455 protein-coding genes, 1 tRNA gene and 2 riboswitches (2 of these 458 cut by a window edge) are annotated in these 448,344 nt (G+C 73.4%); of the genes, 183 read left to right on the top strand and 273 right to left on the bottom strand.

What is annotated here, in order from left to right; translation table 11 throughout:
• From OSR43_RS11005 to OSR43_RS10945, 13 genes are all read left to right on the top strand, one after another.
• Window positions 1-205, top strand: partial view of a hemolysin family protein gene (locus OSR43_RS11005; RefSeq protein ID WP_302266620.1) — the 3' portion only. The gene continues 1,205 nt to the left of window position 1, outside the view; the window shows 205 of its 1,410 coding nt (coding positions 1,206-1,410); the start codon falls outside the window, past its left edge; its stop codon occupies window positions 203-205.
• On the top strand, window positions 202-1,272 hold the full coding sequence (locus OSR43_RS11000; protein ID WP_302266619.1) for a hemolysin family protein: 1,071 nt from the start codon (window positions 202-204) through the stop codon (window positions 1,270-1,272). Before OSR43_RS11005 ends, OSR43_RS11000 begins: the two co-directional genes overlap by 4 nt.
• A gap of 63 nt (window positions 1,273-1,335) precedes the next feature.
• Window positions 1,336-1,941, top strand: coding sequence for a CDP-alcohol phosphatidyltransferase family protein (locus OSR43_RS10995; RefSeq protein ID WP_302266618.1), 606 nt, complete (start codon window positions 1,336-1,338; stop codon window positions 1,939-1,941).
• Window positions 1,934-2,854 carry a DUF881 domain-containing protein gene (locus tag OSR43_RS10990; protein ID WP_302266617.1) on the top strand — a complete coding sequence of 307 codons (921 nt, stop codon included), beginning with the start codon at window positions 1,934-1,936 and terminating at the stop codon, window positions 2,852-2,854. The genes OSR43_RS10995 and OSR43_RS10990 overlap by 8 nt, the downstream gene beginning before the upstream one ends.
• On the top strand, window positions 2,851-3,183 hold the full coding sequence (locus OSR43_RS10985) for a small basic family protein (protein WP_302266616.1): 333 nt from the start codon (window positions 2,851-2,853) through the stop codon (window positions 3,181-3,183). The genes OSR43_RS10990 and OSR43_RS10985 overlap by 4 nt, the downstream gene beginning before the upstream one ends.
• Window positions 3,176-3,976, top strand: coding sequence for a DUF881 domain-containing protein (locus OSR43_RS10980; protein ID WP_302266615.1), 801 nt, complete (start codon window positions 3,176-3,178; stop codon window positions 3,974-3,976). Before OSR43_RS10985 ends, OSR43_RS10980 begins: the two co-directional genes overlap by 8 nt.
• 42 nt (window positions 3,977-4,018) lie before the next feature.
• Window positions 4,019-4,405 (top strand): glycine cleavage system protein GcvH, encoded by a 387-nt coding sequence (gene gcvH, locus OSR43_RS10975; RefSeq protein WP_302271662.1) that lies wholly within the window; start codon window positions 4,019-4,021, stop codon window positions 4,403-4,405.
• Between the two features lie 149 nt (window positions 4,406-4,554).
• The gene (locus OSR43_RS10970) at window positions 4,555-5,100 is read left to right on the top strand and encodes an FHA domain-containing protein (protein WP_302266614.1); all 546 of its coding nucleotides are present in this window, start codon (window positions 4,555-4,557) and stop codon (window positions 5,098-5,100) included.
• Between the two features lie 11 nt (window positions 5,101-5,111).
• Window positions 5,112-5,864, top strand: a complete 753-nt coding sequence (locus OSR43_RS10965; protein WP_302266613.1) for a MerR family transcriptional regulator — start codon at window positions 5,112-5,114, stop codon at window positions 5,862-5,864.
• A 118-nt stretch (window positions 5,865-5,982) separates the two neighbouring features.
• Window positions 5,983-6,450, top strand: coding sequence for a bifunctional nuclease family protein (locus OSR43_RS10960; RefSeq protein ID WP_302266612.1), 468 nt, complete (start codon window positions 5,983-5,985; stop codon window positions 6,448-6,450).
• Between the two features lie 182 nt (window positions 6,451-6,632).
• A complete protein-coding gene (locus OSR43_RS10955) occupies window positions 6,633-7,226 on the top strand; it encodes a MerR family transcriptional regulator (RefSeq protein WP_364865306.1) in 594 nt (197 codons plus the stop codon).
• Window positions 7,227-7,350: 124 nt separating this feature from the next.
• Window positions 7,351-7,460: riboswitch (glycine riboswitch) on the top strand.
• Between the two features lie 72 nt (window positions 7,461-7,532).
• Window positions 7,533-10,403 carry an aminomethyl-transferring glycine dehydrogenase gene (gene gcvP, locus OSR43_RS10950; RefSeq protein WP_302266611.1) on the top strand — a complete coding sequence of 957 codons (2,871 nt, stop codon included), beginning with the start codon at window positions 7,533-7,535 and terminating at the stop codon, window positions 10,401-10,403.
• Between the two features lie 18 nt (window positions 10,404-10,421).
• Window positions 10,422-11,768: a serine hydrolase gene (locus OSR43_RS10945; RefSeq protein WP_302266610.1), complete on the top strand. Its 1,347-nt coding sequence runs from the start codon at window positions 10,422-10,424 to the stop codon at window positions 11,766-11,768.
• A 31-nt stretch (window positions 11,769-11,799) separates the two neighbouring features.
• On the opposite strand, the gene OSR43_RS10940 is transcribed toward OSR43_RS10945, so the two are convergent.
• Window positions 11,800-12,333 carry a hypothetical protein gene (locus OSR43_RS10940; RefSeq protein ID WP_302266609.1) on the bottom strand — a complete coding sequence of 178 codons (534 nt, stop codon included), beginning with the start codon at window positions 12,331-12,333 and terminating at the stop codon, window positions 11,800-11,802.
• A 133-nt stretch (window positions 12,334-12,466) separates the two neighbouring features.
• Here OSR43_RS10940 and OSR43_RS10935 point away from each other — a divergent pair, with 133 nt between their 5' ends.
• Window positions 12,467-13,852 (top strand): CHAD domain-containing protein, encoded by a 1,386-nt coding sequence (locus OSR43_RS10935; protein ID WP_302266608.1) that lies wholly within the window; start codon window positions 12,467-12,469, stop codon window positions 13,850-13,852.
• A 58-nt stretch (window positions 13,853-13,910) separates the two neighbouring features.
• On the opposite strand, the gene OSR43_RS10930 is transcribed toward OSR43_RS10935, so the two are convergent.
• Together OSR43_RS10930 and OSR43_RS10925 are read right to left on the bottom strand one after the other, a co-directional pair.
• Window positions 13,911-15,317, bottom strand: a complete 1,407-nt coding sequence (locus OSR43_RS10930; protein WP_302266607.1) for a metallopeptidase TldD-related protein — start codon at window positions 15,315-15,317, stop codon at window positions 13,911-13,913.
• A complete protein-coding gene (locus OSR43_RS10925) occupies window positions 15,317-16,852 on the bottom strand; it encodes a TldD/PmbA family protein (protein ID WP_302266606.1) in 1,536 nt (511 codons plus the stop codon). Before OSR43_RS10925 ends, OSR43_RS10930 begins: the two co-directional genes overlap by 1 nt.
• Window positions 16,853-16,921: 69 nt before the next feature.
• Here OSR43_RS10925 and OSR43_RS10920 point away from each other — a divergent pair, with 69 nt between their 5' ends.
• Both OSR43_RS10920 and OSR43_RS10915 read left to right on the top strand, forming a co-directional pair.
• Window positions 16,922-17,611: a sulfotransferase gene (locus OSR43_RS10920; RefSeq protein ID WP_302266605.1), complete on the top strand. Its 690-nt coding sequence runs from the start codon at window positions 16,922-16,924 to the stop codon at window positions 17,609-17,611.
• 118 nt (window positions 17,612-17,729) lie between these two features.
• Window positions 17,730-18,605 carry a hypothetical protein gene (locus OSR43_RS10915; protein WP_302266604.1) on the top strand — a complete coding sequence of 292 codons (876 nt, stop codon included), beginning with the start codon at window positions 17,730-17,732 and terminating at the stop codon, window positions 18,603-18,605.
• Window positions 18,606-18,716: 111 nt separating this feature from the next.
• On the opposite strand, the gene OSR43_RS10910 is transcribed toward OSR43_RS10915, so the two are convergent.
• Window positions 18,717-19,271, bottom strand: a complete 555-nt coding sequence (locus tag OSR43_RS10910; RefSeq protein ID WP_302266603.1) for a GNAT family N-acetyltransferase — start codon at window positions 19,269-19,271, stop codon at window positions 18,717-18,719.
• Window positions 19,272-19,378: 107 nt separating this feature from the next.
• Entirely contained in the window at window positions 19,379-19,729 is a 351-nt protein-coding gene (locus OSR43_RS10905) for a hypothetical protein (protein ID WP_302266602.1), read from the bottom strand.
• Window positions 19,730-19,909: 180 nt separating this feature from the next.
• Between OSR43_RS10905 and OSR43_RS10900 the strand changes: the two genes are divergently transcribed.
• From OSR43_RS10900 to OSR43_RS10885, 4 genes are all read left to right on the top strand, one after another.
• Complete coding sequence (locus OSR43_RS10900; RefSeq protein WP_302266601.1) at window positions 19,910-20,446, top strand: VanZ family protein; 537 nt, start codon at window positions 19,910-19,912, stop codon at window positions 20,444-20,446.
• A gap of 72 nt (window positions 20,447-20,518) precedes the next feature.
• Window positions 20,519-21,868, top strand: coding sequence for an MFS transporter (locus tag OSR43_RS10895; RefSeq protein ID WP_302266600.1), 1,350 nt, complete (start codon window positions 20,519-20,521; stop codon window positions 21,866-21,868).
• A gap of 328 nt (window positions 21,869-22,196) precedes the next feature.
• Complete coding sequence (locus tag OSR43_RS10890) at window positions 22,197-23,150, top strand: homocysteine S-methyltransferase family protein (RefSeq protein WP_302266599.1); 954 nt, start codon at window positions 22,197-22,199, stop codon at window positions 23,148-23,150.
• 403 nt (window positions 23,151-23,553) lie between these two features.
• Window positions 23,554-24,981 carry a sensor histidine kinase gene (locus OSR43_RS10885; RefSeq protein WP_302266598.1) on the top strand — a complete coding sequence of 476 codons (1,428 nt, stop codon included), beginning with the start codon at window positions 23,554-23,556 and terminating at the stop codon, window positions 24,979-24,981.
• Window positions 24,982-25,137: 156 nt separating this feature from the next.
• On the opposite strand, the gene OSR43_RS10880 is transcribed toward OSR43_RS10885, so the two are convergent.
• Both OSR43_RS10880 and OSR43_RS10875 read right to left on the bottom strand, forming a co-directional pair.
• Window positions 25,138-25,818 (bottom strand): aspartate/glutamate racemase family protein, encoded by a 681-nt coding sequence (locus OSR43_RS10880; RefSeq protein ID WP_302266597.1) that lies wholly within the window; start codon window positions 25,816-25,818, stop codon window positions 25,138-25,140.
• Window positions 25,819-25,935: 117 nt separating this feature from the next.
• The gene (locus OSR43_RS10875) at window positions 25,936-26,760 is read right to left on the bottom strand and encodes a M48 family metallopeptidase (RefSeq protein ID WP_302266596.1); all 825 of its coding nucleotides are present in this window, start codon (window positions 26,758-26,760) and stop codon (window positions 25,936-25,938) included.
• A 738-nt stretch (window positions 26,761-27,498) separates the two neighbouring features.
• Here OSR43_RS10875 and OSR43_RS10870 point away from each other — a divergent pair.
• Entirely contained in the window at window positions 27,499-28,059 is a 561-nt protein-coding gene (locus OSR43_RS10870) for a hypothetical protein (protein WP_302266595.1), read from the top strand.
• A 385-nt stretch (window positions 28,060-28,444) separates the two neighbouring features.
• Here OSR43_RS10870 and OSR43_RS10865 read toward each other — a convergent pair whose 3' ends face one another.
• From OSR43_RS10865 to OSR43_RS10845, 5 genes are all read right to left on the bottom strand, one after another.
• Window positions 28,445-28,882, bottom strand: a complete 438-nt coding sequence (locus OSR43_RS10865) for a hypothetical protein (protein ID WP_302266594.1) — start codon at window positions 28,880-28,882, stop codon at window positions 28,445-28,447.
• Window positions 28,883-29,062: 180 nt separating this feature from the next.
• Entirely contained in the window at window positions 29,063-29,296 is a 234-nt protein-coding gene (locus OSR43_RS10860; protein ID WP_302266593.1) for a hypothetical protein, read from the bottom strand.
• Between the two features lie 123 nt (window positions 29,297-29,419).
• Complete coding sequence (locus OSR43_RS10855) at window positions 29,420-30,616, bottom strand: FAD-dependent monooxygenase (RefSeq protein WP_302266592.1); 1,197 nt, start codon at window positions 30,614-30,616, stop codon at window positions 29,420-29,422.
• Window positions 30,617-30,711: 95 nt separating this feature from the next.
• Entirely contained in the window at window positions 30,712-32,217 is a 1,506-nt protein-coding gene (locus OSR43_RS10850) for an MFS transporter (RefSeq protein ID WP_302266591.1), read from the bottom strand.
• A gap of 682 nt (window positions 32,218-32,899) precedes the next feature.
• Window positions 32,900-33,496 (bottom strand): M15 family metallopeptidase, encoded by a 597-nt coding sequence (locus tag OSR43_RS10845; RefSeq protein WP_302266590.1) that lies wholly within the window; start codon window positions 33,494-33,496, stop codon window positions 32,900-32,902.
• Between the two features lie 86 nt (window positions 33,497-33,582).
• On the opposite strand from OSR43_RS10845, the gene OSR43_RS10840 reads away from it, so the two are divergent.
• From OSR43_RS10840 to OSR43_RS10830, 3 genes are read left to right on the top strand one after another with little or no spacing between them, the layout of a single operon-like run.
• Window positions 33,583-34,245: a response regulator transcription factor gene (locus tag OSR43_RS10840; protein WP_302266589.1), complete on the top strand. Its 663-nt coding sequence runs from the start codon at window positions 33,583-33,585 to the stop codon at window positions 34,243-34,245.
• Window positions 34,238-35,353 carry a HAMP domain-containing sensor histidine kinase gene (locus tag OSR43_RS10835; RefSeq protein WP_302266588.1) on the top strand — a complete coding sequence of 372 codons (1,116 nt, stop codon included), beginning with the start codon at window positions 34,238-34,240 and terminating at the stop codon, window positions 35,351-35,353. Before OSR43_RS10840 ends, OSR43_RS10835 begins: the two co-directional genes overlap by 8 nt.
• A gap of 53 nt (window positions 35,354-35,406) precedes the next feature.
• Window positions 35,407-37,014 carry a trypsin-like serine protease gene (locus OSR43_RS10830; protein WP_302266587.1) on the top strand — a complete coding sequence of 536 codons (1,608 nt, stop codon included), beginning with the start codon at window positions 35,407-35,409 and terminating at the stop codon, window positions 37,012-37,014.
• Window positions 37,015-37,466: 452 nt separating this feature from the next.
• Here OSR43_RS10830 and OSR43_RS10825 read toward each other — a convergent pair whose 3' ends face one another.
• Window positions 37,467-38,492 (bottom strand): helix-turn-helix transcriptional regulator, encoded by a 1,026-nt coding sequence (locus tag OSR43_RS10825; protein ID WP_302266586.1) that lies wholly within the window; start codon window positions 38,490-38,492, stop codon window positions 37,467-37,469.
• Between the two features lie 219 nt (window positions 38,493-38,711).
• On the opposite strand from OSR43_RS10825, the gene OSR43_RS10820 reads away from it, so the two are divergent.
• The 7 genes from OSR43_RS10820 (at window position 38,712) to OSR43_RS10790 (ending at window position 44,617) form a co-directional block, all read left to right on the top strand.
• Window positions 38,712-39,872 (top strand): glutathione-independent formaldehyde dehydrogenase, encoded by a 1,161-nt coding sequence (locus OSR43_RS10820; RefSeq protein WP_302266585.1) that lies wholly within the window; start codon window positions 38,712-38,714, stop codon window positions 39,870-39,872.
• Between the two features lies 1 nt (window position 39,873).
• Window positions 39,874-40,449: a type 1 glutamine amidotransferase domain-containing protein gene (locus tag OSR43_RS10815; RefSeq protein ID WP_302266584.1), complete on the top strand. Its 576-nt coding sequence runs from the start codon at window positions 39,874-39,876 to the stop codon at window positions 40,447-40,449.
• Window positions 40,446-40,934, top strand: a complete 489-nt coding sequence (locus OSR43_RS10810; RefSeq protein WP_302266583.1) for a hypothetical protein — start codon at window positions 40,446-40,448, stop codon at window positions 40,932-40,934. Before OSR43_RS10815 ends, OSR43_RS10810 begins: the two co-directional genes overlap by 4 nt.
• The gene (locus tag OSR43_RS10805; RefSeq protein WP_302266582.1) at window positions 40,931-42,106 is read left to right on the top strand and encodes a zinc-dependent alcohol dehydrogenase; all 1,176 of its coding nucleotides are present in this window, start codon (window positions 40,931-40,933) and stop codon (window positions 42,104-42,106) included. The genes OSR43_RS10810 and OSR43_RS10805 overlap by 4 nt, the downstream gene beginning before the upstream one ends.
• Before the next feature lie 92 nt (window positions 42,107-42,198).
• Window positions 42,199-42,789 carry a DUF1345 domain-containing protein gene (locus tag OSR43_RS10800; RefSeq protein ID WP_302266581.1) on the top strand — a complete coding sequence of 197 codons (591 nt, stop codon included), beginning with the start codon at window positions 42,199-42,201 and terminating at the stop codon, window positions 42,787-42,789.
• 92 nt (window positions 42,790-42,881) lie between these two features.
• The gene (locus OSR43_RS10795; RefSeq protein ID WP_302266580.1) at window positions 42,882-44,030 is read left to right on the top strand and encodes a zinc-dependent alcohol dehydrogenase; all 1,149 of its coding nucleotides are present in this window, start codon (window positions 42,882-42,884) and stop codon (window positions 44,028-44,030) included.
• A gap of 17 nt (window positions 44,031-44,047) precedes the next feature.
• Window positions 44,048-44,617, top strand: coding sequence for a hypothetical protein (locus OSR43_RS10790; RefSeq protein ID WP_302266579.1), 570 nt, complete (start codon window positions 44,048-44,050; stop codon window positions 44,615-44,617).
• Window positions 44,618-44,845: 228 nt separating this feature from the next.
• Here OSR43_RS10790 and OSR43_RS10785 read toward each other — a convergent pair whose 3' ends face one another.
• From OSR43_RS10785 to pepN, 6 genes are all read right to left on the bottom strand, one after another.
• Window positions 44,846-45,580, bottom strand: coding sequence for a DUF2652 domain-containing protein (locus OSR43_RS10785; RefSeq protein ID WP_302266578.1), 735 nt, complete (start codon window positions 45,578-45,580; stop codon window positions 44,846-44,848).
• The gene (locus OSR43_RS10780) at window positions 45,573-47,324 is read right to left on the bottom strand and encodes an MFS transporter (RefSeq protein ID WP_302266577.1); all 1,752 of its coding nucleotides are present in this window, start codon (window positions 47,322-47,324) and stop codon (window positions 45,573-45,575) included. The genes OSR43_RS10785 and OSR43_RS10780 overlap by 8 nt, the downstream gene beginning before the upstream one ends.
• Window positions 47,325-47,478: 154 nt before the next feature.
• Window positions 47,479-50,361, bottom strand: a complete 2,883-nt coding sequence (locus tag OSR43_RS10775; protein ID WP_302271549.1) for an SMC family ATPase — start codon at window positions 50,359-50,361, stop codon at window positions 47,479-47,481.
• On the bottom strand, window positions 50,358-51,545 hold the full coding sequence (locus OSR43_RS10770; RefSeq protein WP_302271548.1) for an exonuclease SbcCD subunit D: 1,188 nt from the start codon (window positions 51,543-51,545) through the stop codon (window positions 50,358-50,360). Before OSR43_RS10770 ends, OSR43_RS10775 begins: the two co-directional genes overlap by 4 nt.
• A gap of 55 nt (window positions 51,546-51,600) precedes the next feature.
• The gene (locus OSR43_RS10765; protein ID WP_302271547.1) at window positions 51,601-52,467 is read right to left on the bottom strand and encodes a formate dehydrogenase accessory sulfurtransferase FdhD; all 867 of its coding nucleotides are present in this window, start codon (window positions 52,465-52,467) and stop codon (window positions 51,601-51,603) included.
• Window positions 52,448-54,904, bottom strand: a complete 2,457-nt coding sequence (pepN, locus tag OSR43_RS10760; protein ID WP_302271546.1) for an aminopeptidase N — start codon at window positions 54,902-54,904, stop codon at window positions 52,448-52,450. Before pepN ends, OSR43_RS10765 begins: the two co-directional genes overlap by 20 nt.
• A 152-nt stretch (window positions 54,905-55,056) precedes the next feature.
• On the opposite strand from pepN, the gene OSR43_RS10755 reads away from it, so the two are divergent.
• Window positions 55,057-56,775 carry a SpoIVB peptidase S55 domain-containing protein gene (locus tag OSR43_RS10755; RefSeq protein ID WP_302271545.1) on the top strand — a complete coding sequence of 573 codons (1,719 nt, stop codon included), beginning with the start codon at window positions 55,057-55,059 and terminating at the stop codon, window positions 56,773-56,775.
• Window positions 56,776-56,939: 164 nt separating this feature from the next.
• A complete protein-coding gene (locus OSR43_RS10750) occupies window positions 56,940-57,665 on the top strand; it encodes a hemerythrin domain-containing protein (RefSeq protein ID WP_302271544.1) in 726 nt (241 codons plus the stop codon).
• Between the two features lie 171 nt (window positions 57,666-57,836).
• On the opposite strand, the gene OSR43_RS10745 is transcribed toward OSR43_RS10750, so the two are convergent.
• Together OSR43_RS10745 and OSR43_RS10740 are read right to left on the bottom strand one after the other, a co-directional pair.
• Window positions 57,837-58,958 carry a putative manganese transporter gene (locus OSR43_RS10745; RefSeq protein WP_302271542.1) on the bottom strand — a complete coding sequence of 374 codons (1,122 nt, stop codon included), beginning with the start codon at window positions 58,956-58,958 and terminating at the stop codon, window positions 57,837-57,839.
• Between the two features lie 36 nt (window positions 58,959-58,994).
• The gene (locus tag OSR43_RS10740; RefSeq protein WP_302271541.1) at window positions 58,995-59,915 is read right to left on the bottom strand and encodes a manganese catalase family protein; all 921 of its coding nucleotides are present in this window, start codon (window positions 59,913-59,915) and stop codon (window positions 58,995-58,997) included.
• 290 nt (window positions 59,916-60,205) lie between these two features.
• On the opposite strand from OSR43_RS10740, the gene OSR43_RS10735 reads away from it, so the two are divergent.
• The 4 genes from OSR43_RS10735 to OSR43_RS10720 are packed head-to-tail and all read left to right on the top strand — an operon-like array spanning window position 60,206 to window position 62,638.
• Complete coding sequence (locus OSR43_RS10735; RefSeq protein ID WP_302271539.1) at window positions 60,206-60,940, top strand: BTAD domain-containing putative transcriptional regulator; 735 nt, start codon at window positions 60,206-60,208, stop codon at window positions 60,938-60,940.
• Window positions 60,941-60,962: 22 nt separating this feature from the next.
• Window positions 60,963-61,589 carry a GNAT family N-acetyltransferase gene (locus tag OSR43_RS10730; protein WP_302271537.1) on the top strand — a complete coding sequence of 209 codons (627 nt, stop codon included), beginning with the start codon at window positions 60,963-60,965 and terminating at the stop codon, window positions 61,587-61,589.
• Between the two features lie 10 nt (window positions 61,590-61,599).
• Window positions 61,600-62,214 (top strand): maleylpyruvate isomerase N-terminal domain-containing protein, encoded by a 615-nt coding sequence (locus tag OSR43_RS10725; protein WP_302271536.1) that lies wholly within the window; start codon window positions 61,600-61,602, stop codon window positions 62,212-62,214.
• A 49-nt stretch (window positions 62,215-62,263) separates the two neighbouring features.
• The gene (locus OSR43_RS10720; protein ID WP_302271535.1) at window positions 62,264-62,638 is read left to right on the top strand and encodes a PaaI family thioesterase; all 375 of its coding nucleotides are present in this window, start codon (window positions 62,264-62,266) and stop codon (window positions 62,636-62,638) included.
• Window positions 62,639-62,683: 45 nt separating this feature from the next.
• Here the strand turns inward: OSR43_RS10720 and OSR43_RS10715 are convergent, their stop codons facing one another.
• Both OSR43_RS10715 and OSR43_RS10710 read right to left on the bottom strand, forming a co-directional pair.
• The gene (locus OSR43_RS10715) at window positions 62,684-63,682 is read right to left on the bottom strand and encodes an NADP-dependent oxidoreductase (protein WP_302271534.1); all 999 of its coding nucleotides are present in this window, start codon (window positions 63,680-63,682) and stop codon (window positions 62,684-62,686) included.
• Window positions 63,683-63,770: 88 nt separating this feature from the next.
• Window positions 63,771-64,055 carry a Fe-S cluster assembly protein HesB gene (locus tag OSR43_RS10710; protein WP_302271532.1) on the bottom strand — a complete coding sequence of 95 codons (285 nt, stop codon included), beginning with the start codon at window positions 64,053-64,055 and terminating at the stop codon, window positions 63,771-63,773.
• A gap of 157 nt (window positions 64,056-64,212) precedes the next feature.
• Between OSR43_RS10710 and OSR43_RS10705 the strand changes: the two genes are divergently transcribed.
• Window positions 64,213-65,094 carry an oxidoreductase gene (locus tag OSR43_RS10705; protein WP_302271529.1) on the top strand — a complete coding sequence of 294 codons (882 nt, stop codon included), beginning with the start codon at window positions 64,213-64,215 and terminating at the stop codon, window positions 65,092-65,094.
• Between the two features lie 74 nt (window positions 65,095-65,168).
• Here the strand turns inward: OSR43_RS10705 and OSR43_RS10700 are convergent, their stop codons facing one another.
• Window positions 65,169-65,906 (bottom strand): DUF981 family protein, encoded by a 738-nt coding sequence (locus tag OSR43_RS10700; RefSeq protein WP_302271527.1) that lies wholly within the window; start codon window positions 65,904-65,906, stop codon window positions 65,169-65,171.
• 88 nt (window positions 65,907-65,994) lie between these two features.
• On the opposite strand from OSR43_RS10700, the gene OSR43_RS10695 reads away from it, so the two are divergent.
• Entirely contained in the window at window positions 65,995-66,648 is a 654-nt protein-coding gene (locus OSR43_RS10695) for a TetR/AcrR family transcriptional regulator (protein WP_302271525.1), read from the top strand.
• 26 nt (window positions 66,649-66,674) lie between these two features.
• Here the strand turns inward: OSR43_RS10695 and OSR43_RS10690 are convergent, their stop codons facing one another.
• Genes OSR43_RS10690 through OSR43_RS10670 form a run of 5 tightly spaced genes read right to left on the bottom strand, consistent with a single transcriptional unit; the run spans window position 66,675 to window position 69,934 of the window.
• On the bottom strand, window positions 66,675-67,346 hold the full coding sequence (locus OSR43_RS10690) for a peptidylprolyl isomerase (protein ID WP_302271524.1): 672 nt from the start codon (window positions 67,344-67,346) through the stop codon (window positions 66,675-66,677).
• A 23-nt stretch (window positions 67,347-67,369) separates the two neighbouring features.
• Complete coding sequence (locus OSR43_RS10685) at window positions 67,370-68,425, bottom strand: alanine racemase (RefSeq protein ID WP_302271522.1); 1,056 nt, start codon at window positions 68,423-68,425, stop codon at window positions 67,370-67,372.
• Window positions 68,425-69,261, bottom strand: coding sequence for an aldo/keto reductase (locus OSR43_RS10680; RefSeq protein ID WP_302271520.1), 837 nt, complete (start codon window positions 69,259-69,261; stop codon window positions 68,425-68,427). The genes OSR43_RS10685 and OSR43_RS10680 overlap by 1 nt, the downstream gene beginning before the upstream one ends.
• A 5-nt stretch (window positions 69,262-69,266) precedes the next feature.
• Window positions 69,267-69,716 carry a hypothetical protein gene (locus OSR43_RS10675; protein WP_302271518.1) on the bottom strand — a complete coding sequence of 150 codons (450 nt, stop codon included), beginning with the start codon at window positions 69,714-69,716 and terminating at the stop codon, window positions 69,267-69,269.
• On the bottom strand, window positions 69,713-69,934 hold the full coding sequence (locus tag OSR43_RS10670) for a hypothetical protein (protein WP_302271516.1): 222 nt from the start codon (window positions 69,932-69,934) through the stop codon (window positions 69,713-69,715). Before OSR43_RS10670 ends, OSR43_RS10675 begins: the two co-directional genes overlap by 4 nt.
• Window positions 69,935-69,964: 30 nt before the next feature.
• Here OSR43_RS10670 and OSR43_RS10665 point away from each other — a divergent pair, with 30 nt between their 5' ends.
• Window positions 69,965-70,828, top strand: coding sequence for an LLM class F420-dependent oxidoreductase (locus tag OSR43_RS10665; RefSeq protein WP_302271515.1), 864 nt, complete (start codon window positions 69,965-69,967; stop codon window positions 70,826-70,828).
• Window positions 70,818-71,567 (top strand): sortase, encoded by a 750-nt coding sequence (locus OSR43_RS10660; RefSeq protein ID WP_302271514.1) that lies wholly within the window; start codon window positions 70,818-70,820, stop codon window positions 71,565-71,567. Before OSR43_RS10665 ends, OSR43_RS10660 begins: the two co-directional genes overlap by 11 nt.
• A gap of 97 nt (window positions 71,568-71,664) precedes the next feature.
• Here the strand turns inward: OSR43_RS10660 and OSR43_RS10655 are convergent, their stop codons facing one another.
• From OSR43_RS10655 to OSR43_RS10635, 5 genes are all read right to left on the bottom strand, one after another.
• A complete protein-coding gene (locus OSR43_RS10655; protein ID WP_302271513.1) occupies window positions 71,665-73,107 on the bottom strand; it encodes an MFS transporter in 1,443 nt (480 codons plus the stop codon).
• A 202-nt stretch (window positions 73,108-73,309) separates the two neighbouring features.
• The gene (locus OSR43_RS10650; RefSeq protein ID WP_302271510.1) at window positions 73,310-75,568 is read right to left on the bottom strand and encodes a catalase; all 2,259 of its coding nucleotides are present in this window, start codon (window positions 75,566-75,568) and stop codon (window positions 73,310-73,312) included.
• A gap of 125 nt (window positions 75,569-75,693) precedes the next feature.
• Window positions 75,694-76,677: a glycoside hydrolase family 26 protein gene (locus OSR43_RS10645; RefSeq protein ID WP_302271507.1), complete on the bottom strand. Its 984-nt coding sequence runs from the start codon at window positions 76,675-76,677 to the stop codon at window positions 75,694-75,696.
• Between the two features lie 43 nt (window positions 76,678-76,720).
• On the bottom strand, window positions 76,721-77,434 hold the full coding sequence (locus tag OSR43_RS10640) for an FAD-binding oxidoreductase (protein ID WP_302271505.1): 714 nt from the start codon (window positions 77,432-77,434) through the stop codon (window positions 76,721-76,723).
• Window positions 77,431-78,042 carry a sulfite oxidase-like oxidoreductase gene (locus OSR43_RS10635; protein WP_302271502.1) on the bottom strand — a complete coding sequence of 204 codons (612 nt, stop codon included), beginning with the start codon at window positions 78,040-78,042 and terminating at the stop codon, window positions 77,431-77,433. Before OSR43_RS10635 ends, OSR43_RS10640 begins: the two co-directional genes overlap by 4 nt.
• Before the next feature lie 137 nt (window positions 78,043-78,179).
• Here OSR43_RS10635 and OSR43_RS10630 point away from each other — a divergent pair, with 137 nt between their 5' ends.
• Both OSR43_RS10630 and OSR43_RS10625 read left to right on the top strand, forming a co-directional pair.
• Window positions 78,180-78,512 (top strand): hypothetical protein, encoded by a 333-nt coding sequence (locus OSR43_RS10630; protein ID WP_302271501.1) that lies wholly within the window; start codon window positions 78,180-78,182, stop codon window positions 78,510-78,512.
• Between the two features lie 81 nt (window positions 78,513-78,593).
• A complete protein-coding gene (locus OSR43_RS10625) occupies window positions 78,594-79,409 on the top strand; it encodes an SDR family oxidoreductase (protein WP_302271500.1) in 816 nt (271 codons plus the stop codon).
• 7 nt (window positions 79,410-79,416) lie between these two features.
• Here the strand turns inward: OSR43_RS10625 and OSR43_RS10620 are convergent, their stop codons facing one another.
• The 5 genes from OSR43_RS10620 to OSR43_RS10600 form a co-directional block, all read right to left on the bottom strand.
• Window positions 79,417-79,878 (bottom strand): nuclear transport factor 2 family protein, encoded by a 462-nt coding sequence (locus OSR43_RS10620; protein ID WP_302271499.1) that lies wholly within the window; start codon window positions 79,876-79,878, stop codon window positions 79,417-79,419.
• A complete protein-coding gene (locus OSR43_RS10615) occupies window positions 79,875-80,771 on the bottom strand; it encodes an LLM class F420-dependent oxidoreductase (protein WP_302271497.1) in 897 nt (298 codons plus the stop codon). Before OSR43_RS10615 ends, OSR43_RS10620 begins: the two co-directional genes overlap by 4 nt.
• An 85-nt stretch (window positions 80,772-80,856) precedes the next feature.
• Window positions 80,857-81,732, bottom strand: a complete 876-nt coding sequence (locus OSR43_RS10610) for a hypothetical protein (protein ID WP_302271496.1) — start codon at window positions 81,730-81,732, stop codon at window positions 80,857-80,859.
• A 109-nt stretch (window positions 81,733-81,841) separates the two neighbouring features.
• On the bottom strand, window positions 81,842-82,237 hold the full coding sequence (locus OSR43_RS10605) for a PPOX class F420-dependent oxidoreductase (RefSeq protein WP_302271494.1): 396 nt from the start codon (window positions 82,235-82,237) through the stop codon (window positions 81,842-81,844).
• A gap of 56 nt (window positions 82,238-82,293) precedes the next feature.
• A complete protein-coding gene (locus OSR43_RS10600) occupies window positions 82,294-83,103 on the bottom strand; it encodes an alpha/beta fold hydrolase (protein WP_302271492.1) in 810 nt (269 codons plus the stop codon).
• Window positions 83,104-83,243: 140 nt separating this feature from the next.
• Between OSR43_RS10600 and OSR43_RS10595 the strand changes: the two genes are divergently transcribed.
• A complete protein-coding gene (locus OSR43_RS10595) occupies window positions 83,244-83,384 on the top strand; it encodes a hypothetical protein (protein WP_302271490.1) in 141 nt (46 codons plus the stop codon).
• Between the two features lie 113 nt (window positions 83,385-83,497).
• On the opposite strand, the gene OSR43_RS10590 is transcribed toward OSR43_RS10595, so the two are convergent.
• Window positions 83,498-85,177 carry an alkaline phosphatase D family protein gene (locus OSR43_RS10590; protein WP_302271488.1) on the bottom strand — a complete coding sequence of 560 codons (1,680 nt, stop codon included), beginning with the start codon at window positions 85,175-85,177 and terminating at the stop codon, window positions 83,498-83,500.
• Window positions 85,174-86,202: a zinc-dependent alcohol dehydrogenase family protein gene (locus tag OSR43_RS10585; protein ID WP_302271486.1), complete on the bottom strand. Its 1,029-nt coding sequence runs from the start codon at window positions 86,200-86,202 to the stop codon at window positions 85,174-85,176. The genes OSR43_RS10590 and OSR43_RS10585 overlap by 4 nt, the downstream gene beginning before the upstream one ends.
• A gap of 100 nt (window positions 86,203-86,302) precedes the next feature.
• Here OSR43_RS10585 and OSR43_RS10580 point away from each other — a divergent pair, with 100 nt between their 5' ends.
• The 4 genes from OSR43_RS10580 (at window position 86,303) to OSR43_RS10565 (ending at window position 90,729) form a co-directional block, all read left to right on the top strand.
• Complete coding sequence (locus OSR43_RS10580; protein ID WP_302271484.1) at window positions 86,303-87,835, top strand: UDP-N-acetylglucosamine 1-carboxyvinyltransferase; 1,533 nt, start codon at window positions 86,303-86,305, stop codon at window positions 87,833-87,835.
• A gap of 55 nt (window positions 87,836-87,890) precedes the next feature.
• Window positions 87,891-88,703: a glycerophosphodiester phosphodiesterase gene (locus OSR43_RS10575; protein WP_302271482.1), complete on the top strand. Its 813-nt coding sequence runs from the start codon at window positions 87,891-87,893 to the stop codon at window positions 88,701-88,703.
• The gene (locus tag OSR43_RS10570; RefSeq protein ID WP_302271481.1) at window positions 88,700-90,049 is read left to right on the top strand and encodes an MFS transporter; all 1,350 of its coding nucleotides are present in this window, start codon (window positions 88,700-88,702) and stop codon (window positions 90,047-90,049) included. Before OSR43_RS10575 ends, OSR43_RS10570 begins: the two co-directional genes overlap by 4 nt.
• A gap of 293 nt (window positions 90,050-90,342) precedes the next feature.
• Window positions 90,343-90,729, top strand: a complete 387-nt coding sequence (locus OSR43_RS10565) for an RNA polymerase-binding protein RbpA (protein ID WP_154614289.1) — start codon at window positions 90,343-90,345, stop codon at window positions 90,727-90,729.
• 28 nt (window positions 90,730-90,757) lie between these two features.
• Here OSR43_RS10565 and OSR43_RS10560 read toward each other — a convergent pair whose 3' ends face one another.
• The 5 genes from OSR43_RS10560 to OSR43_RS10540 all read right to left on the bottom strand — a co-directional run bounded on the left by OSR43_RS10560 (window position 90,758) and on the right by OSR43_RS10540 (window position 96,419).
• Window positions 90,758-91,276 (bottom strand): FxsA family protein, encoded by a 519-nt coding sequence (locus OSR43_RS10560; RefSeq protein WP_302271477.1) that lies wholly within the window; start codon window positions 91,274-91,276, stop codon window positions 90,758-90,760.
• Window positions 91,276-92,031, bottom strand: coding sequence for a polyprenol monophosphomannose synthase (locus OSR43_RS10555; protein ID WP_302271475.1), 756 nt, complete (start codon window positions 92,029-92,031; stop codon window positions 91,276-91,278). Before OSR43_RS10555 ends, OSR43_RS10560 begins: the two co-directional genes overlap by 1 nt.
• Entirely contained in the window at window positions 92,028-93,605 is a 1,578-nt protein-coding gene (gene lnt / locus OSR43_RS10550; protein WP_302271473.1) for an apolipoprotein N-acyltransferase, read from the bottom strand. Before lnt ends, OSR43_RS10555 begins: the two co-directional genes overlap by 4 nt.
• A 421-nt stretch (window positions 93,606-94,026) precedes the next feature.
• The gene (locus tag OSR43_RS10545) at window positions 94,027-95,709 is read right to left on the bottom strand and encodes a long-chain-fatty-acid--CoA ligase (RefSeq protein ID WP_302271470.1); all 1,683 of its coding nucleotides are present in this window, start codon (window positions 95,707-95,709) and stop codon (window positions 94,027-94,029) included.
• 137 nt (window positions 95,710-95,846) lie between these two features.
• Window positions 95,847-96,419, bottom strand: a complete 573-nt coding sequence (locus OSR43_RS10540; RefSeq protein WP_302271468.1) for a TetR/AcrR family transcriptional regulator — start codon at window positions 96,417-96,419, stop codon at window positions 95,847-95,849.
• Between the two features lie 101 nt (window positions 96,420-96,520).
• On the opposite strand from OSR43_RS10540, the gene OSR43_RS10535 reads away from it, so the two are divergent.
• The 5 genes from OSR43_RS10535 to OSR43_RS10515 are packed head-to-tail and all read left to right on the top strand — an operon-like array spanning window position 96,521 to window position 102,415.
• Window positions 96,521-97,267: an enoyl-CoA hydratase/isomerase family protein gene (locus OSR43_RS10535; protein ID WP_302271465.1), complete on the top strand. Its 747-nt coding sequence runs from the start codon at window positions 96,521-96,523 to the stop codon at window positions 97,265-97,267.
• Window positions 97,260-98,729, top strand: a complete 1,470-nt coding sequence (locus OSR43_RS10530; protein WP_302271463.1) for an AMP-binding protein — start codon at window positions 97,260-97,262, stop codon at window positions 98,727-98,729. The genes OSR43_RS10535 and OSR43_RS10530 overlap by 8 nt, the downstream gene beginning before the upstream one ends.
• Window positions 98,726-100,357: an amidohydrolase gene (locus OSR43_RS10525; protein ID WP_302271461.1), complete on the top strand. Its 1,632-nt coding sequence runs from the start codon at window positions 98,726-98,728 to the stop codon at window positions 100,355-100,357. The genes OSR43_RS10530 and OSR43_RS10525 overlap by 4 nt, the downstream gene beginning before the upstream one ends.
• Window positions 100,354-100,950: a GNAT family N-acetyltransferase gene (locus OSR43_RS10520; protein WP_302271460.1), complete on the top strand. Its 597-nt coding sequence runs from the start codon at window positions 100,354-100,356 to the stop codon at window positions 100,948-100,950. Before OSR43_RS10525 ends, OSR43_RS10520 begins: the two co-directional genes overlap by 4 nt.
• Window positions 100,951-101,008: 58 nt before the next feature.
• Entirely contained in the window at window positions 101,009-102,415 is a 1,407-nt protein-coding gene (locus OSR43_RS10515) for a KamA family radical SAM protein (RefSeq protein ID WP_302271459.1), read from the top strand.
• A gap of 429 nt (window positions 102,416-102,844) precedes the next feature.
• Here the strand turns inward: OSR43_RS10515 and OSR43_RS10510 are convergent, their stop codons facing one another.
• Complete coding sequence (locus tag OSR43_RS10510; protein ID WP_302271458.1) at window positions 102,845-103,324, bottom strand: Lrp/AsnC family transcriptional regulator; 480 nt, start codon at window positions 103,322-103,324, stop codon at window positions 102,845-102,847.
• 116 nt (window positions 103,325-103,440) lie between these two features.
• Between OSR43_RS10510 and OSR43_RS10505 the strand changes: the two genes are divergently transcribed.
• Both OSR43_RS10505 and OSR43_RS10500 read left to right on the top strand, forming a co-directional pair.
• Window positions 103,441-104,343: a 5'-3' exonuclease gene (locus tag OSR43_RS10505; RefSeq protein WP_302271659.1), complete on the top strand. Its 903-nt coding sequence runs from the start codon at window positions 103,441-103,443 to the stop codon at window positions 104,341-104,343.
• A gap of 37 nt (window positions 104,344-104,380) precedes the next feature.
• Window positions 104,381-105,037 (top strand): SDR family oxidoreductase, encoded by a 657-nt coding sequence (locus OSR43_RS10500; protein ID WP_302271456.1) that lies wholly within the window; start codon window positions 104,381-104,383, stop codon window positions 105,035-105,037.
• Window positions 105,038-105,181: 144 nt separating this feature from the next.
• Here OSR43_RS10500 and OSR43_RS10495 read toward each other — a convergent pair whose 3' ends face one another.
• From OSR43_RS10495 to dop, 14 genes are all read right to left on the bottom strand, one after another.
• Complete coding sequence (locus OSR43_RS10495) at window positions 105,182-107,974, bottom strand: RNA helicase (protein ID WP_302271454.1); 2,793 nt, start codon at window positions 107,972-107,974, stop codon at window positions 105,182-105,184.
• Window positions 107,971-108,852: a diacylglycerol kinase gene (locus OSR43_RS10490; RefSeq protein WP_302271452.1), complete on the bottom strand. Its 882-nt coding sequence runs from the start codon at window positions 108,850-108,852 to the stop codon at window positions 107,971-107,973. Before OSR43_RS10490 ends, OSR43_RS10495 begins: the two co-directional genes overlap by 4 nt.
• A 48-nt stretch (window positions 108,853-108,900) precedes the next feature.
• A complete protein-coding gene (locus tag OSR43_RS10485) occupies window positions 108,901-109,860 on the bottom strand; it encodes a DUF389 domain-containing protein (RefSeq protein WP_302271450.1) in 960 nt (319 codons plus the stop codon).
• A gap of 48 nt (window positions 109,861-109,908) precedes the next feature.
• The gene (locus OSR43_RS10480; protein ID WP_302271448.1) at window positions 109,909-110,316 is read right to left on the bottom strand and encodes a hypothetical protein; all 408 of its coding nucleotides are present in this window, start codon (window positions 110,314-110,316) and stop codon (window positions 109,909-109,911) included.
• Window positions 110,313-111,155 (bottom strand): twin-arginine translocase subunit TatC, encoded by an 843-nt coding sequence (tatC, locus tag OSR43_RS10475; protein WP_302271447.1) that lies wholly within the window; start codon window positions 111,153-111,155, stop codon window positions 110,313-110,315. Before tatC ends, OSR43_RS10480 begins: the two co-directional genes overlap by 4 nt.
• A 10-nt stretch (window positions 111,156-111,165) precedes the next feature.
• Complete coding sequence (tatA, locus tag OSR43_RS10470; RefSeq protein ID WP_302271446.1) at window positions 111,166-111,432, bottom strand: Sec-independent protein translocase subunit TatA; 267 nt, start codon at window positions 111,430-111,432, stop codon at window positions 111,166-111,168.
• Window positions 111,433-111,440: 8 nt separating this feature from the next.
• Window positions 111,441-112,502 (bottom strand): YafY family protein, encoded by a 1,062-nt coding sequence (locus OSR43_RS10465; protein WP_302271445.1) that lies wholly within the window; start codon window positions 112,500-112,502, stop codon window positions 111,441-111,443.
• Window positions 112,499-113,500 (bottom strand): YafY family protein, encoded by a 1,002-nt coding sequence (locus tag OSR43_RS10460; protein WP_302271443.1) that lies wholly within the window; start codon window positions 113,498-113,500, stop codon window positions 112,499-112,501. Before OSR43_RS10460 ends, OSR43_RS10465 begins: the two co-directional genes overlap by 4 nt.
• A 60-nt stretch (window positions 113,501-113,560) precedes the next feature.
• Window positions 113,561-114,502: an FKBP-type peptidyl-prolyl cis-trans isomerase gene (locus tag OSR43_RS10455; protein WP_302271441.1), complete on the bottom strand. Its 942-nt coding sequence runs from the start codon at window positions 114,500-114,502 to the stop codon at window positions 113,561-113,563.
• 105 nt (window positions 114,503-114,607) lie between these two features.
• Window positions 114,608-115,969 (bottom strand): Pup--protein ligase, encoded by a 1,362-nt coding sequence (gene pafA, locus OSR43_RS10450; RefSeq protein WP_302271439.1) that lies wholly within the window; start codon window positions 115,967-115,969, stop codon window positions 114,608-114,610.
• 599 nt (window positions 115,970-116,568) lie between these two features.
• Window positions 116,569-117,327: a proteasome subunit alpha gene (prcA, locus tag OSR43_RS10445; protein ID WP_302271436.1), complete on the bottom strand. Its 759-nt coding sequence runs from the start codon at window positions 117,325-117,327 to the stop codon at window positions 116,569-116,571.
• Window positions 117,324-118,193, bottom strand: coding sequence for a proteasome subunit beta (gene prcB / locus OSR43_RS10440; protein ID WP_302271433.1), 870 nt, complete (start codon window positions 118,191-118,193; stop codon window positions 117,324-117,326). Before prcB ends, prcA begins: the two co-directional genes overlap by 4 nt.
• Window positions 118,190-118,387, bottom strand: a complete 198-nt coding sequence (locus tag OSR43_RS10435) for a ubiquitin-like protein Pup (protein ID WP_302271430.1) — start codon at window positions 118,385-118,387, stop codon at window positions 118,190-118,192. Before OSR43_RS10435 ends, prcB begins: the two co-directional genes overlap by 4 nt.
• A gap of 17 nt (window positions 118,388-118,404) precedes the next feature.
• Complete coding sequence (gene dop, locus OSR43_RS10430) at window positions 118,405-119,913, bottom strand: depupylase/deamidase Dop (protein ID WP_302271428.1); 1,509 nt, start codon at window positions 119,911-119,913, stop codon at window positions 118,405-118,407.
• A 39-nt stretch (window positions 119,914-119,952) separates the two neighbouring features.
• On the opposite strand from dop, the gene OSR43_RS10425 reads away from it, so the two are divergent.
• Entirely contained in the window at window positions 119,953-120,576 is a 624-nt protein-coding gene (locus OSR43_RS10425; protein ID WP_302271426.1) for a class I SAM-dependent methyltransferase, read from the top strand.
• Window positions 120,573-121,067 (top strand): aminoacyl-tRNA deacylase, encoded by a 495-nt coding sequence (locus OSR43_RS10420; RefSeq protein ID WP_302271423.1) that lies wholly within the window; start codon window positions 120,573-120,575, stop codon window positions 121,065-121,067. The genes OSR43_RS10425 and OSR43_RS10420 overlap by 4 nt, the downstream gene beginning before the upstream one ends.
• On the opposite strand, the gene OSR43_RS10415 is transcribed toward OSR43_RS10420, so the two are convergent.
• The 4 genes from OSR43_RS10415 to OSR43_RS10400 form a co-directional block, all read right to left on the bottom strand.
• The gene (locus OSR43_RS10415) at window positions 121,064-121,204 is read right to left on the bottom strand and encodes a hypothetical protein (protein WP_302271421.1); all 141 of its coding nucleotides are present in this window, start codon (window positions 121,202-121,204) and stop codon (window positions 121,064-121,066) included. The genes OSR43_RS10420 and OSR43_RS10415 overlap by 4 nt on opposite strands.
• Before the next feature lie 18 nt (window positions 121,205-121,222).
• Window positions 121,223-123,001, bottom strand: coding sequence for a proteasome ATPase (gene arc, locus OSR43_RS10410; protein WP_302271419.1), 1,779 nt, complete (start codon window positions 122,999-123,001; stop codon window positions 121,223-121,225).
• Between the two features lie 97 nt (window positions 123,002-123,098).
• Window positions 123,099-124,064: a tRNA (adenine-N1)-methyltransferase gene (locus OSR43_RS10405; protein ID WP_302271417.1), complete on the bottom strand. Its 966-nt coding sequence runs from the start codon at window positions 124,062-124,064 to the stop codon at window positions 123,099-123,101.
• Between the two features lie 10 nt (window positions 124,065-124,074).
• On the bottom strand, window positions 124,075-125,244 hold the full coding sequence (locus OSR43_RS10400; protein ID WP_302271415.1) for a site-2 protease family protein: 1,170 nt from the start codon (window positions 125,242-125,244) through the stop codon (window positions 124,075-124,077).
• 72 nt (window positions 125,245-125,316) lie between these two features.
• Between OSR43_RS10400 and OSR43_RS10395 the strand changes: the two genes are divergently transcribed.
• On the top strand, window positions 125,317-126,201 hold the full coding sequence (locus OSR43_RS10395; protein ID WP_302271411.1) for a PD-(D/E)XK nuclease family protein: 885 nt from the start codon (window positions 125,317-125,319) through the stop codon (window positions 126,199-126,201).
• Between the two features lie 3 nt (window positions 126,202-126,204).
• Here OSR43_RS10395 and OSR43_RS10390 read toward each other — a convergent pair whose 3' ends face one another.
• From OSR43_RS10390 to metH, 5 genes are all read right to left on the bottom strand, one after another.
• A complete protein-coding gene (locus OSR43_RS10390) occupies window positions 126,205-126,831 on the bottom strand; it encodes a response regulator transcription factor (RefSeq protein ID WP_302271409.1) in 627 nt (208 codons plus the stop codon).
• Window positions 126,828-128,114: a sensor histidine kinase gene (locus tag OSR43_RS10385; protein ID WP_302271407.1), complete on the bottom strand. Its 1,287-nt coding sequence runs from the start codon at window positions 128,112-128,114 to the stop codon at window positions 126,828-126,830. Before OSR43_RS10385 ends, OSR43_RS10390 begins: the two co-directional genes overlap by 4 nt.
• Window positions 128,115-128,173: 59 nt before the next feature.
• On the bottom strand, window positions 128,174-128,491 hold the full coding sequence (locus OSR43_RS10380; RefSeq protein WP_302271405.1) for a hypothetical protein: 318 nt from the start codon (window positions 128,489-128,491) through the stop codon (window positions 128,174-128,176).
• A 232-nt stretch (window positions 128,492-128,723) separates the two neighbouring features.
• Window positions 128,724-129,428, bottom strand: coding sequence for an HAD family phosphatase (locus OSR43_RS10375; protein ID WP_302271403.1), 705 nt, complete (start codon window positions 129,426-129,428; stop codon window positions 128,724-128,726).
• Window positions 129,428-133,165, bottom strand: coding sequence for a methionine synthase (gene metH / locus OSR43_RS10370; protein WP_302271401.1), 3,738 nt, complete (start codon window positions 133,163-133,165; stop codon window positions 129,428-129,430). Before metH ends, OSR43_RS10375 begins: the two co-directional genes overlap by 1 nt.
• Before the next feature lie 124 nt (window positions 133,166-133,289).
• On the opposite strand from metH, the gene OSR43_RS10365 reads away from it, so the two are divergent.
• Entirely contained in the window at window positions 133,290-134,153 is an 864-nt protein-coding gene (locus tag OSR43_RS10365; RefSeq protein ID WP_302271399.1) for a PAC2 family protein, read from the top strand.
• Between the two features lie 21 nt (window positions 134,154-134,174).
• Here OSR43_RS10365 and mshC read toward each other — a convergent pair whose 3' ends face one another.
• From mshC to OSR43_RS10345, 4 genes are read right to left on the bottom strand one after another with little or no spacing between them, the layout of a single operon-like run.
• The gene (mshC, locus tag OSR43_RS10360; protein ID WP_302271397.1) at window positions 134,175-135,413 is read right to left on the bottom strand and encodes a cysteine--1-D-myo-inosityl 2-amino-2-deoxy-alpha-D-glucopyranoside ligase; all 1,239 of its coding nucleotides are present in this window, start codon (window positions 135,411-135,413) and stop codon (window positions 134,175-134,177) included.
• A 24-nt stretch (window positions 135,414-135,437) separates the two neighbouring features.
• Entirely contained in the window at window positions 135,438-136,217 is a 780-nt protein-coding gene (locus OSR43_RS10355) for an SCO1664 family protein (RefSeq protein WP_302271394.1), read from the bottom strand.
• A complete protein-coding gene (locus OSR43_RS10350) occupies window positions 136,214-136,792 on the bottom strand; it encodes a DUF3090 domain-containing protein (protein WP_302271392.1) in 579 nt (192 codons plus the stop codon). The genes OSR43_RS10355 and OSR43_RS10350 overlap by 4 nt, the downstream gene beginning before the upstream one ends.
• 10 nt (window positions 136,793-136,802) lie before the next feature.
• Window positions 136,803-137,546 carry a histidine phosphatase family protein gene (locus OSR43_RS10345; RefSeq protein WP_302271389.1) on the bottom strand — a complete coding sequence of 248 codons (744 nt, stop codon included), beginning with the start codon at window positions 137,544-137,546 and terminating at the stop codon, window positions 136,803-136,805.
• Window positions 137,547-137,610: 64 nt separating this feature from the next.
• Here OSR43_RS10345 and corA point away from each other — a divergent pair, with 64 nt between their 5' ends.
• Together corA and OSR43_RS10335 are read left to right on the top strand one after the other, a co-directional pair.
• The gene (gene corA, locus OSR43_RS10340; RefSeq protein WP_302271387.1) at window positions 137,611-138,591 is read left to right on the top strand and encodes a magnesium/cobalt transporter CorA; all 981 of its coding nucleotides are present in this window, start codon (window positions 137,611-137,613) and stop codon (window positions 138,589-138,591) included.
• A 61-nt stretch (window positions 138,592-138,652) separates the two neighbouring features.
• Entirely contained in the window at window positions 138,653-139,015 is a 363-nt protein-coding gene (locus tag OSR43_RS10335) for a hypothetical protein (RefSeq protein ID WP_302271385.1), read from the top strand.
• Window positions 139,016-139,192: 177 nt separating this feature from the next.
• Here OSR43_RS10335 and OSR43_RS10330 read toward each other — a convergent pair whose 3' ends face one another.
• Window positions 139,193-140,017 carry an undecaprenyl-diphosphate phosphatase gene (locus OSR43_RS10330; RefSeq protein ID WP_302271382.1) on the bottom strand — a complete coding sequence of 275 codons (825 nt, stop codon included), beginning with the start codon at window positions 140,015-140,017 and terminating at the stop codon, window positions 139,193-139,195.
• A gap of 74 nt (window positions 140,018-140,091) precedes the next feature.
• On the opposite strand from OSR43_RS10330, the gene OSR43_RS10325 reads away from it, so the two are divergent.
• The gene (locus OSR43_RS10325) at window positions 140,092-141,039 is read left to right on the top strand and encodes an aldo/keto reductase (RefSeq protein ID WP_302271381.1); all 948 of its coding nucleotides are present in this window, start codon (window positions 140,092-140,094) and stop codon (window positions 141,037-141,039) included.
• Window positions 141,040-141,043: 4 nt separating this feature from the next.
• Window positions 141,044-141,262 (top strand): DUF5703 family protein, encoded by a 219-nt coding sequence (locus OSR43_RS10320; protein WP_302271379.1) that lies wholly within the window; start codon window positions 141,044-141,046, stop codon window positions 141,260-141,262.
• A 6-nt stretch (window positions 141,263-141,268) separates the two neighbouring features.
• On the opposite strand, the gene OSR43_RS10315 is transcribed toward OSR43_RS10320, so the two are convergent.
• The gene (locus tag OSR43_RS10315; RefSeq protein ID WP_302271377.1) at window positions 141,269-142,609 is read right to left on the bottom strand and encodes a M20/M25/M40 family metallo-hydrolase; all 1,341 of its coding nucleotides are present in this window, start codon (window positions 142,607-142,609) and stop codon (window positions 141,269-141,271) included.
• Between the two features lie 78 nt (window positions 142,610-142,687).
• On the opposite strand from OSR43_RS10315, the gene OSR43_RS10310 reads away from it, so the two are divergent.
• Window positions 142,688-142,773: transfer RNA gene (locus OSR43_RS10310), tRNA-Leu, on the top strand.
• A 163-nt stretch (window positions 142,774-142,936) separates the two neighbouring features.
• Entirely contained in the window at window positions 142,937-143,128 is a 192-nt protein-coding gene (locus tag OSR43_RS10305; RefSeq protein ID WP_302271375.1) for a hypothetical protein, read from the top strand.
• On the opposite strand, the gene OSR43_RS10300 is transcribed toward OSR43_RS10305, so the two are convergent.
• The 4 genes from OSR43_RS10300 to OSR43_RS10285 all read right to left on the bottom strand — a co-directional run bounded on the left by OSR43_RS10300 (window position 143,129) and on the right by OSR43_RS10285 (window position 148,028).
• Window positions 143,129-144,037, bottom strand: a complete 909-nt coding sequence (locus OSR43_RS10300) for a hypothetical protein (RefSeq protein ID WP_302271373.1) — start codon at window positions 144,035-144,037, stop codon at window positions 143,129-143,131.
• A 40-nt stretch (window positions 144,038-144,077) separates the two neighbouring features.
• Window positions 144,078-146,498 (bottom strand): phosphoenolpyruvate synthase, encoded by a 2,421-nt coding sequence (gene ppsA, locus OSR43_RS10295; protein ID WP_302271371.1) that lies wholly within the window; start codon window positions 146,496-146,498, stop codon window positions 144,078-144,080.
• Complete coding sequence (locus tag OSR43_RS10290; RefSeq protein ID WP_302271370.1) at window positions 146,495-147,373, bottom strand: pyruvate, water dikinase regulatory protein; 879 nt, start codon at window positions 147,371-147,373, stop codon at window positions 146,495-146,497. The genes ppsA and OSR43_RS10290 overlap by 4 nt, the downstream gene beginning before the upstream one ends.
• Before the next feature lie 247 nt (window positions 147,374-147,620).
• Window positions 147,621-148,028, bottom strand: coding sequence for an ATP-binding protein (locus OSR43_RS10285; protein WP_302271369.1), 408 nt, complete (start codon window positions 148,026-148,028; stop codon window positions 147,621-147,623).
• A 199-nt stretch (window positions 148,029-148,227) separates the two neighbouring features.
• Here OSR43_RS10285 and OSR43_RS10280 point away from each other — a divergent pair, with 199 nt between their 5' ends.
• The 3 genes from OSR43_RS10280 to OSR43_RS10270 all read left to right on the top strand — a co-directional run bounded on the left by OSR43_RS10280 (window position 148,228) and on the right by OSR43_RS10270 (window position 151,262).
• A complete protein-coding gene (locus tag OSR43_RS10280; RefSeq protein WP_302271368.1) occupies window positions 148,228-148,779 on the top strand; it encodes a type 1 glutamine amidotransferase domain-containing protein in 552 nt (183 codons plus the stop codon).
• A gap of 62 nt (window positions 148,780-148,841) precedes the next feature.
• On the top strand, window positions 148,842-149,429 hold the full coding sequence (locus OSR43_RS10275) for a LysR substrate-binding domain-containing protein (RefSeq protein ID WP_302271367.1): 588 nt from the start codon (window positions 148,842-148,844) through the stop codon (window positions 149,427-149,429).
• A 69-nt stretch (window positions 149,430-149,498) separates the two neighbouring features.
• Window positions 149,499-151,262: a BCCT family transporter gene (locus OSR43_RS10270; protein ID WP_367891523.1), complete on the top strand. Its 1,764-nt coding sequence runs from the start codon at window positions 149,499-149,501 to the stop codon at window positions 151,260-151,262.
• 7 nt (window positions 151,263-151,269) lie between these two features.
• On the opposite strand, the gene OSR43_RS10265 is transcribed toward OSR43_RS10270, so the two are convergent.
• Complete coding sequence (locus OSR43_RS10265; protein WP_302271366.1) at window positions 151,270-152,706, bottom strand: GuaB1 family IMP dehydrogenase-related protein; 1,437 nt, start codon at window positions 152,704-152,706, stop codon at window positions 151,270-151,272.
• A 42-nt stretch (window positions 152,707-152,748) separates the two neighbouring features.
• On the opposite strand from OSR43_RS10265, the gene galK reads away from it, so the two are divergent.
• A complete protein-coding gene (galK, locus tag OSR43_RS10260; RefSeq protein WP_302271365.1) occupies window positions 152,749-153,915 on the top strand; it encodes a galactokinase in 1,167 nt (388 codons plus the stop codon).
• 27 nt (window positions 153,916-153,942) lie between these two features.
• Here galK and OSR43_RS10255 read toward each other — a convergent pair whose 3' ends face one another.
• Window positions 153,943-155,346, bottom strand: coding sequence for a DUF2252 domain-containing protein (locus OSR43_RS10255; protein WP_302271363.1), 1,404 nt, complete (start codon window positions 155,344-155,346; stop codon window positions 153,943-153,945).
• A gap of 5 nt (window positions 155,347-155,351) precedes the next feature.
• Window positions 155,352-155,966 (bottom strand): hypothetical protein, encoded by a 615-nt coding sequence (locus OSR43_RS10250; protein WP_302271361.1) that lies wholly within the window; start codon window positions 155,964-155,966, stop codon window positions 155,352-155,354.
• 95 nt (window positions 155,967-156,061) lie between these two features.
• Between OSR43_RS10250 and OSR43_RS10245 the strand changes: the two genes are divergently transcribed.
• The gene (locus OSR43_RS10245; RefSeq protein ID WP_302271359.1) at window positions 156,062-156,349 is read left to right on the top strand and encodes a YiaA/YiaB family inner membrane protein; all 288 of its coding nucleotides are present in this window, start codon (window positions 156,062-156,064) and stop codon (window positions 156,347-156,349) included.
• 131 nt (window positions 156,350-156,480) lie between these two features.
• Window positions 156,481-157,545, top strand: a complete 1,065-nt coding sequence (locus OSR43_RS10240; protein ID WP_302271358.1) for a hypothetical protein — start codon at window positions 156,481-156,483, stop codon at window positions 157,543-157,545.
• A gap of 153 nt (window positions 157,546-157,698) precedes the next feature.
• Here OSR43_RS10240 and OSR43_RS10235 read toward each other — a convergent pair whose 3' ends face one another.
• Window positions 157,699-158,922, bottom strand: a complete 1,224-nt coding sequence (locus OSR43_RS10235; protein ID WP_302271357.1) for an acyl-CoA dehydrogenase family protein — start codon at window positions 158,920-158,922, stop codon at window positions 157,699-157,701.
• The gene (locus OSR43_RS10230) at window positions 158,922-160,295 is read right to left on the bottom strand and encodes an acyl-CoA dehydrogenase family protein (protein ID WP_302271356.1); all 1,374 of its coding nucleotides are present in this window, start codon (window positions 160,293-160,295) and stop codon (window positions 158,922-158,924) included. The genes OSR43_RS10235 and OSR43_RS10230 overlap by 1 nt, the downstream gene beginning before the upstream one ends.
• Before the next feature lie 100 nt (window positions 160,296-160,395).
• Between OSR43_RS10230 and def the strand changes: the two genes are divergently transcribed.
• Complete coding sequence (def, locus tag OSR43_RS10225) at window positions 160,396-160,998, top strand: peptide deformylase (RefSeq protein WP_302271355.1); 603 nt, start codon at window positions 160,396-160,398, stop codon at window positions 160,996-160,998.
• Here def and OSR43_RS10220 read toward each other — a convergent pair.
• From OSR43_RS10220 to cobA, 9 genes are all read right to left on the bottom strand, one after another.
• Window positions 160,965-162,020: an NAD(P)/FAD-dependent oxidoreductase gene (locus tag OSR43_RS10220; RefSeq protein WP_302271353.1), complete on the bottom strand. Its 1,056-nt coding sequence runs from the start codon at window positions 162,018-162,020 to the stop codon at window positions 160,965-160,967. The two genes, def and OSR43_RS10220, sit on opposite strands and share 34 nt — an antisense overlap.
• Complete coding sequence (locus OSR43_RS10215; protein ID WP_302271352.1) at window positions 162,017-162,550, bottom strand: isoprenylcysteine carboxyl methyltransferase family protein; 534 nt, start codon at window positions 162,548-162,550, stop codon at window positions 162,017-162,019. The genes OSR43_RS10220 and OSR43_RS10215 overlap by 4 nt, the downstream gene beginning before the upstream one ends.
• Entirely contained in the window at window positions 162,547-163,671 is a 1,125-nt protein-coding gene (locus OSR43_RS10210; RefSeq protein WP_302271351.1) for a type III polyketide synthase, read from the bottom strand. Before OSR43_RS10210 ends, OSR43_RS10215 begins: the two co-directional genes overlap by 4 nt.
• Entirely contained in the window at window positions 163,668-164,879 is a 1,212-nt protein-coding gene (locus OSR43_RS10205) for an NAD(P)/FAD-dependent oxidoreductase (RefSeq protein WP_302271350.1), read from the bottom strand. Before OSR43_RS10205 ends, OSR43_RS10210 begins: the two co-directional genes overlap by 4 nt.
• Window positions 164,876-165,730, bottom strand: coding sequence for a UbiA family prenyltransferase (locus OSR43_RS10200; protein WP_302271349.1), 855 nt, complete (start codon window positions 165,728-165,730; stop codon window positions 164,876-164,878). Before OSR43_RS10200 ends, OSR43_RS10205 begins: the two co-directional genes overlap by 4 nt.
• Window positions 165,727-166,785 carry an NAD-dependent epimerase/dehydratase family protein gene (locus OSR43_RS10195; RefSeq protein ID WP_302271346.1) on the bottom strand — a complete coding sequence of 353 codons (1,059 nt, stop codon included), beginning with the start codon at window positions 166,783-166,785 and terminating at the stop codon, window positions 165,727-165,729. Before OSR43_RS10195 ends, OSR43_RS10200 begins: the two co-directional genes overlap by 4 nt.
• 144 nt (window positions 166,786-166,929) lie before the next feature.
• Entirely contained in the window at window positions 166,930-167,733 is an 804-nt protein-coding gene (locus tag OSR43_RS10190) for a resuscitation-promoting factor (protein ID WP_302271343.1), read from the bottom strand.
• Between the two features lie 222 nt (window positions 167,734-167,955).
• A complete protein-coding gene (locus tag OSR43_RS10185) occupies window positions 167,956-168,759 on the bottom strand; it encodes an RNA methyltransferase (protein ID WP_302271342.1) in 804 nt (267 codons plus the stop codon).
• Window positions 168,759-170,000, bottom strand: coding sequence for a uroporphyrinogen-III C-methyltransferase (cobA, locus tag OSR43_RS10180; protein ID WP_302271341.1), 1,242 nt, complete (start codon window positions 169,998-170,000; stop codon window positions 168,759-168,761). Before cobA ends, OSR43_RS10185 begins: the two co-directional genes overlap by 1 nt.
• A gap of 94 nt (window positions 170,001-170,094) precedes the next feature.
• Between cobA and OSR43_RS10175 the strand changes: the two genes are divergently transcribed.
• The gene (locus OSR43_RS10175; protein ID WP_302271340.1) at window positions 170,095-170,622 is read left to right on the top strand and encodes a YbhB/YbcL family Raf kinase inhibitor-like protein; all 528 of its coding nucleotides are present in this window, start codon (window positions 170,095-170,097) and stop codon (window positions 170,620-170,622) included.
• A gap of 358 nt (window positions 170,623-170,980) precedes the next feature.
• Here OSR43_RS10175 and OSR43_RS10170 read toward each other — a convergent pair whose 3' ends face one another.
• Together OSR43_RS10170 and OSR43_RS10165 are read right to left on the bottom strand one after the other, a co-directional pair.
• The gene (locus OSR43_RS10170; protein ID WP_302271339.1) at window positions 170,981-171,601 is read right to left on the bottom strand and encodes an FMN reductase; all 621 of its coding nucleotides are present in this window, start codon (window positions 171,599-171,601) and stop codon (window positions 170,981-170,983) included.
• Window positions 171,598-172,761 (bottom strand): LLM class flavin-dependent oxidoreductase, encoded by a 1,164-nt coding sequence (locus tag OSR43_RS10165; RefSeq protein WP_302271337.1) that lies wholly within the window; start codon window positions 172,759-172,761, stop codon window positions 171,598-171,600. The genes OSR43_RS10170 and OSR43_RS10165 overlap by 4 nt, the downstream gene beginning before the upstream one ends.
• Before the next feature lie 113 nt (window positions 172,762-172,874).
• On the opposite strand from OSR43_RS10165, the gene OSR43_RS10160 reads away from it, so the two are divergent.
• Window positions 172,875-173,447 carry a hypothetical protein gene (locus OSR43_RS10160; RefSeq protein ID WP_302271335.1) on the top strand — a complete coding sequence of 191 codons (573 nt, stop codon included), beginning with the start codon at window positions 172,875-172,877 and terminating at the stop codon, window positions 173,445-173,447.
• 16 nt (window positions 173,448-173,463) lie between these two features.
• On the opposite strand, the gene OSR43_RS10155 is transcribed toward OSR43_RS10160, so the two are convergent.
• From OSR43_RS10155 to OSR43_RS10140, 4 genes are read right to left on the bottom strand one after another with little or no spacing between them, the layout of a single operon-like run.
• Entirely contained in the window at window positions 173,464-174,102 is a 639-nt protein-coding gene (locus tag OSR43_RS10155; protein WP_302271333.1) for an ATP-binding cassette domain-containing protein, read from the bottom strand.
• Window positions 174,099-174,938: an ABC transporter ATP-binding protein gene (locus OSR43_RS10150; protein WP_302271331.1), complete on the bottom strand. Its 840-nt coding sequence runs from the start codon at window positions 174,936-174,938 to the stop codon at window positions 174,099-174,101. Before OSR43_RS10150 ends, OSR43_RS10155 begins: the two co-directional genes overlap by 4 nt.
• Window positions 174,925-177,606: a hypothetical protein gene (locus OSR43_RS10145; RefSeq protein WP_302271329.1), complete on the bottom strand. Its 2,682-nt coding sequence runs from the start codon at window positions 177,604-177,606 to the stop codon at window positions 174,925-174,927. The genes OSR43_RS10150 and OSR43_RS10145 overlap by 14 nt, the downstream gene beginning before the upstream one ends.
• 52 nt (window positions 177,607-177,658) lie before the next feature.
• Window positions 177,659-178,741 carry a PP2C family protein-serine/threonine phosphatase gene (locus OSR43_RS10140; protein WP_302271327.1) on the bottom strand — a complete coding sequence of 361 codons (1,083 nt, stop codon included), beginning with the start codon at window positions 178,739-178,741 and terminating at the stop codon, window positions 177,659-177,661.
• Window positions 178,742-178,815: 74 nt separating this feature from the next.
• On the opposite strand from OSR43_RS10140, the gene OSR43_RS10135 reads away from it, so the two are divergent.
• The 8 genes from OSR43_RS10135 to OSR43_RS10100 all read left to right on the top strand — a co-directional run bounded on the left by OSR43_RS10135 (window position 178,816) and on the right by OSR43_RS10100 (window position 186,619).
• Window positions 178,816-179,313, top strand: coding sequence for a thioesterase family protein (locus tag OSR43_RS10135; protein WP_302271326.1), 498 nt, complete (start codon window positions 178,816-178,818; stop codon window positions 179,311-179,313).
• Window positions 179,314-179,440: 127 nt separating this feature from the next.
• A complete protein-coding gene (locus OSR43_RS10130) occupies window positions 179,441-180,985 on the top strand; it encodes an amino acid permease (protein ID WP_302271324.1) in 1,545 nt (514 codons plus the stop codon).
• Window positions 180,982-181,743, top strand: coding sequence for a FadR/GntR family transcriptional regulator (locus tag OSR43_RS10125; RefSeq protein ID WP_302271323.1), 762 nt, complete (start codon window positions 180,982-180,984; stop codon window positions 181,741-181,743). Before OSR43_RS10130 ends, OSR43_RS10125 begins: the two co-directional genes overlap by 4 nt.
• 8 nt (window positions 181,744-181,751) lie before the next feature.
• Complete coding sequence (locus OSR43_RS10120; RefSeq protein ID WP_302271322.1) at window positions 181,752-183,146, top strand: glutamine synthetase family protein; 1,395 nt, start codon at window positions 181,752-181,754, stop codon at window positions 183,144-183,146.
• Window positions 183,147-184,505: an aldehyde dehydrogenase gene (locus OSR43_RS10115; protein WP_302271320.1), complete on the top strand. Its 1,359-nt coding sequence runs from the start codon at window positions 183,147-183,149 to the stop codon at window positions 184,503-184,505.
• Between the two features lie 124 nt (window positions 184,506-184,629).
• Window positions 184,630-185,409, top strand: coding sequence for a 3-oxoacyl-ACP reductase (locus OSR43_RS10110; protein WP_302271317.1), 780 nt, complete (start codon window positions 184,630-184,632; stop codon window positions 185,407-185,409).
• Window positions 185,406-186,134, top strand: coding sequence for a gamma-glutamyl-gamma-aminobutyrate hydrolase family protein (locus OSR43_RS10105; RefSeq protein WP_302271314.1), 729 nt, complete (start codon window positions 185,406-185,408; stop codon window positions 186,132-186,134). The genes OSR43_RS10110 and OSR43_RS10105 overlap by 4 nt, the downstream gene beginning before the upstream one ends.
• Window positions 186,131-186,619: a GNAT family N-acetyltransferase gene (locus OSR43_RS10100; protein WP_302271313.1), complete on the top strand. Its 489-nt coding sequence runs from the start codon at window positions 186,131-186,133 to the stop codon at window positions 186,617-186,619. Before OSR43_RS10105 ends, OSR43_RS10100 begins: the two co-directional genes overlap by 4 nt.
• A 30-nt stretch (window positions 186,620-186,649) precedes the next feature.
• Here OSR43_RS10100 and OSR43_RS10095 read toward each other — a convergent pair whose 3' ends face one another.
• Window positions 186,650-187,309: a nitroreductase family protein gene (locus OSR43_RS10095; RefSeq protein WP_302271311.1), complete on the bottom strand. Its 660-nt coding sequence runs from the start codon at window positions 187,307-187,309 to the stop codon at window positions 186,650-186,652.
• A 97-nt stretch (window positions 187,310-187,406) separates the two neighbouring features.
• On the opposite strand from OSR43_RS10095, the gene OSR43_RS10090 reads away from it, so the two are divergent.
• Window positions 187,407-188,189 carry a glycerophosphodiester phosphodiesterase gene (locus OSR43_RS10090; protein ID WP_302271310.1) on the top strand — a complete coding sequence of 261 codons (783 nt, stop codon included), beginning with the start codon at window positions 187,407-187,409 and terminating at the stop codon, window positions 188,187-188,189.
• 80 nt (window positions 188,190-188,269) lie between these two features.
• A complete protein-coding gene (locus tag OSR43_RS10085; RefSeq protein ID WP_302271308.1) occupies window positions 188,270-188,641 on the top strand; it encodes a hypothetical protein in 372 nt (123 codons plus the stop codon).
• Window positions 188,642-188,746: 105 nt separating this feature from the next.
• Here OSR43_RS10085 and OSR43_RS10080 read toward each other — a convergent pair whose 3' ends face one another.
• The 4 genes from OSR43_RS10080 to OSR43_RS10065 form a co-directional block, all read right to left on the bottom strand.
• On the bottom strand, window positions 188,747-189,508 hold the full coding sequence (locus OSR43_RS10080; protein ID WP_302271307.1) for a sulfite exporter TauE/SafE family protein: 762 nt from the start codon (window positions 189,506-189,508) through the stop codon (window positions 188,747-188,749).
• Window positions 189,509-190,699: an SPFH domain-containing protein gene (locus OSR43_RS10075; RefSeq protein ID WP_302271306.1), complete on the bottom strand. Its 1,191-nt coding sequence runs from the start codon at window positions 190,697-190,699 to the stop codon at window positions 189,509-189,511. It lies immediately after the preceding gene.
• Window positions 190,700-190,707: 8 nt separating this feature from the next.
• Entirely contained in the window at window positions 190,708-191,169 is a 462-nt protein-coding gene (locus OSR43_RS10070) for an NfeD family protein (protein WP_302271305.1), read from the bottom strand.
• Between the two features lie 66 nt (window positions 191,170-191,235).
• Window positions 191,236-192,030: an ABC transporter ATP-binding protein gene (locus OSR43_RS10065; protein ID WP_302271304.1), complete on the bottom strand. Its 795-nt coding sequence runs from the start codon at window positions 192,028-192,030 to the stop codon at window positions 191,236-191,238.
• 61 nt (window positions 192,031-192,091) lie between these two features.
• Between OSR43_RS10065 and OSR43_RS10060 the strand changes: the two genes are divergently transcribed.
• Window positions 192,092-192,832: a hypothetical protein gene (locus tag OSR43_RS10060; protein ID WP_302271303.1), complete on the top strand. Its 741-nt coding sequence runs from the start codon at window positions 192,092-192,094 to the stop codon at window positions 192,830-192,832.
• A gap of 4 nt (window positions 192,833-192,836) precedes the next feature.
• Here OSR43_RS10060 and OSR43_RS10055 read toward each other — a convergent pair whose 3' ends face one another.
• Window positions 192,837-193,538, bottom strand: a complete 702-nt coding sequence (locus OSR43_RS10055) for a VOC family protein (protein ID WP_302271302.1) — start codon at window positions 193,536-193,538, stop codon at window positions 192,837-192,839.
• Between the two features lie 58 nt (window positions 193,539-193,596).
• Here OSR43_RS10055 and serB point away from each other — a divergent pair, with 58 nt between their 5' ends.
• Window positions 193,597-194,808: a phosphoserine phosphatase SerB gene (gene serB, locus OSR43_RS10050; protein WP_302271300.1), complete on the top strand. Its 1,212-nt coding sequence runs from the start codon at window positions 193,597-193,599 to the stop codon at window positions 194,806-194,808.
• Between the two features lie 98 nt (window positions 194,809-194,906).
• On the opposite strand, the gene OSR43_RS10045 is transcribed toward serB, so the two are convergent.
• From OSR43_RS10045 to OSR43_RS10025, 5 genes are all read right to left on the bottom strand, one after another.
• Window positions 194,907-195,866 carry a hypothetical protein gene (locus tag OSR43_RS10045; RefSeq protein ID WP_302271299.1) on the bottom strand — a complete coding sequence of 320 codons (960 nt, stop codon included), beginning with the start codon at window positions 195,864-195,866 and terminating at the stop codon, window positions 194,907-194,909.
• A gap of 169 nt (window positions 195,867-196,035) precedes the next feature.
• Entirely contained in the window at window positions 196,036-196,557 is a 522-nt protein-coding gene (locus tag OSR43_RS10040) for a histidine phosphatase family protein (protein WP_302271298.1), read from the bottom strand.
• An 18-nt stretch (window positions 196,558-196,575) separates the two neighbouring features.
• Window positions 196,576-197,349 carry an enoyl-ACP reductase FabI gene (gene fabI / locus OSR43_RS10035; protein WP_302271297.1) on the bottom strand — a complete coding sequence of 258 codons (774 nt, stop codon included), beginning with the start codon at window positions 197,347-197,349 and terminating at the stop codon, window positions 196,576-196,578.
• A gap of 1 nt (window position 197,350) precedes the next feature.
• Entirely contained in the window at window positions 197,351-198,088 is a 738-nt protein-coding gene (locus tag OSR43_RS10030; RefSeq protein WP_302271294.1) for a beta-ketoacyl-ACP reductase, read from the bottom strand.
• Window positions 198,089-198,163: 75 nt separating this feature from the next.
• A complete protein-coding gene (locus OSR43_RS10025) occupies window positions 198,164-198,376 on the bottom strand; it encodes a dodecin (RefSeq protein ID WP_154611692.1) in 213 nt (70 codons plus the stop codon).
• A gap of 57 nt (window positions 198,377-198,433) precedes the next feature.
• Here OSR43_RS10025 and OSR43_RS10020 point away from each other — a divergent pair, with 57 nt between their 5' ends.
• Both OSR43_RS10020 and OSR43_RS10015 read left to right on the top strand, forming a co-directional pair.
• A complete protein-coding gene (locus OSR43_RS10020; RefSeq protein ID WP_302271290.1) occupies window positions 198,434-198,778 on the top strand; it encodes a DUF3099 domain-containing protein in 345 nt (114 codons plus the stop codon).
• A gap of 10 nt (window positions 198,779-198,788) precedes the next feature.
• Entirely contained in the window at window positions 198,789-199,013 is a 225-nt protein-coding gene (locus OSR43_RS10015) for an acetone carboxylase (RefSeq protein ID WP_302271657.1), read from the top strand.
• Here the strand turns inward: OSR43_RS10015 and moaA are convergent, their stop codons facing one another.
• Complete coding sequence (gene moaA / locus OSR43_RS10010) at window positions 199,014-200,012, bottom strand: GTP 3',8-cyclase MoaA (RefSeq protein ID WP_302271288.1); 999 nt, start codon at window positions 200,010-200,012, stop codon at window positions 199,014-199,016.
• Window positions 200,013-200,099: 87 nt separating this feature from the next.
• Between moaA and OSR43_RS10005 the strand changes: the two genes are divergently transcribed.
• Complete coding sequence (locus OSR43_RS10005; protein WP_302271286.1) at window positions 200,100-201,056, top strand: SURF1 family protein; 957 nt, start codon at window positions 200,100-200,102, stop codon at window positions 201,054-201,056.
• Here the strand turns inward: OSR43_RS10005 and OSR43_RS10000 are convergent.
• The 4 genes from OSR43_RS10000 to OSR43_RS09985 are packed head-to-tail and all read right to left on the bottom strand — an operon-like array spanning window position 200,942 to window position 206,048.
• Window positions 200,942-201,700 (bottom strand): SDR family oxidoreductase, encoded by a 759-nt coding sequence (locus tag OSR43_RS10000; RefSeq protein WP_302271284.1) that lies wholly within the window; start codon window positions 201,698-201,700, stop codon window positions 200,942-200,944. The genes OSR43_RS10005 and OSR43_RS10000 overlap by 115 nt on opposite strands.
• The gene (locus tag OSR43_RS09995; protein WP_302271656.1) at window positions 201,700-203,574 is read right to left on the bottom strand and encodes an ABC transporter ATP-binding protein; all 1,875 of its coding nucleotides are present in this window, start codon (window positions 203,572-203,574) and stop codon (window positions 201,700-201,702) included. Before OSR43_RS09995 ends, OSR43_RS10000 begins: the two co-directional genes overlap by 1 nt.
• 11 nt (window positions 203,575-203,585) lie before the next feature.
• Window positions 203,586-204,389, bottom strand: coding sequence for an enoyl-CoA hydratase/isomerase family protein (locus OSR43_RS09990; protein ID WP_302271281.1), 804 nt, complete (start codon window positions 204,387-204,389; stop codon window positions 203,586-203,588).
• Window positions 204,390-204,449: 60 nt separating this feature from the next.
• The gene (locus tag OSR43_RS09985; protein WP_302271279.1) at window positions 204,450-206,048 is read right to left on the bottom strand and encodes an ABC-F family ATP-binding cassette domain-containing protein; all 1,599 of its coding nucleotides are present in this window, start codon (window positions 206,046-206,048) and stop codon (window positions 204,450-204,452) included.
• Between the two features lie 67 nt (window positions 206,049-206,115).
• Here OSR43_RS09985 and OSR43_RS09980 point away from each other — a divergent pair, with 67 nt between their 5' ends.
• Window positions 206,116-207,078 (top strand): neutral zinc metallopeptidase, encoded by a 963-nt coding sequence (locus OSR43_RS09980; RefSeq protein WP_302271276.1) that lies wholly within the window; start codon window positions 206,116-206,118, stop codon window positions 207,076-207,078.
• Between the two features lie 18 nt (window positions 207,079-207,096).
• On the opposite strand, the gene OSR43_RS09975 is transcribed toward OSR43_RS09980, so the two are convergent.
• From OSR43_RS09975 to OSR43_RS09915, 13 genes are read right to left on the bottom strand one after another with little or no spacing between them, the layout of a single operon-like run.
• Entirely contained in the window at window positions 207,097-208,002 is a 906-nt protein-coding gene (locus OSR43_RS09975; RefSeq protein ID WP_302271274.1) for a phosphotransferase, read from the bottom strand.
• Between the two features lie 32 nt (window positions 208,003-208,034).
• A complete protein-coding gene (locus OSR43_RS09970) occupies window positions 208,035-208,664 on the bottom strand; it encodes an acVLRF1 family peptidyl-tRNA hydrolase (RefSeq protein ID WP_302271271.1) in 630 nt (209 codons plus the stop codon).
• Window positions 208,661-209,176 carry an ASCH domain-containing protein gene (locus OSR43_RS09965; protein ID WP_302271269.1) on the bottom strand — a complete coding sequence of 172 codons (516 nt, stop codon included), beginning with the start codon at window positions 209,174-209,176 and terminating at the stop codon, window positions 208,661-208,663. The genes OSR43_RS09970 and OSR43_RS09965 overlap by 4 nt, the downstream gene beginning before the upstream one ends.
• 7 nt (window positions 209,177-209,183) lie before the next feature.
• The gene (locus OSR43_RS09960) at window positions 209,184-209,570 is read right to left on the bottom strand and encodes a metal-sulfur cluster assembly factor (protein ID WP_302271267.1); all 387 of its coding nucleotides are present in this window, start codon (window positions 209,568-209,570) and stop codon (window positions 209,184-209,186) included.
• A complete protein-coding gene (gene sufU, locus OSR43_RS09955; RefSeq protein ID WP_302271265.1) occupies window positions 209,567-210,016 on the bottom strand; it encodes a Fe-S cluster assembly sulfur transfer protein SufU in 450 nt (149 codons plus the stop codon). The genes OSR43_RS09960 and sufU overlap by 4 nt, the downstream gene beginning before the upstream one ends.
• A 2-nt stretch (window positions 210,017-210,018) precedes the next feature.
• Window positions 210,019-211,284, bottom strand: coding sequence for a cysteine desulfurase (locus OSR43_RS09950; protein ID WP_302271655.1), 1,266 nt, complete (start codon window positions 211,282-211,284; stop codon window positions 210,019-210,021).
• The gene (gene sufC / locus OSR43_RS09945) at window positions 211,281-212,042 is read right to left on the bottom strand and encodes a Fe-S cluster assembly ATPase SufC (RefSeq protein ID WP_300953876.1); all 762 of its coding nucleotides are present in this window, start codon (window positions 212,040-212,042) and stop codon (window positions 211,281-211,283) included. The genes OSR43_RS09950 and sufC overlap by 4 nt, the downstream gene beginning before the upstream one ends.
• Window positions 212,039-212,374 carry a non-heme iron oxygenase ferredoxin subunit gene (locus OSR43_RS09940; protein WP_302271260.1) on the bottom strand — a complete coding sequence of 112 codons (336 nt, stop codon included), beginning with the start codon at window positions 212,372-212,374 and terminating at the stop codon, window positions 212,039-212,041. The genes sufC and OSR43_RS09940 overlap by 4 nt, the downstream gene beginning before the upstream one ends.
• Window positions 212,371-213,567, bottom strand: coding sequence for a Fe-S cluster assembly protein SufD (gene sufD / locus OSR43_RS09935; protein WP_302271258.1), 1,197 nt, complete (start codon window positions 213,565-213,567; stop codon window positions 212,371-212,373). The genes OSR43_RS09940 and sufD overlap by 4 nt, the downstream gene beginning before the upstream one ends.
• A 43-nt stretch (window positions 213,568-213,610) precedes the next feature.
• Window positions 213,611-215,029, bottom strand: a complete 1,419-nt coding sequence (gene sufB / locus OSR43_RS09930) for a Fe-S cluster assembly protein SufB (RefSeq protein WP_302271256.1) — start codon at window positions 215,027-215,029, stop codon at window positions 213,611-213,613.
• Entirely contained in the window at window positions 215,026-215,742 is a 717-nt protein-coding gene (locus OSR43_RS09925) for a metalloregulator ArsR/SmtB family transcription factor (protein ID WP_302271254.1), read from the bottom strand. Before OSR43_RS09925 ends, sufB begins: the two co-directional genes overlap by 4 nt.
• 48 nt (window positions 215,743-215,790) lie before the next feature.
• The gene (locus tag OSR43_RS09920) at window positions 215,791-216,189 is read right to left on the bottom strand and encodes a hypothetical protein (protein ID WP_302271252.1); all 399 of its coding nucleotides are present in this window, start codon (window positions 216,187-216,189) and stop codon (window positions 215,791-215,793) included.
• The gene (locus OSR43_RS09915) at window positions 216,182-216,544 is read right to left on the bottom strand and encodes a hypothetical protein (RefSeq protein WP_302271250.1); all 363 of its coding nucleotides are present in this window, start codon (window positions 216,542-216,544) and stop codon (window positions 216,182-216,184) included. The genes OSR43_RS09920 and OSR43_RS09915 overlap by 8 nt, the downstream gene beginning before the upstream one ends.
• A gap of 62 nt (window positions 216,545-216,606) precedes the next feature.
• Here OSR43_RS09915 and OSR43_RS09910 point away from each other — a divergent pair, with 62 nt between their 5' ends.
• Genes OSR43_RS09910 through OSR43_RS09895 form a run of 4 tightly spaced genes read left to right on the top strand, consistent with a single transcriptional unit; the run spans window position 216,607 to window position 219,882 of the window.
• Window positions 216,607-217,545, top strand: a complete 939-nt coding sequence (locus tag OSR43_RS09910; RefSeq protein WP_364864960.1) for an ABC transporter ATP-binding protein — start codon at window positions 216,607-216,609, stop codon at window positions 217,543-217,545.
• Complete coding sequence (locus tag OSR43_RS09905) at window positions 217,542-218,348, top strand: ABC transporter permease (protein WP_302271248.1); 807 nt, start codon at window positions 217,542-217,544, stop codon at window positions 218,346-218,348. The genes OSR43_RS09910 and OSR43_RS09905 overlap by 4 nt, the downstream gene beginning before the upstream one ends.
• 47 nt (window positions 218,349-218,395) lie before the next feature.
• Window positions 218,396-219,343 (top strand): heme A synthase, encoded by a 948-nt coding sequence (locus OSR43_RS09900; protein ID WP_302271246.1) that lies wholly within the window; start codon window positions 218,396-218,398, stop codon window positions 219,341-219,343.
• Window positions 219,344-219,387: 44 nt separating this feature from the next.
• Window positions 219,388-219,882, top strand: a complete 495-nt coding sequence (locus OSR43_RS09895) for a GNAT family N-acetyltransferase (protein WP_302271243.1) — start codon at window positions 219,388-219,390, stop codon at window positions 219,880-219,882.
• Window positions 219,883-220,011: 129 nt separating this feature from the next.
• Here the strand turns inward: OSR43_RS09895 and OSR43_RS09890 are convergent, their stop codons facing one another.
• A complete protein-coding gene (locus OSR43_RS09890; RefSeq protein ID WP_302271241.1) occupies window positions 220,012-220,968 on the bottom strand; it encodes a heme o synthase in 957 nt (318 codons plus the stop codon).
• A 170-nt stretch (window positions 220,969-221,138) separates the two neighbouring features.
• On the opposite strand from OSR43_RS09890, the gene tkt reads away from it, so the two are divergent.
• The 4 genes from tkt to pgl are packed head-to-tail and all read left to right on the top strand — an operon-like array spanning window position 221,139 to window position 226,830.
• Complete coding sequence (gene tkt / locus OSR43_RS09885; protein ID WP_302271238.1) at window positions 221,139-223,241, top strand: transketolase; 2,103 nt, start codon at window positions 221,139-221,141, stop codon at window positions 223,239-223,241.
• A 51-nt stretch (window positions 223,242-223,292) separates the two neighbouring features.
• Window positions 223,293-224,399 carry a transaldolase gene (tal, locus tag OSR43_RS09880; protein ID WP_302271235.1) on the top strand — a complete coding sequence of 369 codons (1,107 nt, stop codon included), beginning with the start codon at window positions 223,293-223,295 and terminating at the stop codon, window positions 224,397-224,399.
• A complete protein-coding gene (gene pgi / locus OSR43_RS09875; protein ID WP_302271234.1) occupies window positions 224,396-226,075 on the top strand; it encodes a glucose-6-phosphate isomerase in 1,680 nt (559 codons plus the stop codon). Before tal ends, pgi begins: the two co-directional genes overlap by 4 nt.
• Entirely contained in the window at window positions 226,072-226,830 is a 759-nt protein-coding gene (gene pgl / locus OSR43_RS09870; protein WP_302271233.1) for a 6-phosphogluconolactonase, read from the top strand. The genes pgi and pgl overlap by 4 nt, the downstream gene beginning before the upstream one ends.
• A 99-nt stretch (window positions 226,831-226,929) precedes the next feature.
• Here pgl and OSR43_RS09865 read toward each other — a convergent pair whose 3' ends face one another.
• From OSR43_RS09865 to uvrC, 9 genes are all read right to left on the bottom strand, one after another.
• The gene (locus OSR43_RS09865; RefSeq protein ID WP_302271232.1) at window positions 226,930-227,289 is read right to left on the bottom strand and encodes an RNA polymerase-binding protein RbpA; all 360 of its coding nucleotides are present in this window, start codon (window positions 227,287-227,289) and stop codon (window positions 226,930-226,932) included.
• 24 nt (window positions 227,290-227,313) lie between these two features.
• Window positions 227,314-227,550, bottom strand: coding sequence for a preprotein translocase subunit SecG (secG, locus tag OSR43_RS09860; RefSeq protein WP_302271230.1), 237 nt, complete (start codon window positions 227,548-227,550; stop codon window positions 227,314-227,316).
• A gap of 29 nt (window positions 227,551-227,579) precedes the next feature.
• Entirely contained in the window at window positions 227,580-228,374 is a 795-nt protein-coding gene (tpiA, locus tag OSR43_RS09855) for a triose-phosphate isomerase (protein WP_302271227.1), read from the bottom strand.
• Window positions 228,374-229,600, bottom strand: a complete 1,227-nt coding sequence (pgk, locus tag OSR43_RS09850; protein WP_302271224.1) for a phosphoglycerate kinase — start codon at window positions 229,598-229,600, stop codon at window positions 228,374-228,376. Before pgk ends, tpiA begins: the two co-directional genes overlap by 1 nt.
• 2 nt (window positions 229,601-229,602) lie before the next feature.
• Window positions 229,603-230,601 carry a type I glyceraldehyde-3-phosphate dehydrogenase gene (gene gap, locus OSR43_RS09845; protein WP_302271222.1) on the bottom strand — a complete coding sequence of 333 codons (999 nt, stop codon included), beginning with the start codon at window positions 230,599-230,601 and terminating at the stop codon, window positions 229,603-229,605.
• A 113-nt stretch (window positions 230,602-230,714) separates the two neighbouring features.
• Window positions 230,715-231,701: a DNA-binding protein WhiA gene (gene whiA / locus OSR43_RS09840; protein ID WP_302271221.1), complete on the bottom strand. Its 987-nt coding sequence runs from the start codon at window positions 231,699-231,701 to the stop codon at window positions 230,715-230,717.
• Between the two features lie 70 nt (window positions 231,702-231,771).
• Window positions 231,772-232,776, bottom strand: a complete 1,005-nt coding sequence (yvcK, locus tag OSR43_RS09835) for a uridine diphosphate-N-acetylglucosamine-binding protein YvcK (protein WP_302271220.1) — start codon at window positions 232,774-232,776, stop codon at window positions 231,772-231,774.
• Complete coding sequence (gene rapZ, locus OSR43_RS09830) at window positions 232,773-233,645, bottom strand: RNase adapter RapZ (protein WP_302271219.1); 873 nt, start codon at window positions 233,643-233,645, stop codon at window positions 232,773-232,775. Before rapZ ends, yvcK begins: the two co-directional genes overlap by 4 nt.
• Window positions 233,642-235,672, bottom strand: coding sequence for an excinuclease ABC subunit UvrC (gene uvrC, locus OSR43_RS09825; RefSeq protein ID WP_302271217.1), 2,031 nt, complete (start codon window positions 235,670-235,672; stop codon window positions 233,642-233,644). The genes rapZ and uvrC overlap by 4 nt, the downstream gene beginning before the upstream one ends.
• 87 nt (window positions 235,673-235,759) lie before the next feature.
• Between uvrC and OSR43_RS09820 the strand changes: the two genes are divergently transcribed.
• Window positions 235,760-237,049, top strand: coding sequence for a pyridine nucleotide-disulfide oxidoreductase (locus tag OSR43_RS09820; RefSeq protein WP_302271216.1), 1,290 nt, complete (start codon window positions 235,760-235,762; stop codon window positions 237,047-237,049).
• Here OSR43_RS09820 and OSR43_RS09815 read toward each other — a convergent pair.
• Both OSR43_RS09815 and uvrA read right to left on the bottom strand, forming a co-directional pair.
• The gene (locus OSR43_RS09815; protein ID WP_302271214.1) at window positions 237,031-237,510 is read right to left on the bottom strand and encodes a Rieske (2Fe-2S) protein; all 480 of its coding nucleotides are present in this window, start codon (window positions 237,508-237,510) and stop codon (window positions 237,031-237,033) included. The genes OSR43_RS09820 and OSR43_RS09815 overlap by 19 nt on opposite strands.
• Window positions 237,511-237,631: 121 nt before the next feature.
• Window positions 237,632-240,703, bottom strand: a complete 3,072-nt coding sequence (gene uvrA / locus OSR43_RS09810; protein ID WP_302271213.1) for an excinuclease ABC subunit UvrA — start codon at window positions 240,701-240,703, stop codon at window positions 237,632-237,634.
• 220 nt (window positions 240,704-240,923) lie between these two features.
• Here uvrA and OSR43_RS09805 point away from each other — a divergent pair, with 220 nt between their 5' ends.
• A complete protein-coding gene (locus OSR43_RS09805; RefSeq protein WP_302271195.1) occupies window positions 240,924-241,658 on the top strand; it encodes a maleylpyruvate isomerase family mycothiol-dependent enzyme in 735 nt (244 codons plus the stop codon).
• A complete protein-coding gene (locus tag OSR43_RS09800) occupies window positions 241,655-242,329 on the top strand; it encodes an MBL fold metallo-hydrolase (protein WP_302271194.1) in 675 nt (224 codons plus the stop codon). Before OSR43_RS09805 ends, OSR43_RS09800 begins: the two co-directional genes overlap by 4 nt.
• 11 nt (window positions 242,330-242,340) lie before the next feature.
• On the opposite strand, the gene OSR43_RS09795 is transcribed toward OSR43_RS09800, so the two are convergent.
• The 5 genes from OSR43_RS09795 to OSR43_RS09775 form a co-directional block, all read right to left on the bottom strand.
• The gene (locus tag OSR43_RS09795; protein ID WP_302271193.1) at window positions 242,341-242,985 is read right to left on the bottom strand and encodes a hypothetical protein; all 645 of its coding nucleotides are present in this window, start codon (window positions 242,983-242,985) and stop codon (window positions 242,341-242,343) included.
• Between the two features lie 238 nt (window positions 242,986-243,223).
• Window positions 243,224-245,143, bottom strand: coding sequence for a hypothetical protein (locus OSR43_RS09790; protein ID WP_302271191.1), 1,920 nt, complete (start codon window positions 245,141-245,143; stop codon window positions 243,224-243,226).
• A 158-nt stretch (window positions 245,144-245,301) separates the two neighbouring features.
• Window positions 245,302-246,405 carry a ferredoxin--NADP reductase gene (locus OSR43_RS09785; RefSeq protein WP_302271189.1) on the bottom strand — a complete coding sequence of 368 codons (1,104 nt, stop codon included), beginning with the start codon at window positions 246,403-246,405 and terminating at the stop codon, window positions 245,302-245,304.
• A 41-nt stretch (window positions 246,406-246,446) separates the two neighbouring features.
• A complete protein-coding gene (locus OSR43_RS09780) occupies window positions 246,447-246,740 on the bottom strand; it encodes a hypothetical protein (protein WP_302271188.1) in 294 nt (97 codons plus the stop codon).
• A gap of 2 nt (window positions 246,741-246,742) precedes the next feature.
• On the bottom strand, window positions 246,743-247,939 hold the full coding sequence (locus OSR43_RS09775; protein ID WP_302271185.1) for a Rieske 2Fe-2S domain-containing protein: 1,197 nt from the start codon (window positions 247,937-247,939) through the stop codon (window positions 246,743-246,745).
• Window positions 247,940-248,066: 127 nt separating this feature from the next.
• On the opposite strand from OSR43_RS09775, the gene OSR43_RS09770 reads away from it, so the two are divergent.
• The 3 genes from OSR43_RS09770 (at window position 248,067) to OSR43_RS09760 (ending at window position 251,573) form a co-directional block, all read left to right on the top strand.
• Window positions 248,067-249,254: an acyl-CoA dehydrogenase family protein gene (locus OSR43_RS09770; RefSeq protein ID WP_302271184.1), complete on the top strand. Its 1,188-nt coding sequence runs from the start codon at window positions 248,067-248,069 to the stop codon at window positions 249,252-249,254.
• A gap of 8 nt (window positions 249,255-249,262) precedes the next feature.
• A complete protein-coding gene (locus OSR43_RS09765) occupies window positions 249,263-250,378 on the top strand; it encodes an acyl-CoA dehydrogenase family protein (RefSeq protein ID WP_302271182.1) in 1,116 nt (371 codons plus the stop codon).
• Between the two features lie 88 nt (window positions 250,379-250,466).
• Window positions 250,467-251,573 (top strand): glycoside hydrolase family 6 protein, encoded by a 1,107-nt coding sequence (locus OSR43_RS09760; protein WP_302271179.1) that lies wholly within the window; start codon window positions 250,467-250,469, stop codon window positions 251,571-251,573.
• Here OSR43_RS09760 and OSR43_RS09755 read toward each other — a convergent pair.
• Together OSR43_RS09755 and OSR43_RS09750 are read right to left on the bottom strand one after the other, a co-directional pair.
• Entirely contained in the window at window positions 251,570-252,676 is a 1,107-nt protein-coding gene (locus tag OSR43_RS09755; RefSeq protein ID WP_302271178.1) for a nitronate monooxygenase family protein, read from the bottom strand. The genes OSR43_RS09760 and OSR43_RS09755 overlap by 4 nt on opposite strands.
• 7 nt (window positions 252,677-252,683) lie before the next feature.
• On the bottom strand, window positions 252,684-254,333 hold the full coding sequence (locus tag OSR43_RS09750; RefSeq protein WP_302271177.1) for an acyl-CoA synthetase: 1,650 nt from the start codon (window positions 254,331-254,333) through the stop codon (window positions 252,684-252,686).
• 45 nt (window positions 254,334-254,378) lie between these two features.
• Between OSR43_RS09750 and OSR43_RS09745 the strand changes: the two genes are divergently transcribed.
• Window positions 254,379-255,218, top strand: coding sequence for a crotonase/enoyl-CoA hydratase family protein (locus OSR43_RS09745; RefSeq protein WP_302271175.1), 840 nt, complete (start codon window positions 254,379-254,381; stop codon window positions 255,216-255,218).
• A 1,190-nt stretch (window positions 255,219-256,408) separates the two neighbouring features.
• Complete coding sequence (locus tag OSR43_RS09740) at window positions 256,409-256,678, top strand: hypothetical protein (protein WP_302271174.1); 270 nt, start codon at window positions 256,409-256,411, stop codon at window positions 256,676-256,678.
• Window positions 256,679-256,698: 20 nt separating this feature from the next.
• Here the strand turns inward: OSR43_RS09740 and OSR43_RS09735 are convergent, their stop codons facing one another.
• The 3 genes from OSR43_RS09735 to OSR43_RS09725 are packed head-to-tail and all read right to left on the bottom strand — an operon-like array spanning window position 256,699 to window position 259,971.
• Window positions 256,699-257,244 carry a TetR family transcriptional regulator gene (locus OSR43_RS09735; RefSeq protein ID WP_302271173.1) on the bottom strand — a complete coding sequence of 182 codons (546 nt, stop codon included), beginning with the start codon at window positions 257,242-257,244 and terminating at the stop codon, window positions 256,699-256,701.
• Window positions 257,245-257,281: 37 nt separating this feature from the next.
• Window positions 257,282-258,931, bottom strand: coding sequence for a fatty-acid--CoA ligase FadD8 (gene fadD8, locus OSR43_RS09730; RefSeq protein ID WP_302271172.1), 1,650 nt, complete (start codon window positions 258,929-258,931; stop codon window positions 257,282-257,284).
• On the bottom strand, window positions 258,928-259,971 hold the full coding sequence (locus OSR43_RS09725) for an LLM class F420-dependent oxidoreductase (protein WP_302271171.1): 1,044 nt from the start codon (window positions 259,969-259,971) through the stop codon (window positions 258,928-258,930). Before OSR43_RS09725 ends, fadD8 begins: the two co-directional genes overlap by 4 nt.
• 58 nt (window positions 259,972-260,029) lie before the next feature.
• Here OSR43_RS09725 and OSR43_RS09720 point away from each other — a divergent pair, with 58 nt between their 5' ends.
• The 3 genes from OSR43_RS09720 to OSR43_RS09710 are packed head-to-tail and all read left to right on the top strand — an operon-like array spanning window position 260,030 to window position 263,218.
• Window positions 260,030-260,989 (top strand): Zn-ribbon domain-containing OB-fold protein, encoded by a 960-nt coding sequence (locus OSR43_RS09720; RefSeq protein ID WP_302271169.1) that lies wholly within the window; start codon window positions 260,030-260,032, stop codon window positions 260,987-260,989.
• 13 nt (window positions 260,990-261,002) lie between these two features.
• On the top strand, window positions 261,003-262,055 hold the full coding sequence (locus tag OSR43_RS09715) for a thiolase domain-containing protein (protein ID WP_302271167.1): 1,053 nt from the start codon (window positions 261,003-261,005) through the stop codon (window positions 262,053-262,055).
• The gene (locus OSR43_RS09710) at window positions 262,055-263,218 is read left to right on the top strand and encodes a thiolase domain-containing protein (protein ID WP_302271166.1); all 1,164 of its coding nucleotides are present in this window, start codon (window positions 262,055-262,057) and stop codon (window positions 263,216-263,218) included. Before OSR43_RS09715 ends, OSR43_RS09710 begins: the two co-directional genes overlap by 1 nt.
• A 13-nt stretch (window positions 263,219-263,231) precedes the next feature.
• On the opposite strand, the gene OSR43_RS09705 is transcribed toward OSR43_RS09710, so the two are convergent.
• Entirely contained in the window at window positions 263,232-264,038 is an 807-nt protein-coding gene (locus tag OSR43_RS09705) for a pentapeptide repeat-containing protein (RefSeq protein ID WP_302271165.1), read from the bottom strand.
• 27 nt (window positions 264,039-264,065) lie between these two features.
• Here OSR43_RS09705 and map point away from each other — a divergent pair, with 27 nt between their 5' ends.
• Entirely contained in the window at window positions 264,066-264,869 is an 804-nt protein-coding gene (gene map, locus OSR43_RS09700; protein WP_302271164.1) for a type I methionyl aminopeptidase, read from the top strand.
• Between the two features lie 21 nt (window positions 264,870-264,890).
• On the opposite strand, the gene OSR43_RS09695 is transcribed toward map, so the two are convergent.
• Window positions 264,891-266,132, bottom strand: coding sequence for a cytochrome P450 (locus OSR43_RS09695; RefSeq protein WP_302271163.1), 1,242 nt, complete (start codon window positions 266,130-266,132; stop codon window positions 264,891-264,893).
• 40 nt (window positions 266,133-266,172) lie between these two features.
• Window positions 266,173-267,417 (bottom strand): cytochrome P450, encoded by a 1,245-nt coding sequence (locus OSR43_RS09690; RefSeq protein WP_302271162.1) that lies wholly within the window; start codon window positions 267,415-267,417, stop codon window positions 266,173-266,175.
• Between the two features lie 133 nt (window positions 267,418-267,550).
• On the opposite strand from OSR43_RS09690, the gene OSR43_RS09685 reads away from it, so the two are divergent.
• Window positions 267,551-268,714, top strand: coding sequence for a steroid 3-ketoacyl-CoA thiolase (locus OSR43_RS09685; protein WP_302271161.1), 1,164 nt, complete (start codon window positions 267,551-267,553; stop codon window positions 268,712-268,714).
• Between the two features lie 217 nt (window positions 268,715-268,931).
• Here the strand turns inward: OSR43_RS09685 and OSR43_RS09680 are convergent, their stop codons facing one another.
• From OSR43_RS09680 to OSR43_RS09670, 3 genes are all read right to left on the bottom strand, one after another.
• Entirely contained in the window at window positions 268,932-269,873 is a 942-nt protein-coding gene (locus OSR43_RS09680) for a type IV toxin-antitoxin system AbiEi family antitoxin domain-containing protein (RefSeq protein WP_302271160.1), read from the bottom strand.
• Between the two features lie 295 nt (window positions 269,874-270,168).
• Window positions 270,169-271,050, bottom strand: a complete 882-nt coding sequence (locus OSR43_RS09675) for an SDR family oxidoreductase (RefSeq protein ID WP_302271159.1) — start codon at window positions 271,048-271,050, stop codon at window positions 270,169-270,171.
• A 50-nt stretch (window positions 271,051-271,100) separates the two neighbouring features.
• Window positions 271,101-271,856, bottom strand: coding sequence for an SDR family oxidoreductase (locus OSR43_RS09670; protein ID WP_302271158.1), 756 nt, complete (start codon window positions 271,854-271,856; stop codon window positions 271,101-271,103).
• 37 nt (window positions 271,857-271,893) lie between these two features.
• On the opposite strand from OSR43_RS09670, the gene OSR43_RS09665 reads away from it, so the two are divergent.
• From OSR43_RS09665 to OSR43_RS09640, 6 genes are read left to right on the top strand one after another with little or no spacing between them, the layout of a single operon-like run.
• Window positions 271,894-272,664 (top strand): enoyl-CoA hydratase family protein, encoded by a 771-nt coding sequence (locus OSR43_RS09665; RefSeq protein ID WP_302271156.1) that lies wholly within the window; start codon window positions 271,894-271,896, stop codon window positions 272,662-272,664.
• Window positions 272,661-273,554 (top strand): CoA transferase subunit A, encoded by an 894-nt coding sequence (locus OSR43_RS09660; protein ID WP_302271154.1) that lies wholly within the window; start codon window positions 272,661-272,663, stop codon window positions 273,552-273,554. The genes OSR43_RS09665 and OSR43_RS09660 overlap by 4 nt, the downstream gene beginning before the upstream one ends.
• Window positions 273,551-274,333: a CoA-transferase subunit beta gene (locus OSR43_RS09655; RefSeq protein WP_302271153.1), complete on the top strand. Its 783-nt coding sequence runs from the start codon at window positions 273,551-273,553 to the stop codon at window positions 274,331-274,333. The genes OSR43_RS09660 and OSR43_RS09655 overlap by 4 nt, the downstream gene beginning before the upstream one ends.
• Entirely contained in the window at window positions 274,330-275,397 is a 1,068-nt protein-coding gene (locus OSR43_RS09650) for a nitronate monooxygenase family protein (RefSeq protein ID WP_302271152.1), read from the top strand. The genes OSR43_RS09655 and OSR43_RS09650 overlap by 4 nt, the downstream gene beginning before the upstream one ends.
• Before the next feature lie 29 nt (window positions 275,398-275,426).
• Complete coding sequence (locus tag OSR43_RS09645; protein ID WP_302271150.1) at window positions 275,427-275,885, top strand: hypothetical protein; 459 nt, start codon at window positions 275,427-275,429, stop codon at window positions 275,883-275,885.
• A gap of 2 nt (window positions 275,886-275,887) precedes the next feature.
• Window positions 275,888-276,253: a hypothetical protein gene (locus OSR43_RS09640; RefSeq protein ID WP_302271149.1), complete on the top strand. Its 366-nt coding sequence runs from the start codon at window positions 275,888-275,890 to the stop codon at window positions 276,251-276,253.
• Window positions 276,254-276,404: 151 nt separating this feature from the next.
• Here the strand turns inward: OSR43_RS09640 and OSR43_RS09635 are convergent, their stop codons facing one another.
• From OSR43_RS09635 to OSR43_RS09620, 4 genes are read right to left on the bottom strand one after another with little or no spacing between them, the layout of a single operon-like run.
• Window positions 276,405-277,568, bottom strand: coding sequence for an acetyl-CoA C-acetyltransferase (locus OSR43_RS09635; protein WP_302271147.1), 1,164 nt, complete (start codon window positions 277,566-277,568; stop codon window positions 276,405-276,407).
• Window positions 277,561-278,169, bottom strand: a complete 609-nt coding sequence (locus OSR43_RS09630) for a TetR/AcrR family transcriptional regulator (protein ID WP_302271145.1) — start codon at window positions 278,167-278,169, stop codon at window positions 277,561-277,563. Before OSR43_RS09630 ends, OSR43_RS09635 begins: the two co-directional genes overlap by 8 nt.
• Before the next feature lie 25 nt (window positions 278,170-278,194).
• A complete protein-coding gene (locus tag OSR43_RS09625; RefSeq protein WP_302271144.1) occupies window positions 278,195-279,022 on the bottom strand; it encodes an SDR family oxidoreductase in 828 nt (275 codons plus the stop codon).
• A complete protein-coding gene (locus tag OSR43_RS09620) occupies window positions 279,019-280,242 on the bottom strand; it encodes an acyl-CoA dehydrogenase family protein (protein ID WP_302271143.1) in 1,224 nt (407 codons plus the stop codon). The genes OSR43_RS09625 and OSR43_RS09620 overlap by 4 nt, the downstream gene beginning before the upstream one ends.
• Before the next feature lie 81 nt (window positions 280,243-280,323).
• On the opposite strand from OSR43_RS09620, the gene OSR43_RS09615 reads away from it, so the two are divergent.
• The 7 genes from OSR43_RS09615 to OSR43_RS09585 all read left to right on the top strand — a co-directional run bounded on the left by OSR43_RS09615 (window position 280,324) and on the right by OSR43_RS09585 (window position 287,499).
• Window positions 280,324-281,847, top strand: coding sequence for a FadD3 family acyl-CoA ligase (locus OSR43_RS09615; protein WP_302271142.1), 1,524 nt, complete (start codon window positions 280,324-280,326; stop codon window positions 281,845-281,847).
• Window positions 281,848-281,852: 5 nt separating this feature from the next.
• The gene (locus tag OSR43_RS09610; RefSeq protein WP_302271141.1) at window positions 281,853-283,025 is read left to right on the top strand and encodes an acyl-CoA dehydrogenase family protein; all 1,173 of its coding nucleotides are present in this window, start codon (window positions 281,853-281,855) and stop codon (window positions 283,023-283,025) included.
• Window positions 283,022-283,978 (top strand): acyl-CoA dehydrogenase family protein, encoded by a 957-nt coding sequence (locus OSR43_RS09605; RefSeq protein ID WP_302271140.1) that lies wholly within the window; start codon window positions 283,022-283,024, stop codon window positions 283,976-283,978. The genes OSR43_RS09610 and OSR43_RS09605 overlap by 4 nt, the downstream gene beginning before the upstream one ends.
• Before the next feature lies 1 nt (window position 283,979).
• Window positions 283,980-284,963 carry an acyl-CoA dehydrogenase family protein gene (locus OSR43_RS09600; RefSeq protein ID WP_302271139.1) on the top strand — a complete coding sequence of 328 codons (984 nt, stop codon included), beginning with the start codon at window positions 283,980-283,982 and terminating at the stop codon, window positions 284,961-284,963.
• Between the two features lie 98 nt (window positions 284,964-285,061).
• Window positions 285,062-285,199, top strand: coding sequence for a hypothetical protein (locus tag OSR43_RS09595; RefSeq protein ID WP_302271138.1), 138 nt, complete (start codon window positions 285,062-285,064; stop codon window positions 285,197-285,199).
• A 58-nt stretch (window positions 285,200-285,257) separates the two neighbouring features.
• A complete protein-coding gene (locus tag OSR43_RS09590) occupies window positions 285,258-286,334 on the top strand; it encodes a spore photoproduct lyase family protein (protein WP_302271137.1) in 1,077 nt (358 codons plus the stop codon).
• An 82-nt stretch (window positions 286,335-286,416) separates the two neighbouring features.
• Complete coding sequence (locus OSR43_RS09585; RefSeq protein WP_302271136.1) at window positions 286,417-287,499, top strand: winged helix DNA-binding domain-containing protein; 1,083 nt, start codon at window positions 286,417-286,419, stop codon at window positions 287,497-287,499.
• A gap of 52 nt (window positions 287,500-287,551) precedes the next feature.
• On the opposite strand, the gene OSR43_RS09580 is transcribed toward OSR43_RS09585, so the two are convergent.
• The 7 genes from OSR43_RS09580 to OSR43_RS09550 form a co-directional block, all read right to left on the bottom strand.
• A complete protein-coding gene (locus OSR43_RS09580) occupies window positions 287,552-288,208 on the bottom strand; it encodes a flavin reductase family protein (protein ID WP_302271135.1) in 657 nt (218 codons plus the stop codon).
• Between the two features lie 17 nt (window positions 288,209-288,225).
• On the bottom strand, window positions 288,226-289,125 hold the full coding sequence (gene hsaC / locus OSR43_RS09575) for an iron-dependent extradiol dioxygenase HsaC (RefSeq protein ID WP_302271134.1): 900 nt from the start codon (window positions 289,123-289,125) through the stop codon (window positions 288,226-288,228).
• On the bottom strand, window positions 289,122-290,042 hold the full coding sequence (gene hsaD / locus OSR43_RS09570; protein WP_302271133.1) for a 4,5:9,10-diseco-3-hydroxy-5,9,17-trioxoandrosta-1(10),2-diene-4-oate hydrolase: 921 nt from the start codon (window positions 290,040-290,042) through the stop codon (window positions 289,122-289,124). The genes hsaC and hsaD overlap by 4 nt, the downstream gene beginning before the upstream one ends.
• A 1-nt stretch (window position 290,043) precedes the next feature.
• Window positions 290,044-291,210 (bottom strand): 3-hydroxy-9,10-secoandrosta-1,3,5(10)-triene-9,17-dione monooxygenase oxygenase subunit, encoded by a 1,167-nt coding sequence (gene hsaA / locus OSR43_RS09565; RefSeq protein WP_302271132.1) that lies wholly within the window; start codon window positions 291,208-291,210, stop codon window positions 290,044-290,046.
• Between the two features lie 86 nt (window positions 291,211-291,296).
• Window positions 291,297-291,683: a VOC family protein gene (locus OSR43_RS09560; RefSeq protein WP_302271131.1), complete on the bottom strand. Its 387-nt coding sequence runs from the start codon at window positions 291,681-291,683 to the stop codon at window positions 291,297-291,299.
• 117 nt (window positions 291,684-291,800) lie between these two features.
• Window positions 291,801-292,880: a 4-hydroxy-2-oxovalerate aldolase gene (dmpG, locus tag OSR43_RS09555; protein WP_302271130.1), complete on the bottom strand. Its 1,080-nt coding sequence runs from the start codon at window positions 292,878-292,880 to the stop codon at window positions 291,801-291,803.
• 1 nt (window position 292,881) lies between these two features.
• Window positions 292,882-293,793 carry an acetaldehyde dehydrogenase (acetylating) gene (locus OSR43_RS09550; RefSeq protein WP_302271128.1) on the bottom strand — a complete coding sequence of 304 codons (912 nt, stop codon included), beginning with the start codon at window positions 293,791-293,793 and terminating at the stop codon, window positions 292,882-292,884.
• 167 nt (window positions 293,794-293,960) lie between these two features.
• Here OSR43_RS09550 and kstD point away from each other — a divergent pair, with 167 nt between their 5' ends.
• Entirely contained in the window at window positions 293,961-295,715 is a 1,755-nt protein-coding gene (kstD, locus tag OSR43_RS09545) for a 3-oxosteroid 1-dehydrogenase (RefSeq protein WP_302271127.1), read from the top strand.
• Entirely contained in the window at window positions 295,715-296,596 is an 882-nt protein-coding gene (locus OSR43_RS09540; protein ID WP_302271126.1) for a MaoC family dehydratase, read from the top strand. Before kstD ends, OSR43_RS09540 begins: the two co-directional genes overlap by 1 nt.
• Before the next feature lie 10 nt (window positions 296,597-296,606).
• On the opposite strand, the gene OSR43_RS09535 is transcribed toward OSR43_RS09540, so the two are convergent.
• Window positions 296,607-297,848: a DUF480 domain-containing protein gene (locus OSR43_RS09535; protein WP_302271125.1), complete on the bottom strand. Its 1,242-nt coding sequence runs from the start codon at window positions 297,846-297,848 to the stop codon at window positions 296,607-296,609.
• A 60-nt stretch (window positions 297,849-297,908) separates the two neighbouring features.
• On the opposite strand from OSR43_RS09535, the gene OSR43_RS09530 reads away from it, so the two are divergent.
• Complete coding sequence (locus OSR43_RS09530; protein ID WP_302271652.1) at window positions 297,909-298,979, top strand: spore photoproduct lyase family protein; 1,071 nt, start codon at window positions 297,909-297,911, stop codon at window positions 298,977-298,979.
• A gap of 215 nt (window positions 298,980-299,194) precedes the next feature.
• Window positions 299,195-299,398, top strand: a complete 204-nt coding sequence (locus tag OSR43_RS09525) for a cold-shock protein (protein WP_300954850.1) — start codon at window positions 299,195-299,197, stop codon at window positions 299,396-299,398.
• A gap of 119 nt (window positions 299,399-299,517) precedes the next feature.
• On the opposite strand, the gene OSR43_RS09520 is transcribed toward OSR43_RS09525, so the two are convergent.
• Both OSR43_RS09520 and OSR43_RS09515 read right to left on the bottom strand, forming a co-directional pair.
• Window positions 299,518-300,021, bottom strand: a complete 504-nt coding sequence (locus OSR43_RS09520) for a hypothetical protein (protein ID WP_302271123.1) — start codon at window positions 300,019-300,021, stop codon at window positions 299,518-299,520.
• Between the two features lie 13 nt (window positions 300,022-300,034).
• Entirely contained in the window at window positions 300,035-301,531 is a 1,497-nt protein-coding gene (locus OSR43_RS09515; protein WP_302271122.1) for a cryptochrome/photolyase family protein, read from the bottom strand.
• A gap of 27 nt (window positions 301,532-301,558) precedes the next feature.
• Between OSR43_RS09515 and OSR43_RS09510 the strand changes: the two genes are divergently transcribed.
• Complete coding sequence (locus OSR43_RS09510) at window positions 301,559-302,293, top strand: dienelactone hydrolase family protein (RefSeq protein ID WP_302271121.1); 735 nt, start codon at window positions 301,559-301,561, stop codon at window positions 302,291-302,293.
• Window positions 302,294-302,344: 51 nt separating this feature from the next.
• Here OSR43_RS09510 and OSR43_RS09505 read toward each other — a convergent pair whose 3' ends face one another.
• Window positions 302,345-302,734: a hypothetical protein gene (locus OSR43_RS09505; protein ID WP_302271118.1), complete on the bottom strand. Its 390-nt coding sequence runs from the start codon at window positions 302,732-302,734 to the stop codon at window positions 302,345-302,347.
• Between the two features lie 104 nt (window positions 302,735-302,838).
• Entirely contained in the window at window positions 302,839-303,009 is a 171-nt protein-coding gene (locus tag OSR43_RS09500) for a hypothetical protein (RefSeq protein WP_302271116.1), read from the bottom strand.
• 73 nt (window positions 303,010-303,082) lie between these two features.
• On the opposite strand from OSR43_RS09500, the gene OSR43_RS09495 reads away from it, so the two are divergent.
• On the top strand, window positions 303,083-303,499 hold the full coding sequence (locus OSR43_RS09495) for a nuclear transport factor 2 family protein (RefSeq protein ID WP_302271114.1): 417 nt from the start codon (window positions 303,083-303,085) through the stop codon (window positions 303,497-303,499).
• A gap of 97 nt (window positions 303,500-303,596) precedes the next feature.
• Window positions 303,597-304,040 (top strand): iron chaperone, encoded by a 444-nt coding sequence (locus OSR43_RS09490; RefSeq protein ID WP_302271113.1) that lies wholly within the window; start codon window positions 303,597-303,599, stop codon window positions 304,038-304,040.
• A gap of 18 nt (window positions 304,041-304,058) precedes the next feature.
• On the opposite strand, the gene OSR43_RS09485 is transcribed toward OSR43_RS09490, so the two are convergent.
• The 4 genes from OSR43_RS09485 to OSR43_RS09470 all read right to left on the bottom strand — a co-directional run bounded on the left by OSR43_RS09485 (window position 304,059) and on the right by OSR43_RS09470 (window position 306,752).
• Window positions 304,059-304,490 (bottom strand): VOC family protein, encoded by a 432-nt coding sequence (locus OSR43_RS09485; RefSeq protein WP_302271111.1) that lies wholly within the window; start codon window positions 304,488-304,490, stop codon window positions 304,059-304,061.
• 79 nt (window positions 304,491-304,569) lie between these two features.
• Complete coding sequence (locus OSR43_RS09480) at window positions 304,570-305,400, bottom strand: sulfurtransferase (RefSeq protein ID WP_302271110.1); 831 nt, start codon at window positions 305,398-305,400, stop codon at window positions 304,570-304,572.
• A gap of 78 nt (window positions 305,401-305,478) precedes the next feature.
• Window positions 305,479-305,733, bottom strand: coding sequence for a hypothetical protein (locus OSR43_RS09475; protein ID WP_302271109.1), 255 nt, complete (start codon window positions 305,731-305,733; stop codon window positions 305,479-305,481).
• Between the two features lie 38 nt (window positions 305,734-305,771).
• Window positions 305,772-306,752 carry a DMT family transporter gene (locus OSR43_RS09470; RefSeq protein ID WP_302271108.1) on the bottom strand — a complete coding sequence of 327 codons (981 nt, stop codon included), beginning with the start codon at window positions 306,750-306,752 and terminating at the stop codon, window positions 305,772-305,774.
• On the opposite strand from OSR43_RS09470, the gene OSR43_RS09465 reads away from it, so the two are divergent.
• On the top strand, window positions 306,751-308,163 hold the full coding sequence (locus OSR43_RS09465) for a PLP-dependent aminotransferase family protein (protein WP_302271106.1): 1,413 nt from the start codon (window positions 306,751-306,753) through the stop codon (window positions 308,161-308,163). The genes OSR43_RS09470 and OSR43_RS09465 overlap by 2 nt on opposite strands.
• A gap of 5 nt (window positions 308,164-308,168) precedes the next feature.
• Here OSR43_RS09465 and OSR43_RS09460 read toward each other — a convergent pair whose 3' ends face one another.
• The 6 genes from OSR43_RS09460 to OSR43_RS09435 are packed head-to-tail and all read right to left on the bottom strand — an operon-like array spanning window position 308,169 to window position 313,626.
• Window positions 308,169-308,846 (bottom strand): DUF4396 domain-containing protein, encoded by a 678-nt coding sequence (locus OSR43_RS09460; protein ID WP_302271105.1) that lies wholly within the window; start codon window positions 308,844-308,846, stop codon window positions 308,169-308,171.
• Between the two features lie 54 nt (window positions 308,847-308,900).
• Window positions 308,901-310,067, bottom strand: a complete 1,167-nt coding sequence (locus OSR43_RS09455) for a lipid-transfer protein (RefSeq protein WP_302271104.1) — start codon at window positions 310,065-310,067, stop codon at window positions 308,901-308,903.
• Window positions 310,067-310,453: a MaoC family dehydratase gene (locus tag OSR43_RS09450; RefSeq protein WP_302271102.1), complete on the bottom strand. Its 387-nt coding sequence runs from the start codon at window positions 310,451-310,453 to the stop codon at window positions 310,067-310,069. Before OSR43_RS09450 ends, OSR43_RS09455 begins: the two co-directional genes overlap by 1 nt.
• Window position 310,454: 1 nt before the next feature.
• Window positions 310,455-310,871 (bottom strand): Zn-ribbon domain-containing OB-fold protein, encoded by a 417-nt coding sequence (locus OSR43_RS09445; protein ID WP_302271100.1) that lies wholly within the window; start codon window positions 310,869-310,871, stop codon window positions 310,455-310,457.
• Complete coding sequence (locus OSR43_RS09440) at window positions 310,868-311,398, bottom strand: MaoC family dehydratase N-terminal domain-containing protein (RefSeq protein ID WP_302271099.1); 531 nt, start codon at window positions 311,396-311,398, stop codon at window positions 310,868-310,870. Before OSR43_RS09440 ends, OSR43_RS09445 begins: the two co-directional genes overlap by 4 nt.
• A complete protein-coding gene (locus tag OSR43_RS09435) occupies window positions 311,395-313,626 on the bottom strand; it encodes an acyl-CoA dehydrogenase (protein ID WP_302271098.1) in 2,232 nt (743 codons plus the stop codon). The genes OSR43_RS09440 and OSR43_RS09435 overlap by 4 nt, the downstream gene beginning before the upstream one ends.
• A gap of 113 nt (window positions 313,627-313,739) precedes the next feature.
• Between OSR43_RS09435 and OSR43_RS09430 the strand changes: the two genes are divergently transcribed.
• The 4 genes from OSR43_RS09430 to OSR43_RS09415 are packed head-to-tail and all read left to right on the top strand — an operon-like array spanning window position 313,740 to window position 316,006.
• On the top strand, window positions 313,740-314,609 hold the full coding sequence (locus tag OSR43_RS09430) for an alpha/beta fold hydrolase (RefSeq protein ID WP_302271097.1): 870 nt from the start codon (window positions 313,740-313,742) through the stop codon (window positions 314,607-314,609).
• A gap of 21 nt (window positions 314,610-314,630) precedes the next feature.
• Window positions 314,631-314,891 (top strand): hypothetical protein, encoded by a 261-nt coding sequence (locus tag OSR43_RS09425; RefSeq protein WP_302271095.1) that lies wholly within the window; start codon window positions 314,631-314,633, stop codon window positions 314,889-314,891.
• A 51-nt stretch (window positions 314,892-314,942) separates the two neighbouring features.
• Window positions 314,943-315,332, top strand: a complete 390-nt coding sequence (locus tag OSR43_RS09420; RefSeq protein WP_302271094.1) for a hypothetical protein — start codon at window positions 314,943-314,945, stop codon at window positions 315,330-315,332.
• A gap of 47 nt (window positions 315,333-315,379) precedes the next feature.
• Entirely contained in the window at window positions 315,380-316,006 is a 627-nt protein-coding gene (locus OSR43_RS09415) for a dihydrofolate reductase family protein (RefSeq protein ID WP_302271092.1), read from the top strand.
• A 17-nt stretch (window positions 316,007-316,023) separates the two neighbouring features.
• Here the strand turns inward: OSR43_RS09415 and OSR43_RS09410 are convergent, their stop codons facing one another.
• Window positions 316,024-316,251, bottom strand: coding sequence for a hypothetical protein (locus OSR43_RS09410; protein ID WP_302271091.1), 228 nt, complete (start codon window positions 316,249-316,251; stop codon window positions 316,024-316,026).
• An 87-nt stretch (window positions 316,252-316,338) separates the two neighbouring features.
• On the opposite strand from OSR43_RS09410, the gene OSR43_RS09405 reads away from it, so the two are divergent.
• On the top strand, window positions 316,339-316,791 hold the full coding sequence (locus OSR43_RS09405) for a VOC family protein (RefSeq protein ID WP_302271089.1): 453 nt from the start codon (window positions 316,339-316,341) through the stop codon (window positions 316,789-316,791).
• 9 nt (window positions 316,792-316,800) lie between these two features.
• Here OSR43_RS09405 and OSR43_RS09400 read toward each other — a convergent pair whose 3' ends face one another.
• A complete protein-coding gene (locus tag OSR43_RS09400; RefSeq protein ID WP_302271088.1) occupies window positions 316,801-317,481 on the bottom strand; it encodes a response regulator transcription factor in 681 nt (226 codons plus the stop codon).
• Window positions 317,478-318,626 (bottom strand): sensor histidine kinase, encoded by a 1,149-nt coding sequence (locus OSR43_RS09395; RefSeq protein ID WP_302271087.1) that lies wholly within the window; start codon window positions 318,624-318,626, stop codon window positions 317,478-317,480. Before OSR43_RS09395 ends, OSR43_RS09400 begins: the two co-directional genes overlap by 4 nt.
• A 134-nt stretch (window positions 318,627-318,760) precedes the next feature.
• Between OSR43_RS09395 and OSR43_RS09390 the strand changes: the two genes are divergently transcribed.
• Together OSR43_RS09390 and OSR43_RS09385 are read left to right on the top strand one after the other, a co-directional pair.
• Window positions 318,761-320,008 (top strand): serine hydrolase, encoded by a 1,248-nt coding sequence (locus OSR43_RS09390; RefSeq protein ID WP_302271085.1) that lies wholly within the window; start codon window positions 318,761-318,763, stop codon window positions 320,006-320,008.
• Between the two features lie 136 nt (window positions 320,009-320,144).
• Window positions 320,145-321,362, top strand: a complete 1,218-nt coding sequence (locus tag OSR43_RS09385) for a PP2C family protein-serine/threonine phosphatase (protein ID WP_302271084.1) — start codon at window positions 320,145-320,147, stop codon at window positions 321,360-321,362.
• A 42-nt stretch (window positions 321,363-321,404) separates the two neighbouring features.
• Here OSR43_RS09385 and OSR43_RS09380 read toward each other — a convergent pair whose 3' ends face one another.
• The 6 genes from OSR43_RS09380 to OSR43_RS09355 all read right to left on the bottom strand — a co-directional run bounded on the left by OSR43_RS09380 (window position 321,405) and on the right by OSR43_RS09355 (window position 326,390).
• Window positions 321,405-321,971, bottom strand: a complete 567-nt coding sequence (locus tag OSR43_RS09380; RefSeq protein ID WP_302271082.1) for a dihydrofolate reductase family protein — start codon at window positions 321,969-321,971, stop codon at window positions 321,405-321,407.
• A gap of 117 nt (window positions 321,972-322,088) precedes the next feature.
• Window positions 322,089-323,132 carry a WD40 repeat domain-containing protein gene (locus OSR43_RS09375; RefSeq protein ID WP_302271080.1) on the bottom strand — a complete coding sequence of 348 codons (1,044 nt, stop codon included), beginning with the start codon at window positions 323,130-323,132 and terminating at the stop codon, window positions 322,089-322,091.
• Entirely contained in the window at window positions 323,125-323,697 is a 573-nt protein-coding gene (locus tag OSR43_RS09370) for a DUF4919 domain-containing protein (RefSeq protein WP_302271078.1), read from the bottom strand. Before OSR43_RS09370 ends, OSR43_RS09375 begins: the two co-directional genes overlap by 8 nt.
• Window positions 323,694-324,746 carry a hypothetical protein gene (locus tag OSR43_RS09365; protein ID WP_302271077.1) on the bottom strand — a complete coding sequence of 351 codons (1,053 nt, stop codon included), beginning with the start codon at window positions 324,744-324,746 and terminating at the stop codon, window positions 323,694-323,696. Before OSR43_RS09365 ends, OSR43_RS09370 begins: the two co-directional genes overlap by 4 nt.
• Window positions 324,746-325,063, bottom strand: coding sequence for a hypothetical protein (locus tag OSR43_RS09360; protein ID WP_302271076.1), 318 nt, complete (start codon window positions 325,061-325,063; stop codon window positions 324,746-324,748). Before OSR43_RS09360 ends, OSR43_RS09365 begins: the two co-directional genes overlap by 1 nt.
• A 97-nt stretch (window positions 325,064-325,160) precedes the next feature.
• On the bottom strand, window positions 325,161-326,390 hold the full coding sequence (locus OSR43_RS09355) for a S9 family peptidase (RefSeq protein WP_302271075.1): 1,230 nt from the start codon (window positions 326,388-326,390) through the stop codon (window positions 325,161-325,163).
• 148 nt (window positions 326,391-326,538) lie between these two features.
• Here OSR43_RS09355 and OSR43_RS09350 point away from each other — a divergent pair, with 148 nt between their 5' ends.
• Complete coding sequence (locus OSR43_RS09350; protein WP_302271074.1) at window positions 326,539-327,342, top strand: alpha/beta fold hydrolase; 804 nt, start codon at window positions 326,539-326,541, stop codon at window positions 327,340-327,342.
• Here OSR43_RS09350 and OSR43_RS09345 read toward each other — a convergent pair.
• From OSR43_RS09345 to OSR43_RS09335, 3 genes are read right to left on the bottom strand one after another with little or no spacing between them, the layout of a single operon-like run.
• Window positions 327,332-328,153 (bottom strand): ABC transporter permease, encoded by an 822-nt coding sequence (locus tag OSR43_RS09345; RefSeq protein WP_302271073.1) that lies wholly within the window; start codon window positions 328,151-328,153, stop codon window positions 327,332-327,334. The genes OSR43_RS09350 and OSR43_RS09345 overlap by 11 nt on opposite strands.
• Window positions 328,150-329,043 (bottom strand): ABC transporter ATP-binding protein, encoded by an 894-nt coding sequence (locus OSR43_RS09340; RefSeq protein ID WP_302271072.1) that lies wholly within the window; start codon window positions 329,041-329,043, stop codon window positions 328,150-328,152. Before OSR43_RS09340 ends, OSR43_RS09345 begins: the two co-directional genes overlap by 4 nt.
• An 11-nt stretch (window positions 329,044-329,054) precedes the next feature.
• Window positions 329,055-330,152, bottom strand: coding sequence for a hypothetical protein (locus OSR43_RS09335; RefSeq protein WP_302271070.1), 1,098 nt, complete (start codon window positions 330,150-330,152; stop codon window positions 329,055-329,057).
• 113 nt (window positions 330,153-330,265) lie between these two features.
• On the opposite strand from OSR43_RS09335, the gene OSR43_RS09330 reads away from it, so the two are divergent.
• Window positions 330,266-330,835 carry a DinB family protein gene (locus OSR43_RS09330; protein WP_302271069.1) on the top strand — a complete coding sequence of 190 codons (570 nt, stop codon included), beginning with the start codon at window positions 330,266-330,268 and terminating at the stop codon, window positions 330,833-330,835.
• A gap of 59 nt (window positions 330,836-330,894) precedes the next feature.
• Here the strand turns inward: OSR43_RS09330 and OSR43_RS09325 are convergent, their stop codons facing one another.
• The 8 genes from OSR43_RS09325 to OSR43_RS09290 form a co-directional block, all read right to left on the bottom strand.
• Complete coding sequence (locus OSR43_RS09325; RefSeq protein WP_302271067.1) at window positions 330,895-331,554, bottom strand: methionine ABC transporter permease; 660 nt, start codon at window positions 331,552-331,554, stop codon at window positions 330,895-330,897.
• Complete coding sequence (locus tag OSR43_RS09320) at window positions 331,554-332,666, bottom strand: methionine ABC transporter ATP-binding protein (protein ID WP_302271065.1); 1,113 nt, start codon at window positions 332,664-332,666, stop codon at window positions 331,554-331,556. The genes OSR43_RS09325 and OSR43_RS09320 overlap by 1 nt, the downstream gene beginning before the upstream one ends.
• 5 nt (window positions 332,667-332,671) lie before the next feature.
• Entirely contained in the window at window positions 332,672-333,619 is a 948-nt protein-coding gene (locus tag OSR43_RS09315; protein ID WP_302271063.1) for a MetQ/NlpA family ABC transporter substrate-binding protein, read from the bottom strand.
• A gap of 184 nt (window positions 333,620-333,803) precedes the next feature.
• A complete protein-coding gene (locus OSR43_RS09310) occupies window positions 333,804-334,919 on the bottom strand; it encodes a NosD domain-containing protein (protein WP_302271061.1) in 1,116 nt (371 codons plus the stop codon).
• A gap of 101 nt (window positions 334,920-335,020) precedes the next feature.
• Window positions 335,021-335,584: a GrpB family protein gene (locus tag OSR43_RS09305; protein ID WP_302271060.1), complete on the bottom strand. Its 564-nt coding sequence runs from the start codon at window positions 335,582-335,584 to the stop codon at window positions 335,021-335,023.
• Between the two features lie 50 nt (window positions 335,585-335,634).
• Entirely contained in the window at window positions 335,635-336,174 is a 540-nt protein-coding gene (locus OSR43_RS09300; RefSeq protein WP_302271058.1) for a DUF1269 domain-containing protein, read from the bottom strand.
• A 64-nt stretch (window positions 336,175-336,238) separates the two neighbouring features.
• On the bottom strand, window positions 336,239-336,580 hold the full coding sequence (locus OSR43_RS09295; RefSeq protein WP_302271056.1) for a DUF2200 domain-containing protein: 342 nt from the start codon (window positions 336,578-336,580) through the stop codon (window positions 336,239-336,241).
• Window positions 336,581-336,653: 73 nt separating this feature from the next.
• Entirely contained in the window at window positions 336,654-336,947 is a 294-nt protein-coding gene (locus OSR43_RS09290) for a DUF4193 family protein (protein ID WP_302271055.1), read from the bottom strand.
• A 193-nt stretch (window positions 336,948-337,140) separates the two neighbouring features.
• Here OSR43_RS09290 and OSR43_RS09285 point away from each other — a divergent pair, with 193 nt between their 5' ends.
• Window positions 337,141-338,781, top strand: coding sequence for an ATP-binding protein (locus OSR43_RS09285; protein WP_302271054.1), 1,641 nt, complete (start codon window positions 337,141-337,143; stop codon window positions 338,779-338,781).
• Window positions 338,782-338,815: 34 nt separating this feature from the next.
• On the opposite strand, the gene OSR43_RS09280 is transcribed toward OSR43_RS09285, so the two are convergent.
• The 3 genes from OSR43_RS09280 to OSR43_RS09270 all read right to left on the bottom strand — a co-directional run bounded on the left by OSR43_RS09280 (window position 338,816) and on the right by OSR43_RS09270 (window position 342,708).
• A complete protein-coding gene (locus OSR43_RS09280) occupies window positions 338,816-339,685 on the bottom strand; it encodes a formate/nitrite transporter family protein (protein WP_302271053.1) in 870 nt (289 codons plus the stop codon).
• An 88-nt stretch (window positions 339,686-339,773) separates the two neighbouring features.
• Window positions 339,774-341,966: an RNA polymerase recycling motor ATPase HelR gene (gene helR / locus OSR43_RS09275; protein ID WP_302271051.1), complete on the bottom strand. Its 2,193-nt coding sequence runs from the start codon at window positions 341,964-341,966 to the stop codon at window positions 339,774-339,776.
• Window positions 341,967-342,120: 154 nt separating this feature from the next.
• The gene (locus OSR43_RS09270; RefSeq protein WP_302271050.1) at window positions 342,121-342,708 is read right to left on the bottom strand and encodes a sugar O-acetyltransferase; all 588 of its coding nucleotides are present in this window, start codon (window positions 342,706-342,708) and stop codon (window positions 342,121-342,123) included.
• A gap of 72 nt (window positions 342,709-342,780) precedes the next feature.
• Here OSR43_RS09270 and OSR43_RS09265 point away from each other — a divergent pair, with 72 nt between their 5' ends.
• On the top strand, window positions 342,781-343,542 hold the full coding sequence (locus OSR43_RS09265) for a DinB family protein (protein WP_302271048.1): 762 nt from the start codon (window positions 342,781-342,783) through the stop codon (window positions 343,540-343,542).
• Here the strand turns inward: OSR43_RS09265 and OSR43_RS09260 are convergent.
• The 5 genes from OSR43_RS09260 to OSR43_RS09240 form a co-directional block, all read right to left on the bottom strand.
• Entirely contained in the window at window positions 343,531-344,436 is a 906-nt protein-coding gene (locus OSR43_RS09260; RefSeq protein WP_302271046.1) for a CoA ester lyase, read from the bottom strand. The genes OSR43_RS09265 and OSR43_RS09260 overlap by 12 nt on opposite strands.
• Window positions 344,433-345,680, bottom strand: a complete 1,248-nt coding sequence (locus tag OSR43_RS09255; protein WP_302271045.1) for a CaiB/BaiF CoA-transferase family protein — start codon at window positions 345,678-345,680, stop codon at window positions 344,433-344,435. Before OSR43_RS09255 ends, OSR43_RS09260 begins: the two co-directional genes overlap by 4 nt.
• A gap of 31 nt (window positions 345,681-345,711) precedes the next feature.
• Window positions 345,712-346,644 (bottom strand): LysR substrate-binding domain-containing protein, encoded by a 933-nt coding sequence (locus tag OSR43_RS09250; RefSeq protein WP_302271043.1) that lies wholly within the window; start codon window positions 346,642-346,644, stop codon window positions 345,712-345,714.
• 28 nt (window positions 346,645-346,672) lie between these two features.
• Window positions 346,673-348,028, bottom strand: a complete 1,356-nt coding sequence (locus OSR43_RS09245; RefSeq protein ID WP_302271042.1) for a GntP family permease — start codon at window positions 348,026-348,028, stop codon at window positions 346,673-346,675.
• Between the two features lie 111 nt (window positions 348,029-348,139).
• Window positions 348,140-349,096 (bottom strand): NAD(P)-dependent oxidoreductase, encoded by a 957-nt coding sequence (locus OSR43_RS09240; protein ID WP_302271041.1) that lies wholly within the window; start codon window positions 349,094-349,096, stop codon window positions 348,140-348,142.
• 62 nt (window positions 349,097-349,158) lie between these two features.
• Here OSR43_RS09240 and OSR43_RS09235 point away from each other — a divergent pair, with 62 nt between their 5' ends.
• Window positions 349,159-350,712: a DNA polymerase ligase N-terminal domain-containing protein gene (locus OSR43_RS09235; protein WP_302271040.1), complete on the top strand. Its 1,554-nt coding sequence runs from the start codon at window positions 349,159-349,161 to the stop codon at window positions 350,710-350,712.
• 3 nt (window positions 350,713-350,715) lie between these two features.
• On the opposite strand, the gene OSR43_RS09230 is transcribed toward OSR43_RS09235, so the two are convergent.
• The gene (locus OSR43_RS09230) at window positions 350,716-352,146 is read right to left on the bottom strand and encodes a wax ester/triacylglycerol synthase family O-acyltransferase (RefSeq protein ID WP_302271039.1); all 1,431 of its coding nucleotides are present in this window, start codon (window positions 352,144-352,146) and stop codon (window positions 350,716-350,718) included.
• A 96-nt stretch (window positions 352,147-352,242) separates the two neighbouring features.
• Between OSR43_RS09230 and OSR43_RS09225 the strand changes: the two genes are divergently transcribed.
• Window positions 352,243-353,487 (top strand): alpha/beta hydrolase, encoded by a 1,245-nt coding sequence (locus OSR43_RS09225; protein ID WP_302271038.1) that lies wholly within the window; start codon window positions 352,243-352,245, stop codon window positions 353,485-353,487.
• A gap of 241 nt (window positions 353,488-353,728) precedes the next feature.
• Here the strand turns inward: OSR43_RS09225 and OSR43_RS09220 are convergent, their stop codons facing one another.
• Window positions 353,729-354,868, bottom strand: a complete 1,140-nt coding sequence (locus OSR43_RS09220) for a CDP-glycerol glycerophosphotransferase family protein (RefSeq protein WP_302271037.1) — start codon at window positions 354,866-354,868, stop codon at window positions 353,729-353,731.
• A gap of 62 nt (window positions 354,869-354,930) precedes the next feature.
• The gene (locus OSR43_RS09215; RefSeq protein WP_302271036.1) at window positions 354,931-357,000 is read right to left on the bottom strand and encodes an acyl-CoA dehydrogenase; all 2,070 of its coding nucleotides are present in this window, start codon (window positions 356,998-357,000) and stop codon (window positions 354,931-354,933) included.
• A gap of 76 nt (window positions 357,001-357,076) precedes the next feature.
• Here OSR43_RS09215 and OSR43_RS09210 point away from each other — a divergent pair, with 76 nt between their 5' ends.
• Window positions 357,077-357,739: a class I SAM-dependent methyltransferase gene (locus OSR43_RS09210; protein ID WP_302271649.1), complete on the top strand. Its 663-nt coding sequence runs from the start codon at window positions 357,077-357,079 to the stop codon at window positions 357,737-357,739.
• On the opposite strand, the gene OSR43_RS09205 is transcribed toward OSR43_RS09210, so the two are convergent.
• From OSR43_RS09205 to OSR43_RS09195, 3 genes are read right to left on the bottom strand one after another with little or no spacing between them, the layout of a single operon-like run.
• The gene (locus OSR43_RS09205; protein WP_302271035.1) at window positions 357,698-358,795 is read right to left on the bottom strand and encodes a prenyltransferase; all 1,098 of its coding nucleotides are present in this window, start codon (window positions 358,793-358,795) and stop codon (window positions 357,698-357,700) included. The genes OSR43_RS09210 and OSR43_RS09205 overlap by 42 nt on opposite strands.
• Window positions 358,788-359,549 (bottom strand): class I SAM-dependent methyltransferase, encoded by a 762-nt coding sequence (locus OSR43_RS09200; RefSeq protein ID WP_302271034.1) that lies wholly within the window; start codon window positions 359,547-359,549, stop codon window positions 358,788-358,790. The genes OSR43_RS09205 and OSR43_RS09200 overlap by 8 nt, the downstream gene beginning before the upstream one ends.
• The gene (locus OSR43_RS09195) at window positions 359,536-360,828 is read right to left on the bottom strand and encodes a glycosyltransferase family 4 protein (RefSeq protein ID WP_302271032.1); all 1,293 of its coding nucleotides are present in this window, start codon (window positions 360,826-360,828) and stop codon (window positions 359,536-359,538) included. The genes OSR43_RS09200 and OSR43_RS09195 overlap by 14 nt, the downstream gene beginning before the upstream one ends.
• Before the next feature lie 211 nt (window positions 360,829-361,039).
• Here OSR43_RS09195 and OSR43_RS09190 point away from each other — a divergent pair, with 211 nt between their 5' ends.
• Complete coding sequence (locus tag OSR43_RS09190; protein ID WP_302271030.1) at window positions 361,040-361,642, top strand: TetR family transcriptional regulator; 603 nt, start codon at window positions 361,040-361,042, stop codon at window positions 361,640-361,642.
• 131 nt (window positions 361,643-361,773) lie between these two features.
• Here the strand turns inward: OSR43_RS09190 and OSR43_RS09185 are convergent, their stop codons facing one another.
• The 15 genes from OSR43_RS09185 to OSR43_RS09115 all read right to left on the bottom strand — a co-directional run bounded on the left by OSR43_RS09185 (window position 361,774) and on the right by OSR43_RS09115 (window position 375,148).
• Window positions 361,774-362,271, bottom strand: a complete 498-nt coding sequence (locus OSR43_RS09185) for a PPOX class F420-dependent oxidoreductase (RefSeq protein WP_302271028.1) — start codon at window positions 362,269-362,271, stop codon at window positions 361,774-361,776.
• Between the two features lie 16 nt (window positions 362,272-362,287).
• Window positions 362,288-363,055, bottom strand: a complete 768-nt coding sequence (locus tag OSR43_RS09180; RefSeq protein ID WP_302271026.1) for an SDR family NAD(P)-dependent oxidoreductase — start codon at window positions 363,053-363,055, stop codon at window positions 362,288-362,290.
• A 13-nt stretch (window positions 363,056-363,068) separates the two neighbouring features.
• Complete coding sequence (locus OSR43_RS09175) at window positions 363,069-363,980, bottom strand: 3-oxoacyl-ACP reductase (RefSeq protein ID WP_302271024.1); 912 nt, start codon at window positions 363,978-363,980, stop codon at window positions 363,069-363,071.
• A 7-nt stretch (window positions 363,981-363,987) separates the two neighbouring features.
• Entirely contained in the window at window positions 363,988-364,182 is a 195-nt protein-coding gene (locus OSR43_RS09170; protein ID WP_166188077.1) for a ferredoxin, read from the bottom strand.
• Window positions 364,179-365,183, bottom strand: a complete 1,005-nt coding sequence (locus OSR43_RS09165; RefSeq protein WP_302271020.1) for an NAD(P)/FAD-dependent oxidoreductase — start codon at window positions 365,181-365,183, stop codon at window positions 364,179-364,181. The genes OSR43_RS09170 and OSR43_RS09165 overlap by 4 nt, the downstream gene beginning before the upstream one ends.
• Window positions 365,184-365,255: 72 nt before the next feature.
• The gene (locus OSR43_RS09160) at window positions 365,256-366,020 is read right to left on the bottom strand and encodes a hypothetical protein (RefSeq protein WP_302271019.1); all 765 of its coding nucleotides are present in this window, start codon (window positions 366,018-366,020) and stop codon (window positions 365,256-365,258) included.
• The gene (locus tag OSR43_RS09155) at window positions 366,017-366,529 is read right to left on the bottom strand and encodes a hypothetical protein (RefSeq protein WP_302271018.1); all 513 of its coding nucleotides are present in this window, start codon (window positions 366,527-366,529) and stop codon (window positions 366,017-366,019) included. The genes OSR43_RS09160 and OSR43_RS09155 overlap by 4 nt, the downstream gene beginning before the upstream one ends.
• Before the next feature lie 47 nt (window positions 366,530-366,576).
• The gene (locus OSR43_RS09150; RefSeq protein ID WP_302271016.1) at window positions 366,577-367,809 is read right to left on the bottom strand and encodes an MlaD family protein; all 1,233 of its coding nucleotides are present in this window, start codon (window positions 367,807-367,809) and stop codon (window positions 366,577-366,579) included.
• Window positions 367,806-369,005 carry an MCE family protein gene (locus OSR43_RS09145; RefSeq protein WP_302271015.1) on the bottom strand — a complete coding sequence of 400 codons (1,200 nt, stop codon included), beginning with the start codon at window positions 369,003-369,005 and terminating at the stop codon, window positions 367,806-367,808. The genes OSR43_RS09150 and OSR43_RS09145 overlap by 4 nt, the downstream gene beginning before the upstream one ends.
• Entirely contained in the window at window positions 369,002-370,168 is a 1,167-nt protein-coding gene (locus tag OSR43_RS09140; RefSeq protein ID WP_302271013.1) for an MCE family protein, read from the bottom strand. The genes OSR43_RS09145 and OSR43_RS09140 overlap by 4 nt, the downstream gene beginning before the upstream one ends.
• A 2-nt stretch (window positions 370,169-370,170) precedes the next feature.
• On the bottom strand, window positions 370,171-371,154 hold the full coding sequence (locus OSR43_RS09135) for an MCE family protein (RefSeq protein WP_302271011.1): 984 nt from the start codon (window positions 371,152-371,154) through the stop codon (window positions 370,171-370,173).
• The gene (locus tag OSR43_RS09130; protein WP_302271009.1) at window positions 371,154-372,218 is read right to left on the bottom strand and encodes an MCE family protein; all 1,065 of its coding nucleotides are present in this window, start codon (window positions 372,216-372,218) and stop codon (window positions 371,154-371,156) included. Before OSR43_RS09130 ends, OSR43_RS09135 begins: the two co-directional genes overlap by 1 nt.
• Complete coding sequence (locus OSR43_RS09125) at window positions 372,215-373,528, bottom strand: MCE family protein (RefSeq protein ID WP_302271008.1); 1,314 nt, start codon at window positions 373,526-373,528, stop codon at window positions 372,215-372,217. Before OSR43_RS09125 ends, OSR43_RS09130 begins: the two co-directional genes overlap by 4 nt.
• A gap of 5 nt (window positions 373,529-373,533) precedes the next feature.
• Window positions 373,534-374,373 carry an ABC transporter permease gene (locus tag OSR43_RS09120; RefSeq protein ID WP_302271006.1) on the bottom strand — a complete coding sequence of 280 codons (840 nt, stop codon included), beginning with the start codon at window positions 374,371-374,373 and terminating at the stop codon, window positions 373,534-373,536.
• 1 nt (window position 374,374) lies between these two features.
• On the bottom strand, window positions 374,375-375,148 hold the full coding sequence (locus OSR43_RS09115) for an ABC transporter permease (RefSeq protein WP_302271004.1): 774 nt from the start codon (window positions 375,146-375,148) through the stop codon (window positions 374,375-374,377).
• A gap of 105 nt (window positions 375,149-375,253) precedes the next feature.
• On the opposite strand from OSR43_RS09115, the gene OSR43_RS09110 reads away from it, so the two are divergent.
• Both OSR43_RS09110 and OSR43_RS09105 read left to right on the top strand, forming a co-directional pair.
• Window positions 375,254-375,826, top strand: a complete 573-nt coding sequence (locus tag OSR43_RS09110) for a DUF1707 domain-containing protein (protein ID WP_302271003.1) — start codon at window positions 375,254-375,256, stop codon at window positions 375,824-375,826.
• Entirely contained in the window at window positions 375,823-376,545 is a 723-nt protein-coding gene (locus OSR43_RS09105) for an ion channel (protein WP_302271002.1), read from the top strand. The genes OSR43_RS09110 and OSR43_RS09105 overlap by 4 nt, the downstream gene beginning before the upstream one ends.
• Window positions 376,546-376,566: 21 nt before the next feature.
• Here OSR43_RS09105 and OSR43_RS09100 read toward each other — a convergent pair whose 3' ends face one another.
• Window positions 376,567-377,310 carry a response regulator transcription factor gene (locus OSR43_RS09100; RefSeq protein ID WP_302271000.1) on the bottom strand — a complete coding sequence of 248 codons (744 nt, stop codon included), beginning with the start codon at window positions 377,308-377,310 and terminating at the stop codon, window positions 376,567-376,569.
• A gap of 151 nt (window positions 377,311-377,461) precedes the next feature.
• Here OSR43_RS09100 and OSR43_RS09095 point away from each other — a divergent pair, with 151 nt between their 5' ends.
• The 7 genes from OSR43_RS09095 to OSR43_RS09065 all read left to right on the top strand — a co-directional run bounded on the left by OSR43_RS09095 (window position 377,462) and on the right by OSR43_RS09065 (window position 385,339).
• Window positions 377,462-378,637, top strand: coding sequence for a PP2C family protein-serine/threonine phosphatase (locus tag OSR43_RS09095; RefSeq protein ID WP_302270999.1), 1,176 nt, complete (start codon window positions 377,462-377,464; stop codon window positions 378,635-378,637).
• A complete protein-coding gene (locus OSR43_RS09090; protein ID WP_302270998.1) occupies window positions 378,634-380,613 on the top strand; it encodes a glycosyltransferase in 1,980 nt (659 codons plus the stop codon). Before OSR43_RS09095 ends, OSR43_RS09090 begins: the two co-directional genes overlap by 4 nt.
• Window positions 380,610-380,945, top strand: coding sequence for an STAS domain-containing protein (locus OSR43_RS09085; protein WP_302270997.1), 336 nt, complete (start codon window positions 380,610-380,612; stop codon window positions 380,943-380,945). Before OSR43_RS09090 ends, OSR43_RS09085 begins: the two co-directional genes overlap by 4 nt.
• Window positions 380,938-381,396: an ATP-binding protein gene (locus tag OSR43_RS09080; RefSeq protein WP_302270996.1), complete on the top strand. Its 459-nt coding sequence runs from the start codon at window positions 380,938-380,940 to the stop codon at window positions 381,394-381,396. The genes OSR43_RS09085 and OSR43_RS09080 overlap by 8 nt, the downstream gene beginning before the upstream one ends.
• Window positions 381,378-383,972 (top strand): OpgC domain-containing protein, encoded by a 2,595-nt coding sequence (gene opgC / locus OSR43_RS09075; RefSeq protein WP_302270995.1) that lies wholly within the window; start codon window positions 381,378-381,380, stop codon window positions 383,970-383,972. The genes OSR43_RS09080 and opgC overlap by 19 nt, the downstream gene beginning before the upstream one ends.
• Window positions 383,973-384,036: 64 nt before the next feature.
• Window positions 384,037-384,606: a hypothetical protein gene (locus OSR43_RS09070; protein WP_302270994.1), complete on the top strand. Its 570-nt coding sequence runs from the start codon at window positions 384,037-384,039 to the stop codon at window positions 384,604-384,606.
• Between the two features lie 43 nt (window positions 384,607-384,649).
• Window positions 384,650-385,339, top strand: a complete 690-nt coding sequence (locus OSR43_RS09065; protein ID WP_302270992.1) for a hypothetical protein — start codon at window positions 384,650-384,652, stop codon at window positions 385,337-385,339.
• 68 nt (window positions 385,340-385,407) lie between these two features.
• Here OSR43_RS09065 and OSR43_RS09060 read toward each other — a convergent pair whose 3' ends face one another.
• Window positions 385,408-385,542, bottom strand: coding sequence for a hypothetical protein (locus OSR43_RS09060; RefSeq protein ID WP_302270991.1), 135 nt, complete (start codon window positions 385,540-385,542; stop codon window positions 385,408-385,410).
• Window positions 385,543-385,547: 5 nt separating this feature from the next.
• On the opposite strand from OSR43_RS09060, the gene OSR43_RS09055 reads away from it, so the two are divergent.
• Together OSR43_RS09055 and OSR43_RS09050 are read left to right on the top strand one after the other, a co-directional pair.
• On the top strand, window positions 385,548-385,745 hold the full coding sequence (locus tag OSR43_RS09055; RefSeq protein WP_302270990.1) for a hypothetical protein: 198 nt from the start codon (window positions 385,548-385,550) through the stop codon (window positions 385,743-385,745).
• Window positions 385,746-386,070: 325 nt separating this feature from the next.
• Entirely contained in the window at window positions 386,071-386,775 is a 705-nt protein-coding gene (locus OSR43_RS09050) for a response regulator transcription factor (RefSeq protein WP_302270989.1), read from the top strand.
• A 29-nt stretch (window positions 386,776-386,804) separates the two neighbouring features.
• Here the strand turns inward: OSR43_RS09050 and OSR43_RS09045 are convergent, their stop codons facing one another.
• The 5 genes from OSR43_RS09045 to uvrB all read right to left on the bottom strand — a co-directional run bounded on the left by OSR43_RS09045 (window position 386,805) and on the right by uvrB (window position 391,946).
• Entirely contained in the window at window positions 386,805-387,161 is a 357-nt protein-coding gene (locus OSR43_RS09045; protein WP_302270988.1) for an MmcQ/YjbR family DNA-binding protein, read from the bottom strand.
• A 38-nt stretch (window positions 387,162-387,199) separates the two neighbouring features.
• Window positions 387,200-387,703: an FBP domain-containing protein gene (locus OSR43_RS09040; protein WP_302270987.1), complete on the bottom strand. Its 504-nt coding sequence runs from the start codon at window positions 387,701-387,703 to the stop codon at window positions 387,200-387,202.
• Window positions 387,700-388,293, bottom strand: coding sequence for a TetR/AcrR family transcriptional regulator (locus OSR43_RS09035; RefSeq protein ID WP_302270985.1), 594 nt, complete (start codon window positions 388,291-388,293; stop codon window positions 387,700-387,702). The genes OSR43_RS09040 and OSR43_RS09035 overlap by 4 nt, the downstream gene beginning before the upstream one ends.
• Window positions 388,294-388,369: 76 nt before the next feature.
• Entirely contained in the window at window positions 388,370-389,665 is a 1,296-nt protein-coding gene (locus OSR43_RS09030; protein ID WP_302270983.1) for a nitrate/nitrite transporter, read from the bottom strand.
• A gap of 154 nt (window positions 389,666-389,819) precedes the next feature.
• Window positions 389,820-391,946, bottom strand: coding sequence for an excinuclease ABC subunit UvrB (gene uvrB / locus OSR43_RS09025; RefSeq protein WP_302270982.1), 2,127 nt, complete (start codon window positions 391,944-391,946; stop codon window positions 389,820-389,822).
• Between the two features lie 89 nt (window positions 391,947-392,035).
• Here uvrB and OSR43_RS09020 point away from each other — a divergent pair, with 89 nt between their 5' ends.
• Together OSR43_RS09020 and OSR43_RS09015 are read left to right on the top strand one after the other, a co-directional pair.
• Window positions 392,036-393,298: a phosphatidylserine/phosphatidylglycerophosphate/cardiolipin synthase family protein gene (locus tag OSR43_RS09020; protein ID WP_367891522.1), complete on the top strand. Its 1,263-nt coding sequence runs from the start codon at window positions 392,036-392,038 to the stop codon at window positions 393,296-393,298.
• A 58-nt stretch (window positions 393,299-393,356) separates the two neighbouring features.
• The gene (locus tag OSR43_RS09015; protein ID WP_302270981.1) at window positions 393,357-393,893 is read left to right on the top strand and encodes a carboxymuconolactone decarboxylase family protein; all 537 of its coding nucleotides are present in this window, start codon (window positions 393,357-393,359) and stop codon (window positions 393,891-393,893) included.
• A gap of 49 nt (window positions 393,894-393,942) precedes the next feature.
• Here the strand turns inward: OSR43_RS09015 and OSR43_RS09010 are convergent, their stop codons facing one another.
• The gene (locus tag OSR43_RS09010; protein ID WP_302270980.1) at window positions 393,943-395,478 is read right to left on the bottom strand and encodes an acyl-CoA carboxylase subunit beta; all 1,536 of its coding nucleotides are present in this window, start codon (window positions 395,476-395,478) and stop codon (window positions 393,943-393,945) included.
• 36 nt (window positions 395,479-395,514) lie between these two features.
• Here OSR43_RS09010 and OSR43_RS09005 point away from each other — a divergent pair, with 36 nt between their 5' ends.
• Window positions 395,515-396,369 (top strand): serine hydrolase, encoded by an 855-nt coding sequence (locus OSR43_RS09005; protein ID WP_302270979.1) that lies wholly within the window; start codon window positions 395,515-395,517, stop codon window positions 396,367-396,369.
• Here the strand turns inward: OSR43_RS09005 and OSR43_RS09000 are convergent.
• A complete protein-coding gene (locus tag OSR43_RS09000) occupies window positions 396,356-397,231 on the bottom strand; it encodes a DNA-3-methyladenine glycosylase (protein WP_302270977.1) in 876 nt (291 codons plus the stop codon). The genes OSR43_RS09005 and OSR43_RS09000 overlap by 14 nt on opposite strands.
• A gap of 131 nt (window positions 397,232-397,362) precedes the next feature.
• Between OSR43_RS09000 and OSR43_RS08995 the strand changes: the two genes are divergently transcribed.
• From OSR43_RS08995 to OSR43_RS08965, 7 genes are all read left to right on the top strand, one after another.
• Window positions 397,363-398,133 carry an enoyl-CoA hydratase/isomerase family protein gene (locus tag OSR43_RS08995; protein ID WP_302270975.1) on the top strand — a complete coding sequence of 257 codons (771 nt, stop codon included), beginning with the start codon at window positions 397,363-397,365 and terminating at the stop codon, window positions 398,131-398,133.
• A gap of 129 nt (window positions 398,134-398,262) precedes the next feature.
• Window positions 398,263-399,819 (top strand): ATP-dependent DNA ligase, encoded by a 1,557-nt coding sequence (locus OSR43_RS08990; RefSeq protein WP_302270974.1) that lies wholly within the window; start codon window positions 398,263-398,265, stop codon window positions 399,817-399,819.
• The gene (locus tag OSR43_RS08985; protein ID WP_302270973.1) at window positions 399,816-400,001 is read left to right on the top strand and encodes a hypothetical protein; all 186 of its coding nucleotides are present in this window, start codon (window positions 399,816-399,818) and stop codon (window positions 399,999-400,001) included. The genes OSR43_RS08990 and OSR43_RS08985 overlap by 4 nt, the downstream gene beginning before the upstream one ends.
• Window positions 399,994-400,473: a hypothetical protein gene (locus tag OSR43_RS08980; protein ID WP_302270971.1), complete on the top strand. Its 480-nt coding sequence runs from the start codon at window positions 399,994-399,996 to the stop codon at window positions 400,471-400,473. Before OSR43_RS08985 ends, OSR43_RS08980 begins: the two co-directional genes overlap by 8 nt.
• Entirely contained in the window at window positions 400,463-400,612 is a 150-nt protein-coding gene (locus OSR43_RS08975; protein WP_302270969.1) for a hypothetical protein, read from the top strand. Before OSR43_RS08980 ends, OSR43_RS08975 begins: the two co-directional genes overlap by 11 nt.
• Before the next feature lie 172 nt (window positions 400,613-400,784).
• The gene (locus OSR43_RS08970; protein ID WP_302270968.1) at window positions 400,785-401,495 is read left to right on the top strand and encodes a TetR/AcrR family transcriptional regulator; all 711 of its coding nucleotides are present in this window, start codon (window positions 400,785-400,787) and stop codon (window positions 401,493-401,495) included.
• A 125-nt stretch (window positions 401,496-401,620) separates the two neighbouring features.
• Window positions 401,621-402,082, top strand: coding sequence for a hypothetical protein (locus OSR43_RS08965; protein WP_302270966.1), 462 nt, complete (start codon window positions 401,621-401,623; stop codon window positions 402,080-402,082).
• Between the two features lie 83 nt (window positions 402,083-402,165).
• Here the strand turns inward: OSR43_RS08965 and OSR43_RS08960 are convergent, their stop codons facing one another.
• Window positions 402,166-403,446: an acetyl-CoA C-acetyltransferase gene (locus OSR43_RS08960; protein ID WP_302270965.1), complete on the bottom strand. Its 1,281-nt coding sequence runs from the start codon at window positions 403,444-403,446 to the stop codon at window positions 402,166-402,168.
• A gap of 98 nt (window positions 403,447-403,544) precedes the next feature.
• Here OSR43_RS08960 and OSR43_RS08955 point away from each other — a divergent pair, with 98 nt between their 5' ends.
• Both OSR43_RS08955 and OSR43_RS08950 read left to right on the top strand, forming a co-directional pair.
• Window positions 403,545-404,888 carry a 3-oxoacyl-ACP reductase gene (locus OSR43_RS08955; RefSeq protein ID WP_302270964.1) on the top strand — a complete coding sequence of 448 codons (1,344 nt, stop codon included), beginning with the start codon at window positions 403,545-403,547 and terminating at the stop codon, window positions 404,886-404,888.
• Window positions 404,888-405,772: a MaoC/PaaZ C-terminal domain-containing protein gene (locus tag OSR43_RS08950; protein ID WP_302270963.1), complete on the top strand. Its 885-nt coding sequence runs from the start codon at window positions 404,888-404,890 to the stop codon at window positions 405,770-405,772. Before OSR43_RS08955 ends, OSR43_RS08950 begins: the two co-directional genes overlap by 1 nt.
• Window positions 405,773-405,876: 104 nt before the next feature.
• Here the strand turns inward: OSR43_RS08950 and OSR43_RS08945 are convergent, their stop codons facing one another.
• From OSR43_RS08945 to OSR43_RS08920, 6 genes are read right to left on the bottom strand one after another with little or no spacing between them, the layout of a single operon-like run.
• Window positions 405,877-406,725, bottom strand: coding sequence for an acyl-CoA thioesterase (locus tag OSR43_RS08945; protein WP_367891521.1), 849 nt, complete (start codon window positions 406,723-406,725; stop codon window positions 405,877-405,879).
• Between the two features lie 29 nt (window positions 406,726-406,754).
• On the bottom strand, window positions 406,755-407,612 hold the full coding sequence (locus OSR43_RS08940; protein ID WP_302270961.1) for an acyl-CoA thioesterase II: 858 nt from the start codon (window positions 407,610-407,612) through the stop codon (window positions 406,755-406,757).
• Window positions 407,613-408,578 (bottom strand): PAC2 family protein, encoded by a 966-nt coding sequence (locus OSR43_RS08935; protein WP_302270959.1) that lies wholly within the window; start codon window positions 408,576-408,578, stop codon window positions 407,613-407,615.
• 9 nt (window positions 408,579-408,587) lie between these two features.
• Entirely contained in the window at window positions 408,588-410,084 is a 1,497-nt protein-coding gene (locus OSR43_RS08930) for an amino acid permease (protein ID WP_367891527.1), read from the bottom strand.
• A gap of 57 nt (window positions 410,085-410,141) precedes the next feature.
• Window positions 410,142-410,660, bottom strand: a complete 519-nt coding sequence (locus OSR43_RS08925) for a cupin domain-containing protein (protein WP_302270957.1) — start codon at window positions 410,658-410,660, stop codon at window positions 410,142-410,144.
• A gap of 9 nt (window positions 410,661-410,669) precedes the next feature.
• On the bottom strand, window positions 410,670-411,398 hold the full coding sequence (locus OSR43_RS08920) for a LamG-like jellyroll fold domain-containing protein (protein WP_302270956.1): 729 nt from the start codon (window positions 411,396-411,398) through the stop codon (window positions 410,670-410,672).
• A gap of 246 nt (window positions 411,399-411,644) precedes the next feature.
• On the opposite strand from OSR43_RS08920, the gene OSR43_RS08915 reads away from it, so the two are divergent.
• Window positions 411,645-412,049, top strand: a complete 405-nt coding sequence (locus tag OSR43_RS08915) for a PLD nuclease N-terminal domain-containing protein (protein ID WP_302270955.1) — start codon at window positions 411,645-411,647, stop codon at window positions 412,047-412,049.
• Here the strand turns inward: OSR43_RS08915 and OSR43_RS08910 are convergent.
• From OSR43_RS08910 to OSR43_RS08895, 4 genes are read right to left on the bottom strand one after another with little or no spacing between them, the layout of a single operon-like run.
• Window positions 412,035-413,396, bottom strand: a complete 1,362-nt coding sequence (locus tag OSR43_RS08910; protein ID WP_302270954.1) for a hypothetical protein — start codon at window positions 413,394-413,396, stop codon at window positions 412,035-412,037. The genes OSR43_RS08915 and OSR43_RS08910 overlap by 15 nt on opposite strands.
• The gene (gene dxs / locus OSR43_RS08905; protein WP_302270953.1) at window positions 413,377-415,281 is read right to left on the bottom strand and encodes a 1-deoxy-D-xylulose-5-phosphate synthase; all 1,905 of its coding nucleotides are present in this window, start codon (window positions 415,279-415,281) and stop codon (window positions 413,377-413,379) included. Before dxs ends, OSR43_RS08910 begins: the two co-directional genes overlap by 20 nt.
• Window positions 415,282-415,299: 18 nt before the next feature.
• Window positions 415,300-416,241 carry an SMP-30/gluconolactonase/LRE family protein gene (locus OSR43_RS08900; RefSeq protein WP_302270952.1) on the bottom strand — a complete coding sequence of 314 codons (942 nt, stop codon included), beginning with the start codon at window positions 416,239-416,241 and terminating at the stop codon, window positions 415,300-415,302.
• Window positions 416,238-416,663: an NUDIX domain-containing protein gene (locus OSR43_RS08895; RefSeq protein ID WP_302270951.1), complete on the bottom strand. Its 426-nt coding sequence runs from the start codon at window positions 416,661-416,663 to the stop codon at window positions 416,238-416,240. Before OSR43_RS08895 ends, OSR43_RS08900 begins: the two co-directional genes overlap by 4 nt.
• A gap of 53 nt (window positions 416,664-416,716) precedes the next feature.
• On the opposite strand from OSR43_RS08895, the gene OSR43_RS08890 reads away from it, so the two are divergent.
• On the top strand, window positions 416,717-417,739 hold the full coding sequence (locus OSR43_RS08890; RefSeq protein ID WP_302270950.1) for a glycosyl hydrolase family 18 protein: 1,023 nt from the start codon (window positions 416,717-416,719) through the stop codon (window positions 417,737-417,739).
• A gap of 8 nt (window positions 417,740-417,747) precedes the next feature.
• Here the strand turns inward: OSR43_RS08890 and OSR43_RS08885 are convergent, their stop codons facing one another.
• From OSR43_RS08885 to OSR43_RS08855, 7 genes are all read right to left on the bottom strand, one after another.
• Window positions 417,748-418,152, bottom strand: coding sequence for a YjbQ family protein (locus OSR43_RS08885; protein WP_302270949.1), 405 nt, complete (start codon window positions 418,150-418,152; stop codon window positions 417,748-417,750).
• Between the two features lie 60 nt (window positions 418,153-418,212).
• Entirely contained in the window at window positions 418,213-418,893 is a 681-nt protein-coding gene (locus OSR43_RS08880) for a DUF3105 domain-containing protein (RefSeq protein WP_302270948.1), read from the bottom strand.
• Window positions 418,890-419,192, bottom strand: a complete 303-nt coding sequence (locus tag OSR43_RS08875; protein ID WP_302270947.1) for a thiamine-binding protein — start codon at window positions 419,190-419,192, stop codon at window positions 418,890-418,892. Before OSR43_RS08875 ends, OSR43_RS08880 begins: the two co-directional genes overlap by 4 nt.
• A 73-nt stretch (window positions 419,193-419,265) precedes the next feature.
• Window positions 419,266-419,580: a multidrug efflux SMR transporter gene (locus tag OSR43_RS08870; protein WP_302270946.1), complete on the bottom strand. Its 315-nt coding sequence runs from the start codon at window positions 419,578-419,580 to the stop codon at window positions 419,266-419,268.
• Window positions 419,581-419,590: 10 nt separating this feature from the next.
• A riboswitch (guanidine-III (ykkC-III) riboswitch) is annotated at window positions 419,591-419,654 on the bottom strand.
• Between the two features lie 91 nt (window positions 419,655-419,745).
• Complete coding sequence (locus OSR43_RS08865; RefSeq protein WP_302270945.1) at window positions 419,746-422,607, bottom strand: aconitate hydratase; 2,862 nt, start codon at window positions 422,605-422,607, stop codon at window positions 419,746-419,748.
• 184 nt (window positions 422,608-422,791) lie between these two features.
• Window positions 422,792-423,985 (bottom strand): class I SAM-dependent RNA methyltransferase, encoded by a 1,194-nt coding sequence (locus OSR43_RS08860; RefSeq protein WP_302270944.1) that lies wholly within the window; start codon window positions 423,983-423,985, stop codon window positions 422,792-422,794.
• Window positions 423,982-426,027 carry an APC family permease gene (locus tag OSR43_RS08855; protein WP_302270943.1) on the bottom strand — a complete coding sequence of 682 codons (2,046 nt, stop codon included), beginning with the start codon at window positions 426,025-426,027 and terminating at the stop codon, window positions 423,982-423,984. The genes OSR43_RS08860 and OSR43_RS08855 overlap by 4 nt, the downstream gene beginning before the upstream one ends.
• A gap of 68 nt (window positions 426,028-426,095) precedes the next feature.
• Between OSR43_RS08855 and OSR43_RS08850 the strand changes: the two genes are divergently transcribed.
• Together OSR43_RS08850 and OSR43_RS08845 are read left to right on the top strand one after the other, a co-directional pair.
• Window positions 426,096-426,758, top strand: a complete 663-nt coding sequence (locus tag OSR43_RS08850; RefSeq protein ID WP_302270942.1) for a TrkA family potassium uptake protein — start codon at window positions 426,096-426,098, stop codon at window positions 426,756-426,758.
• A gap of 3 nt (window positions 426,759-426,761) precedes the next feature.
• A complete protein-coding gene (locus OSR43_RS08845; RefSeq protein ID WP_302270941.1) occupies window positions 426,762-427,433 on the top strand; it encodes a TrkA family potassium uptake protein in 672 nt (223 codons plus the stop codon).
• Window positions 427,434-427,500: 67 nt separating this feature from the next.
• Here the strand turns inward: OSR43_RS08845 and OSR43_RS08840 are convergent, their stop codons facing one another.
• Window positions 427,501-428,511, bottom strand: coding sequence for a PASTA domain-containing protein (locus OSR43_RS08840; protein ID WP_302270940.1), 1,011 nt, complete (start codon window positions 428,509-428,511; stop codon window positions 427,501-427,503).
• A 912-nt stretch (window positions 428,512-429,423) separates the two neighbouring features.
• On the opposite strand from OSR43_RS08840, the gene OSR43_RS08835 reads away from it, so the two are divergent.
• Both OSR43_RS08835 and OSR43_RS08830 read left to right on the top strand, forming a co-directional pair.
• A complete protein-coding gene (locus tag OSR43_RS08835; protein ID WP_302270939.1) occupies window positions 429,424-431,427 on the top strand; it encodes an endonuclease/exonuclease/phosphatase family protein in 2,004 nt (667 codons plus the stop codon).
• Between the two features lie 93 nt (window positions 431,428-431,520).
• Complete coding sequence (locus OSR43_RS08830) at window positions 431,521-432,141, top strand: LysE family translocator (RefSeq protein WP_302271645.1); 621 nt, start codon at window positions 431,521-431,523, stop codon at window positions 432,139-432,141.
• 38 nt (window positions 432,142-432,179) lie between these two features.
• Here the strand turns inward: OSR43_RS08830 and OSR43_RS08825 are convergent, their stop codons facing one another.
• From OSR43_RS08825 to dut, 4 genes are read right to left on the bottom strand one after another with little or no spacing between them, the layout of a single operon-like run.
• The gene (locus OSR43_RS08825; RefSeq protein ID WP_302270938.1) at window positions 432,180-432,911 is read right to left on the bottom strand and encodes a DUF3159 domain-containing protein; all 732 of its coding nucleotides are present in this window, start codon (window positions 432,909-432,911) and stop codon (window positions 432,180-432,182) included.
• Window positions 432,908-433,261 (bottom strand): OB-fold nucleic acid binding domain-containing protein, encoded by a 354-nt coding sequence (locus OSR43_RS08820; protein WP_302270937.1) that lies wholly within the window; start codon window positions 433,259-433,261, stop codon window positions 432,908-432,910. Before OSR43_RS08820 ends, OSR43_RS08825 begins: the two co-directional genes overlap by 4 nt.
• Window positions 433,258-433,887: a DUF3710 domain-containing protein gene (locus tag OSR43_RS08815; RefSeq protein ID WP_302270936.1), complete on the bottom strand. Its 630-nt coding sequence runs from the start codon at window positions 433,885-433,887 to the stop codon at window positions 433,258-433,260. Before OSR43_RS08815 ends, OSR43_RS08820 begins: the two co-directional genes overlap by 4 nt.
• A gap of 45 nt (window positions 433,888-433,932) precedes the next feature.
• On the bottom strand, window positions 433,933-434,397 hold the full coding sequence (gene dut / locus OSR43_RS08810) for a dUTP diphosphatase (protein WP_302270935.1): 465 nt from the start codon (window positions 434,395-434,397) through the stop codon (window positions 433,933-433,935).
• 51 nt (window positions 434,398-434,448) lie between these two features.
• On the opposite strand from dut, the gene OSR43_RS08805 reads away from it, so the two are divergent.
• Both OSR43_RS08805 and OSR43_RS08800 read left to right on the top strand, forming a co-directional pair.
• A complete protein-coding gene (locus OSR43_RS08805) occupies window positions 434,449-434,943 on the top strand; it encodes a DUF3093 domain-containing protein (protein WP_302270934.1) in 495 nt (164 codons plus the stop codon).
• A 21-nt stretch (window positions 434,944-434,964) separates the two neighbouring features.
• The gene (locus tag OSR43_RS08800) at window positions 434,965-435,255 is read left to right on the top strand and encodes a DUF4235 domain-containing protein (RefSeq protein ID WP_302270933.1); all 291 of its coding nucleotides are present in this window, start codon (window positions 434,965-434,967) and stop codon (window positions 435,253-435,255) included.
• Window positions 435,256-435,354: 99 nt separating this feature from the next.
• Here OSR43_RS08800 and OSR43_RS08795 read toward each other — a convergent pair whose 3' ends face one another.
• The 3 genes from OSR43_RS08795 to OSR43_RS08785 form a co-directional block, all read right to left on the bottom strand.
• Window positions 435,355-435,645 (bottom strand): DUF4193 domain-containing protein, encoded by a 291-nt coding sequence (locus OSR43_RS08795; RefSeq protein ID WP_154611873.1) that lies wholly within the window; start codon window positions 435,643-435,645, stop codon window positions 435,355-435,357.
• Window positions 435,646-435,777: 132 nt separating this feature from the next.
• Window positions 435,778-436,623, bottom strand: coding sequence for an inositol monophosphatase family protein (locus tag OSR43_RS08790; RefSeq protein WP_302270930.1), 846 nt, complete (start codon window positions 436,621-436,623; stop codon window positions 435,778-435,780).
• A complete protein-coding gene (locus OSR43_RS08785; protein ID WP_302270929.1) occupies window positions 436,620-437,753 on the bottom strand; it encodes a ferrochelatase in 1,134 nt (377 codons plus the stop codon). The genes OSR43_RS08790 and OSR43_RS08785 overlap by 4 nt, the downstream gene beginning before the upstream one ends.
• A 77-nt stretch (window positions 437,754-437,830) precedes the next feature.
• Between OSR43_RS08785 and OSR43_RS08780 the strand changes: the two genes are divergently transcribed.
• Window positions 437,831-439,051, top strand: a complete 1,221-nt coding sequence (locus OSR43_RS08780; protein ID WP_302270927.1) for an MFS transporter — start codon at window positions 437,831-437,833, stop codon at window positions 439,049-439,051.
• 9 nt (window positions 439,052-439,060) lie between these two features.
• Complete coding sequence (locus OSR43_RS08775; RefSeq protein WP_302270924.1) at window positions 439,061-440,362, top strand: D-arabinono-1,4-lactone oxidase; 1,302 nt, start codon at window positions 439,061-439,063, stop codon at window positions 440,360-440,362.
• Window positions 440,363-440,405: 43 nt separating this feature from the next.
• Here the strand turns inward: OSR43_RS08775 and OSR43_RS08770 are convergent, their stop codons facing one another.
• Window positions 440,406-441,170, bottom strand: a complete 765-nt coding sequence (locus tag OSR43_RS08770; RefSeq protein ID WP_302270923.1) for an SDR family oxidoreductase — start codon at window positions 441,168-441,170, stop codon at window positions 440,406-440,408.
• Between the two features lie 101 nt (window positions 441,171-441,271).
• Between OSR43_RS08770 and OSR43_RS08765 the strand changes: the two genes are divergently transcribed.
• Entirely contained in the window at window positions 441,272-442,120 is an 849-nt protein-coding gene (locus OSR43_RS08765) for a helix-turn-helix transcriptional regulator (protein WP_302270922.1), read from the top strand.
• A 20-nt stretch (window positions 442,121-442,140) separates the two neighbouring features.
• On the opposite strand, the gene OSR43_RS08760 is transcribed toward OSR43_RS08765, so the two are convergent.
• Together OSR43_RS08760 and OSR43_RS08755 are read right to left on the bottom strand one after the other, a co-directional pair.
• Window positions 442,141-442,830: a DUF6766 family protein gene (locus OSR43_RS08760; RefSeq protein ID WP_302270921.1), complete on the bottom strand. Its 690-nt coding sequence runs from the start codon at window positions 442,828-442,830 to the stop codon at window positions 442,141-442,143.
• Window positions 442,831-442,918: 88 nt separating this feature from the next.
• On the bottom strand, window positions 442,919-443,305 hold the full coding sequence (locus tag OSR43_RS08755; RefSeq protein WP_302270920.1) for a hypothetical protein: 387 nt from the start codon (window positions 443,303-443,305) through the stop codon (window positions 442,919-442,921).
• Between the two features lie 132 nt (window positions 443,306-443,437).
• Between OSR43_RS08755 and OSR43_RS08750 the strand changes: the two genes are divergently transcribed.
• Window positions 443,438-445,081 carry an ABC-F family ATP-binding cassette domain-containing protein gene (locus OSR43_RS08750; RefSeq protein ID WP_302270919.1) on the top strand — a complete coding sequence of 548 codons (1,644 nt, stop codon included), beginning with the start codon at window positions 443,438-443,440 and terminating at the stop codon, window positions 445,079-445,081.
• A 39-nt stretch (window positions 445,082-445,120) separates the two neighbouring features.
• Here the strand turns inward: OSR43_RS08750 and OSR43_RS08745 are convergent, their stop codons facing one another.
• From OSR43_RS08745 to OSR43_RS08735, 3 genes are all read right to left on the bottom strand, one after another.
• On the bottom strand, window positions 445,121-445,981 hold the full coding sequence (locus OSR43_RS08745) for an ABC transporter permease (RefSeq protein ID WP_302270917.1): 861 nt from the start codon (window positions 445,979-445,981) through the stop codon (window positions 445,121-445,123).
• The gene (locus OSR43_RS08740) at window positions 445,978-446,976 is read right to left on the bottom strand and encodes an ATP-binding cassette domain-containing protein (protein WP_302270916.1); all 999 of its coding nucleotides are present in this window, start codon (window positions 446,974-446,976) and stop codon (window positions 445,978-445,980) included. The genes OSR43_RS08745 and OSR43_RS08740 overlap by 4 nt, the downstream gene beginning before the upstream one ends.
• Window positions 446,977-447,069: 93 nt before the next feature.
• On the bottom strand, window positions 447,070-447,687 hold the full coding sequence (locus tag OSR43_RS08735; RefSeq protein ID WP_302270915.1) for a trimeric intracellular cation channel family protein: 618 nt from the start codon (window positions 447,685-447,687) through the stop codon (window positions 447,070-447,072).
• Between the two features lie 88 nt (window positions 447,688-447,775).
• Between OSR43_RS08735 and sepH the strand changes: the two genes are divergently transcribed.
• A protein-coding gene (gene sepH / locus OSR43_RS08730) for a septation protein SepH (RefSeq protein WP_302270913.1) crosses the window boundary here: on the top strand, window positions 447,776-448,344 show its 5' portion. It continues 436 nt past the right edge of the window; the window shows 569 of its 1,005 coding nt (coding positions 1-569); its start codon is at window positions 447,776-447,778; its stop codon lies off the right edge, out of view.

Raw genomic sequence — 448,344 nt, 5'->3', positions numbered from 1 at the left:
CATCGCCGAGGTCCCGGTGCCCGACCTGAGCGACCCCGAGCAGCCGCGCGAGCAGCTGGCCGTGCTGACCGTCGAGCACATGGACGGGCTCCGCATCGACCGGCTCTCGCTGCGCCTGCACGAGGGCGACCCGGTCGAGGCGTCCCGGGGCGAGCGGTCCCACGGCCGCGCGAAGCAGGCCGACGGGGAGGGTGACCGCTCATGAGCGACACCGCCGGCGTCCTCCTGGTCTTCGTCCTGCTGGCCCTCAACGCCTTCTTCGTGGGTGCCGAGTTCGCCCTCGTCTCGGCCCGCCGCAGCCAGGTGGAGCCGCACGCCCAGGCCGGTTCGCGGATGGCGCGCACCACGCTGCGGGCCATGGAGCAGGTCTCGCTGATGATGGCGGGCGCCCAGCTCGGCATCACGATCTGCTCCCTGGGCCTCGGTGCCGTCGGCGAGCCCGCGATCGCGCACCTCATCGAGCCGAGCATCCACGCGCTCGGGGTGCCGGACGCGTTCCTGCACCCGATCGCCTTCGTGATCGCGCTGAGCCTGGTCACCTACCTGCACGTCGTGCTCGGCGAGATGGTCCCCAAGAACATCGCGATCGCCGGCCCGGAGCGCGCGGCGATGGTGCTCGGCCCGCCGCTGCTCGGCGTCGTCACGGTGCTCAAGCCGCTCATCGTGGTGCTCAACGCCGCCGCGAACGGCGTGCTCCGCCTGCTGCGGGTCGAGCCCAAGGACGAGCTGACCTCGGCGTTCACGCGCGAGGAGGTGGCCGCGCTCGTCGAGGAGTCGCGCGGCGAGGGCCTCCTCGAGGCCGACGAGTACGACCGGCTCGCCGGTGCGCTCGGCTTCACCGAGAAGACCGTCGCCTCGGTCCTGATGCCGACGGCGAGCCTCACCCTGGTGCGCCGCGGCTCCACCGCGGCCGAGGTCGAGGCGCTCTGCGCGGCGACCGGCTTCAGCCGGTTCCCGGTGGCGGGCGACGACGGCGACCTCGTCGGCTACCTGCACATCAAGGACGTCCTCGAGCCCAACGAGGAGCGTCGCGAGCGGCCGGTCGACGACAAGTGGATCCGCCCGTTCGCACCGGTGACGGCCGACGAGTCGCTGCACGACGCGCTCGAGACGCTGCAGCGGCGGGGCGCCCACATGGCCCGGGTGGTCGACGGGGAGGGCCGCACGATCGGGCTGGCGACCCTCGAGGACGTCCTCGAGGAGCTGGTCGGGGAGATCCGCGACGCGGCCCACCACGACGAGGCGCTGGCCGGCCCGACGACCGCCACGTGACCCGTCGCACCACGCCTGACCTGCTCCTTCGGGGCGCCGTTCCCGGCGGTTAGGGTGTGCCGCGTGGCAGCCGATCCTCCTCGCACGAACCGCGTGTGGACGCTGCCGAACGTCTTGAGCATGCTCCGGCTCGCCGGGGTGCCGCTGTTCCTGTGGCTCGTGCTGGGCCCGGAGGCCGACGTGTGGGCGCTCGTCGTCCTGATGGTCTCCGGGGTCACCGACTGGCTCGACGGCTTCCTGGCGCGCCGGTGGGACCAGGTGACGCTGCTGGGGCAGGTGCTGGACCCGGTGGCGGACCGGCTCTACATCCTCGCCGCGGTCGTCGGGCTGGCCATGCGCGACGTCATCCCCTGGTGGGTGGCCGTCTCGCTGCCGCTGCGCGACGTCCTCATGTGGGGACTCGTCCCGCTGCTGCGCACCCGGGGCTACACCGCGCTGCCGGTGCACTTCCTGGGCAAGGCCGCCACCTTCAACCTCCTCTACGCCTTCCCGCTGCTCTTCCTCGGCGACGGCGAGGGCACCGTCGCCTCGCTGGCCCGCGTCTTCGGCTGGGCGTTCGCCGGGTGGGGGATCGGGCTGTACTGGTGGGCGGGGCTGCTCTACGCCTGGCAGGTCCGCAAGCTGCTCGCCACCACCGAGCCGCTCCGACGGGCGGCCCTGGATGCCTGAGCAGCGCCCTGAGCAGCGCCTTGGGCAGCGACCCGGCCACGCGGTCGCCGACCACCCGGTGCCCGAGCGGGTCCGGCTGCCGCTGCTCACCCTGATCACCCAGCAGTCCCTCGACGAGGACTACCTCCACGCCGCCGAGCGGCGCGCCATCGCGGCCCGGGACTCCGACGAGCCGCGGCCCCCCGTCCGCAGCCGGCCGCACCGCACCGCCGCGCTGGTGGTCGCCCTCTTCGGCGTCCTGGCCACCACCGCCTTCGTGCAGACCTCGCGCAACGAGGACGTCGACGCCGCGAGCCGCGCCACCCTGGTCCGGCGCGTGAGCGCCGAGCGCGAGCGGGTGGCCGACCTGCAGGACCGGATCGTCGGGCTGCGCGAGCGCAACGCCGACCTGGAGGGCCAGGTGACCGCCGCGCAGGCGACATACCAGACCGTCCTGGGCCGGCTGCGCCGTGCGCAGACCAGGACCGGGTACGTCGCGGTCAGCGGACCCGGCGTCGTCCTCACCCTCTTCGACGGCCCGGCCGACGTCCTGAACAGCGAGGTCCGCGACGGCGACCTGCGGATCGCCGTCAACGGCCTGTGGCGCCTCGGTGCCGAGGCGATCGCGATCAACGGGCAGCGGCTGACCGCGCTGTCCGCGATCCGCCTCTCGGGGCTGGTCGTGCGGGTCAACAAGACCAGCCTGTCGCCGCCGTACCGCATCGAGGCCATCGGGGACCGGCTCACGCTGCAGTCGCGGTTCCAGGAATCGCCCGAGGGGGCGGCGCTGCGCGACCTGGAGTCGGACTTCGGCATAACCTTCGCCATGGACAACGAGGAGTCCCTCGAGCTGCCCGCCGCGCGGATGCGTGAGCTGCGCTCGGTGGAGTCGCTCGCGGACCGTCCGCACATCCCGGAGGAGGGGGCCCCGTGATCGCCGCGCTCGGCCTGTTGGTCGGCATCGTGCTCGGGCTGGTGTTCCAGCCCGACGTCCCGCTGGCCGTGGAGCCCTACCTCCCGATCGCCGTCGTGGCGGCGCTCGACGCGGTCTTCGGCGGCCTGCGCGCCTACCTCGACGGGATCTTCGACGACAAGGTCTTCGTCGTCTCCTTCGTCTCCAACGTCGTGATCGCGGCCGCGATCGTCTACCTCGGCGACAAGCTCGGCGTCGGCGGACAGCTCTCCACCGGTGTCATCGTCGTGCTCGGGATCCGGATCTTCTCCAACGTGGCGGCGATCCGCCGTCACCTGTTCCATGCCTGACCCCACGCCCGACCCTCGTCCCGGGAGCGGTCCCGAGGACCGGCCCCGGAGCCCGGAGACCCCGGCGAGCGGGCGGTCGCGGCTGCTGCGGGCGCTGAGCCGCCCCTCGCGAAGCCAGCTGGTGGTCGGGGTGCTGCTCGCGCTGGTGGGCTTCGCCGCGATCGTGCAGGTCCGCGCCACCGAGGTCGACGACACCTACGCCGGGCTGCGGGAGCAGGACCTCATCGACGTCCTCAACGGCCTCGCCGGGACCACGCAGCGGGCCGAGGCGGAGATCGAGCGGCTCGAGGAGGCCCGCCAGGACCTGCGCACCGACAGCCGGCGGGTCGGGACGGCGCTGGAGGAGGCCCAGACCCAGGCCGACGCGCTCGCGATCCTGGCCGGCACGGTCCCCGTCACCGGCCCGGGCGTCCGCGTGACGATCACCGAGACCGACCAGGCCGTCAGGGTCCAGGACATGATCGACCTGGTCCAGGAGCTGCGCACCTCCAACGCCGAGGCGATGCAGCTCAACGGCAAGGTCCGGCTGGTCGCCCAGTCGGCGTTCTCGGCGGGCACCGGTGGGCTCGTCGTCGACGGCGAGCAGCTCGGCCCGCCGTACGTCCTGGACGCCATCGGTGCGCCGGACACCCTCGCGGGTGCGATCTCCATCGCGCGCGGCGTGGTCTCCGAGCTCGAGGCGGACGGTGCCGTGGTCGAGATCCAGGAGCTGCAGTCGATCGACATCGAGTCCGTGCGGGAGCCGGCGCAGTCGGAGTACGCCACCCCGGACCTCGAGCCGCAGGACCAGTAGGGTCGGGCGGGCACGCCCCGGACCGACAGCTTGGAGACCGCGTTGTACCCCGACGACCTGAAGTACACCAGCGAGCACGAGTGGCTGCGCACCCCCGGCGAGGCCGCCGGCTCCGTGCGCGTGGGGATCACCCACTACGCCCAGGACGCCCTCGGTGACATCGTCTACGTGTCCCTGCCGGAGGTCGGCGCGACCATCGAGTCCGGCAGCACCTGCGGCGAGCTGGAGTCGACCAAGTCGGTCAGCGACGTCTACGCCCCGGTCTCCGGTGAGGTCGTCGCCCGCAACGAGTCGCTCGACGCCACTCCCGAGCTGGTCAACAACGACCCGTACGGCGGCGGCTGGCTCTTCGAGGTCGTGCCCGCGGACACCGGCGAGGTCGACGCCCTCATGGACGCCGCGGCGTACGAGGCCTCGCTCGACTCCTGACACCCCGCCGGCCGGTCCCGCGCCGGCCGGCGGAGTTCGCCGTCCGGCTTGATCGGTCGCCCGTGGCTGATAGGTTCGGACAACCGTCAACCTCAACCCCGAGGTGAGGGTTGACCGCCCGCCCGACACCGGATCCCGGAGGATGCCCGATGCCGTTCTGCACCGCGTGTGGCAGGCAGAACCCCGACGACGCCCGCTTCTGCTCCCAGTGCGGCACGAAGCTCGTCGCCGCCGACGACGCGACGGGCTCCGTCGCTGCCGTGCAGCCCGGACAGCCGGCCTCGCAGGGCGACTCGACGGCCACGATCCACATCGGCCTCGGCGACAAGTCCGAGACCTCCGACCGCCAGCTGAACCCCGTCGACGCGGCCGCGGTCGACGCCCTCCCGGCGGGCCACGCGCTCCTGGTCGTGCAGCGCGGCCCGGGCTCGGGCAGCCGGTTCCTGCTGGACGCCGACGTCGTGACCGCCGGTCGGCACCCCGAGAGCGAGATCTTCCTCGACGACGTGACCGTGTCGCGTCGGCACGCGCAGTTCGACCGCACCGGTGACACCTTCACCGTCAGCGACGTCGGCTCGCTCAACGGCACCTACGTCAACCGCGACCGCATCGACAAGGTGCAGCTCAAGGACGGCGACGAGGTCCAGATCGGCAAGTACCGCCTGGTGTTCTTCGCCGGGCAACAGGCCGGCTGAGCCGCACCCGCATGAGCTCCACCGGCCCGGCGGCAGCGGGCGCCCCCGGGGCGCCGCGCGCCCGGATGAACATCGGGGAGGTCCTGGACCACCTGCGTCCGGACTTCCCCGGCATCACCATCCCCAAGATCCGCTTCCTCGAGGACAAGGGCCTGATCAAGCCCGAGCGCACGCCCGCGGGCTACCGGAAGTTCTCCGTCCAGGACGTCGACCGGCTGCGCTACGTGCTGCGCATGCAGCGCGACCACTACCTGCCGCTCAAGGTCATCGGCGAGCACCTCGACGCCATCGACCGCGGCCTGGAGCCGCCGGCGATCGAGCCGGTCGTGCCGACGGTCCCCAAGGTCGCGCTCGCCGCGGACGGGCTGCCCAGCCCCGAGTCGTTCCGGCGGCACGACGGAATGCGGCTGTCCCGGCGCGAGCTGGTCAAGGTCGCGGAGATCTCCGAGGACCTGCTCGACCAGCTCGAGCAGTACGGCCTGATCAGCGCCAAGCCCGGCACCGGCCACTACGACACCGACGCGCTGGTGATCGCCCAGACTGCCCGCGAGCTGGCCGACTTCGGCTTCGAGCCGCGCCACCTGCGCGCGTACAAGACCGCGGCCGACCGCGAGGTGGGGATGGTGGAGCAGGTCGTCGCGCCCCACAAGCGGGGTCGTGACGCCGCCGCGCAGGCCCGCGCCGAGGAGGCCGTCTCCGAGATCGCCGCGCTCTCGGTGCGTCTCCACGCCACCCTGGTCAAGGCCGGGCTCCGCTCCGGCTGACCCACCCGGCCGCCGTGGCGGCGCCCGTGCCGGCGCCGCACCCGGTGCCCGGCAGGTGCCCGGCAGGCTCGCCCCTTCGGCGGGGGAGAGGCTCACGGGGCGGGAGTAGGGTGAAGGTGTGCGCGAAGTCGATGTCATGGGTGTCCGTGTCGAGATGCCGTCGAACCAGCCGATCGTCCTGCTGCGCGAGGTGACCGGGGAGCGCTACCTGCCGATCTGGATCGGCGCGGTCGAGGCGACCGCGATCGCGTTCGCCCAGCAAGGGGTGGTCCCGCCCCGGCCGCTGACGCACGACCTGATGAAGGACGTGCTGGAGGCGACGGGCAACGAGCTGACCGAGGTGCGGATCACCGACGTCAAGGACGGGGTGTTCTTCGCGACCCTCGTCTTCGGTTCCGGCGCCGAGGTGAGCGCGCGTCCCTCGGACTCCATCGCGCTGGCGCTGCGCACCGGTACGCGCATCCTGTGCGCCGAGGAGGTCCTCGACGAGGCCGGCCTCGCCGTGCCCGCCGAGCAGGAGGACGAGGTGGAGAAGTTCCGCGAGTTCCTCGACCAGGTCACGCCGGAGGACTTCGAGTCGCGTTGACGAGGCTCACCCTCAACCTCAAGTTGAGGGTTCCGACACGCCGCCGGCCTCTTTGACGACCTCCCCACCGGGGCCTACCTTGAACTGTCTCTGTTGTAACTCCACCGTTGTGGTTGCGCTTCGCGGTCACGGCACCTTCCCCGGGTAGTTACGCACAACGGAGTAGACCCACGGAGGACCGTGTGAACGAGCAGGAGCAGCAGGGCGAGCACCCCGAGGCCGCAGTCGCGGTCGAGGTGGCCGAGGAGCAGGGTCTCCTCTTCACCGACGACGTGTCGCCGCTGCCCAGTGACACCGGCTACCGCGGCCCGACCGCGTGCAACGCCGCCGGCATCACCTATCGCCAGCTCGACTACTGGGCCCGCACCGGCTTGGTCGAGCCCACCGTCCGCGGCGCGAGCGGCTCGGGCTCCCAGCGGCTCTACAGCTTCCGCGACATCCTGCTGCTCAAGGTGATCAAGCGGCTCCTGGACGCCGGCATCTCGCTGCAGCAGATCCGCACCGCGGTTCATCACCTCCGGGAGCGGGGCACCGACGACCTGACCCGCGTGACGCTGATGAGCGACGGCGCCTCGGTGTATGAGTGCACCAGCAACGACGAGGTCATCGACCTGCTCCAGGGCGGGCAGGGCGTCTTCGGCATCGCCATCGGCGGCGTGTGGCGCGAGATCGAGGGCACCCTCGCCGAGCTGCCCAGCGAGCGCACCGCCGACGAGGCCGCACCGAGCGCGAGCGACGAGCTCGCCGCCCGCCGCGCCGCCCGCAAGATCGGCTGACCCGGGCCAGCGCGGCGCACCGCCGCCACCCGGCGCACGACGTCCGGCCCGCCGTCCCGCGAGGGAGGCGGGCCGTCGTCGTTCCTGCCCGGGCCCGGTGGGCTGGTAGCCTCGGTGGCGCTGACAATCCCGCACGGGAGAGTCTCCGCCCGGCACGCAGCACCCGCCGGAGCGGAGCGCCGAAGGGGCAATTCCTCCCCGGAACCTCTCAGGCGCCCGGACCGTGCGGAGCAGGCGACTCTGGAGCACCAGTGCCGGTGTGACAGAGGGGGAGGCACCCAGACCGCGCGTCCGAGGAGCCCTGCCATGTCAGACCGCCCCACCCTGTCCGAGCTCGACGGCGCGCTGCCGTTCGTCGACCGCCACATCGGTCTGCAGCCGGCCGCCGAGGCCGCCATGCTCGAGCGGCTCGGCTTCGACTCCGTGGAGTCGCTGATGTCCGCCGCCGTCCCCGGCGGCATCCGCACCGACGCGGCGCTCGACCTGCCCGCCGCGCAGTCCGAGGACGCCACCGCCCGGGAGCTGCGCGCGATCGCGGCGCTGAACAACCCGCTCGAGGCGATGATCGGCCTCGGCTACTCCGCCACGATCACCCCGCCGGTGATCCGGCGCAACGTGCTCGAGGACCCCAGCTGGTACACCGCCTACACGCCGTACCAGCCGGAGATCTCCCAGGGCCGGCTCGAGGCGCTGATCAACTTCCAGACCGTCGTCGGCGACCTCACCGGCGTGCCGACCGCGAACGCCTCGCTGCTCGACGAGGGCACCGCGGCCGCCGAGGCGATGACCCTGGTCCGGCGGGGAAACCGCAAGGCGGACGGGCCGTTCGTGGTCGACGCCGACGCGCTGCCGCAGACGATCGAGGTCGTGCGCACCCGCGCCGAGGCGATGGGCATCGAGGTCGTGGTCGCGGACCTGACCGGCGGCCTGCCCGAGGGCCCGGCGAGCGGCGTGCTCATGCAGTACCCCGGCGCCTCCGGCCGGGTGCTCGACCCGCGGCCGCTCATCGAGGCGGTCCACGAGCGCGGCGGGCTGGCCGTCGTCGCCGCCGACCTGCTCGCGCTGACGCTGCTGGAGTCGCCCGGCTCGATGGGTGCCGACGTGGTCGTCGGCTCCTCCCAGCGCTTCGGGGTGCCGCTGTTCTACGGCGGCCCGCACGCCGGCTACATGGCGGTCGCCTCCGGGCTCGAGCGGCACCTGCCCGGCCGGCTGGTCGGGGTCTCGGTCGACGCCGAGGGCCGCCCGGCGTACCGCCTGGCCCTGCAGACCCGCGAGCAGCACATCCGCCGGGACAAGGCCACCTCCAACATCTGCACCGCCCAGGTGCTGCTGGCCGTCGTCGCCTCGATGTACGCCGTGCACCACGGCCCGGAGGGGCTGCGCGCCATCGCCACCCGCACCCACCGGTACGCCGCGGTGCTGGCCGCCGCGCTGGCCGAGGCCGGGCACGAGGCGCTCCACGGCGAGTTCTTCGACACCGTCCAGGTCGCGGCACCGGGCCGTGCCGCCGAGGTCGTCGCGGCCGCGCGGGAGCGGGGGATCCACCTCCGGCTCGTCGACGCCGACACCGTCGGGATCAGCACCTCGGAGTGCACCACGCGCTCGACCCTCGAGCGGGTGCTGGCGTCGTTCGGGGTGGAGGGCGCGGACCTCGACGGTCTCGACCGCGCGACCGCCGACGCGCTGCCGGAGCCGCTGCGCCGCACCACGCCGTACCTCACCCACGAGGTGTTCTCCGCGCACCACAGCGAGACCCAAATGCTGCGCTACCTGCGCCGGCTCTCGGCCCGCGACTACGCGCTGGACCGCGGGATGATCCCGCTCGGGTCGTGCACGATGAAGCTGAACGCGACCACCGAGATGGAGCCGGTCTCCCTGCCCGGCTTCGCCGACCTGCACCCGTTCGCGCCGGCCGAGGACGCCGCCGGCTACCACCTGCTCGTCGACCAGCTCGAGGGCTGGCTGGCCGAGGTGACCGGCTACGACCGCGTCTCGATCCAGCCGAACGCCGGTTCCCAGGGCGAGCTCGCCGGTCTGCTCGCCATCCGCGGCTACCACCGCGCGAACGGCGACGCCGCCCGCGACGTCTGCCTGATCCCCTCCTCGGCGCACGGCACCAACGCCGCGTCCGCGGTGATGGCCGGGATGCGCGTCGTCGTGGTCAAGGCCGCCGCGGACGGCGGCGTGGACATGGACGACCTGCGCGCGCAGTGCGAGAAGCACACCGACGACCTGGCCGCGATCATGGTCACCTACCCCTCGACCCACGGCGCCTACGAGGACACGATCACCGAGCTGTGCGAGGTCGTGCACGCCCACGGCGGCCAGGTCTACGTCGACGGGGCGAACCTGAACGCGCTGCTCGGGCACGCCAAGCCCGGCGAGTTCGGGGGCGACGTGTCGCACCTGAACCTGCACAAGACCTTCTGCATCCCCCACGGCGGCGGCGGCCCGGGCGTCGGCCCGGTCGCGGTGCGCGAGCACCTCGCGCCGTACCTCCCCTCGCACGGGATGCACCCCGACGCCACCAAGCGCGAGGGCATCGGCCCGATCAGCGCGGCGCCGTACGGCTCGGCGGGCATCCTGCCGATCTCGTGGGCCTACGTGCGGATGATGGGCGGTGCCGGCCTGACCCGGGCCACCGCCAGCGCGGTGCTGTCGGCCAACTACGTCGCCGCCCGGCTCGGCGAGCACTTCCCGGTGCTCTACCGCGGCCACGGCGACCTGGTCGCCCACGAGTGCATCCTCGACGTCCGGGGGATCACCAAGGAGACCGGCGTGAGCGTCGAGGACGTCGCCAAGCGGCTGGTCGACTACGGCTTCCACGCCCCGACGATGTCGTTCCCGGTCGCCGGCACCCTGATGGTCGAGCCGACCGAGTCCGAGGACCTCGGCGAGATCGACCGCTTCTGCGAGGCGATGATCGCGATCAAGGGCGAGATCGACCGGGTCGGCGCGGGGGAGTGGAGCCCCGAGGAGTCGCCGCTGCGCGGCGCGCCGCACACGTCCCGCGCGCTCGTGGGCGAGTGGGACCGGCCGTACCTCCGGGAGCTGGCGGTCTTCCCGACCGGCGTGGACCCGGACAAGTACTGGCCGCCGGTGGCGCGGATCGACCAGGCCTACGGTGACCGCAACCTGCAGTGCTCGTGCCCGCCGCTCGAGGCCTTCGCCGAGTGAGCGCCGAGTGAGCGCCGAGTGAGCGCCGGGGTCGACGGCCTCACCGCCCGCCGGCTGCGCGCCCGGCTGGCCCACGCCCAGAGCACCGGTCGGCTGCCGTCGGTGGTGGCCGGCCTGGTGCGCGACGGCGAGCCGGTGTGGCGGGACGCGTACGGCGCGGAGGCGGTGCCCGGCCACGACCCGTTCGACGTGCAGTACCGGATCGGGTCCATCACCAAGACCATGACGGCCGTGCTCGTGCTCCAGGCCGTGCGGGAGGGCCTGCTCGGCCTGGACGACCCGGCGTCGGTGGTGCTCGGGGAGGACGTGGCGTACGCCGACCGGACGCTCCGCACGCTGCTCGCGCACAGCTCGGGCATGCAGTCGGAGCCGGCCGGGCCGTGGTGGGAGCGGTCCGCCGGCCGGTCGTGGGAGGAGCTGGCGGCGCTGCACGACGGCTCGGGTGCGGCGTTCCCCGCCCACCAGGAGTTCCACTACTCCAACCTCGGGTACGCGCTGCTCGGCGAGGTCGTCGCGCGCGTCCGGGGCACGACGTGGTGGGAGGCCGTGGAGGGCCGGTTGCTCGCGCCGCTAGGGATGACGCGCACGTCGTACCTCCCCGTCGGCGCCGCCGCGCAGGGCTGGTCGGTGCACCCCTACGAGTCGACGCTCGTCCCGGAGCCCGCGACCGACACCGGGGCGATGGCGCCCGCGGGCCAGGTGTGGGCGACGCTCACCGACCTGGCGCGGTACGCCGTCTTCCTCCTCGACGGCCACCCCGACGTGCTCTCGCCGGCCGAGCTGCGGCAGGCGTTCGGGCCGCAGTCGGGCAACCCCACCGACGGGCTCGGCTACGCGCACGGGCTGGGGTTCCAGCTGCTGCCCGGCGGCTCGGGCACGCTCGCGGGGCACACCGGCTCGATGCCGGGGTTCCTCGCCGCCGTCCTGGTCGACCCGAGGCGGCGCAGCGGTGGCGTGGTGCTGACCGACGCCACGGCGGGCTGCTCGCCGGCCGCGGTCGTCACCGACCTGCTCGAGGAGCTCGAGCGCTGCGAGCCGACGGTCGCACCCGCGTGGACGCCGTCACCGGCGCTGCCGCCGCCGCTGGTGGGCGTGCCGGGGGTCTGGCACTGGGGCAACACCGCGATCGTCTTCGCGATGGAGGGCACCGAGCTGGTCGCCCGCCGGGCCGGGCAGGAGCTCTACCGGTTCGCCGTCCGTGGGGGACGGGTGCTGGGGCTGTCCGGCTACCACGCCGGCGAGGAGCTCCACGTCGTCCGGCGCCCGGACGGGTCGGTGGGCCACCTCGAGGTCGCCACCTTCGTCTACACCCGGACGCCGTACGACCCGGACGCCCCCGTTCCCGGGGGTCATCCGGGTCGCTGACCGGTGACGCCGCTGCGCGTGGTGGTCGGTCTCAGTCGCCGGTGGTGTCGTACCGGGTGACGTCGAGGTCGTAGAAGAAGGCCTCGTCGCAGTCGAGGGCGACGGTCCGGCCCTTCCACCGCAGCGTCAGGTCGGTGCGGAGCCGGCGGTGGAAGCCGTCGACGACGACGTGCTCGCCGGCGTCGTCGACCTCCTCGTGGACGGCGATCCTCTTCCCGACCCGCTTCGCGGTCCCGGACACGACGACCTTCCGGCCGTCGAGCCGCATCGTGGCGCGGACCGTGCCGGCGTCGATGAAGCCGGTGGTCGACTCCTTGCCGCGGCCGAGGCCGTCCTCGCCGACGACGACCTGGAGGACGTCGGGGTGCAGGTTGTTCTCGTAGACGCTGACGAACGTGTCCTGGCCGGCGTACGCCGCGCCGCACTCGACGACGTTGCCGCGCTCGTGGGTCGTGGTGCCGTCGGTGCTGGGGGAGGACGTGGCGGAGACGGCCGTCGTGGTGGTGAGGCCGGTGATCGCGGTCGCGGCGGTGGCCGTGGCGGCGAGGAGGGCGGGGATGCGCATGCTGGTGCTGCTTCCTGGTGGGAGTGGCTGGTCGGGGTGTCTACGCCCGGCGAGGCGGGACGGTTGCGTGCCGGCGGCACCGGTCTGCACCGGTCTGCACCGGTCCGCACCGGCGTGGTGGGTACGGGACGGCATGACGCGCACACAGCACCTCGAGGTCGAGCACACGTACGCACCCCCGCCCGGGACCGAGGTCCCGGCGCTGGCCGGGCCGGGCGGGCTGCCCGGGGTGGCGCGGGTCGCCGAGCCGGTCGTGCACGAGCTGCACGCGACGTACCACGACACCGGCGGGCTGGCACTGACCGCCGCCGGCATCACCCTGCGGGCCCGCACCGGGGGACCGGACGAGGGATGGCACCTCAAGCTGCCCGCCCCGGGTGGCCGCGAGGAGCTGCACCACCGGCTCGGCAGGGGCGAGACGGTGCCGGCGCGGCTGCGCGGTCTCGTCACCGCCTGGACGCAGGGTGAGCCGTTGTCGCCGGTCGCGACGGTGGCGACCCGGCGCACCTCACGGTCGCTCCTCGCCGAGGACGGGACCGTGCTGGCCGAGCTGGCCGACGACGAGGTCACCGGCACCCCGGTCGGCGGAGCGCCGGTCTCGTGGCGGGAGTGGGAGCTGGAGCTGGTCGAGGGCGGGCCCGACCTGCTGGCCGCGGCCGACGAGCTCTTCGAGGGGCTCGGGGTCGAGCCGAGGCCGCTGGCCCGCAAGATCGCGGTCGCGCTCGGCGACCGGCTCCCGCAGGTCCCCGAGGTCGCCGACCCCGTGCTGCGGGCCGTCGCGGCGGACGTCGGCGTCCTCAAGCTGCTGGACAGCCGGTGGCGGCGTGGCGAGCCGGTCGCCGGCGAGCTGGCGTCGGTGGTGCGGCGGATCCGGGCGGCGCTGTGGACGCTGCGCCCGGGCTGGGGCCGCACGGTGACCGGCCCCGTTCGCGCGGAGCTGGCGTGGCTGTCGGAGTCGCTCGTCGAGGCCGCGGAGCTCGCCGCGGCGCACGAGCGCGTGCTGGCGGTCCTCGAGGAGGAGCGGGAAGGGGTGGCCCCCGTGCGCCGGCTGCTGCGCGCCGCCTTCGAGGAGCACGAGCGCGAGGCCGCAGCAAGGGTGCTCGACGACCTGCAGGCGGACCGGTACCTCGCGCTGCTGCGGTCGCTGGACCGGGTGGTCGCCGAGCCGGCGTCGGAGGAGCCGCTGACGAGGAAGCAGCTGCGGCGCCGCCTGGAGAAGGCGCGGACGAAGGCGTCGGCACGGACGGGCGAGGACGAGGGGCGCTACACCCCTGCGCGCCACCTGGCGGCCGCCGAGCACCTCGCCGACGTCGCGGACCTCGTGGAGCCGGTCGTCGGGAAGGAGGCGCGGCGGGCGCGCCGGTGGGCGGAGCAGGCGGTCGAGGGTCTCGAGGACGCCTGCACCACGCTGCGCGCCCAGCAGGAGGTCGGGGCCGTGGCGACCCGGGCGGCCACGACCGGCGAGGCGTTCCTCCTCGGGCGGCTGCACGGGCGGCTCGAGGTGCGGCTGGCCGGCTGAGCGGGACCCGCAGTCCCGCGCCCGTGCACGCCGACGGGCCGTCGGCGCTTCGGTCCCCTCACATCGCCTGCGACACGCTCGACATGTTGAAGTCGGGCACCCGCAGGGCGGGGGTGGCCGTCCGGCTGAAGTAGTCGTCGCCCCACTCCCGGCTGAAGCTCGGCTCGGTGGCGCCGGCGTGGGAGAAGCGGCCAAGCAGGTCGACCGGGCTCTCGTTCCAGCGGAAGTTGTTGACCGCGCCGGTGATCTCGCCGCCCTCGACCAGGTAGACGCCGTCGCGGGTCAGGCCGGTCAGCAGGAGCGTCTGCGGGTCGACCTCGCGGATGTACCAGAGGCAGGTCACCAGCAGGCCGCGCTCCACCCCCGCGACCAGGTCCTGGGTGCTGCCGGTCCCGCCGTCGACGTCGAGCACCAGGTTGTCGATCGCCGGCGTCACCGGGAGGCCGGTCATCGCGGCGGAGTGGCGGGTCTGCAGCAGGGCGGCGAGCTCGCCGTCGCGCACCCAGTCGGTGCGGCCGAGCGGCAGGCCGTTGTCGAAGACCGAGGACTCGTTGCCCGAGGAGGAGGCGACCACGAACGGCGAGCACTCCAGCCCGGCGTACGACGGGTCGCTGAGCAGGTGCACGCCCTCCCGGGCGATCCGCTCGCCGACCCGGGTGCCGCCGCCGCGCCGGCTGTAGACCGACTGTCCCTCGTGGGCGACCCGGGCGCCGGCGTACCAGTAGGCGTCGATCATCAGGTCGGCCACGGCGCTCGGCGGGAGGACGGTGTCGTAGCGGCCGGCGGGCAGGTCCACGCGGCGGGTGCCCCAGCCGAGGCGCTGCTCGAGCTCGGCGTCCATCGCCAGCGCGTCGACGTCGGAGAAGTCGCGGGTGGCCCCGCCGACCCACGCGCTCTGGCTGAGGTCCGCCGTCTTGCCGGTGCAGCCGTAGTGGCCGGTCGGCTGCACGTGGCGCAGGCGAAGGCCGGTCGTGGAGCCGAGGTACGTCGTGGTCAGCTCGTGGTTGACGAAGCCGTAGAGCACCCGGCCCCCGGCCTCCGCGCGCCCGAAGGCCTCGCCCAGGGCCGGCGCGAACGCGTCGTAGGTGTGGATGCCGGTGCGCACCGGTTCGTCGTCCCAGTCCGGCGACGTCCGGTCGCGGACCAGCTCGGCGGCGTCCTCGGCCACGGAGGCCGCCCTCGCCGCGGCGTCGGCGGCGGTGACCAGGGCCGAGACCTGCGCCTGGTCGGTCGCGCTCCCCGACACCGAGCCGGTCGAGGTGCCGTCGGCCCGGTGGATGAACGAGACCACCGTGACGTCGACGCCGTGCATGACGCCGTTCGTGGTCAGCGTGTTGCCGGCCCAGCGGAGGTTGGCGCTGGTGCGGTCGCGGACGACGACGACGCACTCGTCGGCGATGGTGGCGGCGAGCGCGTGCTCGACGAGGGACTGGGGCGTGACCCGGGGCTGGGTGGGGGAGTGCATCAGTGACCTGCCTCGTCGGTGGTGTTGAGGATGCGCACGCCGCGGAAGAGCGCGGTGGGGCAGCCGTGGCTCACGGACGCGACCTGGCCGGGCTGGGCCTTGCCGCAGTTGAACGCCCCGCCGAGCAGCCACGTCCGCGGCCCGCCGACGGCCTCCATCGAGCCCCAGAAGTCCGTGGTGGTCGACTGGTACGCCGCGTCGCGCACCTGCCCGACCAGCTCTCCGTCCTGGATCCGGTGGAAGCGCTGCCCGGTGAACTGGAAGTTGTAGCGCTGCATGTCGATCGACCACGACTTGTCGCCGACGACGTACAGGCCGCGCTCGACGCGGCCGATCAGCTCCTCGGTGCTCGGGCCGTCGGGTGCCGGCTGCAGCGAGACGTTGGCCATCCGCTGGATCGGGATGTGGCCGGGGGAGTCGGCGTAGGCGCAGCCGTTGGAGCGGCCCTGCGGGTGGTCGGGGCCGGCGAGCTCCGGCTTCATCGCGGCCATCGGCCGGTCGAGCTGGTAGCCGACCAGCACCCCGTCGCGGACGATGTCCCACTGCTGGGTGGCGACCCCCTCGTCGTCGTACCCGGTGGTCGCCAGGCCGTGCTCGACGGTGCGGTCGCCGGTGACGTTCATGACCGGGCTGCCGTACTGCAGCGTCCCGAGCTTGTCGTACGTCGCGAAGCTGGTGCCGGCGTAGTTGGCCTCGTAGCCCAGTGCGCGGTCCAGCTCCGTGGCGTGGCCGATGGACTCGTGGATGGTCAGCCACAGGTTCGAGGGATGGATGACCAGGTCGTAGTCGCCCGGCTCCACGCTGGGCGCCGCGAGCTTCTCGGCCAGCAGCTCGGGGACCTCGGCCAGCTCGGCGTCCCAGTCCCACTGGCCCGGCCCGCCGGCGACGTACTCGTAGCCGCGGCCGACCGGCGGGGCGGTGCTCGCCATCGAGTCGAACACGTCGTCGCTGGAGCCCATCGCCTCGAACGCCGGCTGCAGGCGGATCCGGCGCTGGGTGGTGCGGGTGCCGGAGAGGTCGGCGTAGTACTTGTGCTCGTCGACCTGCTGCAGGCTCGCGCTGGCGTGGTCGACGGCGGCCCCGGCCCGCAGCCGCTCGGTCCAGTCGATGAGCACCGCCGCCTTCTCGGCCACCGGCACCGTGAACGGGTCGACCTCGTAGGAGGAGACCCAGACGACGTCGTCGTACGTCGGCTCCGGAGCCAGCTCCACCGGTCGTGGTGTCATGGCGGCGGCCAGCTGCGCGACCTGCACGGCCGTCTCGGCGACGCGGACCGCCTCCTCGGGGGTGAGCACGACGCCGGAGGCGAACCCCCAGGCACCCCGGTGCACCACGCGCACCGCGAAGCCGAGGTCCTCGGCGTCGCTGGCGCCCTGGAGGACCCCGTCGCGGACGCCGAGGTGCTGGTACCGGACCCGCTCGAACCGGAACTCCGCGTGGGTCGCTCCGAGGTCGCGCGCCCGGGCGAGAGCGGTGTCGCCGAGGTGGCGGTGGGGGAGGGCGGTGAAGGTGGGATCGAGACCCGCTTCGCTCATGGCAGCGACCCTATCCCCGCTCCTCACCGGTGCTCCGGCCTGCGGCGACGCGTCGTTAGGGTGCTCCCCATGAGCTCACCGGCATGGTTGGGGATCGGCGCCCAGCGCAGCGGCACGACCTGGTTCACCGACCTGCTGACCCAGCACCCGGCCGTCGGGCTCGGCACCAACGGCAAGAAGGAGCAGCAGCTGCTGCACAAGGTCGGCGACGGCCGGGTCCCCGAGGCGCAGTACCTCGACCTCTTCCCCGCCGACGGCGTCCACCGCGGCGAGTGGACCCCGCAGTCCCTGCGCCACGCCTCCGCCCCGGCCGCCGCCGCGCGGCTGGTCCCGGACGCACCGGTGCTCGTGCTGCTGCGGGACCCCGTCGAGCGGTTCCGCTCCGCGATGCGGCTGGCGGCCACCCGGGGCAGGTCCTGGCCCTACCCGGTGCCGATCACGGTGCAGACCTGGAGCGGGTTCTACGCCGACCAGCTCGAGGCGTGGGCGGCCGCCGTGGGCCGCGACCGGGTGCACGTGATGGTCTACGAGGTCGTCCGGCGCGACCCGCAGGCCGCCGTCGACGAGGTGTGGCGCCTGATCGGCGTCGACCCCGTGCCCCTGGCCGAGGTCGAGCGGGCCTCCGGCTCCTCCTCCCAAGCGGAGTGGGACTGGACGCCGGGGCTCAAGGAGTCGCTGCAGGTGATGTACCGCCCGCAGGCCGAGCGGCTGGCGAAGGACTGGGGGCTCGACGTCTCCGCCTGGTCCGGGCTGCACTGAGTCGCGGTCGCCCCGGGTCGCCCGCTCGCCCCGGACCCGTTGAGATCCGCGGCAGGGGGCAACGGGGAGGTCGACCTACCTCAGCGGCTCGGTCCGCGCACCTCTCGGGAGACGCCCTGTGACACCTGGCCCGGACCACCCGCCGCTGCGACGCCGGCTGGAGACCGGCCGGCTCGTGGCGGGATCGGTCCTCGAGCTGGGCATCAAGGCGTACGGCGCGGGCGCGTCCGTGGCGGTCGCGCTGAGCGATGCGGAAACGGTGGGCGGCAAGGGGCAGGACGCGGTCGCCGCGGTGCCCAGCCTGGCCGAGCGCTACCGCTCCGCGGAGTACGTCGTGGAGCACCGGGAGGAGATCCAGGTCGCGCTCGACCACGTGAACGAGCAGACGCCGCCCCAGGCCGAGCTCGAGGAGGCGCTCGAGAACAGCTCGGCGACGCTGGACGGGATCGAGACGACGTACGACGAGGTGCTCGAGGCCCGCGACGCGCTGCCGTGGGACCCGGCCGACGCCTGGGGCCACGTGCGCGAGGCGTGGGACGTGAAGCCCGACCTGGGCTCGATCGCCGACCTCGCCGCGGCGGCGGAGCAGGTCGGTCCGTACGTCGACCAGGTCGAGGTGCTGACCCCGGTCTACTACGGCGGGCTGCTGGCGGTGGTGGACAACTTCGCCAGCGACGAGGTCGCGGGCACGCTCGGGGTCATGGCGATGGCCTTCGGGACCGCCTTCGTGCTCGGCCAGGCAGTCGGCTTCTGGACCCGGCGGGGCAGGCCCGGGATCGTCGCGCGGACGCTGCAGCGGTGGGGCGCGCGCACGTTCCGGGGCTGGTACGTCCAGCACCTCCCTGCTGCGCTGAGCCCGCCGTTGTACGCCGCCGCGCGCGAGCGCATGCAGCGCGACATCGTCGCGGACCCCGAGCAGGCGCTGGACCACGCGACCCTCCGGGAGCTCGAGGAGTACTTCGCGCGCAGACGTCGGGAGGGGTCGCACGACTGACGGGTCCCTCGGTCGCCGTGCCCGGGGTGGGCCGGGGTCGTGTGCCCGACGACGCGTCCGGGCGCGTCCGTGGGCACACGACCGGGGCTCGCTCGACCCGGTGCGCGGTCCTCAGGCGAGCGTCCGGCGCATGGTCAGGCGGGGCAGCCCGGACGCGACCGCGTCGGTCGTTCCGACGACCTCGAAGCCGGCCCGCTCGAACATCGCGCGCACGCCCACGAACGCCATCGTCGTGTCGATCCGGCCGGGCGGGTCCACCGGGTGCGCCTCGACGGCCGTGGCGCCCCGCGAGGCCGCGTAGGCGACGGCGCCCTCGAGCATCGCCGCGGTGACCCCCTGGCGCCGCCGACCGCCGCGGACGACGAGGCAGATGACGGACCACACGGGGACGTCGTCGACGGGGCGGATGAGGCGGCTGCGCTCGAGCCGGGGGATCTCCGGGCGGGGGGAGATGCTGCACCAGCCGACCGGTTCGCCGTCGCGGTAGGTGACCACCCCCGGCGGGTGCTCGCGCTCGCCGAGGCGCCGCGCGGCCTGCTCGCGGCTGCCGCCTCCCAGCCGGTCGATCTCGGAGGCCGGGAGCCGGTGGGAGAGGCACCAGCAGTGGGTGGCGCGCCGGTTCGGGTTGACGACGTCGGCGAAGTCCTCGAAGCGGTCAGGGGTCACAGGGTGGGTCTCCCACCGAGGGGCTGCGCCGGGCACAGCTCGATGATGACTCTCCCCGGCGGTGCCCGCCAGCGACGCACGGCCCGGCGCGGCAGGTCCGGGGCCGGTCACCCCCGGACGAGCCGCCCGTCGCGCACGACCAGCGGCGATCCCTTGCTGCCAAGGATCTCCATCAGCTCGTCGCACGCGGCGCCGGAGAGGGCGGCGTCGTAGGCCACCGCGGCCGGGCCGCCGGACCTGACGCCGTGGACGACGACGTGCGCCCACTCGGACGGTCCGAACGCGAGCACCTCTTTCGAGCCCCCGCGGAACCGGACGATGGTGCGCCCGTCGGCGACGTGGACGACGTGGCCCACCTCCCGCAGGCACGCCACGAGGTCGCGCCAGAGCGCCTCCACCACGTCCGCGGGGTACGGCGCGGCCACGCGGACCGTCGACGATCGGCGGGAGCTGGCCACCCCCCGGACGCTACCTGCGCTCGCCCCACCCGTCGCCGGCGTTCCGAGCTGGCACCTGCGACCGACGGTCCGGTACCTCCGGCCGAGGCGCGACCCGGTCCCGGCCGCCAGGCTGGTCGAGGTCGACAGGTCGTCGACAGGCCGCACTCGTCGTGCGCCAGCCAGGAGGAGGAGGCAGGGGTGTTCCGTGAGGTGCCGGTGCTGCCGGTAGTGGTCCCGCTCGCCGGGGTGGTGCTCGTGGTCCTGGTGTGGCGCCTGCGCCGGCGCGGGTCCTTGACGGCGCCCCGCGCCGCGGTCGCGCTCGCCGCGTGCGTGTACGCCGCCGGCGTAGTCGCGAACACCGTCTTCCCGATCTACCTCGACAAGCCCGCGCGCACCGCCCGGTGGCAGGACTCGATCCATCTCGGCCTGCTGTCGGACTACGAGGTCGCGGACGCCGTGATGAACACCGGCGTCTTCGTCCCGGTCGGGATCCTCCTGGCGCTCGTCGCGCCGCGGTGGTCGGGCGCCCGGGTGCTGGCCGTGGCGGCCGCGTGCAGCCTGCTGATCGAGGTGAGCCAGTACGTCGCCGCGCAGGCCCTGGCGGGCGGCCACGTCGCGGACGTCAACGACCTGTTGTTCAACGTCGTCGGCGCCGCGCTCGGCCTGCTCGCGGTGACCGCGCTCCGGCAGGTCCCGCTCGGGGCGCGCCTGGTCGACCGGTTCCGCTGGGCCTGACCTCGCGGAGCCCCGCGCGCCGTCCGAATATCGCGCGACGGCTGTCGGTCCTCCAGGAGAGGATCTGCAGCGATGCTCACCGCGCTCCGCAACTACGTCACGCCCCCGTCCACCCTCGCCGGACGGCTCTCGGTCCAGTCGCTGCTCTTCGCCACGGGGGACGGCGCCTTCCTGGCGGGGTCGGCCGTCTACTTCGGCGTCATCCTCGGGTTGTCCCTGGGTCAGGTCGGCGTGGGCCTCACGGTGGCGGCGGTCGCCAGCTTCCTCGCCGCGGTGCCGGCCGGGAAGCTCGTCGACCGGTTCGGCCCCAAGCGGATGTGGTCGTTGAGCGCCGTGCTGCAGGGCGCGCTGTTCCTCGCCTGGCCCTTCATCGACAGCTTCCCGCAGTTCGTCGCGCTGGCGGTGGTGATGGAGGTGGCGGGCAGCCTCGGCGGGGCCGCCCACGCGGCGTACGTCCTCGACGTGCTGCCTCCGGCCGAGCGCGTGGAGTCCCGGGCGTACATGTACTCCGCGCTCAACGTCGGCTTCAGCATCGGTGCGTTCCTGAGCGGCGGCGCCATCGCCTTCGGCTCCGACGTGCTGCGCTGGGCCCCGGTCCTCACCGCGGTCCTCTTCCTGGTGAACGCGGTGGCGATCCTCCGGCTGCCGAACGCCTCCCACGACGTCCGCTCGACCGAGCCCCGCCGCAAGCCCGAGGGGCCGCCGGCGATCCGCAACCGCAGCTGGCTGGCGGTGACCTTCCTGACCGGCGTGCTGTGGTCGAACCAGGTCCTGCTGCACACGGTGATCCCGTTGTGGCTGGTCATCGAGACCGACGCTCCCCACGAGCTGGTGGCGCTGCTCTTCGCCACCAACACCGTGATGTGCATCGTGCTGCCCAGGATCACCTCGCGCGGCATCCGCGACGTCGACACCGCCCTGCGTGCGGTGCGCCTCTCCGCGATCTTCTTCGCGCTGACCTGCATCGTCACGCTGGCCACCCACGAGACCGTCGGCTGGGTCACGGTCGTGCTGTTCTTCGTCGGACACATCGTGCTGACCTGGGCCGAGCTCTACCTCTCCGCCTCGGGATGGACCTTCGAGGCCGAGCTGATGGACCCCCGTCGGCGCGGGGACTACCAGGGCGTCTCGGAGCTCGGCAACACGCTCGGCCGGTTCTGGGCGCCGGCTGTCTACGGCTTCCTCGCGATGGAGTGGGGCGCCCTCGGCTGGCTCACCATCGCCGCCATCGTCGGCGCGGCCGCGGCCGCCATGCACCCCGCGACCCGTGCCGGGCGGCGGTACCTCGAGCAGCACGTCCCGGCCGACGTCCTCGCCGACGCCCGGGCCGGCGCCCCCGAGGACGCGTCCCCGCCGCCGACCACCCTGACGGAGCCGCTCGACCCCGGCACCACGGTCACCGACACCCCGGTGCCGCGCTGAGGGCGGCTCGCGAGGGACCGCGGGGGCCGCTGGTCGTCGCACGCCATCGGCTCCGTGCGTCGGCGGCTGCCCGACGTGCTGGGCTCCCGGGACAGCGGGCCGGCGACCGCCGGCGAGGACCCTGTCCTCAAGCACGTCTGGTCGGTCGCCCGGTCTCGGCGACCAGGGCGCGTGCGCAGGGGCACCCGGACGCTGCGGGAGTGGGATCTCCCGATTCTGGGGGACGCGCAGCGACGAGTTGATGCGGCTCAATCGGTACGTGCGCCGCCTCGGTCGACAGGGACCGTCCGAGGCGGCGCCGACCACTGGCCGAGAGCGAGGAGGAGCCATGACGGCTGCCGCAGCTGAGCTGCTGGGCGCACAGGACTGGGTCACCGACGGAGGCCTCGAGACGGACCTGCTGTTCAACAAGGGCGTGGACCTGCCGCACTTCGCTGCGTTCCCGCTCGTCGACGATGCAGCCGGGCGCGCGTTGCTCGAGAGCTACTACGCGGAGTACGCCACGATCGCGTCCACGGTGGACGCGGGACTGCTCCTCGAGACGCCGACGTGGCGCGCGAACCCCGACTGGGGACGAAGGGTCGGCTACGACTCCGCTGCCCTCGACGCGGTCAACCGCCGAGCACTGGGCGTGGTGCGGACGATCGCTGAGCGCGCCGAGGTCGCGCGGGTGTTGCTGAGCGGGAACGTCGGGCCCCGAGGCGACGGCTACGTCGCCGGCGGCACCGACCCGGACGAAGCCGCCGGCTACCACAGCGGCCAGGTCCGGGCGTTCGCGGAAGCGGGAGCAGACCTCGTGCACGCCATGACGATGACCGGGCCCGCCGAGGCGCTCGGGGTCGTGCGCGCAGCGCGGGACGCCGGGATCCCGGTCGCGATCTCGTTCACGGTGGAGACCGACGGGCGGCTGCCCGACGGCACCGCCTTGGGCGACGCCATCGCGATCCTGGACGGCGACGCGCCGGCGGACTGGTACGGCGTGAACTGCGCCCACCCCACACACCTGCAACCGGCGCTCGCGCAGCCGCCGGGCCACAGTCCTTGGACGGCTCGTGTCGCGGCGTTCCGTCCCAACGCCTCGACACTCAGCCACGCCGAGCTCGACGAGATGACCGGACTCGACACCGGGGACCTGCGCCTGCTCACGAGCTCGACCGGCCTGGTGCGTCGCGAGCTCCCGGCGCTCCGCGTCCTGGGTGGTTGCTGCGGTACCGACGCCAGCCACGTCGCCGCGCTCTGGGGCGCGGGAAGGGCCGGCTCGGGTGAGCGCCCGATGAGCTAGCCGGCCGGGCCCCGCTCCGGGCACCGCCCGCACAGCCGCCTGCCGACCCACCGGCACACGTCGACGAGTACGGCGCCCGCTGCTGCTCGGTGTGACACCACGAAGCGGGCCCGCGGGAACGGCCACACGGCCGGTGTGCCGGTCCACGCCTGCCACCCCGATGGGTATGGACAGCCATCACCACCGAGTCCTTTACTGGGGCGGCGACAACAGGCCCCAGGCGCCGCCGCCAGCGACGTCGTACGGGCTGACCACAGCGGTGCGTACCCAGCTCGGGACAGGGAACGCGGCAACGGCCTCCGCGGGCTTGCGAGAACGCGGCAGGACATCGCATGAGATCCGGCGCGGGCACACCGAGGTTCCCATGGCAGCGGCAGCTCAACAGAAGTCCGACGTCCGAGGCGTGAGCCTCGCGGCGGTCGCTGTCCTCGTCGCGCTGCCCCTGCTGTTCCTTCCCTGGCTCGAGCCTTCCGCGCGTGACCTCGAGCGGGCGGCACTCGTCCACGAGCTGCTCGTCTACCCCGTCGTCCTCATCGCCGGCCTGCTCTTCCACCTGTGCTGGCGCCTCGCCCGGAACCCCACGACCGGATGGCTCTCGGCCGCCGTGACCCTCCTCGGCACCCAAGGCATCGGGGTCGCAGCCATCCGGATCGCCCGGCCCGAGGCGCTGGCCGAGCGCGCCGGCTGGTTGCTGCTCACAGAGCTGGCGGTCCAGGCCCTCCTGGTGGCGATGACCGCCGCCGCGGACCGCCGACACCTGTCGGTCAACCCGTTCGGTGCCGGCCTGGTCCTCGGAGTGGTCGCCACCGCCGTCCGCGTCGCCGTCCTCGAGGCACCGCCCCTCGGCCTCAGCGACGCGACCCTGCGCGCGCTGGCCACCGGGGTCCTCGCGGAACAGGTCCTCGTCGGCGCCTTGATCCTGCGGCTGCGCCGGTCACCGCTCTGGCTGCGCGTCCGCCTCGCCGGTGCCGCGGCGCTCCTGGCGTTCGGGCACTTCCTCACCTCGCCGACCCCGGCCGGTGACATGGTCAACGGCATCGCGATCGGCACCAGCGTGCTGGGCGCCGCCGGGCTCATCCACGCCGGGCTCTCCCTCCTGCAGGTCAAGCTGCACAGGCACGGCAGCACCGTGGACTCCCTCCACCGCCATGTCGAGCACCTGGAGGCCGACGTCCGTGTCGACCGCGCACGACTCCACGAGTTCGGCGCAACGATCGCTGGTATCGCCAGCGCCTCCGAGCTGCTCCGCAACAGCTCCTGGCTCCCGGAGGACCGGCGCGAGGCGCTCGAACGCGCCATCAACGCCGAAGCCAGCCGACTGCAACGGTTGCTCGACGACCGCCGTCTCCTCCAACCGGAGGACTGCGACCTCGGCCGCCTGCTCGACCCGATCGTCACCAGCCACCGCGCACGCGGCCGCACGATCCACTGGCACCACGACGGCAGCCACGCCTGCGGCAGACCCGACGACATCGCCGAAGCCGTCAACATCCTGCTCGAGAACGCCGCACAACATGCAGGCACGCCCATCGACCTCCACACCCGTATCGCGCGCGGCGCGGTCGAGATCCGGGTCGTCGACCAAGGACCCGGCATCCCTCCGCACCTCGGAGGCAGCCTCTTCCAGTGGGGGCACCGAGGCGATGCCTCACACGGGCAAGGCATCGGTCTACACATCGCCCACCGACTCATCACCGAACAGGGCGGCAGCCTGCGGCTCGCGCCCAGCCAGACCGGCCGCGGCGCGACGTTCATAGCGACCCTTCCGCACTCCGGAACCGCTGCCGGCCCTACGGGGCCCCTCCAGGAGGACGCAGACGACGCCATCTGAACCGGCACGGCCCCGAACCGCAGCGACAACACCGAGGCGGCGTCGGCCACCGCCACGCACACGATCCAGGTGCGACGCCCCGGCACGATCAGCGGCGCGGGCTCCCATGACGCGGCGAACCGGGTGCGACCAGCCGGACAGGCGGCGGCGACACGTTCACCGCGACGACGGCGGATGTCCGGCCGGTCCTCGACTCGAGGGGCTCAAGGCGTGCTGCACGGCGAGGACAGGGCTCGCCAGCACAGGCGTCCGGAGATCGCTGAGCGTCGTGGTGGCGCCCATCATGCTCGCTTGGGTCAGGACGACGACGTCCACGCTGTCGGCGATGGAGCGAGCCGCATCCGCGACCTGCCGCAGGTACTCCTCGTCGTCGCCGGCCTCGAAAGCCGCCCACGCGTCCGGCACCCCCACGTCGAGGATCGTCGGAGACGCGCCTGCGCGCCGCGCCTCGGCAGCGAGCAGTGCACGGGTCGGCTCGAGCGTGGACTCCAACGCGACGACGACGCCGATACGCGCCCCGGCCCGGACAGCCGCCCGTGCCATCGGTCGGTCCACGCGGAAGACCGGCACAGGCAGACGCCCTCCGAGGCCTTCGGCGACAGGCCCGAGGGTGGAGCAGGTGCAGACGACGACGTCCACATCGTCATCGGCGAGTCGGCGGAGAGCAGCCAGGGTGGCGTCCTCGACGTCCAGGGTGGGGCCGTTCTCGCGCGCCTGGTCGAGGAGATCAGGCGCGACCCGGTGCACGCAGGACGAACTGGCATCGGCATCGCGCACGAGTGCCTCGAAGGTCTCGACATGGACCTGCGCGGTGTGGAGGAATCCGATGCGTGGCATGTGGCCAGTGTCCCAGCGAGCCAGGCACGGTGCCTGTTCGACTCGTTCACCTCGGCATGAGCGCGCCGGCGGCCGTCCGGAGCTCTCAGGCGGAACAGTGGGCTCAGAACAGTGGGCTCAGAGCATCCGACCGTGCACGTCCCACCCCTCCGTCTCCACTCGCTTCAGCGCGGTCAGTCGGCGGAACCCGACCGCGTGGTCGGCGCGGAAGTTCACGAACTTGAGCCAGAACCCGTCACGGTGGTCGGCGACGGAATCGAAGTAGGCATCGAGGTCGACGTGCTCGCTCATGTGCTTCCCGGCGTACAGGCCGACCAGCCCCAGCGCCCCCTCGGGCGCGAGGAAGCTGCCCACGCGGTCAGCGGTGTACTCCTGCGCGCGAGAGACGCTCTGACCGAACTGCAGCAGCCGGGCGACCGGTCGCAGCAAGGCGCGCCACACGCTCACGTGGCCGCACTTGATGTGGCCGAGTTCGTGACCCAGCACGAACTTGATGGTGTCGAACTCTCCCTTGAGGTAGGCGAGGTCCAGCAGGTCGCTGTAGATGACGACGTAGCCGCGGCGCACGCGGCACTTGGTGGCGTAGGCATTCATCACGCCGTTGCCGTTCAGGACGTAGAGCCGGGGCAGTTTGTCCATACCGTGACCGTCGGGCGTCATGCCGAGCCGTGCGCCGAGGTCGGCGAAGACCCCGTGGAGCTCGGGCAGTTGCCGCGCGGTGACCTCGACGCCATTCGAGATCTTCGACCAGTAGAGGTAGCGGATCATCACGGCCGCCAGGAACGTGGGACCGGCCACGACCGCTACCGCGGCGGTGGTCAGCCATCCGGGCTCGTCGCCGCCGGTCAGGCCGATCGCCGCGAAGACGACGAGCACGACGAATGTGGCGGTGCCCGCCACGAGCAGCATCGGGACTTCAGCGCGGTGCCGCAGCTGCTTCACCGGTGGCACCTGCTGCGGCTCGACTGTTGCTCGGCTTGCGGTAGCGGTCATGCGGACTCCCGTGATCAACGGTGGACTGGGCCTGGCTCGGGTCGCCGAGCACCCTGCCAGCCCCGGATGAACAGCACGAGCGCCCCGAGGTCTCGATCTCGTAGCCGAGCACTACGCGGACGTGTGGTCTCCGGACCGTGTTTCCGCCCGGACACCGGCAGTTGAGCACGCTGGTCCGGGTTTCGCTGGGTGGCAGGCGCCGAGCTCCCACCACGGGGACATCGGCATGAGCGGTCGCTCGAACGCACGCAGCAGATCAGTACGCTGCTTCGGCTTCCGCGAGGCGCGTGGTCAGGCGGTGCTAAGCGAGGTCCGGGTCGAACACGTCGAGAACCAGTCGCGTGCCGTCACGATCGACGTCCCACGGCGCCTACTTCCGGTCTGAAGTCCTGCCAGGTGGGAACGACGTGGCCCGGGATGTCGATTTCCCGACCTTCGACCCTCCGTCGATGCGCGACCTCCTCGGAGAGCGTCTCGATGAGGAGCAGGTCCGCGCGCCCACGACTTGGCGGCGTCTCGCCACGCTTCTCGGGCGGCCGGAACCGGGTTGACTGCGTCGACGATGACCTCGTGCCCGTGCAAGACGGTCGAGACCTCAAGCTCGTGGAACACGGCGTAGCTGCCGACATCTGCGGCTTACGTCAACTAGAGGTTGACCTAGATCACCCGTCAACGTATGGTTGACGAATGGGCATTCAGCAGATGACCGGGGTGACTCTCGAACGTCTTGTCGCCGCACTGGAGAGCACCCACGCGGATGTCCGTGACCGGATTGCCGACGCGATGGTGATCGCCGAGCACCTCGATCAGACCGGTGATGAGCTCATCGGACATGTCGTCGCCACGGCCCGCGCACAGGGCGTCAGCTGGTCGGAGATCGGGACTCGTATGGGCGTCTCGAAACAGGCCGCGCAGCAGCGACTCGCCAAGGCTGCCGAGGTGGAGCTCGAACCGCTGAGTCCGGAGCAGGGATTCACCCGGTTCACCATCGAGGCGCGCAACGTCCTCACGGCCGCGCACGAGGCCGCGCGCGGACGACGAGAGCCCTATGTGACGACGTCGCGCATCGCCGTCGCTGCCGGCATCGAGTCGGCTGGCGCGCGGCTGCCCGATCCCGGCGGTGACCCCCAGGACCTAGTACCTTACGACAACACAGCACAGCAGGCCCTCATGCGTGCGTTCGAGATCGCCATCGCAGACGGCGCCCAGATGGTAGACGTGCCGCATCTGGTCGAAGCTCTCCGATAGCACCGGGCCGCGAAGCGGGACGACCGTGCGGAACGCGGCATGGTCGGGCGTCCCGCGCCGACAGCGGCAGATCCGGTCACTTGGCCCGAAGCGTGCTGGTCGCCGCGCGGGTGGCGCGCTCAAAACTGCCCAAGTCGCCGCGAGGACGGGCACGCGGGGCGTGGTTGCCGGGCGTTCGGGGTGCATCGTCGACAGGCGCCTGCACCCCGACCCCTCCGAACTGACTAGTCGTCGTCTGCGCTCCGAGGGGCGGTCCTGACATCCCGTTCGGACGGGCGGAGATGAGCCCACGCGCCTGCGGTTGCGTTTCGACGTCCCACGCCCGGCGAAGGGAGCGGGTGCGCTTGCTGAGCGTGTCTGAGGTAGGGCTGTCAGAAGCGGATCGTCAGGCGCCGCCCGCTACCGCGACGAAGCGGTACTCGCCGTCCGCGCACTTGAACCAGTCTTCGGGCGTGTCGTCCCCGTTGGCGAAATCCAAGACTTCGCCCGCGACGGTCAGCGTCTCGCCGACCGGCATCTTCACACCGTCCGGCAGCGTCACCACCTCGTTCCGGCCGCCGAATCGAGAGCCACGAGGCACCACTAACCCATAGAGGACACCCTGCTGGTCCGCGGGCTCAAACGCGAAGCAATGCCGCACCTCGTCCGCGACCACACGACCGGTGAGCGGCACAGTCCCAGCCGCATTGACCTGCGGCTGGCGGAGCAGAGTCGGAGAGGCAACAACCTCGATCTCCCCAGGGTTGAAGTCGCTGGGGACCTGGCCGTCGCCACAAGCGCCCAGGCCTAGGCAAACCGCCAAACAGGTCATCATGGCTCGCACTGGACCAGTGTCCCCTGGACGGCCGCCACGTCAGACGCGACCGCATCGGGCCGCCCGAGCGGCTCACTTCCTGCCGACGATCGCACCCCCCCGTCGCAGCGAGTGAGCGTCCACTCATCGGCATGAGTGTGTCGGGAGCCGTACGCGCTTTCAGGCGAGCGAGCACCGGCTGTTCGATCGCTAGCGCGGGTCGACCGCCAACCAGCGCGCGTTCGGTCGGAGCAGGTACTTGGTGAACTCCCAGAATGCCGCGACTGCGACGACCAGCAGGAAGTTCCAGGGCGAGCGGTCCCGCCACGCGACACTCACGGCAACCCCGGCGATCAACGCGGCGTACACGGACACGTCGCGTCGGCGGAAGAATTCGTACTCCGCCTCCGCTCGCCGCACCTCCGCCGCACGGTCCACGCTCACCGCCCGAGCATGACATGGAGCGATCGCCTCTCCCCGCCCGGACAGCGGCGATCCGGATGTCTGCCCACTGTCGGCCCTGTCCGGCTCGAGCGCACCGGGCCCAGCCAGAGCGCGTCAGTAGCATCAGGCGCACGGCGTCGGTTGGGTCGTTGTGGACCGGATGCCTGGTCGAGGCGCTGGCGGGCGTCCAGTGATGGAGGCTCGTCCGTGGTGTCGGACGAGTTGGGGCGTGAGACGTGCTGCGTCTCGCAGTGCGCCGCGTAGCGTGCTGGCTCTCGTGACGCCGTGGGGTGTGGTGACGTATTCGAGAATGCGTGAGGTCGCGTTCTGGCCGGCCTGGACGAACGGACGCACGCGGGCCTCGTAGGCGTCAAAGGCTTCGTGGTGGTCGGTCTGGGTCTGCAGTGCATGGGCAAGGACGGACGCGTCGAGAAGCGAGGCGTGTGCTCCCAGGCCGGACAGCGGGTCGATGCAGTGGGCGGCGTCGCCGATCAGGACGGTGCGTCCGGTGGACCAGGTGGGCATCCGGACCTGGGTGAAGCGGCTGATGAACGGTGTCCCAACGGCGGCGACGGCGTCGGCGACCGCGGTGAGGTCGTGGCCGAGCTCGCGGATGAGTTGCGAGCACCGGGCAGAGAGGTCCCCGGGATCGTGGTGTGCGTCGTCCGGGACCTCCATGGCCGCGAGGGCGAGGGTGGTGCGGGGGTCGGGGTAGGGGTAGATCTGCCAGGCGACGCCATCGCGGCTGGCGATCACAGCGTTGTCGCCCGGTGTGCGGGCCCGGACCTTGAACCAGACATGGGCGAGGCCGTTGCGGTAGAGGTAGGGCTGATCGGGCCCGAACATGAGGCGTCGAACGGTGGAGCCGATGCCGTCGGCGCCGACGACGAGGTCGTAGGAATCCCGTGAGCCGTCATCGAAGGTGGCTGCCACGCCCGTGGCGGTGTGGCTCAGCGCCGAGACCCGCCGGCCGATCTTCCTGATCACCGTGTCCGGGATCATCTCCCTGACACCTGCGACCAACTGGTGGCGTACGGCGAGGCGCATGTCGCCGCTGGAGAACGAGGTGCGCCGGACCTCGTCCTTGCCCCAGCGCATGGACACGCGAGGGCTGGGGGCGCTGAACCGGTCGACAAGGTGGTCGGCGCCTATGGCCGACAACATGGTCTGGGCGGCCTCGTCGAGCTGGAGCAGGAAGCTCTCTGGGATGCTCGCGGTGGGGTCGACGGCGGTGACCCGCCAGCCTGTGCCCTCGAGGTGCCAGGCGGCGGCGCTACCAGCCAGACCGGCGCCGACGATGAGGACGGATCCGGGTCTCATGTGTTCCTCCGTGTGGGTAGGGGATCGACCGAGGGTCGGGTCTGTGGCGGCCTGGGCGGTGGCCGAGGGCGGTGGGTGGAAGCCCGGGAGTGGGGTCAGTGCTGCTGGGTGACGTCCACGTCGCGCGGGGTGAGGAGGTGGACCAGCGCGGCGACGGCGAACAGCGTGAGGCCGCCGATCATGCTGGTGACCTCCAGCGCGTGGGTGAACTCGACGGCGGCGGCCTGGGCGATCGCGGGCTGACCCAGCTCCCCGGCGATGGCGACGGCGTTGCCGACCGACTCGCCTACGGCGCCGGCAAGCTCCTGCTGAAGACCGCCGAGCACGTGGTCCCCCTCGAGGCCGGCGCGGTAGAGCAGAGCCGCAACGCTGCCCAGGATGGCGACACCTAGGACGTTGCCGAAGTCGTAGGCGACCTCCTCGATGGCCGCGGCGTTGCCGGCGCGGTCCTCGGGGGTGCCGGACATGATCATCGCCGAGCCCAGCGCGAGAGCTCCGGTGCCGGCGCCGACCATCACCAGTGCCACCAGGACCGTCGGGTAGTGCAGCTCGCCTGGAGCGGCACAGATGAGCACCATCCCGGCCGCGGCGAGGGCAAGTGAGCCTGCAAGGACGTTGCGCGCGCCGAGCTTCGACGCCAGCCACGGCGAGATGCCGGCTGCGACAGCGCCCGCGAGCGCCGATGGGACCAGGCGTACGCCGGCCTCGATCGGGCTGTAGCCCTCGACGAGCTGCATCCACTGCGCCAGGAGGAGCATGGCTGCGGCCAGCGCGAGCACCGCTCCGAGGGCTGCGACTACCCCGGCGGTGAACTGCGGGCGCTTGAACAGGCGCAGGTCGAGAAAGGGGTGCTCGTTGGCGAGGCAGCGACGGACGAACAGGGTCAGCAGAGCCATGCCGACTGCGAGGGCGGCCCAGCTCTCACCGACGAGAATGCTCTGCTCCTTCGCGAAGTGCTTGAGCGACCAGACGAGGGCCACCATCCCGACGAGCGACTGCAGTGCCGCGACGACGTCCCACGCCCCTGGTCGGGCGCTCCGCGCCTCCGGGAGCATCAGCAGAACAGCGAGGAGCGCGACGACCATCAGCGGGACGTTGACCAGGAATGCTGAGCGCCACGAGAACGCCTCGAGCAGCGCGCCGCCCACGAGCGGGCCGATGGCCGCCCCGATGCCGGCCACGGATGCCCACAGCGCGAGGGCGGTAGCCCTCTCCTTGGGGTCCTGGAAGACGGTGCGCAGCATCGACAGCGTGGTGGGCATGATCATCGCCGCACCGAGTCCGAGCACTGAGCGGATCGCAATGACTGCCTCGGCGGAGTCCGCGGACGAGGCGAGCGCCGAGGCTGCACCGAACACGCCGTAGCCGGCCATCAGCATCTTCCTGCGGCCCCACCGGTCGCCGATGGCACTCACCGACACGAGCACGCCGGCAAGCACGAGTGAATAGCTGTCGACGATCCACAGCAGTTGGTTGGAAGACGGCCGGAGATCCTCAGCGAGGTCGGGGATGGCGATGTTGAGGACGGTCAGATCCATCACGATGACGAGCAGGCTCAACGACAGCACGCCCGCGGCAGTCCATCGCTGGGCACGTGACATCCGTCCCACCTCCGGGGCGAGGTTCTGCGGGGACTCGTCTGCGGGGCGACGGGGCTGGTCGGGTCGCGTCGTCATCTTCCGTGCTCACGGTCGAGGTCGAAGAGGGACGTCAGGCCGCGCTGGAGCGTGACGACGGACGGTGCCTCGCCGGTCAGGGCCGCCTGCCACGTCGCACCGCTGATCGAGGGCTGCGTAGTGGGGCCCAACGGCACCCCCGCGCCTGCTGCCACCTTCCGGTGCGACAACCCAGCGCTTCCGAACTCGGGCACCAGCTCAGCCGCCTCGACCACGGACTCCCGCCTGCGACGCGCCGGGTCTCGGCGCCGCTCTGCGTCCTTGCTCATCACGGCCTTCTTTCTGTACATCTGTACATGTACAAACGTACAGCAAGTCTTCGAGGCTCCGAAGTCGGCGGTGTCCAGGGGCCGCCAGCCGACAGCCGTTCGGACAACGGCATCTGCGTCCGCTTCCGCGCGCGTCGACTACCGGCGGCACAGGCGTTCGACGCCGGCGGGGCCCAGCAGGCGCTGGTCCATCCGTTGGGGCAACGGACGACCCGCGCCGCGACGCGACGCGACGAGGAGATGTCTAGGGACTCGGTCGTGGGTCTCGCACCGACGAGGCTGCAGCCCTGGTCGAGTGCGGAGGGCGGCGCCGTGGACCCCTGCCCGCGGGCTGCCCCTCACCGGGGCGACGGGCACGCCCCTCCGGGCCTGGTGGCCAGCTCGTAGTGCCAGATCTCGTTCGAGTAGGTCTGGCAGAGGCCGTAGGCGCTGCCGTGCTGGCTGAGCCAGTACGCCGGCTCCGTCGGACCGACGTCGACGGCGTCACCGCTCGTGTGGGACGAGCCGTCGGGGGTCTCCACCCAGTGGAGGGCCTCCTCGCGGCTCCCGTACTTCTGGATCGCCGCGTCGAGGAGGTGCTGCTGGTAGGCGCGGCTGCGCCACCCACTGGAGACCTGAAGTGCGATGCCGTCCTCCGCCGCGCCGACGGCGGCGCGGTTCAAGGCGTCGTAGAGGTCAGGGTCGAGCCGGTCCAGGGCGACGTGGTCCGCGTCCGGCGCGATCAACCCCTCCACCCGACCGTCCCCGCTCCCGGGCCGGTCGCCGACGCCCGGCACGGGGACCCCCGTCACGTGCGCCTCGGCGAGGAGCGCCCTCCGGGCCGGTGCCGCGTGGTCGGCGAGCGCCAGGTAGGCGAGACCGACCGCGGTCACGCAGACGAGCAGCACGAAAGCGGTCAGGCGACCGCGCGGGACTGGGGGAGCCGGGGGTGTCATGCCACCATCCCAGGGACCGCCGCGTTGCGAGAGCGTCTGCGCTACGCGATACACCGGCGATACGTGGGGCCGCCTAGCCTCGCACCATGCGGGTGCTGGTGGTCGAGGACGAGCCGTACATGGCGGACGCGATCCGCGCGGGACTGGGCCTGGAGGCCATCGCGGCCGACGTCGCGCTCACCGCGGCCGCGGCGTTCGACCTGTTGACGGTGAACGAGTACGACGCCGTCGTCCTCGATCGGGACCTCCCGGACCTGCCGGGTGACGAGGTGGCCAGGCACCTCGTGGACCACCACTCGGCGGCCCGGATCATCATGGTCACCGCGGCCGACCGCCTGGACGACAAGGAGTCGGGGTTCGCGCTCGGGGTCGACGACTACCTGGCGAAGCCGTTCGCGCTGCGGGAGCTGGTCCTCCGGCTGCGCGCCCTCAGCCGGCGCCCCGACGCCGCCCGCCCGCCGACGCTCGCGGGCGCGGGGGTCCGGCTCGACCCCTTCCGCCGCGAGGTCTACCGCGACGACCGGTACGTCGCGCTGACCCGCAAGCAGTTCGCCGTGCTGCAGGTGCTGATGGTCGCCGACGGCGGCGTCGTCAGCGCCGAGGACCTCCTCGAGCGTGCCTGGGACGAGAACGCGGACCCGTTCACCAACGCGGTGCGCATCACCATCTCCACGTTGCGCAAGCGGCTCGGTGCGCCCGCGGTCATCCACACCGTCGCCGGCGTCGGATACCGGTTCGGCGATGCTTGACGGTCCGGTACGTCGCCGCCGACGAGGCCTGAGCGTCCGGCTGCGGCTGACGCTCAGCTACGCCGGGTTCCTGGTCGCTGCAGGTGCGCTCGTGACGGGTGTCCTCTTCTCGGTGCTGAGGTTCGTGCCGGACGACGAGAACCTCATCGTGGCCGATGACGGCCGCTTCGTCCCGGACCGCTCCGACCTCCTCGGCGAGGCCGTCCCGGTGGCCCTCGCCGGTCTCGCCATGCTGGCCGTCGTCGGGCTGCTGGGTGGCTGGATCCTCGCCGGCCGGATGCTGCGGCCGCTCAAGGAGCTCACCGACGCCGCAGCCGCGGTCTCGACGGGTTCGCTCGACCACCGGGTCGCCCTGGCCGGACCCGACGACGAGTTCCGGCGGCTGGCCGACCAGTTCGACCGGATGCTCGACCAGCTCCAGCACTCCTTCGAGGAGCAGCGCCGCTTCACCCACCACGCCTCGCACGAGCTGCGCACGCCGCTCGCGGTCACCAAGACGATGCTCGAGGTCGCGCTCATGGACCCGGACGGGTCCGGGCGGGAGCACCTGCTCGCTCGACTGGTCGAGATGAACGACCGGTCCATCCACATCCTCGAGTCGCTCTTCCGGCTCGCCCGCCTCGAACGGACGGACCTCGAGACCGAGCCGGTCGACCTCGCCGAGGTGGCGGCGGAGGCCGGGCGGCAGACCGGGACGGACCCCGCCGCGGCGGACGCCGGGGTCCGGGTCGTGTGGGACCTCGCCGCCGCCCCGACGCACGGCAACCGGGCGATGCTCGTGCAGCTGGCGGTCAACCTGCTGCAGAACGCCGTGACCCACAACGACGTACCGGCGCCGACGGTGTGGGTGCGGACGTGCGTCGACCGCTCCGGGGTCAGCACGCTCGTCGTCGAGAACACCGGTGTCGTCCTGGACGAGGCAGCCGTCGCCACCTTCACCGAGCCGTTCGTCACCGGACGCGCGCCCAGCCCCAACGCCCGCTGGGCCGCCGGCAGCGGGCTCGGCCTCGCGATCGTCGCGTCGATCGCGAGGGTGCACGGCGCCCGGCTGGACCTCCAGCCGCGGGACGGCGGCGGCCTGCGGTCGGTCGTCGAGTTCGGCGGCTGACGCCGCCCGCCGCCCATACGCTCACGAGACGTCCCGATCCCTACGGTCGCCGCATGACCACGACCAGTCTCGTACGGCGCGCCCGTCCCGCCGTCCTGCTCAGCTGTGCAGCCCTCCTCGTCCTCGTCGGGCTCCCTGCCCCGTCCTCCCAAGCCATCGTCGACGGACACCGGGCGGCGGTCGCGTCGCCGTACGAGGGCTCCTTCCAGCGCATCGACTCGCCGCGTCGGGACAACCACGTGTGCGGCGCGACGCTGATCGCACCCCGTTGGGCCGTCACCGCCGGGCACTGCGCCGGCCTGGTCGAGACCGGTCCCAGCCTCCGCGGCACGGGCGACGTCCGGCTCGCGCTGACGGGCTCCCCGGTCGGCTGGCAAGTGCGGTTCGGCTCCCGGAAGGTCGGCTCCGGTGGCCGCGTCGTCCGCGTCCAGCAGTTCGTCCGCGCCTCCCGCACGATCGCCCCGGACGGCGACTTCGCGCTCCTCGAGCTCCGCCGGGCCCTCCCGATCGAACCGGTGCGGCTGGCGACCCGCCGGCCGGCCCCCGGCACCCGCGCCGTCATCCGCGGGTGGGGCTACACCGGGCGCGGCGGTCTGCGCGACTACGAGTCGACCCGAAGCTACCCCCGGGCCCTCCGCACGGCCACGACCCGGATCGCGTCCCGCGCCGCCTGTGGCCTCACGAAGGCGCAGCTCGCCCTGTGCGTCGGGCACACCGGTGTCGGACCCGACAACATGGACTCCGGCGGGCCCGTCTTCGTCACCGAGGGCGGGCGGACGGTGCTGGCCGGCACCGTCAACGGAGGCAACTACGTCAGCGGCCTGCGGCCCTCGGTCTACACCGACCTGAGCGCCCACCGCCGGTGGATCCGCAGCTACGTCTCCGGCCGCCGGACCATCCCGACGACACCCCGCCCCACCACCCCTGGGATCGCGGGCTCCGGCAGCATCGCGCCGAGCGGTTGCGCCGCATCGGTCGTCCGCGTCGCTGCGAGCCGGGGCACCGACCGGGCGATGGTCCTCACCAACGGGCACTGCGTCGACCCGCGGCCCGGCCCCGGCAGCGCCGTGCTCGACCGGCCAGCACACCAGCACGTCAACCTCCTCGGACCCGACAGCAACCCGGCGGCCCGCGCGACGACCTCACGACTGCTGTACGCGACCATGACCGGCACCGACGTGGCGGTCTACCGGCTCCGCGAGACGTATGCGCAGCTCCGTCGGCTCGGGGTGCCAGCCCACCCGCTCGCCGTGAGCGGTCCTGCGCCGGGCGACGAGCTCGTGATGCACGCCGGCTCGTTCCAGACCACGTACTCCTGCGTCGTGGGCGCCGTCGTCCCGCAGGTGCGCGAGGCCGGCTGGACCCAGCGTGACGTGGTGCGGTACCGCACGACCCGCCCGTGCCGGGCCCAGGCCGGTCTCTCCGGAGCTCCCCTGATCGACCCGCGGTCCGGCCAGGTGGTCGCCGTCCACAACAGCCACGTCGCCGGCGGGGGCAGGCCCTGCAGCGAGGACAACCCCTGCGAGGTCGGGCGCGACGGAACCATCACCTCGGTCCGCGGTCGCGGCTACGCCCAGCAGGTGACCGCGCTGACGCCTTGCCTCGTCGCCGGCTCGGCGTTCGACTCCGACGCGCCCGGCTGCACGCTCGGACAGCCGTAGAGAGTGGTGCGGGCCGGTCACCCGGTCAGACCTCCTGCCACCACGACGAGGACGACGCCCGAGTCCTCCTCCGGTCCTCCGGGACGACGTGCGCACGTGGATCGACGGTGGCTGCGCGAGGGCCCGGGCGTCGTCGAGTCGCCGGAGCACGGTGCCGACTCGAGCCCGAGGGCTCGACGCTGAGCAAGCCGGCTGACTGGCTCCGGGAGGCGAGCGAACGGGTGCCGGGTGTCGACGTCGCGTGTCTGGTGGCGGGGTGCGCGCCCTCGTCCTGAGGCCTCGGACCTACCCCGTCGCAATCCTGCAATTGAACGGTTGCGACGGGGTGGGAGCGCCTCCTCGCGTCACAACTGCGCAATTGAACGGTTGCGACCGGCCCGCGACGACGCCGGGAGGAGGGCGGGGTGGGGTCGACGACGACGTGCAGGGTGCGGGGCCGTCATCTTGGCGGTTCACTCCTCGCGGGGCCCGGTCCACCGCACCGGCGCCGCAGGCACGTAGAGGCCCTCGCGTTCTGCTCGGACGGCGGCGAGCGTCCTGGTGGCTGCAGCGAGCTTGATGAGGATGTGCTCGAGGTGCGTCGCCACCGTCCGCGGTGCCACGACCAGCGCTCGAGCGATCTGCTGGTTCGAGCACCCGCCGACGAGCAAGCCGAGCACCTCCAGCTCCCGTGGCGTGAGTCCGCGGTGGTCGCCGGCAGGAGAGAGCAGCACGGTCCCGAGGAACCCCGTGGACGGACGCTCGCCGCTGGCCAGGACGCTCACCCGGACGTGCCCGTCGGGGGCGTGACGTCCTCCCCGGGGCCACAGGAAGGACGCGAAGGGCTGGTCCCCGCCGACGCAGGAGCAGGCGACCTGCATGAGGGCTGAACCCCGGGTGAGGAGTGCGTCACCCTCGAGGCCGGGCAGGGGTCGGGTCGTCCCGTCGCGGCACAGGACGACCCCGGCGGTCGCGCCCCTCACCACGCGTGCCGCGACGGCCAGCCCGCGCAAGGGGTCGATGCCGCGCGCCAGCACCGGTGCGAGCCGGTGCAGTCGGCGCCGCGTGGCAGCGGACGGCGGCTGTGCCCTGCAGGAGAGGAGGACCAGGAAGCCCACGTGGCGTTGGCCCCTCTCGTACAGAGCCATCCCGAGCGCCTCGCGGAACCCGGCCGGCAGGAAGCACTCGGCCCAGGTCGGCAGCTCGTCGACCGGGTACGGCAGGTCGGAGGGGCTCGCCGGGGGGCGGGCGCGGTCGGTCTGGGTCGCCTCGATGTCGTGGCTCACGCCGGGTCCGTTGAGGTACTGCAGCGTCCCGGCATCGAGATCGGTGCTGGCCACGGGGGTGTACCCGCGTCCCATCGGCTCGGCCAGGGCCAGCCAGGCGGCGTCGAACGGGACGACCCGGCGGAGCGTCTCCAGCATCTCGTGCCCACGCTCGTCGAGCGGACGGGCAGAGTCCGCGATCGCGGCCAGCTCCAGGGTGCGCGTCCGATCCATCGACAGCCTCCGCCGGGCAGCTCGCCTCGAGCGGAGGGTGGCTTCCCGTACACCGCGGCTGCTGCGTCCTCCGCAGCCGTTTCCCCTCCTCTCCGGCGGTCATACCCGTCAGCCGGATCGGCATGTCTGCCGATGCCCTACCCCGCCGTCCTGGGGGTGCAATGGCCATCTGACCGATCGCACGCGAGGTGGTGGGACCACCAGGACGAGGGAGGCAGCATGAAGGCAGTGGTGTACGAAGGACCGCGGGAGGTGAGCGTCAAGGACGTCCCGGACGCGCGGATCGAGCGGCCGACCGACGTCCTGGTCCGGATCACCTCGGCGAACATCTGCGGTTCCGACCTCCACATGTACGAGGGCCGGACCGACTTCGAGCCCGGCCGCTCGTTCGGCCACGAGAACCTGGGCGAGGTGGTCGAGGTCGGCGACGGGGTCGACAAGGTGCAGGTGGGGGAGTACGTCGTCCTGCCTTTCAACATCGCGTGCGGACACTGCAAGAACTGCGAGCGTCAGCTCACGAACTACTGCCTGACCGCCCAGCCGGACCCGAAGATGGCCGGCGCGGCGTACGGCTTCGCCGACATGGGGCCGTACGGCGGGGGCCAGGCCGAGCTGCTGCGCGTGCCCTGGGGTGACTTCAACTGCCTGCGGCTGGGCGAGGACGCCGAGGAGCGCCAGACCGACTACGTGATGCTCGCCGACATCTTCCCGACCGGCTACCACGCGACCGAGATGGCCGGCGTGAAGCCCGGCGACCAGACGGTCATCTACGGGGCCGGGCCGGTCGGGCTGATGGCCGCGCTGTCAGCGACCATCAAGGGCGCGAGCAAGGTGATGGTCGTCGACCGGCACCCGGACCGGCTCCGCTTGGCGGAGTCCATCGGCGCGATCGCGATCGACGACTCGAAGGTCGACCCGGTGGAGGCCGTTCTCGAGCAGACCATGGGGCTGGGGGCCGACAACGGCTGTGAGTGTGTCGGGTACCAGGCGCACGAGCCGACCGGTGACGAGCAGCCCAACCTGACGATGAACCGGTTGGTCGCCTCCGTGCGGTTCACCGGGAGGATCGGGTGCGTCGGCGTCTTCGTGCCCCAGGACCCCGGCGCGAGCGACGAGCTGGCGAAGCAGGGCAAGCTCGCCTTCGACTACGGCATGTTCTGGTTCAAGGGCCAGCACATCGGCAGCGGCCAGGCACCGGTCAAGAAGTACAACCGGCAACTGCGCGACCTGGTCGCGGGCGGCAAGGCCGAGCCGTCGTTCATCGTGAGCCACGAGCTGCCCCTCGACCGGGCGCCGGAGGCCTACGAGCACTTCGACAACCGCGACGAGGGCTGGACCAAGGTGGTCCTGCACCCCAACGGCGTCGGGGCGGGAGCCTGAGATGGCCGGGGAGCTGGACGGACGTCGGGTGGCCATCCTCGCCGCCGACGGTGTGGAGCGGGTCGAGCTGGAGCAGCCGCGACAGGCGCTGGACGACGCCGGCGCCCGGACCGTGCTGGTCTCGATCAGCAGCGGGGAGATCCAGGCGCGCAACAACGACCTCGAGGATGCCGGCACCTTCTCCGTCGACCAGACGGTGGGCGAGGCGTCGCTGGACGACTACGACGCGCTGCTCCTGCCGGGTGGGACGGTGAACCCCGACAAGCTGCGGATGGAGCCTGCCGCCGTCGACCTCGTCCGGGACTTCGTGCAGTCCGGCAAGCCGGTCGCCTCGATCTGCCACGGTCCGTGGAACTTCGTCGAGGCCGACGTCGCGCGAGGTCGCCGGCTGACCTCCTGGCCGAGCGTGCGCACCGACCTGCGCAACGCGGGGGCCGAGGTGGTCGACGAGGAAGTCGTGACCGACGGCAACATCACCACGAGCCGGTCGCCGGACGACCTGCCGGCGTTCTGCGAGCGGATCGTGCAGGAGTTCGCCAAGGCGTCGGAGTCCGCGGGCGCGGGAAGTGGCTCATGACGAGCGCGACGACGAACGGCGCCTCCCTCGCGGCTCGTGTCGGAGGGATCCTGGTCCGTCAGGTGCGGTCCGCCATGGACCCGATCGCTGCCCGGGCCGCCGGGCCCGGTCACGCAGCGTCCGGGTGGCTGGCGGTGACGGTCCTCTGCGAGCCGTCGGACATCGACGAGACCGCGCTGCCCGTGCCGCTCGCCGAGCTCGCCGACCGGATCGAGGTCCGCGTCCGTCCGGCCCCCGCCGGCAAGGGCACGGAGCTGGCGGCCCGGCTGCGCGAGGGCTCGGGGTCGGGCACCGCGCCCCAGCGGCTGAGCGGCAGCGACCCCGAGGCCGACCTCCGGTCGGCCCTGCGTCAGGCCAAGCAGCTCATCGAGGTCGGGGAGGTGCTCGCGGTGGACCCCGCCCCCCACGGGGAGCGGACGCCGACACCCGGCGGTGCGCTGCTGGAGGCGTGGACGCAGGCGGCGCCCAAGGGTGGTGTCCGATGAAGGCCGTGACGTGGCGCGGGGTCAACGAGATCGGCGTGGAGGACGTCCCGGAGCCGACGATCCTCAACGACCACGACATCATCCTCGAGGTGGGACTGAGTGCCACCTGCGGATCGGACCTGCACCTGGTCGGGGGCTACATCCCGGCCATGCGGGCGGGCGACGTGCTCGGGCACGAGTTCATGGGCACGGTGGCCGCGGTCGGCTCCGGCGTGACGAAGCACCAGGTGGGCGACCGGGTGGTGGTGGTCTCGTTCACGAGCTGCGGGCAGTGCTGGTACTGCCGCCAGGGGTTGTTCTCGCTGTGCGACAACGGCAATCCCAATCCTGGCATCACCGAGGCCTTGTGGGGTCAGGCCATCGGCGGGTGCTACGGCTACTCCCACGCGATGGGCGGCTGGGCAGGGAGCCACGCCACCTACATCCGGGTGCCGTACGCCGACCAGGGGGCCTTCGCCATCCCCGACGGCGTCTCCGACGAGCGGGCGTTGTTCGCCTCCGACGCGGCGCCCACCGGATGGACCGGGGCGCACCAGGCAGAGGTCCGACCAGGCGACGTGGTGGCGGTGTGGGGTGCCGGCGGCGTCGGCCAGATGGCCGCACGCGCGGCGATGATCATGGGTGCCGAGCGAGTCGTCGTCATCGATCGGTACGACAACCGGCTCGAGCAGGTCCGCACCCACGTCGGGGCGGAGACCCTGGACTACGAGCAGGTCGACGTGCCCGGCGAGCTGCGGGAGATGACAGGCGGCCGAGGACCTGACGTCTGCATCGAGGCGGTCGGCATGGAGGCCCACTCCCCAGGGCCGCAGCACCTCTACGACCAGGTGAAGCAGCAGATGCGGCTGCAGACCGACCGACCCACGGCCGTCCGTGAGGCCATCTACGCCTGCCGCAAGGGAGGGACGGTGTTCACCCTCGGTGTGTTCGCCGGCCTGGTCGACAAGTTCCCGCTCGGCGCCGTGATGAACAAGGGGCTCACCCTGCGCGGCGCCCAGCAGCACGGACACCGCTACATCCCGGAGATCCTCGAGCACATGAGCCGTGACGAGGTGCGGACCGAGCACCTGGCGACCCACGTGATGCCGCTCGATGACGGTCCGCGGGGCTACCGGATGTTCAAGGAGAAGGAGGACGGGTGCGTCCGCGCGGTGTTCCGGCCGGGCGCCTGAGCAGCCGGGCGGCGTCCACGGCGTCCGGGGAAGACGCGGGCCCGGGCCCGGGTCGACTGCTGTCGGCTCGCCGGGCGCTGGTCAGCCTGGCGGTGGGCGCCGTCGCCGGCGTCGGCGTCGGACTGGGAGCGAGCCCCCGGGTGGCGCCGCTCGTCACCTGGACGGTCACCGTCGCCGTCCTCCTCACCTGGGTGTGGCGCAGGAGCTGGCCGCAGGACGCTGGAGGGACGGAGCACCTCGCCGAGCAGGAGAGCAGGACCCGGTCGACCGACGTCTGGCTGCTCGCGGGGGCCGTCGCGAGCCTCGGCGTCGTCGCGCTGGCGCTGGTGCAGTCCAGTGGCCAGCGCAACGCGACGGCCGTGACGTCGGTGCTGCTCAGCGTCCTCAGCGTCGCGTTGTCGTGGACCCTGGTGAACACCGTGTACGCCTTCAAGTACGCGCGGCTGTACTACGTCGACGAGCCCGACGCGGGTGGGATCGACTTCAAGCAGGAGGCTCCTCCGGCCTACAGCGACTTCGCGTACCTGGCGTTCACGGTGGGGATGTCGTTCGCCGTCGCCGAGACCGAGCCGACGTCGACCCGCACGAGGAAGGTCGCGCTGGGCCACGCCCTTCTCTCCTACGCCTTCGGCACCGGCGTGCTGGCGGTGGCCATCAACCTCGTGACGAACCTCGGCCAGTGAGCGGCGGAGCGACGACCCGGGACCCCGCGGCCGAGGGGCCACAGACGAGCGCACCAGGAACCTCAACGAGTGGCAGACAGATGGAGGCAAGCATGCGAGCGATGGTCTACCGCGGGCCCTACCGGATCCGCGTCGAGGAGAAGGACATCCCGGCGATCGAGCACCCCAACGACGCCATCGTCCGGGTGACGCGGGCCGCGATCTGTGGATCCGACCTGCACCTGTACCACGGCATGATGCCCGACACCCGGGTCGGCATGACGTTCGGGCACGAGTTCATCGGAGTGGTCCACGAGGTCGGTCCGTCTGTGGAGAGGCTCCAGCGGGGAGACCGGGTCATGGTGCCGTTCAACGTGTTCTGCGGGACGTGCTTCTTCTGCGCGCGGGGGCTCTACTCCAACTGCCACAACGTGAACCCCAACGCGACCGCCGTCGGCGGGATCTACGGCTACTCCCACACGTGCGGCGGGTACGACGGTGGCCAGGCCGAGTACGTCCGGGTTCCGTTCGCCGACGTGGGCCCGGGGTTGGTACCGGAATGGATGGACGACGACGACGCGGTGCTCTTCACCGACGCGCTCCCGACCGGCTACTTCGGGGCGCAGCTCGGGGACATCGTGGAGGGTGACGTGGTCGTGGTGTACGGCGCCGGGCCGGTGGGTCTGTTCGCGGCCCGGTCGGCGTGGCTCATGGGCGCCGGACGCGTGATCGTCGTCGACCACCTCGACTACCGGCTCGACAAGGCGCGCGGGTTCGCCCACGCCGAGGTCGTCAGCTTCACCGAGCACCACGACGTCGTCCGCCATCTCAAGCACCTGACCGACGGCCTGGGCGCCGACGTCGTCATCGACGCGGTCGGCGCAGAGGCCGACGGCAGCCTCCTCCAGCACGTGACCTCCGCGAAGCTCAAGCTCCAGGGCGGGTCGCCGGTCGCACTGAACTGGGCGATCGACACCGTCCGCAAGGGCGGCACCGTGTCGGTCGTGGGCGCCTACGGGCCGTTGTTCAGTGCGGTCAAGCTCGGTGACGCGATGAACAAGGGGCTCACCCTCCGCATGAACCAGTGCCCGGTCAAGCGGCAGTGGCCACGCCTGTTGGAGCACGTCCGCAACGGCTACTTCAAGCCCAGCGACATCGTCACCCACCACGTGCCGCTCGAGCACATCACCGAGGGCTACCACATGTTCTCGGCCAAGCTCGACCAGTGCATCAAGCCCATCGTCGTCACCAGCGCGGCCTGAGCCGGGAGGAAGACGCCATGCCGTACACACCCCACAAGCCCCCGCTCGCCGAGAGCAGCGAGGACCTTCGAGCACGGATCCCCGGCTGGGGTGCCGACGCCGACCGGGCCGACCGTCCCTCCGTGCCGCGGGAGCGGTTCGACCCCACCTTCGCGGGCGCCCACTGGGAGCACCCGGACCGGCAGCCGGAGAAGTGGCCCCGGGAACGCTCGGTGGAGCACACCCGGCTCCCACCGGTGTTCGGCACGACCTGCCCGCCCGCAGGGCTCTCCGGCACCGTTCGCAAGCTGGCCTACGCGAGGTACAGCGAGGGGCAGGCCGCGCACTGGCTGCTGCTGATCGCGGCGGACCGGGTCGACGCCGTCGAGAGCGCGCTGCGCTCGATGCTCACCCTGCGCCCGGACAACCCCATCACGCAGACCGGCGTGCAGGCCGAGGTCACCCACCACGGGCTGAGGTCGCGGCTCAGGCACGACCGCGCGGACGTCAAGCACCACTGGATGGACCCGTTCATCGTCGGCGCCCCGTGGGCGCTCGCGGTCGTGCTCGTCGTCCGAGCGGTGAGGCGCGTGCGTCGGCTCACCTAGTCCTCTCGCCCGCACTCCCTCGAGGGGTGGAGGTGTCGTCGGGTGCCTCCCGCCGAGGCGTTCGCGTCCCGCCCCGCGCTCGGGCGCGGCGCGTCACGTCCGGGGTGCGACAACCGCCGCCGGTAGGAGGTCGGGGTGGTCGCACAGGCACCACCGCCACGCAGTTCCGCGCCGCAATCGGCGGCGGAGCGCGCTCGCCGCCGGATCGCCGCGCCCTCCCCGCGCGCGTCAGGCGGCGGAGGTGGCCCGCCGACGGCGGAGCCCGAGCATGTAGGGCATCCCGGAGCCAGCCACGGTCAAGGTCCGGCCGAGGCGCCCGAGGAGGGTCGGGTCCGGCGGTGCGGCGAGCGAGGGGTCGGCGAGGTCGGCGACGTCGACGAAGTACCCGCGTGTCGGTCCGATCCCCTCCAGGTCCTGCAGGACCTCGTGGGAGGCCGTCGCCACCGTGTCGTCGCGGAGCCGGTGGAGGTCCTCGGAGAGCAGGACGTACTCCGGGATCCCCACCGGGTTCTTGAGCATCCGGTGGACGAGGATGACGTCGATCCCCACCAGCTTGTGCCGCTTCCTGATCGTCTGGGTGGCGACCTCGCCGATGTGCGCGACGAACTTCAGCCGCAGGCTGTCCACCTCGTTGCACCCCTGGCAGGGGCACAGGTTCGTGGAGACGTAGCGGCGCTCGAGGTGGAACGCGCGGTGCATCGCCGCGGCGACCTCGAACGTGGCCCTGACCGCCGCGCCGTCGGTCAGGGTGTCGGCGGGACGGGACAGGAACGCCGCGTCGCCCTCGATCTCGACCAGGTCGAACCCCGAGGCCGCGTCGATGACGCGGTCCAGCAGCCTCGACATGTTCACCTCCGCGTGCGCCAGGCTCATGCGGTGCGTCCGCATGTAGGTGGTGTAGCCGCTGACGTCGGCGATCACCAGCAGTGCTCGCTCGGGCGCCGTGCCGGGGGACCTAGCCATGGGGAGCTCCTGGAGGGGGGTCGGGGCGGGGCCCGTCCACCCCGCCGGTCGGGCTGAAGCGGTCGAGCCTGGACGCGACCGTCGTACCGGCGTCGCGGGCGCTCGGCGGGTAGCCCAGGACGACCGCGAGGAAGTGCTCGGACCGCAGGGACTGCAGCCGGAGCGGCTGCGTCGCCCGGATGCCGGCCGTCCGGCGGACCTGCCGCAGCAGGGCGATCTCCCCGAACCCCTCGCCGGGGCCCAGCCTCGCGACGACCTCGCCGTCGCCGACCACCACGGCCTCGCCCGACTCGATGACGAAGTAGCGGTCGCCGACGTCGCCCTGCTCGAAGACGGTGGCACCGGCGGGTACGTCGACGGGCTGCATGCCGCGGGCGAGCTGCTCGACGGCGGGCAGGGGCAGGAAGCCCAGCATCGGGACACGCCGCAACGTCGCGATCTCCTCGTCACGCACGCTGAGCGAACGGTCCATCCGGCGGAGCCGCGGCCAGGCGAGCGCCGCGGCGACCGGGCACAGGACCCCGACGACGACCAACGTGGCGCGGATGCCGGCCAGCTCGACGACCACCGAGGTCAGCACGGCTCCCAGGCCCATCGAGAGGGCGACCAGGCTCTCCAGCACGCCGAAGACCCGTGCCAGCACCTCGTCGGGTGCGATCCGGCCGAGCAGGGTGAAGCCCCCCAGGTCGGTCAGCGCGTTGCCGACGCCGACGCACGCGAGCATCGCCAGCGCGGTCGTCTCGTGCGGGAGCACGCCGATCACGATCACCGGTAGTCCCCACAGGGAGACACCGAGGGCGAACCACCCGCCCAGCCGCCGGGTGTCGAGCAGCAGCGCGGCGGCGAGCGACCCGAGGACGGCGCCGGCGCCGATCGCGGCGGTCAGCAGCCCGGCGCCGGACTCGCCGGTCCGGAGGAGGTCGATCGCGACCACGACGGTGAGCACCGTGAGCGCGCCTCGGGTCAGGGTCTGCGCGACGGCGAGGCCCATGATCAGCGCCAGGTCACCGCTCCGGCGGACCGCCCGGATCCCCTCCGCGGCGGACCGGAGCAGAGCGCCCTCCGGGGGCGCCGACGGGCGCGGGGGCGCGTCGTAGCGCAGGCGGGCCACGAGGAACGCCGCCCACAACGAGGCGGCCGAGGCGACGGCGAAGACCGAGGTCACCCCGGCGACGCCCAGCAGGAGCGCCGCCAGCAGCGGACCCAGCAACGTCGCCACCGAGTCCAGGAGACCGCGCACGACGTTGGTGCTCGTGAGCTCGTACCCGGAGCGGCACAACGAGGGCAGCAGCGCCGAGTGCGCCGGCCGGTAGAGGGTCGCGGCGATCGTGGAGACGACGGCCAGGACGTAGACCAGGCTCGAGGGTCCCGACAAGCCCACGACGAGCGCGGCCGCAGCCGTGGCCACGCCGCGCACCGTGGAGACCACGACCAGGACCCGCTCCCTGCGGCCCCGGTCCGCCAGCGGCGTCAGCACCGGGGCGAGCAGCGCGGAGGGTGCCATGCGGAGGAGCCCGACGAGTCCGACGGCCGTCGCCCCGCCGTCGCGGTACGCCACGATCCCGAGCCCCACGGTGAAGGCCCACTCGGCGGTCCAGGCGCCGAGGAAGCTGAGCTGCGCGCGCCGCAGGCAGGGGTTGCGTGCGTTGCTGGCGAGGGCGGCCGCGGCCCTGCCCAGTCGGCCACCGGCCTCCGTGTCGGGACGGGGTCCCGCGGGCTGCTCGCGCACGGTCTCGGGGCTCAACTCTCGCTAGGCGATCGCCCAGGCGCGGATCTGCTCCGCCGATCGCGGTCCTCCTGCATCGTCATCGATCCGCGAGCCGTTGCCAAGGGATCCGGCACGCCGGAGCGCACGCGGGTGCACCGCGTCGAGGACCGGGGCTGTTGGGGGTAGCGAGTCAGCGGGTCAGCGAGACCGTGGAGCCGTGCCGGGACTTCGCCACGAGCAGCTGCGTGGGGATCCGGTCGCGCATCTCGGCGACGTGGCTGACGACGCCGACGACCCGGCCGCCGTCGCGCAGGGAGTCGAGGGTGTCCATGACGTCGTCGAGGGTGTCGGCGTCGAGGGAGCCGAAGCCCTCGTCCACGAACAGCGTGTCGAGCGCGGCGCCGCCGACCTCGTTGGTGATCACGTCGGCCAGGCCGAGGGCGAGGGCCAGGGACACCACGAAGGTCTCGCCGCCCGACAGCGTCGCGGGGTCGCGGGCCTCGCCGGACCAGTCGTCGCGGACCAGCAGCGAGAGGCCGCCGCGGGTCTCGCCGGCGCCCCGACGGCCGGTGTGCTCGAGGGAGTAGCGCTGGTCGCTCATCCGGGCCAGCCGCTCGTTCGCGGCGGCGACGACCTGGGAGAGCCGGTAGGCCAGCACGTACGCCGAGAGCCGCATCTGCAGGAGGTTGTCGGCGGACTTGCCCTCGACGAAGGAGCACAGGCGGCTCGTGAGCTCCAGCTCCGAGCGGAGCGGCGCCCACTCCTCCAGTGCGGCGGAGAGCGCGTCCCCGAGGTCCGCCAGCCGGGCCGCACGGGCCGACCACAGCGCCTCCGCGGCACGCGCGGTGCTCAGCGCGGTGAGGGCACCGCGGTGCTCGACGGCGAGACGATCCAGGTCGGGCAGGAGAGCGGTCGCCACCTCGTCGGCCCCCGGCTCGCGCAGCACCTCGGTCACCGCCGCCAGCCGGCGCTCGTGGGTGGACAGGCGCTGCTCGAGCCGCTCGCAGGCGCGCTGGTCGAGCAGCGCGGCGGCCGCCTCGTCGGCAGAGCCGAAGCCGGCCGCGACGACCGCCTCGTCGAGGGCCGCCTCCGCCTCGGCGACGGCGCGCTCGGCCTCCGCGAGCCGGTCGAGCGCGACCAGCGCCTCGCCGCACGCGCGCTCCACGGACCGGTGGTGGCGCAGCAGGCCGTCCAGGTCCCGGACGGCGTCCCCGGTCGGCACCAGCCAGTCGTGCGCGCCGAGTGCCTCGGCCAGCTCGGCACCGAGGCTCTCGGCCTCCTCGGCCAGGGACCGGCCGGTCGCCTCGAGGCGCGCGGCCTCGGCGACGAGGGTCTCGACCTCGGCGGAGGCGGTCGCGGAGTCGGGCGCCGACCGACCACCGGCCGCGGTGAGCAGCGCCTGCAGCGCGCGGTCGAGCTCGGCCCGCTCCGCCTCGAGGAGCGCGACGCTCCCGGCGCCGGCGGCGGCCTCGGCGTGCTCGAGGCGGGTGGTGAGCTCGCGCACCTCGACGTCGCGCAGGTGCTCGACGGACGCGGCGTCGTCGACGGCCCGCTGGGCCTGCTTCTCGGCCCGCTCGTCGGGGGCGTCGGGACCGGGCACGGCCTTGACGGGGTGGTCGTCGGAGCCGCACACCGGGCAGCAGGCGCCGACGGCCAGCGCACCGGCGAGCTCGGCGGCCATGCTGTCCAGCCGCGCGCGGCGTACGTCGGCGGCGTGCTCGCGCGCGGTCAGCGTGGCCTCGCGCGACTCGTGCCAGGCCTCCCGGGCGACGGTGAGCTGCTCGCGAAGCCGCGCGACCGTCGCGTGCGCCTCGGCCCGGACGGCCAGGCCGTCGAGCGTGGCGCGCACCTCGACCGCCTCGCACCGCGCCCGCGCCTCACCGACCTGGCGCTCGACCCGCCGGACGAGCCCGGCTATCCGTTCGAGCTCGCCGTGGACGGTCCCGAGGCGGGCGGCGCGGGGCTGCAGCGCGCGGACGTGCGCGGCGGCGTCGACGGCGGCGTCGAGCTCGGCCCGCACCTCGTGCCGGTCGTCGCGGGTGACCGCCGCGGCAGCGGTGCCGCGGGTGTGCTGCGCCTGGTCGAGCAGCCGCAGCCAGGGGGCGACGGTGGCGGCGCGCCGGCCGGTGTCGAGCGCGATCCGGTCGCGGGCCACGTCGTCGGCGTCGGCCAGGAGCCGGCGGTGCTCGGCGGCGGCGGCGTCGATCCGCGCGCGCCGCTCGGTGAGGGCGCGGCCGGACTCCAGAGCCGTCCGGGCCGCAGCCTCGGCGGAGACGGCCGAGACCGCTGCCTCGACGGCGGAGGCCGAGGCGGTGGCGGCGCGGGACGCGAGCTCGTGGACCCAGCCGAGGAGCGCGCCGTCCCCAGCCGGCTCGGTCAGGTCCCGCACGTCCCACGGCACGGGCGTCTCGACGACCTCGCTGACCCGGCTGGCCAGGTCGGCGACCCCCTGGTGGGCCGACTCCGACCGGCGCCGCAGGTCCAGCCGCCGGTCGCGCAGCCAGCGCTCGACGTCGGCGAACCGACCGGTGCGGAAGAGCCGCTGCAGCAGCTCGTGGCGCTCCTCGGACCGCGCCCGCAGGAAGGCCTGGAACCGGCCCTGCGGGAGCATCGCGACCTGGGTGAACTGGGTGAGGTTCATGCCCAGCAGCTCCGCGACCTGGTGGCCGGTCTCGTCGAGCCGGGAGGACAGCGGGACCCACGCACCGGCGACGAGCTCGGAGAGCGTCACCGAGGCCTGCTGGGTGGTGGTGCCGGACCCGCGCTTCTTGGGCCGCTCCCAGGCGGGGGAGCGCACGATCCGGAAGCGCCGGCCGGCCAGGGTCGCCTCGAGGGTCACCTGGGGCGCGACGCCCGCGGCGGCGCCGTCGCACCGCAGCCGCTTGGCGCTGGACCGGTCGCCCGGGACGTCGCCGTACAGCGCGAAGCACACGGCGTCCAGGACGCTCGTCTTGCCGGCACCCGTCGGGCCCGACAGCAGGAAGAGGCCGGCGGCGGAGAGGTGGTCGAAGTCAACCCGGACCGTGTCGGCGAAGGGGCCGAACGCGGTCGCCTCCAGGACGTGCAGCCTCACCCGGCCACCCCCGACGACAGTCCGGCCCGCTCCGCGACGGCGCGGTCGAGGTCGGGGTCGTCGCAGCACGCGTCGACGGCGGCGTCGAGGAGCGCGCGCTCCTCGGCGGTCGGGCCGGTGCCGCGCAGGTCGCGGACGAAGGCGTGCGCGATGTCGTGGTCGGTGCGACCGGCGGTGCGGGTCGCGGGCGCGGCACCGAGGCCGGGCGGCGGAGTCGCGAAGCCCAGGACGAGCGCGTGCGGGAAGCGCCGGCGGAGCCGGTCCATCGCCTGGAGCGGCCGGACCTCGTCGGTGAGCGTGGCCTGGACCCAGGAGCCCTCGTGCCGCTCGTGGCGCGGGTCCTCAAGCAGGCCGGCGAGGTTGCCGGTGAGCCGGGCGAGCGGCCGGGGAACCGGCGCCTCGACGTACTCGGCGTGGACCGCGCCGTCGGCGGCGAGGTCGACCAGCCAGGAGCCCTTGCGGTGGTCGGTCTCGGAGAAGGAGTAGGCGAGGGGCGACCCGCTGTACCGGACCCGGTCGGTCAGCACGTGCCGACCGTGCAGGTGGCCCAGCGCGACGTAGTCGATGCCGTCGAAGAGCGTGGTCGGCACGATCGAGACCCCGCCGACGGAGATGTCGCGCTCGGAGTCGCTCGGCTGGGCGCCCGCCACGAACGCGTGCGCCAGCACCACCGACCGGGTGCCGGGCCGGGTCGCGAGGTCGGCCCGGACACGTGCCATCGCCTCGGTCAGCGCGGCCTCGTGCGAACGGCGAGGCAGCTCCCAGGGGGCGGCCACCGCGTGCGGGTCGAGGTAGGGCAGCGCGTGCACGGCGACCGGGCCGTGCTCGTCCTCGAGCAGCACCGGCGTGCCCACGCCGGCGGGGTCGGTGCGGATGAAGACCCCGGCCGCGTCGATGAGCCGTGAGCTGAAGCCGAGGCGCTGGGCGCTGTCGTGGTTGCCGCTGGAGACGACGACCCGCGCCCGCGACGCGGCGAGCCGGACCAGGACGTCGTCGGCCAGCCGGACCGCGTCGACGTGGGGGAGGGCGCGGTCGTAGACGTCGCCCGCGACCACCACGAGGTCGACCCGCTCGGACTCGACGACCTCGAGCAGGTGGTCGGCGAAGGCGGCCTGGTGGACGAGCATCTCCTCACGGTGGAACGACCGGCCCAGGTGCCAGTCGGAGGTGTGGAGGATGCGCACAGGAGGACCGTAGGAGGCCGCGCCGACAGTCCCTCGGACCCACGCCGCGGAGGGCTCAGGTGTAGCGCACGCAACGCCGCTGGGAGGTGAACCCGTAGAGCACCAGCCCCGCCTCGGCGGCCAGTCCTGCCGACAGGCTGGTCGGCGCACCGACCGATGCGAGCGCGCCGACCCCGGCGGCCAGGGCCTTCTGCACCAGCTCGAAGCCCGCCCGGCCGCTGACGACGAGCACCGACTCGGCCGGCGACAGCCCGGCGAGCACGCGCGCGCCCGTCACCTTGTCCACCGCGTTGTGGCGGCCGACGTCCTCACGCACGACCAGCGGCTCGCCGGCGGCGGTGAAGAGCCCGGCCGCGTGCACGCCGCCGGTGCGGTCGAAGACGCGCTGCCCGCCGCGCAGCACGTCGGGCAGGCCGCGCACGACGTCGGCGTCGGGCAGGTCGCCGGTCCAGCGCGCCGCGGCGCTCACCGTGAGCGCTGAGGCGACCGAGTCCTTGCCGCAGACCCCGCACGCCGAGGAGCCGGAGGAGAACGTGTCGTGCCGGTGGCCCGGGTCGGCCGCGGGCGGGCCGTCGAGGGTGACCGTGACGACGTTGAACTCCTGCTCGGGGGAGAGGTCGGCGTCGGTGCAGTACGCCACCCCGGCGATCGCGCCGCGGCCCTCCGGGCCGACGATCCCCTCGTGCACCAGCCACCCGGCCGCCAGCTCGAAGTCGTTGCCCGGCGTGCGCATCGTGACCCAGACCCGGCGCGCCGCCGCGCCCGGCCAGGCCAGGCGGATCTCGAGCGGTTCCTCGGTGGCCAGCCGGTCCTCGTGGCGGCGCTCGGTGCCGTCGGCGAGCAGCTCGTGCACCCGCGTCCGCACGGTCGGGCCCGGTCGCCGCGCCTTCACCGCCGCGCCCTCACGCGCCGTACCGCTCACGGGTGCGGACCATCCGCTCGAGCCGGTCGGCGCACTCGTCGAGACGGCGGCGCAGCGAGACGTCGAGCGAGCCGTCGGCGAGCAGCGCACGGGCCCGGTCGAGCGTCGGGCGGTCGAGCGCGGTCACCGGGAAGAACGCCTCCGCGGCGTCGGCGAGGACCCAGCCGCTGCGGACGGCGGCGGTGCCGGGCAGGTCGGCGAAGTAGCGCTCGACGTACGGCGCGGTCACGTCGGCCTGGCTCGGCTGCCACAGCCCGATCCCGGCCGCCTCGATCTCGTAGTTGCTCGCCTCGGCGGCGCCGGTGAACCGCGCCCAGGCCCACTCCTTCGCCGCCTCCTCCGGCAGCGCGGCCCGGGCCCGCGTGTGGTGCACCGTCGCGGCGGCCGTGGGGGAGTCCGCGAGCGCGGCGTCGAGCTCGGCGACGTCGGTCGCGCCGAGGACGGCCAGCCGGTGCAGCAGCCGCCAACGCACGTCGGCGTCGACGTCGATGCCCTCCGGCGCGGCCTGGAGCCACCCGCGCAGGACCTCGGGATCGCCGGCGGAGCGGACGGAGGCGCGGAACGCCGCGAGCTGGCCCTCGGAGCCCGGCTCGAGGGCGGCCAGCCGGGCGACGGCCGCCTCGTGGACCCGCTCGACGGAGCCCTCCGGCGCGAGCGGCAGCAGGGTGGAGAACACCCACGGGATCGTGCGTCGCGGCATCCCGCTCTGGAAGGGGTCCTCGGGGTCCTCGACCGGGAACCGCGAGACGACCAGGTCGACGACGGCCGCGGGGTCGGCGGCGGCGTCGTGCACCGCGGTCCGGACGTTGTTCCAGACGCCGGCCAGCAGGCCGGGGTCCTCGATGCCGGGCAGCACGGCCGGCAGCGCGGAGAGCGTGGTCGCGTCCGCGCGGACCGCCGCCCACGTGTCGTCGTAGGGGTCCAGCACGACGGCGGCGTCGCCGGCGTCGAACGCCGTCTCCGGGCCGTCGACCACCACCCGCCGGACGTCCCACCCGCCCTCGCCGGCGACGGCCACGCGCAGGGTGTGCGAGCGGTCGGCCGGCTGCGCCGGGGGAGGGGTACGGCGCAGCACGCCGGACGCGCGGTCGAGCTCGATCGTGTCGGGGCCGGCCGTGCGCAGCCACTGCTCGGTGAAGGAGGAGAGGTCGTGGGCGCCGGCCCGCTCCCAGCTCGCGAACAGGTCGTGCATCGTCGCGTTGCCGAACCGGTGCCGGGTGAGGTGGTCCACCACCCCGCCGAGGAACACCTCGTCGCCGAGGGTCGCCGCGAGCTGGCGCAGCACCGTCGAGCCCTTGGTGTAGGAGATGCCGTCGAAGTCCTGCAGGGCGGCGGTCGCGTCCACGGCGCCGTTGCCGGCGACCGGGTGGGTGCCGGGGCCGAGGTCCGCGACGAGGCCCCACTGCCGGCGGGCGTAGGAGGTGTCGACCCACGCGTCGGCGTACTCGGTGGCGTCGGCGGTGACCCGGTTGCCCATGTACTCCGCGAAGGACTCGTTGAGCCACAGGTCGTCCCACCAACGCGGCGTCACCAGGTTGCCGAACCACTGGTGGGCCATCTCGTGCGCGACCGTCGTGGCCCGGTTGATGCGCGCGCCCCGGGTCACCCGGGTGTCGAAGACGAGCTGGTCGCGGAAGGTGACGCAGCCGGGGTTCTCCATCGCTCCGGCGTTGAACTCCGGCACGAACGCCTGGTGGTAGTCGCCGAAGGGGTAGCGGATCCCGAAGAGCCGGTGCAGCTCGTCGAAGGACTGCCGGGTCAGCGTGAAGAGCTCCTCGGCCTCCCGCTCGAGCGCCGGCGCCAGGCTCGCCCGGGCGCTCAGGCCCAGCGCGATGCCGTCGTGCTCGTCGCGCAGCACGTGGTAGGGCCCGGCGACCACCGTGACGAAGTACGTCGACAGCGGCTGGGTCGGCCCGATCGTCCACAGGCCGGGCTCCGGGCTGGTCGCCGGCGCGTTCCCGACGACCGTCCAGCCCGTCGGAGCGAGCACCGTGAAGGTGTAGGGCGCCTTCAGGTCGGGCTGGTCGAAGCAGGCGAAGACGCTCGGTGCGGCGTCCATGAACGACATGCCGTAGACGTAGTGCTGCCCGTCCGCGGGGTCGACGCTGCGGTGCAGGCCCTCGCCGTCGTTGCGGAACCGCATCGTCGCCTCGACGACCAGCTCGTTGGGGCCGGAGGCCGTCTCCAGCGGCAGCCGGCCCCGGTCGAGGGCGTCGGGGTCCAGCGGGGTCCCGTTGAGGACCACCCGGTGCACCCGGGCCGGCTTGAGGTCGACGAACGTCGGCCCGCCGAGGGAGTCGAAGCGGATCGTCGTGACCGACCCGAAGGTCGACTCGTCCGCGGCCAGGTCCAGGCGGACGTCGTAGGACTCGACGGTGAGGAGGTCCGCGCGGGCCTCCGCCTCGACGCGCTGCAGGCTGCGGTGGGGGGTGCTCACGCGGCCACCCTACGGAGCGGTCGGCGTCCCTCCGGCCCGCCCGGCCGGAGATCGTGACCCCACCGAGACCCGAGGCAACCAAATCTCCGGTCGCGGCGTCGTACGTTGCAGCGAGCGTGCTCCACGCTCCGTTGTCCGGGAGGAAAGAACACATGACGACCACTCGACGCCGGGGCACCGCCCTGCTCTCCCTCACCGCCGCGACAGGGTTGCTGCTCGGGACAGCAGCCCTCGGCACCGGCCCGGCCACCTCGGCCGAGCCCGCCGGCGACTGCACACCTGCCTTCCCGGTCTCCGAGCTCGCCGAGGGCGACGCCGTCAGCGGTCTCACGGTCACCCGGGGCACCACGCCCGAGTCCTTCACCGGCGAGGTGATCGGGGTCTACGACGACGGCATCGGCCCCGACCTCGACATGGTCATGGTCCGCGTGGACATGCCGGAGGTCGACAAGGCCGGCATCTGGCAGGGCATGTCCGGCTCGCCGGTGTACGCCGCCGACGGCCGCCTCATCGGGGCCGTCGCCTACGGCCTGGCCTTCGGCCCCTCGCCGGTCGCGGGCGTCACCCCGTTCGCCGACATGGACGACTACCTCGCCGAGCCGCCGGCCGCCAAGGTCCCGGTCGGCAGGAAGCTGGCCGCCAGCATCGCCCGCTCGACCGACGTCACGCCGGCCCAGGCGGCGCAGGGGCTCCGACAGCTCCCGATGCCGGTCGGGGTCTCCGGCGTCAGCGCCCAGCGGGTCGCCGGCACCGAGGACCGGCCCTACTTCCCGAAGGGTGCGAGGGCCGTCGCGGGCGGCTCCGCCGCCGCGGCGGGCCCGGAGACGATCGTCCCGGGCGGCAACATGGCCGCCTCCCTCTCCTACGGCGACGTGACCCAGGCCGGCGTCGGCACCGCCACCTCGGTCTGCAACGGCCGGGTCGTGGGCTTCGGCCACCCGATGTCCTTCGAGGGCGAGACCACCATGAGCCTCCACCCGGCCTCCGCGCTCTACATCCAGGAGGACCCGGTCGGGCCCGGCTTCAAGGTCGCCAACCTCGGCGCCCCGGTCGGCACCGTCTCCGAGGACCACCTGACCGGCATCACCGGCTTCCTCGGCCGGCTGCCGCGGGCGACCACGATCGCCAACACCGCGACGTACGACGGCCGCACCCGCACCGGCACGAGCAAGAACACCGTCGACAGCGCCGCGGCCAGCACGACCTACTACCAGGTCATCGCCAACCACGACCGGGTCGTCGACGCGATCATGCCCGGCTCGGAGACGATGAGCTGGAAGGTCACCGGCACCGACACCGACGGCTCGGCCTTCTCGCTCTCCTTCAGCGACCGCTACGCCTCGGAGTACGACATCACCGGCGACGCGGGCTACGAGCTCGCCGACCTCGTCTACGCCCTGAGCCAGATCGACGGGGTCGAGCTCGACTCGGTCACCAGCCAGTCCGTGGTGAGCGACGACAGCGACACCTACCGCGTCCGCAGCATCCAGCAGCGCCGCGGCGGCGAGTGGGTCACCCTGGGCAAGGGCGAGCGCGCCGAGGCCCGGGCCGGCGGGAAGCTCGTGCTCCGTGCCGCGCTCTCCGGGCCGGAGGGCACGACGTACGTCCCGGTCACCATGCGTGTCCCCGCCTCGGCGAAGGGCATGAAGGGCCAGGTCTCGGTGGAGGGCGGCGGCTGGCTGTGGACCGGCGGCACCATCGGCTCGGTCGCCAAGGCCGAGCGGGTCGTGGCCGGCATGGTCCGCAACGACGCCCTCCAGGCGAACCTCTCCCTGGTCAAGCGCCGCAAGGAGGTCGAGAAGTCCAAGGTCACCGGGCCCACCGACCGCGTCGTGTACGGCGCCAAGCGGGTCCGCGTCGTCGTGCGGTGACGTCATGACCCCGGGCCGCCCAGGCCCACCCCTGATCCACCCAGCAGCGCAGCGGCACCACCTCCGGGCGGGCCGGGAGCACCAGCTCCCGGCCCGCTCGGCGCGTCCGGGGGCGCGTCCGGGCGGCGGGTACGTCGCGGGAGCCGTCGGGTACCCCGATGGGCATGACGTCCATCGCGAACCAGACCGTCGCCGAGCTGGGCGGGGAGTGGAGCATCCTCCACCGCCAGCGTCGCGACCACATCCGACTCGACGAGCTCCTGCACCGGCTCGAGGCCGCCGAGGGCACCGAGCAGCGCACGGTGCTGCGCGAGATCAACCGGCTGGTCTTCCCGCACGCCTTCGCCGAGGAGTCGGTCTTGTGGCCGGCGCTGCGGCGCATCCTCCCCGGTGACGAGGGCGAGCGGCTGACCCTCCAGGTCGAGCAGGAGCACCAGGAGGTCAACCACCTGGTGGTCCGGCTGGACTCCGAGGAGCTCACCGAGGCCGAGCGCCGTCCGGTCGTCGAGCGGCTCATCGAGGTGCTGCGCGAGGACGTGCGCGACGAGGAGGACGAGCTGCTCCCGCGCCTCCAGCAGCTGGTCGGCGTCCAGCAGCTGCGGGCGCTCGGGCTGGCGTGGGAGGCGGTACGCCGCACGGCGCCGACGCGGCCGCACCCGACGGTCGCCCGCCGCCCACCGGGCAACGCCCTGGCCGGCCTGCCGCTCACGGTCGTCGACCGCACGCGCGACGCCCTGGACCAGGGCGCCGAGCGCGCGGCGGCGCCGACGGCCGAGCGGCTACGCCGCGCGAGCCAGGCCCTGGCCGACGTCGCCGGCCGCGTCGAGCGGGTGGGGGTGCTGCGCGTCGGCGAGGACCCCAGCACCCACGTGGAGGACCCACGTGCGTAGGCCGGTCACGGCGAGCACGGCCGCCGCGGCGAGCAGCCCGGCGGTCGTGCCGGTGACCACGCTGACCAGGACGGCCAGGCCGGCGAGCAGCAGGTTGCGGTGGGTGGTGGAGAGGTGGGTCGGGGACGTCGAGCGGGACATGGTTCCTCCGGGACGGGTTCGTGAGGGGCGTCAGGTGAGGACGAGCAGGGCCGATCCGACGACGATCGCCGGGATCGTGGTGAGCACGGTGGCCAGCAGCGCGGAGCGGTGCTCCATCGCCAGCAGGGGGATGAGCGCGTCGCCGTCCTGGCTGATGCTGTTGGCGACGAGCGTGGAGACCGGCATCCCTCCCGCGAGGAAGAGGCCGGCGAAGACGATCTGCACGGCGCAGCCGGGCACCAGCCCGATCAGCGCGCCGACCAGGACGCCTGCGAAGCCGAGCACCGGCAGCTGGGAGCCGTCGAAGCCGGTGAGGTGGGTCAGCAGCGACCACGCGACGTACGCCGCGGCCACCCAGACTGTCACGAACGACACCTCGTCGGCGCCCTTCGCGAGGACCTGCTGCATCGACGTGGGCTCGCCGTCGACGGTGTCGTCGGCCAGCTTGCAGCCGTTGCGCAGGAAGAACCCGACCGCGAGCACGGAGCCGACCAGGCCGATGGCCAGGTAGGGGTCGACGCCGCCGAGCAGGGAGTGACCGAGCGCCGCGGGGTCGAGCAGCTCGAAGGTCGTCGGGAGGCTGACGGTGGCGCCGGCGCCGAGCAGCAGCCACATCAGGGCCGGCAGGGTGGCCGCCTCCATCAGGAGGGTGCGCCGCCTGGCCGGTGCGGCGCCGGCGGGGAGCGCCGGCGCGGGGGAGACGGGGACGGGCGCCGGTGCCGGGCGGGCGACGGTGTCGACGCGGCGTCGTGGGGCGATGCCCACGGCGTCCACGACGTACCCCGTCGCCGCGCCCGTGGCGACCAGCAGGACCTTCATCTGGAGCGTCAGCACGGGGTCGGCCGCGAGCAGGACCCACGACGCGTCACCCATGGTGGCGACCAGTGCGGAGACCGCCGCGCCGTAGCTGACGGCGCCCCGCGCGTAGACCGACATGACGATGATCGCGCCGCCGCAGCCCGGCGGGACCGTCAGCAGGGCGGCCACCAGCGGGCCCAGCCGGCGGTGACGCTCGAGGGCGTCGTCCAGCCGGTGGCCCCACCGGTGGCGCGCCCAGCCGAAGGGCACCACCAGCAGCGCGACGAACACGCCGACCTCCATGAAGGCGTCGGCCAGGGGTCGCAGCAGCAGCTCGGTCGTCAGGTCGGTCATCAGCGCGTCACCGATCAGGTCTCCCGGGGTCCTGGCTCACTCGCCGGGGGTGAGCTTCTCCTTGGCCTTGCTCAGCAGGTTCTCCGCGCCCTGGCCGTAGGCGCCGGCGGCGTTGCCGGGCTTGCCGGGGCCCTTGCTGCCGTCGTACGTCGCGAACAGCAGCGGGTCCGGAGCCGGGACCTCCTGCACGTCGTCGCCGAGCTGGACACCGGGGGAGAACTGGATCTCCTTGTCCCCGATCAGGGTGGTGCCCTGGGCCCAGCGGCCCTCGGCGGCGGTGCTGCCCTCGTGGAAGCTGTAGAAGGTCCGGCCGGGCTCGTCCTTCTCCTCCGCGGCGAGGGAGTCCTCGATGCCGTCGGTGAAGCCGTCCTCGATCAGCTGCTCGATGCCCAGCAGCCACTGCTGCTGGTGGAAGGTGTCGCGGGCGAGGTTGAACTGGAGGGTGTCCTTGACGCCCGGGTCGTCGGTCATCTGGTAGACCCGGGCGGTCTGGAGCCGGCTCTGCGCCTCCGCGGCGACGTTGCTGCGGAAGTCGGTGAGCAGGTTGCCGCTCGCGACGATGTAGCCGCCGTTCCACGGCACGCCCTGGCTGTTGGTCGGCATCGCGGCGCCGCCGGTGACGATGGCGTGCTGGACGTTCTGCCCGCCGAGGACCGCCGCGAGGGCGGGGTTCGCGGCGGCGGCCTCGGCCTGGGTCTCCGAGGGAGCGCCCTCGAGCAGGCGGGCCATCATGGTCACGAGCATCTCGACGTGGCCGATCTCCTCGGTGCCGATGTCGAGGATCATGTCCTTGTACTTGCCGGGGATGCGGCAGTTCCAGCCCTGCCACAGGTACTGCATCATCACCGTCATCTCGCCGAACTGACCGCCGACGAGCTCCTGCAGCTTGGCCGCGAAGAGTGCGTCCGGCCGCTCGGGCTTGACGTTGTACTGCAGCTCCTTGGTGTGTCGGTACACGGTGCGCGCCTTTCGTCGAGGGTGCGTCGTCCGCACCCGGTGAGCACCACGCTCCTGGTCCGCCGTGACGCCACCGTCCGCCGCGGCGTACGCCGCCCCGCCGCCGCGGGCGTCCCCGTCGCCGTGTGCGGTGGCGTCCTCGCCCCGTCGCACCCGCCGTCGCCCCTCGTCGTCGGTCCGTCGCAGGTCCGTCGCGGGTGCGTAGCGGCCCCGTCACCGCCCCGTCACCGGGGCCAGAAAAACCCCGTGGGGTATGGATGGAGGCAAAGTCGCCGGGGAACCCCGAGGGCATGGAGGTATCGCCGGCGCCGCAGCTGCGGATGTCGCTGTTGGGGGGCTTCTGCCTGCGGTTCGGTGACGACGAGGTCGAGCTGGCCCGTCCGGCCCAACGCCTGCTCGCGCACCTGGCGGTGGTGCACCGGCGGGCGAAGGTGCCGCGGGCCGCCCTCGCCGAGCGGTTGTGGGCCGACGCCGAGCCGGCGCGCGCCACGGCGAGCCTGCGCACGGTCCTGTGGCGGCTGCCGCGTCCGCGCGCCCGGACGCTGGTGGTGTGCACCTCGACCTCCGTCCGGCTCAGCGACGACGTCGCGGTGGACCTGTGGGAGGCCGAGGACGCCGCCCGGGTGCTGCGCGTCGGCGAGCGGCCCGACGCCGCGCTCGCCGGGCTCTGGCGCGACGACCTGCTCCCGAGCTGGCACGACGAGTGGCTCGACGTCGAGCGCGAGAGCTACCGGCAGCTGCGGCTGCACGCGCTCGAGCGGTCCTCGGAGGTGCTCCGCGTCGACGGGCGGCACGAGGAGGCGTTGGGCGCCGCGCTCGAGGCGGTGCGCTCGGAGCCGCTGCGGGAGAGCGCCCACCGGCGGGTGGTCGAGGTCCACCTGGCCGAGGGCAACCACGCCGAGGCGCTGCGGCAGTACGACCGCTACCGGCGCCTGCTCGCCGACGAGCTCGGGCTCTCGCCCTCCCCGGTGATCCGCCGGCTCGTGGGTCCCATGCTCGGTCGCCCGCTCGACAGCGCCGGCTGACCGTCCCCACTAGCCTCGGACCATGGCGACCACGCCCGAGCTCGAGGTCCGCCCGGGCGACCAGGCCGACTGGCAGGACGTGCTGGCCGTCCTGGGGTCCCGGGGGATGCCGGGCCGGTGCGCCTGCCAGCGCTACAAGCTTGCCCGGGGCGAGAGCTTCGCCGCGGTGCCCGACGAGGTCCGGCGCGACCGGCTGCACGAGCAGGTGGACCCGGGCGGCTGCGGGCCGACGGCGGGGCTGGTGGGGTACGTCGACGGCGAGCCGGTGGCCTGGTGCGCCGTCGAGCCGCGCGCGGCGTACTCCGGCCTGGTGCGCAACCACGGGGTGGCCTGGGCCGGACGTGACGAGCGGCGCGACGACCCGGACGTCTGGGCGGTCACCTGCTTCGTCACCCGCACCGGCCACCGCCGGCGCGGGCTGGCCTCGGCGATGGTGCCCGCGGCGGTGGCCCACGCCGCTGCCGCCGGCGCGCGGGTCGTCGAGGGGTACCCGATGACGACCACCGACGCGATCACCGTCGAGCTGCACCCCGGCACCGAGGCGATGTTCACCCGCGCGGGCTTCGAGGTGGTCGCCCGGCCGACCCGTCGCCGCGCTGTCGTGCGCCGGGTGCTCGCCGGGCCGGACGGGCTGCACGAGCCCGGCTAGGTTCCCGCCCATGACCTTCGAGTGGGACGAGTCGCTGCGCGCGTTCGGCGACGCGGGCGACACCTTCGTGCGGTTGACCGCCGCGGTGGCCGGACGCTGGGACCAGCCCGGGTTGGGCGAGTGGGACGTGCGCGCGCTGGTCGGCCACACCACGCGGTCGTTCCTCACCGTGGAGACCTACCTCGGCCGGCCCGCTCCCGCGGTCGAGGTCGACACGCCGGCCGCCTACTTCCGTGCGGCGCGGTCGGTCGCGTCCGGGCCCGAGGTGACCGAGCGCGGTCGCGAGGCGGGACGGGCGCTCGGCGCGGACCCGGCCGCCGAGGTCTCCCGGACCCGCGCCCGGGTGGGCGCCCTGGTGGCGTCCCGCGACGGCGACGAGCTGGTGACCACCGTGGTCGGCGGGATGCGGTTGCGCGACTACCTGCCCACCCGCACCTTCGAGCTGACGGTGCACGCCGCGGACCTCGCCGCCGCGCTCCACGAACCGGCCGTCCCCGCACCGTCCGCGGCACGCCAGGCGCTCCGCATCGTCGAGGACCTCGCGGTGCTGGACGGGCGCGCCGGGCCGCTGCTGCTCGCCGCCACCGGGCGGACCGTGCTGCCCCCCGGTTTCACGGTGCTCTGAAACCGGCACCGAGACGTGCAGCGGCCGCGTCGGTGGGTACCTGCGCCGGATGACGGACACCGCTGAGGGATTCATCGGGCTGGTCGGCGCCGAGGCGCCGAAAGCCTCCGACGGCCGGGCGTCGCTGACCCTCGAGGCCGACGAGCGCCACCTGAACCCTGCCGGCACCGTGCACGGCGGCCTGCTGGCGACCCTCGTGGACACCACGATGGGTGCCGCCATCCGCAGCGCGGTCGGCGAGGAGGTGCCGGCGACCAGCCAGCTCAGCATCACCTACCTGCGTCCGGGGAAGCCCGGACCGCTCGTGGTGTCGGCGGCCGTGCGCAAGCGCGGCGACTCGCTCACGGTCTGCGAGGCCGACGTGGAGCAGGACGGCAGGTCGCTGGTCCACGCGCTGGCGACGTTCGCGCTGCTCGAGCCGTGACCGGCCGGTCCCCGCGCGGGGGTGGCCGGCCGGTCGGCGCGGAGGTCAGAGCCGCACGAGCATCTTGCCGATGTTCTGGCCCTGGTGCAGGCCCAGGAACGCGTCGACGGTGCTGTCCAGTCCGTCGGTGAAGGTCTCCCGGTGCTGGAGCCGGCCCTCGGCCAGCCAGGCGCCGGCGCGGGTGTGGAAGTCGCGGGCGGCGTCGCCGTGGTCGGTGACGATGAACCCGCGCAGCGTGATCCGCTTCTGGACCACCATGAACATGTTGCGGGGGCCGGGCGTCGGCTCGGTGTCGTTGTACGACGCGATGGCACCGCACGCCGCGATCCGGCCGAAGTCGGCCATCCGCTGGATCGCCGCCTCGAGGTGCTCGCCCCCGACGTTGTCGAAGTAGACGTCGACCGGGCCGTGCTCCTTCAGCTGCGCGGCGACGGGCCCGTCGTGGTAGTCGAAGGCGGCGTCGAAGCCGAGCTCCTCGGTCAGCCACCGGACCTTCTCCGGTGACCCGGCGGACCCGACCACCTTGCTCGCGCCCAGCTCGCGGGCGACCTGGCCCGCGACCGACCCGACCGCGCCGGCGGCGCCGGAGACGAAGACCGTGTCGCCCTCCTGCACGGGGGCGATGCGGGTCAGCCCGACGTACGCCGTGAGGCCGGGCATGCCGAGCACGCCGAGGTAGGCGCTCGCGGGCACGCGGGAGACGTCGACCTTGCGGACCTGGTCGACGGGGAGCAGGGCGTGCTCGCGCCACCCGGCCTGGTGCAGGACCGTGTCGCCGGGGGAGAGCCGGTCGTCGCCCGAGGCCAGGACCTCCCCGACGGCGCCGCCCTCGAGCGGGGCGTCGAGGGCGAAGGGCGGCACGTAGGACTTCGCGTCGTTCATCCGACCCCGCATGTAGGGGTCGACCGAGAGGACCGTGTTGCGGACCAGCACCTCGCCGGGCCCGGGATCGGGCAGCTCGGTGGTGACGGTGCGGAAGTTCTCCGGCACCGGCCAGCCGGAGGGACGGGAGGCCAGATGGATCTCGCGGGTCGTCGTGGACATGGGCCCGATCCTGCCAACCGGGTGGGCACCCGACGCAGCAGGGCCCCGACCGCGGTGGTCGGGGCCCTGCTGCGGTGTCACGGGTGCGTCAGGGCTGGAGGCCCAGCGCGAACTCCACCTGTCCGCTCGGGTCGACGGCGGCGTCGAGCACCTTGTCGTCGAGCATGACCGCGGACGCCTCGTCGAGGTAGACGGTGGCGCCGGACTGCTCGACCACCTGGTCACCCGGCTCGGCGGCCTCGGCGGCCGTCACCGCGAAGGTGGGCTCCGCGCCGCTCTCGGAGGTGATGCGCAGGCCGAACGTCTCGGGCAGCCCGGGCTGGGTGGAGATGTCCTTCACGATGGTGCTGGCGTTCTCGGTGAGGGTGAGCACGGCTCGCCTCCTCCAGATCGTGTGCAGGTCCCGACCCACCGTTCCCGACACGTCGCGGTGGCACAAGTCGGCGCCGGGACCGGGCGTGTCGTGGCAGGGTGGCGCCGTGCCGAAGCCGCCGGACCTCCGCCGCTCCCGCGTGCCTCGGTGGCGGGACGTGCCACGCCAGGACGGCCGCCGGTTCGTGGTCACCGGCGCCAGCAGCGGGATCGGCCTCGAGACCGCGCGGGCACTGGTCGGCGCCGGCGCCGAGGTGGTGCTCGCGGTCCGGGACCGCTCGAAGGGCGAGCGGGTGGCCGCCGGGCTCTCCGCCGGGCCGTCCGCTGGGCCGGGTGCGACCGGCCGCGCCGAGGTGCGCGTGCTGGACGTCGCCGACCTGTCCTCGGTGCACGACTTCGCCGAGGGCCTGGACCGGGTCGACGTGCTCGTCAACAACGCCGGCGTGCTGGGGATGCCGCTCGGCCGCACCGTCGACGGGTTCGAGACCACGCTGGCCACCAACCACCTCGGCCACTTCGCGCTGGCGAACCTGCTGCTGCCCCGGCTCACCGACCGGGTGGTCGTGACGGGGTCGCGCTCCCACCTGCACGGCCGGCTCGACGTCGACGACCTCGGCTGGGAGCGGCGCACCTACCGCCCCTACGCGGCGTACGCCGCCTCCAAGCTCGCCAACCTGCTCTTCCTCGCCGAGCTGCAGCGGCGGCTGACCGCGTCCGGCTCGACCCTGCGCGCGACCGGCGCGCACCCCGGCTCGACCGCCACCTCGATCACCGCCAGCTCCGGCAGCGCCGCGCTGGCCTGGGTCGGGTCCTGGGGCCACCGGCTCGCCGGCATGGAGCCGTGGCAGGGGGCGCTCCCCACGCTGTACGCCGCCACGATGGACGTCCCGGGCAACACCTACGTCGGTCCGCACGGTCCCGGCGAGATGCAGGGCTGGCCGACCACCGCCCGCCGGGCGCCCGCCGCCCTCGACCCCGACCTGGCCCGCCGGCTCTGGGAGCGGTCCGAGGAGCTGACCGGGGTGCGGTTCCCGTTCTGAACGCGCGAACGGGGTCGTGTGCCCGAGCACGCGCCGCGGCGCGTCCCCGGGCACACGACCCCGGACGGGTCTGGTCACATGGTGTTGACGATGAGCCCGATGTGGGTGAAGTAGTTCATCACCCCGAACAGCGCGAACGCCGCACCGGTGACGACCCAGCTCCCGCCGGTGACCTTCGCCGCGAGCGAGCCGCGGATGCCCTTGGCGGCCGCGGCGAGGGCGAACGGGAACGCGATGGCCCCGACGCCGACCAGGCCGAGCAGGCCGGACATGAAGATCGCCTCGACGAGCGGCCACTCCGCGAACTCACCGGAGATGGGCTCCTGCGGGGGAGCGGCGAAGAGCTGGTACTTGATGCCGGCGACCGCGATGGCCACCAGCGCGCCGCCGAGGAACCCGGCGAAGATGCTCAGCGGGCGCGCGACGCGCACCAGGACCTGGAGCGGGTCCGGGGTGGCGGCCAGCGCCGCGCCCCGGCGCCACAGGTAGAGCGCGGCGGCCAGCAGCAGCACGCCGAACCCGAGGCTGGTCTCGCCGAAGATGATGTTGTCGAACGGGAACCCGCCGGCCGCCAGCGGCCAGGTGAGCGTCATGTGCAGGCCGGTGGCGGTCAGGATCCCGCCCAGCACGCCGAAGTTCAGCGCCCACCCGTCGGTGTCGACCTCCGCCGGGCGACGGACGAGGTCGCGCGCGAGCAGGACGAGACCGAGGAGGCCGACGCCGGCGGCCACGGCCATGATGGTGTTGTAGGTGGGCATCGCTGCCCAGTCGATCTTCAGGTCGGCTGCCTGAGGTGCGAGTGCGACAGTCATCGTCGTCGCCTTTCATCGTGTGGAGGGGCGATCTGCCCGTGACCACCAAAACGAAACGTGCGTCTAGGTTATTCCGAGGGAGGCCCGCATGGCCGAGGAGGTCCCCGACCGGGCGCCGGCGCGCTCGCGGACGGTGCGCCAGAAGCGCAGCGGCCAGCGGCAGGAGGCGATGCGCGAGGCCGCCGCGCGCCTGCTGATCGAGCACGGTCCGGCGGCGGTCACGCACCGACGGGTCGCCGCGGAGGCGGGCGTGCCCGCCGGGTCGGCGGCGTACTACTTCCCCTCGATCGAGGAGCTGTACGCCGAGGCGGTGCGGACCGCCGAGGGGATGCGGACGACCGCGGCGCAGGCCTTCGCCGAGGACCTGACCACCCGCCGGCGGTCGAGCACGACGACGGCCCGCCTGCTCATCGAGGCGCTCTACGCCCCGCGGCTGGAGCCCGACGTGGTCACGGTGCGCCTGGAGCCGATGCTCGACGCCAGCCGCACCCCCGGCCTGCTGGAGATCATGCGAGGGTCGTGGCCGGGCCTGGTCGAGGTGCTGCGCACGGTCCTGCGCAAGTGCGGGTACGACGCGGTGGCCGACACCGACGACGTCCTGCTCGTGCGGCTGCTCATCGACGCCGCGCTGCTGCACGCCGAGGTGCAGGGCAGCGCCGACGCCGTCGAGCACGCCGTGCGGACCGTCGCGCGGCTGCTGGACCTCGCGAGCGCGGCCGGTCCCGGCACGGACCCGGCTTGAGGGCCGGCCATCAGGTCAGTTCCGGGTCAGTCCTTGATGGTGACCGACTCCAGGTCGACGGCGACCTTCGGCTCGCCGTCGGGGGCGCCGGTGGTCGTGCCCTTCCCGGCCGCGTCCTGCACCGCGGCGAGGCCGGCGGCGTCGATCGTGCCGAAGACGGTGTAGTCCGGCGGGAGCGGCGTGTCGCCGTACACGACGAAGAACTGGGAGCCGCCCGAGTCGGGGGCCAGCGTCTTGGCCATCGCGAGGGTGCCCGCCGGGTAGGTGGTGTCGGGGGTGACCTCGTCCTCGATGGTGTAGCCCGGCCCACCCATGCCGCTCGCCGTCGGGTCGCCGCACTGCAGCACCTGGATGCCGGCCTCCGGGGTGGTCAGCCGGTGGCAGGTGGTGTCGTCGAAGTACCCCTGGTCGGCCAGGGAGACGAAGCTGTTGACCGTGCACGGCGACGTCGCGGCGTCCAGCTCGATGCCGATGTCGCCGATGCTGGTGGCCATCGTGCCGGCGACCATGCCGGACACCGCGGCCGTGCTCGGCGGCAGGTCGACGTCCTTCGCCGGCTCGCCGGACTCGGCGTAGGTGCAGCTCGGGCCGTCGGCGGCGGGGTCGCGCGCCTGGTCGCTCCCTCCGTCGTCGCCGCAGGAGGCGAGCAGCGAGACGGCGGCGAGCACGGCCAGGGCGGAGAGCGGGCGCTGCAGCATGGCGCCGATCGTAGGCGCCGTCCTCAGCAGTTCAGCCCGCGGGCCGCGACCGGCCACGCGCGCAGCGCCCCGGCCTCCTCGACCCAGAGGTCGTCGACGAGGTTGACGGCGTTGCAGACGTGGTTGGGCACGACGTCGACCTGGCTGCCGAGGCGGGGGAGCGGCGCGCCGCCGAAGTCGATGACCGCGCGCTGCTCGGCGAGCAGCACGACCCGCGCGTCGGGGTGGGCGGGGAGCCGCCCGTAGCCGGTGGAGTACGGCGCGCGGTCGGCGCCGAGGAGCTTGCTGCCCGTGTCGACCACGGCGCGGCCGCCGCTGTGGCTGACCACCGTCGCGCGGCAGGTCAGCGCCACCTCGTCGGGACCGATCACGCCGAGCTCCCACTGCTGGGCGTCACCGAAGACGTAGACGCCCGGACGCAGCTCGGTGACCACGGAGGTGTCGCTGTGCCGGAACGTCGGGGTCGACCCGCCGCTGACCACACGCACCTCGACCCCGGCGGCCTCGACCGCTTCCCGGGCGGTGCGGAGGGCGTCGGCCTCGTCGCGGGCCGCGGCCTCGATGCCGTCCGGGGCGTAGGAGTGGCCGGGGAAGGTGAAGACCCCCCGCACCTCCAGGCCCGCCCGCACCGCGGTGGTCGCGACCGTCCCGGCCTCCGCGGGGGCGACCCCGCTGCGGTGCTGGCCGCTGTCGACCTCGACGAGCACCTCGACCGGCGTGCGGCCGAGCAGGCGCCCGGCGTTGGCGGCCGCGGCGGGGGAGTCGACCGCGAAGGCGACCCGCGCCTTCTCGCTGAGCTCGCGGAGCCGCCCGGCCGAGCGCTCGTCGACCCACTGCGGGTAGGCGATGAACACGTCCTCGCACCCGTGTCGGGCGAAGAGCTCGGCCTCGCCGATGGTGGCCACGGTGATGCCGGCGGCCCCGTGCACCAGCTGCAGCCGCGCGATCTCCGGGCTCTTGTGCGTCTTCACGTGGGGGCGCAGGGCCACCTGGTGCCCGGCGGCGAACTCGGCGGCGACCCGCACGTTGCGCCGCAACCGGTCCAGGTCGACGCAGAGGTACGGGGTCGCCGCCGGCATCACATCTCCTCGTGGGTGTCCGGGTCGCCGTCGAACAGCCGACCGTCGGGCCGCCCGAGGGCGGTGATCGCGTCGAGCTCGTCCGGGGAGAGCTCGAACCCGAACAGGTCGAGGTTCTGCCGCTGGCGCTCAGGGGTCGCCGACTTCGGGATCGGCACGTTGCCGAGCTGGACCTGCCAGCGCAGGACGACCTGCCCGGGCGTGACGCCGTGCCGCTCCGCGGCGGCGGTGACCGCCGGCTCGGCGAACGGCGCCTCGCGCTTGCCCAGCGGGCTCCACGACTCGGTGCGGATCCCGAGCTGCTCGTGCACGGCGCGCATCTCCACCTGCGGGAAGAGCGGGTGGAGCTCGACCTGGTTGACCACCGGGGTGACCCCGGTGGCGTCGATGACCCGGCCGAGGTGCTCCTCGGTGAAGTTCGAGACGCCGACCGAGCGGACCAGCCCCTCGGCCTGCAGGTCGACGAGCGCGCGGTACGCCTCGACGTACGTGCCGACGCGGGGGTTGGGCCAGTGGATGAGGTGGAGGTCGACGTGCTCGAGCCCCATCGTCTCGACCGAGGCCCGCACGCTGGCGACCGCGTCGTCGTATGCGTGCGCCCGGCCGGGCAGCTTGCTGGTGACGACCAGCTCCTCGCGGGGGACGCCGGAGCGGCGGATCGCCTCGCCGACCTCCCGCTCGTTGCCGTAGTTCACGGCCGTGTCGATCAGCCGGTAGCCGGCTTCGATCGCGCTCAGCACCGCCGCGACGCACTCCTCGCCCTTGAGCGGGTAGGTGCCGAAGCCGACGGCCGGCAGCGCGGTCCCGTCGCCGAGCCGGTACGTCGGGACCTCCACGGCGCTCACTTGTCCGCGGGGGTCTCGGCGGGGGTGGCCTCGTGGTGGGTCGCGCCGTGGGTGCGGCGCTCCTCCTTCATCTCGGCCTCGTACAGGTGGCGACGACCGCCGACGAGCGCCTCGCGGGCCTCGCGCTCGACGTCCTTGAACGCCGAGTAGTAGGTGTCGTCGTAGGCCTCGACGATCTGGAAGGTCCACCGGCCCTCGATGACGTTGCGCCCGACGATCTCGGTGCGCACCTTCTCGGCCAGCTCGGGGTGGCCCGCCTCCTGGAGGAGCTCGACCGCGTCCCCGGCGGTGAGGTCGGCCGTCCCGCTCATCCGGTGGAAGTTGTAGAGGAACCCTCGGGCGGCCTCGACCGCCTCGAGGGCCTCCGACAGCTTCCCCAGCGCCTCGACGGTGGCGTCGGTGACCCCGTCGGGCCGCGTGTGCCGCTCGTCGGGACCGCCGGTCAAGACAGGACGCTCTTCGCGTCGACCACTCCGTGGCGGGACTCGATGGCGTCGGCCAGCTTGCTGATGTCGTCGTCGGACAGCTCGATCCCGACCTCGTCGGCGCCCTTGCGCAGCTCCTCGGCGACGGTGCCCTCGGTGGCGCCGTCCTGCCACGACGACACCCGGTCGACGATGATCTGGACGGCTTCGTTCTTCTCGCTGGTGTTCTCCTCGGTCATGGCCGACCTGTACCCACCTAGTCTCGCCACATGAAGCTCGGCGTGCATTACGCGGACTACGGCCACCCCGGGTGGCAGGACTCCCTGGTCGACCGCCTGACCGAGACGGCGCGCGTCGCCGACGAGGGCGGGATCTCGCTGTTCACGGTGATGGACCACTGGTTCCAGATGGAGCAGCTCGGCGGCCCGGCCGAGCCGATGCTCGAGGGCTACACGACCCTGGGCTACCTCGCCGCCCTCACCCGGCGGGTGCGCCTCGGGCTGCTCGTCACCGGCGTGACGTACCGCCACCCGGGCCTGCTCGCGAAGACCGTCACCACCCTCGACGTGCTGGCACGGGGCCGAGCGGTCCTGGGGATCGGCGCCGCCTGGTACGAGCGCGAGCACCGCGGCCTCGGGGTGCCGTTCCCGGCGACCGCGGAGCGCTTCGAGCGGCTCGAGGAGACGCTGCAGGTCGTGGCCCGGGTGTGGGGCGACGACGACCGACCCTTCGAGGGTCGCCACTACCGGCTCGAGGAGCCGGTGGCCGTCCCGGCGCCGGTGCGCGGCCGGGTGCCGGTGCTGGTCGGGGGCAGCGGCGAGCGGAAGACCCTCCGCCTGGTCGCGCGGTACGCCGACGCCTGCAACCTCTTCGGCGAGGGGCCCGACGTCGTCTCCCACAAGCTCGACGTGCTGCGCCGGCACTGCGACGACGTCGGCCGCGACCCCGACGAGATCGAGAAGACCGTCGTGCTCGGCGCCGGTCTCGACGACCTCGACGGCCTGGTCGCCACGCTCGAGCAGTACGCCGCCCTCGGCATCTCGCTCGTCACGCTGAGCCCGACCGGCGACGACCCGGTCGCCTGGACGACCGAGCTGGTCGAGCGCGTGCTGCCCAGGGTCGATGGCCGCTAGCCGGTCCGCCGCGCTGGTCGGTGCGCTGCTCCTGGGCACCGGCCTGCTCCAGGCGTGCTCGGGCACCGCCACCCCGGCGGGCGCTCCGGCGAGCCGCAGCCCCTCGAGCGCCCCGGCCGCCACGGCCGCGCCGTCGCCGTCCACGTCGCCCACCACGTCGCCGTCCATGTCGCCCACCACGTCGCCGTCCGCGTCGGCCACCTCCGAGCCGCCGGCCGGCGACGGCCGGCCGCGCCGCTCGCTGCTGTCGGTGCCGGCGATCGGGCTCCGCGACCTGCCCGTGCTGCCGTACCGGGGGTGGACCGACGACGCCCCGGGCACCGCCATCCAGGACGGCGGCGTGGCCGCGAGCCCGCACGGCCCACGGGGCGGCACCGGCCCGGGCGGCATCGGGAACTACCAGGTCACCGCACACCGGCTGTCCTCGACGCGGGCCTTCGAGCGGCTGCCGGAGCTCGAGCGTGGGGACGTGCTGCACGTGGTCGCGGGCGGGGTTCGCCACACCTACCGCGTGACGACGACCCGGCGGACGTCGTTCCGGTCGCCGGCGTCCCTGCGGGCCCAGCGGGCCGCGGTCCCGGGTCGCCCCGGGGCCGTGCCGACGCGGGCGATGATCACGCTCTCGACGTGCGCGACCATCGAGGACCACGCCGTCGGCAACTACTGGTCCGACCGGTTCGACAACCCCGAACACCGCATCGACAAGATCGGCGTGCTCGTCCGCTCCACCCCGGTCTGAGCGGACGCCCGGAGGACCCGGCGGGCCGGGACGACGACGGGGCCCGGCCCGGGGAGCACCCCGGAGCGGCCCCCGTCGTGGGCGGAGCGGCTGCGGCTCAGCCGGCCTGGGCGCCGGCGGCCGCGAGGTCCGACCCGGCCGGCTCCTCGACCCTGCGCCGCGGGATGGCCGCCGCGATCGCCACGCCGACGAACGCCGCGACCGCGCCGACGATGAAGCACAGCTGGAACGCGCCCTTGGTCGGCAGCTCGAGGCCGCCGCCGGCCGCGACGGTGTTGCTGGTGAGCAGCGTGCCCATGACGGCCGCCGACAGCGTGGTGCCGACCGAGCGCATCAGCGCGTTGAGGCCGACCGCCGCGCCCGCCTCCCGGACCGGGACGGCGTCGAGGATGAGCGTGGGCATCGCGGCGTACCCGATGCCGACGCCGGCGGAGAGGATGCAGGAGGCGACCAGCAGCTGCCAGGGCGCCTCCATCAGGAAGTACGCCACGAGGTAGCCCGCACCGAGGACGGCGGCGCCGACCATCAGCGTGATCCGGGCGCCCATGGTGGCGATCAGCCGGCCGGAGACCGGCGCGAAGACCATCATCATCAGGCCGCCGGGGGCCATCCACAGGCCGGCGGCGAGCATGGTCTGGCCCAGCCCGTAGCCGGTGGCTTCGGGCAGCTGGAGCAGCTGCGGCACGACGACCGCCTGGGCCATCATCCCGAAGCCGACGGCGACGGCCGCGACGTTCGTCATCAGGACCGGCAGCTTGGCCGTGGCGCGCAGGTCGACCAGGGGAGCGGGCTGGCGCAGCTCGTAGGCGCCCCACGCGAGCAGCACGAGCACGCCGGCGACGATGGCGCCGATGGTGCGGGCGTCGCCCCAGCCCCAGGTGGTGGCCTTGGAGATGCCGACCAGCACCGCGACCAGCCCGACGGCGAGGCCGACGGCGCCGACGGCGTCGAACCGGCTCGGCTGGGCGTCCTGGACGTGGGGGATCGCGACGGCGGTGAGCACGGTGATGACCACGGCGAGCCCGGTCGCGACCCAGAACAGCGCGTGCCAGTCGCCGACCTCGGCGATCCACGCCGCCAGCGGCAGCCCGATCGCTCCGCCGACGCCGAGCGTCGCGCTCATCGCCGCCACCGCGCCGCCCGCCATCTTCGGCGGCACGATCTCGCGGATCAGCGAGATGCCGACGGGGATGAAGCCCATCGCCAGTCCCTGCAGGGCCCGACCGGCGAGCACGGGGACGAGCGTCGAGGAGAGCGCGACGAGCGCGGAGCCCACGACGAGGATCGCCGCGCTGGCCACCATGATCCGCTTCTTGCCGAAGATGTCGGCGAGGCTGCCGGCGATGGGCATCGCCACGGCGCCGGCGAGGAGGGTCACGGTGACGACCCAAGCGGCGTTCGCGGCAGAGGTGTCGAGCAGCGAGGGCAGCTCGCTCTGGATCGGGATGACCAACGTCTGGGTGAGGGCGGCGGTCAGGCCGCCGATGCACAGGACGGCGACCGCGAGGCGCGGGTTCGCGGTCCGGGTGGGGTTGGGCACAGGTGGTCCTCTTCGATCGTGGCGGAGTCCCTACCGTAGAGATGATTGCCTTCGGCAACGAACTTTGCCCGGTGTGATCCTGCTGACGCGGCCACGCTGCAGCGGCGTACGCCGTGCTGTGCCGGCGCCCGGGGACGGCACCGCCCCGGCACCGATCGCTCGGTGCCGGGGCGGCGGTGGCCCGGAGGCCGGTGGGTGCGGGTCAGCCGACCGCGGTGGGGAAGCGGTCCCAGACGCGGTGGAACGCCATCTGCTCGGAGACGCCGGTGAAGACGTCGGCCGCGGAGGCGCCCGTCACCACCCCGGCGTCGCCCTCGGCCACCCCGGCCGCCGCGAGCGCGGCGACGCCGGCGCCCCACGCGCCGATCACCTTGGCGTGGCGGTGGCACTCCTGGACCATCAGCGCGACCCGCGGGTCGACGGTGGTGGTGTCCGCCGCCCCCGCCTTGGCGTCACGGTTGGTCAGCGCGTCCGGCGCCGGTGCGGGCGAGCCCGCGAGGAGCAGGACGTCGACCTCGACCGAGCGGCCGGTCGCGAAGGTGCGCTGCACCGGCATCCCGTCGACGGTGCCGCCGTGGGGGCCGATCACCAGCGGCACCATGCCGGCACCGTGGATGGTCCGGCGCAGGGAGTCAACGCCGCTGAGGTCCCCGTCGGGGTCGACCACGATGCCGACCATCCGGCCGTCGGGCGGGAAGGGGCCCTTGACCTGCGAGAGCGCCGGGCTCGGGTCGAGGTCCTCGAGGGTGATCGTGGGGGAGGGGGCGGGCAGGCCCAGCCCGGTCGCGACCTCCTGGCACAGCACCGGGTCGATGTTCGCCAGGCACTGCAGCTGGCGCTCCTTGACCGCCTGCTCGTAGCACTTGCCGAGCTCGAAGGTGTAGGCCCGGACGATGTGCTCCTTCTCGACCGGCGTCATGCTCAGCCAGAACTGGCGGACCTGGCTGTAGTGGTCGTCGTACGACGCCGGGTTGGCGCGCACCTTGGTCGCCTCCGCGACGGTGACCGCCGCCTCGACGAACGCGCGCGTCTCCTCCTCCGACAGGTCCGCGCCGGCCGCGAACGGGCAGCCCCCGTCCAGCGAGTTCGGCTTGTACGGCGCCACGCCCGAGTGCACGGCGTGCTGGTGGAACCCGTCGCGGAACATGTCGTTGGTCGGCACGTGCGGGCGGTTCACCGGGATCTGGTTGTAGTTCGGCCCGCCCAGCCGCGAGAGCTGGGTGTCGACATAGGAGAAGAGCCGGGTCTGCAGCAGCGGGTCGTCGGTGACGTCGATGCCCGGGACCAGGTGGCCGACGTGGAAGGCGACCTGCTCGACCTCGGCGAAGAAGTTCGTCGGGTTCGCGTTGAGGGTCAGCTTGCCGATCGGCTGCACCGGGGCGATCTCCTCCGGCACGATCTTGGTCGGGTCGAGCAGGTCGATCCCGGCGAACATCTGGTCCGGCTCGTCGGGGAAGACCTGCACCCCGAGCTCCCACTCGGGGTGGGCGCCGGCCTCGATGGCGTCGTACAGGTCGCGGCGGTGGAAGTCGGGGTCGATGCCGCCCACCATCTGCGCCTCCTCCCAGGTGAGGGAGTGCACGCCGAGCTTGGGCTTCCAGTGGAACTTGACCAGCGACGTCCCGCCCTCGGCGTTGATGCACCGGAAGGTGTGGACGCCGAAGCCCTCCATCATCCGGTAGGAGCGCGGGATGCCGCGGTCGGACATGTTCCACATCGTGTGGTGCTGGGCCTCGGTGTGCAGCGAGACGAAGTCCCAGAACGTGTCGTGGGCGCTCTGCGCCTGGGGGATCTCGCGGTCCGGGTGCGGCTTGCCGGCGTGGATGACGTCGGGGAACTTGATGCCGTCCTGGATGAAGAACACCGGGATGTTGTTGGCGACGAGGTCCCAGTTGCCCTCCTCGGTGTAGAACTTGGTGGCGAAACCGCGCGTGTCGCGCACGGTGTCGGCCGAGCCGCGCGAGCCGAGCACCGTCGAGAAGCGCACGAAGACCGGCGTCTCCTTGCCCTTCGCGAACAGGCCGGCCATCGAGACGGAGTCGGCGGTGCCGTAGCCCTCGAACACGCCGTGCGCGCCGGCGCCGCGGGCGTGGACGACGCGCTCCGGGATGCGCTCGTGGTCGAAGTGCGTGATCTTCTCGCGCAGGTGGTGGTCCTGCAGCAGCGTCGGACCGCGGCTCCCGGCCTTGAGCGAGTGGTCGGTGTCGCGCAGGCGCGTGCCGGTGGAGTTCGTCAGGTACGCCGACTGCTGGGCGCGCGCGGTCGGCGGGGCGCCGGTCGGCGCTCCCGTCGCCGTGCCGGTGGCCGGTGCGTCCTGGTCGGGCTTCGGCGGCAGCGGGGGCTTGACGGCGGTCGGCTCCTCGAGCGGGGCCGGGGCCGGTCCGGGTGCCCCAGGGACCGGGACGTCGCCCAGGCCCTCCAGCTTGTCGATCGCTGCCTTGGCGGCGTCCTTGGGGTTCAAAACAGGTGTCTCGCCTTCGTCGGGGGTGGGTTCCCCCGTCCTTTACCCGCCGAGGCGACTTCTGAGCGGCGTGACCTGGCGGGCCTCTGGCCGGGGCCGGATGCCCGGGGTCAGGAGTCGCGGGGTCAGAAGACCCGGGCGCCGGCGGCCCATGCGCCCAGGGAGGCCTCCGAGCTGTCCACGCGCCAGTCGGCCTCCTTGGCCAGGGAGAACCAGGTGAGTCCCCGCACCTCGGGGTGCGCGCCCAGCCACGACCACATGTCGGTGATCCAGGCGGCCTTGTCGCCTCCGGCGCCCTCCGGCGCCCCGACCTCGGTCACGTGGACCGGGCGGCCGCTGATCGCGTCCAGCTCGGCGACCCCGGGGGCGAACACCTCGGCGAAGGACTGCCAGGTCGACCACGGCTGGGTCGTGCCCCAGTTGTAGCCGTCCAGCCCGACCCGGTCGACGTGGGCGTCGCCGGGGTAGAGCGCGGCCAGGGGGGTGGAGCCGGGGAACGGGACGTTGGCCGACCAGCTCCACGTCACGTTGATGACCTTCGCGCGGCGAAAGACGTCGACGACGTGCCGCCAGGCGGCGGCGTGGTCGCCCGGGCCGTTGCCGTTGACGCCCTCGGCCCACGGGTACCACGTGCCGTTCATCTCGTGGGCGAACCGGAGCACGATCGGCCGTCCCCACGCCTTGACCTGCCGGGCCCACCGGGTCAGGTAGGCGTCGTGGTCCCCGGCGGCGATCCGGTCCAGGGCGTACGCCGGCTGGTCCACACCCGCGGCGGGGTCCCACGGCTCCCACGTGAGCTCCGGGACGGCGCCGGCGTCCGCGATCCGGGCTGCGTCCGCGGCGGGGAAGTCCCCGCCACCGGCCCACGCCGCGTAGAACGTCACCTGGTCGACGGCGATCCCCGTCCGTCCGACCAGGGCGCCGACCTCGGAGAGGTCGGTCGGAGCTCCGGCCACCGCGAGCCCGAGGGTCCGGTCCGCGGGCGGTGCGGGAGCGGAGGGCTTCGTCGGCCTGCCGCCGGCCGCGGCCGGGTCCAGCACGCTGCCGGTCACGGCGACCACGAGGGCGAGCACGGCGGTCGGGAGCAGCAGCCGCGGGCGAGCAGGCACCGGTACCTCCGGGGTGGGGAGCACGGGATGGACGTCCGCGCGGTCAGCCGGTCGCGCCGAACTGCTCGACGCGGATGGTCGTGGGGTCGACGCCGGCGCCGATCAGCAGGGGAGTGGCCAGCGCGACGAAGCGCGGCGACCCGCAGATGAACGCCACCTCGGCGCCCTCGGCCAGCGGCGCCAGCTCGTCGGGCCGCGGCGGTCCCGCCGGTCGGTCGCCGGCGTCGTGACGGGTGTAGGCGACCAGGGCGCCGGCGCGGGCCAGCTCCGCGGCGTACGGCAGGTGCTCGGGGGAGCGGCCCACCGCGGCGACCCGGAGCAGGTCGGTGCGGCCGAGCCGGCGCGCGGTGCGGAGCATGGCGACCGCGGGCACGACCCCGGTCCCGCCGACCAGGCAGACCGCCGGGGTGCGGGCGTCCCACCGGAACCACCGGCCGATCGGCCCCCGGACCTCCAGCACGTCCCCGACCTCGGCGACGTCCGCGAGGTGGCCGGAGACCTCCCCGTCCGGCAGGCGCTCGACGAGCAGCTCGAGGAGCGGGTCCTCGCCGTCGGAGGCGACGGAGTAGGAGCGCTGGGCGGTGTAGTCGTCCGGTGCCCGCAGCCGCACCACGTAGTGCTGGCCGGGGTCGTGGCGCTGGCGGTCCTCGACGTGCAGCCGCAGCCGGACCTGGTCGGGCGTCGGCTGCTCCTTGGTGATGATCGTGCCGGTCGTCCACTCCGTCGCGCGAGGGGTGACCGCCTCGATCCCGGTCACGCGTCGCCCTGGTAGCGCTGCTCGCGCCAGGGGTCGCCGCGGTCGTGGTAGCCGTTGCGCTCCCAGAACCCCTGCTGGTCCTCGGCGAGCAGCTCGAGCCGGGAGACCCACTTGGCGGACTTCCAGAAGTACAGGTGCGGGACGAGCAGTCGCGCGGGGCCGCCGTGCTCGCGCGACAGGGGCTTCCCGTCGACCTCCCAGACCACCCAGGCCTTCCCGCCGGTGACGTCGTCGAGGGGGAGGTTCGTGGTGTAGCCGGTGCTGGAGTGGGCCAGCACGAAGCGGGCCTCGGGCCGGGGGCGTGCGGCGGTCAGCAGGTCGTCGACGCTGACGCCGCGGAAGGTCATGTCGAACTTCGACCACGTCGTCACGCAGTGGATGTCGCCGGTGTACGTCGAGCCGGGCAGGGCGTGCGCCTCGTCCCAGGTCCACGTGCTCGGCGCCTCGACCAGCCCGTCGACGCTGATCCGCCAGTCGGCCGGCGCCAGGTCGGGCGCGGCCTCGGCGGTCAGGACCGGCCAGCTGCTGCCGGTGTCGTACTGCCCTGGTGGCAGTCGCCCGGCGGGGCCCTCGTCGCGCTTGCGGAAGAAGCCACGGGTGACGGGCACGGGTCCTCCTCGGTGGTCCGGTCGGTTCACCGGAAGTCTAGGGAGGCGCTGGTTCCGGGACACGGCGCCTCCGCGCGCCGTACGGTCGAGGCTCGCGCGGCGCCGGCCCGGACCGCGCCCGGCGTCGGGAGGACGTGGTGGAGGACCTCGACGGACGGCTCCGCGCGGCGACCGCGGGACGGGTCTCCTACGACGAGCGGGCCCGGGAGCTCGTGCTGCGCGGCACGGCGGGCGGCGAGCTCCGGCTGGCCGTGGGCAGGGAGGCGGTCCGCAACGCGATGCAGTCGGCGCTCCTGGCGGCCGAGTCGTCCGGGACCCCCACGGCCGGACCCGACGACGCGGTCAGCGCCGGGGCGCGGGCCCTGCTGGACACCTACGAGGCCGACCCGGCGGCGGCGGAGGGGCTGGTGCGGCGCAGCGCGCGCCAGTTCGAGGGGACGGCGGCCGCGCGGCGGCGCCGGGACGGGTGAGCCGCGGCCTGCTGGTATAACACGTTCTAGTTCTGGACCCGTGCGGGTGGGGACGGACGTACGCAGCCACGGGGGAGTCGCATGCAGCAGCTGGCCGGTCGGGTCGCGGTCGTCACCGGCGCGGGGAGCGGGATCGGCCGGGTGACCGCCGAGCGGCTGGCGGCCCGGGGCTGCCACCTGGCGCTCGTCGACGTCAGCCCCGGTGGGGTCGAGACCACCGCGGACGCCGTGCGTCGGCTCGGTGTCAGCGCCTCGACCCACCTCGCGGACGTCTCGGACGCCGAGCGGGTGGGCGAGCTCCCCGACGAGGTCCTCGCCGCGCACGGCGCGGTGCACGTGCTGGTCAACAATGCCGGGGTCACCTCCGCGGGCGCCTTCGCCGAGGAGCGGCTCGAGGACGTGCGCTGGATGGTCGGGGTCAACCTGTGGGGCGTGGTGCACGGCTGCCATGCGTTCCTCCCGACGCTGCTGGCCCAGGACGAGGCGCACATCGTCAACGTCTCCAGCATGACCGGGCTCCTCGGCCTGCCGCACAACGCGGCGTACGCGCTGACGAAGGGTGCGGTGCGGTCCTTCACCGAGGGGCTGCGCGGGGAGCTGGTGACGACGGGCGTCGGCGTCAGCGCGATCTTCCCGGGCACCCACCGGACCGGCATCACCAGCGGTGCCCGCGGCGCCGAGGGGGAGCGGATCCGCAGGCTCGGCAGCTCCCGGTTGTCGGCCCTGGTGCCGCCGCCGTCGCGCGTCGCCAAGGCCATCGTCAAGGCGATCGAGCGGGACCGCGCCCGGATGGTCGTCGGCCCCGACGCCCGGGTGCTCGACCTGGCCGCCCGGGTCGCACCGGGGCGCACCGGGCTGGTCGGCCGGGCGACGTCGAGGCTGGCGACCAAGCACTAGTCGGCGCTCAGAGCCCCCGGGCGCGGGCGATGCGGCGGGACTCCACGACGTCGAGGTGCAGCTCCCTGCGCCGGAAGCGCCAGCCGACCGGCGTGCGCCGGTAGTCGTCGAGGTAGCGCACGTGCCACACCAGGTCGGTGGGCTCGCCGGCGCGCTCGCTCACGTGGTGCGCGGAGACGGTCACCCGCCCACGTGCCGCGTCGGCTCCCACAGGGTCCAGCACCACGCCGGTCACGGCGTGCACCGTCACCGGCAGGTCGGCCAGCTGGCCGAACGCCGCCGCCAGCCGGTCGCGCCCGACGGCCTCGACGACCGGGTCGAGCGACGCGGGCGGCGCGGGGGAGGCCAGCACGCCGTCCTCGGTGAACAGGTCGGCCGCCCGGGCGCCGTCCCGCTCGTCGACGTACGCCGCGTAGCGGTGCACGAGATCCAGGAGGTCGAGGCGGTCCTCGACGGAGAGGGCGGTCATCGGGCCCGGAGGCCCAGCCGCTCGGCGCACGCGGAGAGCTCGTCGCAGGCCTGCGCCAGGTCGGTCGTCCCGCTCGTCGCCAGCACCAGCCGGTCGGCGCCCTGCGCGGCGAGGCGCTCGGCCCGGCCCTGGTCGATCCGGGTGACCAGGTGGCCGAGGGTCAGCTCGAGGGCGTCGGGGTCGCGGCCGGCCTCCTCGGCCGAGGAACGCATCAGCGCGACCAGGCCCGCGAGCTCCTCGCCGGCGACGCCGAGCGGCTGCAGGCCGTCGCCGTGCCGGCCCGCTCGCCGGGCGGCCGCCCGGGAGTGGCCGCCGATGTGGACGGGCACGGTCCCGCGGACCGGCCGCGGCCGGCTGACGGCCCCGCGGAAGGAGAAGAACTCGCCGTCGTGGTCGACCCCCTGCTCCGAGGTGTCCGCCCACAGGGCGCGCATGACCCGGATCTGCTCGTCGGCGCGGCGGCCACGTGCCTCGAACGGCACGTCGCAGGCCTCGAGCTCCTCACGCATCCAGCCCATGCCGACCGCGAGGCGGAGCCGGCCGCCGGAGAGCACGTCCAGCGTGGCGAGCCGCTTCGCGAGGACGACGGGGTGGTGCACCGGCAGGACGAGCACGCCCGTCGCCAGGCCCAGCGTGGTGGTCTGACCGGCGAGGAAGGCCAGCAGCTCGAGCGGGTCGGGGATCGGGCAGTCGGCCGGCAGCTCGACGCGGCCGGAGGCGTCGTACGGGTAGACGCTGTCGTACCGGCTCATCATCACCGCGTGCTCCACGGCGACCAGCGACCCGAAGCCGCAGGCCTCGACGTGACGGGCGAAGGCGGAGATCCACGCCGGGTCCGCGGTCGTCCCGGCGCCGACGGGTGCGATGACGGCGTACTCCAGGGGGTCGGCCACGGTCCGGGACGCTAGGGGCTGCGCCCCCCGGCGTGCTGGGGAGTTCCGTTGGCCGGGAGCGGGGGAGCGCGCTGCCGGGGTCGTCCTAGGGTCGTTCGGACCCCGGCACCAGGACTCGCCGCGCCCAGGCCGCGAGCCCGGCAGGCAGGGTCGCGGAGCAGTGGGCGGCCGCCTGCCTGCTCGCGTCGTCGAGGGCGTCGGCGCAGGCGAGGGCAGCGGTTCGGAGGTCGTCGAGCCCGAGCCCCGCGACCGAGGCGTCGACGCCGCGGGGGAGATCGGTCGGGTCGAGGCCGAGATCGAGGACCTGGGACAGCCCGTGCTGGGGGTAGGTCGCACCCCTCGCCGCCGCCCACAGTGCCCACACCTGCTCCCGCGCCTCGTGCAGCCGGTGGTGGGCCTCCCAGGCGGACCCCCGACGCAGGTGCTTGTCGACGTCCAGGAGTGCACGCCACCCGCGGAAGGCCCAGGTGGTGACCTGCTCGGCGCTGACGAAAGTGGCCGCCGGCGAGTCCTTCCAGTCCTTCCTGTCCGGACTGCCTGAGCGGTGGAGCGGCACGAAGTCGGGCGCGGCGTCGCCCCGGCGCACCTCGCCCTCCGCGATGATCGCCAGGTCGAGCTGGACCCCGTCGCGCAGCTGGGCGAACAGGCGTCGGATGAAGAAGGCGTCGGTGAGCGACTCCTCCCGCAGGGCGTCGACCAGGTCGTCGCGGAAGAGGTCGACGAGTGCCGACTCGACCTCGCGCACCCGACCCGCGCCCGCCGCGCCGCGCGGGCACTCGACCCCGACGGCAGCGTCGACGTCGGAGTACTCGTCGGCCGCCGAGCGTCCCAGGGAGCACCCGACCGACAGCGACGACACCGCGGGTGTGGACTCGGCGAAGCCCAGCAGCCTGGTCAGGGCGTCGCCCTGGCGCGACAGCTGGGGAGGAAGCATGGCGATCCACGAACGTCCGTCCGGCACGGGTCCATCATGCGGGGAGAGCGCCGAACCGGGGCCCGGATCCGCACTACATGACATAATGTCAGTTATCGGCACTCTGGGACAGGGCGACGGTGGGGGCCGGAAGGGGTCACCTCTGTGGCGAGTGCACCTTGTCGGCCTCGATCGTGACCAGCACCCGGTCACCGGACCCGCCGAAGCCCGGGTACGCCCGGCCGATGTAGCGCTGGGACAGCTCGTCGACGTGCTCGGCGGCGCCGTCGGTCGTCGTGCGGACGACGCGGCCCCGGACGGCCCAGTACCGAGCCGGCGCGTCCGGATCGGCGATCGCGACGGCGACCCGCGGGTCACGAGCGATGTTCCGGGCCTTCTGGTGCGTGGAGACGATGTTGACGACCACGTGCTCGCCGTCGGTGTCGACCCAGGTCTCGGTGACGTGCGGTGACCCGTCGGGCATCAACGTCGTCACGAAGCACAGGGCTCGACCGCGCAGCAGCTGGACCAGGTCGTCGGGCAGTGTCGTCACGCGGGTGCTCCTGTGTCGTCGTCCGGTGCGCGCGGACGGCCCACGCGCTCGCCACGCTACGCGGTCAGGAAGACCCGGAGCGCCGAGACGAACGCCTCGGGCTGCTCGGAGTGCACCCAGTGCCCGGCCCCCTTGATGGTGACCAGGCGGGTCCGCGGGAAGAGCCGGCGCATGGTGGCGTCGTGCTCGGGACGGATGTACGGCGACCGGTCGCCGGCCAGCCAGAGCACCGGGTGGTCGAACGACTCGCCGCCGATCACCGAGGTGTCGGGGAACCCGCCGATCGTCTCCAGCTCGGCACGCAGCAGCGCCAGGTTGGCCTGCCAGCGGAAGTCGGGCCCGTGGGACCGGAGGTTCTGCAGCAGGAAGCCGCGGACCCGCTCGTCGGGGATGTCGGCGGTCAGCAGCCGGTCGGCGTCGGCGCGCCGTACGACGGCGGCCAGGTCGAGCCGCGAGAGGCTGTCGAGCAAGTGCTCGAACTCCCCCGTGCCGCCGCTGCCGGTCGGCGAGATGTCGACGACGACCAGCCGGTCGACCAGGTCCGGGTGCCGCAGCGCCAGCACCATCGCGACCTTGCCGCCCATCGAGTGGCCCACGAGGTGCACCGGGCCGTCGGCCGCGAAGCCGCGGCGCAGGTGCTCGGCCACCGCGTCCGCGACGTCGACGTAGTCGACCGAGTCGGTCCAGCCCGAGCGGCCGTGGTTGGGCAGGTCGACCAGCAGCGAGTGCAGGTCGGGCTCCAGCGCCCGCGCGGCCTGGGTGAAGTTCTTGCCCTGGCCGAACAGGCCGTGGAGGAACACCGTCCGAGCGCCGCCGGGACCGCCGACCTCGGTGCTGTGGACCGTCCGGGTCTCCTCCGTGCTCACGGACCGCAGCCTAGGCGGCCGGCCCGGGTCGTCCGGACGGACCGTCCGCGTGACCCATCTGGGTGACCGCCGGTGTGTTGTGGCCCACACGCCGTACGCCGGCGCCTACGGTCGGGACGACGACCTCGGAGGCCAACACCATGTGGGACACCGTCCAGACCAACGCCCGACCGATCTCGCACGACCTGCCGTGCGCCCAGTGCGGCCACGCCGCGCACACCTACCTCGCGTGCTCGGACACCTGCGACTGCCAGCCGACGCGGGCCCTCGCCCGCACCTGACCGCCCCGACTCCTCAGGGAGAACCGGCACCTCTCAGGGGTTGCAACCCCTGAGGAGCACCGGATTCCCCGGGGCCCCGGGGAATCCGGCACCCCCGCCGCTCCCCGCTTCCCTCACCCGCGGAACGTCACGTCCACCGCGGCCACCTGCTCGAGGGCGGGGCGGTCGGGGGCGCCGTCGGTGACGCCGCGCGACCAGGCCATGTGCAGCTCGTGCTCGCGCAGCTCGAGGACGGCGAGGTTGTTGTCGTACCAGGGCCCCTGCGGGAGCCGCCACCGCAGCGGGCTGCGGGGCACCCGCCCGCCGAGCAGGCGCCCAGTGGGCCGGGCCTGGCCGTACGCCGCCAGCGCGGTCGCCACCCGCATCACCCGCGGCAGCGGGTTGCGGATCGGCGAGCAGACCGCCTGGACGATCCGGCTCTGCGCGGTGCGACCGCTCGCGGGGTCGGGCTCGGCGATCGCGACGTAGCTGTGGTGGACGTCGCCGGAGAGGAACGTCACCGTCCGGGGCGCCTCGCCCCGCTCCCCCGCGGCCACCTCGACGACCATCCGGCCGACCTTCTGGAAGCCGTCCTGGAAGGCCGCCCAGTGCTCCAGGTCAGCGCCCTGGCGCGCGCGCTCGCCGAGCGGCTTGAACAGCCGGCCGAGCCGGCCCTGGGCGAGCGCCTCGCTGAACGCCTCCGCGTGGTGCAGCGCCGGCGCGAGGAGGAACGGCAGCGACGTGCCGATCAGCAGGTGGTCGACGTCGCCGCGCATCCGCTCGTCGAGCCAGGCCATCTCGGCGTCGTCGAGCATGCAGCGCTGGTCGGGGGTGAGCACGCGGGCCGCGCGCGAGTCGACGACGACCAGCCGGGCCTGGGTGTCGAAGTCGCGGCAGAAGCTCCAGCGGTAGCTGTCCGGCGCCTGGTCGGCGCGGTCGGCGAGCGCGTCGACCTCCGCGGTCGCGTCCAGCTCGTCCTCACCGTCCCAGGAGGTGATCCGCTGCCACAGCGGGTCCTCGGCGCGCTCGGCCGGGCTCAGGTTGCCGATGTGCTGGTGCACCCAGTACGACCCCAGGCCGCCGACGACGCGGCCGTGCCACCAGTCGGTGGCCTCCATCTCCGCGCGCCAGTCGGCGCTGGTGTTCCAGTCGTCGCGGATGTCGTGGTCGTCGAAGATCATCGCGCTCGGCAGCGTCGACAGCAGCCAGCGGTTGGCCGGGTCGTCCCAGGCCAGGCGGTAGAGGTGGGCGTACTCCTCGTAGTCCTGGAGCTCGTACCACGGCGCCTGCTCGGGGTCCCGTCGCTGCTCGATGAACTCCTTCATCTCGTCGCTGGTGTCGTCGGCGTACACCTGGTCGCCCAGGAACAGCACCAGGTCGGGCCACTCGTGGTCGGCGACGCCGGCGCTGGTGTCCCCCGCCAGGTGCAGCGCGTAGGCGCGCAGGGCGTCGACGCCGTGCAGGTCGTTGCCCGCCTGGTCGTGGGAGACGCTGACCCGGCAGGATCCGAAGAGCATCCGCAGCGGCCGGCCGGCCTGCATCGTGCCGATCACCGACGGCGGGTACGGGCTGTCCGCGGGCGGCCACACCTGGTCGCCGTCGACCTCGACGACGTACGGCGTGCGGGTGCCGGGCTCGAGACCGGTCACCTCGACCAGCGCGTAGTGGTGCCCGTGGACGGCGAACGTGCGGGCCTCCCCCGACGCCGCGCCGGCCCGCACGGTGACGCGTGCGGCGTGCTCGGTCTCCACCCAGACGGTCGCGCTGGACTCGTCGACGAACCGCAGCAGCGGTCCCAGCCGGAGGTGGCTCACGGCTGCAGCAGCACCTTGATCGCGCGGCGCTCGTCCATCGCGCGGTAGCCGTCGGCCACCTGGTCGAGGGGCAGCGTGAGGTCGAAGACCCGGCCGGGGTCGATGGTGCCGCTGAGCACCAGGTCGAGCAGCTCGGGCAGGTAGCGGCGGACAGGGGCCATCCCGCCGGCCAGCCCGACGTTCTTCTGGAACATCCGCCCCACCGGGAGCTCCACCCCGTGCGGCACGCCGACGAACCCGACGGTCGCGCCGGGGCGGGCGACGGCGAACGCGGTGCCCATCGCCTGGTCGGTGCCCACGCACTCCAGGACGGCGTCGGCCCCGATCCCGGCGGTGATCTCCTTGATCGCCGCGGCGCCCTCCCGGCCGCGCCCGGCGACGACGTGGGTGGCGCCGAAGGCGGTGGCGATCCGCTGGCGCGGCTCGTGGCGCGACATGACGACCACCTTCTCGGCGCCCATGACCGAGGCGGCCAGGACGCCGCAGAGGCCGACGGCACCGTCCCCGACGACCACGACGGTGTCGCCGGCCTTCACGCCGGCGGAGACGGCTGCGTGCCAGCCGGTCGGCATCACGTCGGACAGCGCGACGAGCGACGGGACCAGGGCCGGGTCCGGCGCCCCGCCCTTCCCACCGTCGACGCGGACCAGGCTGCCGTCGGCGTGCACGACACGGGCGTACTCCGCCTGGCCGGTGGTGGTCATTCCGAGCTCCACGCACGCCGAGTGCACGCCGGCGAGGCAGTGGGCGCAGGTGCCGTCGCAGTGGTCGAACGGCACGACGACGAGGTCGCCGACCGTGATGTCGCGCACCTCGCTGCCGACCTCCTCGACGACGCCGATGCACTCGTGGCCGATGGTGTCGCCGGGGGTGATCGGGCTCTCGCCGCGGTAGGGCCACAGGTCCGAGCCGCACACGCAGGACGCGGTGACGCGGACGATCGCGTCGGTGGGCTCGATGATGGTCGGATCGGGTACGTCGGTGAACCGGATGTCACCGGGACCGTGGATGGTCGTCGCGCGCATGGCGCCATCCTGCACCCCGTCCGGCTGGTCCTCCACGCCGTCCGACACGCCCGAACCGGCCGAGATGGCGTTATCTCACATGTGAGTTACCGTGGTCGGCATGACGCAGACCCAGGACTACAAGGGCCGCATCGGCAACCTCATCCGGGACGCCCGCAAGCACCGGGGACTCACCCAGCACCAGCTGGCCGACCTGCTCTCCACGAGCCAGAGCGCGATCAACCGCATCGAGAAGGGCCAGCAGAACCTCTCCCTCGAGATGATCGCGCGGATCGGTGCCGCGCTCGACTCCGAGATCGTCGCGCTGGGCGCCGGCCCGACGCACCTGCGCGTCACCGGCCCCACCACCCTCTCGGGCCGGATCGACGTCAAGACCTCGAAGAACGCCGGCGTCGCGCTGCTGTGCGCCTCGCTGCTCAACCGCGGCCGCACCACGCTGCGCAAGGTCGCGCGGATCGAGGAGGTCAACCGCCTGCTCGAGGTGCTCAACAGCCTCGGCGTGCAGACCACCTGGCTCAACGCCGACAACGACCTCGAGATCGTCCCGCCGCGGGAGCTCGAGCTCGGTGCCGTCGACGAGACCGCTGCCCGCCGTACCCGCTCGATCATCATGTTCCTCGGCCCGCTGCTGCACCGCGCGGACACCTTCGAGCTGCCCTACGCCGGCGGCTGCGACCTCGGCACCCGCACCGTCGAGCCGCACATGGCCGCGCTGCGGCCCTTCGGCCTCGAGGTCAAGGCGACCGACGGCTCCTACCACGCCCAGGTCAACCGGGCGATCGAGCCGGGCCGCCCGATCGTGCTCACCGAGCGCGGGGACACCGTCACCGAGAACGCCCTGATGGCCGCCGCCCTCCACCCGGGCACCACGGTCATCCGCAATGCCTCCTCGAACTACATGGTCCAGGACCTCTGCTTCTACCTGCAGAAGCTCGGCGTGCAGGTCGAGGGCATCGGCTCGACCACGCTCACCGTGACCGGCCTGCGCGAGATCGACGTCGACGTCGACTACGCCCCGAGCGAGGACCCGATCGAGGCGATGTCGCTGCTGGCCGCCGCGATCGTCACGCAGTCCGAGATCACCATCGAGCGGGTGCCGATCGAGTTCCTCGAGATCGAGCTCGCGCTGCTCGAGGAGATGGGCTTCTCCTACGACCGCTCCGAGGAGTACGTCGCGCTCAACGGCCAGACCCGGCTCGTCGACATCACCACGCACCCCTCGGTGCTGCACGCGCCGCTGGACAAGGTCCACCCGATGCCGTTCCCGGGCCTGAACATCGACAACCTGCCGTTCTTCGCGGTCATCGCGGCGGTCGCGCAGGGGCAGACGCTGCTGCACGACTGGGTCTACGAGAACCGCGCGATCTACCTCACCGACCTCAACAAGCTCGGCGGCCGGGTCAAGCTCCTCGACCCGCACCGGGTGATGATCGAGGGCCCCACGTCGTTCTCGGGTGCCGAGCTGATGTGTCCCCCGGCGCTCCGCCCGGCCGTGGTGATCCTGCTCGCGATGCTCGCCTCGAAGGGCACCTCGGTCCTGCGCAGCACCTACGTCATCCACCGTGGCTACGAGGACCTCGCCGAGCGCCTGAACCTCCTGGGCGCCAACATCGAGTCCTTCCGCGACATCTGAGCCGACCGGGCGACGTGAGCGCGGCGGCGGTCACCGGGGCGGCCATACTGCTCCGGTGACCGCACCTCGGACCGGCTGGGCCTACCTCGACGAGGTGCTCGCGACGCCGGGGACGGTGCTGGCCTTCGCCCACCGCGGCGGCGCCTACCACCCCGAGATCGAGGGGCTGGAGAACACCCGTGCGGCGTTCGCGCACGCCGTGGCCCTGGGGTACCGCTACCTCGAGACCGACGTCCACGTCACCACCGACGGCGTGCTGCTGGCCTTCCACGACGCCGTGCTCGACCGCGTGACCGACGCCGAGGGCGTCATCGAGGAGATGTCGTACGCCGAGGTGCGACACGCGCGGGTGGGTGGCCGCGAGCAGGTCCCCACCCTGGCCGAGCTCTTCGCGGCGTTCCCCGACGCGCGGTTCAACATCGACCTCAAGTCCGAGGGCGCCGCCGACGCGCTGGCGCGCTTCCTCGACGAGCACGGCGCGCACGACCGGGTGCTCGTCGGCTCCTTCGTCCAGGCGCGGATGCGACGGTTCCGGGCGCTGACCCGCGGCCGCGTCGCGACCGCGGCGACGCCGGCCGAGATCGCCGCCTTCCGGCTGCTGCCCAGCGGGCGGCTGGCCGACCTGGTGACCCGGGGCCGCGCGGCCGCCCTCCAGGTCCCCCACCGTCGCGGCCGGTGGGTCGTGGCCACCCCCGGCCTGGTGCGCCGTGCGCACGCCGCCGGGCTGCACGTCCACGTGTGGACCATCGACGCGGCCGACGAGATGGAGCTCCTGCTCGACCGCGGGGTCGACGGGCTGATGACCGACCGCACCGACGTGCTGCTGGACGTGCTGGTCCGCCGAGGACAGTGGAGGCAACGAACGTGAACCCGACCCCGATCGCCGACCTCGAGCCGCTCAGCCGGGCGCGCGAGCAGCGGGCCTGGTACTGGTACGACTGGGCCAACAGCGCCTTCGCCACCACGGTGGCCGGCGTCCTCTTCGGGCCCTACCTGATCGCCGTCGCCGAGGAGGACGCGGTCGACGACCGGGTCTCCCTCCTCGGGCTCAGCCTCGCGCCCGGGTCGCTGCCGGCGTACGTCATCACCGCCTCCACGCTGCTGGCCGCCGTCCTGCTGCCGCTCCTCGGCGCGGTCGCGGACCGGACGTCGCGGAAGAAGGACCTGCTGGCCGGCTTCGCGTGGGCCGGGGCGGCGGCGGGGGCGCTGCTGTTCTTCGTCACCGAGGACAACTGGCAGCTCGGGGTCGCGGCGTTCCTCGTCGCCAACGTCTGCTTCGGGGCGGCGGCCGTCGTCAACGACGCGATCCTGGTGCAGATCTCCGACGAGCACGAGCGGGACCGGGTCTCCTCGCGCGGATGGGCGTTCGGGTACGCCGGCGGCGGGCTGCTCCTCGCGGTCAACTTCGTCGTGGTCAGCGCCCACGACACCTTCGGGCTCACCGAGGGGATGGCGGTGCGGCTGAGCATGCTCTCCGCGGCGGTGTGGTGGGCCGGGTTCACGCTCATCCCCTGGGCCCGGCTGCGCAACCACCCGCCTGCGGACGTCGAGCCGGTCGAGGGCGGCGTGGTGCAGCGCAGCTTCGGCCAGCTCTGTGTCACGCTGCGCGAGCTGCGGCAGTACCCCGTCGCCGTCACGTTCCTGCTGGCGTACCTGTTCTTCAACGACGGCATCCAGACCGTCATCGGCCAGGCCGCGGTGTACGGCGAGGAGGAGCTCGGCTTCGAGACCGGCACCGTGCTCGGCACCTACCTGCTGGTCCAGCTGGTCGCGGTCTTCGGCGCCCTGCTCTTCGGTCGAGCGGCGGTGCGGGTCGGCGCCAAGAAGGTGATCCTGGCCGGCCTGGCCGTGTGGAGCCTGATCGTCACCGCGGCCATCTTCATCCCCGACGGAGCGCTCGTGCCGTTCTTGCTGCTCGGAGCGGCCATCGGCGTGGTGCTCGGCGGCACCCAGGCGCTGGCGCGCTCGTACTTCTCCCTGCTCGTCCCGCGCGGGAAGGAGGCTGAGTACTTCAGCTTCTACCACGCCATGGAGCGCGGCACCTCGTGGCTCGGGACGCTGGTCTTCGGCCTTGTCTACCAGTTCACCGACTCCTACCGCCCGGCGATCTTCGCGCTGATCCTGTTCTTCGTCGTCGGCGGCCTGCTGCTCGCCCGCGTCGACACCGCCCGCGGCATCCGCGACGCCGGCAACCGGATGCCCGCGGTCGCCTGATCGCCCCGCCGGGCGCGCGGCCGGCATCGGTCCGGCGTCGGGGAGCTTCAGCGGCCAGCCGATGAAGCTCCCGGTTGGACGATGAAACTTCAGCGGCCAACCGGGAGTTCCATCGGCCAGCCGATGGATCTTCCGCGCCCCGCCACTCCCCCGACCCGCCGCCGCACCGTGTGCAGTCCCCGCGGTTGGGGCACCGAGTGACCGACGCCGCTCGATTGTCGGAATCTTGGGCGGCTCAGTACCGTTGAACACTTCGAGTTGTCAATGGCTGATACCAGAACGGGAGGCGTTCCATGGCTGAGCGCACACTTCGTGGAGCGCGGCTCGGAGGCCAGAGCTTCGAGGACGAGCGTGGCATCGAGTTCGCCGCCCGCCAGCAGGTCGGGTACCGCTGCAAGCAGGGCCACGAGTTCGAGATCACGATGTCGGTCGAGGCCGACATCCCCGCCGTGTGGGAGTGCCCGCGCTGTGGCGCCGAGGCGCTGAGCACCGCCGGCATCCTGCCGGAGGAGAAGGCCGAGAAGCCCGCCCGCACCCACTGGGACATGCTGCTCGAGCGCCGCTCGGAGAAGGAGCTCGAGGACATCCTCAAGGAGCGCCTGGAGCTGCTGCGCGGCGGCGAGATCGGCCCGGCCCACCTGCACCGCGCCAACGCCAAGAAGCGCAAGGCCAGCGCCTGAGCGCTCCGGCCGCAGCCCTGACCTCCGGCTAGGGCTCGTCCACCACGTCGCCCCGGACCACGTCTGGTCCGGGGCGTCCGCCATTTCCGGGGCCCTGACGTGGCGTGCGCGGGAAGCCGGGACCGCCGGGGCCGGCCATGACGAGGCGCCGGGCGACGACGGAGGTCAGCAGACGGCGGAAGAACGGCCGGGTGACCGGCAGGATGAGCAGGATCCCGAACGCGTCGGAGACGAAACCGGGGCTGAGCATGAGCGTGCCGCCGATGAGCACGAGCGCCCCGTCGGCGATCTCGCGGGCGGGCATCCGCCCCGAGGCGAGCGTCGTGCGCAGCGCCGCCCAGGCGCGGCCGCCCTCGCGCTTGATCAGCCAGCTGCCGAGGATGCTGTCGAGGACGAGCAGGACGATCGTCCACCACGCGCCGATCACCTGGCCGACCTGGATCAGGACGTAGATCTCCGCGAGCGGGACCGCCACGAACAGCACGAGCGGCAGCAGCGTCCACCGCCGGCGGCGCGACGTACGGGCAGCGGGGTGCGGGCTCGCCATCAGGGCCGCCTCCGGCGCCAGGCCCGCCGCAGCTGGGCGCGGCGCTCGGCCAGGCCCCACTGGGTGATCCGCTTGAGCGACTCGGTGGCGACCGCGCCGCTCATCTTCGAGTCGCCGCGCTCGCGCTCCACGAACTCGATCGGCACCTCGACGACCCGCAGCCCTGCGCCGAGGGTGCGGGCGACGAGGTCGGTCTGGAAGACGTAGCCGGTCGAGCGGACCGCGGAGAGGTCGAGCTTCTCGAGCGTCTGCCGCCGGAAGACCCGGTAGCCCGCCGTGGCGTCGCGGACCGAGATCCCCAGGAGGAGCCGGACGTAGAGGTTGCCCCCGCGGGAGAGCGCCTCGCGGCGCAGCGGCCAGTTGACCACCGACCCGCCCCGGACCCAGCGCGAGCCGATGACCAGGTCGGCGTCCTCGAGCGCGTCGAGCAGGCGGTGCAGCTGCTCGGGCTGGTGGGAGCCGTCGGCGTCCATCTCGCCGATGACGTCGTAGCCCTCCTCGAGCGCCCAGGCGAAGCCGTGGAGGTACGCCGCGCCGAGCCCCGCCTTCTCGGTGCGGTGCAGCACGTGCACGTGGTCGTCCGCGGCCGCGAGCCGGTCGGCGATGTCGCCGGTGCCGTCGGGTGAGGAGTCGTCGACGACGAGCACGTGAACGTCGGGCTCGGCGGCGCGCAGCCGCTCGACGATCCAGGCGATGTTCTCGGCCTCGTCGTAGGTCGGGACGACCATCACGACGCGGCCCCGTGGCTGGCTCACCGCACCCTCTCCTGCTCCTCGCTCCCCTGCACCGCGACCGGCTCACCGGCGGGTGCGGGCGTCTCCCGTCTCCGACGATACGTGAGCACCGCCGCGACCAGGCCGACACCCGTCGCGATCGCACTGAGCCACCCGACCCAGGGGCCGAGCAGCACACCGGGCGTGGTGCCGGACCACAGCCCGACCTCGGCGACGAGCACCTCCTGCGTGCGGGGCGCGGCGCTGGACACGACCTCGCCGTCGGGCCCGATGATCCCCGAGACGCCGTTGGTGGCGGCCACGACGACGTTGCGCCCGGTCTCGATCGCGCGCAGCCGGGTGATGGCGAACTGCTGGTCGATCTGGTCGGTCTCGATGAAGGTCGCGTTGCTCGTCTGGACCGTCAGCAGCTCCGCGCCGTTGCGGACCTGCGCGTGGATCCCGTCGTCGTAGGCGACGTCGAAGCAGATCGCGTCGGCCACGGTCGTCCCCGCGATCCGCAGGGGCGTCGTGCGGGTGCCGCTCATCATGTCGCGGGGGATCATCGCGAGGCGCCCGAACTGGCCGGTGAAGAACTCGCGGAACGGGATGTACTCGCCGTACGGCACCGGGTGCCACTTGGTGTACCGCTCCCCCGGCCCCGTCACCGGGTCCCAGACGATCCCCTGGTTGAGCACGTTGGTCTGCCCGGCGTCGACGATCGCGCCGACCAGGACCGGGACGCCGACGGCGTCCACCGCCCGGCGGATCCCGGCGTTGGTGGCGGCGTCGGCGAAGGGGTCGACCGCGGTGGAGTTCTCGGGCCAGACGACGAGGTCGGGTGGCGGGATGGCGCCCGCGGCGACGTCCTCGGCCAGGGCGACGGTGGCCTCGACGTGGTTGTCGGTGACGCCGCGGTAGTCATAGAGGATGTCGTTGCCGGGGCCGGGCACGTCCCCCTGGACGGCGGCGACCGTGACCGTGTCGGCGCCGGACCCAGCGGGGTCGGCGGACGGCACGTCGTAGGGCACCGCGGCCGGCAGCACGGCGAGGACCGCCACGGCGGCCAGGACGACCGCGGCGCGCACGGCCCCCCGGTCGCGGGCCCGGGCCAGGGCCAGGAGGGCGGCGGCGAGCAGGAAGCCCAGCAGAGCCAGCAGGAAGCTGACCCCGACCATCCCGACGTAGGCCAGGGCCGGCGCGACCGGGGTGTCGGCCACCGCGAAGGCGAGGCGACCCCAGGGCATGCCGCTGAAGGGCCAGCCGCTGCGCCAGACCTCGGTGGTCGTCCAGGCCGCCGCGAGCCACACCGGCCAGCCTGGCAGCCGGTGGAGGTACGCCGCGGCGGCGCCCAGCAGGCCGTAGAAGACCGACTCGACGCCGGCCAGGGCCAGCCACGCGTCCGTGCCGACGGCGGTCATCCAGTGGATGTGGGGGAAGTAGAACGCGACCCCGAAGACCAGTCCGACGAGGAACCCCGAGCGGGCCCGCAGGCCGCGGGTGGCCACCGCGAAGCCGGCTACCGCGACGGGCACGACGTACGCCGCGGCGACGGGCTCGAAGGCCAGGGCCAGGAGGACACCGGCCACGAGGGCGACGAGGCACCGCTTCAGCACGAGCCCGACCGTATCCGGCCGGCCTGAGCGGCGGGCAGCGGAGTGCCCCCGAGTCCCTTCGGGCCATCCGGGCCACCGCTGGGTGCAGGCGCCGGGAAGTTGTCTAGGGGGCTCGGGGTCACTCCGCGTCCGACCTCGTGGTGCGGACCGACCTCCGCGAACAAGGCCGGAGCGGTGTTGGGCACCACACCCCCCGGCCCGGTCACTCGGACGTCGGTCCACAGGCCACGCTGTGCCTGGGCGGACGGGACACACTCACCGGCGGCGGCGGTGCCTGTCAACCGCGCGCTGACCTGCACCGACGCGCAAAGGAGCAGGTCAGAGGCGGGCCCGTCCGCTCGCGATCGGCGCCGAAAACCTCACCCTTTCGGCGTGTCGCCGCCGCGACACGCCCACTGGTCCGCGCCAGTGGTCCAGCCGTCTAGACGGCGGACCGCACCAGCGCGAGCACCTCCCGGCGCAGGACCTTGCCCATCGGGTTGGTGGGCAGCTCCTCGAGGACCACGAACCTGCGCGGCACCTTGTACGCCGTGAGCGTGCGGCGGGCGTGTGCCTCGAGGTCGGCGGGGTCGGGGACGGCGCCCGGGGCCGCGACGACCGCGGCGACGACCTGCTCGCTGCCCGAGCCGTCGGGCACCCCCACCACCGCTGCGTCCGCGACGTCGGGGTGCTCGCGCAGGGCCGCCTCGACCTCGCTGGGGTAGACGTTGAAGCCGCCGGTGATGATCAGCTCCTTGACCCGGTCGACCACCGTGAGGAAGCCGTCGGGCGCCATCGTCACGACGTCGCCGGTGCGGAACCAGCCGTCGTGGAACGCAGCCTGGGTCTCCTCCGGCCGCCCGCGGTACCCGGCGAACACCTGCGGACCCCGGACGAGCAGCTCACCGGGCTCGCCGAGCGGCACGTCGCGGGAGGGGTCGTCGCGGTCGACGACCCGGACGTCGACGTCGGGGAACGGCACCCCGATGGCCCCGGGCCGCCGGGCCGGCGACATCGGGTTGCCGACGATCACCGGCGAGGTCTCGGTGAGGCCGTAGCCCTCGACCAGCAGCCCGCCAGTGGCGGCCTCCCACCGCTCGACCAGGTCGGCGGGCAGGGGCATCGCCCCGGACAGCGCGTACCGGATCCCGTGCAGCGACACGCCGCGCCGCTCGGCCTCCTCGGCGATCCGGCGGTAGAGCGGCGGGACGGCCGGCACGAAGGTCGGCACCCGGCGGCGGACGGCGTCGAGCACGAGGTCGACGTCGGGCTTGGGCAGCAGCACGAGCCGGGCGCCGAGGAGCACGCCGGCCAGCAGGGAGATCGTGATGCCGTAGGCGTGGAAGAGCGGCAGGGCGACCAGGAAGGTCTCCTCCCCCTCCCGGAGGCCGGGCACCCAGGCGCGGCCCTGCACGCAGTTCGCCATCAGGTTGCGGTGCGTCAGCTCGGCGCCCTTCGGCGTCCCGGTGGTGCCGGAGGTGTAGAGCACCAGGGCGACGTCGTCGGGCGTGGGGCGCGGATGGTCGGCGGCGATCCGGTCCGACGCCACCAGCCGCGCGTACGGCACCGTGCCCGGCGCGGCGGCGGTCAGCTCGGCGCGCGCCCGGCGGGCCTTGGCGACCGGCAGCCGCAGGGCGACCCGCTTGGCCAGCGGCAGCGCGGCGGTGAGGTCGACCGCGACGACGTGCTCGAGCGCGGAGCCGTCGCGCAGCGCCTCGACCACCGGTGCGGCCTTGTCCCACACGACGGCCACGCGGGCCCCGTGGTCGCGGAACGGCGCCCGCAGCTCCTCGGCGGTGTAGAGCGGGTTGTGCTCGACCACCACCGCGCCGAGGCGGAGCACCGCGAAGAAGGTGACGACGTGCTGCGGGCAGTTCGGCATCAGCAGCGCGACCGGGTCGCCGCGCCCGACGCCCAGCCGCCGCAGCCCCTCGGCGACCCGCTCGACCTGCTCGGCCAGCCCGGCGTACGTCGTGGTGCGGCCGAGGAAGTCCAGCGCGGGCCGGGCTCCGTGCCGCGCGACGGTCAGCTCGAGCTGGTCGACGAGGGAGCGGTCGGGGTGGTCCAGCCGCAGCGGCACCCCGGGTGCGTAGGAGTCGGCCCACCGGGGTGCTTCGGTCGTCACTGTCGTCCTCCTGGAGCGGCTGCTGTCGGCGCCGTCACGCTACGCCGCGGCGCGGTTCCGGGACGCGAGGGTGCGCGACGTCGGGGCGGGCATGCGGCGCGGGCCACACACGGGTCCGGCCGACCCGGTCCGGCTCCTCAGGGGCGCACACCGAGCAGCTGGCGGGCCATGCCGGCGTAGAGGTCGGCGAGCTGCTCGAGACCCATCGGGCCGCTGGCGTCGTACCACCGCGCGACGCCGCTGCACATCTCCAGCAGTGCCCGTCTGGCGACCGCCGGGTCGCCGACCACGAAGACGCCGCTGGCGGCCCCGGCGTCGATCGCCTGCTGCCACACCCGCTCGTAGCGGTCGCGCAGCGCGACCACCTCGGCGCGGGCCTCCCCCGTCAGCGCGGCCAGCTCGCCGTCCACGACGCGTGTCTCGCGCGGCCGCTCGGCATGGCTGACCACGTGGGCCCGGACCAGGGCGTCGACCCGGGCGACCGGGTCGGGGTGCGCGGCGGTCGCGGCCTCCGCGTCGCCGAGCAGCCGGTCCAGGCACTCACGCATGATCGCCGCGAGCAGGTCCTCCTTGGTGCCCATGTAGTGGTAGAGCGACGCCGAGGACAGCCCGGCCCGCTCGGCGAGCTGGCGGATGCCGACCCCGTGGAAGCCGCGCTCGGCGAACAGCTCCAGGGCCGCCTCCCGCACCCGTTCCCCGGCTCCCGCCACGTCTCCTCCTCCGGACCGCTTGTGCCGGCCGCCCGCCGCGGCCTACGGTCACCCTAGCCCGATCGATCGATCGATCGGCAAAGATGTGAGGAGGATTGCGCGTGGTCGTCCGCTACGAGCTCGACGGGCAGGTGGCACGGATCGTGCTCGACCGGCCCGAGCGGCTGAACGCCGTCACCGCCGAGCTGACCGACCGGCTCGTCGACGCCCTGCGCCGGGCGATGGCCGACGACGCCCGGGCCGTCGTGCTGAGTGGCGCCGGCCGCGCCTTCTGCGCCGGGCACGACCTCAAGGAAGAGCCGCCCGCCGAGACCGTGCTGCAGACCCGCGCGCGGCTGGAGGCGATCCAGGACGTCACCCGGCTCGTCCGCGAGCTGCCGGCGCCCGTCCTGGCCGCGGTGCACGGCTACGCCCTCGGCGCCGGGTGCGAGTTCGCGCTGGCCTGCGACGTCGTCGTCGCCGCCGAGGACGCCGCGTTCGGGTTCCCCGAGGTCGGCGTCGGGCTCTCGGTGACCGGTGGCGTCTCCCGGCTGCTCCCCCACCTCGTCGGCTGGGCCCGCGCCAAGGAGCTGCTGCTGCTCGGCGAACGGGTCAGCGGTGTCGAGGCTGCGCGGATCGGGATGGTCGCGCGTGCCGTTCCTGCCGATGACCTCGAGGAGGTCGCGCTCGACCTGGCCCGCCGGCTGGCCCAGCGCCCTCCCCTGGCGGTCAGCCTGGCCAAGCAGGTCCTCGACCAGGGGCTCGACGCGAGCTTCGGGGAGGCCCTCGCCCGCGAGGTCGACCACGCGGTCCTCACCTCCCTGTCCGGCGAGGGCGCCGCCCCGCGTGAGGCGTTCGTCCGTGGCTGAGCAGCCTGACCTCCCCCGTGACTCGACCGGCGGCCTCCCCGCGGACCTGGTGGTCGCGCTCGAGCGCGCCGCGGCCACCTGGCCGGACCGGCCGGCGTGGACCTTCGAGGCGGCCGACGGGGGCGCCACCGTCCTCACGTTCGCCGAGGTGGCCGAGCGGACGGCGTCGTACGCCCAGGCGCTGCGCGAGCTCGGCGTGCGGCCCGGCGACCGGGTGGCGGTGGTGCTCGGGAACGAGCCGGGCTTCCCGCTGGCGTGGCTGGCGCTCGTCCGGCTCGGCGCGGCCATCGTGCCGCTGAACGTCCGGTACCGCTCGGCCGACGCCCAGCACCTGGTCGACGACGCCGGCGTGCGGCTGGCGGTCACGGCCGCGGACCACCGGGCGGTGCTGGACGGCCTGGACCGCCCGCCGCGGGTCGTGCTGGTCGAGGAGCTGCGGCCGACCGCGCCGTACGTCCAGGGCCCGGTCGACCCCGGGGCCGTCGTCAACGTGCAGTACACCTCCGGCACCACCGGCCGGCCCAAGGGCTGCCTGCTCACCCACGAGTACTGGACCACCCTCGGCTCCTCGATGCTGCGCGAGTTCCCCCACCTGACCGGCGACGACGTCATGCTGACCGCTCAGCCCTTCCACTACGTCGACCCGCAGTGGAACGTCGTCAGCGCGCTGCTCGCGGGCGCGCACCTGGTGGTGCTCGACGGGTTCCACCCCTCGACGTTCTGGCAGCGGGTCCGTGCGCACGGGGTGACCTACTTCTACTGCCTGGCGTCGATGCCGGTGCTGCTGCTGCGGATGCCGCCGGACGCCGCGGACCGTGCCCACCGCGTGCGCGCCGTGCAGTGCTCGGCGATCCCGCCGTCGCTGCACGCCGAGCTCGAGGAGCGCTGGGGCGTGGGGTGGTACGAGGCGTTCGGGATGACCGAGACCGGGGCCGACATCCGGGTCACCGACGCCGACCACGACGAGCTGGTGGGGAGCGGCTGCCTGGGACGCCCGGCGGGTCACCGCGAGGCGACGGTCGTCGACGGCGAGCTGTGGCTGCGCGGGCCGGGGATGATGACCGGCTACCTCGGCCACCCCAGCCCGTTCCGGGACGGCTGGTTCCCCACGGGCGACCTGGCCCGCACCGACGAGCACGGCCGGGTCTTCCTCCAGGGCCGGCTCAAGGACATGATCCGGCGCAGCGGCGAGAACGTCGCGGCGCACGAGGTCGAGGAGGTGCTGATGAGCCACCCGGGGGTGCGTCTCGCGGCCGTCGTCGGCGTCCCCGACGAGGTGCGCGGCGAGGAGGTCATGGCGTACGTCGTCGCGCCGGGCCTGGCGGCCGACCAGGTCCCGGCGGTGCTGGCCGCGTGGTGCGGGGAGCGGCTCGCGCCGTTCAAGGTGCCGAGCCGCTGGGCGGTCCGCGACGACCTCCCGCTCACCGCGTCGCACCGGGTCGCGAAGGCGCAGCTGGCATGACCGGCACGCGTGCCGGGACCCTCCGTGCCGACCTGCTGCTCACCAACGCCCGGGTCCGGACGCTCGGCGGCCGCGACCGCTCGGCGGTCGCAGGATCGGTGGCGATCCTCCACGGCCGGGTCGTGGCGCTCGAGGACGTCCCGGCGCACCGGGTCGTGGACCTCGACGGCGCGACGGTCGTGCCGGGCTTCCACGACGCCCACAACCACATGGCGTGGTACGGGCTCTCCCTGGCCGAGGTCGACCTCCGGGTGCCCTCGCTGGCCGACCTGTACGACGCGGTCGCGGCGCGGGCCGCGGGCCTCGGCCCCGACGAGTGGGTGGTCGGCGCCGGGTACGACGAGAACAAGGTCGGCGCCCACCCCGACCGGGACGCCCTGGACCGCGCGGCCGGTGGCCGTCGGGTCTGGCTCAAGCACGCCTCCGGGCACATGTGCGTGGTCTCGTCCGCGGTGCTCGCCGACCTCGGCATCGCCGACGCGCCGGTCGAGGTGCCCGGCGGGCGGGTGGTCACCGACGACGCCGGCCGCCCGACGGGGCTGCTCGAGGAGACCGCCCAGTCGCTGCTGTCGCCGCTCGTGCTCCCCTACCCGGTCGCCACGCTGGTCCACGCGGTCGAGCGCGCCGGGCACGCGTACCTCGCCGAGGGGATCACCAGCGTCGTGGAGGCCGGCGTGGGCGGTGGCTGGATCGGGAAGAGCCCGGTCGAGGTCGCCGCGTACCAGGCCGCGCGCGACGCCGGCCGGCTGCCCGTCCGGGTCGAGCTGATGGTCGCCGCCGACGTCCTCCGACCGCTGACCGCCCACCCCGCCGACGACCTCGGCACCGGGATCGACCTCGGCATCCGCACCGGGCTCGGCGACGACCGGCTGCGGATCGGGCCAGTCAAGGTCTTCTCCGACGGCTCCCTGATCGGGCACACCTGCGCGATGACCGAGGACTTCACCGACACCCCCGGCACGCGCGGCTACCTCCAGGACGACGCCGCGGCGCTGCGCGACCGGATCCTCCAGGCCCACCGGTCCGGGTGGCGCGTCGCCGCGCACGCCATCGGCGACGCCGCCATCGACCTCGTCCTCGACGCGTACGCCGAGGCGCAGCGCCGCTGGCCCCGGCCGGACGTGCGGCACCGGATCGAGCACTTCGGGGTGGCGCGCCCCGACCAGGTCACCCGGTCCGCCGAGCTCGGTGTGGTCCCCGTCCCCCAGGGGCGCTTCGTCGGCGAGATCGGCGAGGGGATGCTCCGCGCGCTCGGGCCGGAGCGGGCCGGCTGGGCCTACCGCGGGCGGTCGCTGCTCGACGCCGGGATCGTCGTGCCCGGCAGCTCGGACCGGCCGGTCGTCGAGGGGCGGCCGCTGGTGGGCATCCACGACCTGGTCAACCGGACGACCGAGGGTGGTCGCGCGCTGGGCCGCGAGGAGGCGCTGACCGGCCTGGAGGCGCTCACGGCGTACACCCTGGGGTCGGCGTACGCCTCGCACCAGGAGCACGAGCGCGGGCAGGTGCTGCCGGGGCGGCTGGCGGACCTCGCCGTGCTCTCGGACGACCCGGCGAGCGTCGACCCGTCCCGGATCCGGGACATCGAGGTGCTCCGCACGGTCCTCGGCGGACGGCTGGTGCACGGATGAGCACGCTGGTCGAGGTCGCCGACCTCTCCCCCACCGACCTGGCGCGGGTCCGGGAGATCTACGAGGCGTCGTTCCCCGACGAGCTCACCGCGCCGTTCGAGGACCTGCTGGTGGACCGGCTCCTGGTCTACGTCGACGAGGACGGGCCGGCCGGCCTGGCGCTGGTGCGCGACCTCGGCCCCACGACCTGGACGTTCCTGCGCTACTACGCCGTCGGGCGCCGCGGCCGCGGCACGGGCTCGGCGATGTGGGCGCACCTGACCGCCCTGCTGGCGACCGAGGGACGCACGCGGCTCGTGTGGGACGTCGAGGACCCCGCGGAGCCGGGGCTCGCCGCCGACCTGGTCGAGGAGCACCGGAGGCGGATCGTCTTCTACGAGCGGCTCGGTGGCCGGCTGCTCCCCGTGCACGACTACGAGCCGCCGCACGACGACGGCCACGCGCCGCGGCTGCTGCTCATGGACACCCCGCTCGGCGTCGGCGACGACGCTCCGCTGCGCGCCGTGGTGGAGGCGGTCTTCCGCTGGCGCTACGGACGCGAGCCAGGTGACCCCGTCGTGCGCCGTACGTTGAACGCGAGCGGACTGATCTGACCGAAGATCTTCCGGCGTGGTGCTGGTGATGCCGCAAAGATGACGTTAACGTGCCGCCATGAGCATCGAGACCTCCATCGGCCTGGAGACCGGCCAGCCCTACCCCTACCGCCGGGTCGAGCTGGTCGAGCCCGACTGGACACGCTTCCCCGGCTGGCGCGACGTCACCCGGGCCGACTGGGAGTCGGTGCAGTGGCAGCGCTCGCACTGCGTCAAGAACGTCAAGCAGCTGCGTGACCTGATGGGCGACCTGCTCGACGAGCGCTTCTACGCCGACCTCGAGCGCGACCAGCGCGAGCGCGCGACCATGTCGATGCTCGTGCCCCCGCAGATGCTCAACACGATGGTCCCCCACGCGACGCCCGCCGGGCCCGGGTCCCTGACCGAGGCCTTCTACGGCGACCCGTTGCGGGTCTACATGATCCCGGTGTTCTCCGACCGGCGCACCGACTGGCCCTCGCACCCCTACGCGAGCCGCGACTCGCTCCACGAGCACGACATGTGGGTGGCCGAGGGGCTGACCCACCGCTACCCGACCAAGGTCCTCGCCGAGCTGCTGCCGACCTGCCCGCAGTACTGCGGCCACTGCACGCGGATGGACCTCGTCGGCAACTCCACCCCCGCCGTCGACAAGCTGAAGTTCCTCGCCAAGCCGAACGACCGGCTCGAGGCGATGGTCGACTACCTGCGTCGTACGCCGAGCGTCCGCGACGTCGTCGTCTCCGGCGGGGACGTGGCCAACATGCCGTGGCCCCGCCTCGAGGCGTTCGTGACCGCGCTGCTCGAGGTCGAGAACATCCGTGACATCCGGCTGGCCACCAAGGCGCTGATCGGCCTGCCGCAGCACTGGCTGCAGGACGAGGTCCGCGCCGGCGTGGAGCGGGTGGCCACCCTCGCCCGCTCCCGCGGGGTCGCGCTCGCCATCCACACCCACGCCAACCACGCGCACTCGGTGACGCCGCTCGTCGCCGACGCCGCCCGGGCGATGCTCGAGGCCGGCGTGCGCGACGTGCGCAACCAGGGCGTCCTCCTCGACGGCGTGAACGCCGACCCGCACGCCCTGCTCGACCTGTGCTTCGGCCTGCTCGACGGCGCCGGGATCACGCCGTACTACTTCTACATGTGCGACATGATCCCCGCCGCCGAGCACTGGCGGGTCTCGTTGGCCGACGCCCAGCGCCTGCAGACCGCGATCATGGGCTACCTCCCCGGCTTCGCGACGCCGCGGATCGTCTGCGACGTGCCGTTCGTCGGCAAGCGGTGGGTGCACCAGGTGACGGCGTACGACACCGAGCGCGGCGTCTCGTCGTGGACGAAGAACTACCGCACGTCGATCGAGGCGGCCGACCCCGAGGCGCTCACCCGCACCTACGACTACTACGACCCGATCCACACCCTGCCCGCCGCCGGACGCGCCTGGTGGGCCGAGCGGGCCGCCCTCGACGCCCAGCTCTCCCTGACCTGACCGCCCACTGGTCGAGCAGGCGAGCGCCAGCGAGCCGTCGTCGGGACCCGGTGAGGTACCCACCGCCCCAGGCCGCTCGCGGGGTCTCGACGACGCTCACGCCCTAGCGGGCCTTCGCTGCTCGACCAGCGGTGGCGTCCTGCTGGTCGAGCAGGCGAGCGCCAGCGAGCCGTCGTCGAGACCCGGTGACGTACCCACCGCCCCGGGCCGCTCGCGGGGTCTCGACGACGCTCACGCCCTAGCGGGCCTTCGCTGCTCGACCAGCGGTGGCGTCCTGTTGGTCGAGCAGGCGAGCGCCAGCGAGCCGTCGTCGAGACCCGGTGAGGTCGTGTTGGTCGAGCAGGCGAGCGCCAGCGAGCCGTCGTCGAGACCCGGTGAGGTACCCACGGCCTTGCCCAGCGACCCTGCCCGCTGCTCGACCGGCGGCCGTCAGCCCTCGTCGACCTCCGGCTCGGCGCCCCGGACCGGGCGGTTCTCGTAGAACGTGTTGAGCACGATCGTCGTGCGGGTGGAGACGTTGGCGGCGGCGCGGATGCGCGCCAGCAGGCCCTCCAGGGCCGACGGCGTCTCGGTCCTGACCTTGAGGATGTAGGACTCCTCCCCCGCGACCGACCAGCAGGACTCGATCTCGCTGATCGCGCGGAGCCGGTCCGGGGAGTCGTCGGGCTGGGAAGGGTCGATCGGGCGGATCGAGATGAACGCCGTCAGCGGCAGCCCGACCTGCTCGTGGTCGACCGTCGCGCCGTACCCGAGGATCAGGCCACGCTGCTCGAGGCGCTTGACCCGCTGGTGGACCGCCGAGGTGGACAGGCCGGTCGCCTTGCCGAGGTCGGTGAAGGACATCCGTCCGTCGGTCGCGAGCAGCTCGAGGATGTGCCGGTCGGTTGCCTCGACGTCGGGAGCGCTCACGGCGGCCACCCTAGCCACGCCGGGCGCCCGGCGGGTGCGGGCGTCCGGATCGGTGGCGACGGCGCCCGCTCAGGTTCTGACAGGATGCGCCCGTGACCACCCAGCCCGGCCGCCTGATGCTCCTCGACACCGCCTCCATGTACTTCCGGGCCTTCTTCGGCGTGCCGGAGATCAAGGCGCCGGACGGTACGCCGGTCAACGCGGTCCGCGGCCTGCTGGACTTCATCAGCCGGCTGGTCGACGACTACCGACCGACCGACCTGGTCTGCTGCTGGGACAACGACTGGCGGCCGGAGTGGCGGGTCGACCTGCTGCCGTCGTACAAGGCGCACCGGGTCGTCGAGGAGGTCGCGGGCTCCCCCGACGTCGAGGAGGTCCCCGACCCGCTGGGCGTCCAGGTGCCGATCATCCGCGAGGTGCTGGAGGCCTTCGGCATCTGCGTGCTGGGTGCGGACGGCTACGAGGCCGACGACGTCATCGGCACCCTGGCCACCGGGGCCGGCCAGCCCGTCGACGTGGTGACCGGTGACCGGGACCTGTTCCAGCTGGTCGACGACGAGGCGGACGTGCGGGTCCTCTACATCGCGCGGGGGGTCGGCAACCACGAGCGGGTGACGAACGACTGGGTGCGGGCGAAGTACGGCGTCGACGCCCGCCAGTACGCCGACTTCGCCACGCTCCGCGGGGACGCCTCCGACGGCCTCCCCGGTGTCGCCGGTGTCGGTGACAAGACCGCCGCGAGCCTGCTCGGGCGCCACGGCGACATGGCAGGCATCCGGGCGGCGGCCCTCGACCCGGACTCCGGCATGGGGCCCGGCCCGCGCGCCAAGCTCGCTGCCGCCGCCGACTACCTCGAGGTCGCACCGCGGGTCGTCGCCGTCGCGCGGGACATCGACCTCGACCGCTCCCGCACGTCGCTGCCGACGACACCACGCGACCCCGAGCGGCTCGCCGCCCTGGCCGAGAAGTGGGCTCTCGGCAGCCCCGTCGAGCGGCTCACCGCGGTCCTGGCTCGCTGACGGGGGACCTCACCGGCGCGTCCGTACGGTGGGGTGCATGAGTCAGATCGCCATCGTCGGGGGCCACGGCAAGGTGGCCCAGCACCTCATCACGACGCTCGCCGCGCGCGGGCACACGCCCGTCGCGCTCGTCCGCAAGGAGGAGTACCGCGACGAGCTGGAGGAGAAGGGCGCGGTCGTGCGGATGCTCGACATCGAGCAGCAGGACGCCGCGGCGTTCGCCGAGGCCTTCGAGGGCTGCCACGCGGTGGTCTTCGCCGCGGGTGGTGGCCCCGACGGCAACGTGGAGCGGAAGCGCACCGTCGACCTCGGCGGCTCCCTGAAGTCGATCGAGGGCGCCCGCACGGCCGGCATCGAGCGCTTCGTCCAGGTCTCGGCCATCGGCGTCGACGAGCCCCTCCCCGACGACGCCGAGGACGTCTGGAGGGTGTACGTCGAGGCCAAGCGCGACGCCGACGCCGCCCTGCGAGAGAGCGGGCTGGCCTGGACGATCATCCGCCCCGGCGCCCTCACCGACGACCCCGGGACCGGCCTGGTCACCCTCGCCGAGTCCGTCGAGCGCGGCGAGGTGACCCGCTCCGACGTGGCCGGCGTGCTCGCCGTCTGCCTGGACGAGGACGCCACCATCGGCCACCAGTGGGAGCTGGTCGGCGGCGACACCCCGATCGCGGACGCGGTCGCCGCCGCGTCCTGACCCCTCCGCGGTCCCGCCCAGCGGGGTAGTCCGCCACGCGAGCGCCCTTGCGGGACCGTTCCGGGGCGCAGGTGTGCCGGACTACCCCCCCCGCCGGGCGTCCACCGGCCGCAGCGACCGCCCGACCGGACCAGCGGCGGGGCGTCAGTCCGCCAGGCCGGAGTACGCCACGACGCCGCGGCGCAGGCGCTTGACGACGTCGCGGGCGGTGCCGCGGAGCGGGGTTTCGCCCGCCGCGTCGGCGACCTGGCCCGCGAGGTCGAGCAGCTGCTTCATCCAGCGCACGAAGTCGCCGGCGCCGAGCTCGGAGGCCCCCAGCACGTCGTCGAGCTCGTCGCCCTCGGCCCAGCGGTAGGCCATCCAGGCGAAGCCGAGGTCGGGCTGGCGCAGGAAGTCGAGCCGGTGCTCCTTCTCGAGCCGGTCGAGGTCCCCCCACAGCCGGCCCATCTCCTCGACGACCCCGCGGACGCGGCCACCGGGGATGCGCGGGGAGGACTGGTCGTCGGCGCGGCGGGCCTCGAAGACCAGCACCGACAGGACGGCCGCGAGCTCGGAGGCGGTGAGGTCGTCCCAGAGCCCGTTGCGCATGCACTCGGCGGCCAGCAGGTCCATGTCGGAGTAGATCCGCATCAGGTGCCGACCGCGGTCGGTGACCTCCTCGCCCTGGAGGTAGTCCAGGACGGTGAGCACGTCGCAGACGCGGTCGAACTGGCGCGCCACCGTGTTGGTCCGCTGCTCCACCCGCCGGGCGAGGGTCTGGGCGTCGCGCTCGAGCTTGAAGTAGCGCTCGGCCCAGCGGCTGTGGTCCTCCCGCTCCGGGCACGCGTGGCACGGGTGCTCCTTGAGCTTCCGGCGCAGCTCGGCCACCTCGGGGTCCAGCCCGGCGTCGCCGGGCGAGGACTTCCGCCGCAGCTGGGCGGGGGGCAGGTCGCGGGTCCGGGTGCGCAGCGCCGCAGCGAGGTCCCGGCGCATCTGCGGGTTGCGCCCGTTGAAGCTGCGCGGCACCCGCAGCCGGGCGAGCGACTCCACCGGCGTCTGGAAGTCGATCATCCCGAGCCGGCGCGCCTGGCGGTCCAGGGTGACGACGTAGGGCCGCGGGCCCTCGTCGCTGTAGCCGGGGTCGACCACGACGGCGTACCCGGCGAACTTCCCCGACGGCACGTCGATCACGTCGCCGACCTTGAGCCGCGCGAGGGAGGCGATCACCTCGTCGCGACGGTCCTGCCGGCGTGCGCGGCTGGCGTCCTTCTCCAGGTCCGAGATGCGGCGGCGGAGCCCGGCGTACTCCATGAAGTCGCCGAGGTGGCACTGCGCGGCGTCGCGGTAGCCCTGCAGCGCGTCCTCGCTCTTGCGCAGCTGGCGGGCCAGGCCGACGACGGCCTTGTCGGCCTGGAACTGGGCGAAGGACTGCTCGAGCAGCTCGCGGGACCGCGCCCGGCCGAACTGGTTCACCAGGTTGACCGCCATGTTGTACGACGGGCGGAACGACGACCGGAGCGGGTAGGTGCGGGTGGAGGCCAGGCCGGCGAGCTCGCGCGGGTTCATGCCCGGCTGCCACATGACCACGCCGTGGCCCTCGACGTCGAGCCCGCGACGGCCGGCGCGACCGGTGAGCTGGGTGTACTCCCCCGGCGTGATGTCGGCGTGGTTCTCGCCGTTCCACTTGGTGAGCTTCTCGATGACGACCGTGCGAGCAGGCATGTTGATGCCGAGCGCGAGCGTCTCGGTCGCGAAGACCACCTTGCACAGCCCGCGGAGGAACATCTCCTCCACGCACTGCTTGAACGCCGGCAGCATGCCCGCGTGGTGGGCGGCGACGCCGCGGGTCAGCCCCTCGAGGAAGTCGTGGTAGCCCAGGACGTGCAGGTCCTCCTTGGCCAGGTGCCGGGTGGCCTCCTCGACGTAGGCGTGGATCTCGTCGCGCTCGGCGGGCGTGGTGAGCCGGACCCCGGCGTTGAGGCACTGGGTGACGGCCGCGTCGCAGCCCACGCGGCTGAAGATGAAGACGATGGCCGGCAGCAGGTTCTCCCGCTCGAGCCGGTCGATCACGTCGTACCGGCTGGGGATCCACACGCGCCGGCCGTTCCCGACCTGGCGGGCTCCCCGGGCACCCGAGCCCCGCGCGGAGCGGCGGTCCTTGATGCGGGACGCCGCCCAGTCGTCGCGGGCCACCTTCATCAGCTCGTCGTTGACCGGAGCGCCCTCCTTGACGAAGCCCGCCGCCGCGTCGACGTCAGAGGAGGCGAACAAGTCGAGCAGCCGGCGGCCCACCATCACGTGCTGGTAGAGCGGCACGGGCCGCTTCTCCTCCACGATGGTGGCGGTGTCGCCGCGGACGGTCTCGAGCCACTCGCCGAACTCCTCGGCGTTGGAGACCGTCGCCGAGAGCGACACCAGCGAGACCGACTCGGGGAGGTGGATGATGACCTCCTCCCAGACCGCGCCGCGTGACCGGTCGGCGAGGTAGTGCACCTCGTCCATCACGACGTAGCCGAGGCCGATCAGCGTGCGCGACCCCGCGTAGAGCATGTTGCGCAGCACCTCGGTGGTCATCACCACGATCGGTGCCTCGCCGTTGACGACGTTGTCGCCGGTCAGCAGGCCGACCTGCTCGGGCCCGTAGCGCCGGACGAGGTCGTTGTACTTCTGGTTCGACAGCGCCTTGATCGGCGTCGTGTAGAACGCCTTGCGCCCGGTCGCGAGCGCCAGGTGGATCGCGAACTCGCCGACGATCGTCTTGCCGGACCCGGTGGGCGCGGCGACGAGCACGCCGCGGCCCTCCTCGATGTGCTCGCAGGCGCGCACCTGGAAGTCGTCGAGGGGGAATTCGTGGAGGGCCCGGAAGTCCTTGAGGACGGGGTGCTGCTTGGTCGCCCGGTACGCCGCGTAGCGCTGCGCGGGGCTGAGCTGGTCGGTCTCGGGCTCCTCGGCGCTCATGCGAGAACGGTAAGCGCGCCGGGCGCGGACTCGACGGTCAGGGGCAGCGGGCCGAACCGCTCGCCGTCGGCGTACGACACGATCCCCGGTGCGGCCACGGTCACGCGGCGCGCCCGGTGGTGCTCGTACTGCGGCAAGCGGGTGTGGGTGCCGGCGAACAGGCGGGGGTAGGCCCGCACGAGGCCGGCCTTGCTCAGCGGCTTGATGATCACGACGTCCAGCATGCCGTCGTCGAGCAAGGCGCCCTCGGTGATCCGCAGCCCGCCGCCGAAGGAGGGGCCGTTGCCGACCGCCACGAGCATGGCGTCGGTGCGGATCCGGTGCCCGTCGACCTCGATCGTGTACGGCAGCGGCTCGAAGACGCGCAGCTCGGCGAGGGTGGCGAGGTTGTAGCGCATCTGGCCGCGCGGCCACGTCATGGCGTTCGCGCGCTCGTTGACGATCGCGTCGAACCCGGCGGCGAGCACGCTGACGAAGTACCGCGAGCCCGACCGCGCGAGGTCGATGGTGCGGGTGCGGCCCGCGAGGACCCGGTCGGCCGCCGCGAGCGGGTCGGTCCGCGGCAGGTCGAGGGACCTCGCCACGTCGTTGCCGGTGCCGGCCGGGACCAGGCCGAGCGGGACGCCGGTGCCGGCGAGCACCTGGACGGCGAGGTGCGTCATCCCGTCACCGCCGCAGACCACGACCGCCTCGACGCCGTCGGCGACGGCGGCGTGCGCCAGGTCCCGCGCCTCGTCGGCGTCGCGGCCGACGAGGTCCCGGACGGACAGGCCGGCGTCGCGGAACCGCCCGAGCGCGGCGGTGCGGTGGCGGGCGCCGCGGCCCTTGCCGGCGGAGGGGTTGGTCAGGAGCGCGATCTCGCGGGAGCTGCCGGCCACGCGCAGGAACCTACCGCCGAGCGGCAGCCGCCGACGCCGATCGGTCGATCAGCCGATCGGGTCGTGCGCGAGCCGCCGGGACCGGTGGCGCGCCATCCGGGCCCACACGACCTGCTGGAGGGCCAGGGTGGCCCAGCCGGCGAGCACCATCCCGCCGATGTTCACGGCCAGCTGGAGCACGCTGCCGACGATCTCCTCGGTCGCCCCGAACGCCACGCCGAGCGCGACGTTGCCGGCCGCAGGCACCGTGGTGACGGAGATGAAGACGCCCGACAGGCCGCCGACCTTCGCCGAGGTCAGGGACAGCACGCCCGCGGCGGCGGCGATGAGCGCCACCACGAAGGACCACCGGTCCGGCGAGTAGATGAAGTCGGTCCCCGGCCGGTCCCCCGTCACGTCCGAGGCGTGCACCCAGCCGAGCCACCGCGCCGCCAGCGCGGCGAGGGTCGCGGTGCCGATCGCGGCGGCGAAGCCGACCACCAGCGTCCGGGCCGCCCGCGCGAAGAGGGTGCCGCGGCGGCGCACCGCCGCCAGGCCCAGCGCGGCGATGGCCACGAACTCCGGCCCCAGGACCATCGCGCCGATCACCAGCACCTGGGAGTCGACGACGATCGCGACCGAGGCGAGCAGCGTCGCGAGGGTCATGAACGCCAGGTAGGTCCAGTTCAGCTCGGACTCCTCGTACGCCCGCTGGGTGACGTCGGCCCAGACCACGGCGTCGGCGCTGGACCCCGGCGTGTGCCGCTCGGCGTCGTAGCCGGCGCGGGAGACCCAGGTCGTCACGGGCTCGACGTGGATCGTCCCGCACTCGGGGAGCCCGAGCCGGTCGAGCCGGTCGAGGAGGTCGTTCGCGGCCTCCCGGGCCACGTCGACGAGCACGATGTCGCCGGCCGGGCGGACCGAGGCGCCCGCCATGACCGCGAGCTGGCTGACGGCGGGGTCGTCGTGGAAGACCGCGACGACCTGGTCGGTCAGCGCGGCCGGGGAGGTGATCCGCAGGTGCAGCACGACACGCAGTGTGCACCCCGCCGACCGGGCAGGCGCGGTGCCGTCGCCCTAGTGGGAGCGGCGGTCGCTGCCGATGCGCAGGAGCGCGGCGTAGCGGTCGGGGTCCGCACCCACGGCCCGCGCCAGCCGCTCGAGGGCGTCGAGGACGCGGTCGGCGGTGAACGCCGTCCCCGGCACGGCCAGCGCGAGCCGGTCGTCGCGGCGCACCAGGTCGACCTGGCCGTGGCGCCAGGCCTGGTGGGCGCGTCGACGAGCGTCCTCGTCGGCGACGGGCGCCGGCCACGCCTCGTCGAGGGCCAGCAGGTCGCAGGGGAACTCCTCGGCGCCTCCCTCGAGGGTGCCACGCACGAGGTGGCCGGTGCGTACGCCGGCCTCGGGGGTCCAGAGCACGTCGCCCTCCCCCAGCCAGTCCGGGAGGCCGAAGGGGTCCTGCGGCGCGAGCGGCGCGGGCGTCACAGCGGCGACAGCGCGTCGTCGTCCCACTGGTCGGTGCTCCCGGCACCGCGCCCGCGGGAGCGGTCGACCAGCCGGGCGACCACCTCGGCCACCACGAAGAGCACGAGCATCGGGAGCGCGAGCATCAGCATGGAGAAGGGGTCGGTCGACGGCGTGGCCACGGCGGCGAAGACGAACGTGCCGATGATGATCCAGGGGCGGTACCGGCCGAGCGCCTTGCCGGTCACCACCCCCGCCAGGTTGAGCATGATGACGAACAGCGGGATCTCGAAGGCGACGCCGAAGACCAGCAGCATCCGGGTGAAGAAGCCGAAGTACTCGCCGAACTCGACGAGGTTCTCCAGGCCCTCGGGGGTGAAGCCGATGAGGACCTCGAGGCCCTTGGGCAGCACGTAGTAACCGGTCGCGACGCCGATGATGAAGATCGGCCCGGCGATCGCGGCGAAGACCCGCGTCCAGCGCCGCTCGTGGGCGTGCAGGCCGGGCACGATGAACGCCCAGATCTGGTAGAGCCAGAACGGGCTGCTCGCGACGATCGCCGCGACGCCGGCGAGCTTCAGCTGCAGCAGGAGCGGGCCGCCGGCCGAGGCGATGTACGCCTTGGTCTCGACACCGGGCAGGGCCGCCTGGGCGTCGTAGTACGGGTCGAGGATCAGGTCGAGCAGGTAGGGGTCGTAGAAGACCAGGCCGACCGCGAAGGCGATGAGGAAGAACACGACCGCCTTGAGCAGCCGCGCCCGGAGCTCACGGAGGTGGTCGGACAGCGCCATGCGGCCGTCCGCGCCCACCGGGTGGTGCGGTCGACCCCGGAAGAGGTCGAAGACCCCGGAGATGGACAAGCGACCCGGATCAGGCGGTGTCGCCGCGGCGCTGGCGCTCGGTCTCGGCGTCCAGCAGCGCCTGCTGGCGAGCCTCGATCTCGCGCTGCTCGGGCGTCTTGGCCGCCTCGTCCTCGTCGTCGTCCATCAGGCCCTTGGTCTCGGCCTTGAAGATGCGCAGGGCGCGACCGCTGCCGCGGGCCAGCTCGGGGAGCTTGGAGGCACCGAACAGCAGGATCAGCACGGCCAGGATGATGAGCAGCTCGGTGGTGCCGAGGCCTGCGACGAGCGGGAGCATGAGGATCCTCACGGGTGCTGTGGAGCCGGGCGGTGTGTCGTGGACCATCCTACGCCCGGTTGGTCGTAAAGGCTGAGCGCATCCTGTGCCGCCGCCCTGAACGTCTCGGTGAACTCTCGGGGTACGACGACCTGCGCGTCCGGCGCGAGCCGCAGCAGCAGCCGGAGCAGCCACCGGTCCTCGGCCACGACGAGGTCCACCTCGAGCGAGCCGTCCGCGCCGGTGCGGACGCCCTCGACGGGGTAGTACTCGGTCACCCACCGCGCGGGCGGCTCCAGCCGCAGGGTCACCCGACGGGTCTCGTCGGACTGGCTGAAGATCCCCTCGCTGAGGTCGCGCGGCGCCGCCGGCTCGGTATCGATCGGCCGGTCGAGCACCTCGAGGTCGCGGATCCGGTCCAGCCGGAAGAGGCGCGGGGCCTCGGCGCCGTGGTCCCACGCGTCCAGGTAGGACCACCCGTGGTGGTTCACCACCCCGCGCGGGTCGACCACCCGCTCGGACTGCTCGTCGCGGCTCGGCACCCAGTAGGTCATCCGGACCTGCCGGCGTCGGTCGGCCGCCTGCTGGAGCCGGGTGGCGCGCAGCGCGAGGTCGACGTCCGCGGCGTCGAGGCCGGGGTCCACCCGGGGAGCCGCCTCGGCCGCGGCCGCCTCGAGCTTGCCCAGCGCGCGGTCGACGATCTCGCGCGTCTCCTCGCCGGCGCCGCCGCGCAGTGCGCGGAGCGCCACGATGATCGCCGTCGCCTCCGTCGGGGTCAGCCGCAGCGGTCGGGCGAGGTAGTCGGCGTTGGAGATCCGGATGACCCCGTCGGCCTCCGGTCCCTCGAGGGAGTCCAGGTCGACGTCGATCAGGTCGTCGGGGTAGCCGCCCGGCAGGCCGACCATCAGCAGCACCTTGAGGTCCTTGACGACCTGGTCGGCCGGCACGCCGAGGGCCGCCGCCGCGTCGTCGACGCGGACCTGGTCGTGGGCGTGGAGGTACGGCACGAGCGCCAGCAGCCGCGCGACCTGGTCCTTGGCACCGCTGGCCGGCTGCTTCGCCGGCGCCGGGGTGGTGCGTCGCGGGCTCACGACACCTGCTCCGAGGTCGCGCCGGCCAGGGCGACGGCCGCGGTCAGCCGCTCGACGACCTGGTCGCGCAGCCACGCGGGCTCCTCGACCAGCACGTCGGCCCCGTGGGCCAGGATCTCGTCGGCCGCGCCGGGGATCCCCCGGGTCAGCACCAGCCGGTCCCACGGGGTCCGGTCATCGGGGCCGGGCACGCCGGCCTCGGTCTCGTCGGCGTTGCGGCGCAGTGCGTGCCCGGCGCCGGCGCGCACCAGCACGACGGTGCGGTCGCTGCTCGGCGGTGGCGCCAGCCGACGGGCGACGGCCCGCACGTCGGTGCCCGGCGGGACGTCGTACGACCCCGGCTCGCCGGTCCGGCGGGCCTGCCCCTGGACGCGGGAGAGCCGGAAGACGCGCTCGGCGCCGCGGTCGGTGTCGAGGCCCACGACGTACCAGCGGCCCGAGTAGCGCGCGACGCCCCACGGCTGCAGGTGCCGCAGCGTCGGCGTGGTCGCACCGCTGCGGAGGTACTCGAACTCCACCGGCGTCCGCTCGGTGGTGGCCTCGAGGAACACGTCGAACGACGGCTCGTCGGCGCTCAGCCGCGGCTCGACGATGTCGAGGGCACTGACGTCGACGGGCACGCCGAGCGCGACCAGCTTGCGGACCGCCTCGGTCGTGGCGTCGGCCAGCCGCGCGTGCTCCCACACCTTGGTGGCCAGCGCGATGACCGAGGCCTCGTCGGCCTCCAGGTCGATCGCGGGCAGCGCGAACTCGTCGGGACGGATGCGGTAGCCGGGCTCGTCGTCGAAGTAGGCGTCGATCTGCCCGACCTCGATCGGCACGCCGAGCGAGCGCAGCTCGTCCTTGTCGCGCTCGAACATCTTCTCGAACGCCTCGTCGCTGGTACCCGGGTAGAGGATCGACCGGATCCGCTCCTTGGGCACGAACCGGCGCTGGACGAGCAGCATGATCAACAGGTTGAGCAGGCGCTCGGTCTTCTTGCCGGTCGTCCCGCTCACCGCACTCCTCCACTCACCTGCGTACGCCCCGGCCGCGGGCGGCCGGGGCGTCGCGACGCGTCACTTCGCGGAGACGATGTCCACGACGAAGTAGAGCGTGCTGCCGGCCGGGATGCCCGGCTGCTCCTGGTCACCGTAGCCGAGGTCCGGCGGGATCGAGAGCAGGACGCGGCTGCCGACCTTGAGGCCGGAGAGGCCGAGGGTCCACCCCTGCACGACCTGCTGCAGGGAGAACTCGGCGGGCTGCTTGGAGAAGCTCTCGTCGAACGGCTTGCCGCCGCCGTACACCATGCCGAGGTAGTCGGCCTTGACCGTGCTGTCCTCGGTGAGCGTCTTGCCCTTGCCCTCGCGGACGACGTGGCGCAGCAGGTCGCCCTCGGCGTCGGGCTTGGGCAGGCCCTTGAAGTCCAGCCGGACCGGGTCGCCCTTCGCGCCGAAGACGATGCGGGGGACCTGACCGGCGCCGACGTCCTTGGGCTTCGGCGGGACGTACTCCTCGACCAGGTCGACGAGGACCAGGACCGAGTCCTTGTTGGCGATGTTCAGGCCCGGGTTGCCGGCCTCGCCGAAGGCCTCGTCGGCCGAGGCCGTGACCGCGACGCGCGAGCCCAGCTTCTGGCCGTCGAGCACGTCGGCGAAGATCGGCGCGAGGTCGTCGCCGACCGTCAGCGTCTGGGGCTGCTTGTCGTCGTAGGTGCTGTAGGACTTCTCCTGGGTGAAGCCGTTGCCGATCCAGATGTTGGTGACGACCTGGTCGCCGTCCTCGAGCTCCTCGCCGTCGCCCTCGACGAGGGTCTCGGTCTCGATGTCGTCGGCGGACATCCTGCCCTTCCACTCGACCTTCGGCTGCTCACCGACGTCACCGGAGACGCTGACGGCGTCGAGCCGCTCGCGGTCGCCGGAGGTGGTCCCCTCGCCCTCGTCGTCGCCGCACGCGGTCAGCGAGGCGGCCAGCAGGGCCGGCAGCAGGACAAGAGCAGGACGACGCAGACGTCGATACACGGAGTTCACCTTCAGGAGCTGGGCGGGTCGGAGCGGCGCCACCCTACAAGCGGTGGCTGAGAGAACCCTGGACGAGGCCCGCCACGACGCCGGCCGCCGGCCGGGTCACATGCCGTCGATGAGCCGCTGCACCCGCTCGTCGTACGCCCGGAACGGGTCCTTGCACAGCACGGTGCGCTGCGCCTGGTCGTTGAGCTTGAGGTGCACCCAGTCGACGGTGAAGTCGCGCCGGCGCTCCTGCGCCTTGCGGATGAACTCGCCGCGCAGCCGGGCACGGGTGGTCTGCGGCGGCACCGACTTGGCCTCGAAGATCTTCAGGTCGGTGGTCACCCGGGCGACCTTGCCCCGCTTCTCCAGCAGGTAGTAGAGCCCCCGACCTCGGTGGATGTCGTGGTAGGCGAGGTCGAGCTGCGCGATCCGCGGGTGCCCCAGCGGGAGGCCGTGCTTGGCGCGGTAGGCCTCGATGAGCTTCCACTTGATGACCCAGTCGATCTCGCGGTCGACCAGGCCGAGGTCGTCGGACTCGATTGCCTTCAGCCCGCGCTCCCACAGGTCGAGGGCCTGCTCGATGACCGGGGTGCTGATCCCGCGGCGGTCCACGAAGTCACGGGCCTTGGAGAGGTACTCCCCCTGGATCTCCAGCGCGCTCGCCTCCCGGCCGTTCGCGAGGCGCACCTTGCGCGTCCCGGTGACGTCGTGGGAGATCTCGCGGATGGCCCGGATCGGGTTCTCCATGGTGAGGTCGCGCATCACGACCCCCTCCTCGATCATGCGCAGCACCAGGTCGCAGCTGGCGACCTTGAGCATGGTCGTGGTCTCGCTCATGTTCGAGTCGCCGACGATGACGTGGAGGCGGCGGTACTTCTCCGCGTCCGCATGCGGCTCGTCGCGCGTGTTGATGATCGGGCGGCTGCGCGTGGTGGCGCTCGAGACCCCCTCCCAGATGTGCTCCGCACGCTGGCTGACGCTGAAGCCGGCGCCGCGCGGGGTGTGGGTCACCTTGCCGGCGCCCACGACGATCTGGCGGGTCACGAGGAACGGGATCAGCACGTCGGCCAGGCGGGAGAACTCGCCGCTGCGGCCGACCAGGTAGTTCTCGTGGCAGCCGTAGGAGTTGCCGGCCGAGTCGGTGTTGTTCTTGAACAGGTAGATCTCGCCGGCGATGCCCTCGTCGTGGAGCCGCTGCTCGGCGTCGAGCAGCAGCCCCTCGAGGACCCGCTCCCCCGCCTTGTCGTGGGTGACCAGCTCGGTGATGTCGTCGCACTCGGGGGTGGCGTACTCGGGGTGGCTGCCCACGTCGAGGTACAGCCGGGCGCCGTTGCGCAGGAAGACGTTGCTCGAGCGGCCCCAGCTCACGACCTTGCGGAACAGGTAGCGCGCGACCTCGTCGGGCGAGAGGCGGCGCTGGCCCTTGAACGTGCACGTGACGCCGTACTCGTTCTCGATCCCGAAGATCCGGCGGTCCATGGATGCACACTACGCACCGCCTGGTCGTCAGGGGTGGAACCGACGACGTACGCAGGCACCAGCGGGTCGAGCGGGAGGCGCCCCGGCGCCGGGCCCGTTGGTCGAGCGTCGTCGAGACCCGGTGAGGTGCCCACCGCCGAGCCCGTTGGTCGAGCAGGGAGGCGCGCCAGCGCCGAGCGTCGTCGAGACCCCGTGAGGTGCCCACCGCCGAAGGGACGGTCACCAGGTCTCGACGACGGCTCGCCAGGGCTCGCCTGCTCGACCAGCGGGTACGCCGCGCCGCGCTCTGCTGGTCGAGCAGGGAGGCGCGCCAGCGCCGAGCGTCGTCGAGACCCGGTGAGGTGCCCACCGCCGGGCCCGTTGGTCGAGCAGGAAGGCGCGCCAGCGCCGAGCGTCGTCGAGACCCGGTGAGGTACCCGCCGCCGAAGAGACGGTCACCGGGTCTCGACGACGGATCGCCGGGGCTCGCCTGCTCGACAAGCGGGTACGCCGCGCCGCGCGCTGCCGGCGCCGAGCGTCGTCGAGACCCGGTGAGGTGCCCACCGCCGAAGGGACGGTCACCGGGTCTCGACGGCCTCGCCGGCTCGACCAGCGGCGGGTCAGGCGGGCGGGGCGACCGGCGGGTCGTCCTCCGGGTGCACCTGGGACGGCGAGGTCTCGCCGCGGCCGCCGAGCAGCACCTCGAGCCGAGCCGGGGACAGGCGGCTGAACTTCCGCTGCTGGCCGCGGCTGCGGTCCAGGACGGCGACCTCGAGGTCGTCGACGGGGATGACGCGGTCCTCGGTGTCGGTGTGCCCGAGCGCGGCGACCGCGGTCTTGAGCGCCTCCTCGAGCCCCGCGCCCTGGCGGTAGTGCTGCTTGAGGTGGGAGGTGACGACCTCCGCGGCGCCGCCCATGACGGCGTACCCGTGCTCGTCGGCGACCTGGCCGTCGTAGGTGAGGCGGTAGATCTGGTCCGAGGACGGCTCGTCGCCGATCTCGGCGACGAAGATCTCCACCTCGTAGGGCTTCTCGCCGCCGCTGGAGAAGATCGTGCCGAGCGTCTGGGCGTAGGCGTTGGCCAGCCCGCGGCCGGTCACGTCGCGCCGGTCGTAGGCGTAACCGCGCATGTCGGCGAGCCGCACGCCGGCGATCCGCAGGTTCTCGAACTCGTTGTAGCGCCCGACCGCGGCGAAGGCGATCCGGTCGTAGATCTCGGAGACCTTGTGCAGCGCCTGGGAGGGGTTCTCGGAGACGAACAGGACGCCGTCGGCGTACTGCACCGCGACGACCGACCGGCCGCGCGCGATGCCCTTGCGCGCGAAGTCCGCCCGGTCCTTCATCAGCTGCTCGGGCGAGACGTAGAACGGGGTGCTCATCGCACGTCACCTCCGGTCGAGGGGCCGGTCGAGGGACCGGTCAGGGGCGCGGCGGGCCCGTCGGGGCGGTTCATCCGCCCGGCGATCACCCGGTCGGCGATGGCGGCGACCTCCTCGTCGGACATCCGGCGGCCGCCCTCGGCGGTGATCACCTGCACGACCGGGAAGATCCGGCGGGTCAGGTCCGGCCCGCCCGTGGCGGAGTCGTCGTCGGCGGCGTCGTACAGCGCCTGGACGACGACGGTCACGCAGTCCTCGGGGCTGAGGTCCTCGCGGTAGAGCTTCTTCAGCGCCCCGCGGGCGAACAGCGAGCCGGAGCCGACCGAGTGGAACGCCGTCTCCTCGTAGCGGCCGCCGGTGACGTCGTAGCTGAAGATCCGGCCCTGGCCGGCCTGCAGGTCGTAGCCGGCGAAGAGCGGCACGACCGCGAGCCCCTGCATGGCCATGCCGAGGTTCCCGCGGATCAGGGCGGCGAGCCGGTTGGCCTTGCCGTCCATCGACAGCGTGGTGCCCTCGATCTTCTCGTAGTGCTCGAGCTCGGTCTGGAAGAGCCGCACCATCTCGACGGCGAGGCCGGCGGTGCCGGCGATGCCGACGGCGGAGAACTCGTCGGCTGGGAAGACCTTCTGGATGTCGCGCTGGGCGATGATGTTGCCCATCGTGGCGCGGCGGTCACCGGCCATCACCACGCCGCCCGGGAAGGTCGCCGCAACGATCGTGGTGCCGTGCGGAGCGAGGTCGCCGGCGTTGCCCGGGGGCACCGCCCGGCGCGCGGGGAGCAGGTCGGGGGCCTGGTCGGCGAGGAAGTCGGCGAACGACGAGACGCCCGGCTGCAGGTAGGCAGCGGGCAGGCGGGGGTCGGTCACTGGCCGCCCTTCTGGATGAACGACTTCACGAAGTCCTCGGCGTTGGTCTCGAGGACGTCGTCGATCTCGTCGAGGATGTCGTCGACATCGCTGTCCAGGGCTTCCTTGCGCTCCGCGACATCGGTCTCCGGGGCGGTCTCGACGACCTCCTCGGTCTCCGAGGACCTCTTCGGCTGCTTCTGCTCCTGTGCCATGCCTCGACCCTACTCAGTCAGCGGGTGAGAGCGGTGAACAAGTCCTCGGCCGTCTCACATCGGTCCAGCAGCGCCCCGACGTGCGCGCGGCTGCCCCGCAACGGGTCGATGGTCGGCACGCGCTGCAGCGACTCGCGACCGGGCAGGTCGAAGATGACCGAGTCCCAGGACGCCGCGGCGACGTGCTCGGCGTACTTCTCCAGGCAGCGCCCGCGGAAGTAGGCGCGGGTGTCCTCCGGAGGGTCGTGCATCGCGGCGACCACCGCCGCGTCGTCGAGCAGCCGCTCGATGCGGCCGCCGGCGACGAGCTTGGCGTAGAGCCCCTTCTCGGGGCGGATGTCGGAGTACTGGAGGTCTATCAGAGCCAGCTTGGCGTCGTCCCAGTCCAGCCCGTCGCGGGAGCGGTAGGACTCCAGCAGCTTGAGCTTCGCGACCCAGTCCAGCTCGCGCGCGCAGAGCATCGGGTCGCGCTCGAGCCGGTCGAGCACCGACTCCCAGCGGGCGAGCACGTCGAGGGTCTGGGCGTCGGCGTCGGCGCCGTACCGGTCCTCGACGTACTTGCGGGCGAGGTCGAGGTACTCCAGCTGGAGCTGGACGGCGGTCAGGCGGCGGCCGTCGCGGAGCGTGACGGTCTGCTTCAGGGTCGGGTCGTGGGAGACCGCGCGCAGCGCCGAGACCGGCCCGTCCACGGTCAGGTCGACGGTGATGAACCGGTCCTCGATCATCGACAGCACCAGCGCGGTGGTGCCGACCTTGAGGTACGTCGAGACCTCCGCCAGGTTGGCGTCGCCGATGATGACGTGCAGCCGGCGGTACTTCTCGGGATCGGCGTGCGGCTCGTCGCGGGTGTTGATGATCGGCCGCTTGAGCGTCGTCTCGAGGCCGACCTCGACCTCGAAGAAGTCCGAACGCTGGCTGACCTGGAAACCGTGGGTGCGGCCGTCCTGGCCGATGCCCACGCGCCCGGCGCCCGCGACCACCTGGCGGCTCACGAAGAACGGCGTCAGGTGCCGGACGATCTCGGCGAACGGCGTCGACCGGCGCATCAGGTAGTTCTCGTGCGCGCCGTACGACGCGCCCTTGCCGTCGGTGTTGTTCTTGTACAGCGCGATCGGCGCGCCCCCCGGCAGCTGCGCGGCCCGGCGCTGGGCGTCGAGCATCACCTGCTCCCCCGCCTTGTCCCAGCGGACGATGTCGAGCGGGGTGGTGACCTCCGGTGTGGAGTACTCCGGGTGGGCGTGGTCCACGTAGAGCCGGGCGCCGTTGGTCAGGATGATGTTGGCGAGCCCGAGGTCCTCGTCGGTGAGCTGGCTGGCGTCGGCGACCTGGCGGGACATGTCAAACCCGCGGGCGTCGCGCAGCGGCGACTCCTCCTCGAAGTCCCACCGGGCGCGGCGGGCCTGAGTGGTCGCGGACGCGTAGGCGTTGACCACCTGCGAGGAGGCGACCATCGGGTTGGCCAGGGGCTGGCCGGTCACCGAGATGCCGTACTCCACCTCGGTGCCCATCACGCGCCGCACGCTCATGGCCCGAGCCTACGGGGCGGGCGGGCCTAGGCTGCCGGGATGGGCCTGTGGACCGAGCGGGTCGTCCCGCACCTGACCGACCGGGCGCTCGCCGGCGCCGACGTGACCGTGCTGCGGGAGGCGGCCTGCGAGGGCCTGTCCGGGCGGGTCCTGGAGATCGGGTTCGGCAGCGGGCTCAACCTGCCCTGCTACCCCACGTCGGTGGCGTCGGTCGACGCGGTGGAGCCGTCCGACGTCGGCTGGGAGCTGTCGGCCGGGCGCCGTGGAGCGGGTCGGGTCCCGGTGCGCCGGGCCGGCCTCGACGGGCAGCGGCTCGACGCACCCGACGCGTCGTACGACGCCGCGTTGACGACCTTCACGCTGTGCACCGTCCCCGACCCCGCGGCCGCGCTGGCGGAGGTACGTCGCGTGCTGCGACCCGGCGGCGCGCTGCACCTCCTCGAGCACGGGTTGGCGCCGGACGACCGGGTGGCCCGGTGGCAGCGACGGCTCGACCCGGTGCAGCGGACGGTGTGCGGTGGGTGCCACCTCAGCCGCGACGTGCCCGCGCTCGTCGAGGCGGCCGGGCTGGTGGTGGAGGAGCTGACCGAGGTGGGGCTGCCCGGCCCCGCTGTGAGCCGGCCCTGGACCCACTGCTTCGTCGGCCGGGCGGTGGCGCCGTGAGCGAGGACCAGCAGCTCACGGGGGCCGAGCGTGTCGCAGCGGCCGCCCGGCGGCTGGGGCTCGAGCACGAGGTGGTGCGGCACGGGCCGGCCGCGTCGCTGGCGGAGGCGGCCGTCGCCCGCGGCGTCGAGCCGCGACAGCTGGTGAAGACCATGGTGGTGCGGGTGTCGGCGGGTGACCACCGGTTCCTGCTGGTGCCCGGGGACCGGCAGATCTCCTGGCCCCGGCTGCGCGCGCTCCTCGCCGTCAACCGGCTGACGATGGCCTCCGCCGACGAGGCGTTCGAGGTGACCGGCTACCGCCGAGGGACGATCACCCCGCTGGGCAGCCGGACCGCGCTGCCTGTCATCGCCGACACCCGGGTGCGCGGACGGATCTCGGTCGGCGCCGGCGAGCCCGGCGCCGGGCTGTCGGTCGACGCCGACGACCTGGTCGCCGCGGTGGGCGCGCAGGTCGCCGACGTCACCGAACCGGCCGGCGACGGCGCCTAGCGGCGCCGGAGCAGCATCGAGGCGACGTACAGGATCGCCAGGACCACGAGCACGATGAGCAGGATCTTCAACACAGGGGTGTCCTTTCTCCGGGCGGCCTCGGGGGTGTGCCGCCGCGCCGGGACCGTTACCCGCAACGGTCCCGGCGCGAACGGTCAGAGGTACTGACCGGTGTTGGACACGGTGTCGATCGAACGACCCGGCTCGGTGCCCTGCTTCCCGCTGATGAGCGTGCGGATGAAGACGATCCGCTCGCCCTTCTTGCCCGAGATCCGCGCCCAGTCGTCGGGGTTCGTGGTGTTCGGGAGGTCCTCGTTCTCCTTGAACTCGTCCACGCACGCCTGCAGCAGGTGCGCGATCCGCAGACCACGCTGCTCGTGGTCGAGCAGGTCCTTGATCGCCATCTTCTTCGCGCGGTCGACGATGTTCTGGATCATGGCGCCGGAGTTGAAGTCCTTGAAGTAGAGGACCTCCTTGTCGCCGTTGGCGTAGGTGACCTCGAGGAAGCGGTTCTCCTCGGTCTCGGCGTACATCCTTTCGACGGTCGCCCGGATCATGCCGGCGACGGTCGCCTCCCGGTCCCCGCCGAACTCGGCCAGGTCGTCGGCGTGCAGCGGCAGGTTGGGCGTGAGGTACTTGGAGAAGATGTCGCGGGCGGACTCGGCGTCGGGCCGCTCGATCTTGATCTTCACGTCGAGCCGGCCGGGCCGCAGGATCGCCGGGTCGATCATGTCCTCGCGGTTGGAGGCACCGATGACCAGGACGTTCTCGAGCAGCTCGACGCCGTCGATCTCGCTGAGCAGCTGCGGGACGATGGTGTTCTCGACGTCGGAGGAGACGCCCGACCCACGCGTGCGGAACAGCGAGTCCATCTCGTCGAAGAACACGATCACCGGAGTGCCGGTGCTGGCCTTCTCCCGCGCCCGCTGGAAGACCAGGCGGATGTGCCGCTCGGTCTCGCCGACGTACTTGTTCAGCAGCTCGGGGCCCTTGATGTTGAGGAAGTAGGACTTCACCTCCTGGCCGGCGCCGTCGACGCCGTGCCGCGCGGCGACCTTCTTGGCCAGCGAGTTCGCGACCGCCTTGGCGATGAGCGTCTTGCCGCAGCCGGGAGGGCCGTAGAGCAGCACGCCCTTGGGCGGCTTGAGCTCGTGCTCGCGGAAGAGCTCGGGGTAGAGGTAGGGCAGCTCGACGGCGTCCTGGATCTGCTCGATCTGGCCGCCGAGGCCACCGATCGACTCGTAGGCGATGTCGGGGACCTCCTCGAGGACGAGCTCCTCGACCTCCGACTTCGGGACCTTCTCGTAGACGTAGCCGGCGCGGGAGTCCAGCAGGAGGCTGTCGCCGGCCCGGATGGTCTCCTCGCGCAGCGGCTCGGCGATCCGGACGACCCGCTCCTCGTCGGCGTTGGCGATGACGAGCGCGCGATCGCCGTCGGCGAGCAGCTCCTTGAACATCACGACCTCACCCACCTGCTCGAAGTCGAGCGCGGCGACGACGTTCAGCGCCTCGTTGAGCATGACCTCCTGGCCGCGGCGCAGGGTGTCGAGGTCAACGCTGGGGCTGACGTTGACCCGGAGCTTGCGCCCGCCGGTGAAGACGTCGATCGAGTCGTCGTCGTTGCGGGCCAGGAACGTGCCGAAGCCGGCCGGCGGCTGGGCCAGCCGGTCGACCTCCTCCTTGAGCTTCATGATCTGGTCGCGGGCCTCGCGCAGCGTGCTGGCCAGGCGCTCGTTCTGCGACGTCACCGCCGCCAGCGAGCGCTGGGCGTCGGCCAGGCGCAGCTCGAGGCCGCGGTGGTGCGACGGGGAGTCGCCGAGCCGGCGGCGGAGGTCACCGACCTCGGCCTCCAGGAAGCGGACCTGGCTCGCGAGCTCCTCCGGGCTGCGTCCACCCGGGTTGCTGCTGCCTGAGCTAGGGATGTCAGATGTCATCGGCGCACCTCCTCGTGTCTGGCGACCCTACCTGCGGTCGCCGACAACGGAAGGGCTCAACCCGCCCGGTTGGTCACGAATCGGTTGCGGTGGCGCCTCAGGCGTCCGAGGGCTCCGAGGGCTCCTCCACCGGGACGCCGGGGGGCCGGGGACCGGTGTAGTCGGGGCCGTACGCGCCGGGCGCCGGGCGCCGCTTCTTCAGCGGCGGCCGCTGGCCGGGGGCCATCCGGCGTGCGGTGACGAGGAACGCCGTGTGGCCGATCATCTTGTGGCCGGGTCGCACCGCGAGGCCCTCGACGTGCCAGTCGCGCACGAGCGACTCCCACGGCTGCGGCTCGGTGAACCCGCCGTGGAGCCGCACCGTCTCGACGAACCGCGACAGCTGCGTCGTGGTGGCGACGTACGCGCAGACGATCCCGCCGGGCACCAGCGCGTCGGCGGCGGCGTCCAGGCACTCCCACGGCGCGAGCATGTCGAGGATGATCCGGTCGCAACGCTCGCCGGAGGCGGGCAGCGCCTCGGCGAGGTCGCCGAGGGTGAGCTGCCAGGCGGGGTGGGTCCGGCCCTCGGGGTCGCCGAAGAACTGGGTGACGTTCTTCCGGGCGACGTCGGCGAACTCCTCGCGGCGCTCGTAGGACGAGACCTTGCCGAAGGGCCCGACGGCGCGCAGCAGCGAGCAGGTCAGCGCGCCCGAGCCGACGCCGGCCTCGACGACGTGGGCGCCGGGGAAGATGTCGGCCATCGCGACGATCTGCGCGGCGTCCTTCGGGTAGACCACCGCGGCGCCGCGCGGCATCGAGACGACGAACTCCGAGAGCAGGGGCCGGAAGACGAGGTACTCGCCGCCGGCGGAGGAGGTGACGGTGAAGCCCTCCTCGCGCCCGATGAGCTCGTCGTGCTCGAGGTGTCCGCGGTTGGAGAAGAAGCGCTTGCCCGCCACGAGCTCGAAGTTGTGGCGGCGACCCTTCTGGTCGGTCAGCCGCACCCACTCCCCCTCGCGGAGGGGGCCGCGGTGGACCCCCGACCAGGCGTCACGGTTCACGTCGGGAAGGGCGTCGGGCATGCGCGGAACCCTAGTGGGGGGTCTCCCGGAACGCGCGATCGACGTCGGCGGTGGAGAGCACGCCGAACACCGCCCCGTCCGGCTCGACCAGGAGGTACTCCGCGGCCGGCGTCCGGCTGATCGCCCGCACCAGCTCCTCCCCGGACAGGGACGCGGGCAGCCGCAGGCCGTCCTCGAGCGTGCGGGCCACCGTCGAGGTCGCGACCCACGGCCGACGGTCCTCGGGGGTCGCCAGCAGCGCGGCCTCGTTGACCAGCCCGACGGGACTGCCCGCCGAGGTCACGGTGACGATGCTGCCCGCCCGGGCGTCCTGCGCGCGGCGCACCGCCTCGGCGAGGGGCAGCTCGGCCGGCACCTCGAGGGCGCGCCTCGCCAGGTCCCGCGCGACCAGCCGGGGCAGCCGACGCCGCATCCGCGCCGAGGCGATGGCGGCGGTCGCCCCGGACCAGAGGAAGAGCGCGACGACGAAGGCCAGGACGAAGTCCAGCGGGCGCGGCGGCTCCCCGAACAGCGGCTCGAGCGCCCACGGCCACAGGAGCACGAGGACGGCGGTCACCCGCCCGCCCCAGCCGGCGGCGATCGTGCCGCGGTGCGCGTCGTGAGTCGCGCCCCAGACGGCGGCCTTGAGGACCCGGCCCCCGTCCAGCGGGAGGCCGGGGACCAGGTTGAGCACGCCGACCAGGAGGTTGGCGAACGCGAGGCCCTCGACCGCGAGCCCGAGGAGCCCGCCGGGCACCACGAACCACAGTCCGAGGGCGGCGATCCCGACCGCGATCGAGGTCAGCGGACCGACGACCGCGATCGCGAACTCCTGGCGGGGCTTGGTCGCCTCCGCCTCGATCTGCGTCATGCCACCCAGGAAGTGCAGGGTGATCGAGCTGATCGGGAAGCCGTACCGCTTCGCCATGACGGCGTGCGAGGCCTCGTGCAGCAGGACGGAGAGGTAGAGCACCACCGCGAAGGCGAAGCCGGCGACGTAGGCGAGCGGTCCGAGGCCGGGCTCGACCTGCTCGACGCGCGGAGCGGTCACCACGGCGATCAGCGCCGCGACGACGAACCAGGAGGACGACACCAGGACGTCGGCCCCGGCGATGGTCCCGAGCCGCAACGTCCCCGGGGCGCGGCTCGTCGTCCTGCGGGTGGTCGCCCGGCCGTCGCCGGGAGGTTCGGGGTCGGCCACGACGCCAGGGTATCGGGGGCTCCCCGGCCGGGGTGCGCTGGACCGTCGGTGCCCTCACCTAGGGTCCTCCCCATGAGCGTGCAGCAGGCCGTGTCACCCGCCGAGCGGGTCTCGACGCCCGTGGACGGCGTGGAGGTCCTCGGTGCGCTCTCGCCGAGCCGCGCCGGGGACTTCCTGACCTGCCCGCTGCTCTACCGGTTCCGGACGATCGACCGGCTCCCGGAGCCGCCGTCGGAGCAGCAGGTCCGCGGCACCGTGGTGCACAAGGTGCTCGAGGACCTCTTCGACCTGCCCGCCGTGCAGCGGACCCCCGAGCAGGCGCGCGACATGCTGGTGCCGGCCTGGGAGCAGCTGCGCGAGGACGAGCCGGCCATGGCCGAGCTGTTCGGCGAGGAAGGTCCCGAGGTGGCCGCCTGGCTCGCCTCGTGCGCGACGGTCCTGGACCGGTACTTCACCCTCGAGGACCCCCAGCGGCTGGAGCCGGCCGAGCGCGAGGTGTACGTCGAGAGCCTGCTCGACTCGCGGCTGCTGCTGCGCGGGTTCGTGGACCGGGTCGACGTCGCGCCCGACGGGTCGATCCGGATCGTCGACTACAAGACCGGCCGCGCGCCGGCCGCCGGCTTCGAGGCCAAGGCGCTGTTCCAGATGAAGTTCTACGCGCTCGTGCTCTGGCGCACCCGCGGCGCCGTCCCCGCGGTGCTGCAGCTGGTCTACCTCGGCAACGGGGAGATCCTGCGCTACCGGCCCGACGAGGCCGAGCTGCTCGCCACCGAGCGGAAGGTCGAGGCCATCTGGCGCGCGATCCGCTCCGCGGAGGAGACCGGCGACTGGCGGCCGCGGCGCAGCCGGTTGTGCGACTGGTGCCGGCACCAGTCCCTGTGCCCGGAGTTCGGGGGCACTCCCCCGCCGCTGCCACGGCCCGACGCGGTCGGAGAGGCGCCCGCCGACCCGGCCTAGGGGTCAGACGAGGTTGCGCTCGGCCCACAGGGCCGCCTGTGTGCGGTCGGCCACGCCGATGCGCGCGAAGGCGGAGGTCAGGTGGGCCTTGACGGTGCGCTCGGTGATGTCGAGGCGCCGGGCGATCTGCTTGTTGGCCAGGCCCTCGCGGACCAGGCCGAGCACCTCGGTCTCACGGGCGGTGAGCTGCACCTGCGGCGCCCCGGACCGGGCGCCGAGCAGCGTGCGGGCGGCACGCGGGTGGATCGGGGACTCCCCTCGGCTGACCGCCCGGATGCCGGCGAGGACGTCGTCGGGGTCGGCGTCCTTGAGGAGGTAGCCCACCGCCCCGGCGTCGAGCGCCCCCACGATCCGCTCGGTGTCGCTGTACGAGGTCAGGACCAGCACGTCGGAGGGCAGGCCCGCACCCTTGATGTTGCGGGTGGCCGTGACGCCGTCGACGCCCGGCATCTGCAGGTCCATCAGGACGACGTCGGGGACCAGCGCGCGGACGACGTCGAGCGCCTGCTCGCCGTTCTCGGCCTGGCCGACCACCTCGATGTCGGGGGTCCCGGCGAGCAGCTGGGCGAGGCCGGCGCGGATCACCGCGTGGTCGTCGACGAGGACGACGCGGATCGTTGAGCTGCTCACTGCTGGGCGACCTCCATCCGTACCGTCGTGCCCTCGCCGGGTGCGGAGAGCACCTCGATCTCGCCGCCGATGTCCTTGACCAGGCTGCGCAGGCCCTTGAGACCGTAGCGGTCGGGGTCCGACACCGCCGGGTCGAAGCCGACCCCGTCGTCGACGACCTCCAGCTGCAGCTTCCCGTCCGGGGACCCCACCGTCACCGCGATGGTCGTCGCGCGGGAGTGCCGGATGGCGTTGCGGACCGCCTCCTGCGCGACCCGCCAGACGAGCGCGACGGCGGCGTCGGAGGCGCCGTCGACCCCGTCGACGCTCACCGAGGCCTGGATGCCCGCGGTCGCCGCGGGGGCGATGAGGTCGTTGAGCGCCGGCTCGAGGCCGGCCGCGTGCAGGTCCGGCGGATGGATCTCGGCCAGCAGCGACCGCAGCGCCCGCAGGCTGTCGCGCAGCGAGTCGCCGGCGGTGGCGAGCGTCCGACGGGCGTGTGCGGGCACGTCGGCGTCGCGCGCCACGGCGGTCAGCGAGAACGTCGTGCCGGCGATGTCCTGGACCACGCCGTCGTGGAGGTCGCGGGCGATCCGGCGACGCTCGGCGTCCGAGGCGTCGACGGCGGAGGTGAGCAGGCGCTCGCGGTCCTCGCCGGCCCGGGTCAGGCGGCGGGTCAGCAGCCAGAGGATCGGCGTGACGATCAGCAGGAGTCCGGCGAGCGAGCCGATGGTGATCCAGCGGAACGGTTTCAGGATCTCCTGGCGACGATCCTGGATGCGGTCGAGGGAGTAGTAGACCTCGAAGAGGAGCCGCTCGCCCTTCACCTTGATCGGTGTGTAGACGCGCACGAGGTCCTCGTCGTCGTCACCCAGGTTCTCCGGGTCCGACGGGTCGGAGATCTCGTACCCGGTCCCGCCCTCGCGGAGCACGCGTTCGCGGTCGGGTCCGAGGTCGTACCTCGACTGCATCCGGTCCGGGCGGTTGGCGAACAGGAGCGTCCCGTCGCCGAGCCAGAGGTTGATCCGGACGGCGCGCGGGTTCTCCACCAGCAGGACTCGATCGGCGAAGTTGTAGAACCGGTCGATCGCGCCGGGCCGGCTCTCGAACAGGCGGTCGTCGAGGGCAGCGATCTCGGCGCGGGCCACGGAGTTGGCGAGCACCTCGGTCGTGTTGCGTGCCTCGGCGACGGCCTCGTCCTCGGCGACGTGCTGGGCGATGGCGTTGGTCCCGATGACGATGGCCACGATCGTGACGACGGACAGCACCAGGAACTGCACGACCGGGCTGCGCAGTACCCCCACGCTGCTCCTCTCGACACGCGCCGTCGTGGCGCCGCGCCAAGGATAGGGAGTCGGGAGGTTCAGACGCTCTTCTGCAGCTTGCAGATCTCGCCGGTGCGGTTGTTCTCAGCGCGGAAGAGGACGTCGTCCTCGCCGGCGAGGTCGGCCATCGACCGGACGATGCGGAAGGAGCGGTCGGCGTCCTTCGCCTTGACCTCACCCATGAAGGAGAAGTCGCCGTTGTGCTTGAACTTCCAGGACCAGGTGTCCTCGTCGTCGCTCCAGACCACGCCGACGACCTCGATCTCGCCGTCGGACATGACCGTTGCACGGATCTTGACCGCGCTGGCGCCGGAGCAGTCCTTGATGAGCAGGACCGGGTCGCTCTTGGCGTACACCGGAGCCTCGACCGCAGGACCGGGGTTCTTACCGCCCTCCGTAGCCCCGCCATCACTTGCCAACGCCGGAGCGGGAGCAAGGGCCGCTGCGCTCAACACCAGGCCGAGCACGATGGCGGGACTACGTCGGACGAACATGTGGACCTCTCCTGGTGGTACTAGGAGGACCAGGTCCTCCGAGCGAGCACGATCCTGTCGGTGGGCGGGGGTATCCCGCCATTGTCCGGTGGTACTAGGACCCGACGGCACGGCGGCTGGTGGCCCGGTTCCCCGCGCGGGCCCCTGCCCACACCTCCGCGAGGTCCAGCCCCGCGAGCGAGGGGGCGAACACCCGACGCTCCCCCGGCGGGACCTCGACGTGGTTGGGCACCACCAGCACCTGGCAGCCGGCCGCCTCCGCGGAGGACGCCCCGGTCGCGGAGTCCTCGACCGCCAGGCAGGCGGTGGGGTCGACGCCGAGCCGCTCCGCGGCCGTGAGGTACGGCTCCGGGTGCGGCTTGCCGTGCGTCACGTGGTCGCCGGTCACCACGGTCGCGAACGTCCCCTCGGGCAGCTGGTCGAGGATCGGCGCGACGAACCGGGTCCAGGACATCGTCACCAGCGCGCACGGCACGCCGGCCGCCGCCAGCGCGAGCAGCTGCTCGCGGGCGCCGGCGCACCAGGGCACGCTGCGGCGCACCCGCTCCACCACGCCGTCGAGGAGCAGGTCGACGATCTGCTCGGGCGGGAGGTCGAGCGGCATGTGGTCACGGATGAAGCGCGCCGAGACCATCAGGTCGTTGCCGACCAGCGAGAGGGCGTGCGCCTCGGACCAGGTGCCGCCGAACCGCTCCGCGAGCGCGAACTCGGTCTCGATCCAGTACGGCTCGGTGTCGACCAGCGTGCCGTCCATGTCCCACAGCACCGCCGCGGGGGTGTCCATCGCCGTGGCGGTCATCAGTCCTCCGGGTCGTAGCCGAGGTTCGGGGAGAGCCAGCGCTCCGCCTCGGCGAGGGTCCACCCCTTCCGCTCGGCGTACGCCGCCACCTGGTCGCGACCGAGCCGGCCGACGACGAAATACTGCGACTGCGGGTGGCTGTAGTAGATCCCCGACACCGAGGCGCCCGGCCACATCGCCATCGACTCGGTGAGCTGGATCCCGGTGCTGGCCTCCACGTCGAGCAGCTCCCAGATCGTCTGCTTCTCGGTGTGGTCCGGGCACGCGGGGTACCCCGGCGCGGGCCGGATGCCGGCGTACCGCTCGGCGATGAGGTCCTCGTTGGAGAGCGACTCGGTCGGCTCGTGGCCCCACAGCTCGGTGCGGACGCGCTGGTGCAGCCGCTCGGCGAACGCCTCGGCCAGGCGGTCGGCGAGCGCCTCGACCATGATCGCGTTGTAGTCGTCGAGGTCGTCCTTGAACTGCTGCACCTTCTCGGGCAGCCCGATGCCGGCGGTCACCGCGAAGGCCCCGACGTGGTCGGCGAGCCCGCTCGCGGCGGGAGCGACGTAGTCGGCGAGCGAGCGATTCGGCACGCCCTCGCGGTGCTGCCCCTGCTGGCGCAGCTGGTGCAGGACGGTCCGGCGCTCCCGGCGCTCGTCGTCGGCCCACACGACGACGTCGTCGTCCTCGGCGTTGGCGGGGAAGAAGCCGTAGACCGCGCGCGCCGTGAGCCAGCGCTCGGCGACGATCCGGTCGAGCATGGCCTGGGCGTCGTCGTACAGCTTGCGCGCGGCCTCGCCCGTCGTGGGGTTGTTGAGGATGTCGGGGAACTTCCCCTTCATCTCCCAGGCGTTGAAGAACGGCTGCCAGTCGATGTACTCGCGCAGCTCACCGATGTCGTAGTCGTCCAGCACGTGCACGCCCGGCTGCTCGGGCGCCGGCGGCACGTAGCCCTCCCAGTCGATCGGCGTCGCCCGGGCGCGGGCGTCGGCGTAGGTCAGCTGGGGACGGTCCTGCTTGGTCGCGTGCCGGGCGCGCAGCGCGTCGTAGTCCTCCTGCAGGTCCGAGAGGAGCTTGACGCGGCGCTCGGCGTGCAGGAGCGAGGCGACGGTGGGCACCGAGCGCGAGGCGTCCTTGACCCACACGACCGGCCCGTCGTATCGGGGGTCGACCTTGACGGCGGTGTGCGCGCGCGAGGTGGTGGCGCCACCGATGAGCAGCGGGATCTCCAGGCCGAGGCGCTGCATCTCGGTCGCCATCGTGACCATCTCGTCGAGCGAGGGCGTGATCAGGCCGGACAGGCCGATGACGTCCGCGCCGACCTCGGCGGCGGTGTCGAGGATCTTCTGCGCCGGCACCATCACGCCGAGGTCGATGACCTCGAAGTTGTTGCACTGCAGCACCACGCCGACGATGTTCTTGCCGATGTCGTGGACGTCGCCCTTGACCGTGGCCATGACGATCGTGCCGTTGGTGTCCTTGGCGGTCGCGAGCTCGGGGTTGTCCAGCTTCTCCTGCTCGATGAACGGGATGAGGTAGGCGACCGCCTTCTTCATCACGCGCGCGGACTTCACCACCTGCGGCAGGAACATCTTGCCGGAGCCGAAGAGGTCGCCGACGACGTCCATGCCGGACATCAGCGGGCCCTCGATCACCTCGATCGGGCGGCCGCCGCGGGCGGCGATCTCCTGGCGCAGCTCCTCGGTGTCGGACTCCACGTGGGCGTCGATGCCCTTGACCAGCGCGTGGGTGATCCGCTCCCCGACGGGCAGCGAGCGCCACTCCTCGGCCTCCGCCTCGACCTGCTCGCCCTTGCGGTTGTGCGCCTCGGCGATCTCGAGGAGCCGCTCGGCGGCGTCGGGGCGGCGGTTGAGGACGACGTCCTCGATCCGCTCGCGCAGCTCGGGCTCGACCTGGTCGTAGACCACGAGGGCGCCGGCGTTGACGATGCCCATGTCGAGGCCCGCGGCGATCGCGTGGAACAGGAAGACCGCGTGGATGGCCTCGCGGACGGGGTTGTTGCCCCGGAAGGAGAAGCTGACGTTCGAGATGCCGCCGGACACCTTCGCGCCGGGGAGGTTCTCCTTGATCCAGCGGGTCGCCTCGATGAAGTCCAGGCCGTACGACGCGTGCTCCTCGATGCCCGTCGCGACGGCGAAGACGTTCGGGTCGAAGATGATGTCCTCGGCCGGGAAGCCGACCTCGTCGACGAGGATCCGGTAGGCCCGCTCGCAGATCGCCTTGCGCCGCTCGAGGTTGTCGGCCTGGCCGTCCTCGTCGAAGGCCATGACCACCGCGGCCGCGCCGTACTTGCGGCACAGGCGGGCGTGGGTGCGGAAGGACTCCTCGCCCTCCTTCATCGAGATCGAGTTGACGATCGCCTTGCCCTGGACGTTCTTCAGGCCGGCCTCGATCACCTCGAACTTCGAGGAGTCGACCATCACCGGGACCCGGCTGATGTCGGGCTCGCTGGCGACGAGCTTGAGGAAGCGGTCCATGGCCGCGACCCCGTCGATCATCCCCTCGTCCATGTTGACGTCGATGACCTGCGCGCCGTTCTCGACCTGCTGGGCGGCCACCGACAGGGCGGTGTCGTAGTCGCCGTCCTTGATCAGGTTGCGGAACCGCGCCGAGCCGGTGATGTTGGTGCGCTCGCCGACGTTGACGAAGAGCGAGCGGTCGTCGATGGTGAACGGCTCGAGGCCGGAGAGCCGCATCGCCGAGGGGATGCTCGGCACCTCGCGGGGCGTCTCGCCGGCCACCGCGCGGGCGATCGCGCCGATGTGCGCGGGCGTGGTGCCGCAGCAGCCGCCGACCAGGTTCACGAAGCCCGCGTCGGCGAACTCACGGACGACCGCGGCGGTCTCCTCGGCGGCCTCGTCGTACTCGCCGAACGCGTTGGGCAGGCCGGCGTTGGGGTAGCAGCTGACGAAGGTGTCCGCGACCCGGCTGAGCTCGGCGATGTAGGGGCGCATCTCCTTGGCGCCGAGCGCGCAGTTGAGGCCGACGGCGATCGGGCGGGCGTGCCGCACGGAGTTCCAGAACGCCTCGGTGGTCTGCCCCGACAGCGTGCGACCGGAGGCGTCGGTGATGGTCCCGGAGATGATCACCGGCCACCGCCGGTTGAGCTGCTCGAAGAGCGTCTCGACCGCGAAGATCGCCGCCTTGGCGTTCAGGGTGTCGAAGATGGTCTCGATGATCAGCAGGTCGGCGCCGCCGTCGACCAGGCCCTGCGCCGAGGTGAGGTACGCCGCGACGAGCTGGTCGTAGGACACGTTGCGGGCGGCCGGGTCGTTGACGTCCGGGGAGATGGAGGCGGTGCGGGTCGTGGGGCCGAGCGCGCCGGCGACGTACCGGGGGCGCTCGGGGGTGGCGACCGCGTCGCACGCGCTCCGGGCCAGGCGGGCCGCCTCGAGGTTGAGCTCGTAGGCCAGCTCCTCCATGCCGTAGTCGGCCAGGGAGACGGCGTTCGCGTTGAACGTGTTGGTCTCGATGATGTCCGCGCCGGCCTCGAGGTACTCGCGGTGGATGTCCTCGATGATGTGCGGCTGGGTCAGCGTGAGCAGGTCGTTGTTGCCGACCACGTCGCTGGGCCAATCGGCGAACCGCTCGCCGCGGTAGCCGGCCTCGTCGGGGCGGTCGCGCTGGATGGCCGTGCCCATGGCACCGTCGATCACCATCACCCGGTCGCGCAACGTAGCGGTGAGCGCCTCGGTGGCGTCGGGGCGGTGGGACGGCGTTGCGGGCTGCGGCACGCCAGCTCCTTCCGAACGGGTGGCTCCAGCGTAGGAAGAGCGTCCGAGTGCTGGACAGTGTGCCCAGATCGTGACACCGGGCGTCGGACCCGGCGAAATCGCGACGCCTGACTACGCTGGTGCGGTGATCGAGATCGACGACCTGCCCGACCTGGTGGACCCCGTGGTCATCGCCGCCTTCGAGGGCTGGAACGACGCCGCGGACGCCGCCTCGTCGGTGGTCGACCACCTCATCGACGTCTGGAACGCCCGCATCGTCGGCGCGCTGGACCCCGAGGAGTTCTACGACTTCCAGGTCAACCGTCCCGTCGTCGGCACCGACGAGCTGGGGCACCGCCGGATCACCTGGCCCACCACCCGGATCGCGGTGGCCTCTCCCCCGGACCTCGACCGCGACGTCATCCTGGTGCGCGGCATCGAGCCCAACATGCGCTGGCGGCAGTTCTGCGCCGAGCTGCTCGCCGCCTGCGACGAGCTCGGCGGCGAGCTGGTCGTCACCCTCGGCGCCCTCCTCGCCGACACCCCGCACACCCGGCCGATCCCCGTGACCGGCACGGCGACCGAGCTCGAGCTGGTCGACCGGCTCAAGCTCGAGCAGTCCACCTACGAGGGCCCGACCGGCATCGTCGGCGTCTTCCAGGACGCCTGCGTGCGCCTCGACATCCCGGCGGTGTCGTACTGGGCGGCGGTCCCCCACTACGTCGCGCAGCCGCCGTGCCCCAAGGCGACGCTCGCGCTGATCGGCCAGCTCGAGGACCTGCTCGAGGTCTCCATCCCGCTGGGCGACCTCCCCGAGGACGCCCGGGCCTGGGAGCGCGGCGTCGACGAGCTCGCCGAGGAGGACGAGGACGTCGCCGACTACGTCCGGGCGCTCGAAGAGACCCGCGACACCACCGACCTGCCCGAGGCCTCCGGCGAGGCGATCGCCCGGGAGTTCGAGCGGTACCTCAAGCGCCGCGGCGACGAGTCGGGCGGCGGCGCCGGCTAGTCCCCCGGCTGGTCCCCCGGTTCAGAGGGACAGGCCGAGCGCGGCGTCGAGGACGCCGATCATCGCGATGCCGGCGTCCGCGTCGCTGGTGTCGGCGAGTCCACCGGTGCCGAGCGTCGCGCGGACCCAGCTGTCGACCGCCGCGACGGCGCGGGGCGCGTCGAGGTCGGCCGCCAGTGCCTCGAGCACCTCGGCGACGACCGGCGCGGCCGGCGCCCCGGCGCCCAGGGCCAGCGCCCGGCGCCAGTCGGCGAGGGTGTCGACGGCGTCCCACAGCTCCGCGTCGGTCCACTCCCAGTCGGCGCGGTAGTGGTGGCGCAGGAGCGCGAGCCGGATCGCCATGGGGTCGACGTCGCTGTTGCGGAGCGCGGAGACGAAGACCAGGTTGCCCCGGGACTTCGACATCTTCTCCCCGTCGTAGGCGACCATCCCGGCGTGCACGTAGGTCTGGGCGAACGGCGTGCCGGGGTCGACGACCTGCGCGTGGCCGGCGCACATCTCGTGGTGGGGGAAGACGAGGTCGCTGCCGCCGCCCTGCACGTCGAACGCGCCGCCGAGGTGCTCCAGCGCGATCGCGGTGCACTCGACGTGCCAACCCGGCCGGCCCGGGCCGAACTGGCTCGGCCAGGACGGCTCCCCCTCGCGCTCACCGCGCCACACGACGCAGTCGAGCGGGTCCTTCTTGCCCGGGCGGTCCACGTCGCCGCCGCGCTCGGGGTAGACCCGCAGCATCGTCTCGCGGTCCCAGCCGGACTCCTGCCCGAAGGCGGGGTCCGCGGTCACCGACATGTAGAGGTCGTCCTCGACGCGGTAGACCGCGCCCGCGGCCTGCAGCCGCTCGACGAGGTCGAGGACGAGCGGGATCGACTCGACGGCACCGATGTACTCGTCCGGGGCCAGCACGCGCAGCGCGGTCATGTCCTGGCGGAAGAGCTCGGTCTCCCGCTCGGCCAGCTCGGTCCAGTCCGTGCCCACCTTGGTGGCGCGCTCGAGCAGCGGGTCGTCGACGTCGGTGACGTTCTGGACGTAGCGGACCTCGTGGCCCGCGTTGCGCCAGGCGCGGTTGAGCAGGTCGAAGCCGACGTACGTCGCGGCGTGGCCCAGGTGCGTCGCGTCGTACGGCGTGATGCCGCAGACGTACATCCGGGCCGGGCCCTCGGGCGTGGTGGTCACGAGAGCACCGGTGGCGGTGTCGTGCACCGACACCTCGGGGCCCCTCACGGGCAGGGTGGGGACTTCCGGGGACGGCCAGGCACGCATGGCTCGCAGCCTAACGACACCCGGTCAGAACGGCGGCCACGGGATGGCCGGCATCTCCCCGTGCGGCGCGGGCATCACGCCGCGGGCGAGCAGGCGGGCGCACCGCCGGTCGAGCGCGTCGATCTCGAGGTCGGTCAGCAGCGTCGAGAGGGCCTCGCCGAGGGAGCCGGCGAGGGCGCCGCGGACCCGCTGGACCACCTCGACGTCCTCGTCGCGCAGCGGCTCGCCGAGCCACCCCCACAGGACGGTGCGCAGCTTGTGCTCGTGGTGGAACGTGATGCCGTGGTCCACGCCGTACCGGTGGCCGCTGGTCATCTCCAGCACGTGGCCGCCCTTGCGGTCGGCGTTGTTGACCACGACGTCGAAGACCGCCATCCGCCGCAGCGCGGTCGAGTCCTCGTGGACGAGGCTGACCGGGAGGTCCCGGCCGTCGACGCCGTCGAAGACGTGCAGGAAGCCGGGCGGCACCTCGCCGTGCGCCACGATCTCGACCGCCGCCTGCTCGGGGTCCGGCTCCTGCCAGCGCTGGACCATCCCCCGGCCGTGCGGCCCCTCGCGCAGCCAGGTCTGCGGCACGACGTCCCAGCCGGTCGCCTCGGAGACGAGGTACGCCGCCACCTCGCGGGAGGCCAGGTCGCCGTACGGGAAGTCCCACAGCGGGCGCTCGCCGGAGATCGGCTTGTAGACCACCTTCACGTCGCCGACCTCGCCGAGGAACGTCGCGTTGCTGGCCGGCATGATCCGCCCGTGGAGGACCAGCTCGTCGGACAGCAGGTCGACGGCGGGCGGCTCGGTGTGGCTCACGGGTCCCGGCGGCGGAACCCGTTGGCCCGGACGCACAGGTGACCGTCGGGGTCGATCGGCAGGCCGCAGAACGGGCAGGACGGCCGACCGGCCTCGAGGACCTGCTCGCTGCGCTTGACGAAGGCGCGGGCGGCACCGGCGGGGATCCGGACCAGCAGGACCTCGTCGGGCTCGGGCTCCTCGAACTCCTCGTCGACCTGCTCGGGGGAGACGACGGCCGTCTCGTCGATCGGGAAGACCTCGATGACGACGCGCTCGTCGTCGGGGTCCCACGACAGCGTCATCGTGCCGGCGCGGAACTCCTCCTCGATCGGCTGCTCGAGCGGGTCCGTGTCCTCCAGGTCGAGGGGTGCGACGGCCGGGACCGTCGCGGAGGTGCGCTCGCTGCTCATCACGTCGTCGAGCAGCTCGTCGACCCGCTCGGCGAGGGCGGCGACCTGCTGCTTCTCCAGCGCGACGCTGACCAGCTTGGCGCCGCTGCGGGCCTGGAGGAAGAAGGTGCGGGAACCGGGGGGACCGACGGTGCCGGTGACGAAGCGCTCCGGCGGGTCGAACCCGTGGACGAGTGGTGCCATGCCGTCCACCCTATGAGGCCGCAGAAGGACCCGCGCCGCCGCCGACCACCGCGTCGTCGGCGGCCGCGGTCGCGACGTCGGCCGCCCGCTTGCCCGAGCGCGGGCGGCGGGCCGGCTTCTGGGCGAGCCACGACAGGTCGCCGGCGTGGGTGTTCGTCGCCAGGACGTAGGGCCGCGAGGCGGTGTAGCGCACGATCGAGATCGACGCCGGGTCGATGTTGATCCGCTGGAAGAGGTCCAGGTGCATGCCGAGGGCGTCGGCCAGGACCGACTTGATGATGTCGCCGTGGCTCACCGCCACCCACACCGCGCCGGCGCCGTGGGCGGCCTCGACCGCGGCGTCGTGGCGGCGCACGGCGGCGACGGCGCGGGCCTGCATCGACGCGAGGGACTCACCCCCGGGGAACTCGGCCGCGGAGGGCTGGGACTGCACGGTCGACCAGAGCTTCTCCTTGGCCAGGTCCCGCAGCTGCCGGCCCTGCCACTCGCCGTAGTCGCACTCGGTGATGCCCTTCTCGGTCACCAGCGTCAACGGCGGCGCCTGGGCCTGCATGATCGCCTTGGCCGTCTGCCGGCACCGCTCGAGCGGGCTGCTGACGATGGCGTGCACCGGCAGGTCCTTCATCCGCTCGCCGGCGCGGGCGGCCTGCTGCTGGCCGGTCGCGTCGAGCTTCACCCCGGGCATCCGGCCGGCCAGCATCCCGCTGGCGTTGGCGGTCGTCCGACCGTGGCGGACGAGGATGACAGTGGCCATGGCGCCGAACAGTACTGGTCCGCCGCTCGCCGGCCCGCGGGCCGCCACGCGTTACGGTTCCGGCGTGATCGTCGACAGCGCGCTGTACCGCCACGGCTCGCGCGTCCCCGTCGACTGCGCGCCGCACGACTACGCGAAGCTGCGCGCCGAGGTCCGCTCCGAGGGCGACTTCGTGTGGCTGGGCCTGCACGAGCCCAGCCAGGAGCAGCTGGCCGACGTCGCCGCGGCGTTCGACCTGCACCCGCTCGCGGTGGAGGACGCCGTCAAGGCGCACCAGCGGCCCAAGCTGGAGCGGTACGACGACAGCCTCTTCCTCGTCCTCAAGACGCTCTGGTACGTCGACGTCGACGACGCCGTGGAGACCGGCGAGATCAACCTCTTCATCGGGCGCGACTTCGTCGTCAGCGTCCGACACGGCAGCGGCGCCGAGCTGGCGACCGCTCGGCACGACCTCGAGGCGCGGCAAGCGGTGCTCGACCACGGCCCGTCCGCGGTGGTGTACGCCGTGTGCGACACGGTCGTGGACGCCTACCGCGTCGTGGCCGAGGAGCTCCAGCAGGACGTCGATGAGGTCGAGGAGTCGGTCTTCTCCCCCACCCGCACCAACGACTCGGTCCGGATCTACACGCTCAAGCGGGAGATCGCCGAGGTGCGCCGCGCGGTGCAGCCGCTGCGCGAGCCGATGCGCCGCCTCGCCGCCGGTGAGGTCGAGGGCGTCGCACCGGAGGCGGGCCCGTTCTTCCGCGACGTCCTGGACCACCTCGGCCAGGTGGGCGAGGTCGTCGACGGCCTCGAGACCCTGCTGTCGTCGGCGTTCGACGCGCACCTGGCCCGGATCTCGGTGCAGCAGAACGACGACATGCGCAAGATCTCGGCCGGGGCCGCCCTCGTCGTCGTCCCGACCCTCATCGCCGGCATCTACGGGATGAACTTCGACCACATGCCCGAGCTGCACTGGACCTTCGGCTACGCCTTCGCACTCGCCCTCATGGTCGGCTCCTCGACCGTCCTGTGGATCTTCTTCAAGCGCTCCGGCTGGCTCTAGCCCCGGGAACGACGGCCTGCGGGCACTGTTCACGCAGCGGTTCCTGCCGCACACTCGGGTCATGGACGACCGTCGCAGCGCCAGCGCCAGCGCCACCACCGCCCGGTCCCGCGCGACGTGGGCCGCCTTCGGCGGGGCCTCGGCCCTCGTCCTGGGCGCCTGCCTCGCGCTGGCCCTCCAGCGCGACAACGCCGCCAGCGTCGCCGTGGTGCTGCTCGGCGGGCTCGTCGCCGTCGGCATCGCGGCCCTGTTCCTCGTCACGGCCACCCCGCGGCTGCCCGGCCAGTCCGGCCGCTGGCGGGTGCCGGAGGCCTCCCGGCGGCAGGTCGGCGGCGCCGGGGGCGCCGGGGGCGCCGTCGTCGGCGGTGGGTTCGCCGGCGGCAGCGACTGCGGCGGCGGTGGCGGTGGCGGGGACTGCGGCTAGACCGACGTCGACGTTGTCGCCGTCCTCGTCGCGACCGCCCGCGGCGGACACTTCATCGGCTGGCCGCTGGAACTCACGGTTGGCCGCTGAAGCTTCATCGGCCGAGCGACAGGTTCGTCGGCCGGCCGATGAAATCTGCGCGCCCGGTCAGACCCCGACGTCCGCCGGCCCGCGGCCTCAGGCGGCGAGCACGCCGGTGCCGACGAGCACCAGCACGAGCGCGCCCAGCCCGACGCGGTAGATCACGAACGGCGCGTAGGAGCGGGTCGAGACGTAGCGCAGCAGCCAGGCGATCGCGGCGTACCCGACGATGAACGAGACCACCGTCGCGGTGATCGTCGGACCCCAGCCGTAGGTGTTGTCGCCGTGCGGGATCTCCTTGAGCTCGAAGAGCCCGGCGCCGACGACGGCCGGGATGGCGAGCAGGAAGGCGTAGCGGGTGGCCGCCTCCCGGTCGTAGCCGAGGATCCGGCCCATCGACAGCGTCGCGCCGGAGCGGCTCACCCCGGGCACGAGGGCGCAGGCCTGCGCCAGCCCCATCAGCACGGCGTCGCGCAGCGTCATCTGCCTGATCGTCTTGTCCGAGGACCCCACGCGGTCCGCGACGCCGAGCACCAGGCCGAGCACGATCAGCGTGGTGCCGATGATCCACAGGCTCCGGAAGTCGGACTCGATCACGTCCTTGAGGGCCACGCCGAGCAGCACGATCGGCAACGAGCCGACGATGATGAACCAGCCCATCCGGGCGTCGAGCGTGCCGCGGTGCTCCGGCCGGACCAGGGACCGCAGCCACGCCGAGGCGATCCGCCAGATGTCGTGGCGGAAGTAGAGAAGGACCGCGAGCTCGGTGCCGATCTGGATCACCGCGGTGAACGCCGCGCCCGGGTCACCCCAGCCGAAGAGCTCGGGGAAGATCCGCAGGTGCGCGCTGCTCGAGATCGGTAGGAACTCGGTGAGTCCCTGGATCGTGCCCAGCACGACGGCCTGGAGGAAGTCCCACACGGGCGAGGATCCTACGGACACCGGTACCGCGAGCCGGGCACGCCGCCCGGGGCGTCGCCCACTACCTTGTCGGCATGCAGCACAGGTCTCTGGGTGCCACCGGCTTGAAGGTCTCGCGCCTGGGCCTGGGCACGATGACGTGGGGTCGCGACACCGACGAGCACGAGGCGCGCGACCAGCTGGTCGCGTTCGCCGAGGCGGGCGGCACGCTCCTCGACACCGCGGCCGGGTACGGCGGCGGCGCCTCGGAGGAGCTGATCGGCTCCCTCCTCGGTGACGTGGTCGCCCGCGAGGACGTCGTGCTGGCGACCAAGGCCGGCATCGGCTCGCGCCGCGGTGGGCGGGAGTACAACACCTCCCGCGGCCACCTGCTCACCACCCTCGACGCCTCGCTCGAGCGGCTCGGCGTCGACCACGTCGACCTGTGGCAGGTCCACCTCTGGTCCGACGAGACCCCGCTCGAGGAGACCCTTTCCGCCCTGGACATCGCGGTCACCTCGGGCCGGGTGTCCTACGTCGGGGTCTCGAACTACACCGGCTGGCAGACCGCCCAGGCCGCCACCTGGCAGCGCGCCGTCCCGGGGCGGGCGGTGCTGGCCTCGACCCAGGTCGAGTACTCCCTGCTCAACCGCGGCATCGAGCAGGAGGTCCTCCCCGCCTGCGAGGCGCTCGGCGTGGGCGTGCTGCCCTGGTCGCCGCTCGGCCGGGGCGTGCTGACCGGCAAGTACCGCTCCGGGACCCCCTCGGACTCCCGTGCGGCGTCCTCCCACTTCGCCGGCTTCGTCGGCACCTACCTCAACGAGCGCTCCGCCGGCATCGTCGAGGCCGTGGCCCGCGCCGCCGACGGCCTGGGCTGGACGCCGCTCGAGGTGGCGCTGGTCTGGGTGCGCGACCAGCCGGGCGTCACCTCGCCCATCGTCGGTGCCCGCACCGCGGCCCAGCTCCGGGGCGCCCTGGGCGTCGAGGAGCTCGTCCTGCCAGCCGAGATCGTCGACGCTCTCGACGACGTGTCCGGAGAATGAACGCATGTCCCGGGTCCACCGTCTGCCGCTGAACCGCGGGGTCGAGTGGGAGTTCGACAAGATCACGTTCTCCCGCGAGTTCCCCCGCAACGTCGTCACCAAGCTGCTGGTCGAGCGCGCCGAGCACGGCGGCTGGGAGCTCGACCGGGTCCGGATCACCCCCGACGGCACCCGCCGGGTGATCCTGCGCCGCAAGATCATCCGGGCGGTCCGCACCGCCTGAGGGCGCTCAGACGTCGTCGAGGAAGCGGTCGAAGACGCGCGCGCCGAACTCCAGCGCGTCGACCGGCACCCGCTCGTCGACGCCGTGGAAGAGCGCGGTGAAGTCGAGGTCCGCCGGCAGGCGCAGCGGCGCGAAGCCGTAGGAGCGCATCCCGAGCCTGCGGAAGTGCTTGGCGTCGGTGCCACCGCTCATCAGGTACGGCGCGACCACGGCGTCCTCGTCCTCGGCGAGGATCGAGCGGGTCATGGCGTCGACGAGGTGCCCCTCGTACGGCGTCTCCCAGGGCTGCTGGTGGGAGACGTGCTCGATCTCGACGCCCTCGCCGGTCAGCTCGGCCAGCGTCGCGAAGAACTCGTCCTCGAAGCCGGGGAGGAACCGGCCGTCGACGTACGCGGTGGCCTCGGTGGGGATGACGTTGACCTTGTAGCCGGCCGACAGCATCGTCGGGTTGGTCGTGTTGGTGATCACCGCGCCGAGCATGCGGGCCGCTCCCCCGAACTCCTCGATGAGGGCGGGAGCGTTCTCCGGCGTGGCCTCGGTACCGGCGAGGTCCGCGACCGTCGCCAGGAGCACCTCCATGGTCGGGGTCAGGCGCACGGGCCACTGGTGGGCGCCGATGCGCGCCACGGCGGCGCTGAGCCGCGTGACGGCGTTGTCGGTGTTGATCATCGAGCCGTGGCCGGCTCGGCCGCGGGCGGTCAGCTTCATCCAGGCCATGCCCTTCTCGGCGGCCTCGATGAGGTACACGCGCCGGCCGCGCACGGTCGCGGAGAACCCGCCGACCTCGCCGACCGCCTCCGTGACGCCCTCCAGCTCCTCGGCGTGCTCGTCGACGATCACCTGGGCGCCCTTGTGGCCGCCCGCCTCCTCGTCGGCGGTGAAGCACAGGACGATCGGGCGCTCGGGGACCCGGCCGGCCCGTTGCCGGGCGCGGACGACGGAGAGGAGCATCGCGTCGAAGTCCTTCATGTCGACCGCGCCGCGCCCCCAGACGTAGCCGTCCTGGACCTCGCCGGAGAACGGGTCCACCTGCCAGTCCTCGGCCGCGGCCGGCACGACGTCGAGGTGGCCGTGGAGCAGTAGCGCGTCGTCCCTGCCGCCGGCGCCCGCGCCGCCCCACCGCGCGATGACCGACGTACGGCCCGGCTCGGACTCGATCATGCGGGACTCGATGCCGACCTCGTCGAGCAGCGTCGCGACGTGCTCGGCCGCCCTCCGCTCCCCCGGGCCGTCCTGGTCGCCGTAGTTCGAGGTGTCGATCCGGATCAGGTCACGGCAGAGCTCGACCACCTCTGCGGCCGGGTCGTGGGCGGTCTGCGGAGCGTCGGAGCGGTCGTCGTTCGGCATGGCCTCAGCATGACACCGGTGCGCACACGCCCCGATTCCGTCGGTACGACATCTCTGTAGTACGGTTTCTCCGCACTCGTCCGGGTGGCGGAATTGGCAGACGCGCTAGCTTGAGGTGCTAGTGCCCGTATTAGGGCGTGGGGGTTCAAGTCCCCCCTCGGACACCGATCGAAGAGCCCCTGACCAGCGGAGACGCGGGTCAGGGGCTCTTCGCGTCCGGCGGGTCGACGAACTCGTCCGATGGACGGACCCGGGACGACTTTCGTCGGGCTGCTCCCCTCCCATCCGCCGATGCGCAGGGACCGGGACCCCGGGCAGGGTCGGGGCATGAGCTTCGCGACGCAGCTGGTCATCGGTCTCTGCCTGGTGGGAGCCGGCGCCGTGCTGGCGCTGGGCTACCCCGAGACCGAGGTCCTGTGGTTCCGGGGACGACCGCTCGGGACCGTCCTGGGGATCATCGGCCTCGTCGATGTCGGTGAGGCGTTCGTGCGCCGACGCCGCGACGCGGCCGAGTGGTGATCACTCCTCCGCGGTGCCGTGGCCGCCCAGCTGCTCGTCGAGGGCGGCGTGCAGCGCGTCGTACTCCTCGCTCGCGCCGCGGCGTCCCATCTCGCCGGAGTAGTCGGTGTTCGTGCTCCCGAGGACCTTGAAGTCGGCGTTGGCCGCCTTGAGCGCCCGGACGGCCGCGTCGGGGCTGATCTCGGCATCGCGAGCCCGGGTCATCGCACGCTCGCGACGCTCCAGCACGTCGGCCAGGCCGGCGGCGTACCGGGAGAACCAGTCGTTGTCCGACTCCCGCAGCTGCGCCAGGACCGGCCGGCAGTCCGTGACCGCCGCGGTGTGCTGGCGCAGCCACGCCTGGGCGACGGCGCGGATGCTGGAGGTGTCCGGGTCCTCCTCGAGCTCGAAGGCGTCCGTGCAGGCGCTGAAGGACTTCTTCATCAGCGGGAAGTCGAGGTAGAAGGCGTCGGTGAAGTCGCGATAGCCCCCGTGGGCCTCGACCAGCGCGTCGTACGCTGCGCGCACGTCCGGCTCGGCGAGCGCACGCTCCTCACCGATCGCCTCGAGGGTGTCGTCCCGTTCCCGCTGGGCGGTCTCGAGCTCCGTGCGCCGGTCGGCGAGCGACGGGTCGTCGGGTGCGGCCGACGGGTCCTTCTCCAGCACCTCGGTGACGGCGCGCTGGTAGGCACCGCCCGCCTCCTCGGCCGCGACGTAGGCCTCGCGGAGCGCCACGACCTGCTCGTGCGCCGCCTCGTGGTCCGCCTCGGTCGGCTGCGTCGTCGGCTCCGCGGTAGCACCGGTCGTGGACCCGCCCGTCGTCGTCGAACCTTCTCCGCCGCCACCCCCGCACGCGGTCAGCCCGACGCACAGGCACAGGGTCGAGGACACGGCGAGGCCGCGGAGGGCCTGGTGGAGCGGTGCACGCATGCTGCGACCGTTCCACCGGCCCGTCCGGCCCAAACCAGCCTCAGCCCGAGGAGGCGGGACCCTGCTTGGCCAGGTCCAGCCAGGTGTCGACCACGGTGTCGGGGTTGAGCGACATCGACTCGATGCCCTGGTCGAGCAACCACCGGGCGAGGTCGGGGTGGTCCGAGGGGCCCTGGCCGCAGATGCCGACGTACTTGCCCTGCGCCTTGCAGGCCTTGATCGCCAGCTCGAGCATGTGCAGCACCGCGGGGTCGCGCTCGTCGAAGCCGCCGGCCACCAGCGCGGAGTCGCGGTCCAGCCCCAGGGTCAGCTGGGTCATGTCGTTGGAGCCGATCGAGAACCCGTCGAAGTGCTCGAGGAACTGGTCGGCGATCACCGCGTTGGACGGCACCTCGCACATCATCACGACCTGCAGGTCGTTCTCCCCGCGCCGCAGGCCGTTGCGGCCGAGCAGCTCGATGACGCCCCGGGCCTCCGTGGTGGTCCGCACGAACGGGATCATCACCTTGACGTTCGTCAGGCCCATCTCGTCGCGCACGTACCGCAGCGCTTCGCACTCCATCGCGAAGCAGTCGGCGAAGTCCTCCGAGAGGTACCGCGACGCGCCGCGGTACCCGATCATCGGGTTCTCCTCCTCCGGCTCGTACAGCTCGCCGCCGACGAGATTGGCGTACTCGTTGGACTTGAAGTCGCTCATCCGCACGATCACCGGCTCCGGCGCGAACGCCGCGGCGATCATGGCGACGCCCTCGGCGACGCGCTGGACGAAGAACTCCCGCGGACCCGGGTACGCCGCGGTCAGCTCCTCGACCTCCTCGCGCAGGTCGGCCGGCAGCGAGCCCGGGTCGCCGGCCAGGTCGAGCAGCGCCTTGGGGTGGATGCCGATCTGGCGGTTGATGACGAACTCCAGCCGCGCCAGCCCCACCCCCGCGTGCGGCAGCCGGGAGAACGCGAACGCCTGCTCCGGGGTGCCGACGTTCATCATGATCTTGACCGGGACGTCGGGCATCGAGTCGAGCTCGGTGCGCTCGACGTCGAAGTCGAGCAGGCCCTCGTAGACCAGGCCGGTGTCGCCCTCGGCGCAGGAGACGGTCACCTCCCGCCCGTCGGCGAGGTCACGGGTGCCGCTGCCGGTGCCCACGACGGCAGGGATGCCCAGCTCACGGGCGATGATCGCGGCGTGGCAGGTGCGTCCGCCCCGGTTGGTGACGATGGCCGCCGCGCGCTTCATGATCGGCTCCCAGTCGGGGTCGGTCATGTCGGCGACCAGGACCTCGCCGGGGTTGAACTCGTGCATGTCGTCGATCGAGGTGAGCACGCGCACCGCGCCCGACCCGATCTTCTGGCCGATCGCCCGGCCCTCGACCAGGACGTCGGCCCCCTTGGTTACGGCCCGGTCGATCTTGAACCGCTCGAGGGCACCGGTGTGGCGCGACTGGACGGTCTCCGGGCGCGCCTGGAGGACGTAGAGCCGGCCGTCGAGCCCGTCCTTGCCCCACTCGATGTCCATCGGGCGCCCGTAGTGCTCCTCGATGGTCAGCGCGTGGCGGGCCAGCTCCTCGACCTCGTCGTCGGTCAGCGAGAGCAGCCGGCTCTCCTGCGGCGCGACGTCGACGAACTCGGTGGTCCGCCCGACCGTGGCGTCGTCGGTGTAGACCATCTTGGTGGCCTTCCCGCCGACGCCGCGCTTGAGCACCGCGGGCCGCCCGGCGCGGAGCGCCGGCTTGTAGACGTAGAACTCGTCGGGGTTCACCGCACCCTGGACGACACCCTCGCCGAGGCCGTACGCCGAGGTCACGAAGACCGCGTCGGTGAAGCCCGACTCGGTGTCCATCGTGAACATCACGCCGGACGACGCGAGGTCGGAGCGCACCATCCGCTGGACGCCGGCCGAGAGCCCGACGTCGGCGTGGGCGAAGCCGTGGTGCACGCGGTAGGCGATCGCGCGGTCGTTGTAGAGCGAGGCGAACACCTCGCGGATGGCGGTGAGCACAGCGTCGATCCCGCGGACGTTGAGGAACGTCTCCTGCTGGCCCGCGAACGACGCGTCGGGCAGGTCCTCGGCGGTCGCCGAGGACCGGACGGCGAACGACGGCTCCTCGCCCTCGGCGCCGGCCGACTGCTCGGCGAGCCGCTCGTAGGCGCTCCGGATGTCGGCCTCGAGGTCCTCGGGGAACGGCTGGCCGACGACCGCGTCGCGGATCTCGCGGCCGACCTCGGACAGGCGGCGCACGTCGTCGGTGTCCAGGCCGTCGAGCAGCCCGTTGATCCGCGCGGCCAGCCCGGTGTCACCGATGAAGCGGTGGAACGCCTGGGCGGTGGTCGCGAACCCGTCGGGCACGCGCACCCCCAGGTCGGCGAGCTGGGAGACCATCTCGCCGAGGGAGGCGTTCTTGCCGCCCACCTCCTCGAGGTCGGCGAGCCCGAGCTCGGAGAACCACCGGACGTTCTGGCTGGTCATGGACGTGTCCCTTTCGTGCTGGCGTCGTGCTGTCGACGCGCCCGCTTGCGTGCGCTGGACTTGAGGGTCTGGAGGATGAGCGCCGAGATCTCCTCGACGGACTTGGCGGAGGAGTCGATGACCGGGATCCGGTGGGCTCCGAAGAGCGCGTCGGCCCGACGCAGCTCCCAACGGCACTGGTCGGGCGAGGCGTACCGCGAACCCGGCCGACGCTCGTTGCGGACCCGGCTGAGCCGGTCGACGGTCGTGGTGAGGCCGAAGCAGCGCTCCAGGTAGGGCCTGACGACGTCGGGGAGCTCGTCGGCGTCCAGGTCCTCGTCGACGAGCGGGTAGTTGGCGACGAACAACCCGTGCTGCAGGGCGAGGTACATGCTGGTCGGCGTCTTGCCGCAGCGTGAGGGCGCCAGCAGGATCACGTCGGACTTCTCCAGCGCCCGCAGGCTCTGGCCGTCGTCGTGCTCGATGGTGAACTCGATGGCCGCCATCCGGGCGTTGTAGCGCTTGATGTCTCCGACGCCGTGCAGCCGGGCCGCCTCGCGCATGCCGGGCCGTCCCAGCACCGACTCCACCTTCGCCATGTGCATCCCGAAGAAGTCGAGGAGCGGCGCCTTCGTGCGCGACAGCTCGGCGCGCACCTCGTCGTTCGCGGCGGTGGTGAAGACGAGCGGCGTGACGCCGCCGTCGACGACCTCGTCGAGCATGCCGACCACCCGGCGGGCGTCCTCGACGGAGTGGATGAAGGGGATGAGCGTCCGCTCGAAGTGGAGGTCGGGGAACTGGATGAGCAGGGCGTTGCCCATCGTCTCCGCGCTGATCCCGGTGGAGTCGGACAGGAAGAAGACCGGTACGACGTCGTGCTCGCTGCTCGCGTTCATCTCCGGCCTCCGTCCGAGTGCCTGAACCGTAGTGGGTCCCGTACCCATCGGCGGATGGACCCGACGCGCCTGGACAGCCGCCCGCCGGGTCGTCGGCCGGGACGCCGCGCGCCCGGGGCAGGACGGGATGCATGACCTCCGTCACCGCGGGGAACATGGTCGATGGCGGGCGGGGCCTCCCCCCAGTGCTCCGGCCGTCCGCGGGCCGCGACCTCCGGGTCGCGGCTCGTGCTGCGTCAGCGGCCGCTCAGGCGTAGGCCAGCTCGGCGGTGACCCGCGTGCCGTTGGACCGCTCGAAGCCCCACCGGTCGCACACGTGGTCCACGATCGCGAGCCCGCGTCCGCTCAGGGCGTGGTCGTTGAGCTGCACCGCCTTCAGCTCGTCGACGCTCCCGCCGTCCACCACGCTGAGCCAGAGGCACTCGGGCCGCAGGCACCAGGAGACGGCGATCATGCGGTCGGCGTTCGGGCTGCCGTGGACGAGGCCGTTGGTCAGCAGCTCGCTGACCACCAGGCCGGCGTCGTCGACGACGCTCTCGCGCACGCCGGTCCGGCGCAGGTCCTCGGCGAGCAGGTGCCGCGCCCGCCGGACGCTGCTCGGGTGGTACGGGAGATGCACCGTCACGCAGGTGTCCTGGTCGTGCTGGCGCCCCATGTCGCTCGCTCCTCGCGCTGCCGGCTGGGTGGTCCCCCGCCCCGTAGCCCTCCGAGCACGACCCGAAACGGGGTCTGCCCGATCCCGGCGGACGACGTGATCACCGTCGCGCGGGCTGCCTCGGCCCTGGCCCGGTTTCACCGGCCGGGCCGCAGGACACCGGACGACCGACCAGGAAGCATCCAGGAGAGGGAAGTCCGTGAGCGAGCAGTCCATGTCCGGCAAGACCATCGCGTTCCTCGTCTCGACCGAGGGGATCGAGCAGGCCGAGCTGACCGGCCCGTGGCAGGCGGTGCAGGAGGCCGGCGGCACGCCCGTGCTGATCAGCACCGAGTCCGGCGAGGTCCAGGCGTTCGACCACCTCGACAAGGCCGACACGTTCCCCGTCGACCAGGTCGTCGACGACGTGAGCATCGACGACTACGACGGGCTGGTGCTCCCCGGCGGCGCCCCGAACGGTGACCTGCTCCGCACGTTCGAGGGTGCGGTGGCCTTTGTCCGGCAGTTCGTGGAGGCCGGCAAGCCGACGGCGGTCATCTGCCACGCACCCTGGGTGCTGGTCGAGGCCGACGTCGTCAAGGGCCGCCAGCTCACCTCCTGGCCGAGCCTCCAGACCGACATCCGCAACGCCGGCGGCACCTGGGTCGACCAGGAGGTCGTCGTGGACGGCAACCTCGTCACCAGCCGCCAGCCCGACGACATCCCGGCGTTCAACCGCGAGTTCCTCGCGCTGGTCTCCGCCGGAGCGTGACCGCACGACGGCGGGGTGCCGCACCGCACGAGCAGCGCGAGGCGAGCCCTAGGGTCGAGCCCGTGAGCACCCCGCCGTTCCGCGTCGGCTTCGTCACCGGAGCCACCCCCGACAAGTGGGCCCGGCACTGGCGCGACCGGCGCCGCCGCGAGCCGCTCGAGCTGGTGCCGGTCACCGAGGAGGACCAGGAGCGCGTGCTGCGCGAGGGCGAGGTCGACATGTGCCTCGTCCGGCTCCCGGTCGAGCGCGACGGCCTCCACCTGGTCCGGCTGTACGACGAGCTGCCGGTCGCCGTCGTCGGCGACGAGCACCTGCTCACCCTCGCCGACGACGTGACGCTCGCCGACCTGGCCGAGGAGCAGCTGGTCCTCCCCCACCGGTCCGGCTGGCGCCCCGACGTACCGCAGCTGGACTGGCCGCCGATGTCGGTCAAGGACGCGATCGAGGTCGTCGCCAGCGGCACCGGGGTCGTGATCGTCCCCATGTCGATCGCCCGGCTCCACAACCGCAGAGACGTCGAGCACCGGGTGGTCACCGACCTGGAGCCGACGACGGTGGGCCTGGCCTGGCTGGTGGACCGCGACGACGAGCAGTGCCAGGCGTTCGTCGGGATCGTGCGCGGACGGTCGGTGCGCAGCACCCGAGGGTGACCCCTCGGAGACGTGAACAGTCTCACCCCGAAGTGTGGGGACGACGCGTCACGGGTAACCGAACCCCTTGTGACTGATCAGCACCACGCCCCCCGTCCACCCGACCAGAGGTCCACGGCCCGCCGGGTCGCCGACGCCGTCTCCCAGCCGCCGGTCGACGTGGTCCACCCCGCGCTCGACGCGGTGCCCGAGGAGCAGCGCATCGAGCGCGGCCTGGACCGCGCGGTCTTCGGCGTCAGCGCGGCGATCGCCGTGGCGTTCCTCGTCTGGGGGTTCGTCAGCACCGACTCGCTGGCGTCGGCCTCCGGCAGCGCCCTGGACTGGGTCCTGGAGTCGACCGGCTGGCTCTTCGTGCTCACCGCCAGCGGCTTCGTCGTGTTCGTGCTGTGGCTCGCGCTGAGCAAGTTCGGACGGATCCCCCTCGGGCGCGACGACGAGGACCCCGAGTTCAGCACGGTCTCGTGGGTGGCGATGATGTTCAGCGCCGGGATGGGCATCGGGCTGATGTTCTACGGCGTGAGCGAGCCGATCACGTTCTTCACCGAGCCCCCGCCGGGCACCGGTGAGGCCGGCAACCCGCGGGCCGCGGAGACCGCGCTGGCCACCACCCTCTTCCACTGGTCGCTGCACCCCTGGGCGATCTACGCCGTCGTCGGCCTCACCATCGCGTACGGCGTGTACCGCAAGGGCCGCGCCCAGCTCATCTCCGCCGCCTTCGAGCCGCTCCTCGGCCGGCACGCCGCCGGCTGGGGCGGCAAGGTCATCGACATGTTCGCGATCTTCGCGACGCTCTTCGGCTCCGCCGCCTCCCTCGGCCTCGGCGCCCTGCAGATCGGCAGCGGCCTGCAGATCGTCGCCGGCGTCGGCGAGGTCGGCAACGGCCTCCTCGTCGGGATCATCGCGGTGCTGACGGCGGCCTTCGTGCTCTCGGCCGTCTCGGGCGTCGCCCGCGGCATCCAGTACCTGTCGAACATCAACATGGTGCTGGCGGTGCTGCTGGCCCTCTTCGTCTTCGTCGTGGGCCCGACCATCTTCATCCTCAACCTCCTGCCCACCGCGCTCGGCACCTACATCGGCGACCTCCCGTCGATGGCCGCGCGGACCGGCGCCGAGGGCCAGGAGACCGCCGACTGGCTGGCCAGCTGGACGATCTTCTACTGGGCCTGGTGGCTCTCCTGGACGCCGTTCGTCGGCATGTTCATCGCCCGGATCTCGCGTGGGCGGACGATCCGCCAGTTCGTGACCGGCGTGCTGCTCGTCCCCAGCGTCATCAGCCTGGTCTGGTTCGCGATCTTCGGCGGCACCGCCATCGACCTGCAGCGCGACGGCACCGACATCGCCGGCGCCGGCGGGCTGGAGTCCCAGCTCTTCACGACCCTCGAGGCGTTCCCGTGGGCCACGGTCACCGGCGTGCTCGTCATGGTCCTGGTCGGCATCTTCTTCGTCTCCGGCGCGGACGCGGCCTCCATCGTCATGGGCACCCTGTCCGAGCGCGGCACGACCGAGCCGCGGCGTCCCACCGTCATCTTCTGGGGCGTGGCCACCGGGGCCGTCGCCGCGGTGATGCTGCTGGTCGGCGGGTCCGAGGCGCTCTCGGGCCTGCAGACCATCACGATCGTCGCCGCGCTGCCGTTCGTCGTCGTGATGATCGGCCTGGCCGTGTCGCTGGTGAAGGACCTCCGCCAGGACCCGCTCATCGTGCGCCGTCAGTACGCCGTGGACGCCGTCGAGCAGGCCGTCGTCGCCGGTGTCACCGAGCACGGCGACGACTTCGCGCTCTCGGTCGAGCCCGGCTCGGCCGACGACGCACCCGCCAGCGGCAGCAGCCGCTGAGCCCGGCTCACCAGGAGGTGGCGAGCGGTCGCCCCTCCTGGTAGCCGGCCGCGGACTGGACCCCGACGACCGCGCGCTCGTGCAGCTCGGCGAGGTCGCGCGCCCCGGCGTACGTGCAGGCCGAGCGGACGCCGGAGCAGATCTGGTCGATCAGGTCCTCCACGCCCGGGCGGACCGGGTCGAGGTACATCCGCGAGGACGAGATGCCCTCCTCGTAGAGCCCCTTGCGGGCCCGGTCGTACGCCGACTCCGACGACGTGCGGTTGGCGACGGCGCGCGCGGAGGCCATCCCGAAGGAGACCTTGTAGGCGCGGCCCGAGGGGTCCTCGACCAGGTCCCCGGGCGACTCGTGGGTGCCGGCGAACCACGAGCCGATCATGACGCTCGATGCCCCGGCGGCCAGCGCGAGGGCGACGTCGCGCGGGTGCCGCACTCCCCCGTCGGCCCACACGTGCGCGCCGAGGTCGCGCGCGGCGTCGGCGCACTCCAGGACGGCGGAGAGCTGGGGGCGCCCGACACCGGTCATCATCCGCGTCGTGCACATCGCGCCCGGGCCGACGCCGACCTTCACGACGTCGGCGCCGGCCTCGACCAGCGCACGCGTGCCGTCCGCGTCGACGACGTTGCCGGCCACCACCGGGACCGCCGGGTCGAGCGCCCGCACGGCGCGCAGCGCGTCGAGCATCCGGTCCTGGTGGCCGTGGGCGGTGTCGACGACGAGGCAGTCCACACCCGCCTCGAGCAGCCGTCGGGCCTTGTCGGCGACGTCGCCGTTGACGCCGACGGCAGCCGCGATCCGCAGGCCGCCCCGGTCGTCGACCGCCGGGGTGTAGAGCGTGGCGCGCAGGGCGCCGGTGCGGGTCAGCACGCCGACCAGGGCACCGTCGGCGTCCACCGCGACGGCGAGCGGCTCCCGCGCCTTGTCCAGCGCGTCGAACGCCGACCGCGGGTCGGTGTCGGCCGGGATGGTGACGAATGCCTGGTTCATCACGTGCTGGACCTGGGCGAACCGGTCGACGTCCGCACAGTCGGCCTCGGACACCACACCCACCGGGCGGCCACCGTCGACGACGACGGCCGCCTTGTGCGCGCGCTTCGGGATGAGCGAGAGCGCCTCCGCGACGGTCTGGTGGCGCGAGAGCTCGATGGGGGTGTCGAAGACGAGGTGCCGGCTCTTCACCCAGCGCACGACGTCGGTGACGACCGGGATCGGGATGTCCTGCGGGATGACGACGAGGCCGCCGCGCCGGGCGACGGTCTCCGCCATCCGCTTGCCGGCGATCGCGGTCATGTTGGCGACGACGAGCGGCAGCGTGGCGCCGGTCCCGTCGCTCGTCGACAGGTCGACGTCGTACCGGCTGGCGACCGCGGAGTGCCGCGGGACCATGAAGACGTCGTCGTAGGTCAGGTCGTGCGCGGGGCGCGCGTCGTTGAGGAACTGCACGTGGGACGAGTCTACGTGCAGCCGGTTCCTAAGGTGTCTGTCGTGACCTATCTCGAGCCCGGCCGTCCCGACCAGATCGCCGCCGACCTGCGCGGCGCCTTCCAGCAGCGGTACGGCGCCGCCGCGGCCGCCGTCGGCCGCGCGCCGGGACGCGTCAACCTGATCGGCGAGCACACCGACTACAACCGCGGCCTCGTCCTCCCGCTGGCGCTCCCCCACGCGACGTACGCCGCCGCCGCGCCCCGCACCGACGGCCGGGTGCGCGTGGCCAGCCTCCAGGACGACTCGGTCTGGGAGGGGACGCTCGACGAGGCCGGACCGGGTGGGCCGCGCGGCTGGGCGACGTACGCCGCGGGCGTGCTGTGGGCGCTGCGCGAGGCGGGCGTCGACCTCCCCGGCGCCGACCTGTTGGTCGACGGGCGGGTGCCGCTGGGCGCCGGGCTGTCCAGCTCGGCGGCGCTGGAGTGCTCCGTGGCCGTCGCCGTGCTGGCGCTGGCCGGTCGGGACCTGGACGCGGGGGCCCGGCGGCTCGTCGTGGACGCCTGCATCCGCGCCGAGACCGAGGTCGCCGGGGCGCCCACCGGTGGCATGGACCAGACCGTGGCCGTGCTCGCCGAGGAGGGCGCCGCGCTGCTGGTCGACTTCGACACCGACGAGAGCCGACCGGTCCACCTGGACCTGGCCGGTCTCACCCTGCTCGTGACCGACACCCGGGTCTCCCACGAGCTCATCGACGGCGGGTACGCCGCCCGGCGGGCCGACTGCGAGGCGGCCGCGGCCGAGCTCGGCGTGCCCTCGCTGCGCCAGGCGGACCTGGAGTCCGTCGAGCGCATCGGCGACGAGCGGGTGCGGCGCCGGGCGCGGCACATCGTCACCGAGACCGACCGCGTGCAGCCGGTCGCCGACGCCCTCGCCGCCGGTGACCGGGACACGGTGGAGCGGCTCTTCGCGCTGTCGCACGCCTCGATGCGCGACGACTTCGAGATCTCCTGCGACGAGCTCGACGCGGCCGTCGCCGTCGCCGTCGAGGCCGGCGCCGTCGGCGCCCGGATGACCGGTGGCGGCTTCGGCGGCTCCTCGGTGGCGATCGTGCCCGACGAGCGGGTCGAGGCCGTGATGCGAGCCATCGACACCGAGTTCGCCCTGCGCGGCTTCGCCACGCCGGCGCACCTGCGTGCCGAGCCGTCCGCGGGGGCCGGCCTGGTCTGAGCGCCGGCCGCCCCCGCGGTCACCGGCTCAGGTCGAGGAGACCCCGATCCGTCCCTCGCGGAAGGCCGCGACGAACAGCGCGTGGTCCGCCCGCACCCGGTCTGCGTAGGCGGTCCCGGTGTCGGCCAGCCAGGTGACGAGCTCCTCGCGCCTGCCCTCGACCGAGGCGGCCAGGGCCTCCTCGACCTGGAAGTCGACGAGGTCCTGCTCGCTGTCCTCGTCCGAGGCGCAGTGGATCTTCGCGGTGGCCCGGCCCAGGAGCCCGACGACCTCGGCGATGTCCTCGGGCTCGGTCAGGCCGCTCCAGTCGAGGTCGACCTCGTAGGGGGACACCTCGGAGACGACGTACCCGGTCCCGTCGAGCTCGGTCCACCCCAGCAGCGGGTCGGTGTGCACCTGGAGCGCCCGCTGGCTCACGACCGTGCGGTGGCCCTCGTGCTCGAAGTAGCCGTCGACGGCGCCGGTGTCGACGAACCGGCTGACCGCCGGGACGTTGGCCTGCTTCATCGACAGCACCACGTCGTTGTCGAGGGCCTGGCTGTGGCCCTCGACGAGCAGGTTGTACGCCGGCAGGCCGGCCGAGCCGATCCCGAACCCGGACTTCCCCACGACGTCGCGCAGGTCGTAGAAGAGCGACCGGGGCGAGCGCTTGTCCTCGGGGATCGTCGCCAGGTACTGCTGGTAGGCCGCCTCGACCTCGGCCCGCTCGTCGTCGGGGAGCCGGCGGACGCTGCCGTCCTCGCGGAAGACCCGGACGCCGTCGACGCGGACCGTGCTGGCGTCGAGCAGGTCGGCCCTGCGCCGCTGCCGGGCCTGGACGAGCGCGGCGTGGATCGGGCCCTCGGTGTTGTCCAGGTGCAGGGCGAACTCCGAGGCGTCGTCCCCGGACCGGCGGTAGTCATCGACCTGGTCGAGGTAGCCGGCGACGTAGGTGCCGATCAGCTCGCGGACGTCGGGCTCGGGCAGTGCCTTCTGCCAGCCGACCAGCGCCAGGGACGCCGCGAACCGGAGGAGGTCCCAGGTCCACCGCCCCAGGTAGGCCTCGTCGAAGTCGTTGACGTCGAAGACCAGCCGGCCGTCGTCGTTGAGGTAGGTGCCGAAGTTCTCCACGTGCAGGTCGCCGTGGACCCAGATCCGGCCGGAGCGCTCGTCGACCCAGTCGTCGTCGACGGCGCCGCCGTCGGGGCCGGAGGCGGTGAGGTCGGCGTAGAACAGGCAGGCGCTGCCCCGGTAGAACGCGTGCGGGTCGCGAGCCATCGTCCGGTACTTCCCGCGGAACGCCACCGGGTCGGCCTCCATCAGCGGCGCGAAGGCGTCCGCGAGGCTCTCGACGATCAACGCCGTGCGCTCCTCGTCACCCCGGCCGGGGCCGGGGCCGGTGCCGTCGTTGCTGCCGTCGGGGGTGCCGTCGCTGGTCCGGGGGGTCTCCATGCCGCTCATCGTGCACCCGACGGCGGACGCAGCCCGTGCTCGGCCAGCTCCAGGCGCGCCAGGCGGTCGATCACCTCGGTGTCGCCGCGGCGCCAGGCGCCCACCGGGTCGTCGGTGACGCGTCCCAGCACGTGCAGCGGCTGGTGGGCCATCGCGCGCAGCGCGAACAGCTCGAGGTCGGCCGGCCCGTCGACGTACTGCTGCGCGGCCGAGGCCTCGCGCACGAACCGGATCCGTCCTGGGAGGTAGCGGCTGCCGACCACCAGGATCGGGATGACCGCGATCGAGACGCCCAACCAGAACGCCAGCCGCTCGACGGCCCGGACGGTGGCCTCTCCGGCGTCGGCGAGCGCGGTCGAGGCGTCCGAGGCCTGCTCGAACGGCGAGGCGATGCCGTCGCCCACCAGCGGGACGTCCTCGAGGTAGCTGCCCGCGTCGCTCATCGAGTCCGACAGGCTGGTCGCCGACGCGGCCGTGCGCTCACCGGGGCCGGCGAGCTCCATCGTGCCGTCGTGGACGGTGTTGCCCACCCAGATCCACAGCACCACCCAGCCGACCAGCAGCGCGTCGAGGGTCAGCTGCAGGGCGAAGCGGGGCGTCGAGTCCGCGTAGAGCTTCATGGTCGTGCCGGTGACCGCGGTCGAGCACGCGTACTCAGCCCCACCCGGGTGCCCGCACCGATCCGGCACTGCCGCAGGCCGACCAGGCTGGAGCCATGAGCACTCCGAACTCCGTCAGGAACACCACCGCCTTCTACGCCCAGGCCGGCATCTCCTTCGCCGTCGCGCTCGCCGCGATGCTGTTCGCCGTCCTCTACGTGCCCGTCGACCCGTGGGTGCGCGCCTTCTTCGCCGTCACCACGCTGTACCTGACCACGTCGGCCTTCACCCTGGCCAAGGTCATCCGGGACGCCCAGGAGAACCAGCAGGTCGCCGCCCGCCTCGACCAGGCCCGCGTCGACAAGATCCTCGCCGACCACGACCCGTTCCGCGTCGCCTCCTGACGCACCGCATGGCGGACATCACGCCGCCCGCAGGTTGGTCCCCGGATACTGAGGGTACGGGAACAGGAACGGCGCCCTCGTGCGCCTGCTCGACCTGTCGCACACCTCGACCGATCGGAAGGACCCACGCTGTGGCCCGCAAGAGCCCCCTCGGGAAGATCAGAGACGCCGCCCTCGACACGCTCAAGGACCCGCTCGGGTCCGGCCAGAAGGCGGTGGGCCAGGCCGTCGGCCAGGCCAAGGGCACCGTCGAGCTCGGCCGGGCCGTCGCCGGTCAGGTGACCGGCCAGGCGATCTCGCGGGCCACCGGCACGGTCGGCGCCGTGACCTCCCTCGTGCCCGGCATGAAGAAGCACTCGCCCGCCGCGCCGTCCCCGACACCGGGTGGCGCCCCGGTGGAGCAGACCGCTCCCCCGGCGGCGAAGCAGTCCGTCGCCGCGGACGCGCCGGTCGCCAAGGACTCCCCCTCGGACCGCGCGCAGGGCGACCCGGTCAAGCCCGCGCCGGCGACCGGCCCGGCCACCAAGGCTCCCGCGAAGAAGTCCGCGCCGAGCGCCGCGAAGAAGGGCAGCGCCGCCACCAAGGGCGCCGCCGCCAAGAAGGCCGCCTCCCCCGCCGCCCCCGCCTCCGACGAGCCGGTCAAGGCCCCGGTCGAGGACGTCGCCACCGCTGCGGTCAAGAAGGCCGCGACGAAGGCGCCGACCGCCAAGGGCGCGCTCAACGAGGCGGCCACCCGCAAGGGCACCGCCAAGACCGCGAAGAAGTCCGCCAGGACGACCGAGCCCGACAACGCGATCGACGCCGCCGCCGACGTCTCCGACGTCGACGTCACGCCCGCCGACATCGCCGGTGCTGTGGCCAAGAAGGCACCGGCCAAGAAGACGCCCGCGGTGAAGAAGGCCCCGGCTGCCAAGAAGGCCCCTGCCACGAAGGCGCCGGCCGCGAAGAAGACCCCTGCCGCCAAGCGCACCGCCTCGGGCGACATCCCGCTCTCGGCCTCCGAGCTGGCCGGTGGGGCCGGCACCGAGGCCATCACCCCCGCCGGCACCCGCGGCGCGGGCGTGCCGAGCAACCCCGACACGGCCGAGACCGGCTTCGGCACGACCGATGCCCCGCTCATCACCCCCGGTGAGGCCAAGGCGGTCGCCACGGAGGCCGAGACCCTCGGCCGCGCCAGCGACGCCGACAAGGGCTGACGGCCCGCCGTACGACGCACGACCGGCCCCCGCGGACTCGTTCCGCGGGGGCCGTTCCGTGTCCCCGTTCCCTGCCGTGCGCGTCGCCCCGGACACAGCACGGCCCCCGCCCGACGCGGTCGGACGGGGGCCGGACGGGGCCGGTGCTGTGTGCTACTTCAGCTCGGCGCTGGAGAGCCCCAGGACGCGACGGGCGACGATGAGCTGCTGGATCTGCTGGGTGCCCTCGAAGATGTCGAGGATCTTGGAGTCGCGGGCCCACTTCTCCAGCAGCTCCGCCTCGCTGTAGCCCACCGAGCCGCACAGCTCGACGCACGAGAGCGTGATGTCGGAGCCGACCCGGCCGGCCTTGGCCTTCGCCATCGAGGCCTCGAGCGAGTTCGGCCGGCGGTTGTCGGCCATCCAGGCGGCCTGCAGCATCAGCAGGTGGGCGGCCTCCCAGTCGGCCTCCATCTGCAGCAGCTTGGCGGCCGCCGCGTGCTGGAGGTGGCCGGGCCGGTCGTGGTCGACGGTCACGCCGGCGTCGGCCAGGAGCGACCGGGTCAGGTCGAGCGCCGCTCGGGCGCAGCCGACCGCCATGGCGGCCACCAGCGGCCGGGTGTTGTCGAAGGTGGCCATCGCCCCGGCGAAGCCCTGCTTGGTGTCGATCTCCGGGGAGCCCAGGAGGTTCTCCTTCGGGACCCGGCAGTCCTCGAAGATGATCGTCGCGGTGTCGGAGGCCCGGATGCCGAGCTTGTGCTCGAGCCGGTCCACCCGCATGCCGGGCGTCCCCTTGGGGACGACGAACGACTTGATCGCCGCCCGGCCCAGCGAGCGGTCGAGGGTCGCCCACACCACGATGTGGTCGGCGCGGTCGCCGGCGGTGACGTAGATCTTCTCGCCGTTGAGGACGTACTCGTCCCCGTCGAGCACCGCGGTGGTGGTGATGTTCGCGGAGTCCGAGCCGGTGCCCGGCTCGGTGATGGCCATGCCGGCCCACACCCCGGCGAACCGCTCCGCCTGCTCGTCGTCGGCGACCGAGGCGATCGCGGAGTTGCCCAGGCCCTGGCGCGGCATGGACAGCAGCAGGCCGACATCGCCCCAGCACATCTCGGCGATCGACATGACCGAGGCCAGGTTGGCGCCGTTCTTCACGCCGCCGTCGTCCTTCCTCGTGCCGTCCTCGTCGCGACGTACGCCGGCGGCGCCCGCGCCCTCGTTCGCGCCGGACTCCGACAGTCCGTCGATCATCGCGGCGAGCATGTCGAGCTCCTGCGGGTACTCGTGCTCGGCGCGGTCGTACTTGCGCGAGATGGGACGCAGCATGTTCATCGCGACCTGGTGGGCCTGCGAGACCAGCGGGCGGAACTTCTTCGGGTCCTCCAACGAGATGGCCATCAGACCAGCACGCTCCCTTCCATCACTCCGACGGCCCGCAGGTCGCGGTACCACCGCTCCACCGGGTGCTCCTTGACGAAGCCGTGCCCACCGAGCAGCTGCACGCCGTCCAGGCCGATCTGCATGCCCTTCGCCGCGCAGAGGTTGCGCGCGAGGGCGACCTCGCGAGCGAAGTCCTTGCCTGCAGCGGCGCGCGAGGCCGCCTTCCAGGTCAGCAGGCGCATCGACTGCAGCTCGATCGCCATGTTGGCGACCATGAACGCGACCGACTGCCGGTGGGCGATGGGCTCGCCGAACGCCTGGCGCTCCTTGACGTACGGCGTGACGTAGTCGAGCACGGCCTGGCCGGTGCCGACCGCGAGCGCGCACCAGGCGAGCCGGGACAGCCGCACGCACTCGGTGTACGCCGCGCCGTTGGTCCCGCCGAGGACGGCGTCGGCCGGGACGGTCACACCGGTGAGCGTCAGCCGCGTCATGCCGGCGGCCCGGACGCCCATCGCCGGGTCGCCCTCGACGCTCAGCCCGGGTGTGCCGGACTCGACGAGGAACAGCACGGGCGTGCCCTCGAGCGAGGCGCCGACCACGAACAGCTCGGCCTCGGCGCCCAGCGGCACCAGCGACTTGGTGCCGTCGAGGACGTAGGAGTCCCCGCGGCGGACCGCCGTCGTGCTCGGCGAGAGGACGTCGAAGAGGACGGTGGGCTCGTTGAGCGCGAGCGCCGCGGCGGGCGCGCCCTCGCCACCCTCCCCGGAGAACGCCGGGAGGTAGGTGCGCTGCTGGGCGTCGCTCCCCCACAGCCCCAGGGCGGTGGCGACCGCGCCGGGCGCGAGGGTGGCGACGGCCAGCCCCATGTCGCCCTTCGCGAGGGCCTCGGCGACGAGCGTCCCGGCCATCGCGGAGCGCTCCTCGGAGATCCCGCCGAGGGACTCCGGCACGCCCAGCAGCGGGAGGCCGATCTCCTGCGCCGCCGAGCGGACGGCGTCCGGGACGGCGCAGGCCGCGTCGGCGTCAGAGGCCACCGGGCGGAGGACCTCCTCGGCCAGCTCGGTCACGACGTCGACCAGCATCTGCTCGTCCTCGGTCGGCGTGAGGTCGAAGACGCCCGTCCGCCGTGCGGCAGGAACCCGGACGCCCGGCTCCCCCCGCTGCCCGGCCCTCTGGAACGTGCGGCCGGCCGCGGTCACGGTCCGGAACCCGGTGCGCGTCACCGTGAAGACGGCCTGCTCGGTGCTGCGCCGCAGCCCCAGCCGGTCGATGAGGTCGCTCTGGGCCACGCGGCTGAGCGCGGCGACGGCGTACCCGATGGGGTCGCGGGCCTCGTGCGTGGCGAGCCCGTGCCTGCCGCCGGGCCCCAGCTTCTGGATCAAGGACATGCGGTCAATGTAACTACGAGTTACACAGCGGGCTACACCTGGGGTCGTGGGCCGGGTCACACGTTCGGCCGGACCTGCACGCCCGTCTAGGATTCCGCCCATGCCCGTCCCCGCCGAGCCCGCCCAGCACGCGCCCCACGGACCCCTGCCGACCGGCGGCCGCGTCCACCCGATGACCCGCTGGGGCACCCCGGTGATGCACCGACCCCAGCAGGCCGTCACCGCCTACGACGCGGACCTGCGGGCGCTCGTGGCCGACATGGTGGCCACGATGTACGCCGCGGACGGGGTCGGCCTGGCCGCCTGCCAGATCGGCGTGGACCTCGCGGTCTTCGTCTTCGACTGCCCCGACGAGTCCGGCGAGCGGACCGTCGGCGTCGTGTGCAACCCCGAGCTGACCCTTCCCGAGGGGCGCGACCGGCAGCTGGACGACTCCGAGGAGGGCTGCTTGTCCTTCCCCGGGGCGTTCGTGGAGTGCGCCCGGCCGGACGTCGCGACGGTGACGGGCACCGGCCTCGACGGCGAGCCGGTGACGTTCTCCGGCGACGGCCTGCTCGCGCGGTGCCTGCAGCACGAGACCGACCACACCCGGGGCACCGTGTTCGGCGACCGACTGCCCACCAAGCTGCGCAAGAAGCTGCAGAAGCAGCACGACCGGCTCGCCGAGGACTACCCCGCGGACTGGCCCGTCGGCGAGGAGTGAGCCGGGCGCGCCAGTGCGTCGACCGTCGCGCCGAACAGCCACGGGAGCCGCTCCGCGGCCGGCACCAGCGCGGTGCGGGTGGGGCGCAGGCTGGTCGCACCGAGCAGCGCGTGGGTCAGCCAGCGGTAGCGCCGGGTGAGCCGGCGCCAGTCCTGCTCGTAGGCCGCGGGGTCGTCGAGCGCCACGGCCTGCACCGCCGCCGCGGCCTGGGCGACGGCGAGCGCGACGCCCTCGCCGGTGAGCGCGTCGACGTAGCCGGCGGCGTCGCCCACGAGCAGCACCCGGCCCGCGGTGCGCGAGCTCGCGTCCTGGCGCAGGGGGCCGGCGCCGCGGTCCTGGCCGACCACCTCCGCGCCGGCCAGCCGGTCGAGCAGCTCGGGGAAGGCGGACAGGTGGTCGTCGTAGGTCCCCCGTCGCGTCGTCAGCACGGCGACGCCGACCAGCTCGTCGGCCACGGGCGTCACGTAGGCCTCGGCGTCGCGCGCCCAGTGCACCTCGACGTGGTCGGACCACGGGGTCACCGCGTAGTGCCGGCGCAGCCCGTGGCGCAGCTGGCCACGACGCGGCCGGTCCAGCCCCAGCGAGCGGCGCAGCGGGGAGTGCAGGCCGTCGGCGGCCACGACGTACCGGGCGCGGGTGCCCCCGACGACGACACCCTCGTCGTCCTGCTCCAGGCCGCGCACCGTGCGCTGCTCCACGCGCACGCCGGCGTCCTCCACGGCACGGCGCAGCGCCCCGTGCAACGTGGTGCGCCGCACGCCGCGGCCGGTGCCGCTGCGGAACGGCGCCTCGACCCGGCGGGCCCCCGCGACGTACCTGATCCCGCGGAGGTCCTGTCCCTTGGGGTCCACGCCGAGGTCGGCGAGCGCCGCCACGGCGCCGGGCATCAGGCCCTCGCCGCACGCCTTGTCGACGGTGCCGGCACGCTGCTCGAGGACGGTGACGTCAAGCCCGGCGCGCACGGCGTGCAGGGCGGTGGCCAGGCCGGCCGGTCCCCCTCCGACGACGAGAAGGTCCTTCACGCGTGGACGCCCTGGGTGAGCCGGGCCAGCGCGGCGTCCTCGGCCCGGATCCGGGTGGCGAGCAGGCCCGCGTTGAGCACGGTGAAGACCAGGGCGGTGATCCAGGCACCGCCGACGAGCGGCAGCGCGAAGCCCTCGACGACCACCGCGACGTAGTTGGGGTGCGGGATCCACCGGTACGGCCCGCCGACCACCCGCGGTGCGCCCGGGACGACGATGACCCGGGTGTTCCACTGCCGCCCCAGCGTGCGGATGCACCACCAGCGCAGGCCCTGGGAGGCCACCACCAGCGCGAGCATGGTCCAGGAGAGCGCCGCGGTCGGCTCCGGTCGGCGCACCCAGACCTCGACGAGCGCCCCGAGGAGCAGTCCGGTGTGCAGCACCACCATGAACGGGTAGTGCCCGCGACCGGACTCCACGCCGCCCTGGGAGAGGCTCCACTCGGCGTTGCGGTTGGAGACGACCAGCTCCGCGACGCGCTCGACGGCGACCGCGGCGACGAGCAGGGTGAAGGCGACCTCGAGGCTCACGCGGCCGCCTCCGGCGCGCGCAGCAGCACCAGCTCGGAGCAGAAGCCCGGTCCCATCGCGAGCATCAACCCGTAGGAGCCCGGCCGTGGCGGCCGGTCGGCGAGCGTGTCGGCCATGACGTGCAGCACCGAGGAGGAGGAGAGGTTCCCGATCCGGCGCAGCGAGTCCCAGGTCATCTCCAGGGCGTGCCGGTCGACGCCGAGGGCGTCCTGCAGCGCCTCGAGGACCTTCGGGCCGCCCGGGTGGGCGACGTACCACTCGAGGTCGTTGGCGCCCAGGCCGTGGTCGGCGAGGAAGTGCTCGACGTCGTCGCCGATGTACTGGCGCACCACCTCGGGCACGGAGGAGTCCAGGACGATCTTCAGGCCGCCGGCACCGACGTCCCACCCCATCGTGCGCTCGGAGTCCGGGTACATCCGGCTGCGCGAGGCCAGGACCTCGGGGTGGGTGGGGTCGGCGACCTGGGCGAGCGGGTGGTCGGGGCCGACCGCGACCACCGCGGCGGCGCCGTCGCCGAAGAGCCCGCTGGCGACCAGGTTCGCGACCGACACGTCGTCGCGCTGCAGCGTGAGCGAGCAGAGCTCGACCGACATGAGCACCGCCACGCCGTCCGGGCGGCCGCGCAGCAGGTCGTGGAGCCGGGCCACGCCGGCGGCGCCGGCCACGCAGCCGAGGCCGACGAGCGGCAGCCGCACGACGTCCGGGCGCAGGCCGATCTCCTGGGCCACCCGCGCCTCCAGCGACGGCACGGCGAGGCCGGTCACCGTGCACGAGACGACCACGTCGACGTCGGCCGGCGTGAGGCCGACCGCCTTCAGCGCGTCGACCACCGCGCGGGAGCCGAGCTCGACCCCGGCGCTGATGAAGACGTCGTTGGACTGGCCGAAGTCCTCGAGCCGGGAGTACTCCTCCAGCGGGAGCGCCGTGTGGCGGGTGTCCACGCAGGCGTTGCGGTGGAAGCGCTCGACGACGGCCCGGTTGACCGAGCCCTCGACCATCGTGGTCGCGAAGGACTCGGTGATGTCCTCCTGGCGGTAGCAGTGCTCCGGCAGGGCGCCCCGCACGCTGACGATGCGGCTCGGCCGGAAGTGCGGTCCGCCCGGGGCGGTGGTGGCGGTCATGCGGGCTCCTTGACGGTGGCGTCGGTGGCGTCGGTGGCGTCGGTGGCGGCGGCCTCGACACGGATGGGCGGCGGGGGTGCGAGGAGGGACCGGCCGAGGCCGAGCGCGAGCGAGGGGGTGAGCCGGCCGCGGGCCAGGCCGAGCTCGACCAGCCCGTCGAAGACCCGCTGGTCACGGGCGGAGGCACGCAGGCCGGCCTCGAGCACCCGCGGGCTGCGGGTCAGGCGCGCGGCGAGCGCGGTGTGACGCAGGTGCGGCAGCAGGATCCGCCGGGTCGCCCGACGGTGGAGGTGCCCGGCCCGTTCCGGACGGCCGACCCGGAGCGCCTCGGCGGCGGCCCGACCGGCGGCCAGCCCGGTCGCCACGGCGTAGAAGATCCCCTCGCCGGTCAGCGGGTTGACCAGTCCGGCGGCGTCGCCGACGAGCAGCACCCGGCCGGTCGGCGCACGCCAGCGGGCGGTGGAGAGCGGGAGGTGGTGGCCCTGCCAGCGGGACCCGCCGGCGGTCGCGCCGGGCAGCAGGTGCTCGAGCCGCTCGAAGAGCTCCGCGCGGGTGGGTGCGGGCCGGTCGGCGTGCAGCACCTCGCCGTACCCGACGTTGGCGGTGCCGTCGCCGCAGTCGAAGGACCAGGCGTACGACGGCTGGTGCTCGGTACCGAACTCGATGACCTGGGCCCCGGCCCGGCCCGGTGCGACGGGGGCGTAGCCGCGGATGGCCAGCGCGACGGGCCCTCGGGGCCGCTCGAGCGACCGGCGGACGACCGAGTGCGCGCCGTCCGCCCCCACGACGACCGCGGCGCGGGTCCCCTCGTCGAGGACGACGCCGTCCGGCTCCTCGTGCGGGGCTCGGACCCGGTGGCGGCGCAGCTCGGCGCCGGCCGCCACGGCCGCCTCGACCAGGCGCGCGTCCAGGACCGCGCGCGGCACGACGTACGCCGCCCGCGCCATGGTCCGCTCGGCGGCGAGCGGCCCGCGGCTGAGCCGCAGGCGGGCCACCGGGGTGCGGTCGTCCAGCAGGCCGGTCACGCCCACCTCGGCGAGCAGGTCGAGCACGTGGGGGGCGACGCCGTCGCCGCACGCCTTGTCACGGGGGAAGTCGGCGCGGTCCAGCAGCAGCACCCGCAGGCCCGGGTCGGCGGCCAGCGCCCCCAGTGCCGTCGCGGCACCCGCGGGGCCGGCGCCGACGACCGCGAGGTCCCAGCCGGTCATCCCGCGGCCACCAGGAGGGCGACGTCGAGCAGGGCGACGGCGACCGCGGCGCGGAACGGGGTGCGCCCGCGGGTCACGAGGGTGACGAGGGCCAGCAGCAGCGCCACCCCGAGCGCCGCCCAGGCCCACCAGGGCGAGTCGCCGGCCGGGCCCAGCCCGGCCAGGACCGAGGCGCCGGCGAGGAGCGCGGCGGCGCCGGCACGGGAGGCCGTCGCCCCCAGGCGGTGCGGCAGCCCGCGGACACCGGTCCGGGCGTCGTCGACGAGGTCGGGCAGGGTGTTGAGCAGGTGGGCACCGACACCCAGCAGCGCGCCCGCCCCGGTCGCCCAGGCCGGCGCCCACGAGGGGTCCGGCCCGGCCAGCGTGACGACCGAGGGCAGGGTGCCGAAGGCACAGGCGTACGGCGCCCAGGACCACCAGGTCGCCTTGAGGCCCAGGTTGTAGGCGTGGCCGGCTCCCGCACCGAGCACGATGTTGACCAGCGCGCTGCGCCAGCCCACCGCGGCCGAGAGCGCGACGCACGCGGCGGCGGCGACGCCGAGCGCGCTCACCACCCATCGCACCGGGAGCGCGCCGGTCACCAGCGGCTTGTCGGTGCGGCCGACCGCACGGTCGCGCGGCAGGTCGCGCAGGTCGTTGCCCCAGCCGATCGTCAGCTGGCCGGTGAGCACCGCGCCGGTGACGAGCACCGCGTCGGTCGCGTCGAGGTCGCTGCGCACCGCCAGGAGCGCGGCGATCGTGGTGACCGCCAGGGCCGGTCCGCCGTGGGCGGCGGCGAGGAGCGCGCCCGCGCGGCCCGGCTGCGTCCGGGCCCGGCGGCCGGGAGGTGCGGGGACCGCGCTCGTGGTCACGGCCGGCGCCGCACGGCGACCGGCCCGCGGCGCACGGCGTCACCGACCGCTCCCAGGACGGTGCGGGGCCGCAGGGCGGGCGTGCGGCCCGACGCGGCGTCCTTCATGCCGGCGACGACCTCGCCGAAGACCGACGGCCCGTCGGTCGTGGGCGCCCAGCCCAGCTCGACGCGGGCACGCGTGGTGTCCATGGTCGGCAGCGCGAAGCCCATGTCGAGCCAGCCGGTGTCGACCTGCTGGAGCCGGGCGTGCCAGGTGGCCGACATGACGGCCCGCACCACCGACGAGGGCACGTGCACGAGCCGGGCCCCGAGCGCGTTGGCGATGATCGCCGCGGTCACCGGCGGGTCGGCCGCGAGGTTGAACGGGCCCGCGGCGCGCTGCCGGAGGACGGTGGCGATCGCCTCGGCCACGTCGTCGGTGTGGACCATCGGGATCACGAGCCCGCGGTCCATCGGGAGCACGGGGAGCAGTCCGAGCGCGCGGGACGGGACGAACGCCGGGATGCCGTACCGCAGGAGCGCCGAGCCTGCTGCGCGCTGGCCGACGATCCCTGGCCGCAGCCGGGTGACGACCCGGTCGGGGTGGGCGGTCTCGTGCTGGTCGAGCAGCCGCTCGGCAGCGGACTTGTGCCGGCTGTAGCGCGAGGTCGGCACGCCCTCGGTCGGCCAGGTCTCGTCGACGGGCCGGTCGTCCTGCTTCGGGGAGTAGGCGCCGACCGACGACATGTGCACCACGTGCGGCACGTCGGCCTCGGTGACCGCGCGGAGCACCCGCCGCGTGCCGCCGATGCCTGTCTCGGCGAGGTACGTCAGGTCGTGGGAGGGCTGGAAGCCCCACGCGAGGTGGACGACGGCGTCCGCGTCGCGGAAGGCCTCGGCGAGCGTCTCGTGGCAGGCGTCGGTGCTGAGGTCGACGGAGTGCCAGGTGATGCCGTCTGCCTGGTCCGGCAGGCGCCGGGCCAGCCCGACGAGGTCGTGGTTGCCGTCTGCGCGCAGGCGTCGCACGAGGGCCGAGCCGATGTTGCCGGTCGCGCCGGTGATCGCGATGCGCATGCTCGCTCGGTGCCCCGCGCGTGGGGGGCTCACACGGCGTCCCGGGGCCCCGGTTGGGGCGCCCGGGACGTCGCGGTGGCGGGGAGGGCGGGGCCGAGGGGCCTCAGCCGGTCCTCACCGGTCTTCAGCCGGTGGTGGGCCGGCTCAGAGGTAGCGACCGCAGTGCGGCCACGGCGACCGGCCGCGCTGCTGGTAGAGCAGCTTCGCCCGGTAGGTCTGCTCACCCGCGGAGGCGCGGTGCGGCATGCCCCGGCCACCGACGCTGCGCCAGGTGCCGGTGTCGAACTGGTAGAGCCCGTAGTACCCGGCCGCGTTGACGGCGCGGGGGTTGCCGCCCGACTCGCACCGGGCGAGGCCGCGCCAGTTCAGCCGGTCGGCGCCGGGGACCGACCGGCGCGGGGCGCCGACGAGCACCCGGCGCGGTCGCGGGTCGCGGACCAGGTGCTTGCGGACGGCGCGGTCGACGACGCGGGCGTTGTGCGTCACCCGGATGGTACGCACCTTGCGGACCCCCGGCCGGCCGTCGCTGACCACGCGGCGCTGGCCGGGCCGCAGCGACGTCGTACGCCGCTCCTCGACGCCGGCGCGCACCTTGACGCGGCGGGTGTCCACCGTGCGGTCGACGCGGACGACCTTGACGGTGTCGCCGCGGCGGAGGCGGCGCTGCTCGCCGGAGACGCGGCGGTCCGCGCGCAGGACGCGGACCTGGTCGCGCCGGGAGACCGTCACGCCGTGCTCGCGGAGGACGCCGGCCGGCCAGGAGGCGGAGGTGCGCACCGACCGGGTGCTGTCGCGGCCGACGCGGAGGCCGACGGACGTGGTGCCCGCCGGGGCGGCAGCGGCGGTGGTGGCCGGCCCGGTGCCGCTGGGGGCGACCTCGCCGTCGGCGGCGGCGGCGCCGGGCAGCAACGCGAGGACGACCGCCGCGGCGGCGGTCGAGGTGGCCACGGACCGCGGCCGGCGGCCGGAGGGCAGGACGGAAGGCAGGACTGGGTGAAGAGGCATGAAGGGGGAGGTCCAAACGGGATTCGACGCCCTCGCCGTGCTGCGAGGGTCTCCTGGTCGTGACACGGCCGGCGTGCGGCCGCGAGGAGCCCGTCCGGAACGGCGTCGTGGGCCGCCCGGCGGGACGGCCGTCGACGGTACGCGAGCCTCTCGCGCTCCGTCGAATCAGCGGCGAGCGGTCACGTAGCAGGCGACGGCGGTCGCGGCCGCGACGTTGAGCGAGTCGACGCCCTCGGCCATCGGGATGATCGCCCGCCTGTCGGCGGTCTGCTCCCACCGCGCGGAGAGCCCGTGGCCCTCGGAACCGAGCACCAGCGCGACCTTGTCCAGACCCGCGACGGCGTCCTCGATCGGCGACGAGTCCGCGGCCAGCGTCAGCGCCACGGTGGTGAAGCCGCGCGCGGAGAGCGCCGGCAGCGCGTCGTACCAGTCCGGCAGCCGGGTCCAGGGCACGTTGAACACCGTGCCCATCGCGACCTTGATCGAGCGGCGGTAGAGCGGGTCCGCGCAGCGCGGGGCGAGGAGGACGGCGTCGAAGCCGAGTGCTGCGCCGGAGCGGAAGATGGCGCCGACGTTCGTGTGATCGACGACGTCCTCGAGGACGAGCACCGACCGGGCCCCGTCGAGGACCTCCTCGAGGCTCGGCAGCGGGCGGCGCTGCAGCGAGGCGAGCGCGCCCCGGTGGACGTGGAAGCCGGTCACCTCCTCGGCGAGCGCCTCGGAGAGCACGTAGCAGGGCGCATCGGAACGGCCCAGGACATCGGCGAGGCCGTCGAGCCAGCGCGGCGCCATGAGGAAGGACCGTGGGGTGAACCCGCCCTCGACCGCCCGCCGGACGACCTTCTCGCCCTCGGCGAGGAACAGGCCGTGCTCGGCCTCCATGTTCTTGCGCAGCTCCACGTCGCGCAGGTCGCGGTAGTCGGCCAGCCGCGGGTCCGCGGGGTCCTCGACCTCGATGATGCGGGCCATCAGGCCAGCTCCTCCCGGGCCCCGTAGTGGTCGGGGTGCGCCACGGCGACCACGTCGCCGACGACGATGATCGCCGGGGGCTTCACGTGCTGGTCCGCCAGGTCGGCCGCCAGCGAGCCGAGGGTGGAGAGGACCGTGCGCTCGCCCGGCATCGTGCCGTCGCAGACCACCCCGACCGGCGTCGAGGCGTCCCGGCCGCCGGCGAGCAGCGCCTCGGCGATGGCGGGAGCGTTCTGCACCGCCATCATCAGCACCAGGGTGCCGCGCAGACCGGCCACCGCGGACCACTGCGTCAGCGACTCGGGGTGGCCCGGGGGTAGGTGCCCGGAGATGACGGTGAACTCGTGCGCGACACCCCGGTGGGTGACCGGGATGCCGGCGACCGCGGGCACCGCGACCGGGCTGGTCAGGCCGGGGATCACCGTGACCGGCACGCCGGCCGCCCGGCAGGCGATGACCTCCTCGTAGCCGCGGCCGTAGACGAAGTTGTCGCCGCCCTTGAACCGCACCACCCGCTTGCCGGCCAGCGCGCGGTCCACGATGACGCGGTTGATCTCCTCCTGCTGGGCGCTGCGACCCCGCGGCAGCTTGGCGACGTCGACCAGCTCGACGTCGGAGGGCAGGTCGCCCAGCAGCTCCCGCGGCGCGAGCCGGTCGGCCACGACCACGTCGGCGTCCATCAGCGCCTTGCGACCGGCGACGGTGATCAGCTCGGGGTCCCCCGGTCCCCCGCCGACGAGCACCACCCCCGCCGCACGGCTGCGCTGCCTCCGGGCGCCCAGCGTGCCCTCGCGCAGCTGCTCGACGACCTCGTCGCGGATGCCGGCCGACCGCTGCGGCTCCCGGCCGCTCAGGACCGCGACGGTGACCCCGTCGTGGCGGCCGGTGGCGGGGGTCCAGGCGGTGGCCCGGGTGGCGTCGTCGGCGCGCACGCAGAAGACCCGGCGCTCCTCGGCCGCGCGGCTGACCCGCTCGTTGACGGTCGGGAGGTCGGTCGCGGCGATGCAGTACCAGGTGTCGTCGAGGTCGGACTCCTCGAAGCCGCGCTCGTGCCAGACCACCTCCCCGGACCCGACCAGCCCCTCGATGGCGGGCGTCACCGCCGGCGCGACGACGTGCACGCGCGCGCCGGCCGCGATCAGCTGGGGCACCCGCCGCTGCGCGACGTGACCGCCGCCGACCACGACGACGCGGCGGTCGGCGAGGCGCAGCCCGGAGGGGTACGTCGGGAAGTCGTCCACCCGCACATCATCCGTGTGCGGTCGGCGGCGCGGTGGTACGGGTTCGATGTCCGGACTAGGTTCGGACCGATCCCCCGTCTGCGATAGGAGACCCATGACCCTCGACCGACCGGTGAGCCCGAACCCCTACGACCTGCTGCCCCCGGTGCCGTCGTTCACCGTCACCAGCGAGGACGTCACCGACGGCGCGCCGCTGCGGTCCGAGCAGGTCGCCGACGGCGGGGACACCTCGCCGCAGCTGTCGTGGTCGGGCGCGCCCGAGGGCACGAAGAGCTACACGGTCACCTGCTTCGACCCCGACGCCCCGACGCCCAGCGGCTTCTGGCACTGGGTGCTCGTCGACGTGCCGGCGGACGTGACCTCGCTCCCCGCCGGCATCGGCGCGGAGGGCTCGGACCTCCCGGGGAACGCGTTCATGTGCCGCAACGACGGCGGCTCGAAGGCCTTCACCGGCGCCGCCCCGCCGCAGGGCGACCAGGTGCACCGGTACTACTTCGTCGTCCACGCGGTGACGGAGGAGTCGCTCGGTGTCGACTCCGACGCCTCGCCGGCCGTGGTGTCGTTCAACCTGGCGTTCAAGACCGCCGGCCGGGCGATCATCCACGGGACCCACCAGCACTGAGCAAGGAAAGCGCCCCAGCGGACTCGCTGGTGGTGGTCGAGCGAGGACGCGCCAGCGGACTCGCTGGTGGTGGTCGAGCGAGCCGCGCGACCGAGGAACGAGGTCGCGACCGGCGTGTCGAGACCCGGTGACGGGCGCAGGGCCGTAGCCGTGGTCGCCGGGTCTCGACGACGCTCGCCGGCGCTCGCTGCTCGACCAGCAGCCGTTCGCCGGGTGTCGCTGGCGCTCGCTGCTCGACCAGCAGCCGTTCGCCGGGTCTCGACGACGCTCGCCGGCGCTCGCTGCTCGACCAGCGGCCGTTCGCCGGGTCTCGACGACGCTCGCCGGCGCTCGCTGCTCGACCAGCGGAGGGGCTTCCTCAGCCCTCCGAGGCTCGGCGGAGCAGCTCCTCGAACGGCGTGGGCTCGGCGAGCTGGTCGTCGACCGTGCGCCGGCTGGACCCGCCCGACGCGTCGGCGGGGCTGACCTTGCCGACAAGAGCGGCCAGCTCGCCGGCGGCCCGGGTGATCCGCTGCTCGAGCTCGGTGCTCGCGAAGTCCTCGGTCGCGGCGAAGACGCCGGTGGGGACGACCACGGCCCGCAGGTAGGCGAACAGCGGCCGCAGCGCGTGCTCGAGCACCAGGGAGTGGCGTGCCGTGCCCGCCGTCGCGGCGACGAGCACCGGGGTGCCGTCGAGGGTCCCGGGCTCGAGGACGTCGAAGAACGTCTTGAACAGCCCGGAGTACGACGCGGAGAACACCGGCGTCACGACGACCAGCCCGTCGGCGCGGCGGACCGCGTCGATCGCCGCCGCCAGGGGCGGACCGGGGAAGCCGGTCAGCAGGTGGTCGGTCAGCTCGTGGGCGAGGTCTCGCAGCTCGACGGTCGTCACGTCGACCTCCTCGAGCGCCTGCGTCGTCGCGGCGGCCAGCCGGTCGGCCAGCAGCCGCGTCGACGAGGGGTTGGAGAGACCGGCGGAGACGACGACCACGGAGGTCATGCCGACACCTCCTCGGCGGCCTCGAGCGCGTCCTCTGCCCGGTGGCCAGTGGCGGAGTCCGCCGCGGCGTACACCGTGGAGTCGTGGGCACCGCCCGCGGCGGCGACCAGCGAGCCGTGGGTGGGCGCGTCCGGCACGTGCGCCGGGCGGCCCTCGGCGAAGCCCTTGCGCATCTCCGGCAGGATCTCGCCGAGCAGGTCGAGCTGCTCGAGCACCGTCTTCAGCGGCAGGCCGGCGTGGTCGACGAGGAACAGCTGGCGCTGGTAGTGGCCGACGTAGTCGCGGAACGACAGGGTCCGCTCCAGCACCTGCTGGGGCGAGCCCACGGTCAGCGGCGTGGCCTCGGTGAAGTCCTCCAGCGAGGGCCCGTGGCCGTAGACCGGGGCGTTGTCGAAGTACGGGCGGAACTCGCGCACGGCCTCCTGGCTGTCGCGCCGCATGAAGAACTGCCCGCCGAGGCCGACGATCGCGGTGTCCGCCGGGCCGTGGCCGTAGTGCTCGAAGCGGCGGCGGTAGAGGTCGACCATCTGCTGGGTGTGCGAGGCCGGCCAGAAGATGTGGTTGTGGAAGAAGCCGTCGCCGTAGTAGGCCGCCTGCTCGGCGATCTCGGGGCTGCGGATCGAGCCGTGCCACACGAACGGCGGGACGCCGTCGAGCGGGCGCGGCGTGGAGGTGTAGCCCTGGAGCGGGGTGCGGAACCGACCGGACCAGTCGACGACGTCCTCGCGCCAGAGCCGGTGCAGCAGCGCGTAGTTCTCGATCGCGAGGTTGACGCCCTGGCGGATGTCCTTGCCGAACCAGGGGTAGACCGGGCCGGTGTTGCCGCGCCCCATCATCAGGTCCACCCGGCCGTCGGTGAGGTGCTGGATCTTGGCGTAGTCCTCCGCGATCAGCACCGGGTCGGTGGTGGTGATCAGCGTGGTCGCGGTCGACAGCACGATCCGCTCGGTCTGCGCGCCGATGTAGGCGAGCGTCGCGGTGGGGTTGGAGGAGATGAACGGCGGGTTGTGGTGCTCGCCGGTCGCGAACACGTCGAGACCGACGTCCTCGGCCTTCTTGGCGATCGCCACCGTGGCCTTGATCCGCTCGTGCTCGGTGGGCGTGCGACCCGTCGTGGGGTCCATCGTCACGTCGCCGACGCTGAAGATGCCGATCTGCATGGCCGTCCTCGATCCTCGTGGTGCCCCCGCGGGACGGGGGCGAAGTGTGGTTGAAAGCCGAACTATCCGTGTCAACCGAGGATCCTCCCACGCTATTCCGCCACAGTGGCCCGGTGCGCCGTGTGCCGTGGTGGGTCCCCGCCCTGATCATCCTCGCGACGGTCGGCCAGCTCGCCGTCGCGCAGTGGGTCCCCGGCATCGAGCGGTTCGAGGGCAAGGCGTTCGGGGCGCGGCTGGTCGCCTACCCCCTGCTGATGCTGGTGGCGCCGGCGTTGTGGTGGTTGGTCGCGCGCCGTCGCGGCCGCGTCGAGCGGCCGCCGCACGGCGCGTTCACGCTGGTCATGCTGCCCTTCCTCGTCGACGTGACCGGCAACAGCCTGGACCTGTACGACGCCGTGGTCTGGTGGGACGACCTCAACCACTTCGCGAACTGGCTGCTGCTCTGCGCCGGGCTCGGCCTCCTGCTGTGCGGGTCGGTCCGGCCGGCCTGGGCGGTCGTCGTGCTGGTGACCGGGCTGGGCGCCGCGCTCGCGATCGGCTGGGAGCTCGGCGAGTGGTACACCTTCATCCGCCACGGCACGGAGGCCGGCACCGCCTACGAGGACACCCTCGGCGACGAGTCGCTCGGCACGCTCGGCGCGCTGGTGGCCGGCCTGCTGGTCGCGCGGGTGCACGCGCGGCCCTGACCGCTTCCGGGCCGCCTCAGCCGTCGGCGAGCCGGCCCTCGTCGAGCCGGAGCACCCGGTCGGCGACGCGCTGGACCCGCGGGTCGTGGCTGGCCACCAGCACCGCCGTACCGGCTCGGGCGGCCGCCACCAGCGCGGCGGTCACCAGCTCCGCGCGGTCGTCGTCCTGGTGACCGGTCGGCTCGTCGAGGACGAGCACCCGTGGGGCGAGCACGAGCCCGCGGGCCACCGCGACCCGCTGCTGCTCCCCGAGCGACGTCTCGCCGACCCGTCGGTGCGCGAACGGGCCGAGGTCGAGCGCCGCCGCGAGGTCGGCGAACGACACCGGCGCGCGCTCCGAGCGGTACGTCGGCAGCAGCACGTTGTCCTCGACGCCGAGACCGTCGACCAGCCCGTGCTGCTGGGGCACGACCGCCACCAGCGACCAGTCCGCGGCACCGTACGGCGGGCGGCCGTCGACCTGGACCGTGCCGCGCTGCGGCTCCTCGAAGCCGGCGGCCAGGTGACACACCGTGGTCTTGCCGGAGCCGGAGGGCCCCAGCAGCGCGACCACCTCGCCGGGCGACACGTCGAGGGTGACGTCGTGCAGCACCTCGACCCGACCGCTCCCGGTCCCGTAGCCGTGGGCGACCCCCCGGACGACCAACCCGCTCACGTCGGCTCCCCCGGTGCTCGGAGGCGGACCACGTCGCCGTCCGCCTCGACGACGACGCGGCGGGAGGGGAAGCGCGCGAGCAGGGCGGGCGGGAGCTGCAGGCGCCCGGCGGAGTCGATGACGGCGACCGTCTCCCGAGCCCGTGCGGTCTCGCTGGACAGCACGCCGTCGCGGAGCCGGAGCAACCGGCCGGCCCGGTCGGTCACCCGGGCGTCGTGACTGCTGACGACGACGGCGCCCCCGGCCTCGGCGAGCCCGGCGAGGGCGTCGAGGACCAGGTCGGCGTTGCCGTGGTCGAGCTCGGCGGTGGGCTCGTCCGCGACCACCAGGGCCGGGCTCCCCACCAGGGCCATCGCGACCGCGAGCCGCTGCTGCTCGCCGCCCGACATCGTCGCCGGCCGGTGGTCCGCGCGTGCCGCCAGGCCGACCGAGGCGAGCACCTGCTCGACGTCGTCGTGCCCGGAGCCGCGCCAGGTGGCGACCTGGCGGACGTGCCCGGCCGCGGTCAGGTGGGGGAAGAGCCCGGTGGAGGCACGCTGGGGGACGTAGCCGATGCGCCGGTGGCGCAGGCGGCGCAGGGCGCTCGCCGACGCGCCGGCCACGTCGCTGCCCAGCACCCGCAGCTCGCCCGCGCTCGGCCGCTCCCGCGCCGAGAGCAGCGTCAGCAGGCTGCTCTTGCCACTGCCCGAGGGGCCGGCGACCACCGTGAGCGAGCCGGCGGAGACGAGCAGGTCGACGCCGCGGAGCGCGTAGGTCTCCCCCGTCGCGGACCGGTAGACCCGGGTCAGGTCGCTCGCCTCGACGACCTGCGCGGGGGTCGGTTCAGCCGTTGCCACGCAGCACCTCCGGGCCCGAGCGGCGGCGCGCGCGGGCCAGCCCCACGGCCGAGGCGGCCGCGACCATGGCCAGCGCCAGCCCGACGACCGCCCCGGCCTCCGTCGCGCCCAGGCGCGGGCGGCTGGTGGGCAGCACCTGCGGCACCTGGTCGACGAGGCTGGGTCCCAGGACGAGGGCGGCCGTCGACACCACGGTCGCCACGGCCGCGGTCAGCACGGCGCGCGCCACCTCCCAGGTCCGCGCGGCCGCGAGCTCGCGGGGGCGGTAGCCCATCTGCGCGAGCAGCACGTCGGCGACCGCGTCGCGGTCGGCGAGCCGCAGGCCCAGGGCCAGCACCGTGGCGAGCGCCAGCAGCAGGACCACCAGGCCGAGCACGACGACGTACCGCGCCGCCCACGACGCGGCGAGCAGCCCCTCGCCGACCTCGGCGGCCCGGGTCGTCGACACCGCGACCGGGGAGAGCCCGACCGCCTCGAGCTGGGCGTCGAGCCGGTCGGCGTCGGCCCGGGACCAGACCTCGGCCCCGAAGGCGCCGGCCGCGCTGCGGGCGGACAGCGGGTCGCGCGGGTCCAGGGGCGGCGGGAGCAGGGGGAACACCTGGCGGGCGCTCACCACGACGGCCGCGTCGCCCGTGCCCGCCTCGGAGCCGGGGAACGCGGGCAGCACGCCGGCGACGACGTACCCCAGGCCCACCTCCTCGTTGATCTCCAGCGTGCCGCGGTCGCCCACCGCGAGGTCGGTGTCCCCGGCCAGCAGCACCGGGACGAGCTCGGCGGTGGGGTCGTCGAGCCGGTCAAGGAGGTCGCGCCCGCCCTCCAGGGTCCCGGTGCTACCCCAGTCCGCGACCGCGGCGAAGGTCTCCGCGTCGACGGCGAGGAGCTGCTGGGCGCCGAACGTGGGGGGCAGCGTCACCCGCTGGCGCCACACGAGCGTCGAGTCCTCGACCGGCGGCCGCAGGGCCCGCACGCCGGTGCCGCGGAGGGCGTCGTCGACCGAGGCGGCCGTCGGCGCACCCACCAGCGCAGCGGCCTTGTCGTCCGCGCCCTCGACCAGCCCGCGGTGCACCGCCAGCGTGTAGGCGAAGAGACCCAGGGTCACGGCCAGCACCGCGGTCAGCGCCTGGTCGCGGGGACCGGCGCTCCCCGCGCGGCGGGACGCCAGCCAACGTGCCCCGCCGGGCCTCGCGCCGGGGAGCCGGACGAGCGCGGCGAGACGCACGACGACCGCGGCGGCCGACGCCGCGACCAGCAGGGGCAACGCAGTGGTCAGCGGGGAGCCGGCGCGCCGGGCCGGCTCCTGGGAGAGGACGCCGACCAGGACGACCGCGGTGGCGACCAGCACCAGCGCCTCCCACGGGACCGAGCGCACACGCGCGCCGAGCCGACCACGGCCACCCAGGTCGGCCCGCAGCGCCGCGGCGAGGGCGACCGCCGCCGGCAGCGCCAGGGCGACGGCGGCGCCGACCCCGGCGCGGAGCAGGTCGGCGCGGGTGAGGTCCCCCGGGCCGAGGTCGTAAGGCGGTCCGGCGGCGTCGACGGCCAGCAGCGCCAGCGCCGTCCCGAACGGCAGCGCGAGGACCGCCAGCGGCAGCAGCTCGAGCACCGTGAGCCCGGCGACGGCGAGCGGGTGCACGCCGAGGCCGGCGGCCAGCGACTCCTCGCGTCGACGGCTGCGCCCGACCAGCACCCAGGCCGCGGCCAGCAGCGCGGCGGCGAGCACCTGCCCCGCGGCGGCGTACGGCCCCACCTGGTCGCGGGCGTCGACGGCCGCCTCCTGGGCCTCAACCAGGATGTCCGGGAGCCCGGACGCCAGCTCGAGACGGGTCGGCAGCGGCCGCGCCTGGTCGGTGACCTGCGCCAGGTCGGTCGTGCTGTCGAAGGCCTCGATCGCCAGCCGCTGGATGCCCGCCACGGCGTCCTCGGCGGTGTCGGCGTCGAGGGCGGCGTCGACGCGGAGGTCCGCGGCGTACAACGGCTCCTCGTCGATGGCACGGACCAGCTCGCCGAACGTCGCCGGGCTCGTGACCACGAGCTGGCTGACCTCCCCCGGCCGTCCGGGGTCGATCGGGAGGACCCAGTCCGCGCTGCCCGGCGCCGCGGCGACCGCCGCCGGCAGGACCGACCGGGGCGCGGTGGCGTAGGTGCCCGACAGCGTGGTGGTGGCGAAGCGGGTGGAGGAGGACCCCTCGGAGACGCTCTGGAGGCCCACCCGGAACCGGTCGCCGACGGCCAGTCCCAGCCCCTCGGCGAGGTCGGTCGGGAGCCACGCCCCGGGTGCGTCGGCGTCGGCGCCGAGCGCCTCGAGGACGCCGTCGTGGAAGAACAGGGCGCCCGGCAGGGACTCCCCTCCCGCGCGCACCACGGCGCGCAGCCTGCGGTCCTGCGCGGTGCCGGCCGCGCCGGCCGTGGGTGCGCCGTAGCCGGGCAGGTCGAGCAGGCGGTCACGGACCAGGGCCGCACCCCGGGGGCGGAGCACCCCGGTCCACGACGCGCGCAGGTCGGCGGACGCGCCCGGCGCGGGCTCCGCGGCCGCCGCCTCGACACCCGCCTCGAGCGCGGCGCCGCGCGCGCTGGCGTGGAACAGCGCAGGCGCCACGACGGACCCGACCAGCAGCGCGGCGGCGAGGAGCACCAGGCCCAGCCACCCGGGCGAGTGGAGCAGGCGCACGGGCGCAGCGGTCCACAGCGGGTGCCGCCCCCTCCGCGTCGGCCCCACCAGGTCAGCCCGCGACGCGGTGCAGGACGAGCACGGCCCGGTCGTCGTCCCCGCGCGCCACCTGGTCGACGATGCGCCGCGCAGCACCGTCGAAGCCACGCGACACGGCCTCGGTGGCGGTCCGCCGGAGCCAGGCGATGCCGTCGTCGAGGTCGGCGTCGCGGGACTCGACGACGCCGTCGGTGTAGAACATCAGCGCGTCGCCGGGCTCCAGCGTGCCGGTCGAGCCGTGCAGCTCGGGGTCGGGCACGACGCCGAGCGCGGTCCCGCGGGCCCCGTCGACCAGCCAGGACCCGTCCCGGGCACCGGAGGGAGCGTCGTACCGCAGCGCCGGTGGGTGCCCCGCGCTGGTCACCGTCCAGCACCCGGTGCGCAGGTCGACCAGCACGTGCACCGCGGTCGCGAAGGACTCCTCGGACTGCTGGCGCAGGAGGAACGCGTTGGCCGCCCGGAGCAGGTCCTGCGGCGGCAGCGCGCCGATAAGCCCGCCCAGCGCGCCGGCGAACTGCAGCGCCTGCGGCCCGACCGCCACGCCCTTGCCGCAGACGTCGACCAGCACCATCTCCAGGCGCCGGCCGTCCTCGCTCACGTCGGCGACGAGGAAGTCACCGGCGTAGCCGGCGCCGTGGGAGGCCAGCATCGCGCTCTGCGCCGTCCAGCCCGCCGGCAGCGGCGGCACCTTCCCCTGGGCCTGCAGCCGGCCCTTCAGCTCGGCCAGCAGCGCCTCGCTGAGCGGACCGGGCAGGCCGCTGCGCTGCCGGCTGGACTGGAAGAGGATCAGCGCCGCGGAGAGGAGCAGCGACGCCGTGACCGACACCCGGGCGCCGGTGACCTCGCCGTCGTGCACCATCACCGTCAGCGCCACGACGAGCGCGAGCGCGGTCAGCACGACGAGCGGCTGGAAGCGCAGGGTCAGCATGCCGACCAGCAGCCAGACGAAGTACGACGTGGCCGGGAGCGCGTCGTACCGGTGCCACGAGACGACGCCCGCGAGCAGGACCCCCGCGCACAGCAGCGCGAGCACGCGCACCTGGCTGTCCCAGGAACCGGAGCGCCAGTCGCTCACGAAGCTCCCGGCCCGGTTCACGCCGCGAACACTAGTGGCGTCGGCGGGCGAGCACCGGTCATCTCCACAGGTGGGGGCCGCTATCGTCGCCACGCGTGAGCACCCCACACCCCAGCTTCGACCAGCTGGCCGCGCTGCCGGCCTACGCGCGCCAGCCGGTCCCGGTCGCCTTCGAGGACGTCAACGGCCACCTCAACGTCCGGCACTACACCGGCATCGCGAGCGAGGGGCTCGACGAGTCGCTGGTGGAGCTCGGCATCCCGCAGAGCTGGCCGGCCCGCGGGCACGCCTGCTTCTCCGCCGAGCACCACCTGACCTACCTGGCCGAGCTGCGCACCGGCGACGTCATGTCCGCGCGCGTCCGGCTGCTCGGCCGCTCCGAGCGCGCGGCCCACGCGCTGGTGCACCTCGTCGACGAGACCCACGAGCGGCTCAGCTACGTGATGGAGGAGGTCTTCCTCCACATCGACATGGCGACGCGTCGTACCGCGCCCTGGCCCGAGGACGTCGCGTCCGCCCTGGACCGCCGCGTCGCCGAGCACGCCGAGCTGCCCTGGGAGCCCGACGTCTCCGGGTGCCTGGGCCTGCGCTGAGCCCGGCGCCGCCTCCTCCGCGGAGCGGTCCAAAGGTCTGAGTCCAGACCATTGACCGCCGCGCGCGGCCTGCGCCACACTGCGGCAACCGCCGGCCGGGCGCGCGTCCCGGTCAGGAAAGGACGCCATGAGCCAGGACGCCGCGCCCGAGAAGTCGCTCGACGAGGTCATGGACGAGGACGCTCGCGTCCTTGCGGAGATGGGCTACACCCAGGAGCTGACGCGCGGGATGTCCGCGTTCTCCAACTTCGCGGTGTCCTTCTCCATCATCTCGATCCTCGCCGGGTGCATCACCAGCTACGCCATCGCCCTGCGCAGCGGCGGCCCGGCCGCGCTCACCGTCGGCTGGGTCGTCGTCGGCATCTTCGTCACGTGCGTGGCCCTGGCGATGGCGGAGGTCTGCTCGCGCTACCCGACCGCCGGTGGCCTCTACTTCTGGGCCGCCAAGCTCGCCAAGCGCAACCGCCGGGTCTGGGCCTGGTACGTCGGGTGGTTCAACTTCCTCGGCGAGATCGCGGTCACCGCGGCCATCGACTTCGGCTGCGCCACGACCTGGATGGCGTTCGCCAACCTGGTGTGGGACGTCGAGGTGACCCCCGAGCGGGTCTTCCTGCTGTTCGTGGCGATCATCGTCGTCCACGCCCTGCTCAACACCTTCGGCGTGAGCCTGGTCAGCCTGCTCTCCAGCGTCTCCGCCTGGTGGCACGTGTTCGGCACCCTGATCATCGTCGGCGCGCTGTGGATCCTCCCCGACTCCCACCAGTCGGTGTCCTGGACGCTGACCGAGTACCACAACGAGACCGGCTGGACGTTCGCGCCGTACGTCCTGCTCATGGGCCTGCTGATGGCGCAGTACACCTACACCGGGTACGACGCGTCCGCGCACGTGGCCGAGGAGACCAAGCAGGCCCAGATCGCGGCGCCGCGCGGCATCGTGCTGAGCGTCGTGGTGTCGGTGGTCGGCGGCTTCCTCCTGCTCTACTCGATCACCGCGGCCATCCCGGACGGCTCCGAGAGCGGGTTGACCGCCCTGGCCGCCTCCGAGACCGGCCTCCCGCCGGCGCAGGTCTTCCTCGACGCGCTGGACAGCCCGTTCACGGCCAAGCTGCTGCTCTTCATCGTCTGCGTCGCGCAGTTCTTCTGCGGCATGGCCTCGGTGACGGCCAACTCCCGGATGTCCTTCGCGTTCTCCCGCGACAACGCGCTGCCGGGCTCCAAGATCTGGGCCCGGGTCAACAAGCGCACCGGCACGCCGACCAACTCGATCTGGTTCTGCGTCGTGCTCTCGATCCTGCTGGCGAGCCCCGCGCTGTTCAACACCACGGCCTACTTCGCGGTGACCTCGATCGCGGTCATCGGCCTCTACATCGCCTACGTCGTGCCGGTGCTGCTGCGCCGCCTCAGCTCCGACTTCACCCCGGGACCCTGGAACCTCGGCCGCTGGAGCCCGCTCATCGGCTGGGTCGCGGTCGTCTGGGTCGTCCTGATCTGCATCCTCTTCGTCCTGCCGCCGGCCAGCCCGATCACGGTCGACACCTTCAACTACGCCCCGGTCGCGGTGCTCGCGGTCCTCGTACTCGCCACGGTGATGTGGTTCGCCGGCGGGCGGACCCACTTCATGCACGGGATGAAGGACGAGCACACCACCAAGCCGCTGGACGAGGTCGTGTGAGCGCTGCCCGCGCAGCGCTCCCCCAGGGCGACCCGGACCCGGCGGGGCTGCCCGACGCCGTCCTGCGGCCGGTGCGGGGCCACCACGCCTTCGAGGCGTGCGTGGAGCAGCTGGCCACCGCGATCAGGCTCGGGGTCTACCCGCGCGGGTCGGCGCTCCCGCCGGAGCGGGACCTCGCGGCGCGGCTGCAGGTGTCGCGCGCGACGCTCCGGGAGGCGATGGCGGCCCTGCGCGAGGCCGGGCTGGTCACGACCACCCGCGGCCGCGGCGGCGGCACGGTCGTCACGCTCGAGCCCCGGACGCCGTCGGCGCGACGGGCCGCGCGGACCGACGAGGTCACCCGGCGCGACCGGCTCGACGCGCTGGAGTTCCGGCGGGTCGTCGAGCCCGGCGCGGCCGCGCTCGCCGCCGACGTACGCCTCGACGACGCGGCGCGGACCCAGCTGGAGGAGGCCCACGACGCGGTGCGGTCGGCGACCCGGCCGGCCGAGCACCGGCAGGCCGACTCCCGCTTCCACCTGACGGTGGCGGCGCTGACCCGGTCCCCGCGGATGGTCGAGGCGGTGACCTCGGTGCAGGCGACGCTGCACGAGATGCTGCTGGCGATCCCGGTGCTGCCCACGAACATCGCGCACTCCGACCGCCAGCACGCGGCCGTCGTGCGCGCGATCCTGGCCGGCAAGGCCGACCACGCCCGCCGGGCGATGGAGGAGCACTGCGACGACACGGCCGCGCTGCTGCGCGGGCTCGTGGGATAGGGACGCCGATGACCCGAGGGACCCCGAAGCGGAACGACCGGCACCTGAGCCGCGAGGAGCTGGTCGTCGAGATCGAGGCCGGCACGATCGACACGGTCGTGATCGCCTTCACCGACATGCAGGGCCGGCTGCAGGGCAAGCGGCTCCACGGCCGCTACTTCGTCGACCACGTGCTCGACCACGGCGCCGAGGGCTGCAACTACCTGCTGGCCGTCGACGTGGAGATGAACACCGTCGGGGGCTACGCCATCTCCTCCTGGGAGCGCGGGTACGGCGACATGGAGATGGTCCTCGACGAGCGGACCATCCGCCGGCTGACCCACCTCCCCGCGACCGCGATGGTCCAGTGCGACCTGGTCTGGCCCGCCGGTGAGGACGGCGGGCACGCCCCCGTCGTGCAGGACCCGCGCGCCGTGCTGCGCCGCCAGCTCGACCGGTGCGCCCAGCGGGGCTGGGAGGCGATGTCGGGGACCGAGCTGGAGTTCATCGCCTTCGAGACCACCTACGAGGAGGCGCACCGCTCGGGCTACCGGGACCTGGTGCCGGTCAACCAGTACAACGTCGACTACTCGGTCCTCGGCACCACCCGGGTCGAGCCGCTGCTGCGCAGCATCCGCAACACGATGTACGACGCGGGGCTCGACGTGGAGGGCGCCAAGGGCGAGTGCAACCTCGGGCAGCACGAGATCGGGTTCCTCTACGCCGACGCGCTGACGACGGCGGACAACCACGCGGTCTACAAGACCGTCGCGAAGGAGATAGCGGCCCAGCAGGGCAGGTCGCTCACCTTCATGGCCAAGTACGACGCCCGCGAGGGCAGCTCCTGCCACATCCACCTCTCGCTGCGGGGCACCGACGGGTCGCTGGTGTTCTGGGACGAGGAGACCGGGTCGCGGACCCCGCTCTACGACCACTTCGTCGCCGGTGTGCTGGCCACGGCGGCCGAGCTGACGCTGCTCTACGCCCCGAACATCAACTCCTACAAGCGCTTCGCGGACGGCTCGTTCGCGCCTACGACGATCGCCTGGGGCTCCGACAACCGCACCTGCGCGGTCCGCCTGGTCGGCCGCGGGGCCGGTGCCCGGATGGAGAACCGCCTCCCGGGCGCCGACGTCAACCCCTACCTCGCGCTGGCCGCGATGATCGCCGGCGGGCTGCACGGCATCGAGCAGGAGCTCCCGCTGGAGGAGGAGACGGTCGGCAACGCCTACACCTCGGACAAGCCCAAGGTGCCGGGCACGCTGGCCGAGGCACGCGAGGCCTTCGCCACCTCGGTGGTTGCCCGGGCCGCCCTGGGCGACGAGGTCGTGGACCACTACGTCAACATGGCCGACGTCGAGCTGGCCGCCTACCGGGCGGCCGTCACCGACTGGGAGCTCGTCCGCGGATTCGAGAGGCTCTGAGTGTCCGACACCTTCACCGTCGTCAACCCCGCCACCGCCCGGCCGATCGCGGAGGTGCCGCTCGCCTCCGTCGAGGAGGCCGACGCCGCCATCGCGCGGGCCCACGAGGCCTTCGCGACCTGGCGCACCGTGGCGCCCGGCGAGCGCGCCGCGCTGCTGCGTCGGTACGCCGCCGTGGTCGACGCCCACGTCGAGGAGCTCGCGGAGATCGAGGTCCGCAACGCCGGCCACACCTGGGGCAACGCCCGCTGGGAGGCCGGCAACGTCCGCGACTGCCTCAACTACTACGCCGGCGCGCCCGAGCGGCTCTTCGGCCGCCAGATCCCGGTGGCCGGCGGCACCGACGTCACCTTCCACGAGCCGCTGGGCGTGGTCGGGATCATCGTCCCCTGGAACTTCCCCATGCCGATCGCGGCGTGGGGCATGGCGCCCGCGCTCGCCGCGGGCAACACGGTGGTGCTCAAGCCGGCCGAGCTCACCCCGCTGACGGCACTGCGGCTGGCGGAGCTGGCGCTCGAGGCCGGCATCCCCGAGGGCGTCCTGACGGTGCTGCCCGGCCGCGGCGACGTGGTGGGCGAGCGGTTCGTGACCCACCCGCTGGTGCGCAAGGTGTGCTTCACCGGGTCGACCGCGGTCGGCAAGCGGGTGATGGCGGGCTGCGCCGAGCAGGTCAAGCGGGTCACCCTCGAGCTCGGCGGGAAGAGCAGCAACGTCGTCTTCGCCGACGCCGACCTGGCCGCGGCGGCCGCGGCGGCGCCGTACGCCGTCTTCGACAACGCCGGCCAGGACTGCTGCGCCCGCTCGCGGATCCTCGTCGAGCGCTCGGCGTACGACGAGTTCCTCTCGCTGCTCGAGCCCGCGGTCACCGCGCTGCGGGTGCTCGACCCCTCCGACGAGGCCTCGGAGATGGGCCCGCTGATCTCCGCCCGGCAGCGCGACACCGTCACGGGCTACCTGGCCGAGGTCGACGTCACCATCGCCGGGTCCACGCCCGGTGGCGACGGGTTCTGGGTCGCGCCGTCGGTGGTCGCGGTCGACGACCCGGGGCAGCGGATCTGGCGCGAGGAGGTCTTCGGGCCGGTCGTGGCGGTGATGCCGTTCGACGACGAGGCCGACGCGGTCGCGCTGGCCAACGACACCGACTACGGGCTCTCCGGCTCGATCTACACCCGGGACCTCGGCCGGGGCCTGCGCGTCGCACGGGCGGTCGAGGCCGGCAACCTCAGCGTCAACTCCCACGCCTCGGTCCGCTACTGGACCCCGTTCGGCGGCTACAAGCAGTCCGGCCTCGGCCGCGAGCTCGGCCCGGACGCCCCCATGGCGTTCACCGAGGAGAAGAACGTCTTCATCGCCCACTGATCCCCGCGCTGCAGGACGGGCTGCAGGATTCCCCGGCCCCCCGGGGAATCCGGCACTCCTCAGGGGTCGCAACCCCTGAGAAGTGCCGGTTTTCCACGAGAAGCACCACCAGAAAGGCATCGAAGTGGCAGGACGCATCCAGGACCGGGTCGCGGTCGTCACCGGCGGCTGCTCGGGCATCGGCCTGGCGACCGTGCAGCGGTTCGTCGAGGAGGGCGCCAAGGTCGTCATCGGCGACATCGACGACGAGCGCGGGCACACGGTCGTCGGCCAGCTCGGCGGCACCGACCACGCGACGTACGTCCACGTCGACGTGACCGACAAGGAGCAGGTCGACGCGCTGTTCCGGACGGCCAAGGAGACCTACGGGTCGGTCGACATCGCGTTCAACAACGCCGGCATCAGCCCGCCGGAGGACGACTCGATCCTCGACACCGACCTCGAGGCCTGGCGCCGGGTGCAGGAGGTCAACCTCACCAGCGTCTACCTGTGCTGCAAGGCGGCGCTGCCCTACATGCTCGAGCAGGGCCGGGGGTCGATCATCAACACCGCGTCGTTCGTCGCGGTCATGGGCGCCGCCACCTCGCAGATCTCCTACTCCGCCTCCAAGGGCGGCGTGCTGTCGATGACGCGCGAGCTCGGGGTGCAGTTCGCCCGGCGCGGGGTGCGGGTCAACGCGCTGTGCCCGGGACCGGTCAACACCCCGCTGCTGCAGGACCTCTTCGCCAGCGACCCCGAGCGGGCCGCCCGGCGGCTGGTCCACGTGCCGATGGGGCGCTTCGGCGAGCCGGAGGAGATGGCCGCGGCGGTCCTCTTCCTGGCCTCCGACGACTCCTCGTTCATGACCGCCAACACCTTCCTGGTCGACGGCGGCATCTCCGGCGCCTACGTCACTCCGCTGTGACGACCGCGCCGCTGATCGGGCTCACGACCTACCGTGAGCAGGCCGCCTGGGGCGTGTGGGACCAGCGGGCCGACGTGCTGCCCACGCAGTACGCCGAGGCCGTCGAGGCGACCGGGGGTGTGCCGGTCCTGCTGCCGCCGGTCGGCCAGGTCGGCGCCGCCGACGTGGTCGTCGGCCGCCTCGACGGGCTGGTCGTCAGCGGCGGGGCCGACGTCGACCCGTCGCGGTACGGCGCGGAGCCGCACCCGCGCACGGCCGGCTGGCGCACCGACCGCGACGCGTGGGAGCTCGCGCTCCTCGACGCCGCGGCGGCCGCCGGGCTCCCGGTGCTCGGGGTCTGCCGCGGCATGCAGCTGATGGCGGCCCACGCCGGTGGCTCGCTGGACCAGCACACCCCCGACCTCGTCGGCCACGAGGAGCACTCCCCCGGCGCCGACGCGTTCGGCCGCACGTCGGTCCGCACCGTGCCGGGGACCCTGGTCGCCGGGCTGGTCGGCGAACGGCTCGACGTCTCCTGCCACCACCACCAGTCGGTGGCGACCCACCCGGGCTGGGTCGCCGCGGCCCGCGCCGAGGACGGCACGCTGGAGGCCATGGAGGTCCCCGGCGACCGGTTCTGCGTGGCGGTCCAGTGGCACCCCGAGACGGCCGCCGACGTCGGCCTGCTCGCCGGGCTCGTGCGCGCGGCCGCGTCGTACGCCGCGGGGCGGGCGGGCGGCGCATGAGCGACCTGCTGTCCGCCTGGGCGGTGGACCGGGACTCGCCCCTGCGGCCCGACGTCGTCGCGCTGCTCGAGCAGCACCTGCAGGACATGCGCGTGGAGTCCCCGCCCGAGAGCGTCCACGCGCTCGACCCGGCGGCGCTCGACGTACCCGGCACGGCCTTCTGGACCGCCCGGACCGGTGACGGCACGCTGCTCGGCTGCGCCGCGCTCAAGGGCTTGTCGCCCGGCCACGCGGAGCTGAAGTCGATGCGGACCGCCGCGGCGGCGCGCGGTCGTGGCGTCGGCTCCGGCCTGCTCGACCACGTGCTGGCCCACGCGGCGGCCTCGGGCCACCGTCGGGTCAGCCTCGAGACCGGGACGCAGCCGTTCTTCCTGCCCGCCCGGAGCCTCTACCTCTCCCGCGGCTTCGTCGATTGCGGTCCCTTCGACGACTACGTCCTCGACCCGTGGAGCGTCTTCATGACCCGGGCCGTCGACGACGGATGACGAGGTGGGACCGCACGCGCGGGCGCCGGCTCAGAACGGCTCCCCGTCGAAGCGCTCGCGCACGGCGAGCTCCTCGACCGGCACCCGCCTGAGCCGGGTCAGCTGCTTGACCGGACGCCCCAGCGGCACCACGGCGGCCAGTGCGTACGTCTCCGGGACGCCGAGCAGCTCCTTGACCGCCGGCTCCTCGGCCGTCGCCATGGTGGTGATGGTGCCGCCGTACCCCTCGGCGCGGGCGGCGAGCAGCACGTTCCACACCAGCGGGTAGACCGAGGCCCCGCCGACGATGCCGACGCGGTCGAGGTCCTGGTCCATCGCGGCGACCACCGCGAGGTCGACGAGGACGACCAGCACGACCGGTGCACGCAGCACCGGCTCGGTGAACGCCCCCGGCACCCGTGTCGCCGCGATCTCCTCCGCGGAGGGACCGGGCGGGTGCACGGGGTTCCACGGGCTCTCCCCCGCCTTCTGCTGCGCGACGTACCGGCGCACGGCCGGCTCGTTGAGCTCGGCGAGCCGCTCGCGCGTCGCCCGGTCCCGGACGACGACGACGCGCGTGCCCTGGCGGTTGCCGCCGCTGGGTGCGAAGCGGGCCGCGTCCAGGACCCGGTGCAGCACCTCGTCGGGCAGCGGGTCGTCGGTGAACTCCCGGACCGCCGCCGTCGTCCGCATCACGTCGTAGAGATCCACGGGGCCACCGTTGCACGGACGGCAAAGGGGGCACCCGATGATGGTGCCCGTGACGCGACCCGTGACGCGACCCGTGACGCGACCCGTGACGCGACCCGTGACGCGACCCGTGTGGCCCGTGCGGCCCGGCCCGGTCCAGCAGGTCCAGCTCAGCGCCCACCGCTGCCTCACCCGCGCGGCGGTCGAGCGCGCGCTGGCCCTGGACGTCGACTTCGTGGAGTTCGACGTCGAGCGCTGCGGGGACGGGACGCTCGTGGTGTTCCACGACTCCGTCGTCGAGGTCGAGGGCGAGGAGGTCGAGCTGGCCTCGATGACGGTCGACGAGCTCCGCTCGGTCGTGCCGGACCTCCTGCTGTACGACGAGGTCCTCGACGCGCTCGCGGGCAACCGGCGCGCCCACCTCGACCTCAAGTTCGTCGGCAACTGTGCCGAGGCCACCGCCCGCGCCGTGGAACGCCTGGGGGCCGAGAACCTCGTCGTCACCACGCTCGACGACGACGCCGTCCGCGAGGTCCGCGACTGGGCGGAGGCCCAGGGCATCGACTTGCTGGTCGGGCTGTCCCTGGGACGCAAGGTGACCGGCTTCCCGGTCTGGCGCCAGCTCCGCGTCCGGGCGTCCGAGGTCTGGCCGCACCTGCGCTACCGCCAGTCGCGAGCGAACGTCGTCGTCGCCCACCACTGGCTCGCCCGCGCCGGCCTGGCCGGGTTCGCCCGCCGTCGGGGCATGCCGCTGCTGGTGTGGACCATCGACACCCCGCGGTCCCTGGAGCACTGGCTGCGCCCGGGCCGCGCGTGGCTCGTGACCACCAACCGCCCGGAGGAGGCGCTCGGGGTCCGCGAGCGCGTCGGGTCGCGTCGGCGTCCCGCGGGCCGGGCCTAGGAGCTGGGCCCAGGAGCCGGGTCGGGCGCGGCGCTGGACCGGCCGTCCGACGGGCCGCTGCTCCGCTAGGGTCCGGCGACATGAACCCCGTGACCGGACTCTCCCTAGGCCGCATCGCCATCGGCGCCGCCTCCCTCTACGACCCGACCATGGCCGCCAAGCAGCTGATGCTGGACCCGGCGACCAACCCGCAGGTGCCGTACCTGACCCGCCTGTTCGGCACCCGCGAGATCGCGATCGGGGTGGCCACCCTGCTGGCCAGCGGTCCCGCCCGGCGCAACCTGGTGCTGCTCGGGGTGCTCGTCGACGCCGCCGACGCGGCGACCGGCTACCTCGCGACCAAGGACGGCTCGGCCCCGGTCAAGGCCGGCCAGGCCATGACGGCGGTCGCCTCGGGCGCCGTCGTCGCCGGTCTCCTCGGCCTGCGGACCCGGAAGCCCGCGGCCGTCTGAGCACCCGCTCCGCGCCGACCGCGCCGACCCTGCGACGACCCCGGCCCCGAGCGGCCGGGGTCGTCCGCGTCCGGTCGGCGGCCGGTCGGCGTCAGGCCAGTCCGCTCAGACCGCGAACGAGACCAGCGCGACGACGCCCACGACGATGATCAGGGTGCGCAGCACGAGCGGGGGCAGCCGCCGGCCGACGGTCGCGCCGATCTGCCCGCCGATGACCGACCCGACACCGATCAGCGCCACGATCCGCCAGTCGACGTCGGCGACGATGATGAACAGCAGCCCGGCTACGCCGTTCACCGAGGCGGCGAGGATGTTCTTCACCGCGTTGATGCGCTGCAGGGACTCCTCGATGCCGATGCCGAGCATCCCCATCAGGATCACGCCCTGGGCGGCGCCGAAGTACCCGCCGTACACGCCGGCGAGCGCGGTCCCCGGCCAGGTCCACCAGGGGTCGGGACGGGTGCCCGCGACCGGTCGTGCCTCGCGCCGACGCGCGACGGCCCTCGAGATCCGCGGCTGGACGGCCACGAGCACGACGCCGAGCCCGATCAGCACCGGGACGATCGTCTCGAACGCCCCCTCGGGCAGGACGAGCAGCAGCACGGCGCCGACCAGCCCGCCGAGCACCGAGGCGGAGGCCAGCCGCAGGACGCGGGCCCGCTGACCGGCGAGCTCGCGGCGGTAGCCGATCGCCCCGGAGACCGAGCCCGGCACCAGCCCGATGTTGTTGGAGACGTTCGCGGTGACCGGCGGGACGCCGAACGCGAGCAGGGTCGGGAACGTGATCAGCGTCCCCGACCCGACGACGGTGTTGATGGCGCCAGCAGCGACCCCGGCCAGCAGGATCGCCGTCGACTCCAGCAGCACCTAGGAGACCGGCGGCGCCGTCGGGGGCGCCGGGGGCTCGGGCTGCGTCTCGGGCTGCGGGTCGGTGGGCGTGGCCGGAGGTACGTCGACGGGGTCGATCGAGGGGTCGCTCGTGGTGGCGCGGGACCGCGGCTCCGCGGCGGACGCGGCCTCGCGGATCGCGGCCTGGACCGCCTCGTTGGCCTCGCTCAGCTCGTCGTCGCCACGGTTCGCGCCCTTGGGCAGCTGCGGCTCAGCCGGACCCATGTCGACGCGGGTGCGCGGCCCCTCGACCTCCTGCGGGATCCCCTGGAGCTGGCTCATCGTGGAGCCGAGCCCCTTGAGCGCCTCGTTGAACTCGCTCGGGACGATCCAGACCTTGTTGGCGTCGCCCTCGGCGATCTTCGGCATCATCTGGAGGTACTGGTAGGCCAGCAGCGACTGGTCCGGGCGGCCGTCGTGGATCGCCTGGAAGACCGTCTGGATGGCCTGGCCCTCACCCTGGGCCCGCAGGATCGCGGCCTCCCGGTCGGCCTGGGCGCGCAGGATCTGCGACTCGCGCTGTCCCTCGGCCTGGAGGATCGCGGACTGCTTCTGGCCCTCCGCGGTGAGGATCGCGGACTGGCGCTGCCCCTCGGCGGTGAGGATCGCCGCGCGCTTGTCGCGGTCGGCGCGCATCTGCTTCTCCATCGTGTCCTTGATGGAGGGCGGCGGGTCGATGCTCTTGATCTCCACCCGGCCGACGCGGATGCCCCACTTGCCGGTGGCCTCGTCGAGCACGCCCCTCAGCCCGGAGTTGATCGTCTCGCGGCTGGTGAGCGTCTGCTCGAGGTCCATGCCACCGACGATGTTGCGCAGCGTCGTCATCGTGATCTGCTCGACGGCCTGGATGTAGTTGGCGATCTCGTAGGTCGCCGCGACCGGGTCGATGACCTGGAAGTAGATGACCGTGTCGATCTCGACGGTCAGGTTGTCCTCGGTGATCACCGACGAGGGCGGGAAGCTCACGACCTGCTCGCGCAGGTCGATCAGGTAGCGCACCTTGTCGATGAACGGGACGACGATGTTGAGGCCGGCGGGCAGCGTCTGCTTGTACTTGCCGAACCGCTCGACGATCCCGGCGCGGGCCTGCGGCACGATCCGCACGGTCTTGGCCAGCAGCGTGATCACGAAGACCAGCAGCAGCGCCAGGAGGATCAGGATGACTGGCATGGAGCTCCTCAGCTCTCGAGACGGTGGACGGGGTGGACGTACGCGGTCGCGCCGCGGATCTCGAGCACCTCGACCGCCTCGCCGGCGGCGATGGTCAGCGTGTCGTCGTACGGCAGCGCGGACCAGTCCTCCTCGGCGACGCGGACCCGGCCCGCGGCCAGCCCGCTGATCTCCTGCAGGACGACGCCCTGCTGGCCGACCAGGCGGCTGTGGCCGAGCCTGAGCTCCGGTCCGCTGTGGAGGCGCTTGACGATCGAGGGGCGCACCAGCGCGAGCATCGCGACCGACGTCGCCGCGGCGACGAGGATCTGGACGACGACCGGGGCGGCGAGCAGGCCGGCCACCATGCCGGCGATCGCGCCGACGGCCAGCATGAGCAGGATGAGGTCGAGGCTGAACAGCTCGGCGACACCCAGCGTGAAGCCGAGGCCGAGCCACACGGCCCAGGCGTTGTCTCCCAGCCAGTCCATGGCACCGACCCTAGCGGTAGGCCTTTGCCGTCGGGCGGTAGGTCTTTGCCGTCGGCGCGGAGCCGCTCAGTGCGCGTGGGTACGACGCCGGGCGGCCCAGCGGTCGTCCTCCCGGGTGAGGACCAGCGGCATCCCGAAGGTCGCGGCGAGGTTCTCCTCGGTCAGCACCTGGTCGATGAGCCCGGCCGCGACCACGGCGCCCTCCCGCAGCAGCAGGGCGTGCCCGAAGCCGGGCGGGATCTCCTCGACGTGATGGGAGACCAGGACGGTGGCCGGGGAGTCGGGGTCCATCGCCAGCACGCTGAGGGTGGAGACGAGGTCCTCGCGGCCGCCGAGGTCGAGGCCGGCCGCCGGCTCGTCGAGCAGCAGCAGCTCGGGATCGGTCATCAGGGCGCGCGCGATCTGCACCCGCTTGCGCTCGCCCTCGCTGAGGGTCCCGAACGTGCGGTCGGCGAGGTGGTCCACCCGCACCTCGGCGAGCAGCTCGCGGGCGCGCTCGTGGTCGAGCTCGTCGTAGTCCTCGCGCCAGCGCCCGACCACGCCGTACGACGCGGACACGACGACGTCGTGCACCTTCTCGCCGCGCGGGACCCGCTCGGCGAGGGCGGCGCTGGTCAGGCCGATCCGCGGACGGAGCTCGAACACGTCGACGGTCCCGAGCACCTCCTCGAGGATGCCGGCGACCCCGGAGGTCGGGTGCAGCAGGGCGGCGGCGACCTGCAGCAGGGTGGTCTTGCCCGCGCCGTTCGGGCCGAGGACCACCCAGCGCTCGTCCTCCTCGACCGTCCAGGAGACGCTGTCGAGCAGGGTCGCCCCGCCGCGTCGGACCGTCACGTCGGCGAACTCGAGGACTGCGGCCATGGCGGCCACCCTAGCGAGTGGCCCGTCCGGCGCGGGGGCCGCCGTCGTACAGTCTCGGGCCGTGCACGACGACACCTCCGAGACGCTCCCGGCCGCCGCCCGGCTCGCCTGGTGGGGCACCGCCTGGCTGCGCGGCCAGGTGGTCACCGACCTGCTCGTGGACGCGGTCATCGGCGCCGACGCGACGCACACGGTGGCCGACCCCTTCCAGGGCACCGACACCCTGGTCGGCGGGCTGGCCCGGCTGCGCGCCGAGGGCGCGACGTCCTTCGGCGCGGCGTTCCCGGCCGAGGGCGACCCGGTGGGGCTCGGCGGCCCGGCGACGTTCAACGCCGCCGCGCTCGAGGAGGGCTCGGCGGTGGTCGTGGCCGGCGCCGACCTCGGGCTGGTCCCGCAGCGGACCGGCGCGGCCGTGGCGTGGGTGCTGCACCCGGCCGCCCGCCGCCAGCTGCCCGACGTCGGGGAGGCCGACCGGGCGCTGCGCTCGGCGCTGGTCGAGTCCGCGACCCTGCTGGCCGACCTCGACGTCGCACGGTGGAACCCCGAGGTGGCCGACCGGCTGATGAACCTGCGCCACCGACCGGCGCTGACCGCTCCGGACGGCGTGCCGCCCCGGTGCGTCGACCTCGCGGCGCGGGCCCTGCAGGCGCTCGCGATCACCGAGGTCGCGCTCGAGGACGACGGCGGCGCGGTCACGGCGTACGAGATGACCGCGCGCCGAGAGGCACTGGTCCCGCTGGACCGCGCCGGCCGGCGGGCGCTCGTCTCCGCGTGCTCCCCCGAGGTGTGGCCGCCCGCCTGAACGCTCACGACCCCGACCAGACGCCGAGCTCGGTGCCGCCGGGGTCGGTGAAGTGGAAGCGGCGGCCCCCGGGGAAGGCGTACGGCGGCACGGTGACCGTCCCTCCCGCGGCCTGCACGGCGGCGACCGTCGCGTCCAGGTCCCGCGAGTGGAGCAGCACCAGCGGGCGCCCCTCGGGCGAGCCGCTGCCCGTCGCGTCGAGCCCACCGACCTCGCCACGGCCGGAGGGCGCGAGGATGCCGGCGTACGACGGCCCGTACCGCTGGAACCGCCAGCCGAACGCGTCGGCGTAGAACCGCTCCGCCACCGCCAGGTCGTCCACGGCCACCTCGACGTAGTCGATCCCGTGGTGGGGGTGCGGCCGACCGCCCCCGGCCGCCACACCGTCGGTCCACACCTCCACGAGCTCGGTGAGCAGGCCGGCGGGGTCGACGGTGCCGAACGACGCCACGTGGTACGTCGCGGTGCCGTCGTCCACCCGGGCCCGGAGCGCGGCGGCCGGGCCGGCGCCGACCACCTGCTCGCGCTGGAAGGTCCACGGGCCGGGGTAGTCGCGGTTGAACGCGACGTAACCCTCCCGGTCGAGGACCTCTCCGGTGTGGAGCAGCCGAGCCACCAGCCCCGGGGAGAGCAGGTCGGTGAGGTCGGCCCAGTCGCGGGCGGCGACGGCGTCGGAGTAGCGGGTCATCGTGGTCACGGCGTCCATCGGCCCACCATGGACGCGAGCGCCGACAGTGCGGTCGGCAGCGATAGCCTCACCCGCGATGGACAGCACCCCGGAGACCTTGCTCATCACGCTGACCGGCAAGGACCGGCCGGGCGTGACCTCAGCGATCTTCTCGACCCTGGCCCGCACCGGGGTGGAGGTCGTCGACGTCGAGCAGATCGTGCTCCGCCGCCGGCTGATCCTCGGCGTGCTCGTGACCGTGCCCCGCAGCTGGGAGCGGCTGCGCGACGCGGTGACCGCGACCGCCGAGGAGCTCGGGATGAGCGTCGAGGTCGAGCGCGGCACCGGCGACAACCGAGCCCGTGCCGGCGGGCGGGCGCACGTCACCGTCCTCGGCACCCCCCTGCGCGCCACCGACATGGCGGTGGTGGCCGGCCGGATCGCCGACAGCGGCGCGAACATCGACCGCATCGAGCGGATGGCCCGCTACCCCGTCACCGCCATCGAGCTGCACGTCTCGGGCGCCTCGCCGGAGGCGCTGCGCACCGTGCTCGCCACCGAGGCCTCCGAGCGCGGCATCGACATCGCCGTCCAGCCCGCCAACCTCCTGCGCCGCGGCATGCGCCTGATCGTCATGGACGTCGACTCCACGCTCGTCCAGGGCGAGGTCATCGAGATGCTCGCCGCCCACGCCGGCTGCGAGGCCGAGGTCGCCGCGGTCACCGAGCGGGCGATGCGCGGGGAGGTCGACTTCGAGGAGTCGCTGCGCGCCCGCGTCGCGCTGCTCGAGGGCGTGCCCGCCACCGCCCTGGACTCGGTCTACGAGAACCTCCAGCTCGCCCCCGGCGCCCGCACGATGGTCCGCACCCTCAAGCGGCTCGGCTACCGCTTCGCGATCGTCTCGGGCGGGTTCTCCCAGGTCACCGACCGGCTCGCCGCCGACCTCGGCATCCACTACGCGCGCGCCAACGAGCTCGAGGTCGTCGACGGCCACCTCACCGGCCGCGTCGTCGGCGAGGTGGTGGATCGGGCCGGGAAGGCCCGGGCGCTCCGCGAGTTCGCCGCCGACATCGGCGTGCCCCTCGACGCCGTCATCGCCATCGGCGACGGCGCCAACGACCTCGACATGCTCAACGCCGCCGGCCTCGGCATCGCCTACAACGCCAAGCCGCTCGTCCGCGACGCCGCCGACACCGCCGTCAACGTGCCCTACCTCGACGCGATCCTCTACCTCCTCGGCATCTCCCGCGAGGAGATCGAGGACGCCGATGCCGCTGCCGGCATCGTCACGCCTGCGCCGCCGGTGTAGGGGGTGGTGCAACATCCCAGGTTTACTTGGGTTGTTGATGCTTCCCTGCCTTTGCAACAGCCGCGGAGCGTGAGGATCGGCCGCGAGGTACGGCGGTCTCAGGCGGCAGCCGGGTAGAGCGCGCGGTGGATCTTCGCGGCCAGCCGGACGGGGTCCCGCAAGTCGGCCCAGGTGATCCGGATGCACCGCCAACCGGTGATCCGCCGTACGTCGTCCTCTCGCTGCTTCTCGCGCACGACGGCGTCGCTCGCACGCTCGCCCGGTCTCAGGTGCTCCTCGTACTTGGCCCGGCCGTCGAACTCCAGCCACACCCCGAGCTCCGGCCACGCGAAGTCCAGGCGGGCGATGACTCGACCGTTCGAGTCCTTGACCTCGTACTGGGACACCGGCCGGGGCAACCGCTGCTGGTAGATGGCCCAGAACGTCCGCGTCTCCCCCACCGACTCGATGCGCGGGTCGACGAGACGGAGGAGGATCTCCGCGGCACTCATCCCCGGCCAGGTCTGCACGGCGACGTACTGGTCCCGCAGCTCGGCGACGGTCACCAGCCCCCGGTGCACGAGGTCGTTCATGACCACGAGGCTGGCCTCGGAGTGCCCGAGTGCAACCGTCTCGAGCGCCAGCCGAGCCGGTGTCATGACGGGGACGCCGTTGACGACGGTCAGGTCGCCAGGGTCGACGCGGCCGACGTGCTGCTGCACCCCAGGCGCGCGGCGCCCGCGGATGCCGTCGGTCCGCGTCACGTGGACGTCGTCGAGCGAGAAGCCCCACGTCGGCGCGTCCCACTCCGGCAACCCCGACACGTGTGACAGCGCGACCGGCGCCTTCGCCTGGCCCAGCACCGCACGACAGCGCAGCCCGTGGCGTCCGACCTCGTCGAGGCGGTGCCAGACCGCGGGTGTCACGAACGCGCCGTCCCGGATCCGGACGAGTGCGCCGGAGCGCACCAGGCGACCGATCGCCTGGTCGTTGAAGCCGTCGGCCAGGAGCTGTCGCCGCAGGATGACCGGTCCGTTGCGCGGGTCTCCCGGAGCACGGAGCGAGGGGGGTCGTTGCATGGCGCAGACCTGCCCGCTCCGTACCGAGCGCCCGCAACGGACAGCGCGACCTGTGGAGCAACGTTCACCACGCGGCGCATGTTGACACTTCGCGGCGTTTGCAACGGCAGGGAGGCGTCAACATCCCAAGTTCACTTGGGATGTTGTTGCTCCCCTGCCAACGTTCCCGCTACGCCCGCCCGACGAAGAACGCGACGACCGAGGCGGAGGCGTCGGCGAGGTCCTCCCAGTCGCCGTCGTAGGACAGGACCGTGGTGGCGGCGGTGGGGTAGCCCAGGGCGAGCTGGTTGCCGGCGTCGACGTCGCCCTCACCGTCGTCGAGCAGCTGCGCCAGCGAGGCGATCGTGGGGTTGTGGCCGATCACGACCAGCGTGCGGACGTCGTCGGGCACCGAGCGGACCAGGTCCAGGGCGCTCTCGGGGCCGGCGGCGTACAGGCTCTCGTCGAGGTCCGGCTCGAGGTCCCAGCCGGCGGCGTCGGCGATGTCGTCCCAGGTCTGGATGGTGCGGACGGCGGCCGAGACCAGCGCGTGGTCCGGCACGATGCCGCGCTCGGCGAGCCAGGCGCCGACGACGGCGGCGTCGGCGTGCCCGCTCTCGGCGAGACGCCGCTCGAAGTCCGTCGGGCCGTCGGCCTCCGCCTTCGCGTGCCGCACGACCACCAGGGTCCGGTTGTCCTCGTCCTCGCTCACCGGGTCAGTCTCCCAGGCTCAGGCGCCCATCGCGTGGAAGCCCCCGTCGACGTGGACGATCTCACCCGTCGTCGCGGGGAAGAAGTCAGAGAGCAGCGCGCACACCGCGCGGGCGGTGGGCTCCTGGTCGGTGTTGTCCCAGCCGAGCGGCGCGCGGGTGCCCCACATGTCCTCGAGGTCGGAGAAGCCGGGGATCGCCTTCGCCGCGAGCGTGCGCAGCGGCCCGGCGGAGACCAGGTTGCAGCGGATGCCCTCGGGGCCGAGGTCGCGGGCGAGGTAGCGCGAGGTCGACTCCAGGCCGGCCTTGGCCACGCCCATCCAGTCGTACGCCGGCCACGCGACGGTCGCGTCGAAGGTCAGCCCGACCACCGATCCCCCGGCACCCATCAGCGGCCGGCAGGCCAGCGCCAGCGACTTCAGGGAGTACGCCGACACCTGGACGGCCTGCGCGACGTCCTCCCACGGGCCGTCGAGGAACCGGCCGCCCAGCAGCGTCTCGGGGTTGCCGTACGCGATGGAGTGGACGACCCCGTCGAGGCCGTCGACGTGTTCGCGGACCAGGTCGGGCAGCCGCTCGAGGTGCTCGGCGTCGGTCACGTCCAGCTCGAGCACCGGCGGCTCCACGGGGAGCCGCTTGGCGATCCGCCGGGTGATGCCGAGCGCCCGGCCGAAGTTGGAGATGAGCACGGTCGCGCCCTGCTCCTGGGCGACCTTGGCGGTCGCGAAGCCGATCGAGCTGTCCATCGTCACGCCCGCGACGAGGATGCGCTTGCCCTCGAGGATCCCTGCCATGTCAGTGCCCCATCCCGAGGCCGCCGTCGACGGGGATCACGGCCCCGGTGACGTACCCCGCATCGTCGGAGGCCAGCCAGGTCACCGCGGAGGCGACCTCGGCCGGCACGGCGTAGCGCCCGAGCGGCACCTGCGCCTTGATCGTGTCGCGCTGCTCGTCGGTGAGCACCCCGGTCATGTCGGTCTCGACGAAGCCGGGTGCGACGACGTTGGTGGTGATCGAGCGCGAGCCCAGCTCGCGGGCCAGGGACCGCGCCATGCCGACCAGGCCGGCCTTGGAGGCGGCGTAGTTGACCTGGCCGGCGGAGCCGAGCATGCCGACCACCGAGGAGATCAGGATGATCCGACCGCGCCGCAGCCGCAGCATGCCCTTGGCCGCCCGCTTCGCGAGCCGGTAGGACCCGGTGAGGTTCGTGTCGATGACCGTGGACCAGTCGTCCTCGCTCATCCGCAGCAGCAGGGTGTCCTGCGTGATGCCGGCGTTGGCGACGAGCACCTCGACCGGGCCGTGGGCCGCCTCGACCTCGGCGAACGCCGCGTCGACGGCGGCCGGGTCCGTGACGTCGCAGCGGACGTCGAGCGCGCCCTCGGGTGCGCCGCCGCTGCGCGTGGTCACGGCGACGCGGTCGCCCTGGGCCAGGAACGCCTCGGCGATCGCGCGGCCGATGCCGCGGTTGCCGCCGGTGACGAGCACGGAGCGGCCGGTCGGGGACCCGCTGGCGGGGTCTGTCTCACTCACGTCGAAGGACGCTAGTGATTACCCCGGGGTACGCCTAAAAGGGTCTCTGCCGGCAGCTCGCGGACGAGCCGTGGCTCAGTCGTCCTCGAGTCGGAAGCCGACCTTGATGCCGACCTGGAAGTGCTCGACCGTCCCGTCCTTGACCTGGCCGCGGACCTGGGTGACCTCGAACCAGTCGAGGTGGCGCAGCGTGCGGGCCGCCCGCTCCACCCCGTTGCGGATGGCCTCGTCGATACCGTCGGGCGAGGTGCCGACGATCTCGGTGACGCGGTACGTGCGGTTCGTCATGGGGGGCCTTCCGGTCGACGCGTGGGATGCGAACTGTAGCGACGTACGCTGGTGACCATGGCCCGCGACCAGCGCAGGGACCGCGACGACGCGGTCCGCATCACCACGGCGGCCTCCAGCCCGAACGCCGACATCGCCGCTCGGCAGAAGCGCTACCTGCTCTCCATGAGCATCCGGTCGATCTGCTTCGTCGGCGCAGTCGTCACCGCCCTGGCCGGCTGGCAGTGGGTCTGGCCGTTCCTGATCGCCGGGGCGATCATCCTGCCCTACGTCGCGGTCGTCCTCGCCAACGTGCAGGCGACGCGCAAGGAGGGGTTCGGCCTCCAGGACGCGGCGTACGGCGCGCCGCAGCTCGGCGCGGGCGGCCCCCGCGAGCCGGAGGTCGGCACCGCCACGCGATGATCGGGGCGTGATGGACCCCGACACGTGCTCGGCCAAGGGCTGCCAGGCCCCCGCGACGTGGCAGCTGCAGTGGAACAACCCCAAGCTGCACACGCCGGAACGCCGCAAGGTGTGGCTGGCCTGCGAGGAGCACCGGGGCTCGCTCTCTGACTTCCTGGCCGCCCGGGGGTTCCTCAAGGACGTCGTGCCGCACGACCCGGCCGAGGAGCGACCGGACGGGGAGAACCCCGGCTGATCAGCCGCCGATGGCCGACATCGGCCGGTCGGGCTGGAGGAACGCCGGGTCGTCGATGCCGTGGCCGGCGCGCTTGCCGCGCATCGCGACCACCCAGCGCTCGGCGATGTCCTCGTCGGGGACACCGGCCCGCAGTGCCGCGCGCAGGTCGGACTCCTCGCGGGCGAACAGGCAGTTGCGGACCTGGCCGTCGGCGGTGAGCCGCACCCGGTCGCAGTCGCCGCAGAAGGGCCGCGTGACCGAGGCGATCACGCCCACGGTGCCGGGACCGCCGTCGACGCGGAACAGCTCCGCGGGCGCGCTCCCCCGAGGCTCGACCGCCGGGGTGAGCACGAAGTCACGCGCGAGCCGCTCGAAGATCTCCTCGGCGGTCACCATCCCGGTCCGCGACCAGCCGTGCTGGGCGTCGAGCGGCATCTGCTCGATGAAGCGCAGCTCGTAGCCGCGCTCCAGGCACCAGGCCAGCAGCTCGCCGGCCTGGTCGTCGTTGGTGCCGCGCAGCAGGACGGCGTTGACCTTGACCGGCCCGAGCCCCGCCGCCTGGGCGGCCTCGAGGCCGGCGACGACGTCGTGCAGCCGGTCGCGCCGCGTGATCGTGTGGAAGGTCTCGGCCCGCACCGTGTCGAGGCTGACGTTGACCCGGTCGAGGCCGGCCGCGGCCAGCTTGTCCGCGGTCCGAGCCAGGCCGAGCGCGTTCGTCGTGATCGACAGCTCGAGGTCGGGGCCGAGGGCGCGGGTCCGCTCGACGATGCCGACCAGCCCCCGCCGCACCAGCGGCTCGCCGCCGGTGAACCGGACCTCGCGGATGCCGAGGTGGTGCACGCCGATGCCGATGAGCCGGACGACCTCGTCGTCGGAGAGGACCGAGTCGTCGGGCAGCCAGTCCAGCCCCTCGGCCGGCATGCAGTAGTTGCACCGCAGGTTGCACCGGTCGGTGAGCGAGACGCGCAGGTCCGTGGCCACGCGGCCGTACCGGTCCTCGAGGGGTCTCGTCGTCACCCCCGCAGTCTAGGCGCCGCACCCTGGGAGTCGAGGATCACGGCGCCCGGGCGTGGGCGGGGACCCTCGCCCGGATAACCTCGAGGCGTGCGTCGGTTCCGGGTCCTGCTGAGTCGTCGGTGGGCCCTCTTCGCCGTGGCGATCGTCGTGGTCGCCTGGGCCACCTGGTGGCTGGGCAACTGGCAGTTCGACCGCCTCGACCAGCGCAAGGAGACCAACCGCGTCGTCGAGCGCAACGAGAACCTCGAGCCGGCTCCGGTCGCCGAGGTCCTCTCCCCCGGCGGCGACGTCGAGGACGGCGAGGAGTGGCGGGTGGTCACCGCCACCGGTGAGTACGCCGTCGAGGACACCGTCATCGTCCGGTACCGCACCCGCGACGGCCAGTCCGGCATCGAGGTGGTCGTCCCGCTGGTCACCGCCGACGGCACCGCCGTCGTCGTCGACCGGGGCTGGATGCCCTCCGACAACCGCGGGGGCGACGCCACCGACGTCCCCGAGCCGCCGTCCGGCGAGGTGACCATCACCGGCTACGTCCGCGCCGACGGCACCGGCGACAGCACCCGGGTCGTCGACAACAGCACCCGCGCCGTCTCCAGCGAGGAGGTCGGCGAGGCGATCGGCCGCCCGACGTACGGCGGGTTCGTCGACCTCCGCTCCGAGGACCCGGCGCCGGCCGAGGCCCTGACGCCCCGCGACCTCCCCGAGCAGGACAACGGGCCGCACTTCTTCTACGGCCTGCAGTGGTGGTTCTTCGGGGTGCTGGCCATCTTCGGCTTCCTCTACCTCGCCTACGACGAGCTCAAGCGCGGGCCGCACGGCGAGCGCAGCGGTCGGCGCGAGCCCCGGCCGCCGCGGCCGAAGGCCGATCCGCGCACCGGCAAGCGGCCGCCTCGCCCGCCGCGGCCCGGCGCCACGAGCGGTGCCGGCGCTCAGAGCGCGCGCAGTGCCCCGCCGTCGACCGGCAGCACCACGCCGGACACGAACGAGGCCGCCGGGGACAGCAGGAACGCCGCGGCCCGGCCGAACTCCTCCGGGCGTCCGTAGCGGCGCAGCGGGATCGACTCCTCGGCCTGCGCTCGTACGGCGGCCGGGTCGCCCGACAGCGCGTCGAGCTCGGCCACCCGGTCGGTCGCCACCCGTCCGGGCAGCAGCGCGTTGACGCGTACGCCGCGTGGCCCGACCTCGTCGGCCAGGGTCTTGGCGACCATCGCCAGCCCGGGCCGCAGGCCGTTGGAGATGGCCATGTCGGGCAGCGGCGACCGCACGCTCGAGGAGAGCACCAGCGCGAGCGAACCGCCGTCGGGCAGCGCCGCGGCGACCGTGCGCGAGATCCGGACCGCCCCGAGGAAGACCGACTCGAAGGCGGCCGACCACTGCTCGTCGGTGACCGCCAGCACCGGTCCCTTGGGCGGGCCGCCGACGCTGACCAGCGCGCCGTCGAGGCGGCCGAATGTCTCCTGCGCGGCCGCCAGGAGCCGGCCGGGGGTGGTGGGGTCGGCGTTGTCCGCGGCGACCGTCGTGACGCGGTCGGCTCCCAGCTCGGCCCGGGCTGCGGCCAGCGAGTCCTCGGAGCGGCCCGAGAGCACGACGCGGGCGCCCTCGGCCACGAGGACGTCCGCGGTGGCCCGCCCGAGGCCGCGGGCGCCGCCGGTCACCAGGTAGACGCGTCCGTCGAGCGAGAGGTCCATCAGGCCGGCACCTCCTCGAAGAACTGGGTGCGGTGCAGCTCGGCGTAGAGCCCGCCCTGGGCGAGCAGCTGGGCGTGCGTGCCGGACTGGGCGATCCGCCCGTCCTCGAGCACCAGGATCAGGTCGGCGTCGCGGACGGTCGAGAGCCGGTGCGCGATCACCAGGGAGGTGCGGCCGGCCAGCGCGGCGTCGAGGGCGCGCTGCACGGCGGCCTCCGAGCCGGAGTCGAGGTGGGCCGTGGCCTCGTCGAGCACGACGATCGAGGGCGCCTTGAGCAGGAGCCGCGCGATGGCCAGGCGCTGCCGCTCCCCGCCGGAGAGGCGGTAGCCGCGGTCCCCCACGACGGTGTCGAGCCCGTCGGGCAGCGCCCGCACCAGGCCGGCGACCTGCGCCGCCTCGAGCGCCTGCCACATCTGCTCCTCGGTCGCGCCCGGGCGGGCGTAGACGAGGTTGGCGCGGATCGTGTCGTGGAACATGTGGGCGTCCTGGGTGACGTACCCGACCACGTCCTCGAGGGACTGCAGCGTGACGTCGCGGACGTCGTGGCCGCCGACGCGGACCGCGCCCTCGTCGACGTCGTAGAGGCGGGCCACCAGGTGGGTGACCGTGGTCTTGCCGGCGCCCGACGGCCCGACCAGGGCGATCATCTGGCCGGCGTCGGCGACGAAGGAGATGTCGTGCAGCACCTCGGTGTGCTCGCGGGACTCGGTCCGGGCGACGGTCTCGAGCGAGGCGAGGGAGACGTCGTCGGCCCGCGGGTAGGTGAAGGACACGTGGTCGAACTCGAGCCGCGAGGCGGTCGGCGGCAGCGCCACCGCGCCGTGCTTCTCCCGGACCAGCGAGGGCAGGTCGAGCACCTCGAAGACCCGCTCGAAGCTGACGAGGGCGGTCATCACGTCGATCCGGACGTTGGAGAGGCCCTGCAGCGGACCGAGCAGCCGCAGCAGCAGGGTCGCCAGCGCGAGCAGGGTGCCCACGGTCAGCGTGCCGTCGATCGCGAGGTGCCCGCCGACGCCGTACACCAGGGCCGTGGCGAGGGCCGGGACGAGCATCATCGAGGCGCCGAAGATCCGGGTGATCAGCGAGATCCGGACGCCGAGGTCGCGGACGTTCGCGGCCTTGGTCGCGAACAGCGCGTCCTCCTCGCCGCGGCGGCCGAACAGCTTGAGCAGCATCGCGCCGCCGACGTTGAAGCGCTCGGTCATGACGTTGCCGAGGTCGGCGTTGCCGTCCATCTGGCGGCGGGTGAGGCCGGCGAGCTTGGAGCTGACGAAGCGGGAGATCCCGAAGAGGACGGGGAACATCGCCAGGCACAGCAGGGTCACCTGCCAGCTCAGCGCGAACATCGCGATGCCGACGACCAGCACCGCGATGGTGTTCGACACCGTGCTGGAGAGCGTGGAGGTGAAGGCGCGCTGGGCACCGATGACGTCGTTGTTGAGCCTGGAGACCAGTGCGCCGGTCTGGGTGCGGGTGAAGAAGGCCAGCGACTGGCGCTGGACGTGGCCGAAGACCTGGGTGCGGAGGTCGTAGATCAGCCCCTCGCCGATCCGCGAGGAGAGCCACCCGCCGATGACCGCCAGCACGGCGTTGACGACGGCGACGCCGGCCATCGCCAGAGCGATCAGCGTGACCAGCCCGCCGTCGCCCGCGAGGATGCCGTCGTCGACCACGCGCTGCACCAGCAGCGGCGTGACGACGACCATGGCGGCGTCGACCACGGTCAGCAGGAGGAAGACGGTGATGGTCCGGCGGTGGGGGCGGGCGAAGCCCAGCACGCGCCGCATCGTCTCGCGGCTGATCCGGTTGTCGACCACGCTGCGGTCGGCCCTGAGGTTGCGCCACGCGGCGCCTGCGCCGTACATCCCCGACATCGACTGCTCCTTCACCGGCCTCCCGCCAGGGAGGCCATCTCACGGAACCGGCGCACCTGCGCCTCCCGCTCGAGCCGCCGCTGCGTCTCGAGGTCCCGCTGGTCCGCTCCCTGGAGGAGCGACTTGATCTCGGTGACCGCACCCGGGAGGTGGGTCACGAGGGCCTGGACCAGGTCCGCCACCGTCGAGTCCAGCTGCTCGGACGGCACGGCGGCGAGCGCCAGACCGATCCGCACGGCCTCGTCGGCGCCGACCATCCGCGCGGTCGCGCAGATCTCCAGGGCCCTCGCGTAGCCAACGCTGTCGACCAGCGGCTTTGTTCCCGTCAGGTCCGGGACGAGCCCGAGCGCGGCCTCCTTCATCGACAGCTGGGCGTCGGTCGAGACCACCCGGAGGTCGCACGCGAGCGCCAGCTGGAAGCCGGCGCCGATCGCGTAGCCGTGGACGGCTGCGACGGAGACGAAGCGCGGGTCGCGCAGGAAGGTGAAGCCGCGCTGGTACTCGTCGATGGTCGCGGCCAGGTCCCCGTCGGACAGCGCCACCAGGCCGGCGACCGACTCCTCCTCGCCCCCGACGGACGACGGGTCAAGCAGCCGCCGGTCGAGACCGGCCGAGAAGGCGGGACCGTTGCCCCGCACGACCACGACGCGTACGTCGCCGGGCAGCCCGGCCCCGAGGTCGGCCAGCGCGCGCCACATCGCCGGCGTCTGGGCGTTGCGCACGTCGGGCCGGTCGAGGGTGATCGTCGCGACCGGCCCGGTCAGGTCCAGCTGGAGACCGGCCGCGGCGAGGGTCTCCGGGGAGGGCGTCGTCATGGCGGCGAGCCTAGGGCGGCCCGCCGACGTACCCGTGCCCGGCCGGGGCGGCCGCCGACGTCAGGCCAGCGAGACCAGGTCGGCGTACCCCTCGTTCCACAGGTCCTCGTCGCCGTCGGGCAGCAGCAGCACCCGGTCCGGCTCCAGGGCCCGCACGGCGCCCTCGTCGTGGGTGACCAGCACGATCGCGCCCTCGTAGGAGCGGATCGCGGCCAGCACCTCCTCGCGGGAGGCGGGGTCGAGGTTGTTGGTGGGCTCGTCGAGCAGCAGCACGTTCGCGCTGGAGACGACCAGCGAGGCGAGCGCGAGGCGCGTCTTCTCGCCACCGGACAGCACCTTGGCCGGCTTGTGGGCGTCCTCGCCGGAGAAGAGGAACGACCCGAGCACCGAGCGGGCCTCGGTGTCGGTCAGCTGGGGCGCCGCGGACTGCATGTTCTCCAGCACCGTCCGGTCGGTGTCGAGCGTCTCGTGCTCCTGGGCGTAGTAGCCGACCTTGAGCCCGTGGCCGGGCACGACGTCGCCGGTGTCGGCCCGGTCCACGCCGGCGAGGATGCGCAGCATCGTGGTCTTGCCCGCGCCGTTGAGGCCCAGGATGACCACCCGCGAGCCCTTGTCGATCGCGAGGTCGACGTCGGTGAAGACCTCGAGCGAGCCGTAGGACTTCGACAGCCCCTCCGCGGTGAGCGGCGTCTTGCCGCAGGCGGCGGGCTTGGGGAAGGCGATCCGGGCGACCTTCTCGGCCTGCCGCTCCCCCTCCAGCCCCGACACGAGCTTCTCGGCGCGCTTGAGCATCGACTGGGCGGCCGAGGCCTTGCTGGCCTTGGCCCGCATCCTGTTGGCCTGGTCGGTCAGCGTCTTGGCCTTGGACTCGGCGTTGGCGCGCTCGCGCTTGCGGCGGCGCTCGTCGGTCTCGCGCTGGCTGAGGTAGTCCTTCCAGCCCATGTTGTAGACGTCGATGACGCCGCGGTTGGCGTCGAGGTGCAGGACCTTGTTGACGGTCTCCTCGAGCAGCCCGTTGTCGTGGCTGATCACGATGAACCCGCCGCGGTGGGCCTTGAGGAAGTCGCGCAGCCAGATGATCGAGTCGGCGTCGAGGTGGTTGGTCGGCTCGTCGAGGATGAGGATCTCAGCGCCGGAGAAGAGGATCCGCGCGAGCTCGACGCGCCGGCGCTGGCCACCGGAGAGGGTCTTGAGCGGCTGGGCCAGGATCCGGTCCTCGATGCCCAGGCTGTGCGCGATGACGGCGGCCTCGGACTCCGCGGCGTACCCACCACCGGCGTGCAGCTCGGCGTCGGCGCGCTCGTAGCGGCGCATCGCCTTGTCACGGACCGCCGGGTCGTCGCTGCCCATGCCGGCCTCGGCCTCGCGCAGCCGGCGGACGACGTCGTCGAGCCCGCGCGCGGACAGGATCCGGTCGCGCGCCAGCACCTCGGGGTCGCCCGTGCGGGGGTCCTGCGGCAGGTAACCGACCTCGCTGCTGGTCGTCACCGTCCCGCTCGCGGGCTGGCCCTCGCCGGCCAGGATCTTGGTCAGCGTGGTCTTGCCGGCACCGTTGCGCCCGACCAGACCGATCTTGTCGCCGGGCGCGACCCGGAAGCTGACGTTCTCCATGAGCAGTCGCGCGCCCGCTCGGACTTCCAGCTGGGTGGCGGTGATCATGAGGACACCCACTGTAGTTGTGGGTACGGACCAGCCACGAACTGGTTCGCACGTGTGAGGAGTCACCATGCGCTTCAACCCCAAGGCACGCCTGGACACCGGTCGCGTCCGCGACCGCGGTCGAGGCGGTGGCGGCGGCTTCGGCCGCGGCGGCGGCATGGGCGGCGGGTCGATGGGCGGCGCCCGGATGCCCATCCCGGGCGGGATGCGCGCCGGCGGCGGCATCGGCGGCGTCATCGTCGTCGTGCTCTTCCTCGTGCTGACCCAGTGCGTCGGCGGCGGGGTGCCCGGCCTCGGCGGAGGGTCCTCCTCGGCGTACGACACCAGCCGGTTCGCCGACAGCGACCGGTACGAGAACTGCGAGACCGGCGAGGACGCCAACAACGACGTCGACTGCGCCCGCGTGGCGGTCGAGAACTCGCTCGACGACTTCTGGTCCGACGAGCTCGGCGCGCGGTTCGAGCCGGTCGCCGAGCTGGCGACCTTCTCGGGCTCCACGCAGACCGGCTGCGGCGGCGCGACGTCCGAGGTGGGGCCCTTCTACTGCCCGGCGGACTCCTCGATCTACCTCGACACGACGTTCTTCGACACCGTGCTCGAGCGGCAGCTCGGCGGACCCGAGGGCGGGTTCGTCGAGCCGTACGTGCTGGCCCACGAGTACGGCCACCACATCCAGAACCTGCTCGGGGCCATGGGCAAGGTCCGGACCCAGCAGGGACCCACCAGCGACGCCGTGCGGCTGGAGCTCCAGGCCGACTGCTACGCCGGCATGTGGGCTCGCGCGGCGATGACGACCGAGGACGCGGACGGGCAGGTGCTGATCAGCGACCTCACGCAGCAGGACGTGGAGGAGGCCGTCGCGGCGGCCGAGGCCGTCGGCGACGACCGGATCCAGGAGAAGACCCAGGGCCAGGTCACCGAGGAGTCGTGGACCCACGGCTCGGCGGCGATGCGCGTGCGGTGGTTCCGGACCGGCTTCGACTCCGGCTCGCTCGAGTCCTGCGACACCTTCGCCGCGCAGCGGCTGTGACGCCACCGGGCGCGCCGCTCAGCCGGCGAGCAGCGCCTCGATGTGGGCGGCCTGGCGCTGGAGCGCCCGCAGGTGCGGGGCGACGGCGGGGTGGCGGAACTTGCCGGCCAGGGCACCCTCGCCGCCGGCGACCCGCGCCAACGCCCACTCCGCGCGGTTGAGCGCGGTGAGCACCGCCGTCACGCGCGCACCGCGGAGCACCTGCTCGGCGGTCGCGAGCCCGGCCGGGAGCCCGAGGAGGTAGGCCTCGACCAGCGGGTCGAGCTCCTCGCGGGCCTGGAGGGCGTAGAAGCCCAGGTCGGAGCCGACGGGGCCGTGGCCCAGGGTCCCCCAGTCGACCGCCAGCACGTCGTCGCCGGCGCGTCCCGGGAGGTTGGCCGGCGTCGGGTCGCCGTGCTGGGCGACCTGCGGCAGGGCGTCGAGCTCGGCGAGCAGCACCGACCGGCGCCCCCACAGGTGCTCGGCGACGTCGGCGACGGTGGTGCGGGCGAGCGTCCGCCAGCCTCCGCCGCGCTCGACCCGGGCCATCCGGTGGCGCAGCTGGTCGGTGGCGAGCGCGGGCCCGGACAGGCGGGCACCGCCGAACCCGCCCAGGCAGCGCGCCACGAAGAGGCCGCTGTTGGCCGCGTCCTCGACCCACGCCTGGGTCAGGGTGATCCCGTCGGCGTCCTCCTCGAGCGCGGCCTGCGGGTCGGCCCGCAGCCCAGGCGTGTCGACGACGAGGCCGCCGGCCAGCACGTCCGCCGCCCGGCGCCAGTACGCCGGGTGGTGGGGGTCGGAGAGCTCGCGCGGGTCGCCGCCGGTGGGCCGGGCGAGCCGCTTCACGACCACCGGCTGGTCGCCGAGGACCGTCCGCCACACGCCGACGGTCGACGTACCGGTGCCGCCGGGCATCGCCAGCCACCCCGGCTCGGGCTGCCACATGCCGTCGACGCTAGCCAGCGGTGCGGCGTGCGTCACGCAGGCGCGCTGTTGACCACCTCGACCTGCACCGAGCAGGCGTCGCGCACCGCCTGCTCGAGCACGGCGCGACGCGGGTCGGGCACGGCGAGCCAGGGGCCGACCACGTGGAGCCCGTCGAGCGGCGGGCCCGCCAGGACCTCCTCGACCGCGGACCGGTCCCCACCGGTCACGAGCGGACCCCGCAGACCGGCGAGCACGCGCGCCGCGTGCCCGGCCGCGGCCTCGTACGCCGCGCGGGCCTGGTTGTCCCGGCGCCGGGCGAACCGCTGCTGGCTCTGCCCGCCCGCCTTGGTGCGGCCCTGCACGTGCCGCTGCCCCACCTTGGAGTCGCCGATCGCCGTGCGGGAGAGCCGGGCGACGGCGAAGCCGCCCTTGCGGACGAGCAGCAGCCCCCAGTCGGCGGGCGCCGTGACGGCCTCCACGAAGGCGCTCGCCTCCGCCTGGCCGGCGTACGCCTCGTCGAACGGCAGCCGGGCAGCGAAGGTCGAGCCGTCCTCGGCGGTGCCGGCGAGGGCTCCACCGTCGGCGCTCAGCGCGGTCGGGCCGTGGCGCTCCTCGAAGTTCGTCGCCCACCGGACCCAGCGCTCCGCCGGGACCAGGACCGCCCGGGCGGTGCCGCTCACCGCTTCGGCGGCTTGGGGTGCAGCACGCGGAACCGCTCTAGCACGACGGGCATGTCCGGGCGGAAGCCCCGGCCGTGCGGGTCGACCTCGCGGAAGAAGGTCTCGTGCCGGTGCCGCCAGGTCGCGAGCGTGCGGTCCCCCTCGCCCTCGGCGTGGGCGTGCTCGGCGTCCACGCGGTCGAAGGCGACCACGGCCACCTCGGTGGTGGCGACGAGCGCGCGCGGGTGGCCGGCGCCGTCGAGCACGATGCCGAGCGTGCCCGGCTCGGGGAGCGGCACGCCCTCGGCCGCGTAGTCCTCCGCGGCGCTGGCGGTCGCGGTCTTCACGCCGTCGACGACGAGCCCGGCGAGCTCGTCCGCCTGTTCCTGCGTGGCCCCGAAGGACCACGCCGGCGGCGGGAGGGACACCAGGCCCGAGGGCCCGAAGTACGCTGGCAGCCGCTCCAGCTTGGCCTGGCGGCGGGCGAGCACCCAGAAGTTCTCGACCTCGGGCGAGCTCGCGGGCTGGCTCACCGGTCGCTCAGACGTTGAACCCGAGGGCACGCAGCTGCTCGCGGCCGTCCTCGGTGATCTTGTCGGGACCCCACGGCGGCATCCAGACCCAGTTGATCGCGACGTCGTTGACCAGGCCCTCGAGCGCGGCGTTGGTCTGGTCCTGGATGACGTCGGTCAGCGGGCAGGCCGCCGAGGTCAGCGTCATGTCGAGGACGACGTTGGAGCCCTCGTCGACGTGGACGTCGTAGACCAGGCCGAGGTCGACGACGTTGATCCCCAGCTCGGGGTCGACGACGTCCTTCATCGCCTCGGTCACGTCGTCCACGGAGACCGTGGACGACGCCGACCCGGTGGGGGCGGCACCGGTGGCCTCGGGGACCTCCGGCAGGTCGGAGTGGTCGAGCTCGGTCATCGGGTCTCCTCCAGGGAACGGGCCGTGGCGTCCTTCCAGGCCATCCACGACAGCAGTGCGCACTTGACGCGCGCGGGGAACTTCGCGACACCGGCGAAGGCGATGCCGTCCTCCAGCACGTCCTCGTCGGGCTCCACGGTGCCCTTGCCCTGCATCAGGGTCAGGAACTCCTCGTGGACCGACATGGCCTCCTCCACCGGCTTGCCGATGACGAGGTCGGTCAGCACCGACGCGGACGCCTGGGAGATCGAGCAGCCGACGGCGTCGTACGACACGTCGGCGACCTTGCCCTCCGCGAGGTGGACGCGCAGGGTCACCTCGTCGCCGCAGGTCGGGTTCACGTGGTGGACCTCGGCCTCGTAGGGGTCGCGCAGGCCCGCGTGGTGCGGGTTCTTGTAGTGGTCCAGGATGATCTCCTGGTAGAGCGAGTCGAGCTCGGCGTTCACGTTCAGCCCACCTTGAAGTACGCGCGGGTGTGCTCGAGGCCCTCGACGAGGGCGTCGATCTCCGCGGGGGTCGTGTAGAGGTACGACGACATGCGGGTCGAGCTCTGCACCCCGAACCGCGCGTGCGCCGGCTTCGCGCAGTGGTGGCCGGCCCGGACGGCGACGCCGCGCGAGTCGAGCACCTGGGCGATGTCGTGGGGGTGCACGCCGTCCATCTCGAAGGCGACCGCTCCGCCGCGCCGGGTGGCGTCGGTGGGACCGAGCACCCGCAGGCCGGGGATGGTCGCCAGGCCGTCGAGCGCGTAGGCGGTGATCGCCTGCTCGTGGCGGTGGATGTTCTCCAGGCCGACCGCCGAGAGGTACTCCAGCGCGGCGCCGAGGCCGACGGCCTCGACGATCGGCGGGGTCCCGGCCTCGAACTTGTGCGGGATGCCGGCGTACGTCGACCGCTCCATGCGGACCGTCTCGATCATCTCGCCGCCACCGAGGAACGGCGGGAGCTGCTCGAGCAGTGACCGCTTGCCCCACAGCACGCCGATGCCGGTCGGTCCGACGACCTTGTGGCCGGTGAAGACCAGGACGTCGGCGTCGACCGCCGTCACGTCGACGGGCAGCTGCGGCGCGGCCTGCGAGGCGTCGACCACGACGATCGCGCCGACCTTGTGGGCGCGACGCGCGATCTCGGCCACCGGGTTGATCGTGCCGAGCATGTTCGAGACCCAGGTCAGCGAGACGACCTTGGTCCGCTCGGTGATCAGGGAGTCGATGTCGGAGAGGTCCAGCTCGCCGGACTCGGTCAGGCCGAACCAGCGCAGCGTGGCGCCCTTGCGCTCGGTGAGCAGCTGCCAGGGGACGATGTTGGAGTGGTGCTCCATCTCGGTGATGACGACCTCGTCGCCCGCACCGACCGCCAGGTCGCCGGTCGCCCAGGCCAGCGTGTTCGCGACCAGGTTGAGCGCCTCGGAGGCGTTCTTGGTGAAGATCACCTCGTCGCGGCTCGGGGCGCCGATGAAGCGCGCGACGACGTCGCGCGCGTTCTCGAACGCCTCGGAGGACTCCGCCCCGAGCTGGTGCATGGCGCGGGCGACGTTCGCGTTGTGCCGCTCGAGGTGGTCGACCATCGCGTCGATCACGCACTGCGGCTTCTGCGAGGTGTTCGCGCTGTCGAGGTACACCAGCGGCATCCCGCCCGCGAGCGTGCGCTCGAGGATCGGGAAGTCCTTGCGGATGACCTCCAGCTCGGGGAGGAGTCCAGGCAGCACGATCAGACCGCCGCAGCCTTGAGGTACTTGTCGTAGCCCTCGGCCTCGAGCTCGTCGGCGAGCTCGGAGCCGCCCGAGGCGGCGACCTTGCCGGCGACGAAGACGTGGACGAAGTCGGGCTTGATGTAGCGCAGGATGCGCGTGTAGTGCGTGATCAGCAAGACGCCCTTGCCCTCCTGCTCGCGGAAGCGGTTGACGCCCGCGGAGACGACCTTCAGTGCGTCGATGTCGAGGCCGGAGTCGGTCTCGTCGAGGATCGCGACCTTCGGGTCGAGCAGCTCGAGCTGGGCGATCTCGTGGCGCTTCTTCTCGCCGCCGGAGAAGCCCTCGTTGACCGAGCGGGTGCCGAAGGTCGGGTCGAGGTTGAGGCGCTCGAGGGCGCCGTTGACGTCCTTGACCCAGGTGCGCAGCTTCGGGGCCTCGCCGTCGATCGCGGTCTTCGCGGTGCGCAGGAAGTTCGAGACCGACACGCCGGGGACCTCGACGGGGTACTGCATGGCCAGGAAGAGGCCGGCGCGGGCGCGCTCGTCGACCGACATGGCCAGCACGTCCTCGCCGTCGAGGGTGACGGTGCCGCCGGTGATCGTGTACTTCGGGTGGCCGGCGATCGAGTAGGCCAGGGTCGACTTGCCCGACCCGTTGGGGCCCATGATCGCGTGGGTCTCGCCCGACGCGATGGTCAGCGTGACGCCCTTGAGGATCTCCTTGGGACCGTCCTCGGTGTCCACGGACACCTGCAGGTCCTTGATGACGAGCTCGCTCATGAGGGGGTGACTCCGTTCAGGGTGGTGGTGGTGTCGACGTAGACGTCTCCCCCGCGGACCTCCACGGGGAAGGTCGCGACGGGTTCGGTGGCCGGGAGGCCGGTGGGCTTGCCGGTCCGCAGGTCGAAGCGGGAGCCGTGCAGCCAGCACTCGACGGTGCAGTCCGCGACCTCGCCCTCGCTGAGCGAGACCGAGGCGTGCGAGCAGAGGTCCTGCAGCGCGTAGACCTCGTCGCCGTCGCGGGCGACGGCCACGTCGTGGGCGCCGACGGTGACGGCGAGCGCGTCGTCGGTGGGTACGTCGCTCAGCGCGCAGGCCCGCTCGAAGGTCACGAGGCCCCCACCGGCGGCAGGCCGTCGAGGACGTTCTTGGCCAGCTCGGCCTCGACCGTGGCGGCCAGCTGCTCCTCGAGCGAGGGGATGCCGACCTTGCGGATCAGGTCGTTGAAGAAGCCGTGCAGCACCAGGCGGCGCGCCTCGGCGTCCGAGACGCCGCGCGAGCGCAGGTAGAACAGCTGCTCGTCGTCGAACCGGGCGGTCGCCGACGCGTGGCCCGCGCCCTCGATCTCGCCGGTCTCGATCTCGAGGTTCGGCACCGAGTCGGCCTGGCAGCCGTCGGTGAGCACGAGGTTGCGGTTCTCCTCGTAGGTCTCGATCCCCTCGGCGACCTTGCGGATCAGCACGTTGCCGATCCAGACCGTGCGCGCGCCCTGGCCCTGCAGCGCGCCCTTGTAGACGACGTTGGACTTGGTCCGCGGCTGGTTGTGGTCGGCGAAGAGCCGGTGCTCGAGGTGCTGCCCGGCGTCGGCGAAGTACAGGCCGAGCAGCTCGGCCTCGCCGCCCGGACCGTCGTACTCGACGTTGGCGTGCATCCGGACGACGTCGCCGCCGAAGCTCACCGAGGTGTGCTTGACGCTGGCGTCGCGGCCGACCCGGATGGCGTCGCGGCCGAGGTGGACCGCGTCGTCGTCCCAGTCCTGCAGCGAGACCATGTTGAGCTCGGCGCCGTCGCCGACGACGACGGTCGTGGTCGCGGCGTACCGGGCCGAGCCGGTGTGCCGCAGGACGATCGTCGCCTTGGAGAACCGGCCCAGGCGGACCACGACGTGGCCCCACACGAGGTCCTCGGCGCCCTCGCCGGTCAGCGTGACGACGACCGGCTCGGTCGCCTCCAGCTCGGCCGGCACGTCGAGCAGCAGCGCACCGCCCGCGTTGGCGACGGCCAGTGCGGAGGGCCGGTCGTTGGGCGCGAGCTCACCGAGCTCACGCGCCTGCTCGGCGGTGATCTCGGTGAGGGTCACGCCCTCGGGCAGGGAGACCTCGCGGCGCAGGCGCGCGTCGGACGCCTCGCCGTCGAGGATCCCCCGCAGCCGCTTGAGCGGGGTGAACCGCCAGACCTCCTCGCGCCCGGTCGGGACCGGGTGGTCGGCGAGGTCGTACGACGGCGGCGGGTTCAGGTGGGACTCCACCCGGTCCTGCTCCAGGGCGCTCGCGACGCTGTCGCGGGCGGTGTCAGTCACGGTCACTACGTCTGTCTTTCTGGGTCGGCGGGAGGGACGGTGGCCGGCGTCAGCCGACCGCGCCCTCCATCTGGAGCTCGATCAGGCGGTTGAGCTCGAGGGCGTACTCCATCGGCAGCTCCTTGGCGATCGGCTCCACGAAGCCGCGGACGATCATCGCCATCGCCTCGTCCTCCTCCATGCCTCGCGACATGAGGTAGAAGAGCTGGTCGTCGGAGACCTTCGAGACGCTCGCCTCGTGGCCCATGGACACGTCGTCCTCGCGGATGTCGACGTAGGGGTAGGTGTCCGAGCGGCTGATCTGGTCGACCAGCAGCGCGTCGCACAGGACGTTGGACTTCGAGCCGTGCGCGCCCTCGTTGACCTGGATCAGGCCGCGGTACGACGTGCGGCCGCCGCCACGCGCGACCGACTTGGAGAGGATCGAGCTGGAGGTGTTCGGCGCGGCGTGGACCATCTTGGCGCCGGCGTCCTGGTGCTGGCCCTCGCCGGCGAACGCGATCGACAGGGTATCGCCCTTGGCGTGCTCGCCCATGAGGTAGACGGCCGGGTACTTCATCGTCACCTTGGAGCCGATGTTGCCGTCGACCCACTCCATGGTCGCGCCGGCCTCGCAGGTCGCGCGCTTGGTGACGAGGTTGTAGACGTTGTTCGACCAGTTCTGGATGGTCGTGTAGCGGACGCGGGCGCCCTTCTTCACGACGATCTCGACGACCGCGGAGTGCAGCGAGTCCGAGCTGTAGATCGGCGCCGTGCAGCCCTCGACGTAGTGCACGTAGGAGTCCTCGTCGGCGATGATCAGCGTCCGCTCGAACTGGCCCATGTTCTCGGTGTTGATCCGGAAGTAGGCCTGCAGCGGGATGTCGACGTGGACGCCCTTGGGCACGTAGATGAACGAGCCGCCGGACCACACCGCGGTGTTCAGCGCGGAGAACTTGTTGTCACCGACGGGGATGACGGTGCCGAAGTACTCCTTGAACAGCTCGGGCTGCTCCTTGAGCGCGGTGTCGGTGTCGAGGAAGAGCACGCCCTGCGCCTCGAGGTCCTCGCGGATCGAGTGGTAGACGACCTCGGACTCGTACTGCGCGGCGACACCGGAGACCAGGCGCTGCTTCTCCGCCTCGGGGATGCCGAGCTTGTCGTAGGTGTTCTTGATGTCCTCAGGGAGGTCGTCCCAGGTCGCGGCCTGCTTCTCGCTGGACCGGACGAAGTACTTGATGTTGTCGAAGTCGATCGCGCCGAGGTCGGAGCCCCAGGTCGGCATCGGCTTGCGGTCGAAGAGCTTCAGGCCCTTCAGGCGCAGGTCGAGCATCCACTGCGGCTCGCTCTTCTTCGCGGAGATGTCGCGGACGACGTCCTCGTTGAGACCGCGCTTGGCGGTCGCACCGGCGGTGTCCGGGTCGGCCCAGCCGAACTCGTAGCGGCCGATGCCCTTGAGCTCGGGGTTCAGCTCCTCGATGGAGGTCATGGGGTGACCTGCTCCTTCTCCTTGATGGACATGCTCGGGGTGGTGCTGGTGCTGCTTGCGGTGGTGCTCGGGATGCAGGTCGTGCACACCCCGTCGCCGTGGGCGATGGTGGCCAGCCGCTGCACGTGGCTGCCGAGCACCGCGGCGATCGCCTCGGTCTCGGCCTCGCACAGCTGCGGGAACTCGTGGGCCACGTGGCTGACGGGGCAGTGCTGCTGGCACAGCTGCTCCCCCACCGGTACGTCGCGCACGCCGGCGGCGTAACCCTCGTCGGTGAGGACTCGGGCGACGGCCTCCGCCGGGCTGAGCTCGGGGTGCTGCTCGACGACCTCGCCGAACCGCTCCTGGATGAACGCCACGCGCCGGCTCGCGAATTCCCGGACGGCCTGCTCGCCGCCGGTCTCCCGCAGGAAGCGCAGGGCCTGGACGGCCAGGTCGTCGTACTGCTGGTCGAAGCTGTCGCGGCCGACCTCGGTCAGCGCGAACACCTTCGCCGGGCGACCCCGCCCGCGGGTGGCGAGGGTGCGTGGCTCACGGGCCTCGACCGCACCCTCCTCGACCAGCTGGTCGAGGTGGCGGCGGACCGCGGCGGGCGTCAGCGCGAGGCGCTCGGCGAGCGCGGCGGCGGTCGAGGGACCGTCGACGAGGATCGACCGCGCGACGCGCTGGCGCGTCGGCTGGTCACTGCCCGGACGGGCTTCCTCGAATTCCACAACACCAGTGTGGCGTTATTGGTCGGGGCCCTTCAAGGAAGGCTCCCCTTACCTCGCAGCGAGCGGTGACGTGCGTCTCAGCCAGAGGATCCCGGCGAGCGGCAGCACCAGCGGCAGGAAGCCGTAGCCCTGCCCGAAGTGCGACCAGACCGTGCGGTCGGGGAAGAGGTCGGTGGCGACGTACGACAGCGTGCCGACGACCAGCACGCCGACCGCCTCGATGCCGACGGCCACGACGGCCGCCCACCAGCCGCGCCGCCCGCCGACGAGCAGGCACGTGGTCGCGGCGAGGTAGACGAGGGCGGCGAGCAGGGACAGGGAGTACGCCAGCGGCGCCCGGTCGGCCTGCGTGCCGAGCTGCACGAGCGAGCGACCGGTGGCGGCGACGGCGAAGACGGCGTACACCGCGACGAGGATGCGGCCCCAGCCGCTGGAGAGCTCAGCCACCGGCGGTCCAGATGGAGTGCAGCCGGACCTCGAGGGCCACCACGGTCAGCAGGGCGACCAGCAGCACCGCCGTCCCGGCGCGGGTGCGCTCGGCCAGCGACCAGAAGGCGCCGATGGGCAGCACCAGGGGCAGCGAGAGCAGGTAGCTCAGGAACGTCGCCGCGGGCACGTCGCGGTCGGTGCCCGCGAGGGCCACGCAGCCGACCACCGCCTGGACGACGAGGGCGAGCTCGACCAGGGCGAGCACGAGGAAGGTCGGGTCACCCGCCGTCTCGTCGCGCACCAGGTGCACCACGACCGCTGCCATCGCCACCACGGACAGGACGACCACCGCCCCCAGGACCACCGCGTTCACGCCCCTGACCCTAGGTCCTGCCCGCCCGGCCCCCTCCGGCGGACGTTTCCTAGACTGGCCTGGTGTCCGACGCCGCTCCAGCAGTCGCCGTCGACGGCCTGGTGATGCGGTACGGCGACAAGGTCGCCGTGGACGAGCTCTCCCTGACCGTCGAACGCGGCTCCATCACCGCGGTCCTCGGCCCCAACGGGGCCGGCAAGACCACCACCCTCGAGACCTGCGAGGGCTACCGGCGGCCCCAGCAGGGCACGGTGCGGGTGCTGGGGCTCGACCCGGTCCGCCAGCGCGCCGAGCTGCTCCCCCGCATCGGCGTGATGCTGCAGGGCAGCGGCGCGTGGAGCGGCGTGCGCGCGATGGAGATGCTGCGCCACGTCTCCCGGCTGCACGCGCACCCGATGGACGTCGACCTGCTGGCCGAGCGGCTGGGGCTCGGGGACTGCGGGCGCACGCCGTACCGCCGGCTCTCCGGGGGCCAGCAGCAGCGCCTCGGGCTGGCGATGGCGCTCGTCGGGCGTCCCGAGCTCGTCTTCGTCGACGAGCCGACGGCCGGCATGGACCCGCAGTCGCGCCGCACCACCTGGGAGCTGCTCACCGAGCTGCGCGCCGCCGGGGTGACCGTCGTGCTGACCACGCACTACATGGACGAGGCCGAGAAGCTCGCCGACCGGATCCACATCATCGACCACGGCCGGCTGATCGCCTCGGGCTCGCCGGTGCAGCTGACCCGGGGCGGCACCGCGGCGACGATCCGGCTCGTGGTGAGCCGGCCGTTCCCGCCGGGTGCCCCCGACTCGCTGCGCGTCGCCCTCGGGGACCAGATCGAGGTGACGCTGCTCGACGAGGTCAGCCTCCTGGTCACCGGCCCCGCCGACGCCAGCACCCTGGCCAGGGTGTCGGGCTGGTGCGAGCAGCAGGGCGTGCTCCCGGAGTCGCTGACGCTGGGCCAGCGCACCCTCGAGGACGTCTTCCTCGAGCTGACCGGACGGGAGCTCCAGCCGTGACCACCGAGCCGACCACCCCGCGCGCCGGCGCCACCGCGGACTGGACCCCCCGGCCCGGCGGCGCGCCCTGGCTGCAGCAGGTGCGCGCGCAGGCCTCGATGGAGGCCCGGCTGATGCTGCGCAACGGCGAGCAGCTGCTGCTCGCCGTCGTCATCCCGGTCATCGTCCTGGTCGGAGCCGTCCAGGGCGCCGACCGGATCGACCTCGACCTCACGGGCCGGGCCATCGACGTCTTCACCCCGGGGGTGCTGGCGCTGGCGGTGATGTCGACGGCGTTCACGTCGCTGGCGATCGCCACGGGCTTCGAGCGCCGGTACGGCGTGATCAAGCGGCTCGGCACGTCGCCGCTGCCCCGCTCCGGCCTCCTCGCCGGCAAGGTCGGTGCGCTGGTGGCCGTCGAGGCGCTGCAGGTGGCCGTGATCTCGGCGGTCGCCCTGGTCATGGGCTGGGAGCCGGCCGGCGGCCCGGCTGCGGTCGTCGGCGCGGCGCTGGCCGTGCTGCTCGGCACGGCCGCGTTCGCCGCGCTGGGGCTCTTTCTCGCGGGCTCGCTGCGGGCCGAGGCGACGCTGGCCGCCGCCAACCTGGTCTACCTGCTGCTCATGGCCGGCGGCGCCGTGGTGCTGCCCGCCTCGGCGTACGGCGCGTTCGGCGACGTCGTCCGGTGGCTGCCCTCCGGAGCCCTGGGCGGGGCCATGCGCGACGCGCTGATCGACGGCGTCGTCGCCCCCGTGGCGCTCCTCACCCTCGCCGGGTGGGCGGTGGTCGGCACGGTGCTGACCGCCCGTACGTTCAAGTGGGAGTGAGAGCAGTGCGACCGACCACCGAGGCCGCGACCCGATGGGTGCGTCCGATGGGCTGGGCGACCCTGGTCGCCAACATCGTCCTCGTCGTCACCGGCGGCGCCGTCCGGCTGACCGGCTCCGGGCTGGGCTGCCCCACCTGGCCGCGCTGCACCGACGAGTCCTACACCCCGCACGGCGCGCTGAACCTGCACTCGGCGATCGAGTTCGGCAACCGGATGCTGACCTTCGTCCTCGTCGCCATCGCGATCGCGACGTTCCTCGCCGCCTGGCGCAGCCGCCGCAGCGACCTGCTCCGGCTGGCCACGTTGCTGGCGCTGGGCATCCCCGCCCAGGCCGTCATCGGCGGCATCACGGTGCTGACCGACCTCAACCCGTGGATCGTGTCCCTCCACCTGGTCTGCTCGCTGGCGATCATCGGCCTCTCCGTGCGGTTCCTGCAGGTCGCCGACGCCCCGGTCGGCGCGCCGGTCCGCGGCGGGCTGGTCGGTCTCGCCTGGGCGACGTTCCTCGCCGGCTGGGCCGTGCTCTACATCGGCACGATCGTCACCGGCTCCGGTCCGCACGCCGGCGACGCGGACTCCAAGCGCACCGGCCTGGACCCGCTCCAGGTCAGCCAGCTGCACGCCGACGCGGTCTTCCTCCTCCTCGGCCTCACCGTCGGCCTGCTGCTCGCCCTGCGGGCCACCGGCGCCCCCGCCCAGGCGGTGCGGGCCGCGTGGATCCTGCTCGCCGTCGAGCTGGGCCAGGGCACCATCGGCTTCGTCCAGTACTTCACCGACCTCCCGGTCGTCCTCGTCGGCTTCCACCTCCTCGGCGCCGCCCTGACCTCCGCCGCCCTCACCTGGGCCCTGCTCACCGTCCGCCACCCGCGCGCCACCATCCAGCGCGTGCTCGTGGCGCCGCTCGAGGCCGATTCCCGGCCTGACGTGCCGGGGGTGGACGCGCCGGGGGCGGACGAGCCTCGTCCCGTGCAGGGGTCCCCGGTGAACCGGTGACTCCTGCACCCGGCGCGCCCGCCCGGCGTCGCTAGGTTGTCGCCATGCCCGTGCGCCTGCGCCCCGTCACCGAGGCGGACCTGCCCCACCTGACCGGGAGCGACACGCCGTACGAGGACTTCGGGCCCCGCAACCCGCGCACCGCGCCGTACGACCCCTCGCTGACGGCCGACCTCGGCGGCCTCGCCGTGGTCGAGGGCGAGGACGTCGTCGGCAGCCTCAGCTGGGTGCAGCTGCGCTGGGGCCCGAACGAAGCGTCCCGCAGCCCGATGATCGGCATCTGGCTCGCTGCGTCGGCCCGGGGCCGGGGCATCGGCACCGAGGCGCAGCGGCAGCTCGCCGACCTGTTCTTCCTGCACACGACGGTCAACCGCGTCGAGGCCCACACCGACCGGGAGAACCTCGCCGAGCAGCGGTCCCTCGAGAAGGCCGGCTTCCGCCAGGAGGGCGTCGCGCGGGGCGCGCAGTGGCGCGAGGGCGCCCACCACGACCTGTACGTCTACTCGGTGCTGCGCGAGGAGTGGGCGTCCGGCCGCTGAGCCCGTCCTGGAGCACGTCGGGCGCTTGCCGGGGCAGTCTGTCGCTTCCCGGGGCAGATCTACCCCGGGAAGCGAGGGAGTCCCCGGTGGACCGGGGACTCCTGCAGCGGCCCCGCCGAGAACCGGCGCTCAGCGCGAGAGCAGCGGGTCGAGCGCGACCGCGACGAAGAGCAGCGAGAGGTAGAGGTTCGAGGAGTGGAACAGCCGCATCGGCTGGATCGCGGTGAGGTCCTCGGTGCCGCGGGTGCGGACGAGCATCCGGTGGGCCTCGAGGAGGAAGACCGCACCGAGGACGCCCGCGGCGACGGGGTACGCCGCGCCGGTCCCGGCCACCGGCCACAGCAGCAGCGAGGTGGCCACCATGACCCAGCTGTAGACCACGATCTGCCTGGCGACCTCGTGGGCCGGCTTCACGACCGGCAGCATCGGCACGTCGACGTTCGCGTAGTCCTCGCGGTAGCGCAGCGCGAGCGCCCAGGTGTGCGGCGGCGTCCAGAAGAAGACGACCATGAACAGCACGACCGGCACCCACGACAGCTCGCCGGTGACCGCGGTCCAGCCGATGAGCGCCGGGAAGCAGCCGGCGAGGCCGCCCCAGACGATGTTCTGGGTCGTGCGCCGCTTGAGCAGCATGGTGTAGACGAAGACGTAGAAGGCGTTGGCGCCCAGCGAGAGCGCCGCCGAGAGCGGGTTGACCCAGACGGCGAGGATCACGGTCGAGAGCACCGCGAGCACCGCGCCGAAGACCAGGGCGGCCGCGGGCGACACGATGTGCCGGGGCAGCGCGCGACGGCGGGTACGACGCATCTGCTCGTCGATGTCGCGGTCGTAGACGCAGTTGAAGACCGACGCCGAGCCCGCGGAGAAGGTCCCGCCGACGACCGTGGCGAGGACCAGGCCGAGCTCGGGGATGCCCCGGTCGGCGAAGAACATCACCGGCACGGTCGTGAGCAGGAGCAGCTCGATGACGCGGGGCTTGGTGAGCCCGACGTACGCCGCGACGACGTCGCGCACCGACGCCTTCGGGGTCGGCTCGCCGGACTCGTGCCGCTCGGAGGCGGTGGCCGACTGGCCGACGTAGGTCACGGGGTCCTCGGGGTGATCGGGAGCGTTGCCGAGCGGGTATCCGGCCGGGGCCGGGGTACCCGTTGGAGCGGGTGTGAGTCTAGCCCCCGACATCAGTAGGCTCGGAAACGCCCGAGCCTGATCGCTCCCCCGGTGTGAGCGGTCTCTCCCCATCCTTTGAAAGGTTCCTCGTGACGACTGTGCCCGACCTCGAGTGGAGCGACCTCGACGACAAGGCGGTGGACACCGCCCGGGTGCTCGCGATGGACGCCGTCCAGCGGGTCGGCAACGGCCACCCCGGGACCGCGATGAGCCTGGCGCCCGTCGCCTACCTGCTGTTCCAGAAGGTCATGCGGCACGACCCGGCGGACCCGACGTGGATCTCGCGGGACCGGTTCGTGCTCTCCTGCGGGCACTCCAGCATCACCCTCTACACCCAGCTCTTCCTCGGCGGCTTCGGCCTGGAGCTCGAGGACATCAAGGCGCTGCGCACCTGGGGCTCGAAGACCCCCGGCCACCCCGAGCTCGGCCACACCGCCGGCGTCGAGGTGACCACCGGCCCGCTGGGCCAGGGCGTCGCGAACGCCGTCGGCATGGCGATGTCCGCCCGCCGCGTGCACGGCCTGCTCGACCCCGACGCGGCCCCCGGCGAGAGCCTCTTCGACCACCACGTCTACGCGCTGTGCTCCGACGGCGACCTGCAGGAGGGCGTCAGCGGCGAGGCGTCCTCGATCGCGGGCACCCAGCAGCTCGGCAACCTCACCGTGGTCTACGACCGCAACCGGATCTCCATCGAGGGCGACACCGACGTCGCGTTCACCGAGGACGTCGCCAAGCGCTACGAGGCGTACGGCTGGCACGTGCAGACCGTCGACTGGACCAACGGCGGCGAGGAGTACCGCGAGGACGTCCCCGCCCTGCACCAGGCGATCGTCGAGGCCGGCGAGGTCACCGACCGCCCGTCGCTGATCGTGCTCGACACGGTCATCGCCTGGCCGGCGCCGAACGCCCAGGGCACCGAGAAGGCCCACGGCAGCGCGCTGGGCGACGAGGAGGTCGCGGCCACCAAGGAGATCCTGGGCTGGGACCCCGAGCAGCGCTTCCAGGTCCCGCCGGAGGTGCTCGAGCACACCCGCGCCCTGCGGACCCGCGGCTCCGGCTGGGGCCGGGAGTGGGACGAGCGGTACGCCGCGTGGGCGGCGGTGAACCCCGAGGGCGAGAAGCTGCTGCACCGGCTGCGTGCCCGCGAGCTGCCCGAGGGCCTGGCCGACGTGGTGCCGACCTTCGAGGCGGACGCCAAGGGCGTCGCGACCCGGTCGGCGTCGGGCAAGGTCATCAACGCCCTGGCGCCGGTGCTGCCCGAGCTGTGGGGCGGCTCGGCCGACCTCGCCGGCTCCAACAACACGACCATCGAGTCGGCACCGTCGTTCATCCCCGAGAGCCGCAGCACCCGCGACTGGACCGGCGACCCCTACCAGGGCCGCGTGCTGCACTTCGGCATCCGAGAGCACGGCATGGGCGCGATCATGAACGGCATCGCAGCGGACAAGCTGACCCGCGTCTTCGGCGGCACCTTCCTCACCTTCTCCGACTACATGCGGGGCTCGGTCCGGGTGGCGGCGCTCAGCCAGCTCCCCGTGACCTACGTCTGGACCCACGACTCCATCGGCCTCGGCGAGGACGGCCCGACCCACCAGCCGATCGAGCACCTCGCGGCCCTCCGCGCGATGCCGGGCCTCGACGTCGTCCGCCCGGCCGACGCGAACGAGACCGCCGCCGCCTGGCTCGAGATCCTGCGCCACGTCGACCGTCCGGCCGCCCTGGCACTCACCCGCCAGAACGTCCCGGTCTTCCCGCGCGGCACCGACGGCTTCGCCACCACCGACGACGTCGCCAAGGGCGGCTACGTCCTCGTCGACGCCGAGAGCGGCGACCCCGACGTGATCCTCATGGGCACCGGCTCGGAGGTGCAGCTGGCGGTCGAGGCGCGCGAGCTCCTCGCCGCGGACGGCATCGCCGCCCGCGTCGTCTCCTTCCCCTGCCTGGAGTGGTTCGAGGAGCAGTCCACCGCCTACCGCGAGACCGTCCTCCCGCCGACCGTGAAGGCGCGGGTCTCGGTCGAGGCGGGCGTCAAGCAGGGCTGGCGCGACTACGTCGGCGACCACGGCCGGATGGTCTCCATCGACCGCTACGGCGCGTCGGCCGACTACGCACGGATCTACGAGGAGTACGGCATCACCGCCCGCTCCGTCGCGGACGCCGCCCGGGACAGCCTGCGCGTCGCCACCGAGTGACGCCACGGCGCCCCGGGTACTGAGAGCAGTGACTTCCAGAAGGGACAACTTGTGAGTGATCGTCTGAAGGCCCTGGCGGACGCGGGGGTGTCGATCTGGCTCGACGACCTGTCGCGCGAGCGCATCGAGACCGGCAACCTCGCCGACCTCGTCACCACCCGGTCCGTCGTCGGCGTGACCACCAACCCCACGATCTTCGCCTCCGCGATCGCCGACGGCGAGCGGTACGACGAGCAGGTGCGCAAGCTCGTCGCCGACGGTCGCCCGGTCGACGAGGTGATCTTCGAGCTGACCACCGAGGACGTCCGGAACGCCTGCGACGTGCTGGCCCCCGTGGCCGAGCGCACCGCCGACGACGGACGCGTCTCCATCGAGGTCGAGCCCGACCTGGCCAACGACACCGAGGGCACGATCGCCTCGGCGCGAGCGCTGTGGCGGGCCGTCGACCGGCCGAACGCGCTGATCAAGATCCCGGCGACCCTCGAGGGCCTGCCCGCGATCACCACGGCGATCTCGGAGGGCATCAGCGTCAACGTCACGCTGATCTTCAGCGAGGAGCGCTACCGCGCCGTCATGGACGCCTACCTCACCGGCCTCGAGCAGGCCCGCGAGGCCGGCACCGACCTGTCGACCATCCGGTCGGTGGCGTCGTTCTTCGTCTCGCGCGTCGACTCCGAGGTCGACAAGCGGCTCGAGGCCGTCGGCGGCGACGTCGCGCTCGCGCTGCGCGGCAAGGCCGCGGTGGCCAACGCGCTCGTGGCGTACGACGCGTTCGCGGAGGTCGTCGCCTCCGACCGCTGGCGCGCGCTGGCCGACGCGGGCGCGAACATGCAGCGTCCGCTGTGGGCCTCGACCGGCGTCAAGAACCCCGACTACGACGACACGATGTACGTCAGCGGCCTGGTCGTCCCCGACAGCGTCAACACGATGCCGGAGAAGACCCTCGAGGCGTTCGCCGACCACGGCGAGGTGCGCGGTGACGTCGTCACCGGCAAGGGCGGCGAGGGCCGCGCGATCCTCGAGCGGCTGACCGAGGTCGGGGTCGACTTCGACGACGTCCTGCTGGTCCTCGAGCAGGAGGGCGTCGAGAAGTTCAAGAAGTCGTGGACCGAGCTCGTCGAGACCGTCCGCGGCCAGATGGAGAAGGCGGGCGCGTGACCGACGCGCCGGTGGATCCGACCGGCACGTCGGCCTGGGCGCGGCTGGCGTCGCTCGCGGAGGGGTTCTCCCCCGACCTGCGGGAGTGGTTCGACCGGGACCCCGGCCGGACCGAGCGCCTGACGTTCACCGCCGGTGACCTGCTGATCGACCTGTCGAAGTCGCTCGTCGACGACGACGTGCTCGCCGCGCTGCTGGACCTGGCCGACGAGGTCGGTCTGGCCGCGCGGCGGGAGGCGATGTTCGCCGGTGAGCGGATCAACGTCACCGAGGACCGCGCCGTCCTGCACACCGCCCTGCGGCTGCCCGCCGACGCCCCGGCCGACCGCCGGCCCCGCGTCGACGGCCAGGACGTCCTGGCCGACGTCCACGAGGTCCTCGGCCGCGTGTACGCCTTCGCCGAGCGGGTGCGCAGCGGCGAGTGGACCGGCGCCACCGGCGAGCGGGTCCGCACGGTCGTCAACATCGGCATCGGCGGCTCCGACCTGGGTCCGGTGATGGCGTACGAGGCGCTGGCGGCGTACCGCCAGGAGGGCCTCGAGTGCCGCTTCATCAGCAACATCGACCCCACCGACGCCGCCACCACGCTGGCCGGGCTCGACCCGGCCACGACGCTGTTCGTCGTCTCCAGCAAGACCTTCGGCACGCTGGAGACGCTCACGAACGCCCGGCTGTGCAAGCAGTGGCTGCTCGACGGGCTGCGCGGTCTCGACGGCGGCCTCGACGCGGACGCCGCGGTGGCGCGGCACTTCGTCGCGGTCTCGACCGCGCTGGACAAGGTCGCCGACTTCGGCATCGACCCCGAGAACGCCTTCGGGTTCTGGGACTGGGTCGGCGGCCGCTACTCCCTCGACTCCGCCATCGGGACCTCCCTGGTGGTCGCGATCGGCCCCGAGCGCTTCGCCGAGCTGCTCGCCGGCTTCCACGCGATGGACGAGCACTTCCGCACCGCCGAGACCGCACGCAACGTGCCGGTCCTGATGGGGCTGCTCAACGTCTGGTACACCGACCTCCTCGGCGCCCAGACCCACGCGGTCCTCCCCTACTCCCAGCTGCTGCACCGGTTCCCGGCGTACCTCCAGCAGCTGACCATGGAGTCCAACGGCAAGGGCGTCCGCTGGGACGGCACCCCGGTCACGACCGACACCGGCGAGGTGTTCTGGGGCGAGCCGGGCACCAACGGGCAGCACGCCTTCTACCAGCTCATCCACCAGGGGACCCGGCTCGTGCCGGCGGACTTCATCGCCTTCGCCAATCCGGCGTACCCGCTCCAGGACGGCGAGAACGACGTCCACGAGCTCTTCCTCGCCAACTTCCTGGCCCAGACCCGGGCGCTGGCCTTCGGCAAGACAGCCGACGAGGTGCGCGCCGAGGGCACCGAGGAGTCCGTGGTGCCGGCGCGCGTGTTCACCGGCAACCGGCCGACCGCCTCGATCATGGCGCCGGACCTCACGCCGGCCGTGCTCGGGCAGCTCGTGGCGCTCTACGAGCACATCACCTTCACCCAGGGCGTCGTGTGGGGCATCGACAGCTTCGACCAGTGGGGCGTCGAGCTCGGCAAGCAGCTGGCCCAGCAGGTGGGCCCGGCGATCGCCGGCGACGCCGACGCGCTGGCCGAGCAGGACCCCTCCACGCGGTCGCTGATCGCCTACTACCGGGAGAACCGGCGCCGATGACCACTCCGCTCACCCCCCGCATCGAGGTCCACGACGACGACCAGGCACTGGCCACGGCCGTCGCCGGCGAGCTGCTCAGCCGCCTCGCCGACGCCCAGGAGGCCGGTCGGGTCCCTCACGTCGCGCTCACCGGCGGCACCATCGCCGAGGTCGTGCACCGTGAGATCGCCCGCTTGGCACCGGCCTCGGAGGTCGACTGGACCCGCGTCGTCGTGTGGTGGGGCGACGAGCGGTACGTCGACCCCGGGTCGTCCGACCGCAACGCCGGGCAGGCACGGGAGGCGTTCCTCTCGGTCGTCGGCGTCCCCGACGAGAACGTCCACGAGGTCCCGACGACCGCCGACTGCGGCAGCGTCGAGGAGGCCGCCGCGGCGTACGCCGAGGCGCTGCGCGCCAGCGGAGCCGGCGGGTTCGAGGTGGTGATGCTCGGCCTGGGGCCCGACGCCCACGTCGCCAGCCTGTTCCCCGGCCACCCGGCGCTCGACGTCCGCGACGCGATGACCGTCGCGGTGCACGACTCCCCCAAGCCGCCGCCGGAGCGGGTGAGCCTGACCTTCGAGGCGCTCAACCGCAACCGGGCGCTGTGGTTCCTGGTCAGCGGCGAGGGGAAGGCCGAGGCCGTCGCCCGCGCCCTGGCCGGGCGGACCGGCGAGGGTGGCGAGGTGGCCGACGTGCACGAGGTCCCCGCCGTCGGCGTGGCCGGTCAGGAGGAGACCATCTGGTTCCTCGACCGGGCATCGGCCTCGCGTCTCTGACCGGCGCGTCCGACCCGGCGCACCGCGGGGACGCCGGCGGAGGTCGACCGCTGGTCGAGCGGCGCGGACTCGTGCCCGCTGCCCGACCAGCCGTCGGCCTCAGAAGATCAGGTCGCCGGACTTCCGGCGGGAGCGCAGCAGCTGGAGCGCCTCGTCGAGGATGTCGGCGGCCTCCTTGTCGGAGCGCCGCTCCTTCACGTAGGCCAGGTGCGTCTTGTAGGGCTCGATCTTCGGCGCCGGCGGCGGGTTCTCGGAGTCCATGCTGGCCGGGAGGCCGCACTTGGGGCAGTCCCAGGACTCCGGGACGGTCGCCTCGACCGAGAACGTCACCACCGAGCGGTGCTCGTTGGAGCAGAAGTAGGTGATCGCCTGGCGCGGCGCGGCCTCGCCACGCTCCGCCTCGCCCATCGGGCCAGCGCCGACCCGACTACCGCGAATCGCGTTTCCTCCACCAGCCACGTGCTTACTCCCTTTCCGGAGCTTCTAGCCCTGGTAGGCCAGCAGGAGGCCCAGGGCGATGACGGTCGCGAACCAGATGACGCCGATGCCGACCGTGAGGCGGTCGAGGTTCCGCTCGGCGACCGAGGATCCGCCCAGCGAGCTGGAGACGCCACCACCGAACATGTCGGACAGACCGCCGCCGCGACCCTTGTGCAGCAGCACGAGGAGGATCATGAAGGCGCTCGTGATCATGAGGATGACGGTGAAGAGGAGTTCCACGGCTCGGATCCTACGTCAACGCAGGCCGGTCACAGGACCGGCATGTCGTAGTACCGGCAGATGCCGCTGAACTCGTCGGCCTGCAGGCTCGCGCCGCCGACCAGGCAGCCGTCGACGTCGGTCTGCGCCATGATCCCGGCGACGTTCGCCGCCTTGACCGACCCGCCGTACAGCACGCGCACGCCGTCGGCCGCCTCGTCGCCGTGGGACTCGCGGATGCATGCGCGGAGCGCCGCGCACACCTCCTGTGCGTCCTCGGGCGTGGCGACCTCACCGGTGCCGATGGCCCAGACGGGCTCGTAGGCCACCACGAGGCCGGCCACCTGCTCGGGCGTGAACCCGGCCAGCGAGCCCGTCACCTGCGTCACGCAGAAGTCCACGTGGCCGGCGGCCTGGCGCGTCTCGAGGCCCTCGCCCACGCAGACGATCGGGGTCATCCCCGCGGCGTGCGCGCGGTGGGCCTTGGCGTTGACGACCTCGTCGGTCTCGCCGTGGTGCTCGCGGCGCTCGGAGTGCCCCACGACGACGTAGGAGCACCCGAGCTTGGCCAGCATGCCGGCCGAGATCTCACCGGTGTAGGCGCCGGACTCGTGGGTCGAGACGTCCTGCGCGCCGTACCTCACCTGCAGCCGGTCACCGTCGACCAGGGTCTGCACCGACCGGAGGTCGGTGAAGGGAGGGACGACGACGACCTCGGCCTTGGCGTAGTCGTGGCGCTTGTCCGACAGCGTCCAGGCCAGCTTCTGGACCAGCACCACCGCTTCCTGGTGGTTGAGGTTCATCTTCCAGTTGCCCGCCATGAGCGGGGTGCGGGTCGCTGCCATCAGTTGTCCTCCAGGACCTGGATGCCGGGCAGCACTTTGCCCTCGAGGTACTCGAGGCTGGCGCCACCACCGGTGGAGATGTGGCCGAACGCGTCCTCGGCGAAGCCGAGCGTCCGCACCGCTGCCGCGGAGTCGCCGCCGCCGACGACCGAGAGCCCGCCCTCGGCGGTCACCTCGGTGAGCGCCTGCGCGACCGCGCGGGTGCCCTCGGCGAACGCCTCGACCTCGAAGACGCCCATCGGGCCGTTCCAGAAGACCGTGCGCGCACCGGCGAGCGCACCGGCGAAGGCACGCGCGGAGTCCGGGCCGATGTCCAGGCCGAGGCTGTCGGCCGGGATGCCGGAGGCGGGCACCACCTGCGGGGCGGGCGTGCTGTCGCCGGAGGGGAACGTCGTGTCGACCACGACGTCGGTCGGCAGGATCAGCTCCACCCCGCTGTCGACCGCGCGCTGGAGGTACTCCCGGCAGACCTCGACCTGGTCCTCCTCGAGCAGGCTCTTGCCGACCTCGTGGCCCTGGGCCTTGAGGAAGGTGAAGACCATGCCGCCGCCGATCAGCAGCTTGTCGGCCTTGCCGAGCAGGTTGTCGATGACGCCCAGCTTGTCCGAGACCTTCGAGCCGCCCAGCACGACCACGTAGGGCCGCTCCGGCTCGACGGTCAGCCGGCGCAGGACGTCGATCTCGGCCTGCACCAGTCCTCCGACGGCGTGCGGCAGCCGCTGCGCCACGTCGTACACCGAGGCCTGCTTGCGGTGCACGACGCCGAACCCGTCGGAGACGAAGGCGTCGGCCAGCGCGGCGAGACGGTCCGCGAACGCGCCGCGCTCACCGTCGTCCTTGCTGGTCTCGCCCGCGTTGAAGCGGACGTTCTCGAGGACGGCGACGCCGCCGTCCTCGAGCCGGTCGACGGTCTCGTGGGCCGACTCGCCGACGGTGTCGCCGGCGAAGGCGACCTCACGGCCGAGCAGCTCGCCGAGCCGCGCGGCCACCGGTCGCAGGGAGTACGCCGGGTCCGGCGCGCCCTTCGGCCGGCCGAGGTGGGCGGTCACGACCACCCGCGCGCCGGCCTCGGCCAGCGTGCGGATGGTCGGGACGCTGGCACGGATCCGGCCGTCGTCGGTGATGGTGGCGCCGTCGAGCGGGACGTTCAGGTCCGAGCGGACCAGGACGCGCTTGCCCGCGACTCCCTGGGCGACCAGGTCGTCGAGGGTGGTGAGGTCTCCCACGGTCAGAGGGTCTCGCCGATGTAGTCGATCAGGTCCGCGAGGCGGTTGGAGTAGCCCCACTCGTTGTCGTACCAGCCGACGACCTTGACCTGGTTGCCGATGACCTTGGTCAGCGGCGCGTCGAAGATGCACGACGCGGGGTCGGTGACGATGTCGGACGACACCAGCGGGTCGGTCGAGTAGCGCAGGAAGCGACCGTCGGCGGCCTTCTCGACCGCGGCGTTGACCTCCTCGACGCTGGTCTCGCGACCGGCCTCGAAGGTGAGGTCGGTGGCGGAGCCGGTCGGGACCGGGACGCGCAGCGCGTAGCCGTCGAGCTTGCCCTTGAGCTCGGGCAGGACCAGGCCGATGGCCTTGGCCGCACCGGTCGAGGTCGGGACCACGTTGAGGGCCGCGGCGCGGGCGCGACGCAGGTCCTTGTGGATGTTGTCCTGCAGGTTCTGGTCCGCGGTGTAGGCGTGGACCGTCGTCATCAGGCCCTTGACGATGCCGAACTCGTCGTTGAGCGCCTTGGCCATCGGCGCGAGGCAGTTGGTGGTGCACGACGCGTTCGAGATGACGGTGTGGGCGCTGGGGTCGTAGGTCTGGTGGTTGACACCCATGACCACGGTGACGTCCTCGTTGGAGGCCGGCGCGGAGATGATGACCTTCTTGGCGCCGCCGTTGTCCACGTGCGCGCGGGCCTTGGTGGCGTCGGTGAAGAAGCCGGTCGACTCCACGACGACGTCGACACCGAGGTCGCCCCACTTGAGGTTCGCGGGGTCCCGCTCGGCGAAGGTCTTGATGACCTGGTCGCCGACGCGGATCTCGTCCGCGGTCGCCGTCACGTCGGCGTCCAGGCGGCCCAGGATCGAGTCGAACTTCAGCAGCGGGGCGAGCGACGTGTTGTCGGTCAGGTCGTTGACGGCGACGATCTCGATGTCGAGACCGGACGCCCGGACGGCGCGGAAGAAGTTGCGGCCGATCCGGCCGAACCCGTTGATGCCTACGCGAACAGTCACTGCGGTTGCTCCTGCTTCCCTCGGGTGTGCGGTGTCACGGACCCTACCGAAGCGCGGCGACGCAGCGGCGGCGGCGTCCGTCGTACGACGCGGACGCGAGCCGCCGGAGGGGCTCAGGCCTCCTCGGCGAGCATCTCCGGGGTGAGCGAGGCCTCGGTGTCGGGGATGCCCAGCTCCTCGGCGCGCTTGTCGGCCATCGCCAGCAGGCGGCGGATCCGGCCGGCGATGGCGTCCTTGGTCAGCACCGGCTCGTGGAGCTGGCCGAGCTCCTCGAGGGAGGCCTGCTTGTGCTCGAGCCGGAGCTCACCGGCCATCTTGAGGTGGTCGGGGACCTCCTCACCGAGGATCTCCATCGCCCGCTCGACGCGCGCGCCGGCCGCGACCGCGGCCCGCGCGGAGCGGCGCAGGTTGGCGTCGTCGAAGTTCGCGAGCCGGTTGGCCGTCGCGCGGACCTCGCGGCGCATGCGGCGCTCCTCCCAGGCCATCAGCGACTCGTGGGCGCCGAGGCGGGTGAGCAGCTGGCCGATCGCGTCGCCGTCGCGGATGACCACGCGGTCGACGCCGCGGACCTCGCGGGCCTTGGCCTGGATCCCGAGCCGGCGGGCGACGCCCACCAGCGCCAGGGCGGCCTCGGGCCCGGGGCAGGTGACCTCGAGGGAGGACGAGCGGCCCGGCTCGGTCAGCGAGCCGTGGGCCAGGAACGCCCCGCGCCAAGCGGCGACCGCGTCGCACCCACCGCCGGAGACGACGGCCGGCGGCAGGCCGCGCACCGGGCGGCCGCGCTGGTCGAGCAGCCCGGTCTGCCGCGCCAGCGCCTCGCCGTCGCGGACGATGCGCACCAGGTAGCGGCTGCCCTTGCGGATGCCGTTGCCCTGGACCATCACGACGTCGGACTGGTGGCCGTAGACCTCGGCGATGTCCTTGCGCAGCCGGCGCGCCGCGGCGCCGGTGTCGAGCTCGGCCTCCACCACGATCCGACCGCTCACGATGTGCAGGCCGCCGGCGAAGCGCAGCATCGAGGCCACCTCCGCCTTGCGGCAGCAGGTCTTCGTGATCTGGGTGCTCGCCAGCTCAGCCTTCACCTGTGCCGTCATCGCCATGCCGGGAATCCTCGCACGGGAGTCAACGACGCGGGACCGCAACGGCGACCCCGAGGTGCCGGCACGTGACCTAGCCCGCAGCCATGATCCGTTCGTACGCCGCGGCGAGCCTGGCGGGGTCGTGGCGCGGGGTGCCGTCCCCCACCGCGACGTCGTCGACGACCAGCTTCGCGCCGTACGCCGCGACGACGTGCTCGAGCTCCTCGAGGCCGTCGCCGACGCTCTCCCGGTCGGCCAGGACGGTGTGCACGACCAGGTCCGGCGCGTGCTCGGCGAGGACGGCGAGGTGGTCGGCGGGTCCGAAGCCGCCGGTCTCCCCCGCCTGCTCGGCCAGGTTCAGGTTGACCACGACCCGGGCGTCGGTGCGCACGAGGGCGTCGCACAGCGCCGGCACCTTGAGGTGCGGGATCACCGAGGTGAACCACGAGCCCGGGCCCAGCAGCACCCAGTCGGCCCGCTCGACCGCCGTGATCGCCTCCGGGCACGCCTGCGGGTCGGCCGGGTCGAGGCTGATGGAGTCGATGACCCCGCCGGTGGTCGCGACCTCCACCTGCCCGCGGACGGTCGTCAGGGCGTCGGGGTCGTCGGCGCGCAACCCCCGGACCTCCGCGGTGATGTCCATCGGGGACAGCGCCATCGGCAGGACCCGGCCCTTCGCGCCGAGCAGCCGTCCGACCCAGTCGAGGGCGTCGACGTGGTCGCCGAGCAGCTCCCAGAGGCCGACGATGAGCAGGTTGCCGACGACGTGCCCGCGCATGTCGCCGTTGCCCTCGAACCGGTGCTGCAGCACCCGCGCCCAGGTGTCGCCCCACTGGTCGTCGCCGCACAGCGCCGCCAGCGCCATCCGCAGGTCGCCGGGAGGGAGCACGCCGAACTCGCCGCGGAGCCGGCCGGAGGATCCGCCGTTGTCCGCGACGGTCACCACCGCGGTCAGCTCGTCGACGGTCAGGTCGTCGACGAGCCGGCGCAGGGCGCTCAGCGACGCGTGGAGCCCGTGCCCGCCACCGAGGGCGACGACCGCCTGCGCCCGGGAGGCGCTGCTGGCGTCGACGGGCACGCCGGCCGGGGTGCTCACTCCCGCCCCAGGTCCCGGTGCACCGGGCGCGCGTCGTACCCCAGCTCGCAGAGTCGGCGGGTGATCTCCTCGGTCATCGCGACGCTGCGGTGCTTGCCGCCGGTGCACCCGATGGCGACCCGCATGAAGCGCTTGCCCTCGCGCAGGTAGCCCTCGGCGACCCCGGCGAGCACCGGGACGTAGCCGTCGAGGAACTCCTCGGCCCCCTCCCGGGTCATCACGTAGTCCGACACCTCGGCGTCGCGACCGGTGCCCGGCCGCAGCTCGGGGATCCAGTGCGGGTTGGGCAGGAAGCGCATGTCCGCGACGAAGTCGGCGTCGACCGGGATGCCGTACTTGAACCCGAAGCTGATGACGTTGACGTTGAGCCGGACCTGGTCGGCCTTGCCGAAGGCCGCCGCGATGGCCCGGGTGAGCTGGTGGACGTTCAGCGCGCTGGTGTCGATGACCAGGTCCGCGCCGCTGCGCAGCTCGGCCAGGACCTTGCGCTCCCGCTGCAGCCCGTCGAGCAGACGCCCCGTGCCCTGCAGCGGGTGGGGGCGGCGCACCGCCTCCTGGCGCCGGACGAGCACCTCGTCGGTGGCGTCGAGGAACAGCAGCGTCGCGCGGCGTCCGGTCGCGCCCTGGGCGAGGTTGGCCTGGAGGGTCTGGAAGAAGGAGCCGGAGCGGACGTCGACCACGACCGCGATCGGCTGGCCCGGGCCGGAGCTCTCGTCGACCAGCCGCACCACGTCGCGCAGCAAGCTCGGCGGCAGGTTGTCGACGACGTAGAAGCCGAGGTCCTCCAGCTCCTTGGCCGCCGTGCTCCGCCCGGCACCGGTCATGCCGGTGACGACGACCAGCTCGCCCGGGGGCGTCTGCTCGCTCATCCGTCCTCCTCGATGATCTCGCCGGTCGCGGTGTTGACCGTCATCCTGCCGCCTCCGGTCCGTCCGGCGGGCGACGACGCGGCCACGGCGTCCTTGATCGACGTCGCGGTCCGGGTGCCGATGCCCGGCACGGTGGCGATCTCCTCGACCGTCGCCTCGCGCAGCTTCTTGAGCGAGCCGAAGTGCTTCATCAGGGTCTTGCGGCGCACCTCGCCGAGGCCGGGGACGTCGTCCAGGGCGCTCTCGACCATGGACTTGGACCGGCGCGAGCGGTGGTGGTTGATCGCGAACCGGTGCGCCTCGTCGCGGATCCGCTGCAGCAGGTAGAGGCCCTCGGAGGAGCGGGCGAGGATGACCGGGTCCTCCTGGCCGGGCAGCCAGACCTCCTCCAGCCGCTTGGCCAGCCCGCAGACGGGGATGTCGTCGATGCCGAGCTCGTCGAGCGCCTTCTGGGCGGCCGCGACCTGCGGCGGGCCGCCGTCGACGACGACCAGGCCCGGCGCGTAGGCGAACTTCCGCGGGCGGCCGGTCTCGGGGTCGACGAGCATCGGGCCGGTGGTGTCGTCCCCCGGCTTGAGCTCCGAGCGCGCCTGCTCGTCGAGCAGCCGGCGGAACCGCCGGGTGATCACCTCGTGCATCGAGGCGACGTCGTTCTGCCCCTCCACCCCGCGGATGACGAAGCGGCGGTACTCCCCCTTGCGGGCCAGGCCGTCCTCGAAGACGACCATCGACGCCACGACCTCGGTGCCCTGCAGGTTGGAGACGTCGTAGCACTCGATCCGCAGCGGCACCTCCTCCAGCTCGAGCGCCTCCTGGATCTCCTCCAGCGCCCGGTTGCGGGTGGTCAGGTCGCTCGCGCGCTTGGTCTTGTGCAGCGCGAGGGCCTGCGAGGCGTTGCGGGCGACGGTCTCCTGCAGCGTCTTCTTGTCGCCGCGCTGCGGGACGCGGATGGCCACCTTGCTGCCGCGCAGCTCGCTGAGCAGCTCCTCGAAGACCCCGACGTCCGGCGGGAGCGCCGGGACCAGGATCTCCCGCGGGACGGACTCCTGGCCGTGGTCGGGGTCGGTGCCGGCGTACAGCTGGAGCAGGAAGTCCGAGACGAGCTCGGGGGTGTCCCCCTCGTCGACGCGGTCGGCCACCCAGCCGCGCTGACCACGGATCCGGCCCCCGCGGACGTAGAAGATCTGCACGGCGACCTCGAGCGGGTCCTCGGCCAGGGCGATCACGTCCGCGTCGGCCCCGTCGCCGAGCACGACCGCCTGCTTCTCCAGCGCCCGTTGCATCGCGCCGAGGTCGTCGCGCAGGCGGGCGGCCTTCTCGAAGTCCATGGCGTCGGAGGCGGCGTACATCTCCTTCTCGATGCGCCGCATGAACGGCCGCGTCTGGCCGCCCATGAAGTCGCAGAAGTCGTCGACGATCTCGCGGTGCTCCTCGGCGCTGACGTTGCCGACGCAGGGCGCCGAGCACTTGTCGATGTAGCCCAGCAGGCAGGGCCGGCCGATCTGCGCGGAGCGCTTGAAGACGCCGTTGCTGCACGAGCGCATCGGGAACACGCGGAGCAGCACGTCCACGGTCTCGCGGATCGCCCACGCGTGGCTGTAGGGACCGAAGTAGCGGGTCCCCTTGCGCTTCGCGCCGCGCCCGACCATGACCCGCGGGAACTCCTCGCCGACCGTGACGGCCAGCCAGGGGTAGGACTTGTCGTCGCGGTACTTGACGTTGAACCGCGGGTCGTACTCCTTGATCCAGGAGTACTCCAGCTGCAGCGCCTCGACCTCGGTGTTGACCACCGTCCACTCCACGCTGGCCGCGGTGGTGACCATCGTGGCGGTGCGCTGGTGGAGGTTGCCGATGTCCTGGAAGTACGACGACAGGCGGGCCCGCAGGTTCTTCGCCTTGCCGACGTAGATCACCCGCCCGCGGGCGTCGCGGAAGCGGTAGACCCCCGGCTGGGTGGGGATCGAGCCGGGCTCGGGACGGTAGGACAGGGGCCCGCGGGCGGAGCGTCGGGATGGAGCGGCAGGCACCGGGCAAGCCTACGTTCCGGCACCGACAGGCCCGCGGTCGGCGCGTCGCCGCTAGGCATGGTTACTGCACTGGCTTACTCTGCTTTCATGCCGGTTCGCGACACCCACGGGCACGTGCTCACCACGTCCCCCCGCGCCGCGGACGCCTACGTCCGGGGCGTCGGCCGGGTGCTGCGCCTCCAGCCAGGCGCCGCCCCGGCCGTCGCCGAGGCCCTCGCCCACGACCCGACGTTCGCGCTCGCCCACGCCGCCCTGGCGCTCCTCGGCCACGAGCAGTGCGCCAACGTCGACATCGCGGCACGGGTCCGCGACGCCCGGCTGCACGCGGCCCGGGCCACCGAGCGCGAGCGCAGCCACGTGCACGCCGTGACCAGGCACGTGGCCGGTGACAGCGCCCCGCTGGTCCGGCACCTCGAGCAGTGGCCGACCGACGCGCTTCTGCTGGCCACCGCGGTCCCGACGATCGCCTTCGCGGGCGTGAGCGAGGTCCCCCAGGACGCCTGGCGCATCGTCGAGCGGGCGGCCCCGGCGTACGGCGCGGACTGGTGGGCGACCGGTCTGCTCGCCTTCGTCCGCCAGGAGCAGCACCGCTACGACGAGGCGATGGACCTGTCCTGTCGGGCGCTCGCGCTCGAGCCGTCGGCCGGGCACGCCGCCCACGCCCGCGCGCACGCCCACTACGAGACCGGCGACCACGCCGGCGGGCTCGGCTGGATGGACCAGTGGCTCGCCGGCGACGGCCGCGGCAACGACGGTCGCAGCCACTTCGTGTGGCACGCGGCCCTGCACGAGCTCTCGCTGGGCGACCTCGACGCCGTGCGGACGCGCTACCTCACCCAGCTGCAGCCGGCGCCGGCGCCGGGTTGTCGCGCACTGGTGGACACCGGCTCCCTGCTCCACCGCTGGGCGCTCACCCCCGGGGCCGCGGACGTACCCACCCTCGACCCCGTGGTCGAGGTCGTCGGGCGCCCGGCGCTCGAGGAGCCCGCGACGCCGTTCGTGGCGCTGCACGCGGCCGTCGTGCTGCTCGCGACCGGCGACGGCGACGGGCTGCGCCGGCTGGAGGTGCGGTCGTCGCGGCACGACCACCCGACGCACCGCGAGGTCGTCGCCCCGCTCGCCGCCGCGCTCGGCCTCATGCACGCCGGTCGCTGCTCGGCGGCGGCCGACGCCCTCGCCGCGCTCGAGTCGTCCCTGTGGCGCCTCGGCGGCTCCGACGCCCAGCGCGAGGTCGTCGAGGAGACGCGGATCGCGGCCCTCCTCCGCGCCGGGCGGTACGACGAGGCGCGGGCGCTCCTCGACCGCCGGCTGGACCGGCGGCCGGCGGAGCGCGACCGGCGGTGGCGGGGCGCCGCCGCTCAGGCGAGCGTGATCTGACCGCCCTCGACGCTGATCGTCCGCTCCTCGAGCGGGGCGGTGGCCGGCCCGCTCCGCGGCGAGCCGTCGCTGATCGAGAAGATGCTGTTGTGGCAGGGGCACACGATGCCGTCCTCCGACACCTCCGAGACCGCGCACCCCTGGTGGGTGCACTCGATCGAGAAGGCCTTGAACTCCCCCTCGCTCGGCTGGGTCAGCACGACCTTCTCGTCGGGGTAGATCGCCCCGCCACCGACCTCGATGTCGGTGGTCGCCGCCAGCCCGCCGCCGGCACCGCCGGCGCCCTCGCTGCTGCCGCCGGAGGCCTCGCCGCCGCTGGTCGGGCCGCCCGCCGGGTCGGTCGCGGTCGGCTCGTCCTCGCCACCGCAGGCAGCGAGGACCGGGAGGGCGATGCCGACCCCCGCGACCCCGGTGAGGGCTCGACGGCGGCTGAGGTGGTCGAGCGAGCGCTTCTCGGTCACGGTGGGGGTGTCCCTTCGAGGGTGCGGCCGGGGGGTGCTGGTTGAAGTTGACACTACTGAGGTGACACCTGCCCGGGCACCCCCGCCGGCTGTGGAGACGCTGAGAACCAGGCCTTGGGGCTCAGGCCCCGCCCGCAGCCGCCTTCCCTCCAGCGGCCTTCGCCGGCGCCTTCGCGGCAGCGGCCTTCTTCGCCGGCGCCTTCGCCGCCTTCCGGGCCGCCTTCTTCGCCTCCGCCCGCGCGAGCGTCGCGTCGGCCTTCGCCTTCGCGGCGGCCTCGGCCCGGCTCAGCGGCGCGGACGACGCCGGCGCCTTGCCCCGGGGCTGCTCGGCCTCCTTGCCCTCGAGGAGCGGCGCGAGGTAGCGGCCGGTGTGGCTCTCGGGAACGGCGGCGACCTGCTCCGGCGTGCCCTCCGCGACGACCGTGCCGCCCCGGGAACCACCCTCGGGGCCCATGTCGACGACCCAGTCCGCGGTCTTGATGACGTCGAGGTTGTGCTCGATGACCAGCACGCTGTTGCCCTGGTCGACCAGGCGGCCCAGCACCAGCAGGAGCTTGCGGATGTCCTCGAAGTGCAGACCCGTCGTCGGCTCGTCGAGCACGTAGAGCGTGCGGCCGGCGGAGCGCTTCTGCAGCTCGGCCGCGAGCTTGACGCGCTGCGCCTCGCCACCGGAGAGCGTCGTCGCCGGCTGCCCGAGCCGGACGTAGCCCAGGCCGACCTCGACCAGCGTCTTGAGGTGCCGGTTGATGGCCGGCACCGCGGCGAAGAAGTCGACGGCCTCCTCGATCGGCATGTCGAGGACCTCGGCGATGGTCTTGCCCTTGTAGTGCACCTCGAGGGTCTCGCGGTTGTACCGGGCGCCGTGGCAGACCTCGCACGGGACGTAGACGTCCGGGAGGAAGTTCATCTCGATCTTGATCGTGCCGTCGCCGGCGCACGCCTCGCAGCGGCCACCCTTGACGTTGAAGGAGAACCGGCCCTGCAGGTAGCCGCGCATCTTCGCCTCGGGGGTCTGCGCGAACAGCTTGCGGACGTGGTCGAAGACGCCGGTGTACGTCGCCGGGTTGGACCGCGGCGTGCGACCGATCGGCGACTGGTCGACGTGGATCACCTTGTCGATGTGCTCGAGCCCGGTGATCTTGCGGTGCCGGCCCGGGACGGTCCGGGCGCGGTACAGGTGCTTGGCCAGCGACGTGTAGAGGATGTCGTTGACCAGCGTCGACTTGCCCGACCCGGAGACGCCGGTGACCGCCACGAACATGCCGAGCGGGAACGTCACGTCGACGTCGCGCAGGTTGTGCTCGCGGGCACCGACGACGGTGAGCTCGCGGCCCACGGTCCGCGGGCGGCGGACGGCGGGGACCGGGATCTCGCGCCGACCGGAGAGGTACTGCCCGGTCATCGAGTCCGGGTGGTCGTAGAGGTCCTGGACGGTGCCGGTGTGGACGACCTGGCCGCCGTGCTCGCCGGCCCCCGGGCCGATGTCGACGACCCAGTCGGCCACCTTGATGGTGTCCTCGTCGTGCTCGACGACGATGAGGGTGTTGCCCAGGTCCTTGAGCCGGATCAGGGTCTCGATCAGGCGCTGGTTGTCGCGCTGGTGCAGGCCGATCGACGGCTCGTCCAGGACGTAGAGCACCCCGACCAGCCCGGCACCGATCTGGGTGGCGAGCCGGATCCGCTGCGCCTCGCCGCCCGACAGCGAGCCCGAGGGCCGGTCCAGCGAGAGGTAGTCGAGCCCGACGTCGAGGAGGAACCGCAGCCGCTCCTGGATCTCCTTGAGCACCTGCTCGGCGATCTGCCGCTCGCGGGTCGACAGGTCGAGGTCGCGGAGGAACTCCGCGGACTCGTTGATCGGCAGCGCGCAGACCTCGGCGATGTTCTTGCCGCCGCCGTCGCGCGACCCGAGCGTGACCGCCATGGAGACCGGCTTGAGCCGGCTGCCGCCGCACGCGGGGCACGGCACCTCGCGCATGAAGCCCTCGAAGCGCTCCCGGCTCGTGTCGGTCTCGGCCTCGCGGTGGCGCCGCTCGACGTAGGTCCGCACGCCCTCGAACTCCGCGTAGTAGGCGCGCTCGCGGCCGTACCGGTTGCGGGTGACGACGTGGACCTTGGTCGAGTGCCCGTCGAGCAGCGACTTCTGCGCCTTGGGCGTCAGGTCGCGCCACGGCGTGTTGAGGTCGAAGCCGACCTCCTTGCCGAGCGCACCCATCAGCCGGAGGAAGTAGTCGGCGACGTGCGCCTGGCTCCAGGGCTGGATCGCGCCCTCGCCCAGGGTGGCGGTGTCGTCCGGGACGACCAGCTCGGGGTCGACCTCCATCCGGGTGCCGATGCCGTGGCACTTGGGGCACGCGCCGAACGGCGAGTTGAACGAGAACGAGCGCGGCTCGAGCTCGTCGACGTCGATGGGGTGGTCGTTGGGGCACGCCATCTTCTCGCTGAACCGCATCTCGCGGCCCGGGTCCTTGGCGTCGAGGTCCACGAAGTCGAGGAGCACCAGCCCGCCGGACAGGTTGAGCGCGGTCTCGACCGAGTCGGTCAGGCGTCGCTTGGAGGACTCCTTGACCGCGAGCCGGTCGACGACGACCTCGATGGTGTGCTTCTTCTGCTTGTCCAGCTTCGGGACGTCGTCCAGGCCGTGGGTCTCACCGTCGACCCGGGCGCGGGAGAACCCCTGGGTCTGCAGCTGGCGGAAGAGCTCGACGTACTCGCCCTTGCGGGCACGGATGACCGGCGCGAGCACCTGGAACCGCCGGCCCTCCTCGAGGGCCAGCACGCGGTCGACGATCTGCTGCGGGGTCTGCCGCTCGATCGGGGCCCCGCAGGTCGGGCAGTGCGGCCGTCCCGCCCGCGCGTAGAGCAGCCGGAGGTAGTCGTAGACCTCGGTGATCGTGCCGACGGTCGAGCGCGGGTTCTTCGAGGTCGACTTCTGGTCGATGGAGACCGCGGGCGAGAGGCCCTCGATGAAGTCGACGTCGGGCTTGTCCATCTGCCCGAGGAACTGCCGGGCGTACGCCGAGAGCGACTCGACGTACCGGCGCTGGCCCTCGGCGAAGATGGTGTCGAACGCCAGCGAGGACTTGCCGGAGCCCGAGAGACCGGTGAACACGATCAGGGAGTCGCGCGGGAGGTCCAGCGAGACGTCCTTGAGGTTGTGCTCCCGGGCGCCCCGGATGATCAGCTGGTCAGCCACGGATGTTCCCTCGTCGTCGGTGGTGCGGGCGTTCGAACACGCGTTCGTCGATGCTACCGGCCGCGCGGTCACCGCCCCTGGTCGGAGCGGACGCCGGTGGCCGGGCCCGACGTTGCCACACGCCACCGACAGTGCCCCGACCGTGCACGGTCGGCGCCGGATCGGCGGGGTGTGGCGCGGGTGCTGGCAGGCGGGCCGGTGACCGGCTTTGATGACAACCATGCCGGACCCACAGACCTTCCCCGCCGGGGCACGCGATCCGCGTCACGCGCTGGCCGACGCCGACGGGCGGCTCGTCCGCACCGTGGACGCGATGTCCCCCGACGAGTGGCGTGCCCCGAGCCTCCTCCCGGGGTGGAGCCGGACGCACGTCGTCGCGCACGTCGTGCTCAACGCCGAGGCCCTCGCCGGCGTGCTCGACGCCGCCGCCCGGGGTGAGCAGGCCGCGATGTACCCCAGCCAGGAACGCCGCGACGGCGACATCGAGGCGCTGGCCGCGGCGACGCCGCAGGAGCTCCGCGACCGGCTGCTGGCCTCGACGACGGCGTTCGCGGACGCCCTGGCGGCGGTGTCGGACGAGGGGTGGCGGGGTACGTTCGACCGCACCCCCGGGGCGCGGCCGCGGCCACTCGTCGACGTGCCGGACATGCGGTGGCGCGAGGTCGAGCTCCACCACCTCGACCTCGGGCTCGGTGCGACGCCGGAGGGCTGGCCGGCGGACTTCGCCGCGGCGCTGGTCGGCGCGATGGTCGCCCGCGGCCCGTCGACGACCCCGCTGCGGGTGCACGCCACCGACCTCGACCGGACCTGGGAGTCGGCGCCGGGCGCCACGACCACCGTCCGGGGCACCGCCGCGGACCTGGGATGGTGGCTCAGCGGCCGCCGCCCGGTCCCGGGCGCCGGCACCGGACCCACGAGCGACGACGGCGTGCTGCCGAGGATCGAGGAGCTGTGAACGACTACACGGGCGCGGTGTCGCCGGGTGGCCCGGCCGACGTGCGGGAGCTCGCCCAGCTGCGCATCGCGAAGGTCGCGGTCGACGAGCAGATGTCGAACAACTGCTACCTGCTGACCTGCCGGGAGTCCGGCGAGCAGCTGCTGGTCGACGCCGCTGCGGAGCCGAGCACCCTGCTCCCCCTCGTCGGCGGCGCCGGCCTGTCGACGGTCGTGACGACGCACCAGCACTGGGACCACCACCGGGCGCTCGGCGAGGTCGTCGCGGCGACCGGCGCCGAGGTGCTCGCCGGCGAGCCGGACGCGGCCGCGATCACCGAGCAGACCGGTGTCGAGGTCACGCGACCGCTCCGCCACGGCGACACCGTGACCGTCGGCCGCTGCGCGCTCGAGGTCATCGCCCTCGCCGGGCACACCCCCGGCTCGGTGGCGCTGCTGTACGACGACCCGGAGGGCCACCCGCACCTGTGGACCGGCGACAGCCTCTTCCCGGGCGGCGTGGGGAACACGTTCGGCGACGCCGACGCCTTCCGGCAGCTGGTCGACGAGGTCGGCACGAAGGTCTTCGCCCGGCTGCCCGACGAGACCTGGTTCTACCCCGGTCACGGCGGCGACTCCACGCTCGGCGCCGAGCGGCCGCACCTGCCGGAGTGGCGCGAGCGCGGCTGGTAGCCGCCGGGGGCCTAGGCCGCGTCGGGGCGGCGGAGCCGCTCCTCGCGGGGTGCCGCCTGCGTGGTGCGGGAGGGGTACGGCGCGCGCGGCTCGACCGGGTCCGGGACGACCTCGCGCAGCACGTCCACGACCTCGTCGCCGGGCGACCAGCCCGCGAAGGGCCAGGACCCCGGACCGTCGATGCGCAGGCCGCTGCCCGGCTCCCGGCGCGGGGCCGGGACCGCCGGCGACCGGGTGGGGGCCGGCTCGACCGCGGTCGCCCCGCGGAAGCCGTTCAGGGCGGCGAAGACCGCCAGCTCCTCCAGGTCCGGGAGCGTGCCGTCGCCCAGGTGCCGGAGCAGCTGGGCGTGGGACAGGTCCGCGGCGACGACGATCGCGAGCGCGTGCACGCCGTACTGCTGGACCCAGCACCACATGGTGAACGGCCGGATGCCGGCGTCGCGGGCGCGACCGAGGACGAGCGCGACCTCCTCGGGCGGCAGCTCGTGGGCGCGCAGCAGGCGCTCGACGTCCGCAGTGGTCGCGGCCTGAGGGTTGCCGGCCACGTGGCGGAGCCGGCGCTCGGCCGCGGAGGGGCGCCCGGCCGGGCGTCCCGCACCGCAGGCGAGGGGCCAGGCGAGGACGAGGGCGACGAGGCAGACGAGGGTGGCGATCACGACCCCTCCTTCCAGGACGGACGGCCCTCGGTCGTCCGAGTGACGATCGAGTGGGGGGAGGCCGTGCGCCCAAGGGGTGTTGGGAGCAGATGGTGACCGACCCGGGGACCGGATCGTGAGGGCGGATCGGTCGGTCCGTCGTGGTCACTTCGGACCAGCGGATCCTGGGGTGGGCACGCCGTTTGGGTCGACGGCGGAACGGGTTCTGCACCGCTCCGACGACGCCGCCGAGCCGGGCTCAGCCGTGGGTCCACGCCCGGCTGAACCCGTCGAGGTACTGCCGCACGGTCTCCCGCTCGCTCACGACCAGGCTGACGCCGTCCCCGGCGAGGGCGCCGTCGGACCAGGCGGGCCCACCGACCCATGCCTTCTGCACGCCCTTCCGCTTGCCGTAGCGGCCGTCGACCACCAGCAGGTTGCCGCCGACCTTGGCGTCGCGGGTCTGGACCCCGCCGCGCTCCAGCGTGCGGCGGATGCCGCGCAGGACGTGGGGGCCGAGCACCGCTGCGACGTCGCAGCCGCGCTGACGCAGCGTGACCAGCCGCTCCGCGATCCGCTTGCCCCGGGCTCCTGCCCAGGACCGGACCGCGGCCCGGACGTTGGTGCGGCCGTCGCTGGTCCGCAGGCCGGCGGCGTTCTTGCAGCCGACGGCGGCCAGGCCCCGGAGCACCGGGTCGCGGCGGGCCACGTCGGGGACCGGGTAGAGCTGGGCGGTGTAGGAGCCCCAGGTGAGCACCCGGGTCCTGGTGGCGTCGGTGGTGTCGGCGGCGAGCCGACCGAAGATCGTGCCGTAGCCGGCGTACAGCGCGGGGTCGGAGGAGAGGTACGCGCTCGACCACCGGTTGCGGGCCGCCTGCACCGGCGCGCCCGCGCCGACCACCGTCAGGTCGGTGGTGCCGCCGGCTCGGCTGACGAGCAGCACGGCGAGGTCGGTGCGACCGGTCCCGCCGAGGCAGCTGCCGGAGCACCGCGCCACCCACGAGCCGGCCGAACGGTCGGTGCCGACGGCGGCCGCGAGCGCCCGCTCCTCGGCGGTCGACGACCCGGCACCCAGGACGACCTGCACGGCGACGCCCTCGGCGGCTGCGTCGACGAGGGCACCCGCGAGCGTCGGGTCGTCCAGGCGGGGGGTCGCCAGCCGGACGAGCGCGCCCGGCTCGGCGTCCATGACGGCGCGGGCCTGCCGGTCACCGATCCGCTTGCGGTCCTCGCCGGTGCCGCCGACCGGCCGGTTGTGCAGCGCCCCGGTCGCGAACAGGTCGTTGGTGCGGTAGGTGACGACCACGGCGTCGTGGTCGGAGTTGAACCCGCCGACGACGCGTGCGCTGGTCCGGCTGAAGCCGCTGCCCTTGCGCAGCGTCATCGCGTAGTCCAGCAGCGAGCCCGGACCGCGGGACCCGGTCAGCGGCATGTCGAAGCTGACCACCCCGCCGAGCGCGTCGGTCGGCAGCCCGGCGTTGCGCCGTCGCCTGTCGGCCAGGTAGTTGACGTTCAGGTCCCCGCCGGCGAAGACGTGTTCGGTGGTGCCGGCGAGCCGCCGGATCTCCTGGCGCAGCATCCCCAGGTGCTTGCGCAGCCGCGGGATCCGCTTCATGTTCGACAGCTGCGCGTCGCGCGAGGCCTGCGCGATCGTGTGGGTGTTGACGAAGCCGAACACCTTGCCGGTGGCGACCTCGCGCAGCCGCACGCTGTTGATGAACCGCGCCGGCGTCACGCCGTTCTGCGCGCCGTGGGTCATCACCGAGCGGCCCTCGATGAGCCGGAACCGCTGGCGGTTCCAGATGATCGGGATGGCGACGCCCGCACCGTTGGGCATGTACCAGCCCCAGTCCCTGGCCTGCAGGAGCGCGACGAGGTTCTGCCGGTCCTCGGCCTCGGAGAACTCCTGGAGGCCACCGGCGTCGCCGAGGGTGAGCGCCCTGCGGACGTCGGCCATCGCCTTCTCCGGTCGCAGGCAGTGGCAGACGTTCAGCGTGAAGCCGGTGTACGACGGGCTCGGCAGCGCCGCTGCTGCGGGCGCGAGCGCCGGGGCGACCGGCCCGCCGGGCGCGGCCGGCGGTCCCGCGAGGGTGAGGGCCAGCCCCAGGACGAGGGCGGCCGTGAGCCCGGTCGCCAGGGCGCGGCGGACCAGCTGGACGGCCGCGGTGGGGGCTGGCACGGAACTCCTCCGGGACGGGTGCACGGGACGGCGCCGTGGACAGGCGCAGGTGGCATCACACCAGTCACACCAGCCCCACGCAACGCGTCTGGAACAACTACAGATCTGTAATTCCCGGCGCGCCCGCGAAGCCGCCCGCCTCGACGACGGGTCGGCCGTCAGTTGTACGTCGCGCGCACCGTGTCGGTCGTCGGCACCGACTGGCAGGCCAGCCGGATGCCGTCGGCGAGGTCCTCGTCGTCGAGCACGTCGTTGTGGAGCATGTCCACGTCGCCCTCGAGGAGCCGGACCGCACAGGCCGAGCACTCCCCCTCGCGGCAGGAGTACGGCGCCTTGACGCCCTTCGCCTCGAGGTGGTCGAGCATCTTGGTGCCCGGCGCCCAGTCGTCGAAGGAGTGCGTCTCCCCGTCGAGCTCGACCTCGAGCCGGACCGGCCCCGACGGGCCGCCGCCGTGGCTGGCGGGCTCCAGCGCGGCGTCGTCCTCGTCGTGCTCCGCGGCGTCGATCTCCTGCTCGGCCACCTCGACATCGTGCAGGTCGCCGAACGGGTTGCCGCCGAGGGAGACGAACTTCTCCTGGTGGCGGCGCTCGCGCGGGAACTCGAGCTCCTTGAGGGCGGCCACCGTCATCTTCATGAAGGGCGTCGGACCGCACACGAACGCGTCGTACGTCGGGTAGCCGGCGGCGAACGCCTTGACCTGCTCGTGGGTGGGCAGCCCCTGGACCGACTCCAGCCAGTGGACGACGACGAGCCGCTCGGGGTGCGCGGCGGCCAGGCGGGCCAGCTCGCCGGCGAAGATCACCGAGGACTCGTCGCGGTTGGCGTAGAACAGGACGATCCGGCCGGTCCCCTGCTCCAACGCCGTGCGGGTGATCGACATGACCGGCGTGATGCCGCTCCCGCCCGCGAACAGCAGCAGGTCCGCGCTGAGCGAGGCCGGGGTGAAGATGCCGCTCGGCGGGAGCACCCGCAGGCTGTCGCCGGGCGCGAGGTTGTCGCACATCCAGTTCGAGGCGTACCCGCCATCGGTCCGCTTGACCGTGATCGTCAGCGGGCCGCCGCCGACCGGGCTGCTGCACAGCGAGTAGCACCGCGCCGCCACGCCCGTCTGGTCGCTCGGCACGGCGACGGTGAGGAACTGCCCCGGCTTGTAGGCGAAGTGCTCCTCGGCGCCGGCAGGCACCTCGAAGCTGATGGAACGGGCGTCGGGCGTCTCCTCGACGACGTCGAGGATCTTCAGCTCGAAGGAGTCGGTGTCCACGGGGTCTCTCTGGTCGGGGGGGGTGATGGGGCCGGGCCGCCTCAGTATCCGTCCTCGGCACCGATCGGGACCTGTCCCTCCCGGACAGCGGTCTCGATGCTCGCGAGCATCCGCGGGCAGCCGACGTGGCTCTCGCGGACGCCGTCGCGCCGGGTCAGCTCCGGGCAGTGCGCCCGCGCCTCGGTCGTCCACTGGATCGAGGTGTGGTGCTCGCTGTTCTTCTTGACCCCGACCTGCGCGAGGCAGTCCAGGCAGGCGACCTGGGTCAGCCGGGCGGAGGTGTAGAGCCGCTGGTCCTCGACGGTCTCGGGACTCAGCGGGACGAACGACGGCACGCTCAGGTCCCCGTCATGACCTGGGGCTTGCCCTCGGCCTCCGGGTCGGCCACACCGTCCGCCGGCGCGGAGTCCTCGGCCGCCTTCCTCGCGAGGTTCTCCGCGACCTCGGCCTGCCAGAACTCGTTGGCCTTGGTGGTGTCGACCTCGAACTCGAAGCGGTCGACCATCTCCGGGGCGATGTCGGCGACGTCGACGTAGAACTGCTCGTACCAGCGACGCAGCTGGTAGACCGGGCCGTCCTCCTCGCACAGGAGCGGGTTCTGCACCGGCACCTTGTTCTTCCAGATGTGCACGTCCTGGAGGAAGCCCTCGCCGAACATCGTGGCGTACTTCTTCGCGATGTACTGCGCGGTCGCCTCGTCGAGGCCCTCGGGCTTCTTGACGGCGATGCCGTACTGCAGGGTGAACGAGTCCGGCCCCGTGGGCAGGTGGCAGTTGACCAGGACGACCTCGGTGACGAAGCCCTTGTAGTCGACCTCGAGCCAGTTGACCATGTACGACGGGCCGAAGTAGGTCGCCTCGGACTTCAGGAACATCTCGGCGTCGCCGTACCCGCCGCTCACGTCGGGGCGACCCTTGGAGCCCATGTACTGCGTGGCGCGGGTGCCCTCGAAGACGTTGCGGAAGCTCGTCGGGAAGGACAGGTGCACGTAGTAGAAGTGCGCCATGTCCACGACGTTGTCGATCAGCTCGCGGCAGTTCGAGCCCTCGATCGGCACGACCTCCCAGAACCAGTCGGTCCACTCGTCGGTGCCGATCCCCGGCAGCTCGGGAGGGAGGACGTCCAGGTCGGGGGCCGAGCCCTCGACGTCGTGCCACACCAGCACCTGGCCGTTCCGGATGACCACGGGGTACTTCTGGGTGCGGGCGCGCAGCGGGACGCGGCGGGCGTAGGGGATCTGCTTGCACTTCCCGTCGCCGCCCCAGCGCCAGTCGTGGAAGGGACAGGCGACCTCGTCGCCCTTGACGCTGCCCTGGGTCAGGTCCCCGCCCATGTGGCGGCAGTAGCCGTCGAGGACGTTGGTGCCGCCCTGGCTGTCCTGCCACACGACCAGCTTGGTGCCGAACGCCTCGATGCCGTGCGGCCGGCCGTCGGCGAAGGCCGACTCCAGGCCGAGGCAGTGCCAGCCGCGCGCGAAGCGCTCCGGCGGCTTGCCCTGGTCCAGGTAGCGGGTGCTGGATCCGGTGTCGCTCATCGCGTGCCTCCCGATCGTTCGATGGCCGAACCGCGTGCCGGTGGACCAAAACGAGAACAGGTTATAGTTTTCTGCTCGGTGTTTCCACCATCCCGCACCGCCCGGTACCACTCGGCAGGAGTTCCGCATGCACCTGGCACTGACGGATGCGGAGCTGCGGCTCCGCGAGGAGCTGCACGAGTACTTCTCGGAGGTGGTCACCCCCGAGGTCCGGGCCGGCTTGGCTGCCTCCGCCGGCGAGGTCGGCGAGGCGGGCGTCTACAAGGACGTCATCCGCCGGCTGGGCAGGGACGGGTGGCTGGGGATCGGCTGGCCCGAGGAGTACGGCGGCCAGGCCCGCTCGATGGTGGAGCAGCTGATCTTCACCGACGTCGCGGCCGACCACGGGGTGCCCATCCCCTACCTGACGCTCAACACGGTCGGGCCGACGATCATGCGGTACGGCACGCCCGAGCAGAAGGACCACTTCCTGCCCCGGATCCTCGCCGGCGACCTGCACTTCTCGATCGGCTACTCCGAGCCCGGGTCCGGCACCGACCTGGCGTCCCTGCGCACGCGGGCGGTCCGCGAGGGCGACGAGTGGGTGGTCAACGGGCAGAAGATGTGGACCTCGCTCATCCAGTACGCCGACTGGGTCTGGCTGGCCTGCCGCACCGATCCCGACCTGCCGCGCCACAAGGGCCTGTCGATGATCCTCGTCCCCACCGACGCACCCGGCTTCTCGTGGACGCCCGTCCACACCGTCGCCGGCGTCGGCACCAGTGCGACGTACTACGAGGACGTGCGCGTCCCGGTCGGGAACCTGGTCGGCGAGCTCAACGGCGGCTGGGCGCTGATGACCAACCAGCTCAACCACGAGCGCGTCGCCCTCACCTCCTCCGCGCCGCTGACCCAGTCGCTGCGGCTGGTGCGCGCCTGGGCGCAGGAGACCAAGAACGCCGCCGGCGACCGGGTGATCGACACCGAGTGGGTGCAGATCGCGCTGGGCCGCGCCCACGCCCGGATCACGATGCTGACCCAGCTGAACTGGAAGCTCGCCTCCGACGCCGACCACGGCGTGGACCTCTCCCCCGCCGAGGCGTCGGCGACCAAGATCTACGGCTCGGAGCTGGCGACCGAGGTCTACCGCTCCCTGATGGAGGTCGTCGGCCCGAACGCCGCGCTCCCCGCCTCCACCGACGGGGCCGTGCTCGCCGGACGCCTGGAGCGGATGTACCGGTCCTCGCTCGTCATGACCTTCGGCGGCGGCACCAACGAGATCCAGCGCGACATCATCGGCTACGTGGGCCTCGGGCTGCCCGCGGCGAAGAGGTAGGCAGACCCATGGACTTCTCCTTCACCCCCGAGCAGGACGAGGCCGCCGAGCTGGCCGCGCGCATCCTCGCCGACCGCGCGACGCCCGAGCGGATGCGCGCGGTCGAGCAGGCCGGCGACCGCTTCGACCGCGAGCTGTGGCGCGACCTCGGCGACGCCGGCCTGCTCGGCCTCGCGCTCCCCGAGGCGCACGGCGGGGCCGGCCTCGGGCTCGTCGAGCTCTGCCGTGTCCTGGTCGAGGTGGGCCGCACGGTCGCCCCGGTGCCGCTGGCCTTCCACGGGCCGGCCGCCCTCCTGCTCGCCGAGCACGGCTCGACCGAGCAGCAGGCGTCCTGGCTGCCGGGGGCCGCGTCGGGCTCCGCCGTCCTCACCGCCGCCGTCGCGGAGGACCGCTCCTTCGCACCCGAGCGGCCCACCACCGTGGCCGCGGGCGACGCCGCCGGCGGGTGGCGGCTGACCGGGGCCAAGGCCGTCGTCCCGGCCGGCGCGTACGCCGACCTGCTGCTCGTCCCGGCCGACACCCCCGAGGGGGTCGGCGTCTTCCTGGTCCGCCCCGACGACAGCGGCGTCACCCTCACCCCGCAGGACTTCACCGACGGCGACCGCGTCGCCCGGCTCGAGCTGGACGGGGCCGCGCTCGGTGCGGACCGCCTCGTGGGGCCCGCCGACGGTTCGGTGGACCGCCGGCTGCGGCAGCTGCTGGTGCTCGCCGCCGCCGCCGAGCAGCTCGGCGTCACCGAGGGCGCGCTCGCGCTGACCGCGGCGTACGCGGGGACGCGGGAGCAGTTCGGGCGACCGATCGGCACCTTCCAGGCCGTCTCCCAGCGGCTGGCCGACGGCTACATCGACGTCCTCGGCCAGCGGCTGACGCTGTGGCACGCCGCCTGGCGGCTCGCCGAGGGCCTGCCCGCGGAGAGCGAGGTGGCGGTGGCGAAGCTCTGGGCCGCCGACGCGGGCCACCGGCTGGCCCACACCACGATCCACGTCCACGGCGGTGTCGGCATCGACCTCGACGGCGAGGCGCACCGGTACTTCACCACCGCCAAGCGGTTCGAGTTCCTCCACGGCGGGGCCACCGAGCAGGCCCTGCTCATCGGCCGGCACCTCGCGGCCGAGCCGGCCTGACCTGCCTGGACCACGCCGCCCCGTCCGATCGGTCACACCTGGTCGATCACCCGGCGCGCCTGCTTGACGCTGCTCTAGCGTCGGGCGCATGTCCCCCCGGCTGCCGCTGCTGCCTGCCCTCGTGGTGGCGTTCCTGCTCCTCCTGGGACCGGCCACCTCCGCCGGCTCCCTCGCTGCTCCTCTCCCGGCCTCCCCGGCGGCGGTCGGCACCGGCTCGGACAACCCGCTCGCGGGTGGCACGTGGGGCGTCTACCGCGGCGGCGCGGAGATGGCCTGGGCGCCGTACGAGCGGGCGACCGGTCGCCAGCGCGAGCTGCTGGGGCAGATCGCGAACGCCCCGAAGGCGAAGTGGTTCGGCGACTGGATCCCCGACCGCGACATCGCCGCGCGGGTCGGGGAGTACGTCGCCAACGCCCAGGGCGGCGACCCGGACGCGCTCGTCCAGCTGACGGTCTTCCGGATGGTGCCCTGGGAGCACGAGGCGTGCACCCGGCTGCCCACGAAGTCCGAGAAGGCGTCGTACAAGCGATGGGTCCGCAGCTTCGCCGGCGCGCTCGGCGACACGCGGGCCGCGGTGGTCCTGCAGCCCGACGGGCCGTTCGCGCTCTGCGCGCCGCGGGGGTCGACCCAGCTCTCCCGGCTGGTGGCCTACGCCGCGCGGGCGCTGGCGGCGCTCCCCCGCACCTCGGTCTACATCGAGGTCGGCTCGGCCGGGTGGAACCACCTCGACCCGCAGCTGGCGGTGACCCAGCTGGTCCGCGCCGGTGTCCGTCACGTGCGCGGCTTCCACCTCAACACGACCCACTACGAGACGACCGCGCGCCAGGTCCGCTTCGGCGCCCGGGTGGTCGAGGCGCTGGCCGCCCGCGGCATCGCCGGCAGGCACTTCACCGTCGACACCGCGCAGAACGGGCGCGGCTTCACCTTCGAGTACAACCGCCGGCACCACGGCGGCCGGTTCGACAACGCCCCGACCTGCACCACCCGGAAGCAGCGGCGCTGCGTCACGCTCGGCATCCCGCCGACCTGGCAGGTCGCCGACGAGCGCTGGGGCATGCCCGACGACGTGCGCCGCCTGGCGGCCGCGCACGTCGACGGCTACCTGTGGGCCGGGCGGCCCTGGCTGGACCGCCAGGCCAAGCCGTTCGACCTGCGGCGGGCGCTCGCTGTCGCCCGGACCACGCCGTACCGCTAGACGCTGAGGCCGTCGAGCCGCTTGACCGTCTCGTCGAACTCCGCGACCAGGTCCGCGACCACGTCGGCGACCGGGCGGACCTCGTTCATCCGGCCGACGATCTGGCCGACCGGCATGGAGATCACGTCGGGGTCGTTGGACGCCACGATCCGGTTGTGCGCCTCGGAGACCAGCAGGTTCTGCAGCGGCATCGGCAGCGGCTGGGGTGCGTCCTCCTCGGCCCACGCCTCGACCCACTTGGTCTTCAGCAGGCGCGCGGGCTTGCCGGTGTAGACCCGGGTGCGGACGGTGTCGCTCGAGGTCGCGCGGGTGAACGCGGTCTCCCAGGCGGAGTGGTTGGCGGAGAGGTTGCGGTACTCCTCGGTGCCGAGCCAGATCGAGCCCGTCCAGACGCCCTGCGCACCGAGCGCCAGCGAGGCCGCGACCTGCCGACCGGACCCGATGCCGCCGGCGCCCAGCACCGGGACGTCCGGGCCGACCGCGTCGACGATGTCGGGGGTCAGCACCATGCTGGCCACCTCGCCGGTGTGGCCACCGGCCTCGTAGCCCTGCGCGATGATGATGTCGACGCCGTTGGCGACGTGGCTGAGCGCGTGCTTGGCCGCACCGGCCAGCGCGGCCACCTTGACGCCGTGCTCGTGGCAGGTGTCGATGACGTCCGTCGGCGGCGAGCCGAGGGCGTTGGCGATGAGCACCGGACGGTGCTGGAGCGCCACGTCGAGGTGGCTGCGCGCGACCGAGTGCAGCCAGCCGAGGACGCCGTCGCGGCCCTCGCCCTCGGGGAGCGGCGGCACGCCGAGCCTCTGCAGCGTGCGGTCGACGAAGGAGATGTGCTCCTCGGGGATCATCGCCTTGAGGTCGATCGAGGTGCCCTCGGTCGGGATCTTCATCGGCATGACGATGTCCACGCCGTACGGCTTGCCGTCCGTGTTGTCGTCGAGCCAGCTGAGCGTCTCCTCGAGCTCCTCGGTCTCGTTGAACCGCACGCAGCCGAGGACGCCCAGCCCGCCGGCGCGCGACACCGCGGCCGCGACGTGCTCGGAGGGGGTGAAGGCGAAGATCGGGTACTCGATGCCGAAGGCGTCGCAGAGGGGGGTACGCATCTGGTGCTCAGGCTCCCGTGGGTGCGGTGGACTGGTCGGCGGGCCGGCCGGTGACGGCCAGCGCCATCTCCTTGGCCTTGGGGTACTGCGCCTTGCCCGTGGCGTTGCGGGGCACGCGGTCGACGAGGGTGAGGGCGCGGGGCAGCTTGTAGCCCGAGAGGTGGGCGCGCAGGTAGCTGCGCAGGTCCTCGAGCTCGAGGGTGTGGCCCTCGCGCAGCTCGACCACGGCGGCGACCGCCTGGCCGAACTTCTCGTCGGGCACGCCGACCACGAGCACGTCGTACACCGCGGGGTGGCCCTTGATGGCCATCTCGACCTCCTCGGGGTAGACCTTCTCGCCACCCGTGTTGACGCAGTTCGAGCCGCGCCCGAGCAGCGTGACCTTGCCGCCCTCCTCGATCCGGGCGTTGTCCCCCGGGACCGAGTAGCGCTCGCCGTCGATGGTCAGGAAGGTCGCGGCCGACTTGACCTCGTCCTTGTAGTAGCCCACCGGCACGTGGCCGCCCCGGCCGAGCCGGCCGACCCGGCCGACGTCGGTGGCCACGTCGAGCAGGCGGTTGTCCTCGTCGATGACGACGCTGGCCGGTCCGAGCGCGACGACGGGGCCGTCGGCGCTGATGTTGTCCTTCTCCTGCATGCCCATGCCCTGGAAGCCGGTCTCGGAGGCCCCGATGGAATCGGTGAAGACGGCGTTCGGGAAGGCGTCCATCCACCGCTTCTTCACCGGCGGGCTGAAGATCGCCGCGCTGCTGGAGATCGCGAACAGGCTGGACCCGTCGAAGTCCCCGGCCTCGTAGGCCTCGATCAGCGGGCGCGCCATCGCGTCGCCGGTCATGAAGATCAGCTGGACCTTCTCGCGGTCGATGATCTCCCAGGTCCGGACGGGGTCGAACTTCGGCTCGAGGATCGTGAGGTGCCCGGCGAAGAGGTGCATGAGGAGACCGGCCTGGGCGCCGCCGTGCATGAGCGGGCTCAGTGGGAAGGTGACCATCCGCGGGTCGGTGGCCTGCTTGGACTGGTCGTGCTCGTCGAGCCGGTCACCGGTGTAGAAGTCGATCCCGCCGCCGAGGACCCGCCAGAAGTCCTCGTGGCGCCACATGACGCCCTTCGGGAAGCCGGTCGTGCCGCCGGTGTAGATGATGTGCAGGTCATCGGCGCTGCGCTCGCCGAAGTCGCGCTCGGCGGACTGGCCGGCCAGCGCGTCGTCCCACAGGACGCCGCCGTACGACGACACGTCGCTGGTGTCGTCGGGCTCGATGGCGTCCGGCATCACCACGGCCACCCGGAGCTTCTCGTGGCGGGGGAAGCACGCGGCGACGAGGTCCGCGTAGGGCCGCTCGTGGACCAGCGCGACCACGTCGGCGTTGTCGAAGAGGTAGTTCAGCTCTCCCTCGACGTACCGGTAGTTGACGTTGATGTTGACCGCGCGGATCTTGGTCACCGCCAGCACCGCCACGACGTGCTCGATGCTGTTCTTGGCGTAGATCCCGACGTGGTCGCCGGGGCCCACTCCCTGCGCCTGCAGGTAGTGCGCGAGCTTGTTCGACTCGGCCTCGAGGTCGGCGTAGGTGGCGACCCGATCACCCACCTTGACGGCGAGGTTGTCGGGCGCGGCGTCGACCGCGTGCTCGAAGAGGTCAGCGATGTTGTGAGCCACGCCGCGACACTAGAACACGTTCTCGTTCTTGGCTAGCATCCCCGCATGACCAGCACGGACGCCTCCCAGGCCCCCTCCGACAGCCCCTCCGACGCGCCCTCCGAGCCGCACTGCCTCGTCGAGCAGGAGGGCCACAAGCTGGTCGTCACGATGAACCGGCCGGAGTCGCGCAACGCGCTCTCCGGCGAGATGCTCGCGATCATGGAGGAGGCCTGGGACCGGGTGAACTCCGACCCCGAGATCCGGGTCTGCATCCTCACCGGCGCGGGCGGATACTTCTGCGCCGGGGCCGACCTGAAGTCGATGTCGAAGCGGCCCCCGTCGGAGTCCTTCGAGTCCGGCGAGTACGACCCGACCGTCATCAAGGGCCTGCTCAAGGGCTTCCGGCTGACCAAGCCGCTCATCGCCGCGGTCGAGGGCCCCGCCATCGCCGGCGGCACCGAGATCCTGCAGGGCACCGACATCCGGGTGGCCGGCGAGTCCGCGAAGTTCGGCATCTCCGAGGCGCGCTGGAGCCTCTACCCGATGGGCGGCTCGGCCGTCCGCCTGGTCCGCCAGATCCCTTACACCGTCGCGGCCGACCTGCTGCTGACGGGCCGCCACGTGAAGGCGGCCGAGGCGAAGGAGATCGGCCTGATCGGGCACGTCGTCCCCGACGGCCAGGCCCTCGCCAAGGCCCACGAGATCGCCGACCTCATCGCCGCCAACGGCCCGGTCGCCGTCCAGGCCATCCTCCGCACGATGCGCGAGTCCGAGGGCAAGCACGAGGACGAGGCCTGGAAGGACGACGCCCGCGTGGGTGCCGCCGTCTTCGCCTCGAACGACGCCAAGGAGGGCCCGCGCGCCTTCGCCGAGAAGCGCGCCCCGCGCTTCACCGCCTCCTGAAGCGGTCGGCGCTGGCGCGCCTCCCTGCTCGACCAACAGAGCCCGCCCGCTGGTCGCGCAGGCGAGCCCTGGCGAGCCGTCGTCGAGACCCGGTGACCGTCCCCACCTCCGTGGGCACCTCACCCCACCGCTGGTCGAGCAGGCGAGCCCTGGCGAGCCGTCGTCGAGACCGCGCGACCGTCCCCAGCGCCGCAGGCACCTCACCGCACCGCTGGTCGAGCAGGCGAGCCCTGGCGAGCCGTCGTCGAGACCCGGTGACCGCCCCCAGCGCCGTGGGCACCTCACCGGGTCTCGACGACGCTCGGCGCCGGGGCGCCTCCCTGCTCGACCAGCAGAGCCGCCCGCTGGTTGAGCAGGCGAGCACTGGCGAGCCGTCGTCGAGACCCGGTGACCGCCCCCAGCGCCATGGGCACTTCACCGGGTCTCGACGACGCTCGGCGCTGGCGCGTGCGGCGTACTGCTGGTCGAGCAGGCGAGCCCTGGCGAGCCGTCGTCGAGACCCGGTGACCGTCCCCAGCGCCGTGGGCACCCCACCGGGTCTCGACGACGCTCGGCGCTGGCGCGCCTCCCTGCTCGACCAACAGCGCCGTAGGCACCCCACCGGGTCTCGACGACGCTCGGCGCTGGCGCGCCTCCCTGCTCGACCAGCAGAGCCGCCCGCTGGTCGAGCAGGCGAGCCCTGGCGAGCCGTCGTCGAGGCCCCGCGACCGTCCCCAGCGCCGCAGGCACCTCACCAGGTCTCGACGACGCTCGGCGCTAGCGCGCCTCCCTGCTCGACCAGCGGGTGCCCTGCGCTGGCGAGCCGTCGTCGAGGCCCCGCGACCGTCCCGACCGCCCTGGGCACTTCACCGGGTCTCGACGACGCTCGGCGCTGGCGCGTGCGGCGTACTGCTGGTCGAGCAGGCGAGCCCTGGCGAGCCGTCGTCGAGACCCGGTGACCGTCCCCAGCGCCGTGGGCACCCCACCGGGTCTCGACGACGCTCGGCGCTGGCGCGCCTCCCTGCTCGACCAGCAGAGCCGTGGGCCACCTCACCGGGTCTCGACGACGCTCGGCGCTGGCGCGCCTCCCTGCTCGACCAGCAGCACGTCCGCGCTGGCGCGCCTCCCTGCTCGACCAGCAGCACGCGGCGGAGAGGTTCCCCACAGGGCCGAGCGACGTTGTCCGGTGGTGACCCGGGTACCGCTCGGGCATGACCAGTGACACCGAGGCCACGACCGACGACCTGCACAACACCATCCGCGAGCTCTGGCAGCGTGCCCAGGGCGGCGGGGCGACCAGCGACGACCTCGCGCCGCCGTCGGGCTTCGGGCAGTCGGTGACCGCGATCCCCGACACCGACATCGCCGAGGCCACCGGGCTCGGGCTCGACCCCGTGCGCGAGTACCTCGACAACGCCGACGGCACCCTGTTCGTCGTCGGCCGCAGCGGCGACACCCGGACCGTCCAGGGCCTGCTCTGAGGGCTCGCGGGTCCTGACGGCTACGCGCCGTCGACCAGCGCCTGCACCGCCGCGCCGTACCAGCGGGCCACCCGCTCGGGCGGCGCGGCGGTGACGACGGGGTCCTCGAGGATCGCCAGGGCCTCGAGCAGCCCGCCCACCTGCGCGGCCACCAGCCGCGACCGCAGCTCGACGTCCTCGCCCTCGAGCCGCCCGGCGATCGGGGCGGCGAGCGTCGTCTCCATCGCCTCCAGCAGCCGGGTCCGGACCTGGTCGCTGTCGGTCGCGCGGATCATCGCCCGGTACGTCGTCCGGAACACGCGTCCGAGCCGGTCGTCGAGCACGAGCGTGACCAGTCGCTCCCCCAGTCGCTCCGGCGGGCCGTCCAGCGCCTGCTCGAAGGCGCCCTCGACGTCGATCGTCTCGAGGAACAGCTGCTCCTTGGAACCGAAGTGCCGCATCACCAGCGCGGCGTCGACGCCCGCCTCCGCGGCCACCGAGCGCACCGAGGTCGCGGCGTACCCGCCGGCCTGGAACTGCCGGCGTGCGGCCTCCGCGATCGCCGTCCGTGTGCTGCGCCCGGTCACCCGGGCAGGCTAGTGGCTGCGCGGGCGCACCGGCCGCTCACCCGACGGCGCGGTCCCCGGTCCAGTACTGCGCGCGCAGCGCCTTCTTGTCCGGCTTGCCCAGGGCGGTCAGCGGAAGCGCGTCGGCCACGACGACCTGCTTGGGCGACTGCACCGACCCCTTGCGCTCCTTGACCATCTCCTGGATCTCCGCGGTCATCCGGGCCACCGACTCCTCGTCGCGGGCCGCGTCCTCCCGCAGGACGACGATGGCGGTGACCGCCTCGCCGAACTTCTCGTGCGGCGTGCCGATCACCCCGACCTGCGCGACCGCGGGGTGCTCGGCGACGACGTCCTCGACCTCCCGCGGAAAGACGTTGAAGCCGCCGGTGACGATCATGTCCTTGGTGCGGTCCACGATGTACCAGAAGCCGTCCTCGTCCTCGCGCGCCACGTCCCCGGTGTGCATCCAACCGTCGCGGAACGTCTCGGCCGTAGCCTCGGGGAGCTTCCAGTAGCCGCCGGCGAGGAGCGGACCGGCCACGCAGATCTCGCCGGGCTCGCCGGTCGGCACGGGCCGCCCGTCCTCGCCGAGCAGCGCGGTCCGCAGGAACGCCGAGGGGCGGCCGCAGGAGGCGAGGCGTCGGTCGTCGGCGGAGACGTGGTCCTGCTTGCCGAGGTAGCTGATCACCATCGGCGCCTCGGACTGGCCGTAGTACTGGGCGAAGATCGGCCCGAAGCGGTCGATCGCCTCGCGCAGGCGGACCGGGTTGATCGCCGAGGCGCCGTAGTAGACGGTCTCGAGCGAGGAGAGGTCCCGGGTCCTCGAATCGGGGTGGTCCATCAGCGCGTAGAGCATCGAGGGCACCAGCATGGTCGCGGTGATCCGCTGCTCCTCGATCGTGCGCAGCACCTCGGCGGGGTCGAACTTCGCCAGCACGTAGAGGCAGCCGCCCTTGAGCACGGTCGGCACGAAGAACGCCGCGCCGGCGTGGGAGAGCGGCGTGCACATGAGGAAGCGCGGGGACTCGGGCCACTCCCACTCCGACATCTGGACCTGGGTCATCGTGTTCATCTGCCGCGACGTGCCGATGACGCCCTTGGGCTTGCCGGTCGTCCCACCGGTGTAGGTGATCGACACGACGTGGTCGTGCGGCAGCAGCGCGGCCTCGAGCGGCTGCGGCTCGAACTCGGCCGCCTTCGCGGTCAGGTCCGCGCCCACGGACGCGAGCGGCTCGGGCACGGGGCCGATGGTGAGCACGGTGTCCAGTCCCGGGCACCGCTCGAGCAGGCCGAGCGCGCGCTCGACGAACATCGGGTTCGGGTCGATGACCAGCGTGGTGATCTCGGCGTCGTTGATGACGTAGGCGTGGTCCTCCAGCGAGCCCAGCGGGTGCAGCGACGTGCGCCGGTAGCCCTGGGTCTGGCCGGCACCGAGGATGAACAGCACCTCGGGCCGGTTCAGCGCGAGCAGGGCCCCGGCCGTGCCGCGCCCGGCACCCAGCGCCTCGAACGCCTGGACGTACTGGCTGATCCGCTCGGCCACCTCGCCGCCGGTCAGCGTGACGTCGCCGAGGTGCATCACGGGCTTCGTGCGGTGCTTCCTGAGGGCGGCGACCATGAGGTGGCCGTTGTGGGTGCCGAGCCGCAGGAGCTCCTGGGTCGGCTCCTGGGTCTCGGCGGGCTCGACCAGCGCGGGGGTGCTCATGCGAGCACCTCGGCGACGCGGCGGACCTCGTCCGCGGATCGGCAGCTGAGCAGCAAGGTGGTCACTCCGGTCTCCTCCCACTGGGCGACGCGCTCGCGCACCTCGCCGGCGGTTCCGATGATGTGCATGTCGTCGACCAGCTCGTCGGGGACCAGCGCCGCCGCCATCTCCTTCTCGCCGGTCAGGTAGAGCTCCTGGACCTGCTCCGCCAGCTCGGCGTGGCCCATCCGCTCGAAGACCTGCTTGTGGAAGTTCTGGTCCTTGGCCCCCATGCCGCCCATGTAGAGCGCGACGAACGGCTTCATCGCGTCGATCAAGGCCTGCTTGCCGGCGGCGTCCTCGACGATCTCGAGGTGGCAGGTGGCGGCGATCTCGAAGTCGGCCCGGGTACGCCGGGCGCCCGGGCGCGCGAAGCCCTCGTCGAGCCACGGCTGGTACATCCCGGCGGACCGGGGCGTGTAGAAGATCGGGATCCAGCCGTCGGCGATCTCGGCGGTCTGCGCGACGTTCCTCGGCCCCTCGGCGCCGAGCCAGATCGGGACGTCGGCGCGCAGCGGGTGGACGATGGGCTTGAGCGGCTTGCCGAGACCGGTCGCGCCCGGGCCGGCGTACGGCAGCGGGTGGTGCGGACCGTCGTTGGTCACGGGCGCCTCGCGAGCGAGGACCTGGCGGATGATGTCGACGACCTCGCGGGTGCGGGCCAGCGGCTTGGCGAAGGGCTCGCCGTACCACCCCTCCACGACCTGCGGACCGCTCACACCCATGCCGAGGACGACGCGGCCGCCGCTGAGGTGGTCGAGCGTGAGCGCGTGCATCGCGATCGAGGTCGGTGTCCGGCCGGACATCTGGACGATGGAGGTGCCGAGCCGCAGGCGCGTCGTCGTGCGCCCCCACCAGGCGAGCGGGGTGAATGCGTCGGAGCCCCACGCCTCGGCGGTGAACACCGCGTCGAAGCCGGCCTCCTCGGCGGCCGCGACGAGCTCGGCGACACCAGTCGGGGGCTGCGCGCCCCAGTAGCCGAGCTGCAGTCCGAGTTTCATGGCCGTCACCCTGGCAGACCCTTGCCGCGATTTCTAGAACGTGTTTCACTTCCCGACCATGTCCCGAACCTTGTCCGCACCGGTCACGGTCGCCTTCGACTACACGCGGTCCACCGGACCGGTCCTCGGTCAGTTCCTCACCGGCCTGCGCGAGGGCCGCGTCGTGGGTGGCCGGACCTCCGAGGGCCGCGTCGTCGTCCCCCCGCCCGAGTACGACCCGGTCACCCACCGGCAGCTCGACGACTTCGTCGAGGTCGCCGACACCGGCACGGTCACCTCGTGGAGCTGGGTCCCCGAGCCGGTGGCCGGCCAGCCGCTCGACCGCCCCTTCGCCTTCGCGCTGGTGACCCTCGACGGCGCCGACGCGCCGCTGGTGCACGCGCTCGACGTCGGCTCCCCCGCCGAGGTCCGCACGGGCATGCGCGTGCGGGTCCGCTGGGCCGAGGAGCGGGTCGGCGCGATCACCGACATCTCCTGCTTCGAGCCGGCCGAGGACGCAGCGACCGGCTCCGCGACCGAGCTCGGCGACCTGGGCGAGCCCGTCACGGGGGTCGTCACCCCCGTCGAGCTGGACTACCAGTACGCCGCGTCGCCGGAGGAGTCGTCCTTCTACCGCGCCATCGCCGAGGGCCGGATCATCGGCCAGCGGTGCCCCACCTGCGGCAAGGTGTACGTGCCGCCGCGCAGCGCGTGCCCGGCCGACGGCACACCGACCACCGACGAGGTGGAGCTCTCCCAGACCGGGACGGTGACGACGTTCTGCATCGTCAACGTGCCGTTCCTGGGCCAGCGGATCAAGCCGCCGTACGTCTCGGCGTACGTGCTGCTCGACGGTGCCGACATCGCCTTCCTGCACCTGATCCTCGACCTCCCGGCCGAGGAGGTCCGGATGGGCATGCGGGTCGAGGCGGTCTGGAAGCCCCGCGAGGAGTGGGGCACCACGATCGAGAACATCAGCCACTTCCGTCCCACCGGCGAGCCGGACGCGGACTACGACACCTACAAGCACCACCTCTGAGGCGGGAGAGACGATGAGAGACGTCGCCGTCGTCGGGTTCGCCCAGCGGCAGATGGAGGAGTTCGACGGGTCGCCCACGTGCGTGGAGCTGCTCGTCCCGCTCTTCGCGGAGTGCTACGAGCAGACCGGGTGGACCCGGCGCGACATCGGCTTCTGGTGCTCGGGGTCCTCCGACTACCTGGCCGGCCGGTCCTTCTCGTTCGTCCAGGCGGTCGACGCGATCGGCGTCATCCCGCCGGTCAACGAGTCGCACGTCGAGATGGACGCGGCCTGGGCGCTGTACGAGGCGTGGCTGAAGATCCAGACCGGGGAGGTCGACACCGCCCTGGTCTACGGGTTCGGCAAGAGCTCGGCGGGCGTGCTGCGCCGGACCCTCGCGCTGCAGCTCGACCCCTACACGATGACGCCGCTGTGGCCCGACACCGTGTCGCTCGCCGGCCTCCAGGCCCGCGCCGGCATCGACGCCGGGCTCTGGGACGAGCGGGCGATGGCCGAGGTGGCCAACCGCTCGCTGACCGACGCGGAGAAGAACGAGTACGCCGTGCGCAAGGGCGGCTCGTCGGTCGAGGAGCTCCTGGCCCGGCCGATGTACGCCGACCCGCTGCGCAAGCACGACTGCGCGCCGGTCACCGACGGCGCGGCCGCGATGGTCCTCGCCGCCGGCGACCGGGCCCGCGAGGTGCGCGACCGGCCGGCGTGGATCAGCGGCTTCAGCCACTACGTGGACGCGATCAGCATGGGCACCCGCGACCTCACCCGCTCCCCCTCGGCCGAGCGCGCCGGCCGGGCCGCGGGCGTCGACGGCGTGGAGGTGGCCGAGCTGCACGCGCCGTTCAGCCACCAGGAGCTCGTGCTGCGCCGGGAGCTCGGCCTGGCCGAGGACGTGGCGGTCAACCCGTCGGGCGGTGCGCTGGCCGGCAACCCCATGTTCACCGGCGGCCTGATCCGCCTCGGCGAGGCCGCGCGCAAGGTGTGGGACGGCGAGGCAGGCAAGGTGCTCGGCCACGCCACCAGCGGCCCCGCGCTCCAGCAGAACATCGTGTGCACCATGGAGGGCAGGAACTGATGGCCAAGCAGCCAGCCGCGATCGTCGGCGTCGGCCAGACCCACCACCGCGCGAAGCGTGAGGACGTCTCGATGGCCGGCCTCTGCCGGGAGGCCATCGACCGGGCCCTCGCCGACGCCGACATCTCCCTCGACGACATCGACGCGATCGTCGTCGGCAAGGCGCCGGACCTGTTCGAGGGCGTGATGATGCCCGAGCTGTTCCTCGCCGAGTCGCTCGGCGCGGCCGGGAAGCCCCTGCTGCGGGTGCACACCGCCGGCTCGGTGGGCGGCTCGACCGCCATCGTCGCCGCCTCGCTGGTCCAGGCGGGCGTGCACAAGCGGGTCCTGACCGTCGCCTACGAGAAGCAGTCGGAGTCCAACGCGATGTGGGCGCTCTCGGTGCCCGTGCCGTTCAACATGCCGGTGCACGCCGGCGCCGGCGGGTACTTCGCCCCGCACGTGCGCTCCTACATCCGCCGCTCCGGCGCGCCGACCCACGTCGGCGCCATCGTCGCGGCCAAGGACCGGCAGAACGCGCTGCGCAACCCCTACGCCCACCTGCGCAACCCCGACACCACCGTCGAGTCGGTGCTGGCCTCGCAGGTGCTGTGGGACCCGATCCGGTACGACGAGACCTGCCCCTCCTCCGACGGCGCCTGCGCGATGGTGATCGTCGACGAGGACACCGCGGCCGCGTCGCCGAACCCGGCCTGGATCCACGGCACGGTGATGCGCTCGGAGGCGACCACGGCCGCCGAGCGCGACCAGGTCAACCCGCAGGCGGGGCGCGACGCCGCGGCGTACCTCTGGCAGCAGGCGGGGATCACCGACCCGCTCCGAGAGATCGACGCGGCGGAGATCTACGTGCCGTTCTCGTGGTTCGAGCCGATGTGGCTGGAGAACCTCGGCTTCGCCGCGGAGGGCGAGGGCTGGCGGCTGACCGAGTCCGGCGGCACCGCGATGGACGGCGTCCTGCCGGTCAACTGCTCCGGCGGCGTCCTCTCCTCCAACCCGATCGGCGCCTCGGGGATGCTCCGGTTCGGCGAGGCCGCCCTGCAGGTGCGCGGAGCGGCCGGGGAGCACCAGGTCGACGGCGCCCGCAGGGCGCTGGGCCACGCGTACGGCGGCGGGTCCCAGTTCTTCGCGATGTGGGTCGTCGGCGCGGACAAGCCGGGCAACTAGCCGGGCGACCCGCTCACACCGGCCACTGCCCGGGGCGACCGAGCGCCCCGGGCAGTGTCGTGCCCGCGTCCCCGTCCGCCGCGGCGACCTGCTGCTGGGTCAGGAACAGCGCCCGTGCCAGGTCGGTGCCCCGCACGTCCGCACCGCGCAGGTCGGCGCCGGTGAGGTCGGTCCGCTCCAGCACGGCGCCGCGCAGGTCCGCGCCGATGAGCAGCGCGCCGCGGAGGTCCGCGCCGGCGAGGTCGGCGCCGCGCAGGTCCCGGCCGACGAGGTCCCGGGGCAGGTCGGGCGCCGCCGAGCCGGCGCGGGCCCGTTCGCTCGCGGCACGCAGCAGGGGCACGGCGCCGGCCCGCTCCTCGTCCACGTCGACCGCGGCGACGACGTCGGCGTCCGCACCGGCCAGCCCCTCGAGCCGGACCCGCACCGCCTCGAGCTCCGCGTGGAGCGGGCCGTCCACGAGCGAGGCCGCCTCCGCGACGTACCAGAGCAGCTCGTGGAGGCCTCGGACGACGTGGAAGACCGCGAACAGCCGCCCCGCCGCCGCGGGGTCGGCGCGCCAGTCGGTCCCGGGCAGCACGTCCCCGACGACGCGCTGGCCCGCGCCGAAGCAGTCGTACGTCGTGCAGCCGCGGAACCCGCGCTCGGGGAGCCGGTCGTGGATCGAGCAGCGCGAGTCGCCGGCCAGGTGCGGGCACGGCGCGCCCGCGGGCTTGTCGATCGCGAAGTCCGCGGAGGGGGCGAAGGCGAGCGCGACGCAGCACAGGCCCGTGCAGCGGGCGCAGTCGGCCCGCAGGTGCGACCGATGGTCGATGTGGGCCACGGGGACGAACCTATCTAGGCTGGGGGCGTGATCGAGCTCCGCACCCCTGCCCAGGTCGAGGAGATGCGCGCCGCAGGCCGCTTCGTCGCCGACGTCCTCACCGCCCTGGCCGAGACCGCCGACGTGGGCATGAACCTGCTCGAGCTCGACGCCCTGGCGCACCGGATGATCCGCGAGCGCGGTGCGGAGTCCTGCTACATCGACTACCACCCGTCCTTCGGGGCCTCGCCGTTCGGCAAGGTGCTGTGCACCTCGGTCAACGACGCGGTGCTGCACGGGCTCCCCCGCGACTACGTCCTGCAGGACGGCGACCTGCTCAGCGTCGACTTCGCGGCGAGCGTCGACGGCTGGGTGGCCGACTCGGCGTACTCCCTGGTCGTCGGCACCGCCCGTCCCGAGGACCTCGCGCTGATCGCGACGACCCAGCGGGCGCTCGAGGCCGGGGTCTCGGCCGCGCAGCCGGGCGCGAAGATCGGCGACATCTCCCACGCCATCGCCTCGGTCGCCCGCGAGGCCGGCCTGAAGATCAACACCCAGTTCGGCGGCCACGGCGTCGGCCGGACCATGCACGGCGACCCGCACATCCCGAACGACGGGCGCCCCGGCCGTGGGTACACCCTCAAGCCCGGCCTGGTCATCGCGATCGAGCCGTGGTTCCTGCACACCACGGACGAGATCTTCACCGACGCCGACGGCTGGACGCTGCGCAGCCTCGACGGCTCCCGCGGCGCCCACATGGAGCACACCGTCGCCGTCACCGAGGACGGCCCCCTGGTGCTGACCGCGCGCCAGCACGAGCCCGTCCTCAAGGGCGGGCTCGTGCGGGCCTGACCCGCCGGCCGGGTCGTCGGGTCAGGCGTAGCGGACCGGCAGGTCCTTGAGCCCGTTGATCCAGGAGTGGCGGAGCCGCCGGGGCTCCCGCTCCTTGACGATCCCCGGGGCGTGGTCGGCCAGCGCGTCGAAGAGCACCCGGATCTCCTGGCGGGCGAGGTTGGCCCCCAGGCAGTAGTGCGCCCCGTGGCCACCGAACCCCAGCTGCGGGTTCGGGTCGCGGGTGATGTCGAAGCGGAACGGGTCCTCGAAGACCGTCTCGTCGAAGTTCGCGCTGGCGTAGAACAGCCCGACCCGCTGGCCCTGGCGGACGGTGACGCCGCCGATCTCCACGTCGCGCACCGCGGTGCGCTGGAACACCGTGACCGGCGTTCCCCACCGGACGACCTCGTCGACCATCGTGGCCGGCCGCTCGGCCTTCCACAGCTCCCACTGCTCGGGGTTGTCGAGGAAGGCGTTCATCCCGTGCGAGATGGCGTTGCGGGTCGTCTCGTTGCCGGCGACGGCGAGCAGGATGACGAAGTAGCCGAACTCGTCGTCGGTCAGGCCGCGCTCGCCCTTGTGGGCGTTGAGCAGCCGGGTGATCAGGTCGTCGCGGGGGTTGGCCTGGCGCTCGGCGGCCATCGACATCGCGTAGCCCAGGATCTCCGCGGCGGCGACGTCCGGGTCGCCCGGGTAGTCGGGGTCGTCGGAGGCCAGCATCTGGTTGGACCAGTCGAACAGCTTGAACCGGTCCTCCTGCGGGACGCCGATCAGGTCGGCGATCGCCTGGAGCGGCAGCTCGGCGGCGACCTCCTCGACGAAGTCGCCCGTCCCGCGCTCGACGGCGGAGGTCACGATCGTCTCCGCCCGCTGGCGCATCAGGTCCTCGAGCTCGTTGATCGAGCGCGGGGTGAAGGCCCGGGAGACGATCTGGCGGGTGGTCGGGTGCTCGGGGGCGTCCTGGTTGAGCATGATCACCCGCTGCATCTCGACCTGCTCGCGCAGCATCCCCTCGGAGAACCGGATGATCGCGCCGTTCTCGGCGTTGGACCAGTCCTTGGAGTTCTTGGAGACGGCTGAGACGTCCGCGTGCCGGGTGACGGCCCAGTAGCCGCTCCCGGACTCGGGCGCCATGCCGTCGTACGTCCCGGGCGCCTGCTCGACCCAGGTCAGCGGGCCGGCCTGCCGCATCTCGCGGAAGCGGTCGTGCGGGACGGACTTCTCGTTCACGAAGGGGTCCGTGGGGTCGAACCCCTCGGCCCGGACGTCGGTGGCGGTCACTGCGTTCCTCCTTGTGCGTTTCCGAGCCGGCCCGAGCACGTCACCGGTAGGCGACGCGCAGCTCCTTGACCCCGTTGATCCACGAGCTGCGCAGCTTGCGCGGCTCGGACAGCTGCGTGACGGTGACGTCCCGGTCGGCCAGGGCGCGGAAGATCAGGTCGACCTCGAGCCGGGCCAGGTTGGCGCCGATGCAGTAGTGCGCGCCGTGGCCACCGAAGGCCTGGTGCGGGTTGTGGTCGCGCGTGACGTCGAAGCGGAACGGGTCCTCGAACACGTCCTCGTCGAAGTTGGCGCTGGCGTAGAGCAGCCCGACCCGGTCCCCCTTGCGGACCAGCTGGCCGCCGACCTCGACGTCGTTCGTCGCGGTGCGCTGGAAGACCGTCACGGGCGTCGCCCAGCGGATGATCTCGTCCACGGCGGTGGCCGGGCGCTCACGCTTGTAGAGCTCCCACTGGTCGGGGTTCTCGATGAAGGCGTGCATGCCCCAGGTGATCGCGTTGCGGGTCGTCTCGTTGCCAGCGACGGCGAGCAGGATCATGAAGAAGCCGAACTCGTCGTCGGTCAGCCCGCGGCCCTCCTCGCTGCCGACCTGGACGTCGGCGGTCACCAGGCGGGTGAGGATGTCGTCCTGGGGGTGGGTGCGGCGCTGGTCGGCGAGCGCCATCGAGTAGGCGAGGATCTCCATGAACGCCGTCATCTGGTCGCCCTCGACCTCGGGGTCGTCGTAGGACAGCATCTGGTTGGACCACTCGAAGAGCTTCCCGCGGTCCTCCTGCGGCACCCCGAGCAGCTCCGCGATGGCCTGCAGGGGCAGCTCGGCCGCGACGTCCTCGACGAAGTTGCCCTCGCCCTTGGCCAGGGCGTCGTCGACGATCTTCTCCGCACGCGCCTTGAGCCCGTCCTGCAGGGCGTTGATCGCTCGCGGGGTGAACGCACGGGAGACGATCTGGCGCAGCTTGGTGTGGTCCGGCGCGTCGTGGTTGATGAGGAGGAAGCCGGTCTGCTCGACCTCCTCGCGGGTCATCCCCGGGGCGAAGCGGATGATCACGCCGTTCTCGCGGGTGGAGAAGTTGGCCTGGTCCTTGGAGACCGCCGCGACGTCGGCGTGCCGGCTCAGCGCCCAGTAGCCCTCGTGGTCGGGGAACCCGGCGCGGGCCGCCTCGTCCTGCGCGATCCACGCGACGGGCGACGTACGCCGCAGCGCGAGGAGCTCCTCGTGCGGCAGGCGCTGGGCCATGACGTCGGGATCGGTGGGGTCGAACACCGGCACGGCGGTAGAGGTCACGAGCAGCCCTTCGTCACTGGAACGTGTTCTAGTGGCCGAGGTTACATACTCTCGGTAGGTAAGGGAAGAACCCCGCGACCACCTGACTGGGACGACCCTCCCGCGGAACGAGAACCTGTTCTAGTCTGCCCCTATGGGCACTCCCGTGATCGTCGACGCCGTCCGCACCCCCCTGGGGAAGAAGAAGGGGTGGCTCGCCGGCGTGCACCCCGCCGTCCTCCTCGGGTTCGCGCAGCGCGAGGTGCTCGCGCGCGCCGGGGTCGACCCCGAGCTCGTCGAGCAGGTCGTCGGCGGCTGCGTCACCCAGGCCGGTGAGCAGTCCAACGACATGGTGCGCCGCGCCTGGCTCCACGCCGGGCTCCCCCAGCACACCGGCGCGACCGTCGTCGACGCCCAGTGCGGCTCGGGCCAGCAGTCCGCGCACCTGGTGCACGACATGGTCGCCGCCGGCACCATCGACGTCGGCATCGCCTGCGGCGTCGAGTCGATGTCGCGGATCCCGCTGGGCGGCAACGTCCCCGCCGGCCTCGGCGACCCGCGGCCCGACGACTGGACGATCGACATGCCCAACCAGTTCGAGGCCGCCGACCGGATCGCGCGCAACCGAGGGCTGAGCCGCGCCGACCTCGACGCGTTCGGCCTCGCCTCCCAGCGCAAGGCGCGCGTCGCCGTGGACGAGGGCCGCTTCAAGCGCGAGATCGCCCCGATCGAGGCGCCCGTCCTCGGCGAGGACGGCTCCCCCACCGGCGAGACCCGCCTCGTCGACCGCGACCAGGGCCTGCGCGACACCACCGCCGAGGGCCTCGCGGCGCTGCGTACCGTCCTGCCCGACGGCCTGCACACCGCCGGCACGTCCTCCCAGATCAGCGACGGCGCCTCGGCGGTCCTGATCATGGACGAGGACAAGGCCCGCTCGCTGGGCCTCACCCCCCGCGCGCGGATCGTCACCCACTGCCTGGTCGGCTCCGACCCGTACTACCACCTCGACGGCCCCGTCGAGGCGACCGCGCGGGTGCTCGCCCGGTCGGGCCGGTCGATCTCGGACATCGACCTGTTCGAGGTCAACGAGGCCTTCGCCTCCGTCGTCCTGTCCTGGGCCGGCCAGCACGGCGTCGACATGGACCGGGTCAACGTCAACGGCGGCGCCATCGCCCTGGGCCACCCCGTCGGCTCCACCGGCACCCGGCTGATCACCACCGCCCTGCACGAGCTCGAGCGGCGCGACGCCTCCACCGCCCTGATCTCCATGTGCGCCGGCGGTGCCATGGCCACCGGCACGCTGCTCGAGCGGATCTGAGCGGGTTCGTCCGGCTCGGGGCGGGTGGTGGCTGTTCATCAAGGGATGCAGCCGAACCGCCTCTTCCCTGGACGAGCTACACCTAGGAGGCGGCGCTCCATCAAGGGATGTAGCCGACTCATCACTCCCCGGGGCGAACTTCACCAGGGAAGCGGCGCGCCATCAAGGGATGCAGCCGAACGGTCACCCCGCGAGGCGCGACCCAGCGAGCCTGCGGTCAGCCGGACAGTCGGAGCCCCCGCCTGACCCGCGCGACCGTCAGGGTCGGGCGGTCGAAGTCCGACCAGACCAGGCGGACCATGCCCATGCCGCTGGCCTCGCGGGCACGATCTTCCCTCTGCTTCTCGGCGAAGACGACCGCCCTCGCGTCCTGGCCCGGCCGGAGCAGGCGTCCGTACTTCACGCGCCCGTCGAACTCCCCGAGCAGTCCGTGCTCCGGCCACCCCCAGTCCGAGGTGGCGACCAGCTGACCGCCCGTGTCGTGGACGGCGTACTGCAGCTGAGGTGCCGGCAGGCCGTGGCTCCAGAAGAGGTATCGGCCGCGGGACTCGCCCACCGACTCCGCACGCGCATCTGCCATCCGGACCATCAGGTGCAGGTGCTGCACGAACGGCCAGTGGCTCATGAGCTCGAAGCGCCCCATGAGGGCCTCGGGACTCACCAGGCCGCGGCGCAACAGGGAGTCCAGCATGACCAGCGCCTGCTCGTTCGTGGCCCGGGAGCCGGCTTCGAGCGCGCAACGCTCGGGCGGCAGCACCAGCCGACCGCCCGCGTCGAGCACCTCGTCGGCGGCGCAGAAGCCTTCGTGGTGGACGACGTCACCCTCGATCCGGCCCGGGCCGCCGTCGAGCCGGGTGACGTGCACTCGCGAGAGGTCCACGCCCCAGGTGTCGATGCCGTGCTCGACGACTCCTGACACGTGGCTGAGCGCCACCCGGTCACCGAGCGAGTCGAGCACCGCGCCGCTCCGCACGCGGTGGCGCCCGAGGTCGTCGAGCGCCTGCCACAGCTCGGTGAAGGTGTAGTAGCCACGGCGGATGCGGACCCAGACCCGGTGTCGGACGACCTTGGTGATGTCGCGGTCGGCGTACCCCGCACTGCGGGCGTCGCGCCGCGTGAAGAAGCCGTTCCGTTCGGCGAGCACGCGCATCGGGTCCATGGCAGGACGGTCGCGGGCCGACTGGACCCGACGGAGCAGCGTCACCGACGGCTGTGGACAGGCCAGGCGTTCGCGCACCTGTGGACGCGGGACGGGCGGGCGCTCGTGGGCGACTGTTCATCTGCATCCCTTGATGAAGCGCCGCCTCCCGAGTGGAGCTCACCCGGGGAAGCAGCAAGTCATCTGCATCCCTTGATGAAGCGCCGCCTCCCGAGTGGAGCTCACCCAGGGAAGCAGCAAGTCATCTGCATCCCTTGATGAACCGCCCTCACCGACCCGCACACACGCCGCGAGCTCAGGCGCCGTACACCGGCTCCGGGGCAGGCGCGGAGGAGATCAGGTCGCGCAGGACGGCACCGAGCTCGGCGGCCTCCCAGCGGGAGCCCTTGTCGCGGGAGGGGCCGTGGGCCCAGGCGTTCTCGAGGGTGACCTTGCCGCCCTCGATCTCGATGACGCGGCCGGTGACGTCGCCGGCCTCCTCGGAGGCGAGCCAGGCGACGACCGGGGAGTTGTCCTCCGGCTCGGGCATGGCCGAGGTGTCGAAGGCGCCCTCGGTCATCCGGGTCCGGGCGACCGGCGCGATGGCGTTGACGGTGACGCCGTACCGCCCGAGCTCGGCGGCGGCGACGAGGGTGAGCCCGGCGATGCCCGCCTTCGCCGCGGAGTACGTCGCCTGGCCGATGGAGCCCTGCAGGCCGGCGCCGGAGGAGGTGTTGACGACGCGGGCGGCGCGGGTGCGGCCGGCCTTGGCCTCGTTGCGCCAGTAGGCACCGGCGTGCCGCAGCGGGGCGAAGTGGCCCTTGAGGTGGACCCGCACGACGGCGTCCCACTCCTCCTCGGAGGTGTTGACGAGCATCCGGTCGCGCACGAAACCGGCGTTGTTGACCAGGATGTCCAGGCCGCCGAAGGTGTCGATGGCCTGCTGCACCATCGCCTCGGCCGCGGCGAAGTCCGCCACGTCGGCGCCGTTGACGACGGCCTGGCCGCCCATCGCCTCGATCTCGGCGACGACGGACTCGGCCGGGGTCTCCCCCGTGCCCTCACCGGAGATCGAGACGCCGTAGTCGTTGACGACGACGCGGGCGCCGTGCCGGGCCAGCTCGAGCGCGTGGGCGCGGCCGATGCCGCGGCCCGCGCCGGTGACGATGGCGACGCGGCCGTCGAGGAGGGTGCTCATCAAGGTGCTCCTGGGATCAGGGTCGGGAGTCGGGAGGGGTTCGAAGCGGGTCAGCCGGTCACGGCGGAGAGGAACACCGGCGGCTCGCCGCCGCCGTGGCACTCCACGCGCGCCCCGGAGACGTACGACGCGAGGTCGCTGGCGAGGAAGGCCGCCACGTGGCCTACCTCCTCGGGCCGCGCCATCCGGCCGAGCGGGATGGTCCGCTCGATCGCGGCGACACCGTCGTCGCCGCCGTAGTGGTCGTCGGTGTTCTCGGTGCGGCACAGGCCGACGTCGACGGAGTTCATCCGCACGCGCGGCGCCCACTCGATCGCCAGGGACCGGGTGAGCGAGTCCAGGCCGGCCTTCGCTGCGCCGTACGCCGCGGTGCCCGGCGAGGGCCGGGTGGCCGACACCGAGCTGATGTTGACGATGGACCCGCCCGTGGGCTGGGCCTGCATCACCCGGTTCGCCGCCTGCGCGGCGACCAGCGGGGCCATCAGGTTGAGGCCGACCACCTTGTCGTGGAAGCGGGGCGAGGCGTCCGCCGCCATGGCGTACGGCGCGCCGCCGGCGTTGTTGACCAGCACGTCGAGCCGGCCGTGCTCACCGACGACGGCGTCGACCATGCCGGCGACCGCCTCGGCGTCGCGGACGTCGCAGACGTGGTGGGTCGTCCCGGCGACGGGCTCGACGTCGGAGCGCGAGCAGGTCGCGACCGTCGCCCCGGCGGCCAGGAAGACGCGGGTGATGCCGAGTCCGATGCCCTTGGTCCCGCCCGTCACGAGGACGACGCGGCCGGTGAGGTCGAGGGTGAGCGACATGCTGCGACCATACCAAGCAAATGCTAGGTTGGCACGCATGCCGACCACCTCGGAGCTCCGCGCGGACGGGATCCGCGTCATCACGATGGCCCACCCACCCGTCAACGCCCTGACCGTGCAGGGGTGGTTCGACGTCGCCGCCGCCCTCGACGAGGCCGGCCGCGACCAGGCCACGCACGTCGTGGTGCTGCGCGCCGAGGGCCGCGGGTTCAACGCCGGCGTGGACATCAAGGAGATGCAGCACACCACGGGGTTCGACGCCCTGATCGGCGCCAACAAGGGCTGCTACGCGGCGTTCAAGGCGGTCTACGAGTGCGCGGTCCCGGTGATCGCCGCGGTCAACGGCTTCTGCCTCGGCGGCGGCGTCGGCCTGGTCGGCAACGCCGACTGCGTCGTCGCGAGCGACGACGCCTACTTCGGCGTCCCCGAGGTCAACCAGGGCGCCCTCGGCGCGGCGACGCACATGGCGCGGCTGGTGCCGCAGCACATGATGCGCACCCTGTACTTCACCGCCCGCACGATCAAGGCCCAGGACCTCGTGCAGTTCGGCAGCGTCCTGGAGGTGGTCCCCCGCGACCGGCTCGACGACGCCGCGATGACGGTGGCCGCCGAGATCGCCGCCAAGGACACCCGGGTCGTCCGCGCCGCCAAGGAGGCGCTCAACGGCATCGACCCGACCGACGTGAACAAGAGCTACCGGTTCGAGCAGGGGTTCACCTTCGAGCTCAACCTCGCCGGCGTCAGCGACGAGCTGCGCGACGGGTTCGCCGGGACAGACAAGTCCTCCCAGAAGAAGGAACGAGCGTGACCAAGGGACCCCGCGACAAGCGGATGAGCATCGACGAGGTCGTCGGCGAGCTGCGCGACGGCATGACCATCGGGATCGGCGGCTGGGGCCCGCGGCGCAAGCCGATGGCACTGGTCCGCGCGATCCTGCGCAGCGACCTCCAGGACCTGACCGTCGTCAGCTGGGGCGGCGCCGACGTCGGCCTGCTCGCGCGCGCCGGCAAGATCCGCAAGCTGGTCTACGCCTTCGTCTCCCTCGACTCCGTCCCGCTGGAGCCGAACTTCCAGCGTGCGCGCCAGGCGGGCACCATCCCCGAGCTCGTCGAGCTCGACGAGGGCATGTTCCAGACCGGCCTCCAGGCCGCCGCCCAGCGGTTGCCGTTCCTGCCGATGCGCGCCGGCCTCGGCTCCGACGTGCTGGTCAACCAGCCGTGGATCAGGACCGTCACGAGCCCCTACGCCACCGCGGACGGCGCCCACGAGGAGCTGGTCGCCGTGCCGGCGCTGCACCTCGACGTGGCCCTCGTCCACATGAACCGCGCCGACGCGCACGGCAACGCGACGTACCTCGGGCCCGACCCGTACTTCGACGACCTCTTCTGCATGGCCGCCGACCGCGCGTTCGTCTCCTGCGAGCAGGTCGTCGACACCGCCGGCCTGACCGTCGACGCCCCGGTCCAGCGACTCCTGCTGAACCGGATGATGGTCAGCGGCGTGGTCGAGACCCCGAACGGCGCCCACTTCACGACCTGCACCCCCGACTACGAGCGCGACGAGCGGTTCCAGCGCGCGTACGCCGCCGCGGCCGGCGGGTCCGACGAGGACTGGTCGGCCTTCGAGCAGAGGTTCCTGTCCGGTGACGAGGACGCCTACCAGGCGGCCGTCGCCGCGTTCGCCGAGGAGGGCAAGTGAGCAGCACCCAGGACATCGACGGAGCGGTCGGCGTGACCCGTGCCGACGTGTGCGCGGCGGCCATCGCCGACGCGTTCCGCGACGACGGTGAGATCTTCGCCAGCCCGATGGGGATGCTGCCGATGCTGGGCGTGCGCCTGGCCAAGCTGACGTCCAACCCCGACCTGGTCATCAGCGACGGCGAGTCGCTCTTCCTGGCCGGTGTCCCGCCGCTGTTCGCGAAGGCGGACGTCGTCGAGGGCTGGATCCCCTTCCGGAAGGTCTTCGACGTCGTCGCCTACGGCAAGCGGCACGTGATGATGGGCGCCACCCAGGTCGACCGCCACGGCAACCAGAACATCTCCGCCATCGGCGACTGGGCACGCCCCGAGCGCCAGCTGCTCGGGTCGCGTGGCGCACCGGGCAACACGGTCAACAACCGCACGTCGTACTGGGTCCCCAAGCACTCCACCCGCGTCTTCGTCGAGGCCGTCGACATCGTCTCCGGCGTCGGGCCGAAGCGGGCCAAGGAGGCCGGCCCCGGCGCCTCGACCTACCACGACGTCCACCGGATCGTCACCAACCTCGCGGTGCTCGACGTCCGCGGCGCCGACGACACCGTGCGGCTGCTGAGCGTCCACCCGGGCGTCGAGGTCGACGAGGTGCGCGCGGCGACCGGCTTCGAGCTCGAGGTCCCCACCGACGTTCCCGCCACGCGCGAGCCGTCCATGGAGGAGCAGGTCATCATCCGCGAGGTGCTGGACCCCAAGGGGCTGCGGTTCAAGGAGGTCCCGGCGTGATCGAGCAGCTGATCCGCACCCCGTTCACCGACCTGACCGGGGTCCGCCACCCGGTCGTCCAGACCGGCATGGGCTGGGTCTCCGGCCCCCGCCTGGTCAGCGGCACCGCGAACGCCGGCGGCCTGGGCATCCTGGCCAGCGCGACCATGACCTTCGCCGAGCTCGAGCAGGCGATCATCGAGGTCAAGAGCCGCACCGACCGGCCCTTCGGCGTCAACCTCCGCGCCGACGCCGCCGACGCGCCCGACCGGTGCAGGCTGCTCATCGACCACGGCGTGAAGGTGGCGTCGTTCGCCCTCGCCCCCAAGCCCGAGCTGATCGCCACGCTCAAGGAGCACGGCATCGTCGTGATGCCCTCGATCGGAGCGGCCAAGCACGCGGTCAAGGTCGCCTCCTGGGGCGCCGACGCGGTGATGGTGCAGGGCGGCGAGGGCGGCGGCCACACCGGCCCGGTCCCCACGACGCTGCTGCTGCCCACGGTCCTGGACGCCGTCGACATCCCGGTCGTCGCGGCCGGCGGGTTCTTCGACGGCCGCGGCCTCGCCGCAGCGCTGTCGTACGGCGCCGCCGGGGTCGGCATGGGGACGCGGTTCCTCCTCACCCAGGACAGCGCAGTGCCGGACGCCGTCAAGCGGCTCTACCTCGAGCGCGGCCTCACCGACACCGTCGTGACCGCGAAGGTCGACGGCATGCCGCACCGGATGCTGCGCACCGACCTGGTCGAGGAGCTGGAGGAGACCGGCACCCTCAAGCGGCTCGCCCCGACCGTGCGCCGGACGCTGGAGTTCAAGCGCGACAGCGGCATGAGCTGGGCGGCACTGGCCAAGGACGGCCGGGCGATGCGCAAGGCCCAGGGCCGCACCCTCGGCCAGGTGGCGCTCGCCGCCAACACCCCCACCATGCTCAAGGCCGGCCTCGTCGAGGGCGACACGAGCGCGGGGGTGCTCGCGAGCGGCCAGGTCGTCGGCGTCATCGACGACCTGCCGACCTGCGAGGAGCTCGTCGACCGGATCGTGACCCGGGCCGCCGACGAGCTACGCCGCGCCGCGTCGTACGTCGTGTGAGGGTCGATCACGCCCCTACAGTGCGCCGGGTGACCCGGACCGTGCTGCTGTGGATGATCCCCCTCAACCTGCTGCTCGTGGGCTGGGTGTGGATCGGCCGGGTGCTCTTCGGCGTCGGCGGCTGGATGATCCTGGTCTACCTGATGAGCGTGGTCCCGGTGCTGCTCATCGCGCTGCTCGTGACCACGGTGCTGGCGCTGACCCAGGACGGCGAGCCCGGTCGCCCCCGGGAGCTCACCCGGCCCCAGGCGCAGGCGCAGCTCGGCACGTGGCTGGGGATGCTCGTCTTCGGCGCCTTCTCCTTCGACTTCGGCGACACCGAGGACAGCGACATGGCGCTGCTGACGCAGGTGTTCGGGGACCACGGCTGGGCGTGGACGGCGACGCTGACCATCATGGCGACCTCCGCCCTCGTCACGGTCGTCGCCTGGGTCGTGCTGCTGGTGACCCTGACGGCCGGCCGGCGGCGCACCGCCGTACCCTCGTGAGCATGAGCGCCCCGACGCCGTCGCCCCGCCGGTCCCGGCACCTGCTCGACCCCGACAACCCCCGGCCGACGCGTCCCTCCCGCCCCCGCAAGCAGGGTGCGATGAGCATCGAGACCGTCCAGCGCTACGTGATGTCGGTCCTTGCCGCGACGACGATCCTGCACCTCTCGGTCGGCCTGGTGATCGCCGGCCTGGTGATCGACGACGAGTTCCGGACCTCCCAGATCGGGCTGTGCGTGCTCGGTGGCGCGTTCGGCGTCCTGGCCGTCGTCGCCGCGCTGGCGATCCACCGGAAGAACCCGCTCTCCCCCTGGCTGCTGCTCGGCACGATCCCCGGCATCGTCGGCGTGTGGCTGGTGCTGAGGTAGGTCGGCCTCTGCGGACGGCTTCAGCGGCTGGCCGCTGGAACTGTCGGTTGGCCGATGAAGTTTCAGCGGCCAACCGGGAGCTTCATCGGCCGGCCGCTGAAACATCCCCGGCCCAGGGGCGACCCAGGGCGACGCAGCGCCTACCAACAGCTCAGAGACGCTCGATGATCGTCACGTTCGCCTGGCCGCCGCCCTCGCACATCGTCTGCAGGCCGTAGCGGCCGCCGGTGCGCTCCAGCTCGTTGAGCAGCGTGGTCATCAGGCGGGTGCCGGTGGCGCCGATGGGGTGGCCGAGGGCGATCCCGCCGCCGTTGACGTTGACCTTCTCGTGCGGGATGCCGATCTCCTCCATCCAGGCCAGGACGACCGGGGCGAACGCCTCGTTGCACTCGAACAGGTCGATGTCGTCGACCGAGAGGCCGGTCCGCTCCAGCGCGTGGCGGGTGGCGCGGATGGGACCGGTCAGCATCCACACCGGGTCGTCGCCGCGGACCGAGAGGTGGTGGACGCGCGCCCGCGGGGTGAGCCCGTGGTCGGCGACGGCCCGCTCGGAGGCGATGAGCACCGCCGAGGAGGCGTCGCAGATCTGCGAGGCGACGGCGGCGGTGATCCGGCCGCCGGGGGCCAGCGGCTCCAGCGAGGCCATCTTCTCCAGCGACGTCTGCCGCGGGCACTGGTCGACCTCGAACGTCGTGCCGTCGGACAGCGCGACCGGCACGACCTCGTTCGCGAACCGGCCCTCGGCGATCGCCGCCAGCGCCCGCTCGTGCGAGGCGAGAGCGAAGGCCTCGAGCTGCTCGCGGGAGTGGCCCCACTTCTCGGCGATCATCTCGGCGGAGCGGAACTGGCTGACCTCCTGGTCGCCGAACCGCTTCTGCCAGCCCGGGGACTCCGCGAACGGCGTGGAGAAGCCGTACTGCTGACCGACGATCATCGCCGCGGAGATCGGGATGGCGCTCATGTTCTGCACGCCGCCGGCGACCACGAGGTCCTGGGTGCCGGACATGACGCCCTGGGCGGCGAAGTGGACCGCCTGCTGGGAGGACCCGCACTGGCGGTCGATGGTCACGCCCGGGACGTGGTCGGGCAGGCCGGCGACGAGCCACGCCGTGCGCGCGACGTCGCCGGCCTGGGAGCCGATCGTGTCGCAGCAGCCCAGGATGACGTCGTCGACGGCGCCCGGGTCGACCCCGGTCCGGTCGACCAGCGCCGAGATCGAGTGGGCGGCGAGGTCGGCGGAGTGGACGCCGGCGAGCGCGCCGCCGCGCTTGCCGGTCGGCGTCCGCACCGCGTCGACGATGAATGCTTCAGGCATGGGCGATCCCGTCTAGGAGGATGGTGAGGTACTGGTCGGCGACGTCGGTGTGGGTGAGCTTCCCGCCGGGGCGGTACCACCGCACCGCCACCCAGACCGTGTCGCGGATGAAGCGGTAGGTGAGCTCGACGTCGAGGTCGGCGCGGAGCGCACCGGACCTCAGCCCGTCCTCGAGGAGGGTGATCCACACCTCTCGGGACTGGGCGTTGCGCTCGGCGAGGTAGTCGAAGCGCTCCTGCTGGCCGAGGAAGTCGGCCTCGTTCTGGAAGATCGCCACCTCGTGGCGGTGCCGGTCGATGGCCTCGAAGGAGAGGCGCACGGCCCGCTCGATCTTGGTGCGGGCGTCGTCGTCGCTGCGCAGGACCTCGTCGTACGCCGCGAACAGCTCGGCCTGGAAGGACGAGAGGATCTCGTCGACCATCGACTCCTTGGAGTCGAAGTGGTGGTACAGGCTGCCGGAGAGGATGCCCGCGGCGTCGGCGATGTCGCGGACGGTGGTGTTCTTGAAGCCCTTGTCCGCGAACAGCTCGGCGGCGATCGACAGCAGCTGCCGCCGACGATCGGTGCCCTCGGGGCGTTCGGTGCGGGCCTGCGCGCTCATGGGGCCATCCTCTCCGACGCGGTGGTCAGGCCTGCTGGCTGCTGACCGCGACGACCTCGCCGGTCATGTACGACGCGTAGTCGCTGGCGAGGAAGACCATCACGTTGGCGACCTCCCACGGCTCGGCCGCGCGGCCGAACGCCTCGCGGCTCTTCAGCTCGGCGAGCAGCTCGTCGGAGGTGACCTTGGCCAGGAACGGGTGCATGGCGAGGCTCGGGGAGACCGCGTTGACCCGGATGCCGTGCGGGGCCAGGTCGATCGCGGAGCAGCGGGTAAGCGCCATGACGCCGGCCTTGGCCGCGGCGTAGTGGGCCTGGCCCTCCTGCGCGCGCCAGCCGATCACCGAGGCGTTGTTGACGATGACGCCCTTCTTGCCCGCGGCGACCATCCGCTGGCCCGCGGCCCGCACGCAGCGGAAGGTGCCGGTCAGGGTGATGTCGAGGACCCGGAGCCACTGCTCGTCGGTCATCTCCAGCACCGAGGCGGTGCCGCCGAGGCCGGCGTTGTTCACCATCACGTCGACGCCGCCGAGCTCGTCGGCGACGTCGAGCAGCGCGGCCACCTGCGCCTCGTCGGTCACGTCGCAGACCAGCTGGCGCACGCGCTCGGCACCGAACTCGGCGGCCAGGGCCTCCTCGGCCTCCGCGAGCCGGCGCGCGTGGGTGTCGCTGAAGACGACCGCCTTCGCGCCCTCCTCCAGCACGCGCCGCACGACGGCCGCGCCGATGCCGGCACCGGCCGCGGCCGTCACGACGACCACCTTCCCGGCGAGCAGGTCGTGGCCGGGCACGTAGCCGGGGGCCGGCTGCTCGGCGCGGGGCGGGGTGGGCCCGGTGGTCTCGGTGGTCGTCACGTGGTGCTGCCCTTCGGCTCTCGGGGAAGGCCGAGCACGCGCTCGGCCAGGATGTTGCGCTGCACCTCGTCGCTGCCGCCGTAGATCGAGTCGGCGCGCGCGAAGAGGAAGAGTCGTTGCCACTCGTCGAGGTCGTACGGCGCGCCGCGGGCGGTCAGCCCCGCGGTCCCGAGGACCTCCATGGCGACCTCGCCGAGCCGCTTGTGCCACGCGGCCCAGACGAGCTTGAAGATCGAGGCCGCTCCCCCGCCCGCGGCGGAGTCGTCCCCGCCGGTGACGGCCGAGAGGCCGCGCATCGCGTTGAACCGCATGACCTCCAGCTCGACGGTGAGGTCGGCGAGGCGGTCGCGCAGGAGCGGGTCGTCGATCGCGCCGTTGGCCTTGGCGAGGTCGACCACGGCCTCGAGCTCGCGGGCGAAGCCGACGACCTGGCCGAGCACCGAGACGCCGCGCTCGAAGCCGAGCAGGCCCATCGCGACACGCCAGCCCTGGCCGGGCTCGCCGACGACGAGGTCGGCAGCGGTGCGGGCGCCGGTGAAGAAGACCTCGTTGAACTCCGACCCGCCGGTCAGCTGCTCGATCGGGCGGACCTCGACGCCTTCCTGGTCCAGCGGCACGAGCAGGAACGAGAGCCCGTGGTGCCGCTGCGAGCCCGGCTCGGTGCGGGCCACGACGAAGACCCACTGGGAGAAGTGCGCGTTGGAGGTCCACACCTTCTGCCCGTCGACCACCCACTCCTGCCGGCCCGACCCGTCCGCGGCGTCCTCGAGCCGGGCGCGGGTCTGCACGTTCGCGAGGTCCGATCCGGCGCCGGGCTCGGAGTAGCCCTGCGCCCACAGCTCCTCGACCGCGGCGATCGGCGGGAGGAAGCGCGCCTGCTGCTCGGGGGTGCCGAAGGCGATCAGGGTCGGCCCGAGCAGCTCCTCACCGAGGTGGTTCAGCCGCGCCGGGGCGTTCGAGCGGGCGTACTCCTCGTGGAAGATCACTTGCTGGGACAGCGTCAGCCCGCGGCCGCCGTGCTCGGTCGGCCAGCCCACGCAGGTCCAGCCGTGGGCGGCCAGGTGCCGGTTCCACGCCAGGCGCTCCTCGACCGCCTCGTGGTCGCGCCCGGGCCCGCCGAGGCCCTTGAGCGCGGCGAACTCACCACGCAGGTGCTCCTCGAGGAAGTCACGCACCTCGGTACGGAAGGCCTCGTCCTCGGCCGTGTAGGTCAGGTCCACGAGTGCTACAGTACCAAGCAATTGCTTGGTTGGGCAGTCGGGAGACCGGCTGCCGACCGGCCCGGTCCTGGTGGAGGTGACGTGGAGCAGACGATCCCGGCCGCGCTCGGCGCGGCGGCCGACCGCTTCGGCGAGCACCCGGCGTACGTCGAGGACGGCGAGGTGGTCTCGTTCCTCGAGCTGCTGCGTCGCGTGCGCCGCGCGGCCCGCGGGTACGTCGCCGCGGGACTGCGTCCCGGTGAGCGGGTGTGCCTGTGGGCGCCCAACAGCATCGACTGGGTCGTGGCCGGGCTGGCGGTGACGTACGCCGGCGGCGTGCTCGTCCCGCTCAACTCCCGCTACACCGCGCACGAGGTCGCCGACGTGGTCGAGCGGACCCGGGCGCGGCTGGTCGTCGTGGCCGACGGCTTCCTCGGGCGCACCCAGGTCGCGGACCTGCGGGCGACCGGCGACCTGCCCTCGGTCCTGCGGGTCATCGACCTGGCCGACCTCGGGGACCTCGACACCGGGTCGGTCACGACCGCGGACGTCGACGCCGTCGCGGAGTCGGTCTCCCCCGACGACGTGAGCGACATCCTCTTCACCTCCGGCACGACCGGCCGCAGCAAGGGCGCGATGTCGGCGCACCGGCAGACCGTCGGGGTGGCGCGCGCGTGGGGCGAGCTCGGCGGGGTGACCGGCCAGGACCGCTACCTGGTGGTCAACCCGTTCTTCCACTCCTTCGGCTACAAGGTCGGGATCGTCACCGGCCTGGTCACCGGCGCCACGCTCTACCCGGTCGCGACCTTCGACCTCGACCGGACGATGCGCCTGGTCGAGGAGGAGCGGATCACCGTCCTCCCCGGTGCACCGACCATCTACCAGTCGCTCCTGGGCGCGCCCGGCCGCGAGGAGCGCGACCTGACCTCGCTGCGCCTGGCCGTCACCGGCGCGGCCGTCGTCCCGGTCGTCCTGATCGAGCGGATGCGCCGGCCGGCACCCGAGGGCCTCGGCTTCGACCAGGTCGTGACCGCGTTCGGGATGACCGAGGCGGTCGTCGCGACCATGGCCCGCGCCGGCGACCCCGCCGAGCTCGTCGCCCGCACCTGCGGGCGGGCGATCCCCGGCATGGAGGCGCGGATCGACGCGGCCCCCGGCGAGGCCGGCGAGCTGCTGCTGCGCGGTGACTACGTGATGCTCGGCTACCTCGACGACGAGGCCGCCACCGCCGCCGCGATCGACGCCGACGGCTGGCTGCACACCGGCGACGTCGGGACGCTCGACGAGGCCGGGAACCTCACGATCACCGACCGGCTCAAGGACATGTACATCTCGGGCGGCTTCAACGTCTACCCCGCGGAGGTCGAGCAGCTGCTCGCCCGGCTCGAGGGGGTCGCCGACGCCGCGGTCGTCGGGGTCCCGGACGAGCGGATGGGCGAGCTCGGCGCGGCGTACGTCGTCCGCGCGGCCGGCCCCGCGGGCGAGGCGCTCACCGCCGAGGACGTCACGGCGTACTGCAAGGAGCGGCTGGCCAACTTCAAGGTCCCGCGACGCGTCGAGTTCATCGACTCGCTGCCGCGGAACCTGTCCGGCAAGGTGCTCAAGACCCAGCTCAGGAGCGAGTGAGAACCATGGACCTGTCCCTGTCCGAGTCCGAGCTGGCCTTCCAGGCCGAGGCGCGGGCGTGGCTGGCCGCCAACGTGCCGGCCGAGCCGCTGCCCTCGATGGACACCGAGGCCGGCTGGAAGGCCCACCAGGAGTGGGAGGCGCGGCTGGCCGAGGCCCGCTGGGCCGTGGTGTCGTGGCCGCGGGAGTACCACGGCCGCGAGGCGTCGCTGGTGGAGTGGGTGGTCTTCGAGGAGGAGTACTACCGCGCCGGCGCACCCGGCCGGGTCTCCCAGAACGGCATCTTCCTGCTCGCGCCGATCATCTTCGACCACGGCACCCGCGAGCAGCAGGACCGCTTCCTGCCCTCGATGGCGACCGGTGAGCAGGTCTGGGCGCAGTGCTGGTCCGAGCCCGAGGCCGGGTCCGACCTGGCCTCACTGCGCTCGACCGCCCGCCGCGACGAGGCCCGGGGCGGGTGGGTACTCAACGGCCAGAAGACCTGGTCCTCGCGTGCCTCCTTCGCCCACTGGGGCTTCGGGCTGTTCCGCTCCGACCCGGAGGCCCAGCGGCACGCCGGGCTGACCTACTTCCTCTTCCCCCTCGACGCCGACGGCATCACGGTGCGCCCGATCGCCCAGCTCGACGGCGAGGCCGGCTTCGCGGAGGTGTTCTTCGAGGACGTGTTCGTCCCCGACTCCGACGTGCTCGGCGCCCCGGGTGACGGCTGGCGGGTCGCGATGTCGACCGCCGGCAACGAGCGCGGCCTCTCGCTGCGCTCCCCCGGCCGGTTCTGCGCCGCCGCCGACCGGCTGGTCGACCTCTACCGGTCGACCGTCGCGGACGGTGCGACCCCGGCCGCCACCGAGACGGCGCCGGCCCACGTGGTCGACGCCTGGCTGCGAGCCCAGTCCTACCGGCTCTACACCTGGGGGACGGTGACCCGGCTCGCCGCGGGCGGTGACATGGGCACCGCCGGGTCGGTGAACAAGGTCTTCTGGTCCGAGCTCGACATCGCCCTCCACGAGACCGCCCTGGACCTGCTCGGCGCCGACGCCGAGGTCGAGTCGCGGTGGCTGGACGGCTACACCTTCTCCCTGTCCGGCCCGATCTACGCGGGCACCAACGAGATCCAGCGCAACATCGTGGCCGAGCGGATCCTCGGCCTGCCGCGCGAGCCGAAGGGGGCCGGTCGATGAGGTTCGTCCTGACCGAGGACCAGCGGGACTTCGGAGGCTCGCTCGACGCGCTGCTCTCCGGCGCGGACACCGTCGGCGCCGCGCGGGCGTGGGCCGAGGGCGACACCGCACCCGGGCTGGAGCTGTGGAGGCGGCTGGCCGAGCAGGGCGTCAACGCGCTGGTCGTCCCCGAGGAGCACGGCGGGATGGGCGCGACCGCGGTCGAGCTCGTCGTCGCCTTCGAGGCCCTGGGCCGGCACGGCGTCCCCGGCCCCTGGGTCGAGTCCGCGGCGTACCTCCCGCTCGCCCTGGCCGACGCCGACCTGCTCGCCGCCCTCGCGGAGGGCGCGGTCGGCACCGTGGCGGAGGCGGCGCACGCGCCGTACGCCCTCGACGCCGAGGTCGCCGACCACGTCTTCTCCTGCACCGGCACGACGCTGCGGACCGCGACGCGGGGCGAGCGGCTCCGCTCCGTCGACCGGACCCGGCACCTGACCACCCTGGTCGCGGGCGACCCCGTGCCCGGCGCCGACCTCGGCGCTGCGCTGGAGTCGGCCGTCCTGGCCACCTCGGCCCAGCTGCTCGGGTGCGGTGAGCGGCTGCTCGACGACGCAGTCGCCTACGTCAAGCAGCGGCGCCAGTTCGGCCGCGAGATCGGCTCCTATCAGGCGATCAAGCACGCGCTGGCGGACGTGCGGATCGCCCTGGACTTCGCCCGGCCGCTCGTCCTCGGCGCGGCACTCGGCGAGGTCCCGGCCGCGGCGGCCAAGGTCGCCTGCGCGGACGCGGCGTACCTCGCCTCCCGCACGGCGCTGCAGGTGCACGGCGCGGTGGGCTACACCCAGGAGCTCGACCTGAGCATCTGGATCACCAAGGTCCGCGCACTGGTGACCGCGTGGGGGACGCCGGCGCAGCACCGCGCCGCGCTGCTCGAGACCCTCGTCGCCGCCGCCGGCACCCCGGTGGAGGCCTGAGATGGACTTCGCGCTGTCCGAGGAGCAGCAGGAGCTCGCCGCGACCGTCCGCGCACTGCTCGCCAAGCGCGCCGACCCCCGGGTCGGGACCTACGACGAGTCGCTGTGGCAGCTGCTGTGCGAGCAGATCGGGGTGGCCGCGCTCGGCATCCCCGAGGAGCACGGCGGCGCCGGCTTCAGCCTGTTCGAGTCCATGGTGGCGCTCGAGGAGGTGGGCCGCTCGCTCGTCCCGTCGCCGCTGCTGTCCTCGTTGGTGACCTCCGAGGCGCTGCTCGCGGGCGCCACGGCGGAGGCGAGGGACGAGCTGCTCCCCCGGCTCGCCGGCGGGGAGGTCGGCGCGTTCGTCGACGCCACCGGCGCGAGCACCTCGGTGCCCGACGTCGTCGACGGCGACCTGGCCACGGTCCTGGTCGCCGCTACCGACGAGGGGCTGTGGTCCCTCGACCCCGCGGCCACCACGCGGACCTGGACCCCCACGATGGACCAGACGCTGCGCCTCGCGCGCGTCGAGGTCGACACCTCCGCCGCGACCCGGATCGGCGAGGCGGCACCTGCCGTCGAGCGGGCGGCGCTCGTGGGCGCCGCGGGCGTCGCGGCGCTGCAGGCCGGCACCGCCGCCCGAGCGCTCGAGATGACCGTCGCCTACTCCCGCGAGCGGGTGCAGTTCGGGCGCCCGATCGGCTCCTTCCAGGCGCTCAAGCACCGGATGGCCGACATGCTGGTGCTGCTGGAGATGTCGCGCTCGGCGTCCTGGGCGGCGTCGTACGCCGTCTCCGGCCGCGCGGCGAACGCCGAACGGCTCGCCCACGTGGCGAAGGCCTACTGCTCCGAGGCGCTGGCCAGCATCGCCGGAGAGACCGTGCAGCTGCACGGCGGGATCGCGATCACCTGGGAGCACGACGCCCACCTGGTGCTCAAGCGCGCCCACTCGCTGGGGCAGCTGTTCGGCAGCGCCCGCGCGCACCGCGCTGCGGTGCCCCTGTGACCGCCGGGGCAGTCCTGTGAGGAACGCCACCGAGATGTTCCTCCGCCGTTCCTCTTCCGTGGCCGTGACCTGCGAAGACGCCTACTAAGTTGGGATCCATGAGCATCGACGCCGACCTCACCGAGATGGACCAGCCGACCGCGGTAGCCGAGGCGGCGCAGGCATCCGGGGCGGCGCAGGAGCAGGACGACTACCCCATCGGCATGATCGCCAACCCGATCCGCACGCGCATCTGAACCCACCCCGGTCGCCCCGACCGGGATTGTCGGCGGCGCGTGGTGGGTTGTACCCACGATGACGACACGCACCCACGCCGACCGCCTGCTCGACGTCAGGACGATCTTCCACGAGCGCGACGTCGCCGAGTTCGCCCGCGGCGCCGAGATCCTCGCCCGCTTCCCCGACGCCGAACGCGTCGAGGTGCTCTCCCACCAGGCGATCCCCGGCCTCTACGGCAACGAGGGCAACGTCGAGGACTGGGTGCGCAACAAGCGCGAGGTGCTCGTCCTGGGCGTGAAGAAGTCACTGACCGCCCGGCCCAACGGCCGCAGCTCGGACTTCATCGCCCCCTCGACCTCCAACGGCTGCGCGATGGCCTGCTCCTACTGCTACGTCCCGCGCCGCAAGGGGTACGCCAACCCGATCACCGCGTTCGTCAACATCGAGCGGATCCTCGGCTACCTCGAGCGGCACGCGGGGCGCCAGGGACCGAAGACGGTCCCGAACCAGTGCGACCCGGTCGACTGGGTCTACGACCTGGGCGAGAACGGCGACTGCTCGGTCGACGCGCTCTTCAGCGACAACGTGCGCGACCTGGTGGACCTCTACGCCCGCCTGGACGGGGCCAAGGCGAGCTTCGCCACCAAGTTCGTCAACCGCGACCTGCTCGACTGGGACCCGCGCGGCGGCACCCGGGTCCGCTTCTCGCTGATGCCGGCGGAGATGTCGAAGAAGCTCGACCTGCGGACCTCCCGGATCGCGGAGCGGATCGCTGCGATCGACGACTTCGTCGAGGCCGGCTACGAGGTGCACCTGAACTTCAGCCCGGTCGTCGTCCACGAGGGGTGGAAGGCCGAGTGGGCCGAGCTGCTCGAGCAGGTCGCCGACGGCATCGGCGAGAAGGCCAGGGCGCAGCTGGCCTGCGAGGTCATCTTCCTGACCCACAACGAGGACCTGCACGAGGTCAACCTCGGCTGGCACCCACGCGGCGAGGACCAGCTGTGGCGCCCGGACCTCCAGCAGCGCAAGCGGTCCGAGAGCGGCCAGGAGAACGTCCGCTACAAGGTCGCCTGGAAGCGCCGCTGGGTCGACGAGCTGACCGCGATGATCGGTGAGACGCTCCCGACCTGCCGGGTGCGGTACGCGTTCTGAGCAGCCGGCACCGGCGCGGGCGGGCGCCCCGCTCGACCGGACCCGGTTGTCCCGGTGCCCCGGACGGCCCCAGACTCCCCCGGTGACCAGCTCCCACGACATCGCCCGCTGGCGGTTCGCGACCCAGCACCTCACGGCGCCGCACGCCGGGTCCGCGACCGACGTGGTCGCCGGCCTGCTGGCGGTCCAGGCGGAGAACCCGACCCAGGCGGCGTGGGCGGTCGCGGCCCGGACCTCGCGCCCTGATGGCGACGACCTCGCCGGGCTGCTGAGCAGCGGCGCCGTCCTCCGCACCCACGTGCTGCGACCGACCTGGCACTTCGTGGCCGCGGCGGACGTCGCGTGGCTGCTCGAGCTGACCGCGCCACGCGTGCGACCGACGCTGCTGCGGCAGCTCACCGACACCGGCTGGACCACCGCCGACCTGGGCCGCGCGACCGGTGCGGTGCTGGACGCCCTCGGCGGGGCCGGCCTCACGCGGGACGGCGTCAGGACCGCGCTGGCCGAGCGCGACGTCACCGTCACCGGCCACGAGCTGATGCTGCTGCTCGGGCTGACCGAGCTGGACCGGCTGGTGTGCAGCGGGCCCCCCACCGACGACGGGACCCACACCTACGCGCTGATGGCCGACCGGGTGCCGCCCGCGCCGGCCCGGGAGCGCGACGAGGCACTGGCCGAGCTGGCCCGCCGGTACGTCGCCGGGCACGGCCCCGCCACCGACCGCGACCTCGCCTACTGGGCGACCCTGCCGCTCGGCGACGTGCGCCGCGGCCTGGCCGGCGCGGCCGACCACCTGGAGCGGTTCGAGCACGAGGGGCGCACCTACTGGCACGCCGCCGGCACGGCGCCGCCCGCGGCGGGCCGGCAGCCGGGCGGCCACCTGCTGCAGATCCTCGACGAGACCTACCGCGGGTTCCAGGACAGCCGGATGCTCATCGACGTCGCCGGCGTCGTGCCGGGCGGCCGGGAGACCGCGATCGGGATGGCGGTCGTCGACGCGCAGCTGGTCGGGCGGATGAGGCGCACCCTCGGGGCCCGGGCGCGGTTCGACGTCGTGCCGTACCGCCCCCTGGGCACCGCTGCGGTCCGGGCGCTGCAGGACGCCGCCGACCGGTACGCCGCGTTCCTCGGGCTCGAGCCCGACCTCCGGCTGGCCGACGGCTGACCCGGTGGCCGAGCGGCGCCCGGGCGCCACGACCGGGTGGCGGTCAGCAGGGTCAGCGGGTGGTGCCGTACTTCCCGCGGTAGAACAGCAGCGGGTCCTCGGTGGCGCCCTCGGGCGCGGTGGCCAGGTGGAGCACCCGGCCGATGACGACCCAGTGGTCGCCGGCCTCGTGGACGGCGTGGACGCTGCAGTCGACGTGGGCCAACGAGCCCTCGAGCACCGGTGAGCCGGTCGCCTCGGCGGGGTGCCACGCGACGCCGGCGAACTTGTCGGTCCCGCGGCTGGCCATCTGGTTCGACAGCTCGGCCTGGCCGTCGGCCAGGAAGTTCACGCAGAACCGCCCGGAGCGCTGGATGAGCGGCCAGGCGCGCGAGGTCTTGGCCGGCACGAAGAGCACGAGCGGCGGGTCGAGCGAGACGCTCGAGAACGACTGGCAGGTCATCCCGACCGGCTCGCCGCCGCTCATCGCGGTCACGACCGTCACCCCGGAGCCGAACCGGCCCAGGACGTCGCGGAAGTGGCGCGCCTCCGCCTGCTTCGCCGGGTCGTCGGTCGGGACCGCGGATCCCTCGCCGGGGCCGAGCGGCTCGAGCTCGTAGGCCTCGCTGCCGAGCCAGGAGGAGATCAGCTCGGAGCTGGGCCAGGTCTCGGCGGCGTTGGGGTTCATGCCCTCCGGGATGTCCGGAGAGGCCCCCGAGTGGGCTGACATGGCTCCCACGCTAGCCACTAGTGACCGCCCGCGAAGTTGTGGCCCCAGTACGACACCGCCGTCGACTCCCGCGCGACCCACTTCTGGTCGTCCACCTCGAGCCCGTCGGTCCCGAACTCCACGTCGAAGCCGCCGGGCGACTTGACGTAGAAGGAGACCATCTCGTCGTTCATGTGCCGGCCGAGGGTCGCCGAGAGCGGCGCCTGGTGCTTGCGGACCCGCTCGAGCGCACGACCGACGTGGTCGAGCTCGTCGACCTCGAGCATGATGTGGACGCACTTGGCGGGGTTCGGCATCGGCAGGAACGCCAGCGAGTGGTGCCGCGGGTTGACCCCGAGGAAGCGCAGCCAGACCTTCTCGCCGGGCTGCTTGCCGACGAACTCGCCGGGCATGCTCATCGAGTCGCGCAGGCGGAAGCCGAGGACGTCGGTGTAGAACCGCAGCGCCTCGACGTCGTCGAGCACCGGGATGACGATGTGGCCCATGCCCTGGTCGCCGGTCACGAACCTCGCGGCGTACGGCGTGACGATCGGGCGCGACTCGTAGGTGATGCCGTGGAAGAGCTCGAAGACGTTCTCCCACGGGTCGGTGAACCGGATCATCTCCTGCACCCGGCGCTCGTCGAGCTCCTCCTTGGTGGCCTCCTCGAAGGCGACGCCGGCCTTCTGCAGGTGCTCGCGCGCGTCCTGCAGGGCACGGTGGTCCGCGACCTCCCAACCGGTCGACTCGAGCAGGTCGCGGTCGGAGGGGACCACGACGAGGCGCGCGGAGACCTCGTCGATGCGCCAGTACTGGTGCTCGGGGTTGGGCCCACGGCCCTCGGCGAGGCCCAGCACCTTGCCGGCGAAGACCTTCCACTGCTCGAGGTCGGTGGAGGCCACGCGGACGTAGCCCATGGACTTGATGTCGATCGTCACGGGGTGCTTCCTGCTCTAGGTCGTTCGGTGTGGCGGGACAGGAACGCGGTGGTGATCTCGGCGAACTCCTCGGCCGCCTCGATCTGCGCCCAGTGCCCGCAGTTGGGGAACACGTGCAGCTGTGCCTTCGGGATGAGCTTGAGCGCCGCCATGGCGCCGTCGAGGGGGTTCACCCGGTCCTCGCGGCCCCAGGTCAGCAGGGTGTGCTTGCGCAGGCGGTGCGCCTCGCGCCAGAGCATGCCGTCCTCGGCCGTCTCGGGGTTCCAGAACGACATGCCCATCGAGCGCATCGCCTCCTGGGCGCCCGGGGCGGTCGCGTCGGCGAACCGGGCCTCGACCAGCTCGTCAGTGACCAGCGACTGGTCCACGACCATGGTCGAGATGAACGCGCGCAGCTTCTCGCGGGTCGGGTCGGCGCCGAAGTCCATGAGCCGCTGGACACCCTCGGTGGGGTCGGCGTGGAACAGGTTGAGCGAGAGCCCGCCGGGGCCCATGAGCACCAGCCGCCCGACGCGGTCGGGGTGGGTGAGCGCCAGGCGCATCGCCGTGCCGCCACCCAGGCTGTTGCCGAGCAGGTGCACCCGCTCGATGCCCAGCTCGTCGAGCAGCCGGACGACGTGGTCGGCCGCGAAGCGGTAGTAGTTGCCGACGACCGGCGGCTTGTCGGAGCCACCGAAGCCGGGCTGGTCGACGAGCAGCGTGCGGAACACCGAGGCGAAGTGCGGCAGCGCCGGGCCGAAGTTGGACCACGCGGACGCGCCTGGTCCGCCGCCGTGCAGCATCACCAGCGGCAGCCCGCCGCCGACCTGGCTGGGCTGGGTGTCGGGAGCGGCCTCGTAGTAGTTGAGCGTGAGGTCGCCGGCCTTGGCCGAGCGGCGGACGCTCTCCTGCGCGAACCGGGACGGGACGGCCGTCACGTCAGTACATCCCCGGGTCGACCTTGTGGCCGAACTCGTGCGCGCCGTACATCTGCAGCGCCCGCTCGGGGTCGTTGGCCGCGTGGACGCGACCGGCGTGGGCGTCGCGCCAGGCGCGCTGGAGGTAGGTGCCCTCGGCGAGCGCCCGCCCGCCGGAGGCCTCGAACAGCGCGTCGATGGCGTCGATCGCCCGCTGGGTGGCGAGGACCTGGTCGCGGCGGACCCGCAGCCGCAGGCCGAGCGGGATCCGCTCGCCCTTGGCGACGTGGTCCATCTCCTCGCGGACGTTGTTGACCAGCAGCGCCCAGGCCGCGTCGATCTCGCTGCTCGCCCGGGCGATGCGGACCGCCGAGAACGGGTCGAGCGACGCCTTCTCGCCGAGGTACGCCGCGCGGGTGCGCTTCTGCTGCATCTCGACGTGCTCGGCGTAGGCACCCCGCGCCATGCCGATGATCGGCGTGGTGATGGTGCCGGTGAAGATCGAGTGGAAGGGCAGCTTGTAGAGGTCGGAGGTGTTCTGCTCCTGGCCGGGGCCCTTGCAGGCGCCGGTCTGGCTCATCGAGAGGGTGAACGCCTCGGGGATGAACACGTCCTCGACGAGGATGTCGTTGGAGCCGGTGCCGCGCAGGCCGACCATGTGCCAGACGTCGATGATCTGGTACTTCTCGCGCGGGACCATGAAGGTCTTGAAGTCGACGACCTGGCCCTCCTCGTTGAAGACGAGACCGCCGAGCAGGACCCAGCTGCAGTGGTCGCAGCCGGAGGAGAAGCTCCACTTGCCGGAGAGCAGGTAGCCGCCCTCGGTGACGGTCGCCTTGCCGGTCGGGGCGTACGACGAGCTCAGCCGGGTGCTGGTGTCCTCGCCCCACACCGCCTGCTGCGCCTCGTCGGCGAACAGCGCGACCTGCCAGGGGTGGACGCCCACGACGCTGGAGACCCAGCCGGTGGAGCCGCACGCCGAGGCGATCTCGCGGACCGCGGTGTAGAAGGTGACCGGGTCGGCCTCGTACCCGCCGAAGCGCCGGGGCTGGAGCAACCGGAAGAAGCCGACCTCCTCCAGCTCCTTGATGCTCGCCTCGGGCACCACACGCAGGCGCTCGGCCTCGTCGGCGCGCTCGCGGAACGCGGGCAGCAGGTCACGGACGCCGTCGAGAACAGCCTGGGACATCGCCAACTCCTGTCGTGGTGGGACGACGTCGATACTAGAACACGTTCTTGTTTTGGACCAGACGACTCCCGCCCAGCGGGTGCGGGCTACGCCGGGGTCGGCCGGTAGGGCGTGAGCACGCAGAACTCGTTGCCCTCGGGGTCCGCCAGGACGGCCCAGCCCTTCTCGCCGTCGCGCCGGTCGTCCACCAGCGTCGCGCCCAGCCCGACGACGCGGTCGACCTCCTCGTCACGGCTGCGGTCGGTCGGGCGCAGGCAGAGGTGCATGCGGTTCTTCACCGTCTTGGGCTCGGGCACCTTGAGGAACAGCAGGAACCGGTCGTCGGGCCCGACCAGCCCGCACTCCTCCTCCCCCGGCTTGTTCTCCCACTCGCCGGTGGGCAGGGTGAAGTCCTCGAGGACCTGCGCCCACCACATGGTCTGGGCGTACGGGTCGTGGGCGTCGATGCAGAAGTTGGATGCGCGGGATGCCATGGGCCCTCTGTACCCCACGCCGCTCCGCCGGGTCGAGCGCGTTCCCGCGGGCCAGGACCGGTGGTCGGCCCGCGAGGGGACGACCACCGGCCCCGCCCGGTCGCGCCGGGCCGGGGGTCAGGCGTTGGCGGCGGCCTTGTCCTGCTCGGCCTTGAGCATCAGCGCGATGTCGATGAGTTGGTCCTCCTGGCCGCCGATCAGCTTGCGGCGGCCGGCCTCGAGCAGGATCTTCGCGCCGGAGACGCCGTAGCGGTCGGCGGCGTTGCCGGCGTGCTTGAGGAAGGAGGAGTAGACCCCGGCGTACCCCATCATCAGGGTCATCCGGTCGAGCTGGCACTCCTCGGGCATCGCGGGCTTGATGACGTCCTCGGAGGCGTCGACGATCTGGAGGAAGTCCACGCCGGTGCGCCAGCCGAGCTTGTCGCAGACGCCGATGAACGCCTCGAGCGGGGTGTTGCCGGCCCCGGCGCCGAAGCGGCGGACCGAGCCGTCGATCTGGGTCGCGCCCGCGCGGGCGGCGATGACGGTGTTGGAGACACCGAGGCCGAGGTTCTCGTGGCCGTGGAAGCCCACGTCGGCCTGCGAGCCGATCTCGGCCACGACGGCCGAGACCCGGTCGGCGGTCTGCTCCATCACGAGCGCGCCGGCGGAGTCCACGACGTACACGCACTGGCAGCCGGCGTCGACCATGGTCCGCGCCTGCTTGGCCAGGACCTCCGGCGGCTGGGTGTGGCTCATCATCAGGAAGCCGACCGTCTCCAGGCCGAGCTCGCGGGCGAGCCCGAAGTGCTGGATGGAGGTGTCGGCCTCGGTGCAGTGCGTGGCGATCCGGCAGATCTGGCCGCCGTTGTCCTGCGCGGCGCGGATGTCGTCCTTGGTGCCGACGCCGGGCAGCATCAGGAAGGCGATCTTCGCCGTCCGGGCCGTCTCCGCCGCGATCCGGATGAGCTCCTGCTCGGGCGTGCGGGAGAAGCCGTAGTTGAACGAGGAGCCACCGAGGCCGTCGCCGTGGGTGACCTCGATGACCGGGATGCCGGAGGTGTCGAGGGCCTCGACGATGTCGTGGACCTCCTGCGCGGTGAACTGGTGCCGCTTGTGGTGCGACCCGTCGCGCAGGCAGGTGTCGGTCAGCCGCAGGTCGAGGTCGCCGCCGTGGGCGTCCTTCCAGGTGCGGGTCAGCGTGTTCAGGTCCGTCATCTCAGGACTCCTTCGAGCGGCCCGCGAGCAGCGAGCGGGCGATGTTGTCGCCGACCTGCGTCGCGGCGGCGGTCATGATGTCGAGGTTGCCGGAGTACGGCGGCAGGTAGTCGCCGGCGCCCTCGACCTCGACGAAGATCGAGACCTTGACCTGGCCCTGCGTGGCGGCCGACGGCTCGTCGATCTGCGGCTCCTGCAGCAGCCGGTAGCCCGGGACGTACTCCTGGACCGACTTCTCCATCGCGAAGACCGACTGCACGATGGCGTCCCGGTCGGCGTCCGGGGGGACCGCGCAGAAGATCGTGTCGCGCATGATCATCGGCGGCTCGGCCGGGTTGAGGATGATGATCGCCTTGCCGCGCTCGGCGCCGCCGATGGTCTGCACGCCGGCGGCGGTGGTGCGGGTGAACTCGTCGATGTTGGCCCGGGTGCCCGGCCCCGCGGAGACGCTGGAGACCGAGGCGACGATCTCGGCGTACGGCACCGGGGCGACGCGGGAGACGGCGGCGACCATCGGGATCGTCGCCTGGCCACCGCAGGTGATCATGTTGACGTTCATCGCGCCCACGTGCTCCTCGCCGTTGACCGGCGGGATGACCGCGGGGCCGACGGAGGCGGGGGTGAGGTCGACGGCACGGATGCCGGCCTCCTCGTAGCGGGGGGCGTACTCCCGGTGCACGTAGGCGGAGGTGGCCTCGAAGATCAGGTCGGGCAGCTCGTCCTGCTTCAGCAGCCAGTCGACGCCCTCGTGGGAGGCCTCGAGACCCTGCTGGGAGGCGAGCCTGAGCCCCTCCGAGGCAGGGTCGACGCCGATCATCCAGCGGGGCTCGACGACGTCCGAGCGCAGCAGCTTGTACATCAGGTCGGTGCCGATGTTGCCCGGCCCGACGATGGCCGCGGTCAGCTTGGTCATTTCTGGGTGGACCTCTCAGTCGGTGGGCTCGAGCGTGGCACGCTGAGGGCCTCGCGGGCGCCCGCGGACCACTCACCGGGAGCGGCCTCGCCCGGGCGCCGCGGGACTCCCGGCGAGCGGGACGAGCCACGGTCCGACCATGGTAGAACCTGTTACAGTTCCGCGCCATGACGGGCTCTTCCCACGCTGCTCCGCGCCCTGCCGAGCGCACGTCCAACGGTTCGCCGACCGACCTCCCGAGCGAGGTCGACGTCGTCGTCGTCGGGGCCGGCGCGGCGGGCATGTCCGCGGCCCTCGCCGCCGCCGACCGCGGCCTCGACACCATCCTCGTGGAGAAGAGCCGCTACTTCGGCGGCTCCACCGCCCGCAGCGGCGGCGGGGTCTGGATCCCGGGCAACTACGCGCTCAAGGCGGCCCGGCAGGACGACCCGCTGGAGAACTCCAAGCTCTACCTGGACTCCATCGTCGGCGACGTCGTCCCGAAGGTCCGCCGCGACACCTACGTCGACCGCGGCGCCGAGGTCATGGACTTCCTCAAGGCCCGCACCCCGGTGCGCTTCACCTGGGTGCCGGACTACGCCGACTACCACCCCGAGCAGCCGGGCGGGCGACCCCGCGGCCGCACGGTCGAGCCGGTCCCGCTGGACGCCCGCTTCCTGGGCGCCGAGCTCGAGCGGCTCCACCCGCCGTACACCAAGGCGCCGGCCAACATGATCGTCACCCAGGCCGACTTCCGGAAGATCAGCCTCGGCATGCGCACGCTCAAGGGCCCGCTGACGATGGTCAAGGTGACGATCAAGCGGATCGTCTCCGGCCTGCTGCGCCGCCGGATGTACGCCATGGGCAACGCGATCGCGATCGGCCTGCGCCAGGGCCTGGTCCAGGCGCGCGTGCCGGTGCACTACGAGACCGACCTGCGCGACCTGGTGGTCGAGGACGGCCGCGTCGTCGGCGTGCGGGTGCTCCGCGACGGCGTCGAGCAGGTCGTCCGCGCCCGGCGCGGCGTCGTGCTGGGCAGCGGCGGCTTCGAGCGCAACCTCGAGCTGCGCGAGCGCTACCTGCCGCACCCGACCTCGGTCGAGTGGACCACCGGCTCGAAGAACAACACCGGCGCCGGGCTGGTCGCCGGCCAGGCCGTCGGTGCCCGCACCGACCTGCTCGACGACGGCTGGTGGGGCCCGACCATCCCGCTGCCGGGGCGGCCGTGGTTCTGCCTGGCCGAGCGCAACCTGCCCGGCTCGATCATCGTCAACCAGGCCGGCGAGCGGTACATGAACGAGGCGCTGCCCTACGTCGAGGCGGTGCACGAGATGTACCGGGGCGAGGAGACCGGCGTCGCCCACGTGCCGTCGTGGATGGTCATCGACCAGCGCTACCGCAACCGGTACGTCTTCGCCGGGCTCATGCCGCGCCAGCCGTTCCCCGGCCGGTGGTTCAAGGAGGGCGTGGTCAGGAAGTCCGACTCGCTCGCCGGGCTGGCCGCCGAGATCGGCGTGCCCGCCGAGACGCTGGAGCGGACCGTCGAGCGGTTCAACGGCTTCGCCCGGACCGGTGTCGACGCCGACTTCCACCGCGGCGAGTCGGCCTACGACAAGTACTACTCCGACCCCACCGTCAAGCCGAACCCGTCGCTGCACACCATCGACGAGGGGCCGTTCTACGCGGTCAAGATCGTGCCCGGCGACCTCGGCACCAAGGGCGGGCTCGTCACCGACGAGCGCGCGCGGGTGCTGCGCGAGGACGGCTCGGTGCTCGAGGGCCTCTACGCCGCCGGCAACGTGTCCGCGGCCGTGATGGGCCACACCTACCCCGGGCCCGGTGGCACGATCGGCCCCGCGCTGGTCTTCGGCTACCTGGCCGCGGAGGACATCGCGAGCGGGCCCGCGCCCACCCGCACGGCCGTCGAGAAGGAGACCGCCTGATGCCCATCGACCCCTCCGTGGCGATCGGGGCCGACCTGGGCTCCCGCGAGTTCAGCTGGGCCGAGAGCGACGTGCTGCTCTACCACCTCGGCATCGGCGCCGGCTCCCGCGCGGGCGACAACCTCTCCCCCGGCGCGCTGCGCTACACCCTGGAGGGCCCCGGGCTGCAGGTGCTGCCGTCGTTCGGCGTCGTGGCGCCCACCTTCCACGAGACCGACCCGCCGCCGCTGGACCTGCCGGGCTGTGACATCAACCTCGCCCAGGTCGTCCACGGCTCGCAGTCGATCACCGTCACCGGTGGTCCGCTGCCCACCAGCGGCACGGCCACGGTCTCCACGACGCTGACCGACGTGTGGGACAAGGGCAAGGCCGCGGTGATCTGGCAGGAGGGGGTCGCCACCTCCCCGGCCGGCGAGGAGCTGTGGCGGGTGCGCTCGTCGATCTTCGTGCGGGGCGAGGGCGGCTGGGGCGGCGACCGGGGCACCTCGACACCCGTGGTCCTGCCCGACCGCCCGGCCGACGCGGACGCAACGTACGACGTCACCCCGCAGCAGGCGCTGCTCTACCGCCTCTGCGGCGACCGCAACCCGCTGCACGCCGACCCGGCCTTCGCGGAGGCGGCGGGCTTCCCGGCACCGATCCTGCACGGGCTCTGCTCCTACGGGATCGTCCTGCGCACGCTGACCGACGAGCTCCTCGAGGGCGACGCCACGAAGGTCGGTGGCTTCGCCGCGAAGTTCGCCGGCGTGGTCTTCCCCGGCGAGACCATCCGCACCCGCGGCTGGCGCGAGGACGGCCGGGTCCTGGCCTCGGCCGAGATCGCCGGCGGCGACCGGGACGGCTCGCCGGTCCTCGGCGACGTGGTGCTCGACCTGGCCTGACCGGCCTCTCTCAGGTGCGGGCCGCCAGCAGGTAGAGCCGCTCGGTCGTCTCGCCCCGCGCGGCGACCGGTCCGCGCCGGTACCACTCCACGTCGCCGAGCCCCGCCGCCTCCACCGCGGCGCGGACCTCGGCGACGTCGTGGTGCACGAAGTCCAGCGACACCTGGTGGCCGTGCCACTCCTCGATGCGGTGCACACGGCGCGGCCCACCGGTCTGCAGGGCCAGCACGAGGCGCCCGCCCGGCGCCAGCGGCCGGGCCAGCGCCGCCACGGCGTCCGGCAGCTCGGCGGGGGCGAGGTGGATGAGGGAGTACCACGCGAGCACCGCGGCCCACCCGTCGGCCGCCGGCGGTCGGACGAGACGGCGCAGGTCGCCGACCTGGTACGTCGCGTCGGGGAAGCGCGTCCGCGCCTGCTCGACCATCTCCGGGGCCAGGTCCAGGCCGGTCGCGTCCGCCCCGGCCGCCGCGAGGTACGCCGTCACGTGGCCCGGCCCGCTGCCCACCTCGACCACGGGGCGGCCGGCGGCGACCGCGTCCGCGGCCACGCGGTCCAGCAGCCACCGCTCGAAGGGCATCGCCGCGAGCTCGTCGGCGAAGGTGTCGGCGTAGTCCGCAGCGACCGCCCCGTAGGCGGCCCGCACCCGGTCGTCGCGGTCCTCCGGCAGCACGACCGGCCCCTCGGCCGCGGTCGCCGCGGGCGCAGGCGTCTCCTCGGAGGCGCCGAGCAGGTGGCGCCAGCGGGCGTCCCGCTCGCCGCGCCCACGCGGCAGCTGCACGACCAGCCCGCGCCCGGCCAGGCCGCCCAGGCAGGCCTCGACCGCCTGGCGGTCCGCGAAGGGGTGCAGCCGCTCGGTGCGGGTCCGGAGCTCCCCCGGCGCCTGCGGACCGCGGAGCAGCAGGACGGTCACCAGCGCCCGCTCGTCCGCGGCCAGGCCGAGCACCTCGTCGAGCACCTGGTGGTACTTCAGCGTCCGGCGACCGGTGTCGGACCAGACGATCCGCAGCAGCCCGCGGTCCTTGAGCCGCCGGCCGACCTGCTCGACCAGCTGCTCGTCGTACTCCACGACCGGCTCGCGGCTGCTGGTCTGGTTGCAGGCACCGCGGAGGGCGCTGAGCGTGAGCGGGTAGGAGGCCGGGACCGTCACCTGCTTCTCCAGCAGCGCTCCGAGGACCCGCTGCTCCTCCTCGCTGAGCGGGGGGTCGAGCGGGGGGTCGAGCGGGAGGTCGGACGTGGGCTGCGTCTCGGTCACGCCGCGACGATAGGTGCCGCCGAGGGGAACGGCCCGGGCGGGCCGGTTGTTGCACCGGTGATGCCACGTCAATGGATCCCCCGGCACGTCCTGGTCACCGCTGCCGCCGCCGAGCAGCCGCACACCGCCGAGATGCTGCGCCGCATCGAGGCGGCCGGCGTGACCGACATCCGCATGCTCGCGGGCAACCGGCTCACCGGCCTGGCCGAGGGCTCCGAGCGCGAGGTCTACGCCCGCGCCAAGGCCACCCTCGCCCTCGTCGTCGCCCCGCCGAGCGCGATCCGGCCGCAGCCGATCCCGCCCAGCGCCGACTGGCGCATCGACCTGGCGAAGGGGTGCCCGGCGCACTGCCAGTACTGCTACCTCGCCGGCTCGCTGACCGGCCCGCCGATCACCCGGGCCTACGCCAACCTCGACGACGTCCTCGCCGGCATCGGCACGCACGCCGGTCGGGGTGCGGTCACCAGCGGCACCGAGGAGCGCGGCCACGAGGGCACGACGTACGAGCTGTCCTGCTACACCGACCCGCTGGGCATCGAGCACCTCACCGGCTCGCTGGCCGAGGCCGTGCGGCGGGTCGGGACCGGCGCGTACGGCGACGACGTCTCCCTGCGGTTCACCACGAAGTTCGAGGCGGTCGACGACCTGCTCGCCCTCCCCCACGCCCGCCGCACCCGGATGCGCGTCTCGGTGAACGCCGAGGAGGTCGCCGGCCGCTTCGAGGGCGGGACGTCCCCGGTCCCGGCGCGCATCGGGGCGCTCCGCCGAGCAGCGCTGGCCGGCTACCGGGTCGGGCTGACCATCGCCCCGGTCATGCCGGTCGAGGGGTGGCAGGAGCAGTACGCCGCACTGCTGGACTCCGTCGCAGGCGCGCTGGCCGACGTCCCGGACCTCGACCTGACGACCGAGGTGATCACCCACCGGTTCACGCCGGGGTCCAAGGAGGTGCTGCTCGGCTGGTACCCGCGCACGAGGCTGGAGATGGACGAGTCCGTCCGCGCCGCCAAGCGCACGAAGTTCGGCGGGGTCAAGCACGTCTACCCGCGGGAGACGATGACCGCGATGCGGGCGTGGTTCACCGAGGCCCTCGAGGCACGCCTGCCCGGCGCGCCGCTGCTCTACTGGACGTGAGGCCCAGGTCCGCCCCGGCGAGGACGGGCTTTCCGGGCCCGACCCTGCTACGGTCGAGGGAGTTGAAGGGGGTTCTCCCCACCTGGTGGCCGATCCGGCCGCCGAGCTCATCGCTTGTCCTTGGTTCGCACGTTGGTATCAGGCGCCTCGCTTTGTCTTCAGCCCCGCAGCGGGCAACAAGTCGCCCGCCGCTACCAACACGAAGGATCAGCAGCATGACTAACGGCACCGTCAAGTGGTTCAGCGACGACAAGGGCTTCGGCTTCATCGCCCAGGAGGGCGGCGGCGCGGACGTCTTCGTCCACCACAGCAACATCCAGGGCAACGGCTACAAGTCCCTCAAGGACGACCAGAAGGTCGAGTTCGACGTCGTCGCCGGCCCCAAGGGTCCGCAGGCCGAGAACGTCCGGGCTCTCTGAGTCCCACCCCGCACTCCGTCCGACGGCGGCTCACCGATCACGCATCGGTGGCCGCCGTCCGGCGATTTCGGGGGTCTGGTGCCGGCCGCGGGGCCCGAAGTGTCCGGCTTCCCGGTCGCTCACCACCCGGCGACGGTGGTGACGCGCCCGGTGTCGGGGTCCCAGCGACGCAGCCGGGTGAAGGTCAGCACGACGTCCTCGTGACCGAGCACGTCGACCGCCCGCTGGGCGTCCTCGCGGGCCAGCCGGCGGGCCAGCGTCACGTGCGGCAACCAGCCCAGGTGGGCCCGGTCGGGCACCTGGACGCGCACGGCCAGCACGCGGCGCACGACGTCGTCGTCGATGTCGAACGCGCGGGCGACGGTCAGCCGGTCCCCGCCGAGCAGCAGCAGCCCGGCCGAGCGGGCCCGGAACGGCAGCAGCGAGCCCAGGCGCGCGGAGGCGACGTCGATCGCCGCGTCGGGGAGCTCCGGCGCCGACACGACCGTCAGGTGCGGGGCGTTGGTCGGGCCCCGGTGGTCCAGCTGCGAGGGCAGGCCGGCGTCGCGGAGCCGTTCCCAGTCGTGGCGGACCGCCTCCTGGCCGGCCTCGTCGGGGACCAGCTCGAGCGCGTGCAGCGGCATCAGCGGCGCCCCGTCACGCGAGCCACGCCGTCGCCCGCCGGGTGTGCCCGGCCTTGGTGGCCGGTTCCATCCCGTCGTAGAGCCGGGCGACCATCTGGGAGCGCGGGTTGCGCGCGAACACGTCCTGGTGGTCCCTCACGAAGGTCCAGTAGAGCGCGTCCCAGTCGGCCCGCCACTCACCGGGGCCGAAGTCGGTGAGCTTGCGCAGGTAGTTCGACCCCGACACGTAGGGCTTGGTCACGATCGCCTCGCCCGCGGCGAACTGGCTCATGCCGTACACGTTGGGCACCATCACCCAGTCGTAGGCGTCGATGAACATCTCCATGAACCACTCGTACGCCGCGTCCGGCTCGGTCCGCAGCAGGCACATCGCGTTGCCCAGCACCATGAGCCGCTCGATGTGGTGGGCGTAGCCGGTGCGCAGCACCTTGGCCAGCACGTGGTCCACCGGCTCGAGCCCGGTCGTGGCGTCCCACCAGCCCTCGGCGAGCGGCCGGGTGTGGCCCAGGTGGTTGCGGCTGCGCAGCGCGCGACCCCACAGGACGTAGGAGGCCCGCATGTACTCCCGCCACCCGATCACCTGGCGCACGAAGCCCTCCAGCGAGGCCAGCGGCACGTCGGCCGACTCCCCGGCCTCGAGGGCCCGGTCGAGCACCCGCGCGGGGGTGACCAGGCCGGTGTTGAGCGCCGGGGTCAGCAGGGAGTGGAAGAGGAAGTCGTGCTCGGTCGACACCGCGTCCTCGTAGGGACCGAACTGCGGGAACCGGTCGGCCAGGAACGCGTCGTACGCCGCCTCGGCCTCCTCGTGCGAGGTCGCCCAGGCGAACGCCGACGCGTCACCGGGGTTGTCGGGGAACTCCCGGCCGACCCAGGCAATCGCCTCCTCCACCGCCGGGTGGCGCTCGGGGGCCGCGACGTCGGGGACCGGGTGGTGCCGCGGCAGCTTCTTGCGGTTCTCCTCGTCGAAGGACCACCGTCCGCCCACCGGCTCGCCGTCGCCCTCGACGAGCACGTCGAGCCGTTTGCGCTGCCAGGAGTAGAAGTGCTGCATCCGCGCCGCCCGCCCGCGAGGACCGGCCACCCCGTCGAAGTGCGCGGCGAGGTCGGCGCGGGAGGTCAGGAACATCGGCGTCTCGAGCACCTCCTCGGGCCGCAGCTCGTGCCCGGCCTCGGCGAGCGCCGCCGTCAGGTCCCGGGAGAGCCAGTCGTCGACGACGTCGTACACCCGCACCTCGGTCGGCCGCAGCCGCCGCAGCACCTCCACCAGGCCCACGCGGCTGGACCGCTCCGCGGAGGTCTCGACCACCTCGACGTCGCGACCGGCCTCGCGCAGGCGGTCGGCGAAGCGGCGCATCGACGCGCGGTGCAGGACGAGCTTCTGGGCGTGGAAGCGGTACTGGCGGAACAGCAGGTCGTGCTCGACGAGGACGTACGTCGTGCCGTGGGGCGCCTCGAGGTGGTCGAGGAAGAGCTGGTGGGGCATCACCAGCTGGACACGCCGTTCCGTCACGGGCGGGCCGGTACCCATACTCCGGGCATGGCGCTCCTCGACACCTGGACCCGCGGCGAGCACGTCGACGCCGACGGCACCGCGCACCCGACGTACCGCAAGGGCGAGGGACCCGGCATCGTGCTGGTCCACGAGATCCCGGGCATCTCCCCGGAGGTCGTCGGGTACGCCGAGGAGCTGGTCGCGGCCGGCTACACCGTGGTGCTGCCCCAGCTCTTCGGCCGGCCCGAGGCGCCGGTCGGCGTCGCGTCCGTCGCCCGGGCGATGGCGCAGATCTGCGTGAGCCGCGAGATGAGCATGCTCGCCGCCGGTCGCACGACGCCGGTCGCCGGCTGGCTCCGGTCGCTGGCCCGGTCGCTGCACGCGGAGCTCGGCGGACCGGGTGTCGGTGCCCTGGGGATGTGCTTCACCGGCGGCTTCGCGCTGGCGATGATGGTCGACCCCGCGGTGGCCGCGCCGGTGCTGGCCCAGCCTTCGACGCCGTTCCCCCTCGGGCGCCGGCGCGCCGCCGACCTCGGGCTCTCCCCCGACGACCTCGCCACCGTCCGCGACCGCGCGGCGGGCGGCTGCCAGGTGCTGGGCCTGCGCTACCGCGGCGACCGGATGGTCGGCACCCGGTTCGAGACGCTCACCCGCGAGATCGGCGACGCGTTCCTCCGCGTCGACCTGCCCGGCTCCAAGCACTCCACCCTCACCCTGCACCGCCACGAGGAGGCGGTCGAGGCGGTGCTGGAGTTCTTCGAGGCGCAGCTGCGGCGGTAGCCGCAAGGTTCAGCGGCCAGCCGCTGGAACTGTCGGTTGGCCGATGAAGCTTCAGCGGCCGACCGACAGGTTCAGCGGCCAGCCGATGAAGCCTGCGGCCAGCGCGAACAGCCCCGCCGACGCAGCGAACAGCGCGGCGAAGCCGGCGGTGACGACCACCAGGTCGGTGGCGGAGGCGCCGGCGTGGAGGTCGGCCAGGAGGACCGTCGAGGTCACGACCACCTGGGTCAGGGCGGTGGCGCCGAGCGCGAGGACCATGCCGCGGGGGCGCAGCCGCGCGGCCACCGAACCGACCACGAGGACGGCGGGCACGGCGACGTACACCCGGTCCACGCGGCCCCCGTCCCCCACGATGCCGACGGCACCCGCGGCGAGGACCAGCACGACGGCGGCTCCGGCGGCGACGAGCAGGCCGAGCCGGTGGGCGGTGCGAGGAGTCATGCCACGACGGTACGAGCCCGGCCGGCCGGGAGGTGTCGAGGAGATGTGGAGATCCGGTGCAGGTCGGGCGGTGCAGCACCGGGCGCGGCGGGGCCGGGGCGGGGTCATTCCTCCCGCGGCGCCCCGGGGTGCGGGTCGAGCTTGGTGTCCAGGTGCTCCCCGGCGATGCCGTTCTCTATCCGCTGGCGCTGGCGCCGGGTCGAGCGGGCACTCGCGAGCACGTAGCCGAGGGCGAGTGCCACCAGCACCACGACGAGGACGATCCAGGCGGTCATGCCGTCCGGTTCCGCGCCCACCCATCGGCATACCTGCTGACCCGGGCGCCGCCGCGCCGCTACGTTGCCGGACGTGGACAGCGCCCGCGCGATCGAGAACCTCCTCTACGTCTACGCCGAGCGGGTCGACGCCGGCGACCTCGACGGCGTCGGCGCCCTGTTCGAGCACGGCAGCGTCGTGGGGCACCACGGCGCCGAGTCCGTCCGTGAGATGTACGCCGCCACCATGCGCGTCCACGAGGAGACCGGCACCCCGCGGACCCACCACGTGGTCTCCAACCCGGTCATCGAGGTCGACGAGGCCGCCGGCACCGCGACGTGCCGCTCGCGGTTCACCGTCCTCCAGGCGACCGACACCCTCCCGCTGCAGCCGGTGGCGGCCGGTCGCTATGTCGACACCTTCACCCGGCTCGACGGCACCTGGTGGTTCGCCACCCGGACCATGCGGCTCGACCTGACCGGCGACCTGGGCCAGCACCTGCTCGGCTGAGGGGCCGCGAGCCGGTCAGGAATCGAGAAGCGCCCGCGCGTCCCCCGCCCCTAGCGTCGGTCCCGTCGACGACCACGCGAGAGGAACGAGGGACACCATGACCGGAGCGAGCGGGACCGACGGCTTCACCCCCGAGGAGCGCGCGGCGATGAAGGAGCGCGCGGCCGAGCTGCGCGCCGAGGGCCGCGGTGGCGCGAAGAAGGCCGACGGGCTCAAGGCGGTCCTGGACCGGATCGCGCAGATGACCCCCGAGGACCGCCTGCTCGCGGAGCGGGTGCACGTCGCGGTGACGGCCACGGCGCCCCAGCTGCTGCCGAAGACCTGGTACGGCATGCCGGCGTACGCCGACGCCTCGGGCAAGGCCGTGGTCTTCTTCCAGGACGCCGGGAAGTTCGGCGCGCGCTATTCCACGATCGGCTTCCAGGACAACGCCGCGCTCGACGACGGCGACATGTGGCCGGTGTCGTACGCCGTCGTCGCCTGGAACGACCGGGTCGAGGAGCGGGTCGTGGCGCTGGTGCGGGCCGCCACCGGCTCCTGAGCAGCCCGGAGGCCCCGGTCAGGCGCCGACCATCAGGCAGAACGGGTGCCCGGTGGGGTCGGCCAGCACGTACAGGGGCTCCTCGGCGACGTACGTGCGGTCGAGCAGCAGCGTCGCCCCGAGCTCCTCGGCCCGCCGCCGGTGCCGCTCGAGCGCCTCGACGTCCGGGACGGCGAAGTCGAGGTGCAGCTGGGCCGGGACGGTGTGGTCGGGCCAGTCGGGCCGCTCGATCGAGGGGACGTCCTGGAAGGCCAGCACGCGCCGGCCCGCGTCGTCGACGAGCACGAGCCAGTCGGCGTCGTCGGGCGAGCCGTCGGTCGGCGGCTCGTCCCCGGGCCGGTAGCGCAGCCCGAGGAGCTCCCGGTAGAACTCCGCGAGCGGCCGGCACTCGAGCGCGTCGAGCACCGTGTGCATCAGGACGGGGTGGCCCCCGTCGACCGCGCCGGTCACCGGCCGCGCCCACCGTTGGACCGCGCCGCCCGCGCCACGTCCCGGCTGAGCAGCACCACCTGCGGTGGGCGGAACGCCGTCATCGCTCGAGCGGACGCCCCGGGTCCGCGGTCCAGGCGTTCATCGAGCCGTCGTAGACCGCGACGTCGTCGCGCCCGAGGTCCATCAACGTGAGCGCGACCGCCGTGGCCGCGATGCCGCCACCGCAGTAGGTCACGGGCCGCTTGCCCGCGTCGAGCGCGCCGACCGAGGCGAGCAGCTCGCGCAGCTCCTCGATCGGGCGCATCCGGCCGTCGGGCCCGACGAGCTCGTCGAAGGGCACGTTGACGCTGCCGGGGATGTGGCCCTGCGCGAAGAGCCCACGGTCCAGCGCATTGACCAGCAGCACGTCCGGGTCGTCGACGGCGGCCTCGACGTCCTGCGTCGACCGGATCCGATCGGGGCGGCGCCGGGCGGTGAAGGTGGTCGGCGGGTACGTCTCGGTGCCGGAGGTCGTCTCGAACCCGGCGGCCCGCCACGCGTCGAGGCCGCCGTCGAGGACCGAGACCCGGTCGAAGCCCTCGAGCCCGAACTGCCACCACAGGCGCGTCGCCCAGATCCCGTTGACCGAGTCGTAGACGACGACGCGGTGCTCGTCGCCGACCCCCAGCTCGCCGACCACCGCGGCGAACCGGTCGGGGCCCACCGCGGCGAACGGCGCCTCGCCCTCGGGGTCGCTCAGCGCCGAGACCTGGTCGACGAAGACCGCTCCCGGCACGTGCTCCTGCTCGTAGGACGCCCGGCCCGGCTCGATCCGCGGGCCGTCGTCACCGGGGCTGAGGTGGACCGTGCCGTCGAGGACCCGCACCGTGGGATCGGCCAGGTGCTCGTGCAGCCACTCGACGGACACGTGGCGGGGTACGTCGCTCATGCCCGGGAGGTACCCAGGAGGACCCGCGGGAGCCCACCGGCCCGCGCCGGCCCGCGCCGGCCTGCGCCGGCCTGCGGGTCAGTGCCGGGCCGACGCGTCGTCGCGGGCGCGCGCCTCCCGGCGGCGGGAGCGGGCGTGGTCGACCGCCGCGACGAACAGCGCGAGCGCCAGCACCCCGAAGAGGTAGACCTTCGCCACGCCCTCGGGCACCTCGCCGACGTACCGGTGCACCAGCCCGAGGACGACCATCCCGAGCGCCACCACGAACCCCGGCAGGAGCACCAGCGCGCCCACCTGGAGCGCCTGCTCGTCGCGTGCGGCCCGGTCGCGCATGCCACCAGCATGCGTCCCCGACCGCCCGGCCGCCACCCTCACCGCGCCGGGCGGCGCGCGGGTCGCAGACGTGCCCGGACCGCGTTGCCGGCGCAGAGCACCACGACCAGCCCGCCGACGACGGTGGCGGTGCCGACCTGCTCGCCGAGCAGCAGGGCGGCCCAGCCGATGGAGAGGACCGGCTGGGCGAGCTGGACCTGGCTGACCTGGGCCATCGGGCCGATCGCGAGGCCGCGGTACCAGGCGAAGAAGCCGAGGAACATGCTGACGACACCCAGGTACGCGAAGGCCGCCCACTCCGCCGACGTCGCGCGGGGCGCCTCGGCACGCACGGCGACCACGGTGAGCGCACCCATCAGCGGGGAGCAGACGACCAGGGCCCACGACACCGTCTGCCAGGCGCCGAGCTCGCGGGCGAGCAGCCCGCCCTCGGCGTACCCCACCGCCGCGGCGACGACGGCACCGAGCAGCAGGAGGTCCGCCCACTGGAGGTGACCGAGGCCGGCCCCGCCCGACCCGAGGCCGGCGAACAGGACGGTCGCCACGGCGCCGAGCGCGGAGGCGACCCAGAACGCCGCCGGCGGCCGCTCCCGCCCGCGCACCACCGCGAGCGCCGCGGTGGCGGCGGGGAGCAGGGCGATGACGACCGCGCCGTGGCTCGCGGGCGCCGACGTGAGCGCGAAGGAGGTGAGCAGCGGGAAGCCGACGACGACGCCGAGACCCACGACCGCGAGCCGGGCCCACTGCCGCCCCCGGGGCAGCCGCTGCCGGGTGAGGGCCAGGGCCAGCGCGGCGAGGACGGCGGCGACGACGGCGCGACCCGCGCCGATGAAGACCGGGGACAGGCCGCCCACCGCGAACCGGGTGAGGGGGACGGTGAAGGAGAAGGCCAGCACGCCGAGCGAACCCCAGGCGAGCCCGGCCCGGGCCGGCGCCGCTGCCGGCGTCGAGGCCCGCGGCGACGTCGGCGTTGGTAACGGCTTGCCAGGCGGGTGAGTAGCGCTATCGTCGATCTTCATGTCCGACAGTAGCAGCGGGCGGATCGCCGCCGACCTGCGCGCCTGGGTCGGCGCGTCCGCCCCCGGCGCGCGCCTCCCCTCGACCCGGGAGCTGGTGGCGCGCCACCAGGCCAGCCCGGTGACGGTGCAGCGTGCGCTGCGGGCGCTGCTGGCCGAGGGCCTCGTCGAGAGCCGGCCCGGGGTGGGCACGTTCGTCCTCGGGCCACGACGCGCACGGGCCGCCGACCACGGCTGGCAGACCGCCGCCCTGGGCGCGCCGCCGGCGCGGATCGGCTCGGTGTCCACGACGCTGCGCAGCGCCCCGAACGACGTCATCGCCCTGCACTCGGGCTACCCCGACCGCGAGCTGCTCCCCGAGCGGCTGGTCCGGGCCGCGCTCACGCGTGCCGCGCGGGGCGCGGGTGCGTCGGCGCGCGCTCCGGTCGCCGGGCTGCCCGAGCTGCAGGCGTGGTTCGCGCAGGAGCTGGCCGGGACGACGCCGGCCGACGTGTCGGCCGTGGCGCCCGGCGACGTCACCGTCCTGCCGGGCAGCCAGAGCGGCCTGACCTCGATCTTCCGGTCGGTCGTGGGGGCCGGTCAGCCGTTGCTGGTGGAGTCCCCGACCTACTGGGGAGCACTCCTCGCCGCCCGCCAGGCCGGGGTCCGGCTCGTGCCCGTCCCGAGCGGGCCCGCCGGTCCGGACCCCACCGAGCTGGACCGCGCCTTCGCGGAGACCGGGGCGCGCGTCCTGTACGCCCAGCCGAGCTACGCCAACCCGACCGGCGCGCAGTGGCCGACCGAGGTGAGCCGCACGGTGCTCGAGGTGGTGCGGTCCCGCCACGCCTTCCTCGTCGAGGACGACTGGGCGCACGACTTCGGCATCAGCACGACCGTCACGCCGCTCGCCGGCCTCGACGACGCCGGCCACGTCATCCACCTGCGGTCGCTGACCAAGAGCGTCTCCCCCGCCGTCCGGGTGGCGGCGGTGGTCGCCCGCGGTCCCGTGCGGGACCGGATCCGGGCCGACCGCACCGTGGAGTCGATGTACGTCAGCCCCGTCCTGCAGGCCGCCGCGCTCGACGTCGTCACCGACCCCGGGTGGACCACCCACCGGCGCCGGCTCCGCGACCAGCTCCGCGACCGCCGCGACCTGCTCGCCCGGGCGCTGCGGGACCACGCGCCGCAGGCCGTCGTCGAGCACCTGCCGCCGGGCGGGCTCAACCTGTGGGCCCGGCTGCCCGACGGCACGGACCTCGAGCGCCTGGGCGCGGACTGCGAGCGGGCGGGCCTGCTGGTCGGCGCCGGGACCGAGTGGTTCCCGGCCGAGCCGGCGGCGCCGTACCTGCGGCTGAACTACGCGGGGCCGGACCCCTCGGCCTTCCCCGAGGCGGCGCGGATCCTCGGCGCGGCCCTGTCCGGCGTCACGGGCTGACGTCGTCAGCGCTGCACGACGGCGGGTGCGGCGCCGTGGGTCCCTCCGGCGTCGAGCTGGTCGGCCGCGGAGACGACCAGCCCGCCGAGCAGGAACGCCGCGATCGCGGCGACCAGGGTCGAGGTCGCGAACGACGGGATGAACCGCCGTGCGCCGGTCGGGTCGGCCGGGGCGTCGTGGTACCTGTGGGTGAGCGCGTGGCCCTTCCCGCGCTGCAGGAGGTACCGGTTGACCGGGTACGCCGCGAGGAACGCCACGGCGAGCGCGATCGGCATGCCGACCCAGAAGGTGACGTCGACCAGGCCGGCGCCCATCGCCCCCGGTATCAGCGCCATGACCAGGTTGTCGACGACCTCCATGGTCGCGATGGACAGCGTGTCGGCGGCCAGCACGACGCCCAGCGCGGCGCCGACGCCCAGGCCGGCCTTGACCAGCGGCAGCGTCGAGAGCGTGTACCCGAAGAGGAACGCGAGCCCCACCGCCAGCGCGATCGTCCAGCCGCTCGAGAGGCCGACCGCCGTGCCGATCATCAGGCCGGCGATCTCGCCGATCGCGCAGCCGGTGAGGCAGTGCAGGGTCGCGCTGAGCGCCATCGACCGGCTGCTCCCGTGATCGTGCCCGCTCTCCCGCGCGTGGTGGTGCTCGTGGTCGTGCCCGCCGTGGTGCGCCGTCGCGTGGTCCATGTCGGTGGAACAGATACCCCCGGGGGGTGTATTCCATCTGCCGTCGACCGGCGCTCAGGTCGAGAGCACCAGGCCGCTCGTCGGCACGCCGGTGCCCGCGGTGACCAGCACGTGCTCGGCGCCCTCGACCTGGTTGACCGAGGTGCCCCGCAGCTGGCGCACGCCCTCCGCGATGCCGTTCATCCCGTGGATGTAGGCCTCGCCGAGCTGGCCGCCGTGGGTGTTGACCGGCAGTCGTCCGCCGATCTCGATCGCCCCGTCGGCGACGAAGCCCGGCGCCTCGCCGCGCCCGCAGAAGCCGAGCTCCTCCAGCTGCATCAGGACGTACGGCGTGAAGTGGTCGTAGAGGACGGCGACCGGCACGTCCTCGGGCCGGAGGCCGGACTGGCGCCACAGCTCGCGCCCGACCACGCCCATCTCCGGGATGCCGATGTCGTCGCGGTAGTACGACGTCATCACGAACTGGTCCCGGCCGCTCCCTTGCGCCGCGGCCGCGACGTACGCCGGCCTCTGCGGCAGGTCCTTGGCCCGCTCGGCGGAGACCACGACCAGCGCGACCGCGCCGTCGGACTCCTGGCAGCAGTCGAGCAGGTGCAGCGGGTCGGCGATCATCCGTGAGGCCTGGTGGTCCTCGAGGGTGATCGGCCTGCCGTGGAAGAAGGCGTTCGGGTTGGTCGCGGCGTGCCGGCGGTCGGCCACGGCGACGCGGCCGAAGTCCTCGGAGGTGGCGCCGTACTCGTGCATGTAGCGCCGGGCCTGCATCGCCACGGTGGCGGCGGGCGTGCCGAGGCCCATGGGGTAGGTCCAGGCGTTGTCGAGGCCGTTGGTGTTGACCTGGGTGGCCGCGGCGACCGAGACCTGCCCGAAGCGGCTGCCCGAGCGCTCGTTGAAGCCGCGGTAGCAGACCACGACGTCCGCGACACCGGTCGCGACGGCCATCGCCGCCTGCTGCACGGTCGCGCAGGCCGCGCCGCCGCCGTAGTTGATCCGGGAGAAGAACCGCAGCTCCGGCACCCCGAGCTCGCGGGCCACCGCGATCTCCGAGGAGGTGTCCATGGTGAACGTCGTGAGGCCGTCGACGTCGGCCGGCGTCAGGCCGCAGTCGGCGAGCGCGGCGAGGACCGCCTCGACGGAGAGCTGCAGCTCCGAGCGCCCGGACGCCTTGGAGAACTCCGTGGCGCCGATCCCGACGATCGCGGCCTCGCGCGAGAGGCCGGCCATCAGACGGCCACCTTCACGGTGCCGATGACGTGGTCGCCGAGGGAGACCGAGCCGGTCACCCTGAGGGTGGCGACGCCGTCCTCGACCGACTCGACGGAGCCGGTGAAGGTCAGGGTGTCGTAGGGGTAGGCCGGCGCACCGAGGCGGATCGCGATGCCACGCACGTCGGCGTCGTGGCCGGCCCACTCGGTGACGTAGCGCTCCACCAGCGCGGTCGAGGTCAGGATGTTGACGAAGATGTCCTTCGACCCGGCCGCCTGGGCGATGTCGCGGTCGTGGTGGACGTCCTGGAAGTCGCGGGTGGAGATGGCCGTGCTCACCACGAGGGTGGGCGTGATCGGCAGCTCCCAGGTCGGGATCGTGTCGCCGACGGTGAGGGTGGTCATGTCAGGCCTTCCGCCAGGTCGGGAGGGTCAGGTCGTCGTCGATGCGGTGGAAGTCGACGCGCAGCCGCATGCCGATCGCGATCTCCTCGGCGCTCACGTCGGCGACCTCGCCGACCATGCGGACGCCCTCGTCGAGGTCGATCAGCACGAGCACGATCGGCAGCTCCTTGCCGGGCACGGGCGGGTGCCGGTGCACGACGTAGGAGAACACCGTGCCGGTGCCGGCCGCGACGACGTAGGACTGGTCGAAGGAGTGGCACTGCGGGCAGGAGGGGCCCGGCGGGAAGCGCAGGGCGCCGCAGCCGTTGCACCGCTGGACGCGCAGCTCGCCCGCCGCGGTCCCCTCCCAGAAGAACTCGCTGTCGCGGTTGCGCATCGGGCGGATCACGCCCGGGGTCGTGGAGCCGGTGCCGGTCACGAGGCGGCCGCCTCGGCGCTCGCGCCCTTCGGGACGAACTTCAGGACGCGGAACAGCATCGTCGCGACCACCTCGTCGCCGACGTACCAGGTGTTGCGCGAGGTCACGAAGTAGCCCTCACCCATGCCGGTCCGCTTGGGCCCCACGACCGAGTCGAGGGCGGTGGTGACGCGGACCTGCTCGCCGACCCGGAGGGTACGGCGGTACTCCTGCTCGCAGTTCGTGCCGAGCACGGCGGTGAACCCCTCGTCGGTGAGCACCTTCATCATCCCGTGCAGCGGGTCGTCGGCGGGCGGCTTGCCGCCCAGGCCGTACATCGTCCAGACCTGCGCCATCGACGGCGGCGCCTCGCCCGCCCTCCAGCGCGGGTTGGTGTTCCCCATCGCCTCGAGCCAGTTGTTGATCGTGGGCTGGTTGACCGGGTCGCGGCCGTCGCGCTCGGCGGCCTCGCCGAGCGCCCGGATCCGCTCGGCCTCCGCCATGATCCGCTCGTGCACGGTCTCGCCGGCCGCCTCGCCCGTGCTCATCGGGGCACCCGCGGCAGCCCGAGGCCGAACATCGCGACCAGCTCGCGCTGGACCTCCTGCACGCCGCCGCCGAAGGTGAGGACGAGGTTCCGCTTGGCCTGCGCGTCGAGGTACTCCGCGAGGTGGCGGGTCTCGGCCTCCCCCGGGTCGCCGTACCGGTGCACGATCCGGGTCAGGTCGTCGAGCAGGTGCTGGACCTGGTCGGCGGCGAAGATCTTGGAGGACGACGCGTCGCCCACCGAGACCTCGCCGACCGCGGCCGCGCGGGCGACCTCCCAGTTGAGCAGCTCGTTGACCCGGAACACCGCGGTCGTGCGGCCCATCACCTCCAGCACGTCGGGCCGGTCGGCGACGCCCGCCTTGGTCGCCCAGTCCAGGACGCGGTCGCGCAGGCCCTCGATCCGGCCGGCCGGGCCGAGCATGACCCGCTCGTGGTTGAGCTGGGTGGTGATCAGCTTCCAGCCCTGGTTCTCCTCCCCGACCAGCATGTCGACCGGCACGCGCACGTCGTTGTAGTACGTCGCGTTGACGTGGTGGCTGCCGTCGGCGGTGATGATCGGCGTGAAGGAGTAACCGGGGTCGGTGGTGTCGACGATGAGGATCGAGATGCCCTTGTGCTTGGGCGCGTCGGGGTCGGTGCGCACGGCGAGCCACACGTAGTCGGCCTGGTGGCCGCCGGTGGTCCACATCTTCTGCCCGTTGACGACGAAGTGGTCGCCGTCGCGCCGGGCGGTCGTGCGCAGCGAGGCCAGGTCGGTGCCGGCGTCGGGCTCGGAGTAGCCGATCGCGAAGTGGACGTCGCCCTCGAGGATCCGCTTGAGGAACAGGTCCTTCTGCTTCTGGGTGCCGTAGCGGATCAGCGTCGGCCCGACGGTCTGCAGCGTCACGGCCGGCAGGTGCACGTCGGCGTGCTGCGCCTCGTTGGCGAAGATCGTCTGCTCGATCTCGCCGAGCCCGTGGCCGCCGTACTCCTTCGGCCAGCCGACGCCCATCCAGCCGTCGGTGCCCATCTGCCGCACGACGCGCTGGTAGGTCGGACCGTGCCGGTCCTTGCCCATGTCGAGGTGCTGGTCGTGGTCGGCGAGGTTGGTGAAGTAGGTCCGCAGCTCGGCCTTGAGCGCGCGCTGGTCGGCGCTGAGCTCGAGGTTTTTGGTGGTCGGGTCCTCCACGCGGACCTGCTCGGGCCGGGTGTCGAGGGCGTGCACGACGTCCATGACCCAGGAGTAGTAGTGGTGCATCGGGTAGGTCTCGTCGACGCCCATGCCGCCGTGGAGGTGGTGGCAGGTGCGCATGGCGCGGGGCGCCTCGGCCGAGATCCAGTACGCCGCGACGGCGAGGTCGTCGGTGGCGTCGAGGCCTTGCTCGATGCGCCAGGCGGCGTTCGCGCCGGCGAGGTCGGCGAGGCGCGAGGTGATGTAGACGTCCGCGACCTGCATCGCGACCGCCTGGAACTCCGCCAGCGACCGCCCGAACTGGGTGCGCCCCTTGACGTAGGCCGCGGTCAGGTCGCGTGCGCCGGCGACGACGCCCGCGGCGGTCAGCACCAGGCCGGCGACGGCGTGCTCGCGCAGCGCGCGGGCGGCGTCCGGTCCGCCGACCAGCTCGGCCGGCGCGCCGTCGAGGACGACGGTGTGCTCGGGGACCCGGGCGGAGGACGGCGACTCGAGCAGCTCCACACCCGGACCCTGCGGGTCGACGAGCACGAGGACGGGCTCGCCGCCCTCCCCGCCGCGGGTCGCGGTGACCAGCAGGCGGCCGGCAGCGTCGGCGTACGTCACCCCGACCTTGCGGCCGGAGACGGTCCCGTCGGCGTACGTCGTGGAGGGGGCGGCGACCGCGGCGGAGCCGAGCCCGGCACCGACCTCGCGCAGCGCCGGCGTCAGCAGCAGGTCACCGGCCGCGACGGCGGGCAGCAACGCCCGCTGCTGCTCCTCGGAGCCGTGGGCCGCGAGGACGAGCGCGCCGCAGCACAGCGTCTCCCAGACCGGGAGGTGTCGGGCACGCGTGCCGGTCTCGCGCAGCAGGACCGCGACCTCGGCGAGGCCGAGCCCCTCTCCCCCGTGCTCGGTCGGCACCGGGAGGGCGGTGAGGCCGTTGGCGGCCAGGGCCGCCCAGTCCTCGCGCCAGCTGTCGGTGCTGCGGTCGAGCGCCTCGGTGATGACCGACCGGACGGCGTCGAGCGACTCCGCCCGCTCGGTGTCCAGCTCGGTGTAGCCGTCCGTACCCACGTCCGTCTCCTCACGACTCGGGCTTCTGCCCACCCGAAACTGTAACGTGTTCTAGCACAGCACGACCTCGTCGCGAGGAGGCGATCCCACTGGCTCTCCCGAGCCCCCGCAGCGTGCTCCGACGGGTCTACCTGCCGTGGGCGCGGATCCCCGCCGGCACGACGGTCGAGCTGCCCGGTCGCGGCACGACGTACGTCACCGACACCGCCGGGCCCTCGGCCCGGTCCACGCCGATCGTGCTGCTCCACGCGCTGGGGTGCACGGGACTGCTGACGTGGTACCCGGCGATCGAAGCACTCTCGCGCCGCTTCCGCGTGGTCACTCTCGACCAGCGGTGGCACGGCCAGGGGATCCGCAGCGTCGACTTCTCCCTGCGCGACTGCGCGGACGACGTGGCCGCGCTCTGCGACGTGCTGGGGCTGGACCGCGTGGTCGTCGGCGGCTACTCGATGGGCGGCGTCGTCGCCCAGCGCGTGTGGCGCCAGCACCCCGGGCTGGTGGCCGGCCTGGTGCTGGCCGCCACGAGCGACCGGTTCCGCAACAACCCGGTCGAGCAGGGGTTCTTCGCCGGGATGGGGGTGACCATGCTCGCCGCCCGAGGCGTCTCCCGCTCGCGCACGGCGGTCCGCGCGGCGCGCGGGGCCACCGGCCTGCGGCCCACCGACGTCCATGACTGGGCGCTGCGAGAGCTGCGCAGCACCAGCCCATGGGCGGTCGGCCAGGCGCTCAGCGCGCTCGGTGGCCACCACTCCCAGCCCTGGATCGGCCGCATCGACGCGCCGACCGCCGTCGTCGCGACCCTGGGCGACCGCGTCATCCCCGTCCAGCGCCAGCTCGCGCTGGCCCGCCGCATCCCCGGCGCCACCGTGCACGAGGTGGACGCCGGGCACGCCGGGTGCGTGCTGCAGGCCGAGCTCTTCGTCCCGCGCTTCGTCGAGGCGGCGACGACCGTCGACGCCCGGCGCCGCGACGTCAGCCGCTGACGCCGCGGGACCATGGGACCCGTGACCGCCTACCTCGCCTGGACCGCAGCACCACCCGAGGACCTCGTCGGGCCGTGGTCCGAGGTCCGGCAGATCGCCCCGGGACTGCTCGCCGTCGAGAGCACCGAGCACCTCTCGGCGGTCTACCACGCGCTGAAGTGGTCGCTGCCGGACGACACCGCGCTGATCGTCGTCCCGCTGCACCACACGCCCAAGTCCCGCGGCATGGCGCCCGGCACCACGTCGTGGCTGCGCGCGCGGACCTCCGGCCCCGCCGACTGACCCCCGCGGCGCGGCCTACCGGGGCGAGCTGCCGCGTGCCACCATCGGAGCATGGGCCGCACCGAGGACCGGGACCGCGCGGCGGACGAGCGCGACCTCGCGCTGGACCAGCGCGAGATCGACCTGGAGCAGCGCTCGAGCACCGCGGACGCGCGCGACGTCGCCGCCGACGAGCGGGACCGGGCCGCCGAGGACCGCACGCGGGTCCAGCGCGGCGGCGGCGCGGCGCAGGATGCCCGGCAGCGCGCCACGGACCGCCTCGCGGAGGAGCGGCGCCGGGCGGAGGACGAGCGCGACGCGACGGCCGACGCACGCGAGCACGCCGCCGAGGACCGCGACGCCGCCGCCGACGAGCGCGACCACGGGGCGGACCTGCGGGACCGGGACGCCGACCAGCGGGAGATCGCCGAGGCGATGCGGTCGTCGGCCGAGGGCCGATGAGTCCGACCGGCGGTCGCGGTCCGACGGGCATGGACCAGCTGTTGCGAGTGCAGAACTTCACCGTCTCCCGGGACGGGTACGGCGCCGGCGAGGACCAGAGCCTCGAACGGCCGATGGGTGACCTGGACCCGGGTGTCTACTTCGCCTGGGCAGGCGCCACGGCGAGCTGGCCGAACCGCACCGACCCCGGGGGCAGCCGCGGCCTGGACGACTACCTGACCCGGGACTTCGCCCACGGCATCGGCGCCGAGATCATGGGGCGCGGGAAGTTCGGTCCCCAGCGCGGCCCCTGGACCGACCTGGAGTGGCAGGGCTGGTGGGGTGACGAGCCGCCGTTCCACACGCCGGTCTTCGTGATGACCCACCACGTCCGGCCGTCGTTCTCCCTGTCCGACACGACGTTCCACTTCACCGACGCCGAGCCGGCAGACGTCCTCGACCGGGCCCGCGAGGCCGCCGGAGGGCAGGACGTGCGGCTGGGCGGGGGCGCCCGGACGATCCGCGCTTTCCTGGACGCCGACCTGGTGGACACGATGCACGTGGCCGTCGTGCCGACCGAGCTCGGCGCCGGGTCCCGGTTGTGGGAGTCGCCGGACGAGCTCCGCGACCGCTTCCACCTCGACGTCGTGCCGAGCAGCAGCGGCGTCACGCACCACCTGTTCTGGCGCCGCTGAGCGACGCCGGGACCGGCTCAGCCGCGGGCGATACAGCGCGTGGCGCTCCGGCCCTCGGGCGGGCGGACGGAGTCGGAGCCGTTCTCGGTGAGCACCGCCACGCGGACCGCGCCGTGGTCACCGTCGTGGAGGCAGGTCGAGGGCATGACGAGGCGGACCGCCTTGCCGTTCCACCGCAGCCGGTGGTCCTCGCAGGTGACCGGGCTGGGCCCGGACGTCGTGTCGGTGAAGGCGCCGGGGAGCACGCCCGCACCCTGCCACGTGCGCGGCCGGAGCGGAACGCCCGTCGCCAGCGGTGGCCGGGACGCGCCCGGATCGCTAGCGTCACGCGCATGCCGATCAAGCTCGAGAACGTCGGGATCGCGGTCCGCGACCTCGAGGCGACCATCGCCTTCTTCACCGACCTCGGGCTCACCGTCCTCGGTCGGGACACGGTCAGCGGCGAGTGGTCCGACACAGCCGTCGGTCTCACCGGCAACCACGCGAGGATCGCGATGCTGCAGACGCCGGACGGGCACGGGCGGCTCGAGCTGTTCGAGCACATCCACCCCGAGCCGATCGCGACCGGGCCCACGCAGCCGCACGAGATCGGCATGCACCGCGTGGCCTTCTCGGTCGATGACCTGGACGCGGCCCTCGAGGTCGCGGCGCGGCACGGCTGCTACCCGCTGGGAGGCGTGGCGAGGTACCAGGACGTGTACGCGCTCACCTACGTCCGCGGCCCCAGCGGCATCATCGTCATGCTCGCCGAGGAGCTGCAGGAGGGCGCACCGGACCCGGTCTGAGGCGCCGACTCAACCGGTGGTGCGACCACCCGGGACGACGAGCCCGCTCTCGTAGGCCACGACCACCCCCTGGGCGCGGCTCGCGAGCCCCAGCTTGGACATCACGCGCTTCACGTGGGTCTTCACCGTCGACTCGCTCAGGACGAGCCGCGTCGCGATCTCCTCGTTGCTCAGGCCGTTGCCGACCAGCTGGAGCACCTCGGTCTCCCGGACGGTCAGCGCGTCCAGCGACTGCGGAGCACCGCGCTGCCCGGCGTGGCGGTCGGCGTAGGACTCCACGAGCCGCCGCGTGACCGTCGGGGCGATGAGCACCTGGTCGGCGGCCGCCAGCTGCAGCGCGGTGAGGATCTGGGCGGGCGGGGTGTCCTTGAGCAGGAAGCCCGCGGCGCCGGCGCCGAGCGCGGCCACCACGTAGTCGTCGAGGTCGAAGGTCGTCAGCACCACCACCTTGACGGAGTCGGGCGGCTGCGGGCCCGCCAGGATGCGGCGCGTGGCCTCCACCCCGTCGGTGCCGGGCATGCGGATGTCCATCAGCACGACGTCCGGGCGGAGCTCGGCGGCCAGCCGCACGGCGTCCTCGCCGTCCGCGGCCTCGCCGACCGCCTCGAAGCCCGGCGCGGCCGCGAGCAGCGCGAGCAGCCCGCCGCGGATCAACGGCTGGTCGTCGACGACCAGCACCCGGATGGTCACGAGGCACGCCCCGTCGACACCGGCGCGGCACGGCGGGCGGGCTCACCGGTCACCGGCGGGGCAGCCAGCGGGAGTCGCAGGCACACGGCGAACCCGCCGCCGGGTCGGGGACCGGCGTCGAGCACCCCGCCGAAGAGCTCGGCGCGCTCGCGCATGCCGGTGAGGCCGAAGCCGTCCCGGGCGCCGGCGGACGCCCCCCGGCCGTCGTCGGCGACGGTGAGGCTGAGCACCCGTGGGCCGAGGTCGAGGGTCACCTCGGCACGGTGGGTGCCGGCGTGCCTGAGGACGTTGGTGAGCGCCTCCTGGGCGGTGCGGTAGACGCACAGCTCCCGCCCGGCGCCGATCGGTCGCGGCTCCCCGGTGCGGGTCACGGTCACCGTCAGGCCGGCCGGCCCGAGCCGGTCGGCCAGCTGGTCGAGGTCGGCCAGGCCCGGCTGGGGCGCGAAGTCGGCGCCGTCCTCGTCCGTGCGCAACGCCTCCAGCATCCGCCGCATGTCGGCCAGCGCCTCGCGCGTGGCGTCGTTGGCGTCGTCCAGCGCGGCTCGGGCCGCCGGCACGTCCGTGTCGACGACGAAGCGGGCGACACCGGTCTGCAGCGCCACGACCGACATGTGGTGGGCGACGACGTCGTGCAGCTCCCGGGCGATGCGGGTGCGCTCGTCGGAGACCGAGCGCTCGGCCCGGGCTGCGGCGTCCTGCGCGAGCACCGCCCACCGCCGGGTGCTGTCGCCCAGCGCCCACGCGCAGAGCAGCAGCACGACGGCCTGGCCGACCAGGGCCCAGGTCACCCCGTCGACGCGCAGGTAGGTGACCGCCAGCACCGCGAGCGGCATCAGGAAGAGGACGGCGACCGTCGCTCGGGGCCTGACCGTCGCGACCGTGAAGAGTGCGATCACCAGGCCGATCGCGGCGCTCGGCGTGTCCTCGTGGCCCAGCAGCGCGTAGCCGCCGAGGGCCAGCGTGATGACGGTCAGCGTCGCGGTGGGGGCGACCTGGCGGGCGGCGAGCGGCGCCACGGAGAGCACCGCCAGGACGGCACCCGCCGGGCCCACCTCGGACGAGCCGAGCGCCGCGACGAGCGAGAGGCACGAGAGCATGAACGCCACCGACACGTCCACCAGCACCGGGGTCCGCAACAGCCGCATGACGCTCAGCGTAGGGACGGACCGAGCACGCGTCGTCGCCCGTGCGGGGTGCTTGGTCGTACCTCCGTGGGGGTAGGCGGGTCGACCACGCCAGGGGGACGACGCGAGGGGCCGGACACGGCAGCGTCGAGGCCATGACCCCGAACCGATGCAAGAGATGGATGACCACGACGGGCATGGGCGCCGCGGCGGCGGCAGTCGTCGCGGCGACGCTGGTCGCACCGGCCACGGCCTCGGCACCGTCCCCCCAGTCCGGTGCGCCGGACCGGCCCCTCCGCAGCACGCTGCAGCGGGACGCCGAGCGGCTCGTCGACCTCGGCGCCCCGGGCGTGCTGGTCGACCTCCGCACCCCCGCGCGGCGGGTGAAGGTGCGGTCCGGCGTCGCGGACACCGCGACCGGGGAGCCGGTCCCCTGGCGCGCGCACTTCCGCGTGGGCAGCCTCACCAAGCCGTTCGTCAGCACCGCCCTCCTGCAGCTGGTCGGCCGCGGCCGGTTGTCGTTGGACGACAGGGTCGCGGACTGGTTGCCCGCGCTGGTCCGGGACCACGAGGACGCCGGCCGGGTCACCGTTCGACAGCTCCTGCAGCACACCAGCGGCCTGCCCGACTACCTGGGCGGCCTTCCCTGGCTGTTCTCCCAGCAGGGGTTCGAGAAGCACCGGTTCGACACGGTGACGTCCCGACGGGCGGTGCGGATCGCGCTCGCCATGGAGCCGCTGTTCGCCCCGGGCACCTCGTGGAGCTACTCCAACACCAACTACCGGCTCGCCGCGATGATCGTCACGAAGGTCACCGGCCGGTCGTGGCGGGCGGCCGTCCGCCACGGCATCGTCGAGCCGCTCGGCCTCGACGGGACGGTGCTGCCGGGCACCCGCACCGGCCTGCCGGAGCCGCACGCCGTCGGCTACGAGCGCTTCCCCGGCCCCGACCCCACCCCGGAGGACCCGGGGTACGGCGAGCCGATCGACGCGACGCGGCAGGACCCGTCGTGGGGTGGAGCCGCCGGCGAGATCATCAGCACCACCCGCGACACCAACCGGTTCCTGCGGGCGCTGGTCCGCGGGAGGCTCCTCGAGCCCGCCGAGCAGGCAGAGCTGATGAGCACCGTGCCGAACGACGAGGCGTTCCAGCAGAGCTGGCCCGGGTCGCGCTACGGCCTCGGCCTGGAGCTGACCCCGGTCTCGTGCGGGACGGCCTGGTCCCACGGCGGGGACATCCTCGGCTTCGCGACCCGCAACGCGGTGCTCGCCGACGGCAGCCGCAGCGTGACGATCACGATGAACACCGACTCGTTCGTCCCGCGCCCCGGGGTCCGGGTCCCCCGCCGCGAGATGACCCGGACCCTCATCGACCACGCGCTCTGCGGCACCGGCCGCGAGTGAGCGGCGCGGGTGAGCGGCCCGGGCAGCATCCGGCGTCCCGGGTGAGCACCCCCGTCCCGGGCGACTAGGCTCCCGCCGTGCACCCCACGACGCGACGGGACGCCCGGGCCGCCGGCCCCCAGGCCGGCCCTGCCCGATGACGGGGCTCGCCGAGACCGTGACCCCCGTCGAGCGGAGCGCTGCGCACCCCGACAGCGCCGAGACCTACCCCGGGCTCGGCGACCTGCTGGGGCGGGCGCGCGCGACCATGCACGCCGACACCGCGACCGTGCTCGTGCTCGACCGCACCCGGACGCTGCTGGAGCCGGCGGCCACGGTCGGCCTCGACCGCACCCTGCGGCGCGCCCGCCGCGTGCCGGTCGGCGAGGGGTTCGCCGGACGGGTCGCCCAGACCCGCCAGCCGGTGACGCTCACCGAGGTCGACAGCTCCACCGTCATCAACCCCGTCCTCATCGACCACGGCGTGAAGTCGCTCCTCGGCGTCCCCGTCATGGACGGCTCCGAGCTCATCGGTGTCTTGCACGTCGGCTACCTCCACCGGCACCCCGCCACGGACACCGAGCTGCGCTCGCTCACGGACCTCGCGGCGGAGCTCGGGGCGGCGCTGCACGACCGGTTCGTCGACAGCGAGCACACCGCCGCCCTGGTCCTCCAGCGGAGCCTCCTGCCCACCGCCGTCGAGACCCCGCCCGGGATATCCATCGCGGCCCGCTACGTGCCCACCGACGGCGACCTCGGCGGCGACTGGTACGACGTCTTCGAGCTGCCCGACGGACGCCTCGCGCTCGTGATGGGCGACGTCCTGGGCCACGGCCTCGACGCGGCGGTCGTCATGGGCCGCCTGCGCAGCGCCCTGCGTGCCTACGCCCTGGACTACGACGACCCGGCGGAGGTGCTCGCCCGGCTGGACCGCAAGATCTGCCACTTCGAGCCCGACGCCCTCGCCACGGTCACCCTCGGCATCGGCCGAGCACCGTTCACGGAGTGGTCGTTCAGCTCGGCCGGTCACTTCCCGCCCCTCGTCGCCACGCCCGGCGAGCCCGCCCAGGTGGCCGACCTGGTCACCGACCGGCTCCTGGGGATGGATCCCGACACCGTCCGGCACAGCAAGGTCGTCACCGTCCCGGCCGGCGGGTCGATCTGCCTCTACACCGACGGCCTGGTCGAGCGGCGCCCGGCCCACGGCCGCTCGTCCACCGACATCCTCGACGACAACACCGCGCGTCTCGCAGCCGTCCTGGCGGGCGCGGACGACCCCGAGATGGCGTGCATCCGCGGGCTCGCGGAGGTGGTCGGCGACCACGCGGCCGAGGACGACATCGCCATCCTGGTGGCCCGGGTCGACGCGCCCTAGGGCGCCCTGCACGCTTTGGGACCCGGGACCCGGGCGCCGGGCTCAGCGACGGACGTCGGCGACGACCTTGGTGATGCCGTTGCCGTAGGCCTCGGACTCCCGGACGTCGAGCATGGTCTTGTCCTTGTCGGCACCGCTGAACAGCCGCTTGCCCGCGCCGAGGAGCACCGGGAAGACCAGCAGGTGGTACCGGTCGACGAGGTCCGCGTCGGCCAGGGCGTGCCCGAGGGTGGCGCTGCCGTGGACGATGATCGGCCCACCCTCGGTCTGCTTGAGGGCGGCGACGTCGTCGAGCGAGCGGAGGACCGTCGCGGGCCACCGCGGGTCGTCGGACTCGAGCGTCGTGGAGACGACGTACCGCGGCATCGCGTTGTAGCCGGCGAAGTCCTCGGTCATCGTCGGCCACACCGGCGCGAACGCCTCGTAGCTGCGACGGCCCAGGAGCATGGCCCCGGCCTCCTCCTGCTCCCTGCCCTTGAGCTCGTAGACCGCGGGGTCCATCTCGATGTCGTTGAAGGTCCAGCCCGAGCTGCGGTGACCGGGCTCTCCCCCGGGGGCCTCCATGACGCCGTCGAGGGACATGAAGGCGGTGACGATGAGCGTGCGCACGATGGCTCCTGGGTGCTGGTCGGGGTCCGGCAGCCTCCTGCCGGAGGGTGCCGTCCGGTACGACAGGGGGCAGCGGTCATTCTCATCGGTCGGGCCGTCGGGACCGAGCAGGCGCGACTACCGGTCGGGGCCCTCCGGCACCTCGAAGGTCCTCGCCACCGGCCTGCCGGACGCGACGTCCCAGGCGCGCACGCCGTCGTCGGCGGCCACCGAGTAGAGCCTCGTGCCGTCGGGGGCGAAGGCCACGGCGCCAGGGTCGGCGACGTGCCCGACCAGTGACCGGACGCCGCCCGCGCCGGCCAGCGCCCGCGGCCGCCACAGGCGGACGGCCGTGGTGTCGAACGCCGTGACCGCGACGGTCCGGCCGTCCGGCGAGACCGCCAGCTCGTGCAGACGCACCCCGGGCAGCTCCTCGACCGGCTCGAACGCAGGTGCCTCCCAGACCGTCGGCACGTCGCCCGCACCCGGGCCCAGCAGCGCACGGCCGTCCGGGAACCAGGCCAGGGCGCCCGCCTCGCCGGAGCCCTGGACCGTGGCGACCGCCTGTCCGTCCGCGGTGTCGCGCACCTCGACCGGGCCGCCGCCCGCGAGCGCGAGCCGGCTGCCGTCCGGGCTGAAGACCAGCGTCTGCGGGGCGTACGCCGCCGTGAACGCCGCCTGCTCGGCGCCGTCGTCCACCGACCACACCACGACGCGTCCGTCGAGCCCCGCGGCCGCGAGCAGCTGGCCGTCGGGGCTGAACGCGACGGCGGTGACGGGCGAGCCGTCGGTGACCTCCGCGTCGTCGAGGCCGCGGAACGTCCGCACCGGCGCGCCGTCCGGCAGGCCCTCGAGGACGACGTCGCCACCGTCGACGGTGGCGACGGTGGACCAGTCGGGCGCGACCGCGACCTGGTTCCGGTCGGGCACCAGCGTGAGCGTCCCGGTCGCCACGTCCCAGGTGCAGATGCCCTCCCAGCAGTCCGCGAGCACCCGCCTGCCGTCGGGGCTCACCGCCACGTCGTCGGTGAGGACCAGCTCGAAGGGCACGCTGGCACCGGCCGTGCCGCCACCGGTGCCGCCACCGGGGTCCGGCTCGGGACGGTCGGCCTCGCCGCAGCCACCCAGGCCCGTGACGAGGACGGCGGCCGCCAGCGCCGCCGCCGACCGTGCCCTAGCCACGCGTGGGGGCACCGAGGCCGGCCACCGCGAACCACGCCTCGCCGCCGTCCTCGGTGACCAGGCGGTCGAGCGCGCGGCCCTCCCGGCCGACGAGGCTCTGGTTCACCGGGCGCCGGCCGAGGGCGCGCAGCAGGTCGTACTCGTCGGCGACGCGGAGCACCGACCACGGTCGCTCGGCGGTCCCGTCCCCGGAGGCCCGGATCGCCGCCAGGCTGGCGCGGGCGATCCGCTCCTGCCGGGCGGCCTCGTGCTCGCGGCCCAGGTGGCGCAGGGCGGCGGCCTGCCGGGCGTGCACCGACGGGCTGAGCAGGGCGCCGGGCAGGAGGGTCTCCAGGACGGCCAGCGCGCCGGCGTGGTCCCCGCGCCGCGACCGGTCGGCGGCGTCCCGGCGCCGGTCCTGGTCGTCCGCCGTGCCGGCGTCGCGGACCGCTGCGTGCAGCGGCTCCGCGGTCCGCGGCGACGGATCGGCCAACCAGTCGTCCAGCCAGTCGTCCAGCCGGTCGTCCAGCCGGGCGTCCAGCGCTCCCTCCGGCCGGCTCCCCCGTCGCGCGTCGGGCGTGGTCATCGCCGGCCCTCCTCGGTGAGCCGCTCGACCTCGTCGGCGGTCATGTCCTCGAGCGCGTCCTTGCCCTCGGCGCGGGCGTCGACCTCGACCGGCTGGTCGAAGTACTCCTCGTAGGTGTCGCCGTTGTCGGTCGACTGGTAGTCGTCGAAGTTCTCCTCCCAGGTGTCGGCGTCGTCCTCGCTGATCCCCTGGTCCTCGTGCATGTCGAAGGGGTCCTCCTGCCAGGGGAAGCGGAAGTCGTCCTGGTCGTCGATCGCCTCGTACTGGTGGGCGTGGCGCATCTCGTGGGCGACGGTGTTGATGATGAACGGGTCGTCGAGGATGCCCTCGTTCAGCGCGATGGTGCCGCCGTTGTCGCGCGCCTGGCCCCAGGGACCCCAGCTCTCGGGCTCGTAGACGATCTCCGGGGTGTCGATGCCGATCCGGTCGGCGTACTCCTCGACGTACTGCTCGATGAAGGCGCGTCGCTCGGCGTCGGTCATGGTCGCCCAGGCCTCGGCGACCTCGGGCGAGGCGACGCCGTAGTCGTCGACGTGGTCGACGTGCCCGCGCGGGATGCTGCCGGCGAGGAGGGCGTCCACCGCGGCGGCCTTGCCGAGGACGACGGTGATCTCGTCGGCCAGCGCCCGGGCCTGGCTGCTGCGCCGCGTCGTCCACTCGAGCGCGTCGAGGACGGACTCGAACGTCGGCGGGTCGCTCACGTCGGTCACCGAGCCGTCGTCACCCAGTGTGAACTGCTGCGCGGTGGCCGCGGACTCGATGTCGGCGACCATCCGCTCGATCTCGGTGACGTCGGTCTCGGCCTCGTAGAGCGCGCGCTGGACGGTGCGCTTGCCCTCGACGTGCGACTCGACGCGCGCGACCAGCGCACGGCGGCGGACCTCGGCGGCGAGCCGGGCGAGGCCGGTCCAGGAGCTCGGCACCGACTGCGTCGCCAGCGCGTCGCGGCTGCGCTCGAGCTCGTCGGCGTCACGCTTGAGCCCGTCACCGGCGGTGCCGAGCGGGCCGGGTCGCCAGCTCCGCACGTCGCCGAAGGTCACCGGGGGCATCAGCCGCCCGTCCCGCCCAGGACGCCGCCGAGGGCACCGAGCAGGCCGCCGGCCGCGCCGTCGGTCGCCTCGGTGTCGTCGGTGTGCGCCTCGACGTCCTCGGCGAAGGCGAGCACGTCGGCGGCCCAGGACTCGACCTGGTCGTCCCAGCTGGACCCCAGCTCCCCGAGGTGCGCGACCGAGTCGGCTCCGGGGACCGCACCGGCCGCGGTGCCGAGGTAGCCGGAGGACCCCCGGCCCTGCGCTCCCTCGGCCGCGGTCCGCGCGGCACTCGCCGCCCGCCGCATCTGCGCGGGCACCACCTGCACCTGGCTCATCGTCGCGTCTCCCGTCGTCCGCCTGCGGGCACCCTTCCCGGGGGCGGTCCTCCGGAAACCGGCGGACCGCCCGCGGCGGAGGACGGGCCGGACGTCCTCAGTCGCAGGTGCCGGCGGGCTTCCCGCCCTTGAGGACGGTCCGCGCGAACGCGGCGGCGTCGGCGTACGACGTCTCGACGGCGGCCCGGTGGTCGGCACCCTCGTAGACGCGGTAGGTCACGTCGGCGCCGGCCCCGCACAGGCTCGACACGAGCTGGTCGACCCCGGGCTTGCCGACGGCGGTGTCGGCGGTGCCCTGGGCGATCATCGTGGGGACGCGCAGCCGCGGGCCGGGCAGCTCCTGGCGGCGCAGGTAGCGGCCCAGCGCGGACAGGTCGACGTCGGGACGGAACACGTCGACGGCCTTGATGCCGGCGGCTACCTCCCGGATGTCGCCGAGGCAGCCGGTCCGACCGGCGGCGAGCAGCCGCTCGCCCTCCGCGGTGACCCAGGCGGAGGCGTCGATCGTCGGGTCTCCGGCCTCGGCGCCCAGCAGCAGCGGCGGCAGGAACCCGAGGGCCTGGTCCGCGCCCGGCTGGTTGCTCTGGATGTACGGCGCGGTCTGGCTCAGCCCGACACCGCCCGGGGCGATCGCCACGACGCCCCGCAGGCGGATGTCCGTGCGCTTGCCCGGCGAGCCGCCGGTGAAGAGCGCCGCGTGGCCGCCCTGGCTGTGGCCGGCGGCGACGTAGTCGCGCCCGACGCGACGGTCGAGCCGGCGCGCGGCGCGGACGATGTCCTCGACGGAGCGCCGGGCGCTCGCGCCGTTGATGTAGGGGTGGTCCCCCGGGGTGCCGAGGCCCTCGTAGTCGGTCTGCACCACGACGTAGCCGCGGTCGACCCAGCGGTCGAGCGTCTCGTCGACGCGGCCGAGGTAGTCGTGGGCGGGGCCGCCGACCCGGTCCGCCGACGGCGCGCACTCGTCCGCGGTGCCGGTCGTGCCGTGCGCCCAGGACAGCACCGGCCACCCGCCGGCCGGCGGCCTGGTCGTCGGCAGCGCCACCGTCCCGGAGACGACGACGCTCTGGCCGCCGACCCCCTTCGACATGTACGTCACGAGCTCGGTCCGGCGCGCGCTGGGCAGCGCCGCGGCCGTCCGCAGCGGCCGGTGGGTCAGCAGCGAGCCGCGCGGCAGCTCGGTGCTCGAGGGCTGCGGAGCCGTGCGGGCCGCCTCCGGCGCGGGGGCGGCGTACGACGCACCGGTGGCGGCGAGCGTGCCGACGGCGACCGGCGCGACGCCGAGGACGAGGGCGGCCGCGCGGACCGCGGGACGACGGAGAAGGCGCATGGGGGCTCCTGGGATCGGGTGCCGCACGGGAGGGCGCGGCGTGACGCAACGCACAGTAGGGACGCGTGGGCGCCTCCTGGCGGCCGCCGACCGGTCACCGGGAGCGCGCCGGACCACCGCCCTGCGGGCCCACCCGCACACTGGGGCCATGTGGCGCTCGCTGGCTCCGGCACGACGGCGGTTCTTCACCGCCCTGCTGGTCCTGGCCCTGGTCGTGGTCGCGACGGCGGTCGTCGTCGCGGTGGTGGGCGGCGAGGACGAGGCCGGGCCCGCCCCGCAGGACCGTCCGGGACCAGTGCTGCTGGTGCCGGGGTACGGCGGGTCGACGTCCGCGCTGGAGGTCCTCGCCGAGGACCTCGTCGCGGGCGGCCGGGACGCCCGGGTGGTCGCACCGGTCGGGTCCGGCACCGACGACCTCCGCGACCAGGCCGCCCACCTGGCCGAGGTCGTCGAGGAGACGATCGAGCGCACCGGCGCCCCCTCGGTGGACCTGGTCGGCTACTCCGCCGGCGGGGTCGTCGTCCGCTACTACGTCGCCGAGCTCGGGGGCCGGTCCACGGTCCGCCGCGCGGTGACGCTGGCCTCCCCGCACCACGGCACCGACCTGGCGGCGCTGGCCTCGACGCTCGGGGACCGGGCCTGCCCCGCCGCCTGCCGCCAGCTCGATCCGGGCTCCGAGCTCCTGCGCCGGCTGGGGACGGGCGACGAGACGCCGGACGGGCCGTCGTGGGTCGCGCTGTGGACCGAGGACGACGCGACGGTGGTGCCGCCGACCTCGGGCACTCTCGAGGGCGCGCTCACCTTCTCCGTCCAGGCGGTCTGCCCCGACCTCACCGTCTCCCACGCCGACGTGCCCCGCACCCCGGAGGTGGTCGCGATGGTCGAGCAGCAGCTCGGCGTCGCTGCGCCCCGCCTGCCCGACGCGTCGCTGTGCCGCCGGGTCAGTCCGTGACGTCCTTGGTCATGAAGTTCGCCCACCCGGCCCCCAGGAAGACGACCACGTAGGCGAGCTGCAGCAGGACACCACGGACCACGTCGCGCCACAGGATGGGGTCGCGGAAGAGGTCGACGAACGCCAGCCAGTAGCGGGTCGGCAGGTAGGAGGCGAACGCGTCCGCCGCGTCCAGGCTCAGCAGCAGGGTCGAGGCGATCAGCACCGCCAGGGTGCCGAGCGCGGCACCGAGCGGGGACTCGGTCACCGTCGAGAGGAACAGCGCGATCGCCGCGACGCCGAGCATGCACAGCACGGCGTAGCCCAGGGCCATGAGCGTGCGGCCCACCAGCTCGGGGGTCGACAGCCCCGAGCCGGAGACGCTGGTGGCCGGGCCGGCGGCGGCGACGGAGCCGTCCCCGAGCAGCAGCACGCCGAGCAGGTACGCCGTGACCGTCACGACCAGCATGGTCAGCACCACGAAGGCCATCACCGCCACGAGCTTGGCGACGAGCAGGCGGGTCCGCCCCACCGGCCGGACGAGCATGTAGCGCAGCGTCCCCTGCTGCGCCTCGCCGGCGATGGCCTCCCCCGCCGTGATCGCCACGGCGATCGGCAGGAACAGCGGCAGGACGATCGCGAGCGCGGCGAGCGGGAACAGCGTGCCGTCGGTGAGCACGGCCGAGAGGAACGCGGGGCCGCTGCCGGGGCGCGGCCCGAGGTCGGTGACCGCCAGCAGCACGGCCACCAGGCTGGGGAGCGCGTCGATCAGCGCGATGGTCACCCAGGTGCGGCGGTTGCGCAGCAGCTTGGCCAGCTCGACGCGGATCACTGCCGGCCGCCAGCGGTGGTCGCGGCGAGGACCACGTCCTCGAGGCGGCGCCGCTCGGGGACGAGCGCGCTCACCGGCACCCCGGCACTGACCAGGCGCCGGTTCAGCTCGGCGGCGTCGGTGGTGCGGACGAGCAGCCGGGCGGCGTCGTGCTCGTCGACGTGGCCGTCCAGGACGCGGCGCGCCGCCTCGACGTCCGCGGTGTGCACCTCGACCCGCCCCGTGGGGCCGCGGAGCGTCGCGAGCCGGTCCTGGAGCACGAGCCGGCCGCGGTCCAGGACGCCCACCCGGGTGCACATCGCCTCGATCTCGGCGAGCAGGTGGGAGGAGAGGAAGATCGTCGTGCCCTGGGCGTTCAGCCCCAGCAGCAGCTCGCGGATCTCGTGGATGCCCTGCGGGTCCAGACCGTTGGTGGGCTCGTCGAGCACCAGCAGGCGCGGCCTGCGCAGCAGCGCGCCGGCGAGCCCGAGGCGCTGGCGCATGCCGAGCGAGTAGGCCCGCACCGGACGGTCCACGCCGGCGAGGCCGACCAGCTCGAGGGTCTCGTCCACGCGGGCGCGACGGCTGGAGCGCCGGCCGTCGCGCCACATCGCGTCGAACAGCGCGAGGTTGCGGCGCCCGGACAGGTGGGGGTACGCCGCCGGGCCCTCGACCATGGCGCCCACCTGCGGCAGCACCTGCCGCCACCCCGCCGGCATCGCGGAGCCGAGCACCTCCATCCGCCCCGACGTGGCCAGCACCAGCCCGAGCAGCATCCGGACGGTCGTCGTCTTGCCCGACCCGTTGGCGCCGAGGAAGCCGTAGACCTCGCCCTCCCCGACCTCGAGGTCGATCCCGTCGACCGCCCGGAGCGCGCCGTACTGCTTGGTCAGCCCCTCGGTCCTGATCACGGCCACCCCGCTCACCGGTCCTCCCCCACGTAGACGGTGCCGGCCACCAGGTCGTCGGCCGCCTGCTGCAGCCCGGCCGGCGTCACCGTGCCCGCCAGCAGCCACCCGCCGTCCCCCTCGCCACCGGTGAGGTGCACCGAGAGCGGCCCGAGCGCCGCGGCGGTGTGGGTCGGCGTGCGGACCGCACCCGGGGTGACGACGAGCTGCTCTCGCAGCGCGTCGGCCTCGGAGTCGCGCAGCGGGATGGCGATCAGGCGGGTCAGCCCCTCGCCGTACACCCCGACAGCGCCGTCGCTCGCCCCGCTCCGCGCCAGGCCGGCGACCTCGGAGGGCGGCCGCAGAGGGGCGTACTGGTTCGCGGCGTCGGCGATGTCGAGCACGTCCTCGGTGCGCACCTCGACGCCCGGGGTCGGCCGGAAGGACACCTCGGCCTCGTCGGGCGGCCCGCCGGAGAAGTCCGCGAAGCCGGTGGTGAACGCCGGGCCCCCGCGTGCGGTGTCGTGCACCTCGACCCGCAGCGCCACGCCGGTCCGCGGCTCGGCCCACAGGTCGACGTGGTCGACGCTGGAGAGCTCCGAGGCCGGCTCGACGCGCAGCCCGGCCGCGCTGGTGCCGGCCACCCGGCGCGCCCCGATCCGGGTGACGTCGGCTGCGTCGACCCCGGCGAGCAGGCGGCGGGCCAGCTCGGGCGGGACCAGGTCGGCGCTGCGCGGGAGCCGGATGTCGGGGTCGGTGCCGACGGTCGCCCGGGCCCGCTCGTAGTCGAAGGTGGTCGTCCGCCCGTCGGCGTGCACCAGGTCCACCTCGCCGGCGACCAGGAGCCGGTCGACCCGCCAGCGGTCGCGGTCGGCCCACCATGCCCGCATCCGGGCCGGCTCCCCGACGAGGGCGCCGACGTCGTCGAACCGGTCGGCCTCGGGGAGCTGCAGCGTCCCGGCCGTCTCGACGTACCCCGACCAACCCTCGTCGGCCGAGTCCTGCACCCGCCCCAGCAGGGTGCCGGCGTCGACCCCGCTCTCGGACGCGGGGAGCGCACGCGGTGCCAGGGGCGCCACGGCGAGCAGCACCGCCGACGCGGCGACGATGCTCCAGCGCCGTCGTGGGGTCACACCGCCGACCGTACGTCGCGCCCCCCGAGGGCGGCCCGGGGAACCACCCGACGGCCGCGGACGACCGTGGACGACCGTGGACAACGGGGGGCGGCGCGGCGGAGGGTGCTCCCATGGACGACCACCCCGAGGGGAAGCAGGTCCGGCCGGAGTCGGGCCTGGCCGAGGAGGACCTCGCCCCGAGGTGGGCCGACGACGACCGCCCCCGCATCCCGCGGGTCGCGGCGGAGCGCGAGGCGCTCACGGCGTACCTCGAGCACTACCGGGCGACGATCGAGATGAAGTGCCGGGGCGTCACGCCGGAGCAGGCGCGGTCGCGGTCAGCGCCGCCGTCCTCGATGTCGCTCCACGGCCTGGTCCGGCACCTCGCCGGTGTGGAGCGGTGGTGGTTCCAGCAGAACTTCGAGCGCCGCGACGTGCCGCTGCTCCACGTCGGGTCCGAGGACTTCGAGCCGCCTCCCGGCGCCGACCTCCGGGCCGACCTGGAGGTCTGGCGGGCCGAGTGCGCCGTCTCGCGCGAGGTCGTCGACGCCCACGACCTCGACGACACCGCGCGTCCCCTGGACTGGGACGAGGTGGTCGACCTGCGCTGGCTGGTGCTCCGGATGATCGCCGAGTACGCCCAGCACTGCGGCCACGCCGACCTCCTGCGCGAGGGGATCGACGGCAGGACCGGCGCGTAGGGCGCGTAGGGCGCGCGCCGGCCGGTGCCGGCCATGACCGGCCACGACCGGCCGCCGCCTCAGCGGCGCATGACGACCCGGGCCAGCCGGTTGCCGGCGAACTGGCAGAGCTGGACCAGCGCGATGATGATCAGGACCGCGGCCCAGGTGACGACCGGGTCGAACTGCCGGTAGCCGTAGGTCAGCGCGAAGGCACCGAGCCCTCCCCCGCCCACCACGCCGGCGACCGCCGACATGTCGACGATCGCCACCAGGACGAAGGTGTAGCCCAGGACGAGCGGCCCGAGCGCCTCGGGCAGCAGCACGGTCAGCGTGGTGCGCAGCCGCCCCGCGCCCATCGCCCGGGACGCCTCCAGGACGCCGGGGTCCACCGAGACGAGGTTCTGCTCGACGATCCGGCTGATGCCGAACGACGCCGCGACCGACAGCGCGAAGATGATCGCCGGGTTGCCGATGCCGGTCCCCACCACGAGCCGCGCGGCCGGCTGCGCCGCGGCGATGAAGATGACGAACGGGATCGGCCGGAAGAAGTTCACGACCAGGTTGAGCGCCACGTTGAGCACCCGGTTGGGGGCGATGCCCCCGGGGCGCGTCGTGTAGAGGAGCACCCCGAGCAGGAGGCCGCCGAGGCCGCCGATACCGAGGGTGATCGCGACGATGTAGAGCGTCTCGCGGGTCGCCTCCCACAGCAGGGAGTCGAGCTCGATCAGGCGGTCCATCAGGAGGTCTCCGTCCGGGGCTCGGGGGTGGTGAGCTCGACCAGCGTGGCGACGTGGGCCACGGCGTCCGCGACGGCGGCCTCGTCACCGGTGAGGGCGAAGGTCAGGTGGCCGAAGGTCCGGCCGCGGACGTCCTCGACGCCGCCGTGGACGAGCTCGAAGGTCACCCCGCGCTCGATGAACGCCGCGAAGACGTCGGCCGGCGAGGCGTCGCCGTCGCGGAAGGACAGGGTGACCATCCGGCCCGGGTGGCGGTCGCGGAGCCGGTCGAGCGCGCGCGGCTCCGGCCCCTTCTCGACCAGCGTGCTGACGAAGCGCTGCGTCGCCGGGTGCTGCGGGGCGGAGAAGACGTCGTAGGTGTCGCCGAGCTCGACGACGCGGCCCGCCTCCATGACCGCCACCCGGTGCGCCAGGGAGCGGACGACCTCCATCTCGTGGGTGATCAGCACGACGGTGACGCCGAGCTCCTCGTTGACCCGGCGCAGCAGGGCGAGGACCTCGCTGGTCGTCTGCGGGTCCAGCGCGCTGGTCGGCTCGTCGGCGAGCAGGATGCGGGGGTCGGTGGCGAGCGCGCGGGCGATGCCGACCCGCTGCTTCTGCCCGCCCGAGAGCTGCTCGACGTGGGCGTGCGCCTTGTCGGCGAGGCCCACGAAGTGCAGCAGCTCGGAGATGCGGGCGCGGTGCTGGTCCTTGGGGACGCCCGCCACCGTCAGCGGGTAGGCGATGTTGCCCCAGACCGTCCGGGAGCCGAACAGGTTGAACTGCTGGAAGATCATCCCGATGTCGCGGCGCACGTCGCGCAGCGCCCGCTCCGAGAGGCCGCTGACCTCCCGGCCGGCGACCGTCACCGTGCCGCTCGTAGGCCGGTCGAGGGCGTTGACCAGCCGCAGCAGCGTGGACTTCCCGGCACCGGAGTAGCCCACCACCCCGAGCACCTCGCCGCTGTGCACGTCGAGGTCGACGTGGTCCAGCGCGGTCACCGCCGTGCCGCCGCGCGAGCGCGCCGGGAAGACCCGGCTCACGTCGGCGAGGCGGATGAGCGGGTCCCCGGCGCGCGGGCCGGTCACCGCGCCCGTGCCGGTGCCGGTGCCGGTGCTCGGGATGGTGGGCACGGGGGTCAGTCCTGCTCGGCGCGGGTGTCGGCCTCGACCTCGTCCAGGGAGGCCTGCAGCTCCTCCACCGGGGTGTCGAGCATGACCGCCGTACCGCCGGAGACGTCGACGACGCCGTCCTGCACGGCCTTGGTGTCCTGGTAGATCTCGACGAGCTCGCGGTACGTCGGGTCGTCGAGGTCGTCGGCGCGGACCGCGAAGATGTTGGCGTAGGGCAGCGCCTTCGGGTCGTTCGGGTCGTCCTGGGCGAGCGCGTCGTCGAAGTCGAGACCGGCGCGCTCGACGAAGTCGTTGTTGACGACCGCACCGGCGAGGTCGTCCAGGGAGGTCGCGGTCAGCGCGGCGTCGAGCGCCTTGACCTCCACGCGCGAGGCGTCCTCGTCCACGTCGGCGAGGTCGGAGAAGATCGTGCCGCCCGAGGTCAGCTCGATGAGCCCGGCCGACTGCAGCAGCACGAGCGCGCGGGCCTGGTTGCTCGCGTCGTTGGGGACCGCGACGGTGGCGCCGTCGGGGATCTCCTCGACGGAGTCGTACTGCTTGGAGTGCAGGCCCAGCGGGTAGATCGCGGTGGCGCCGATCGGCTGCAGGTCGTCGTCGGCGGCGACGTTGTAGTCGGCGAGGAAGACGATGTGCTGGAACTGGTTCATGTCCAGCTCGCCCTCGGAGACGGCCGGGTTGGGCTGGTTGTAGTCGGAGAAGTCGACGATCTCGACGTCGATGCCCTCGTCGGCTGCCGCGTCCTGGAAGTCGGCCCAGTAGGGGTCGCTCGCGCCGACGACGCCGAGGCGCACGCTGCGCTGCTCGGTGGCGGAGTCCTCGTCCCCGCCGGTGAGCGCGACGACGAGGCCGACGACGACGGCGATCGCGACGAGCGCGGCCAGCAGGAGGGGCCAGCGGGAGCGACGCGGCGCGTCGACGAGGGGGGTGGATCCGGGCGGGGGTGTGTTCGACACGTGCAGGTTCTTCCTCGACGAGGGGGACGCCGCCGGGTGGCGGCTCTCAGGGACGGACCGGTCGCCGACGTGGTCCGGGACCGGTCACCGGTTCAGGTCGTTTCCCGCCGTGAACATTCCGGCCCCGGCGCCCTCGAGCACGTCACTTGCGTCACACCCGCACCCGGTCCTGCTCCGCGAGCGGTCAGCGGCGCTCGTGCGCCCCCAGGTCGACCCGGCCGACGACCGGGCGACGCTTCCGGCCGGCGGGGTGGACGTACTGCCAGCGCGCGCGCCACGCCCGCGGCACCCGCACGCCGCGGTCCACGGCGGGCGAGGAGGCGCGCAGCCGGAAGTCGTCCTTCGCCGGGGCGACGAAGCCGCCGAGGCCGACCCGGCGGTTCGCGCGTGCCCGGGCCGGGGCGCCGCTGGTGAGGTCGCCGGGACCGACCATGAGGTTGTTGCGGAGGCGCGCCTCGCTGCCCGCGGCCAGGGCGACGAACGTGCCGGAGTCGCGGCGGTTGACGAAGGTGTTGTTGACGACCCACAGCTCGCGCGACCCGGTCAGCCCCTCCGCGCCGTACGACACCAGCGCGGGGTTCTCCGAGCGGGGACCCTGGACGACCACGTTGCCGGCGACCAGCGAGCGGCCGCCGTTGGGCAGGTCGATGGAGTAGCTCGCGGTGCCGTCCCGGTCGGAGATCCGGTTGCCGGTGATCGTGTTGCGCGCGGCTCGCGACTTCAGCTCGTGCCCCACGTCGGCGCCCCAGAGGTGGCTGCCGGTGACGGTGAGCGAGCGGACCGCCCCGACGTACAGGTTGTGGGTGTAGCCGTCGCCCTTCCCGTTGCGGAAGAAGCGCGAGCGCTCGATGAGGATGTCGCTGCCCGCGGCGGCACCGGTCAGGATGCCGTTCTCGTTGTGGTGGAACCAGCTGCGGGTCACCCGGAGGTCCTCGCCCTCCTGGCGGATGCCCGCGCCGTTCCCGTCGGGCACGGTGGCGCCGCTGAGCTCGATGCGGTCGATCGTCGTGCGGTCCCCCGCGACCACCCAGATGGCCTTGCCCTGGGCGTTGCGTCCGTCGGCGCGCAGGTGGGCGCGGCCACCGACGGCGCGCAGGACCAGGTCGTCCTGGGTCCAGACGGCCACGTCGCCGACGTACGTGCCGGCGTCGATCAGGACGGTGTCGCCGTCCCGGGCCACGGCCGCGGCGGCGCTGGGCGTCGCGAGCGCGCGGTCCGGGCCGACCCGCAGCGTGCGCGGTCCCTCGGCCGGGCGCTCGCGGGAGGCGGCCGGCGAGGCCGACGTGAGGGGCAGAGCCACCGCCAGGGCGACGGCTCCGGCGGCGAGTCGAGCAGGTCGGTGCACGGGTCCTCCTGGACGGGCGGGGACGGGCCGGGGTCCTGTACCCACGCCCGGAGCGCTCAGGTCTGCGACCGCCGGGCGCGGTCCTTGATCGCGGCGACGACCTCGGTCTTCGCGTCGGCGTAGGCGTTCATGTCCGGCCAGTCCCGAGCGACCAGGGCGCGCTTGGTGCGCTCGTAGAGCTCGCGGTCCGCCGGGTCCGTGCGCAGGCGGTCGCGGAGGAGCAGGTAGTCCTCGGCGGCCTCGCAGCCGACCTCCCACACGTGGACGTGGACGTCGCGGTCCGGGGTCCGGACCAGGCGGTGGCCCGGCTCGCGGACGCGGAGCACGTAGCCCGCGCCCAGGAGCTGGTCGAGGTAGTCCTCCTCGGCGGTGACGTCCTCGACGGTGACCAGGACGTCGATGATCGGCTTCGCGGCGAGCCCCGGCACCGCCGTCGAGCCGATGTGCTCGACCTGCACCGCGGCCGGACCGAGCGCCGCACGGATGCGTCGCTCGTGGTCGGCGTACGCCTCTCGCCACCGCGGGTCGTGGTCGACCAGCACGAGCGCGCGCTTCTCGACGCCGCCCACCAGCTCCACCGTCGTCACGTCGGGGCGTCGGGAGCCGCGCTGTCCAGTCACGGCGAGCACTGTCCCAGACGGGCGCGCGACGCGCGTCGCCGCAGCGGCGCTCAGGCGCGCCAGGAGCCGTCCGGGCGCGCGAGGGCCTCGACCACCGGCAGCGCGTCGGCGGTCAGCACGGCGTGGAGGAGCCGTACGTCGCCACGTGCCACGCCGCGCTCCATCACCTCCCGGACGTCGTCGAGTGCGGCCCGGCGGGAGAGCACCAGCAGCGCCGAGGTGTCGGGGACGAGCGCGTCGCGCACCTGGCGCAGGAACTGCTCGTCGACCCCGGTGGGCCCCAGGACCTGGGCCAGCGCGGCGGGGCCGTCCGCGTCGTCGGCCTGCGGGAAGAGCAGGCGCCCGAGCAGCACGCCGAGCGGCCGCCGGTCCAGGCCGGTGAGGCCGCCGAGCGGCCCGGCGTGCGGGAACCCGATGCGCGGGCGGTGGGCCCCGCCGACCCACGTCACGGTCACCGCGTCGACGACCGCGACCGCACCCCGCTGGCTGAGCCTGGTGAGCCGCGTCTGGCCGGCGGCCGCGCCCCTCGGCGAGTCGTAGACCCACACCGAGAGCGTCGGCCGGTCCTTCCAGGCAGTGTCCGAGATCATCCGAGTGCACCTCCGGCCCCACCTCGGGAGGTGGGACGGACCGGTACCCACGTCGGGGACGCGCCTACCCCCGCAGGACCTTGGCCATCGGGCGGCCCCTGGCCAGCTCGTCGACGAGCTTGTCCAGGTAGCGGATGCGCTGCATCAGCGGGTCGGGGACGTCCTCGACGCGCACCCCGCAGACCGTGCCCGTGATCGAGGAGGCCGCCGGGTGGAGCCGGGCCGCGGCGAAGAAGTCCTCGAACGTCGTCCCCTCGTCCAGGTGCGCCTGGAGCTCAGCGTCGTCGAAGCCGGTCAGCCACCGGACCACCTCGCGCAGCTCGGCCTCGCTGCGGCCCTTCCGCTCCACCTTCGCCACGTAGTGCGGGTACACGGAGGCGACACTCGTGGTGAAGATCCGGTGCATGCCCCGACGGTAGTCGCAGCCGGCGCCGGCGAGCCGGTGACGGCGCCGCTCAGGGCGCCGTCCACCGACTGGGTCAGGCGCAGTCCCGGCACTCGTCGGTGCCGGCGACCCGCATCGAGACGTGCTGGACGAGGAAGCAGCGCTGGCAGGTGAACTCGTTGTCCTGCTTGGGGGTGACCTCGATGCTCAGCTCCTCGTGCGAGAGGTCCGCGCCGGGAAGCTCGAAGGACTCGGCCGCCTCGGCCTCGTCCTCGTCGACCTTGCCGGAGCTGCCCTTCGCGTCGATCGCGGCGAGGCGTCGCGCCTCGAGGCTCTCCTCCTTCTGCTCCTCCTCGGTCTTGCGGGAAGCGTCGTAGTCGGTCGCCATGGGGTCCTTCCGGTAGGGGGCGCGGAATGGTAGCGGTCGATCAAGGTCAATGCCTACCGGGGCTCCGCACCAGGGTCGACCGGCCGAGTCCTAGGTCACGTCCGCTCATCGGCCGATCCGCCACGCCCGCCCCGGCGGACTGCTGCAATGGGAGCGCTCCCAGCATCCCCTCCCCCGTAGACAGTGACCTGCCATGCCCCGCTCCCACCGGCTGTTCTCCTTCGACGCCTCGGCCGACCACCTCGCCAGCGCGTCCCGGGCCAGGGCGATCGAGGAGTCCGGCCTGTCGGTCGCGCACGGCGACGCCCGCCTCGACCGGCTCACCCGCCTCGCCGTGCGGAGCACCAGCGCGCCGGCGGCCCTGGTGACGGTCGTCGAACCGACCAGGCAGGTCTTCGCCAGCGCGCACGGGCTCCCGGCCCGGCTCGCGGGGAGGACGGAGACGCCGCTGGCGCAGTCGTTCTGCCAGTACGTCGTCACCAACGAGGTCCCGCTGGTCGTGGACGACGCCCGGCAGCACCCGGTCCTGGCGACGCACCCGGCGGTCGTCGAGAACGGCGTGGTCGCGTACGCCGGGCACCCCGTCCGGCACCCGGACGGGACGGTCATCGGCACCCTGTGCCTGGCCGCCTCCGAGCCGCGGGAGTGGAGCGAGGCCGACGTCACGACCCTGGCCGACCTCGCCGGCATCCTGGAGACCGACGTGGCGCAGCGGGTCAAGCGGGCCGTGGCCGAGCGGCTGCAGCAGCGCCTGATGGGCGCGATGGACTCCGCCGCGAGCACGGCCATCATCCAGGCCGACGTCGACGGGGTCATCACCTTCGTGAGCCACGGCGCGGCCCGCCTGCTGGGGCTGGACCCCGAGCAGGTCATGGCCCTCGAGCACCTCGAGGACCTGACCCGCTCGTGGCACCCGGTCAGCGGCCGGGGCACCCCGGACGGCGCGGAGGACTGGCTGCTCACCGACGCCGCCGGCGAGCAGCGGGTGGTGACGGTGCGCCGCACGACGCTCCGCGACGAGAGCGGAGCGGCGTACGGCTCGACGTTGGTCTGCGACGACGTGAGCGCGCGGCACCGCGCCGAGAAGCTGCTGCTGGAGTCCGTGCGCAAGCAGGAGGCGGTCGTGGAGCAGATGAAGACCCTCGACCGCGCGCGCACCGAGTTCATCGCGACCGCCAGCCACGAGCTGCGGACGCCCGTGACCAGCATCCTGGGGTACGCCGAGATGCTCGCCGAGGGAGCCGCGGGCCCGCTCGACCCGCACCAGGCGCGGCTCCTCGAGCGGGTCACCCGGAACGGGGAGCGCCTGCTCCGGCTGATCGAGGACCTGCTGACCCTGTCCCAGGCCGAGGCCGACGAGCAGGCGCCCGTGTGGTCCACCGTCGACGTCGGCGAGGTGGCCCGCCAGGCGTGGGACACGATGGGTCCGCACTTCGTCGGCCGGACGCTGGACGTCCGGCTGGAGGTGCCGAGCACCCCGGCGCTGGTCCGCGGTGACTCCGTGGAGATCGGGCGCGTGGTCGTCAACCTGCTCACGAACGCCGTGAAGTACACCCCCGACGGCGGCTCGGTGACGCTGCTCGTCCGGCGTGCCGGCGAGGCGGTCGAGGTCGCCGTCGCCGACACCGGCATCGGGATCGACGGTGCCGACCAGGGGCGGGTCTTCGAGCCCTTCTTCCGTGCGCACGAGGTGCAGCAGCGGGCGATCCAGGGCTCGGGGCTCGGCCTCGCCCTCGTCCGCCAGCTGACCCGGGCGCACGGCGGCTCGGTCCGGCTGGACTCTGAGCCCGGCCGCGGCACCACGGTGACCGTCAGCCTCCCGGGGCGGTCCTGACCCGCGACGCCCCACGCGACGACCCGGCCCGTGGCTACCCCCGCTCGGCCGGCTCGCTGCCCCCGGTGACGCGGGAGGTGTCGGCCGCCTCCTCGGGCGCGTCCTTGAGGAAGAGGTACCAGTAGGAGGTCGACACGAAGACCACCGCGCCGACCAGGTTGCCGACGCCGGCCAGCACCCAGTTCAGCAGGACGTCGCCCCAGCCGAGGTCCGGGACCCCGGCGAACACCGCGGCGGGCAGGAAGAACATGTTGGCGACGACGTGGTCGAAGCCCATCGCGACGAACGCCATGATCGGGAAGAAGATCGCGAGGATCTTGCCCGAGATCGTGGTGGCGGCCAGCGACATCCACACCGCGAGGCAGACCAGCCAGTTGCACCCGACCGCCCGGAGGAAGGTCTCCCACGCCGTGTGGTCGGTGGCCTTGCCGTGCGCGATGTCCGCGAGGCGGTCGAAGGTCATCGCTGCCGCGCTCCCGGCCTCGGCCGACGAGCTGCCGATGACGCCGCTCTGCACGGCGAGGAAGAACGCCACGAACAGCGCACCGAGCAGGTTGCCGAGCAGCACCAGGGTGAGGTTGCGGGCCACGTCGCCGACGCCGAGCTTGCCGCGCAGGGCCCCGAGCGGGACCAGCATCATGTTGCCGGTCGCGAGGTCCGACCCGGCGATCACGACGAGGATCAGCCCGAGGGTGAACGCCGCACCGGTGAAGAGCGTGGGCAGCGTCCCCCAGGTGGCGGGGTCCAGGCCCGAGGACACCGCGATGGCGACCATGCCGCCGAAGGCGATGTAGGCGCCGGCGAGGAAGGAGCTCACGAGCACCCGGTCCCAGGACCGGCGCACCTTCTTCACGCCAGCGGCTGCGGCGACCGCCGCGGTCTCCTGCGGTTCGCGATCCGGCATGGGTGCACCTTCCGACGACGCTGGTCCGAGGGCGGGCCCCTCGCGGAGGCGGTACCCGTCGGCGCCGCCGGGATGCCCCGCCCGCGGCTCACCTGCGTGCGAGGACCACGAGCTCCTGGGTCGCGCGCGTCATCGCGACGTAGGTGTCGACGGCGCCGGTGACGCCCGCGCCGTACGACTCGGGCTCGAGGAGGACGACCAGGTCGAACTCCAGGCCCTTCGCCAGCTGCGGGGTCAGCCACCGGACGCGGTCCCGGTCGCGGCCCTCCCCCGCGGCCGAGACGACGCAGGCCGTGCCGGTGGTGTCCTCCGCCAGCCACGCGTCCAGCACGGCGTCGACGTCGTCCGGGGATCCGTGCCGCACCGGCCGGCCGGTGCTGCGCACCGAGGTCGGCACGTTGGCGTCCGGCAGGGCCGCTCGGATCACCGGCTCCGCCGCGGACATCACCTCCACCGGCGTCCGGTAGTTCGTGCCGAGGGACGCGACGCGCACGTGCTCGAGGCCGACCCCGGCCAGCCGCTCGGCCCAGGAGCCGGGGAACCCGTGCCTCGCCTGGGCCCGGTCCCCGACGACGGTCATGCTGCGGGACGGGCAGCGCCGCAGCAGCATGTGCCACTCCGCGTCGGTGAGCTCCTGGGCCTCGTCGACGACGACGTGCGCGAAGGGACCGGCGAGCCGCTCGGCGTCCGCGCGGCCCGGCTGCTCCGGAGCCAGCGAGGCCCGGAGGTCGTCCCCCCGGAGCATCGACATCACCGACATCTCGGAGTCGTCGACGGAGACCAGGTGGTCCACGACCTCGTCCATCCGCGCCCGCTCTGCTGCCGCCGCCGCGCCCGCCCGACGCCGTCGGCGGGACGCCTCGGGATCGCCGAGCCGGTGCCGGGCGGCGTCGATGAGCGGCAGGTCCGCGGCGGTCCAGGCCTGCGGGTCGTCGCGGCGGAGGGCGCGCACCTGCTCGGCGGTCAACCACGGTGCGCACCGGCGGAGGTAGGCCGGCACCGTCCACAGGTCGCCGACGAGGTCCTCGGCGTCGACCAGCGGCCAGGCCCGGTCGAAGGCCGTGCGCAGGTCCCGGTCGCGCTCGAGGGCGCGGCGCACGTCGTCGGGGTCCACCTCCGGGTCGTCCTCGTCGAGGCCGTGCCTCTCGACCAGCAGGTCGAGCAGCCCGTCCCACACCTGGTCGCGGGCCTCGTTGTGGGGTGTGCCCGGGTCGGGCGAGGCGAAGGCCTCCGCCCACTCCTCCGCGCTGAGCCAGAGGTCGGACCACGGCGTCGCGACCTCGAGGCCCTCGGTCGGCGGCTCCTCGTACAGCGCCACCGCAGGCTCGATCGCGTGCACCATCGCGGCGCACCCCTTGAGCCGTGCCACCTCCGGGTCGGGCTCCTCGGGAGCCGTCGCCGCCTCGGGGACGAGGTCGCGCAGCGTGCAGGTCAGCACGCCCTCCTCGCCGAGGCTCGGCAGCACGTCGGCGACGTAGGAGAGGTACGGCGCGTGCGGACCCACGAAGAGCACGCCGCCGCGCCGGTGCCCGAGCCGCGGGTCGGCGTGGAGCAGGTACGCCGTGCGGTGCAGCGCCACGACCGTCTTGCCGGTCCCGGGCCCGCCGTCCACGACCAGCACGCCGCGGGAGCCGGCTCGGACGATCGCGTCCTGGTCGGCCTGGATGGTGCTGAGCACGTCGCGCATCCGGCCGTCCCGGCTGCCGCCGAGGCTGGCGAGGAACGCCGACTGGTCGTCCAGCGCGGCGTGGCCCTCGAGCCCCTCGGGGGTGAACACCTCGTCCCAGTAGTCGGTGACCCGCCCCTGGCTCCAGCGGTAGCGCCGCCGGCTGACCAGCCCCATCGGATCGGCGTGGGTCGCGCCGAAGAACGGCTCCGCGGCCGGTGAGCGCCAGTCGACGAGCAGCCGCCGGCCCGTGCGGTCGGTCAGGCCCAGCCGGCCCACGTGGACCGGCTCCCCCACCGCGGGCACCATCCGCCCGAGGCACACGTCGAGGCCGAAGCGGCGCAGGGTCCTGGCCCGCGCGGCCAGCCGGTGCACCTCCTGGTCGCGGTCGAGCGCCGCCTGCCCGTGCCGGTCGGTCCCGCGGCGTGCCGCGTCGAGCCGGTCGGCGAGGTCGGCCAGCGTCTCCTCCAGCGTGCGCGCAATCGCGGCGAAGTGCGCCTCGTCGGCCGCGACGAGCCGCGGGTCGGCCTTCGCCGCGAGCCGCTCGTCGAGCGCGAAGACCGACCTCCCGCCGACCGGTCCCGTCGTCTGCTGAGCTGTCTCGTCCCTGGTCACGGCGGGCGATTCTGGGGCCGGTCGGGGGCCTTGCCGCAAGCCCCCTGCTGCGCTATACCTTGGACATGGCGAGGGGTTCCCCCTCGCCGTTCGTGCGTCCGGAGCCGCTGCGCAGGACCCGACCGGGCCCGGACCGGCCCGGACCAGGCCCGGATCAGTCGTCGGTGAGGTGCTTGACCACCCGGGCGGGGTTGCCGACCGCGACGACGTCCGCCGGCAGGTCCTTGGTGACGACCGACCCGGCACCGACCACGGTGTTCGCGCCGATCGTCACGCCCGGCAGCACGATCGCGCCGCCGCCGAGCCAGACGTTGTCGCCGATGGTGATCGGCTCGGCGGCCTCCCACTTGTCGCGGCGCGGCCCCGGCTCGACCGGATGGGTCGGGGTGAGCAGCTGGACGTTCGGGCCGATCTGCACGTCGTCGCCGATGGTGATCGGCGCGACGTCGAGCGCCACCAGGCCGAAGTTCGCGAAGCAGCGGGCGCCGATCGAGATGTTGGTGCCGAAGTCGACGTACACCGGCTGGCGCAGCTCGGTCCCCTCACCGACCGAGCCGAGCAGCTGCTCGAGGATGGCCCGGCGCAGCGGCTTCTGCCGCGCCGTCGTCGCGTTGTAGGCCGCCATCAGGTCCCGCGCGGCGGCGCTCTCCTCCTCGATGTCGGGGTCGTCGGCGATGTAGAGGTCGCCGGCGAGCATGCGCTCGCGCATCGTGCGGGTGTCGTCCGGGCGCTCGTCGCTCATGGCGGCGAGCGTACGCAGCACCGGCCCGGTGAGCCCTTCCCGCGGGCGGGACGCCGTGGGAAGGTCGGTCCCGTGTCCGCAAGCACCGGAGCCGACCAGACCGGGACCCCGTCGTTCGTCGACGCCGACCTCCGGGGCGCACGCTTCGTGCGCGCCGACCTCTCCGGTGCGGTCATGCGCTCGGTCGACCTCCAGGGTGCCGACCTGGACGCCCCCTGGCTCGCCGACGACGACGCCGTGCTGCTCGTCAACGGGGTCGACGTCGTCCCGCTGGTCGAGGCCGAGCTGGACCGCCGCTTCCCGGGCCGCGCCGACCGCCGGGCCGCCGACCCGGCCGGCCTGCGCGCCGCCTGGGCGGCGGTCGAGGCCGCGTGGGCGGTCGCGGTCGACCGGGCCGCCGCGATGCCTGCGGGGACCGTCGACGTCTCGGTCGACGGCGAGTGGTCCTTCTCCCAGACCCTGCGACACCTGGTGATGGCCACCGACACCTGGCTCGGCCGCGGCATCCGCGAGCTCGAGCAGCCCTACCACCCGCTGGGTCAGCCGCACGCGGAGTACGCCCTGGACGGCTACGACACGTCGGTCTTCGCCTCCGGCACGCCGACCTGGGAGGAGGTCCTGGCGGCGCGGGCCGGACGGGTGGCGATGGTCCGCGACTTCCTCGCCGCCGTCACCGAGCCGGAGCTCGAGGAGACCCACCCGAGCCCGTGGGACCCCGGCCGCCTGGCCACGACCCGCTCGTGCCTCCACGTCATCCTCGGCGAGGAGTGGTCGCACCTGCGGTTCGCCCTCCGCGACCTCGACGCCGTCGAGGCGGGCCGCTCAGCCCGCTGAGGGCCGGTGCGCCCGGGCGAGCAGCCGGCGGGCGCGGACGGCGACCGGGGTGTCGACCATCCGGCCGTCGAGCTGCGCCGCGGCGTGACCCTCCCGCTCGGCCTGCTCCATCGCGGCGACGACGGCCTCGGCGTGGGCGACCTCCTCGGCGGTGGGCCCGAACGCCTCGGCCAGCACCTCGACCTGCGCCGGGTGGATGCACAGCGCCCCGAGGTAGCCGAAGCCGCGGGAGCGCCGGGCGTCCTCGGCCAGGGCAGGCAGGTCCCGGAAGTTCGTGAGGCTGCCCAGCAGGCCGTACGGCGCCAGCCCGTGCGCCCGCGCGGCGCACAGGACCGTCGCATGGGCCCAGCGCAGGTCGGCGTACGGCGACGTGGGGTCGACGTCGAGCTCGGCGGCGAGGTCCTCGACGCCGAGGACCATCGCGACCGTCCGCGCGCCGGCCGCGGCGATGTCGGCGGCCGCGAGCAGCCCCCGCGGGGTCTCGACCAGCAGCTGCACCTCGAGCGACCCGGCCCGCAGCCCGTGCCGGCGCTCGGCGTCGTCGAGGAGGTCCTCGACCTCGTGGACGGTGGCGGCCGACTCGACCTTGGGGACCAGCACGCCGTCGGCGGCCGCCAGCACGGCGGCCTCCACGTCGACGGCGAGGTCGTCGGAGTTGACCCGGACCAGCACCGGCACCGGCCGGGCGGCCCGCACCGCGGCGACCAGCCCCGCGAGTCCCGCGCGGGCGGCCGGGCGGCCGTCGGGCGGCAGGCTGTCCTCGAGGTCCACCAGCACGGCGTCCGCGCCCGAGGTGGCGGCCTTCGCCGCCCGCGCCGGTCGGTCGGCCGGCAGGAACAGCTGCGTGCGCCGCGCGAAGGCCGCCTCGCGGCTCCGGGCGTTCCCGGCGCTCACGGGGCACCCGGCATGTCCGCCGCGGCACCGGCGGGTCCGTCGGTGACGCCCGCCTCGCGCAGCCGGGTCAGCTCCTCGCGGTCCAGCCCGAGGTCCTGGGCGAGCACCTCGTCGGTGTCCTGGCCGACCTCCGCGGGACCCGGGCGCCCGATCCGCGGCGCCGCCTCCTGGAAGCGGGGGTAGACCCCGGTCATCGCCAGCGGACCCAGGTCGGGGTCCTCGACGGTCGCGATCGAGGTCCGGTGCACGACCTGGGGGTTGTCCATCATCGTGGCGACCGACTCCAGCGGGCCGACCGCGCAGCCCCCGGCGGTGAGCTCGGCCAGCGCAGTGGGCCGGTCCCGCTCGCCGCACCAGGCCGAGATCAGCGCGTCGAGCGCCTCGACGTGCTCGCGGCGCTCGGCGTTCGTGGTGAACCGCGGGTCGGCGACCAGCTCCTCGCCGCCGATGGTGCGCAGCACGTTGACCGCCATCGCCTGGGTGCTTCCCGAGAGGGCCACCCACAGGCCGTCGCGGCACTGGTAGCTGCCGCGGGGCGCGGCCGGGCCGTAGCGGTTGCCGGTGCGGCCGTGCTCGCTGCCGAGCTGCTGGTACTCGAGGATGTTGATCTCGACCAGCTTCAGCGCCGCCTCGTAGATCGCGAGGTCGATGACGTCGCCGGTGCCGGTGGTGGCGCGCCGCTGCAGGGCGGCGAGCACCGAGGTGGCCCCGAGGTTGCCCGCCATGATGTCGGCGAGCGGGTAGGCCGGCAGCAGCGGCGGACGGTCCGGGAAGCCCGAGACCGAGGCCAGCCCCGCCAGCGCCTCGGCGAGCGTCCCGAAGCCGGGCTGGGTGGAGTACGGCCCGTCCTGCCCGTAGGCGGTGACCCGCAGGACGACGAGCCGGGGGTTGATCGCCCGCAGGTCGTCGGGCGCGAGGTCCCAGCGCTCGAGGGTGCCCGGGCGGAAGTTCTCGACCAGCACGTCGAACTGGCCGATCCAGCGCCGGAGCAGCTCCTTGCCCTCGGGCCGGCGCAGGTCGAGGGAGACGCTGCGCTTCCCCCGGCTCAGGGCCTTCCAGTACAGCCCCTGCCCGTCCTTCTGGGCGCCGAAGCGGCGGACGTGGTCGCCGGGACCGGGCATCTCGACCTTGACCACGTCCGCGCCGTAGTCGGCGAGCAGGGTGGCCGTCAGGGGGGCCGCGATCATCGTGGACAGGTCGAGGACCCGCAGCCCGTGCAGCGGGGCCTGGTCGGGCGTGGTCATGCAGCGTTCCTTTCGAGAGGGGCGTGGGAGGTCATCGGCGGACCGGGGCGATCCCCGGCCAGGCGGAGCGGTCGGCCAGGTGGTGGACGGCGTCGACGACCGCGTCGCGCACCGCCAGCACCGCCACCCGGGGCTCGTAGAACTCCGCGGCCGTGCAGACCGCGACGGTGCGGCGCACCGCGGGACGCAGCGGCCGCAGGGTGAGGTCGGGACCCGTGAACGCCGTCGCCACCGAGCGGGGCAGCACCGCCGAGGCGGCGCCGGTCTGGGCGATCCGCACCATGGCGGCCAGCGACTCGACGTCGGCGACGACCCGCGGCCGGACGCCGGCGGTGGTGAAGAACCGCTCGACGAGGTGGCGCAGGTTGCTGCGCTCGCCGGGCGCGACCAGCGGCCGGTCGACCAGCTCGGCGGCGCTCGCGGGCTCCGTGGCTGGGTCGACCTCGGTGCCGGTGACGAGGAAGAGCTCCTCCTCGTACAACGCGACCTCGCCGGGCCGGTCGGTGGCGTCGGGGCGGAAGAGGACGGCCAGGTCGAGCCGTCCCCGGCCGAGCAGCTCCTCGACGTACCCGCTCATCGACTCGAAGAGCTCCAGCCGGATGCCGGGGTGCCGGGCCGCCACCAGCGGGACCAGCGCGGGCACCAGGCTGGGCGCGACGGTCGAGGGCAGGCCGACCGACACCGCGCCGCGGATGTCGCGGATGCCCGAGCCCAGGGACTCCGCGAGCCGGTCGACCTGCCGCACGACCTGCTGCGCGCCCCGGTAGAGCTCCAGGCCCGCGGCGGTCGCCTCGACCCCGCGGGGGCCGCGCTCCAGCAGCCGGTGGCCGACCTGGGCCTCCAGCTGGGCGATGCGCTGGCTCATCGCCGGCTGCGAGACCCCGGCCAGGGCGGCCGCCCGGGTGAGGCTGCCCGCGTCGACGACCAGGATGAAGTCCCTCAGCGCCGCGATGTCCACGACCACCCCGGGGACGACGGGAGCAGCGACCGGCTCACGCCGGCACCAGGAAGCCCAGGACGATGATGATCGGCAGCGCGATCACCGACGCCATCGCCGTGACGAGCGTCAGCGCCTTGAGCGCACCCGACGTCGTGATCCCGAGCAGGCTCTGGAACATCCAGAAGAAGTTGCTGTTCACCTGCAGCGCGAACAGCGCACCGGCGCCGATCGCGAGGCCGACGACGACCGGCGCGACGTCCAGCGTGCCGAGGATCGGCGTGATGATGCCGGCGGCGGCGATGGCCGCGACCGAGATCGAGCCGATGGCGAAGTGCAGCAGCGCGGCGATCAGCCAGGCCAGGAGGATGGTGACGACCACGGGCGCGCCGCTCTCCGCGGAGAACAGGTCGCCCAGCACGTCGGCGAGGTCGGTCGCGCCGATCACCGCGCCGAGCGAGCCGCCCACACCGGTGATCAGCAGGATCTGCCCGGTCGTGCTCAGGCCGCGCCCGACGGCCTCGTCGGTGCGCTCGCGGCCCAGGCTGCGCCGGGCGAGGAGGTACGCGCCGAGCAGGCCGACGAACAGCGCGAAGACGGCGTTGCCGACGAAGCGGGTGGCGGGGCTGTCGAAGCCGGCGGCGTCCGCGATCGCCCCGAAGGCGATCATCGCCAGCGGGACGAGGATCGGGAGCAGCGAGACCCCCAGCGGCGGCGTCCGGAGGTCGGCGTCCTCCTCCTCGGCGGCCGCCCGCTCGGCCTCGAGGAGCGCGGGCGAGGCGTCCTCGTCGCGCTCGGGGTTCCAGATCCCGGTGGCGAGCAGCAGCTTGAACGCGTAGGTGGTGAGGACGGCGGTGAGCGGGCCGACGACGAGCCCGAACAGCAGCATCGTGCCGAGCGGGATGTCGAGCAGGCCGGCGATGGAGAGCGTGCCCAGGCCCGGGATGACGAAGACGTAGCCGACGAGGATGCCGCTGGTCAGCGACCCCGCCAGGAGCGGCAGCCCGTTGCGCCCCAGCTCGGGCGCCGCGGAGCGGGCCAGCGGCGAGGCCAGGACGAGCTGCACGTCGACGTAGATGGAGGGGAAGAGGGTGGTGAGCGCGGCGCTCATCGCGTACGGCAGCCGCCGCGTGCCGAGCACCCGCAGCAGGAGCGCCACGAGCTTCTGCAGCGCGCCCATCGCGTAGAGCAGCGACCCGACGAGCACGCCGAACCCGATCAGCAGGCCGACCTCGGCCATGATGTCGCCGAAGCCGACGGCGATGGCGTCCAGCGTCCCGGTGAGCCCGACGCCGCCGGCGAGACCGAGGAAGAGCGAGCCCACCACGAGGGCGATCACGGGCTCGACCTTCAGCCAGATGATGAGGCTCAGCACCGCCGCGATGGCGATGACGGCGTACAGGACGATCATGGGTTTCCTTCCCTCGGACCGGCGCAGGTGATGCCGGTCACGAGGGCCGAGGAAACCACGCTCCCGTCATTCGCGGTAGACCGCTCGGGGCGGGGGTGCCATCAGCGTGGCTTATGCCTCATCGGCGCTCCGCGCCCCGCCGGTGCGCAGGCCCTCGCCGAGCTCCGCGAGCGCCCCGGCCAGGTCCACCCGCGGGGTCCAGCCCCAGCCGCGGGCGCGGTCGGCGACGATCCGGCCCGTCCACGCGGGCCCCTCAGCCCACTCCGGCTCGACGCCGACCGCCGAGGTGACCGTCTCGTGGTAGTCCCGGGTCGAGGCAGGCTCGGCGGCCAGGTTGACCGGCGTGCACTCCCCCGCCACCGGGCCCCGCTCGGGATCGGTGGCGTCCGCGACCCGGCCGGTCGCCACGTCGGCCAGGAACGCGGCCAGGTCCTCGACGTGCACCCACGCGAACGTCGCGCCCGGCGTCGTGCGCCGCGCCTCCGGCTGGTCCCGGACGGCGGCGGGCCGCAGCGTGTTCCACACCGAGGTCTCGCCCGGGCCCAGGATCGCCGGGGGCCGGACGAGCACGCGGGTGATGCCGTCGACCCTGCCGAGCGCGGCGTCGGTGTCGCGCTTGGTGACCCCGTAGTCCCCGCCGTCCTCGCCGACCAGCGCCGAGGCCTCGTCGACGTCGCCCACGGACGGGGAGCGGTCGTAGACCGCTGCCGTTGAGACGTGCACGAGACGGCCGACGCCGGCGTCGCGGGCCGCCCGCGCGAGGGTGCTCGTGCCCTCGACGCCGATCCGCTCCTGCGTCCCGCGGTCCGAGCCCATCGGGTGGACGGTGGTGACCACGACGGTCGCGCCGTCGACGACGTCCGCGGCGAACGCCGGGTCGGTGAACTCCCCGACGCGCTCCTCGACACCGGGCAGGGCGGGGGCGGTGCCGTGCCGGCGCACGACCGCGCGGACGCTCGCGCCGCGCTCGACGAGGGCGGCGCAGGTGCGGGCCCCGACGAAGCCGTTGGCCCCGGTCACGACGACGACGTGCGTGCTGGTGCTGGTGCTGGTGGACGACTCGCTCATGGCGCCACCCTGGCACGCGCGCCCACACCGGCGGCCCCGCCGTGCGTGGGTACCGGCCGGCCATGAGCACGAGCACGCCCGAGCCTGCGGACCTGCTCGCGGCGTACCGCGCCAAGCGCGACTTCGCACGCACGCCGGAGCCCGCTGGCGCGGTGGCGACGGGGTCCGCCGCGCCACGGTTCGTCGTGCAGCGGCACCGGGCCAGCCACCTTCACTACGACCTGCGCTTCGAGATCGGCGGCGTGCTGGTCAGCTGGGCGGTGCCGAAGGGGCCGACCCTCGACCCGAGAGCACGGCGGCTGGCGGTGCACGTCGAGGACCACCCGGTCGACTACCTGCTCTTCGAGGGCACCATCCCGGGCAGGGAGTACGGCGGCGGCGACGTGGTCGTCTGGGACACCGGCACGTTCGAGCCGGTCCACACCGACGACCCGGCCGCGGCCGTCGCGGCGGGCGAGCTGCACGTCGAGGTCCACGGCCGCAAGCTGCGCGGGCGGCTGGTGCTCGTCCGGCGCGAGGCCGGCGAGAAGGAGGAGTGGATGCTCCTGCACAAGCGCGACGAGCACGCGGTCGACGGGTGGGACCCCGAGGACCACCCCCGCTCGGTGCTGAGCGGCCGCTCGAACGACGACGTCGCCGCCGGCGTCCCGCCGACCCCGGCGGCCGGCGTACCGGACGAGGTGGTCGACGCGCTCGCCGCGCTCCCGGGCAGCGGCGGCACGTGGGAGGTCCACGACCGGCGGGTCAAGGTGACCAACCTGGACAAGGTCCTCTTCCCCGGGCGGGAGGACGAGCCGCCCGTGACCAAGCGCGAGCTGCTCGCCTACGCCGCGCAGGTGGCGCCGGTCGCGCTGCCCTACCTCGAGGGCCGGGCGGTCAACCTGCACCGCTACCCCGAGGGCGCCGAGCACGGCGGCTTCTGGCACAAGCAGCGGCCCGACCACGCTCCCGCGTGGGTGGGGTGCTGGGAGAACCCGGACGCCGACGAGGGCGAGACCACGGCGTACGTCGTGGCCGACGAGCCGGCGACCCTGGTCTGGATGGCCAACTTCGGGGCGCTCGAGTGGCACCCGTGGACCTCGCGCACCGCGGCGATGCACGAGCCGACGTACGCCCTGGTCGACCTCGACCCCGGCGAGCGCACCACGTGGGAGGAGCTGCTGGTGCTCGCCCGGCTGCACCGCACGGCGCTGGACCACCTCGGGGTCACCGCGCTGCCGAAGGTGACCGGTCGGCGTGGCATCCAGGTGTGGGTGCCGGTGGTGCCCGGCTACACCTTCGCCGACACCCGCGCGTGGGTCGAGCGGCTCTCGCGCACGGTCGGCAAGGTCGTCCCGGAGCTGGTCAGCTGGAAGTGGGAGGTCAGGGCGCGGGGCGGGCTCGCGCGGCTCGACTACACGCAGAACGCCGTCAACAAGACGCTCGTCGGGCCGTGGTCACCTCGTCCCGCAGCGGGCGCCCCGGTGTCGGTCCCGATCCGCTGGGAGGAGCTCGACGACCCCGACCTGCGCCCCGACCGCTGGACCGTCCGCACGGTGCTGGACCGCGTCGCCACCCACGGCGACCCGTTCCGCGCACTCCTGGGTGCGGCCCAGGAGCTGCCCGAGATCAGCTGAGGATCACTCGACCGCGGTGAAGGAGCGCTGCGCGGCGACCGCGGCCCGCAGGGTGGCCAGCTCGGCCGGGAAGCGCTGCACCAGGTCCTCGGGCTGCGGCACGGACTCCCGGCAGGCGATGACGCCGACGTGCAGGTGGCCGTGGTTGGACATCACCGTCACGTTGAGCCCCGCGCCGTGGAAGACCGGGCCGAGCGGGTAGAGGCCGAGCACCTCGGCGCCGCAGAAGTACAGCGGGACCGGCGGCCCCGGGACGTTGGAGATGACCAGGTTGTGCACGACCGGGTGCCGCTCGGCGAGCCGGAGCCCGGCGTAGGTGCGCATCGCCAGCCCGAAGGTCCGTGGTGCCGCGAACTCAGCCCAGTCCTGGAGCGCGTCCGCGCTGATCGCGTTGTGGTGCTCCTTGGCGTGCCGGTTGCGGGTCGCCATCTCCTCGAGGCGGACCAGCGGGTCCTCCTCGTCGGTCCCGAGCTTGGCGAACAGCGCCGAGACCTTGTTGACGCCGGCCGACCGCCTGGAGCTGCCGTGGACCGAGACTGGGACGGTGGCCAGCAGCGAGTCCGACGGCAGCTCGCCGCGCTCCTCGAGGTAGGAGCGGAGCGCGCCGCCGGCCACGGTGAGCACCACGTCGTTGACGGTGGTGCCGGTCGCGGACTTCACCTCGCGGACGTGCTCGAGCTCCATGTCGACCAGCGCGATCGCGCGGTGGCCGGTGATCGTGCCGTTGAACGACGTGCGCGGCGCGGTCAGCGGGGCCGCCATCGCGGTGCCGGCCCGGGCCCGGCCGATGGTGCGGGTGACCAGCTGGGCCGAGGGGCTCAGCAGCCGGGCTGCCTGCACCGGCTTGGTGACGTTCGACAGCAGGGCCCGGCCGAGCAGCTCGAGCTGGTCGGGGTCACGGCCGTAGCGCTGGTCGTCCGCCGTCCCGAGCGGCTCCGCGCCGGGCTCGAGGCTGCACAGGTGGGAGACCAGGTTGGCGCCGGAGACCCCGTCGACGGTCGCGTGGTGCATCTTCATGAAGACCGCGACGAGGTCGCGCCCCAGCCCCGCGTCGTACCCCTCGACCACCCACATCTCCCACAGCGGCCGCGACCGGTCCAGCGGCTGGCCGGCGAGGTGCCCGGCCAGCTCGGTCAGCTCGGCGAGGCCGCCCGGCTCCGGCAGCGCGAGACGGTGCACGTGGCGCTCGATGTCGAACTGCCGGTCCCGCACCCAGATCGGGTGGTCCAGCCCCAGCGGCACGCGCCGCAGCTTGCGGGTGAACGCCGGCGTGTCGCGGACCCGCTCGTCGATGGTCGCCTGCAGCCGGGCGAAGGAGTACGGCTCGGGCATCGTCGCGGGGTCGAGCACGATCACCCCGCACACGTGCATCAGCTGCGCCGGCGTCTCGAGGTACAAGAAGCTCGCGTCGAGCCCCGACAGTCGGTCCACCACGAGTGGGATCCTCTCCTAGAACGTGTTCCACCCACCAACGGGTGAGGCGGCGGGACGTCACGCCGGTCCTCCCCGTTCCGGACTAGGGTCGTCCCCATGTCGTTCCTGCGCCGACAGGTCGTGACCGCCGCGCTCACCGCGAACGCGCTCCGCCCGCTCCCCGGCTTCCGCCCCGGCATCCCCTCCTTCTTCGCCGGCTGGCTGGTCGGCGAGATGGCGCCGCACGTCCTGGCCCTGACCGTGGCGGACGCCGCCGCGCACGCGACGGGACGCCGCCGCGACCCCCGGGGCCTCGCCCTCGCCGCGGCCAGCGTGGCCGGCCTCTCCTACCTCGTGCTGCAGGCGCGGCAGGTGCGGGAGCGCGCCGAGGACAGCCTGGTCGAGGCCCTCGGCGCCGACTACGCCGAGCAGCTGGACGCCGAGCCGACGCCGGCCGACCTGGCCGTGCCGTGGCGGCGGCTGGTCGTCCCGTTCCGGATGCGGAACGCCGCCGTGCGCGTGGAGCGCGACATCGCCTACGACCCCGCCATCGGCAGGCGCGGGCTGCTCGACGTCTACTCCCCCGCCGACGGCGTCCCCGACGGCGGCGCGCCCGTGCTCCTCCAGGTGCACGGCGGCGGCTGGACCATCGGCAACAAGGACCAGCAGGGCATCCCGCTCATGCAGCACCTCGCCTCGAAGGGGTGGGTGTGCGTCGCGATCAACTACCGGCTCTCGCCGCGGTCGGAGTGGCCCGCGCACGTCGTGGACGTCAAGAAGGCGATCGCCTGGATCCGCGCCAACATCGCCGACCACGGCGGCGACCCGGACTACGTCGCGATCACCGGCGGTTCGGCGGGTGGCCACCTGGTCGCCCTCGCCGCCCTGACGCCCGGCGACGCGACGTACCAGCCGGGGTTCGAGGACGCCGACACCTCGGTCCAGGTGGCGGTCCCCCACTACGGCGTCTACGACCTCGCCGGCTCCACCGGCTCCCGGGCCGCGGTCCTGCTGCGCGACCGGTTCCTCGCGCCGTACGTCCTGCGGCGCAGGTACGCCGACGACCCGGAGGTCTTCGAGCAGGCCTCGCCGATCCTGCGGATCACCCCGGAGGCGGCGGACTTCTTCGTCGTCCACGGCACCTACGACACCCTCGTGCCCGTCGCCCAGGCGCGGGCCTTCGTCGAGCGGCTGCGGAGCGTCTCCAAGCGCTCGGTGGTGTACGCCGAGCTGCCCGGCGCCCAGCACGCCTTCGACGTCTTCCCGTCGATCCGCAGCTCGCACGTCGTCCGCGCGATCGACCGCTACCTCCACTGGCACTGGAACCAGTACCGCCGCGAGCGCGGCCGCGTCGCCGGCTGAGCCCGGCCGCTGGTCGGCTGGTGGTCGAGCAGCGAGCGCCAGCGAGCGTCGTCGAGACCCCCGCACCCACACACCCACCGCACGCACCTCGCCGGATCTCGACGACGCTCGGCGCTGGCGCGCCTCCCTGCTCGACCAGCAGCACACCCACCGCACGCACCTCGCCGGGTCTCGACGACGCTCGGCGCTGGCGCGCCTACCTGCTCGACCAGCAGCACGGGGCGGCCGGCGGTCCAGCGGGTCAGGCGGTGATGGCGGCGTCCTCGGCCGGCTCGCCGAGCAGCGAGTCGCGCAGGGCGACGAGCTCGGCGACGGCGTCGAGGAAGCGGACGGTGCTGTCGCCGACCTGCAGGTCGTCGAAGTAGTGGTGGCGCATCGCCACCCGGGCCAGGTGGTGCTCGTCGTGGTCCAGGCGGGCCGCGAGCAGCTCGGTCAGCGAGGCGACGTCGACGTCGTCGAGGACGTCGGCGCACCGGCTGACCGGGACCTCCTGGCGCAGCCGCTCCGCGTCGTGGTGACGGTCGGTGATGAAGACCGGCCGCTCGGTGCGCAGGTAGAGCCAGTCCAGGCCGACGGAGGAGACGTCGGTGACCATGGCGTCGCAGTCGGGCATGAGCGCGAGGATGTCGCCGGCGACGATCGCGGTGTGCCCGGCCTCGGGGTCCCGCCGGGCCGCCTCGTCGACGAGCGCGAGGATCGCTCGGTGCCCGTCGCGGACGGCGGGCGTCAGGCTGGTGGCGACCTTCGGGTGCGGCTTGTAGACCAGCCGCACGTCGGGCACGGCGAGCACCGCGCGGACGACGTCCGGGCCGATCGTGTCGACGGAGGTGTAGTCGTTGTACTCCGCGTCGCCCTCCCAGGTCGGCGCGTAGAGCACGGTGCGGCGGTCGGTCGGGGCCAGCAGCGGGTCGCGACGCAGGTCCAGCTGCGGGCGGCCGGTCCGCACCAGACGCCCGGTGTCGAACTCCAGGAGACCGGAGCGGTGCCGCTGCACGGCCGCCTCACCCGCCACGAAGACCCGGTCGTAGGCCTTGGCGTTGTTGCTGGCCATGCTCTGCTTGTCGCTCTCGCCGTGGTTGACGTGGACGTGCAGCGCCCGGCCGTGGAGCAGCGACTGGAAGTTCAGCATCGAGTTGTTGCAGTAGAGCACCACCTTGGGGTCCACCGCGGCGTACAGCTCGGTCAGCTCGGGGAACGACGCCGCGACCTCGACCGGCAGCAGCGTCCTCGAGCGGAGCACCTCGGCCGCCGCCTCGTCGCGCGCGACGACGCCCACCGGATGCTGCTCGGCCAGCAGCTCGAGCACCGGCAGCCACTGGACGAGCTGGTAGGTGCGGGTGGTGTCGTCGGCGAAGTAGGCGAGGATGGAGGCGTCGAGCACCGGAGGATCGTAGAGGTCGCGAAGACCTTCTCAGAATCGGCTGAAAACCGTTCTGACCTGCGCTATCGGGGCAGTCCGAGGATGCGTTCGCCGGCGACGTTGCGCAGCACCTGGGTGGTCCCGCCGGCGATGGAGAGGCACCGCGTGTTGAGCATCTCCCAGACGTCGGCGCGGACGTCCTCGGCATCGGTCAGCGCCCGGTCGCCGTGCAGGGCGACGACCAGCTCGGAGCCGTCCTGGCGGTTGCGCACACCGAGCAGCTTGGCGACGCTCGACTCCGGGCCGGGGCCCTGGCCGGCCAGCGAGCGCAGCGTCGAGCGCACGCCGAGCAGCGAGCAGACCGTCGACAGCGCGACCGCCTGGCCGACCCGCACCTCCTGGGCGGCGCCCACCCCGGCCGCGGCGAGCTCGACGGCCCGCTCGGTGCTCTTGGCCAGGCGGCTGCCCGCCATCGCCACCCGCTCGTTGGCGAGGGTGGTGCGGGCGAGCCTCCACCCGTCCCCCGGGCCGGCGACCATCATCTCGTCGGGCACGAAGACGTCGTCGAGGAAGACCTCGTTGAACAGCGCCTCGCCGGTGATCTCGCGCAGCGGCCGCACGTCGATGCCCGCCGAGCGCATGTCGACGAGGAAGTAGGAGATCCCCTTGTGCTGCGGCGCGTCGGGGTCGGTGCGGGCCAGGCAGATGCCCCAGTCGGCGCGGTCGGCCACCGACGTCCACACCTTCTGTCCGTTGAGCCGCCAGCCGCCGTCCACCTTCTCCGCACGGGTGCGCAGGGAGGCCAGGTCCGAGCCGGAGCCGGGCTCGGAGAAGAGCTGGCACCAGACCAGGTCGCCGCGCAGCGAGGGCTCGACGAACCGCTCGCGCTGGGCGTCGGTGCCGTGCTCCAGGATCGTCGGGAGGGCCCAGCCGGCGATGACGATGTCGGGGCGGGTCACGCCCGCGCGGGCGAGCTCCTGGTCGATGACGATCTGGGTCACCGCGTCCGCGCCCCTGCCGTACGGCGCCGGCCAGTGCGGCATCAGCAGGCCGGTGTCGACGAGGCCGGCCCGCTGCTCCGCGGCCGGCCGGGCGGCGACCTGCTCGACGGCCGCGCGGACCTCGTCCCGCACCTCGGCGTCGCGGCCCTCGAGGTCGACCTCGAGGGCGCGCCGCGTGCCGGCGACCGCCCGGGCCGCGAGCCGGCGCGCGGCCTCGTCGCTGCTGCCCAGCAGCGCCCGCAGGGCGACCGCCCGGCGGAGGTAGAGGTGGGCGTCGTGCTCGAAGGTGAAGCCGATGCCGCCGAGCACCTGGATGCAGGTCTTGGCGACCTCGACCGCGCCGTCGAAGCAGGTCACCGCCGCGACGTCGGCGGCGAAGGCCCACTGCTCCTCGGGTCCGGTAGCGGCCGACGCGACGTCCCACGCCGCGCCGGTGACCGCCTCGGAGGTCTCCAGCATCTCCGCGCACAGGTGCTTGACGGCCTGGAACGCCCCGATCTTCTGGCCGAACTGCTCGCGGACCTTGGCGTACTCCACGGCCGTGTCCAGGCACCAGCGGGCCAGCCCGGCCGCCTCGGCGGCGGCGTACGTGACGGCCGTGCGGTGCAGGAGCTCGCGGGTCAGGTGCGGCACCGCGACCCCGGCACCGGCGTCCTGGACCGCGACCGTCCCGTACCGCCGGCTGAGGTCGAGGCCCGTGCTCGCGGCGGTCGTGACCGCCTCGACGGGCAGGACGCGCCACCCGCCGGACCCGACCTCGAGCAGCACGTGCGTGGCGGAGGGGACGTCCCACACCAGGTCGGAGAGGCCGACGGCGACGACCGCACCCTCGCCCAGCGCGGCGGCGACCTCGGACCCGCCCAGCAGCGAGTGCGCGACCACCGGCCCGAGCAGGGGCCCGGGCACGAGCCCGTGGGCGCACGCCTCGAGGGCGACCGCCTGGTCGAGGACCGATCCCCCGCCGCCGCCGGCGGCCTCGGGCAGGCCGATGGTGGCGACGCCCATCTCCTGGACCGCCTGCCAGGTCGGCGCGAACGCCTCGGCGGCCTCGCCCTCCGCGGACCGCACCACGGCCGGACCGTCGAGGGTCGTCGCCCACTTGCGCAGGCTCGCGGCCAGCTCGACGTGCTCCTCGGAGATCCCGATCGACATGAGTGTCCTCTCGCGCGACGCGGCGGGGCCGGAACTAGAACGTGTTACAACCTACTAGTCTGGCGCCGTGACGAACATGGTCGATCCCACGTCCGACTGGCTGGGACACGCCCTGGCCGCGAAGGGCTTCATGCCTGAGGACGAGGGCATGCTGCTGCACCGCGTCGCGCTCGAGCGGCTCGCCCACGGGCCGGCGCTCGAGGTCGGCACCTACTGCGGCAAGTCCGCGATCTACCTCGGCGCGGCCGCCCGTGAGGTCGGCGGCCCGCAGGCGGTGGTCTTCACCGTCGACCACCACCGCGGGTCCGAGGAGAACCAGGCCGGGTGGGAGCACCACGACGCGACCCTGGTCGACGAGGAGTTCGGTGTCATGGACACCCTCCCGACGTTCCGCCGGACCCTGCGCCTGGCCGGCCTGGAGGACCAGGTCGTCGCGGTCATCGGCCGCAGCACGACGGTCAGCGCCCACTGGCGCACCCCGCTGTCGATGCTCTTCATCGACGGAGGCCACGCCGAGGAGCACGCCCAGAACGACTACACCGGCTGGGCGCGCTGGCTCGACGTCGGCGGGCTGCTCGTCATCCACGACGTCTTCCCGGACCCGGCGGACGGCGGCCAGCCGCCGTACCACGTCTTCCTGCGCGCGCTGGAGTCCGGCGCCTTCGAGGAGGTCGAGGCGCTGGGCTCCATGCGCGTCCTACGACGGACGACCGGCGCTGCGGGCGAGCTCGTCGGCTGACTCGCAGCCACACTCGAGGGCCAGCTCGGCGAAGTGGGGGGCCAGCGAGGTCCCGCGCATGATCCCCGAGCCGGCGGTGCCGTGCCCGGCGACCTCGCCGAGCGCGTCGACGGCCAGGACGACCGCGGCCGCGGTGTACGTCGTCCACTCGTGCGGCCAGTTGACGTCGTCGCCGAAGACCCAGCCGGTCCAGTACCGCCCGTCGTCCGCACGCAGGTGCTGCATGTCGGCGAGCAGCCGCAGCGCCCGGCGGTGGTCGCCGATCGCGTCGAGCGCCATCACCAGCTCGCAGGTCTCCGCGCCGGTCACCCACGGGTTGGTGTCGACGCAGCGGATGCCGAGGTCGGGCACGACGAAGTCGTCCCACCGGGTCGCCAGCAGGTCGAGGGCGGCCTGGCCGCGGACCGCGCCGCCGAGGACCGGGTAGTACCAGTCCATCGAGTAGGTCGCCTTGTCCAGGAACAGGTCGCGGTGCTCGCGCACCGCGTGGCCGAGCCGTCCGCCGGCGAGCTCCCACTCCGGCTGCGGGTCGTCGAGCAGGTCGGCCAGCGCCACCCCCGCGCGCAGCGACTGGTAGATGCTGGAGGAGCCCGCGAGCAGGGCGCCCTCCTCGGTCGGCGTCCACCGGATGCCCCCGAAGGGCAGCTGCTGGCCGACGACCCAGTCCAGGCCCGCGCGCACGCTGGGCCAGTACCGCCGCACGAAGGCGAGGTCGCGGCGCACCAGCCAGTGGTGCCAGAGGCCGACGGCGAAGTACGCCGACATGTTGACCTCGCCGCGCTCGTCGTCGACCTCGCCGGCGACGATCTTCATCGGCCAGGACCCGTCGGGGCGCTGCATCGTGGGGACCCAGGCGTAGGCGCGCTCGGCGGCCTCGACCTGCCCGCCGACGAGCATCGCCATGGCGGCCTCGACGTGGTTCCAGATGTCGACGTGCTCACCCGTCGTCCACGGCACGGCGCCCGAGGGCTCCTGCATGGCCGCGATCGACGCAGCGGTGTCGGCGACCTGGGAGGCGGTCAGCACCCCGTCGACGTACGGGAGCTGCTCAGTCATCGGCACCCGCGGTCCCGGGCTTGCGGAAGTACAGCACCATGCTCTTCCCGATCAGCGGGTCGAGCACCTTGCCCGCGAGCCTGAGCGCGGTCGGCTGCTTCATGATCTCCCACACCAGGAGCCGGTGGTAGGCCTTGGCGAGCGGGTGGTCGTCGTTCTCGACGCCCACGGCGCACTTGATCCACCAGTACGGCGCGTGCAGGCCGTGGGCGTAGTCCTTGCCCTCGAAGACCATCGCGTCGCCGGGTTCGCCGTCGTTGGGCCGGCCGGCCTTGGTGACCTTGTCGACCAGCTCGTGGTCGGTGTAGATACGGATGTGGCCGCCGGGCGCGTTGTGGTACTCCTCCGACAGCTTCCAGTTGATGACCTCGGGCAGCCAGCGCGGCACCGAGATCGCCAGGGTGCCGCCGGGGCGCAGCACGCGGACGAGCTCCTTGATCGCGTCCACGTCGGCCCAGATGTGCTCGAGCACCTCGGCGGCGACGATCCGGTCGAACTCACCGTCGGCGAAGGGCAGCTGCAGGGCGTCGCCCTCCTTGACGTCGGCCTGCGCGCCCTCGGGGACCTCTCCGGCGTCCTTCATGGCCACGAAGAGGTCGCGGACCTTCGCCAGCTCGTCGGCGTCCATGTCGAAGGCGATGACGTCGCCCCCACGGCGGTACATCTCGAACGCGTGCCGGCCGGCGCCGCAGCCCATGTCCAACACACGGTCGCCCGGGCGCAGCCCCAGGCGGTCGAAGTCAACGGTGAGCACGGTTGTTCCTCTCGTCCGACGGACCCGCGGCGCGTTCGCGGCGGTAGTCCTCGATCACTTCCTCGTACGCCTCGGCGACCTTGACCGCCACGGCACGCCAGCTGAACATCTCCTCGACCCGGCGACGGCCGGCGGCACCCATCCGCTCGCGGCGCTCGGGGTCGTCGAGGAGGGCACCCAGCGCGGCGGTGAGCTCGCCGACGTCACCGGGCGTGACCAGGTCGGCGGCCTCGCCGTCGGGGCCGGTGACCTCGGGGATCGCGCCGGCGCGGGAGACGACCAGCGGGGTCGCGCACGCCATCAGCTCGGCGGTCGGCAGCGAGAAGCCCTCGTAGAGCGACGGCACGCAGGCGACCTCGGCGGAGCCCATCAGCTCGACCAGCTCGGCGTCGGTGACCCCGCTGACGAACCGCACGCAGTGGCCGATCGAGAGCCGCTCGATGAGCTTCTCGGTCGTCCCGCCGGGCCGGGGCTTGGTGATCAGGACCAGCTCGACGTCCCGCTCGGTCCGCAGCTTGGCGAAGGCCTCGAGCAGCGTCGCGATGCCCTTCATCGGGGCGTCGGCGCTGGCCATGGCCAGGATCCGGCCGGGGACGCGCGGCTTCGTCGGCGGCTTGAAGGTGTCCTCGACGCCGAGCAGGATCACCTGCATCCGGGCCGGGTCGACGCCGAAGTCCTGGGCGATGTCGCGCTTGGAGGCCTCCGAGGGCGTGAGGATCTTCCGGGCGGCGCGGGCGACCTTCGCCTGCATCCGCAGGAAGCCGTACCAGCGCCAGAGCGTGAGCTTGCGCCACGGGTTGCGGGTCTGGCTGATGTCGATGCGCCGGTCGAAGGTGATCGGGTGGTGCAGCGTGGTGATGAGCGGCAACCCCAGCTGCTCGATCTCGAGCATGCCGTAGCCGAGCACCTGGTTGTCGTGGACGACGTCGAAGTCGTCGACCCGGTCGCGCAGCACGCGCACCACCCGGGAGCTGAACGTCTTGGGCTCGGGGAAGCCGGCGACGCACATCGTCGCGAACTCCTCGACGTCGATGCGGTCGCGGAACTCGCGCAGCTTCGGCACGCGGAAGGGGTCGGGCTGGCGGTAGAGGTCCAGGCTCGGGACCTTGGTCAGCCGGACGTCGGGGTGGTCGAGCTCGGGGTAGGGCTGCCCCGAGAACACCTCGACCTCGTGACCGAGGTTGGCCAGCTCACGGCTGAGGTGCCGCAGGTACACGCCCTGACCGCCGGTGTGGGGTGCGCTCCGGTAGGACAGCATCGCGATCCGCACGCGCGTCACGACCTTTCTCGACTGTGCCGTTGCCGACATCCGGACATGAACCGGATGTCTGACACGCCGGACCGGACGAACTGGAACGTGTTCCTATCACGGAACACCTGCCGGTAGCCTAGTGCCACATACCGGCGGTCTCGTCCGGGATCTGCATCGGATCCCGCTGTGCAGGACACCGGCTCGACATGACCGGAACGAGCACCCAGGGGCAGCAGCGATGAGCACGACCAACTCCCTCAGCGTGGAGGACCTCGGCTCCGCAGCCCAGCGCGACCGGCGCAAGCGGATCCTCGACGCGACCATCGACCTGGCCTCGACGGGCGGCTTCGACGCCGTGCAGATGCGGGCCGTCGCCGACCAGGCGGACGTCGCCCTCGGCACGCTCTACCGCTACTTCCCCTCCAAGATCCACCTGCTCGTCAGCGCCCTGGGCCGCGAGCTCGAGCGCACCGAGGTGCTGCGCCGCGACGAGGTCGTCCCCGGCGACACCGCCTCCGAGCGCGTCATCAACGTCCTCAAGGGCACCACCCGCGGCCTGCAGAGCAGCCCGCACCTCACCGAGGCCCTCACCCGGGCGTTCATGTTCGCCGACGCCTCGGTGCAGGCCGAGATCCACACCGTCGGCATGCTCCTGACCCGGATGCTCACCCGCGCCATGCACCCCGGCCAGACCGAGCCCAACGAGGACGACGTCACCATCGCCCGCGTCATCGGCGACGTCTGGCTCGCCGCCCTCGTCGCCTGGGTCACCGGCCGCCAGACCGCCGCCGACACCGGCAAGCAGATCGAGCGCGCCGTCCACCTGATCCTGCGCGACTGACCCTGCGGGCCGGGTCGCCCGACTGGTGCTCGACCACCGGTTGGCCGGGAGGTTCAGCGTCCCACCGACAGGTTCAGCGGCCAGCCGATGAAGCTTCCAGCGGCCGGCTGGCACACGAGCCCCCGCGCAGGTCAGTCCAGGAACTCCGCGGTGGAGCCGCCGAGGTCCATGGGGTCCATGCCGAGCTTGCGGTGGTCCCAGCTGCGGGTGCGGTCGACGTCGAGGCGGACGACGACGCGGTTGCGGGCCATCACCTCGACGAACGGCCGCAGCTCCTCGGTGTACGGCGCGTTGTAGCGCTCGAAGACGTTGACGCAGACGTCCCAGACGGTCTGCTCGTCCTCGATGACGACGCCGGAGCCCTCGAGCGAGACGCCGCGGAGCTGGTCGTAGGTGTGGCCGGCCTCGACGAGGAAGCTCATCCGCGGGTCGCGGCGCAGGTTGACGACCTTCTGCGACTTGGCCTTGGTCTCGATCCAGATGTGGCCGTCGAGCCAGGCGTACCACATCGCGACCAGGTGCACCTGGCCGTTCGGGCCGATCGTCGCGACGGTGGAGCTGCGCTGCTGGGCGAGGAAGGTGTCCACCTCGGCGTCGGACATGACGACCTGGGAACGTTGGTTGGCCATGGCGTGAACCTAGCGGTCAGCCACCGAAGGCGTGCGTGGACGTCACGCCGCCGTCGATGGCGATCTCGGCACCGTTGACGTACGCCGACTCCTCCGAGGCGAGGTAGACGTACAGCGGTGCGATGTCCTGGGGCTGGCCGACGCGCCGCAGCGGCACCTTGGAGGCGCCGTACTCCATCGCCGCGTCGCCGCCGTGCACCCGCGTCATCGGGGTGTCGATCATCCCGGGGTGCACGGAGTTGACCCGGATGCCGTGCGGGCCGAGCTCCATGGCCGCGCACTTGGTCATCCCGCGGATGGCCCACTTCGTCGCGGCGTACGCCGCACAGCCGGCCATCCCGGCCAGGCCCTCGACCGAGGAGGCGTTGACGATCGAGCCGCCGCCGTGCTCGCGCATCGTCGCGGTGACGGCCTGCATGCCGAGGAAGCAGCCGAGCTGGTTGACGCGGAACAGCAGCTCGACCTCCTCCTGGGGCATCGTGCCGATCTCCCCGAAGCGCAGCAGCCCGGCGTTGTTGGCCAGGACGCCCACGGGCCCGAAGCGCTGGTGGGTGTCCTCGACCAGCGTCGCCCACGAGGCGGCGTCTCCGACGTCGTGGCGCGCGAAGTGCGCGCGGCCCTCGGAGCCCGCCGCCAGCTCGTCGGCCAGCGCCCGACCGGCGTCCTCGGCGATGTCGGCGAGCACGACCGAGGCCCCCTCGGCGACGAACGCGCGGCTGATCGCCGCGCCCTGCCCCATCGCGCCACCGGTGACGATGGCGACCTTCCCCGCGAGACGTCCCACGACCAGACCTCCCTCAGACCGTCAGCTGCATGATCGAGTCGGCCGCGAAGCCGACCGAGGGGTCGCGCCCCTCGAAGAACCCGCCGACCTGCTTGGCGAGGTCCTCGAGCTCCCAGACCGAGCCGGAGGCGTCGAAGCGCTGCTCGACGACGGGCGCGGCGACGAGCGCCACCATCCCGCCGTACACGACGAAGACCTGGCCGGTGATCGCGTCCGCCGCCGGTGAGGCGAGGTAGGCGACGAGCGGCGCGACGTGGTCGGGCGAGTACGGGTCGATCTCCGAGCCGGAGGTGTCCTCACCGAAGACCTGTGCGGTCATCGCGGTCCGGGCGCGCGGGCAGATGGCGTTGGCGCGCACGCCGATGCGTCCGAGACCGCGGGCGGTCGACAGCGTCAGCGCGGCGATGCCGGCCTTGGCGGCGGCGTAGTTCGGCTGCCCCGGCGACCCGCCCAGGAACGCCTCGCTCGCGGTGTTCACGACGCGGCCGTACACCGGGGCGTCGGCCTCCTTCGACTTCCCGCGCCAGTACGCCGCGGCGTTGCGCGAGAGCAGGAAGTGGCCGCGCAGGTGCACCTTGATGACCGCGTCCCACTCCTCGTCGGACATGTTGAAGAGCATCCGGTCGCGGGTCATCCCGGCGTTGTTCACGACGATGTCGAGCGAGCCGAAGCCGTCCACGGCGGCCGCGACCATCGCGTCGGCGGTCGACCGCTCGGAGACGTCGCCCTCGACCACGGTGGCCTCGCCGCCGCGGGAGCGGATCTCCTCGACCGCCTCGTCGGCGGCGCCGGGGAGGTCGTTGAGGACGACCCTCGCGCCGGCCGCGGCCAGGGCGAGGGCCTCGGCCCGGCCCAGGCCGGCGCCGGCGCCGGTGACGACGGCGACGCGGCCGTCGAGGGAGAGGTCGTCGGTGGTGGTGCTCATCAGGTGCTCAGTCCTCCAGGGAGATGGCCGCGCGCGGGCAGGCCGCGACGGCTCGCTTGACGTCGCCCTCGTTCTCGGGCGTGGTTTCCTCGGCCTTCACCTGCAGGTAGTCGTCGTCGTCGAGCTCGAAGACCTCCGGCGCCATCGCCTCGCACAGCGCGTTGGACTCGCAGAGGTCGAAGTCGACCTTGATCCTGCTCATGACTGGCTCCCTTCACTGGAGTGGCCGGGGAAGACGTGGGCGGTCGGGTCGATCGCCACGGTCGCGTTGTTGACGGCGGTCGCCGCCTCGCCGAAGCCGACGGCGATCAGCCGGACCTTGCCGGGGTACTCGGTGATGTCGCCCGCGGCGAAGACGCGGGGCAGGCTGGTCCGCATCGCGGAGTCGACCACGACGTGCCGCTTGCGCACCTCGATGCCCCAGTCCTGGAGCGGCCCGAGGTCGGCGAGGAACCCGAGCGCGGCGACCACCGCCTGGGCGGGGTACGTCGCGGTCTCGCCGTCGACGAGGAGCTCGACGGACTCGAGGACCTCCTCGCCGCGCAGCGCGGTCACCTCGGCGCGGGTCACGATCTCGACCGAGGAGTCGCGCACCTGCTGGACGGTCCGCTCGTGGGCGCGGAACGCGTCACGGCGGTGCACCAGCCGGACCGACCGGGCGATCGGCTCGAGGTGGAGCGCCCAGTCGAAGGCGCTGTCGCCACCGCCGACGACGACCACGTCCTTGCCGGCGTACGGCGCGAAGCTCGGCACGAAGAACTCCAGGCCGCGGCCGAGCCACCCCTCGCCGGCCGGCAGGGGGCGCGGGCTGAACTTGCCGATGCCGGCGGTGACCAGCACCGCCCCGGCGGCGACCTCGGTGCCGTCGTCGAGCGTGACCACCACACCGTCCGTGCCGTGCTCGAGCGTCGTGGCGGTGCGGTCCAGCAGGTACGTCGGGTCGGCGGTCGCGGCCTGCTCGACGAGGCCCGCGACCAGGTCCCGGCCCTTGACCGAGGGGAACCCGGCGACGTCGAGGATCTGCTTCTCGGGGTACATCGCGGTGACCTGGCCGCCGAGCTCGGGCAGGGAGTCGACGACGGCGACGCGGTGCCCACGGAAGCCGGCGTAGTACGTCGCGAAGAGGCCGGTCGGGCCGGCGCCCACGACGAGCACGTCGGTCTCGACGCGGCGGGGCGCGGTCGGGGCCTGGGTGGCGGTCACGGCGGCGTACCTGCTCCTCACGCCCGGGGTGGTGGCACTAGAACGTGTTCCAGTCCGGTCGGGACAGTTCTATCAGAGCGCGTCGAGATCCGTCACGACCCAGTCCCCCTCACCGCGATGGAGGGTCACCACCACCCGGTTGAGGTCCGCCCGCGGCTGCTCGGACTCCTTGCCGGTCGTCGACTGGTTCACGAACAGCAGCGCCTTCACGTGGTGCTCGCTCACCGAGATCGCCGAGGCGGCGACGACGCTGGCCTCGACGACCGCCTGGTTGCGCTCGGTGTCCTCCCGGATCGCCTCGAGCGTCTCGGCGTACTCCGTGCGCATCCGCGGCGCGAGCAGGGGCAGCGCGGCCTCCATGTCTTCGTCGAGCGTCTTCGCGGAGTACGACAGCACCTTCTCGGCCGCCTCGCTGGCCGCGCTCAGGCCGGCGGACTTGGCGCCCTCGGACTCGAAGACCACGCCCTCGGCCAGTGGCGTGGTGCCGTCCGGCACGCCGGCCTCGTCGACGTCGACCACCAGCATCCGGACGCCGACGACGGCCAGGACCGCCACCACGACCGCCAGGACGAGCGCCGGCCAGCGACGGGGCGCGCGGTCGGCCGGCACCGGGTCCAGCACCGGGTCCGGCACCGGGTCCGGCACCGGGTCCGGCACCGGGTCCGGCGCCGGGTCCGGGCCCGGCACCCGGTCCGGGACCGGCGCGGCGGCAGGTGCAGCGGCCGGCTCGAGGTCGGAGCCGCAGTAGCGGCAGCGGATGGCGGCGGCCTTGATGGTCTCCGCGCAGAACGGACAGGTCTTCTCGTCGGTGGTCGACACGTCCACGTCCCTCCTCATCCCACGAACTGCACGGAGGAGGCGAGCCACTCGCCGTCCTCGCGGACCATGTCGAGCTGCAGCCGGTAGTAGCGCGGCTGCTTGCTGCCCTCGGTGGTGACGTTCTCGACCTCGCTGTCGGCGGCGACGTACACGAGCGCGGAGTCGGCGTCGAGGTCGCCGACGCCGAGCGCGACGACCTTCCCGGTGCTGACGGACTTGTTGCGCTTCGCCGCCTCGACGAGCTGCTCGACGTTGGCGGAGTACTGCTCCTCGAACTCCCCCGTGGCGTGCGCCAGCACCTCCTCGGTCAGCGGCTCCATGTCGCGGTAGTCCACCTCCAGGAAGGCCAGCGTCAGCTCGCGCGCCGCCTCGGAGACCTCCCGGTGGGTCTCGGTCAGCTCCTGGTCGGCGCTGCTGCCTCCGCTGCCGCCCGGCACCGCCCGGTCGAGGGCCGCCCGGCCCTCGTCGGAGCGGAGCGCGGTGATCGCGATGGCGGCCGCGATCCCCAGCGCCAGCACGGCGAGCACGGCGGTCAGCAGTCCCCATGACGGTCGGACCTTCGGTCGCAGTCGACTCACATCCCCTCCTGCGGGCCGATGAGCATCCAGCGCCACGAGTCCTCGCCGAACACGTCCCTCAGCCCGCCCTGGCTGCCGACCGTCACGGCCGGCTCGTCGGTGAGGGCGGCGCCCGGCGCCGCCCGGTTGGTGCTGCCGCCGAAGCGCGGCGCGTACTTGGGTCCCCGCTGGTTGAACGGCGCGCCGGAGCGGCACGTCGCGGGGAAGATCGGTGTGTCGGTCAGGTCCGAGGACGGCCGCCACTGGTCGCTGGGCACGAACCCCTCGCGGCACGGACCGGGGTTCTGCGCCAGCTGCAGGTTGATGTGGCCGTACCCGTCGCCGGGGGTGCCGGTGAAGCCGTTGGCCACGATCTTCGGGAACGTCACGAGCAGCTGCTCGAGGGCCGGGAGCCGGGTGGTCACGACCTGGTTGAGCGTCACCAGGTTGCCGATGAAGACCGGCATGGTCGGCTCGAGGCCGGCCATCAGCCTGTCCACCTCTCGCACGGCGCTCGCGCCGCCCTCGAGGACGGTGCGCAGCTCGGGGTCCCGGCCGCGGAGCTCCTGGGTCAGGTCGGCCAGCGAACGGGCGAAGGTGCGGATGTCGCCGCGGTGCCGCTGCTGGGTCCTCAGCACCGTGCTGCCGTTGTCGAGGAGCCGGAACGTCGACTCCTCGTTGTCGAGCGCGGCCTCGACGAAGCGCGAGCCGCTCTCCACCATCCGCTCCAGCGGCCCGGAGGTGTCGGCGAAGGTCAGGCCGAGCTCATCGACGACGGTCGCCAGGTTGCCCTGGTCCACGGAGGACACGAGCTGGTCGAGGTCGACGAGCAGCTCGTCCTCGCCGACGGGGAGGCTGTCGGCGTCGCCGGCGAGGACGTCGCCGTCCTCGGCGTACGGGCCCCGGCCGTCCTCGGGGACGATGTCGAGGTACTGCTCGCCCACCGCCGAGAGGTTGTGGACCTCCACCCGCGCGTCGCCCGGGATCTTCGTGCCGTCCTCGAGCGCGAGCTCGACCTCGAGCCCGGTGCGGGTGACCTCCATGTCGCTGACCTTGCCGACCTTGACGCCGCGGTAGGTCACCTCGCTGCCCTCGAAGAGGCCGCCGGAGTCCGGCAGCGTCGCGGAGATCGTGAGCCCGCGGCCGAGCAGGCGGTCGACCAGGCCGAGGTAGGTGCCGGTCACGTACACGATGCCGACGGCCGCGAGCGCCACGAACAGCGCCAGGCGGACCTTCACGCCGCGGGTCATCCCATGCCTCCAGCGAGGAGGCCGCCACCGGTGCCGACCTCGGCGTCCTGGGTGTAGCCCGCGGTGCCGGCGCGCCCGAGTCCCGGGAGCGTCGGCAGGCCGGGGATGTCGGGCAGCGGGATGTCGGGGAGGTCGGGGAGCCCGGGGATGTCGGGCAGCGGGATCGTGCCGCCGCCACCACCGCCGCCGCCGGGCTGCTCGATCAGCTGGGTGAGCCCCTCGAGGGAGACGTCGAGGGCGAACTTCGCGTTGGCGTAGTCGCCCTTGACGATCTCACTGGCCTGCTCGGGGAACGGGAAGCTGATCAGCAGCGAGAGGCCCCGGGGCAGCGACTCCCCGGTCTCGTTGAGCTTGCGCAGGATCGGGCGCAGGTGGTCGAGGTCGGCGAGGAGGTCCTCCTTGGTCCCGTTGATGACGCGGGTACCGACCTCGCCGAGCCGGTCGAGCTGAGCCAGCATCGCGACGAGCTGGTCGTGCTGCTCGTTGAGGACGTCGAGCGCCGGCCCGGTCGCCTCGATCGCGTCGGTGATCGTGCGGGACTCCTTGTTCAGGGTGCTCGCGAGCCGGTTGAGCGACTCCATCGCCGAGACGATGTCGTCCTTCTGGTCGTCGAGGCCGCCGACGAGCTCCTCGAGCTGCCCGAAGAGCGACCGCACGTCGTCGGTGCGGCCCGAGAGCATGTCGTTGACCTCGTCGCTGATCTGCTTGATCTGGCCCACGCCTCCCCCGCTGAGCAGGAACGACAGGGCGGCGAGGACCTCCTCGACCTCCGGGTTGCGGCCGGTGTCGGACAGGTCGAGGCGGTCGCCGTCCTCGAGCCGGCCCCGCGCCCGCCCGGGCGGGTCGCCGAGGTCGACGTACTTCTCCCCCAGCAGGCTGGTCTGGCGGATCTCGGCCACGGCGTTGTCGGGCAGCTCGATGTCGCTGCGGATCTTGAGCCGTACGACGGCGTTCCAGCCGTCGCGCTCGACCTCGTCGACCTCGCCGACCACGACGTCGCTGACCATCACCGGCGAGCGGGGCACGACGTTGAGCACGTCGTCGAACTCCGCGGTCACGGTGTAGGTCTCCTCCCCGCTGACCGGGCTGCCCGGCAGCGGGAGGTCGTAGGCGCCGTCGAAGTCGCAGGCGCCCAGCAGCGGCACCGCCACGGCGAGGGAGACGAGGCCGGTCAGGCCCTTGCGGGTCCACGTCATCGGGGGCCACCTCCGAGCAGCTGGCGCAGGTCCGTGGCGGGGACGGCCTCACCGGGGACCCGGGTGTCAGGTGCCTGGCCGCGGGCGGGGCCGGTCGGCAGCGCGAGCCCGAGCGGCTCGAGCAGGGACTTCAGCAGCTTGCAGACCGTCCCGGCGGCGGGGACGCCGGCGTTCGTGACGACGGCGCACAGGAAGCCGTCGAGGTCCTCGACGTTCGGCCCGACCTGGATCCGGGCGTTCTGTGAGCCGGTCTTGGTGTCGAACCCGAGCGCGAGGTTGCCGGCCCCGAGCGGCCCCTTCTCGATCGCCTGGGCCAGGGAGTCCTTCTCCGAGACGAGCACGTCGAGCACGTCGGTGAGGTCCTCGACCTCGCCGACCAGCGCCTCGCGGTTGTCGCGGACGAACGCCTTGACCGTGCCCACCGCGCCGGCGAGCGCCGCCAGGGCCTGGCCCAGCTCCTGCCGCTCGCCGGAGAGCTGGTCGGTGGCGCGGGCCAGGTCGCTCATGAACTCGTCGACCAGCCCGTCGTTGCGCGCCAGGGTCTGGGTGAAGGCGTCGAGCTGCCGCACGGTGCCGAAGAGGTCCCCGCTGTTGTCGCCGAACGTCGTGGCCGCCGCCGAGAGGTCGCGGATCAGCTGGTTGGCCGTGCGGCCCTGCCCGTCGAGCGCGTCGGCACCGGAGGCGAGCAGCGTGTCGAGCGACCCGTTGCGGTTGGCGCCGTTGGGCCCGAGGGCGTTGGCGAGGGTCGAGAGGCTCTCGTAGATCCGGTCCAGCTCGACCGGCGAGGCGGTCTCCGCGAGCGGGATGTCCGCGCCGTCGGCCATCACCGGCCCCTCGGTGTGCACGGGGCTGAGCTGGATGAAGCGGTCGGCGACCAGCGTCGGCGTCACGATCACGGCGCGCGCGTCGGCCGGCACGTCGTAGGAGTCGTCGTACACCATGTCGACGCGCACCGACTCGCCCTGCGGCACGACGGCGGTCACCTCGCCGACGGGCACGCCGAGGATCCGGACCTCGGTGCCGACGAAGATGCTGACCGCGCGGGAGAAGTGGGCCGTCACCTTCTTCTCCCCGCTGCCGCCGTCGACGAGGACGAGCACGGCCGCGAGCACCAGCGCGAGCGCCACGACGGCCGCGGCGAGACGGGAGGAGAGCTTCGGCACGGTCAGTTCCTCTGTCCGGGGACGAACTCGCCGGCGAGGCCGAGCAGGTTGACCAGGTAGGCGTCGAACCAGGGCCCGGTGCCGACGATGTGGCCGAGGATGTCGGCGTAGGGCCCGACCGCGGCCGCGGTCTTGCGCAGGTCCTCGCGCCGGTCCTGCAGCATCCGGGTCACGGTGCGCAGGTCGGCGAGCGCCGGTCCGATGTCGTCCTCGTTGTCCTCCGCGAGCCCCTCGAGCTGGACCGCCAGCGCGCGGGAGTTGACCAGCAGGCGGTGGATGGCCACCTCGCGACGGTCCAGCTCGTCGAAGACCTGGCTGCTGCTGCCCATCAGCTCCAGCAGGTCGCCGCGGCGGTCGGCGAGGAGGCCGGTGACCGACTCCGCGCGGTCCAGCAGCCCGGCCAGGTCCTCGTCGCGGGTGGCGATGGTCCGCGAGAGCCGGGAGAGACCGGTGAAGCTCTCCTGGACCTCCGGAGCGGCACCGTCGAGGGTCTCGGAGATGACGTCGAAGGCCTTGCTCAGCTGCTGGTCGTCGATGGACTCCGTGGTCGTGGTCAGGTCGCCGAGCACGTTGACGATGTCGTACGCCGAGCGGGTGTTGGCGACCGGGATCGTGCCGCCCTCCTCCAGTTCGCCCTTCTCGTCCGGCTCGATCTCGAGGTACTTCTCCCCCAGCAGGTTCAGCACCTCGACCGACGCCCGGCTGTCCGGGCCGAGCTCGGTGCCGGCGTCGAGCTCGAAGTCCACGACCACCACGCCGCCCTCGACCGTCATGCCGTTGACGCGGCCGACCCGCTTGCCGGCGACCTGGACCATGTGGCCGGGTCGCAGGCCGCTCGCGTCGCTGAGCTCGGCGTGGTAGCCCGTGCCCCGGAAGCCGGGGAACTTCTGCAGGTTGAACGCCGCGGCCATCACCACGAGCAGGACCACCAGGGCCACCACGCCGAAGCGCAGGACCTGGGCGTCGCTCCGACCCCGGGCGCCCACTACTGGCACCTCGGGGCGGTGCTGTGGAAGGAGAGGTCGTTGAGCGCGTCCTCGAGCCAGCCGAGGTCGATGCCGAGGATCTTCGGCAGCGTGATGCTGCCCTCGAAGTCGCAGAGGTAGTAGTTGTACCAGGACCCGTAGGTGCCGATCCGGGTCTGGTCGGTCATCGCCTCCGGGAGGCGCTCGAGCAGCCCGCTGAGGATCTCCAGGTTCTCCTTCTTCGACAGCGTCCTCATCAGGGTCCGCAGCCCGCGGACGTCCTCGGCGAGCAGCGGCCGCGCGCGGGTGAGCAGGTCGGCGACGGTGTCGGTGAGGTCGGCCAGGTTCGTCACCGAGTCGCCGATCACCCGGCGGTCCTCGGCGAGGTTGCCCATCCAGTCCTTGAGGCCGACGACGAGCTCGGAGAGCTGGGTCCGGCGCCGGTCGACCGTGCCGAGCAGCCGGTCGAGGTTGGTGATGACCTCCCCGATCAGCTCGTCCCGGTCGGCGAGGGTGTTGCTGAGGGAGGCGGTCCGCGCGAGGAGGCCCTGGACGGTGCCGGACTCCCCCTGCAGCACCTCGATGATGTTCTGGGACAGCTCGTTGACCGACGTCGCGTCCAGCGCGGAGAACAGCGGCTGGAAGCCGTTGTAGAGGGCGGTCAGGTCCAGCGCCGGCGCGGTCCGGGTGACCGGCATCGTCGCGTCGTCGCTGAGCCGCTCGCCACCGTCGGGCCCCTCCTCGAGGGCCAGGTACCGGTCGCCGACGACGTTGAGGTAGCGGATCTCGGCGCGGCTTTTGGTCGTGAGCGGCACGTCTGCGGCGACGTCGAAGGTCACCATCGCCCGGGTGCGCTCGTGCAGCTCGATGGACTTGACCTCGCCGACGGGGATGCCGGCGATCCGGACGTCGTCGCCCTCCTGCAGCATGCTCGCGCTGGTGAACTCGGCCCGCACGGTGCGCTTGTCGCCGAAGCCGATGTTGCCCATGATCACCGCCAGGAGGCCGGTCACCAGGATGGAGACGACGGTGAAGACGCCCAGTTTCAGGGCAGCGGCGATCGTCGTGGTGTTCCGCGCGCTCATCGCCCGACCACCGTCCCGCGCAGCTGGGGGCCGTAGAGCAGCGCGGAGAGCGAGCCGAGGTCGCGGTAGGACAGCCCCGCCTCGGAGGCGAGCAGGACGTTGACCAGCCGCTGCTCGGGGACCGTGCCGGCGTACCCCTTGGTCGGGTTGCGGTACGACGCGGGGTCGACGGTCCGGAAGGGCAGCGTGGAGCCGACGATCTCGTCCTGGTCGCTGCCGTCGGCCAGCGGGGTGCTGACCGGGCCGGGCGGGTTCGGCAGCCCGGCGCACCACGGCCCGTGGCCGACCTCGGCGTACTCCGGCCGGTCGTCGACGTCGTACGCCGGCTTCTGCACCGAGCCGAGCTCGAGGACCTGGTTGACGCGGTCGTTCTTGAAGATCTCGGCCAGCTTGCCGGTGTACCGGTCCAGGCCCCGGAGCAGGCAGGGGTACTGCGGGGCGTAGGTGTCGAGCAACCGCAGCAGCGGGCGGGAGAGCTCACCGAGGCGGATGATCCCGTCCTCGTTCTCGGCGAGCACCCGGGTGGTCGTCTCGGCCATCCCGGTGACGTCGCCGATGAAGGAGGACAGCTGGGCCTCCTGGTCGACCAGGGTGCGCGCCGAGACCGTGGCGTTGCGCAGCAGCCGCAGCACGTCGGGGGTCGCGCGCTCGTAGGTCTCGGAGACGTCGGCGACCAGCTCGAGGTCGCGCTGGAGGTCCGGCAGGCGGTCCGCCAGCCGGCCGGTGTAGCCGTCGAGCCGCTCCAGCAGGGCGCCGACGTCCTCGCCGCGTCCCGAGAGGGCCGAGGCCAGGGCGTAGAGCGTGTTGTTGAGCTCGGCCGGCTTGACCGAGCGGAGCAGCGGGAAGAGGTTCGCGAGGACCCGGCTGAGCTCGACGTTGGTCTCGACCCGGTCGGCGGGCAGGACGTCGCCGTCGCGGACCGCCTCGGCGTCGGGGTCCTCGGGCTCGATGAGCGAGACGAACTTCTGCCCGAACAGCGTGGTCGGCAGGATCTCGGCGCGCACGTTGCGCGGGATGTCCGTCGCCGCCTCGGGCTGCAGCGCGAGCTCGATGACCGCCTGCTCGCCGTCCTGGCCGATCGAGTCGATCCGGCCGACCAGCACGCCGTGGTAGCGCACGTCACCGTTGACGGCGAGCTGCAGGCCGGCGCGGTCCGCCTCGAGCGTCATCCGCGTCGAGCGCTCGAACCGCTTGTCGTAGATCGCGATGGAGAGCCACAGCAGCAGCGCGATGACGGTGAGGAAGACGACGCCGGCGACCAGGAGCCGTCGGTGCTCCCCCGGGCTGTCGTGGTGGACGTTGACGAGCACGCGCGCTACCCCGTGATCCGCACGGTCGTGGTCGATCCCCAGATCGCGAAGCTGAGGAAGAAGTCGGCGACGACGGTCGTCACGATGCTGGTGCGGATCGCCTTGCCGACCGCCATGCCGACCCCGGCCGGGCCGCCGGAGGCGGTGTAGCCGTAGTAGCAGTGGATCAGGATGATCGCGACCGCCAGGAAGATCAGCTTGAAGAAGGACCAGAGCATGTCGATCGGCGGCAGAAACTGCAGGAAGTAGTGGTCGTAGGTGCCGGCCGACTGTCCGTAGATCATCGTGGTGATCAGCCGCGGCGAGAGGTACGACGCGCTCAGCGCCACCACGTAGAGCGGGATGACGGCGATGAACGCCGCGATCATCCGGGTGGTGACCAGGAACGGCAGCGACGGGATCCCCATCACCTCGAGGGCGTCGATCTCCTCGCTGATCCGCATCGCGCCCAGCCGTGCGGTGTAGCCGCAGCCCACCGTCGCGGCGAGCGCGATCGCCGAGATCAGCGGGGCGACCTCGCGGGTGTTGAAGTAGGCCGAGATGAAGGCGGTGAACTTCGCGACGCCCAGCTGGCTCAGCGAGGCGTAGCCCTGGATGCCGACCTCGGTGCCGGCGAAGAACGCCAGGAACGCGATGACGCCCACGGTGCCGGCGATGACCGAGAGGCCACCGACGCCGAAGGAGACCTCGGCCAGGGTGTTGGCGATCTCGCGCGGGTAGCGGCGGATCGCGCGTGGCGTCCAGGCGAGCGCCTTGACGTAGAACAGCAGCTGGTCGCCGTACTCCTCCAGGCGCGCGCGGCGCTCCTTGAGCAGGGTCGCCCCGACCTCGGTGATCGCGGCCACCTCAGAGCCCCTGCTGCGGGACGACCTGGAAGTAGATCGCCGTGATGATGGCGTTGAGGAAGAACAGCAGCATGAAGGCGACGATCACCGACTCGTTGACGGCGCGGCCGACGCCGCTGGGGCCGCCACCGGCGTTCAGTCCCTTGTAGGCGCCGACGATCGCGGCGAGGTAGCCGAAGATCGCTGCCTTGACCATCGAGATGTAGAGGTCGGGCAGGCTCGCCAGCGCGGTGAAGGAGGAGAGGAACGCTCCGGCGGAGCCGTCCTGGATGATGACGGTGAAGAAGTAGCCGCCGCCGATGCCGGCGGAGATCACCAGCCCGTTGATCATCAGCGCGACGAACACGGTGGCCATCACGCGGGGCACCACGAGCCGGGCGAGGGGGTCGACGCCCAGCACCTCCATCGCGTCGATCTCCTCGCGGATCTTGCGGGCGCCCATGTCCGAGCAGATCGCCGAGCCGGCGGCGCCGGCGATGATCAGCGCCGCGGCGATCGGCGCGGCCTCACGGACGACCGCGAGGACGGCGGAGGCGCCGGCGAAGGACTGCGCGCCGAGCTGGCCGGTCAGGTTGCCCACCTGCAGCGAGATGACCGCGCCGAACGGCACGGAGACCAGGATGGTCGGCATCAGCGTGACGCTGGTGATGAACCACGCCTGCTCGATGAACTCGCGCAGCTGGAACGGTGTGGTGAAGACCCGCTTGGTGACGTCGACGACCATCGCGGTCAGCTCACCGGGTCCCCGGATGACGGACACAGCAGAGAACGCCATCCCCCCACCTCCCCAGATCAGTGACGGCGCCCACACAGTAGAACGTGTTCTCGTTTGCCACAATGGACGTCCACGGGCCGGGCGCGTCGCGCCTAGGATGCTGACGTGACGACCCCGCCCGACCCCGCCTCGACCTGGGCGGCGTTCACCCACGACCCCCGGGCGAAGGCCAACAGCGGCCTCCGCGCCGGCGACGCGGACCGCGAGGTGGTCTTCCGCGTGCTCGGCGACGCGTACGCCGACGGGCGGCTGACCCGCGAGGAGCACGACGAGCGGGCGTCCCGGCTCCCGGCCGCCCGCACCTTCGGCGAGCTGCGGCCCCTGCTCGAGGACCTGGTGCCGACCACGCCGGCCCCGGCCGACCGCCACGGCGCGCTGGTCACCGCCGGGCCCGACGAGCTGCGCCGGCTGGCCGTGCGCGAGTGGGAGTCCGACCGCCGCTCGGCGATCCTGGCCTTCATCGGCCCGACCCTGATCACCTGGGCGGTCTGGCTGGCGACCTGCTTCGGGGACGGCGGCTTCGAGCCGTACTTCCCCTGGCCGCTGATCGTGATGACCGCGACCGGCTTCCACCTGGTCCGGACCCTGGTCGCCCGCGAGGAGCTGGTCCGCGAGGAGGTCCAGCGCCTCGAGCGCCGGCAGGCCAAGGCGCTGCGCAACCGGGGACGGCGCCGGTGACCCGGTCGGCCGACCAGCAGCGCGTGCACGGCGTGCTGGGGCGGCACCCCTCCGCCGTGCTGCTCGGGGTCCAGCTCCTCGCGGTGCTGGCCTACCCGTTCCTGCAGGGGTCCACGGTCGGCCGCGCCGTCATCGGCATCGTGCAGATCGCGGTCGTGACGATCGCGGTCTGGGCGGTGCGGCGCACCCCGGCGCTCAGCTGGTCGGCGGCGTTCCTGGGGATCCCGGCGATGGTGTTCACCATCCTCGAGGCGTTCTCCCCCGACACCGACTGGATCGTGCTGACCTCGGCCCTGCTGCACGCGCCCTTCTACTTCTACGTCTCCTACGCGCTGATCCGCTACCTCTTCCACGACGACCGGGTCACGACCGACGAGCTGTACGCCACCGGCGCGGCGTTCACCGTCGTCGCCTGGGGCTTCGCCTACCTCTACGCCGCGGTGCAGGTGATCTTCGACGGGGCGTTCATCGGGACCGACTCCGCCGACACGCGCAGCTGGTTCGAGCTGCTCTACCTGTCGTTCTCGGTCCTCACCAGCGTCGGGCTGTCCGACGTGGTCCCCGTCGAGCCGCACGCGCGGTCGCTGGTCATGGTCGAGATGGTCGCGGGCGTGCTCTACGTCGCGCTGGTCGTCGCCCGCCTCGTCGGGCTCATCGTCACCCGCCAGGCGACCGCGGGCATCCGGTCCGGCGACGCCGCGGCCGCAGACGAGGACTGAGCCGGAGGCCGCGGGCCGACGTCAGGCGGGCGTCTGGAAGGTGTAGCCGACGCCGCCCACGGTGCGGATCCACTCGTGGTCCGAACCGCCCGCCTTGCGCAGCTTGCGGCGCAGCGAGGCGACGTGGACGTCCACCAGGAAGTCGGACTCGATGAACTCCCCCTCCCACACCTCGCGCACCAGGTCGCCGCGCTCCCAGGTGCGTCCCGGGTGGGCGGCGAAGGCGGTCAGGAGGGACACCTCGGCGGGCGTCAGCGGGAGCGGCAGGCCGTCGAGGAGCGCGACGTGGTCGACCGGCACGAGCACCAGCCCGCCACCGGCGTCGACGGGCGGGGCGGCGGCCTCGACCGGCGCGGCGGCGGGCGCCTCCGCGCCCGACATCGGCGCGCGCGGCCGGCGGAGCAGAGCGGCCGCGCGGGCGTGCAGCTCGCGCGGCGAGAACGGCTTGGAGAGGTAGTCGTCGGCGCCGACCTCGAGGCCGACGAGGCGGTCGGACTCCTCCACCCGGCCGGTCACCATCACGACGTAGGCGTTGCTGAACTCGCGCAACCTGCGGCAGACCTCGACCCCGTCCACGTCGGGCAGCGACAGGTCGAGCGTGACCAGGTCGGGGTCGGTGCGGCGGACCGCCTCGATGCCCTCCTCGCCGGTCGCGGCGGTGACCACCTCCAGCCCGATCTGCTCGAGGACGTGCTGCACGAGCAGCCGGATGTCCTCGTCGTCGTCCACGACCACGGCCCGCTGACCCCGATGACTGCGTTCCACACCGCGACCCTAGCCTTCCCGGTCCGGCGGCCATGGCCCTCGGGTGGCCCGGACAGGCCTTAGGGTTTGCGCGGCGGCCCGCCCGGGGTACGGGCGTCGCCACAGGACGCTGGGGGGCCTTGTCCGACGAGCACGAAGGGCGAAGCACAACATGGGGACCTCCACGGAGGAGCGGCGTCAGCGTGCCGTCGAGAGCCTGGCCCTCGACGAGACCGGCTCCCACGACCGCCTCGACCGGATCACGCGCCTGGCGCGGACCGCGCTCGGCGTGCCGATCTCGACGGTGACCGTCATCGACGGAGACCGGGCCTGGTTCCCGAGCGTGGCCGGCATCGAGCTCACCGAGCTGCCGCGCGACCAGACCTTCTGCGACCGGACGCACAGCGACGGCGACACCCTCGTGGTCCCCGACGCGCGCGCCGACGAGCGCTTCCGCCACCTGCCCGTCGTGGTCGACGGCGGCATCCGGTTCTACGCCGGGCACCCGCTGCGCGACCACACCGGGAACGTCATCGGCACGTTCTGCGTCTACGACACCGAGGCCCGCACCTTCGACGCCGACGAGCAGACGACCTTCGAGGACCTCGCCGCCTGGGCCGAGCTCGAGCTGGTCGCGTCCACCGAGATGACCCAGGCCGGGCGCGTCCAGGCCTCCCTGCTCCCCTCCCGGCCGATCCGCGTGGAGGGCTGGACCGTCGACGGGCTGTGCGTCCCCGCGCTCGCGGTCGGCGGCGACTTCTACGACTACGGCGTCGCCCAGGAGGTCCTGCACCTCGGCCTGGGCGACGTGATGGGCAAGGGCACCGGGGCCGCGCTCGTCGGGGCCGGCGTGCGCGCCGCGATCCGGGGCACCCACGCCGCTGTCACCGCCGGCGTCGACCTCGGGATCACCGCCACCCAGGTGGCGCGCAGCCTGCTCCCCGACCTCGAGCGCTCCGAGACGTTCGTGACGCTCCTCGAGGCGGCGGTGGACCTCGACGACGGCTTCCTGCGGTACGTCGACGCCGGCGCCGGCCTCGCGCTCCTCGTGCGCGCGGACGGGACGCCGGTGGCACTCGGCAGCGATGACCGGCCCTTCGGCGTGCTCGCCGACGACCACTGGACCGAGCACACCGAGCGGCTCCAGCCCGGCGACCGGCTGGTGTTCTTCAGCGACGGCCTGCTGGACCTGCTCGACGACCCCGTCGACTGGGTGCCGCCCGTCGCGGACCTCGTGTCCGCGGCGCCGGACGGTGTCGCGCTGCTGCGCTCGATCCGCCGCCTGGCCCTCCACCGCACCGCGATCGACGACGTCACCGTCGTGGCGGTGTTCAGGGAGCCGGCATGACGCGCCGCCTGCTGGTGATCCGCACGATCGTCGTGCTCACGACGATCCTGGGGCTCAACTACATCGTCTGGCGCTGGCTGTTCTCGGTGAACTGGCCGGCGTGGTGGATCGCGGTGCCGCTGGTGGTCGCGGAGACCTACAGCCTCATCGACTCGCTGCTCTTCGGCCTGGGCATGTGGCGGCTCAAGGAGCGGGGTGACCCGCCCGAGGCCCCCGACGGCCGGACCGTCGACGTGTTCATCACGACGTACAACGAGCCGATCGAGCTGGTGATGACCACCGCGCGGGCCGCGAAGGCGATCCGCTACCCCCACCAGACGTGGATCCTCGACGACGGCAACCGGCCCGAGATGCGCGCGGCCGCAGAGGCGGAGGGCATCGGGATCATCACCCGCTCCGCGGACTGGGTCGGCATGCCCCGCCACGCCAAGGCCGGCAACCTCAACAACGCGCTGCTGGCGACCGAGGGCGAGTTCCTGCTCATCCTCGACGCCGACCAGATCCCGAAGCCCGAGATCCTCGACCGCACGCTGGGCTACTTCACCGACGAGCAGATGGCGCTGGTGCAGACGCCCCAGTGGTTCGTCAACGTCCCCGAGAGCGACCCGCTGGGCAGCCAGGCGCCGCTCTTCTACGGCCCGATCCAGCAGGGCAAGGACGGATGGAACGCCGCGTTCTTCTGCGGGTCCAACGCCGTCATCCGCCGCGAGGCGCTCATGCAGCTGGGCGTCTCGCGCTACGCCTCCGAGGTCGAGGTCGGCGTGCACAAGGCGCTGCGGACCGCCAAGAAGGTCGTCCGCGAGGCCCGCAGGCAGCTCTCCCCCGACGAGACCCTGGTGGCGAGCGCGCTCGACGCGATCCTCGTCGACATCGGCCGTGCCCGGAAGGAGCTCGCGGAGGGCGAGGCGCTCTTCGACGTCACCTACCGCTTCCAGCAGCGGCTCGCGGGCATCCGGCGCGAGCTGGTGCGCGCGGACCTCGAGGCCGTCCAGGCCGACCTCGCCGTGGTCGCCGAGCTCGGCGTCCTCGGGAGCGAGGGCGGCGACTCGCTCGCGACCATCAGCGACGAGGCGCTGGACCAGATGGCGCACCGGGACTGGTCGCCGCTCGGCGCGGTCGAGACCGTCCAGGCGCTGGTCGACGCGGTCGACGTCGACCGCGGCGGCGAGGCCCAGCCGATCATGCCGCTGGCGACCATCTCGGTCACCGAGGACATGGCCACCTGCATGCGGCTGCACGGGCTGGGCTGGCGCACGGCGTACCACGACGAGGTGCTGGCGGTCGGCCTCGCGCCCGAGGACCTGCAGACGATGCTGACCCAGCGGCTGCGGTGGGCGCAGGGCACGGTGCAGGTGCTCTTCCGGGAGAACCCGCTCACCCAGAAGCGGCTGTCGTGGCCCCAGCGGCTCATGTACTTCGCGACGATGTGGAGCTACCTCTCCGGCTTCGCCGCGATCGTCTACATCGCCGCGCCGGTCGTCTACCTGACCATCGGCGTGCTGCCGGTCCAGGCGATCAGCACCGAGTTCTTCATCCGCCTGGTCCCGTTCCTCGTCGTCAACCAGCTGCTCTTCTTCGTGGTGGCGGCGGGCCGGCCGACCTGGCGCGGCCAGCAGTACTCGCTCGCGCTGTTCCCGGTGTGGATCAAGTCCTTCACGTCCGCCTTCGGCAACGTCTTCCTCGGCCGCAGCCTCGACTTCGCGGTCACCCCGAAGACCAAGCGCGCGGACGAGAGCCTGCGCTGGGACCTGGTCAAGCCGCAGCTGTGGGCGATGGGGCTGCTCGCCGCCGGTGCGGTCATCGGCGTCGTGCGCCTCGCGGTCGGCCAGGCGACCTGGCTCGGCACCGTGTTCAACATCGTCTGGGTCGTCTTCGACCTGGTCATCTTCTCCGTGATCATCCAGGCCGTCCGCTACCGCGGGTTCGGAGATGCGGCCGACGTCCCCGAAGTCGCTCGAGGAGGAGCATCGTCATGATCGAGATCGAGGTCGACCGCCGTGAGGGCGGGATCGGCGTGGTCGTGCCCAAGGGCCGGCTCAACATGGTGTCCGCCCGGCAGCTCAAGGAGCTGCTCGCCGAGCTGGTCTCCTCCGGGTCCACCCGGGTCGTGGTCGACCTGGCCGAGACGACCTTCCTGGACTCCTCCGGCCTCGGCGCGATCATCGCGGGCCTGAAGTCGGCGCGGCAGGCCGGCGGCGACCTCCGGATCGCCCGCCCGACGGCCACGGTGCTCACCGTCTTCCAGCTCACCAACATGGACAAGGTGCTGCGCCCCCGCGACGACGTGGAGACCGCGTTCGATGACTGACGACCGTCCTCCCGGCACCGCGCACCGCCACCTGACGGCACCCGCGGTCCCGGACACCGTCGACCGCGCCCACCAGGAGCTGGAGCTGCTGTGGGCAGAGGCGCCGCTCGTCGGCGACCTGGACCGGATGCGGTTCGAGCTCGCCGTGATCGAGGTGCTGGCGAACGTCGTGGAGCACGCGTACGGCGACGACCGCGAGGACCCGGCCGACGGGGCGCACGGGGCGCGCGGGGTCGACCTCGACCTGGCCGTCGAGGCCGACCGGCTCGTGGCCGTGCTGCACGACGACGGCATCCGCGCGGAGCTGGACCTCAGCCGGGTGAGCATGCCCGGCGAGGACGCCGAGTCCGGACGGGGCCTGGCGCTGACGCTGGCGACCGTCGACGAGCTGGAGTACCGACGAGAGGACGGGCGCAACCTGTGGAGACTGGTGTGCCTGCGGCAGGACTGATCCCGGCCGGCCGTCCCACGGCCACCCCGACCAGGCTGCTCCACCTCCTCCTGCTCCTCCTCACGGTCCTCGCACCGGTGCTCGCGGCCCCCGTGGCCGCCGCCGCGGACGGCGACCCCTCCCCCGACCCCGTGCCGCAGCCGCGCGTCGGCAGCCCCTGGTTCGGCCCCGGCCTGGACTGGACCGAGGACCTCGCCGTCGACTACGCCGACCGGCTCGGCACGACGCCCTCGCTGTACTCCCAGCGGGTCAACTACCCGCTGTCGGAGGACGACCGCACCTTCCTGCGCCAGTTCGTCGAGCAGGCCGCCGCCCAGGGCGCCGTCGCCGCGGTGACGCTCGAGCCGCTGCCGGCCCTCGGGGACCTCACCGACGCGGACGCCGCCGACCTCGCCGAGGAGCTCGCGACGCTGCACCGCGAGCTCGACACCTTCTTCCTCGTCCGGTTCGCGCCGGAGATGAACGGCACCTGGTACCAGTGGGGCCAGCAGCCGGAGGCCTACGTCGACGCGTTCCGCTCCGTCGCGGACGCCGTCCACGACGCCACCGACCACGCGGCGATGGTGTGGTCGCCGGTCTACGGCGCGGGCTACCCCTTCGGCGCGGCGTACGGCGACGTCGACCCGGACCGGGTGGCCGACGTCCGCTCCCTCGACACCGACGGCGACCAGCAGCTCGACGGCCGCGACGACCCCTACGCGCCGTACTGGCCCGGCGCGGACGCCGTGGACTGGGTCGGGCTCACGCTCTACCACTTCGGCGTCGACCGCGGCCGCGTGGACAACGACCTGGACCCGGCCGAGGGCGGGGAGACCGGCGACCTGGAGTCCAGCGAGGGCTTCGAGGTCGACGTCGCACCGGCACCGGGCGCCTTCACCGAGCGGCTCGAGGAGCGCTTCGGGTACGCCGCCGGCACGGGCGGCCGTCCGTTCTACGACCGGTTCGCCGAGCGCCACGACAAGCCGTTCCTCGTCGAGACCGCGGCCCTGTGGGAGCCCGACGGCGACGGCGACCCCGAGCTGGAGATCAAGCAGGCGTGGTGGCGGCAGGTCTTCGGCGCCGTCGAGGACCACCCGCTGATCGCCGGCATCTCCTGGCTGGAGCAGCGCCGCCCCGAGGCGGAGGTCGACCAGCGCGTCGTCGACTGGCGCGCGACGCGGACCGACCGGCTCTCGGCCGCCCTCCGGCGCGACCTGGACGACGCCGGCGTCGACACGGGCCCGGTCACCCGCGTGCTCGACCAGGACGCCGGCAACGCCGCGACCGCGCAGGGCCGCCAGGTCGACGCCGACGACGTCGGCGCCGAGATGGGCTGGATCGTCCTCTGCGCCGCGCTGCTCGCCATCGCCTTCCTGGTCGCGGGGCTGGTCGGCCGCTACGTGCCGTCGTGGCGCTACCCCGACGAGCACGACCCGCGCGACCGGCGGCTGGACCTGTTCCGCGGCTGGATCATCCTGACCGTCGTCTTCACCCACATCGAGGTGGCGAGCCCCTACTCCTACGTCAGCCTCAACGCGATCGGCGCGATCACCGGCGCGGAGATGTTCGTGCTGCTCTCCGGCATCGTGCTGGGGATGATCTACGCGCCGACGGTCCGCCGGTTCGGCGAGTGGGCCACCGCGGTCACGATGCTCAAGCGCGCCCGGAAGCAGTACCTCGTCGCGCTGGCCGTCGTGCTCATCGTCTACCTCGTCGGCCTGGTGCCGTTCGTGGACGCCACCGACATCACGACGTTCACCGACCGCGGCACCGGCGAGGACGGCGAGGCCGTGCAGGGCCAGGTCTACGACCTCTACGCCAACGCCGCGCGGCTCTTCGACTACCCGCCGCCGTGGTACGCCGTGAAGCAGCTGCTGCTGCTCCAGATGGGCCCGTGGGTCTTCAACATCATGGGGCTCTTCGTCGTCCTGAGCCTGCTGCTGCCGGCGATGATGTGGCTGGTCCGGCGCGGCCTGTGGTGGGTGCTGCTGGCCGTCTCCTGGGCGGCGTTCGTGTACGGCGCGGTCGCCGAGCCGCACTGGTTCCCCTCGCAGTTCGAGGACGTCTTCCCGCTGCTGACCTGGCAGCTGCCGTTCACCCACGGCCTCGTGCTCGGTCACTACCGGCGCCAGGTCACCCGCGCGCTGACCACCCGCCCGGGCAAGGTCGCCTGCGGCGTGCTGGTCGTCGGGTACGCCGCCGCGCTGGTCTGGCTGTGGGCGGGGCACCGCTTCGGCCTCCCCGCGACGCCGTTCCCCGACGGCTCCTACGGGTGGCTCTACGACCACGCCTACACCCGGATCTTCCTGCAGCCCGGCCGGCTGCTCGACCTGGCGCTGATGATCGTCGTCGCGCACGCGGTGCTCACGACCTGCTGGAGGCCGATCGACAAGGCCGTCGGCTGGCTGTGGATCCCGCTTGGTGCCGCCAGCCTCTACGTCTTCATCGTGCACGTCTTCTTCGCCCTCGCCGTCGGGAACATCCCCGGCCTGGACCGCGGCAACGTCTGGCAGGGCACGGTCGTGCACACCGTCGTCATGCTCGCGATCTGGCTGATGGTCAAGAAGAAGTTCCTGTTCTCGGTGATCCCCCGGTGACCGCCCGGTGATCCCCCGTCCGGCTCGCGGGGAACGCGAGCCGGTCGGGGGACGTCCCAGCGGCATGCCCGCACCGCGCCTGCCCGTCCTCGCCGCCTCGCTCGTGCTCGCCGGCACGCCGCTGGCCGTGGGGGCGGTCGGGTCGTCTGCGGAGGCGCTGTCCTGCGTGGGCCGCGAGCGCGTGCTGGCCGACGCGACGTTGCTGCTCACCGGTCGGGTCGTCGACACCACCGACGGCGCGCTCGAGGTCGAGGTGGACGAGGTGCGTCGTGGCGAGCTGCCCGGCGCCGAGGGCGAGCCCGTCCGCCTGTCGGTCGAGGCGGCGATGTACGGCACCTGGCCGCGCGAGGACGACGAGCTCGCCGACGGCTGGAGGTCGTCCCGGACGTGGGTGTTCGCGCCGTACGAGCAGGACGGCGAGTGGTGGGTGAACCCGTGCAACGCCTGGACGGCCGCCGCCGGCGGACCGAGGGACGGCGGCCCGCCGGGCGCGGGCTGGGAGCGGAGCGGCTCGGCGTCCGAGGGCGGCCCGTCCAGCGGCCCGGCCGTGCTCGCCGGGTCCGCGGGAGGGGCCCTCGCCCTCGGCGCCCTCGCGGTGTGGCTCGTCCGTCGGCGGCGCACGGCGTCGGGCTGACGCACCCGGTGGCCGCCGTCGACCGGCTCCGTAGGCTCCGGGCATGGTGGAGCTCCTCGTCACGGCCCTCACGCTCGGCTTGGCGGGGATCGACCCTGCCGGCCTGCTCCTGGCCCTAGGAGCGCTCGCCGCCGGTGCTCGCGAGCGCACGGTCCTCGCCTTCGCGGCCGTCGTCGTCCTGGGCACCGCCCTCCTCGGGACCGTGCTCACCGTGGCCGTCGGCCAGCACCTGCAGGACGTCGACTGGGCGTCGCTCCTCCCGCCGGACTGGCTGGGGGCGACCATCGAGGCGTTGCTGGCGGGCGCGTTGCTCGCCTGGGCGGCGGTACGGCTCCGCCGGCCGGAGGCGCGACCGCCGCGACCGGCCGGTCGCGGTCGGACCGGGTCGGCGCTCCTCGGGGGCGGTGTCCTCTTCGCCGCGTCCGCGCCGCTGGACCCTACCTTCGTCGGCCTCGTCGTCCTCGCCGGACGTGAGGAGTCGGTGTTCGCCGCAGGGCTGGCCAACCTGACGTGGATCGTCGTCAGCCAGCTGCCGCTCGTCGCCCTGGCCGTCGCCGTCGTCCTGCGCCGCCACCACGGAGCCGTCGCACGCCTGCGGGAGATCGTGCCGCGGGCCCGGCCGTTCCTGGCGCGGCTCGGCACCGCGGCGCTCGCCGCGGTGGGGCTGGTCATGGCCGCGGACGCGTGCTGGTGGTTCCTGACGGAGGAGTTCTTCCTCCCGGACCCCACCTAGCCCGCCCGTATCCGTGGGCGCGTCGTCGCGTCCCCGCGGACGCCACCGGTCCGCCGGCCGCCCTCGGGTCAGCGCGGCTGCAGCACCAGGGTGACGAGCGCAGCCCTGCTCGGCGCGTCGGTCGTCGCGACCGGGCCGCCGGCGGAGCCGGACGGGACGGCGCCGGCGCTGTCGGCGAGCAGGGCCCGATCCGGCCGCCCCACTGCCGATGGTCTCGTCCCGGGACGCCCCCGACGCGGGCGGCCGCCAGTCCGTCGTCGTGGAGGACGTGTCCGCCCAGTACGACACCACCCAGCGCCCGGCGCCCGCCACGGCCACCGCCTGCGTCGTGTGGGCGAGGCCCGCGGTGGTCTCCGCCCGGCTCGCCAGCAGCTCGACCGGGGCGGTCGGCGATGTACCGCTGTAGGCGACGAGCTGCAGGGCAACCTTGGTGAGGGCGCGGTGTGCCGCCTCGTCGGTGCTCGCACGATCTCCCCTCCGGACCGCGGCCCGAGCGGCCGCGCGACCACCCTGGGGGCGGCGAGAGGCGGTGCTCATGCCCCAGCTCGGGCGAAGGCCCGCCCCGACGGCCGGTGCCGAGAAGATTGTGCTACCCCAAATTGGTGAGCGCGGGGCCTCGAGTGGCCTCGGCCGTCGTCCGCGGTCCTAGCGTCGGTGGCACGCAGCAGGGGGTTGCGGAATGGGGGATCGATCATGGACGTCACGCGTGCACACCGCTCGGGCACACCGAGATGAGCACCCTCTCCACGCGGTTCCGCGTCCTCGTCCTGAGCGACCACGTCATGTTCAGCGAGGGCATGGAGATGGCGCTCACCCGCCAGGGCCACGACGTCCGCGCGGGCACGCTGTCCCGGGGGGCGGGGCGGGCACTCCCCTCCCCCCGGGCGGCCCGGTTCGACGCCGCCCTCGTCGACGTCGACGCCGACGACGAGTCGGAGACGCTGCCGGTGATCGCTGCCCTGTCCCGCGCGGGCACCAAGGTGGTCGTGGTGACCGGTTCGCGGGAGCACAGCCGGTACGGCCGGTACCTGCACGCCGGCGCGCGGACGGTGCTCGGCAAGCACGTGGGCCTCACCGAGCTGACGGGGACGTTCCGGCGCCTCAGCGCCGGGCTCGCCGTGCAGGACGCCGACACCCGGACCCACCTCCTGCGGGCCTGGACGGCACTCGAGGGTGAGCAGACCGAGGCGCGCCGCCGCCTCTCGACGCTGACCCCGCGCGAGCGCGAGGTGCTCGGCGAGCTCATGCGTGGCCGCACGGTCTGCGAGATCGCGCACTCCTGCGTGGTGTCCGAGGCGACCGTGCGCACCCAGGTCAAGAGCGTCCTGGCCAAGCTCGAGGTCAGCTCCCAGCTGGCGGCCGTCGGCATGGCCTACCACCTCGGCTGGCAGCCGCCCGTGGTCTCGCCACCGACCGTGCTGAAGCCGACCGCCTGAGCGGGACGGCCAGGCGGGCCCGTCGGCGCTCAGGCCTCCCAGCCCTCTGGGCGGTGCTTGCGGGGCAGGCCCTCGACGACCAGCCGGTAGGACTCGTCGACGGCCTCGAGCAGCTCGTCGTCGGGGATCTCGAAGGACAGGTCGTTCCACCCCGACCGGCCGATGTAGGCCATCACCGTCGCACGACCCGGGTGCCGGTCGAGCCACTCGTCGGCGACCTCCCGGCTGCCCGCCTTGACCCCCACGCCGTCGGACCGCAGGAACGCGAAGATCTTCGCCCGGTCCGGCGCACCCACCTTGATCACCGGGTGCTCGTGGCCCCAGGGGTCGTCGGGCCACGCGCCCGCCTTGGCCAGGCAGTGCGCCCGCATCCGCTCGACGTCCACCTGCCGAGCGTACGGCGAGGACGGGCTGCTCGGCTCGCTCAGGTCGTCGCCTGCACCCGGGCCAGGAACGCGCCGAGGTTGCGCCGCAGGCGCGCCGCCCGCTCCTCCACCGAGAGCGTCTCCGGCACCCGCATCAGCGACGGGAGCGGTCGCAGGCCGCGGACGTACGCCGAGCAGCCGAGGTCGGCGCAGACGTCGACGCCCACGGAGTTCCCGTCGCGACCGGAGCGTCCGGCCCGCGGGGCCACCATCAAGGTGGCGCCCTGGCCGGGGTGGGTGGTCAGGCACAGCGAGCACATCCGAGCGCGGCGAGGGCCGGCGCCGCCGACGTTGCGACGCAGCTGGACGCCGACCGCGCGGTCGTCGTCGCCGACCGCGACCACGTAGCACTGCAGCGGGGCGCGGTCGTCGACCCAGCCCAGGAAGTCCAGGTCCGCCCAGCTGCGCTCGGCCAGGTCGGTGGGCACCCGCAGGCGCGTCGCCTCGCCGCGGCTGGCATTGACGAAGGAGGCGCGGACCTCGCGCTCGTCGAGGGGTCTCATCGGTCTGCTCCTGTCGGGGAGGTCGGGTCGGACCACGCCGCCAGCGTGGTGTCGAGGCTGTCGAGGATCCGGTCCCACGTGGCCTGGCTGTCGGGGGCGCTGTGCTCGAACCCGCCGGCCCGCTCCAGGCTGACGAAGCCGTGGAACACGCTGCCGAGCAGGCGGACGGCGTGGGTCTCGTCGGGCTCGTCGAGGCGGTAGCCCCGGAGGACCGCCCGCGTCATCGACGCGAGCCGTGGGCCGGCGCTGCCCGCGGCGGTCTCCGCGTCCAGGCGCAGCCGGGCGGCGTCGTACCGGCCCGGGTGCTGTGCGGCGTACGCCCGGAACACCCCGCCGAGCGCCCGCAGTGCGTCCGGGCCGGACCGGCCGGCGAGCGCGTCGGCCGCCCGCCCGGCGAGCTCCTCCAGCGCCAGGAGCGCGACGCGCGTCCGGAGGTCCTCCGAGCCGCGCACGTGGGAGTACAGGCTGGCGGGCTTGACGCCGAACCGCCGGGCCAGGGACGACAGCGTCACCTGCTCCAGGCCGACCTCGTCGGCCAGCTCGGCACCCGCGACCACGACCCGGTCGACGGTGAGTCCAGCACGGGGCACGACGCCTCCCTTCCTCGCTTCCTACACATCGTAGGCAGACGGCGATGGGATGCAGGAATCGCGGCGAGGCAGTCGATCAGGTGACGAGCGACGCGGTGAGCTCATCCCGTGTCGTCCCGCTGCGCGCTCGGCGACGGAAGCGCCAGATCTGGGAGGCGCCGAGCACCCACAGGACGTACTGCGTGCTCATCGCCCACCGGAACGCGTCGGCCGTGTACCCCGACCCGGCCGGCGTGCGCCAGTCCAGCACGAAGCCGATCGACACCACGAGCACCAGGCTGGCGATGAAGCCGCCCTGGTTGATCAGGCCGCTCGAGCTGGCCAGGCGCGAGGGCGGGTTGGACGTGCGGCCCACGTCGAAGCCGACCATCGACGCCGGTCCTCCGACCCCGACGACCAGCGCCAGGACCACGAGCAACGGCAGCGGCGCCTCGCCGGGCCAGGCCAGCACGACCGTCCAGGCCGTCGCGATCGCCCCGACGATCGCGAGGACCACCGTCGACCGGTGCCAGGGATGGACGCCGACCAGCCAGCCCAGCACCGGTCCCGACGCCATCACGGCGACGATGATCACCGTCAGCAGCGTGCCCGCCACGGCCGGGCTGAGCCCCTCGCCGCGCACGAGGAACGGGTAGCCCCACAACAGTCCGAGGACGTTGCTGCTGAACGGCGTCGTGAAGTGGATCCAGAAGCCCAGCCGGGTGCCCGGCTCCGCCCAGGACGCGGCGAGGCTGCGTCGGACGGCGCCGACCGACATCGACTCCCCGCGCAGGTTCCGCTCCGTCGGGGTGTCGCGGAGGACCAGCAGCAGCGCGACCAGCAGCACCGGTCCGATCGCGGCGGCGCCGAGGTAGGCCGTGGTCCACCCGAGGTCCCGCAACGCCCACGTCATGGGCACCGCCGAGATGACCGCGCCCAGCTGCCCGAGGGTGCCGGTCAGCTGGCTCAGCAAGGGGATCCGCCGCCGGGGGAACCAGCTGGTGACCAGGCGCAGGACGCAGATGAACGTCAGTGCGTCGCCCACGCCGACGAAGGCCCTGGCCACCAGGGCCAGCGGGTACGTCGTCGCGAGGGCGAAGCCGACCTGGGCCGCCGTCATCACCACCAGCCCGGTGAGCAGCACGCTCCGTGAGCCCCACCGGTCGACCAGGAGGCCGACCGGCACCTGCATCGCGGCGTACACGAGCAGCTGCAACATCGTGAACGTCGCCAGCTGCGACGCCGAGATGTCGAACCGCTCCGAGGCGGCCAACCCGGCCACGGCGAGCGAGGTCCGGTGGAAGACCGCGAGGAGGTAGACGAGCAGCCCGATGCCCCACATCAGCAGGCCGGTCCGGAAGGCGGGCGCCTGCTGCTCCCCCGTCACCGCCACGTGGTCACACGCTACGCCGCCTGCTGCGATCTCCGCTCGTCGGCGGCCCCTCGGTCGGCGGCCCTCCTCACTTGGTCGCCGCCGCTCGCTCCGCTCCCGCTGCTCCCGCGTTCGCGGCAAGCGCTCGAGCTCGTTCCTCGCTCGACGCTGCCCCTCACTTGGTCGCTTCCATCATCTGGCGCAGCTCCTTCTTGAGCTCGGAGATCTCGTCGCGCAGACGGGCGGCGACCTCGAACTGCAGCTCAGCCGCGGCGGTGCGCATCTGGTCGGTCAGGTCCTGGATCAGCTGGGCGAGGTCGGAGCTCGGCATGCCGGCGAGGTCCTTGGCGTGCTTGCCCGCCGACTCCTTGCCGAGCGCCGGCACCGGCTGCTTGGTCTTCGCCCCACCCGCGCGGCCCTTGGCCTCGGTGCCGGCCCAGGTCTCCAGCAGCGCCTGGGTGCTCTCGTCCTCGCGGGCGAGCATCTCGGTGATGTCGGCGATCTTCTTGCGCAGCGGGGTCGGGTTGATCCCGTGCGCCTCGTTGTAGGCGATCTGCTTCGCGCGGCGCCGGTTGGTCTCGTCGATGGCGCTCTCCATCGACGGGGTGATCTTGTCGGCGTACATGTGCACCTGGCCGGACACGTTGCGAGCCGCACGGCCGATCGTCTGGATCAGCGACTTGTCCGACCGGAGGAAGCCCTCCTTGTCGGCGTCGAGGATCGAGACCAGCGAGACCTCGGGCAGGTCGAGACCCTCGCGCAGCAGGTTGATGCCGACGAGCACGTCGTACTCCCCCAGCCGGAGGTCGCGGAGCAGCTCGATCCGCTTGAGCGTGTCGACCTCGGAGTGGAGGTACCGGGTGCGGATGCCGGCGTCGAGGAGGTAGTCGGTGAGGTCCTCGGACATCTTCTTGGTGAGCGTGGTGACCAGCACGCGCTCGTTCTTGTCCACCCGCAGCCGGATCTCGTGGATGAGGTCGTCGATCTGGCCCTTGGTCGGCTTGACCACGACCTCCGGGTCCACCAGCCCGGTCGGGCGGATGATCTGCTCGACGACGTCGCCGCCGACCTTGTCCAGCTCGTAGTCGCCCGGCGTCGCGGACAGGTAGATGCTCTGCCCGATGCGGTCGAGGAACTCCTCCCACCGCAGCGGCCGGTTGTCCATCGCGCTGGGCAGCCGGAAGCCGTGGTCGACCAGGTTCCGCTTGCGCGACATGTCGCCCTCGTACATGCCGCCGATCTGCGGGACCGCGACGTGCGACTCGTCCACGACGAGCAGGAAGTCCTCGGGGAAGTAGTCGATCAGGCAGTTCGGCGCCGAGCCGCGCTGCCGGCCGTCGATGTGCATCGAGTAGTTCTCGATGCCCGAGCAGGAACCGACCTGCCGCATCATCTCGATGTCGTACGTCGTGCGCATCCGCAGGCGCTGGGCCTCGAGGAGCTTGCCCTCCCGCTCGAACTTCGCCAGCTGGTCCTCCAGCTCCAGCTCGATGCCCTTGATCGCCCGCTCCATCCGCTCCGGGCCGGCGACGTAGTGGGTGGCGGGGAAGACGTAGAGCTCCTCGTCCTCGGTAATCACCTCGCCGGTCACCGCGTGCAGCGTCATCAGCCGCTCGATCTCGTCGCCGAAGAACTCGATGCGCACGGCGTGCTCCTCGTAGACCGGGAAGATCTCGAGGGTGTCGCCGCGGACCCGGAAGGTGCCGCGGGTGAAGGACATGTCGTTGCGGGTGTACTGGATCTCCACCAGCCGCCGCAGGATCGAGTCGCGGTCGTGCTCCTCCCCGACCCGCAGCCGCAGCATCCGGTCGACGTACTCCTGCGGCGTGCCCAGGCCGTAGATGCAGGACACCGTGCTGACCACGATCACGTCGCGCCGGGTGAGCAGGCTGTTGGTCGCCGAGTGCCGCAGCCGCTCGACCTCCTCGTTGATCGAGGAGTCCTTCTCGATGTAGGTGTCGGTCTGCGGGACGTACGCCTCGGGCTGGTAGTAGTCGTAGTACGACACGAAGTACTCGACCGCGTTGTCGGGGAAGAGCATCCGCAGCTCGTTGGCGAACTGCGCGGCGAGGGTCTTGTTGGGCTGCATGACCAGCATCGGCCGCTGCACCTGCTCGGCCACCCAGGCGACGGTCGCGGTCTTGCCGGTTCCGGTGGCACCGAGGAGCACGACGTCCTCCTGGCCGGCCTTGACCCGCTTCGTGATCTCCTTGATCGCAGCCGGCTGGTCGCCCGAGGGCTGGTAGTCGGAGACCACCTTGAACGGGGCGACGCGGCGCTCGAGATCGGTCACTGGACGCATGGCTTCGAGCGTACGCGGGACCGCCGACAGTGCCCGGTGAGCGCTCCTCCCGTCGACGGGGGCCCGGCGCCGTGCCCTAGATTGGCCCCGTGACCGTCCGCCGCCAGCTCCTCGTCGAGCGGCTGCTCCGGTACCTGCGCGTGACCCTGATGACCGTCGTCGGCGTCCAGCTGGCGCTCGCGGTCGGGATGTCGCTCGTCGACTCCTACCGACGCCGCGGCAAGCGGCCCAAGCCGTTCCCGGTCACCCCTCCGTCGCCGGTGCCGGTCGGTGAGGGCGAGGTCACCGTCTACACCTACGGCAAGGACCTCTACGAGGCCATGCTGGCCGCGATCGAGGGCGCCGAGCGCCAGGTCCTCTTCGAGACCTACATCTGGAAGGGCGACGCCGTCGGAGAGCGGTTCAAGCAGGCGCTCGTCGACGCGGCGGCCCGCGGGGTCGACGTCTACTGCATCTACGACGGTTTCGCGAACCTCGTGGTCTCGCCGCGGTTCAAGCGGTTCCCGCCGTCGCTGAAGGTGCTGCGCTACCCCGTGTACGGCGCCGGGTGGCGCTTCTTCGACCTGCGCCGCTACGGGCGCGACCACCGCAAGGTGCTCGTCGTCGACGACGCGGTCGGCTTCGTGGGGGGCTACAACGTCGGCGCGGCGTACGAGACCGAGTGGCGCGACACCCACGTGCGGGTCACGGGCCCGGGCGTGTGGGACCTCAAGCGCGCCTTCGCCGACTTCTGGAACCTGCACCGACGCCGCCGCCTGGGCCACAGCGAGCGGCCGCTGCTGCTGGAGGCCGCCTCGAGCTGGGAGCCGATGATCCGGTTCCAGCGCAACGTGCCGCGGCTGTGGATGTTCCCGATCCGCGGCATGTACCTCGAGGCGATCAACCGGGCCAGCCGCAACATCTGGATCACCCAGGCCTACTTCCTGCCCGACCAGCCGTTCGTCGACGCGCTGCGCGCGGCCGCCGGGCGCGGCGTCGACGTGCGCCTGCTGGTGCCGCTGAAGTCCAACCACATCGTCGCCGACTGGATCTCGCGCGGATACTTCTCCCAGCTGCTCGACGCGGGCGTGCGGATCTTCCGGTTCCGCGACGCGATGGTCCACGCCAAGACCGCCACCGTCGACGGCACCTGGTCGACCGTCGGCACCGCCAACATCGACCGGCTCAGCCTGACGGGCAACTACGAGATCAACGTCGAGGTCATCGACGAGGCGCTCGCCCGCACGCTGGAGGGCATCTACCGCACCGACGAGACCAACTCCATCGAGCTGACCAGCGGCGAGTGGGAGGCGCGCGACCTGCACCGCCGCTTCACCGAGTCGCTGCTCCGGCCGCTGCGCCCCCTGCTCTGACCCGTCCACTTCCCGCGCCGGAACGAGTGCCGGGACGCCGGGCGGGGTAGCGGAAGGCATGCCCGCCCCGCGCGTCTCCCCCGGTTCCCTGCGTGACGTCGGCCCCTTCACCTGGGCGTTGGCACGGGTCTTCGGCCGCCGCAGCGGGACCCGGCCGCCGGCGGTGTTCCTCACCCTCGGCCGGCACCGGAAGCTGTTCCGCGGGTGGCTCCACTTCGCCGGGCGCCTGATGCCCGGCGGGCGGCTCCCCCGCGCCGAGACCGAGCTGGTGATCCTGCGGGTGGCGCACCTGACCGGCAGCGAGTACGAAGCCACCCAGCACCGGGGGCTGGCCTGGCGGGCCGGCCTGTCCGACGCCGCGATCGCCCGCGTCGAGGAGGGCCCGTACGCCGCCGGCTGGTCCGCCCGCGAGCAGCTGCTGCTGCGGGCCACCGACGAGCTGCACGCCGGCGACCTCTCCGACGGGACCTGGGCCGAGCTGTGCGCCGAGCTCGACGAGGAGACCCGGATCGAGCTGGTGCTGCTCGCCGGGCACTACGAGATGCTCGCGACCGCCCTGCACGTGCTCCGCGTGCAGCCTGACGCCCCGCGCTGACCGCGGCGTCCCGCGGTCACGGGCGGTCACGGGCGACCACGGGCGGGGCTCACCAGGTGTCGACCGACCGTCCGCTGCCCCGCAGCCGCCCGTCCCGGGCCGCGGCGTCGACGACCCTGGCGACGACGTGCCTGGTCTCGGCCGGGTCGATGACGTCGTCGATCTCGAAGTGCCGGGCCACGTTCAGCGCCGAGGAGCGCTCCCGGGCGAAGGCGGTCAGCTCACGGACGGTGCGCTCGCGCTCCTCGTCGTCCTCGATCGCCTCGAGCTCGCGCCGCATCGCCAGCCGCACCGCGCCCTCCAGGCCCATCGCGCCGAGGTGCGCCCCGGGCCAGGCGACGGTCAGCAGCGGCTCGTGGGTGCCGCCGCCGAGCATCGCCTGGGCGCCCAGCCCGTAGGCGCGGCGCAGCACGACGCCGACCAGCGGGACGGCCAGCTGCGCCCCCGCGACCAGCAGCCGCGAGGTGTGGCGCACCAGGCCGGTCCGCTCCGCGTCGGGCCCGACCATCATCCCCGGGGTGTCGACCAGCGAGACGACCGGGAAGCCGTGCGCGTCGCACAGCTGCAGGAACCGCGCGGCCTTGTCCCCGGCGTCGGCGGTGATCGCGCCGGCCATGTGCCGGGTGTCGTTGGCGAGCACCCCGACGGTCCGTCCCTCGACCCGGCCCAGGGCGGTCAGCAGCTCGGGGGCGAACGCCGGGCGCAGCACCGTCACGCTGCCGACGTCGCAGATCCCCTCGACGACCGGCTCCACGTCGTACGCCGTCTGCTCGCCCTCGGGGACCGCGTCCCGCAACGGCGTCGGGTCGGGCGCCGTCCAGTCCGCGACCGGGCCGAGGAAGTAGCCGAGCAGCCGGCCGGCGACCTCGGCCACCTCGTCGTCCTCCGCCACGACGTCGACCACCCCGTTGGCGGTCATCACCTCGAGCGGCCCGACGTCGGCGGCGGCCACGTCGCCCAGCCCGCCGCCGGCGATCATCGCCGGACCGCCCATGCCGAGCGAGGCCCGTGCGGTGGCGACGACGAGGTCGGCGCAGCCGGCGACCACGGCGTTCCCGGCGAAGCAGTTGTCGTCGACGACCGCGATCCGCGGCACCCGTCCCGACATCCGCGCCCACGCCGCGAAGGTGGTGACGTCGAGGGCCGAGACGAGCGGGATGTCGGTGTCGCCCGGGCGACCGCCCCCACCGGACGCGTAGAAGACGGTCGGCAGCGCGAGCCGGTCGACCACGTCGAGCAGCCGGTCGGTCTTGCGGTGGCCGCGCATGCCCTGGGTGCCGGCCATGACCAGGTAGTCGTAGGACAGCACCGCGCACTGCCGTCCCCCGATCGTCGCCAGCCCGCCGACGATGCCGTCGGCGACGGTGCGGTCCAGCAGGTCGTCGAGCTCGCGCCTGCCCTCCTGCGCGGCGGTCACGTAGCGGCCGTACTCCACGAAGCTGCCGGGGTCGACCAGGTCCGCGACGTGCTCGCGGGCGGTGCGACCGCCGCGGGCGTGGAGCCGCGCGACGGCGTCGGGGCGGGCGGCGTCCTCGGTGAGGGCACGCCGCGCGAGCAGGTCGAGGAGCTCCTGGCGGATCGGCACGCGCGGAGTCTAGGGAGCGTCGCGCAGGATGGCCCGGTGGCTGCACCTCGTCCCGACCGGCGCGCGCTCCTGCTCGGGCTCGCCGCGGCACCGCTGGCCGCCTGCGGCTCCGACGGCCCGGCCCGGGTCGGTCGACCCCCGACCCGCTCCCCGGTCCCGACCGCCACCCCTGCTCCGCGACCGGCGGTCGCCGCGCTCGGCCGGATCGAGGAGAGGTACGACGCCGTGGTCGGCGTCGCCGCGGCGGGCACCGGCGGCCTGCTGCTCGGCCACCGCGCCGGATCCCGGTTCGCCCTGTGCTCGACGTTCAAGCCCCTGCTCGCCGCGGCGCTGCTCGACCGGGACGGCCCTCCCGACGCCCGCACCCGCCGGCTGATGGCCGACGCCGTCCGCGACAGCGACAACGACGCGGCCAACGCGCTGCTGGCGTACCTCGGCGGGCCGGCCGCGCTGACGGCGTACCTGCGCGGGACCGGGGACGGGGTCACCCGCCTCGACCGCACCGAGCCGGCGCTCAACGAGCACGCGCCGGGCGACCCGCGGGACACCTCGACCCCGGCCGCGCTGGCCACCACGTACTCCGCGCTCCTGCTCGGCGACGCGTTGCCGACGGGCCGGCGGCTGCTGACCGACCTGCTGGTCGCGAGCACCACGGGCGAGGCCCGGATCCGGGCCGCCGTCCCGGACGGGTGGCGGGTCGGCGACAAGACCGGGACGGGCGGGCACGGCTCGGTCAACGACGTGGCGGTGCTGTGGCCGCCGGGCCGTGACCCGTGGGTGCTCGCGGTGCTGGTGCGCTCCCGGCGGGCCGACGGCGAGGTGCCGGAGGCCGCGGTCGCCGACGCGGCCGCAGTGGCGATCCGCGCGGTCGGGCGGCTCAGCGACGCGTGACGCGCGCGGGCAGGTGCGTGCGCGGCGCCATCCGGGCGCCGTGGCGCGGGCGGCGGTGCCCGGCCAGGTAGAGCAGGGTGACCACCCGCTGGCGGTGCGGCCGCCACGGCTCGAGGTAGGCCTCCATGGCGGCGTCGTCGAACGGCGTGCCGGTCAGCGCCCACCCGACGTCCTTGGCCACGTGGTAGTCGCCGAACGAGACCGCGTCGGGGTCGCCCAGCGCGCGCTGCCGCACCTCCGCCGCGGTCCAGCGGCCGATGCCCGGGATCGTGCCGAGGCGCCGCTCGACCTCGTCGCCGGGGAGGCCCGCCAGCCGCTCCATCGCGTCGGCGACGCGGGCGACGGTGACGATCGCCCGGGAGCGGGCGTGGTCGACGTGCATCCGCAGCCACTCCCACGACGGCACCTGCCGGATCGCCTCCGGCGTCGGCTGCACCCACAGGTCGCGCTCGGGGCCGGGGCCGGGCGCCGGCTCCCCGTAGCGCCGCACGAGCATCCGGTAGCCGGCGAAGGCCTCCTGGCCGGTCACCTTCTGCTCCAGGATCGCCGGCACGAGCGCCTCCATGACCAGGCCGGTGCGGCCCAGCCGGGCGTGGGGGTGGCGACGGCGCGCCTCGGCCAGCACCGGGTGCCGCGGGTCGAACCCCGACCAGTCGTCGGACGCCCCGAGCAGGTCCGGCACCGAGGCGAGCGCCCACCCGGCACCCGGGCCCCACGCCTCGGCCTGCACCTCCCCGTCCCGGGGCTGGAGGTGCAGCGCCAGGGTGGCCGCCCCCTCGGGGGTGCGGATGCCGCGCCAGTGCCGGCCGTGCCCGTCGACGCGGTACGTCGGGTCGCCGCCACCGCGCTTGTGCGGCCACATCGGCCTGAGGCTGCAGGGCCACTCGGGGCGCCACACACGGGTCGACGAGGTCATGGGCACGACGCTAGCCCGACGGACCGACACCACTCGAACGAGAACACGTTCTAGCACGCATCGCTAGGGTGCGGCCCATGCTCCAGGTCTCCGACGAGCGCCGCGTGCGCACCCTGACCCTCGACCGGCCCGAGGCGCTCAACGCCTTCAACGAGGCGTTGTACGACGCGCTCGCCGACGCCCTCCTCGAGGCGGCCGACGCGCCGGACGTCGCCGTGGTGCTGCTGACCGGGAACGGACGTGGCTTCAGCGCCGGCACCGACCTCCTGGAGATGCACCGGATCGCCACCGACCCGACCTTCGAGCGCGGCCGGCACGGCTTCCCCGGCCTGGTCGACGCGCTCGTCGCCTTCCCCAAGCCGCTCGTCGTGGCGGTCAACGGCGTCGGGCTGGGCATCGGCGCGACCATCCTCGGCTTCGCCGACCTGGCATTCATGTCGACGACCGCGCGCCTCAAGTGCCCCTTCACGTCGCTCGGCGTCGCGCCGGAGGCCGCCTCCTCCTACCTGCTCCCCCGGCTGGTCGGCCGCCAGGACGCCGCCTGGCTGCTGCTCTCCGCGGAGTGGGTCTCGGCGGAGGAGGCGCACGAGATGGGCCTGGTCTGGCGGGTGTGCGAGCCGGAACGGCTCCTCCCCGAGGCCCGCCGGCACGCCGAGGTCCTCGCCTCACGACCCATCGCCTCGCTCGTCGCGGTCAAGGAGGCGATGACCGCTCCCCTGCGCGCCGGCATCGACGCGGCCCGCGAGCGGGAGAACGCCGCCTTCGCCGCCCTGATGGGCGGCCCGGCCAACCTCGAGGCCCTCAGCGCGTTCGCCGAGGGCCGCGAGGCCGACTTCACCGGGATGTAGCGACCGGCCGGGGCCCTCGGCCCGGCTCGCGCACCGTCGCGTCGAGCGGCTCTCCGGCGCGAGCTGGTCCGCCTCGGTGACCAGGCACCGGGAGGGAACCCTGTTGCACCGCTCGGCAAGATTGGGCCCGTGCTCCTCGCCGACGTCGTCGCCACCTCCCGGGCCGTCGCCGCCACGCGCTCGCGCAAGGCCAAGGTCGCGGCCGTCGCCGAGCTGCTCGGACGCGTCGACCCGGCCGAGCCGGAGGAGGTCGCGACCGTCGTGTCGTACGTCGCCGGCTCGCTGCGCCAGCGGCGCACCGGTCTCGGCTGGCGGTCGCTGACCACCCTGCCCGAGCCCGCCGACAAGCCGTCGCTGACGGTGACCGGCGTGCACGAGGCGTTCGGGGCGATCGCCGACCTCGCCGGGCCCGGGTCGCAGTCCGCACGGGCGGCCGCCGTGGCCGAGCTCTTCGGGCGCGCGACCGCCGACGAGCAGGCGTGGCTGCGCGGCCTGGCCACCGGGGAGGTCCGGCAGGGCGCGCTCGACGCGCTGGTCCAGGAGGCCGTCGCCGTCGCCGGGGACGTGCCCACCGCCGCCGTCCGCCGGGCGGCCATGCTGGCCGGGTCGACCGTCGCCGTGGCGGTCGCCGCGCTGGCCGGGGGCGAGGAGGCGCTGGCGGGCTTCGGGCTCCAGGTCGGCCGCCCCGTCCTCCCGATGCTGGCCTCCTCGGCCACCTCCACCGAGGCGGCCATGGCCAAGGCCGGCGGCGCGGGCGGTGAGGTCGCCATCGACACCAAGCTCGACGGCATCCGGATCCAGGTGCACCGCGACGGCGACGAGGTCCTCGTCGCGACCCGCTCGCTCGACGACATCACCGCCCGGCTGCCGGAGGTGGTCGAGGTGGCCCGGTCGCTGCCCGCCACCTCCTTCGTGCTCGACGGCGAGGCGATCGCCCTCGACGCCGAGGGCCGGCCGCGGCCGTTCCAGGAGACCGCGTCGCGCACCGCGCAGGCCTCGGACGGTCGCGTGGCGGTCACGCCGTACTTCTTCGACCTGCTCCACCTCGACGGCCGCGACCTCCTCGACGAACCGGGCAGCGAGCGGCTCGCCGCGCTCGAGCGCCTCGTCCCCGAGCCGCACCGCGTCGCCCGGCTCGTCACCTCCGACGTCCCCACCGCCGACGCCTTCGTCGCCCGGGTCCTCGCCGCCGGCCACGAGGGCGTGGTCTTCAAGGACCTCGCCGCGCCGTACGACGCCGGCCGCCGCGGCTCGGCCTGGGTCAAGGTCAAGCCGGTGCTGACCCTGGACCTCGTCGTCCTCGCCGTCGAGTGGGGCTCGGGCCGCCGCCAGGGGTGGCTGTCCAACATCCACCTCGGCGCCCGGGACCCCGCGACCGGCGACTTCGTGATGCTCGGCAAGACGTTCAAGGGGATGACCGACGAGATGCTGGCCTGGCAGACCGAGCGCTTCCTCGGGCTCGCCACCGCCCGCGACCCCTACGCCGTCCGCGTCCGGCCCGAGCAGGTGGTCGAGGTCGCGATCGACGGCGTCCAGCGCTCGACGCGCTACCCCGGCGGCGTCGCGCTGCGCTTCGCCCGCGTCCTGCGCTACCGCGACGACAAGCTGCCCGAGGACGTCGACACCGTCGACAGCGTGCGCGCACTGCTGACCGGCACCACCGCACCCACCGAGGAGGACGCATGAGGAACGTGCAGTTCTGGCAGGTCTCCGGCTACGAGGCCAACGCCGACATCGAGGACGAGCCGCTGCCGCCGGGCCTGCTGCACCGCGGCACCAACACCGGGGACGGCGCCACCGTCCTCGTCTTCTGGGACGAGGCGATGGGCCGCTGGCAGGAGGTCGACCCCTCGCTCGTCGATGCCTGAGGCCGGCTACGGGCGCCGGCTGGCCACGGCGGCGCTGTCGTACGCCGTGCTCCACCACCTCGGCGTGCTGCCCGACGGGCTCGGCAGCGCCCCCGAGGGCACCCGCTGGGCCGACTGGCTCGACCTGGCGGTACCGTGGCTGGTGCTCGCGCCGGCCGCGGCGACCCTCGCCAGCGCGTCGGCCACGCCCCGCCAGTGGGCGGTGCTCGCCTGCGGCGCCGTCGCGTGCGCCTCCGGCCACGACATCCACCTCGCGGCCAACTCCGTCGGCAACACCGCACCCGGACCGACCGCGCACCTGTGGGACGAGGCCGTCGGGCACCTCGTCTGGTGCGCCGGAGTGGCGCTCGTGCTCGCCGCGCTTGCCGGCACCATGCGCGACCGGCCGCGGCCGACGGGGGCCGCAGCCGTGGTCGGCGCAGGCCTCGCCGTCCGTCGGCGCCACCTGGGCGACCAACGCGGTGGGCGGTGAGGGCACGGCACTCCCCGCGCTCGCGCTCGCCGCGGCGGGAGCCGGGTGGAGCTGGCGGCACCGCCGCGGCCTGGGTGTGCTCGCGCTCGTCGCCTCCTCGACCGCCGTCGTCGTGCTGGTCGCGCTGCTCGTCGGCTGACCGCCCTCGGGGGCCGCGCCGCAATCGTTCAATTGAACGGTTGCGACGCGGTGGAACCGCTCCCACCCCACCGGAACCCAGCAATTGAACGATTGCGGCGGCTGGGGACGCCGCCCGTCGAACGCGTCACACGCGTGCAACTGCGAGTTGCAGCATCGCTACGATCGAGGGCATGACCAGCCAGCGGACCGAGCACGGAGCGGCACCGCGCACCGATGGCCGGCGCTCCGCGGCGGCCGCCCGCCGGCGGGCGCGGGAGCAGGAGATCATCGCGGCGACGCGCCGGCTCTTCGACGAGCGGGGCGTGCGGGACGCGCAGATCGACGACATCGCCTCGGCGGTCGGCATCAACCGCGCGATCGTCTACCGGCACTTCTCGGGCAAGGAGGAGATCTTCGCGCTCACGCTGGTCTCCTACCTCGAGGAGCTGCGCGGCGAGCTGGAGCAGGCGGCCGAGGGTGTCGAGCCAGCGTCCGAGCGGCTGGCGGCGATCGTGACGGCGTTCGTCGACTACGGCTTGGCCCACCCGGCGTTCGTCGACTGCGCGCAGGCGCTGATGCGCCGCACCGGCGCCGAGCTGCTCGACGAGATCAGCGAGAGCGCGCTCTTCCGGCTCGGCCGGGGCATCTCCTCGTGCCTCTCCCAGCTCGGCCGCGCGCTCGAGCACGGCGTCGCGACCGGTGACTTCCACGTCGACGAGCCGGCACTGCTGGCCAACACGCTGTACGCCAGCGGGCTGGGCGCCCTGCAGCTGGCCCGGCTCGGGATCCTCGTCGAGGAGGCCGCCCCCGGCGTGCCCACGGTCGGCGCGATCTCCCCCGACCAGGTCCGGCACTACCTGGTGACCTCGGCCCTCGCGCTCGCCACCCACCCGCCCGCCTGACCGACCCGCCTGACCGACCCGCCTGACAGACCCGCCTGACAGACCCGCCCGACAGACCCACCTGACCGACCCGGCTGAGCACTCGCACTCATGCGCACCGGCCGGGACCGGACGAGGCTGGTGGCATGACCGACGAGCCGCGTCCCCTCGACGTCCCGGCCTACCCGGCCCCGCAGCACCGGCCCGACGAGCAGCCGCCACGCTCTCGCCGCGCGCGGATCGTCCGCGGGGCGGTGATCGAAGTGGTGTCCTTCGCCCTCGGCCTGGCCGCCCTCGTGGGCCTCGGGCTCGGTGCGCTGTGGGCCTTCGACCCGATGGGCGACGAGTGGGTGTGCTCGGAGGGCGAGGCGCCGATCGAGTACCCCGCGGGCGGCGGCGAGTGCCTCCCGGAGGGGACGAAGGACCTGCCGGAGGGTGCGCGCTGGGAGCCGTTCGGCAACCGGCCGATGCCGTACAACTGCGACAAGGACGGCTGGGTCCCCGTCGAGCGCGACGTCGTCGTGCGGGGCGAGCCGGACGTCGAGGAGGACTGCGTCCGCGAGGGCACCGACCTCCCCGACGGGTGGCGGGTCCGCGACGACGACTGACCGGACCGGGCCCCAGGACGGCGAGAGGGGCCGGCCGCCGATGTGGCGGCCGGCCCCTCGTCGTACGTCGGGGGCGGTGCGGGTCAGCGCTCCAGGATCGCCACGACGCCCTGGCCACCGGCGGCGCAGATCGAGATGAGGCCGCGGCCCGAGCCCTTCTCCGCCAGCAGCTTGGCCAGGTTGGCGATGATCCGGCCGCCGGTCGCGGCGAACGGGTGGCCCGCGGCGAGCGAGGACCCGTTGACGTTCAGCTTCGAGCGGTCGATCGAGCCCAGCGGGGCGTCGAGGCCGAGGCGCTCCTTGCAGAACACCGGGTCCTCCCACGCCTTGAGGGTCGAGAGCACCTGCGAGGCGAAGGCCTCGTGGATCTCGTAGTAGTCGAAGTCCTGCAGGGTCAGCCCGTTGCGGGCCAGCATCCGCGGCACGGCGTACGCCGGCGCCATCAGCAGGCCCTCGCCGCCGTGAACGTAGTCGACGGCCGCGGTCTCGGAGTCGACGAAGTAGGCCAGCACGTCGAGCCCGTGCGCCGACGCCCACTCCTCGGAGCCGAGCAGCACCGCGGAGGCACCGTCGGTCAGCGGGGTGGAGTTGGCCGCGGTCATCGTGGCCGACTCGCCCTTGCCGAAGACCGGCTTGAGCTTGGCCAGTTTCTCGACGGTGGAGTCGGGGCGCAGGTTGTTGTCGCGGTCGAGGCCGCGGAACGGCGTGACCAGGTCGTCCTGCCACCCCTTGTCGTACGCCGCGGCGAGGTTCTGGTGCGAGGCTGCGGCGAGCTTGTCCTGGGCCTCGCGGGTGATCTGCCACTCCAGGGCGGTCAGCGCGGCGTGGTCGCCCATGGACAGGCCGGTGCGCGGCTCGCCGTTCTTGGGGATCTCCAGGCCGATGTCGCCCGGGCGGATCTGGCCGAGGGCGGCGAGGCGGCCCTTGGTGTCCTTGGCGGCGTTGACCTTCATCAGCTTCTTGCGCAGCTTGTCGCTGATCGCGACCGGCGCGTCGGAGGTGGTGTCGGTGCCGCCGGCGATGCCGGAGTCGATCTGGCCCAGCGCGATCTTGTTGGCCACCTGGACGGCTGCCTGGAGACCGGTGCCGCAGGCCTCCTGGATGTCGGTGGCCGGGGTGGTCGGGTCGAGCTTCGAGCCCAGCACCGACTCGCGGGCGAGGTTGAAGTCGCGGGCGTGCTTGAGCACGGCGCCGGCGACGACCTCGCCGACGCGCTCGCCCTCGAGGCCGTAGCGGCCGAGGAGACCGTCGATCGCGGCCGTGAGCATGTCCTGGTTCGAGGCGGTCGAGTAGGCACCGTTCGACCGGGCGAAGGGGATGCGGTTGCCGCCGAGGACGGCGACGCGGCGGGTGGTGTTCTCCATGCTCCTATCCTCGCCCCGCCCGCCCCGGTTCAACAGGACATGAGGGGCACGTCACGAAATGTGGACTCCGAGTTACACCTCTAGTTACATGGAGCAGCATGAGCGACCGTTACCGCGACTTCACCTCGTCCCCGATCGGCAAGATCCTCGTCAAGAACCTGGGACTGCCGAACCCCACCCGGCTGGAGCGGTACGAGGCCGGGGCGCCGCTCGTCACGGGCACCGTCGGCCTGGGCGGCCGCGGCCGGCTCGCCGAGTCGCTCGCCGGCATCCTCGACCTGGTCGGCATCGCCTCGACCGAGGTGGTCGGCGCCCCCGAGGAGGGCCAGCGGTTCAAGGGCCTCGTCTTCGACGCCACCGGCTTCCAGGACTCCGGTGACCTGGTCGCGCTGCGCGATTTCTTCACCCCGCTGCTGCGGAGCCTGGAGACCAACCCGCGCGTCGTGGTCCTCGGTACCCCGCCGGAGCAGGTCACCGGCGCCGAGCGGGTCGCGCAGCGCGCGCTCGAGGGCTTCACGCGCAGCCTGGGCAAGGAGGTCGGCCGCGGCGGCACCGTCCAGCTCGTGTACGTCGCCGAGGGGGCCGAGTCGGCCGTGACCAGCACGCTGGCGTTCCTCCTCTCCCCCAAGTCCGCCTACGTCTCCGGCCAGGTGGTCCGGATCGGTGCCCACGGCGCCACCGTCGCCGGCGAGGTCGCCGACTGGCAGCGGCCGCTCGCCGGCAAGGTCGCGCTCGTGACCGGCGCCAGCCGCGGCATCGGGGAGTCGATCGCCCGGGTGCTCCACCGCGACGGCGCGACCGTCGTCGGCGTGGACGTCCCGCAGGCCGCCGACCCGCTGCAGCAGCTGATGAAGGAGCTCGACGGCGACTGGCTCACCCTCGACATCACCGGCAAGGACGCGCCGCAGCGCATCGCGCACCACCTCAAGGAGAAGCACGGTGGTGTCGACGTCGTCGTGCACAACGCCGGCATCACCCGCGACAAGAAGCTCGCCAACATGGCCGAGGACCGCTGGGAGTCGGTGATCGGGGTCAACCTCACCGCCCCGGAGCGGATCACCCGCGAGCTGCTCGACCAGGGCGTCGTCAACGCCCACGGCTCGATCATCGGCGTCGCCTCGATCGCCGGGATCGCCGGCAACGTCGGCCAGACCAACTACGCCGCCTCCAAGGCCGGTGTGATCGGGCTGGTGGACTCGCTGGCCGACGAGCTGGACAACGGCATCACGATCAACGCGGTCGCTCCCGGCTTCATCATCACCCAGATGACCGCGGCCGTGCCGTTCGCGACCCGCGAGGTCGGGCAGCGCCTCAACGCGATGGCGCAGGGCGGCCTGCCGGTCGACGTCGCCGAGACCATCGCCTGGTACGCCAACCCGGCCTCGAGCGCGGTCAACGGCAACGTCGTCCGCGTCTGCGGCCAGATGATGCTGGGCGCCTGATGAGCACCCCCGAGACACGCGAGGTCTCCGGCGACGCCGGCGGGCTCACGACGCTGCTCCGGGCGGCGCTCCCGTCCCTGCCGGTGGTCGGCCGGCTGCCCGGCATCAGGAAGGCACCCGGCGGGGACTTCGCCGGCCTGTCCTTCAGCCGGCCGCCGGTCACCGTCGAGCGCGAGCACGTCGAGCGGTACGCCGCGGTCTGCGGCTTCCCGGTCAAGGACACCGTGCCGCTGCCGTACCCACACCTGCTCGCCTTCGGCCTGCACATGGCGGTCATGAGCGACCCGGCGTTCCCGGCCCCGGCGATCGGCACCGTGCACCTGGAGAACTCGATCACCCAGCACCGCCCCGTCCGGGTCGGCGAGTCCCTGGCGGTCTCGGTCGACGTCGGTCCGGCCCGCCCGCACGCCAAGGGCCGGGTCTTCGACTTCGTCACCACGGTCACCGCCGGGGGCGAGACCGTCTGGGAGGAGACCTCGGCGTACCTGCGGCGTGGGAAGGGCGAGAAGTCCGCCCCGGCCGGCGCGACCTTCCCCGACGCCCCCGCCGGCGGCACGATGTGGTCGCTGCCCGGCGACCTCGGCCGGACGTACGCCGCGGTGTCGGGCGACCACAACCCGATCCACCTCCACCCGCTGACCGCCAAGGCGCTGGGCTTCCCGCGCCAGATCGCGCACGGCATGTGGACGATGGCGCGCTGCACCGCCGCGCTGGAGAACCGGCTCGCCGACGCCGTCCGCGTCGACGTGGCGTTCAAGAAGCCGGTGCTGCTGCCCGGCAAGGTCGCCTTCGGCTCCCGGCCGCTCGACGACGGCTACGCCTTCTCGCTGAGCAGCCCGCGGTCCGGTGCCCCGCACCTGGCCGGTCGCACGACCAACCTCTGAGGCGGACTTCTCAGGGAAGTCCGGCGCTTCTCAGGGGACATTTCCCCTGAGAAGCGCCGGATTCCCCGGTGGACCGGGGAATCCGACAGACAGGCCCGCGCCACTCACCGCAGCGGCCGGATCAACCCCTCCTGCGCGACGGTGGCGACGAGCGCACCGTCCTGGGTGAACACCCGGCCGAAGGAGAGGCCCCGCCCGCCGGCGGCGGCGGGCGACCACTGGTCGTAGAGCCACCACTCGTCGGTCCGGAAGGGCCGGTGGAACCAGATGGTGTGGTCGAGGGAGGCCATCATCGTCCGCGACGGCGTCGTGTCGTGGGCGGCGAGCGACGCGCCGAGCAGGCTGATGTCGCTGGCGTAGGTGAACAGCCCGAGGTGGACGACGGGGTCGTCGGAGACCCGCTCCTTGACCCGCATCCACATCTGCGCCTGTGCCCGGTGCTCCGGGTGCGGCGGGAGCCCGGTACGGGTGTTGCCGAGGTAGCGCACGTCGATCGCGGCCCACTCCTTGCCGAGCGCCTCGGCCTCCTCGCTCCCCCGGCGACGCATCAGGTCGACCATGTCGGTGCCGTCCTCGGGACGACCGACCTGCGGCACGGCGTCCTGGTGCTCCCAGCCCTCCTCGGGCCGCTGGAAGCTCACCGTCTGGTAGTAGATGGCGCGCCCGTGCTGGCGCGCGACGACCCGGCGGGTGAGGAACGAGCGGCCGTCGCGGATCCGCTCGACGTCGTAGACGATCGGCACGGAGTAGTCGCCCGGCAGCAGGAAGTAGGAGTGCAGGGAGTGCACGGCGAAGTCCTCGCCGGCGGTCCGGATCGCGGCGACGAGCGCCTGGGCGGCGACCTGGCCGCCGTACACGCGCGAGCGCGCCGACTCAGGCTGGGCGCCGCGGAACAGGTCCGCGTCGATGTCCTCGAGGTCGAGCAGGCCCACCAGCTCCTGGACGGGACTCACCACGGTTCTCCTCCTGTGTCGGCCACGGCTCACTCCTGCCGGGGTGGGCGCGGCCTGCGCAGCAGCGCCTCCTGGGAGACCGACGCCACGAGCGTGCCGTCGGCGGTGTGCACCCGGCCGTGGACCAGGCCCCGACCTCCGCCGCCGAACGGCGAGTCCTGGTCGTAGAGCCACCACTCGTCGGCGCGGAAGGGCCGGTGGAACCAGATGGAGTGGTCCAGCGAGGCCACCATGGCCTCCGGGCTGCCGCTGCGGATGCCGTGGGGCGCGAGCGCCGCGCCCATGATCGTCATGTCGGAGAAGTAGGTGAACGCTGCGACGTGCACGAACGGGTCGTCGGGCAGGGTGCCCCGGACCCGCAGCCAGACCCGCTGCCGGCCCGGTCGGACGTCGTCGGGCTCGAGCCCGCCGTCGAGGCTGCTGCCGGCGTACCGCAGCTCCATCACGCCCCACTCAGGGTCGTCCTCGGCCTGCCCGAAGAGCTCCTTGGGGTTCAGGCACTCCTCCGGCGGCGGCACCGAGGGAGCGACCTGCTGGTGCTCCCACCCCTCCTCGGGCCGCTGGAAGTCCGCGGTCAGGGCGTAGATCGGGCGGCCGTGCTGCCGGGCGAGGACCCGCCGGGTCGCGAACGATCGGCCCTCGCGGATGGTCTCGACGTCGAAGATCGTGGGGGCCGAGGTGTCACCGGGCTGCAGGAAGTACGAGTGCAGGGAGTGCAGCTCGTACGCCGGGTCGACGGTGCGCCCCGCCGCCACGGTCGCCTGCGCCGCGGCCTGGCCGCCGAACACCCGCGGCAGGGAGGTCACCGCCTGACGGCCCCGGAACAGGTTGGTGTCGATGGCCTCCAGGTCGAGGAGCCGCGCCAGCTCGTCGGCGTCGCGCGGCACTCAGTCGTCCCTCTCGCCGTCGGCGCCCGGGTCGGTCTTCGGGTCCTCGTCGAGGGCCGCGAGGAACTGCTCGAACTGCTGGCCGAGCTCCTCCCCGCTGGGCAGGGGCTGGTCCTCCGCGAGCAGGTTGCTGCCGGAGTCCTCGGCCCGCTCGAACGCGTCGTACTGGCGCTCGAGGGCCGCGACGACGTCGGCGACCTCCTCGTTGGCCGAGAGGTACCGGGCGATCTCGACCTCCCGGTCCTCGGCCTCGGCCAACAGGCCGGACAGGTCGATCGTCAGCCGTCCGCCGAGCTCGACCTGCTCGAGCAGCACCGCGGACGCCTTCGGGTAGTCGAGCTGGGCGAGGTAGTGCGGGATGTGCGCGACGAAGCCCAGCGCGGCGTGGCCCCACTCCCCCAGCCGCACCTCGAGGAGCGCCTGGGCGCTGGAGGGCACGCGCAGCTCACCGCGCCACGGGCTCTGCCCGACCGGCTCGGCGTGGTCGTTGGCGTGGTGGGTGATCGCGATCGGACGCGTGTGCGGGACCGCCATCGGCACCGACCCCATCGCCACCACGCGAGTCACCCCGAGCCGCTCGACGACCTCGCGGACGGCGCGCGCGAAGGCCTCCCAGCGGTTGTCGGGCTCGGGACCGTGGAGCAGCAGGTACGGCGTGCCGCCGGTGTCGCGCAGCAGGCGCACGACCAGCCGCGGGGCGTCGTACTGCTCGTAGTGGTCGCGGACGAAGGAGATCGCCGGGCGGCGGGCGCGGTAGTCGTGGAACTGGTCCACGTCGAAGGTCGCCACCACCTTGCCGCCGGGGACCGGGGCGTCGGAGAGGTCGACGAGGTGCTGGGCGGCGCGCGCCGCGGCCCGCCCCGCGTCGAGGAACCCGTCGAGCACGAGCACCATGGTGAGGTCGGCGGCGTCGTCCAGCTCCGGCACCTCGTCGACGATGTGCACGAGACGGGGTTCCTGGGTCACCCGCCCAGCCTATGGGGTGGTGCTCTCCGACGACTCCGCGGCCGAGCGCTGGGCGAGACGGCTGTGACGCATGCCGTAGACGAAGTAGACGACGACGCCGATGGCCATCCAGGCCAGGAAGCGCAGCCAGGTCTCACCGGTGAGGTTGAGCATGAGGTAGCCGCACAGCAGCGTCGCCAGGACGGCCACCACGGGGGCGAGCGGCGTGCGGAAGGACCGGGGCAGGTCCGGGCGGGTCCGGCGGAGCACGACGACGCCGATGCTGACCAGGACGAAGGCGAAGAGGGTGCCGATGTTGACCAGGTTGGCCAGCGTGGCCAGGTCGACGAAGCCGGCGATGATCGCGATCACGGTGCCGGTGATCAGGGTGATCCGGTGCGGCGTGCCGTACGTCGGGTGCACCCGGGCCAGGGACCGCGGCAGGAGCCCGTCGCGCGCCATCGCGAAGGCGACCCGGCTCTGGCCGAGCATGAGGATCATCGCGACCACGATCAGGCCGATGCAGGCGCCGACCGAGATCAGGTCGCCCATCCAGCCGACACCGGCGGCGCTGAACGCGGTCGCCAGCGGGGCGGCGTCCTCGGGGTCGATCTCGTCGAAGGGCTGGATGCCGGTGACGATGAGGCTGACCGCGGCGTAGAGGACGGTCACGATCGCCAGCGAGCCGAGGATGCCGATCGGCACGTCGCGCTGCGGGTTCTCGGCCTCCTCCGCGGTGGTCGCCACGATGTCGAAGCCGATGAAGGCGAAGAACACGATCGCCGCGCCGCTGATCACGCCCGCGACGCCGAAGACGGCGGGCTCGATGCCCAGCAGGCTGGTGATGAGCGGCAGCTCGAGGAAGCCGCCGCCGGAGTCCGGCACCGGCTCGGACTCGGGGATGAACGGGACCCAGTTGGAGGGGTCGACGTAGGCGATGCCGACGACGATCACGGTGGCGACGACGAGCAGCTTGATCGCCACGACGACCTGGTTGACCCGGCTGGAGAACTTCGTCCCCCGCACGAGCAGCCCCATGACCAGCAGGGCCACGATGACGGCGGGGAGGTTGACCCAGCCGCCCTCGGCGCTGGCGAGCGAGGCCGGCACCTCCAGCGGCGTACCGGCGAGGAGCTCCTGGAGGTAGCCGGAGAAGCTGACCGAGAGCGCCGCGGAGCCGATCGTGAACTCCAGGACCAGGTCCCAGCCGATGATCCAGGCGACCAGCTCGCCCATGGTGGCGTAGCTGAAGGTGTAGGCGCTGCCCGCGACCGGCACGGTCGAGGCGAACTCCGCGTAGCAGAGGCCGGCGAGCCCGCAGGCCAGCGCGGCGATGAGGAAGCTCAGCGCGAGCGCCGGGCCGGAGTTCGTCGCCGCCACCGTGCCGGTCAGCACGAAGATGCCGGCGCCGATGATGACCCCGACGCCGAAGACCACCAGGTCGACGGCGCGCAGGTCCTTGCGCAGCCTCGAGTCGGGATCGTCGGTGTCGGCGATCGACTGCTCCACGGACTTCGTCCTGAACATGCTCACCGGCAGCAGGTTACCCACGACGCCGCTCCTCACCCACCGCTCGCCACGCCATCAGACGAAGTGGTTGTCGTGGCGCTCGCAGAAGTCGGCGTACTCCTCCTGCGAGACGTCGCGGCCGGAGGTGAACATCTCCACCAGCCCCTCGAAGTACGCCTCCCGCGGGGCACCCGGGACGAAGAGGATCAGCATGGACACCGCCGCCCCGGACTCGTTGCGGAACGCGTGCACCCCGCCCTCGGGGACGTGGCAGAAGTCCCGCGGAGCCGCGTCGGTCCACGTGTCGCCGTCGTAGAGGCGCACGCTGCCCGACAGCACGAAGAACGCCTCGGTCATGGTGCGGTGGTAGTGCGGCGCCGGACCGCCGGGCTGCGGGCCCATGTCCCACCGGTAGAGGCCGTAGCGGCCGCCCGTCCTGGACCCCGTGGCCAGGTAGTGGGCGAACCCGCCCAGGGTGTCGAGCTCGGCCGGCGCGTCGTGGCGGCGCAGCCACGCCGAGACATCGGGCCGGTCGCCGACGTGCGCCGCCGGCGGGTACGTCGCGAGGTCGGTCCACGGCTCGGGATGGGTCACCGCGGCGGCTCACCCGACCTGGACGACGACGTCGTCGAGGTCCGCGCGGAACTGGTCGTTGTCGGTCGCGCTGACGTTCTTGGCGCCGATGCGCAGCGGCGAGGCGTTGGCGACCGAGCCGACCACGCCGGTGGCGCGGGCGCGCACGACCCCGTCGACCAGCACGAGCACCTCCGTGGCGGTGCGGCTGCAGACGACCCGGTGCCACGCGCCGTCGGCGACGTCGGCCTCCGCGCCGGACGCCACCGCGACCAGCCGGGTGCGGGCCCCGCTGACGACGCAGCTCGGCCGGCCCTGGTCGACCTGGAGCTTGTACTGCCCGCCGGGCTCGCCGTAGTAGCCCTTCTGCGCGACGTTCATCGAGCGCCGCGACTCCTCGCGGGTCATCCGGACGTCGACGCCGATGCTGAACGCGGCGGTGCCCGGGTCGAGCGCCGCGGCGTCGGGCACCTCGATCAGTGCGCGCCCGCACGTCGGGCACGGGTACTGCACGGCCCGTCCCGGGGAGCCGCTGGTCGGGGTCAGCGCGCCGCGGTTGGACACCACCCGCCCGCGGGCGGCACCGGTGTCGTCGAGGACCGGGGTCCCCGAGGCGAAGGTGTCGGCCCCGTCGAACCCCAGCTGCAGCACGGTGGTGGTCGAGGTGGTGGCGGCGACCGCCGCCCCGGCACCCGCCCCGGCACCCGGGCCCGTGGCACCGGGCAGCACGAGGGCTCCTGCCGCGAGTGCACCCGCCACGGCCGTCCAGCGTCGACCTGCGCGTCGTCCAGCTCGAGGCATGGGCCTCTCCCTCCGCGGCGCGACGTGCGCCGGCGCTCGTCACCGTGCCACGCCGGGGGCGGTCGGCGCGTCCCCGCAATGCGGTATTCCGCCGCGCCGGGCGCTCCGCCCGCCCGCCGGGACAACGGGACGACGGGACGACGGGGAGGTCACAGGACGGACACGACGGCGACGAGGGCGACGCTGCTGGCCGAGACTGCTCGCGTGATCAGACTGCTGCCCGGGGTGATCGTGTTCATCCTGTGGGCCTACTGCCTCGTGGACGCGATCAGCACCGACCAGTCGCGGGTGCGGCACCTCCCCAAGTGGGCGTGGATCGTGCTGGTGCTGCTGTTCCCGCTCGTGGGCTCCCTCGCCTGGCTGGTGGCGGGCCGACCGGCGCCCACGCCCCGGCTCACCCGGCAGCAGGGCGCGGCGCCCGGCTTCCCGGAGTACGAGCGCCCCGGCCGGATGGCGGCGGCCGACCCGGCCAAGGACGAGGAGTTCCTGCGCCAGGTGCGCGAGCGGGCGGAGGAGCAGCGGCGGCGCTACGAGGCCGAGCACCGGCGCAAGGACCAGTTCGAGGGGCAGGAGGGTCCGGGCGACCCCGACGCCTCAGCGGGCGCCTGAGCCCGAGGGGCCCGAGGCGCCCGAGGGACCCGAGGAGGCGGCGACCTCCGGCACGAACGTCGCGACCATCAGCCGCGCGGCGCGGTCGGCCAGCTGCTCGGGGGTGAGCCCGAGCAGGCGGCGCAGGACGTCGGTCTCGTCCGCGCCCTCGGTCGCGAGCTCGTCGAGGAGCGACCACAGCGCGGGCTCGCCGAACGAGCCGGCGACGTACTCGCACACCCACCACGACAGGCCGTAGCTGACCACCGGCTCCTCGCCCGGGTCGGTGAACGACCCGCGGGTCGGCAGGCCGTCGACGCCGTCCACCGCCCGCTCCAGTGCCGCCTGCGCGACGACGCGGTCCGCGGGGGCGACCGGGCGGACGGAGACGTACTCCGCCACCCCCTCGCTCAGCCACACCGGCGCGTGGTCGTCGCGCTCCCCCAGCGCCACGTGGACCAGCTCGTGGCGCACCAGCCGGTCGCGCTCGGGTCCCGGCCGGTCCAGCATGCGGGGGTTCAGCGCGAACCGGGTCGCCGCGGTGCCGCCGTCCGGGCCGGCGGGGACGGGGAACGCCACGCCGTCGAGCCGTTCGGGGTCCCCGCCCGGGAGGTCCTCGATCCTGTCGAGGAAGGCGGTGGAGGACAGGGCGTAGACCACCACGGTGCGCCGCCAGGGCCACGGGACCGCGGCGGAGACGTCGGCGATGCCGTCCTCCACCGAGGCGATGACGCCCGCGGCCGCCGGCAGGCTGCCCCGGTCGAAGACGCCGAGCACGCCGTAGCCGCCCCGCACCTCGACCGGGCCGAGGTCCCACGGCTGCGGGCGGACGTCGTGCTCGGCCTCCCACGCGGGGTCGGTGGTCGACCGCAGCAGCATCCGCCGGTCGTCGCGGGGCGCGGGGCGGAAGAGGAACCGGTCGTGGCTGACCACCGGCGCCGTGTCGTACCCCGCCAGCTGCATGGTCAGCTCGACGACGACCCAGTAGGCGTCGCCGCGGCGCACGATGTTCCGGCGGTCGAAGGAGTAGCCGAGCTTCGCGATCGGCAGCTGGGCCAGGTTGTCGAAGTACGTCAGCTGCTCCGCACGGACCCGGGGCGCGCGCCGGGCCAGTCCGGACGCGAAGGCGTCCCGGTCACCCGTGCGGACCGCCTCGGCCCGCCGTCGCAGCGCCCGCTGCAGGCCGGCGACGACGTCGGCGGGCGCCATCGCCGCCGTCGCGGCCGCGGTGCCCTCGGCCGGGGCGTCGTCCTCGAGCAGCGAGCAGGCCGGCAGCAGCCAGCCCAGCAGGGCGTACGCCGCGAGCAGTGCCGCGGCGCGCGACGGGGAGCGGGTGGTGCGGCGTCGCTCAGATCGGGTGGTCGGCATCGACGGGTAAACGACCCTCGTCCAGAGAGGTCATGTACTCGACGATGTCGAGGGCGAGCGCCTGCGGCGTGAGGCCGATGCGCTCGAGGATCGCGGCCCGCTTGGCGTGCTGCAGGAACTCCTGCGGGATGCCCCGCAGCCGCACCGGCGTCGTGACGCCGGCCTCCACCAGGGTCTGCAGCAGCACCGAGCCGCAACCGCCTACCAGGCCGTTGTCCTCGACGGAGACGACGAGGCGGTGCTCGCGGGCCAGCTCGACGACGGCGGGGTCGACCGGCTTGACCCAGCGCGGGTCGACGACGGTCACGCCGATGCCCTGGGCGACGAGCCGGTCGGCGACGCCGAGGGCGACCTCGTTCATCGAGCCGACGGCCACCACCAGGACGTCCTTGGGGCCGTTGCGCACCAGCACGTCCGCGCCGCCGGCCTTGCCGACCGCCTCGACGTCCTCGGGCGGCGGGCCCTTCGGGAAGCGCACGACGGTCGGGGCGTCCTCGACCTCGACGGCCTCGTTGAGCAGCTCGCGCAGGCGCGCGGCGTCGCGCGGCGCGGCGATCCGCAGGCCGGGCACGACCTGGAGGATCGACATGTCCCACATGCCGTTGTGGGAGGCGCCGTCGTCGCCGGTGACGCCCGCGCGGTCCAGCACGAAGGTGACACCGGTGCGGTGCAGGGCGCAGTCCATGAGCACCTGGTCGAAGGCGCGGTTGAGGAACGTCGCGTAGACGGCGACCACGGGGTGCAGGCCGCCCAGCGCGAGCCCGGCGGCGGAGGTCGCGGCGTGCTGCTCGGCGATCCCGACGTCGAAGGTGCGCTCGGGGAACCGCGCCTGGAAGTGGTCGAGCCCGACCGGGTGCATCATCGCCGCCGTGATCGCAACGACGTCCTTGCGGCGCTGTCCGATGTGGACGATCTCGTCGGCGAAGACGTCGGTCCAGATCCGGCCGCGGGCCTTCTCCTCGCCGGTCTCGATGTCGAAGGGCTGCGGGGAGTGGAACTGGTCGGCCTCGTGCCGCTCGGCCGCGTCGTACCCGAAGCCCTTGCGGGTCAGCGCGTGCACGATCACCGGGCCGCCGAAGCGCTTGGCGCGGTCCAGCGCGGCCTCCATGGCGACGGTGTCGTGGCCGTCGACGGGGCCGACGTACTTGAGGCCGAGGTCCTCGAAGAGGCCCTGGGGCGCCAGCGCGTCCTTGAGGCCCTTCTTCATCGCGTGCAGGGCGTCGTACGCCGCGGGGCCGACGCCGGGGACGGCGTTGAGGCGCTTCTTGACCAGGTCGAGCACCTGCTCGTAGCGGGGGTTGGTGCGCAGCGTGGTGAGCGCGTTCGCGAGCCCGCCGATGGTCGGGGTGTAGGAGCGGCCGTTGTCGTTGACCACGATGACCAGGCGGCTGTCCTTGGCGATGGCGATGTTGTTCAGCGCCTCCCAGGCCATGCCGCCGGTGAGGGCACCGTCGCCGATGACCGCGACGGTGTGCCGGTCCTCGCCGCGGATCGCGTAGGCCTTGGCCAGGCCGTCGGCGTAGGACAGCGCGGTCGAGGCGTGGGAGTTCTCGACGATGTCGTGCTCGGACTCCGCCTGGCTCGGGTAGCCCGAGAGCCCGCCCTCCTTGCGCAGCACGTCGAACTGCCCGCCGCGGCCGGTGAGGATCTTGTGGACGTAGGACTGGTGGCCGGTGTCGAAGACGATCCGGTCGCGCGGGCTGTCGAAGACGCGGTGGATGGCGAGGGTGAGCTCGACGACGCCGAGGTTCGGCCCGAGGTGCCCGCCGATGCGCGAGCACGTCTGCACGAGCAGGTCGCGGATCTCGACCGCGAGCGCCTCGAGCTCGTCGGGCGTGAGCGCGCGGAGGTCCCGCGGACCGGCGATCGAGTCGAGGAGCGACATGCCTCGGAGTCTAGGACGTCACAGGTCGTGCGCCGCGATCGCCGGCTCGTGCAGGCTGCCCATCCAGACCCGGCCGTCGTGCTCCCGGACGCCGGTCACCATGTGGTACCGGTCCCCCGGCAGGTCGACGTCGTGCACGAGGCGCCCGGCGTCGTCGTACGCCTGGACGCGGACGGTCCGCGCCGGGGCCGGCTGCAGTCGCTGCGGGATCCTCGTGACCAGCTTGCGGACCCGAACGGGCGCCGCCTGGAGCCGCTCCACGACGGTGTCGCGGGGGCTGGCGATGGTCACCCAGATCAGGCCGTCGCTGCCCCGGGCGATGTTGTCGGGGTAGCCGGGGAGGTTCTGGCACAGCAGGTCGCGCATGCCTGCGCGGTCACCGGTCAGCCAGCGGCGCACGACGGTCCGGGCCCCGGTCTCCGCGACGCAGACGAAGTCCTCGCCCTTGCTCAGCGCGACGCCGTTGGCGAAGGCCAGCCCGTCCAGGACCACCTCGACGGTCCCGTCGGTCGCCATCCGCATCAGCCGCCCCGTGCGGGTGACCTGGATGAAGTCGTCCTTCCACCGGTCGATCCCGTAGCGCGTCGAGGAGTCGGAGAACCACACCGTGCCGTCGCTCGCGATGGCCGCGTTGTTGCAGAAGACCATCGGCGTGCCGCCGACCCGGTCGGTCACGGTCTCGACCCCGCCGGTGGCGGTGTCCACGCGCAGCACGCCACGCTTGGCGTCGCAGACCAGGAGCCGGCCGTCGCCGTCGAGCTCGATGCCGAGGGGGCGGCCGCCGGTGTGCGCGACGCGGTCGACCTTCGAGCCGTCGGGGCCGACCCGGAAGATGCTGCCGTCCTCGGTGCCGGTGAAGACGCAGCCCTCGTCCGGACCGGACGTGGCGACGACGACGTCCTCGGCGCCGCCGGCGGGGACGGGGACGACGGTCAGGTCCGTGGTGCTCGCGGTGGTCATGGGGTCATCGTGCTGTAGAGCTCGCTGGCGAGGAAGGCCGGGAGGGCGTCCTGCGCCGACCCGGTCAGCTCCAGGGTGCGCACCCGGGACGGGTCGACGAAGACCATCTGCCGGCCCTCGCCGCAGGTGATGTCGGCGTCGGTCAGGTCCACCGCGCCGACGTACACGTGCATCGACCCCACGCCGTACGACGCGTGCTCGGTGGCGAACTCGTGCCAGAACTGCAGGTCGCCGGGCTCGAGCACGACGCCGGTCTCCTCGGCCAGCTCCCGGTACGCCGCCTCCTCGAAGCCCTCGCCGTCCTCGACGTGGCCGCCGGGCAGCCCCCAGGTCTCGGGATCGATGACGGCGTGCTCGTCGCGCTCCTGGAGCAGCACCCAGCCGCGGCGGTCGACGAGCAGGACGCAGGCGAACCGTGTCATGCCGGCCAACCTACGGCGCAGGCCCGCCTGCGGTCCCCTGGGACACTGTCCCGGTGACCCGACGCCCCCGCCTGGCCGCCGCCCTCGCCGCCTCGATCCTGACCGCCACCACCGCCGCCGGCACCGCCGCCGGCACCGCCACCGCGGCGGGCACCGCCGCGGCGGAGCCGCCGCTCGCCGTCACCGGCTACGTGCTGGCGAGCACGCCGGCGGACGTGGTCGAGCGGGACGCGCCGGCCCTCGCGGCGCTCGGCGTCGCCTCGGTGCCGATCTCCGCCGACGGGCGCGACGTGCGTGCGCCGGGCGAGCTCACCCGGCAGCTGCGGCGGGCGCACCGCCACGGGCTCCGGGCCGAGCTGCTGGTGAGCAACTACAGCGACCGGCTCGGCGGCTTCGACAGCCGGGCTGCCCGGCGCCTGCTGCGCCACGAGGACCGGGTGCGGCGGGTCGCCCGGCAGCTGGCCGACGTCGTGCGCCGCCAGGGCTGGGACGGGATCACCGTCGACCTGGAGTCGCTGTCGCGGGCCGACGGCCGCGGCCTCGTGCGGCTGGTGCGCGAGCTGCAGGCGCGGATGCCCGCCGAGCGCACCGTCTCCGTCGACCTCCAGCCGTCGCCGACGGTCGAGGGCTACCGCGAGCGGGGTTTCCGCGTCGGGGCGATCGGCCGCGCCGCGGACGTGGTGGTCGTGATGGCCTACGACCGGCACGGCCCGACCTGGACGGGTCCGGGGCCGATCGGGCCGCTGCGCTGGCAGCGGTCCGTGGTCGAGGCGGTGCTGACGCAGGTGCCGGCGGCGAAGGTCGACCTCGGGGTGGCCGGGTACGGCTACACCTGGCCGCGCCGGGGCGAGGGTCGCAGCCTCACGGTCCAGCGCGCCCGGCGGCTCGTGCGCGAGGACGGCGCCCGGGCCGTGTGGAAGCCCGCCGCCGGGGAGTGGCGGTCCCGGCTGTCCGACGGCACCGTCCTGTGGTGGTCCGACACCCGGTCGTTCCGGCTGCGCGAGGAGCTCGCCGAGGAGCTGGGCGTGCACGGCATCGCGCTGTGGCGGCTCGGCTCGGCCGGCCCCCTGGCCTGACCGGCCCCTCAGCCGGCCAGGAAGCTGAACCGCACCTGCCGCTCGTGGTTGTCGACGTTCAGATCGACCAGGCAGACGCTCTGCCAGGTGCCGAGCGCCAGCTCGCCGTCGAGCACCGGCACCGTCGCGTACGGCGGCACGAGGGCCGGCATCACGTGCGAGCGCCCGTGGCCCGGCGTGCCGTGGCGGTGGCGCCAGCGGTCGTCGGCGGGCAGCAGGTCGCCCAGCGCGGCCAGCAGGTCGTCGTCGCTGCCCGATCCCGTCTCGAGGATCGCGAGGCCGGCGGTCGCGTGCGGGACGAAGAGGTGCAGCAGGCCGTCGCCGCGGGCGCGGACGTAGTCCGCGCACTCGCGGGTCAGGTCCAGGACGGTGTCCTGGCCACCGGTGCGGAAGGCCCTGGTCTCGGAGTCCATGGCGGCACCGTGCCCGTCCCGGGACCGTCTCAGACCCCCTCCCGGCTCCTGGGTGGCGGCTCAGACGGGGGTGCCGGGGCTCTCGGTGCCGCCCTGCGGGTCCCGCAGCCCGCCGGCGCAGGACGCGAACGGCTCCGGGGCGGTCTGCCCGCCGCCGAGGCGCTCGACGAAGAGCGGCAGGCGCGGGTCCTCGGCGCCGACCAGGCGCAGCTGGTGGCCCCAGACCGTGACGACCACCGGCGCGGGCAGGCCGGGGTAGGGCGAGAGGATGCCGTTGTCGGGCAGCAGCTCGACCAGGCGGTCGACGTCCTCCGCGGCGAGGTCCGGGTCGTAGGTGATCCACACGGTCCCGTGCTCGAGGTCGTGCACGGCGTTCTCCTCCCGGACCGGCTCGTCGTAGACGCCGCACTCGAGCCAGCGCGGGTCGTGCGGTCCTCCGGCAGGCGGGGTCTGCGGGTAGGTGACATCGCCGCTGGTGTGGTCGGTCCGCAGCCCCTCGACGACCGCCACCTCCTCGAGGTTCCGCTCGACCTGCGCGGCGTCGTCCGCGCGCAGCTGGCTCACCGCCAGCGGCACGCCGATCGCGACGACCAGCACGGCCACCGCCGCGACGGCGGCGAGCACCAGAACCGCCACCCGGTCCCGGCGCACGGGCTCGGACGCGGGCTCGGGCTCCGGTGCCGGCGGGGGCACCGACGGGGGCGCGGACGGGTACGGCGGCTCGGGAGGCGCCTCGCTCACGACTGCTCGAGCGCGCGCTCGACCCGCTCGACCTTGGCGGTCAGCTGGCCGGTGAAGCCGGGACGGATGTCTGCCTTGAGCACCAGGCCGACCCGCGGGGACACCTCGGCGACGACGTCGACGGCCCGCTTGACGACCGCCATCACCTCGTCCCACTCCCCCTCGATGTTGGTGAACATCGCGTTGGTCTCGTTCGGCAGGCCGGACTCGCGGACGACCCGCACGGCGGCCGCCACGGCCTCGGAGACTCCGCCGGTCTCGTCACCGGTCGTGGGGCTGATGCTGAACGCGACGATCATGCCTCCACGGTAGTCGGCACCTCGTCGGCGAGCCGCCACCAGCACCCACCGTGGGCGGGGCGTCCCGGCCGGCTCAGTGGGCGAGCTTCAGCCCGATGACGCAGCCGATCAGCCCGGCCAGCAGCAGCACCTTGACGGCGGTGACCGGCTCGGTGCCGGTCGCCATGCCGTACGCCACGGTCAGGCATGCGCCGATGCCGACCCACACGGCGTACGCCGTGCCGACCGGGAGGGTGCGCAGCGCGTAGGCCAGGCCGCCCATGCTCAGCGCGATCCCCGCGGCGAAGACGACCGTGGGGCCCAGCCGGGAGAAGCCCTCGGACCTGCCGAGCGCCGTCGCCCAGACGGCCTCCAGGACACCCGAGAGGACCAGCACCAACCACGCCACGACGACCTCCAGACGGCCGTCTTGTCGCTCTCCGGGTACGGCTCCCTCGTCCGGTGGGCCGTCTCGGCCCGGTCCCGACCCTATCCGGTGAGGCCGAGCCCGCGAACGCCGCACGGCCCGCCACCCACGAGGGGCGACGGGCCGTGCGGGTGGTGCAGGTGCCGATCAGGCCTTGCGGAGGTTCCGCAGGACGAACTGCATGATGCCGCCGTTGCGGTAGTAGTTCGCCTCACCGGGGGTGTCGATGCGGACGACCGCGTCGAACTCGACGTCGCCGGCCTTGACCTTGACGGTCTTCGGCGTGCGGCCCTCGTTGAGCTCGGTGATGCCGGTGATGGAGAACTCCTCCTCACCGGTCAGGCCGAGGCTCTCGGCGGTCTGACCCTCGGGGAACTGCAGCGGGATGACGCCCATGCCGATCAGGTTCGAGCGGTGGATGCGCTCGTAGGACTCGGCGATGACGGCCTTGACGCCCAGCAGCGAGGTGCCCTTGGCGGCCCAGTCGCGCGAGGAGCCGGAGCCGTACTCCTTGCCCGCGAGGACGACCAGCGGGGTGCCCGCGGCGATGTAGTTCTCCGAGGCCTCGAAGACGGTGGTCACGTCGCCACCGTTGGTGAAGTCGCGGGTGAAGCCGCCCTCGGTGCCCGGCGCCAGCTGGTTGCGCAGCCGGATGTTCGCGAACGTGCCGCGGATCATCACCTCGTGGTTGCCGCGGCGCGAGCCGTAGGAGTTGAAGTCCCGCTGGCCGACGCCGTGCTCGGCGAGGTACTTGCCCGCGGGCGAGTCCTTCTTGATCGCACCGGCCGGGCTGATGTGGTCGGTGGTGACCGAGTCGCCGAGCTTGAGGAGCACGCGGGCGCCCTCGATGTCGGTGACGGCCACGGGCTCGTCGGGCATGCCCTCGAAGTACGGGGGCTTGCGGACGTAGGTGGACTCCGCGTCCCACTCGAAGGTGTCGCCCTCGGGCGTGGGGAGCGACTGCCACCGCTCGTCGCCGGCGAACACGTCGGAGTACGACGAGCCGAACATGTCGGACGTGATCGACTCGCCGATCACCCGCTCGACTTCCTGCGGGGAGGGCCAGATGTCCTTCATGAACACGTCGTTGCCGTCGGTGTCCTGGCCCAGCGGGTCGTTGAACAGGTCGACGTCCATGGAGCCAGCGAGCGCGTAGGCGACGACCAGCGGCGGGGACGCGAGGTAGTTCATCTTCACGTCGGGGTTGATCCGACCCTCGAAGTTCCGGTTGCCCGAGAGCACCGAGACGACCGCGAGGTCCTTCTCGTTGATCGCGGCGGAGACCTCGGGGATGAGCGGGCCGGAGTTGCCGATGCAGGTGGTGCAGCCGTAGCCGACGAGGTTGAAGCCCAGCTTGTCGAGGTACGGCGTGAGGCCGGCGCGCTCGTAGTAGTCGGAGACCACCTGCGAGCCGGGAGCCAGCGTCGTCTTGACCCAGGGCTTGGTGGACAGGCCCTTCTCGACGGCCTTCTTCGCCAGCAGGGCGGCGCCGATCATGACCGACGGGTTCGAGGTGTTGGTGCACGAGGTGATCGCGGCGATCGTGACGGCGCCGTGGTCGAGCTCGAACTCGCGACCGTCCTCGAGGGTCACCCGGACCGGGTTGCTCGGGCGGCCGTCGGCGTTGGCCGCCGCGGAGTGCCAGTCGGCCGGGGCGTCGGCGGCGTCGTGGCCGTCGCCGTTCCCGTTGGTGGCCGGCGGGTCGGAGGACGGGAACGACTCGGCCGAGGCCTCGTCGGCACCGGTGGTGACGCCGTACGGCTGGTCGTTCTGCGGGACGCCGGGCTTGCGGTCCTCGCCACCGGTCTCGTCGGCGGTGACGTAGTCGGCCAGCGCGACGCGGAACGCCTCGCGGGCGTCGGACAGCGCGACACGGTCCTGCGGGCGCTTCGGGCCGGCGAGCGACGGGACGACCGTGGAGAGGTCGAGCTCGAGCTTCTCGGAGTAGCGCGGCTCGGCGTCCGGGTCGTGCCAGAGGCCCTGCTCCTTGGCGTAGGCCTCGACCAGCTTCAGCTGCTCCTCGGGGCGACCGGTGAGCTTGAGGTAGTCGATGGTCTGGTCGTCGATCGGGAAGACCGCGATGGTCGAGCCGAACTCCGGGCTCATGTTGCCGATCGTGGCGCGGTTGGCCAGCGGCAGCGCGGAGACGCCGGGGCCGTAGAACTCCACGAACTTGCCGACGACGCCGTGCTTGCGCAGCATCTCGGTGATCGTGAGGACCAGGTCGGTGGCGGTCGAGCCCTCGGGCAGGTCGCCGTTGAGCTTGAAGCCGACCACGCGCGGGATCAGCATGGAGACCGGCTGGCCGAGCATCGCGGCCTCGGCCTCGATGCCGCCGACGCCCCAGCCGACCACGCCGATGCCGTTGACCATCGTGGTGTGGGAGTCGGTGCCGACGCAGGTGTCGGGGTAGGCGACGCCGTCGCGCACCATGACGGTGCGGGCCAGGTGCTCGATGTTGACCTGGTGGACGATGCCGGTGCCCGGGGGGACGACCTTGAAGTCGTCGAAGGCGCCCTGGCCCCAGCGCAGGAACTGGTAGCGCTCGCGGTTGCGCTCGTACTCGATCTCGACGTTGCGCTCGAAGGACTCGGGCGTGCCGAAGACGTCCGCGATCACCGAGTGGTCGATGACCATCTCGGCGGGCGCGAGCGGGTTGATCCGCGACGGGTCGCCGCCGAGCTCGGCCATGGCCTCGCGCATCGTGGCGAGGTCGACCACGCACGGCACGCCGGTGAAGTCCTGCATGATCACGCGCGCCGGCGTGAACTGGATCTCCTTGTCCGGGTGCGCGTCGGCATCCCAGCCCGCGAGGGCCTTGATGTCGTCGGCGGTGATGTCGGCACCGTCCTCGGTGCGCAGCAGGTTCTCGAGCAGGACCTTGAGGCTGAACGGCAGCGTCTCGACGTCCAGTCCCTCCCCCGTCACCGCGTCGAGGCGGTAGATCTCGTAGGACTGTCCGTCCACGTCCAGGGTGCTCTTGGCACCGAAGCTGTCCTGACTGGCCACTGCTGACTCTCCTCGTGACGTCCGTGGTGCTCTACGTGCGACCGTGCGGGCCGCCGGCGGGCTCTCGCCATACTGCCGCTGCGCCGGGGGCCGGTGAAAGGAAGGTTCCCCTTATCCGGGTGGCTGACCCGCACGTCGGATCCGGTCGTGATCTCTTGACGTCAAGATACACGATGTCGAGGGGTCATTCACGTACGAGCAGCGCGACGCACTCCACGTGGTGGGTCATCGGGAACAGGTCGAACGCGCGGAGGGTCTCCAGGCGGTAGCCGTGCTCGGCGAAGACGGCGGTGTCGCGGGCCAGCGCGGCCGGGTCGCAGGCGACGTACGCCACGGCGCGCGGGGTGCGGGCGACCACCTGCTCGACGACGGGCCGCCGCGCACCCTCGCGGGGCGGGTCGAGGACCACCAGGTCCCAGTGGCCGTCGTACGCCGCCGCGAGCACCTCGTCGACGCCTCCGGCGGTGACGTCGGCACCCGGGCAGTTGGTCGCGGCGTGGCCCGCCGCGGTGGGGTCACCCTCGATCGCGGCCACCCGACCACCGTCCCCGACGGCCTCGCCGAGGAAGCGGGCGAAGAGGCCCACACCGGCGTACAGGTCGAGCACCGACTCCCCCGCCCGCGGCTGCAGCAGCCCCAGGACGGTGTCCACGAGCACCCGCGGCGCACCGGGGTGGACCTGCCAGAAGCCGTCGGCGGCGACCTGGAACGCCTGGGTCGAGCCGGCGGCGGCGACCTGCTCGGTCACCGTGCCCGGCCGCGGCTCACGGGCGTCGGGGTGGGCGATGCGGCAGTCATCGACGACGACGACCTCGCGCGAGCGGTGCTTGCGCAGGCCACGGGCGCCGTCGGGCAGCCGGACGTACTGCTGCCTGGTGCGCCAGCGCAGGCCGGCGAGCTGCTCGGGCAGGTCGCCCTCGACCGCCTCGACGGTGACCGCGAGGTCGAGCCCGGCGAGCCGGCGCAGCTGCTCGGCGACCACCTCGGCCTTCAGGTCGTGCTGGCGCCCGAGGTCGACGTGCTGGAAGTCGCAGCCGCCGCAGCGACCGGGGCGCGCGTAGGGACAGGGAGGGACGACCCGGTCCGGCGAGGCCTCGAGGACCTCGACGACGTCGCCGCGCCAGAAGCGGTCGCCCTCGGTGCCCTCGGTCAGCTCGAGCACGACCCGCTCCCCGGGGATCGCGTGCCGCGTGAAGACCACGCGGGTCTCGACGGGCTCGACCGACGGGTCGGTCGTCACCCGGACGATGCAGTGACCGCCGTGGGCGACCGGCCCGACGACCGCCTCGAAGCGGCGACCCACCACGGACGCGCCGCGGGCCTGCTTCCGCCGGGGCGCGGGCCGGCCCTGCCGCCGCTGCGGCGGCCGGGGGCTCATCGCTGCACCTGGTGGTCGTCGGAGCGGCGGGAGACCCGGCCGCGCCGGAGGTCACCGGGGCGGACCCGCTCGGCCTCGCGACGGTTGCGCTCGCGCGCGATCTCGGAGGAGCGCAGCTGGAAGGGCACGGAGATGACCATGACACCCGGGGTGAAGAGCAGGCGCCCCTTGAGCCGCAGCGCGGTCTGGTTGTGGAGCAGCTGCTCCCACCAGCGGCCGACGACGTACTCGGGGATGTAGACCGCGACGACGCCGCGCGGGTTGGCCTTGCGGATCTCGCCGGCGTACTCGACGACCGGGCGCACCAGCTCGCGGTACGGCGAGTGCAGCACCTTGAGCGGCACCTCGATGCCGCGGTCGTCCCAGTCGGTGAGCAGCCGGGAGGTGGCCTCGGCGTCCACGTCGACGTAGACGCCCTCGAGGACGTTGGGCCGGGTCGCCTTGGCGAAGGCGAGCGCGCGCAGCGTCGGCTTGTGCAGCTTGGAGACCAGCACGATCGCGTGGACGCGGGTCGGCAGCGCCTTGTCCTCGTCGTCGGCGGCGAGCTCCTCGGCCACCTGGTCGTAGTGGCCGCGGATGGCTCGCATGAGGAGGAAGAAGGCGCCCATCGCCAGGATCGTGATCCAGGCGCCCGCGAGGAACTTGGTCGCCAGGATGATGACCAGGACGACGGCGGTGAAGGACAGCCCGACGGTGTTGATGGCCCGCGAGCGGACCATCCGCCGACGCTCGGCGGGGTCGTGCTCGGTGCGCAGGTGGCGCGTCCAGTGCCGGATCATGCCGAGCTGGCTGAGGTTGAAGGACACGAAGACGCCGACGATGTAGAGCTGGATGAGCCGCGTGGTCTCGGCGTCGAAGGCGTAGATCAGGGCGATCGCCATGACGGCGAGGAACACGATGCCGTTGCTGTAGGCCAGCCGGTCGCCGCGCGAGCCGAACGCGCGGGGCGCGAAGCCGTCCTTGGCCAGGATCGAGCCGAGCACCGGGAAGCCGTTGAAGGCGGTGTTGGCGGCGAGCACCAGGATGATGCCGGTGACGGTGACGACGAGGTAGAACGCCGGCGAGAACTCCTGGAAGACCGCCCGGGCGATCTGCGCGATCACCGCGTGCTGCTCGTAGTCGGCGCCGACGGGCTGACCGTCCTGCATCAGCCGGTCGAGGTCGTGGGGGTCGACGTAGCGGATGCCCATCTGCCGGGCGAGCACGATGACGCTGACCATCATCGAGATCGCGATCAGGCCGAGCAGCAGCAGCGTCGTGGCGGCGTTCTTGCTCTTGGGCCGGCGGAAGGCGGGCACGCCGTTCGAGATCGCCTCGACGCCGGTCAGCGCCGCGCACCCCGACGAGAAGGCGCGCGCGAGCAGGATCAGCAGGCCGATCGTGGTGAGCGGCTCGTCGAGCCCCGGCTCGGGCTCGATGGTCAGGCCCGCCGACTCCACGTCGGGCAGGTCGCCCATCGCGAGGCGGACGAGCCCGAAGGCGCACATGCCGAGGATGGCCACCATGAAGAGGTAGGTGGGGACCGCGAAGAACGTGCCGGACTCCCGGATGCCGCGCAGGTTCATCGCCATCAGCGCGAGCACCGCGATGGCCGCCACCGTCGGCTCGTGGCCGATGAGCGGCGGGATCGCCGCGGCGGCGTACTGCGCGCCCGAGGAGATCGAGACCGCCACCGTGAGCACGTAGTCCACCAGCAGCGCGCTGCCGACGGTCATGCCCGCGGTGCGGCCGAGGTTGACCGTCGCCACCTCGTAGTCGCCACCGCCCGAGGGGTAGGCGTGGACGGTCTGCCGGTACGACGCCACGACGACCGCCATCACCAGCGCGACGGCGAGCGCGATCTTCCACGACCACACGTACGCCGACGCCCCCGCGAGGGAGAGCATGATGAAGACCTCGTCCGGGGCGTACGCGACCGACGACAGCGCGTCGCTGGCGAAGACCGGCAGCGCGATCCGCTTGGGCAGGAGCGTCTCGCCCAGCTGCGAGCTCCTCAGCTTGCGCCCCAGCAGGATCCGCTTGGAGACGTCCCCGACACTCACGGGCGGCAACGGTACCTCTCAACGGGCTTCCCCGATGCTTCGCGGCGGAGCGCGGGTACGGTTCCCCCGTGCACGTCGTGATCATGGGCTGCGGCCGAGTCGGCTCCACCCTCGCCCGCAGCCTCGAGGACCGCAACCACACGGTCTCCGTCATCGACAGCGAGCCCGACGCGTTCCGCCGTCTGGGGCCCGGCTTCAACGGTGACAAGGTCGCCGGCGTGGGCTTCGACCAGGAGGTCCTGGAGAAGGCCGGCATCCGCCGCGCCGACGCCTTCGCCGCGGTCTCCTCGGGCGACAACTCCAACATCATCGCCGCGCGTGTCGCGCGGGAGACGTTCGGCATCCAGCAGGTCGTGGCCCGCATCTACGACCCGGGCCGGGCGGAGGTCTACCAGCGGCTCGGCATCACCACGGTCGCGACGGTGAAGTGGACCGCCGACCAGGTGCTCCGCCGCCTGCTGCCGGCCGGCGCGGAGCCGGACTTCCGCGACCCCTCGGGGACGATCCGCGTGGACCACGTGCCGGTGCCGGAGGTGTGGGTCGGCCACCGCACGGTCCACTTCCAGGAGCAGACCGGCAGCCGCATCGCGTGGATCGACCGGCTCGGCGAGGGCATGCTGCCCAAGCGCGAGACCGTGATCCAGGAGGGCGACCTGATCCACCTCGTCGTCCGCGAGGAGAACGCCGAGACCGCCATGAGGGTCATCAAGCGCGGACCGCAGGAGGACTGAGCAGTGCGCGTCGCCATCGCCGGAGCCGGAGCCGTCGGCCGCTCCATCGCCCGAGAGCTGATCCACAACGGCCACGAGGTCCTGCTGATCGACAAGAACCCGGACTCGATCCGGCCCGAGCGCGTCCCCGACGCCGAGTGGCTGCTCGCCGACTCCTGCGAGCTCTCCTCGCTGGAGGAGGCGCGGATGGACCGCTGCGACGTCGTCATCGCCGCAACAGGGGACGACAAGGTCAACCTCGTGACCTCCCTGCTGGCCAAGACCGAGTTCGGCGTGCCGCGGACCGTCGGCCGCGTCAACCACCCGAACAACGAGTGGCTCTTCACCGAGGCGTGGGGGGTCGACGTGAACGTGTCGACCCCGCGGATCATGTCCGCGCTCGTCGAGGAGGCGGTCACGGTCGGCGACCTGGTGCGGCTGTTCACCTTCCGCCAGGGCAACGCCAACCTGGTCGAGATGACGCTCCCGTCCGACTCGCCGTACGTCGGCAAGCCGAGCGGGCTGATCCCGCTGCCGGAGAACTGCGCCCTGGTCACGATCCTGCGGGACGGCCAGGTCTACGTGCCGAACGCCGAGCAGCCGGTCGAGTCGGGCGACGAGCTCCTGTTCGTGGTGCCGGCCGAGGGCGAGGACGCCCTGGAGCGGCTGCTCGCCCCCTCCAACCACGGCGGCTGAGGGCCCGTCGTAGGTCGACCACCTCCGCGCTCGCCGCTCCCCCGGCTGGGGCGGCGCGAGCGGCCGGTCAGCAGCCGCCCCGCAGGGCGGCGGCCAGGTCGGGGCAGGTCCGGTACCGCCACCCGCGCACCCCGAAGTCGTCCTGGGTCGAGTCGACGTAGCGTTCGACGTCGCCCGCCGGCGTGACACGCAGGTAGCTGACGACGGGGTCTCCCTCGCGGGTCGTCGTCGTCACGACGGCCTCGGCGCCGGTGCCGCCCGCGAGGGCCTCGCGGAGGCAGGCGGCGTAGGGCTCGTCGGCCAGGTCGCCCTCCGGCTTCCTCTCGTCGGTGCCGCACCCCGGCAGCGGGCCCCGAGCCAGCCACCGGCGGTACGCCGGGTCGCCGGTGCCGCCGGGCTGTCTGGCGGGGCGGCCGCCGGGATGGGCACCGGAGGCCAGCCGGAGCGTCACGGTCGCGCCGCGCGGGAGCGGCGTGCCGAGCGGCGGGTCGGCGCCGAGGTAAGTGCCCTCGTGGACGTCGGTGCGGCCGTCCCTCACCGTCTCCACCCGGAGGCCTGCGTCCTCGATCGCCGAGGCGAGGGCGGGGACCGTGGCCGCCGGGGCGCCGGTCCCCGGCGTGTACGCCGACCCTCGTCCCGCCAGCGGCACTGTGATGTACCCCGGCGGCAGGACCGCGAGGGAGGACCGGATGCCCGCGACCGTCGCCTGCGCCTCCGCTCCCCAGGCGGTGGCGACGAACAGGGCCCCCGCCTCCGGCACCGCGACGGCCGACGAGCACGACTCCGCCCGGCCGTGCTCCGGTCCGGGCAGCAGCGGGACGTGCGGGAGGCAGCCGGGGCCGCTGTCCAGCACCCCGTCACCGTCGACCTCCCCCGCGGGCCGGAGCCGGGCCAGCAGCGCCTCCCCCAGCCCGCTCGTGGGGTCGACGACGGCGAGGGACGGCACGCGCCGCTCGCGGTCGGTCGGCTCGTCGGCGCAGTCGGTCATGGCTCCCGTCTCCAGGTAGACCGTCGGCGCGACCGGCTTCAGGCAGCGGGTCAGGCCTGTCCCCCAGGCCGCGGGGACGGCCACCGTCACGCCCCCGACCCCCACCCGGCGGGGGCCGGGGGCACTCCCTGGCCCGGCACGGCCGTGGGGGTCGGCGGGGTTCACGGGGTCAGCGCGCACCGTCCGGCGACCGGCCGCATCCGCCCCCTCCCCGTCGGAGCAGGACGCCAACGAAGGGGCGACGCAGACGGCGACCACCAGCGCGGCCGAGGTGGCCCGGGGTCGCCGGGGTCGCCGGGGTCGTCCGCGTCGTCCGGGCGCCCCACCAGTTTCCTGCCCGCTGCGTCGTCCCTCACCCATCGCGCCGCTCCTCGTCCGTGGTCGCTCCGGACCTCTGACGGGGACACCCACCGCGCGGGTTCCACCGAACGAGCCCGTGCAACCCGCGGCCCTGCCCGCGCGTCCTACGGACATGAGGACCCTGTTCCGCGCGCTGTGCTGCGCCTGCACCACCGGAGCGGTCCTCGCCGCACCGGCCGCCGTGGGCGCGCCGGACACCGAGCCCTGGCCGTCGTACGTCGGTGCCGGCGCGGAGCCACTGTCCGGCGCCGGTCCGTCCCTCGAGGTCCCGGTCCCCGTGCCGGTCCCCATCCCGACGGCGCGGCCGGGAGGGACCCCGCTGGTCCCCATGCCGCGCTGGCGGTCGGAGCGCCCGCCGGTCCCGATGCCGACGGTGGGTCCGCCCTCGGCAGCGGGTCGCCCGGTCTGCGTCGACCCCCCGTCCGGCGGCAGGGGCCTGCCGGGTCCATGCCGCCCGGCGCTCGACGCCGGACCCCGCTGAGCGGCGCGGGGCACGATCGGCACACCCGCTCTCCCGGAACTACAGGCCCGTAGTTCGCCGGATCCGCTTGTCGTGTAACGGGTGTGACTGGTGTGATCTACCGGCGACGGCGTCCCGGCCGTCCGACGAGGGGCGCCCCACCGCCCCAGCAGGAGGCAGTGATGACGGCTCAGGACCAGGCGCGACGGCTGCGGGACGTGTGGCGTCCCGCGCCGACCGGACCGCTGACGAGGTCCCTGACGAGGTCGCTAACGGCCGGAACGGCAGCCCTGCTCCTCGGGGTCGGGCTGGCCGCGCCGGCCACCGCCGCCGCTCCCACGACCCAGGCGACCCCGACGAGCCAGGCCACGGTCCCCGTCACGGTGCCGGCCGAGCCGGTCACGAGCGCGCCGTTCCGTGCCTTCACCTTCAACGTCTGCCACTGCCTGCGGCCGGCCGGGGCCATGGCCGACGTACGTCGCGCGCTGACCCTCGGCGACGCGGGCGGCCTCCAGGAGTTCTCCGACGCCGAGGACCGTCGCAACCTGATGAGCGTGCTGCAGGCGGCCGACTGGGGCTGGTACATGCCGACCACCGGCGGCGGGGCGATCCCGATCATCTGGGACCGGGCCCGCTTCCGGCTGCTCGACGGCCGGACGATCAAGGTTCACGGGTCGGAGCCGGGCGTCACCCCCGCGCGCTACATCAACTCGGTGCGGCTGCGCGAGATCGCCACGGGCGAGGTCTTCGGGCTGGTCAACACCCACACGATCGCCCAGGCGTCGAAGGACGCCCGGCTCTCGGACATGCGCCGCATCCCCCGCCTGCGCAAGCACCTGCAGCTGCTGCGGGCCGAGATCGAGCACGTGTTCACGACGACCGAGCACGTGTTCGCGGGCGGTGACCTGAACGTCAACTACCTCGCCGACCGTCGGCGTCGCAACGCGGGGCTGCCGACCAGCGCCCTCGGCGCGCTCGTCCGCTTCGACATGCCACTGACCGGCTCCCGCGGGCCGACGTCGCTGCTGGACTACACGATGACCGTGCGCGACGCCGGCGGCCTGGCGCCCACCAGCCGCCGCGTGGTGCGTGGCTTCGCCTCCGACCACGACCCGGTCGTCGTGACCTACCAGCCGGCGTCGCTGCTGACCGACGGGCCGGTCTTCAACGACCCGTCCGGCACGCCCGCCGAGCAGACGGCCGTGCGCGACCGCCAGCTCCGCGCGATCCGGAACGCCGAGCCTGGCGACCTCGTCCGGCTCGCCACCGCCCGGCTGACCGACCCGCTCCTCGAGGCGGCCCTCGCCGGTGCCGCGGCCGAGGGCGTCGCCGTGCGGGTCGTCGCCGGCGGCACGAGCGACAGCCTCGCGCGCCTCCAGACCGCCCTCGGCACCGGCACCGCGGACGACACCGACCCCACGTCGTACGCGCTGGTCTGCGGCACGGAGTGCCTGGGCGGCGGGCGCCACGAGCTCGAGGTGATCACGGTCGACCGGCTGGCGCGCACCACTCCCCTCACCGTCGTGGGCAGCGCCCCCGCGAGCTCCGCGAGCACCACCGGCTGGACGACGGCGTTCCTGTCGACCGACCCGGCGACCCACGCGGCGTACACCGCCGAGGTCGACCGCCTGGCGGCCGCCGCGGGCGTGGTCCTGCCTCCCACCACCCCGACCGACCCCACCACCCCGACCGACCCCACCACCCCGACCGCACCCACCACCCCGACCGCACCGGCGGCCGGGACCGGCGCCTCCCCCGCGGAGGGCGACCCCGTCGTCGACGCCCTCGCGGGCGTCGGGTGCGGCGGCACCCAGGCACCCACCGTGGTGCGCGCGGTCGTGCGGTCCTGGGCCGGAGAGCGGGGGCGGGTCATCGCCGACCGGCTCGCCGAGCTGCGCCGCGCCGGCTGCGACGTCTCGACCGTGACCGGCCCCGGTGTCCTCAGCGGCGTGCGCCAGCGCCTGACCGCTGCCGGAGTTCCCGTGGCCGTCGCCAAGGTGGCGCAGACCAGCCTGGTCGTCTCCGGACGGTACGGCGGCGCCGACGGCGCGAGCCGGGCCTGGGTCGGCGGCCCGGTGTGGACCGACAGCGCGGCGACCAGCAGCGCGCTCACGCTCGAGGTGAGCGACCCCGCGGCCGTGCAGGCCTACCTCGACGCCTTCACGGACCTGCGCGCGACCCGCTGAGCGGTCCGGCGGCCACCACCGGCCGGTTCGAGGGGTCCGCTCCTCCCCCGCTGCCGCCGACCGCGCTGGGTACCGCACGTCCGTGGACGTGAGCTGGGTGACCTTCGTCGGCGTGGTGCTGCTGGCCTACCTCGTGCCGGGGCCCGACTTCGTCGTGATCTCCGGGCGGCCACGCGGGGCCGGCGGCTCGGGGTGGCGGCGGCACTGGGGGCCCAGCTCGGGCTCTGCGTGCACGTCCTGCTGTCGGTGGTCGGCCTGTCGGTGCTCCTGTCGCGGCACCCGGACCTCCTCACGACGGTGCGGGTGCTCGGCGGCCTGTACCTGCTCTACCTCGCCGGCCGCCTGGTCGTCCCGACCTTCCGGGGAGCGGCGCCCGCGGGGAGCGCCGAGCAGCCGAGGACCGACGCACCGCACGCCGACCGGTCCAGCTTCCTCCAGGGCTTCCTGACCAACCTGCTGAACCCCAAGGCCGTGCTGTTCTTCGCCGCCGTGCTGCCGCAGTTCGTCTCCGGCCCGGCCCCGACCTGGGTGCAGGTCAGCGTGCTGGGCGCCCTGGACGTGCTCCTCGGCCTGGTGGCCTGGGCCGCCGTGGTGCTCGTCGGCGCGAGGCTCGGCGGGCTGCTCCGCCGCGACCGCGTCCGGCGGTGGTGGGACCGCACCACCGGCGCCGGGCTCGGCCTGCTCGGCGGCGGCCTCCTCGCGACAACAGACTGATCCAGGACCGACCCAGGACGACCCCGCGACGTACGCCGTCAGGCCGTCGGGCGCACCGGCGTGCGGTCGCGGCCCAGCACCCACGCCATCGCCGCGAGCGCGGCGAGCTGGAGCGGCCAGCCGAGGGCGATCTTCAGCACGCCCAGCGCGGCGACCACGGTGTCGACGTCCATCGCGTCCCCGTGGCCGGCCAGCCACAGCGGGGCCTGGACGACGACGCGCAGGAAGCAGGGCAGGACCAGGAGCCAGGTCAGCGTGCTGCAGAGGCGGACCACCTGCCGGTCCTCGTGCCAGGCGGTCGGGTCGCCGGTGACGCTGCCGACCATGAAGCCGACCAGTGGCCACCCCACCAGGCAGGTCAGGGCCAGCACGACGGTGTAGCCGCCGTTGTAGAGGATGCCGGGCAGGAAGTACGCGAGCGCCTGGTCGTCCTCGCTGCCGCCGCGGCTCGCGGCGATCCGGACGAAGAGCCAGCCGATGCCGATGCCGAACAGCGCGTTGGCCGCGAACTGCACCGTCGAGCGCTGCACCAGCCGCACCACCAGGGCCGCGACCGCCGCGGCCACGCTCACCGCGAGGGCGAGCACGAGCTCGCGGGTGGTCAGCCACAGCAGGGTGAACAGGATGGTCGGGACCGCTGCCTCGACCATGCCGCGGCGGCCGCCGAGCGCCTTGGCGAGCTGGGCGCGGACGACCGACTCGACGGTCTCGACCGTGGGCTGCGGCTCGGGTGCCCGCTCGGGCTGGTCCGTCGGGTGGCCCGTCGTCACGGCAGCAGCTCGTAGCGCGGGTTGTACATCATCCGCACCCCGTCGTGGGTGCCGATCCTGCCCTGCACGTCGATCGAGCGGCCCGGCGTGATGCCGGCGATCTGCCGACGGCCCAGCCACACGACGGTGATGACGCCGGAGCCGTCGAACAGGTCCGCCTCGAGGGCGGGGACCCCGCCCCGGGGACGCAGCGTGACCGTGCGCAGCGTGCCGCGCAGGTGCACCCGCTCGCGCTCGGGCGCGGCGGCGATCGTCGCGCAGTCCGGCGCGGCGTAGGTCTTGCGGAGGTCGCGCGCGTGCTGGTCGCTGGTGTCGGCCCAGCGCGACAGGCTGCGGCGCAGCCTGCTCATCCGAGCCGCCTCGCGCCCTCGGGCATGGTCACGGGGAGCGGCTCGCCGGGCGGGACCGCACCCTCGCCGCGGCGCACGGCGATCGTGGTGATGACGTCCTCCCACTCCTCGTACACCTCGGGGTCCACGGCGGGCCGGCCGATCAGCGTGGCGCGCAGCAGCCAGCGGGGGCCGTTGACGCCGATGATCCGCGAGGGCTGCACCACGCGCTGGCCGTCGGGGCGCGTCACGGGCAGCTGGCAGGCCAGCTCGGTGCCGAACCGGCCCTCGACCTCGGTCGCCGTGCCGCCGCGCTGGCCCATCTCGGCCACGATCCGCGGGCGCAGCTCGCTCCAGAGGTCCCCGTTGCGCTGGGCGGCGAAGGCGCGCAGCTCCAACGCACCGTCCTCGCCGGTCAGGAGCACCGCCTGCACCTCGCCGGTGCTCTCGTCGACCTGCAGCCGCAGCTCACGGCCCGACGAGGCGCCGATCAGGAGCGACCCGAGGTCGACCCGCTCGCCGTCCCCGGGCGGGAGCTCGGAGACGTCGTACGGCCCGGCGGGCGCGAGGGGCTCCCCGCCCCCCGCGGCGCTGTCGGCCGGACCGCCCTCGGGCGTGGACTCGGCGGACTTGCGGCGGAACTTCACGAGCTTCTCCCTCGACTGGCCATCACACGACGCGGCGCAGGCCGGTCACGGACGACCGAACCCTCCAGTAGAACCGTAACCTCCGGTCCCGCGCTCGGAGTTAGGCAGGACGTCGACCTCCACGAAGGCCGCGCTCTCGAAGCGCTGCACCACCAGCTGGGCGACGCGGTCGCCGCGGCGCAGCTCGACCGGCTCGGTGGGGTCGAGGTTGACCAGGAGCACCTTCACCTCGCCGCGGTAGCCCGCGTCGATGGTGCCGGGGGCGTTGACGATGGAGACGCCGTGCCTGGCGGCGAGCCCGGACCGCGGGTGCACCAGGCCGACGTACCCCTCGGGCAGGGCGAGCGCGATGCCCGTCGGGACCAGCGCCCGCTCCCCCGGCGCGAGGACCACGTCGACGGTGGTGAGCAGGTCGGCGCCGGCGTCGCCGGGGTGGGCGTACGCCGGCAGCGGCAGGCCGGGGTCGAGCCGGACGACCTGGATCTCCAGGCGGGGTTGCGAGGCGGTCACGCCCGGACCCTAGAACAGGCGCGCCACGCCGGGGATGGGAGGCTGTACCCCGTGCCAGCGCCCGTCCCCGCCACTCCCGCCGACCACCACGAGCGGCTCGGCGTGCCCCTGCGCTGGTGGGTCCAGTCGACGATGTTCGTGGCGACCCTCTGGCTCGCCCTCGTGGTCGCGGTCCCCGGCGTCGTCGCCTGGAGCATCACCGCCGTGGTCCTCCTGCTGATGGCCGCGCTGCTCGTCGGGTACGGCGCGCCGCGGGTCGTCGTGGCCGACGGCGAGCTGCGCGCCGGCCGCGCCCGCATCGGCGCGGAGCACCTGGGCGGGGCCCGGGCGCTCGACGCGGGCGAGACCAAGCGGGTCGCCGGCCCGGAGGCGGACGCCCGCGCCTACCTGCTGCTGCGGCCCTACCTCAAGCGCGCGGTCAAGGTCGAGGTGACCGACCCGGCCGACCCGGCGCCGTACTGGCTGATCAGCTCGCGCCGCCCCGACGAGCTGGCCGCCGCGGTCGAGTCGATGCGCACGGCCCGGCACGGCGACATGTCCGCGTGAGCGGCTGGGTACTGTCGCGCCATGGCATCTGACTCCTCCAAGGTGTGGTCGGTCTTCTCCCTCGTCTCGGCCCTCGGCGCGGCCGCGCTGGCCAAGAAGGGGCTGGACCGGACCTGGCGCGTGGCGACCGGCAAGAAGCCGCCCGAGAACCCGGCCGACCCCGATGTCGAGCTGCGCGAGGCGGTCGCGTGGGCGATCGCCAGCGGCATCGCCGTCGGCCTGGCGCGGATGCTGGCCCAGCGTCGGGCTGCGTCGTACTACGCCCGCTCCACCGGCCACCTGCCGCCGGAGCTGCGCAAGGACGACCAGTAGCAGGACGCCTGCCGGGCGGCGCGGAGCACCACCGCCGTCCCCCAGGATGCAGAGAGGCCCGCGACCAGGTGGTCGCGGGCCTTCGCATCGTGCGCTGCGTCAGACGCAGTCGCGGCAGATCATCTTCTTCTCGTCGGCCAGCTGGCTGCGGTGGTGCACCAGGAAGCAGCTCATGCAGGTGAACTCGTCGTCCTGCTTGGGCTTCACCTCGACGGCGAGCTCCTCGTGCGACAGGTCGGCGCCGGGGAGCTCGAAGGACTCGGCGGCCTCCGCCTCGTCCTCGTCGACCTTGCCGGAGTTCTTGTCGTGGCGACGCGCCTTGAGCTCCTCGATCGACTCCTCGGACTGCTCTTCCTCGTTCTTGCGCGGTGCGTCGTAGTCCGTCGCCATGCGTCGCTCACTCCCCTCGGGCTCGGTGTGCCGCCGACGGCGCCAGATTGTGCACGACCGGCCGGCGGTTGCCCACACCATTCGGCGGGGCGTGTCCGGAACGTCGGCTGTCGGTGCCCTATTCCCCCGCTCTCAACCGGCGGCGGGCCCCGCGGGCGGCTCCGCGGCGTAGCCCGCGTCGACCACCGCGGCGAGCAGCTCGTCGAACCCGTGGGCGGGCGCGCAGACCATCAGGTCACGGCCGCCGACGCCGGTGAGCAGAGCCGTCCGGGCACCCGCGGCGCGGGCGACGAGGGCACCCGCGGCGTGGTCCCACAGGTGCACGCCCTCCTCGACGTACCCGTCGAGCGAGCCCTCCGCCACGTGGCACAGGTCCAGGGCGCAGGACCCGAGCCGGCGTACGTCGCGCACGCGCGGCAGGAGGCGGACGAGCGCGCGCGCCTGGAGCTCGCGCAGGCCGCTGTCGTAGGAGAAGCCGGTCCCCACGAGCCGGCGCGCCAGCGGGGTGGGCCCGGCGACGGCGATCGGTGAGCCGTCCCGGGTCGCCACGGCGGTGCCGTCGTCGGCCACGTGCGCGGCGTACTCGGTGCCGGTCGCGGCGTTGACCACGACCCCCGCGACCACCTCGGTGCCGTCGGGCCCGGCCACCTCCGCGGCGATGGACACGGCGTACTGCGGGAGGCCGTAGAGGAAGTTGACGGTCCCGTCGATCGGGTCGACGACCCAGCGCACCCCGCTGGTGCCGGCCACGTCGTCGCCCTCCTCGCCCAGGACCGCGTCGTCGGGCCGCCGCTCGAGCAGGAGGGAGCGGACCAGCGCCTCGCTGGCCCGGTCGGCCTCGGTGACCACGTCGACCTCGCTGCTCTTGGTCGCCGCGACGCCGACACCGAGGGCGGCGTGCTCGCGCACCAGCACCACCGCCGCCCGGGCGGCCTCGAGGGCGAGGTCGCGCAGCTGTGCTGCCGGGGGCCGGCTCACTGGTCGATCGGCTCGCGCTCGCCGGTCAGCGTCGGCCTGGCGCCGCGCGGGTTGGCGCAGCAGCCCACCGGGCAGCGGTCCCACATCGGTCCGGTTGTGCCCACCGCGTTGCGGACCACCTCCTCGCCCCGCTCGACCGCGGCGCGCTCGACCAGCAGGTCGCGGACGGCCCGGACGAAGCGCGGGTCGGTGCCGGCGGTCCCGGCGCGGCGGGCCGGCAGGCCGAGCTCCTCCGCCGTCGCCATGGCCTCGGTGTCGAGGTCGTAGATGACCTCCATGTGGTCGGAGACGAACCCGACCGGGACCATCACCACCCCGGGGGCCCCCTGCTCCTTGAGCGCGGCGAGGTGGTCGTTGACGTCCGGCTCGAGCCACGGGACGTGCGGGGCGCCCGAGCGCGAGCAGTAGACGAGCTCGTGGGGGTGGTCGCGGCCGGTCTCCTCGCGGACCCGGTCGGTGACGACGGAGGCGACGTCGAGGTGCTGGCGGACGTAGGCGCCGCCACCCTGCTCCGGGGGCCCGCTGAGGTCGTTCATCTGGGTGGGGATCGAGTGGGTGACGAACGCCAGGTGTGCCCCGTCGCGCACGTCCTCGGGCAGCTCGGCCAGCGCGGCGAGGGTCGCGTCGACGACCGGCTCCACGAAGCCGGGGTGGTTGAAGTAGTGGCGCAGCTTGTCCAGCTTCGGCGCCGGGGACCCCTCGGGCAGGGCGGCCACGGCGTCGTGGAGGTTCTCCCGGTACTGCCGGCAGCTGGACCAGGATGAGTAGGCGCTGGTCATGAAGCACGCCGCGCGCTGCACCCCGTCGGCCGCCATCTGCGCGAGGGTGTCGGTCAGGTAGGGGTCCCAGTTGCGGTTGCCCCAGTAGACGGGGATGTCCAGGCCGGCCTCGGCGAGGTCGGCGCGCAGGCCCCGGAGGAAGGCCCGGTTCTGGTCGTTGATCGGGGACTTGCCGCCGAACAGGTAGTAGTGCTCGCCGACCTGCTCGAGGCGCTCGCGCGGGATGCCCCGGCCGCGGGTCACGTTCTCCAGGAAGGGGACCACGTCCTCGGGGGCCTCCGGGCCACCGAAGGACACGAGGAGGAGGGCGTCGTACGGCGTCGGGTCGGAGGCGGCAGCAGGGCTGGACATGGCCTCATCGTATGGATCGCGGCCTGACGCCCGGCGATTGGTGGGGGCTCCCCGGGCCGTCCTACGTTGTGCCCGCCATGACCGCTCTCGCCCGCTACCGCCGGATCCTCTCGCGGCCCGGTGCCGCCCTCTTCTCGGCCACCGGGCTGGTCGCGCGCCTGCCGATCTCGATGGTCGGCCTGGGCATCGTGCTGCTCGTGGAGTCCTCCACCGGGTCCTACGGCGTCGCGGGTGCGGTGTCGGCGGCGTACATGGTCGCCAACGCGGTCCTCGCGATCGTCCAGGGCCGGCTGCTCGACGCCGTCGGCCAGGCGCGCGTGCTCGCGACCGCCACCCTCGTCTTCGGTGCCGCCATGGTGCTGCTGATCACGTCGGTGGAGGCCGACTGGCCGATCGGCGCGACGTACCTCGCCGCCGCCCTCGCCGGCGGGTCGCTGCCCCAGATCGGCTCGTGCGTGCGCGCGCGCTGGTCGTGGGTGCTGGATCAGCCGAGCGACAAGCAGACGGCGTACGCGCTGGAGGCGGTCGCCGACGAGGCGGTCTTCATCCTCGGGCCGATCCTGGTCACCCTGCTCGCGACCACGGTCGACCCGGTCGCGGGCCTGGCGGTGGCCATCGTCGCCGGGGTCGGCGGCAGCCTCTTCTTCGCCTCCCAGCACGCCACCGAGCCACCGGCGCGCCGCCACGACCGCAGCACGGGCGCCCGGCCGCCCCTGCCGTGGCGGACGATCGCGCCCCTGGCGGTCGTGAGCGCGGCGATGGGGGTGCTGTTCGGTGCCGCCGAGGTCACCACGGTCGCCTTCTCCGAGGCGCAGGGCAACGAGGCGTACGCCGGCGGGCTGCTCGCCCTGTGGGCGCTGGGCAGCCTGGTGGCCGGCTTCGTCACCGGCGCCGTCACCTGGCGCAGCGGGCCGGTGGTGCGGGTGCGCTGGGGCGCGTTCGCGATGGCGTGCGCGATGGCGCCGCTCTTCCTCGTCGACTCGGTGTGGGTGATGGGCGCGGTGCTGCTCGCCGGTGGCGTGGCGATCGCACCCACCCTCGTCGCGACGATGTCCCTCACCGAGCAGTCGGTCCCCTCCGCGCGACTCACCGAGGGCATGGCGATCATGCAGACCGGCCTGGTCGCCGGTGTCGCGCCCGGCGCCACCGTCAGCGGCTTCGTGGTCGACCACTCCGGTGCGTCGGCGGCATACCTCGTCTGCCTCGTCGCCGGCCTGGTCGCCGCGCTCGCCGCACAGGCGATCCCGTCGGGGGCCGCTCGCGCCGACCGGCCCCGGGAGCCGTCCGACGCGGGATAGGTTGCGCCCGTGGAGTGGAGCAACTGGTCGGGGCTGGAGAGCGCACGGCCGAGCCGGGTCGTGCGCCCGGGGAGCGTCGCCGCCGTCGTGGCGGAGGTCGAGCGGGCGCGCGCCCGCCGCAGCACGGTGAAGATGGTCGGCACCGGCCACTCCTTCACCGCGGTTGCGGCGCCCGAGGAGACGATGCTGGTGCCCTCGGGCATGACCGGGATCGTGTCGGTCGACCGCGAGGCGATGACCGTCACCGCCCTGGCCGGCACCCGGCTGCAGGACCTCAACGAGGGCCTCGAGCTGCTCGGCCTCAGCCTGCACAACATGGGCGACATCGCCGAGCAGACCATCGCCGGCGCCGTCTCGACCGGCACCCACGGCACCGGCGGCATCGCGGGCGGGCTGGCCGCCCAGCTGGCGGGCCTCGAGCTGGTCACCGGCACCGGGGAGCTGCTGCGCGCGAGCGCCGAGGAGAACCCCGACGTGCTCGAGACCGCCCGGGTCGGGCTGGGGGCGCTCGGGATCCTCACCACGCTGACGTTCCGGGTCGAGCCGCTCTTCCTCCTCGAGGCGCGCGAGGAGCCGATGGCGTGGGACGCCGCGCTCGCGGCGTACGACGAGATGACGGCGTCCAGCCACCACGTCGACCTCTACTGGTTCCCGCACACCGACCGGACGCTGGTCAAGCGCAACGACCGGCTCGCCGCGCCGCCCGACGAGGCCGAGCCGCTGCCCCGCTGGCGCGCCTGGCTCGACGACGACTTCCTCTCCAACCAGCTCTTCGGCGTGCTCGCCGCGGGCGCCAACCGCGTCCCCGGGGTGATCCCCCGCATGAACCAGCTCAGCGCCCGCGCCCTCGGCGCCCGGACCTACAGCGACGTCGCGCACCGGGTGTTCGTCTCGCCGCGGCACGTGGTCTTCAAGGAGATGGAGTACGCCGTGCCGCGCGCGGACGGCCTCGAGGTGTTGCGCGAGTGCCGGCGGGTCGTCGAGGCCGCGGACGTGACGGTCAGCTTCCCCGTCGAGGTGCGCTCCACCCCCGCCGACGACGTCCCCCTCTCCACCGCGTCCGGGCGGGACTCGTTGTACCTGGCCTTCCACACCCACCGCGGCGCCGACCACCGTCGCTACTTCGGCCTCGTGGAGCCGGTCCTGCGCGCCGCCGGGGGCCGCCCGCACTGGGGAAAGGTGCACTCGATGACCGCCGACGACCTCGCCGGGGTCTACCCGCGCTTCGGCGACTTCCTCGCCCTGCGCGAGCGCCTCGACCCCGAGCGGGTCTTCGCCAACGCCTACCTGCGGCGGGTGCTGGGCGCCTGACGTCGGGCCGGCCGCGCCGTCGGCGGTCGGCCGAGCACCCGGCTCAGCGCCCGTGCGGGTCGAGCCGGTTGAGCGTGGCCACGACCTGGTCGTAGTCGCCCCGCGCCTCGCCGTACCGCAGGAACTTGACGTTCTCCACCTGGATCTCGGTCGCGTCGGGATCGGCCTCGATCAGCCCCACGACCTCGGCGACGAAGTCGTCGAGCGGCATGGCCAGCTCGCTGGTCTCCTGCCCGGGGAGCAGTCCCGTCCGCACCGACGGCGGCTCCAGCTCCACGACCCGCACGCCGGTGTCCGCGAGCTGGAGCCGGAGGGACTCGCTGAGCATGTGGATCGCGGCCTTGGTGGCGTTGTAGCTCGGCGTGGCCCGCAGCGGCGCGAACGCCAGGCCAGAGGACACCGTCATGATCGTCGCCTCGGGGCGGGTGCGCAGGTGCTCGATGAACGCGGCGACCAGCCGGATGGGGCCGAGCAGGTTGGTGGTGACGGTCTCCTCCGCGCTGGTCAGGAAGCCGGCGGGCGTCGTCCAGTCCTCGACGCGCATGATGCCGGCCATCGTCACCAGGACGTCGAGGTCGGGGTGGGCGGCGAGGACCTCGGTGGCGGCCTCGTCGATGCTGACCGGGTCGGTGGTGTCGATCCGCACGGTGTGCAGCCCGGGGTGCTCGGCGGCGATCCGCTCGAGCAGCTCGGTGCGGCGACCGCCGACCACGACCGTGTTGCCGAGCTCGTGGAGCCGCAGCGCGAGGGCGAGGCCGATGCCGCTGGTGGCGCCGGGGACGAAGATCGTGTTGCCGTGGATTCGCATGCTCCCAGGCTGGCCGCCCCGCACCGGGCCGGGCAGAGAGCGCTCGTCCAGGGATCCGCGGTCCCTGGCTCGCGGTGGCAGTGGCGCGGATACTCGGGCACGTGGACCGCGACGCCCTGGCCGACTTCCTGACCCGCCACCGGCACGGGCTGCAGCCCGCCGACGTCGGCCCCCCGGCCGGGCCGCGGCGGCGCACACCGGGTCTGCGTCGCGACGAGGTGGCCCTCCTCGCGACGATGTCGACCGACTACTACACGCGCCTGGAGCAGCGGCGCGGTCCGCAGCCGAGCACCCAGATGCTCGCCGCGGTGGCCCGCGCGCTGCGGCTGTCGGCCGAGGAGCGGGACTACCTCTACCGGATCGCCGGGCACAGCGCGCCGGACCAGGTGACCGGGACGGAGTACGTCGCACCGGCGCTGCTCCGCGTGCTCTACCGGCTCACCGACACCCCGGCGGTGATCCTCTCCGTCCTCGGCGAGGCGCTGGTCCAGAACGAGCCGGCCCGGGCGCTCTTCGGCGACGCGCGGGTGCACACCGGTCTCGCGCGCAGCGAGATCCACCGCTGGTTCACCGACCCCGCGGCTTCGCGCCGGATCTACCCCGCCGAGGACCACGCCCGCCAGTCCCGCGCCCAGGTCGCGTCGCTGCGCGCGGCGTACGGGCTCCTCGGGCCGGGCTCGCGCGCCGGTGAGATCGTCCGGGACCTGCAGCGGCGCAGCCCGAAGTTCGCCGGGCTGTGGGAGGAGCACGAAGTGGGGCGCCGGTTCTCCGACCACAAGGTGCTCCTCCACCCCGAGGTCGGCGCCCTGGAGCTGGACTGCCAGGTGCTGTTCACCGAGGACCAGCTGCAGGTGCTCCTGGTCCTGACGGCGGCGCCGCACAGCGAGTCGGACCAGAAGCTGCGGCTGCTCGGCGTGCTCGGCACGCAGCAGTTCAGCGACGCCCGGTAGCCCCGCCGCGGCCTCGGGAATCAGCCCTCGTCGGCGGTCTCCTCGTGCGCGGCGCCGACCGGCTTGCTCTGCGCCGAGCCGCGCTGGCGCAGGTAGACCGACAGGATCACCATCGAGCCGACGGCGAGGAACTCCGACTGCCAGTTCTGCAGGGTGCGCGCCCAGAAGTCGGCGTTGAGGAGGTACTGGCCCCAGGTGATGGGGTCCTGCAGCTGCGCGAGGCGGGTCTCGTTGAACGCCGCCCAGCCGGCCACCGACTGCGCCAGCCAGGAGACCAGGAAGATCGCGCTCATCATCAGGGTCAGGGACGACGAGAACACCCCGGTGCGCCACCCACCGGCCGCGGCCCAGCGCGGCGAGTCGTCGGCCGCGTGCGGACCCACCTCCTGATCCTCGTCGGACTCCAGGCCCGGCCGGTCCAGCTTCTTGGACTCGGTGGAGCCCTTCTGGAACAGCCAGATACCGGCGACGAGGAAGACGAGGAACTGGAGGTACTCGCTCTGCCAGTTCTCGGTCACGTCGACCGCGAAGTCTGCCGAGGTGAGGTACTGGCCCAGGCTCAGCCGGCCCATCCCGTCCGCGAGCTGCTGGTCGTTGAACTGGTGCCACCCGGCGAGGGCCTGGCCCACCAGCGTGAGGAGGAAGAGCGCACCGAAGAACAGCGAGAGCGACTGCTCGCGCACCCAGCGCGCCGGCGAGCCCGCGCTCACGTGTGCCTCAGCGCGATCAGCAGGAAGTACGCCAGCCCGGCCCAGATGACGGCCAGGTAGGTCCAGAACATCGTGCGCACGGCTCCCCCTAGCCCGCTGAGACCCGGCAGTCGTAGGGGTGCCCGGGCACCTCGCTGCACGCTGCGGCGACGATGCGCCAGCCGGCCCGCTCGAGCTCGGTGAGGAACACCGTGTCGCCGTCGTACCGCAGCTGCGCCATCGTGCCGTAGACCGACGCCTCGACCGGCCGGCCGGGCTCGGGCACCTGCTTGGCCAGCACGGCCTCCGCGCACGACTCCCCCGCAGCCGGCAGCTGCGACTCCAGGCGCGGGCTCAGCAGCCGGCACGCCGCCCGCCCGTCGCCCTCGGCCAGCGCCCGGTGGAACCGGTCCACCACCGCCGCCGCGTCGTCCTCGTCCGCCGCGGCGCCGCACCCGGTGAGCGCCGCCGCCGTCGCCGCCACCACCGCGCTCATCAGCCCCGCCACGGGCCCGGTCGCCCGTCCGTGCCGCCGTCGCACCCCCGCACCTCCTGTCGCTCGGGCGCACGAGGTACCCCGGGCCCACCTCGGCGAACCGTCCGTCGCTGCCGCGACTACGCTCGCGCCGTGACCGCCACGCTCGTCGCAAGGGACCTGTCCGGCGGACACGGCCACCGGGTGCTCTTCGAGGGCCTCGACCTCACCGTCGCCCCCGGCGACGTCGTCGGGGTGGTCGGCGCCAACGGCGCGGGCAAGTCGACCCTGCTCGGGCTGCTCGCGGGTGCGGTGCCGCCCATGGCCGGGACCGTCGAGCTCGCCCCCACCGACGCGTTCGTCGGCTACCTCCCGCAGGAGCACGAGCGGGTGCCCGGCGAGACCGTCGCGCAGTACCTCGCGCGACGCACGGGTGCCGCCGAGGCCACGGAGACGATGGAGGCGACCGCGTCGGCGCTCGGTTCGGGCGAGGCAGGTGCCGACGACGCGTACGCCGCGGCGTTCGACCGGTGGCTGGCCAGCGGCGCTGCGGACCTCGAGGACCGGGTCGGGCCCGTGCTCGCCGACCTGGGGCTCGCGCTCGGTCCCGACACCCTGATGACCTCGCTCTCCGGCGGCCAGGTGGCGCGCGTCGCGCTGGCGGCGCTGCTGCTGAGCCGGTTCGACGTCGTGCTCCTCGACGAGCCGACCAACGACCTGGACCTCGACGGCCTCGCGCGGCTGGAGGCCTTCGTCCAGGGGCTGCGGGGCGGGGTGGTGCTGGTCTCCCACGACCGGGAGTTCCTGGCGCGGTGCGTCACGCGGATCGTCGAGCTCGACCTCGCCCAGGGGCAGGTGACGGTCTACGACGGCGGGTACGACGCGTTCCTCGAGGAGCGTGCGGTCGCCCGCCGGCACGCCCGGGAGGCCTACGAGGAGTACGCCGACACCCGCGCCGACCTGGTCAAGCGGGCCCGGGTCCAGCGCGAGTGGAGCTCCCAAGGCGTCCGCAACGCGATGCGCAAGAGCCCGGACAACGACAAGATCCGCCGCCGCGCCGCGACCGAGTCCTCGGAGAAGCAGGCGCAGAAGGTGCGGCAGATGGAGTCCCGGATCGCCCGGCTCGAGGAGGTCGAGGAGCCGCGCAAGGAGTGGGTGCTGCAGTTCGACATCGCGGCGGCACCGCGGTCCAGCTCGGTGGTCGCGACGCTGAACGAGGCGACGCTCCGGCTGGGCGACTTCACGTTCGGACCGGCCTCGCTGCAGGTCAGCGCCGGCGACCGGATCGGCATCACGGGTCCCAACGGCGCCGGCAAGACCACCCTGCTGCGGCTGCTCCTCGGCCGGACCGCGCCCGGGACCGGGTCCGCGTCGCTCGGCGCCTCCGTCGCGATCGGCGTCATCGACCAGGCCCGCACCGGCCTCGACGACGACCTGCCCCTCGGGGCCGCCTTCGAGGCGGTGGTGCCCGAGCTGACCCAGGCCGAGGTCCGCACGCTGCTGGCGAAGTTCGGGCTCAAGGCCGACCAGGTCACCAGCCCGGTCGGCCGGCTCTCCCCCGGGGAGCGGACCCGCGCGGCGATGGCGCTGCTGCAGGCCCGCGGGGTCAACCTGCTCGTGCTCGACGAGCCCACCAACCACCTCGACCTGCCGGCGATCGAGCAGCTCGAGCAGGCGCTGGCGTCGTACGACGGTGCGCTGCTGCTCGTCTCCCACGACCGCAGGCTGCTCGAGAACGTCGACCTCGACCAGCGGTGGGAGGTCGACGCCGGCCGGGTCGTCGTCCGGCACGGCTGACGCCGCCCACCGCCGGTCACCCGGGCGGCCGCGCGGTGCTCAGGTCTTGTGGTTGTAGAGCCGCAGCGCGATCGGCGCGAAGACCGCGGTGATGGCGACCGACATCAGCACCACGACCAGGATGTCGCCGGCGTCCGCGGCGTCGTTCATCAGCCCGCGGGCGGCCTCGACGAGCAGCGTGATCGGGTTGATGTCGACGAAGGACTGCAGCCAGCCCGGCATCGTCTCCGGCGGGGCGAACACCGAGGAGACGAACGTCAGCGGGAAGAGCACCATCATCGAGGTCCCCATCACCGCGTTGGGGGTGCGGACCTTCAGCCCCACGATCAGCCAGACCCAGGTCAGCGACACGCAGAACAGCACGAGCAGGACCACCGCCGCGAGCACGCCCAGGACGCCGCCCGGCGCGCGGTAGCCGATGGCCAGGCCGACCGCCAGCACGACCAGCGACGCGATTGCGTAGCGGAGCGTGTCCCCGAGCAACGCGCCCACCAGCAGCGCCGGACGCCACACCGGCAGCGAGCGGAACCGGTCGAAGACGCCCTTCTCGATGTCGGTGTTGATGGTGAGCGCGGTGTACATCGTGATGAACACGACCGTCTGGGTGAGGATCCCGGGCAGGGCGTACTGGAGGTACTCCCCCGGTGAGCCCGCCATCGCCCCGCCGAAGACGTAGGTGAACATCAGCGTGAACATGATCGGGAACATCGTCACGTCGAAGAGCTGCTCGGGGACGTGCTTGATCTTCAGCAGCGCCCGCCACCCGTAGGTCACCGACGCCGAGACCGGGCCGGCGTGGCGGGGCCGCTCGGCGCCCCCGACGACGGCGATCACCGAGGCGTCGAGGGACGGGGCGTGGTCGGTGCTGCGGCCGTGCTCGGTCCGCGCGGTCGTCGTCATGCCGGGACTCCTTCGGTGGTCGGCTGGTCGGTGGCGGTGGCGGCGGTCGGGTCCTCCGCCGGGCGGCCGGTGAGGGCGAGGAAGACCTCGTCGAGGCTGGGCTGGCCGAGGGAGTACTCCGAGATCCCGAGGCCCCGCTCGCCCGCCCGGTGCAGGGCACCGGCCACCCGGGTGGGGTCGGTGACCCGGAAGGACACCGACGCCGGGTCGGAGTCGAGGACCGGGTCGGCGCCGAGCTCCTCGGCCAGGAGCGCGGCGAGCGGCTCGCGGTCGGCGGGGTCGGCCACCCGCACCTTCACCGCGCCGGACCCGACGGAGGCCTTGAGCTCGCCGCTGGTGCCCTCGGCGATCACCCGGCCGTGGTCGATGACGGCGATCCGGTCGGCGAGCTGGTCGGCCTCCTCGAGGTACTGGGTGGTCAGCAGCACCGTCGTGCCCGCGCGCACCAGCGCCCGGACGATCTCCCACACCTGGTTGCGGCTGCGGGGGTCCAGGCCGGTCGTCGGCTCGTCGAGGAACATCAGGTCGGGCCGGACGACGATCGAGGCCGCGATGTCGAGGCGCCGACGCATGCCGCCCGAGTAGGCCTTGACCTGCTTACGCGCCGCTGCGCCCAGGTCGAAGGCCTCGAGCAGCTCGGTCGCCCGGCGACGTGCGCCGGAGCGGTCGTAGCCCTGCAGGCGCGCGACGAGCACGAGGTTCTCCTGCCCGGAGAGGTCCTCGTCGAGCGAGGCGAACTGGCCGGTCAGCGCGACGCGGGACCGGACCGTCGCCGCCTTGGTGGCCACGTCGTGGCCCAGCACGCGGGCGGTGCCGCCGTCGGGCGGCAGCAGCGTCGCGAGCATCCGGATGGTCGTGGTCTTCCCGGCGCCGTTCGGCCCGAGCACGCCGTACACGCCGCCGACCGGGACGGTGAGGTCGACGCCGTCGACGGCCCGGGTCTCACCGAAGGTCTTGACGAGGCCGCGGGTCTCGATCGCGAGGTCTGGTGTCATGTGGATCACAGTGGCACCGACCACCGACAGTGCGGCAACTCATCGGTCCGCCGGCGAGGAGCCAGGAACCTCGGACCGGCCGCCCGGACCGGCTCAGACGCTCGCGGCGCCCTGCGGGCGGGGTGCCTGCCACCCCCGCAGCAGCGCGAGCAGGCGCCACACGAGGCACACCGCCGCACCCACCACGCTGACGAGCACCCGGTTCACCTCGAGCTCGGTGCCGACCACGGCGACGAGCGCCCCGGCGAGCGCCGGCGTCGCGTACAGTTCGCCGCGGAACACCACCGGCACCCGCCCGGCCAGCAGGTCGCGCAGGACGCCGCCGCCGATCCCGGTGGTCATCCCCAGGAGCGCCGCCGGCACGGGGCCCAGCCCGTGGTCGAGCGCCTTCAGCGCCCCGGCGACGCAGAAGAGCGCCAGGCCGAAGGCGTCGAAGACGTTGACCGTCCGCTCCATCCGGCCCAGCACCGGGTGGTAGCCGAAAGTCAGCAGGCCGGCGACCGCCGGGACCACGAGGTAGCGCCAGTCGGCCAACGCCGTGGGCGGGGTGACCCCGATCAGCACGTCGCGGACGAACCCGCCACCGAGACCGGTGGTCCCGGCCAGCAGCAGCACGCCGAAGACGTCGAGGTCCTTGCGGACGGCGACCAGGCCGCCGGAGATGGCGAAGACGAAGATCCCGACCAGGTCGAGGACGACGAGTGTCGGCACGCTCGGAGGTTACCCGGCCGCGCGGGTCGGCTGGCGTAGGCTCTGGGCCCACGACCAGCAGGAACGACCGGGCAAGGACCAGACACCCATGGCGCACCTCGAGCTCACCGGAGTGAGCGAGGACGGGACGCGTCTGCTGCTGACCGACGACGCCGGTGGCGAGCACGAGCTCGACATCGACCAGCGCCTCCGGAGCGCCCTGCGCCAGCACCCGCCGAGACGTATGGAGAAGCAGATGGAGAGCACCCTCCGGCCCCGCGACATCCAGGCCCGGATCCGGGCGGGGGCGTCGACGGAGGACGTCGCGGCAGCCGCGGGCACCTCGGTCGAGAAGATCATGGCCTTCGCCGGGCCGGTGCTCGACGAGCGCCGCCACGTGGCCGACCGGGCCCAGCGGTCCTCGGTACGTCGCCGCGCCGGTGAGGCCTCGGGGACGGCCCGCACCCTCGGCGAGGCGGTGGAGGCCCACCTGCGCTCGGTGCACGGCGACGCCGGGACCGTCGAGTGGGACTCGTGGCGCCGCGACGACGGCCGCTGGGCGCTGGTCGCGGCGTACGAGACCACCCAGCGCAGCGGGATCGCCGAGCTGGTCTTCGACATGCCGGGCAACTTCGTGCTCCTGGAGAACGACGACGCCCGCTGGCTGGTCGGCGAGGC

The organism is Nocardioides sp. Arc9.136, assembly GCF_030506255.1.
Lineage (GTDB): Bacteria > Actinomycetota > Actinomycetes > Propionibacteriales > Nocardioidaceae > Nocardioides.
This window is presented reverse-complemented; position numbering and strand designations above follow the sequence as displayed.

Bases quoted from the DNA above. Each gene is read 5' to 3' on its own strand.
- OSR43_RS11000 (WP_302266619.1), top strand. From the start codon at position 202: ATGAGCGACACCGCCGGCGTCCTCCTGGTCTTCGTCCTGCTGGCCCTC.
- OSR43_RS10990 (WP_302266617.1), top strand. From the start codon at position 1,934: ATGCCTGAGCAGCGCCCTGAGCAGCGCCTTGGGCAGCGACCCGGCCAC.
- OSR43_RS10980 (WP_302266615.1), top strand. From the start codon at position 3,176: ATGCCTGACCCCACGCCCGACCCTCGTCCCGGGAGCGGTCCCGAGGAC.
- OSR43_RS10970 (WP_302266614.1), top strand. From the start codon at position 4,555: ATGCCGTTCTGCACCGCGTGTGGCAGGCAGAACCCCGACGACGCCCGC.
- OSR43_RS10965 (WP_302266613.1), top strand. From the start codon at position 5,112: ATGAGCTCCACCGGCCCGGCGGCAGCGGGCGCCCCCGGGGCGCCGCGC.
- gcvP (WP_302266611.1), top strand. From the start codon at position 7,533: ATGTCAGACCGCCCCACCCTGTCCGAGCTCGACGGCGCGCTGCCGTTC.
- OSR43_RS10940 (WP_302266609.1), bottom strand. From the start codon at position 12,333: ATGCGCATCCCCGCCCTCCTCGCCGCCACGGCCACCGCCGCGACCGCG.
- OSR43_RS10935 (WP_302266608.1), top strand. From the start codon at position 12,467: ATGACGCGCACACAGCACCTCGAGGTCGAGCACACGTACGCACCCCCG.
- OSR43_RS10930 (WP_302266607.1), bottom strand. From the start codon at position 15,317: ATGCACTCCCCCACCCAGCCCCGGGTCACGCCCCAGTCCCTCGTCGAG.
- OSR43_RS10925 (WP_302266606.1), bottom strand. From the start codon at position 16,852: ATGAGCGAAGCGGGTCTCGATCCCACCTTCACCGCCCTCCCCCACCGC.
- OSR43_RS10920 (WP_302266605.1), top strand. From the start codon at position 16,922: ATGAGCTCACCGGCATGGTTGGGGATCGGCGCCCAGCGCAGCGGCACG.
- OSR43_RS10895 (WP_302266600.1), top strand. From the start codon at position 20,519: ATGCTCACCGCGCTCCGCAACTACGTCACGCCCCCGTCCACCCTCGCC.
- OSR43_RS10890 (WP_302266599.1), top strand. From the start codon at position 22,197: ATGACGGCTGCCGCAGCTGAGCTGCTGGGCGCACAGGACTGGGTCACC.
- OSR43_RS10880 (WP_302266597.1), bottom strand. From the start codon at position 25,818: ATGCCACGCATCGGATTCCTCCACACCGCGCAGGTCCATGTCGAGACC.
- OSR43_RS10870 (WP_302266595.1), top strand. From the start codon at position 27,499: ATGGGCATTCAGCAGATGACCGGGGTGACTCTCGAACGTCTTGTCGCC.
- OSR43_RS10855 (WP_302266592.1), bottom strand. From the start codon at position 30,616: ATGAGACCCGGATCCGTCCTCATCGTCGGCGCCGGTCTGGCTGGTAGC.
- OSR43_RS10850 (WP_302266591.1), bottom strand. From the start codon at position 32,217: ATGTCACGTGCCCAGCGATGGACTGCCGCGGGCGTGCTGTCGTTGAGC.
- OSR43_RS10845 (WP_302266590.1), bottom strand. From the start codon at position 33,496: ATGACACCCCCGGCTCCCCCAGTCCCGCGCGGTCGCCTGACCGCTTTC.
- OSR43_RS10840 (WP_302266589.1), top strand. From the start codon at position 33,583: ATGCGGGTGCTGGTGGTCGAGGACGAGCCGTACATGGCGGACGCGATC.
- OSR43_RS10835 (WP_302266588.1), top strand. From the start codon at position 34,238: ATGCTTGACGGTCCGGTACGTCGCCGCCGACGAGGCCTGAGCGTCCGG.
- OSR43_RS10830 (WP_302266587.1), top strand. From the start codon at position 35,407: ATGACCACGACCAGTCTCGTACGGCGCGCCCGTCCCGCCGTCCTGCTC.
- OSR43_RS10825 (WP_302266586.1), bottom strand. From the start codon at position 38,492: ATGGATCGGACGCGCACCCTGGAGCTGGCCGCGATCGCGGACTCTGCC.
- OSR43_RS10820 (WP_302266585.1), top strand. From the start codon at position 38,712: ATGAAGGCAGTGGTGTACGAAGGACCGCGGGAGGTGAGCGTCAAGGAC.
- OSR43_RS10815 (WP_302266584.1), top strand. From the start codon at position 39,874: ATGGCCGGGGAGCTGGACGGACGTCGGGTGGCCATCCTCGCCGCCGAC.
- OSR43_RS10810 (WP_302266583.1), top strand. From the start codon at position 40,446: ATGACGAGCGCGACGACGAACGGCGCCTCCCTCGCGGCTCGTGTCGGA.
- OSR43_RS10805 (WP_302266582.1), top strand. From the start codon at position 40,931: ATGAAGGCCGTGACGTGGCGCGGGGTCAACGAGATCGGCGTGGAGGAC.
- OSR43_RS10795 (WP_302266580.1), top strand. From the start codon at position 42,882: ATGCGAGCGATGGTCTACCGCGGGCCCTACCGGATCCGCGTCGAGGAG.
- OSR43_RS10790 (WP_302266579.1), top strand. From the start codon at position 44,048: ATGCCGTACACACCCCACAAGCCCCCGCTCGCCGAGAGCAGCGAGGAC.
- OSR43_RS10785 (WP_302266578.1), bottom strand. From the start codon at position 45,580: ATGGCTAGGTCCCCCGGCACGGCGCCCGAGCGAGCACTGCTGGTGATC.
- OSR43_RS10755 (WP_302271545.1), top strand. From the start codon at position 55,057: ATGACGACCACTCGACGCCGGGGCACCGCCCTGCTCTCCCTCACCGCC.
- OSR43_RS10750 (WP_302271544.1), top strand. From the start codon at position 56,940: ATGACGTCCATCGCGAACCAGACCGTCGCCGAGCTGGGCGGGGAGTGG.
- OSR43_RS10745 (WP_302271542.1), bottom strand. From the start codon at position 58,958: ATGACCGACCTGACGACCGAGCTGCTGCTGCGACCCCTGGCCGACGCC.
- OSR43_RS10735 (WP_302271539.1), top strand. From the start codon at position 60,206: ATGGAGGTATCGCCGGCGCCGCAGCTGCGGATGTCGCTGTTGGGGGGC.
- OSR43_RS10730 (WP_302271537.1), top strand. From the start codon at position 60,963: ATGGCGACCACGCCCGAGCTCGAGGTCCGCCCGGGCGACCAGGCCGAC.
- OSR43_RS10725 (WP_302271536.1), top strand. From the start codon at position 61,600: ATGACCTTCGAGTGGGACGAGTCGCTGCGCGCGTTCGGCGACGCGGGC.
- OSR43_RS10720 (WP_302271535.1), top strand. From the start codon at position 62,264: ATGACGGACACCGCTGAGGGATTCATCGGGCTGGTCGGCGCCGAGGCG.
- OSR43_RS10715 (WP_302271534.1), bottom strand. From the start codon at position 63,682: ATGTCCACGACGACCCGCGAGATCCATCTGGCCTCCCGTCCCTCCGGC.
- OSR43_RS10700 (WP_302271527.1), bottom strand. From the start codon at position 65,906: ATGACTGTCGCACTCGCACCTCAGGCAGCCGACCTGAAGATCGACTGG.
- OSR43_RS10695 (WP_302271525.1), top strand. From the start codon at position 65,995: ATGGCCGAGGAGGTCCCCGACCGGGCGCCGGCGCGCTCGCGGACGGTG.
- OSR43_RS10690 (WP_302271524.1), bottom strand. From the start codon at position 67,346: ATGCTGCAGCGCCCGCTCTCCGCCCTGGCCGTGCTCGCCGCCGTCTCG.
- OSR43_RS10685 (WP_302271522.1), bottom strand. From the start codon at position 68,425: ATGCCGGCGGCGACCCCGTACCTCTGCGTCGACCTGGACCGGTTGCGG.
- OSR43_RS10670 (WP_302271516.1), bottom strand. From the start codon at position 69,934: ATGACCGAGGAGAACACCAGCGAGAAGAACGAAGCCGTCCAGATCATC.
- OSR43_RS10665 (WP_302271515.1), top strand. From the start codon at position 69,965: ATGAAGCTCGGCGTGCATTACGCGGACTACGGCCACCCCGGGTGGCAG.
- OSR43_RS10660 (WP_302271514.1), top strand. From the start codon at position 70,818: ATGGCCGCTAGCCGGTCCGCCGCGCTGGTCGGTGCGCTGCTCCTGGGC.
- OSR43_RS10625 (WP_302271500.1), top strand. From the start codon at position 78,594: ATGCAGCAGCTGGCCGGTCGGGTCGCGGTCGTCACCGGCGCGGGGAGC.
- OSR43_RS10620 (WP_302271499.1), bottom strand. From the start codon at position 79,878: ATGACCGCCCTCTCCGTCGAGGACCGCCTCGACCTCCTGGATCTCGTG.
- OSR43_RS10595 (WP_302271490.1), top strand. From the start codon at position 83,244: ATGTGGGACACCGTCCAGACCAACGCCCGACCGATCTCGCACGACCTG.
- OSR43_RS10585 (WP_302271486.1), bottom strand. From the start codon at position 86,202: ATGCGCGCGACGACCATCCACGGTCCCGGTGACATCCGGTTCACCGAC.
- OSR43_RS10580 (WP_302271484.1), top strand. From the start codon at position 86,303: ATGACGCAGACCCAGGACTACAAGGGCCGCATCGGCAACCTCATCCGG.
- OSR43_RS10565 (WP_154614289.1), top strand. From the start codon at position 90,343: ATGGCTGAGCGCACACTTCGTGGAGCGCGGCTCGGAGGCCAGAGCTTC.
- OSR43_RS10560 (WP_302271477.1), bottom strand. From the start codon at position 91,276: ATGGCGAGCCCGCACCCCGCTGCCCGTACGTCGCGCCGCCGGCGGTGG.
- OSR43_RS10525 (WP_302271461.1), top strand. From the start codon at position 98,726: ATGACCGGCACGCGTGCCGGGACCCTCCGTGCCGACCTGCTGCTCACC.
- OSR43_RS10520 (WP_302271460.1), top strand. From the start codon at position 100,354: ATGAGCACGCTGGTCGAGGTCGCCGACCTCTCCCCCACCGACCTGGCG.
- OSR43_RS10515 (WP_302271459.1), top strand. From the start codon at position 101,009: ATGAGCATCGAGACCTCCATCGGCCTGGAGACCGGCCAGCCCTACCCC.
- OSR43_RS10505 (WP_302271659.1), top strand. From the start codon at position 103,441: ATGCTCCTCGACACCGCCTCCATGTACTTCCGGGCCTTCTTCGGCGTG.
- OSR43_RS10500 (WP_302271456.1), top strand. From the start codon at position 104,381: ATGAGTCAGATCGCCATCGTCGGGGGCCACGGCAAGGTGGCCCAGCAC.
- OSR43_RS10495 (WP_302271454.1), bottom strand. From the start codon at position 107,974: ATGAGCGCCGAGGAGCCCGAGACCGACCAGCTCAGCCCCGCGCAGCGC.
- tatA (WP_302271446.1), bottom strand. From the start codon at position 111,432: ATGCTCCCGCTCGTCGCAGGCCTCGGCACCACCGAGCTGCTCATCATC.
- pafA (WP_302271439.1), bottom strand. From the start codon at position 115,969: ATGGACCGCCGGATCTTCGGGATCGAGAACGAGTACGGCGTCACGTGC.
- prcA (WP_302271436.1), bottom strand. From the start codon at position 117,327: ATGAGCACCCCGTTCTACGTCTCGCCCGAGCAGCTGATGAAGGACCGG.
- OSR43_RS10435 (WP_302271430.1), bottom strand. From the start codon at position 118,387: ATGGCACAGGAGCAGAAGCAGCCGAAGAGGTCCTCGGAGACCGAGGAG.
- dop (WP_302271428.1), bottom strand. From the start codon at position 119,913: ATGAGCGTGCGGCGCGTGATGGGCACCGAGGTGGAGTACGGCATCTCG.
- OSR43_RS10425 (WP_302271426.1), top strand. From the start codon at position 119,953: ATGGGCCTGTGGACCGAGCGGGTCGTCCCGCACCTGACCGACCGGGCG.
- arc (WP_302271419.1), bottom strand. From the start codon at position 123,001: ATGACATCTGACATCCCTAGCTCAGGCAGCAGCAACCCGGGTGGACGC.
- OSR43_RS10405 (WP_302271417.1), bottom strand. From the start codon at position 124,064: ATGCCCGACGCCCTTCCCGACGTGAACCGTGACGCCTGGTCGGGGGTC.
- OSR43_RS10395 (WP_302271411.1), top strand. From the start codon at position 125,317: ATGAGCGTGCAGCAGGCCGTGTCACCCGCCGAGCGGGTCTCGACGCCC.
- OSR43_RS10375 (WP_302271403.1), bottom strand. From the start codon at position 129,428: ATGACCGCCACGGCGATGGACACCCCCGCGGCGGTGCTGTGGGACATG.
- mshC (WP_302271397.1), bottom strand. From the start codon at position 135,413: ATGCGTGCCTGGCCGTCCCCGGAAGTCCCCACCCTGCCCGTGAGGGGC.
- OSR43_RS10350 (WP_302271392.1), bottom strand. From the start codon at position 136,792: ATGGCACCACTCGTCCACGGGTTCGACCCGCCGGAGCGCTTCGTCACC.
- OSR43_RS10345 (WP_302271389.1), bottom strand. From the start codon at position 137,546: ATGGCCACTGTCATCCTCGTCCGCCACGGTCGGACGACCGCCAACGCC.
- OSR43_RS10335 (WP_302271385.1), top strand. From the start codon at position 138,653: ATGGACGACCGTCGCAGCGCCAGCGCCAGCGCCACCACCGCCCGGTCC.
- OSR43_RS10325 (WP_302271381.1), top strand. From the start codon at position 140,092: ATGCAGCACAGGTCTCTGGGTGCCACCGGCTTGAAGGTCTCGCGCCTG.
- OSR43_RS10320 (WP_302271379.1), top strand. From the start codon at position 141,044: ATGTCCCGGGTCCACCGTCTGCCGCTGAACCGCGGGGTCGAGTGGGAG.
- OSR43_RS10315 (WP_302271377.1), bottom strand. From the start codon at position 142,609: ATGCCGAACGACGACCGCTCCGACGCTCCGCAGACCGCCCACGACCCG.
- OSR43_RS10305 (WP_302271375.1), top strand. From the start codon at position 142,937: ATGAGCTTCGCGACGCAGCTGGTCATCGGTCTCTGCCTGGTGGGAGCC.
- OSR43_RS10300 (WP_302271373.1), bottom strand. From the start codon at position 144,037: ATGCGTGCACCGCTCCACCAGGCCCTCCGCGGCCTCGCCGTGTCCTCG.
- ppsA (WP_302271371.1), bottom strand. From the start codon at position 146,498: ATGACCAGCCAGAACGTCCGGTGGTTCTCCGAGCTCGGGCTCGCCGAC.
- OSR43_RS10290 (WP_302271370.1), bottom strand. From the start codon at position 147,373: ATGAACGCGAGCAGCGAGCACGACGTCGTACCGGTCTTCTTCCTGTCC.
- OSR43_RS10285 (WP_302271369.1), bottom strand. From the start codon at position 148,028: ATGGGGCGCCAGCACGACCAGGACACCTGCGTGACGGTGCATCTCCCG.
- OSR43_RS10255 (WP_302271363.1), bottom strand. From the start codon at position 155,346: ATGGAGACCCCCCGGACCAGCGACGGCACCCCCGACGGCAGCAACGAC.
- OSR43_RS10250 (WP_302271361.1), bottom strand. From the start codon at position 155,966: ATGAAGCTCTACGCGGACTCGACGCCCCGCTTCGCCCTGCAGCTGACC.
- OSR43_RS10245 (WP_302271359.1), top strand. From the start codon at position 156,062: ATGAGCACTCCGAACTCCGTCAGGAACACCACCGCCTTCTACGCCCAG.
- OSR43_RS10235 (WP_302271357.1), bottom strand. From the start codon at position 158,922: ATGGCCATCTCGTTGGAGGACCCGAAGAAGTTCCGCCCGCTGGTCTCG.
- OSR43_RS10230 (WP_302271356.1), bottom strand. From the start codon at position 160,295: ATGTCCTTGATCCAGAAGCTGGGGCCCGGCGGCAGGCACGGGCTCGCC.
- def (WP_302271355.1), top strand. From the start codon at position 160,396: ATGCCCGTCCCCGCCGAGCCCGCCCAGCACGCGCCCCACGGACCCCTG.
- OSR43_RS10210 (WP_302271351.1), bottom strand. From the start codon at position 163,671: ATGACCGCCACCACCGCCCCGGGCGGACCGCACTTCCGGCCGAGCCGC.
- OSR43_RS10205 (WP_302271350.1), bottom strand. From the start codon at position 164,879: ATGACCGGCTGGGACCTCGCGGTCGTCGGCGCCGGCCCCGCGGGTGCC.
- OSR43_RS10195 (WP_302271346.1), bottom strand. From the start codon at position 166,785: ATGCGCATCGCGATCACCGGCGCGACCGGCAACATCGGCTCGGCCCTC.
- OSR43_RS10185 (WP_302271342.1), bottom strand. From the start codon at position 168,759: ATGGCCCGCATCATCGAGGTCGAGGACCCCGCGGACCCGCGGCTGGCC.
- OSR43_RS10175 (WP_302271340.1), top strand. From the start codon at position 170,095: ATGACCCTCGACCGACCGGTGAGCCCGAACCCCTACGACCTGCTGCCC.
- OSR43_RS10170 (WP_302271339.1), bottom strand. From the start codon at position 171,601: ATGACCTCCGTGGTCGTCGTCTCCGCCGGTCTCTCCAACCCCTCGTCG.
- OSR43_RS10165 (WP_302271337.1), bottom strand. From the start codon at position 172,761: ATGCAGATCGGCATCTTCAGCGTCGGCGACGTGACGATGGACCCCACG.
- OSR43_RS10130 (WP_302271324.1), top strand. From the start codon at position 179,441: ATGAGCCAGGACGCCGCGCCCGAGAAGTCGCTCGACGAGGTCATGGAC.
- OSR43_RS10120 (WP_302271322.1), top strand. From the start codon at position 181,752: ATGACCCGAGGGACCCCGAAGCGGAACGACCGGCACCTGAGCCGCGAG.
- OSR43_RS10100 (WP_302271313.1), top strand. From the start codon at position 186,131: ATGAGCGACCTGCTGTCCGCCTGGGCGGTGGACCGGGACTCGCCCCTG.
- OSR43_RS10085 (WP_302271308.1), top strand. From the start codon at position 188,270: ATGAACCCCGTGACCGGACTCTCCCTAGGCCGCATCGCCATCGGCGCC.
- OSR43_RS10075 (WP_302271306.1), bottom strand. From the start codon at position 190,699: ATGCCAGTCATCCTGATCCTCCTGGCGCTGCTGCTGGTCTTCGTGATC.
- OSR43_RS10070 (WP_302271305.1), bottom strand. From the start codon at position 191,169: ATGGACTGGCTGGGAGACAACGCCTGGGCCGTGTGGCTCGGCCTCGGC.
- OSR43_RS10065 (WP_302271304.1), bottom strand. From the start codon at position 192,030: ATGGCCGCAGTCCTCGAGTTCGCCGACGTGACGGTCCGACGCGGCGGG.
- OSR43_RS10055 (WP_302271302.1), bottom strand. From the start codon at position 193,538: ATGGACGCCGTGACCACGATGACCCGCTACTCCGACGCCGTCGCCGCC.
- serB (WP_302271300.1), top strand. From the start codon at position 193,597: ATGGACAGCACCCCGGAGACCTTGCTCATCACGCTGACCGGCAAGGAC.
- OSR43_RS10045 (WP_302271299.1), bottom strand. From the start codon at position 195,866: ATGCAACGACCCCCCTCGCTCCGTGCTCCGGGAGACCCGCGCAACGGA.
- fabI (WP_302271297.1), bottom strand. From the start codon at position 197,349: ATGGCAGGGATCCTCGAGGGCAAGCGCATCCTCGTCGCGGGCGTGACG.
- OSR43_RS10025 (WP_154611692.1), bottom strand. From the start codon at position 198,376: ATGACGAACCGCACGTACCGCGTCACCGAGATCGTCGGCACCTCGCCC.
- OSR43_RS10020 (WP_302271290.1), top strand. From the start codon at position 198,434: ATGGCCCGCGACCAGCGCAGGGACCGCGACGACGCGGTCCGCATCACC.
- OSR43_RS10015 (WP_302271657.1), top strand. From the start codon at position 198,789: ATGGACCCCGACACGTGCTCGGCCAAGGGCTGCCAGGCCCCCGCGACG.
- OSR43_RS10000 (WP_302271284.1), bottom strand. From the start codon at position 201,700: ATGGACCTCTCGCTCGACGGACGCGTCTACCTGGTGACCGGCGGCGCC.
- OSR43_RS09995 (WP_302271656.1), bottom strand. From the start codon at position 203,574: ATGTCGGGGATGTACGGCGCAGGCGCCGCGTGGCGCAACCTCAGGGCC.
- OSR43_RS09990 (WP_302271281.1), bottom strand. From the start codon at position 204,389: ATGACGACGCCCTCCCCGGAGACCCTCGCCGCGGCCGGTCTCCAGCTG.
- OSR43_RS09985 (WP_302271279.1), bottom strand. From the start codon at position 206,048: ATGATCACCGCCACCCAGCTGGAAGTCCGAGCGGGCGCGCGACTGCTC.
- OSR43_RS09980 (WP_302271276.1), top strand. From the start codon at position 206,116: ATGCGCTTCAACCCCAAGGCACGCCTGGACACCGGTCGCGTCCGCGAC.
- OSR43_RS09975 (WP_302271274.1), bottom strand. From the start codon at position 208,002: ATGTGGCAGCCCGAGCCGGGGTGGCTGGCGATGCCCGGCGGCACCGGT.
- OSR43_RS09960 (WP_302271267.1), bottom strand. From the start codon at position 209,570: ATGACCGAGCTCGACCACTCCGACCTGCCGGAGGTCCCCGAGGCCACC.
- sufC (WP_300953876.1), bottom strand. From the start codon at position 212,042: ATGAGCGAGCTCGTCATCAAGGACCTGCAGGTGTCCGTGGACACCGAG.
- sufB (WP_302271256.1), bottom strand. From the start codon at position 215,029: ATGACCTCCATCGAGGAGCTGAACCCCGAGCTCAAGGGCATCGGCCGC.
- OSR43_RS09900 (WP_302271246.1), top strand. From the start codon at position 218,396: ATGGGCTGGGCGACCCTGGTCGCCAACATCGTCCTCGTCGTCACCGGC.
- OSR43_RS09895 (WP_302271243.1), top strand. From the start codon at position 219,388: ATGCCCGTGCGCCTGCGCCCCGTCACCGAGGCGGACCTGCCCCACCTG.
- pgl (WP_302271233.1), top strand. From the start codon at position 226,072: ATGACCACTCCGCTCACCCCCCGCATCGAGGTCCACGACGACGACCAG.
- tpiA (WP_302271227.1), bottom strand. From the start codon at position 228,374: ATGGCAGCGACCCGCACCCCGCTCATGGCGGGCAACTGGAAGATGAAC.
- whiA (WP_302271221.1), bottom strand. From the start codon at position 231,701: ATGGCGATGACGGCACAGGTGAAGGCTGAGCTGGCGAGCACCCAGATC.
- rapZ (WP_302271219.1), bottom strand. From the start codon at position 233,645: ATGAGCGAGCAGACGCCCCCGGGCGAGCTGGTCGTCGTCACCGGCATG.
- OSR43_RS09820 (WP_302271216.1), top strand. From the start codon at position 235,760: ATGCCGGTTCGCGACACCCACGGGCACGTGCTCACCACGTCCCCCCGC.
- OSR43_RS09805 (WP_302271195.1), top strand. From the start codon at position 240,924: ATGCCGGACCCACAGACCTTCCCCGCCGGGGCACGCGATCCGCGTCAC.
- OSR43_RS09775 (WP_302271185.1), bottom strand. From the start codon at position 247,939: ATGAGCGACACCGGATCCAGCACCCGCTACCTGGACCAGGGCAAGCCG.
- OSR43_RS09770 (WP_302271184.1), top strand. From the start codon at position 248,067: ATGCACCTGGCACTGACGGATGCGGAGCTGCGGCTCCGCGAGGAGCTG.
- OSR43_RS09765 (WP_302271182.1), top strand. From the start codon at position 249,263: ATGGACTTCTCCTTCACCCCCGAGCAGGACGAGGCCGCCGAGCTGGCC.
- OSR43_RS09760 (WP_302271179.1), top strand. From the start codon at position 250,467: ATGTCCCCCCGGCTGCCGCTGCTGCCTGCCCTCGTGGTGGCGTTCCTG.
- OSR43_RS09755 (WP_302271178.1), bottom strand. From the start codon at position 252,676: ATGCGTACCCCCCTCTGCGACGCCTTCGGCATCGAGTACCCGATCTTC.
- OSR43_RS09745 (WP_302271175.1), top strand. From the start codon at position 254,379: ATGACCAGCACGGACGCCTCCCAGGCCCCCTCCGACAGCCCCTCCGAC.
- OSR43_RS09740 (WP_302271174.1), top strand. From the start codon at position 256,409: ATGACCAGTGACACCGAGGCCACGACCGACGACCTGCACAACACCATC.
- fadD8 (WP_302271172.1), bottom strand. From the start codon at position 258,931: ATGAGCACCCCCGCGCTGGTCGAGCCCGCCGAGACCCAGGAGCCGACC.
- OSR43_RS09725 (WP_302271171.1), bottom strand. From the start codon at position 259,971: ATGAAACTCGGACTGCAGCTCGGCTACTGGGGCGCGCAGCCCCCGACT.
- OSR43_RS09720 (WP_302271169.1), top strand. From the start codon at position 260,030: ATGTCCCGAACCTTGTCCGCACCGGTCACGGTCGCCTTCGACTACACG.
- OSR43_RS09715 (WP_302271167.1), top strand. From the start codon at position 261,003: ATGAGAGACGTCGCCGTCGTCGGGTTCGCCCAGCGGCAGATGGAGGAG.
- OSR43_RS09710 (WP_302271166.1), top strand. From the start codon at position 262,055: ATGGCCAAGCAGCCAGCCGCGATCGTCGGCGTCGGCCAGACCCACCAC.
- OSR43_RS09685 (WP_302271161.1), top strand. From the start codon at position 267,551: ATGGGCACTCCCGTGATCGTCGACGCCGTCCGCACCCCCCTGGGGAAG.
- OSR43_RS09680 (WP_302271160.1), bottom strand. From the start codon at position 269,873: ATGGACCCGATGCGCGTGCTCGCCGAACGGAACGGCTTCTTCACGCGG.
- OSR43_RS09675 (WP_302271159.1), bottom strand. From the start codon at position 271,050: ATGAGCACCCTCCTCGACGGCCGCGTCGCCATCGTCACCGGCGCGGGC.
- OSR43_RS09670 (WP_302271158.1), bottom strand. From the start codon at position 271,856: ATGTCGCTCACCCTCGACCTCACCGGCCGCGTCGTCCTCGTGACGGGC.
- OSR43_RS09665 (WP_302271156.1), top strand. From the start codon at position 271,894: ATGCCGACCACCTCGGAGCTCCGCGCGGACGGGATCCGCGTCATCACG.
- OSR43_RS09640 (WP_302271149.1), top strand. From the start codon at position 275,888: ATGAGCGCCCCGACGCCGTCGCCCCGCCGGTCCCGGCACCTGCTCGAC.
- OSR43_RS09635 (WP_302271147.1), bottom strand. From the start codon at position 277,568: ATGCCTGAAGCATTCATCGTCGACGCGGTGCGGACGCCGACCGGCAAG.
- OSR43_RS09630 (WP_302271145.1), bottom strand. From the start codon at position 278,169: ATGAGCGCGCAGGCCCGCACCGAACGCCCCGAGGGCACCGATCGTCGG.
- OSR43_RS09610 (WP_302271141.1), top strand. From the start codon at position 281,853: ATGGACCTGTCCCTGTCCGAGTCCGAGCTGGCCTTCCAGGCCGAGGCG.
- OSR43_RS09605 (WP_302271140.1), top strand. From the start codon at position 283,022: ATGAGGTTCGTCCTGACCGAGGACCAGCGGGACTTCGGAGGCTCGCTC.
- OSR43_RS09600 (WP_302271139.1), top strand. From the start codon at position 283,980: ATGGACTTCGCGCTGTCCGAGGAGCAGCAGGAGCTCGCCGCGACCGTC.
- OSR43_RS09595 (WP_302271138.1), top strand. From the start codon at position 285,062: ATGAGCATCGACGCCGACCTCACCGAGATGGACCAGCCGACCGCGGTA.
- OSR43_RS09590 (WP_302271137.1), top strand. From the start codon at position 285,258: ATGACGACACGCACCCACGCCGACCGCCTGCTCGACGTCAGGACGATC.
- OSR43_RS09580 (WP_302271135.1), bottom strand. From the start codon at position 288,208: ATGTCAGCCCACTCGGGGGCCTCTCCGGACATCCCGGAGGGCATGAAC.
- hsaA (WP_302271132.1), bottom strand. From the start codon at position 291,210: ATGTCCCAGGCTGTTCTCGACGGCGTCCGTGACCTGCTGCCCGCGTTC.
- OSR43_RS09560 (WP_302271131.1), bottom strand. From the start codon at position 291,683: ATGGCATCCCGCGCATCCAACTTCTGCATCGACGCCCACGACCCGTAC.
- dmpG (WP_302271130.1), bottom strand. From the start codon at position 292,880: ATGACGGACCTGAACACGCTGACCCGCACCTGGAAGGACGCCCACGGC.
- OSR43_RS09550 (WP_302271128.1), bottom strand. From the start codon at position 293,793: ATGACCAAGCTGACCGCGGCCATCGTCGGGCCGGGCAACATCGGCACC.
- kstD (WP_302271127.1), top strand. From the start codon at position 293,961: ATGACGGGCTCTTCCCACGCTGCTCCGCGCCCTGCCGAGCGCACGTCC.
- OSR43_RS09540 (WP_302271126.1), top strand. From the start codon at position 295,715: ATGCCCATCGACCCCTCCGTGGCGATCGGGGCCGACCTGGGCTCCCGC.
- OSR43_RS09530 (WP_302271652.1), top strand. From the start codon at position 297,909: ATGCCACGTCAATGGATCCCCCGGCACGTCCTGGTCACCGCTGCCGCC.
- OSR43_RS09525 (WP_300954850.1), top strand. From the start codon at position 299,195: ATGACTAACGGCACCGTCAAGTGGTTCAGCGACGACAAGGGCTTCGGC.
- OSR43_RS09520 (WP_302271123.1), bottom strand. From the start codon at position 300,021: ATGCCGCTGCACGCGCTCGAGCTGGTCCCCGACGAGGCCGGCCAGGAG.
- OSR43_RS09510 (WP_302271121.1), top strand. From the start codon at position 301,559: ATGGCGCTCCTCGACACCTGGACCCGCGGCGAGCACGTCGACGCCGAC.
- OSR43_RS09505 (WP_302271118.1), bottom strand. From the start codon at position 302,734: ATGACTCCTCGCACCGCCCACCGGCTCGGCCTGCTCGTCGCCGCCGGA.
- OSR43_RS09500 (WP_302271116.1), bottom strand. From the start codon at position 303,009: ATGACCGCCTGGATCGTCCTCGTCGTGGTGCTGGTGGCACTCGCCCTC.
- OSR43_RS09490 (WP_302271113.1), top strand. From the start codon at position 303,597: ATGACCGGAGCGAGCGGGACCGACGGCTTCACCCCCGAGGAGCGCGCG.
- OSR43_RS09480 (WP_302271110.1), bottom strand. From the start codon at position 305,400: ATGAGCGACGTACCCCGCCACGTGTCCGTCGAGTGGCTGCACGAGCAC.
- OSR43_RS09475 (WP_302271109.1), bottom strand. From the start codon at position 305,733: ATGCGCGACCGGGCCGCACGCGACGAGCAGGCGCTCCAGGTGGGCGCG.
- OSR43_RS09465 (WP_302271106.1), top strand. From the start codon at position 306,751: ATGTCCGACAGTAGCAGCGGGCGGATCGCCGCCGACCTGCGCGCCTGG.
- OSR43_RS09470 (WP_302271108.1), bottom strand. From the start codon at position 306,752: ATGAAGATCGACGATAGCGCTACTCACCCGCCTGGCAAGCCGTTACCA.
- OSR43_RS09460 (WP_302271105.1), bottom strand. From the start codon at position 308,846: ATGGACCACGCGACGGCGCACCACGGCGGGCACGACCACGAGCACCAC.
- OSR43_RS09455 (WP_302271104.1), bottom strand. From the start codon at position 310,067: ATGGCCGGCCTCTCGCGCGAGGCCGCGATCGTCGGGATCGGCGCCACG.
- OSR43_RS09450 (WP_302271102.1), bottom strand. From the start codon at position 310,453: ATGACCACCCTCACCGTCGGCGACACGATCCCGACCTGGGAGCTGCCG.
- OSR43_RS09440 (WP_302271099.1), bottom strand. From the start codon at position 311,398: ATGAGCACGGGCGAGGCGGCCGGCGAGACCGTGCACGAGCGGATCATG.
- OSR43_RS09420 (WP_302271094.1), top strand. From the start codon at position 314,943: ATGGGCCGCACCGAGGACCGGGACCGCGCGGCGGACGAGCGCGACCTC.
- OSR43_RS09405 (WP_302271089.1), top strand. From the start codon at position 316,339: ATGCCGATCAAGCTCGAGAACGTCGGGATCGCGGTCCGCGACCTCGAG.
- OSR43_RS09395 (WP_302271087.1), bottom strand. From the start codon at position 318,626: ATGCGGCTGTTGCGGACCCCGGTGCTGGTGGACGTGTCGGTGGCGTTC.
- OSR43_RS09390 (WP_302271085.1), top strand. From the start codon at position 318,761: ATGACCCCGAACCGATGCAAGAGATGGATGACCACGACGGGCATGGGC.
- OSR43_RS09385 (WP_302271084.1), top strand. From the start codon at position 320,145: ATGACGGGGCTCGCCGAGACCGTGACCCCCGTCGAGCGGAGCGCTGCG.
- OSR43_RS09370 (WP_302271078.1), bottom strand. From the start codon at position 323,697: ATGACCACGCCCGACGCGCGACGGGGGAGCCGGCCGGAGGGAGCGCTG.
- OSR43_RS09365 (WP_302271077.1), bottom strand. From the start codon at position 324,746: ATGCCCCCGGTGACCTTCGGCGACGTGCGGAGCTGGCGACCCGGCCCG.
- OSR43_RS09360 (WP_302271076.1), bottom strand. From the start codon at position 325,063: ATGAGCCAGGTGCAGGTGGTGCCCGCGCAGATGCGGCGGGCGGCGAGT.
- OSR43_RS09355 (WP_302271075.1), bottom strand. From the start codon at position 326,390: ATGCGCCTTCTCCGTCGTCCCGCGGTCCGCGCGGCCGCCCTCGTCCTC.
- OSR43_RS09350 (WP_302271074.1), top strand. From the start codon at position 326,539: ATGTGGCGCTCGCTGGCTCCGGCACGACGGCGGTTCTTCACCGCCCTG.
- OSR43_RS09330 (WP_302271069.1), top strand. From the start codon at position 330,266: ATGGACGACCACCCCGAGGGGAAGCAGGTCCGGCCGGAGTCGGGCCTG.
- OSR43_RS09325 (WP_302271067.1), bottom strand. From the start codon at position 331,554: ATGGACCGCCTGATCGAGCTCGACTCCCTGCTGTGGGAGGCGACCCGC.
- OSR43_RS09300 (WP_302271058.1), bottom strand. From the start codon at position 336,174: ATGATCTCGGACACTGCCTGGAAGGACCGGCCGACGCTCTCGGTGTGG.
- OSR43_RS09295 (WP_302271056.1), bottom strand. From the start codon at position 336,580: ATGCACCGGATCTTCACCACGAGTGTCGCCTCCGTGTACCCGCACTAC.
- OSR43_RS09290 (WP_302271055.1), bottom strand. From the start codon at position 336,947: ATGGCGACCGACTACGACGCTTCCCGCAAGACCGAGGAGGAGCAGAAG.
- OSR43_RS09285 (WP_302271054.1), top strand. From the start codon at position 337,141: ATGCCCCGCTCCCACCGGCTGTTCTCCTTCGACGCCTCGGCCGACCAC.
- OSR43_RS09280 (WP_302271053.1), bottom strand. From the start codon at position 339,685: ATGCCGGATCGCGAACCGCAGGAGACCGCGGCGGTCGCCGCAGCCGCT.
- OSR43_RS09270 (WP_302271050.1), bottom strand. From the start codon at position 342,708: ATGAGCGACGAGCGCCCGGACGACACCCGCACGATGCGCGAGCGCATG.
- OSR43_RS09255 (WP_302271045.1), bottom strand. From the start codon at position 345,680: ATGACCACGCCCGACCAGGCCCCGCTGCACGGGCTGCGGGTCCTCGAC.
- OSR43_RS09245 (WP_302271042.1), bottom strand. From the start codon at position 348,028: ATGATCGTCCTGTACGCCGTCATCGCCATCGCGGCGGTGCTGAGCCTC.
- OSR43_RS09240 (WP_302271041.1), bottom strand. From the start codon at position 349,096: ATGAGCGAGTCGTCCACCAGCACCAGCACCAGCACGCACGTCGTCGTC.
- OSR43_RS09235 (WP_302271040.1), top strand. From the start codon at position 349,159: ATGAGCACGAGCACGCCCGAGCCTGCGGACCTGCTCGCGGCGTACCGC.
- OSR43_RS09225 (WP_302271038.1), top strand. From the start codon at position 352,243: ATGTCGTTCCTGCGCCGACAGGTCGTGACCGCCGCGCTCACCGCGAAC.
- OSR43_RS09215 (WP_302271036.1), bottom strand. From the start codon at position 357,000: ATGTCGATCGGGATCTCCGAGGAGCACGTCGAGCTGGCCGCGAGCCTG.
- OSR43_RS09210 (WP_302271649.1), top strand. From the start codon at position 357,077: ATGGTCGATCCCACGTCCGACTGGCTGGGACACGCCCTGGCCGCGAAG.
- OSR43_RS09205 (WP_302271035.1), bottom strand. From the start codon at position 358,795: ATGACTGAGCAGCTCCCGTACGTCGACGGGGTGCTGACCGCCTCCCAG.
- OSR43_RS09190 (WP_302271030.1), top strand. From the start codon at position 361,040: ATGAGCACGACCAACTCCCTCAGCGTGGAGGACCTCGGCTCCGCAGCC.
- OSR43_RS09185 (WP_302271028.1), bottom strand. From the start codon at position 362,271: ATGGCCAACCAACGTTCCCAGGTCGTCATGTCCGACGCCGAGGTGGAC.
- OSR43_RS09175 (WP_302271024.1), bottom strand. From the start codon at position 363,980: ATGAGCACCACCACCGACGACCTCTCCCTCGACGGCCGCGTCGCCGTC.
- OSR43_RS09170 (WP_166188077.1), bottom strand. From the start codon at position 364,182: ATGAGCAGGATCAAGGTCGACTTCGACCTCTGCGAGTCCAACGCGCTG.
- OSR43_RS09160 (WP_302271019.1), bottom strand. From the start codon at position 366,020: ATGAGGAGGGACGTGGACGTGTCGACCACCGACGAGAAGACCTGTCCG.
- OSR43_RS09150 (WP_302271016.1), bottom strand. From the start codon at position 367,809: ATGACCCGCGGCGTGAAGGTCCGCCTGGCGCTGTTCGTGGCGCTCGCG.
- OSR43_RS09145 (WP_302271015.1), bottom strand. From the start codon at position 369,005: ATGACGTGGACCCGCAAGGGCCTGACCGGCCTCGTCTCCCTCGCCGTG.
- OSR43_RS09130 (WP_302271009.1), bottom strand. From the start codon at position 372,218: ATGAGCGCGCGGAACACCACGACGATCGCCGCTGCCCTGAAACTGGGC.
- OSR43_RS09115 (WP_302271004.1), bottom strand. From the start codon at position 375,148: ATGGCGTTCTCTGCTGTGTCCGTCATCCGGGGACCCGGTGAGCTGACC.
- OSR43_RS09095 (WP_302270999.1), top strand. From the start codon at position 377,462: ATGGGGACCTCCACGGAGGAGCGGCGTCAGCGTGCCGTCGAGAGCCTG.
- OSR43_RS09090 (WP_302270998.1), top strand. From the start codon at position 378,634: ATGACGCGCCGCCTGCTGGTGATCCGCACGATCGTCGTGCTCACGACG.
- OSR43_RS09085 (WP_302270997.1), top strand. From the start codon at position 380,610: ATGATCGAGATCGAGGTCGACCGCCGTGAGGGCGGGATCGGCGTGGTC.
- OSR43_RS09080 (WP_302270996.1), top strand. From the start codon at position 380,938: ATGACTGACGACCGTCCTCCCGGCACCGCGCACCGCCACCTGACGGCA.
- OSR43_RS09070 (WP_302270994.1), top strand. From the start codon at position 384,037: ATGCCCGCACCGCGCCTGCCCGTCCTCGCCGCCTCGCTCGTGCTCGCC.
- OSR43_RS09065 (WP_302270992.1), top strand. From the start codon at position 384,650: ATGGTGGAGCTCCTCGTCACGGCCCTCACGCTCGGCTTGGCGGGGATC.
- OSR43_RS09055 (WP_302270990.1), top strand. From the start codon at position 385,548: ATGGTCTCGTCCCGGGACGCCCCCGACGCGGGCGGCCGCCAGTCCGTC.
- OSR43_RS09050 (WP_302270989.1), top strand. From the start codon at position 386,071: ATGAGCACCCTCTCCACGCGGTTCCGCGTCCTCGTCCTGAGCGACCAC.
- OSR43_RS09040 (WP_302270987.1), bottom strand. From the start codon at position 387,703: ATGAGACCCCTCGACGAGCGCGAGGTCCGCGCCTCCTTCGTCAATGCC.
- uvrB (WP_302270982.1), bottom strand. From the start codon at position 391,946: ATGCGTCCAGTGACCGATCTCGAGCGCCGCGTCGCCCCGTTCAAGGTG.
- OSR43_RS09015 (WP_302270981.1), top strand. From the start codon at position 393,357: ATGCCCGCCCCGCGCGTCTCCCCCGGTTCCCTGCGTGACGTCGGCCCC.
- OSR43_RS09000 (WP_302270977.1), bottom strand. From the start codon at position 397,231: ATGTGGCCGCACAAGCGCGGTGGCGGCGACCCGACGTACCGCGTCGAC.
- OSR43_RS08995 (WP_302270975.1), top strand. From the start codon at position 397,363: ATGCTCCAGGTCTCCGACGAGCGCCGCGTGCGCACCCTGACCCTCGAC.
- OSR43_RS08985 (WP_302270973.1), top strand. From the start codon at position 399,816: ATGAGGAACGTGCAGTTCTGGCAGGTCTCCGGCTACGAGGCCAACGCC.
- OSR43_RS08980 (WP_302270971.1), top strand. From the start codon at position 399,994: ATGCCTGAGGCCGGCTACGGGCGCCGGCTGGCCACGGCGGCGCTGTCG.
- OSR43_RS08970 (WP_302270968.1), top strand. From the start codon at position 400,785: ATGACCAGCCAGCGGACCGAGCACGGAGCGGCACCGCGCACCGATGGC.
- OSR43_RS08965 (WP_302270966.1), top strand. From the start codon at position 401,621: ATGACCGACGAGCCGCGTCCCCTCGACGTCCCGGCCTACCCGGCCCCG.
- OSR43_RS08960 (WP_302270965.1), bottom strand. From the start codon at position 403,446: ATGGAGAACACCACCCGCCGCGTCGCCGTCCTCGGCGGCAACCGCATC.
- OSR43_RS08955 (WP_302270964.1), top strand. From the start codon at position 403,545: ATGAGCGACCGTTACCGCGACTTCACCTCGTCCCCGATCGGCAAGATC.
- OSR43_RS08950 (WP_302270963.1), top strand. From the start codon at position 404,888: ATGAGCACCCCCGAGACACGCGAGGTCTCCGGCGACGCCGGCGGGCTC.
- OSR43_RS08930 (WP_367891527.1), bottom strand. From the start codon at position 410,084: ATGTTCAGGACGAAGTCCGTGGAGCAGTCGATCGCCGACACCGACGAT.
- OSR43_RS08910 (WP_302270954.1), bottom strand. From the start codon at position 413,396: ATGCCGACCACCCGATCTGAGCGACGCCGCACCACCCGCTCCCCGTCG.
- dxs (WP_302270953.1), bottom strand. From the start codon at position 415,281: ATGTCGCTCCTCGACTCGATCGCCGGTCCGCGGGACCTCCGCGCGCTC.
- OSR43_RS08900 (WP_302270952.1), bottom strand. From the start codon at position 416,241: ATGACCACCGCGAGCACCACGGACCTGACCGTCGTCCCCGTCCCCGCC.
- OSR43_RS08895 (WP_302270951.1), bottom strand. From the start codon at position 416,663: ATGACACGGTTCGCCTGCGTCCTGCTCGTCGACCGCCGCGGCTGGGTG.
- OSR43_RS08885 (WP_302270949.1), bottom strand. From the start codon at position 418,152: ATGGACTCCGAGACCAGGGCCTTCCGCACCGGTGGCCAGGACACCGTC.
- OSR43_RS08875 (WP_302270947.1), bottom strand. From the start codon at position 419,192: ATGATCGTCGCGTTCAGCATCAGCCCCACGACCGGTGACGAGACCGGC.
- OSR43_RS08860 (WP_302270944.1), bottom strand. From the start codon at position 423,985: ATGAGCCCCCGGCCGCCGCAGCGGCGGCAGGGCCGGCCCGCGCCCCGG.
- OSR43_RS08835 (WP_302270939.1), top strand. From the start codon at position 429,424: ATGACGGCTCAGGACCAGGCGCGACGGCTGCGGGACGTGTGGCGTCCC.
- OSR43_RS08820 (WP_302270937.1), bottom strand. From the start codon at position 433,261: ATGAGCAGGCTGCGCCGCAGCCTGTCGCGCTGGGCCGACACCAGCGAC.
- OSR43_RS08800 (WP_302270933.1), top strand. From the start codon at position 434,965: ATGGCATCTGACTCCTCCAAGGTGTGGTCGGTCTTCTCCCTCGTCTCG.
- OSR43_RS08795 (WP_154611873.1), bottom strand. From the start codon at position 435,645: ATGGCGACGGACTACGACGCACCGCGCAAGAACGAGGAAGAGCAGTCC.
- OSR43_RS08785 (WP_302270929.1), bottom strand. From the start codon at position 437,753: ATGTCCAGCCCTGCTGCCGCCTCCGACCCGACGCCGTACGACGCCCTC.
- OSR43_RS08780 (WP_302270927.1), top strand. From the start codon at position 437,831: ATGACCGCTCTCGCCCGCTACCGCCGGATCCTCTCGCGGCCCGGTGCC.
- OSR43_RS08770 (WP_302270923.1), bottom strand. From the start codon at position 441,170: ATGCGAATCCACGGCAACACGATCTTCGTCCCCGGCGCCACCAGCGGC.
- OSR43_RS08755 (WP_302270920.1), bottom strand. From the start codon at position 443,305: ATGAGCGCGGTGGTGGCGGCGACGGCGGCGGCGCTCACCGGGTGCGGC.
- OSR43_RS08745 (WP_302270917.1), bottom strand. From the start codon at position 445,981: ATGACGACGACCGCGCGGACCGAGCACGGCCGCAGCACCGACCACGCC.
- OSR43_RS08740 (WP_302270916.1), bottom strand. From the start codon at position 446,976: ATGACACCAGACCTCGCGATCGAGACCCGCGGCCTCGTCAAGACCTTC.